The organism is Pseudomonas sp. B14(2022), from assembly GCF_012030485.1.
Lineage (GTDB): Bacteria > Pseudomonadota > Gammaproteobacteria > Pseudomonadales > Pseudomonadaceae > Aquipseudomonas.
This window is the reverse complement of the sequence record NZ_JAAUVM010000003.1, coordinates 1-430,686: the sequence shown is the minus strand read 5'-3', so window position 1 is coordinate 430,686 and position 430,686 is coordinate 1. Positions and strand designations below refer to the sequence as shown.

Sequence of the window (430,686 nt, the reverse complement as noted above, 5' to 3'; positions counted from 1 at the left end):
AACCAATACTAATTGCCCGTGAGGCTTGACCATATAACACCCAAGCAATTTGACTACTCGAAAGAGCATCAGATTGCGGTGTGTGAAGACGCAATGAACCGAAAGTTCGATGCTCACAAAACACCGACAGCTGTCACATACCCAATTTGCTGAAGCGAGGCCAACTGGTCACGGCTCAGTACCCGAATTTCTTGACGACCATAGAGCATTGGAACCACCTGATCCCATCCCGAACTCAGTAGTGAAACGATGCATCGCCGATGGTAGTGTGGGGTTTCCCCATGTAAGAGTAGGTCATCGTCAAGATTAAATTCCGAAACCCCATTTGCGAAAGCAGATGGGGTTTTGTTTTGGGCGGTCGAAAAGTGCCCTAAAATTTCTGGGTGATTTCATGAATGTTCTCAGCGAAAAATTTGCTGCAGCCGCCTCATTTTTTCCTACTCGTAAGACGTCGGTTTCTCCAGGGCCTGCATCGCATCAATAAATGCGCTGACACGCTTCTGAATCCTGAAGAGTTCTGGCGCGGGCGCATTCGTCCATCACGTGAAGCAGTATCCCGCTCGAAGCTCGAGCGGTGCCTTGGGTGGGCTCTTTGATAATCAGAAAGGGGTGGTTGTAGCGGCCTTGCAAGGCCTCTGAGTGGGCTCGCTGGACTTTATAGTGGGTGGGGAGGCGGATGGTGCTAACTCGCTCTCTGGGCGCCGTTGCGGCCTCAGGGCGCTTTTCTACAGACGAAAAAAAAGACCTTGAAATTCAAGGTCTTTCTTTAAGATGGTGCCCCGAGGGAGACTCGAATAATAGCATAACTGTATAATTAACATAGTTTTTTGCATGTGTACACTTCCACGTTGTACCGTGAAGTGTACATCCTACCTGCCTCCAGTAAGGACTGGTGTGGATGGAAGCTTGATTGGATTTCTCCATCCAATTTCCGACGAGCTGTGAATGATATCTACAAAAAACTGGTTACGGATAGACTCCCTGGTCTACCAAAAAATGCCGAACCGACACATGGCGAACTTTCGCGATTAGTCGGGCGTCATGAGTACAGCAAGCGTTATCTTGATGAACTCCTCGTTTCGATCGATCGTGTCCAGGGCGCCCCGAACATTGTCGGCGACGTCCGCCGATCCGCGCATCTCTACCCAGTTCGAAAGCTCCATGATGGCGGCCTCCAGGGCGAGCTGGTTTTCGTTGATCTTAAATAGCAGGGAAGGGAGTAAGTCTGAGTTTGGCATTGTGCAATCCTCCGTGAAATTTTCAGCGTAGCAGGGGGATTACTGACCTCGGTAGGGAGTTGCGCATGGTCGGAAGGACGCCGGGAGGATGGTGCATCCACAGTTGATTGCTGCCAGTCACTAAGGGCCGCAGTCGACCCGAAGCGGCCGGTCAGCAGTACCAATATCTTGGTTTGTTCCTGATTAATTTGTTCAATTTTTAAGCTCGGTTCTACGCCCGTACATTGAGCTTGTGGTGCGTATGGCAAAATAGTAGCGTATCAAGATTACATCGCTCTAGACTGTGCTTCTCTAGCACTCGTATGATTTTTTGACGTCAATTTAAGGAAGTGTTTTGCAGGCGAAGAAAGGAAGGTCAATGATTACGAAACCGCTGTCTGCTGAGACTGTTTCCCTAATACACCACGTTGAACTGAACGAGTCAGGGTGGTGGAAAAAAGCCTTGGGCCAGGTCGTACAAAGTGCTTTGTGGCAACTTAGCAAACCGGTGAGCTTAGGCGAACTCCAGCTGAAGCTGAGAGATGATCTTTGCACCAATGTTGTTGAGGAATTGCTTCTGGCGCAGCTGGATACTCTGTCTTCACAGGGTGCGGTCTCGGTTATAGCCAAGAAATACAAACTCACTGAAGCCAAGCGAGCAGAGCTTGCAGCGGCCAGAGAGATTGCAATAAAGGAGGCAAAAACCTGCCAAGAAGTATTTGTGGTCAACTGTACGAAGTTCTGCCCTAGGCTCGACGCGGAACACGTTTACGGTGAGTTCACAAAGTGCCTTCAGCGCACGGTCCAGGTCTCTGGTGCCAACTTGTTCCATCTCCTTGTAGATGGCCAGCTCGAACGAGACGTCGACTGGCTTGATCCGTTTCTCGCAAAGTACTCCCAAACCTGTCAGGAAGGACTACGGCATACGCTGTCCATTTTTTTTGCTCCAGCAAATGAAGCGTGTCGAAGCCATGTACTGCGCCTTATGAGGGCTCACTTCTTTGCTGAGGCTTCTCAGCTCAATGCCACCACATTGAAAGCTATTGAAGGTCAACGAAAGAAGCGCACAGTTAAAGTGGTGCTTGATACCAATTTTCTTTTCTCCATCCTGAAGCTACACGATAACCCTGGGGACGATTCGGCGCTTTCTCTGGTTGAGATCACGGAACGTACGGGTAAGAATTTTGAAATAGTGCTTTACGTCCTACCCAGTACGCTGGACGAGGCACAACGGGTTTTGACCAGTCAAATTCGAATGGTTGAACGAATACGTACATCCAGAGCTATGTCACGGTCCGCCTTGACCCAACCTCTTCCCAGCATTGCAAAGAAATTCTTTGATGCCGCTTCGAAGACGCCGGGCCTGAGTGCGGAAGTATTCTTTCGACCCTACGTAGAGGACATGCGGTCTGTTCTTGAAGGGAAGGGCATCAAAATATTGGACGCAAGCCCTGCCAGGTACAATGTCAGGCAGGATGTTATTGATGACGTTCTCACTGAGATGGGTCGTGAGGAGGTGGAGCTGCCTGAGGCCAAGCGCAAGGGTTACGAGACTCTACTTCATGACTCTGTTCTGTGGCACGCGGTCAAGGATCGGCGTTCGGAGAACGATCATTCGCCTTTCGACGTCGAATACTGGGCGGTTACTATAGATTGGCGTTTGATTAATTTTGATCGACAAAAACGCTCGGCTAAAGGTAGTGGCCTGCCTTTGGTACTTCATCCCAGTAGCCTGATCCAACTTATACAATTTTGGATCCCCAGAAGCGCTGAGCTGGATGTCGTCTTGGTCGACAGCTTGAGACTGTCTCTCTACTTTCAATCATTCGACGCTGAGGACGAAAAGGTCACCGTCAAGATTCTGGAATCCATATCCCGATTTGAGGATGTGGGAGACTTTACCGAAACGACAATAAACGTCCTGCTGACGAACCAGGCGTTACGCACTCGCCTCCGAAGCGCAAGTGCTTCGAATGAGGAAGTATTTGAACTCGTCAAGGAGGAGCTAATCGCTCTGCATAACACGGCGGTGCATGATCTCGGTGTGGTATCAGAAGATTTGAAAGCTGCCGGAAACAAGCTAGAGGAGGAAAAACAAAACCGCTTGGCTGTGGCGCGTGATCTGGAAGCCGTATCCGGTAACCTAAATGGCGTCAGCTCAGAGCTTGAGTCCGAGAGAAGGATTCGGTTGGCCACCGAGACCCAGCTGAATGAAACGGCGACCGCCGAGGGCCAAATCAGAAAAAGCTATGATCGCCTCGTCTATATTTTGAAGGTGATTGTCTGCCCTAGCGTGTTGTTTTTGATTGTTTCTATCACCGCCTATGCCCTCATTGTAAAGTACTGGAGCAACTCCATCTCTCTACCTTCGATCACTGCAATAGGGCTCGGCGTGATTCCTGTAATCGCTGCCATGCTGTGGTCGCCGCATCTGACTCACGCCAATCAAAATTTAGTTACATGGAGACCGGCTTCTCTTATCAGTAGTTTGGGCCGCAGGACGGCCACCCTTTTCACGGTGGCCATAGGTGCGATTTTCTCCGGTGCTGTGTGGGACTACTGTAAATACTTGTTCGACATCCATTAATGGAAGCGGCCCGAACCAATGAATGACATCAAATGTTCGATTTACATGCCTAGCGTGAAGTTTCTGCCCTCCACGCCGGCTGGGCGTGAGGCCATTTAGACAATCGCGCCTTTAGGAAGGTGACGGTTGATGGCTGCTTTTGGCCGATTTTTGCCTTCCGCTACCGGCTGAAATCGACCCAAAGCTGACTAGGAAGGTTGTCAGTCCCGTTCTACCTCAGGGATTCAACCGGCGGCTGTTCAGTGCCCGCCGGTACCGGCGCCGTCGGGGTGGTTTATGGAGGAGCGTGCGCCCGACTTGCCCCAGCGCATGCTCAACGAATTGTCGCGATCAGCGATACCAGAGACCAAGGATTGATCGCGCTGCAGGCTTGTCAGGCCTATGTGAGAGAGTTGTCCGAGTGATTGCTTAATATGACAACCCATTCGAAGGCTTGTTAGCATCAGTAGGCATGGGAAACGCTGTTGCAAAACTCAATTGATCATTTTTCACCAAACCTTCTCGCAAAAAGCCTGATCGTATTTCCGCACCGTTTGATTCGTAACGGACTTCTACAAGTGCCGGCCCATTAGATCGAACTTCGTATATGTGTTGATAGTTGCTTTGTGATGAGGGGGATTTTGGTCCGCCAAGTATTGAGTTGTTAAGAAATAACTCGGGTTTTTTAAAGTGCTTGAAAGCTTCATACATTCTAGGGCGCTCGCCCTCTGCTACGATTGACTCGAAATTTTCGACGGTCCTATCTAACTCGGATAAAAATTCTAACTGGGCTATTACTAGATTGTATCCGTTGGGGAGATCATCAAGATATCGCAGTTGATAAGATTTTTGACACAACTTTAGAAAATCTACGTTGCATGCGTTATAGAGATCCTTGGAGTAATTTTTGAGAGACTCCCAGTGAGCTTTTTTTAGATGTCCATGGCTCTCATTTCCATTTACAGCCATGACTCCTTTTAAGTATTTTTCAAGTGCTGTAGATGCTAACACTGCGCCCTGAGGAAGTAAGGCGGCGTTTATCAATACGCGAGCGGCGAGATAATCTGAAAAGCCGGAGGAGTAAAAGTCTATAACTTTTTTTGCTTCATTACCCTTAAGAAGTTTTTTCAATTTTCGACCGCGTGCATCTTGCATGTATTTTTTCCAATAGTTAATTTTTGATTTCTTGGTAGTTACAGCGCGCCAGCTAACTTTCGTCTGGCCATTCTATCGGAGGGTGTGCAGTTTTTGCGAGAAAAAATCCCATCGACTTCATCGGCTCTTGGCGACCGAGATAGAAGTCTTTTCGCGACGGCGAAGCTTACACCTCGCGTAATGACGTCATCCACAACAACGATAGTGGATCGAAGGGGAGTTGAAGCCAAGCCTATCTAATTGGAGTTTCCCCCAATACAATCTTGGTAAGAGCGATTTCATGGCTGGGACGCGATCTCAGCGGCGGCCTGGACGATGACCTCCGCATACTCAACGAATTATCGGAGTCACCGGAGACGGCGACCAAGGATTGATTGCATTGCGAGCCTATCAGGCCTGCGTAATTCGGTCGACAGCATTTCGGAGGAAGGGTGACGTTGGGCCTGAATCCGGCCAATAGCTGCCGATCATGAGGGTATAATTCTAAATGAGGTGATGCCTGTAAGGTGTTTCTGAGTGTCACGCCTCTCGAAACAGCTTAGGTGTTTCCCTGCCTAGCCTTCAGTATTGTAATTATATCGGTCGGCAGAAAAGCAGCCTGCATGCTATGGTAGTTATCAAGTAGGCAACACCGCTGACGCACGTCATCAATTGTAAAATCACGATCACCTATCTCCGAAAACTTCCGCGCCATAGTACATAATTGCACTTGAGCCTGAACCCGTTATCATAATGTCCGTACCCATGTGACTGACTTGGCGCCCCCTTATGAAAGTTTCGCACCCAAGAGACGCCCAAAGCAGATAAGTAAAATGAATTTGTTTTTCACCATTATTCAAAATTTTATTATAAATACAACTGCGTTCATTTTACTGACTCGCCATGATTTTTGGTGCTTTCTTTATTTTCCTTTGAGTCTACTATTTTAATGCGCCCGAAGAAGTCAGACACAGTTGGTGCAGCTAGCGAGGAAAGTATCCCGACAACAAAGCTAACTACAATGGCTACACTAAAATTTCTAAGTTTCTGCCACCAGCGAGATTTATATTCAGGAGCCCAAGTGTAATTCTTGCAGCTCGGGCACTTTATTTTCGCTCCAGCACTAAGCTCGGTAATATTTAGGGTTTGATTGCAGTCAGAGTTTGGGCAGTCGATAGTTCTAATAACTTGTTGAGAAACGGAAACCCGATTGCCTTCTACATTGTCGGGGACTATAGGAGCGCCGCTCATATTGTGTCTTCCTTAACGTAGGGATGACGGAGTGTTCCGCCAGCGATAAGCCATTTTTTCAAATGATGTAAAAAGGGAAGGTGATCCTGTTCGCTCTCGAAGGTTCTCAATGAAACGATCAAAAGTAGAGTGCGTAGAAATTACTGTCGCTAAAAAGTAACGCCTTAAATAATACTCATCTGCCAAGCTGAATTCTATGGCTTGAGCAATCTCCTCAAAAAAATTAAGAAGCGTTATTGCTTTGAAGTATTCTTCTTGATCCTCTTTTATGAGCTTTTCTAGCCCCGCATAGTTTAGCTCTTTCCAATTTCTATCAGAAAGCAGAACTACCCTATTGCTCTTTAGCAATTCGGGGCCATTCCAAGACTTTATAAATGACGAGGCATAAATTTTTTTCTCGCGCAGCTGCTCTTTCTTTTTTAGTGTCGATAGGTGTAAAACTCCTAATCCTATAATTAATAGGGCAAAAACTTCAATTCCATTTAGTAGCCAATCGATATTTATATACATTCCACGCCCCACTTTTTCGCCACATAAGTTGATTGTAATATTTAACGCTTGGTGCCATTTCGTAGTAGCATTTTTTAAAATCATCGCGGTGCGTTGATAGCTCAATGCTACTTCAGCTTAGCGTGCCACGCTACGGTGACTCGCGGGAGTGTCCGCTTTTGGCCGATTGTGTTGAAAAAGTCGGTCCTTCCAGACTGCCCGCGTACTGACTGTTGAAAATGCCTTCTTTGCGCGCAGCTACGCGAAATCTGAGCCCGGAATCCTCTGATCAAAGTAAAGATTTCAATCTCAAGCGCGTACTTTTCTACCGTGGAAACCATGGCCGACTTTTTCAACAGAATCGGCCGTTTTCTGACCTTCGCTTAGGGGGTGAACTGCCAGGATTTTCCTAGACGATGAGTGAGTAATTGCATGGTCAGCAAATAGTAATAGCGCGTCGATTCAGTGCGCTGGTTTAGATGGTGATTCAAAAACCATGCAAGGTGTTTTCTCTGCCAAGTCCATGGATTGTCGCATTGCCAGCGCTCAGCGATCGCTGTTTGGATAGTCTTCGCCTGACGCAGGTGGCGTTGGCGTGTGGTGTGTGACCCGGTCAAGACGCCCGCCAGGAACAGCTCCATATCGAATGCCGTGTTCATGCTCGACCACCAATGTAAGCCGATACCACGCCGATACGGCCGTGCCCCAGCTCATAGCTGATTTGTACTCGGGCCTCCTGATCGAGGTGTCGGTTGAACTGATAGCAATGGCCACCGTTGATAGGCGCGGGATGATGGGTGATTTGCTCATAACGTTCGCATGCATAGGCTGCCCGCAATTCATGGAAGCCTTTGAGGTTGTTCTTATAGAGGATGTCCCGTGCGGGGCCGACGATTCCCTGCAAGAAATCGAGGTAGCGTTCGTTCGGTGCAAGCAGGTTGCGGCTATCGTCGGGCGAGACCTTTTCGGCAAACCTCAGTGCGTCACGAATATGATCATCCTCCCTGATCCAGCGAGGTGCTGACGCGCCTGAACGGCCACCTTTGGTACCGTCCTGGATGTTGATCTTGCCGTATTGTTCGGCCTCATGTTTCAAGCGCGGAAGGTCGGCCAAAATCGCCTCGCGTAAGCGCATGCCTGTGGCTCGGGCCAGCTGCACGATGGCAGCCGCGCGCGGCAGTTGGTATTCGCAGAGCGCCTCGACGATCCGCTTCACCTGTTCACGATCCTGGCCTTGCGGGGTTGCTGTGCGGACGGTTGTGCGCTGCAGTCCTAAAGCCTTGCTCGGACTCGACACCTTCACATACTGATCACCTCTCAGCGCGGCCATGGTCCGATTCACACTGGATAATCGGTTTTGCGCAGTCGCGATAGCGAGCTCACCTTGTTCAACTTGCTGGCGCAGATACCCGGCGTAGTCCAGCAAGGTCTGCCGATCAATTTGTCGCGCATCGTTAAACCCTGGTCCATCCTCCGACCGACACCAGCGTACAAACGCCTGCCAGCGATCACTGTGCGCCTTGACCGTGCCGTAATGCCCACCGCCGAACATGTCTTTCAACGCCTGCGGCCCGGCGTAGCTCAATTGCCGGCCATAGCCAAAATTGCGCCCATCCCGTTTGCCGACCAGCGCCATGATCAAACTCCTCTCGAAGTCAAAACGTTGAAGCTTTTCCCCACGTCATCCCGCCAAGAATGTTGAGTGTTATCAGGGATCAAGGCCCCTGCGACCTGTGAGGGTTGTCCACTAACGCGGGACTGTCGGCTCTTTACGACCGGGAGCTTGGGCATCTCATGATCTGGCCTCCTGAACACCGTTACCGGTGGGCGGGTGGAGGCTGCACTGGCTGACGAGACCAGTGCCGCGAGATCCTGAGTCAGGTGAAGGCAGTGAAGCGATGACCGGGGCATGCCTGACTGTCAGTCAGGTGCAGTCCATTCCGTAGGCTGCGGCACCATCATCTGCATCGCCGTTGCTGGTGACTTCGGTGTTTGTCACGCCGATTGTCACGAGGGGAAATGCCGCAAAGCCTTGTACGAGATGGGCTGCAGCAGCGGTAGGAGCGCCCGTCTCTTTCCGGAAGAAAGAGACGGGCGCAGGTTGGCGCAATGAAATGGCCAAGCGGATAGGTTGCTGCAGGGCAGCTACGAAGGGGTGTGAGTTGCCGCAGTGGGCACTCTGGTAGAAGTAGGCATCCATCACATCGCTGTGACTGTGCGAGCCGCCGGACGCTCATCGCACTTTGGGAGAACCACCACGGTGTGGCGTAGCCTTAAAGGTTCTGGCTACCTGAGTTGCTGTCAACGACAGCGCTTTGCCCGATCTTTTTTACGCCTGTGGATAATTCGGGTCAAGGCTCGAATTATCCGGAGTTCTGCGGCGGTGGGTGAAATTATCCACCGGTGGAAATCAGTGGTTTTCCACAGACAGCTGTATGGGCTTTAGATTTTTTAAGTGAGGTCCATCCAAGCAGGGCGGCTTTGCAGCCCTGTTTGGATGGACCCGCGTGGAAGGCTGGGCTGTGGAGATCTCACCGACTTACCAGTGTTGGAATGCGCCACGGTAGTTTTGCAAGGCGATGATGTTGTCGTCGACCGGGTCGAATTGGTGAGGCGTCACGTGATCACTGAGTCGCCGTTGAGTCTGTCTCGATAGGCAACTTTTGGAGGTGATCATCTTTGTGTGCATGGGATGCTGTTAGAGGCGGTGCAGAAGGGCGTGCGAGGAACTGATTAACGCGAGTATCAAATTGATCGCGAAGGTTGGCTGTAATGCCTTCTTTGAGGGCGTCGAGATAGTCTGCATACCACTGCATCATGATCCGACGTTGCGGCAGGTATAGGGCTTGATTGTACTCGCCAGAGATGCCGCCCTCGACGTGAGCCAGCTGGCTTTCGACATGGTCCTTCAGCCAGCCATGTTCGCGCAGCAGCGTGCTTGCGGTATGACGAGTGCCATGGCTGACGAGTCGTCCTTTATAGCCGATCTTGGCGAACACCAGGTTGATCGTGTTTTCACTGATGACTGGCTGCTTTTCACCATTGCCTGGGAATAGATACCGACTGCGGCCAGTGCTTTGGTTCAGTTTGGTAAGCATGGCGATCAACTGATGAGGTAGAGGGCTGACGTAGTCTCTGCGCATCTTCATGCGGGCGGCCGGGATGGTCCATATCCCTTCCTCAAAATCGATTTCCTCCCATTTTGCGTAGCGAACCATGCCGGGGCGGCTCGCTGTCAGAATTGTCATCCATGATGCAATCCTCGCTGGTAGCCGGCTGGTGGTCTTGCTTAAGGCCCGGAGAAACTCAGGTAGTTCGTGTTCGTGCAGATGTGGGTAGTGTTGAGTGGGCGGTGGGGCTATCGCAATGGCATGGAGTTCGGAGGCTGGATTGTGTTCGCACAGGCCGCGTGCAATGGCTTGACTGAAAATCTGTTTCAGCCAGGTCCGGGTCTTGTCCGCAACATTGAAGGCGCCTCGTTTTTCGATGCAGGCCTGCAGTTTTGCGCAGTCGCTTCGCGTGATGAGCTCCAGTTGCTTCTCGCCGAGAGCGGGCAGTAGATCCTTATCGAGATAGTCGCGGATCTTCTTCAGCGTCGCGCTGCTGCGGCCGGAGTCCGATTTGAATTGGTACCAGTACTCCGCGGCTCGCCTGAAGGTGTTGAGCCCGGCCTCCTGCTGTCGCAGTTTGTCATCGCGGCGTTTGGCGCCGGGGTTGGTGCCTTGCTTGAGTAGGTTGCGGCATTCTGCAGCTCGTTCACGGGCTTCCTGCAAGGAGATATGCGGATACACACCCAGTGACATGCGCGCCGCCCGCCCCTGATAGGTGTACCGGAAGTGCCAATACTTGCTGCCGTTGGGTTTCACCAGCAAGGCAAGACCCGAACTATCACTCAACGTGAACGGTCTGTCGGCAGGCTTGGACGCTTTGATTTGCAAGGCGGTCAATGGCATCGCTGTACACCTCCGGTTCTCGAACTGGAATATGTACAGAAAATGTACCAAAAAGAGGCTGGCTTGCAAGAGATGGGGGTGGAACCCCAGAGACCAAAAAGCCCGCAGTTAGCGGGCTCTAGGGGTGTTACGTAGACGCTGGTAGTCGTCTATGTACTGCAAATGGTGCCCCGAGGGAGACTCGAACTCCCACTCCTTTCGAAAACGGATTTTGAATCCGCCGCGTCTACCAATTCCGCCATCAGGGCTCAATGGCGGCGAAGTATAGAGATGAGATTACCGTTGGTCAATCACGTTTCATGGTCTATTTTCACTATTTCCGCTAGACTTCCCGGCCCTGCTAGACGAACCCCATCATGCGCGTTGCTGACTTTACTTTTGAACTCCCTGATTCGCTGATTGCTCGCCACCCTTTGGCCGAGCGTCGCGCCAGTCGACTGCTGACCCTGGACGGGGCCAGCGGTACCCTCGCACACCGTCAATTCACTGATTTGCTTGAGCATTTGAGTCCGGGCGATCTGATGGTGTTCAACAATACCCGGGTAATCCCGGCGCGCCTGTTTGGCCAGAAAGCATCCGGCGGCAAGTTGGAAATTCTGGTGGAGCGAGTGTTGGACAGCCATCGTGTGCTGGCCCACGTACGCTCCAGCAAGTCGCCGAAACCGGGTTCGAGCATCCTTATCGAGGGTGGCGGTGAAGCCGAGATGGTGGCGCGTCATGATGCGCTGTTCGAACTCCGGTTCGCCGAAGAGGTTTTGCCGTTGCTGGAGCGCGTCGGCCATATGCCGTTGCCTCCTTATATCGACCGCCCGGACGAAGACTCGGACCGTGAACGCTATCAAACGGTCTACTCCCAGCGCCTCGGTGCGGTTGCCGCGCCGACTGCCGGGCTGCATTTTGACCAGTTGCTGCTGGATGCGATCACTGCCAAAGGCGTCGAGACAGCCTATGTGACCCTGCACGTGGGGGCCGGCACGTTTCAGCCGGTGCGTGTGGATAACATCGAAGACCACCATATGCACAGCGAATGGCTGGAAGTCAGCCAGAACGTCGTGGACGCGGTTAACGCCTGCAAGGCGCGCGGCGGGCGGGTGGTTGCGGTGGGCACCACCAGCGTGCGCTCCCTTGAGAGCGCGGCGCGTGATGGCGTGCTCAAACCGTTCAGTGGCGACACCGATATCTTTATTTATCCAGGCCGGCCGTTCCATGTGATCGATTGCCTGGTCACCAACTTCCATTTGCCCGAATCCACGCTCTTGATGCTGGTGTCGGCCTTCGCGGGTTATCCCGAAACAATGGCGGCGTATAAAGCAGCCATCGACAATGGATACCGTTTTTTCAGCTACGGTGATGCGATGTTTATCACCCGTAATCCGGCGCCGCGCGGCCCAGAGGAACAACTATGAGTCGTATGTCGTTTGAATTGCTCGCCACCGACGGCAAAGCCCGTCGCGGCCGCCTGACGTTTCCGCGCGGTACGGTAGAGACCCCGGCATTCATGCCGGTGGGCACCTACGGCACCGTCAAAGGCATGCTGCCGCGTGACATCGTCGCCACCGGTGCCGAGATCATCCTCGGCAACACCTTTCACCTGTGGCTGCGCCCGGGCACAGAGGTGATCAAGAAGCATGGCGACCTGCATGACTTCATGAAGTGGCAAGGCCCGATCCTTACGGACTCGGGTGGTTTCCAGGTGTTCAGCCTGGGTGCCATGCGCAAGATCAAGGAGGAGGGCGTGACCTTCGCCTCACCCGTGGACGGTTCCAAAGTGTTCATGGGCCCGGAAGAGTCGATGCAGGTGCAACGCGACCTGGGTTCTGACATCGTGATGATTTTCGACGAGTGCACACCGTACCCTGCTGATGAGGACGTTGCGCGGATTTCCATGGAGCTATCGCTGCGTTGGGCCCAGCGCTCGAAGAACGCACATGGTGATAACACCGCTGCGCTGTTCGGTATCGTGCAGGGCGGCATGCATGAAAACCTGCGCAAACGCTCGCTGGAAGGCCTCGACAAAATCGGCTTTGACGGCCTGGCCATCGGCGGTTTGTCGGTGGGCGAACCCAAGCACGAGATGATCAAGGTACTGGACTACCTGCCAGGCCTGATGCCCGCTGACAAACCTCGTTACCTTATGGGCGTTGGCAAACCCGAAGATCTCGTAGAGGGTGTGCGCCGCGGTGTGGACATGTTCGATTGCGTGATGCCAACCCGTAATGCCCGCAATGGGCATCTGTTCATCGATACAGGCGTGCTCAAGATCCGTAACGCGTTCCATCGCCATGATGATTCGCCGCTGGATCCCACCTGTGATTGCTACACCTGCCAGAACTTCTCCCGTGCTTATCTGCACCATCTGGACAAATGCGGGGAAATGCTGGGTAGCATGTTGAATACCATCCACAATTTGCGTCACTACCAAGTCCTGATGGCTGGTTTGCGCGAGGCTATTCAACAGGGTACATTGGCCGCCTTCGTCGATGCCTTCTATGCCAAGCGCGGGCTCCCTGTGCCGCCCTTGGACTAAGTTTTCCGACCCTAAGATTCACTATTTGCAACTGGAGTGCTAAATGAGCTTTTTTATCTCTAACGCCATGGCTGACGCCGCTGCGCCTGCTGCTGCCGGCCCTATGGGCGGTGGTTTCGAGTGGATTTTCCTGGTCGGCTTCCTTGTCATCTTCTACCTGATGATCTGGCGTCCACAGGCCAAGCGTGCCAAAGAGCAGAAGAACCTGCTGGGCAGCCTGCAGAAAGGCGACGAAGTTGTGACCACCGGCGGTATCGCGGGCAAGATCACCAAGGTTTCCGATGCTTTCGTGGTTCTGGAAGTCTCCGACACCGTGGAAATGAAGTTCCAGAAGGGCGCCATCGCCGCCACGCTGCCAAAAGGCACGCTCAAAGCGATCTAAGTTCCAACCTTTACCAATCGACGGGGCGCGCAAGGCGCCCCGCGTTATAAGCGGGCGGCGTGATGCTGAACAAATACCCTCTGTGGAAATACCTACTGATCCTGGCGGTGCTGGCGATCGGTTTTATTTATTCCGCTCCCAATCTTTACCCTGATGACCCGGCGATCCAGATCACTGGCGCCAGCACTTCCCTGCAGGTCAACCAGGCTGATCTGGAACGCGCGAGCAAGGCACTGACCGACGCGGGTATCCAGGTTAAAGCGGCAACATTGGCAGCTGGTGCGAAGGGCGGGTTGTTGCGCCTGACCAAGCAAGAAGACCAATTGCCGGCAAAAGATGTCGTACGCAAGGCCATGGGTGACGACTATGTCGTTGCGCTGAACCTGGCACAGACCACCCCACAGTGGTTGCGCAACATTGGCGCGCATCCGATGAAGCTGGGCCTGGACTTGTCCGGTGGTGTGCACTTCCTGCTGGAAGTCGACATGGACAAAGCTCTCGATGCTCGCCTGAAAGTCTACGAAGGCGACGTGAAGAGCTTGCTGCGTAAAGAGAAGCTGCGCTATCGCAGTCTGCCGCAGCTCAACGGTGCCATCCAGCTTGGCTTCTCTGACGAAGCCACCCGCGAACAGGCCCGTGCGCTGATCCGCAAGAACTTCAACGATTTCGACATCGTACCGGCCGACCTGAATGGTCAGGCTGTACTGCGTCTGGCGATGAGCCCGGCCAAAATCGCAGAAATCCGCGAATATTCCATCAAGCAGAACTTGACCACGGTACGTAACCGCGTCAACGAGTTGGGTGTGGCCGAGCCGATCGTTCAGCGTCAGGGCGCCAACCGCATCGTGGTTGAGCTGCCGGGCGTGCAGGACACCGCTGAAGCCAAGCGTATCCTGGGTAAAACCGCCAACCTGGAATTCCGTCTCGCGGCTGAGCCGGGTGCTTCCCGTGCGACTTCCGAAGAGTTCGAGTTCCGTGAAGGCAACCGTCCTCCAGCGCTGATCGAGCGTGGCTTGATCATAACCGGTGACCAGGTAACTGACGCCAAGGCTGGTTTCGACTCGCAGCACGGTAGCCCTGAAGTGAACATCCGCCTGGATGGCCATGGTGGCGAACTGATGAGCCGCGCCACGCGCAGCAACGTTGGTCGCAGCATGGCGGTGATCTTCATCGAGCAGCGCCCGGTGACCACCTACACCAAGCAAATGGTCAACGGCGTTGAGAAAGACGTACCGGTGCAGACCTTCAAGGAAGAGAAGAAGATCATCAGCCTGGCGACCATCCAGTCGCCGCTGGGTGCTCAATTCCGCATCACCGGCCTGAACGGCCAGGGCGAATCCTCGGAGCTGGCTCTGTTGCTGCGTGCCGGTGGCCTGGCCGCGCCGATGTACTTCGCTGAAGAGCGTACCATCGGCCCGAGCCTGGGTGCCGACAACATCACCAAGGGTATCGACGCGGCCTTGTGGGGCATGCTGTTCGTGTCGCTGTTCATCATCGCCATCTACCGCTTCTTCGGCATCATTGCCACCGTGGCCCTGGCGGGCAACATGGTGATGCTGCTGGCCCTGATGTCGCTGCTGGGCGCTACGCTGACCCTGCCAGGTATCGCCGGTATCGTACTCACCATGGGTATGGCGGTAGACGCCAACGTGCTGATCTTCTCGCGGATTCGTGAAGAGATCGCCGCCGGCATGACCGTGCAGCGTGCAATCAACGAAGGCTTCGGCCGGGCATTTACCGCGATTCTCGACTCCAACCTGACCACATTGCTGGTCGGCGGGATTCTCTTTGCCATGGGCACCGGCCCTGTCAAAGGTTTTGCGGTAACCATGTCCCTCGGTATCTTTACCTCGATGTTCACGGCCATCATGGTGACCCGCGCAATGGTCAACCTGATCTTTGGCGGGCGTGACTTCAAGAAGTTGTGGATTTAAGGGGCTGCCATGTTACGTACAATCAACTTCATGGGCGTTCGCAACATTGCGTTCGGCGTCACCGTGCTCCTTACCGTTCTGGCGTTGTTCAGCTGGTTCCATAAGGGCCTGAACTACGGTCTGGACTTCACCGGCGGTACGCTCATTGAGCTGACCTACGAGAAGCCGGCCGACGTCACCCTGGTGCGCACAGAGCTGGTCAAGGCTGGCTATCACGAAGCCATCGTGCAGAGCTTCGGTGCGACCACCGACCTGCTGGTGCGCATGCCTGGCGAAGACCCGCAACTGGGTCACCAGGTAGCTGAAGCCTTGCAGAAGGTCGGTGGCGACAACCCGGCGTCAGTTAAGCGCGTCGAGTTCGTGGGCCCGCAAGTGGGTGAAGAGCTGCGCGACCAGGGCGGCCTCGGCATGCTGATGGCGCTGGTCGGCATCATGATCTACCTGGCTTTCCGCTTTCAGTGGAAGTTCGGTGTCGGCGCCATTGTGTCGCTGATCCACGACGTGATCGTGACCGTGGGTATCCTGGCGTTCTTCCAGATCACCTTCGACCTGACCGTACTGGCGGCCGTGCTGGCGATCATTGGTTACTCCCTCAACGACACCATTGTGGTATTCGACCGGGTTCGTGAGAACTTCCGCGTGCTGCGCAAGGCGTCGCTGATCGAGAACATCAACATCTCCACCACCCAGACCCTGCTGCGGACCATGGCGACGTCGATCTCCACCTTGCTGGCGATCGCGGCGCTGATGATCTTCGGTGGTGACAACCTGTGGGGCTTCTCCCTGGCACTGTTCATCGGCGTCCTGGCGGGTACCTACTCGTCGATCTACATCGCCAACGTGGTGCTGATCTGGCTGAACCTCAACAGCGAAGACTTGATCCCTCCTGCTGCTACCGGCAAGGAGGTCGACGACCGCCCTTGATGGACGCTTGTTGATCTGCTGTTACAAAGAAGGCACGAGTATTGAACTCGTGCCTTTTTTTTTGCTCCAAGGCTGGGTATAGCGCGGATCTTTCGGTCCGTTTGTGATGGTCAGGAGGTTCAACGTGAACAAGTCGTTACTGGTTGGTGCGGTATTGGGTGCTGTCGGTGTGACTGCCGGGGGTGCTGTTGCCACCTACAGCCTGGTAAAGAGCGGCCCTGAGTATGCGCAAGTGCTGGCGGTGCAGCCGGTGAAAACCCAGATTAAAACGCCTCGCGAGGTCTGCAAGGACGTCGCTGTAACCCGGCAGAAGCCGGTGCAGGATCAGCATCAGATCGTTGGTACCGTGGTTGGTGCACTTGCTGGTGGCCTGTTGGGTAACCAGGTCGGTGGCGGTAACGGCAAGAAGCTGGCCACCGTAGCCGGTGCGGTCGGTGGTGGTTACGCCGGTAACAAGGTTCAGGAAGGTATGCAGAACCGTGATACCTACACCACCACCCAGACTCGCTGTAACACCGTCAATGACATCAGCGACAAGGTAGTCGGCTACGACGTGCGTTACACCTTGGATGGCAAGGAAGGTTCGGTGCGCATGGATCGTGATCCGGGCGGCCAGATTCCAGTCGACAAGGAAGGGCGTCTCGTTCTGGGCCAGAACCAGCCGTAATTCCAAGGCCTGGTTCAATTCAAAGTGTGGGAGGGGGCTTACTGGTATTTAAGCCCGCATGAAATCCCAGGCATAAAAAAGCACCCCTAAGGGTGCTTTTTTTTGCTCGCTCGCTTAACGCTTCAGCGAAGCCGGCAGGTGCGGCTGGATCGCCGTCAGTACTGCCTTGAAGCATTTGGTGTTGCCGGCAACTACGTGGCCTTTTTCCAGGAAATCATGACCGCCGGTGAAGTCGCTCACCAGGCCGCCTGCTTCCTGGATCAACAGGGCGCCCGCAGCCATGTCCCACTCGGACAGGCCCGACTCCCAGAACGCATCAAAACGACCGGCAGCTACGTAAGCCAGGTCCAGGCTTGCTGCGCCAGCGCGACGAATGCCTGCGGTCTGGCCAACCAGGGCGCGGAACATGCCCAGGTAGTTTTCCAGGTTGTCCATCTGGTCGTCACGGAACGGGAAGCCGGTACCCAGCAGGGCGCCGTCCAGGCTGGTGCGACCGCTGACGCGCAGGCGACGACCGTTCAGCTGGGCGCCACGGCCACGGCTAGCGGTGAATTCTTCCTGGCGAACCGGGTCCAGTACAACGGCGTGTTCCAGGCGGCCACGGTATTTGCAGGCAATGCTGACAGCAAAGTGTGGGATGCCACGCAGGAAGTTGGTGGTGCCGTCCAGTGGGTCGATGATCCACAGGTAGTCTTCGCCTTCGCCGCTGCCTTTGTGCAGGCCGGTTTCTTCTCCGAGGATGCCGTGGGTAGGGTAGGCCTTGCGCAGCGCGTCGATGATTTTCTGTTCGGCGGCGCGATCCACCTCGGATACATAATCCTTGGCGTCTTTTTCGTCGACCTTGATGGTATCCAGGCGCTCGATGGAGCGGAAGATCAATTCACTGGCGCTGCGGGCGGCGCGCAGCGCGATATTCAGCATGGGCTGCATGGATGTGTCACCTAAGGTTGTTAAAGAAAGCCGAGCATTCTAGCAGAAACTTTCTTCAGGTGAAGGACGACGTTAGCTTTCATGGCATAACCTTAGGCTGTTCTGTAAGATTTGCTCCCTTTTCCCATGTCCGAGAGCGCCTCCCTTGCTGCAAAACATTCGTGTCGTCTTGGTCAATACCAGTCATCCCGGCAATATCGGCGGGGTGGCGCGAGCCATGAAAAACATGGGGCTGACGCGCCTGGTGCTGGTCGAGCCGCGCGTGTTCCCGCACCACGAGGCCGATGCCCGTGCGTCCGGTGCCAATGACATCCTCGAAAAAGCCCAGGTCGTCGCCACTCTGGAGGACGCCTTGGTCGGCTGCAACCTGGTGCTTGGTACCAGTGCCCGTGACCGCCGCATCCCCTGGCCGCTGCTGGATCCGCGTGAGTGCGGTACCAAAGTAGTGGAGGAGGCGGCAGGAGGCGCTGAAATCGCCTTGGTGTTTGGCCGTGAAGATTCCGGCCTGACCAACGAAGAGCTGCAGCGATGTCATTACCACGTGCACATTCCATCAGACCCTGAGTTCAGCTCGCTGAACCTCGGGGCAGCGGTGCAGGTGTTGAGTTACGAAGTACGCATGGCCTGGCTGGCCGCTGAAGGTCAGCCGAGCAAGGTAGAGAAGGATGAAGTGGCGTCGACCAAAAGTGGTGAGTTGGCCACCATGGACGAGCTGGAGCGGTTCTATGAGCACCTGGAGCAAACCCTGGTGGCCATCGAATTCCTCGATCCGGAAAAACCGCGGCACTTGATGGCGCGCCTGCGCCGCCTGTACGGGCGCAGCTCGGTCAGCCGGGCGGAAATGAATATATTGCGTGGCATCCTCACGGAAACCCAGAAAGCGGCCCGTGGCGAGCTTCTTAAGCGGAAGGATTAAAAATGTTCGAGCGTTTGCGAGAAGATATCCAGAGTGTTTTCCATCGTGACCCGGCGGCGCGCAACGCCTTTGAAGTGCTGACCTGCTACCCGGGCATGCATGCGATCTGGATCCATCGCCTGTCTGGTGCCTTGTGGAATATGGGCTGGAAATGGCTGGCGCGGCTGGTGTCGAACTTCGGTCGCTGGTTGACCGGGATCGAGATTCATCCGGGTGCCAAGGTGGGGCGTCGCTTCTTTATCGATCACGGCATGGGCATCGTCATTGGCGAGACTGCCGAAATTGGTGATGACGTGACCCTGTACCAGGGTGTGACCCTGGGTGGTACCAGCTGGAACAAGGGTAAGCGCCACCCGACGCTGGAGAATGGCGTGGTGGTGGGCGCGGGTGCCAAGGTGCTTGGTCCGTTCACGGTAGGCGCTGGCGCCAAAGTCGGCTCCAACGCCGTGGTGACCAAGGCCGTGCCGGCCGGCGCCACCGTGGTGGGTATTCCGGGGCGGATCATCGTCAAGCCGGAAGTGGGCGATGAGCAGGAAGCCAAGCGCAAGGCCATGGCCGAGAAAATCGGCTTCGATGCCTACGGTGTCAGCGAAGACATGCCCGACCCTGTGGCGCGCGCCATCGGCCAGTTGCTTGACCACCTGCAGGCGGTGGATGGCAAGTTGGACGGTATGTGCGGCGCGCTGAAGGAGCTGGGCAGCAGCTACTGTGCGAAAGATTTGCCGGAGCTGCGCGAAGAGGACTTTGCCGAGATCAAGAGTGAGCCCGCCACCAAAGCTGGCTGAGATCTTACATTCGCTGCAAAGCCCATGTGGAAGAGGAGTTGCCCCCCGATGGCCATCTGTCAGTCACCCAATATATTGACTGATCCACCGTTATCGGGGGCAAGCCCCCTCCCACATTTTGATCTCCATTGGTCTCGGAATTTCTGCTCGGCCTTGTTCCCGCTGTTCGTCCCCACCCCATCCTGCTATGATTCGCGCGCCCTTTTTGCGGGTAATCCTGACTAAAGTACTAGGTCTTATAGTTGACTTAAATACTCGGGAATCGCATACTTGCTCCCATTCTGAAACACCTTGGTACTTGTCCATGAGACTGACTACAAAAGGCCGATACGCGGTGACCGCCATGCTTGACCTGGCCTTGCACGCGCAAACTGGGCCGGTGTCCCTGGCCGATATCTCCGAGCGCCAAGGCATTTCCCTGTCCTACCTTGAGCAGTTGTTCGCCAAATTGCGCCGCAGCAATCTGGTCTCCAGCGTACGTGGGCCGGGCGGCGGCTATCAGCTGTCCCGCGACATGCAGGGCATCCAGGTAGCCCAGGTGATCGACGCGGTCAACGAGTCCGTCGATGCGACCAAATGCCAGGGCCTGGGTGATTGCCACGCTGGCGACACCTGCCTGACGCACCACTTGTGGTGTGACTTGAGCCTGCAGATCCATGAGTTTTTGAGTGGTATCAGCTTGGCTGATCTTGTGACTCGCCGTGAGGTGCAAGAAGTAGCCCAGCGTCAGGACCAGCGCCGTTGCAATACCAAGGCGCCGCGTCTGGACAAGATCGAAGCGTCCGCCGTCGAGTGACAGCCGAAGAGCTAACGGCACGCCAGCCAGCCTGATTTAGGAGAAAGTCCATGAAATTGCCGATTTACCTTGATTACTCAGCGACCACCCCGGTTGATCCGCGTGTCGCGCAAAAGATGAGCGAATGCCTGTTGGTCGACGGAAACTTCGGCAACCCGGCCTCCCGTTCCCATGTGTTCGGCTGGAAAGCCGAGGAAGCGGTCGAGAACGCTCGTCGCCAGGTCGCTGACTTGGTTGGCGCTGACCCGCGTGAAATCGTCTGGACTTCCGGTGCTACCGAATCCGACAACCTGGCTATCAAGGGCGCGGCGCATTTCTACGCGACCAAAGGCAAGCACCTGATCACCACCAAGATTGAGCACAAGGCTGTCCTCGACACCATGCGCCAACTGGAGCGTGAAGGTTTCGAGGTCACTTACCTCGAGCCAACCACCGACGGTATCGTCACCCCGGCCATGATCGAAGCCGCGCTGCGTGAAGACACCATCCTGGTTTCCGTGATCCACGTGAACAACGAAATCGGCACCATCAACGACATCGCGGCCATCGGCGAGCTGACTCGCTCCAAGGGTATCCTGCTGCACGTCGACGCTGCTCAGTCCACCGGCAAGGTTGATATCGACCTGTCGAAACTGAAAGTCGACCTGATGTCGTTCTCGGCCCACAAGACCTACGGCCCTAAAGGCATCGGCGCCCTGTACGTGAGCCGCAAGCCACGTGTGCGCATCGAAGCGACCATGCACGGCGGCGGTCACGAGCGCGGCATGCGTTCGGGCACCCTGGCGACTCACCAGATCGTCGGCATGGGCGAAGCCTTCCGCGTAGCCAAGGAAGACATGGCTGCCGAAAACGTACGTATCAAGGCCCTGAGCGATCGCTTCTACAAGCAGGTCGAGAACCTTGAAGAGCTGTACATCAACGGCAGCATGACCGCCCGTGTACCGCACAACCTGAATTTGAGCTTCAACTACGTCGAAGGCGAGTCGCTGATCATGGCGCTCAAGGACCTGGCGGTTTCGTCCGGTTCGGCCTGCACCTCGGCATCCCTTGAGCCTTCGTATGTACTGCGCGCCCTGGGCCGCAACGACGAACTGGCGCACAGCTCGATCCGCTTTACGTTCGGCCGCTTCACCACCGAAGAGCAAGTCGACTACGCCGCGCAGAAAGTCTGCGAAGCCGTCAACAAGCTGCGCGTCCTGTCGCCGCTGTGGGACATGTACAAAGACGGTGTCGATATTTCCAAGATCGAGTGGGCGGCACACTAACTATAGAAGCCGCCACCCAAGCTCTGTAGGAACGTGGCGGAAAACGCAGGCGTTTCTACAGGGTTCCAGAGCGGCCCTGATGAGTGAGGATTCAGTACCATGGCTTACAGCGAAAAGGTCATCGACCACTACGAAAACCCGCGCAACGTCGGCAAGATGGACGCGGAAGACCCTGATGTCGGCACCGGCATGGTTGGCGCTCCGGCGTGCGGCGATGTGATGCGCCTGCAGATCAAGGTCAACGACGCTGGCGTTATCGAAGACGCCAAGTTCAAGACTTACGGCTGCGGTTCGGCCATCGCCTCCAGCTCCCTGGCGACCGAATGGATGAAAGGCAAGACCCTGGATGAGGCTGTGACTATCAGCAACACCCAACTGGCCGAAGAACTGGCCCTGCCGCCAGTGAAAATCCACTGCTCCGTGCTTGCTGAAGACGCCATCAAGGCGGCCGTTCGCGACTACAAGCAGAAGAAAGGCTTGATCTAAGCATTTGGCGACGAGTAAGGAGTCAACGATGGCTATCAGCATGACAGAAGCGGCTGCGCGGCACGTGCGACGCTCCCTGGATGGGCGCGGTAAAGGTGAGGGGATTCGTCTGGGTGTTCGCACCACGGGCTGTTCCGGCCTTGCCTATGTGCTGGAGTTCGTCGACGAGGTGGTTGAGGAAGACCAGGTGTTCGAAAGTCACGGCGAGAAAGTGATCATCGACCCTAAAAGCCTGACCTACCTGGACGGCACCGAGCTTGATTTCGTCAAGGAAGGGTTGAACGAAGGCTTCAAGTTCAACAACCCCAACGTACGCGGCGAATGTGGCTGCGGCGAAAGCTTCAACATCTGAGGCTATTTGTGGGCACTCCTTGTCATTTCGCTTTATTCGAGCTGCAGCCGAGCTTTCGGCTGGACCTCGAGCAGCTTGCCACGCGCTATCGAGAATTGGCGCGTGGGGTGCATCCGGACCGCTTCGCTGACGCTTCCGAGCGTGAGCAACGCCTGGCGCTGGAGCAATCGGCCAGCCTCAACGAAGCCTATCAGACGCTCAAGAGTCCTCCTAAACGCGCGCGTTACTTGCTCGCGATGAATGGTGGCGAGTTGCCGCTGGAAGTGACCGTGCACGACCCGGACTTCCTGATGCAGCAGATGCAGTGGCGTGAAGAGCTAGAAGACTTGCAGGACGAAGCCGATGTGGCGGGTGTTGCGGTCTTCAAGCGTCGTCTGAAAGTTGCCCAGGATGAGCTCAACGAAAGCTTCGCAGCCTGTTGGGATGATGCAGCGCAACGTGAACAGGCCGAACGCCTGATGCGGCGCATGCAGTTCCTCGACAAGCTCACCTACGAAGTGCGCCAGCTAGAAGAGCGCCTCGACGATTAACCCAGTGCTGTCCGTGATGCACGCCTGATAGACAGATAAGACCTGATTACCATGGCCCTACTGCAAATCGCCGAACCCGGTCTAAGCCCTCAACCGCACCAGCGTCGCCTGGCGGTGGGGATTGACTTGGGCACCACCAATTCCCTGGTTGCTGCCTTGCGCAGCGGCCTGTCCGAGCCGCTGCCCGACGCTGATGGCCAGGTGATCCTGCCGTCCGCCGTGCGCTATCACGCTGATCGCACCGAAGTGGGCGAATCGGCCAAGCTGGCGGCGTCTACCGACCCTTTGAACACCGTGCTGTCAGTCAAGCGCTTGATGGGTCGTGGTCTGTCCGACGTCAAGCAATTGGGCGACCAACTGCCGTACCGCTTTGTCGGTGGCGAATCCCATATGCCGTTCATCGACACCGTCCAGGGTCTGAAAAGCCCGGTGGAAGTGTCGGCGGATATCCTCAAGGTGTTGCGCCAGCGCGCGGAAACCACGTTAGGCGGCGAGCTGGTCGGTGCGGTGATTACGGTTCCGGCCTATTTCGACGATGCGCAGCGCCAAGCCACCAAGGACGCGGCGAAGCTCGCTGGCCTGAATGTATTGCGCCTGCTCAACGAGCCGACTGCTGCGGCCGTGGCCTATGGCCTGGACCAGCACGCAGAAGGCCTGGTCGCCATTTACGACCTGGGTGGTGGCACTTTTGATATTTCGATCCTGCGCCTGACCGGCGGTGTGTTCGAAGTACTGGCTACCGGTGGCGATACAGCGCTGGGCGGCGATGACTTCGACCATGCCATCGCGGGTTGGATCATCAGCAGCGCTGGCTTGTCCGCTGACCTGGATCCGGGCGAGCAGCGTAATTTACTGCAAGCGGCCTGTGCCGCCAAAGAGGCCCTGACTGACGCAGCTTCTGTTGAAGTTTCCTATGGCAGTTGGTGCGCCCAGCTGACTCGTGAAGCCTTCGATTCGTTGATCGAGCCGATGGTCGCCCGCAGTCTGAAAGCCTGCCGTCGCGCCGTGCGTGATTCCGGTGTCGAGCTGGAAGATGTCGTTGCTGTGGTCATGGTCGGCGGTTCCACCCGTGTGCCAAGGGTTCGCGAAGCCGTTGCCGAAGCCTTTGGCCGCCAGCCGCTGACAGAGATCGACCCGGACCAGGTGGTTGCCATTGGTGCCGCCATCCAGGCCGATACCCTGGCCGGCAATAAGCGCGATGGCGGCGAACTGCTGCTGCTTGACGTGATCCCGCTGTCCCTGGGGCTGGAAACCATGGGCGGGCTGATGGAGAAGGTGATTCCACGGAACACCACCATCCCCGTCGCCCGTGCCCAGGACTTCACCACCTACAAAGATGGCCAGACGGCCATGATGATTCATGTGCTGCAAGGCGAGCGCGAACTGATCAGCGACTGCCGCTCCCTGGCACGCTTTGAATTGCGCGGCATCCCGGCCATGGTTGCGGGTGCGGCGAAGATTCGCGTGACCTTCCAGGTCGATGCCGACGGCCTGCTCAGCGTAGCCGCGCGTGAGTTGGGTTCGGGCGTTGAAGCGAGCATCCAGGTCAAGCCGTCCTACGGCCTGACTGACGGCGAAATCGCCAAGATGCTCAAGGACTCGTTCCAATACGCCGGTGACGACAAGGTCGCGCGCGTACTGCGTGAGCAACAAGTGGATGCCCAACGCCTGCTCGAAGCAGTGCAGGGCGCCCTTGACGCCGACGGTGAGCGCCTGCTGGATGCTGAAGAGCGCATGGTCATCGACCTGCAGATGCAGGAACTGGCCGAACTGATGAAAGGCAACGATGGTTACGCCATCGAGCAACAGACCAAGCGCTTGTCGCAGGTCACTGACGCCTTTGCCGCCCGCCGCATGGATCAGACGGTGAAAGCCGCACTGGCCGGGCGCAACCTGAATGAAATCGAGGAATAATTAATGCCGCAGGTCATTTTTCTGCCACACGCCGAGCATTGCCCGGACGGTATGGTTGTTGAGGCTGAGACCGGCAAGTCCATCCTCGAAGTAGCCCATGACAACCACATCGAGATCGAAAGTGCCTGTGGTGGTGTGTGCGCCTGCACCACCTGCCACTGCATCATTCGCGAAGGCTTCAATAGCCTGGAAGAGGCCGATGAGCTGGAAGAGGACTTTCTTGATCGCGCCTGGGGCCTGGAAGCCACTTCTCGCCTAAGCTGTCAGGCTAAGGTTGGGACTGAAGACATCACCGTCGAAATTCCGAAATATTCGCTCAATCATGCTGCCGAAGCGCCGCACTGATTCAAGGAAGTGTCATGAGTCTTAAATGGGTTGATGTACAAGAGATCGCTATCCTGTTGGCCGACGGCAACCCGGATATGGATCCCTATTCCCTGAATTTTGTTGCTTTGCGTGACATGGTCATGGCCTTGCCAGGCTTTGATGATGAGCGCGATCGCGGTGGCGAAAAGGTTCTGGAAGCTATCCAGACGGCCTGGAAAGAAGAACAGGACTGACGCCTCCCTTACGCAGTTAGGCAATACCTAAGAACCCGCGTATAATTCGCGGGTTTAATTTTTCGTAAATTACCGTTTCTGGAGTTACACCATGGCTGTTCAACGTACTTTCTCCATCATCAAGCCTGACGCTGTTGCAAAAAACGTCATCGGCGAGATCACCACTCGTTTCGAAAAAGCCGGCCTGAAGGTTGTAGCTTCGAAACTCAAGCAACTGTCCAAGGCTGAAGCTGAAGGCTTCTACGCTGAGCACAGCGCTCGTGGCTTCTTCGGCGACCTGGTTGCCTTCATGATCTCCGGTCCTGTTGTTGTTCAGGTTCTGGAAGGCGAAAACGCCATCGCTCTGAACCGTGAGCTGATGGGCGCTACCAACCCTAAAGAAGCAGCTGCCGGCACCATCCGTGCTGATTTCGCTGACTCCATCGACGCCAACGCTGTACACGGTTCGGACTCCGAAGCCGCTGCTGCTCGCGAAATCTCGTACTTCTTCGCAGCTACTGAAGTAACCACTCGCTAAGCATCGGCTTAAAGAGTGAGGGTGAATCCATGACGACATCGACTGTAAAAACCAACCTGCTGGGTCTGACTCAACAGGAAATGGAAAAATTCTTCGACTCAATCGGGGAGAAGCGTTTCCGTGCCGGTCAGGTAATGAAATGGATTCACCACTTTGGCGTCGATGATTTCGACGCCATGACGAACGTCAGCAAGGCCCTGCGCGACAAGCTCAAGACCATTGCTGAAGTGCGTGGCCCCGAAGTGGTCAGCGAGGACATCTCCAGCGACGGCACCCGTAAATGGGTGGTGCGCGTGGCGTCCGGCAGCTGCGTCGAGACCGTGTATATTCCCCAGGGCAAGCGCGGCACCTTGTGCGTTTCGTCCCAGGCAGGTTGTGCCCTGGACTGCAGTTTCTGCTCCACCGGCAAGCAAGGCTTCAATAGCAACCTCACCGCCGCCGAAGTGATCGGCCAGGTGTGGATTGCCAACAAATCCTTTGGCAGCGTCCCGGCGACCGTCGACCGTGCCATCACCAACGTGGTGATGATGGGCATGGGTGAGCCGCTGCTGAACTTCGACAACGTCATTTCGGCCATGCACCTGATGATGGACGACCTGGGCTACGGCATCTCCAAGCGCCGCGTGACCCTGTCGACCTCCGGCGTGGTACCGATGATCGATGAGCTGGCCAAGCACATCGACGTCTCCCTGGCGTTGTCGCTGCACGCACCCAATGACGCATTGCGTAACCAATTGGTGCCGATCAACAAGAAGTATCCGCTTAAGATGCTGCTCGAATCTTGCCAGCGCTATATGGCGACCTTGGGCGAGAAGCGCGTTCTGACCATTGAGTACACCATGCTCAAGGACATCAACGACAAGGTCGAGCACGCGGTCGAGATGATCGAACTGCTCAAGAACACCCCGTGCAAGATCAACCTGATTCCGTTCAACCCGTTTCCACATTCTGGTTACGAGCGGCCGAGCAACAACGCCATACGCCGTTTCCAGGATCAACTGCACCAGGCTGGCTACAACGTGACCGTTCGCACCACCCGTGGTGAAGACATCGACGCCGCCTGTGGCCAATTGGTAGGACAGGTGCTGGACCGCACCCGTCGCAGCGAACGTTATATTGCGGTGCGCGAACTGAGCGCTGCCGACGATATGCCGCAAAGCGCTGTGAATCGAACCTGAGAGAGGATCTCTATGCCCTTGCGCCTTGCGCTGCTTCTGCTTGTTACCGGTCTCGTGGCCGGTTGTGTTTCATCGGGCCATGACAGCCCGTTGCAAACCGGCAAGGGCCGTGACGAGGCGCGAGTTGCCTATGTGCAACTGGGGTTGGGTTACCTGCGACAAGGCATGAGCGAACAGGCCAAGGTGCCGTTGAAAAAGGCCCTTGAGCTGGACAGCGACGATGCCGATGCCAATGCCGCACTGGCCCTGGTGTTCCAGGCCCAGGCCGAGCCTCAACTGGCTGACCGGTATTTCAACAAAGCCCTGGCCGCAAGGCCTGCCGACCCGCGGCTGCTGAACAATTACGGCAGCTTCCTGTTCGAGCAAAAGCGGTATGACCAGGCAGCCCTTTATTTCCAGCAAGCCAGTACTGATACCCTCTATCCTGAGCGCTCGCGGGTGTTCGAGAACCTTGGGGTGACCTCAATGCGCCTCGGCCAGCGCGACAGCGCACGCCAGCAGTTGAAAAAAGCCCTGCACTTGAACGGCCATCAGCCACGAGCGCTGCTCGAAATGGCTGAGTTGTCTTACGAAGACAGGCATTATGTGCCGGCACGTGACTATTACGAGCGTTTTAGCCTGCTCAGCGGGCAAAATGCACGTAGTCTATTGCTCGGCGTGCGCCTGGCGACGGTTCATGAAGAACATGACACGGCCGCACGTTTTGGCCAGCAACTCGAACGACTCTATCCCGGTACGCCGGAATATCAGCAATACCTGTCGGAGCAATGATGAAAGCGGCGCACCCGGAAGTTGTAGCAGCTAATCGCGTAAACCCAGGCGACACTTTGCGTCAGGCCCGCGAAAGCAATGGTTGGTCGCTGGCGGAAGTGGCCCTCAAGCTCAATTTGACCACCACCTCCCTGGGGAACCTTGAGGCCGGCGCATTCGACAAGCTGCCTGGGCATACCTTCGCCCGCGGCTATATCCGCGCCTATGCCAAGCTGTTGGGCATTGACCAGACCGTATTGGTCCAGCAATTCGATCAATTCACCGGTACCGACTCCCAGGGCAGCAATGTGCATGGCTTGGGTCGCATCGAAGAGCCGGTGCGGGTTTCCCACACGATTTTGCGAATTGTCAGCCTGTTGTTGCTGATCGCCGTGATCGGCGGCGGTTTTGTCTGGTGGCAAGACCAGGCGTCCCAGCGCAGCAAAGACATGACCAGCAACGCCATGGAGCACGTCGAAGTCGAGAGCGCCGACGGCACCACCCAGATTCATCCGCTGGATGAGCCGGAAGACCAGGCCGTTGCCCAAGGCCAGGCTGCCCCTGAAACCCCGGCCACCGTCGAGCAGTCCGAACCGGAAACTGCCCAGGCCCCGACAGTTGCCGTACCGAACCCAGTCACACCGGCCGAGCCAGCTCACACGCCAGCAGCCCCGGTTGCCCAGGCCCATACACCGGCCGCTCCAGCCCAGGCGCCAGCGACTACGGCGCCAGCCGCTCCGGCAGCCCCGGCGATTTCACCACCCACCACCCCAGCGTTGATCGCCGGTGACGGGCGTGTACAAATTACCTTCGTTGCTGACTGCTGGACGCAAGTCACCGACGGCAATGGCAAAGTGCTGGCCAGTGGTCTCAAGCGTAAGGGAGATACGCTCGACCTTGGCGGCAAGCCTCCTTTGACGCTGCGTCTGGGCTTTGCCCGTGGCGCGCAAGTGGCCTACAACGGCCAGCCTGTAGACGTAGCGCCGTTCACCACTGGCGAGACCGCTCGCCTGAAGTTGGGACAATAGTCATGCACGGCGAATCTCCAATCAAACGTCGCGTATCGCGCAAGATCTGGGTTGGCTCGGTGCCAGTGGGTGGCGATGCCCCCATCGCGGTACAGAGCATGACCAACAGCGACACCAATGATGTTGCCGCCACCGTTGCCCAGATCAACCGTCTGGAAGCGGCCGGGGTAGACATCGTGCGGGTATCCGTCCCGGACATGGATGCTGCCGAGGCGTTCGGTCGCATCAAGCAGCTGGTCAAGGTGCCGCTGGTTGCCGACATTCACTTTGACTACAAGATCGCCCTGCGCGTGGCCGAGTTGGGCGTCGATTGCCTGCGCATCAACCCGGGCAACATCGGTCGTGAAGACCGTGTGCGCGCCGTGGTGGACGCTGCCCGTGATCGCGGGATCCCGATCCGCATCGGCGTCAACGCCGGCTCCCTGGAAAAAGACCTGCAAAAGAAGTACGGCGAGCCCACCCCCGCAGCGCTGGTCGAGTCTGCACTGCGCCACGTTGAACACCTGGAACGCCTGAACTTCCAGGACTTCAAGGTCAGCGTAAAGGCCTCCGACGTGTTCATGGCGGTCGAAGCCTACCGCCTGCTGGCCAAGGAAATCGTGCAACCGTTGCACCTGGGCATCACCGAAGCCGGCGGTTTGCGCTCAGGCACAGTGAAATCTGCGGTGGGTCTCGGTATGCTGCTCGCCGAAGGGATTGGCGATACTATCCGCATCTCGTTGGCGGCAGACCCGGTAGAGGAAGTGAAAGTCGGCTACGACATTCTCAAATCCCTGCGTTTGCGTTCCCGCGGCATCAACTTCATTGCCTGCCCGAGCTGCTCGCGGCAGAACTTCGACGTGGTGAAAACCATGAACGACCTGGAGTTGCGCCTCGAAGACCTGCTGGTCCCGCTGGATGTTGCAGTGATCGGTTGTGTGGTCAACGGCCCGGGTGAAGCCAAGGAAGCCCATGTGGGCTTGACTGGCGGCACACCGAACCTGATTTACATCGACGGCAAGCCGTCGCAGAAGTTAACGAATGACAATCTGGTGGATCAGCTGGAAAAGTTGATCCGCGAGAAAGCGGCCGAAAAGGTCGCCGCTGACGCAGCGCTGATCGCACGCGGCTAAGAACGAATTTAAGGATTTGATGTGAGCAAGTCTCTGCAAGCCATTCGTGGCATGAACGACATCCTGCCGGAGCAAACGCCGCTGTGGCGCTACTTCGAGAGCACTGTCGCGCGCCTGCTGGATAACTACGGTTACAAGCAGATCCGCATGCCGATCGTTGAGTTCACCGAGCTGTTCAAGCGCTCCATCGGTGAAGTGACCGACATCGTCGAAAAAGAGATGTACACCTTTGAAGACCGTAACGGCGACTCCCTGACTTTGCGTCCGGAAGGTACCGCCGCGTGCGTGCGCGCCGTGCTCGAACATGGCCTCACCGGTGGCGGCCAGCCGCAGAAGCTGTGGTACATCGGTCCGATGTTCCGCCACGAGCGCCCACAGAAAGGCCGTTATCGCCAGTTCCACCAGATCGGCCTGGAAGTCTTCAATCTCGACGGCCCGGACATCGATGCCGAGCTGATCGTGCTGACCTGGCGCCTGTGGGGCATGCTGGGTATCCGCGATGCGGTCAAGCTTGAGCTCAACAGCCTGGGCACCAGCGAATCCCGGGGCCGCTACCGCGAAGCCCTGGTGGAATTCCTGTCCGCCCACCTGGACAAGTTGGACGAAGACAGCCAGCGCCGTCTGAAAACCAACCCGTTGCGTGTGTTGGACACCAAGAACGCCGACACGCAAGCCGTACTGGTCGACGCGCCGAAAATGGCCGACTACCTGGACGACGAGTCCCGCACGCACTTCGAGGGCCTCAAGGCTCGTCTGGATGCGGCCGGTATTCCCTACTTGATCAACCCGAAGCTGGTGCGTGGCCTCGATTACTACAGCAAGACCGTGTTCGAGTGGGTCACCGACAAGCTCGGCGCCCAGGGCACCGTGTGTGCGGGCGGCCGTTATGACGGCCTGGTCGAGCAGATGGGCGGCAAGCCGACCACCGGCGTAGGTTTTGCCATGGGCATCGAGCGGCTGATCCTGCTGCTGGAAACCCTGGAACAGGTTCCGGAAGAAATATCCCGACAGGTGGACGTGTACCTGTGCGCCTTTGGCGAGGCCGCCGAACTGGCCGCCCTGGCCTTGAGCGAAAAAGTACGTGACCAGTTGCCGAACCTGCGCCTGCAGATCAATGCCGGCGCCGGCAGCTTCAAGAGCCAGTTCAAGAAGGCCGACAAGAGCGGTGCACTGTACGCACTGATCCTTGGCGATGACGAGCTGGCCCAGCAAGTGATAGGTTTCAAACCCCTGCGTGGCCAGGGCGAGCAACAGAACATTGCCTTTGATGCGCTCGCCGCGCACTTGGCCACCTGCGTCGTGCAGGGTTGAAGCTGTCGAACAGCCGAATTTAGCGATTAAGGAGTATTGGGGTGTCGAGTACTGATGATGAGCAGTTGGCCGAGTTCAAGGACTGGTGGCAGCGTAACGGCAAGCCCCTGGTTACTGGCGGTCTGCTGGCTTTAGTGGTGGTGTTCGGCTGGCAAGCCTGGACAAAGTATCAGGCCAACCAATCCCAGGGCGCCTCGATCCTCTATCAGCAATTGCTGGAAACCACCCTGACGCCGGACGGCAAGCCCGACCCAGCGCAAGTGGCGGACCTGGCCGGCAAGCTGAAGAGCGAATTCGGCGGTAGCACCTACGCCCAATACGGCAGCCTGTTCGTCGCGAAAGTCGCGGTCGACACCGGCAAGCTGGATGACGCCGCCGCAGAACTCAAGGCCATCGCCGACAAGCCGACCAACCCGACCCTGGGTGAAATCGCACGTCAGCGCCTGGCCCAGGTATTGGCGGCACAGAACAAGGCTGACGAAGCACTCAAACTGCTCGACGGCGATGCGGACAAGGCATTTGTAGCCACTCGCGAAGAGCTCAAGGGCGACCTGTTGGTCCAATTGGGTCGTACCGACGAAGCCAATGCTGCGTACAAGAAAGCCAAGGCGGCGCTGTCTGATGAAGCGGCGGTCGGTGGCTTACAAATCAAGCTGGACGACTTGGCCAAAGGGGATGCGTGACGTGATCCGTTGGAAACATGCAGCATTGCTGGCTCTGGCCGTTCTGGCCGCGGGTTGCAGCAGCAACAGTAAAAAAGAACTGCCTCCGGCCGAGCTGACCAGCTTCAAGGAAGAAGTCGTCCTGCAAAAGCAATGGAGCCGCTCCATCGGTGACGGCCAGGGCGAGACCTACAACATGCTGGTGCCGGCAATCGACGGTGACAACATTGTGGCCGCTGACGTGACCGGCGTGGTGATCTCCATGGATCGCATGAACGGCGACGTGAAGTGGAAGAAAGACCTCGAATTGCCCGTGTCCGGCGCCGTAGGCGTGGGTTACGGCATGGTCATGCTCGGCACGCTCAAGGGCGAAGTCGTGGCGCTGGACTCCAGCACCGGTGAAGAGAAATGGCGCGCTCGCGTGACCAGTGAAGTCCTCGCACCGCCTGCCACCAACGGCGATATCGTCGTGGTGCAAACCCAGGACGACCGTGTGATCGGCCTGGACGCCAGCACCGGCGAGCAGCGTTGGCTGTACGACAGCACCCCGGCGGTGTTGACCCTTCGCGGTACCAGTGGTCCGGTTGTGACCAACAATCTGGCCGTTGCAGGCCTGTCGACCGGTAAAGTAGTCGCCCTGGACACCAGGAACGGAGTGCCGGCCTGGGAAACCCGTGTGGCCATCCCCCAAGGTCGTTCCGAGCTGGATCGCGTAGTGGACATCGACGGTGGCTTGCTGCTGTCGGGTGAAACCCTCTACGTTGCCACTTACCAGGGCCGCGTTGCCGCGCTGGACCTGCAGAGCGGCCGTGTTAACTGGCAGCGTGATGCTTCCAGCTACGCCGGTGTCGCCCAGGGGTTTGGCAGCGTCTACGTAAGCCTGTCGTCCGGCACCGTTGAAAGTGTCGACGAGCGTTCCACCACTGCACTGTGGAGCAATGACTCCCTGGCCCGTCGTCAACTGTCGGCCCCGGAAGTGTTCTCCAGCTACGTAGCGGTCGGCGACTTCGAAGGCTACCTGCACCTGCTGAGCCAGGTGGATGGTCGTTTTGTAGGTCGTGAGCGTATCGACAGCGATGGCCTTCGTGCCCGTCCGCTGGTCGTGGGCAACATGCTTTATGTGTTTGGTAACAGCGGCAAGCTGGAAGCCCTGACCATCAAGTAAAGGTTTGACTATGCTTGGGGTAAAACCCAGGCGGCCCCGCTTCGGCGGGGCATGCGGCATTTGAATATGCTGCCCCGAGCACCAGCCGCTGCCTTGCAGCGGCTTTTGTATTTTCTGAAATAACGAAGTGGAGAGCCGCATGGTTCCCGTAATCGCCCTGGTGGGCCGACCTAACGTCGGCAAGTCCACCTTGTTCAACCGCCTGACCAGGACTCGTGACGCCATCGTCGGCGACTTGTCCGGTCTGACCCGTGATCGCCAATACGGTGAGGCAAAGTGGCAAGGGCGCTCCTACATTATTGTCGACACCGGTGGTATCTCCGGTGATGAGCATGGCATGGACGAAAAGATGGCCGAGCAGTCGCTGCTGGCTATTGAAGAAGCCGATGTCGTGTTGTTCCTGGTGGACGCCCGCGCGGGCTACACCGCTGCCGACCAGATGATTGGCGAGCACCTGCGCAAGCGCAATAAGCGTTCCTATCTGGTCGCCAACAAGATCGATAACATCGATCCTGAGGCGGCCCGTGCCGAATTCAGTCCGATGGGCCTTGGCGACGCGATCCCGGTCGCCGGTGCCCACGGTCGCGGCATCACCCAGATGCTGGAAATCGCCCTGCGCGACTTCCCCAAGGATGACGCCGAGGAAGAAGAAGGCGAAGAAGAGATCGTTGCCGAAGGCGAGGAAGCCAAGCGCATTCCTGGCCCAAGCGAAAAAGACGGTATCAAGATTGCGATCATCGGTCGCCCGAACGTGGGCAAGTCGACCCTGGTCAACCGCATGCTCGGTGAAGACCGGGTAATCGTCTACGACCAGCCCGGCACCACCCGCGACAGTATCTACATCCCGTTCGAGCGTAACGACGAGAAGTACACGCTGATCGACACCGCCGGTGTGCGCAAGCGCGGCAAGATCCACGAGGAAGTTGAAAAGTTCTCCGTGGTGAAAACCCTGCAGGCAATCAAAGACGCCAACGTGGTGATCTTCGTGATGGACGCCCGCGAAGGCGTGGTGGACCACGACCTCAACCTGCTGGGCTTTGCCCTCGAAGCCGGTCGGGCCTTGGTCATCGCGATCAACAAGTGGGACGGCATGACGCCGAGCGAGCGCGATTTCGTCAAGATCGAGCTGCAGCGCCGCCTGTTCTTCGTCGAGTTCGCCGATATTCACTTCATCTCGGCCCTGCACGGCACGGGTGTGGGTAACCTCTACGCTTCCGTACAGAACTCGTTCAAGTCCGCGGTCACCCGCTGGCCGACCAACCGTCTGACCCAGATCCTCGAAGATGCAGTCGGCGAGCACGCACCGCCGATGGTCAATAACCGCCGGATCAAACTGCGTTACGCCCACTTGGGTGGTGCCAACCCGCCGATTATCGTGATCCACGGTAACCAGATCGAGAAGGTGCCCAAGTCCTACGTGCGTTACCTGGAAAACACCTACCGCCGTGTCTTGAAACTGGTCGGTACGCCGATCCGTATCGAGTTCAAGGGTGGCGAGAACCCATACGAAGGCAACAAGAACACACTGACTGACCGTCAGGTGAACAAGAAGCGTCGTTTGATGACTCACCACAAGAAGGCCGACAAGAAGCGCCGCGACAAGAAATAGCCGCCGCTTCACGTTGTAAGCTACAGGCTGCAAGAGAGGGCTCCTTTGGAGCCCTTTTTTGTGCCTGGCGGTTTGTCGCTTGACCTGCTTGCAGCTTGCAGCTTAAAACTTGCAGCTCACCCGAAGGGGGCTCCCATGATCACCAGCAAGCTGCCAAATGTCGGCACGACCATTTTCACCACCATGTCGCAACTCGCTGCCGAAACCGGCGCGCTCAACCTGTCCCAGGGGTTTCCCGACTTCAATGGGCCTCAGGGCTTGCTTGATGGGGTGGGCAAACATATCGCCCTCGGTCATAACCAATATGCGCCGATGACCGGCCTGCCCGTGCTGCGTCAGCAAGTGGCGGCTAAGATCGCTCGCAGTTATGGCGCCACGGTGAATGCCGACAGCGAAGTGACCATCACTCCTGGTGCCACGGAGGCGATCTTCTGCGCTATCCAGGCAGTGATTCGCAATGGTGATGAAGTCATTGTGTTTGACCCCTGCTACGACAGCTATGAGCCCTCGGTCGAGTTGGCCGGTGGCCGCTGCGTGCATGTGCAATTGAGCCTGCAAGGCTTTGCATTGGACTTCGAGAAGATCAAGGCCGCGCTGTCGCCACGCACGCGCATGATCATCCTTAACACCCCGCACAACCCCACCGGCGCGCTGATCAGCCGTGCCGAGCTGGACCAGTTGGCCGAACTGATCCGCGACCGCGATATCTACCTGGTCAGCGACGAGGTCTACGAACACCTGGTATTCGACGGCGTGCCCCACGTCAGCGTGCTGGCCCATGAAGAGCTCTACCCGCGTGCGTTCGTGGTCAGCTCCTTTGGCAAGACCTACCACGTCACCGGCTGGAAAACCGGCTACGTGGTCGCGCCACCGGCCCTGACGGCTGAATTGCGCAAGGTGCATCAATACGTCAACTTCTGTGGCGTAACCCCGTTGCAGTTCGCCTTGGCCGATTTCATGGCCGAACACCCGGAGCACGTCGACGAACTGCCGGCGTTCTACCAGGCCAAGCGCGATCTGTTCTGCGACCTGCTGGCGCCGTCGCGCTTCAGCTTTACCCGGGTGGCCGGAACCTACTTCCAGTTGGTGGATTACTCACAAATACGCCCGGACCTGGATGACGTCGCCATGTCCCTGTGGATGACCCGCGAACACGGGGTGGCGACCATCCCTGTCTCGGTGTTCTACCAGAGCCCACCGCAAGGCCAGCGCCTGGTGCGCCTGTGTTTTGCCAAGCGCGAGGAGACGCTGCGACAAGCGGCTGAAAAACTATGCGTGATCTGACTGCATTGCCTGACTTGAATATCGCCCTGGTCCAGACCACCCTGGCCTGGCACGACCGCCAAGCCAACCTCGAGCATTTCGAGGGGCTGCTGGAGCAGGTCCGCGGCGCCGACCTGATCGTGCTCCCGGAGATGTTCACCACCGGTTTCTCCATGGACTCGCAAACCCTCGCCGAGCCGGAAAACGGCCCGACCTATCATTGGCTCCAGGCCCAGGCTGCGAAGTACAACGCGGTGATCACCGGCAGCGTGATCATCCAGGCCGCCGACGGCAGCCACCGCAACCGCCTGTTGTGGGCGCGGCCGGATGGCGAGGTGCTGCACTACGACAAGCGTCATCTGTTTCGTATGGCCGGTGAACACAATCACTACACCCCCGGCGAGCGCCAGGTGCAGTTCGAGTTGAAAGGCTGGCGTGTTCGGCCGCTGATTTGCTACGACCTGCGCTTTCCGGTGTGGAGTCGGGATGCCCAGGACACTGACTTGCTGCTGTACACCGCCAATTGGCCGGGGGCGCGGCGCCAGCATTGGAACCGGTTATTGCCGGCGCGGGCTATCGAGAACCTGTGCTACGTGGCTGCAGTGAATCGAGTAGGCACCGACGGCAAGGGCTTTGCCTACACCGGCGATAGCCAGGTGCTGGATTTCCAGGGCGAGAGCCTGCTGAGTGCGGGGGAGGCGGACGGGGTCTTCCAAGTGTGCCTGGACGCGGCTGAACTGGCGGCGTATCGCACGCGGTTTCCGGCGAACCTGGATGCCGATAGCTTTCAGTTTGTCTGACAGACCGCTATCGGGGGGCTTGCCCCGAAGAGTCCCTGACAGGCAACCCAAATCTGAAACTCAATAAAAAGGCCCCTGGGTTCTCACCCAGGGGCCTTCTGTATTGCGGCGATAAAGATTACGCCGCTTTCGCTTCCTGCTGGCTCAGCGACCGGTTCAGCGCACTGAACAGCGCCTTGAAGCTCGCCGTGGTGATGTTTTCATCAATGCCCACGCCATGCACCGGACGTTCACCGTTCACACGCAGTTCGATATAGGCCGCTGCCTTGGCGTTGGTGCCCGCGCCGATCGCATGTTCGTTGTAGTCCATGATCTCCACGCCAATCGGCAAACCAGCCACCAGGGCTTCCAGTGCGCCGTTGCCCTTGCCCTTCCAGTGCAGGTTGGTTTCGCCCTGGCCCTTGCCCGAGACTTCCACTTCGACAAAGCTGTTGCCGTTCTCTTCCTGCAGGCGATGGCTGACCAGCGCGTACGGGGTGTTGGCTTGCAGGTATTCACGCTGCAGCAAGGCGTAGATCTGCGGTGCGGTCATCTCCAGGCCCACGCGGTCGGTTTCGGCCTGGACCACCTGGCTGAATTCGATCTGCATGCGGCGTGGCAAGCTGATGTCGTATTCCTGTTCCAGCAGGTAGGCGATACCGCCTTTGCCCGACTGGCTGTTCACGCGGATCACCGCCTCGTAGCTGCGACCGATATCGGCTGGGTCGATCGGCAGGTACGGCACTTCCCACAGCGCATCATCTTTCTGCTGGGTAAAGCCCTTACGGATCGCGTCCTGGTGAGAACCGGAGAATGCGGTGTGCACCAGATCGCCGACGTACGGATGACGTGGGTGTACCTGGATCTGGTTGCACTCCTCGACGACTTTGCGCACGCCGTCGATGTCGGAGAAGTCCAACTGCGGATCGAGGCCCTGGGTGTACATGTTCAACGCCACGGTGACGAGGTCGACGTTACCGGTACGCTCGCCGTTACCGAACAGGCAGCCTTCGACACGGTCCGCGCCGGCCATCAGGCCCAGCTCGGTGGCGGCTACGCCGGTGCCGCGGTCGTTGTGGGTGTGCAGGCTGATGATCACGCTGTCGCGACGGTTGATATGGCGACCGAACCACTCGATCTGGTCGGCATAGATGTTCGGCGTGGCGCATTCGACGGTGGCCGGCAGGTTGAGGATCATCTTGTGCTCAGGCGTCGGGTTCCAGACCTCGATCACCGCGTCACAGACTTCCTTGGCGAACTCCAGTTCAGTGGCACTGAAGGTCTCCGGCGAGTATTCAAAGGTCCACTGGGTTTCCGGCTGCTGGGCGGCGTATTTGACGAACAGCTTGGCCGCGTTGACCGCGATGGCCTTGATACCGTCCTTGTCCTGGTTGAACACGATGCGGCGGAACGACGGCGACGTGGCGTTGTACAGGTGGACGATGGCCTTTTTGGCGCCGCGCAGGGATTCGAAGGTGCGTGCGATCAAGTCTTCACGGCCCTGGGTCAGCACCTGGATGGTGGTGTCCTCGGGGATGTGGTTGTCTTCGATCAGGGTACGTACGAAGTCGAAGTCGGTTTGCGACGCGGCAGGGAACGAAGCCTCGATTTCCTTCACGCCGACGGCGACCAGAGTCTTCCAGAAGCGCAGCTTTTTCACCGCGTCCATCGGCTCGATCAGGGACTGGTTGCCATCACGCAGGTCGGAGCTGCACCAGATCGGCGCGGTGGTGATGGTTTTGGAAGGCCAGGTGCGATCCGGAATATCGATGGTCGGAAACGCGCGGTACTTCGAAGACGGGTCTTTGAGCATGCTCATCGGGAAATCCTTTGTTGTAGGGGCCGAGAAAAGGCGGCCTGCCGTAGAACTGTTATTGGGGATAAAGCTTAAAGACGAGGCAGATCGATTCAGCCTGGCAGTCGTGCGCTGACGAGGCACAGGCTGCGGTGCTGGCGGAGCTGAATGAGGGTGTGAGAGGTTTTCATAAGCTCAACCCTAACCGTCGGCGTGAAAGATGGCAAGCAGTCGCTAAAAATTGAGAGAAGTTCTTTTATCTGCGTATGAAACGGGATTTTATGGTTGGGAATGACGCCGAGGCTAGATTAAATTGCGCGACCGTTATCGGGCGCGCAATCGCTTCATTCACGGTTGGAACGCCCCGATGAAAATCGCCGGGTCGACTCGCGCATCGTTCAGGCTGACATTCCAATGCATATGGGGCCCGGTCGCGCGGCCGGTCGAACCGACTTTGCCCACTACTGCGCCGCGCACCAGTTGCTGGCCGACCTTCACGTCGATCTTCGACATGTGGCAGAACATGCTGATAAAGCCCTGGCCGTGGTCGACGAACACGGTGTTGCCGTTGAAGAAATAGTTGCCTACCAGAATTACCTTACCGTTTGCCGGCGTCTTGATCGGCGTACCGGCCGGCACCGCGAAGTCCAGGCCCGAATGGGGATTGCGCTCTTCACCGTTGAAGAAGCGGCGCACGCCAAACTTGCTCGACAGCGGCCCGTTTACCGGTTTGTCCAGCACCAGGTTGCTCGGCAGGTTCGGGCTGAAACTGCGATAGGCCTTGAGCTGTACGGCCAACTCGCCCTCGATGCGCTTGAGTTGCGCCGGGTCGGGATTGACCTGGCTTTTGTTCTTCAAGGTGATGCGTTGTTCGGGGTACTTCTTGTAGCCAACGATAAACGGCAGGTTGCGCCCGCCGCTGCTGATGCGCTCGTTGCCCGGTTTGACCGTCAGCGGGATGCCGACAATCGCCAGCCAGTTGTCCTGCTCCTTCACCACCAACACCGGTTTGCCTTGGTACGTGGCTTTCGGCGCGGCAGCCGAAGGGCCCAGCTCAACCACCGCAACGCCGCCCGGCACCGGCTTGTTCAGGGTACGGCTGATATAGCTGTCGGCATGGGCGTTAACGGTGAGGCATAGCAGCAACAACACACTAAAGAGACGAGGCATCAATCAATCCAATAACGAAAGGGTGACGGGTGTCAGGTGGTTATCTTCCACCCGCACTTGCAATTGACCTTCACCGAGGCGCGCGGTGAGGCGTTGGCCGGTTTGGGTTTGCGCGGCGTTGCGGATGGCCTGGCCGCGCTCGTCGAGCAAGATGCTGTAGCCACGACCCAGCGTCGCCAGCGGGCTGACCACGTGCAGCGTCTGCACCTGGCTTTGCAGTTGCAGGCGACGCGCCTTGAGGCCTTCGCGCATGGCACGCGGCAGGCGTTCGGCGAGGCTGTCCAGGCGCTGGCGCAGCAGGGCCAACTGGCGGCCCGGATGCTGGCCGGCGAGGCGGGTTTCCAGGCGGATCAGGCGTTCGCGACGGGTATTGAGGCTGCGCTCGAAGGCGCGGCGCAGGCGCATATCCAGGTCATCCAGGCGCTGGGCTTGCTGGCGCAGACGTTCGCCGGGGTGACGCAGGCGCCGGGCCATGCCTTCCAGGCGCAGGCGGTCGTGGGTCAGGCGATTGCGCATCAGCATCACCAGGCGGCGATGCAGGTTTTCCACCTGGCGCACCAGATGGCTGGCGTCCGGTGCCAGCAACTCGGCAGCGGCGGACGGGGTAGGCGCGCGCACGTCCGCCACAAAGTCGCTGATGGACACATCGGTCTCATGGCCGACGGCGCTGACGATCGGTGTCACGCAAGCGTCCACCGCACGGGCCACGGCCTCTTCGTTGAAGCACCACAGGTCTTCCAGCGAACCGCCGCCACGGGCCAGGATCAGCGCGTCAAAGCCTCGGGCGTCCGCCAGCTTCAACGCCCGCACAATCTGCGGGATCGCTTCGCGGCCTTGCACGGCCGTCGGGATCAAGGTCAGTTCGACGTTCGGCGCGCGACGGCGGAACACACTGATGATGTCGCGTATCACCGCACCGGTAGGCGAGCTGATAATGCCAATGCGCCTAGGGTGTGCCGGCAGCGGCACCTTGCGTTCGGCACTGAACAGGCCTTCGGCGCTGAGTTTTTCCTTCAGGGCATCGAAGGCCAGGCGCAGCGCACCATCGCCGGCGGGCTCGACGGTATCGAGGATCAACTGGTAGTCGCCACGGCCCTCGAACAGCGAGACCTTGCCGCGTACCTTGACCGCCAGGCCATCCTTCAACGCCTGGCGGACCCGCGCGGCGTTATTGCGAAACAGCGCGCAACGCACCTGGGCGCCGCTGTCCTTGAGGGTGAAGTACACATGGCCGGAGGCCGGGCGGGCGAGGTTGGAGATCTCGCCTTCGACCCAGATATTGGTGAACACGTCTTCCAGCAACACCCGCGCGCGGCCGTTGAGTTGGCTGACAGTCAGGACTTCGCGGTCCAGGCCCAAGCGGGCAAAAGGATCTTTAATCATGGGCGGCAGTTTATAGGCATTCGTGCAACGTTTGACAGAATTGCTCCACCAACGCGCTCGGTGACTGCTGGCTGGCCAGGGCCACGGTGCTCAGGCAGTCCGGGTCGGCCAGGGGCAAGAAGTGCACGTTGGCCGGTGAGATGTCTTTCATGGATTTTGGTAACAGGGCAATACCGAAACCGGCTTGGATCAGTTGCAACTGGGTGGTCTTGCGTGACATCACCCGCGCAGCCTTGGGGAAAAATCCCGCACGCATGCACAACTCGGCTGACAGATAACTCAAGCCGCCACGCTGGGGATGGGGGATAGAGATAAACGCTTCATCCTTCAATTGCTCCAGTTCGATGGGGGCCTGGCTGCGCGACAGCTTATGGTTCGCAGGCACGGCCAGCAGCAATTGCTCGCTGTATAAAGGCATGACCCGCACACCTTCGCGCTGGCGCAACACGGGCAAACGCAGCACCCCGACGTCCAAGCGACCGTCGGCGATGTCTTCCAGTTGCGCGTCGGACGACAGTTTGACGATATCCATCGACACGCCGGGGCAGCGGTCCAGCCAGGTGCTGATGCCTTGCAGCAACACGCCGCTCATCGGCACAGTGCTCGAATGGCTGAGGCGCAGGGTGCCGAGTTGGCCATTGCCGACCTGCGTCGCCATTTCACTGGCCTTGTGCAGCTCACCCAGCAGGTTGCGCGCCCGTGGATAAAAGGCTTCGCCGGCAGCGGTCAGCCGGGGCTGGCGCGCGGTGCGTTCAAACAGCGGGGTTTGCAGTTGGGTTTCCAGTTCCTTGATCTGCCGGCTCAGGGCCGATTGCGCGACAAACAAACGTTCGGCGGCAGCACTGAAGCTGCCGCTGTCGGCTATTTCGACGAAGTAACGCAGTTGGCGGGTGGAAATCACGCGTCATGCCTTTTCGAGATGGGTGGAGGACTTTGAAGATATTAGTCGCAACCCTCGCCGCTGGCTAAAGTGATGGCTATCTCCTACAAGGAATACCCCATGAGCCCGGTTGAGCTGATGAATCAGTGGTCGTTTAGTGGTTTCGATTGGCTGGTGATCGGCCTGGGCATCGTCGTGGCCTATATCGTGTTTGGCATCGCGGGATTCGGCACGGCGCTGGTGGCGGGGCCGGTCCTGCTTGTGTTTATGCCACTGTCGAAGATCATCCCGTTGCTGGTGCTGCTGGATTTTGTCGCGGCCTTCGGCGGCCTGCTGCAAACGCGATGGGACGTGAACAAGCCGGAGCTGCTGCGATTGCTGCCGTGCATGGCGATTGGCTGCACCCTGGGTGTGGTGTTTCTGCTCAATTTGCATTCGGATCTATTGCTGCTGTTGATGGGGCTGTTTATCAGCGCCTATGCGATTTACAGCCTGGCGGTGAAAACCCGGCCCACGCAATTGGCGGCGGGGTGGTCGATCCCGATGGGCACCGTGGGCGGGCTGTTTGGGGCGTTGTTCGGCAGTGGTGGCTTTTTATATGCAATCTATCTGAACAGCCGTTTGCCCAAGGACGCGGCACGCGCCACCCAAAGCGCGTTGATCAGTTGCAGCACGGTGGTGCGCCTGAGCCTGTTCCTGATCGCCGGGGTGTATGCTGATTGGCCGCTGCTGATGTTGGCACTGTGCCTGCTGCCCGCGATGGCCCTGGGGCTGTGGTGTGGGCGCAGGCTGACGATGCGCATGTCCCGTGAGGCCTTCGTCCGGTTGGTGACCTGGCTGGTATTGGCCAGTGGCGTTGCATTGATTGGGCGGTACTTGAGCACTTGACCTGATTTCTTCAGGGATTAAGCTGCCGTCCTCCCGGGCGTCATCGCGGGCGAGCCCGGCTCCCACAGTTGAGTGCATTCCAATGTGGGAGCCGGGCTTGCCCGCGATGACGCCAGAAGCCACACCGCAGGACTCCCATGAATTCCCAAAGCATCCTTGTCCCGAAAATCTCCACCTTGCCCGTCCACGAGCCCCGCGCCCGGGCCATCGTGCGCTGGCTGGTGCGCAAGAACATCATCAAGGAAGAACTGACCACCTGTGGCCGTACCGGCAACCGCATGGCCTACGCCCTGGCCGACGGCGCCCGCGCCGTGGTGCTGCACCCCGAAGCGCTGCCGTTCAACGAGCCGGTCAACGGCTTGGAGATCATCTACAAGCGCTGCATCTACACCCCGGCCAAGGGTTTTCTCGAAGAAGCCGGGTGCCCGGAATGCCTCAAGGAAGTCGGCGAGGCGCTGTTCGAAAGCCTGGAAGACTGGATGCCCGGCCACACCGACAACTTCACCTGCCCGCTGTGTGGGCATGAAGATGACATCAACGGTTTCCTGTTTCTGCAGGCGTGCGGGTTTTCCAACCTGGGGTTCATCTTCAACAACTGGGCGGAGGCGGGGTTCAAGCAGAGCTTTATCGACGAATTCGCCGATTGGCTGGACCAGAAGATCAGTTGGGTCAAAGTCGAGCTGTAGCCCTTCTATCACTATTCCCAAATATGTCAGAGTTTTACATTGAGACCTGGGGGGTGTCTGAGTATAATGGCGCGCTTCCATTTTCCCGCTCGGGAGCCCCCGCGATGCTGCGTATCAGCCAAGAAGCTCTGACATTCGACGACATTCTCCTAGTGCCCGGTTATTCCGAGGTGCTTCCTAACGAAGTCAGTCTCAAGACCCGCCTAACCCGTGGCATCGAGCTGAATATTCCCCTGGTTTCCGCTGCCATGGACACCGTCACTGAAGCCCGTTTGGCAATCGCCATGGCTCAGGAAGGCGGCATCGGCATCATCCACAAGAACATGACCATCGAGCAGCAAGCTGCCGAAGTGCGCAAGGTCAAGCGTTACGAAGCCGGTGTGGTGAAAGATCCGATCACCATCGAAGCCGACGCTACCGTGCGTGATCTGTTCGACCTGACCCGCCTGCACAACATCTCCGGCGTTCCGGTACTGCACGATGGCGACCTGGTCGGCATTGTCACTTCCCGTGACGTGCGTTTCGAGAACCGTCTTGAAGTCACTGTCCGCGAAGTGATGACGCCTAAAGAGCGCCTCGTGACTGTCATGGAAGGCGCCGACAAGAACGATGTGCGCGAACTGCTGCACAAGCACCGCATCGAGCGCGTGCTGATCGTCGACGACAAATTCGCCCTCAAGGGCATGATGACCGTCAACGACATTGAAAAAGCCAAAGCTTACCCGCTGGCCAGCAAGGACGATCAAGGTCGTCTGCGCGTCGGCGCTGCGGTCGGTACCGGTAAAGACACCGGTGACCGTGTAGCGGCCCTGGTTGCGGCCGGTGTTGACGTGGTGGTGGTCGACACCGCCCACGGTCACTCCAAAGGCGTGATCGACCGCGTTCGCTGGGTCAAGCAGAACTTCCCTGACGTGCAGGTGATCGGCGGCAACATTGCTACCGGCGCTGCCGCCAAGGCCCTGGCCGAAGCTGGCGCTGATGCGGTCAAGGTCGGTATCGGCCCCGGCTCGATCTGCACCACGCGTATCGTCGCTGGTGTGGGCGTGCCGCAAATCAGCGCCATCGCCAACGTCGCCGCCGCCCTTGAAGGCACCGGCGTGCCGTTGATCGCCGACGGCGGCATCCGTTTCTCCGGTGACCTGTCCAAGGCCATCGTTGCCGGTGCTTCCTGCGTGATGATGGGCTCGATGTTCGCCGGTACTGAAGAAGCGCCGGGCGAGATCGAACTGTTCCAGGGCCGTTCCTACAAGGCTTACCGCGGCATGGGTTCGCTGGGCGCCATGTCCCAGGCACAAGGCTCCTCCGACCGTTACTTCCAGGACTCCTCGGCAGGCGCCGAGAAGCTCGTACCGGAAGGCATCGAAGGCCGTGTGCCGTACAAGGGCACCCTGAGCGCCATCATCCATCAACTGATGGGCGGCCTGCGTTCCTCGATGGGCTACACCGGCAGCGCCGACATCGAAGAAATGCGCACCAAGCCAGAGTTCGTACGGATCACCGGCGCCGGCATGGCTGAATCCCATGTCCACGACGTGCAGATCACCAAGGAAGCGCCAAACTACCGCGTAGGTTGAGGCTTCCAGCAAAACGTTAAGTAACCGGGGCTGTTCTTTCAGCCCCGAGTTGTTTCTGATTCATTAGACGAGACTGACTTCATGGCCCTCGACATTCACGCCCACCGCATCCTGATCCTCGACTTCGGTTCCCAGTACACCCAGCTGATCGCCCGCCGCGTGCGTGAAATCGGCGTGTACTGCGAACTGCACCCGTTCGACATGGATGACGAAGCGATCCGCGAATTCGCACCGAAAGGCGTCATCCTCGCCGGTGGCCCCGAGTCCGTGCACGAAGCCAACAGCCCGCGTTGCCCGCAAGCCGTGTTTGACCTGGGCGTGCCGGTCTTCGGTATCTGCTACGGCATGCAGACCATGGCCGAGCAACTGGGCGGCAAGGTTGAAGGTTCCGAGCTGCGTGAATTCGGTTATGCCCGTGTCGACGTGGTCGGCAAAAGCCGCCTGCTGGACGGCATCGAAGACCACATCGACGCCGACGGCCTGTTCGGTCTCGATGTATGGATGAGCCACGGTGACAAGGTCACCAAGATGCCGGAAGACTTCCACATCCTGGCCAGCACCCCAAGCTGCCCGATCGCCGGCATGTTCAACGATGAGCGCGGCTACTACGGCGTGCAGTTCCACCCGGAAGTGACCCACACCAAGCAAGGCGGGCGCATTCTGTCGCGCTTCATCCTCGACATCTGCGAGTGTGAAGCCCTGTGGACCCCATCGAAAATCGCTGAAGACGCCATCGCCAACGTGCGCGCCCAGGTCGGCACCGACAACGTGCTGCTCGGCCTGTCCGGCGGCGTTGACTCCTCCGTGGTCGCGGCACTGCTGCACAAGGCCATCGGCGACCAACTGACCTGCGTTTTCGTCGACAACGGCCTGCTGCGCCTGCACGAAGGCGAGCAAGTGATGGCCATGTTCGCCGAGAACATGGGCGTCAAGGTGATCCGCGCCAACGCCGAAGAGCAGTTCCTGAACAACCTGGCCGGCGAGTCCGACCCGGAGAAGAAGCGCAAGATCATCGGTCGCACTTTCATCGACGTATTCGATGCCCAGTCCAACAAACTGGACAACATCAAGTACCTCGCCCAAGGCACCATCTACCCCGACGTGATCGAGTCGGCCGGCGCCAAGAGCGGCAAGGCCCACGTGATCAAGTCCCACCACAACGTGGGTGGTCTGCCTGAGGAAATGAACCTCAAGCTGGTAGAACCACTGCGCGAACTGTTCAAGGACGAAGTCCGCCGCCTGGGCCTGGAACTCGGCCTGCCGTACGACATGGTCTACCGCCACCCATTCCCAGGCCCGGGCCTGGGCGTGCGCATCCTCGGTGAAGTGAAGAAGGAATACGCCGACCTGCTGCGTCGTGCCGACCACATCTTCATCGAAGAACTGCGCAAGGCCGACTGGTACCACAAGGTCAGCCAGGCCTTCGTGGTGTTCCAGCCGGTGAAATCGGTTGGCGTGGTCGGCGATGGCCGTCGTTACGCCTGGGTCGTGGCCCTGCGTGCCGTGGAAACCATCGACTTCATGACCGCCCGTTGGGCGCACCTGCCGTACGAACTGCTGGAAACCGTCAGCGGCCGTATCATCAATGAAATCGAAGGTATTTCGCGCGTTACTTATGACGTGTCGAGCAAGCCGCCGGCGACGATTGAGTGGGAGTGAAATCAGGTCTTTCGAGGACTATCGTCAGCTATCGAAAATACGCCGTAACGTGTTGATTTAAAAGAGAATACGTCACGACCGCTATTGGTGGCTATCGCTGGCCAGCAGAACAGGTTGGCGGTGGAACTGGCGGTAAGAACTGAGGGCCGGATTAAGACCGTCCCGTTCACTATCCAGACCTAAACCGTCTTTGACGGTAAAGGTCTGCTCGGGAAAGCTTGTTTCATGCGGCTTTCCCGGCATCAGCAGGTCTCCTGGCCCCTGACGGTAAAAGCCGTCAAGAAACAGGAGAAAAACCTCGATGCTTACCGACACCGCACTGCGGAACCTCAAGCCTAAGTCCAAGATTTATAAGGCTTCTGATCGCGACGGGATGTACGTAACGGTATCGCCCAGCGGTACCGTCACCTTCCGCTACGACTACCGTCTCAACGGACGTCGCGAAACTCTGACGATCGGCAGGTACGGACCTGCCGGTATTTCTCTGGCGTTAGCTCGCGAAAAGCTGATTGACGCCAAAAAGACCGTCGCACAAGGCAAGTCACCCGCTTTGGAAAAACAGCGCGAGAAGCGCCGGCTAACCGCCGCGAAAACTTTCGGCGAGCTGACTGGAAAGTGGCTTGTGGGTGCTCGAATGGCCGACAGCACAAGGGCCATGCGCAAGAGCATCGTCGATCGTGACATCCTTCCCGCTTTCGAGAACCGGCAACTCAACGAGATCACCGCCGATGATCTGCGTGCTCTCTGCAACAAGGTGAAGGCTCGCGGGGCGCCCGCCACCGCGGTGCATGTTCGCGACATCGTGAAGCAGATCTATGCCTTTGCGATCCTGCACGGCGAAAAGGTAGACAACCCAGCTGAAGACGTGGGCGCTGCGTCCATTGCGACCTTCGTACCCAAGGATCGCTCGCTGTCACCGCTGGAAATCCGGCTGATGTCGCGGCAGATGGAGTCGGTGGCTACCTATCCGACGATCCGGCTGGCGCTGCGCATGATCTTGCTGACCCTGGTTCGCAAGAGCGAACTGATCCAGGCCACCTGGGATGAGGTCGACTTCGAGAGTGCGACATGGACTATTCCGAAGCACCGGATGAAGGGACGCAACCCCCATGTGGTTTATCTATCACGCCAGGCTCTCGACATCTTCATAGCGCTGCACACCTGCGCAGCCGGTTCCAAGTTCGTGCTGCCCTCGCGCTATGACGCCGACCGCTGTATGTCGAACGCGACCTTGAACCGCGTTACGCAGATCGTGGCTGAACGTGCCAAGGCCGCTGGGCTACCGTTGGAGCCATTTACCGTCCATGACCTGCGTCGTACCGGCTCGACGCTACTGAACGAAATCGGCTTCAACCGCGATTGGATCGAGAAGTGTCTGGCCCACGAGGATGGGCGCTCTTCGCGCTCAATCTACAACAAAGCCGAGTACGCCGAGCAGCGGCGGCACATGCTGCAGGAGTGGGCGAACATGGTCGATGCCTGGATCGATGGGCAGACCTACGTGCCGAGGCTGATCCCGGAAAACGTTGTAGTGCCTACGTTGAGCGCGATGGCCTGAAATGGAGGCATGGTTGTCACTTGACAACCATGTCAGCCATCCACATACTGGAGACCATTGATGGCCCGTTCCTCTCATCCGAAAAAAGAGGTCGAGGAAGCCCTTCAGCACGCCGAAGCGCAAGGATGGCGTGTTGAAGTCGGCGGGAGTCACGCCTGGGGGCGAATTTATTGCCCGTACAACGACGAGGAGTGTCGTTGCGGTGAATTCTGTATTACCTCGGTATGGAGTACTCCCAAGAACTCTGGGAACCACGCACGCGCCTTACGGCGAGTGGTGGACAACTGCACAACGCACCGCAAGCGGCATGAAGCTGACGACGATGCTGAGGAGTAGCACGATGGAATACACCTTCACCCTGAAATACCAGCTCGCTGAAGATGACCGTGACCCGAATGGATTGGTCGAGCGCTTAGGCGAGGCTGGCTGCGATGATGCCCTGGTCGGCATAGGGCAGCCGGGGCGGCTTGCGCTGGAATTCACCCGCGAGGCGGATAGTGCTGATGCTGCTGTACGCAGCGCGTTGGCCGATGTACGGAGCGCCGCACCGTCGGCCAGACTGATCGAGGTTGCTCCGGATCTTGTCGGCTTGACCGATGTGGCGGAGATGGTTGGCGTGTCACGACAGAACATGCGCAAACTGATGCTGGCCCATCCGAGCAGCTTTCCAGCTCCAGTGCATGAGGGGAGTGCGTCGATCTGGCACCTGGCGGATGTGCTGACCTGGCTGCAGGCCAAGGGCAGCTATTCTCTGGCGAGGACCGTCCTGGATGTAGCGCAGGTGGCTCTGCAGGTCAACGTGGCCAAGGAGGGCCAGCGGTTGCCGCGGTCTGCGTTCAAGGAGCTGCAAGCCTTGGTCGGATGAGGGGCATTGTCGGCATCATCCTTCGCTCGAACCCGCCCGAACAGGGCGGGTTTTTCGTAGGTGGACATCCGGTTTGGAGCTGCTGCCGCGAGGGGCTTGTTTTCGTTCTTCGATCCAGGCCTCCACTTCGGCTAGGTCCCACACGACGCAACGAGGCGTCAGATTGAAACGGCGCGGGAATTCGCCGCGGCGCTCCATTTCATAAATTGTCGTTTCAGCGAGGGGAACGATCTGCCGCAGCTCCTGACGGCGGATGGTTCGGCGAAAGGGCAAAACGCTGGATTTCGGAAACTGCGGGAGTTCACCGTAGGCAGCCGAGCCGGGTATCGGAGCGGCTACGACGCTGGTGGATTCTTGGGCTCCGCCCATTTTGGGTAACGATGTATTGTCCATATCGCACTCCATAAGCGTTGTTGCGGCAGACGATGAAGCAATGGTGACTTTCATTGGCTATCGGCAAAACTCGCTGGAGCGCAGTCAGGCATATCCGAGAATAGATAGCTACCAAAAGAGCGGAGGAGACGTCGATGCTGAGAGGTATTCCGACTTTCGAAAGGTTCTGGGCGACATGCTTCAGCTTGCCTATAAGCATGGCCGCGACTTAGGTGGTTTGGACCACCGAACGGCACGCCAAAGATGGGCTTGGCCGGCCGGCTTTTGAAGGACATGAGGTGACGCGATGAAGCTAAACAAAGCTTGGTGGGAGCATCTGGCGCCGAAGTCTATGATTGGACGGCGGCGCGAGGTTGAGCAGCTGCTTGAAGACTTCGTGCGGTCCTCGGACTACGCGCGGGAATGGGCGCGGGCGGCTGCGAACCCCAACGGCGTGTTTAGACTCAAGCCAGGCCAAGTGATACCCGTGGTGCGTATGATTTTCATGGGCGACCGCCCAGGGTTCATCTCTCCGTTCCGGAAGCTCATGGATGGGCACAGAACGGTGGACCGTAAGCCAGAGTATGGTCTCGGCGCCCTGGGCGAAGGCGAGTTAGCTATCCAGCCTACGATTTCGGTGGAAGTCGTTACTGATCCCACGTACTTGGCTGCGGCCATGCGCGGAGTTACGCAGATTGACGAAAGCACCATCAGGAGCCCCAGCCTTATATTCTCGGTGCCTGCGCACTTCCTGCTATCGCCCAAGCACTACCCCGAACGCGCATATGTCCTCTACCAGCACATCTTCGGTGCTGGTGCGTCGTACCCCGACGACGGGTCCTTTTATGTGGGTGTATCCACCCGTAGCTGGCAAAAGCGCTGGTCCGAGCACCGTCGCGCGATTGAGACGGGCAGTCCATTGCTTTTCCATCGCCGATTTCGAGAAGAGCAAGAAGGTGGGCGTCTCACGTACGTGCACCACAAGGTGATGGCTATCACCGACGATCTGGAGCAACTCTACGAGGCGGAAGAGTTCCTGGTGGAAGGGCATTGGGATGACGAACGCCGGCTCAACATGGTGCCGGGCGGAAAGAGCGGCCTGCGCTACCTGCGCGAAAACGGATTTCTTTCGAAAGGCGTCGTTCCTCTGCCCGATGACCGCTACAAGATTCTGCACAAGTGGCTGAATGATCACCCCCGCTTGGGTTTACCGGCACCATGGGTCGCCGAAAAGTGGAAGGACAACGACTGGGCGATAGCGCAAATTTGCGGGCGGGACGGGCGCTTATCCGTAGTCCAAGTCAAGGCAATACGCGAGCTCGCCAAAAACCATACCCCCGAGGAAATCTCCATTCGCATCGGGGCGAAAGACGTGGGCCAAGTGAAACGAGTCTTGGATGGAAAAACTTACACACGAATAGCCTGATCTCCCAAGCGCTGTACCAAGCTAATGCGGTTCGCGCTGGGGGCTTTCTCCTTGCTTAAAAAGTTCAGCAGCTAGAGCCCCGGAAGCCCTACCCGACGGACGTCAGAGACGAAGAATGGAGCTTCGCTCGCCCTTATCTGACGCTGATGGAAGAAGTTGCGCCGCAGCGCCGCCATGATCTGCTGCCAAGGTGCTGGGTGATCTAGCGTAGCTTTGGTTGGCTGGCGCGCTTTCGACGACTGTCTCGGAACTATGAACGGCTGCCCGAAGTGCTCAGCGGACTGCACTTCCTCGTCTTTGTCGTGCTTATGCTGCCCAATGCCGCACGACTGCTGGCTTCTGCCAGTGGTTCATAACAGGCTCTAGCTCCTGTTGAGCCGGCGTCACTTTGTGTAGTTGAGTGCTCATCCTTCCAGAAATCTTATAAAGTGTTACAAACACGCTTGCTTCGGTCACGCCGAGCAAGTCTTCCAGGATGGTCACAAGGACGGCCTATGGCCGCAAAGGATGAGCAAATGATTGGTCGTGGATCTGAATGGCGTCGCTGGGAACCGCACATCCATGCGCCAGGAACCGTTCTAAATAATCAGTTTGGCAGCGACTCCCCTTGGGATGCCTATCTCAAAAAGATTGAGACAGTTACGCCGAAAATTGAGGCGTTGGCGGTGACTGACTATTACCTTACTGAAACGTACGAAGAGGTGGTAAGGCAAAAGGCGGCTGGCCGTTTGCAAGATGTACAACTCATTTTTCCCAACGTCGAATTGCGTTTAGATGTCGCAGCAAAGTCTGGCTTTGTCAACGTGCATCTCCTAGTCAGCCCTGAAGATCCGAACCACGTCGCAGAACTGCACCGCATCCTTCAGCGCCTTCAGTTCCAGGCGCATGGCGATACCTTCAACTGCACCCGCCTGGATCTGATTTCCCTCGGCAGAAAAGCCGACACTAGCATCCTCGATGACCGCGCTGCGCTTTCGCACGGTGCCACGCAGTTCAAGGTGAATTTTGACCAGCTCCGCCGAGTTATGCGAGAGAGCGATTGGGCGAAGACCAACATCCTCATCGCGGTTGCAGGCGCGACGGGCGACGGAACTTCGGGGTTACGCCAAGCCGCGGACGCAACCATGCGTCAGGAGATCGAAAAGTTCGCCCACATCATATTCTCAAGTAGTACAGCACAGCGCGAATTCTGGTCTGGTCGCAAGGGTGTAACGCTAGACCAACTCAAGGAGCGTTATGGCGGCTGCAAGCCCTGTCTCCACGGCAGCGATGCCCACGACCAGAAAACCGTAGGCGAGCCGGTTGAAGAGCGTTACTCGTGGATCAAGGGCGGGCTAGAGTTCGACGCCCTGCGCCAGGCTTGTATCGACCCCGAAGGTCGCGCTTATGTCGGAAGCGAATCGCCGTCCACGGCCATGCCTTCCCAAGTAATCTCGAACATAACTATCGGAGATGCCAGTTGGGCATCAACTCCGAACATGCCACTTAATCCTGGGCTCGTCGCGATCATCGGCGCGCGCGGCTCAGGCAAGACCGCGCTTGCTGACATGATTGCCGCCGGCTGTGACGCAATCACTCCAGCCGCTTGGAATGCGAGCGCAAACATCAGTCCATCATTTCTCGTCCGTGCCCGCCAGTTGCTTGGCCAGGCGACTGCTACGCTGACATGGGGTGGAGGTGCTTCAGTCACACGCTTCCTCGACGGGCGCGATGCAAACGGTCATCTAGCCTTTCCCCGAGCGCGCTACTTGTCTCAGCAATTTGTAGAGGAGCTTTGCTCCTCTGCTGGCGTCTCCGATGGACTCATCGCGGAGATAGAGCGTGTGATCTTTGATGCCCATCCACAAGATGATCTTGACGGCGCTATCGACTTTGCCGAATTGAGGGATTTCCGCACCGCCCGTTTCCAGCAAGCCCGAGAACGGGAGGCTGAGGCAATCGCCGATTTATCCGAGCGTATTGCCACGGAGATTGAAAAGGAAGCTGCTGCCACAGGCCTAGCGCTGCAAGTCACGCAAAAGACCGGCCAGATCAAAAGCTACAACGAAGATCTCGCCAAGCTTGTCGTGAAGGGAACTGAGGCTCAGGCCAATCGCCACACCCAGCTCGGACAGGCCGTGCAGACGCTGCGCGGAACGATCCAAGCCTACGGCAATCAGCGCCGGACATTCGTTGCGCTGCAGGATGAGGTGGTAAGCACTCGCAATACCAAGGCCCCCGAGCTGCTGCGCCAAGCCAAGGAACGACACGTTCACAGTGGCCTCAATCAGCAGCAATGGGATGAGTTCCTGCTGATCTATAAAGGCGATGTCGATACGAGTTTGACCGGCTATGTCACATGGTGCGATCAGCAAATCGCAGCACTCACAGGTCCGGCCATTTCGGCCAGCGACCCGAACACGCCGCTCTTCCCTGACAATGCTGACCTCTCTAAATTAACCCTCAATACCCTCTTGGCTGAAATGGCCCGGCTGGAGGTGCTGGTAAGCGCCGACAATGTCATTCGCGGCCAGTACTCCACCCTGTCAAAGCGCATCGCCCAAGAGAACGCCGCGCTCACTAGCCTTCAAACACGCCTAACCGACGCTCAAGGCGCTAGCGCGCGTCGTAAGGAACTCCAGAGCGAGCGGGAAGCGGCTTATGGCCGAGTATTTCAGGCGATCATCAACGAGCAGAATTCGCTCGCCGATCTTTATGAACCCCTGATGGCGCGCTTAAATGCGTCCACCGGCACCCTTCGCAAGCTCGGGTTCTCGGTTCGCCGCGTCGTTGACGTTGCCGCCTGGGGGGCTGTTGCTGAAGAAGACCTTCTCGACCGACGGAAGGCAGGGCCATTCCAAGGCCGCGGCGCGTTAATTGCTCTGGCGGACACAACCCTACGATCAGCATGGGAAACAGGTTCGGCTGCCGACGTGCAGGCAGCGATGACGAATTTCATTTCGCAATACATGCGCGACCTTCTGAGCCAGGCTCCCTTTGGCCAGAATCAACAAGCAGAGTTTCGTGGCTGGTTGAAGCAGTTCGCTCACTGGCTTTTCGCCACCGATCACATTTCGGTGCGATACGAAATAGTCTATGACGGAATGGATATCCGAAAGCTGTCGCCTGGAACACGGGGCATCGTACTTCTTCTTCTCTACTTGGCACTGGACGATGCTGACGATCGGCCACTTATCATCGATCAGCCAGAGGAGAACTTGGACCCCAAATCTGTGTTCGAGGAGTTGGTCGCCCTGTTTATCGCGGCTAAGGCCAAACGCCAGGTAATCATGGTCACGCACAATGCCAATCTCGTCATCAACACCGATGCGGACCAGATCATTGTCGCCGACGCTGGCCCTCATCCTGCTGGTGGGTTGCCCCCACTCAAATACACATCTGGCGGCCTTGAGAACACTGCTATTCGCAAGGCGGTTTGCGACATTCTGGAGGGTGGCGAAGATGCCTTCCGCGAACGCGCACGTCGATTGAGGGTTAGGCTGGATCGCTAACTGCGGCAGCATTGAACGCTCGACGCGTAGATTGATTGCCCGATGTTTGGGAACGAACATCGGTTTTTCTCACCTGGATTCCTTGCGCCGGTATGGACGCAAATTGCACTTGAGTGCGATCCCATTGACCAACGGAAGGATGCAATAGCCCCGATGACGGCCTCCGCTCCTATAGACACTACTGGCCTGCTCACCATATTGGGAGTCATCGCCGCTGTGTGGGCGCTCATCTCTCCCACTAATCGGCTCCGGCTTCGCTTCTGCACGACATGGGTGGATTGGGTCGTGGGTGGATCGGTGTTTTTTCTTGTCCACTACCTGATGTACGCCCCGGTCTTGGAGCAACTTGGGCTGTACTACAGCTTGGGACCTTGGAAATGGGGGGTTGACAGTTCCAGTGCGGTGTATCTGCTGTTGCTCTCGGTGGCACTGTACTTCTTTTGGCGAACACGCTTTCCGAAGCTGGCCCGAGGGCGAGTGCACGTCTTTCGTGAATTAATCGAAAACTTGCACCTCACCAAGCGCTATGACGAGCTGGTACTGCTGGTCGAACCCCAACTGCCCACTCTTATTTCCCTAACCCGGCAACAGTCTTGGCTGGTGCGCTGGATAGAAAACCGGGGAAATCCCACGGAGGAACTGGCGGCGCTCTTGCGCGGGGAGCCCCCCAAACCTGTTTCAGCGTGGAGCAAGCAGTGGCGCCGATTTCTGCACACATTGAAATCCAGATATGCGGAGCGAGACCAGGCCAGCTTACAAGCCCGGGAGATCCTATTGAATCTAGTCACCTCGCCTGAGTTGACCATTCACTTGGCGCAAGCGCACCCACATTTCTGCCTCAAGCTTCTGGAAGCGGACGAAGCGATACGTTCTGACTTTATTGCGCAGTACATCGACGCGCTGCTGGACGCCACGGGAAGCCGCCTCTACGTTGAGCTGAAGAATAATCAGAACCTCAATGGCGGAAGCCGTCTTTACCTGCCGGAAAGCAATCGGTTGCTTCGCTTCTTCTTTGCAGATGCAGCGACGGCGGTGAAGAACGGCCTGGAAGCTGCCATAGGCGAGGCATTATGCCGCCGATTGGACGAAGACAAGCATTTGGCCAGAAAACTCAACGAACCGCTGGGCTCCTACCAAGAGGTGGGGCGGTTTCGCTGTCCGATCAATTCAGGCATCACACTCTTTGAAATCATGGTGCACGAAGGCATCCACCAGGGGTTGCAAGACCATATGTGGCTGCACTACTTCGGGCACTTCGCCGAGAAGATCCTCAAACAGATGCCTGGCGTCCCCGACGAAGAGGCCTATCAGGAGTGGCCAACGCCATTTCACTACCTTCTCGGCCGCCTGATTGGCGTCGCTACGGATTGGGCCGAGCAGTGCGCGCGCATAGATGATTCCGAAATACCGCATGCAACCCGTTGTGCCGTGAATTTCGATCGCCACTACATCTCCAAGCAAGCCACCAAGGTAATCGGAGCGATGCTGCAAGGCATCATTCCGAGTGAGAAGCTGTCGGTGTCATTTAAGACACATCTGCTGGAAATCGCCATTCGCTGCTATGTAAAGCTACAGAGCGATCCGAGGATGGCCGATGTAGCAGCGTCATTCCTGAAGGCCGTGATCGTCGGGTCGGATTTGCCTACAAAGGACGCTTACCGGCAGGAGCTTAGTAATGTATTCGGGAATCTGGATCACGTTCTGCGGGACAACGCGTCCACCTTCAAAACTGCGCTGGACGCCTCGCTGCCTTGACGCTTCGCCGCACGGGTGCGGTCATCGCGGCTGATTCAATTATTCGGCATGCCGGACGTTGGCAGTGGCTACGACTTGATTAAGGCCATAGCCCCTTCGTTCATCGCTCTCGTCAATGAGCCGCATCATGGCTTCGCGCAGTTCGCTCGATACGGGTGTGCCGGCGTCCGTGTCGCGAAAGTAGCGCATCACGGTGCCCGCGACGATGTCGGCCAACTGCACGCCGATGGCCTCATGCGACTGCGCAAACTCGATGCTGGCTTCTTCCTCAAACCGGTAGTCAGACTGCGGGGTGTAGGGCAGATGCACGGAGTGGCTCAGGTTTTCGGCCGTCATTTTTCCCTGGCGCAGAATGTTCTCCACCTCCAATTGCTGGTCGTGTACCAAGCCGATGCCGGCCAAGCGCCTGCTGTAATAGCGATTCAGCCTGGCGTAGATGCTCGTGAATGACGTCAGGTTCGGCAACATCCAGACCTGTTTCGCATGTTTGTTAAGGTCGGGGGGCGGAAGAAACCGCGACCAAGCTTCGCCACCGTTATCACTTTGCTCGCCGTATTCGGTTTCAGCCTCCTGCACCATGTGGGCAATGCCTTCCGCGATTTGAACAGCCGATCCGGTATAGCTCAGATCCGTAGCCATGTCGCGCAGCACGGCGAATGAGGCGCGAAGCGTCTTGTCACCAGGCGCCAGGCACGAGGCGACGAACGTATCGAGGACGCGTTCTGACGCGTGAAAGTACAGGAAGTCTGCCACCGTGTTCTTGACGAAGTGGAGCTTCACCGATTCGGTATAGCCAAGGCATGCTGGCAAGAGTTGGAACGAGGTGATGCTGGTGCAGATAAAGAAGCGCTTGTCGACCACCTCAATGAAAAGCGGAGCGCGTTGATCGAGCAATCCATGGATGACTTCGGCCGAGAATCTTGGCTTGGCTGTCAGCGACTTGGACTTGAGTTCGCCAGCAGGAATGCGGTGACGGCTTCGCAGCTCATTGATGCGATCTTCCCAGTCATGACCGTCCTCAAGGCCAATGCCGGCTAGGGCAAAGTAGGGTTGGCCCTTGAAGTCGTAAGCATTGCCGCTGTTGATCATGTCCCCGCTGTGGCCGCTTTCATCAATATAGACGGTGGTCATGTTTCGATGCTGTCCCTGGAGTGATTCGTCTTCGGATGTATAGCGCATTCTGAACGCGCGCTCGACCTAGTGTTAAGGGGCGGGCGCGTCTGCGCCTTTCCTGGGACTGGCGGCCTTTGGTGTCTTCCTGCCATCTCTGCTGAACATCAATGTCCCGTTGAAGTTGGAAGAACGACTGTTTGATCACAGTGTGCCAAAAGCCTGCTGATCCGTTGATTCATGGGCGTCCCCGGCCCAGAAGCATGGCCGGTCGCGCTGTCGTGCTGCGCATCGAACCCCCTTCGGGGTTTCGCCCCCTCCGGGCTTCCATCGTTCCCTCGCTCCGCTCGGCTGACGCCTACGGCCCGGCTTCCAGATCCGGGCCTGCGCGCTTGCGCTTGCATGCGGTTCAGCACATCTCGGCGGCCATTGCCATGTCCAGCCGTCTCCCCTGACTTCATCACCTTGCACGCGACTGTAGCCCGCGTCCGTGTGCCATCAAGGCGCGCAGGGCCGTGTCCTCGGCTGCGCCTGCGGGCCGCACCAACCCTGCGCTTGCCTCCTTGACGGCCCCCGTCCGCGCGCTCCTGACCGTCGCGGGCGATGAACTCAGGAAAGACGGTGGCAACAGGGCCAACCGGGTTCCTCGTGCCAACCGCACCGAACAGCCGAAAAGCTGGGCTCCGAATCTAGGAATCCGGTGTGCGGCTTGAACAGCAAACCCTTTTCGTCAGGAGAAAAACCATGCAACTCGCATCCCGTTTCGCTTCCCGTTCCCCCTCGCTGCGCAGCGACTACCCGCTGACCGATGACCAGATTCACCGCGTAGCGCCGTCCATCTTCGCGGACGCGCCGCATGAAAGCCGTTCGCAGCGGTACGCCTATATCCCCACCGCCGCCGTGCTGACCGAGCTTCGCAAGGAAGGTTTCCAACCCTTCATGGTTTGCCAGACCCGCGTGCGCGATGAAGGCAAGCGCGAGCACACCAAACACATGCTGCGCCTGCGCCACGCCAGCCAGATCAACGGCGCGGAAGCCAATGAAATCGTGCTGCTGAACTCCCATGACGGGACAAGCAGTTATCAGATGCTGGCGGGAATGTTCCGGTTCGTTTGCAGCAATGGCCTTGTGTGCGGCGACACCGTGGCCGATGTGCGCGTGCCCCACAAAGGCGACGTTTCCGGGCATGTCATCGAAGGCGCTTACGAAGTCTTGCGCGGCTTCGACCGGGTGAAGGATTCCCGCGACGCGATGCGCGCCATCACGCTGGACGAAGGCGAAGCCGAAGTGTTCGCCCGTTCCGCGCTGGCCTTGAAGTACGACCCCACCGACAACAAGCCCGCGCCCATCACGGAATCGCAAATCCTGATGCCGCGCCGGTTCGATGACCGCCGCCCGGACTTGTGGAGCGTGTTCAACCGCACCCAAGAAAACCTGACCAAAGGCGGATTGCATGGCCGCAGCGCCAACGGACGCCGTCAGCAGACCCGCCCGGTGCAGGGCATTGATTCCGATGTGCGCCTCAATCGCGCCCTCTGGATGCTGGCCGATGGCCTGCGCCAGTTGAAAGCCTGAACTCCAATGCGGCAGGGGCAGGCCCCCTGCCGCCTCCTATTCTTGCTGCTGGGTGCGAGAACAGACTGTAAAGTAATCGTGTCGAGCCAAACCCCTCAAATGATGCGCCAAGGTACTGGACGGCAAGTCAGCCACCTTCAACAGCCTATTGAACGGACTTCAAAGCATGATAGAACGAATTCACTCTTATAAAACTGACGATGGCCAAAAGTTGGAATTGACATTTGACGAGGTGGAGGACAATTTAAACGGAATTATTGTCAGAACAAATGGGATGCCGTTTTTGCGTGATCGCCGCGACAACAAGCTGTATAAAACTCCATTTACTGATGTCGCGCTAGAAATGCTTGCTGAAATTGCCAGAAAGAACGGGCAATCATCTATTGATGGAGTCGCGCCTCCAGCTCATATAAAAGACAAGCGATTTGACGGCCTTTGCCCTTTTGTTCAATTTGAATACTCCAACATTGAATATCTTTCCATACCTGGGCTTGGCAGCGAATTCAGTAGCAACGGGTTTCTTGTCCCTGTATATTTCAACAATGAAGTCTTAAATAAATACACTCAAAACCCCAAATATAGAATTGATATATTTTCAGGGACATATGGCAGCATCGCCCAAGGTGATGAGTGGCAGATATCATTTGGTGTCAACGCCAATAAGCAAGTGATTATGTGGCTTGGAGACATTAACGAACTCCCAGTCAAGGAGCAGCAATATTTGCTTTCGGAAAATATTCCCTCTGCATTTGACATTCACTCTGATTTTTTCGATGCGCAAATTGAAAATCAGTGGTCAGAGGGGGCCATTGAGAACAAATGCCTGAATCTAAGAGGGCAAATTTCCGATAAGGTGAAAAGCCTTTATGGACATAGCCTCTATAAACTTCCCGATGAGATCGGGTTAACTATTGCAGGCTTGCAGAAGCCGATTTTTTGGGAGGATCGACATGTTGCGCCAGTTGTCGAGTCTCTCAATCGAATTTTCATTGAATCACTTAACGAAAATTTCCTAAAAAATTTTCTTAACTCCCGCGACATCAAAATTGCATCCGGAGCGCGCGGGCTGAAGTTGCTGGAAAGCGCTATTGAAAACTTATCTGACCAGTCTGGAGCGCGAGCAATAATGTCGCCATTCTTTGTGCTTTATGACTACAGGATAAATGTTTGCCACTTACAGTCTCAAGAAACAGTAATGACAAAAACCAAGACGATAAACGAAAGGCTTTCCATTGAAGCGTCGAATGCGTCTCACGAAGTAATTTACGACAGTCTTTTTGAGAAAATCTATGATTCGCTCACGAAGATAAAAGCGCTTATTGAGATGGACTCAAAATAAGGGTTCGCTTTTCTTGCAGCATGTTGGCGAAGTGCGCATGCAGTCACGGCCACTCGGTGCCAATCCCTCAAGCCTTAGTGCCTGTCGGCCTGCGCGCTCCGCTTGCTGGCATTCAGACGCGCTAGGGCGCGTCGCGCTCTTTCAGTACGGCCCCGAACTCCTGGCGCACCCGCGCCAGCAGCTCGTCGGCCTTGTGCGTGTCGTCGCCGGCATACGCTAGCGTCAGCAACGTCAACGGATGCACCTCCATGACCTCGCACAGCTCGGTCAGCTTGTTCAGCGTCGGACTTTTCAGATCGCGCTCCAGCGTACTCATATAGGTGCGGCTGGACACGTCGGAGAACGCCTCCTGGCTCAAGCCTCGCGCCTTCCTGACTGTTCGTATTGCCGCTGCTAATGAATGTTTCGCTGCCACTAACTTGGTTTCCCCACAAAAACCAAGATGACAGCCTTTTGCGACCTATAGGGCTACAATCTATAGTGTTCATTCATGGCTGAAAGGCCCGCTTTCGTGCTTTTACGGAAATCCGTTTGTACGGAATCCGACAGAACCGGGGAATCGCATCCGTGTCTTTCCGGCTTTCGACAATTACGCTTCGGCGCTTCCGTTCTTCTACGGATGCGATGGCTTGCGCATCCGTGCTTCCACATGAATGCACGGATGCGGTTCGGCGGTTCTGCGCTTCGGCACCAAAGCACATCCGCGCATCCTCGGTTTCGTGGGGAAGCTGTCCATGACCCTACCGCGTGTCACCGCTGATGAACGCGCCCGGCTGCTCGCCAACGGGGCGGCGCGCGCTGCAGGCCAAGCCATCGATCCGATGCCCGCGGTGCGGCTGTACACGCCGGACGCGCACGCGACCTGGCTGCTCGTGTCGCTCGAGCCTTCGGATGGCGACACGGCCTATGGGCTGATCGACCTCGGTACCGGGATGCCTGCGCTGGGGACGGTCAAGCTCTCCGAATTGGCCAGCATCGTCGACCCGCGCAAGCTGCCGGTGCGACGTGATCGCTATTTCCAGGCGGTGCGACCGCTGTCGGAGTACGTAAGGCTGGCGCACGAGAACGGCGCGATCCTGGACTGATGAAAGCCAGCTCAGTCCTGCCTGCCGGGGCGCATTGTGACTATTTCAGTCTTGGTCAAGACCTGCGCGGTCTGAATCGGCGTCTTTGCACCGAAGCGGTGCGACCCTGCTGCAAACAGTCATGATCTTTGACATGGCCTGCGGCACGGTATCCGTTGCTGCGCACCATTTCCGGGTGGCGCAGCCGTCGCATTTAGACGATTCCCGCAATGCGCAGGAGCCAAAGGGTCTCGACACCCACAGTTCAGCTTAGCCTCTTCTCACGACGATATGATGGCATTTCGATAGCTCCCGCATAACGGAAATTCTGGCGACGCACCTCAAGTACAGGGAGGTTTCGCCATGACTGATCGCAGCGTCGAACACTGGTATCCGACAGCGGCTTATCTGTACGTTCTACACCTTGACGGCCCTGCGCTGGCTTGGGAGTACCTGCGCCGAAATCCCGACTACCGCCGCGATTGGCAGCGCCATCGCCGACGACCGAACGCGTCCCAATCCTGGGGCTTGCGCCTGCTGGAAGACCCGGCCCTGGATGCGCGCGATGCACACCCGGCTTGGTTCCCTGACCACGATGCCGTGGTGCAGCTCTATCCGGATGCCGACCCGCCGCCCGAAGCCCATGCCTTCGAGTTCTGGCGTGTTCCTGGCCGTAAGCAGCTGATCCACGACGGCAGGCGTCTGGTGCTGGTCTCGCACTGGCCAGGCTGCTGCCTGCGGCTTGCCCTTGCGCCCAGTCTGGAAGACGGCATGGCCTATCTCTACGCCACCCGCGCCTGCGCGACGCCCTGCGGGCGCTATCGCAACGTCGCGGCAGAGCTGGACGCCCTGGCCGCCGCTACAGTTGCCGCGCCTGCGGCGGCGGCCCGATCCCGGCCTACGTCCGCTGCGGTGCTGGAACTGCACACCTTGCAGGCGCTCGACGCGACCATGGCGGGTGCGTCTTTGCGCGAAGTCGCCGAAGGGCTATTCGGCGTGGATGCCGTCGCGGCCGACTGGCACAAGGACAGCGCGTTGCGCGCCCGCGTGCGGCGGCTGGTGCGACGCGGCGAGGCGCTGATGCGCGGCGGCTATCGCTGCCTGGCACAGCTTCCTCTGCTGCCGTTGCAGTAGGGGGGACGTTTTGCGTCCTCCGCAGATCGTCCCTTAGCAAGCAGCCTTGCTTTCTTGAAAGTGCCTCTATCCGGCCGCGTGGTGTGGCCGGGCTTGATAGAGGTTCATCCCATGCGACCAGCTCCCTTGCGGCCTGCCGCCACTGTCTCGACTGCTGCCGCGCAGCCGCAGCGGTATCTCACCAACGACGAAGCCGCCGAGTACCTGCGCTTGTCGCCGCGCACGCTGGAGAAGCAGCGCGTGATCGGCGGTGGCCCACGTTTTCGCAAGTTTGGCCGGCGCGTCATGTACGCCGTGGCCGACCTCGATACTTGGGCGGCCGACCGCAGTTTCGAGACAACTTCCGATCCCGAGTACGCCGAGCACCACTCGGCGGACAGCCGTGCGCGCTGATCGGTGGCGCGTGGGTGGCCGTCGCCATGTCCAACCCACCAGGGCAAGCCTTGCAACGCGAACAGCTCGACCTGTTCCGCGCGCTGCCGGGCGACATGGCACCCCGCGACAGCCAGGACTTGATGGCCTTTCCGTTCTTCTCGCTCGCCAAGTCGCGGCGCACCGCGCCGATCGACTTCCGCGCCGGCGGCATCACCATCCGCGTGGAAGGTACGCAGCAACACGGCATCGCAACGATATGGGATGCCGACGTGCTGATATGGGCCGCTTCGCAGATCGTGGAGGCGCGCGACGCGGGCATTCGCCCGTCCCGCTGGATACGCGCCACGCCCTACGAGATCCTGCGATTCATTGGGCGCGGCACGTCCCTCAACGACTACCTGCGGCTGAAAGCGGCGCTCGACCGGCTGCAATCGACCACAGTGGCCACGTCCATCCGCGAAACCACGGGAAGGCGATTGCATCGCTTCTCGTGGATCAACGAGTGGAAGGAACTGGCCGATGCCAGCGGCGTGCCGTTGGGCATCGAAATGATCCTGCCAGACTGGTTCTACGCTGGCGTGCTCGATGCCGCCCTGGTGTTGACCATCGACCCGGCGTATTTCCGCTTGAAGGGCGGCATCGAACGCTGGCTGTACCGCCTGGTGCGCAAGCACGGCGGCAAGCAGCCGGACGGTTGGCAATTCGACTTCCGGCATCTGCACCGGAAGTCGGGCAGCGCGGCGCGCTTCTCCGACTTCGCCTACGACCTGCGCGCCCTGGTGGTGCGGCAATCGCTGCCTGGCTACGTCCTGGGCATCGAGCGGATGCCGGACGACGGAATGGAGCTACTGACGTTCCGGCCCGTGCTGAAAACGGCACGGGGATAACTCGGGGAAAAGGTGTGGACGGCCTCGTGCTATCAGGAGTATCGGGTATCGTGCTATCGGGAGTACGCCTATCGTGCTATCAGGAGTACGAAAACGCCGGAAAGCCAACAACGGCGCGGGGTTGCGGCCCCTCTAACTTACCTAACAAGAAATACATAACTTTTAGTAGAAGCGCGCCGGTTCGGTGGACAACCACCCAACGGCACCAAACGCAGGAGCGGAAGACCGGCTTTCCAACACGGAGGGTCGCGCCATGATCCTCGCTCTGCTCAACCAGAAAGGCGGTGTTGGCAAGACGACACTCGCAACCCACATCGCGGGCGAACTGGCGCTGCGCGGCCAGCATGTCGTCCTGCTCGATGCCGACCCACAGGGTTCCTCGCTGGACTGGACGCAGCGCAGAAGCCAGCAAGGTTTGCCAAGGCTGTTCAGCGCCGTGGGCCTAGCACGCGAGACGCTGCATCAGGAAGCGCCAGAACTCGCCAGGCGGGCCGATCACGTCATCATCGACGGCCCGCCGCGCATCGCCGCTTTGGCGCGCTCCGCGCTGCTGGCAGCCGATCGCGTGATGATCCCGGTGCAGCCCAGCCCCTATGACCTTTGGGCCAGCTCGGAAATGGTTTCGCTGATCCGCGAGGCGCAGGTGTTCAGGCCTGCGCTGCGCGCGGCCTTCGTCATCAACCGGCGAGTCAGCACCACCATCATCGGCCGCGAGGCGCGACAATCGCTCGCCGAACAGCCGCTGCCTGCGCTGCGCTCGGAAGTGCATCAGCGCATCGTGTTCGCCGACAGCGTGGCCGCTGGCCGGCTCGCCCGCGAGACAGCACCGGCCAGCGCCGCCGCCCGAGAAATCACGGCCCTGGTGGACGAACTGCTGCGGTGGCCGACATGACAGCGAAGCAGCCATCCGACAACAAACGCTTGGGCAAGCGCGTCGGCATCGGCGCGCGTCCGCCTGCGGATCCACACGCCGAGGCGTGGATTCGCCAGGGCGATGCCGATGCGCTGGGCAAAGGCGATCTCTACACCGCGCGCCTGACACTCGACATCACGCCCGCATTGCGGGCGCGCATCAAAGTATCGGCCTTCACGCGCGGCATGACCGTGGCCGACCTGCTGCGCGGCCTGCTGGAGCGGGAGTTTCCAGAACACCGCCGGGAGAACACGCCATGAATACATTCGCTTTGCCTGCCGCGAATGCGGCAACGGCTGCGCAACTGCCTGCGCTTTCAGCGCTCGCCAACCAGGCTGGCAACGTGCCGCTGACCCGCGTTTCGCTGGCCTACCTCGAACACCGCTTCAAACTCTATCTGCGCTTCGGCGAACCGATGCGCACGCTCCAGCTTGACCGCTGGCGGCGCTGCGCGTTTTTTCTGCCGAGCGCGATGTTCTGCCGCATCCGCTGGCAGGCCAACGACTACGGCACCGTGCGCTGGCAGCTCATGGTGATGCAGGCTTGCACGCCACTTGACGCGGCGCAGCGCGTCCCCGGTGTGCGGCCTGGCGCGCGCCTGCTGCTGCACGCCGAGGGCGACGCCAACGTGCGCGCCGTGCTGGAGCGCATCGACGGCATCGAGGCGCTGGGCATCGCCGCCATCGATGTGTCGTCCGCGTACTGGCGCACGTTGGGCAACCGTCTTGCGGCTCGCCTTGCGTTGCCCGAGTACACCGCCGAGCGACACGCCGCCTGGCTGGCCGGGAAGGTGCTGCCATGAACGCCCCAACCAGCACGGCCGGCACAGCAGGCACCGCACCGCGTCCCCGCACGCGCCTGGGCACTCGCATCGTCGTGGGGACACTGGCCGCCATCGGCTTTGCTGCGCTGGCCTGGGCGGCTTTTGTTTCACCGCTACCGCGTCTGACCTACAACCCGTCCGACAGCGTGGCGGTCGGCTGGTATCGCATCGACCCGTTCGACGGTCGCGCCGCCTCGCTGTCACGCCCTTTGTCCGTGGACAGCATCGTGCTGGTGCCACTGCCGGCTACGGCCGCCGCGCTGGCTGCGCAGCGCGGCTACCTGCCAACGCGTATTCCGCTGCTCAAACGTGTGGGTGCAGTCGCGCCGCAACACGTTTGCATCGTCGCCGGTCAGGTACGCATCGACGGCGTGCCAATGGCCGCCGTGCTGCTTGCCGACCGGATCGGCCGGCCGCTGCCGTCCTTGCCGCTTTGCCGCCGCCTCGAACCGGGCGAACTGTTCCTGTTGAGCGTGACCAATCGGGCATCGTTCGACAGCCGCTACTTCGGCCCGGTCAGCGCATCTACCGTGATCGGCGTTGCGCGCCCGATCTGGCTGGAGACGCGCCCATGATGGCCACCGATTCGCTGCGCTCCGGTGTGCCAATGGGCGTGTCGTTCCAATGGCTGCTGCTGTGTCGCCGCGCCTGCCGTGCAAGTACATTTGCATCGCACGTTGCGTTGCCTTCGGCAAAGCCTTCCAACGTGCAGGCGTCTTGCCTTGAACGCGCCCGGCATGCGGCCGTTGGCGCGGTCGCCGGCGCGCTGGCTGCTCGCGCAGCAATCCCGCCGGAACGCCGGTGCCTGGAGCGACAGTGGAAGGCAAAGGCGGAAGGCAAGACAAAAGGGTTCGGCACTCTGCCGCCCGCAAAGCCAGTCTGCACATGGGGGTGGCGCGGCACGGAGCGGCTTCGCCGTCGTGCCGCGTGGGGCGCGAGGCCCGCGCCAATGCAGGCATGCCCGCGTGCTTCGCACGACAGGACACGCCAGAGCTTGCGGGGAACGCAGCCATGACCGATCGCCGCGACGACGATTTCCGGGTGCGCCCCAGCGCCCCGAAGAACCGGGGCAAAGGCCAGGGCCAGAGCTTCGTTTCCAAGGTGCTCAAGCAGGCTGGCAAGGCCAGCGGCGGCAAGTCCTCGATACGCCATTCCGTAGCCGGTGGCAGCGGCGCACGCGCTGGCCAGCGTCCCGGCTCGCGCCTGGGGCGCGGCCATACGGCGGCGCGCTTCGCCGGGGCGAAGCTGACGCCCATGTCTCGGCGCGTGACGATCAAGACCCTGCTGGTCAATCAACGCAATGCCAGCCCGCAATCGCTCGCCAAGCATCTGCGCTACATTGAGCGCGACGGCGCCGGCCGCGATGGCGAACCTGGGCGGGCCTACGGGCCCCAGACCGACGAATCCGACCTTGACGCTTTCAAGGAGAGGGCCGCCGACGACCGGCATCATTTCCGCTTCATCGTCTCACCGGAAGACGGCGCCGAGCTGGACGACCTGCGCACCTATACCCGGCATCTGGTGAACCGGATGGAAGCCGACTTGGGGACGCGGCTGGATTGGGTGGCGGTCGATCACTGGAACACCTACAACCCGCATACGCACCTCATCGTGCGCGGGCGCGACGACACCGGCAAAGATCTCATCATCGCGGGCGACTACATCGCCCACGGCTTTCGCCATCGCGCCGCCGAACTGGCGACGGAATGGCTGGGGCCACGCACCGAACTGGAGATCCAGCAGACCTTGCAGCGCGAGGTGGAGCAAGAGCGGTGGACGAGCCTCGACCGCACCCTGCAACGAGAGGCCGGCGAGGATGGCCGGGTGCAGATCGAACGCTTCAACGAACCCCGGCTGCAACGCCAGCGCCTGCTGCTGATCGGTCGCCTGCAACGCTTGCAGCGCCTGGGCCTGGCTGACGAGATGCAGCCGGGCACCTGGGCCGTCCACGCAGATGCCGAGAAGACCTTGCGCGCCCTGGGCCAGCGTGGCGACATCATCCGCACCATGCAGCGGGCCATGAGCGGCCGACCGCGTGAGCTGGCGGTGTTCGAACCGGGCCAAGATGCAGATGGAAGCGGCCGCAGCATCGTCGGTCGCGTGGCTGCCAAGGGGCTGGCCAACGAATTGCACGACCGGGGTTATCTGGTCATCGACGGCGTGGACGGCAAGGCCCACTACGTTGCGCTCAACGCCCGCGACGAGTTGGCGAACTATCCCACCGGAGCCGTAGTGGAGGTACGCGGTTCCGCCGAGGTACGGGCGGCCGACAAGAACATCGCCGCGCTGGCCAGCAATGGCCTGTACCGCACCGATCATCACCTGGCGATCGAGCAAGGCCGAGCAAAGCCCGGACGTGACCCGCAGGAAGTGGTCGCCGCCCATGTTCGTCGGCTGGAAGCCCTACGGCGGGCTGGCATCGTCGAGCGCGTGGCCGAAGGGCTATGGAAGGTGCCGGACGACCTGCCCGAGCGTGGCCGCCAATACGACGTGCAACGACTGGGTGGTGTCGCCGTGGAGCTGAAATCGCCCCTGCCGATCGAGCGGCAGGCGCGGGTGATCGGCGCGACCTGGCTGGATCAGCAGTTAATCAGCGGCGGCAAGGGACTGGGCGACCTGGGCTTTGGCGGGGAGGCCAAGGACGCTTTGCTGCAGCGCGCCGACTTCTTGGCCGAACAGGGGTTAGCCGAGCGACGCGGGCAGCGCGTGATCCTCGCCCGCAACCTGCTGGCGACGCTGCGCGGGCGCGATCTGGCGAAGGCCGCACAGGACATTGCCGCCGAAACCGGCCTGGAGCATCGGCCTGCCACGGACGGGCAACGCGTGGCCGGCATCTACCGGCGCTCCGTCATGCTGGCGAGCGGGCGCTACGCGATGCTTGATGACGGCATGGGATTCAGCCTGGTGCCGTGGCACCCGGTGATCGAGCAGCGGCTGGGGCAGCAGCTTGCCGCCACGGTGCGCGGCGGCGGTGTGTCTTGGGAGATTGGGCGGCAACGTGGCCCGTCTATCTGATAACAATGGAGGAAAAATATTTCCTACGAGTCAACCGTTGTTCCCTTTTTCGCTTCGTCGAGCAGCCATTGAGCAAACGCTTGTATTGGCTCTCTGCTCAATCCGATGGGCTCGGGGAGGATGAGGCAGAAGGTTTTGGAAATGGTTTTCCCCTCTGGCCACGGGGCCACCAGATTTCCTAGCGCAAGTTCGGTTTCTACGTAGAGGCGCGGTACTAGCGCAACACCGAGGCCGGCCAATGCGGCTTCTATCAACATTCCATGGAGGTCATAGCGTGCACCAATTGCAGGATTGGTCAGCGGGGTTCCCGTCTCCTGGGAGTACTGAAGCCAAGCTTCCGGGTTCTGTCGTCGGTGCAGGCGCGGTAATTCGTCCAGTGCGGTTTTTCGTTTGCGTCCTGTCAGAAGTTCAGGATGGCAAACCGGAACCAGCACTTCATGCAAAAGCTGGTGAGTCCGCATTCCCGTCCACGCTGGGTGCTCGAAATGGATGGCGGCATCAAATCCGCTCCCGGCTAGGACGAAGGGGTCCATGCGCTCGGCAAGATGCACAGTGATGTTCGGATGCTTCTGCTGGAATCTTGACAAGCGAGGAATGAGCCATCGCATCGCGAACGTCGGGATAGTGGCAATGTCCAGGCTCGCGCCATCGCTCGGCTGCCCCATCAAGTACTGGCTGTCCCGATCCAGGCGGTCAAGCGATTCGCGGACTTGGGCCGCGTAACGCTCTCCGTTGGGCAGGAGGCGCACACGATTGCCGACCCGCTCGAACAGCGTGACCCCGAGGAAGGCTTCCAGCCTGCCAATCTGGCGACTGATGGCTCCTTCAGTCAGAGACAGTTCCTCTGCCGCGCGCGCGAAGCTGCCGTGGCGCGCAGCCACTTCGAATGCCATCAGTGCCGTGCTGCTGGGGATCTTCCTTCGCATGAGCGTTCCTGATACTGGAGCTAGTGATCGGTATAGCTTGATTTTTTATCACTGAAGCATACCGAAAAATCGATTTATGCGTCGATATCCGGGACATATCGTGATGGAACATCAACAAAGAGGGCCGGATGCACAAGAAGTCCGGTAGCGAGTGATCCATGATCTATACCGTCGAATGCAGCTTTGCCAACCCAGCCAGCGAAGCAGAGTGGAATGATTTCTACAGCCTGGAAAAGCTGCCCGCGCTCATTTCAGTGAGCGGATTCCATACTTCGCAACGCTTCAAGGCGTTGAGCCCTGGCTGCCCCGTCTACCTGGCCATGCACTCGATCGACGGTCTGGCCGTGCTTGAGGGCGATGAGTACCGCCAGAAGGGTGGCGGCAATTTCGCTCGTTGGCAGCAGCACATCACCGATTGGCACCGCAATCTTTATGGCGGCCTGGAACGCGCGTCTGCCATCGGTGAAGGAGACCATCTGATCGTGAGCGCAGTCGGTCCCGAGCCGCTCATCGAGATGGGGCTCAAGCCTGATCTGATGCGGGCCGTCGCATTGGAGAAATTTCCTGAAAACAGGTGGTTGGCGAAGCTGGATAGCTCCATCAGTCTCAGTGTGGAAACCCTTCCGAAGGACGTACACCTCTATGCCCCGATGACCGCGCAATTGACGAGTGGCAATGACGCAGTGCCCCAGACGCAGGGACAGAACCGACATGCCTAACCTGACGATCTTCATCCAGGCGGAAATGATGCCGCCCGAAGCGAATCTGGCGGAACTCACCGAACGATGCACTCGGCTTTGCACTGACGTCCTCCAGGCTGCGCTGGACAACGTGCATGTCATCTATGTCGCTGCTCGCCAGGGGCGCGGGCATCCTGCTTACGCGGAAATCAAGTACCGCCTCGAACCGCTCAGAACGCCATCGGTCATGGACGCCTTCATGGCGCGACTGGATGAGGCCATAAAGCGCCATACGGGGCTAACGGCGCGCATCCGTTGCTTCGGCTATCCGGCCCCCGCCATCTATGCGCGGAACTGATTACGCGCAAGGAGCACCGCAATGAACAGAGTGAAATTTCCAGGCCAGCAGATCGGCGAGTTTTCGATCACGGCCATCAGTGACGGATACCTTTCCGCAAGTCTAGATCTTCTCTCCAATATCAATCCTATGGAGGCGTCCAAGTTGCAGCAGGACGCAGGCGTGAGCGACCCATCCTCGATCCACATCAACTGTTACCTGGTGCGTGGAAGGGGTCGCACGATCCTCATCGACGCGGGAGCTGGTGGGTTCAAGCAATGGGGTGGAAAGTTGATAGCGAATCTCGCACTTGCTGGTGTGCAGCCCTCTGACATTGACACCATTCTTCTGACCCATGCACATCCCGACCATGTTGGGGGGCTGCTTGACTCGTCAGGGGAAGCAGCCTTTCCCGATGCAGAGTTGGTGGTCCACCAGCATGAGGTCTCTTTCTGGGAGGACGATAGCAATCTCAGCCGAGCGAGTGAGCGCGCTCGCGGAAACTTTCTGTTTGCCAGGAAGGTGTTCGATCAGTATCGGGAGAAGACGCGCACGTTTGTTGATAGCGAAGTTCTCCCTGGTATCAGTGCGATGCCCCTTCTGGGACATACCGCAGGTCATTCCGGTTATCGCATCGAATCCCATGATCGTAGTCTGCTGGTTTGGGGGGATATCGTTCATTTCCCCCAGATCCAGATTGCTCGTCCCGGCGTGTCCATTGCATTCGACCAAGATCCGATTCTCTCCGCCGAAACACGATCCAAACTGTTGGATGTTGTTAGCTCGGACAAACTTCTGATCGCTGGGATGCACCTGGGCGAACTCGGATTTGCGCACATTAAGCGCAAAGGTATGGGCTACGAGATTTTCTACGAAGCTTAGCGGCCGATAGTGATGCCTGGGATTAGCCAGCAGTGTGTAATGAGATCAATGATCCCACGGTGCTTGCTGCCAGCGATCAAACAGAAAGTCGCTGAACGCCGTCAGCCGGCGCGGCACGGGCTCACGCCGTGCCCGCACAATGCTGATCTTCGAGGGCGTGGCTTCCCAGTCCGGCAGCACGCGCACCAGCCGCCCGTCGCGCAGTTCCTCGTGAATGTCCCAGGTTTCACGCAGCGAGATGCCCAGCCCGGCCAGACACCATGCGTGTAGCACGTCACCGCTATCGCTGCACAACGTGCCGCTGATCGCGACGGGTTTCTCCCGGCGGTTTTTGCGCAGCGGCCAGGTGCTTTGCAGCAGGCCCGGATAGGCGAACACCAGGCAGTTGTGCCGTTCCAGTTCTTCCGGCTGCTCGGGATGCCCCTGCGCCTTCAGGTAGGCGGGAGATGCCGCCAGGATGCGCCGGTTGTCGGCCACGCGCCGCGCCACCAGTCGCGAGTCAGCCAACTCACCCATGCGGATCGCCAAGTCCAAGTCGCCGCTATACAGATCCTGCACTTGGTCGGACAGACGCAGGTCGAAACCGACCTTGGGATGTTGGCGGCAGAAATCGTGGATCGCCGGAGCCACGAATTTGCGGCCGAACGGTGTGGGGGCCGTGAGACGAATGGTGCCGCTCAGTTCCTGGCTGCCACCGGTCGCCAGCTCCTGCACTTCTTCCAGCACTGCCAGGGCGACCCGCGCCCGTTCGGCAATGGCGCGGCCTTCGCCGGTGATGCGCAGGTTGCGGGTGTTGCGCTCGAACAGCGTGGTGCCCAAGGCCTGCTCCAGCCGGGCAATCTGCTTGCTGACCGTCTTGGGTGCGAGATGCAGGTCGCGTGCGGCGGCGGAAAAGCTCTGGCGCTCCACCACATGCACGAACACCGCCAAGTCATCGAGGTTGCGCAGGGACATTTGGGTCATTCCGGGGAAAGTGTTTGTCTATTTTGGTCATTTAAAGGATATACCGGATTCACCAGAATGAGGTTCCTTACTTCGCATGCCGCAACGCGCACGCCTCCGCCGGAGGCGCTCGGCGGTGTGCTCGACTCGCTTGCAGGAGCCTCCGATGACCCAACGCATTCTTTTCGTCTTGACCAGCCACGACCGCAAGGGACCGGCGGGCGCCGCCGACGCCGCGCCCAGCGGTTTCTATCTGTCCGAGGTCACGCATCCGCATCGGGTGCTGGCCGACGCCGGCCATGCGGTCGATTTCGTCAGCCCCAAGGGCGGCAAGACGCACGTCGATGGACTCGACCTGGACGATCCGATCAATGCCGCGTTCTGGAACGACGCGGCGCTGTGCGGTGCCACCGAGAACACCTTGGCACCCGCGCAGGTCGATCCCGATGCCTACGCCGCGATCTTCTACGCCGGCGGCCACGCGACGATGTGGGACTTCCCCGATAACGCCGAACTGTCGGCCATCGCGGCGCGCATCTACGAGCGTGGCGGCGTGGTCGCGGCCGTCTGCCACGGCCCGGCCGGGCTGGTGAATGTCAAGTTGTCCGACGGTCGCTATCTGGTCGCAGGCAAGGAGGTATCGGCCTTCACCAATGACGAGGAATGCGCGGTTAGTCTGTACGACACGGTCCCGTTCCTGCTGGCCGACGCCCTGCAGGAACGTGGTGCCCGGCATGTGCCCGCGCCGAACTTCCAGGCGCAGGTGGTCGTGAGCGAGCGGCTGGTGACGGGCCAGAACCCGGCTTCGGCCAAAGGTGTAGGCGAAGCGATGCTGCCGCTGCTGGTGGCAGCGTCCGTGGATCGGGCCTAAGCCATGAGAGAGCGCATGCCTTTCGTCATCTACGTCTTCGCGCTTTGCGCGTTTGCCCTGGGCTTTACCGAGTTCGTCACCATCGGGCTGGTGTCCACCATTTCCGCTCACCTGCATGCCAGCGTCGCGCAGGTCGGCACGGCGGTCACAGCTTATGCGCTGGGCGCTGTTATCGGTGCGCCGGGCCTGACGGCGCTCGCCACGCGCTGGCCGCGCAAGCGGCTGCTGCTGGTGGCGATGGGCCTGTTCACGCTGGGCAATGCGGTGGTCAGCCTGTCCGATGCACTGACGCCTATGTTGGTGGCCCGTTTCGCGTCGGGCCTGGGACATGGCGTATTTCTTGCCGTGGCCTCCAGCGTGGCAACCCAACTGGCGGGCCGGCATCGGGCCGGTGCGGCGGTTGCCGTGGTATTTGGTGGCTTGACTCTGGCCCTGGCGCTGGGCGTTCCGCTCGGCACCTACCTGGGCAGCGTGTTGAGCTGGCAGGTCATCTTCATGGCGGTAGCCGCGAGCGGCGCGATTGGCTTCCTCGGCTTACTGGCCTTGATGCCGACGGATCGGGACGACGCCTCAGTGCAGGCCAACGCGATGGATGGCCTGAAAGCGATGTTCAATCCGCGCCTGCTGGCTGGAGCCGGCATCACCGTGCTGGCGTATGCCGGGTCGTTCGCGCTCTACACCTACATTTCGCCGATCCTGCTGCAAGTGACGAACGTCAGCGAAAGCACGGCCAGCCTGTTGATGCTGGGCTATGGCGTGATGGCCGCCATTGGCAACATCTGGGGCGGACGCCTGACCGACCGCAAGGGTGCGGACTTCGCCGTGATGATCGTACTGGTCGGCCTGGCCGTGGTGCTGCTGGCGATTTGGGCATCGGCGCCGTCGTTGCCGTTGATGGTGCTGCTGACGGGCCTGCTGGGTGCGTTGACCTATGCGGCGGTGCCAGCCTTGCAAGCACGGGTGATCGGACTGTCGCATATCCACGCGCCGCAAGCGCCAGCAGTGGCCGCAGGTCTGAACATCGCCGGCTTCAATGGTGGTATCGCGCTGGGTTCGCTGCTGGGGGGTGCCAGTCTGGAGATGATGGGCCTGACCAGTACCGCCTGGGTCGGTGCGGTGGCCGTGGGGCTGGGAATTGCCTGGATGCTCTGGCAGATGCGACGCCCCGCGTTCCTGGGCGCAAGACTTCATGGATAGGTGAATGATGGAGCTTCGGCATCTTCGCTGCTTCCTGGCCGTAGCCGAAGAGCTCCATTTCGCCCGTGCGGCGGAGAAGCTGCACATTGAGCAATCGCCGCTGTCGCGAGCGATCAAGGAACTGGAAGAAGAACTTGGTGTGGTGCTGTTCGCACGCACCACGCGCAGCACGCGCCTGACCCGTGCGGGCAAGCTGTTCTTTGAGCATGTGCCGCGAGTCTTCTCGGCCTTGCAGCAAGCGCGCGACAGCGTGAAGGCCGCAGCCAACGGCTTCCACAGTCAATTGCGCATTGCCCTGTCCGACGGCATGACGCCCTCGCGTCTGCCGGCTTTGCTGGCGCTCTGCCGGCAGGAAGAACCCGAGGTCGAAATCCGCTTCTTCGAGGTGCCGCTGGCGCAACAGATCAAGGGGTTGCATTACGACCTGTATGACGTGGGCTTTGCCCGCGCCGATGAAGTCGGCGATGGCATCGTCACCTTGCCCGTCTGGAACGATCCGATGATGGTGGCCGTTCCGGCACGGCATCCCCTGCTGGCCTACAAGCGCATTCCTTTGGAAGAACTGTTGCGCTATCCGCTGGTGCTATGCGATCCGCAGGCCTGCGAAGGCCATGCACGGCAAGTTGACCGTGTGCTGCGCCGCGTGGACATGGAGCCGCTGGTGGCTGAACGAGTGGCGTCTTGCGACCTGATGATGGCGTTGGTTTCCGCAGGCATCGCGCTCGGGTTGACGGGCTGCGCGCATATCCTGACCAGCCAGGAACCTGGCGTAGTGGCGCGGCCACTGACAGGCCGCTCGCCGCTGCTGACGACCTACTTGCTGCGTCCGGAAGGCGAGCCTTCGGAAATGCTCGCCCGCTTCATCGACCGCGTGCGAGCCATCGAATCACCTGAAGGCAGTAGACCCATGCCGGGGCTCGATGCCGACACCGTGGAGGAACGAGAGCCATGAACAAGACCATCACTTTCCTGCTGGTCGCGGTACTGACCGCCTGCGGCCAACCGGAGACACCCAAGCAAGTCGACGTGCCGACCGTGGAGGAATTAGCCGCCGATCCGGCCCTACTGAAGGTGCTGCGCCAGCAGTGCAAGACTGATCGCGCCAGGCTTGGCGGCGTGCTCTGCAATCGAGTCGCCGAGGCTACGCGCAAGCGGTTCTACGGCGATGGCAAGACCCCATACACACCGCCGAAGGAACCGCCTAAGTTCTGATCGCGGTCGATTCAACAACATATTCCGTTTTCTCGCCATACACGCCGCAATGCGCCTGCGCTTGCGGCGTTTTTCTTTGGCTCGACGCTGCGCTAATTCTTCCTTTTTTCTAGACCTTTCTCCCGATAACGGTCTTTGACCGGCACCGACCCGGCACTGATCCTCGCGCTATGCGACACGTCCTTGTGCCGCGTGTGAACGAGGAATCAGCGCAGAGGAAATCGGAGGCCAGTCAATGCAAGCTCAGGGCGTGCTGTTCGGGCAGATCGCGGTTGTTTTCAGCATCGTGATCGCCGGTGTGTGGAGTGCAACCCAATGGACAGCCGCCGCTCTGGCCTACCAACCACGCCTTGGCTCGCCCTGGTTCGACTTCTTCGGTACGCCGGTCTATCACCCCTGGCGGCTGTTCGAGTGGTGGTTCTTCTTCGATGCCTACGCGCCGCATGTCTTCGACATAGGCGGCGCGATCGCAGGCGGCAGCGGTCTGGTCGCCGTGGTGGTCGCCATCGCCATGTCGGTATGGCGCTCGCGGCAATCGCGCCTGGTCACGACCTACGGCTCGGCACGCTGGGCCAACACCGCAGACATTCGCAAGGCCGGGCTGAGGCAGTCTGCCGGCGTCTTTCTCGGCCTGCATGACGGACAGTACCTGCGCCATGAAGGCCCGGAACACGTCCTGACGTTCGCGCCCACGCGCTCGGGTAAAGGCGTGGGCCTGGTGGTGCCGACTTTGCTGTCCTGGCCTGCATCGGCAGTGATCCACGACATCAAGGGCGAGAACTGGCAGATCACTGCTGGCTGGCGCTCGCGTTTCTCGCATTGCCTGCTGTTCAACCCCACCGATCCGCAGTCGGCCGCGTACAACCCGCTGCTGGAAGTGCGGCTCGGCGCGCATGAAGTGCGCGACGTACAGAACATCGCCGACATTCTCGTTGACCCCGAAGGCGCGCTGGAGAAGCGCAATCACTGGGAGAAGACCAGCCATGCGCTGCTGGTCGGCGCCATCCTGCATGTGCTCTACGCCGGCGAGGACAAGACGCTGCGCGGCGTCGCCAACTTCCTGTCCGATCCGGCGTGCCCGTTCGAGCTGACGCTGCATCGGATGATGACGACGAAGCACCTGGGCGATGCACCGCACCCGGTTGTCGCATCCGCCGCGCGTGAAGTGCTCAACAAGTCGGACAACGAGCGGTCGGGCGTGCTCTCCACCGCGATGAGCTTCTTGGGCTTGTACCGCGACCCCACGGTGGCCGAGGTCACATCACGCTGCGACTGGCGCATCGCCGACCTGATTGCGTCCGAGCATCCCGTTTCGCTGTACCTGATGGTGCCACCTTCGGACATCAGCCGCACCAAGCCGTTGATCCGGCTCATCTTGAACCAGATCGGGCGACGCCTCACCGAATCGCTCGATGGTAGCGACGGCATCGAGCGCCGCCACAAGCTGTTGCTGATGCTCGATGAGTTTCCGGCGCTGGGCCGGCTCGACTTCTTCGAGACGGCGCTCGCCTTCATGGCCGGCTACGGCATCCGCAGTTTCCTCATCGCGCAGTCGCTCAACCAGATCGACAAAGCCTACGGCCAGAACCATTCGATTCTGGACAACTGCCATGTGCGGGTGACCTTCGCCACCAACGACGAACGCACCGCCAAACGCATTTCAGAGACCTTGGGTACGGCGACCGAACTGCGCGCGCAGCGCAACTACGCCGGCCACCGGCTTGCGCCGTGGCTCGGGCATCTCATGGTGTCGCGGCAGGAGACGGCCCGGCCGCTGCTGACGCCGGGCGAGGTGATGCAACTCCCGCCCGATGAATCCGTGGTGATGGTGTCCAGCGTCGCGCCGATCAAGGCGAAGAAGCTGCGCTACTACGCCGACGCCAATTTCAAGCAGCGCGTGCTGCCACCCCCCGCGCTAGCGGCCGGGCAGTACGCCGACGTGCCACCGGCCCGCGCCGACGATTGGAGTGGCCTGGCGATCCCCGTCGTGCCCGCCGCATCAGCCACGGCATCCGCCTATGAGCTGGGCGGCACCGATGACGGCGGCCCGCGCCGCCAACCCGAACTCCCCGAATCCGTCGCTTACGACCCCGAGCTGGATGCGCCCGATGACCTGGCACTGCTCGATGACGACGACCTGCCGCTGCCGCTCCCAGGCCAGCTTGACCCGGCCATGCAGCGCACGGCGCGGCTGGCCTCCCTCGACCCCAACGACGGAATCGACCTATGAGCCAATACCGCCTCAATCTTTTTATCCAACACGAGCACGCCAAGCGGCTGGAAGAGCTCGCCGCCAAGAAAGGCGTCTCGAAATCCAGCATCGTCGCGGCGGCGCTCGCGTCTTGGCTGTCGCCTGACGCGGGCGACCAGCGCGAAGCCGCCATTGCCAAGCGCCTGGATCGCCTGTCGCGGCAGGCCGAACGCCTGGAGCGCGACCAGAACATCCAGATCGAAACGCTGGCGCTATTCATCCGCTACTTCCTGACCGTCAGCACGCCGGTGCCCGAAGCGCATCAGGACGCGGCCCGTGCCCAGGGCAAGGCGCGTTTCGAGCAGTTCATCGAACAGCTCGGCAGGCACCTGCTGCGCGGCCGCAGTCTGGTGCGCGACGTGGTGGAAGAACTGCACCCGGACACCGTGCGCATGGATGACGCGGCGGCGCTGGCCGAAGCCCATGAACGTGCTGCGGAGCGTGCCTCATGAGCGCTGTTCCACAGATCCCACCCGAACCACGCTCGTCGGCCACTACTTCACAGGATCGCCGCATCCAGATGCTGCGCACGGCAATGGGGCCGCTGATCGCCGCCGCGCTGGAAGACCCGGACGTGGTGGAAATCATGCTCAACCCTGATCGCACCCTGTGGGTCGATCGGCTGTCGTCGGGTCGCGCGCCGCTGGGCGTCGAACTGTCCGAAGCCGATGGCGAACGCATCATTCGCCTGGTCGCCGCCCACGTCGGTGCAGAGGTGCATCGCGGTCAGCCGCTCTTGACCGCCGAATTGCCCGAGACGGGCGAGCGTTTCGAGGGCATCTTGCCGCCGGCCGCGCCGGGGCCAGCGTTCGCACTGCGCAAGCGCGCCGTGAGCATCATCGGCCTGGATCGTTATGTGGCCGACGGCATCCTGACTGCCGGCCAGGCCGACTTCCTGCGCCGCGCCGTGCGCGAGCGCCAGAACATCCTGATCGCCGGCGGCACCAGTACCGGCAAGACCACGCTCGCCAATGCCTTGCTCGCGGAAATCGCTGCCACAGGCGACCGCGTGCTGGTGCTCGAAGACACCATCGAGCTGCAATGCGCCGCTCGCGACCATGTGCCGCTGCGCACGCGCGCAGGCGTCGTGTCGATGCAGGAGCTGGTGCGCGCCACGATGCGCCTGCGCCCTGATCGCGTGATCGTCGGCGAGGTGCGCGGGGGCGAGGCGCTGGATCTCATCAAGGTGTGGGGCACCGGCCACCCCGGCGGCATCGCCACCATCCACGCCGGTTCCGCCTTGGGCGCACTGCTGCGCCTGGAGCAATTGATCCTTGAAGTGGCGGTGAATCCGCCGCGCGCGTTGATCGCCGAGGCCATTAACGTCGTCATCCACATTGCCGGGCGTGGCCGCAAGCGCCACGTCGAAAGCATCGCCCGCGTCGTCGGCTTCGACGGCGTGGGCTATCGCATGGCGGATGCGCTGGGAACACCGTTTCCCGAGCTGCCGCCAGTTTCTTCCCCGTCCCCTAAACCCTCTGGAGAACTGCTATGACGCAGATGCACATTCTTGCTTTCCGCATTTCCGTAAATCCGGCTTCGGCCTTTGCGTGCCTGCGGCGCCTGGCCGCGCCGGCGCAGCATGGCCTGCTGCTGGCCGCCATCATGCTGATGACGGCCGGCACGGCGAAAGCCTCCGGTTCCTCGATGCCCTGGGAAGGCCCGCTGACCTCGATCCTCGAATCCATCCAGGGGCCGGTGGCGCGCATCGTCGCGGTCATCATCATCATTTCCACCGGCCTGGCGCTGGCCTTCGGCGATACCAGCGGCGGCTTCCGCAAGCTGATCCAGATCGTGTTCGGCCTGTCCATCGCGTTCGCGGCGTCCTCGTTCTTCCTGTCGTTCTTTTCATTCTCCGGCGGGGCGGTCGTATGAGCGCCCCGGATGCCTTTGCGGCAGGCTTCGAGGTGCCGCTGCATCGCTCACTGACCGAGCCGATCCTGCTCGGCGGTGCCCCGCGCACCGTGGCGATCGCCAACGGCACGCTGGCCGCTGCCGTCGGGCTGGGCCTGCAACTGTGGATTCCCGGTGCGGTGCTCTGGATCGTCGGCCATTCGCTGGCGGTCTGGGGCGCGCGCGTCGATCCGCAGTTCATGCAGGTCTTCGCCCGGCACATCAAGCACAAACCGCTGCTGGACGTGTAGGGGGGACGCCGCCATGCTGAACCTTGCCGAATACCGCCAGCGCCCGGCCTTGCTCGCCGACTGGCTTCCGTGGGCCGGGCTGATCGCGCCGGGCGTCGTCTTGAACAAGGACGGCAGTTTCCAGCGCACCGCGCGCTTTCGCGGGCCTGATCTGGACAGTGCCACGCAAGGCGAACTGATCGCCACTTCGGCGCGGCTCAACAACGCTCTGCGCCGGCTGGGTTCGGGCTGGGCCTTGTTCATTGAGGCCGAGCGCCGGCCGGCGGCGGACTACCCACACTCCGACTTTCCCGAACCGCTGTCCTGGCTCGTGGACGAGGAACGCCGCGCGGCCTTCGAGGAATCGGGGCATCACTTCGAGAGCGGCTATCACCTGACATTGGCTTACCTGCCGCCCGAGGAATCGCGCGCCCGCGCGGCCAAGCTGCTCTACGAGAACGCGCCCGGCGATGGCGTGGACTGGCGCGGCCGGCTCGATGCCTTCGTGGCGGAAACCGATCGTGTCTTCGACTTGCTCGATGGCGTGATGCCGGAAATCGCCTGGCTCGATGACGCCCAGACGCTGACCTACCTGCACGCCACGGTGTCCACGCGGCGCTATCCGGTGGCCGTGCCGGAGGTGCCGTTTCACATCGACGCGCTGCTGGCCGACTCCGCGCTGGTCGGCGGCCTGGCGCCCACGCTGGGCGACCAGCACCTGCGCGTGGTGTCGGTGCGGGGCTTTCCGACCTCGACCTGGCCGGGCCTGCTGGACGACCTCAACCGCCTGGGCTTCGCCTACCGCTGGAGCACGCGCTTTCTCTGCCTGGACAAAGCCGAGGCGGAAAAGGAACTCGGCCGCCTGCGCCGCCAATGGTTCGCCAAGCGCAAGAACGTCATCGCGCTGCTGCGCGAAACCATCTTCCAGCAGGAAAGCCCGCTGGTTGATACCGACGCCAGCAACAAGGCGGCCGACGCGGATGCCGCGATGCAGGAGCTGGGTGGCGATCAGGTTGCCTTCGGTCACTTCACTGCAACGGTGACGGTGCTCGATGCCGATCCGGCCGCAGCCGACGAAAAGCTGCGCATGGTGGAGCGCGTCATCCAGGGCCGGGGTTTCGTGACTATCCCCGAAACGCTGAATGCCGTGGATGCGTGGCTGTCGTCCATTCCCGGCAACGCTTACGCCAACGTGCGCCAGCCCATCGTCTCGACGCTGAACCTGGCGCACATGATGCCGGTGTCCGCCGTGTGGGCCGGGCCGGAAAAGAATGCCCACCTCGATGGCCCGCCGCTGATCGTCACGCGCACCGACGGCGCGACGCCGTTCCGGCTGGTGACGCACATCGGCGACGTGGGCCACACGCTGGTCGCCGGCCCGACCGGCATGGGCAAGTCCGTGCTGTTGGCGATGCTGGCCTTGCAGTTCCGCCGCTACTTCGGTTCGCGCATCTTCGCCTTTGACATGGGGCGATCCATGCGGGCGACGGTGCTGGGCCTGGGCGGCGAACACTACGACCTGGGCGCGGACGGCGGCATTGCCTTCCAGCCACTCGCGCGCATCGACGGCGAAGGCTACCGCACCTGGGCGGCCGAATGGATCGAAGGCCGCTTGCTGCACGAAGGCGTGACCGTCGGCCCCGACGAGAAGGCCGCTATCTGGTCGGCGCTGGGAAGCCTTGCCGGTGCGCCGATGGAACAGCGCACGATGACTGGGTTTTCGGTGTTGCTGCAATCGAATGCGCTGCGCCAAGCCCTGTCGCCCTATGTGCTCGGCGGCGCGCACGGCAAGCTGCTGGACGCCGACCGCGACCGGCTCGGCAGCGGCGACGTGCAGGGCTTCGAGATGGAAGAACTGATGCACAGCTCCGCCGCCGTGCAAGCGGTGCTGCGCTACCTGTTCGCCCGCTTCGATGAACGTTTCGACGGTGCGCCCACGCTGCTGATTCTCGATGAGGCGTGGCTGTTCCTCGACGAGCCGTCTTTTGCCGCGCGCATTCGCCAATGGTTGAAGACGCTGCGCAAGAAAAACGTGTCGGTGATCTTCGCCACGCAGTCGCTCGCCGACATCAAGGATTCGAGCATTGCGCCCGCGATTATCGAGAGCTGCCCGAGTCGGATTTTCTTGCCCAACCCGCAGGCGACCGAACCGCAGATTCGCACGATCTACGAGGGGTTCGGCCTCAACAGCCGGCAGATCGAAATCGTCGCCACCGCCCAGCCCAAGCGCGACTACTACTACCAATCGCGCCTTGGCAATCGCCTGTTCGACCTCGACCTAAGGCCGGCGGCGCTTGCCTTCGCGGGCGTGTCCACACCGCAAGACCAACGCGACATTGACCGCGTACTGACGCAGGCCGGCGCTCCCGGCTTCGCCGGGGCGTGGCTGCGCCATCGCGGCCTCGACTGGGCCGCCGACCTGCTGCCGTCCTCGCCGGCGGCGGCTTCGTTCCTCGCTTCTCAACCGCTGGAGGTTTCGCCATGAAGACCCGTGCTCTTTCTGTATCCCTGGCCGCCGTGCTGTCGGTGACGCTGCTGACCGCGCAGCCCGCATCGGCGCTCACGTTCATCGACCCCGCCAACCTTGTGCAGAACACGCTCACCGCCATCCGCACGCTGGAGCAGATCAACAACCAGATCAATCAGCTTCAGAACGAAGCGCAGATGTTGATGAACCAGGCGCGCAATCTCGCGAGCCTGGACTTCAACATCGTCAACCGCCTGCGCTCGACGCTAGCCACCACCGAGCGCCTGATCGCCGAGGCCCAAGGGCTGGCCTATGACGTGCAGAGCATGGATGCCACGTTTGCCCGTCTCTACCCCGAGCAGTACGCCGCGACCATCAGCGGCCACCGCATGGCGCAGGACGCTCGCGAACGCTGGAAGAACACGCTCGATGGCTTGCATACCGCGATGCGGATGCAGGCGCAGGTGTCGCATAACCTGGCCCAAGACGAAAGCGCGCTGGCCGACCTCGTGGGCCAGAGCCAATCGGCCACCGGCGCTTTGCAGGCGCAGCAGGCGACCAACCAGCTTCTTGCCTTGCAGGCCAAGCAGTCGATCCAGTCCCAGCAGCTCCGGATCACGCAAGACCGGGCGGCCTCGCTGGAACTGGCGCGGCAGGCGGCGGCGACCGAGCGCGCCCGCGAAGTGCGGCGGCGCTTCCTCGGCAGCGGCACGCCGTACACGCCGCAGTCCGTCAATTTCTACAACAACTGACGGAGGCGGCCATGCGATGCGCTTCCGTCTTGTCGGTTTCGCTGCTGGCCCTGCTGCTGACCGCGTGCGGCCAGCAGCCAGCCGAGAACTTGGCCGACGCATTGGTTGCCGATCCCGTGCGGCTCAAGGCGTTGCGTGCGCAGTGCGCGGCCGACCGGCGGGCCGTGGGCGAAGACGACTGCCGCGCCGCCGCCGACGCCTTCCGGCGGCGCTTCTTCTCCGGCCATGCCGGGCCGGACGAATACCGGACGCTGGCCGAGCTGCCACCGATTCCGGCGAGCTTCGACACGCCCACCGACGACGCGCCGGAAGGCGATGCGTCGCTCGCCGCCCCGGAGGACACGCCATGAACGACGTGACCATCATCGACCGCTTCCTCGACACGTTCTCGCGCTACATCGACTCGGGTTTCGGGCTGTTGCAAGGCGAAGTGGCGTTCCTGACGGCCACGCTGATCGTCATCGACATGACCATCGCCGGCCTGTATTGGGCCATGAGCCATGCGACCGGCCAGGGCGAGGACGTGATTGCCAAGCTGCTGCGCAAGGTGCTGTACGTCGGTGCTTTCGCCTACATCATCGGCAACTTCAACTGGCTGGCCAGCATCGTGTTCCGGTCATTCGCCGGTCTGGGCATCACCGCCACCGGCTCGACCATGACGATGGAGAACTTCTTGCAGCCGGGCCGGCTGGCGAAGACGGGCATCGACGCGGCTGCGCCGATCCTCGACCAGATCGGCGACATGGCCGGCTTCCCCGAAGTGTTCGTGAATCTCGATCCCATCGTGGTGCTGTTCATCGCCTGGCTGGTCGTGGTGCTCTGCTTCTTCGTACTGGCGATCCAGCTTTTCATCACCCTGATCGAGTTCAAGCTGACCACGCTCGCCGGCTTCGTCTTGATTCCGTTCGCACTCTGGAACAAGACCTCTTTCCTCGCGGAAAAGGTGCTCGGCAACGTGGTGTCGTCGGGCATCAAGGTCTTGGTACTGGCCGTCATCGTCGGCATTGGCTCGGGCCTGTTCGCGGAGTTCCAGGTTCATCCCGACGAGCCTTCCATCGACCATGCGCTGGTCGTGATGCTGGCCTCGCTCGCGCTGCTGGCGCTGGGCATCTTCGGCCCCGGCATCGCAACCGGTCTGGTGTCCGGTGCGCCGCAGCTTGGTGCGGGCGCGATGGCCGGCGCTGCGGTCGGCGCGGTCGGCACGGGCGTTGCCATTGGTGCCGCAGCGACTGGCGTGGGCGGTGCGGTCATGGCGGGCGCGCGCATGGCCCCGGCCGCCGCCAAGCTGGCCGGTAGCGGCGCACGCGCCGCCACATCGGCGGCCAGCAGCGCCAAGTCGGCATTCCAAGCCGGTTCCGCCGCCTCGGGCAGCGGGGCCAGGGGCGCGGCTGCGGGCCTGGGCAACGTCGCCAAGACCGGCGCGCAGGCGGCAGGCCGCCGAGCTGCGTCCGGCGCTTCCGCTGCCGGGCAGAAGGTGGCCGATTCCTTCCGGGCCGGATGGAACGGCACGGATGTCGGCACAACCGGTTCCGGCCAGGCCGCCGCAGGCGAAGGCGCAGACAGCGCCGCCAGCGCACCGAAGCAGGAGCAACCCGCCTGGGCCAAGCGGATGCACCGCCGACAGCAGATCACGCATGCCGCGACCACCGCCGCCCACACGCTGCGCGGTGGCGACGGCGGTGGCTCGGGGCAAGGCCCGAGCCTGCGCGATTCCGATACCTGACCCTCAAGGAGAACACCCATGCGATTCAAACGACCGCAGGTGCGCTATGCCGATACGCCGCAGCCTGCCACCCCTTATCAATCCGCTGCCCAGGTGTGGGACGACCGCATCGGTTCGGCCCGCGTCCAAGCCAAGAACTGGCGATTCATGGCCTTCGGCTGCCTGGTGCTGGCGCTGCTGACGGCCGGCGGCCTGGTGTGGCGTTCGGCGCAGTCCATCGTCACGCCTTACGTCATCGAGGTCGATCAATCGGGGCAGGTGCGCGCCGTGGGCGAAGCGGCCACACCGTACCGGCCCGCCGATGCGCAGATCGCGCACCACCTGGCGCGCTTCGTGACGCTGGTGCGCTCCCTGTCCATCGACCCCATCGTAGTGCGGCAGAACTGGCTGGATGCCTATGACTACACCACCGACAAGGGCGCGGCCGTGCTCAACGACTACGCCAGCAAGAACGACCCATTCGCCCGCATCGGCAAGGAGTCGGTGACGGTGCAGATCACCAGCGTGACCCGCGCCAGCGACACGTCTTTCAACGTGCGCTGGACGGAACAGCGATTCGTCAACGGTGCCCCCGCTGGCACCGACCGCTGGAACGCCGTGCTTTCTACCGTCCTGCAAACCCCTCGCACCGAACAGCGCCTGCGCAAGAACCCGCTGGGGATCTACGTCAATGGCCTGTCGTGGAGCCGCGAACTGGATTCTTCCGAAGGAGCCAAGCCATGAATGCACTTTTCCGTAAATCCGTTTTGCCGTTGATCCTGCTTGCATCGACTGTCCTGTTCTCGGGCTGCGCATCGCAGGGCAAGCCACCGCCGTCCATCTCGCTCGATGAGCCGGTGCAGGCGCAGCCATTGCCCGAGCCGCCCGCGCCGGTGGAAGTCGTTACCGTGCGCGAGCCGCTGGCGCTGCCGGCGCAGTTGAAGCCGCTGCCCGAAGCAGACCCGGCGCCGGCTACGCCGGAGCCTGCCGACGAGAAGGTGCGCGTCTCGCGTGCGAACGCCGAGGCGCGCATCGCGCCGACCCGCGAGGGTTACGTCAATGCGATTCAGGTGTGGCCCTTCACCGATGGCGCGCTCTACCAGGTCTATGCCGCGCCGGGGCGCGTGACGGTGGTTTCGCTCCAGCCCGGCGAGGAACTTGTCACTGTCGCCGCCGGCGATACCGTCCGGTGGATCGTCGGCGACACGTCCAGCGGCAGCGGCGCCGACCTGCGCGTCAATGTGCTGGTGAAGCCCATCCGTTCGGGCCTCAAGACGAACTTGGTCATCACCACCAGCCGCCGAACTTACCTGCTGGAGCTGACCTCGACGGAAAAAGCATGGATGGCTTCGGTGTCCTGGGACTACCCGAAAGACCGGATGCTGGCCTTGCAGCGCCAGGCGCAGGCGGCCAGCGCCGCCGCGCCAGTCGATACCGGCTTGTCGCTGGAGAAGATCCGCTTCCGCTATGCGGTCAGCGGCAGCAATCCGCCGTGGAAGCCGCAGCGCGCCTTCGATGACGGCGAGAAGGTTTATATCCAGTTTCCGCCGGGCATAGCGCAAGGCGAACTGCCGCCGCTGTTCGTCATCGGCGCGCAGGGCGACGGGCAACTGGTGAACTACCGTTTCCGCTCGCCGTACTACATCGTCGATCGGCTGTTCGGCGCGGCCGAACTGCGCCTGGGCGGTGATGGCGGCGACGTGGTGCGGATCGAGCGCACGGATGGCGTCGTATCAAGGACTGGGAGGAACTGACTATGAGCCAGGACGACACTCCCGACCTCGCCACGCCGCAGGCGGGCAAGGTAGCACCCGAAGCGGTGGCGTTGCGCGCGCAGCCGCGCCCGGTCACGCGCCTGAACCGGCGCACGCTGGCCGTCCTCGCAGGCACCCTGTCGGTCGCCGTGCTCGGCGCGCTGATGTGGTCGCTGCAACCGCAGCGGCGCGGGGCCAACGAGCAGACCGAGCTTTACAACGTCGATCGCGTGTCGAAGTCCGAAGGGCTGGACGCGCTGCCAGCCGACTACTCGAAGTTGCCGCCGCCATTGCCAGCATCCGTGCCGGAGCTGGGGCCGCCGTTGCCTGGCGATCTTGGCCCGGCCATCGTGAAGTCGCAGCAGCCGGTGACGGCCGCCTACGCGGCTCCCGGCCACGACCCGAACGACGCGCTGCGCAAGGAAGCCGAATCGGCGGCGGCATCGTCGGTGTTCTTCCGCTCGGGTTCGCAGAAGGCCGCGTCGGTAGCGCAGACGCAGGTGGCCGCTGCGCCGGGCTTCGCCGCCAATGCGGCGTTCGACCCACTGGCGGCTGGCCCGGCCTCGACGGCGGACCAGCCTGCCGACCCGACCGCCGTACAGAACCGGCAAGACCAGAAAGAGGCTTTCCAGAAAGCCGGAACCACGGAAACCCGTAATTCCGGCAATCTGACCCTGCCGGCTTCGCCGTATCAGGTCATGGCCGGAACGGTGGTCGCCGGGGCGCTGGTGACAGGCATCAAGTCGGACTTGCCGGGCGACGTGATCGCCACGGTGACGGAGCCGGTCTATGACACGGCCACCGGCAAGTTCCTGCTGATCCCGCAGGGTTCCCGCATCCTGGGCAAATACAACAGCCAGGTCAGCTACGGGCAGAGCCGCGTGCAAGTGGTGTGGAACCGGATCATCCTGCCGGACACGTCTTCGCTCACGCTCGACAACCTTGTCGGAGCCGACCCGGCTGGCTACGCCGGGCTGGAAGACGACGTGGACTACCACTGGGGCCGCATCTTCGCCGGCGCGGCGTTGACCACGCTGCTGGGCGTCGGTGCCGAGTTGGCTGCGCCCGAGAACCGCCAGGATGGCGACCGCATCATCATTGCCGGGCGCGACAGCGCGCAGGACAGCGTCAATCAGGTCGGCCAGGAGATGACCCGGCGCAACCTCAACATCCAGCCCACCTTGACCCAGCGCCCCGGCTTGCCGGTACGCATCATCGTCAACCGCGATCTGGTGTTGCGGCCGTACCAGCCGCTTTTCTTCAACCGGGGGACTTCACGATGAGCACGACCAAGAAGCTGCGGCTCGGCCCGCTGCCGAAGATCGAGAGCATCAAGCTGACTTTCGTTTGCCCGACCAGCCTGAAAGCCGACCTTGACCGCTACGCCGTGCTGCACTCGCAGGCGTATGGCGAGGCGGTCGACGCCGCCGTGCTGATTCCGCACATGCTGGAGGCGTTCATGGCGGGAGACCGTGGGTTTAAGAGGGGAGGGAGCAGCAAGGTCTCGCCAGGGCCAAGCTGAAGGGCAAGGGCTCTGGCGATCAACTAGGCTGTAAGCGTTTTTTCGGCTTTTCGTCTGAGGAGTAAAGTCCATGACACTCTCTAGAGCGTAGCCATTGTCGCTTCACTATCTCCATGGAGGCCGATGTTTTGTATCGTTTGAACAGCAGCGTTCCAGAAGTCACAATGACGCTGTATGGACGGGTCGAATACGCAGCGGCTTCGAGCATAGCGTCAGGAATTCTGCGTGCATCTGGTGAGGGAAGAAACATATGGCTGGAGCCGAAGCGCAGGCAGGATTTTATTATCAGAATTTGGTTGGCGCATTGCGCCTTCTGGATCTTCTCGATGTGGGCTCCGATACAGTTCAAGTAACGCTTGAAAACCCAGATCGTGCCAAGCACATCGACGACATTATTGTCGATTCCAATTCGGGAACCACTTTCATTCAGGTCAAGTGGGCAGAAGACGCTGATGCGTCGTTCACCTTGGCCAGCCTTCTCGCGGAAGAGGATGGAGTATCGCTTTGGGCGAAGTTGGCGCGCGGATATCGCCAAATCCGAATCGAGAGCGGTATCAAGATAGTAGAACTCCTTTCTACGCGACGGGCAGGTGTCAACAAGCAAACCGCGTCAGGTTTCCCACATAGTCTTCAGCAGTTTATTAACGAGTACCACGATCCTTTTGTACGTTTAGACAATCAAGATTTGTGCGCAGTTGCGTCGTATCCCGATTACAAAAATACCTTGGCGAGGTTACATAAGGAGGCGGGATTTGATGGGGAGGATGAATTTGCCGAGTTTCTCAAAGCGTTGCGATTTACGCTGGCTCATGACGATCGTGACGTGCTCGCCACACGGGTGAAAGCTCGACTTAAACAGCTGGGAATTGAGCAGCAGCAGTTCGGCACGCTGCTTAATGAATGTGTGAAGTGGTCTATCTCCGGTGAGCCGGTTATCGCGAAAGACATCCTAAAAAAACTGGGACTCGAAGATCGCTTTGCGGAGAGACTAAGTCACCGCTTTCCGGTCGATGAGAAACTGTGGGTCGAAACACCGGGGCTCTTCGCTGCGCTAGACAATGCGCTTCAGAATTTGCCCGGTGGCTTTGTAGCAGTTATCGGTGAACCTGGGGCCGGCAAGTCAACAGCATTAACGCAATATTTGCATGCAAGCAGGAACATCACATTTGGCTACTATTGTTTTATTCCCGATGAAAAAACATTGGGCAATGAAAGGCTTCAAGAGGAAGCATTTGTCAGATCAATATGTTCTCGCTTGAGAGATGCGTTCCCTGATTTCAATTTCCCTACTACCTACGCGCGTCCATCGGTCGACTTGCTGAACTCTTGGCTTCATGCATTATCGGACAGCAAGGAGCGCCTTGTTTTCCTTGTGGATGGCATCGATCATGTAGATCGGCAATCGCGTCTATCTTTACTCTCCCAACCACTCACTAGAGTGTTGGACGGTCAGGTGCCAGACAATGTCCTGATTGTGCTTACAACACGCTATGAAGATGCGATTCCACCGACGATTGCTTCGCACCTGCAGCATGACCCTGCTCGTATTATCAAGGTCAAGCGATTCGACGAGGTTCAGGTGGAAAAATTCATGCGTCTGCGGGGCGTCAGCTTGACGGATTCCCTTTCTCAGAAAGTGTTTCGAGTTTCGGCGGGGGTGCCGATCTACCTCGAGTATCTTTCGGGGATGCTTCTCCCCATGAGCAATCGGGAGAGGGAAAACTATCTGGCTAATGCGCCAACATTGCGTGACGGGAAGATCGACGTGTTCCACCAGCGTATGTGGGACGAATGGGCGTCAAACATAAACGCAACGTATGTGCTCGCCATCCTCGCTGTTCGAGAGGAGTACACCTCACTTGAGGTGCTGCAGACATTACTTCATTCAGTGGGGCGACCTCAGTCCCTTGGCGAAATTGCAGGAGTTCTGAAGTCGCTGCGATACGTTTTGAGGGTATCTGAGGCGAAAGGATATGCGATTCATCACGCAAGCCTGGCCGAATTCGTTAGTGAACGAACCAGCCTGCATCGACGAGAAATATCCCAGGCGATTCTAGCCTGGTACGAAAGTAATCCGGAAACGGACGAGGCTTGGCGAAACCGTTTGCGCCTGCTCTTCGAACTTGGTCATTTCGATAACGCATTGGGTGCATGCGGTGATGAATGGGTAACCCGTGCATGGGCGTGCTACCGCCCCCTAGCTGAAATACAAGAAAACTTGAAGACTGTATGGCAGGCGAGCGTCGAGGCAAATGATCTGCTTTCATTTTCCCGAATTGGCTTTCTGATTCAGCAAGCGGGGCTCATTGAACAGAACGTGGATTTCGAGGCTGTTGACGTCCCGATTGTTTTGCTAGACCTCGGGCTCTCCGATGTTGCTCTCAACATGGTGTGGGACGGTGAGCGACTGTTAGTTTCGAGAGAGAAGTTCGCTGCCTTCGCCGAACACCATGTTGCACGGCTCGGTCGTTCCCTACCGGTTGCCATGATGCGGGAGGCACTTGCTCATCGGTCTAGCGGGAACTACGACGCCTTGGTTTCTATTTTTCGGGTACGTAGTGAGGTGGTGGATCCGGAAGTATTGTTAGATGAGATTAAGGAACTGAGGTGGCAGTCTAAATCTGAACGTGGGCTCTCGATTCACAACTCAAACGACATTGAGAATGATCGGTTGAACAGTTCGCTTCTGCTTGAGATATTCAAGCACTTGGCCTGCAGGGGAGCGCTCGATCAAATCTATCGAATGATCGAAGCCTCAGCACTACCGGTAACTCTGCACGCTGCTGCGAACGCAGCACTCTCGATTGCACTCGCACGTGCCGATGCCGCTGCGGAAGCGACCCAGGTCCTTTCCACGTATGGGTTGTCTGATCTTCCACAAGAATACCTGGGCTGGGTTCAGGTCGAGTTGATGTCTCTGCGAGTGCCGTTTAGCCCGGTCGGGACAGTCGAACTGCCCAAAATTCCATCACTCTTGCAAAAGAATCATCGTTTCAACAGCGAACTGGAAGGTGCCTTCGTTCATTTTCGGGTGTTCATGCTCAATCGGCCAGACGCTCTAAAGGTTTTGCGCTCGGCTGCCATTGCATTGCAGGGCACCGTGGCCGACTTGGTTTCTGCGTTAATCTCTCTTGCCGACTTCTGGGTGAGCCAAAGCAGGCTTGACGGGAAGTCAGAAGACTTTCTGCGTTTGCAGGAGATTTGTAGTCGGCTAGCAGCACCGCTCAAGTACGAGAACGGCGACGGCGGCCTCGACCATGATCGATACGTTTACTTAACGTCGGTGCACCTGCTGTTTCAGCATGTCTGGGATTGCGCAAAGGAGCTACTGTCACCCGACGCGCACATAGCGCTCGCGCGCTTTTGGCTACGTAGCGATCGAAGCCGCAAGTTCCCCGCTGCGACCCGCGGACTCGCGATATCGTTGTCGATGATTCATTCCAGCGACGCGGTCGCCATACGCCGTGAGTTGCTCATGCATGTCGAGGCTTCGGCCCGATTGGAGGAGGAAACTGCGACGCTTTCTACAGAGCTCTTGGGCATTGCACGTGCCTGGGGCGTGTGCGGGTTCAGCGCTGAAGGAATCAGGCTCTGGAACGAAGTAGCGTTAGTGGCATGCGGCGTCTACTCGCGCAAGGACTACCAGTTCAGCGAAATATTGTTCCCTCTTAAGCTTGCGCATCGAACGGATCCAGCTGGGAGTCTCCAGCGCATTAGAGAGCAACTCGAACTCAGTCATCAGTTGGAGGGTACCGGTGCTGACAAGCAAGTGGCGATTGCCCTTGAGGGGCTTCTGGAATTAGTCGCTCGTTGGTATCCGACTAAGGTCTTCCATGGATTGGTCGCTGAGGACCCTTATATCGCTCGAGAGCGGGCTTTGCGAAGCGTGCTTGGAGCCTTAGTTGAAGACCGAAATATCGAAAGGCGACTTCTGTTGGCCGTTCTGAAGACATTGAGTCGGTGGGAGGACTACCGGCATTTCAATGACGAAACCGAGCCCGCTATGAGGGAATTCTTCGTCGCCCTGCTGAAGCAAGGAAATGTAGAGGTTGCTTTAGAAACGTACCGTTTTGCGCGGCATGTTTTCCTTGTCGAAAAGGACATGCCTCATCTTGTGGGTCAATGGGCGAGCCTGTGGGTGACTCCTTCGACACCGGAAGTTATAACTACCGACAAAAATGGATTTTCCAAGCCGGTCGTCACAACTGAGGTCATGGCAAAAGAACATGAAGGTGTCTTGGCTTCTAAGTTCTCTGATCAGGCCTCGCCAGATCTGCGCGAACTAAACTCAATGCTGGATACGCTGGCAGCTAGCGAGAGGCGCGACCGAAATTCAAGAGAGTTGCGTCATGGTCGGAGTGACTTGCTGAGAGCGCTTCTGGTGACCGTCTCGATGGAGGCCGTTCCTGCGCAAAATCAAGCGTTGGTCGATGATCTTTTAGATACGCTCGACCAACGTGTGCTGGAGATCTTGGACGGTAATGATGAGGGTCAGAGGGAGCGGATCGATAATCAGCTCCAAACCACTGTCGCCGAATTCGCAATAGCTGTTGGCCGAAGTAATTCTGATCGAAATGTCGAAGAGGCATTCGATGTTGATGTGTGGTTCGAGCAACTTCAGCGATTTGGCGGAGTTGGTTTTGAAGTCGAGAGAGAGCTGAAGCAGTTGCTGCCGGGATGGATTCGCAATGCAGCCTACAAGGATCTGAACTCATGGCTGGAATTTGGCCGATCGCGGCTTTCGTCGGAGGTTTTAGCTAGGCTATTTGTCGAATTGGCCAAGCGGAAGAAGGTTTCTCGGCCTACGGAAGCCTTTACACTGGTTGAGGAGGCTCGCGTCTGCATCGCGGATTTTTTCTTCGAGTACACCGAACTCAGCCAGGAGATCGCTCATCTGGCCATTGCTCTAGAGCCTCTCGCTGGTCGCAAGATGGTTCTAAATGGGTTCATTCACCATCTCAGCCGCTATCCGACGACGTTGATCTTTAGGCTTCCGCGCTTGATTACATTGATGGGTGAAGAAGGGCTCGATGGGGTCGAGCTATACAGAGCCTGGGCGATGCACAACCGGCGGTTGACTGCTGGCCTCGTATCCAAAGAGACCGATATCCGTTGGCTAGATGCCCCCGAGGACGATCTAGATGGCGAAGTACTCCGGTATCTCCTCTCATTGTTTCAGTATCCGGAAGTAGATATCAGGCTGCTGAGTGTGGAGGCGGTCGTTTGGCTCCTAGTAGCACGACCGAACCTCATCCCGAGGATCCGAGAGCAGTGGCTTGAGTTCTCAGATGCCGGCACGCGTGAACACCTGGTGTCGGTCTTCCACTCATTCAATACCATTCGTCCAGATCTGAGTGATGAATGGGCAAGCTGGTTGGTACAGGCCACCGAGTCGGAGGCGCATCTCAACATCAGGCTCGCTGTAGCTTCTGCCGTATGCGATTGCGGAACTGTGGGTTCAATCTGCGAGCAGGCGAAATGTGCTTTAACAGTGCCCCGTGTGCTGCGGCCTCTCACACCGGCGCTATTGGGAGTTCAGCAGGATGGCATAAGTCTTCCCCCTTATCCGGGATGGTTGGTAGAGCTCTTTAGTGAAGGAGCGAGGGACGAGCAGATCTACGAGGACGAGATTGCGCGCCTATTGCACGAGCGCTATCCCGATGTACCAATGGGATTGGAGAACGACCTTGTCATCCACCGCCGACACAACATTAATACTAATTTCGACAGCCTGGAGATATCTCCGGCATTCACCGAAGCGTGTCGGGAGGCAGTCAACCGGGGCATCTTAAATCTCATCGACGCCCATGAGTTCAATTACGCATACGCTATGCAGAATGCGGATGTGCTCAGGTTGCGCGATCCAACTGATAGCTTGGTTCGTACCGTGTCCAGACCGAAGCGGACTGAGTGGCTCTCATTCGCTGAGTCGGAGGAAGATTTTTTAAACTTTCGCGATTCGGATCAGGCCGTTGCCAGTGCACTGGAGTCAGTGGATGGTTTTACCAGGCTGTTCGAATACACCGAGCAGCGCGGTGCCGGTCGTAATAATGATCGGTTTGCAAGGTGCTGTATTGCTCGAATCGAGCTCTTTGGCGTGAGTCAAAATGGCGAGATGGTGGTTGAGACGGACCTGCTTTCGCTAAGTGATAGGTTGGGCAACAGCTTTCGGAACTGCTACCGGACTGAAATTGTGCGAAAGGCGATTCCGCAGAAGGGGGCGCTTGTCTCTCTCGTTGCCGTATCACGCAGGCAATTCCGAGGCCGTAGGACAGGTGAAATTGCCGCACTGTCGTCCCTGTGGGATGACGCGATCCCAGTAGCCTGCTTTCAGGATCAATATGGTTCGGGCGATTTGAACGACGCTGCTTTGGGCCGGGTGATCGAGTGGCAAAGCGCCTTCGACCAAGAGCGACGGCTTCATGAGCCTAGGTCGTCAGGGAGTCTGCTTGAGGTAAATACCACTTTGCTACAGGATTTTTCAGCGTGCAACTCTTTAAAGATTTTCGCGAAGGTCGAACTGCGACGAACGACAGATAGGTTCAAGCCGGAGTTTTCGATGAGATGGAGGAAGTTTACGAAGATCGTTCAGGTCTTTTGAAAAAGCTCTGCGCTACGGTGAGTCAGAGTCTGGATGGTCATAGGAAGCACTGGACTGGATGGCGCCCGGAAAGTAGACCTTGGTTGTTTCTTGACGAGCAAGAACGAGCTAAGATGTGATCTAGTTGATAAGGTGCTCAAAATCACCGCCGCCCCGCAAATCGCTCCATCTCCATACGTCCACAAAAGCTCTGTATGGTTGACGGTAAAAGCGACGGTAAGGCGCCTTGTCGATCACAGCCAATTCCTTTAGCCATGCGGGTTCAGGCGACTTATTGATGATTGAGTGGGAGTAGGATTGGTCCGCAACTATCTGTTTTAAAAAATTCAGAGTGTTTGCGACTTTTCCACGTCATCAATGGTATTGGTGATATTCAGTTAGTCAGGTGACATCGCCAGACGCTTATTGGTTTTACCATCAGCCTCAAACAACAAAGCCCGCATTAGCGGGCTTTGTTGTTTCAGACGAACACGTTGATCAGAAGTCGTAACGCACATTCGCGGTGAAGGTGTCGGCGTCGAAACCACTGCTGGTCAGGTAGTTGTACATCCCTCCCACGCTCCACGCGCCCACGCGGTAGTTCGCGCCCAGTCCCAGCTCGTAGCTGTCGCGCGCCGGTGTCGCGCCGGTGGTGGTGAACGGGGTACCGCCGAGCACGAAGGTGGAGGTGGTACCGGCCTTGTCGCCGATGAAATCGTGCCAGGCCATCAGCTTGGCTTCCGGTTCCAGGCTGCCCGCACCTACGTCAAAAGCGGCCGCCAGGCGAGCGCCCAGGCCCATTTCGCCGATTTCATAACGCTGGCTGCCGACGTTGAGGGCGGCTGAGCTGCCTTTTTCACGGTACGAATCAATCGATACGTTGGCATAGCGCGCACCGACCTGTGGTTCCAGCAACCACTGCTTGTCGAGCTGGAACGTGTAGCCTGCCAGTGCGTTGACGCCGAAGATCTCACTGTCGTAGTCGGCCTTGGCGCGGGTGCCGGCGATATAGCGTTTGGACTGGTTGTCGTTCCAGCCATACATCAGCGAGGTGTCGACAAAGAAGTTGTCACGGGTCCAGTTGCCGTACAGGGTCAGTGCATGGCCGCTGACGTCGGTTTTGTTGCCCAGGTCGGATTTGACGTCGCTGGTCAGGTAGCTGTAAGCCAGGCCCACGGTGGTATCGGTGTTGAGTTTGCCGTCGGCACCCACGGCGATGCCATTGGTGTTGGCGTCGTAGCCGTCGATACCGTGGCGGCTGTCTTGGTTGGCATCGCTGGACAGCGCTTGCAGCCATACGCCTTGTTCTGCCAGGACGTCACCGGAGGACAGACCGCTACGCGCTTTGCTGGCACGGCGGTTGATGGCACTTGCGACCAGGTTTTGGCTGTTGGTGGCGGCGTTGATCGCCCCACGGCTGACGTCCGGGGTCAGGGTTTCGGCAAGCTTGGCCAGCTCTTCACTGGTGGCGGCGTTGGCGAAACGCTGGAATACCGGGTCGCTTTCGTCCATCTGGCCCAGGACCGTGTTCTTGAGCGGCGTGATGGCGTTCACCGCGTTGCGCGAACCGCGGGCACCCAGCAGGTCTTGCGTGATCACCTCATCACTGCGGGTGGCAACCAGGGCTTTCACGTCCTGGCCTTCGATGCCGAAGTTCCTTACCTCAAGCAGCGCCGAGGAGGAAACCACGGACAGGTTCTGCGGGTCTTCCCACGTGCCAGAGTTAATGAGGGTGTAGCGGGTGCCCTGGGTCGACGTGCGGAAGTCGTCGGAGCGAGCCTGCAGTTCGATCTGGCTGCCTGGAGAGAAGAAGGTATTGCCGGTGACTTTCAGGATCGGCGTGTTGGGCTGCGTGTTGTTATCCAGCAGCAGGCGCAGGCGCGCAGTGTCGCTGTCCATGTCGAGGTCGCCCAAGATCGTGGTCTGCGGGCGAAGCAGAGTCAGGCGGCCACCGTCGATATCGACGTAACCGGCGCGGATGGTCGAGCCATCGAACATCGCATCCCCTTGCACCAGCACACCACTCAGGCCCAGCAGGTCACCCTTGACCTGACCACCCTGCCAGTAGAAATACGAAGGGGAGGCATTGTCGTCCGCCAGAATGGCTGCGGTGCCGCCTTCGATCAGGCCACCTGTTTGCCTGATGGAGAGGGTGTCGAAACCGCCGGAGGTGTCGAGGCTGCGAAAGCGGATACCGACCCCGTCAGCGGAGATAGTCCCGCTGTTGTTGATATCACTCTTGAAGGGAGCGCCTGTCATCTGACCCGTAAAGCGTGCCTTCTCGATGTCGATACCCACAGAGTCGATGCCACGTGCGGTGATAGTGCCCGAGTTATTGATGCGCGCCTGGGTCGAGGTGATCAGCATGCCTTCGGAATTTGCGCCAGTCACGGTGATGTTGCCGTTGTTGTTCACTTCACCTGCGATATTTGCCAGATACAGGTCCAGCCCGAGGGCGGCGTTGCCGCTCACCGTAATGTCGCCATTATTTACCAAGTCGCCACCGACGTTGGAACTGAGGGTCATGGCGATACCGGACGGGAAGTCGGTGGGGGTCGCAGCTGTCAGGTTGATGTTGCCCTGGTTGATCAGGTTGCCCGCCAGGGTCACATTCATCAGATCTATACCTGCGTTTTGCGACGTCCCGGTGAAGGTGGCGTTATTGAAAACATCACCGGAGCTGCTGTATGCCCCTGTGCTCAGGTCGTGATTCAGATCGGGGGCGGGTGCGGCATGGACCGTGGCAGTGGTAGCCGCGACGGACAGCGCCAACAACGAGCGGCGCAGGTGGGAAATGTTCAAGGCAGTATCCTTACAGGGCAGAAACTGACAGGGAGCAACCCACGCGTCAGCGTCTGTTTTAGGCATCCCTGCCAGCTTGTCAGTGAAGTGCTGATTCAAGCGCGTGCAAATCTACACGATGCTTGTAGGGCAATTCATCATAAAAAGAACCAATGACGAAAAAAAAGCTAAAAAATGCGACGTTACAGACGTTTTTTGAGGGTTTTTTCGATTATTCAGCAATAAGCGGAACTTTAGGGGTGCCGTTGCGGTCACGCCCGGATCAGTCACTAGGGGGGATAGTATGTGGATGTTTTTAAACGGACCTGCCCGCCCTGAATTTCAGGGTTCTAATGTGCCAGCGGTGTTTTAACCCATCGGCTCCATATCGCTTCCCACCCCCTATCATGGCTCACTCCTGGTACATGGACACATCGAGAGAGAGGCGAGCCAAGTGCCTGTTGGTACCTATCAGCTAATCCACCTGGAATAATCAGGTCTGCTTCTCCGATGAGATGACGCTGGGGTAATAAGGCGAGTCGATTACGATAGTCCAGCGGATCCAGTGAACCGTCGAGTGGCGACAGTCCTTTCATCTTCGCCCACAGACGTGGACTGAGATTGCCAGCAAGGGTTTGCACCTGGGTAACATCATTGCGCTGCGCCGCTAACAATAATGCGAGAGCGGCTCCTCCCGAATACCCCACCAGTTCGAACTCACTATTGCCATATCGCTGTTTTAATTGGTCCAGCGCCTGGCCGAGGCGGGTGACCACTTCCTGAGAGAATCGTCGATTGGTCCAGAGTGCTGATTGACAGGCTGCGGTCATGATGAACTGGCAGGGGCGTGCCAGGTACGCATTCGGTGTCGGATCATCGACCGCCAGCCGTGGCACTAACAGATTGTGCGGGCTCGGATCCAGGCTGGGTTGAGTGGCCGTCGCCCAGGAATGGCCATCGCCTTCCAGGTAGATACGCAGTCGAGTCATCTTGTCTGCAGTGCGCGGCGCAAGTATGACGAGGGGGAAGGCGTGTCCCGGCAGGACCACCAATTGTCGGCCGTGCTCTTCAGCCAGTTGTTGCAGTGCCTCGCGTGGCGATTGGCAGGCGATGAGAAGCGCACTGATCATCACCATGCAGGCTTTATAGAAGCCGGCCAATATCCGACGACAGGGAAAGTGTCTACTCATCATGTGTCATAACACAGCTTGGCAATGGAGGCGTCGGTAGGTTGTTTATCAGTATGCTGACTGGCAAATTGTTTTTGGGTAGAAAGTTTCGAAGCAAGAGCTGTCGTTTTCAATGAACGGCAAAGGCTGGCATAGGTATTAGAGAAACTGTGATCGAATCAAATCCGTATCGAACGGTGTTATCCCTTGATCAGGCGCAAACACCGCCTGTGCCTGCTGCGGTGAGGTCACTCGTTCTCCCCGTGCTCGAACATGTAAATCGAACAGAGTCTCCAGATCCGGCCTTGGTGTATGTACCAAAGCTCGCAGCATCAACGATACGCCACTGAGGTTGTTCTGGACGTTGTTCCACCGAGGAACTGAAGTGAGCCCCAGATCGGCCCAAATCATGCGTCGTTCCTGCAAGTCCATCACGAAAGGCAGGCAGATCCCTGTGTTGGATGCGATATCGATACGGTCGAATACGGAGCGCGGCTCGAATACTTCACCCGACGCCACGTCGACGCGGGCCATCCAGCCGGCGAAGCATTCTGGAAGATCACAGTACGGTTGCTGGGTGAATGAGTTGATAGAGGTGACGATATAGCGCACACCCTTCTCGACAAGGACATCGAGGTCTAGGTCGATGAACTCCGAAGCCCCTTCGGGCGCGTCTACGATGTCGCCACTGTGGTAGCCGCCGAAACCCTTCAAGTTGTAGTACGCGACCGTTTGTTTGAAAACGAAGTTGGCGTCGAAAAATGCTGCGGACAAGTCGATGTCCGTGCGTTCACGGCCGTTCTTCCACCACAGGAACAGGCGAATGAAACGTGTGTCAGGCATCGGCAAGCGACTGCCCCGCACCAGCGTACGTAGCGACTTCGATGAGGCACGCTGTGCCAGCGGCACTCTGTATTCGCGTAATGCTGGATCGATGAAACAGCGGCCTAGTGGTGGTAGCGACGCAAAACGCGTTACGAGTGCGCCCTCGCAGATTCTGGCTGCACGAGTCAGTACGTCGTGAGCGAGAGGTTCGCGTCGATCCTTGATGCCATAGATTTTGGCGAATGCACCTTTCGGTGTGAAGGCTCGCAGGGGGAGGGGGCGCGGCGCACGTACCTGGGCCAGCAGCTGCAGCAGGACGGGTGACGACACCTGTGTCGCTACCGCCTCGAACGCGTCAAGAACCGATTCTGGTTCAGTGGCGCGCCGCAGCGTCGCGTCCAGCCGTCGTGCGAATTCACCAGGATGGCCCTGCAGTATGGGCGTAAGCGTGGCGATGTGACGCTGGGCAAGTAATGTTTCGACACGTGATCCAAATGAGTCAGGCGCTTCGTTGCGACGTGCTGCCGTGATGGCGGCCAGCGCTCGTGGGTACTTATCGGCGTAGTCGCCCGGATGAAGTACTTCAGCCAGGCGTTTCCATCGCTCAGCATGCCGCATCACGTCTTCTGCAGCGTTGGGTATGTGGTCGAGCAGGCGCAACAGCAGGCGGCGCATTGAGCGCTTCATCGCGGTGAAACGTGTCGACGCTGTCGTCAGTGACACGTCTCCCCCCGTCAGCGCGACCGCGAGTCGCAGCACGTCAGTCGCCGTTTCGACGTTTCGCTCCAGGAATGCGTCCACCCGAGCATCGCCGGCTACATGCAGGATAAGTGCGCCGCCAACCTGTGCACGGATCTCCCGGAACGGGACGGTCTCAGGCAGCAGACGGAACACATCGCTTTTGTAGTTTCGGATAAACCAGACGACGTCGGCAGTTTCCTCCTCAGAGAGCGAGGTGCGCGATGAAACCAGCGGTTCGAGCAGTGACTCGAACTCAGAGATGCTTCCCGGTTCGATAACGCGGGATATGAAGTTGCCTTCAAGCATCGCAGGTCGAGGGTGATCAGTCGGTGGTAAACGCCGAAGCGTGAGGTAGTGCCTGACGGCGTTAAGGTACAACTCCGCTTCTGATGCCGTCAGAACCTGTTCTGGAAAGTCAGGATAAAACGGCCTGTGGTGTACATGAGCGCCAGTTTCCCGCCGAAGGACTCCGACAATTTCGCGCAGCCAGTACTTGAGCTCTGTCGCTGACAACAGGCCGATTTGTTCAATCAAAGGCTCTGACAGTACGCATCGGAACGCCGTGACTTCACGAACAGCCGACGCGACCTGAGCGCGCGTGGCACCGCCAGTGCCCATCGGGACGTGAACTTTGCTACGGCGACGCAGGAACAGCGCCTGATTCATGCTTGATTTTCTCCCTGGGCCGCTGTCTTGGACGAGCTGCTGCATTGTTCTACAACTGATGTAAAAACGCCTGCAAGAAGCAGGCGCGGTGTGGAGAGCGAAACCCCTAGGTCATCAGAGGTTAGAAGGAAGGTGTTCCATAGCCACGGGGGGCATTCTACGTAAGGTTGAATCTGTTTGTCAGGTCGCTGCGTAGCTCAACGGTAACAAGCTGCTTCGCCAGACTTATCAAGCTGGAAGCCGGCTTTGCAGACTCATGCCCATATTGGTAAGGGCGCTGGACAGCTTTTCCAGCGTGGGGAACCCTATGTCATGCACGCCTGCCCAGGCCGGTCGGTCGATGTAAAAGCTGCCATCGGCCAGCCGATGGATGGGTGTCGCAACGATGCCCCTGTCTCTGCTGTGATGCCGCAAGGTGTAGTTGCCCTGGTTCTCGTCGATCAAGTACATGCCTTTGCGAAACAGCAGTCGCTGCTGTTGCTCCAGCGTCCTGAGCACCGGCGGCGCTTCCACTTGTACTCGCAGGTCGGCATGCAAGGTGTCGAAGCTATCCCCGACGCTTTCAGGGGAGGGGGCATTGTCGCGATCAATGTCGATGCCGGGGTCAAGGCGCACGTCGTTACCTTGCCCGGGAAGCACCTCTTCGATACGCAGCCCGATGCCACCTTCCAGTTCACTGACACCCGCGAAGCCATTGAAGGTGTTGATGTTTCTCGCGTTGGTCAGGACCAGCCATTTACCGCCGCCGTTCAAGGTTCTATCGGCTTGGATAAGGGTGTGCGCGAGGTAATTGCTCGTCACTTGCTCGGTAAGATCGGCGATGGGGTTGGGGTATTTGTAATGGGCTGCGCAGTCGATAGCCTGCACGCGTATGCCGTTGGCCCTGGCGGTCTTGACCAGTTCCAGTTCGTTGAATTGCCCGGATGGATCGGTGCCCAGCTTGCCAAGGTAGCTTTCCAGGTCGTCGGACATTTCGCCGGTCTGGAAATAGTGGTTCAGATCATCCTGTGCGAAGTCGTTGAGCAGGCGACGCATATACAGGGTTTTCACGCCCTTGCGCGCAAAGAGCGGCATGTTGTGGATCACCAGGCGGGTGCTGGTGATGCGGTCCAGGGTTTCGCCGATGACGTAGCCCGGTAGGTCTTCGGGCAGGCGTTCGAGGACGTCTTCGAAGGCCGTTGTCGGTTCAAACGCGGGAATGTCCGGACGAGGAGGCAGGCGGGTCCAGGACAGTTCCTTGTAGAAGTCTTGCGCCGATTGCAGCAGTTTGCGGTGCGTTTCGCCGAAGTAGTAGGTGAAGCGGTCAATGCGGCCGAAGCGGCTGTGAACATGGGTTTCAGTGAGGCCCATTGCCCAGCGTTTCACTTCCGGGCGGGTTGATGGCGGGGTATCGAAGGGGGTGGTCACCCTGCGCAGTGCGTGAGATGGCGTGGCCATCGCTTGCGGCGGTGGTGGGACTTGCGAGGGTGCCGGCCTGCGGGCGCTTTTGCTGGAGTTTCCCCCGCCGCCTTTCAAGCCGTTGCTGTCGGTCACACGCTCCCATTCGTTGAACTCGTTCAGGCGCACCGGCAGCGCGCCGGAAAAGCCATGAGGGTTGTTCGGGTCGACAATCGTCCAATAACCACGGCCGTTGGGGTTGGCTTCGTAGCGCACGTAATAGGCTTGATCATTCATCAGGATGGCTTGCTGTGGCATGCCGTCGGAAGTCCGCAGGCTATAGACCTGCTGGAACTTTCCGGGGGCGGTATCCAGGTGTTCTCCTTCCAGTATCAGGTTGGTCTGGTAGGCGGCGGGTACCGCCGGCGCAGGCATCGGCGCTGCGCTGGTGGGCTCTGTGGCCGGCATTGACCCAATGGGTTCCACCGCGACGGTGTCGGCCGCTTCGGCGATATCGGGCACGACCCCGTCGGCTTTCAACAGTGCGAGGTTAAACAGTGTGTCGATGGCACTCAGAATCGCATCCAGCTCCCCGGCACGGCGTTCGGCCAGGGTTTTGCCGTTGATGGCCTGGTCGATATTCAGGCCCAGATTGGCCACGCTGGCGCCTACCACCACCAAGGCCACCGGCCAGCCCGCCACCGCCATCGGGCCGAAGGTTTTGCCAAAGGCGTTCAGGTAGCCGATCCAGAGTTTCTTGCGCAGGTCGCCATTGCTGCGCAGGGAGAAGTCTGCATCGTTGTGCATGCGTGCATGGCTTGATTGTGCCAGCCACCTAAAGGCGTCGTGTTCGATGGTTTGGTCGGTTTGATTGATCAGGTGGTGATCCCAGGTGCCCCAGTCGATAAACAGCTGGTCGAGCTGGTGGCCCAGGCCCTTGTCCACCCAGTCCGGCGGCAGGGTACCCGCCAGGGCCTGGGCGGTGCGATAGATCAGCACGGGGGTGAGCAGCATCTGCTTCCAGGTTACGGCGTCGGTATCGTCCTGCTGGATCTGCGCGGACAGCGGGAAGTGAGCCATGAAGCGGGCGCGGTTATCCGGGTGGCTGGTCTGGTTCAGCAGCCAGAAATGCAGGTCGGCCGGGGTCTCGAAGCAGTGGAAGGCCTGAGATTCGCCCGGTACATAAAGGATTTGCCGTCCATCGCCGTCGACGATGCGCAGGATATCCGTGGCGATATGTCCGCCGATATCCAGCGCCGCCACGCGCAGCCCGCTGGCTGAAGTGACCTCGGCTTGCAGGTTGGACAGGGTTGGGGGCCAGGACAGATTGCTGGCTAGGGCCTGAAGCACTGTGTGCAACTGCGACTCGGTGAGATGCCCGGCCTGTCGCGCTTGCAGGGCCTGGGCCAGGCAGTTGACCTTGGCCAGGGTGCGGAAGTCGTCGAAGTGAACGCTCCAGAATGTCTCCATGTGTGTGGTGTAGCGGTCGCTGAAATTGATCGCCCAGAAGTCCTTGAGCACCGCGCTGGCGGACAACTGCACTTGGTTATGCTGATCGAACAACCGCGCCTCGGCACCCTCGCGATAAAAACCACCATCACCGTCGAGCAGGTCGGCATTGTCCTGGTCGTGCACCTCGAAGCGGTGAATGACCAACTGCGTCAGCGTCATCGACTCCTGGGGTTTTTCATTGTGGCTCCAGCCCGTAAAGGTTGCCGGGTCACCGACACCACCGTTGAAGCGGTGCCAGTACACCTGATCGGGATCCAGGCCCTCCAGGCCGTGCCTGGCGAGAATTTCACGGGCGGCCTCAATGGCCATCGTCTGCATATTCGGGCAGGCATCCAGCACCACCGGGGCCAGGGCGCGAAGTTTTTGCTGGGCTGCGGGGGATGTGTCGGTCAGCGGCATGCTGCTCTCCTTAAGGGGGAAGAGCCGAGCATGCCAAGCCGTTTAGAGGGGCGGTGGGTAGATAGTTAGCGCCTGGCGATATCGGAGAAGTAAAACTTATCCAACGTATGCCGTGACTCGGTGTACTCGAACTGCCGCCCATCCTGCAGAAACGTCTGGTTGCTCACCACGATCACATGGCTTTGGCCATCAAGGTCGAGGTGGGTCTGGTCATCCTTGCTGCGGGGCAGGGCTTCGATGGTGCGCTGGGCGTAGCTGATTTGCAGTTGCAGGGTCTGTTCGATGAAGGCGTATATCGACTGTTCGGCAATCGCCTGGTCCAGGCCGGGGATCAGGTCGGCGACGAAGTGGTTGATGTCGAGGATCACCCGTTTGCCGCCGATGCGCCGTACCCGTTTGATGCGTGTGATGAGGCTGCCGGGTTCGGCCTCGATGTGTTGCAACAGCGGGCCTTCCAGTGGGAGTTGAGTGAATTCGACCACTTCGGTGCGTACGTCATCGCCCAGGTCGGCGTGGGTTTCGTGGAAGCTGACGATGCCGCCGAGTTGGAACTCAATCGGGTTGGGCGAGAGCACGAAGGTGCCCTTGCCGTGGATCTTTTGCGCAAACCCACGTTCCTGCAACTGCTCGATGGCCCGACGCACGGTGCCTCGGCTGGCCTGGTAGCTGTCCATCAATTCGGTTTCGGAGGGCAGGCGCGTGCCGCGTTGCAGGCGTTCGGTGGTGATGCTGGCAAGCAGATCGGTATAGATCTGGTTGTATTTGCTCATGGATAGGGCTCTATGCCGCGTTGGCGTTCAAGGCAGGAACCTTAGAGGCAGAGAGGGGCTTTGTCCATTAGACCCTTGGATTTGTGCGGCTTGCAGCGACGGGATGTCCTGCACGGAATAAACAAATCCAAACTCGTACAGACGAGTTGTTGCTTTAACTCGTCTGTACGAGTACTTTTGGCTTCGGCGTGCTGCCAATGACTGCCCCCAATAAAAAAAATCAAAGTGGAAACCAAGCATGAGCCACGACTATTCGAACATTGCCCGCGAGATCCTCGAGCACCTCGGGGGCAGCGACAACCTTGAGCAAGCTGCCCATTGCGTGACCCGCCTGCGCCTGGCGCTCAAGGATCCGAGCCTGGTCAACAACAGCGCGTTGAACCAGGTCGATCTGGTCAAGGGCTCATTCTTCACCGGCGGTTTGTTCCAGGTGGTGATCGGCCCCGGCGAAGTGGAAAAGGTCTACGCCGCCCTGCGCGAACAGACCGGCCTCGCCGCCGCCACCATCGCCGATGTGAAGAAGAAGGGCGCCGACAAGACCAATGCCATGCAGCGCCTGGTGCGGGTGTTCTCCGATGTGTTCATGCCGATCCTGCCCGCGCTGATCATTGCTGGCCTGCTGATGGGCATCAACAACCTGATGGGCGCCAAGGGCATGTTCATCGAGGGCCAGACGCTGCTGGAGGCGTATCCGAACCTGGATGGCCTGTGGAGCCTGATCAACCTGATGGCCAATACCTCATTCGTGTTCCTGCCGGCGTTGGTGGGCTGGTCGGCGGCCAAGCGTTTTGGCGGCAGTGAAATCCTCGGCATTGTGCTCGGCCTGATGCTGGTGCATCCCGATCTGCTCAACGCCTGGAACTACGGCAAGGCGGTCGCCGGGCTCGACGGCCAGAGCCTGCCGTACTTCGATATTTTCGGCTGGTTCAAGATCGAGAAAGTCGGCTACCAGGGGCAGATCCTGCCGATCCTGATGGCGGCGTATGTGATGAGCGTCATCGAGAAATGGCTGCGCGCTCGCGTGCCCAACGCCATTCAACTGCTGGTCGTGCCGATCACTACCATCGTCGTCACCGGCGTGCTGGCGTTGGCGATCATCGGCCCGGTGACCCGTCACCTCGGCATCCTGATCACCGAAGGCGTGGTCACCCTGTTTGACCTGGCGCCGATGGTTGGCGGAGCGATTTTCGGCCTGCTGTACGCACCGCTGGTGATCACCGGCATGCACCACATGTTCCTCGCCGTCGACCTGCAACTGATCTCCACCCAAGGCGGCACGTTTATCTGGCCGATGATCGTCATGTCCAACCTGGCCCAGGGCAGCGCCGCGCTCGCGGTGTTCTACACCACCCGCAATGCGCGGGATAAAAGCATGGCCTCGACCTCAGCGATTTCCGCTTACTTCGGCATCACTGAACCGGCGATGTTCGGGGTGAACCTGCGCTTCAAGTTTCCGTTTTATGCGGCCCTGGTGGGCTCGGCGCTGGGCAGCATTTTCCTGTCGCTGAACAAGGTGCAGGCCTCGGCCATTGGGGTGGGGGGCTTGCCTGGGTTTATCTCGATCGTGCCGCAATCCATCTCGATGTTTGTGATCGGGATGGTCATCGCGATTGTCGTGCCGTTCGTACTGACCTGTGCGTTGAGCATGAAGATTGTTCGGCCCGGTTATCGCGTTGCCTGATCTACCGCTATCGGGGGCAAGTTGAACCGTTGCACCATTAATTGAAGGAACCCACCATGCAAGACTGGCAACACTCGGTGATCTACCAGATCTACCCCAAAAGCTTCTACAGCCACGCGGGTAACGCCACCGGTGACCTGCTGGGTATCGTGGACAAACTCGACTACCTCAAGTGGCTGGGCGTGGATTGCCTGTGGATCACGCCGTTCCTGCGCTCGCCGCAACGGGACAACGGCTACGACATCAGCGACTACTACGCCATCGACCCCAGCTACGGAACCATGGCCGACTGCGACCTGCTGATCAGCGAAGCGGCCAAGCGCGGCATCAAGCTGATGCTCGACATTGTGGTCAACCACACGTCCATCGAGCATGAGTGGTTCCAGCAGGCGCGCAGCAGCCTCGACAACCCCTACCGCGACTTCTACATCTGGCGCGACCAGCCCAACAACTGGGAATCCAAGTTCGGCGGTTCGGCCTGGGAATACGAGGCGCAAACCGGCCAGTACTTCCTGCACTTGTTCGACCACACCCAGGCTGACCTCAATTGGGACAACCCCCAGGTGCGTGCCGAAGTATTCAAGTTGATGCGCTTCTGGCGTGACAAGGGCGTGGGCGGTTTCCGTCTGGATGTGATCAACCTGATCTCCAAGCCCGCCGATTTCCCCGAAGACAACAGTGACGGCCGCCGCTTCTACACCGACGGCCCGAACGTGCATGAATACCTGCAGGAGATGCACCGCGAAGTCTTTGAAGGCCATGACCTGATCAACGTCGGCGAGATGTCGTCCACCAGCCTGGAGCATTGCATTCGCTACTCGCGGCCGGAGTCGAAAGAGCTGTCGATGACCTTCAACTTTCATCACCTGAAAGTTGATTACCCGAACCTGCAAAAGTGGGTGAAGGCCGACTTCGACTTCCTGCAACTCAAGCAGATTTTTTCCGACTGGCAACTGGGTATGCAAGCCGGTGGCGGCTGGAATGCGCTGTTCTGGTGTAACCACGATCAGCCCCGGGTGGTCTCGCGGTTTGGTGACGACGGTGAGTACCGGGTGGTCTCGGCCAAGATGCTCGCCACCGCATTGCACTTCCTCCAGGGCACGCCGTTTGTGTATCAGGGCGAAGAGCTGGGCATGACCAATCCGGGCTTCGCCAGCATCGATCAGTACCGCGATGTGGAGACCCTGAACATCTTCCGCCTCAAGCGCGATGCCGGTGAATCCGAAGCGGCGAGCATGGCGGCGATCATGCAGAAGTCGCGCGACAACGGCCGCACGCCGATGCAGTGGAACGCGCAACCCAATGCGGGCTTCAGCACCGGTGAGCCCTGGATCGGCATCCCGGCGAATGCCGCGCAGATCAACGTTGAACACCAACTCGATGATCCCGACTCCGTGCTGCATCACTACCGTGCGCTGATCGCCTTGCGTCGTCATGAACCGCTGATTCAAGCGGGTGTTTACCGCCAACTGCTGCAAGACCATCTGCAGGTCTGGGCGTACCTGCGTGAAGGCCACGGCGAGCGCTTGCTGGTGCTGAATAATTTCTACCGCCAGCCCTGTGAGATCCAACTGCCTGACGACGTGATCGGCGCGGCGACCGAGCAACGCCTGCTGATCAGCAATTACCCCGACTGCCCGCAACGCACGGCCACGGTCGTCTTGCGTCCCTACGAATCGTTCGTGCTGTATCTGAAGGACTAAACCCCGGGCGCAGGGTGCTTCAAAAAAAACATAATAAAAATATCGGAGTGCTTCATGAAAACAACAATAAAGCTGGGCCTCGTTGCCTCCTGCCTGAGCCTGCCATTCGGTGCGCAGGCCCTGGAATTTGCAGGTTACTTACGCAGCGGTGCGGGGACTTCAACGGGCAGTGGCAAGCAGCAATGTTTCCAACTGCCGGGGGCGCAAACCAAATACCGACTGGGCAACGAATGCGAGCAGTACGCCGAACTGGAACTGCGTCAGGACCTGCTGACCCTCGACGATGGCTCAGTGCTCAGCGTCGACGCCATGGCATCCCTCTACAACAAATACGACCGCGCCCTTAAATTCCAGGGCGAAGACAACGGCTCGGCGCGCATGCCGCAGATGTATGCGCAGTGGTCGAACCTGCCGGCCCTCAATGGCGGTTCCCTGTGGGCCGGTCGGCGTTACTACAAACGCAATGACATCCATATTTCCGACTTCTACTACTGGAACCAGAGCGCCACCGGTGGCGGTATTGAGGACGTGCTGATCGGCGACCTGAAATACAGCTACGCCCTCTCGCGCAAGGACAACCTGTACCAGAAGGAATACGCCACCCGTCACGACTTCAACGTGGCGGGCTTCAAGACCAACCCCGGCGGCGAACTGGAGCTGGGCTTGAGCTACATCGAAAAGGCCGGCGGGCGCGATACCAACAGCGGTTGGGCGCTCACCGCGCAGCATGTGCAAAAACCCTTTCTGGGCGGCAAGAACAAATTCGCCCTGCAGTACGGCGAAGGTCCCGGCACCGGCCTGGGCTACACCGGCAATACCTTCCTGGACAACAGCAGCAAAAGTTATCGCGCCGTGGAGTTCTTCGACTGGCAAGTGACCCCGCGCTTTGGTGGGCAGATCGAAGCGGTGTACCAGAAGGATATTCGCCCCGGCAGCCAGGACCAGACCTGGATGTCCATCGGTGTTCGCCCTGCGTATGCGATCAGCGAACAATTCAAACTGGTCACCGAACTCGGGCACGATCAGGTCGATGCCACAGGCGGCACGCGCAAACTGAGCAAATTTACCTTCGCCCCGACCTGGTCGCCCAAGGGGCCGGATTTCTGGGCGCGGCCGGAAGTGCGGTTGTACTACACCTATGCGACCTGGAACGAAGCGGCCAAGCGTGCAGCGAATGAACTGGCGGCGGGCTCGGCGTTGTCCGACACCGGCGCCTATGGCACCGCGCGGCATGGGTCGAACGTTGGCGTGCAGGTTGAATACTGGTGGAAATAAGTCATCCGTGGGATAGGCATCCACCCAAGGATTTTTACAGAACAAAACAGCAGGTGACGTCATGACCGCAACTCAACCCCTGGAATTGCTCGCGCCTTTATCCGGCGTGCTGCTGGCACTGGACCAGGTGCCTGACCCGGTGTTCGCCAGCCGCATGATTGGCGACGGCCTGTGCATCGATCCCACTTCGCAGACCCTGTGTGCGCCGCTGGCCGGAGTGATCAGTAATATCCAGGACAGTGGGCATGCGGTCAGCGTCACCGACGACAACGGCGTGCAGGTGCTGATGCATATCGGCCTGGACACCGTGAGCCTGGCGGGCAAGGGCTTCACCCGCCTGGTCGAGGAAGGCCAGCGGGTGGAAGCCGGGCAAGCACTGATCGAATTCGATGCCGACTACGTGGCGCTCAACGCGCGCAGTTTGCTGACCTTGATGCTGGTGGTCAGCGGCGAGCCGTTCACGCCGTTGGCAAGCGGCCTGGTGGAACGGGGCCAACCGGTGTTGCAGGTAGTGCCCGGCAACCGGGTAGAGGAGGCCGATGAGGAGGAGGGCGATGCACGCTTCTCCAAGCCGTTGACCTTGCCCAACGCCAATGGCTTGCACGCGCGCCCGGCAGCGGTATTTGCCCAGGCGGCGAAAGGTTTTAACGCGAGCATTTACCTGCACAAGCAAACCCAGAGTGCCAACGCCAAGTCGCTGGTGGCGATCATGGCGCTGCAAACCGTACAGGGCGATACCTTGCAAGTCAGCGCAGCCGGGGAGGATGCCGAGGCAGCAATCAATGCGCTGGTTGCGCTGTTGGCTGAAGGCTGCGGCGAGGCCATTGCGGCGCCGGCTGCACAGCTCGAAGCGCGCGTGCCGGTATCGTCGACGACGCTGCTGCGAGGCGTTTGCGCATCGCCGGGGTCGGCGTTTGGCCAAGTGGTTCAGGTCGCTGAGCCCGAGTTGAAGGTGACTGAACAGGGGGCGGGAGAAACCCTCGAACGCGCTGCGTTGGCGCGTGGCCTGTTGGCTGCAAACGAAGCGCTGCAAGCCTTGCAAACCCAGGCGGCAGGCAGTGCCCAGGCGGAGATTTTCCGTGCCCATCAGGAATTGCTCGAAGACCCGACGCTGCTGGAACAAGCCCACGGCTTGCTGGCCGAAGGCAAGAGCGCCGCGTTTGCCTGGAACAGCGCCACGGTCGCCACCGCCCAACTGTTCCAGGGCCTGGGCAATGCCCTGTTGGCCGAACGTGCGGCGGACCTGGCGGATGTCGGTCAGCGCGTGCTGAAACTGATCCTCGGTATTCAAGACCGCGCCTGGGACCTGCCCGACCGCGCGATCCTGGTCGCCGAGCAACTGACGCCTTCGCAAACCGCCAGCCTCGACACCCAAAAGGTGCTGGGGTTTGTCACCGTCGGCGGTGGGGCAACCAGCCATGTCGCGATCCTGGCGCGTGCCCTGGGCGTGCCTGCCATGTGTGGGGTCGGGCCTGAAGTGCTGGCGCTGGCCAACGGCAAACAGGTCCTGCTCGACGCCGACAAGGGCGAGTTGCACCTGGACCCCAACCTGGCCGAGATCGAACAATTGGAGGCTGCGCGCCAACAGCAAATACTACGACGCCAGCGTGACGTGGCGCAGGCCTCCGTGCCTGCGATCACCCGCGACGGCCATCACGTCGAGGTGACCGCCAACGTCGCGTCGTTGCAGGAGGTGGAGCAATCCCTGGCCCTGGGAGGCGAAGGCGTCGGCCTGCTGCGATCGGAGTTCCTGTACCTGGATCGCAATCGCGCCCCAAGCGTGGATGAGCAGGCCGCAACCTACAGCGCCATCGCCCGTGCCCTGGGCACCGAGCGCAATCTGGTGGTGCGCACCCTGGATGTCGGCGGCGATAAACCGCTGGCGTATGTGCCGATGGACAGTGAAACCAACCCGTTCCTGGGCCTGCGCGGCATACGCCTGTGCCTGGAGCGCCCGGAGCTGTTGCGTGAACAGTTGCGCGCGATCCTTGCGAGTGCCGGGCTGGCGCGCCTGCATATCATGTTGCCGATGGTCAGCCTGCTGTCGGAGCTGCATCTGGCGCGCAAGGTTCTGGAAGAAGAAGCCCAGGCCCTCGGGATCAGCGAGTTGCCCAAACTGGGCATCATGATCGAGGTGCCGTCGGCAGCCTTGATGGCGGATGTGTTTGCGCCCCATGTGGATTTCTTCTCCATAGGCACCAACGACCTGACCCAGTACACCCTGGCCATGGACCGCGATCACCCGCGCCTGGCCAGCCAGGCCGACAGCTTTCACCCGGCGGTGCTGCGCCTGATCGCCACCACCGTCACGGCCGCCCACGCCCATGGCAAGTGGGTGGGCGTATGCGGTGCACTGGCCTCCGAAGCGCTGGCGGTGCCGGTGTTGATCGGGCTGGGCGTGGATGAGCTGTCTGTCAGTGTGCCGCTGATTCCCACCATCAAGGCCACCGTGCGCGAGCTGGACCTGGTCGACTGCCAGACCATCGCCCGTCAGGTACTGGGCCTGGAAGAAGCCGCCCAGGTGCGCGAGGCCTTGCGCCTGTACCACGCGGCCACCGTTGAAACCTCACCTGTCGTGGAGCACTGAGCATGTTCGAGAAATTGCAGCGGGCGTTCTGGAAAGCCCTGACCCCGGATTTGATTGCCGAGACGGTGGTGACTCCGACGCAGGGGCTGTTGTCGGCCGAGGTGCTGAGTGCGTTGGGAGGTGCGGATAACCTCAAGTCGCAACAGCGTGTGGCGCTGACGCGGGTGAGGGTGCAATTGCAGGATGCGGGCCGGCTGGATGAGGCGGCGTTGAAAGCGGCGGGTGTGCCGGGTGTGATGGTGTTGGCGGGAGGAGTGGTCCACCTGATCACCGGCCTCTAACCCAAGTAGAGATCAAAATGTGGGAGGGGCGGTGTTGGGAGGATCAGTTTTACAGCTGCGGGGTGTCTTCCGGCGGCTTGGTCTTGTCCACACCCGGCACATGCAGATTACCTTCCACCACCTGGTTACCTTCCAGCTGCGGCTGGGTCACCCAGGTCAGGATGTCGTAATAACGCCGGATGTTCGCCACAAAGTGCACCGGCTCGCCGCCTCGGGCGTAGCCGTAGCGGGTCTTGCTGTACCACTGCTTCTGCGACAGGCGCGGCAGCATCTTCTTCACGTCCAGCCACTTGTTCGGGTTCAGGCCTTCCTTCTTCGCCAGAATGCGCGCGTCGTCCAGATGGCCGGTGCCGACGTTATAAGCGGCGAGGGCGAACCAGGTGCGGTCGGGCTCGGCGATCTTGTCGTCCAGCTCGTCCTTGATCTTGGCCAGGTACTTGGCGCCGCCCATGATGCTTTGCCTGGCATCCAGGCGATTGGACACGCCCATGGCCTGGGCGGTGTTCTGGGTCAGCATCATCAGGCCGCGCACGCCGGTCTTTGACGTGACCGTCGGTTGCCACAGCGATTCCTGATAGCCGATCGCCGCGAGCAGGCGCCAGTCGACTTTTTCTTCCTTGGCGTAGGCGCGAAAGTGCTTCTCGTATTTGGGCAGTCGCTGCTGCAAATGCTGGGCGAAGGTGTAGGCGCCGACATAGCCGAGGACATCGACATGCCCGTAATAGCGGTCTTTAAGGCGTTGCAGGGTGCCGTTCTTTTCCACCTTGTCCAGGTAGCTGTTGATCTCGTTGAGCAGGCTGTTGTCGTCGCCGGCCGCCACGGCCCAGCTCTGGTTGCTGGCATTGCCGAGGTCGAACGCCACCCGTACGTTGGGGAAGTACACCTGGTTCATCGCCACTTCGTTGGAGTCCACCAGGGTCAGGTCGATTTGGCCCTCGTCCACCATGCGCAGCAGGTCGACCACCTCAACGGCGTCGGATTCTTCGTATTCGATGGCCGGGTTCTGCTTTTTAAGCGCCGCCAGTTGTTCGGCGTGGGTGCTGCCCTTGAGCACCATGATCTTCTTGCCCACCAGGTCTGCCGCGTTCGTCGGCCGTGACTGGCCGTTGCGGTAGATGATCTGCGGGGTGACTTCAAGATAAGGGTGGGAGAATCGCACCTGTTGCTGGCGCTGCTCGCTGCTGACCAGGCCGGCGGCGGCGAGCACCGGGCCGTTGGGTTTGCCCAACTGGCCGAACAGGTCGTCGAGGTTGTCGGCGGTCTCGATCTCCAGCTTCACGCCCAGGTCATCGGCAAAACGCTTGACCAGTTCGTATTCGAAACCGGTTTCACCGTTGCGGTCCTGGAAATAAGTCGCCGGGCTGTTTCGGGTAATCACCCGCAATACGCCATCCTCCTTGATTCGCTCGAGCGTGCTGGGTTTATCAACACAGGCGCTGAGCATCAGGAAGAGTCCGGTGACGATGAGCCATCTGGCGCATCGCGGGCGCAAAGCAGTTGGGGAGAACATCTGCGCAGTATACGCAAACGGCCCACGGCGCCATATCTCGACAGCGGCGGACTTGTCTGCTAGCGCCGGAAAAACTGTGCTGCAGCCCGCAGAAACGTGGCCTGGCGGCCGATTGTGACGGTTAAAATAACTGCGCGGAATGCCTTGGATAGCGCCCCGATACCGTGCAAACCGTGCCAACTGACGTTCGGCAGCGGCCAGCGGTGCCGTTTCGGGTGCCGTTGGCGCAGGTTTACGCTAGAATGCACGGCCTCAAAGCACACCCCTTCCCGAGGCTGTCCCGAAGATGTTGATCCTGCGCGGCGCTCCTGCCCTTTCTGCCTTTCGCCACAGCAAACTCCTTGAGCAACTGAGCCAGAAGGTTCCAGCGGTTACAGGCCTGTATGCTGAATTTGCTCACTTCGCCGACGTTACCGGCGTCTTGACCGCCGACGAACAGCAAGTGCTCGCACGCCTTCTGAAGTACGGCCCAAGCGTTCCCGTTCAAGAGCCGACTGGCCGCTTGTTCCTGGTTCTGCCACGGTTCGGCACCATCTCGCCCTGGTCGAGCAAGGCCAGCGATATCGCCCGCAACTGCGGCCTGGAAAAAATCCAGCGTCTGGAGCGCGGTATCGCCTTCTACGTTGCCGGCCAGTTCAGCGATGCCGAGGCCGAGCTGATCGCCAGCAGCCTGCACGACCGCATGACCCAGATCATCGTCAGCCAGCTGGAACAGGCTGCCGGTCTGTTCAGCCACGCCGAGCCCAAGCCGCTGACCGCGATTGACGTGCTCGGCGGTGGCCGCGCCGCCCTCGAGAAGGCCAACACCGAACTGGGCCTGGCCCTGGCCGAAGACGAAATCGACTACCTGGTCAACGCCTTCACCGGTCTCAAGCGCAACCCCCACGACATCGAACTGATGATGTTCGCCCAGGCCAACTCCGAGCACTGCCGTCACAAGATCTTCAACGCCAGTTGGGACATCGACGGCGAGAGCCAGGAAAAAAGCCTGTTCGGCATGATCAAGAACACCTACGTGATGCACAGCGAAGGCGTTCTGTCGGCTTATAAGGACAACGCCTCGGTGATCGTCGGCTCGGTTGCCGGCCGTTTCTTCCCGGACCCTGAAACCCGCCAATACGGCGCGGTGCAGGAACCGGTGCACATCCTGATGAAGGTCGAGACCCACAACCACCCGACCGCGATTGCCCCGTTCCCGGGCGCCGCCACCGGTTCCGGCGGCGAGATCCGCGACGAAGGTGCCACCGGCCGTGGCGCCAAGCCAAAGGCTGGCCTGACCGGTTTCACCGTGTCCAACCTGCAGATCCCGGGCTTCGAACAGCCATGGGAAGTGCCGTACGGCAAGCCTGAGCGCATCGTGACTGCGCTGGACATCATGATCGAAGGCCCGCTGGGCGGCGCCGCGTTCAACAACGAGTTCGGCCGTCCGGCGCTGACCGGTTATTTCCGTACTTTCGAACAGTCCATCACCACCCCGCGTGGCGATGAAGTGCGCGGCTACCACAAGCCAATCATGTTGGCTGGCGGCATGGGCAACATCCGTGAAGAACACGTCAAGAAAGGCGAGATTCTGGTCGGCTCCAAGCTGATCGTCCTCGGCGGCCCGGCGATGTTGATCGGCCTGGGCGGCGGCGCGGCTTCCTCCATGGCCACCGGCACCAGCTCGGCAGACCTCGACTTCGCCTCCGTACAGCGCGAAAACCCTGAGATGGAACGCCGCTGCCAGGAAGTCATCGACCGTTGCTGGCAGTTGGGTGACAAGAACCCGATCAGCTTCATCCACGACGTCGGCGCCGGCGGTTTGTCCAACGCCTTCCCGGAGCTGGTCAACGATGGCGACCGCGGTGGCCGCTTCGAACTGCGCAACATTCCAAACGACGAGCCGGGCATGGCCCCGCACGAAATCTGGAGCAACGAATCCCAGGAACGTTACGTACTGGCGGTCGGCCCTGAAGACTTCGCGCGCTTCCAGGCCATCTGCGAACGCGAGCGTTGCCCGTTTGCCGTGGTCGGCGAAGCCACTGCCGAGCCGCAACTGACGGTCACCGACAGCCACTTCGGCAACAGCCCGGTGGACATGCCCCTCGAAGTGCTGCTGGGCAAGGCCCCGCGCATGCACCGTTCGGCGGTACGTGAAGCCGAATTGGGCGATGATTTCGACCCAAGCGCCCTGGAACTGGCCGACAGCATCGAGCGTGTGCTGCACCACCCGGCCGTGGCGAGCAAAAGCTTCCTGATCACCATCGGCGACCGCACCATCACCGGCCTGGTGGCCCGTGACCAAATGGTCGGCCCATGGCAGGTACCGGTGGCTGACGTTGCCGTCACCGCCACCAGCTTCGACGTCTACACCGGTGAAGCCATGGCCATGGGCGAGCGTACGCCGCTGGCCCTGCTGGACGCCCCTGCGTCGGGCCGCATGGCCATTGGTGAAACCCTCACCAACATCGCCGCGTCGCGTATCGGTAAATTGTCCGACATCAAGCTGTCGGCCAACTGGATGTCCGCCGCCGGTCACCCAGGTGAAGATGCGCGTCTGTACGACACGGTAAAAGCGGTCGGCATGGAGCTGTGCCCGGAGCTGGGCATCACCATTCCGGTGGGCAAGGACTCCATGTCCATGGCCACCCGTTGGAACGATGAAGGCGTGGACAAGAGCGTCACCTCGCCGCTGTCGCTGATCGTCACCGGCTTTGCGCCGGTCACCGACATCCGCCAGACCCTGACCCCGCAACTGCGCATGGACAAGGGCACCACCGACCTGATCCTGATCGACCTGGGCCGTGGCCAGAACCGCATGGGCGCCTCGATCCTCGCGCAAACCCACGGCAAGCTCGGCAAGCACGCGCCGGACGTGGATGACGCCGAAGACCTGAAAGCCTTCTTCGCCGTGATCCAGGGCCTCAACGCCGACGGCCACCTGCTGGCTTACCACGACCGTTCCGACGGTGGTCTGCTGACCAGCGTGGTCGAGATGGCGTTTGCCGGTCACTGCGGCCTGAACATCGTGCTCGACAGCGTTGCCGAGGACGCCTCGGAAATCAACGGCATCCTCTTCAACGAAGAGTTGGGCGCCGTGATCCAGGTTCGCCAGGACGCTACCCCTGACGTACTCGCACAGTTCAGCGCCGCTGGCCTGGACGACTGCGTCGCGGTGATCGGCCAGCCGATCAACAACGGTGAAATCAACATCTCCTTCAACGGCGACACCGTGTTTGCCGGCCAGCGCCGCTTGCTGCAACGCCAGTGGTCCGAGACCAGCTACCAGATCCAACGCCTGCGTGACAACGCCGACTGCGCCGAGCAGGAATTCGACGTGATCCTTGAAGAAGACAACCCGGGCCTGAGCACCAAGCTCAGCTTCGACGTCAACCAGGACATCGCCGCGCCGTACATCAAGAAAGGAATCCGCCCGCAAGTTGCCGTACTGCGTGAGCAGGGCGTCAACGGCCAGGTGGAAATGGCGGCCGCGTTCGACCGCGCCGGCTTCAATGCGATCGACGTGCACATGAGCGACATCCTCGCCGGTCGCGTTGACCTCGACGCGTTCAAAGGCCTGGTGGCCTGCGGTGGTTTCTCCTACGGCGACGTGCTCGGTGCCGGCGAAGGCTGGGCCAAATCGGCCCTGTTCAACAGCCGTGCCCGCGATGCGTTCCAGGGCTTCTTCGAACGCAACGACAGTTTCACCCTGGGTGTATGCAACGGTTGCCAGATGATGTCCAACCTCCACGAACTGATCCCGGGCAGCGAGTTCTGGCCGCACTTCGTGCGTAACCGCTCCGAGCAGTTCGAAGCCCGTGTCGCCATGGTGCAGGTGCAGGAATCCAACTCGATCTTCCTGCAAGGCATGGCCGGTTCGCGCATGCCGATCGCCATCGCCCACGGTGAAGGCCATGCCGAGTTCGAAAGCGAAGAAGCATTGCTCGAAGCCGACCTGTCCGGTTGCGTGGCCATGCGTTTCGTCGACAACCACGGCAAGGTCACCGAAAGCTACCCGGCCAACCCGAACGGCTCGCCGCGCGGGATCACCGGCCTTACCAGCCGCGACGGTCGCGTCACCATCATGATGCCGCACCCGGAGCGTGTATTCCGCGCCGTGCAGAACTCGTGGCGCCCGGAAGAGTGGAACGAAGACGGTGCGTGGATGCGCATGTTCCGCAACGCCCGCGTATGGGTGAACTAAGGCCGTGTACAAGCTTGCCTTCTTTGTGCCCGACAGCCATGTGGAGGCGGTGAAAACCGCCGTCTTCGCGGTTGGCGGCGGACGCATCGGCGACTACGACAGCTGCGCCTGGCAAGTGCTGGGCCAGGGCCAGTTTCGCGCTTTGGACGGCAGCCAGCCGTTTATCGGGCAGGTTGGCCAGGTTGAAGTGGTGGAAGAATGGAAGGTTGAGCTGGTAGTGGCCGATGAGTTGATCAGCGCGGTGGTCGCCGCGTTGAAGCTCAGCCACCCCTATGAGACACCGGCTTATGAAGTGTGGCAGTTGGCGGACTTCTGATCCGCCGACGGTAAAGACGAGAAACCCGCTGGGCCAGTTTGGCCAGCGGGTTTTTTGTTGACGGTCACGAACCCCGGGTCAAAGCCTCAGAGGCTCAGGGGGCCGGAACCAACCCTACTTCCGCCTTCAACGCATCGATCAAGATGTTTTCGTAGCTGAAACGCTTGCCCTGTATCGGCTCCCAGCGTTCGACATAAAACAGGCCGTTGTTGTCGACCTTGATCGGCGTCGACACGATCTCCCCGCTGCGCGAGCGATGCAGCAAGTTGCTCTGCGACGGCGACGAGCGTTCGATCAGGAACAGGCCGGGCCGGTTCAGTCGTGCCCTGTCCACCGCAACGAACGGGGCGGGGGCGTTGATACCGGCAACACCGGCGTCCAGGATGAAGTCGCTGCGCAAGGCTTTCCTGTACGGACTCATCCCTTCGGCAAACGACTCCCAGGCACCCGGACGAATATTCCGGGCCAGCGCGGGGGCGGTGTCCCGGACATGCAGGCTGACCGCACCTTGCAGTTCCGCCAGGCCTCGCACGCCCAGGTGCGTATTGGTGTGGGTGCTGCCAATGAAGGCAACCCACTTGTGAGACCCCTGTGCCGCCTGGTCGGCCGTGATTACCTGGTTGGCGAAGTAACTGAACAGCTGGTTGCGCGAGACGTCCTCATCCCCCAGGCCCTTGACGTGATAACTGGCGGTGCAGTCCAGGGCCCGGATGCGCAGGCCCTGTTTGGCCGCCGCCTGGATCACCTCAGTGTAGGTATCGTTACCTTTGTAGCCCGGCATATGGCCCCGATCCAACTGGGTGAGGTAGCGCTTGAGGTTGTCCGGCAGCCGCTGTGTGCGCAGAAAAATATCCAGCTCTTCCTGGTGGATATCGGTCAGCAGGTGCTCCATGTACAGGGTCTTGAATTCCAGGTCCTTGAGTTTTTTCATGTAGTCGCGCAACCAGCGTTTGCTGGACTGCGCGCTGTGTCCTTCACCGATTACCAGCCCCGAGAACTCGCTTTGACGGACGTTCTCCAGCAGCGCCTCCGGGCTTTTCGGTGAGGCGAGGACGGAGGGATCGGGCCTGGCGGGTGGTACGTGGCTGGCCAGGTAGGTATCTGCATCGGTGACCAGACGTGCCCTGGCGTTTTGAAACGCCAGGAAGGCCTCGGTATGGTCAGGGTTCTGTGGGAAGTAGCGAGTGTCCAGCCCGTGCCGGGTATCGGTCTGACGGACGATGCTTTCCCTGAGAGGGCGGGCAATGTCGTATTCGTCGTAATGTGCCACCGCCGCCGTGACTGCGCTGGACGATGCTATCGGCTCGGGCGCTTTGTACGAGGTTCGCAGGGCCAACTGGTAATCGCCCCTGGCCAGCGCGTCACCCGCCAGGGCGCCGGGGGCGTCGACCCACACGCCCGCCGGTTGGTCCGCGCCCACATCCACCACGCGCAGCGCAACCGCATCCTGCAGGTCCGCCAGGCCAGGGGTTTTCTCGAAGGTACGCAGGCGGGAGTGATCCACCAGGGCAATCCAACGTTCATCCTGTTCGCTGAGGGCATCGGCCTCAATGACTTTATGGGAGTAGAAGTTCCTGACGCTGTTACCCCGTGGCGTGGTTGGTGGGGTATCGCCCATTTGCAGCACATCGTCCAGCAGGTAGGACGTGGAAGCGTCCAGGGCTTTGACCTGCATGCCCTTTTCCTGGGCTTTGCGCACCAATGCTACGTAGGAGTACTCGGCATCCTCGGCGAAACCGAGGGCTTTATCGACGGCCCTGAGGTGCCGTTCGATATGCTGCCAGGATTTGCCGCTGTTGAGTTTTTCCAGTTTTAGGCGGAATACATCGGTGGGCAGGTACTCGATGTACACATGTTTGAAGCCCCGCTCAATCAAGGCGTCTATCTGGGTGATCAACAGTTGTTTGCTGGCGATGGAGCCCGGTAGTGCGCCAATGACCAGGTTCTTGTTGCCGCTGAAGGCGTCGCTGGCAATCAGCTGTGCAAACGATGTGCTGGCCTCCAGGGCCGGGGGCGCGGTACGGGGCGGCAACGGGTCGAGGTGCTTGAAAAAGTCCTCGGCGTCAGTCGCCAAGCGTTTGGCCTGTTGCAGGTAAGCCGTGCGCAGGGATCGCAGGTCGCTGATGCCACTTCCCCGACCGACGTTTGTGGTGCCGAACTCCCATTCGGAACGTGACAGGATTTCGGCTCGCACCTGCGGGTTAAGGGCCAACTCCAGCTTGCCGGCGTATTTCCCCGGTACCTCGTAAGGCTTGAGCGGCTCCGGTGTGTCCGGCAATTTTTCATACTTGGGCGCGCCGCCCGTGACCCCGGTGCGGCGCCACACCCCTTGTGCATCAGGCGCAGCCACGCGAGTCGTGGAGATCAATTTGCCGGTAGGCGGATCGAGTCGGTACAGCAAATAACGTCCGATCGGGTCCGGGGTGTTCTTCGCCCAAAGCAACTCGCCATCGAACAGCACCGCCTGCATGTCTGCCGGTGCAAGAGCCTGGGCTTGCAGGGGTTGCACCAGCTTCACGGCCTCGCTGGCAGCGGCGGCGCTCTTGGCTGCCTCGCGCGGCGCCGGTCTTGCCAGTTGCCTAAGGGAAACCAATGCCGGGCGCAGATCGGTAAAAGCCGCGCCGGCGCTGTTGAGCACGTAACCGATCAAGTGTTCCACGGCAGCTCCGGTGTCGCCTTGCTCATACGCGTTCAGGGCGAGCATGCCGTCCTTGAACGCCAGCAGCATGCCCAGGCTCAGGCTGACGGTGGGAAACGGCGCGGTAGCAATGGCAGTGACCCATTCCACGCAGGTCCAGAGGATGCCCGTGATCATCTGGGTGCGATTGGCCGTGGTGCCTTCAACGTCATCGATCTTGCGCTGCAGCTTCATGTCGTACAGTGCTCGACGCAGATCCGTCAGCGGTGGTTGTGCACGGATTGTGTCGTAGCGTGCCGGGCTGGTGTCGGTTTTGTTCAGGTCCTCGGGCAGCTGTGCCTTGGCATTTTCGAGAAAGGTACGCACTTTGGCCTGGGAGTGGGCGCCAACCCGCAGGGTGAAATAGCCGACCATGCCGGGCACCTTTTTCAGCAGGTAGTTGAACTGCCTGGCCTCGCGAAAGCTGATGCCGTCCGGGGCATTGGGGGTGTAGAGCAGCGTCGGGAAAGTGGCGTGGCTGAAGAGGAAATTGCCCATCACCCATTCGCCATCGATGAGCAGGCGATGAATGGCGTAGGTGTTGCGTGTGTCGGTGGCGGTGTCACCCATGCTGGCTATGGCGAGCTCCAACCAGGTCCAGTCGACACCAGCGATGTAGCCTTCAAGCCGGCACTCCAGGGCGGCGCTCTGCATCTGGCGCTGGGTGATGCTCAGCGTCGCATTGCGCCGCAGGTCATAGTCCGCGTTGCCAACGTTGAGCAGGCGGCGCCTGACCTCGTTGATGTAACGCTGGCCGACCCAGGTGCCGGTGATCGAGCGGGCGACTTTTTCTGCCGTCAGCGCACTCAGGTCCACCCCTTTGGGGCCTTTGAACCGGGCGGCGCGCGAGAACTTCTCGTCGATAAACCCCACACCGTCGGCGTAGCCGTCGCGGTACAGCTGGGTGTAGGTCATGGGCGCGGGGGTTAATGAGCCGAGCAGCGCCGGTGGTGAAAAGGCCCAGACGGTGTCGGGGTCGACATCGTTCTGAGGGCGTGCCAACAGCAGGTTAAGGCGTTTTTTGGCCTGTTCATGCAGGTAGTCAGCGAAGCTGGGAAACTGCGCGTCAGACAGCGGAAAGTCCTGGTAGGTGAGCAGCGCACCTTCGCTGTCCTCGGCCAGTTTCAACAACTTGCGGCGGGTGTCGGGGTGGGCCGCGCGGTACCAGGTCGGGGTGCTGAACGCGTAGTCGTCGAGGCGGGTCGCCAGCACATGGGCGGACATGGCCTTGAGGCAGTCGGCGTGGCTGCCGACATTGCCAAAGCTGATCGCTGTGTACTCGCGGTCCTGAACCTTGAAGCTCAAGCCGCTCAGGACGCGCTTCATGGCCCTGCGAAAACGCAGGGCGACCCGTTTGATCAGGTAATCGGTGAGGGTGCCCGGCGGTTTTTTTTCGCCGTTGTCCAGGCTCCAGCCGAGGATGTGATTCTGGCACGCGACCTCGCTGTCGAAAGCCTGGAACTGCTGCTCCCGTGGCGCTTCGGGCGTGCACAGCAACAGGCGGATGATCGCGCCGCTGGCGTCGCGTTGGCGCAGTACCCATATGTCCTGCAACTGGGCTTCGTGCAATGACAGGGTGGCGGCGCTCAGGCGAGTGTTGGTGCCCAGGCGTACGTCCTGGACCAACTGAAAGTCCTCTTCACTGAGATGACCCTGGAGCATCGCGGTGTAGGCCAGTGCGTTGATCCGCTGGTCGAGCATTGCTTCGATCGCACGGCTGACCACAGGTTTGGCATGTATCTGTTGCTGCAACTCACCGAACTCGATACGCGGCTGCAAGGTGGTCAGTACCTGCGCCAGCCAGGCGGGAGTCAGGTCCTGGTAGGCCTCGGGCAGCGGTGCCTCCTGGTAGGTCAGCGTGGTTTTGGTCAGGAAGTCCGAACCCGGCGCGTCATCACCGGCGTGCAGCCCGCGCAGGGCCAGCTCAACCAGGTTGCGGTCGTGTTCGTATTCGCCGATGGGGTCCACGTAGCGGCGCGTGTTGATCACCAGGTGTTCCGGCGCCAGGTCGTGGATGTCCAATTCATCGCTGAGGTGTTGCAGCAGTCGATAATGGGCCAGGGCTTCAGGGCTGGTGACCGGGCCGAGCACGTCGAGAAGCTGCTGGCGGGCCTCGTTATAGCTCGCCAGGTGAGCGGCGAGTGCGGCGCGGCGAGCTTCGGTGGCGCTGCGATACCAGTCCGGAGCGCTGTGGCGCAGGTGCCGCTCCAATAGACGTCGGCTGCGCCATTGCAGGCGTGCGCTGAAATCCGGCGACCCCCGCGCTATGGCACGGTCCAGGGCGTCGATCAACTGAGCCGCCGCGTGGGCGGGGTTGTCCACCAGGCTCAAGGCGCGCTCGATGTCCTGGGTGCGCTTGTCGACCAAGGCGTTGTAGGTGTGCTCAAACAGCGGCTTGTCCTGGATGGGCGTCAGTTCCAGCGGCCAGATGGCGGCGGGCGTCACATCGCGATAACGCACGGGCAACAGCGCCATGAAGTCGCGTCGCCGCTCGGCATCCTCCATGCCTTGCAGCACGTGCGTATTGAGTTGCGCCAGCGAGCCGAAGGACTTGATCCCGTGTGAGGGCGTGAACAGCATCACTTCACCTACCGTCGGCGCAGCGCTTAGATCAGCGACCACAGGGCTGGAATTTTCGGTCAGGACAAAGGCACCGGCCAGTTCAACCGTCTGCTCCTGATAACGAAAGGTCAGTGCATACAGGCCTGGACGCAACGTAGCGCCCAGCGGTACGCGCTCAAGCATGGCCTGTTGTTGCGGATGCAGCAGGCGGTCCTGGGCACTGACCGCCGTTTCGTTGGCCAGGGCCGTGTAGCCGGCTTCAAAGGTCATGAAGGATTTGCGGGGCTTGCCATCGATTTGCTCGTTGCGATCAAGTGCCAGCAGATACGTATTCAAGGTGGTCTTGAGTGCTTCGACTCGGGCGAGCAAATCGCTCTGGGTGATGTCCTGATAGAGGGCGCGGCTCTTGGCCAGGAACTGCTGGCGGTAACGCGTCAGGATGCCGTTGGTTTTTTCCAGGTAGGCCAGTTCGGTAGACGGTGTGTGTTCGGGCACTAGCGGCTTTTCGATCTGGAGCAGGTGGTGCCCGATCTGATTGAGGTGGCCTTTGATACCTTCAAAGGTCTGGGGGGTTGTGCTCACAGGTACGCTCTCCATGCGGGGGTAAGAACCCTCAGCATGCGCAGGCGCGCAGTCCGCCGGGCGGTAGATAGATCGCGCGGTCAGGTGCTGGCGCTTCACTGTGATTTGCATGGGAATCTACACAACTTTGGATCAACGCTGAACGCCCCGCAGATAGGGCTGTTGTGGCGAGCGGGCTTGTCCCGCGTTGGGCTGCGTAGCAGCCCCATCAAAAAGAATGCGGTGTATCAGACACTCTGTAGCGGCTGGTTTTGGGGCTGCTCCGCAGCCCAACGCGGGACAAGCCCGCTCGCCACAGGGAGATTTTTCAGGGTCTGAAAAGTTGTGTAGATACCCTTGCTGTGATTTGCTCAGCGTTCTGGGCCAGAGAGGTAGCCTGAACGCTGAGTGGCTCGGAGATTTCCCACAATCTGTTCAGGTTGTCCCTCGGAACTCACCTCACTAACCTTCGCCAGTCGCTGCTCATTCAGCGATCGGGACTGCAAGCCCGCCGAAACCTCACCAGTTAGTCACAAGCGCCTTTATAATTGCGGCGCTTTTTCATGGTCGTCATTTATGGCGGCTGTGTGCGGGAGACCTTCGGGTCTACCGAGATTTACTGGTGATTCTCGGTCTTGCAGGCCTGCACACAGCTGCCACCCATCAACTGCAAGTGACGCTGGTAGCTCTTACTTCACACCAGAGGTTTACCATGATCAAAGACAGTCCAAACCCCCCATCCGCCTCTCAACCCACCGACCAACTCTTCACCGTACTGCCCCATCTGAACAGCGAAACCTTGCTTGCCAACGCATCCCAGGATCTGGCATCCGTGCAGGCGCTGGCGGCCCATCTGGCGTTTGACATCGACGGCTCGCAGCGTGATGCGGTGCTGGGCATTCACCGGATGGTGGAGGGGATCCAGTTGATGGTGGATCGAGTACTGGATTTATCCGAGGTGCCTGCGCAGTAGTAATTCGGCGCCGATGAGGCCCATTCGCGAGCAAGCCCGCTCCCACATTTGACCGTATTGCCAAGTCGGGCACCGATCAAAATGTGGGAGTGGGCTTGCCCGCGATTGGTCAGTACGGTCACCGCAGCTCTATACCCTGGCGCCTACGTCACGGCCACTGACCAAGCGCTCCAGTGCGTCCCCCAACCCCGACGCCTTGTCACCCATCACCAGGTGCCAGACCCCGCTGTCCAGTTGGCGCACACCCTGGCAACCCAACGCCGTCAGTTGAGCTTCGGACACCACCGAATCATCGCCCAACTCCACCCGCAGCCGGGTCATCGCCACCGCTTCCAGCTGGCGCACATTGCCTCGACCGCCCAGTGCGGCCAGCCATTGTTCGGCCTCCTGCGCATTCACCGCAGCCGACTTATCCACAGGCGCAGCCGTTACGGGGGCAGAGGCTACAAACGATGGCATCGCCAACCGAATTTCATCGGCAATGCTGTCCGCCAGCGGCCCGACCACCACCTGCAAACTCCCCCCATTGCCAGGCCGCACCACGGCCATCGCACCCAGGGCTTTCAATTCGGCATCCACGGCTTTGTTGCGGTCGACCATGTCCAACCGCAGGCGCGTGGTGCAGGCGCCCACACTGAGCAAGTTGGCCGCACCGCCCAAGGCCCGGATGTAAGCCGTGGCGCGCTGGTTATCACTCATCGCTTCGGCCTTCGCCACCTGGATATCCTCACGGCCCGGGGTTTTCAGGTTGAAACGGCGGATGCAGTAACTGAAGACGCTGTAGTAGATCGCGGCATACGCCAGGCCCACCGGGATCACCAACCAGCCGTTGGTGGACTTGCCCCAGCCCAGCACCATGTCGATAAACCCACCGGAGAAGGTAAAGCCCAGGTGGATATTCAACATATTGGTCACCGCCATCGACAGGCCGGTGAGCAGCGCGTGGATCAGGTACAGGAACGGTGCGAGGAACATGAACGCGAATTCAATCGGCTCGGTCACCCCGGTCAGGAACGACGTCAGCGCCATCGACAGGAAGATCCCGCCCATCACCTTGCGCCGCTCCGGCAGGGTGTTGCGGTACATCGCCAGGCACGCGGCGGGCAGGCCGAACAGCATCACCGGGAACATGCCGGTCATGAACTGGCCGCCTTTCGGGTCGCCGGCAAAGTAGCGGGTCAGGTCGCCGGTGACGACGGCGCCGGTGACCGGGTCGGTGAAGGTACCGAATACGAACCACGCCATATTGTTGAGGATATGGTGCAAACCGGTGACGATCAGCAGGCGGTTGAATACGCCAAACACGAACGCGCCGAAGCTGCCACTTTCCATCAGCAACACGCCGAAGCTATTGATGCCGTGCTGGATCGGCGGCCAGATCAGGCCAAAGATCACCCCCAGCGCAACGGCCGAGAACCCGGTGACAATCGGCACAAACCGCCGCCCGCCGAAGAACGCCAGGTATTCCGGCAGCTTGATGTCCTTGAAGCGGTTATACAGCGCACCGGCCATCAGGCCGCTGGCGATACCGGCGAGCATGCCCATGTTGATGCTGCTGTCCATCACCTTGAGTGTGGAGACCATCACCAGGTAGCCAATCGCACCGGCCAGCCCGGCCGTACCGTTGTTGTCGCGGGCAAAGCCCACGGCGATGCCGATGGCGAAGATCAGTGCCAGGTTGGCGAAGATGGCCTGGCCGGCATCGTGCATCACCGCGATGTTCAACAGGTCGGTGTCACCCAATCGCAGCAGCAGGCCGGCAATCGGCAAGATGGCGATGGGCAGCATCAGCGCGCGGCCCAGGCGTTGCAGCCCTTCGATAAATAATTGGTGCATGGCGGGTCTCCTTTTTCTTGTTGTTGTCAGCTCAGCGGCCAGTGGTGTTGACAGGCTTGGCGAACTGCCTTGGCGCTGCTCAGGTCAAGCAGGCCCTGGCTGAGTTGCCGGCATTGCGCCGCGTCCAGGTGACGGACGCGGTCCTTGATTTCTGCGATCTGCGGCGGGCTCACCGACAGTTCGCTGACACCCAGGCCGACCAGCACCGGCGTGGCCAGCGGATCGGACGCCAGGGCGCCGCACACGCCGACCCAGCGCCCGTGTTTCGCCGCGCCGGTACAGGTCTGGGCGATCAGCCGCAACAGCGCCGGGTGCAGCGCATCGACACGTGCGGCGAGGCCGGCGTGGTCGCGGTCCATGGCCAGGGTGTACTGGGACAGATCGTTGGTGCCGATGGACAGGAAGTCCGCGTGCTCGGCCAACTGCTCGGCCATCAGCGCCGCGGCGGGCACTTCGATCATCACCCCCAGCTCGGGGCGTTGGGTCAGTTCCAGCTCTGCACACAACTCATCCAGGCGCTGGCGAATCTGCAGCAGTTCGTCGACTTCGCTGACCATCGGCAGCAGGATGCGACAGCGCGCCAACGGCGAAACTCGCAGCAGCGCGCGCAGTTGCTGGTCGAGCAGTTCGGGACGCACCTGGGCCATGCGGATGCCGCGCAGGCCCAGCACCGGGTTGGCTTCGGCGGGCAGCGGCAGGTAGTCGAGCTGCTTGTCGCCACCGACGTCGATGGTGCGGATGATCACCGACTTGTCGCCCATGGCGTCCAGCACGGCTTGATAAGCGTCGCATTGTTCCTGCTCATCCGGCGCGGTGCGGCGGTCGACGAAGAGGAATTCGGTGCGCAGCAGGCCGACGCCATCGGCGCCGTTCTCAAACGCTATGTGCGCCTCGGCACTCGACGCGACATTGGCGGCCACTTCGATGCCCACGCCATCGCGGGTCAGGGCCGGCGATTGGGCCTGGGCCTGTTGATGCTGGCGGCGCAGTTTTTGTGCGTCACGCATCTGGTGAACTTCGGCATGGCGCGCCTCGCTGGGGGCCAGCTCCAAGCGGCCGTTGACGGCGTCGAGCACCACGCGCTGGCCTTGCGGTACAGCGAGCACTTCAGCACCCAGGGCGACCACGCAAGGCAAGCCCTTGCCCCGGGCCAGGATCGCCACATGGGAGGTGGCGCCGCCTTCGGCCATGCAGATCCCGGCAGTCTGTTGCGCGCTCAGTTGCAGCAAATCCGAAGGGGTCAGTTCATGGGCACTGACAATCGCCCCCGCAGGCAACTCGAAATGCCAGGCTTCGCCCAACAGTGCGCGCAGCACCCGTTGTTGCAGATCGCGCAGGTCGTTGGCGCGTTCGGCGAACAGCGGCTTGCCCAGGGCCAGCAATACCGCGCACTGCGCCTGGATCGCATCGCGCCAGGCGTGGGTGGCGGCGCTGCCGTGTTCGATGGCGTCGGTGGCGGCCTCCAGCAGGGCCGGGTCTTCGAGCAGGGCGAGGTGGGCGGCGAAGATCTCTTCTTCTTCGGCGGCCTTGCGTTGGCGAGCCTGGTCCAGGGTGCTGCGGATCTCACCGCGCACCTGCTCCAGGGCCGCGTCCAGGCGTTGCAGTTGTTCGTCGGTGCCGTGATTGCCGGGGTCTGACGGCAACTCGATACCCGCCAGCCGGAACAACGGCCCGCAGACCAGGCCCGGCGCCGCACACACGCCCTGCAACACATCTGCCTCAGTAGTTGCCCGGCGTGGCATGGCGACGACCGGTGCGTGGTGTTCTTGCTTAACCGCGACGGACAAGGCCGCGACCAGCGCCTGCAGCGCGGCCTCGGCGTCCTTACCGCGACAGGTCACGCGCACCTCGTCGCCTTCGCCAATGCCCAGCCCCATCAGGCCGATCAGGCTGTCGCAAGCGGCCGACTTGGCGCCGAAGTGCACCTTTGCCTGGCTGCTGAAACCCTGGGCGGTCTTGCGGATTAACGCCGCCGGTCGTGCGTGCAGGCCGCCACGGTGAGTCACGCGCACGCTGGCGCTGGCTTCGGCGACGACGTTATCCACAGCCGTTTGCAGCGGCGCGGTTGCGCGTGGCACGACCTGCAACAGCGGTTCGCCCAGCTTGACGGTTTTCGCGGCAAGCGGGCGCAGTTCAAAGTGTTCGCCATTGGTGAGGATGATCAGGCTGATCAGGCTTTTGCACTGGCGGGCGATACGGTCCAGGTCAAAGCGTACCAGCGCCTGCCCATTGCGGACCCGGGCGCCTTCCTTGACCAGCAGGGCAAACCCTTCGCCATTCAATTCGACCGTGTCGATGCCGATGTGCAGCAACACTTCGGCGCCATTGTCGGAACGAATCGTCAAGGCGTGGCCGGTGCGGGCGACATGGATGATTACGCCATCACACGGCGCATGCAGGCAATCGTTGAGCGGGTCGATAGCGATGCCGTCGCCCATGGCGCCGCTGGCGAACACGTCATCAGGCACGGTGCCCAGGGCCAGTAACGGCCCGCTTAGGGGCGCGTTGAGGGTTAATTCATTATTGTTGTTGGACATGGGCACGGTACTCATCAGGAAAGCGCGACTCAGTGAGTGCGGGTAACTTTGCTCAGGTGGCGCGGCTGGTCCGGGTCCATGCCCCGAGCGACCGCCAGGCCGGCCGCCATGACGTAGAAACTCTGGATCGCCAGGATCGGATCCAGGCTCGGGTGTTCGGCGCGGCTCAGGGTCAAGTCGCGTTCGGCGATATCGTCCGGCGCGGCGAGCAGCACGCGGGCGCCGCGCTGGCGCATATCGGCGGCCAGGCTCAACAAGCCGGCTTGCTCGGCACCCCGTGGTGCGAAGACCAGCAGCGGGTAGTCCGCGCCGATCAAGGCCATCGGCCCGTGGCGCACCTCGGCGCTGCTGAAGGCTTCGGCCTGGATCGCCGAGGTTTCCTTGAGCTTGAGCGCCGCTTCCTGGGCGATGGCAAAACCGGCGCCACGGCCGATCACCATCAGTTGCTGGCAGCCACGCAGCGCCTCGATGGCGTGCGTCCAGTCCTGCCCGGCGGCCTCACGCAGGCCAGCGGGCAGGGCCTGGCAGGCTTGCAGCAAGTCGGGCTCCTGGTTCCAGTGGCCGATCAGCAGCGCGCTGGCGCTGAGGGTGGCGATAAAGCTCTTGGTCGCGGCCACGCTGAGTTCCGGCCCGGCGCACAGGGGTACATGGAATTCACAGGCGGCTTCCAGCGGTGAGTCTTCGACGTTGACCAGCGAGATGCTCAAGGCGCCACGCTTGCGCAGCAGGCGCAGGCTGTTGACCAGGTCCGGGCTTTGCCCCGACTGGGAGAAACCGAACGCTACCTGGCCGCTGACTTTCATTGGTGCTTGCAACAAGGTCACCACCGACATCGGTAACGACGCCACCGGGATGCCGACATGCTGCATGGCCAGGTAGGCGAAGTAGCTGGCGGCGTGGTCCGAGCTGCCCCGCGCAATGGTCATCGCCACTTGTGGCGGCTGGCGGCGCAGGCGGCCGGCGACTTCTTCCAGCAACGGTTCCAGGCGTTGCAGTTGCGCCGCGACGGCGTCACAGGAGGCCAAGGCCTCTTCAAGCATCTTTGAAGACAATGGTTTCTCCTTCGACCATGACGTCGGTGAGGTGCAGGGAGCGGTCCAGGCGCACGCAGTCGGCGAAGCTGCCGGGTTGCAGGCGACCGCGTTGTTCCAGGCCCAGGTAGTCCGCCGGAAATTGCGACAGGCGTTGTGAGGCTTCGCTGATGGGCAGGCCGATTTTCACCAGGTTGCGCAGCGCCTGATCCATGGTCAGGGTGCTGCCGGCCAGGGTGCCGTCGGCCAGGCGCACGCCGCCCAGGCATTTGGTCACGGTGTGGCTGCCCAGCTTGTACTCGCCGTCGGGCATGCCGGCGGCGGCGGTGGAGTCGGTGACGCAGTACAGGCACGGGATCGCGCGCAGGGCCACGCGCATGGCGCCGGGGTGCACGTGGAGCAAATCCGGGATCAACTCGGCGTACTGGGCGTGGGCCAGCGCGGCGCCGACGATGCCCGGTTCGCGGTGATGCAACGGGCTCATGGCGTTGTACAAATGGGTGAAGCTGGTGGCGCCGGCAGCGAGGGCGGCGACGCCTTCTTCATAGCTGCCCAGGGTGTGGCCGATCTGCATACGCACGCCGCGCTCGCTGAGGGCGCGGATCAGGGCGTCGTGGCCGGCGATTTCCGGGGCGATGGTAATTACCCGGATCGGCGCCAGGCGCAGGTAGGCTTCAACTTCGGCCATCAATGCGGTATGAGCGAAGTTGGGTTGCGCGCCGAGTTTTCCCGGATTGATGTAGGGGCCTTCCAGGTGCACGCCGAGTACCCGGGCGCTGCCTGCAGGACGCTGTTCGCAGAAGCGGCCGAGTTGGCCCAGCACGCTGGAGATTTCCTCCACCGGGGCAGTCATGGTGGTGGCCAGCAGCGACGTGGTGCCGAAGCGCACGTGGGTGCGGGTGATGGTCTCGAAGGCGTCGGCGCCTTCCATGATGTCTTTACCGCCGCCACCGTGGACGTGCAGGTCGATAAAACCCGGCAGCAGGTACGGCAAGTCGTTTTCAGCCGGATCGCAAGGCTCGCCTTCAATGGCGATGACCTTGCCGTGCTGGTGCACCAGGCGGCCGCGCATCCAGCCGTGGGGCGTGAGGATATTGTCTTCGGACATGGGCAGTTCTCTAAGGCCGCAACTCGGCGGCAAAGTCATAACGGCGAAGCTCTGCGACAAAGTCGTAGTAGTCGTTGCGGCAGTAGGTGTCGGTGATTTCTATCGGTGTGTTGTCGGCGGTGTAGCCGACCCGGGTCATCAGCAGCATGGCGGTGCCGGGGGCGATGCCCACCAGCTTGGCGAATTCATCCGAGGCGTTGATCGCCTGGATGTGTTGCAGGGCGCGAACGATGGGTTTGCCGATGCCTTCCAGGTATTCGTACAGCGAATTGCCGATGGCTTGCGGCTGCGGCAGTACCGAGGCGGGCATGGCGGTCATCTCGATCGCCATCACGGTGTCATCGGCCTTACGCAGGCGTTTGAGGCGCGCGACCTTGTCGTTCGGCGACAGGCACAGTCGGATCAGTTCTTCATGGGTCGGCGGGGTGATGTCACGTTCCAGCCATTGGGAACTGGGCACAAAGCCCTTGAGGCGCAACATCTCGCTGAACCCCGACAGGCGCGACAGCGGTTGCTCCAGGCGTGGCGTGATAAAGGTGCCGGAGCCCTGGCTGCGGCGGATCAGGCCTTGGGCAAACAACACTTCCAACGCTTTACGGGCGGTGACCCGCGAAATGCTCAGCTGCTCGCTGAGGGCACGTTCCGAGGGCAGGGCCTGTTCGGATTTCCACTGGCCGGCATGGATCGCCGCTTCCAGGTTGCGGGCCAATTGCAGGTACAGCGGTGTGGATTGCTTGTCGTCGGGACGCAGCGTCAGGATGGGGTTCATCTATGGGGTTTCCGATGCGGTTATTGGAGTGTTGTCGCCCGGTATTGGCCGGAAGCTAATACCACTTAAATACCATGTCAATGCTTCCAAAACGGTGCATGTAGCGGTTTAAGGGCACCTTAACGGTGCCTGGTATCAAGTGGTATTAGAGAGGTCTTTATAGCGCGCAGAGGTGCGCAGCCCGCGCAGTGAATTGGTATTCACTGGCAGGGGCTGCCGAGGGCAGGAATCTTTTTTGATTTATTTTACGAGCGGTCCAACGTCAGGGCCGAATCTCGATCAGCGTGCCGTCCTTGACCAGGTTCCAGACTTCGCGCATGTCGACGTTGCGCATGCCGATGCAGCCGTCCGTCCAGTCCAGGGTGTGAAACCACTGCTCCGGGTACTCTTCGGTGTCGGGCGTGCCGTGGATCATGATCATGCTGCCGGGCTTCACCCCTTCGCGTCGGGCGCGGGCGGCATCGCTGATATTGGGGTAGGAGATGTGCATGGACAGATAGTAGCGGTCGCTGGTCTTGCGCCAGTCGATCCAGTACAGGCCTTCCGGTGTGCGGCGGTCACCTTCGATCAGCTTGTGGCCCTTGGGGTTTTTGCCCAGGGAAATACGGTAGGTCTTGAAGGGCTTGCCGTCGTTGATCAACTGCAATTGGTGGGCGGACTTGAGCACCAGGACTTTTTCGACCGTCTTGCCACCCAGGGTTTCCACGGTAGAGGCTGACGACAGCGTGGCGAACGACAGGCAGATCAGAGCAAGCAACCAACGCATTAAAACGGTATCCCTGTGGCGACGAGCGGCCGAATGGTTATTGGGCGGGCTTGGAAAGAGGTGGCACGGCTTCGCTGCGCACCGGGAACGACTGCTGGCGGCGGTCGGCGAAAAAGTATTCTAGGGTACGCCCGACCGTGCGGAAGGCCAGCTCGGACCAAGGGATGTCAGCCTCGTCGAACAGCTGCACTTCGAGGCTTTCGGGGCCTGCGGCGAAGTCCAGGTCGACCAGTTCGGCACGGTAGAAAATATGCACCTGGCTGATGTGCGGCACATCAATCAGGGTATAGATGCTCAGGTTGCGTACGTGGGCGCAGGCTTCTTCCAGGGTCTCGCGCATGGCGGCCTGTTCCACGGTCTCGCCGTTTTCCATAAAACCTGCGGGCAGGGTCCAGTAACCCAGGCGCGGCTCGATGGCGCGGCGGCACAGCAGCACCTTATCGCCCCACACCGGCACGGTACCGGCGACGATATTGGGGTTTTGATAGTGAATGGTCGAGCAGTGATCACACACAAAACGCAGACGGGCGTCGCCGTCGGGAATGCGTTGGGTAACCGGTTTACCGCACTGGCTGCAGAAATTCATGCTGGGGTTCCTGGAAAGTGCGTCTATCTTGGCTTGGCCGGCAGGGCCCTGCAAGTTGTCGTTTAGCGACATGCCCCAGGTTTTGGGGTTGGGCACCCGGCGGCTTTGGTGCATGATGCAAGGTAGCCAACAGACCGAGATGACTCATGCTGGACGAGCTACTTCGCCGGGTAAGCAACCACACCCCCCACACGCTGGAAACCGACGGGCGTTTCCCCGAGGCCGCGGTACTGGTGCCGATTACCCGCAGTGACGAACCCGAGCTGATCCTGACCCTGCGCGCCAGCGGCCTGTCGACCCATGGTGGCGAAGTGGCCTTTCCCGGCGGGCGCCGCGACCCCGAAGACCCGGACCTGATCTTCACCGCCCTGCGTGAAGCTGAAGAAGAAATCGGCCTGCCCCCCGGCCTGGTGGAAGTCATCGGCCCGCTCAGCCCGTTGATCTCCCTGCACGGCATCCGGGTCACGCCCTATGTGGGGGTGATCCCCGATTACGTCGAATACCTGGCCAACGATGCCGAGATTGCCGCCGTCTTCAGCGTGCCCTTGGATTTTTTCCGACAGGACCCGCGCGAACATACCCACCGAATCGATTACCAGGGCCGCAGTTGGTACGTGCCCAGTTATCGCTTCGGCGAATACAAGATCTGGGGCCTGACGGCAATCATGATCGTCGAGTTGATCAACCTGCTTTATGACGACGCCAAGATCAGCCTGCACCAGCCGCCCAAGAGCTTCATCAATACCTAAGCCGTCGTTTGAACGGCCAGCCGTGAGGGAACACCATGAAATACCGCCTGGGCGATGCCCGCGTCGAGACCCATCCACACAGCTGGGTGGCGCCGAATGCCACGCTGGTGGGCAAGGTCAAGCTGGAGGAGGGCGCCAACGTCTGGTTCAACGCGGTGCTGCGCGGCGACAACGAACTGATCCTGATCGGCAAGAACAGCAACGTGCAGGACGGCAGCGTGATGCATACCGACATGGGCTACCCGCTGACCCTGGGCACCGGCGTGACCATCGGCCATAACGCCATGCTGCACGGCTGCACGGTCGACGATTACAGCCTGATCGGTATCAACGCGGTGATCCTCAATGGCGCCAAGATCGGCAAGCACTGCATCATCGGCGCCAACTCGTTGATCGGCGAAGGCAAGGAAATCCCTGACGGTTCCCTGGTGATGGGCTCGCCGGGCAAAGTGGTACGTGAATTGACTGATGCGCAAAAACGCATGCTCGAAGCCAGCGCCGCGCACTATGTGCATAACGCCCAGCGGTATGCGCGGGACCTGGTTGAGCAGGAAGAATGAGTGCAGTTGAACGCCCCGTCGCCTCGCCGTGCGTGAGCATTTGCGCGCTGGATGACGACGATATTTGCACCGGCTGCCAGCGCACCGTGGATGAAATCACGCGCTGGAGCCGCATGGACAACGCCGAACGCCGGGTGGTGCTGGGCTTGTGTCATGAGCGGGCGGTGGCGGGAGGGTTGGTGTTTATGGCTTCTGGTAAATCCGGCGCCTGATAGATCGCCATCGGGAGCAAGCCCCCTCCCACACTTAACCGCGTTTGATCTGTAAGAATGCGGTCAAAATGTGGGAGGGGGCTTGCCCCCGATGAGGCCCACCCAGACGACATATTTCCAAATGTGAAGTACCCTGTGCCCCTTGTTCACAGGTCCCTCGCCCCATGCTCTTCCTGATCGCCTACATCAGCAGTGTCGTGCTGATCAACTTCGCCTTCTCCACCGCCCCGCACCTGGATGTCATCTGGTCGGCCTGGGGTGGCCTGGTGTTTATCCTGCGTGACATGGTGCAAACCCGCTTCGGCCACGGTGCGATCATCGCCATGCTGGCGGCGCTGGCGTTGTCGTATATCACCTCCGACCCGTCCATCGCCCTGGCCAGCGCAACGGCATTCGCGGTGTCGGAATGCATCGACTGGCTGGTGTTCAGCATCACCAAGCGCCCGCTCCACGACCGCCTGTGGATAAGTTCGGCACTGAGCATTCCCCTCGACACCTTTATCTTTTTCGGCCTGATCGGCGCACTCACTCCTGCCGTGGTGGGCACGGCCCTGGCGTCGAAGTTCGCCGGGGTCACGGTGGTGTGGCTGATCATGGCCTGGCGTATCCGCAAGCGGGCCGTCGCCAACTGAGGCCAATTTTTACAGTTCATGTAAAATGCCGGCCTTTCTCCCCATGATCCGCTCCCCTGAGGACCTGAGATGACCCGAATCGGAACTCCATTGTCGCCAACCGCGACCCGCGTTTTGCTGTGTGGCTGCGGTGAGCTGGGCAAGGAAGTGGTGATCGAACTGCAACGCCTGGGCGTTGAAGTGATTGCCGTGGATCGCTATGCCAATGCACCGGCCATGCAGGTTGCCCATCGCAGCCATGTGATCAATATGCTCGACGGCGCCGCCCTGCGTGCGGTGATCGAAGCGGAAAAGCCGCATTTCATCGTGCCGGAAATCGAAGCCATCGCCACCGCGACCCTGGTGGAGCTGGAGGCCGAAGGCTTCACCGTGATCCCGACCGCCCGCGCCGCGTCGCTGACCATGAATCGCGAAGGTATCCGTCGCCTGGCCGCCGAAGAGCTGGACCTGCCGACCTCGCCGTACCACTTCGCCGACACCTTCGAGGACTACAGCAAGGCTGTCCAGGACCTGGGCTTCCCTTGCGTGGTCAAGCCGGTGATGAGTTCGTCGGGCAAGGGCCAGAGCCTGCTGCGCAGCGCCGACGATGTGCAGAAAGCCTGGGACTACGCCCAGGAAGGCGGGCGTGCCGGTAAAGGCCGGGTGATCATCGAAGGCTTTATCGATTTCGACTATGAAATCACCCTGCTGACCGTGCGTCACATCGGCGGCACCACCTTCTGCGCGCCGGTGGGTCATCGTCAGGAGAAGGGCGACTATCAGGAATCCTGGCAGCCGCAAGCCATGAGCCCGATTGCCCTGGCCGAGTCCGAGCGTGTGGCCAAGGCAGTGACCGAGGCGTTGGGCGGTCGTGGCCTGTTTGGCGTGGAGCTGTTCATCAAAGGCGATCAGGTGTGGTTCAGCGAAGTGTCGCCGCGCCCCCATGACACCGGCCTGGTGACCCTGATTTCCCAGGACCTGTCGCAGTTTGCCCTGCATGCGCGCGCCATCCTGGGCCTGCCAATCCCGTTGATCCGTCAGTTCGGGCCTTCGGCTTCGGCGGTGATTCTGGTGGAAGGGCAGTCGACCCAGACCGCATTCGCCAACCTCGGCGCCGCCTTGAGCGAGCCGGACACGGCGTTGCGTCTGTTTGGTAAGCCAGAAGTGAATGGCCAGCGCCGCATGGGCGTGGCGTTGGCGCGGGATGAGTCGATTGAAGCGGCTCGAGCCAAGGCGACCCGTGCTTCCCAAGCGGTTGTTGTAGAGCTCTAAAAGCATCGGGGACAAGCCCCCTCCCACACTGACCGCGTTTAATCTGTAGGAATGCGGTCAAAATGTGAGAGGGGCTTGCCCCCAATAGCTGTTTATCAGGCAACCCTGTTCAAATCGTTATCCCGCGTCTCTTTCAGGCACAGCACCGCAATCAAGCTGAGCAACGCTGCCGCCGACACATACCCGCCGACATAACTCAGCCCACCCATCGCCACCAGCTTGGTCGCGAAGAACGGTGCGGCCGAAGCGCCGACAATCCCACCCAAGTTATACGCCGCCGAAGCCCCGGTATAACGCACGCGAGTCGGGAATAATTCTGGCAACAGCGCACCCATCGGCGCGAAGGTCACGCCCATCAGGAACAGCTCCAGGGCCAAAAACAGTGCTACGGCCCAGGTCGAACCGTGGGTCAACAGCGGTTCCATGGTAAAGCCCGACAGAATCGCCAGGACTGCGCCGACGATCAGCACCGGCTTGCGCCCATAGCGATCACTGGCCAGCGCCGCCAGCGGTGTGGCCAGGCCCATGAACAGCACTGCAAAGCACAGCAACCCAAGGAACGTCTCGCGGCTGTAGCCCAGCGTCGAAACGCCGTAGCTCAGGGAAAAGGCCGTGGTGATGTAGAACAGCGCATAGCACACCACCATCGACGCGGCGCCCAGTAGGACCGGCAACCAATGCTGGCTGAACAGCTCCACCAGCGGCACTTTCACCGGGGCTTCCTTCGCCACGGCATTGGCGAACACCGGGGTTTCATGCAGCTTCAGGCGCGCATACAGGCCGACCATCACCAAGGCTGCGCTGAGGATGAACGGGATACGCCAGCCCCAACTGCGGAACTGCTCGTCATTCAGGCTCATCGCCAGGATCAGGAACAAACCGTTGGCTGCCAGGAACCCGATCGAGGGGCCCAGTTGCGGGAACATGCCGAACCAGGCGCGCTTGCCCTTGGGCGCGTTCTCGGTGGCCAGCAGTGCCGCGCCACCCCACTCGCCGCCAAGGCCCAGGCCCTGGCCGAAACGCAGCACGCACAACAGGATCGGCGCCCAGGCACCAATGCTGTCATAGCCGGGCAGCAAGCCTATCAGCGTGGTGCACACGCCCATCAGCAGCAGCGAGGCCACCAGGGTCGACTTGCGGCCGATGCGATCGCCAAAGTGGCCGAACAGCGCTGAGCCCAGTGGGCGGGCGATAAAGGCGATGCCGAAGGTCAGGAACGACGCCAGCATCTGCGCGGTACCGGAGGTCTGCGGAAAGAACACCGGCCCGATCACCAGCGCGGCAGCCGTGGCGTAGATATAGAAGTCGTAGAACTCGATGGCGGTGCCGACGATGCTCGCGGTGGCGACACGTGCGGTCGAGTTGGTCGGGGCGGCGGTCGCGGCCTCGTTATAGGTGGTGCTCATGGAGGTATCCCTGACGGTCGTTGCGCGTTTGGACGCGGATTATTATTGGGTCGAACACCCTTGGATCAGGGTAGTGCTCGGGGCGGCTCGGGATGGGAGCGGACACCGGTCGGACATGGTAAAGCGGTGCCTGGACGCGCTGAGTGCGGGTAGCACGCGGTCGGGCGGGGGCTTGGGTAAGCCGCAGGGATTATAGGAAGGGGTTTGGAGTTACAACAAGTGACTGGAGCGCCGCAAATCAAAATGTGGGAGGAGGCTTGCCCCCTCCTACACTGGATTGTGGCTTATCAGGAAGTTATGCGGCTACTGGCACGTGGCTGGTATGCCAGATCAGCACCTTGCTGACGCGGTTGTCCTCGGTCTCAAGGATTTCCAGGCGGTAGCGGCCGATCTTCAGGCACACCGCACAATCCGGAATGGTCTCCAGTGCTTCGGTTACCAGGCCGTTGAGGGTCTTGGGGCCGTCGCTGGGCAGGTGCCAGCCCAGGCTCTTGTTCAATTCGCGGATCGAAGCGGCGCCGTCGATGATATAGCGGCCATCCGGCTGCGCTTCGATATGCGGGTTGTCCGCACTTTGCTCGTTTTCGAATTCGCCGACGATTTCTTCGAGAATATCTTCCAGGGTGACGATACCCAGTACTTCGCCGTATTCATCCACCACCATGCCCAGGCGTCGCTGCTGTTTGTGGAAGTTCAGCAGTTGCAGTTGCAGGGGCGTGCTTTCGGGGACGAAGTAGGGTTCGTAGGAAGCGTCCAGCAGGGCTTCCTTGGTCAGGCTGGCGTCCGGCAGCAGGTGCTGGATCAGCCGGGTGTTCAGTACGGCTTCAACCTGGTTGATGTCACTGTGGAACACCGGCAGGCGAGTGCGTGAGGAGGTGCGCAATTGCTCGATGATTTCTTCGATCGAGTCATCCAGGTTGATACCGTCCACTTCGCTGCGGGGTACCAGGATGTCATTGACGGTGATGTTGTCCAGGGCGTGGATACCCGGCATGCCAGGGGTGCGGCCGTCATCGGCCTCGGGCTGCGGTTCATCGTCGTGGCCGGGCTGTGGCTCATCGCTGTTTTTCACCACGCCGGGCTTTCGGGCAAACGGGCGCAGCAGCAACAGGCTGATGCCATTGAGCAGCCAGGCGGCGGGATAGAGGATTTTCAATGGCACGCCCAGCAGCGTGTTGCCGAAGCCCAGCACCGCCTGCGGATGACGGGTTGCCAGGGCGCGTGGCAGGTAGTCGGCCAGGATCAGCAGAACGGCGCAGGAGATCAGCCAGCCGAGCCACGGGCCGTTCTGTGCCCAGGCATAAATCGCCAGCAGGGTGCAGAGGATTACCACGGCCGCACGGCACAGGCTGTTGCAGAGGATCAGGCTGTGGCGCGGGAAACTCAGGCGGGCGGCAGCCTTGTCGCCCTGGCGTGTACCGGGGCGCAGGGCCAGCAGGTGTTGTTGTGCGGCTTCGATGGCGGTAAACAGCGCCGCCCATAACACCAGCAAGGCGATTACCGCGAGCATCGGCCCAAGGGGCAAGTTATCCATTTTTGCTGCCCGTCAGATATGCAGGATGTATTCGCGAACCAGCTTGCTGCCGAAATAGGCCAGCATCAGCAGGCAGAAACCGGCCAGGGTCCAGCGAATCGCTTTGTGCCCGCGCCAGCCAAGGCGGTTGCGGCCCCACAGCAATACGCTGAACACCACCCAGGCCAGGCACGCCAGCAGGGTCTTGTGCACCAGGTGCTGGGCAAACAGGTTTTCGACGAACAGCCAACCGGAAATCAGCGACAGCGACAGCAGCGTCCAGCCGGCCCACAGGAAACCGAACAACAGGCTTTCCATGGTTTGCAGGGGCGGGAAGTTCTTGATCAGCCCGGAAGGGTGCTTGTGCTTGAGCTGGTGGTCCTGCAGCAGCAGGAGCAAGGCCTGGAACACCGCGATGGTGAACATGCCGTAGGCCAGGATCGACAGCAGGATATGGGCGAGGATGCCTGGCTCCTCATCGATCACCTGCACCGTGCCGGTGGGGGCGAACTGCGCGAGCAGCACCGTCAGCACGCCCAATGGGAAGAGCAGGACCAGCAGGTTCTCGACAGGAATGCGATAACAGGCCATCAGCGTCAGCGCAATGACCGCCGCCGCGATCAGGCTGGCGGCGCTGAAGAAGTCCAGGCCAAGGCCAACCGGCGTCATCAGGTGGGTGAACAGGCTCGCAGCATGGGCCAGCAGGGCGAGGACGCCCAGGCCGACCAGCAGGCGTTTGTCCGCCTTGGCGCCTTTGGCCAGACGAGTGCCCTGATAAAGGGTCGCAGCGGCATACACGATGGCGGCGGCGAGGCTGGGTAGCAAACTGGGTGACAAGGGGAGCATAAATCCTGAGAGGCAAGCCCGAAAGGCGCTGAGTTTGGCATACACCTGCGTTCCACGAAAGACTCCAGGGCCAGACAGCGGGTGTGCATGGGCGCAGTCTTCGCTATAATCCGCGACCTGCCCACGCCGCAGGCTCGCCGAGCGCTGTTTTTAATAGCGATTTACCACAGCCTGGGCGGCCATTACCTCGGTCTACCAATGCATTTCGATGAATAGGGCCTGAAAGGATCGCGCATGTTTGAAAACCTGACTGACCGTCTCTCGCAGACGCTGCGCCACGTAACCGGCAAGGCCAAGCTGACCGAGGACAATATTAAAGACACCCTGCGTGAAGTGCGCATGGCGTTGCTGGAAGCCGATGTCGCCTTGCCTGTGGTCAAGGACTTCGTCAACTCGGTCAAGGAACGTGCGGTCGGCACTGAAGTGTCCCGCAGCCTGACTCCGGGCCAGGCCTTTGTGAAGATCGTCCAGGCCGAACTCGAAAGCCTGATGGGTGCGGCCAACGAAGACCTGAACCTCAGCGCCGTGCCACCGGCCGTCGTATTGATGGCCGGCCTGCAAGGTGCGGGTAAGACCACCACCGCCGGCAAGCTGGCGCGCTTCCTTAAAGAGCGCAAGAAGAAGTCCGTGATGGTGGTGTCGGCCGACGTGTACCGTCCGGCGGCCATCAAGCAGTTGGAAATGCTCGCGGGCGAAGTGGGTGTGACCTTCTTCCCGTCCGACCTGAGCCAGAAGCCGGTCGACATCGCCAACGCCGCTATTAAAGAAGCAAAACTGAAATTCATCGACGTGGTCATCGTCGATACCGCCGGTCGCCTGCACATCGATGAAGAGATGATGGGCGAGATCAAGGCGCTGCATGCCGCGATCAATCCGGTCGAGACGCTGTTCGTGGTCGACGCCATGACTGGCCAGGATGCGGCCAACACCGCCAAGGCCTTCGGCGACGCGCTGCCGCTGACCGGCGTGATCCTCACCAAGGTCGACGGCGACGCCCGTGGCGGTGCCGCGCTGTCGGTGCGTGCCATCACCGGCAAGCCGATCAAGTTCATCGGTATGGGCGAGAAGAGCGACGCGCTCGAACCGTTCCACCCTGAGCGTATCGCCTCGCGTATCCTCGGTATGGGTGACGTGCTCAGCCTGATCGAACAGGCCGAAGCCACCCTCGACAAGGACAAGGCCGATAAACTGGCCAAGAAGCTGAAGAAGGGCAAGGGCTTCGACCTCGAAGACTTCCGCGACCAGCTGCAACAAATGAAGAACATGGGCGGCCTCGGCGGCCTGATGGACAAGCTGCCGAACATCGGCGGTGTGAACCTGGCGCAAATGGGCAATGCCCAAGGCGCGGCGGAGAAGCAGTTCAAGCAGATGGAAGCCATCATCAACTCCATGACCCCGGCCGAGCGCCGCGACCCTGAGCTGATCAGTGGTTCGCGCAAGCGTCGGATCGCCATGGGTTCCGGCACCCAGGTGCAGGATATCGGTCGCTTGATCAAGCAGCACAAGCAGATGCAGAAAATGATGAAGAAATTCTCCGCCAAGGGCGGAATGGCCAAGATGATGCGCGGCATGGGCGGTATGTTGCCCGGCGGCGGCATGCCGAAAATGTAAAGAATTCGAGCGGGAGTTCACTCCTGCTCCGACCCACAGGGATGTGGGATCTCCAGCAAACCCGCCGTTGGCGGGGGCTGACCTGCCGTTTTAACCGACGGCTCTCTAGCAGATCTGAATGGCACGCTGATAGGCGCCAGAAAAAGACATTTGCAAAAGTCCGGATATTCCTTAGAATATGCGGCCTTTCGGGCACCTATGCCCGCTGTGCATTTAGATTTGCAGCACCGACTACAGGAACGATGTTCACATGCTAACAATCCGTCTTGCCCTTGGCGGCTCCAAAAAGCGCCCGTTTTACCACTTGACCGTAACTGACAGCCGCAACCCACGTGACGGCTCTCACAAGGAACAAGTAGGTTTCTTCAACCCGATCGCTCGTGGTCAAGAAGTCCGCCTGTCCGTGAACCAAGAGCGCGTAGCCTACTGGCTGAGCGTTGGTGCACAACCGTCTGAGCGTGTTGCCAAGTTGTTGAAGGACTCGGCTAAGGCCGCAGCCTGAGCAATATGAACGCGACGCCAACTGTTGCTGATGATTTGATCGTTATTGGCAAGATTTATTCTGTTCATGGCGTTCGCGGCGAAGTGAAGGTGTATTCCTTTACTGATCCGACTGAAAACCTGTTGCAGTACAAAACCTGGACGCTTAAGCGCGAAGGTAGTGTGAAACAGGTCGAGCTGGTCAGTGGACGCGGGAGCGATAAGTTCCTGGTCGCAAAGCTCAAGGGTCTTGATGATCGTGAAGAAGCTCGTCTTCTGGCCGGTTATGAGATCTGCGTGCCGCGCAACCTGTTCCCTGAATTGACCGATGGCGAGTACTACTGGTACCAGCTGGAAGGTCTGAAGGTTATTGATCAACTCGGGCAATTGTTCGGGAAAATCGATCATCTTCTGGAAACCGGCGCCAATGATGTAATGGTGGTCAAGCCTTGCGCTGGCAGCCTGGATGATCGCGAACGCCTGTTGCCCTATACCGAGCAATGCGTGTTGGCTGTCGACCTGGCAGCGGGCGAGATGAAGGTGGAATGGGACGCGGACTTCTAAGCGTGGCTAATTTGCGCATTGAAGTGATCAGTTTGTTTCCCGAGATGTTTTCCGCCATCAGCGAGTACGGCATCACCAGTCGGGCGGTGAAACAGGGGCTGTTGCAGCTTACCTGTTGGAACCCGCGAGACTACACGACGGATCGACATCACACTGTGGACGATCGCCCATTTGGCGGTGGCCCGGGCATGGTGATGAAGATCAAGCCCCTGGAAGACGCGTTGGCTCAGGCCAAGGTCGCTGCCGGGGAGAAGGCGAAGGTTATTTACCTGTCCCCTCAAGGCCGCCAGCTGAAACAGGCTGGGGTCCGCGAACTGGCGAATGAGGAAGCACTGATCCTGATTGCCGGTCGCTATGAAGGCATTGACGAGCGTTTTATTGATGCTCATGTCGATGAAGAGTGGTCGATTGGGGACTATGTCCTGTCTGGCGGCGAGCTGCCGGCGATGGTCCTGATAGATGCGGTTACACGACTGCTGCCTGGAGCTTTAGGGCATGCGGACTCCGCGGAGGAAGATTCCTTCACGGACGGTTTGCTGGATTGCCCGCACTACACCCGACCGGAGGTGTATGCGGATCAGCGTGTTCCCGACGTATTGCTAAGTGGCAATCACGCACACATCCGGCGTTGGCGTTTACAGCAGTCCCTTGGCCGGACCTATGAACGACGCGCCGATCTTCTGGAAAGCCGCTCGCTTTCTGGAGAAGAGAAGAAGCTGCTCGAGGAATACATCCTCGCGCGGGACGATAGTTAACAACGTATCGATGGTAGGTCCATTGACTTACCTTAGGAGCACAGCATGACTAACAAAATCATCCTTGCACTCGAAGCAGAGCAGATGACCAAAGAGATCCCTACCTTTGCCCCAGGCGACACCATTGTCGTCCAGGTGAAAGTGAAGGAAGGCGACCGTTCGCGTCTGCAAGCGTTCGAAGGCGTGGTAATCGCCAAGCGTAACCGTGGTGTGAACAGTGCTTTCACTGTTCGTAAAATCTCCAACGGTGTTGGCGTAGAGCGTACTTTCCAGACCTACAGCCCGCAAATCGACAGCATGGCCGTTAAGCGTCGCGGTGACGTACGTAAGGCCAAGCTGTACTACCTGCGTGACCTGTCCGGTAAAGCAGCTCGCATCAAGGAAAAACTGGCTTAAGTCCAGCTTCCCGATGCAGAAAAAAGCAGCCTACGGGCTGCTTTTTTGTGCCCGCGATTTGAGCTGCCTTTGGCGGAAAATGCGGCCTGCTGCGACGGTTCATACCTTCAAGCGTGTGTACAGGGCTGGCCTGCGATAGGATCTACCCGATACCCGCACTTTCCTTAGCTGAGCCCTCATGCCTGCCATTGACCACCCCCTGATCGACCGCTTCCTCGACGCCCTCTGGCTGGAAAAAGGCCTGTCAGACAACACCCGCCAGGCCTACCGCAGCGACCTGGCGCTGTTCAACGGCTGGTTGCAGGAGAAACACCTGGAACTGATCAATGCCGGCCGCGAGCTGATCCTCGATCACCTGGCCTGGCGTTTGGAGCAGAACTACAAACCCCGTTCCACTGCGCGGTTTCTCTCTGGCGTGCGTGGTTTTTATCGCTATTTGCTGAGGGAGAAACTGATCGCCCTCGATCCAACCCTGCAAATCGATATGCCGCAACTGGGTAGGCCTTTACCCAAATCCCTGTCGGAAGCCGACGTCGATGCCTTGCTTGCTGCGCCCGACCTCAGCGAAGCCATCGGCCAGCGTGACCGCGCGATGCTGGAAGTGTTGTATGCCTGCGGCCTGCGGGTCACGGAGCTGATCAGCCTGACACTCGAGCAAGTCAATCTGCGCCAGGGGGTGCTGCGGGTAATGGGCAAGGGCAGCAAGGAGCGGCTGGTGCCGATGGGGGAGGAAGCAATTGTGTGGGTCGAGCGCTATATGCGCGATGCCCGTAGCGAGCTGCTTGGCGGGCGGCCAAGCGATGTGCTGTTTCCCAGCCAGCGTGGCGAGCAGATGACCCGCCAGACGTTCTGGCATCGCATCAAGCACCAGGCCAAGGTGGCGGGGATCGGCAAGAGCCTGTCGCCCCACACCTTGCGCCATGCATTCGCCACCCATTTGCTCAACCACGGCGCGGATTTGCGCGTGGTGCAAATGCTGCTCGGGCACAGCGACTTATCCACCACCCAGATCTATACCCACGTGGCGCGTGCGCGCTTGCAGGAAATGCATGCCAAGCACCACCCACGAGGCTGAAAACCGCCAATTTATCCCGCCACGGGCTGCCCTGCGGCCCAACTGTGGTAGGCTTTGCCGGTTAGCAAAGGGACGGCCCGCACCCGTGTTTGCGTATCGGCGTGCCTGCGTCCGTCCCTGCATCTGCCTTCAGGAGTTTCCATGCGCTTGACCCAGATTATTGCCGCCGCAGCCATTGCGTTGGTTTCCACCTTTGCCGTCGCCGATGACGCTGCCGAGCAGACCATCCGCAAGAGCCTGGCCAACCTGCAGCTCGACACCCCGATCGAAAGCATCAGCGCCAGCCCGATGGCCGGCCTGTATGAAGTCAAGCTCAAGGGCAGCCGTGTGCTGTACGCCAGTGCAGACGGTCAGTACATCGTTCAGGGCTACCTGTTCCAGCTCAAGGACGGCAAGCCGGTCAACCTGACCGAGAAAGCCGAGCGCCTGGGTGTATCCAAGCTGATCAACGGCATCCCGGTGGCGGAAACCGTGGTTTACCCAGCTATCGGCGAAACGAAGACCCATATCACCGTGTTCACCGACACCACCTGCCCGTACTGCCATAAGCTGCATGCCGAAGTGCCTGCGCTGAACAAGCTGGGTGTTGAAGTACGCTACGTAGCGTTCCCGCGCCAGGGTCTGGGTTCGCCGGGCGACGAGCAGCTGCAGGCCGTATGGTGCTCGGCCGACAAGAAAGCTGCCATGGACAAGATGGTCGATGGCAAGGAAATCAAGGCCGCCAAGTGCGCCAACCCGGTGTCGAAGCAGTTTGCCCTGGGCCAGTCCATCGGCGTCAACGGTACACCGGCCATCGTTTTGGCTGACGGCCAGGTGATTCCGGGCTACCAGCCGGCACCACAAGTTGCCAAACTGGCGCTGAGTGCCAAATAAACCAGCATCGTCGAACCTTTGACGATCATGGCCCGCGGATAAGTCGACGGGCTATTAATTGAAAGCCGCAGTTGTGCGGCTGTTTTCCACGGCCGACCTAGCGTCGGCCGTTTCATGGGGAGTTCTTCAGTGAAACCGGTCAAAGTAGGCATCTGTGGGTTAGGGACCGTCGGTGGCGGCACCTTCAACGTACTTCAGCGTAATGCTGAAGAAATTTCCCGCCGTGCAGGGCGTGGGATTGAAGTGGCGCAAATTGCCACGCGTTCGCCAAAGCCTCAGTTCCAAACGACCGGTATTGCAATTACCAACGATGTATTCGCCGTGGCCACCAACCCTGAAATCGATATCGTCATCGAGCTGGTGGGCGGTTACACCGTGGCCCGCGAGCTGGTGCTCAAGGCTATTGAAAACGGCAAGCACGTGGTCACCGCCAACAAGGCGCTGATTGCCGTGCACGGCAACGAGATCTTCGCCAAGGCCCGCGAGAAGGGCGTGATCGTCGCGTTCGAAGCTGCGGTTGCCGGTGGTATCCCGGTGATCAAGGCGATCCGTGAAGGCCTGTCCGCCAACCGCATCAATTGGGTAGCCGGTATCATCAACGGCACCGGTAACTTCATCCTCACCGAAATGCGCGAGAAGGGCCGTACCTTCGAAGACGTGCTGGCCGAAGCCCAGGCGCTGGGTTACGCCGAAGCCGACCCGACATTCGACGTGGAAGGCATCGACGCGGCGCACAAGCTGACCATCCTGGCGTCCATCGCCTTTGGTATCCCGTTGCAGTTCGACAAGGCCTACACCGAAGGCATCACCAAGCTGACCACTGCCGACGTGAACTACGCCGAAGCCCTGGGCTACCGCATCAAGCACCTCGGTGTCGCGCGTAGCACTCCGGCGGGTATCGAGTTGCGTGTGCATCCGACGCTGATCCCGGCCGACCGCCTGATCGCCAACGTCAATGGCGTGATGAACGCCGTGATGGTCAACGGTGATGCCGCCGGTTCCACCCTGTTCTACGGCGCCGGTGCCGGCATGGAGCCGACCGCTTCGTCGGTGATCGCCGATCTGGTGGACGTGGTTCGCGCCATGACCAGCGACCCGGAAAACCGCGTGCCGCACCTGGCCTTCCAGCCGGATTCGCTGTCGGCCCACCCGATCCTGCCGATCGAGGCCTGCGAAAGCGCCTACTACCTGCGCATCCAGGCCAAGGATCACCCAGGCGTATTGGCCCAGGTGGCCAGCATCCTGTCGGAGCGCGGTATCAACATCGAGTCGATCATGCAGAAGGAAGTCGAGGAGCAGAACGGCCAGGTGCCGATGATCCTGCTGACCCACCGCGTGCTCGAGCAGCACATCAACGATGCCATCACTGCTCTGGAGGCCTTGCAAGGCGTCGTGGGCCCGGTGGTGCGGATTCGCGTCGAACACCTGAACTAACCGATCTGTTCCAGAGGCCCCGCGTGTGCGGCGGCCTCTGTTCGAGAATGTTTTAGAGGAGCCAGTCATGCGTTACATCAGCACCCGCGGCCAGGCACCGGCCCTGAATTTCGAAGACGTCTTGCTGGCAGGCCTTGCCACCGACGGCGGCCTGTACGTGCCGGAAAACCTGCCACGCTTTACCCAGGAAGAAATCGCTTCGTGGGCCGGCCTGCCGTACCACGAGCTGGCGTTCCGGGTGATGCGCCCGTTCGTCACCGGCAGCATCCCCGATGCGGACTTCAAAAAGATTCTGGAAGAGACGTACGGCGTGTTTTCCCACAGCGCCATCGCCCCTTTGCGCCAACTCAACGGCAACGAATGGGTGCTCGAGCTGTTCCATGGCCCGACCCTGGCGTTCAAGGACTTCGCCCTGCAGCTGCTGGGTCGTCTGCTGGACTACGTGCTGGAGAAGCGCGGCGAGCGCGTGGTGATCATCGGCGCGACCTCGGGTGATACCGGTTCGGCCGCCATCGAAGGCTGCAAGCACTGCGAAAACGTCGACATCTTCATCCTGCACCCGCACAAGCGTGTGTCGGAAGTGCAGCGTCGCCAGATGACCACCATCTTCGGTGAGAACATCCACAACATCGCCATCGAAGGTAACTTCGATGACTGCCAGGAAATGGTCAAGAACAGCTTCGCTGACCAGGGCTTCCTCAAAGGCACGCGACTGGTGGCGGTGAACTCGATCAACTGGGCGCGGATCATGGCCCAGATCGTCTACTACTTCCACGCCTCGCTGCAGTTGGGCGGCCCGGCGCGCTCGGTGTCGTTCTCGGTGCCGACCGGCAATTTCGGCGACATCTTCGCCGGCTACCTGGCCCGTAACATGGGCCTGCCGATCAACCAGTTGATCGTTGCTACCAACCGCAACGACATCCTGCACCGCTTCATGAGCGGCAACCAGTACGTCAAGGAAACCCTGCACGCCACCCTGTCGCCGTCCATGGACATCATGGTGTCGTCGAACTTCGAGCGTCTGCTGTTCGACATGCACGGTCGCAACGGCGCAGCCATTGCCGGCTTGATGGACACCTTCAAGAGCGGCGGCGGTTTCAGCGTTGATGAAGAGCGCTGGACCGAAACCCGCAAGCTGTTCGACTCCCTGGCCGTGGATGACGCGCAGACCTGTGAAACCATCGCCGAGGTCTACGCCCAGACCGGCGAGCTGCTTGACCCGCACACCGCCATTGGGGTGAAGGCCGCCCGCGAATGCCGTCGAAGCCTGGATATCCCGATGGTGATCCTCGGCACCGCCCATCCAGTGAAATTCCCGGAAGCGGTGGAGAAGGCGGGTGTCGGCAAGGCGCTGGAACTGCCGGTTCACCTGACAGACCTGTTCGAGCGTGAAGAGCGTTGCACGGTGCTGCCGAATGACTTGAAGGCGATGCAGGCGTTTGTCAGCCAGCATGGCAACCGTGGTAAGCCTTTGTAAGGCAAATCACGAAGACAAAAACGCCGCTTTCCCTTCCTTGGGTCAGCGGCGTTTTTTGTTTCTGGCAGGCCCGGTCTCGCGTTACGAGAATAGTTTCTGCGCGACCACTATGACCGTGCCCACGGCGGCATAGAAGCCTGTCGCGATACCCACCGGGTACCAGAAAGTCTCACAGGTTATCTTCAGGGATTCTTTGTTGAGTTTGTTTTGCTCTGCGTTCATACGTGCTATTTCAGCAAAAATACGTGATACCTCGGCGTGCATTCTGTCTGTCGACGTTTGTTGCTCATTTTGTTCTGCCATCGCTATTTATCCTTCGCAATAAGGGCCTGATGACATGCGCTTTCATCTGCATCGCAGCGTAACCAGCGCTCACCGAGTATAGGATTCACTCCCGGCCTCAGCGCCTGGCAAACCCCAAAAACAGCAGCCCATTGCGTAAGCATTTATGTGCTGCCGTTTTTTGCCTGTCATGTTGCAAGCGCATGCTGGAAACGTCATCCCCCGACAACCCCGCATAAACGAAAAAGCGAACTTTCCTACGTCACAACCAGTCACTTAGGATAGATGCAGCTCCCGTTTACAAGAATGTTTGCGAACTATTGAGTGGTGATCGAGATGGAAAGTATCAGCCTATTGCTCGAAGAAGCACTGAGCCCTTATCAGGTGACGTTGACCACCGCAGGTGTGCAGGAAGAGTGCCTGGTAACCGTGAAGAACCCCGCCGGCGCGATCATGGTCGAGCGTGAAGTCGACCGGGCGCAATTGCTCGATAAGCGCCTATTGGTGGATGTGGTGGATTGCCTGCTGCGTGACCTCAAGATCGCTGAAGGACGCCTGGAGCCCTCGGTCATCGCGGCCTTGCGCAGCGCTGCCCAGACCCGTGGCGCTGCCGTTGCATGAAGAATTGTTTACCCATGGAAACTTCCCACGTCATGGCCGGTCAGATTTCGTAACAGCAAGAGCAAACATTGTGCTCCGGTGTTTGTGCCTTGTTGTACTGGTCTTTGTAGGCCACGTTTAACCCCGAAGTGTCTCCCCACTCTTCGGGGTTTCTTTTTGCCTGGGATTTGTCAGGGTTCTGGTGAATCCCGGAAAAAACTCGGGTTGTCTCGCAGGTAATGTTCACGCATGGCAGGGTCTAGCCAGGCGGCATAGGACTGTTGTACTTGTGCCAGCGGGAGGCTGAGCAGAACCTGGTTGATCCGTTCCATGGCCTCGCGCCCCTGAGGCGTATCCGAGCAGCCGATATACGTGCGCTGGTAAGGTGCTGTGCCCTTGATGGGGTAGAAGCTGAGGTCTTCGGTTGCGATCCCCTGTTGCATCGCGTGGTAGCGGATTTCCGGCCAATAGCCCAGCACCGCCTCCAGCCGGCCCAGGCGCTGCATCTGCAGCAAGCTGCCAAGGGCATCGTTGCCGTAGTGCAGTGCCAGTTTGTGTGTGTCGGCCTGTTTCAGCCGCTCATCGATAACGGCGCCGTAGCTGCGTTCCGCAATCGCGCCGACCCTTGCCTTAGGGGCGGCGAAGAAGGCCTGCAGGTCAAACTGGCCGTCTACGATAAACGCCGCCAAGGCGTCCTGCTGGCTCTGTCGAATCGTGATGCCATTACTGACGACCACAAACGCCTGCCTGGAAAATACGATGTACCTGGCCCGCTCGGCCGTCCACAGCAATGATGGATCGCAGGTGAGCGTGGGCTCGCGCAGCATCTGCATGCCGCGCGCGCGATTGACGTGCATTACCTGGTGGCGATACTCCGGCAAGTGTCCGATCAGTATCGGCAGCAACTGGTCGAGTGCCCCCAGGCCTTTGCTTGGCCCTTCGAAGATGGTCAGCGGCGGCAAGTCGCGCAACAACCAGATCAACGTGCCCTCGGCACTCGCCGGTACGGGCCAGCTGCCGGCCAGCATGACGGCCAGGTACAGCGCAATGAGCCAGTGTTTGCAGCCGTGGGGCATCAGATTGCGCCTTTCTCACGCAGGCGGACAATGGCGGCGGCGTCGTATCCCAGCTCGCCCAACACCACGCCGTTGTGTTCACCCAGTTGCGGCCCCACCCATTCGCAACTGCCCGGTGTATCCGACAGCTTGGGCACGATGCCCGGCATCTTGAAGTCCTTGCCGCCGGGAAGCCGGGCCTTAAGGAACATCTCGCGCGCGAGGAATTGCGGGTCGCCCAGCATGTCTTCGGCGCTGTAGATACGGCTGGCGGGCACTTCGGCCTTGTTGAGTTGCTCCACCACCTGCTCCAGCGGCAGCGAGTTCACCCAGCGATCAATCACGCCATAGAGTTCATCACGACGGCTATCGCGCCCGTCATTACTGGCCAGTTGTGGATCGTTCGCCAGGTCTTCCCGGCCGATGGCACTCATGAAACGTTTGAAGATGGCATCACCATTGGCGCCGATCTGAACGTGCTTACCGTCCGCGCTGGTGTGGATCGATGACGGCGTGATGCCGGGCATGATGTTGCCGGTGCGTTCGCGAATAAACCCGAATACGTCGAATTCGGGGATCATGCTTTCCATCATGGCGAAGATGGCTTCATACAGCGCCACATCCACCACCTGGCCCACACCTCCGTTGACCTCGCGATGACGCAGCGCCATCAAGGCGCCGATGACCGCCCACAGCGCGGCGATGGAGTCGCCAATGGAGATCCCGGTGCGTACCGGAGGGCGATCTTCGAAACCGGTGATATAGCGCAGCCCGCCCATGGACTCGCCCACTGCGCCAAACCCGGGTTGGTCTTTCATCGGCCCGGTCTGGCCGAAACCCGAGAGGCGCACCATGACCAGTTTCGGGTTCAGTGCGTGCAGGGTTTCCCAGCTCAGGCCAAGCTTTTCCAGCACGCCTGGACGGAAGTTTTCGATAAGGATGTCGGCGTCGGCCAGCAGTTGCTTGAGAATCGCCAGGCCGTCCGGATGCTTGAGGTTCAGCGTCAGCGACTTCTTGTTGCGCGCCTGCACAAACCACCACAGCGAGGTGCCTTCATACAGCTTGCGCCATTTGCGCAGCGGGTCGCCGCCGTCCGGGGATTCGACCTTGACCACCTCCGCGCCGAATTCGGCGCAGATACGTGAAGCGAACGGCCCGGCGATCAGGGTGCCGAGTTCGATGACTTTCAGGCCTGCAAGTGGTTTGGCATTAAACGACATGGGGATCCTTGTCTGCGCAGAACGATGATGTGAAGCCTTTTAACATAGGCGAGTAGCCCAGGGATAAGGATGATGCAGCGCAGGATTCGGTGAATGACCTCGCCATCGGTTAGACTGGCCGCCTTTCCCTGTCTCTAGAAGCCCGTTCATGGCCCAGCCGTCCACGACCTATAAATTCGAACTCAACCTCACCGACCTTGATCGCTCGGTGTACGAGAGCGTCAAGCAGACCATCGCCCGTCACCCGTCGGAAACCGAAGAACGCATGACCGTGCGTCTGCTGGCCTACGCCCTTTTTTACAACGAACAGTTGGCGTTCGGTCGTGGCCTGTCAGATGTAGACGAGCCAGCCTTGTGGGAAAAAAGCCTGGACGATCGGGTCCTGCACTGGATCGAAGTCGGCCAGCCGGATGCCGACCGCCTGACCTGGTGCTCGCGCCGCACCGAGCGCACCAGTCTGCTGGCCTACGGCAGCCTGCGCGTGTGGGAGGGCAAGGTCGTGCCGGTGGCCAATAACCTGAAGAATGTGCACATCGCAGCGGTGCCTCAGGAGATTCTGGAGGTTCTGGCCAAGGACATGCCCCGCGTGATCAAGTGGGACGTGATGATCAGCGAAGGCACGATCTTCGTCACTGACGACCGTGGCCAGCACGAAGTACAACTGCAATGGCTGGTCGGCGAACGCGGTTGAAAATGTGGGAGGGGCAAGCCCCCTCCCACATTTGATCTGTGTTGCCTTCAGAGTTGTCGTTTAACCTTTGTATTCAAGAGAAGCTCCCGTCACCCATGCGTATCGATCCCCGCCCACTGCCCGCCGTCCTGCCCTTCCTTGGTGAATTGCCGCCGCTGTTGACCCGTCTTTACGCCGCTCGTGGTGTGCAGTCCGAGGCTGAGCTGGACAAGAGCCTGGCGCGGTTGATTCCCTATCAGCAGCTCAAGGGCATCGACGCGGCAGTGGACTTGCTGGTGACGGCACTGGAACAGCGCCAGCGCATCCTCATCGTCGGTGACTTCGATGCCGATGGCGCTACCGCCAGCACCGTGGGCACCCTGGGCCTGCGTCTGCTCGGTGCGGCGCATGTCGATTACCTGGTGCCCAATCGCTTCGAGTACGGCTACGGCCTGACCCCGGAGATCGTCGCCGTGGCGCTGCAGCGCGAGCCGCAGTTGCTGATCACCGTGGACAACGGCATCTCCAGTGTCGAAGGCGTGGCGGCGGCGAAAGCGGCGGGGTTGCAGGTGTTGGTGACCGATCACCACTTGCCTGGCGACGAGTTGCCGGCGGCGGATGCCATCGTCAACCCGAACCAGCCGGGCTGTGAGTTCCCGAGCAAGGCCCTGGCCGGCGTTGGCGTGATCTTCTACGTGCTGATGGCCCTGCGTGCGCGTTTGCGCAGTCTGGGCTGGTACGAGAACACGCCTCAACCGAATATCGGCGAACTGCTCGACCTGGTGGCCCTCGGCAGCGTGGCCGACGTGGTGCCTCTGGACGCCAATAACCGCATCCTCGTGCATCAGGGCCTGGAGCGTATTCGCGCCGGTCGCGCACGGCCGGGAATCAAGGCGATTCTCGAAGTGGCCAAGCGCGATGCGGCGCGCATCACGTCCACCGACCTCGGCTTTATCCTCGGGCCACGCTTGAACGCCGCTGGGCGCCTGGACGATATGAGCCTGGGCATCGAATGCCTGCTCACCACGGATTTCGCCGCGGCACGGGAAATGGCCGCGCAACTGGACGGCATGAACCAGGACCGCAAATCCATCGAACAAGGCATGCAGCGCGAGGCCCTGGCCCAGCTCAAGGACTTGCCGGTGGAATCGATGCCCTACGGCTTGTGCCTGTTTGATCCGGACTGGCACCAAGGTGTGATCGGCATTCTTGCGTCGCGCATGAAGGAGCGGTACTTCCGCCCGACCATCGCCTTCGCCGATGCCGGCGATGGGCTGCTGAAGGGCTCTGGACGCTCTGTGCAGGGCTTTCACATCCGCGATGCGCTGGCGGTGGTCGCGAGCCAGCATCCCAACCTGATCACCAAATACGGCGGCCACGCCATGGCGGCGGGGCTGACCTTGCCCGAGGAAAATTTCCCACTGTTTGCCGAAGCCTTTGACGCCGAAGTGCGTCGGCAACTGCGCGAAGAAGACCTCACCGGGCGCCTGCTGTCCGATGGCACCCTCGCGGTGGAAGAGTTTCACCTGGAACTGGCGCGCGCATTGCGGCATGCCGGGCCGTGGGGGCAACACTTTCCAGAGCCGCTGTTCCATGGCGTGTTCCAGCTGGTAGAGCAGCGAGTGGTGGGGGAGCGGCACCTGAAAGTGGTGCTCAAGAGCGAGTGCGGGTCGGTGAAGCTCGATGGCATTGCCTTTGGCGTCGACCGGGAAGTCTGGCCGAACCCGTCCGTACGTTGGGTGGAGTTGGCTTACAAGCTGGACGTGAACGAGTTTCGTGGGAATGAAACCGTGCAACTGATGATTGCCCACATCGAACCGCGCTAGATCTTACCGACGCCGCAAAAAACTGTGGGAGGGTGCTTGCCCCCGATAGCATTGGGTCAGTCACAGCATTGTTGACTGACACTCAGCTATCGGGGGGCAAGCACCCTCCCACAGTTTGATTTGTATAAGGCTCGGGTTTATTCGGTTTTGGCCTGGTGCTTCACGATGATATCCACCAACCGCTTGGCCAGCGCCGGGTAGTTCTCATCGAAGTGATGCCCGCCCGGCAGCTTCACAGTCTCGCCCACGGCAGTCTTGTCGGTGCAGCCACTCTCGTCGACTTCTTCGGCACCGTAGATGCACACCACCTTGTCAGCCGGCAGCTTGGCCATTTCCGGGCCGGTCGCGGCTTCTTTGCCGGCGTTGCCCAGCCAACCTTCCACTTCGATTTCAAAGCTGCCGGTGCGGGCGAATGCCAGCAGGATGATGACGTCCACACGCTGCTGTTCGTTTTCCGGCAGGCGGTTGTAGATCGCCGGCAGTACGTCGGCACCGAACGAGTAGCCGGTCAGTACAAAGCGCTTGGTGCCCCATTTCTGCCGGTAGTGCTGCATCAGCTCGGTGAGGTCCTTGGCGCTTTGTTCCGGGGTCTTGTGCTGCCAGTAGTAGCGCAGGGTGTCGATGCCGACCACCGGGTAGCCGATCTTGGCCATCTCGCCGGCCACATCGCGGTCGAGGTCACGCCAGCCGCCATCACCGGAAAGGAACAGGGTCACGGTGTCCTTGGCCTGGCCAGCCGGCACTTCCACGACGGGAATCGCCAGGCCGCCGTTGTCCGAACCCACCAGTTGCTTGCGCAGTTCGTTGTTCAGCACTTGCGGATAGTGAATGTCGTAGTCGCTGATACTGGTGGTGGCACGCGGGGTGTCACGTACGAAACTGGCGCTTTCATCGTCAGGGTTATCGTTCCAGGCCACCAGCCAATTACCGTGTGCGGCGGTTTTCGGCAGTGGGTCCTTGCAACCTTCCTGTACCAACGCGAAGCCGACGGAGATGGCGTTGGCCTTGTCGTCGTTCTGTGTGGCCAGCCAGCGCCAGGCGAGGGCGGCGCCAGGGCCGATGCCGCTGACCAGGGTCGCGGGCCCTTTGAGCTGGCCCAGGGCGCTTTGCAGCGCTTGTTCCTGCAGCTTGCAGTCATCCTTTGGCAGGATCACCTGGACGATCTGCGCCTTGCCGCCTTGGCTCAGGGTAATCAGTTGGCTATCCGTCAGGGTTTCGCCAGCCATCACCGCCACCGCGACGCGGGCTTTCGGGGTGCCGGCCGGGGTCACGCGGGTCATCACCGAGCCGTCGGCCTGGGGCAGTTGCTCCAGGGTCGGCTGCGGGGCAGGGCGGTTCCAGAACCAAAAGCCGCCACCCAGGACCAGGGCCAGCAGCACTACAAAGGCCAATACATACCGCCAGGAGCGTCGAATCATCAGCGTTTCACCAATCCAGTCAAGCCGCCCGCGATCAGGGCGGCGGTATCGGCCAGTGCCACCAGTGGGTCAAGTCCCGCGGGCACGGCCATGTAACGGGGTTCCCAGTCAGGCTGGAACTTGTCTTTAAAGCGGCGCAAGCCTTGGAAGTTATACAGTTGCTCGCCGCGACGGAACACCATCGAGCCCAGACGCTGGGTCAGGGGCGCGCCGCGTCGCGGTTGCAGGCCCGACAACGGCACCATGCCGAGGCTGAAGCGAGCATAGCCGTGACTCTTATAGTGTTGAATCAGGCCGACCATCATGAATTCCATGGTCAACTTGGGCGCATCCGGGTGGGCGCGCATCAGGTCGAGACTGGCCAGGTCGTGGTTGTAGGTCTCGAGCAGGTTGGCGAAGGCCACCGGGCGACCTTCGAAGCGAATGATCGCGATGCGAAAGTGCTTGAGGTAGTCGTCGCTGAAGCGTCCGAGGGAAAAGCCCTTTTCCCGCACATTCTTACCGGTAAGCCAGGCATCCGAGATGACTTTTAATTCATCCATCGGCGCCGTGCCGGGTTCAAAAATCTCCAGGGACAGGCCGTCCCGGGTGCCACGGTTCCAGGTGTAGCGCAGGTCCTTCATCTCTTTGCCCTTGGCTTCCAGGTCAAAGCGTTTCAGGTCGACGCGGGCCTCTTCCCCCAGCTTGATCGCGGTGAGACCGATGTCCATGTAATAGGGCAAGTTCTCGGCGCGTACCTGATAGAACACCGGGCGCGCATGATGGATGTCGCACAGATCACGGAACTGCCAGATCATTTCGGCACGGGGTTGAGTCGGGCCGATCGGGTCATACAAGGCCACCAGGCTGCGCCCGCGACGGGCGTACATCAGGAAGGCTTCATCGTTGGGGTGGAACAGCAGCGCCTTGTCGCCGGTCAGCGCCAGGCCGCCGTCGGGTTGCGACGATGCCATCAGGATCTTGGTGGCGCGTTCCAGCTCATCGGGTGTCGGCAGGTGGATCACCGGGCGTGCGGTGCGCAGCAGCCAGGTCAGCGAAACGATGACCAGCAGCACGGCGGCGCCCAGCAGCGAGCGCAGGCCGCGCGGGGCGTTGGCATCGAGGGTGAACTGCCACCACAGTTGATGGCTGTACGGTACATCTTGATACGCGAACAGCAGCAGCCAGATAGAAGCACCCAGCACACAGACACTGGCCACCAGGTACAGCGGTGAAAAAGGCAGCTCGGTCAGGCGGCTGGCGCGATAGAACGAGCGGCGGAAGATCGCCAGCAGTATCGCCGTCATGGTCATCAGGCTGGCTTCTTCCCAGTCGAACCCCTTGAGCAGCGAGAGCAGGGCGCCCACCAGCAGCAGCACCATGGTCAGCATCCACGCAGCCGACAAGCGTCGACGCAGACCCTGGGCCAGCAACAGGCACAGCACGCCGATCAGGCTGGCACCGAAGTGCGAGGCGTCAATCAGGCGGTGGGGAATCAGGAAGCCGATGTTTTCCAGGCGTGAGTCGATCTCCGGCGTGGCGCCGGAAAACAGCAGGACCACGCCGGACAAAAAAACCAGTACGGCCAGCACCGGGGCCGCCAGGCCAGAAGCCACCCGCAGACTCTGTTGGGTCTGGAACAGGCGCTGCGCTTCGTTGACCAGCAGGAACACGCAGGCGATCAGCAGCGGTAATACAACGTAGATCATGCGATACAGCAGCAGGGCGGCCGCCAGTGGCGCTGCACCAAGTTTGTCGGCGAAGGCCGCGAGCAGGATTGCCTCGAATACCCCGACACCACCTGGTACATGGCTGAGCACACCCGCGGCCAGCGCCAGCAGATACACCAGCAGGAACGGGCCGAAAGGCGGTGCTTCCGGCAGCAGCATATAAAGGACGGTAGCGGCAGCGGCAACGTCCAGTGCGGTGATGATCAGTTGCAGGAACGTCAGGCGCCGGCCAGGCAGGCGCAAGGTCCGACGCCCGGCTTTTACCAGCAGGTTGTCAGGGTAGGGCTGTTCCGGCAGGCGGCGGCGATAGATGCCTATGCACAATACGACCGACAGCAACAGCACCGCGCCGGCAACGCCGCCGAGCACAGTTTGTGGCAAATGCAGGTAGGTCGACGCTGCCGGCAAGTTGCTCAACGTGGCCAATGCAGCCAGCGGGGGCAGGGCGCAGCCCAGTGCCAGGCTGGCGAACACGGTCATGTGGGCGACTTCCGAAGCCCCGATGCCATGGCGTGCATATAAACGGTAGCGCACCGAGCCGCCCGAGAGCATCGAAAGGCCAATGGCATTGCCGATCGCAAAAGCAGTAAAGCCGCCGAGGGCCAAGGTCTTGGCAGGCAGGTTCACCCCGGCATAGCGTGCGCCGGAAAACTCATAGCCCAACAGAATGACGAACCCCGCGATGGCGGCGGCGAACGCACCGAGCAAAGCGGGTTTGGGCACTTCCAGGATCGAGTCGTGGAGGGCGTAGAGGTCCAGCTCCAATAGCAGGTGTCGGCAGGCGATCAGCGCGATTGCGAACAGCAACAAGGTCACGGCCAGCCCTATGGGTTGCCGGTATTTGCTCAACAGATCCAGCCAGCGCAAGCGGGTCGGAGCGATAGGTTGTTCTGCTGTGACGGTGTCTTGTGGTTCAGACGAGTTGGCGCGCATCAATCACCTCGTGGATTGTGCGCGACAGGATGGAGGTATCCAGCCAAGTTACCAATCCCTATGGACAAAATAATTACAAATATTAACGCGGATCACCGGGTGCGGCGACTGCGGCCATTGGTCGTAGAGGCGTAAGCATAGCGTGCGATGAGATGGACTCTACAAACCGGGTACGGTTTCATGAAAGATGCCATGCCATTGTTTCAGATGAACTTTTTCATCGGATACAAAAAAGGCCACTCTTTCGAGTAGCCTTTTTTGATGTTTGGTTGCGGGAGCCGGATTTGAACCGACGACCTTCGGGTTATGAGCCCGACGAGCTACCAGACTGCTCCATCCCGCGTCTGTGGGCGGCATTCTACAGCCCAACGGCGAGGTGTCAACCGTTAATGAGCCGATGGGTCAAATAAGTGTGATATGAGCGGTGAAGGGCGGCTGTGGAAGGTAAGTGCGCGATGGGTAAAGATTTTTTTGTCTTACAATTTTCGTACAGACACAAAATAGACGCGCACAAAAAAGGCCACTCTTTCGAGTAGCCTTTTTTGATGTTTGGTTGCGGGAGCCGGATTTGAACCGACGACCTTCGGGTTATGAGCCCGACGAGCTACCAGACTGCTCCATCCCGCGTCTGTGTGTCGGCATTCTACAGAGGATCGCGTGTGTGTCAACCTGTGAATCGAAGAAAAGGGCTTGTGGTTCAATCGGTTAGCTCTCCAAACAGAGCCATTTCAATCGTGCGGGCCAGTCGGGCTAAGGGTTTCAGCTCTATTGGGGGGCTAATTTCGATTGAGAAAATAAATTCATCTGGGAAATTTCCTACCGCTTAGGCGGAAGATTCAAACTACTGGTGCTATATACAGGGGTGAATGCGATACTGCTCACCCGTTGGATTACACCCCCTTCTATCTATGACGCAGCGCAAAATCATCCACGTCGACTGTGATTGCTTCTACGCCGCCATTGAGATGCGCGATGACCCGAGCCTGGCGCAAAAGCCCCTGGCGGTAGGTGGATCGGCAGATCGAAGGGGGGTGATCGCTACATGTAACTACGAAGCGCGGGCGTATGGGGTGCGTTCAGCCATGTCGTCGCGCCATGCCCTGAAGCTCTGCCCGGACCTGACCATTGTCAAGCCGCGCATGGATGCATATAAGGAAGCGTCGAAGGAAATCCAGACGATCTTCCGCGACTACACCGATCTGATCGAGCCCCTCTCGCTGGACGAGGCCTACCTGGATGTCTCCGACAGCCCGCACTTTGGCGGCAGCGCCACGCGCATCGCCCAGGATATTCGGCGCCGGGTCTCCAACCAGTTGCACATCACCGTGTCCGCCGGCGTGGCACCGAACAAGTTTTTGGCCAAGATCGCCAGCGATTGGAAAAAGCCCAATGGCCTGTTTGTCATTACCCCGGATCAGGTCGAGGACTTTGTCTCCCAACTGCGGGTAAGCAAGTTGCACGGCGTGGGCAAGGTGACGGCGGACAAACTGGCGCGCCTGGGCATCGAAGACTGCCTGCAATTGCGCGAGTGGAACAAGCTGGCGCTGGTGCGTGAGTTCGGCAGTTTTGGCGAGCGGCTGTGGAGCCTGGCCCGTGGGATAGATGACCGTGTGGTACAGAATGACAGCCGGCGGCAGTCCATCAGTGTGGAAAATACCTACGATGTGGACCTGCCGGATCTCTCAAGCTGCCTGGCGAAACTTCCAGAGTTGATGGAAACCCTGGCCGGGCGCATGGCGCGTATCGACAGCAGTTATAAGGCGGGAAAGCCGTTCGTTAAGGTGAAGTTTCATGACTTTACCCAGACGACGTTGGAGCAGGCGGGAGCGGCGCGGGATCTGGAGAGTTATCAACAGTTGATGACCCAGGCGTTCAATCGTGGCGGTAAACCGGTGCGGTTGCTGGGGATTGGCGTGCGGTTGCTGGACCTGAGTGGCGGGAACGAACAGTTAGAGTTTTCTTGGTAGAAACCGGGAAAAAATGTGGGAGAGGCAAGTCGCACCGCCCCTCTCACATTTGGATCTATAGGGTTTTCGAAGTCTCAGCGTGCTCCGGGATCTGCGACTAACCGCCCCGCATCCTTAGTCAACGCTTGCAGGAATTCCTGCTGCAACTCGGGATCATTGCGGGTCAATTCGATCAGGCTTTGTTCCAGCTCACTGGCTTCTTCTTCCAGGCCCAGCTCCGACAGACGCTTGACCCGGTGCACCCACTGGCTGACTTCATCGTCTTCGAGATCGTCGTAGATCAGTCCGTGGGCTTCCAGCAATTTGCCGCGCAGGGTGCTGCTGATTGCCAGGGTCGAGTCCGAGTGCACGTCGTCCTGGCCATCTTCCACGCTGATCTTCAAGGTCGTGACGCGGTTCAGGTCCTGCTCGGCAAACGGGCTGTCCAACAGGTTCAGGCGCAGGACGCCGTTGCGGTCGGTGGTCAGCTCATGGGTCTGTTTGCCGGCGGTGACCTGGACCGGGCGTTCGCTCCAGGGCAGGCTCGAATACTCCACGCGCTTGTCACGCTGGACCTCATCGATACCGGCCAGGTTCTGTTGCGCGCGGCCATGGGACTGCACGTTCATGAACGGGTTGAGGCCGTCCACGCCGTAGGTCAGCCAGTCGTGGGTCATGCTGGTCGGCAGGTTGCCGAGGGCGAAGATGTTCGCCACGTTGGCGCCCGCGCCCGCGACCAAAGCCACTGCACCCAAGGGCATCTCATAGAGTTTGCGCCAGGGCTGGTAGGGCGTGTAGCGGTCGTAACGACGGGTGACTTCGAATTCGGTGACCTCAAAGGTCTTTTGCTCGTGAATACGAACCCGGCGTTGCGGAAGTTCCAACACTTTGGGTTCGCCTACATCGATCTGCAGGCTGTGGTCGAGCAACTTACGCTCGACCCGCTCCTCGTGCTCACTGCGTTGCGACATCTGATTGGCGCAGCCGCTGACCAGCAGGGCGCCGCACAAGGCGGCGCCCCCCAGGGCTCTGGTGTTTCGCTTGAACATGACTTCTCTTGATCTGGTTTTCAGCGACGAATACGCGCCTGGAGGAAAGACAGCACGTCAGCCACCGGCAGCGGTTGGGCTTCGGCTTCGGTCCGGCTCTTGTATTCCAGATTGCCATCGGCCAGGCCGCGGTCACTGACCACGATCCGGTGCGGGATGCCAATCAGCTCCATGTCGGCGAACTTGATGCCCGGGCTGGTTTTCTTGTCCCGGTCATCCAGCAGCACTTCAAAACCAGCGGCCGTCAGTTCGGCATACAGCTTGTCGGTGGCTTCGCGTACTTGCTCGGTTTCGTAACGCAGCGGTACCAGGGCAACCTGGAAAGGCGCCAGGGCGTCACTCCAGATAATGCCTTTCTCGTCGTTGTTCTGCTCGATGGCAGCGGCAACCACGCGGGAAACGCCAATGCCGTAGCAGCCCATGTCGAGGGTGATCGGCTTGCCGTTCTCGCCCAGCACTTCGCACTTCATCGCCTTGCTGTACTTGTTGCCCAGCTGGAAGATGTGCCCGACTTCGATGCCGCGCTTGATTTCCAGGGTGCCCTTGCCGTCCGGGCTTGGGTCGCCGGCCACCACGTTGCGCAGGTCGGCCACGGTCGGAACCGGCAGGTCACGCTCCCAGTTCACGCCGAAGTAGTGCTTGTCGTCGATGTTCGCGCCGATACCGAAGTCGCTCATCAGCTCGACTGAGCGGTCGATGATGATCGGCAGCGGCAGGTTCAGCGGGCCGAGGGAGCCGGCACCGGCGCCAATGGCGTCGCGCAGTTCGGCATCGCTGGCCATGACCAGCGGGCTGGCCACGCCAGGTTGCTGGGCGGCCTTGATTTCGTTGAGTTCGTGGTCGCCACGGATCACCAGGGCGATCAGCTTGCCTTCTTCTTCGGCGTGGACGATCAGGGTCTTGATGGTCTTTTCAATCGGCAGATTGAATTTCTCCACCAGGGCCGCGATGGTCTTGGTCTCTGGCGTATCCACCAGGCGCAGTTCTTCAGCCGGGGCTGGACGGGACGTTTCCCGTGGCACGGCTTCGGCTTTCTCGATGTTCGCCGCGTAGTCGGAACCGTTGCTGAACGCGATATCGTCTTCGCCGGACTCGGCCAGCACGTGGAATTCGTGGGAGCCGGCACCGCCGATGGAGCCATTGTCCGCTTCAACCGCCCGGAACTTCAGGCCCAGGCGTGTGAACACGTTGCAGTAGGCCTGGTGCATGCGGTCGTAGGTGGCCTGCAGCGATGCCTGGTCGGCGTGGAACGAATAGGCATCCTTCATGATGAATTCGCGGCCGCGCATCAAACCGAAGCGTGGACGGATTTCATCGCGGAATTTGGTCTGGATCTGGTACAGGTTGAGGGGCAGCTGTTTATAGCTGCTCAACTCGTTGCGCATCAGGTCGGTGATCACTTCTTCGTGGGTCGGGCCGGCGCAGAAGTCGCGGCCATGACGGTCCTTGAAGCGCAGCAACTCAGGGCCGTACTCTTCCCAGCGCCCGGATTCCTGCCACAGCTCGGCCGGTTGGGTGCTCGGCATCAACACTTCCAGAGAGCCGGCGGCGTTCATTTCTTCACGAACGATGGCTTCGACCTTGCGCATCACCTTCAAGCCCATGGGCAGCCAGGTGTACAGGCCGGAGGCCAGTTTGCGGATCATGCCGGCGCGCAGCATCAGCTGATGGCTGATCACGACCGCGTCGGAAGGCGTTTCTTTCTGTGTGGCGAGCAAATATTGACTGGTACGCATGGTAGGCCGTTGTCGGTTGCTTGGACTTGAAATGACTTGGGATTGTACGGGCGCAAACTGCTGGAGTACAGGCATCAGAATGCAGAGGGGGATGTGGGAGGGGGCTTGCCCCCGATAGCAGGGTGTCAGGCGCTTATGTGTCACTGACCCACCGCTATCGGGGGCAAGCCCCCTCCCGCATTGTCAGTCTTCGGCGGGTGGATTCAACCGAATCCGCCGATTCTCCTGATACCAGTGCAGCGCAATCAGCAACAGTGTCGGCACACCCAGCATGCAGGTGATCAGGAAGAAATTGTGATACCCGAATTTCTCCACCATCACCCCCGAATACCCGCCGATCAGGCGAGGCAGCAACAGCATGATCGAGCTGAGCAGCGCATATTGGGTGGCGGAAAACTTGAGGTTGGTCAGGCTCGACAGGTACGCCACGAATGCCGACGTGGCCAGGCCCGAGCTGAAGTTATCCAGGGAGATGGTAAAGATCAGCATCTGCAGGTCGGGGCCCATGTCGGCAAGCATCACGAACAGCAGGTTGGTCCCCGCCGAGGTCACGCCGCCGATAAACAGGATCGGCAGGATGCCGAAGCGCACGATCAGCAGGCCGCCCATGCCGGCGCCGAGCAGGGTCATGATCAGGCCGAAGATCTTGCTGACCCCCGCGATCTGGTCCTTGGTAAAGCCCTGGTCGATGTAGAACACGTTGGCCATCACGCCCATCACTGTGTCGGACATGCGATAGGTGGCGATCAGCCCCAGCAGCAGCAATGCCTGCCAGCGGTAGCGCAGGATAAAGTCGTTGACCGGCGTGAGTACCGGCGCCAGGCCCCGCCGACCCATGGCCGAAAGGCATAACGCGGTGAGGATGATATAGAGAATGGCACGCAGGAAAGCGCGGTCGTCCATCAGCAAGTCCCACAGGCTGACACCCTGAAACAGCACGCTGGCGAAGTCGGTGTTGAACAGTTGGGTGAACATCGCCGGTACGGACACCAGCAGGACGATCAGTACGAACACCGACACCAGCTGATGCACGAAGCTGTAGCGTCCGGCCTGCAACTGGGTGCGCAGCGGCACATTCGGTTCGCGCATGAACAGGGTGGTCAGCAGCGCCGGGATCATCAGCACGCCGAACAGCACATAGGTGCCGGTCCAGGCCGAGTGCTTATAGTTGAAGCCAGTGGAGCCGAAGCCTTCGGCAAAGAACAGCGCACCGGCCGTGGCCAGCAGGGCGGCGATGCGGTAGCCGGACATATAGCTGGCGGCCAGGGCAGCCTGGCGGCTGTCGTCGGCGATTTCCAGGCGATAGGCGTCGACTGCGATGTCCTGGGTGGCGGAAGCGAAAGCAACCACGACGGCAATGGCGATCAGCCAGGACAGGTGTTTCTGCGGGTCGCAGAAGCCCATGCCGATCAATCCGAGGATCACCAGCGACTGTGCAAGCACAAGCCAGGAGCGACGACGTCCGAGTTTACCGAGCAGTGGCAGGCGCCATTGGTCGAGCAGCGGCGACCAGACCCATTTGAAGGCATACGCCAAACCGATCAGGCTCGCATAGCCGATGGTCTCGCGGGCCACACCGGCCTCACGCAGCCACACCGAAAGCGTCGAGAACACCAACATGTAAGGCAAGCCGGCGGCAAAGCCGAGCAACAACAGCACTAACGTCGAGGGGCTGGCATAGGCGGCGAGCGCGGCGCGCCAGGTTTTACGGGGCATGGGCTGGAGTCTGCCTCAGATTCACGGAAACAAAGCGCGCACTCTAACCGCTGTGCTCTACCGGGCGCCAGCCATGGCGCTGAATATCCACGCGATTGTTGCGCACCGTGACGCCCTCATCGCGCAAGCGCGCCCGCTGCTCGTCCCCTGAGACGCTGCCCACCGGCAGGCTTATCCGACCACCGGCACCCAGCACGCGGTGCCAGGGCAATGTGGTGCCCTCGGGAAGTTGGCTCAAGGTGCGCCCGACCCAGCGTGCCGCGCGTCCCAGCCCGGCCAGTTGCGCCAGCTCGCCGTAGCTCACGACGCACCCTGGCGGGACTTGCGCCAGTGTCAGGTACAGCGCAGTGCGGCGCATCTCGGCGGGGTTTTGTGGAGCATCGGCAGGCTGATTCACTGTGGGCATATCCGTTGGGATCGTCGGTCTTTTGTAAGAAACGTCTGTAAGTATGCTGTTGAGAATTGAACTCAACACAAATCCTTGAGTCAGTCCTAGCTATCTAACACGATAATCGCCCCTTTTCGCCAACCTTGAGCTCCCCATCCGCTTATGTTGTCCAGAACCCTGCTGTGCCTTGCTGTCTTCAGTGCCTCCACGCCCCTGCTGGCCGATACCGTCTGGTTAAAAAACGGTGACCGCCTGACCGGCAAGATCAAGGTCTTCGACGGTGGCAAGCTACTGATCCAGACCGACTACGCCGGCGCCATTCCGGTGGACTGGAAGCAGGTGAAAACCCTGGAGAGCGACCAGGAACTGCTGGTCAAGCAGGACGCCTACACCGGCGAGAAAGCCAAGTCCCTGCAGGCGGCGGACGATGGCAAGGTGGTGCTGGCCAATGGTGAGGCGCCCAAGACCGTCGAGCTGGCAAGTATCCAGCAGATCATCAAGCCCAAGCCGGTGATCGAAGACCTGGTGTGGAAGGGCAATGTCGACATGGCGCTGGACTACAAGCGCGCCGAAACAGACACCAACGACTACGACATCGACTTCAAGACCACCGCGCGTCATGGCCAATGGCGCCATACCGGGCAGGGTGAATACAACCGCGAGTTCCAGGACGACGTCACCACCACCGACAACTGGGCCCTGGAGTATGACCTGGACCGCTTCATCACCGAGCACTGGTTCTGGCAGGGTCGTCTGACCTACAAGCGCGACAAGGTTGAAGACCTGGCGCGCCAACGTACCGTCGGTACCGGCCCGGGCTACCAGTTCTGGGACGACGAACTGGGTGCATTCTCCCTCGGTTCGTTGGTCAACCGCACCGATTACGAATACGCCGAAGGTGGTAAGGACAACTTCTATTCCCTCGCCATGAAGTGGAACTACAACCGCTACCTGGTGGGCAAGACCGTTGAGTTCTTCACCAATGGCGAGGTGGGCAAGCCTATCGACGGCCCGGCGGAGTACTCCCTGGATGCGGAAATGGGCCTGCGCTACAAAGTCACCGAGTGGGCGTCGCTCAACCTTAAGGCCGAGCGCGACGTGATCAGCGGCGATTCGGAAAGCAGCCTGAGCAAGACCCGCTATACCGCAGGCTTCGGCGTCGCCTGGTAAATCGAGCCCCTGGCAACCGGCGCGTAGATTGATTACCTTGTGTTGAGATCCATTCCCATACGCTATGGGCGGCTGAATACCCGAGGAGTCATACGTTGAGCACGCAGGTTGCCAAGAACGCCCGAGAGCTGTTGCTCAAGGAGTACCGTGGGGCTCTCTCCACATTGTCCAAAGCCATGCCCGGCTTTCCGTTTGGATCGGTTGTCCCTTATTGCCTGGACGATCAGGGTCGCCCGTTGATCCTGATCAGCCGCATCGCCCAGCACACCCATAACCTGCAAAAAGATCCCAAGTGTTCGCTGCTGGTCGGCGAGCGCGAAGCGGATGATGTGCAGGCCGTGGGGCGCCTGACCTACCTGGCCGAAGCCGAGAAACTCGAGGAGGGGGCCGCCATCGAGGCGGCCGCCGAGCGCTATTACCGCTACTTCCCCGATTCGGCCAACTACCACAAAGCCCACGATTTCGATTTCTGGATGCTCAAGCCGGTACGCCACCGTTATATCGGCGGGTTTGGCGCGATTCACTGGATCGACCAGTTGACCCTGGCCAACCCCTTCGCGGGCAAGGCCGAGCGCAGCATGATCGAGCACATGAACAGCGACCACACCAAGGCCATTGCCCACTACGTCGAGTTGGCCGGCTTGCCGACGTTCGAGCCTGCGCAATTGGCCGGCATCGACAGCGAAGGCATGCACCTGCGTATCGGCCAAGCTCTGCATTGGCTGCCATTTGCCGAGTCTTGCAACACGCCGACACAAGTACGCGAAGCCTTGGTTTCATTGGCCCACGCCGAGGTCTGGCCGAAAAAAGCCGCTGCTGAAGCTTGAATTCACGAAACGGCGACGTCATCTAAGGTGGACTGGCAAGGCATTCTTGCGTTGAGGAACCATTTGATGCGCCCTTTTTTATTGCTCTTTCTGCTGTTCCCGGTGTTGGAGCTGTTCGTATTCGTTCAAGTCAGCGGTGCGATCGGGTTCTTCCCGGCCCTGTTGCTGATCATTCTCGGCTCGATGCTCGGCGTCCTGGTGCTGCGCGTCGCCGGCCTCGCCACGGCGCTGCGTGCCCGTGAGAGCTTGAACCGCGGCGAACTGCCGGCCCAGACCATGCTCGAAGGCCTGATGATGGCGTTGGCGGGCGGCCTGTTGATCCTGCCGGGCTTTATCAGCGATGTAGTGGGCCTGGTCATGCTGCTGCCGTTCACCCGTAAATTGCTGGCGGGCAAGATGCGCCAGCGCGCCGAAGAGGCCGCGATTCGCCAACGTGCGTTCGCCGACGACCTGCAACCCCGTGGCGGCCCGGCTCCGCGCCAACCGTTGGGGCGAGAAGGCGATGTGATCGAAGGCGAGTTCGAGCATCGCGACAGCAAATAACCGCTTCACTGGCACGGCACCTTCGGGTGCCGTGTTGCTTTTATAGGCTGGCAGACGCAAAAAAATCATCGCCGGCCCCTTGTAATAAGCTTATGCGCCCTTATGTAACGGTCACCGCAAGGTTTCTGGTGGCGACACCGGACAGACTTCCGTGTTTCGCCCAGCGAACCGCGACCGGCACTGCCGGAATACAACCCGCCGGTATCGATACCGGCCGATGAAAAACACAATTAGGAGAGATCGACAATGAGCAAGCTTCGTCCTCTGCACGACCGCGTCGTAATCCGTCGCAGCGAAGAAGAAAAGAAAACCGCTGGCGGTATCGTTCTGCCAGGTTCGGCTGCTGAAAAAGCCAACCACGGTGTGATCGTCGCTGCAGGCCCAGGCAAGACTCTGGAAAACGGTGACGTACGTGCGCTGGCCGTTAAAGTCGGTGACAAGGTTGTATTTGGCCCTTACTCCGGCAGCAACACTGTGAAAGTCGACGGCGAAGACCTGCTGGTTATGGCTGAGAACGAGATTCTCGCTGTTCTGGAAGACTGATTTCCCCGCTCATTTTCCCGTTACTACAAAGTATTTAAGGAATATCGATCATGGCTGCTAAAGAAGTTAAATTCGGCGATTCCGCCCGTAAGAAAATGCTCACCGGTGTCAACATCCTGGCTGACGCAGTAAAAGCGACCCTGGGCCCGAAAGGCCGTAACGTGATCATCGAGAAGAGCTTCGGCGCTCCGACCATCACCAAGGACGGCGTTTCCGTCGCCAAAGAAATCGAACTGGAAGACCGTTTCGAAAACATGGGCGCGCAGCTGGTCAAAGACGTTGCCTCCCGTGCCAACGATGACGCAGGCGACGGCACCACCACGGCTACCGTTCTGGCTCAGGCCATCGTCAACGAAGGCTACAAGGCCGTTGCTGCCGGCATGAACCCGATGGACCTCAAGCGCGGCATCGACAAGGCGACCATCGCCATCGTCGCTGAGCTGAAAAACCTGTCCAAGCCTTGCGCCGACACCAAGGCTATCGCCCAGGTAGGCACCATCTCCGCCAACTCCGACAGCTCCATCGGCGACATCATTGCCGAAGCCATGGAAAAAGTCGGTAAAGAAGGCGTGATCACCGTTGAAGAAGGCACTGGCCTGGAAAACGAACTGTCGGTTGTTGAAGGCATGCAGTTCGACCGTGGTTACCTGTCCCCGTACTTCGTCAACAAGCCGGAAACCATGGTTGCCGAGCTGGACAGCCCGCTGATCCTGCTGGTCGACAAGAAAATCTCCAACATCCGCGAAATGCTGCCAGTGCTGGAAGCCGTTGCCAAAGCCGGCCGCCCACTGCTGATCGTTTCCGAAGATGTTGAAGGCGAAGCCCTGGCGACTCTGGTTGTGAACAACATGCGTGGCATCGTTAAAGTCGCAGCCGTCAAGGCTCCAGGCTTCGGCGACCGTCGCAAGGCCATGCTGCAGGACATCGCCGTCCTGACCGGCGGTACCGTTATCTCCGAAGAGATCGGCCTGAGCCTGGAAAGCGCCACCCTGGAAAACCTGGGTAGCGCCAAGCGCGTGACCATCTCCAAGGAAAACACCATCATCGTTGACGGTGCTGGCGTTGACGGCGACATCCAATCGCGCATCACTCAGATCCGTGCGCAGGTTGCCGAGACTTCCTCGGACTACGACCGTGAAAAACTGCAAGAGCGTCTGGCCAAACTATCCGGCGGCGTTGCAGTGATCAAGGTTGGCGCTGGTTCCGAAGTTGAAATGAAAGAGAAGAAAGCCCGCGTTGAAGACGCCCTGCACGCAACCCGCGCAGCCGTCGAAGAAGGCGTGGTACCTGGCGGTGGCGTTGCGCTGATCCGTGCTCTGGAAGCGCTGACTAACCTGACCGGCGACAACGCTGACCAGAACGTCGGTATCGCTGTGCTGCGTCGTGCTGTTGAAGCACCGCTGCGCCAGATCGCTGCCAACTCCGGCGATGAGCCAAGTGTTGTGGTCAACGAAGTCAAGAACGGCAAAGGTAACTACGGTTACAACGCTGCGACTGGCGTCTACGGCGACATGATCGAAATGGGCATCCTGGACCCTACCAAGGTGACTCGTTCCGCGCTGCAAGCAGCATCCTCCATCGGCGGCCTGATCCTGACCACCGAAGCTGCGATCGCTGATGCACCGAAGAAAGAAGGCTCGGCTGGCGGCGGTATGCCAGACATGGGCGGCATGGGTGGCATGGGCGGCATGATGTAAGCCAGCCTTACCCTGCGACTGAAAAAACCCGCCTGCAGTGATGCAGGCGGGTTTTTTTACGCCAGGCTTTTGATCGGCGTGAAGGCCATGAGCTTGGCACGCCCGATGTACCGACGGGGTGAAGCGATAGTGAAAAACTTGTGAACTGCGCCTGTTGGTTAAAAAAGCTTATAGACTCGCTCAGGTACCCTAGTCGTGAGTCAGCGTTGGCCTTAAGCTGCGCGAGCCAACACGGCCGTTACCGCGTACGGAGACACTGCCCATGCGAATTCTATTGGTTGAAGACAACCGCGATATTCTGGCCAACCTGGCCGACTACCTGGGGCTAAAAGGCTACACCGTGGACTGTGCGCAGGACGGTTTGTCGGGCCTGCATTTGGCCGCGACCGAGCATTACGACTTGATCGTGCTCGACATCATGTTGCCTGGCATCGATGGCTACACCTTGTGCAAACGCCTGCGTGAAGACGCCCGCCGCGACACGCCGGTGATCATGCTCACCGCCCGCGACCAGTTGGATGACCGGCTGCAGGGCTTCAAGTCCGGCGCCGATGATTATTTGCTCAAACCGTTTGCCCTGTCGGAATTGGCCGCGCGCATCGAAGCCGTGCTGCGCCGTGCCCAAGGTGGCGGTCGTCGCGCCCTGCAAGTGGCCGATCTGAATTACGACCTTGATACCCTGGAAGTGACCCGCGAAGGGCGCCTGCTCAAACTCAACCCGGTCGGCCTCAAGCTGCTCGCCGTATTGATGCAGAAAAGTCCCCACGTACTGCGTCGGGAAGTGCTTGAAGAGGCCCTGTGGGGCGATGACTGCCCGGACAGCGACAGTCTGCGCAGCCACGTCCACCAGTTGCGTCAAGTGATCGATAAGCCGTTCGCCAAACCGTTGCTGCAAACGGTGCATGGGGTGGGTTACCGCTTGGCCGAGGGCCGTGATGGAGTTTAAGCAAAGCCTTGCCCAGCGGATCATCATCGCCTTTGCCTTGATGAGTGCGTTGGTGGCGGGGGCCTTCGCCATGGGCATCGTCGCCACCGTGCACCTGGTGGAAGAGAAGTTGATCTCGGCAGGCTTGGGCGGTGACTTGCAGCGCCTGCTGCTGATGGACACCGTCGAGGACTGGCGGCACCGGCCCGAGCCCGACCAGCTGTTTTACTTCAGCGGTGGCCCCGGCGATTTTGAATTGCCCAAGGACCTGCGGCATCTGGAACCAGGGTTTCATGAGGTGTTTCGCGAGGCGCTGTCGTACCACGCGATGGTAGAAGTGGTCGACGGTCGGCGCTATGTGCTGCTGCAGGATCAAAGCGATTTCGAAGAGCGCGAGCGCGTGCTGTTTGCCGTGGTGCTGGTGGGCTTCGTGCTCAGCTTGGCGCTGGCGGTGTTCCTCGGCTGGGTGCTGGCCCGTAAGGTGATGGCGCCGGTGGTGCGCCTGGCCCGCCAGGTGCGGCACCGCGACCAGTTGCTGGGCCTGGCGCCGCCCCTGGCACCGGACTACGCCGCCGACGAAGTGGGGGAGTTGGCCGTGGCCTTCGACGCCACGCTGGGGCGCCTGCGCCAGGCGTTGTCCCGCGAGCAGCTGTTTACCAGCGATGTCAGCCACGAACTGCGCACACCGTTGATGGTGCTGGCCAGTTCCTGCGAACTGCTGTTGGAAAACCCGGCCATCGATCAGCGTGGGCGTAACCAGGTCGAGCGAATCGCCCGTGCCTGCGAAGAAATGCGCGAACTGGTGCAAACCTTCCTGATGCTGGCCCGGGCTCAGCATGATGACGGGAGCATGTCGCCCAAGGTCAATCTGTCCCAGGTGGCTGATGATCTGCTCGGCATCTGGCGCGAGCCTATCGAGCACAAGGGCCTGGAGTTGATCTACCAGCCGGGCAACCCTCTGGATACGCGCTACAACGCGACCTTCCTGCATGCCGTGATGGGCAACCTGTTGCGCAATGCCCTGCATTACACCGAACGCGGCTTTATCCGGCTTACCCTGGAACCGACCGGTTTTGTGGTGGAAGACAGCGGCGTCGGCATTCCCGAAGACAAGCGCGAAGCGATGTTCGAGCCGTTCGTACGCGGCAGTGAGAAACGCGGTGAGGGCCTGGGGTTGGGGTTGTCGCTGGTCCAGCGCATCTGCGAGAACCAGGGCTGGAGCGTTACCCTCAGCACCATGGAGCCCCATGGCTGTCGCTTTCATGTCCAGTTGAGTCAGGTCAACGCCTGACCGTTCCCCCTGCCGCTATCCTGCCAGAGATCCCCGTAAATCGGCGAAGATGGCCCCATGATATTGCCTGTATCTGTAAAGTCTTGAAATATATGAGATTGGACAGGACAAGTTTTTCACAATGGGTTGACCTGTTGATCACAGGTCGCTGCTTAAGGTTGTAGGCATCAGCAACTGGAGATCCGTTGATGCCTACCCCGATCAAACTCGAATTTTCCGAAAAGTACGACGACCAGCACGCCAACGAATATTTGCTCAAGCATCAGGACAATCTGGCGCGCCGGTTGTCCCACAAACGCGACGAGCAATTGGCCCGTGGCGCGTTGGCGATGGCCGGCGAGCCTGGCCTGGTGCTGGACCTGCCGTGCGGCGCCGGGCGTTTCTGGCCGTTGCTGGCGGAAAAGCCCAACCGCGTGATCATCGGCGCCGATAATTCGGCCTCCATGTTGAAGGTCGCGACGGTCGCCCAACCCGCGGATGTGGTGAAACGGGTACGGCCCTTGCAGACATCTGCCTTCGATATCGATTTGCCGGATAACTCGGTCGACAGCATTTTCTGTATGCGCCTGCTGCACCACATTGGTGATCCGGCGCACCGGCAGGCGATTCTGCGGGAGTTTCAGCGGGTTACCCGTGACAGCGTGATCATTTCGCTGTGGGTGGATGGCAATTTCAAAGCCTGGAAGCGCAAGCGTCTCGAAGGAAATCGTCGCAAGAAAGGTGAGCAGGAAGGTTACCAAAACAGATTTGTGTTACCGGCTGCTACTGTTGAGGCAGAGTTCGAGCAAGCCGGATTCCGTGTTCAGGAATCCCTGGACTTCATACCGCTGTACGCCATGTGGCGGGTATATGTATTGCGCAAGAGGTAACAGGATGGCAGTTGAGTGCGTAGCAGGCAGTCACGTAGCTCCGGAAGAACGCTTCGATTATTTCTGGCGTCAGCAAGGCGAATGGGTCGAAGAACCCAATCTCCGGCGTGGCGGTGAAAGTGGTGTACAGCGCGTACTCAGTGCCAATGGCCGGTTGCTCTACAGCAAGCGCCAGACGGGCCATATCTACCGCAGTTGGCTGCACCCGTTTGGGCGCCCCACCGTGCTGCGCGAGCGTGATGCCCTCAGGGGCCTGCGGCGGTTGGATGTACGCGTGCCCGAAATGGTCTTTTGTGAGGCGCGTCGTGACCCCGAGCACCGCTGGAAGGCACTGCTGGTAACCGCCGCCCTCGACGGCTTTGAAGAAATTGAACACTGGTACGCTGCCGGTGGCCGCGAACAGTACGGCGAGCGAGTGCACGAGCGCTTGCTCAAGGAGTTGGCCGGCACCCTGGCCCGCATGCATAAAGGGCGCTGGCAGCACGGTTGCCTGTACATCAAGCATATTTTCGTGCGGGTGACGGGCGAGGGTGACTTGGCCCAAGTGGAAGTGGCGCTGCTGGACTTCGAAAAATGCCGCCAGCGCTTGACCGCTTATCGGGCAGCCTCCCATGACATGTTGCAGCTGCGTCGCCATTCGTCGTGGAACAGCACCGACTGGGAAAAACTCAGCTACTTTTACGAGACGGCGTTTGGCAGCGCTATCAAGGGTTTAACCAAATGAAGCTAGAAATAGCACGAGGTTTGTTCCTGGTCGGGGCCATGGGCGTTGCAGCGCTGGCCCTGGCGGCGTGGGAGCAGCCTCGCACACAAGTGCTCAGCGCGGTGCAAGACGGCACGCAATGCCTGTTGCCGCGCGTCGCCAAGGCGAGTGTGGCGGCCAAGCCTGATCATGAGCTGTTGCTGTTCATGTTTGGTATGTCTCAAGCGATGAGGCCGCAGAGTTGAAACGATTCAAACCCCCGAAAAGGGCCTTGCGATGCGAGGCCCTTTTTTTTGCCTTTCAAACCTTACCCGCAGCGCGGCTGCTACGGATTTGTGCGGCGGTGGATTAGACGGTGTCTACGCAGGTCAGATCAGATGCAGGTGGTTATCCCAGAGCCCCGCCGGTAATTCCAACGGTTTGGCGACCAGCTGTTTCTGGCGGCAATCGTAGTAGCGGCAACGGCCCTGGCCCGAGGTGACGACAAAACCATCGGCCACTGCGCCAACGCCCGCGCAATCGGGCAACGGTCCATCCAGGCGCAGCTCGGCGGTGTCCATGTCCCAGATAAAGAAGCGGTTGCCACGCGGTGCGGTCAACGCCACCAGGCGCAATTCGCTGTGTACGGCGACGCTGGCGGTGTAATGCCCCATGGCCTGCAACTGCTCATCGGCCACCGGGAAGGCCACGAACGGCTGCCCCGGACGCTTGATTGCCAGCAACTCGGAGCGCTCCTGGGAAGGCCCCATGAACTGCTGGCCAGTGAGGACGGTGCCATCGCTGGCGATGCCCATATGGCGCACGCTGTTCATCTGCTGGCCAAGGGTTTCCTTGCTGATCAAGGTGCCGTCGCGCTGCATCAGCACCAGGCTCGGTTCCATGGCGTTGAGGTTCATCTCCACGCGGCTTTCGGCTTCGGTGCGAATGCCGCCGTTGGCCACCACCAGTGTTTCGCCGTCGGGCATCCACGACACCTGGTGCGGGCCGATGCCATGGGTTGAGATCTCGCCGCTGTGTACCAGGCGCTCGCCTTCGAACTTATACACACCGAGCAGGCCACGGCCGGGGTCGGACGTGTCGTTCTCGGTGGCGTACAGCCAATCGCCGCTCTTGTGGATGACCGCATGGCCATAGAAGTGGCGGTTGGCGTTCGAGGTGATGGTTTGCAGCAGGGTGCCATCGCGCAGGTCGATCAAATAGCTCTCGGTGCCCGGGCGGCGGGCGACAAACAGTGCAATCGGCAACGTCGGGTGGTTGATGATGTCGTGGCAGCGCTGGCCGACCTGAGTGGCAAACACCTGCTTGCCGTCCAGGTGAAAGCCCACGGCGTAGTGCTTGCCGTCTGCATCATCGCGCGCCGACAGCAGCAGCGGGCGCTTGTCCTTCCCTTTGAACAGCGTCCAGCCACCCAACGTAAGTGCGCTGAGCAGCACGCTGCCGATCGCCAAAGCCTGTCGCCTGAGCATCATCAGTCACCGTCGTTGGCATTGAAGCCCAGTTGGATCCCCAGCGCTTTGGCCAGCTCGCCTTCGTGCAGGCGGTGGACCACGTTGAGGCTGTCGTAAATGTCGTTGAGCTGCTGGCGCCCGGCGTCATCGTTCAACAGTTCGTTGAGGGTGCGCTGGTTGCTGGCGAACAGTTTCAACGAGGCGGCATAGGCCGCGTCGATCTTGTCGGCCAATGGCTTTTGATCCGCCGGCAGCAAACCACGCAGGCCCTTGTTGTCGACGCCGACCCACACGGTCTGGGCGGCGGCGAGGCTGGCTTCCAGGCTTTGCAGGGATGACTGGCTGCGCCATGCATCGGCCTGGAACGGCTGCGGGATGCCCTTGGTCTGGCGGCCCATGGGCGTGCCGAGTTTTTTCTTCAGGGTGTCCAGTGCGGTCACTTGTACGCGCAGCAGATCGGCGATGGCTTCGTGGGAATCAGCGTAGCGCTGGTTCGGAAACTTGCTCATCTGCGCGAGCATGCCGTCGGTGCTGTTCCAGCTGGCCAGGATCTCTTCGGCCAGGGCTTTCTGACGCTCACCGATAGCCACCAGCAGCGGGCAGTAGCGGGCTTTCTGCGCGTCGTCGGCGATGTCGGTCTTGGCGTCGTAGAGGATGTATTCGTAGGCCGACAGGCCCTGTACCACCACGCTGGATTTTGCCAGTGCGGCGCCGTCGATCTGCGGCTGGGCGGCGACCAGTTGCTCGACCTGGCGGCCCACGAGGTTCTTCTTGTCCGGCCAGAACTGCACCTGCCACGAGCGGTTGCCCTCAGCCAGCGGGCCGATCAGCAGCGGTTGCAACTCGGCCCAGGCTTTTTGCGCGTGGAGGAAGTCGGCGCGGGCGGTGTCCAGGCTTTGCTTGCCCTGGCAGTAGGCGAGGGCGCTGACGGCCAACTGGCGGTCGGCTTCGACCCAGCGGCTGTAGGTCGGCAGGATCACCTGCTTGGCGATCGCCGCCGAGGTCACTGCTTGCGGGTCTTGTGGCGAGCAGGCACCCAGGGCGAGGGCGGCCAGGCTGGTGAACAACAACTTGGGACGGAACATGTCGAGCTCCCTTCTGTAATTGGGGCGAAGCTTATAAAGAATTCAGGAACGCCAGCAACGCAGCACGCTGCTCGGCATTGAAGGACAACACATGCTGCTGCGCCGCTTGTGCTTCGCCGCCGTGCCACAGCACGGCTTCGAGCAGGTTGCGGGCGCGGCCGTCATGCAGGAACTGGGTATGGCCACTGACGGTCTGCGTCAGCCCGATGCCCCACAACGGCGGCGTGCGCCAGTCGCGGCCACCGGCCTTGAATTCTGTGCGGTTGTCGGCCAGGCCTGGGCCCATGTCGTGCAACAGCAAATCGCTGTAGGGACGAATCACTTGGTTGGCCAACTCGGGTTCGGCGGCATTCGCAGCGGTGGTGAACGTCGGCTTATGGCAACCCTGGCAACCGGCCTGGTAGAACAGGTTTTTCCCGGCCAGCACCTGCGGTGTGTTGACGTCGCGGCGCACGGGCACGGCCAGGTTGCGGGTGTAGAACAGCACCAGGCGCAGGATGTTATCGCTGACTTCCGGCCCGCCATCGGGGCCATTGCCGTTGGGCGCCTGTTTGCAGGCGACTTGGGCCTCGGTGCAGTCATCGAAGGGTCTCAGGGAGGTAGTGAGGCCCATATCACCAGAAAACGCGTGAACATTTTGTTGGTTGAGGTTGGGTTGCCCGGCTTTCCAGCCAAAACGCCCGAGTACGGTTTTTTGCTCGGCGTCATCCCAGACCCAATTCGCCCGGCCGACGAGGGCTTCTTTGTCGGCGGTCTTCGGCTCGGTATTGCGCAGGATGTCCGCGTCGCTGATGGCTTCGAGCAGGCCCAGGCCGATCATCGGCGGGGCGATGCGCGCGGAGAAGCGCGTGTCCGGGTGCATCGGGCCATAGCCGAGCTGGGTAATCTGCAGGTCGGGCTTGCGCAACTCGACGACGCTGCCGTCCTTGAACGTGACGTTGACCGGCGTGTAGTCGACCCGCACCTTGCCTTCCGGCAGTACGCCTGGCACTGCCATGTCCTGCAGTTGCCCACCGTAGACGGGCTCGGGTACCACCCCGGCTTGCTCGATGAGCTTGGCGTAGGGCGGCTGTTCCTGGATAGACACGGGGATCGACAGGCGCACCAGCATCGACACCGCATTGGCCGCGTCGGGCAGTGGCGGGTGGCCACGGCCGTCCTTGATATGGCAGTTCTGGCAGGCGTTGGTGTTGAACAGCGGGCCCAGACCATCACGGGCGGTGGTGGTGGACGGCGCGATCACCCAAGGGCTGCGAAAAAAGCTGTTGCCCACGCTGAAATCCAGGCGGCGCGTGGGCGACAGGTTGGCCGAGGGCAGGGAAAACGCATTCTGGTCGCGCTTGTTCACCGTCGTCGCGCCGCCGGCTCGCGATTCACCCGGCTCGGCCTTGGTGAAACGAGGGGCGTCATCGCAGGCGGTCAGGCTCAAGGCCATCAATGCTGCGCACAGGCGAAAAAGCGAACGAAACATCGAGTTTCCCGGACGAAGGCTGAAAATAAGGTCGCAAAGTCTAACAGGGCCGGGCGGATTGAATAAGAGCAATTATCGTTTGGTGGCATCCCGATTCATTCCCGCTAGAATGACCGCACATTTTTTTCTGGAGGTGGCCAATGCAGGCTCTCGACGCTTTGCTCAACCGTGTTTCCGTGCCGCGTTTGCTGGAACCGGCACCGACCCAGGAGCAGCGCGATGTGCTGTTCGCCGCGGCCATGCGTGCGCCTGATCACGGCCAACTGCGCCCTTGGCGTTTCCTCACCGTGGAAGGTGCCGCCCGTGAGCAGATGGGCACGCTGCTGGCCGAAGCCGCCCGCCTGCAAGACCCCGATGCCCCGCAAGCTGCCATCGACAAGGCCCAGAACGGCCCGTTGCGTGCGCCGCTGGTGGTGGTGGTTATTGCCCGTCTGCAGGAGCACTTCAAGGTGCCCAAATCCGAACAACGGCTGGCAGCCGCCTGCGCGGCCCACGGCATTCTGCTGGCGGCCTATGCCCAGGGGATTGGTGCGGTGTGGCGCACGGGTGAGTTGTCCTACTCGGCCCACGTCGCCAAAGGCCTGGGGCTGACCGCGGATGAGGAAGTGATTGGCTTCCTTTATTTGGGGACACCGCAGAACCCGCCGCGTACGGCGCCGAAGGAAGATGTGGCGGCGTTTGTGCAGGCCTGGCCCGGTCTTTGACAATGTGGGAGGGGGCTTGCCCCCGATTGCAGTGTGTCAGTCACCTCATCTGTAGCTGACACATCGCTATCGGGGGCAAGCCCTCTCCCACATGGGTCCTGTGGTGTTTGTTAAACCTTGAACTGATCCATGAGTTTCATCTGCTGGCTGGCCAAGGCATTGAGCTGGCTGCTGATGGCCGCCGACTCGGTGGCCTGGCCGGTGAGGGTTTCGGTCACGGTGCGGATCGCCGAGACGTTGCGGTTGACCTCTTCGGCCACGGCACTTTGCTGCTCGGCGGCGCTGGCGATTTGCAGGTTCATGTCGCTGATCACCGTCACTGCATCACTGATCTTGCCCAAGGCCTGTACGGCTTGATGGATCTGCCCGGCATTGCTCTGGGCCTGGCTTTGGCTGGAGTGCATGGTCGCCACCACCCCTCGGGTACCGCTCTGGATGCGTTCGATCACCAGGCGGATTTCCTCCACCGAGTCCTGGGTGCGCTTGGCCAGGTTGCGCACTTCGTCGGCCACCACCGCAAATCCCCGGCCGCTTTCCCCGGCGCGTGCGGCTTCAATTGCTGCGTTGAGCGCCAGCAGGTTGGTCTGCTCGGCAATGCTGCGGATCACTTCCAGGACTGAACCGATTTGTTCGCTGTTGACCGCCAGGGCTTCGACTTCGCCCACGGCCTTGCTGACTTCTTCGGCGAGGGTGGTGATGTCGCGGGTGCTCTGTTCGATGATCGACATGCCTTCACGCGCCGACTGGTCGGCGCCGCGTGCCGCGCTGGCGGCATTGGAGGCACTGTTGGCGACCTCGTGGGCGGTGGCGCTCATTTCGTTGGACGCCGTGGCCACCTGGTCGATTTCGCGGAACTGCACCTGCATGCCTTCGCTGGTCTGGCGCGCGATGGCCGAGGACTGGTCAGCCGTGCCACGCGCTTCGGTGATGCTTTGCTTGATCTGGGCGATGGTCGGTTGCAGCTTATCGAGGAAACGGTTGAACCAGTTCACCAATTCGCCCAGCTCATCCTTCTTGGCGTAGGTCAGGCGCTGGGTGAGGTCGCCGTCGCCGCTGGCGATGTCCTTGAGCATGGCGGCGACGCTGTTGATCGGACGAGTCACACCGGTGGCGGTGAGCCAGATCAGCAGCAAACCGAGCAGGCCGGCAGCGGCACCGACCAGCAGGGCCTTGAGGGTGCCGCTGGCTTGGGCTGCGTCGAGCACGCCTTGAAGTTTCATGCTGTCGGCAAGCATCACGTGTTTGGGCAGTTTGATCATTACACCCCAGGCTTTGGCATCGGCGATGGGCTTGACCGGGTAAACCGCGTAGATGGTGTCGCCTTGTTCGCGGTTGACATAGCTGCCACTGGCGAGCAGTTGCACGATCTCCTTGCCTTCTGCACCGAGGGTGTCGACCAGGTTTTTCCCAACCTTGGCGGGCTCGCCACTGTAGGCAGCAATCAGGCCGTTGCTGGAAATGATCTCCAGGTGTGCAGCACCGTTGAACAACTCTTTTTGCGCGGCGTCCGTGCTGGCTTGCAGGGTGTTGAGGGCGATATCGACACCGACCACGCCGATGACTTTACCGTCCACGATCATCGGCAAGGAGATGGTGGTCATCAGTACCGGTGTGCCGGTCACTGTGTCTTCATATGGGTCCAGCAGGCAGGTGCTTCGGGTGTCCCGGGGGCAGGTGTACCAAATGTTGTAGGGCGTTCCGCTGAGGTTGAGCGTGGTCTTGGTCAGGTCTTCCTCGACCATGATGGTGTTCAAGGCTTCACCTCCGACGCGGTTCCAGTAGCTGGAGAAACGGCCTTTTTCGTTGGACGCGCGGGACTTGTCATTGGCGAATTCGCTGTCCTTGCCGTCCAGGCCATTGGGCTCGAACGCCAGCCAGATGCCCAGCACTTTGCTGTTGCGTTCGAAGGTGGTTTTCAGGCTCTGGTTGAGTTCTTCACGCAAGGCGCCGGGGTCCAGCGAGCGCTTGGTGGCCAGGTTGCGCAGGTCTTTGACCTGATCGGCGATGGCCGTGATCACGGTAAGATTTTCGCCAAAGGTTTTCTGCAGCAGCACGGCTTGCTCCGCTGCCTTGGCTTGCAGCAGGTTCTGCACGCTGCTGGTGAGCATTCGCGAGCTTGAATCGCTGATCAGATGGTCGTTCTGGTTGGTTTCGTAAAGGTTGATGCTGATGATCAACGCTATTACGCCCAGCAGACATAGCCCGGACAGCAGCACGATTTTCAAACGTATGGAGAGGGTGTCGAACATAGGTTCACTCGCGAATGGGCGTGTGGAAATGCATGCAATCCAGGGCCAAGTCCATTCAGCGCTATGTCTGAAACATCGGCGTAACAAATCAATTCATGAGAGATAGGCGATGGGCGGTAGGAAACCACCTACAGCCAGCGTCACACGGGCTGTGCGAGTCGTTCGGGGCGTGACCAGATCCACAGGTTGCCCAGGCTCATCCCGGCAATCGCCAGGTAGATCGGCCAGCCGTGGTCGAGCATTAGCAGCATCAGGATGGCGCACAGCAGCATGCTCACGGTGGCGCTGACCTTGGCCCGACGCGCGATGATCCTGCCGTTGCGCCAGTTGAACAGGATCGGTCCGAACAGGCGGTGGTTTTCCAACCAGGCACTGAGGCGCGGCGAACTTTTGGTCGCGGCCCAGGCGGCCAGGAGGATGAATTCGGTGGTGGGCAAACCCGGCACCACAATCGCCACCAGCCCGATGCCCAGGCTGACGTAGGCCAGCAGGCCGAAGAGGATCTGTGCGATTTTCGAGGTGGATTGGGGTTTGCCGGTCATGGTGAAGCTTTTCTTGGAGGAAGGTTTACAAAAAGTCCGAACTTAAATGCGATCAAAATGTGGGAGGGGGCTTGCCCCCGATGGCAGTGCATCAGTCAACAAATAGGTCACTGACCCACCGCCATCGGGGGCAAGCCCCCTCCCACAGTTGATTGCATTTCAATGTGGGCGATCAGGCCAGTTCAGGGGCGCTAGCGTACGCCTGTTCCAGCAGCACGGTGAAGCGCACAAACGCATCCACCGCGCCTTTTTCCGCTGCGGCTTCTTCTTCGGCGCTCAACTCCAGGGCGTCGAGGGTGCGGGTGAAGCTTTTCCAGCCTTCGGCGCGACCACCGGCGGGCTCACCCAGGTGGCGGGCACCGAAGGTTTCGCTCAGGCCCAGGCCTACCGCGCGCTTGATCAGGAACGCAGCGCCCAGTTTGGAACCTTCGGATACGAACAACCAGCCCAGGGCTTCGGCCTTGCTCGGGTTCTTCAGTGCGCCCGCGACCGGGGCAGGCACTTCGGTATCCAGGTCTGCCAGGTCCAGCCTGGCGGCTTCGGCGCGGCACCGTTCGGCCAGGTCAGGCACGATCTTGATCAGTTCGGCATCGTTGTACAGGGGCACCAGTTCCGACTGGAACAGGTACTGCGCCACCACGAAACGCGCGAAGTTGGCCTGGGTTTCGAACGGGGCGTGGGCCTTGACCAGTGCATCCAGCTTGGTGTGCGGCTCGTGGGTGATTTGGTTCAGGCGCTGGGAGCGCAGGCTTGGGCGTTCTGCGGTAGGAGAAGCGGTCATGAAAAAGTCCTTGAGAAGGGGAGCGCCTTGTTGCCCTTAAAGAGAGCTGTTATCAACTAGACGAACAAGAAGACGCGGCACAGTAAAAAATCCTCACCTCGCCGCTGAAATTTCGCGAGGTGAGGGAAGCTTTGTCAGATGTCCCAGATCACGTTGATCGCAAAGTTGCGGCCCGGCTGGGTCAGGCGGTCGAGGTTGGCCGGTCCGGTCACAGCAGCTTCGCCGACACTGTCGTAGCTGCGCACGTCATCCCAGTTCCAGTACTTCTTGTCGGTGAGGTTGTAGAGGCCGCCGTTGATGGTCACGTCGTTGGTGACTTTGTAGAAGGCGGTCAGGTCGATAACACCGAACCCTGGGGTCTTGAAGGGGCCGCTGGTGTCGCCGTCCGGCGCGTGGAAGGTAGTGCTGTCGACGCGATCCTGCTTTTTCACCAGGGTCCAGCTCAACAGGCCACCGTAGTTGTCCTGGTCGTAGCCCAGGCCGAAGACGCCCTTGAGCGGGTTGACGCTGTTCAGCGGCTCGCCGTTATCGTCGTTGCGGCCGTAGGCATAGGACACCGAACCCAGGGTGTAGAGGCCTTGCGGGGCGCCGAATGGATCCAGGTTCAGGCGCCCTTTGGCCTCTGCTCCCTTGATGGTGGCGCGCTTGATATTGACGGCCTGGAACTGTTCGACGGTGCCGCCGACGACGGCGTTGTCTTCGTCGATAAAGTCGCGGTACTTGTTGTAAAACACGGCGATCTCGAAGGAGCCTTCGTCGAACTTGCCGCGAATCCCGGTTTCGATGCCTTTGCTGGTTTCTGGCTTGAGGTCGGGGTTCGGCTCGACGGTGTAGCCCAGGTTCAGGTTTTCAAAGCGGCCGTACAGCGCCTTGGCCGATGGCGTACGGAAACCTTCGGCATATTGGCCGAACCAGGTGTATTGATCCGTCAGGGCGTAAGTCAGGCCGAACTTGGGGGTCACACGGTGCCAGGTTTTTTCCTTGTCGCTCACCGGGTCCGCACCTGTCGGGTTGACGGTGTTGAGGAATTCCTGGGTCAGCTTGGGTTTGAGCTGGGTGTAGTCGTAGCGCACGGCGGGCAGGAAGGTCCATTTGTCCCAGGTGATCTGGTCCTGTGCGAACAGCGAATACGTGTTGATGGTCGGGTCGGGGAAGTCGCTGGACTTCTTCACGCTGTCAGTGGCAATCGGGCTGGGCGCGCCGATGGCGGTGCAACCGCTGCCGACGGCCACACAGGTCGCGCCGCCCTCGCGCGAGCCTGTGACTTTCTGCTGCTTGAGGGTGGTGCCATAGGTCACTTGGTGATCGGTTTCACCGAGGCTGAACGCTTTGTCCAACTGGGCATCGAAAATCCACTGTTTTTCCTGGTACAGCGTGTCGCGGGTGCGCAGGACACGACGACCTGACTGATAGATCTCGGCAGTGGTCTGGTCGGTCTTGGCGATCTGGTAATTGAGGCTGGTCTTGATCCGGTCGGCAATCGGCGACTCAAGGGCGAAGCTGTTTTCCAGGCCGAAACGTTCACGGGTAATGGTGTCGTTACCACGACGATCTCGGTAGAGGTTGAAGCCTCGGCCGCCGATGAACGGGCCGCCCACCGCGTTCTTCAGGTTGACGTCGCGATCATCCTTGTACTTTTCATAGGTCAGGCCCAGGCGGTTGTCATCGCCATAGTTCCAGCCGAGCTTGGCCAGCACGTTGGTGGTGCGCGCATCCTCGGGGTTGGCGCCGGTACGGGCCAGGCCGGTGGCGTTGTTGCCGTCGTAGGACTCGGTCTCATGGCCATTGCGCTGGCTCAGGTGCAGCAAACCATCGAAGTCCTGCACGCGGCCGGCGACGGTGCCGGAGGTGAGCCAGCTTTCATCGGCGGAGCTGTAGCCGGTCTTCAGGCGTGCGCCGACGTCCTGGCCGGGCTTGATGATGTCGTCCGGGTCGAGGGTGAAGTAACTCACGGCGCCGCCGATGGCGCTGCTGCCGTACAGCGCCGAGGCCGGGCCGCGCAGGATCTCGACGCGCTTGACGATCTCCGGGTCGACGTAGTTGCGGCGGGTCTTGGCGTAGGGGCCGTTGAAGAAGTTGTCGGGCACTTCCACACCGTCCACCTGGGTGAGGATACGGTCGCCGTCGATACCGCGGATGTTGAACCCGGCATTGCCGGCACGGGTGCCAGCGCCGCCCACCGAGACGCCGGGCTCGTAGCGCACCAGTTCGCGGATGTTGTTGACGTTCTGGCGGTCCAGCTCTTGGCGATCCTGCACGCTGACGGTGCTGGGTACGCTGTTCACATCCTGTTCGTTACGGGTGGCGCTGATGGTCACCTGTTGCAGGTTGAGGGTGCTGCCCGCTGTGCGCTTTTCCAGGACGATGTTGTTATTGCCCAGCTTGCGGTAGCTCAGGTTGGTCCCCACCAACAGCCGGTCCAGGGCTTTCTCAGGCGACAGTGCGCCGCGCACGCCAGGGGACGACACGCCCTGGGCCAGCTCGGCGGGCAGGCCGACTTGCCAGCCGGTTACGCTGGTAAAGGCGTTCAGCGCCGAGACCAGCGGCTGTTGCTCGATGCTGAAACTGTAGTTGCCGTGGCTGCGGGCGGCAGGTTCGGCGGCCGTCGCGGTCATCACTGGTGAACCGGCCAGCAGGATGGCGGCGGTCAGCAACGACAGCACGGGCGAGGAGGACCGGCGGTTGAAACGAGAGGACATCGAGAGCGCTCCGGAAGGTACAAATCTTATAGTTGCGAACCGAACCAAATAGGAATCAGTTGCATTGGCTAAGACGAGACGTACCGTCGAGGGCTATCGAGTAAAAATAATTCTCATTTAGTTGAGGATGACCAGCGCGGGGTATTCCGACAACTTCGCTGAGGTGATGTGGGCCAGGGAGCGCACCACATCCAGGGGTTGGTCGAGGCGGTAATTGCCGGTGACGGCAACGCTGGCGAGCTTGTCGTTGGTGTTGACGATCCAGCCGGGGTAGTAACGACGCAGCTCGGCGAGCACTTCGCTCATCGGGCAGTTTTCGAAAATCAGCCGGCCTTGGACCCAGGCCAGGTCTTTATTGGCATCCAGCCTGGCCGGTTGGCCAAAGCCCTTGGGCCCGATGCGGATGCTTTCGCCCGCGCTCAGGCGTACGCGGGCATCGTCGACGGTGTTGCTCAGGTCGACATCGCCGCGCTGCACCTGCACCTGGGCTTCGCCGTTGAGGTAGCGCACGGCGAAGGCGGTATCCCGCACGCTGGCGCGCACGGGGCCGGCGTCGATTTCCAGGGGCAGGCCATGGCCGGGCATGATTTCGAAAAAGGCTTCGCCCTGGTACAGGCGGGCGATGCGCTGGTGGTCCTTGATGCTGCTGGAAAACGCCGAATTGGTGTTCAGCAACACTTTCGATCCATCGTCCAATTGCAGGCGCTGGCGTTCGCCCACCACCGTGAGATGGTCGGCTTGCAGGCGCACCGGCAGGTTGCTGAAGCTGAACAGGCCGATCAACAGCACGGCGGCGGTGGCCAGCGGCTTCCAGTGCGGCTTGATCCGGCGCCAGCCGCTGGGCTTGCGCGGCGCGGCCAGGGCGACGGCGGCGCTGTGCACCGGCGCGCCACCCCAAGCGGCCTGGGCCTTGCCGAAGGCGTGGACGTGGGCGGGGTCTTGGGCCAGCCAGGCTTCAAACTCGGCCTGCTGCCCAGGCGCTGGGCACTGCAAGGCGATCAGCCAGTCGAGGGCTTGGTCCATAGCCGTGTTTTGCAACACCTCATGAGCCAGCTCATGGGGGCGCAGTTTATTCGGGTCCGTCACGGGGTTCCTCGGGTCTTCGCCACGTTCTATTCATCTTTCCTACAGCTTTGGTCCACTCTTCTGTCGGCTGAAGCTTAAGGCTGATCCAGTCTTTCGGCCACACCTACGCAAATAGCCATGATCAATTTCAGTTCCTTTTGCACGGTGCTCAAGGACACGTCCAACTGATCGGCAATCTCCTGGTAACTGCAACCGTGCAGGCGGCTGAGGATGAAAATCTGCTGCTGGCGCGCGCTCAACTGGCCGAGGCTGATGCTCAGGTGTTCAAGCAATTGCTCGGCCTGGGTTGCGTCTTCGGGGGTGCTGATGGGGGCGGCGACGCTTTGCAGGATGTCCAGCGGTACATCTTCCTGCAGCGTGCGCGCCTGAATCCTGCGCGATCGCAGGTGATCCAGCGCCAGGTTACGCGCGGTTTGGTAGACGAAGGGTTCGAGGTGATCGATCGGCCGCTCGCTGAGGGCCCGGGTGACGCGCAAGTAGGTTTCCTGCAACAGGTCCTCGGCGGTGCTGTGGTTATTCACCATCCGCTGCAAGGTGCGTAGCAGAATCACCCGTTGGGTGAGAAAGACTTGGTTGAAGCGAGATTGGCTCACAGTGATACCAGACCGATTTGCAGTTAATGATAATGCTTATCATCAACTCAAATGGCAAGTGGCTATTTCTCTGGGTCTACATAGAACAAATGTGGGGGGAGGGCAGTGCGACGATTCGACTGGCCCCTCCCACAGGACCGCCTTATTCGGCGTTGCACAGCGCCAGGCAGTTATCCAGCATGCGGTTCGAGAAGCCCCACTCGTTGTCATACCAGGCCAGTACTTTCAGCAACTTGCCGCTGACCTTGGTGTGGTTGGCGTCGAAGATCGACGACAGCGGGTTGTGGTTGAAGTCACTGGAAACCAGCGGCAGGGTGTTGTAACCGAGGATCTTCGAGTGCTGGCTGGCTTCTTTGAGCAGCGCGTTGACTTCATCGGCAGTGGCTTCTTTCTTCAGCTGCACGGTGAGGTCCACCAGCGACACGTTGATCACCGGCACACGCACGGCCATGCCGGTCAGCTTGCCTGCCAGTTCCGGCAGTACAAGGCCGACCGCTTCGGCAGCGCCGGTCTTGCTCGGGATCATGTTCTGGGTGGCCGAACGCGCACGGTACGGGTCGGTGTGGTAGACGTCGGTCAGGTTCTGGTCGTTGGTGTAGGCATGAATCGTGGTCATCAAGCCGCTTTCGATACCCAGCTCACGGTGCAGCACCTGGGCGACCGGCGCCAGGCAGTTGGTGGTGCACGACGCGTTGGAGATGATCTGGTGGGATTGACGCAGGATGTCGTGGTTCACGCCGTAGACCACGGTCGCGTCCGCGCCTTTGGCCGGTGCGGAGATGATCACCTTGCGTGCACCAGCGCTAATATGGGCGGCAGCCTTGTCACGGTCGGTGAACAGGCCGGTGCATTCGAACACCACGTCGATCTTGTGCGCAGCCCACGGCAGGTCGGCCGGGTTGCGAATGGCGCTGACGGCAATCCGGTCACCATTGACGGTCAGGCTTTCCTGATCGTGGGCGACCTCTGCATCGAAAGTGCCATGCACGGTGTCGTATTTAAGCAGGTGGGCGTTGATCGAGCTGTCGCCCAAATCATTGATGGCGACGATCTGCAAATCCTGGCGATAGCCTTGGGTATACAGTGCGCGCAGGACATTACGGCCGATACGGCCAAAACCATTGATTGCGATACGAAGAGTCATTGGAAAGTGCCTGTCGTCGATTTGTTGTAAGAATTACAAGATTATTCGCATAAAAATAGAAAACAAGCCTTTTTAGTGGCAATATTTTGTTCAATCTACAACGAGTGACCTGAATCAACTGGTCCGATGATCCAAACGACTCTCTGCCATCCCATGAGCTGCGGGCGTTTGATCAGCATAGACACTCAGGTCGCCACATCCGTTAGCCTGGAGTTCTACACATGCATCCCCGCGTCCTTGAGGTCACCGAACGGCTTATCGCCCGCAGCCGCGCCACTCGTGAGGCTTACCTTGCGCTCATTCGCGGCGCAGCCAGCGACGGTCCGATGCGCGGCAAGCTGCAATGCGCCAACTTCGCCCATGGCGTGGCCGGTTGCGGCACCGAAGATAAAAATAGCCTGCGCATGATGAACGCCGCCAACGTGGCAATTGTTTCGTCATATAACGACATGCTCTCGGCGCATCAGCCGTACGAACATTTTCCTGAACAGATCAAGAAAGCCCTGCGCGAAGTCGGCTCGGTCGGTCAGTTCGCCGGCGGCACCCCCGCCATGTGCGACGGCGTGACCCAAGGCGAGCCCGGCATGGAGCTGAGCCTGCTCAGCCGTGAAGTCATCGCCATGTCCACGGCGGTAGCGCTGTCCCACAACATGTTCGACGCCGCGCTGATGCTGGGCATCTGCGACAAGATCGTGCCAGGCCTGATGATGGGCGCGCTGCGCTACGGCCACCTGCCGATGATCTTCGTACCCGGCGGGCCGATGCCGTCGGGCATCTCCAACAAGCAGAAGGCCGACGTGCGCCAGCGCTACGCCGAAGGCAAGGCCACTCGCGAAGAGCTGCTGGAATCGGAGATGAAGTCCTACCACAGCCCCGGCACCTGCACGTTCTACGGCACCGCCAACACTAACCAACTGCTCATGGAAGTGATGGGCCTGCACTTGCCGGGCGCTTCGTTCGTCAACCCGTACACGCCGCTGCGTGACGCCCTGACCCGCGAAGCCGCGCACCAGGTCACGCGCCTGACCAAGGCCAACGGCAACTTCACGCCGATCGGCGAGATCGTCGATGAGAAATCCATCGTCAACGCCATCGTTGCGCTCAACGCTACGGGCGGCTCCACCAACCACACCCTGCACATGCCGGCCATCGCCATGTCGGCGGGCATCATCCTCACTTGGGACGACATGGCCGACCTCTCCGAGGTGGTGCCGACCCTGTCCCACGTGTATCCAAACGGCAAGGCCGACATCAACCACTTCCAGGCGGCGGGCGGCATGTCGTTCCTGATTCGCGAGCTGCTCGAAGCCGGCCTGCTTCACGATGACGTCAATACCGTGGCCGGCAAGGGCCTGAGCCGCTACGTCCAGGAACCGTTCCTGGTCGATGGCGAGCTGGTCTGGCGCGACGGCCCGATCGAAAGCCTCGACGAAACCATCCTGCGCCCCGTGGCGCGCGCGTTCTCGCCGGAAGGTGGCCTGCGTGTGATGGAAGGCAACCTCGGCCGGGGCGTGATGAAAGTTTCCGCCGTGGCCCCGGAGCACCAGATTGTCGAAGCACCGGCGGTGGTGTTCCAGGACCAGCAGGACCTGGCCGATGCGTTCAAGGCCGGCCAGCTGGAAAAAGACTTCGTCGCGGTCATGCGCTTCCAGGGCCCGCGCTCCAACGGCATGCCGGAACTGCACAAGATGACGCCGTTCCTCGGTGTGTTGCAGGACCGTGGCTTCAAAGTCGCACTGGTGACAGACGGGCGTATGTCCGGCGCGTCGGGTAAGATCCCCGCCGCGATTCACGTCAACCCCGAAGCCCAGAGCGGCGGGCCACTGGCACGGGTCAAAGATGGCGATATCATTCGCGTCGATGGCGTCAAAGGCACCTTGGAGCTTAAGGTGGACGCCGAAGAATTTGCAGCGCGCACGCCTGCCACGGGCCTGTTGGGCAATAACGTGGGGGCCGGTCGCGAGCTGTTTGCATTTATGCGCTTGGCCGCAAGCTCCGCAGAGCAGGGCGCCAGCGCCTTTACCTCTGCCTTGGAGACGCTTAAGTGAAGCTAGCGCTGGTCGGTGACATCGGGGGTACCAACGCCCGTTTTGCGTTGTGGCGAGATCAGGCACTGCATTCGATTCGGGTGCATGCCACGGCTGATCACCAAAGCCCTGAGGACGCGATCAAGGTCTATCTCAAGGAAGAAGGCCTGCAAATCGGCGACATCGGTGCGGTGTGCCTGTCCGTCGCCGGGCCGGTGAGCGGGGATGAATTTAAATTCACCAACAATCACTGGCGCCTGAGCAAGACTGCGTTTTGCCAGGCCTTGCAAGTGGATGAGCTGCTGCTGGTGAATGACTTCTCGGCCATGGCCCTGGGCATGACTCGCCTTAAACCCGACGAATTCCGCGTGGTCTGCGAAGGCACGCCGGAACCGTTGCGTCCGGCGGTGGTAATCGGTCCGGGCACCGGCCTGGGTGTCGGTACCCTGCTGGACCTCGGCGCAGGTCGTTACGCGGCGTTGCCAGGGGAGGGCGGCCACGTCGACCTGCCCCTGAGCAGCCCACGGGAAACCCAGCTGTGGCAGCATATCTACAACGAGATCGGCCACGTCAGCGCCGAAACCGCCTTGAGCGGTGGCGGTCTGCCGCGGCTGTACCGGGCGATTTGTGCGGTCGATGGCCACACACCGGTGCTCGACACGCCCGAAGCCATCACGGCGGCGGGCCTGGCCGGCGACCCGGTGGCCATGGAAGTGTTGGATCAATTCAGCATCTGGCTGGGCCGGGTAGCGGGCAACAATGTGCTGACCACCGGTGGGCGCGGGGGGGTGTATATCGTGGGTGGGGTGATTCCGCGGTTTGCCGACTTTTTCATCAACAGCGGATTTGCCAAGAGCTTCAGTGACAAAGGCTGCATGAGCGACTACTTCAAAGGCATTCCGGTGTGGTTGGTGACCGCGCCGTATTCCGGGTTGACCGGGGCTGGCGTCGCATTGGAACAGGCGTTTGCCTGATCCGCATCACCTATAACAACAAGGAGGACCCCGTGAGCGTAATCAGTAAATCGATTCTCCTCGTCGATGACGACCAGGAAATCCGCGAATTGCTGCAAACCTACCTCAGTCGCGCCGGTTTCCAGGTGCGTGGCGTGCCGGATGGCGCGGGGTTCCGCCAGGCGATGAACGAGGCACCGTGCGACCTGGTCATCCTCGATGTGATGCTGCCGGACGAAGATGGTTTCAGTCTCTGCCGCTGGATTCGCCAGCACCCGCGCCAGGCGCAGGTGCCGATCATCATGCTCACCGCCAGTTCCGACGAAGCCGACCGCGTGATCGGCCTGGAACTGGGGGCCGACGACTATATCGGCAAGCCGTTCAGCCCCCGCGAGTTGCAGGCACGGATCAAAGCCCTGTTGCGTCGCTGCCAGTTCGGCCAGGAGCGCAGCGGAAATGGCGATGTGCTGGTGTTCGATGAATGGCGCCTGGACATGATCAGTCACCGGCTGTTCCACGTGGATGGCGAAGAGGTGATCCTCTCCGGTGCCGACTTTGCCCTGCTCAAGCTGTTTCTCGATCACCCGCAACAGATTCTCGACCGCGACACCATCGGCAACGCCACCCGTGGCCGTGACCTGATGCCGCTGGACCGGATCGTCGACATGGCTGTCAGCCGCCTGCGTCAACGCCTGCGCGATACCGAAAAACCCCCGAGGCTGATCCGCACCGTGCGCGGCAGCGGTTATCAACTGGCAGCCAGCGTGGTTGCCGGCAATGCCCACTGAACTGCTGACCGAGCGTCGCCGCCGCTTCCCGGTCCCGCGCTCATTGCTGGGGCGCATGTTGCTGCTGACCTTGCTCGCGGTGCTGTTCGCCCAGGCGCTGTCCAGCGTGATCTGGGTTTCGCAGTTGCGTGCCACCCAGCTCGAAGGCCTGGTCACCAGCGCACGTAGCCTGGCGCACTCGATGACCGCCAGTGTGAGTTATTTCCGTTCGTTGCCGGTGGCCTATCGGCCGTTGGTCCTTGACCAGTTGCGCAGCATGGGCGGCACCCGTTTTGTCGTGACCCTCAATGACCGGCCACTGGACATGCAAGTGCTGCCGCAAACCCCGCGTAAACAGGCGGTGCTGGTGGCCGTGGATGAAGTGCTGCGCCAGACCTTGGGCGCCAACGTGCCAATCTCGGTGGAGTTCGTCAGCGCTGAAGACCTGCGCATCTTCAACGCCGGCTTGAAACTGGATGAGTTGCCGCGCTCCTGGGCGCATTACGCGCTGACCCTGGAACCCGTCAACCCGCCGGTATTGGTGACCCAGATCGAACTCGCCCCCGGCGAATGGCTGTACATTGCTTCGCTGTTGCCCGAGCCCTACACCAGCCTGGAAGAACAGGGCCTGCCGTCCCAGCAGGTGTGGTTTATCGTGCTGACCAGCGGCTTTTTGCTGCTGTTCATCGGCCTGCTGGTGCACTGGCAAAGCCGGCCGCTCAAGCGCCTGGCGCGGGCGGCGCGGGACATGTCCCTGGGCGCCGATGTGGAGCCGGTGGCCGAAGGCGGCGGCAGCGAAGTGGTGGAAGTGGGCCGCGCGTTCAATGCCATGCGCGAACGCATCAGCCGTTACCTCACGGAGCGCAGCCAGTTGTTCAGCGCAATTTCCCACGACCTGCGCACACCGATTACCCGCCTGCGCCTGCGCGTGGAATTGCTCGAAGACGAGAACCTGCAAACCAAGTTCGGCCGTGACCTGGATGAGTTGGAGTTGCTGGTCAAAGGCGCGCTGCAATGTGTGAAAGACACCGATATCCACGAGAACATCCAGCCGGTCGACCTCAACCATGTGCTCGAATGCCTGGTGGAGCCTTATGTGGCGCCCAACGGTAACGGCCGGGTCACCTTGGACGGCGCAGCGGTGGCGGCTTACCCAGGTAAGCCGCTGGCGCTCAAGCGCTGCATCGGCAACCTGATCGACAATGCCTTGAAGTATGGGCAGAACGCCCATTTGCGTATCGAGGACGATGGCGCAGAGTTCATCCTGCACGTCGACGATGAAGGCCCTGGTGTGCCGGAACAGCGCCTGGAACAGGTCTTCGAACCGCACTTTCGCCTGGCCGGCCAGCAGCAGGGTTACGGTTTGGGCTTGGGTATTGCCCGTAACATCGCGCACAGCCATGGCGGTGAAGTGAGCTTGCAGAATCTGCGTGAGGGGGGCTTGCGGGTGACGTTGCAATTGCCCCGGACCCTGGACTGAAAAACACGGTTGGGCAAATGTGGGTCAGACGCTTTGGCGCAGTCTGGCCAAATCCCTCAACGGCGGTGCCCCAAACAACCGGCTGTACTCCCGGCTGAACTGCGACGGGCTTTCATACCCCACCCGATACCCTGCCGCCGACGCTTCCAGCCCTTCGGCAATCATCAGCCGACGTGCCTCCTGCAAACGCAGCTGTTTCTGGTACTGCAGCGGGCTCATGGCCGTAATCGCCTTAAAACGGTGATGCAGGGTCGAGACGCTGAGGTTCACTTCCTTGGCCAGGTCATCGATGCGCAACGGTTGTTCGTAGTTGCCATTGAGCCACTTGATCGCCTGACTGACGCGATGGCTTTGGCTATTGGCCACGGCAATTTCATACAGGCGATAACCCTGCGGCCCGCGCAGCAGGCGGTAGAGAATTTCACGATTGATCAGCGGCGCCAGCATGGCGATGTCTTTGGGCGTATCCAGCAGGCGCGCCAGGCGCAGCACGGCGTCGAGCAACTGGGGGTCGATGCGGTCCACATACATCCCGCGCGATGTCGGGCGCGTGGGCACGCCCATGGGGCCGGCCTCGGCGATCAAGGCGGTGAGCTGCGCCGGGTCGATATTGATGCGCACTGACAGGTTCGGATCTTCCGGCGTGGCATCGATGATCCGCCCGGCCACCGGCATCGCCACCGAGAACACCAGGTAATTGAGCGGGTCGTAGGCAAAGATTTCGTCGGCCAGGCGCACTTCCTTGCTGCCGTTGGCGAGGATGCACAACGCAGGCTCCACCAGCACCGGCATGAAGTCACGCGGCGTGTTGTGGCGGTTCAGGAACAGTGACGTAATCGCGGTGCCATAGGAGCCGTCTTCCCAGGTATGGCGATGCACGATGCTCGCCAGCTCGGCGCGCTGTTTTTCCGTCTCGGCGTCGAGGGGCATGGACTGATGTTCGGGCGACGGCATAAGGCGTCCTCTGCATGCTTTTTTGATGGGCTCAGCTTAGCGGCGGCTTTTCAAACAGTGTTAGGTCGATTCTGCACAATCCTTGCCTGATCCTGCGACACCGCGTGAATCAGGCAAGCGCCGGGGCTGTCAACTCCCTGAAATAAGGCGTTGGTCTGTGGAATAAACCGGCGGGCCGAACGTCCTGTCTACGCTTCTCGCAGGATTGTGCAATAAGCCTGCAGGAATTGACTAACCGCGCCCGCACCCGCGCCGTTATCTTTGATCCTGTGGCAACACGCCCTCACAGTGCTTGCCGAGCATCACTTCTCAACGGGAGAGTCGAACATGTCCACCCCCATTCCCGCGAGCCATATGGCCTTTATCCGCGCCCGCACCGGGTGCAGCACCGAACTGGGTGCACGCTTGAGCAGTTTGATCGAACCGGGCCGTCAGGCTCAGGGTTGCCTGCAGTTCTCGTTGCAGCATTCCCAGGTCGATCCCGATGTCTGGTTGATCTCGGGTTTCTGGAGCAGCGAGCAGGCGATGAGCGCCTACTTCAACTCGCCGGCCCTGATGATCTTTACCGAGCTGTTGAACGACATGGTCGTGCGCAGCATGGACTTCCAGACCTTCACCGATGCCTCTGCCGCCAATGCTTACGGCGAGTACCTGCAACTGGCCGGTTAATGGTTAGAATGGCCCACTTTTCCATTGGCCAGGACCTGCAACATGGCACGTAAACAATTTGCCCACCACGAAGCCGTTTCCGCCGTAGTACCGGGTGAAGGGGGCTACAGCGCCGCCGTCGCCGTCAAGGCACTGGATGGCATGGGCGCACCGCAGTTTCACAAGATCCTGGATGGACAGACGTTCAAGACCGCCTCCGATGCCGATGATGCAGCCACCGTGCAGCTTGAACGGTTGATCGGTGTGGATGAAGAGGGTCAACTGACCTGGGCGAGCGCCGCCAGCTGAACAACGCTGACAATCTAATGTGGGAGGGGGCTTGCTCCCGATAGCAGTGTGTCAGTCAACAAAGAGGTTGAATGTGCCATTGCCATCGGGGGCAAGCCCTCTCCCACTTTTTGACTGTATTTCAGTCAGGGTTTGCTGGCGCCTGGGCGGTACATCTTGAACAACGCCTCCGGCCCCAGCTGGAAGTAATCCGCCGGGCCGCCACCGCGCAAAATCGGCTCGGCGGCGGCGGTGTCGTACACCCCATCCTTGAGCAACCACTTGGCAATGTGCACCGCGACCACCTCGCCCAGCACCAGCCAGCTTGGTACCAGCTGTTTGTCAGCGCGCTGCAGCTGGATGATCTGCGTCACCTTGCACTCGAACGAAACCGGGCTCTCGCCCACCCGCGGCACGCCAATGATTTTCGACGCCACCGGCGTCAGGCCGGACAGCTCGAACTCATTCACATCCGGCGAGACGGCCGCGCAGCTCTGGTTCATCTGCTCGGCCAACGGGCGGGTGGCCAGGTTCCACACAAACTCGCCGGTCTGTTCGATGTTGTTCAGGCTGTCTTTACGCCCGACGCTGGAAAACCCAATGATCGGCGGAATGTAGTTGAACGCATTGAAGAAACTGTAGGGCGCCAGGTTCAGGCGCCCGTTGCTGTCGTGGGATGAAATCCAGCCAATCGGCCGTGGCCCGACAATGGCATTGAACGGGTCGTGTGGCAGGCCGTGGCCGTTGGCCGGTTCGTAGAAGTGGATAGCGTCAGACATGGCCGGGCTCCTGCTGCGGGGTTCTGGGAGGCCGCCATAGTGCAATCCACGGCGACGAATTTCCATCGATCCTATGGAATTTGGCGACCCTGGGCGACTTCCTGACCAGGCCCCATGAAAAGGGCGGGTGGAATTTCGGCACCATTGGATCATCGGCGGTATTGGCGGCGGTGCTGGTGGTGGTGATTGCCGGGGCGTCGTATGCACAGCGTCGGTATGGCCGGAGCCCGGTAGCAGAGGTGTCCTGATTCAAAATGTGGGAGGGGGCTTGCCCCCGATGGCAGTGTTTCAGCTAATACAACCCTGGCTGGTCCACCGCCATCGCAGGCAAGCCCGCTCCCACATTTGTTACTGCATTCAACCGTTAGTCCGTGGTAATCCGCGAATGCTTGCGTGTGTCCTTCATGGTCACATAGACCACCAGCGACACCGCGATACACGCGGTCACGTACCAGTAGTAACCGGTTTCCATGCCGATGCTCTTGAACCACAGCGCGATGTATTCAGCGGTACCGCCGAAGATCGACACGGTCAGCGCATACGGCAGGCCCACGCCCAGGGCGCGGATTTCGGTCGGGAACAGTTCAGCTTTGACCACTGCGTTGATCGAGGTGTAGCCGCTGACGATGATCAGCGCCGCCATGATCAGGAAGAACGCGCCCCACCAGGTCTGGATCGTGTGCAGGGTGGTGAGGATCGGCACGGTGAACAGGGTGCCGAGGATGCCGAAGGCGATCAGGATCGGCCGACGGCCGACTTTGTCCGACAGCCCACCGACAATCGGTTGCAGGCACATGAACAGGAACAGCGTTGCCGCCGAGATGGTGGTGGAGTCGGAAATGCTCATGCCGACGGTGTTCACCAGGTACTTCTGCATGTAGGTGGTGTAGGTGTAGAAGGCCAGGGTACCGCCCATGGTCAGGCCGACCACGGTCATCAGTTCCTTGGGGTGGCGCATCAAGGTGCGCATGGCGCTTTCCTTGGCTTTTTCCTTCTTGGTGAACGACTCGGTTTCTTCCATGCCGCGACGCAGGTACAGCGCGACCACTGCGCACAGGGCGCCGATGGCGAACGGGATACGCCAGCCCCAGTCGTACAGTTGCTCGGTGGTGAGCACTTGTTGCAGCACGATCAGTACCGCCAGGGCGATGAGCTGGCCGGAGATCAGGGTCACGTACTGGAAGCTGGAGAAGAAGCCGCGACGTTCCTTGGTCGCCATTTCACTCAGGTAGGTGGCCGAGGTGCCGTATTCGCCACCGACCGACAAGCCTTGCAGCAGACGCGCGAATACCAGCAGGATCGGCGCGCCGACGCCGATGGTTTCGTAACCGGGACTCAGGGCGATGATCAATGAGCCGAAGCACATCAACAGGACCGAAGCCATCAGTGCCGCTTTACGACCCGCACGGTCGGCGTACAGGCCCATCAGCCAGCCACCGATCGGGCGCATCAGGAAGCCCACGGCGAAGATCGCGGCGGTGTTGAGCAATTGGGCGGTGGTGTCGCCTTTCGGGAAGAAGGCTTTGGCGAAGTACAGCGAGAAAGCGGCGTAGACGTACCAGTCGTACCACTCGACCATGTTGCCGACCGACCCGCTGAAGATCGATTTGATCCGGCTGGAGGTGGAGCGTTCTTTAGCCGGCGCGGCCGCCGACCCCAGAGGCAAGGTGTTGGAGTTATCCATTGAAGGATCCTTCATCTAGTTGTTTTTATGGAGCGGCGCGAGCGCAGCCTGGCTGGGGCTATAGCAGGAGCTGTGCCAGATAGATGAAGGTCCGGTCTAGAAGGGTCTGGGGTTTATTTTGAGCGGAAAGTCGCTGATGTTTTTTAGGGGGATGAGCGGAAATCCGCTCATTCATCTTTCAGGAACATGTCCCTGGCCAACCCATGGCGCTGCATCTTTTCGTTGAAGGTGCGCCGTGGCAGTTGCAACTCCGACAGCACCGCCTTGATGTCGCCTTTATGCCGGGTCAATGCAGCCTTCAGGCAATGGGCCTCGAACGCCTCCTGCTGCGCGGCCAACGATTGCCCGGCTTCGATCCCTTCTGGCTCCGGCTCGCCAAGGCCCAACACCTGACGTTCGGCGACGTTGGCCAACTCGCGCACATTGCCCGGCCAGTCATGGCTGAGCAGGCGCCCCAGTTGCACGCCGCTCAGCGGTTCGACGCTGCGGCCCAGGCGCTCGGCGGCGCTTTGGGCAAAGTGGTCGAACAGCAGCGGAATGTCTTCGCGGCGCTCGCGCAGGGGCGGCAGGCGCAGTTGTGCAACGTTGAGCCGATAGGCCAGGTCTTCGCGAAAGCGCCCGGCGCGGGCTTCTTCCAGCAGGTCCGGCTTGGTGGCGGCGATAATGCGCAAGTCCACGTGGATGCTCTGGTTGGAGCCTAACCGCTCTAACTTTTGCTCCTGCAGTACGCGCAACAGCTTCACTTGCTGGGCGAGGGGCATGCTTTCGATTTCATCGAGGAACAGCGTGCCGCCATGGGCGTACTCCAGTTTGCCGATACGCTTGCCCTGGGCGCCGGTGAAGGCGCCGCTTTCGTGACCGAACAGTTCGGCCTCGAACAACTGCTCGGGGATCGCCGCGCAATTGAGCGCCACGAACGGTTTTTTCGCGCGTGGGCCGAAGTCATGCAGGCAGCGGGCGACCAGCTCCTTGCCGCTGCCGGTCTCGCCACGGATCAGGACGTTGACCGGCAAGCTCGCCAGGTCGAGCACCTGCCGGCGCAGGTTCTGCAAGCCACGGGACACACCGAGCAGGCTCGATTCCAGCTGCGCCCGATGATCAGCTTGTTGGTGCAGGCGGCGGTTTTCGAGGATCAGCCTGCGCTTGTCCAGCGCGCGGCGCAGGCTGTTGAGCAAGGCATCGGGGCTGAAGGGTTTTTCCAGGAAATCGTAGGCGCCGTCGCGCATGGCTTCGACGGCCATCGGTACATCGCCATGCCCGGTCAGCAGGATGACCGGCAGGTCGGCGTCACGGCGTTGCACTTCGGCCAGCAGCTCCAGGCCGCTGAGTCCGGGCATGCGCACGTCGCTCAGGATGACCCCGGGAAAGTCCCTGGGCAGTTGCGCCAGGCAGGCCTCGGCGCGGCTGAACAACTGCACCTCGAACCCCGACAAGCTCAGCCATTGCTCGACGGCCGTACGAATGCTGGCTTCGTCATCGACCACAATCACCGCGTTCAACATAAGTCGGGTGTCTCCAGCGCGATAGGCAAGGTCAGGGTAAATACCGCGCCGTCGCCACGGTTACTGGCGACCAGGCGACCGCCCAATTCGTGCACGATAGCGTAGGAAACTGCCAGACCCAAGCCGAGCCCGTCGCCCACCGGCTTGGTGGTGAAGAACGGGTCGAACACGCTGTTGAGGTGCTCTTCGGCAATCCCGCCGCCGCTGTCGCTGACCGTGAGTTGCCACAGTTGCTGATCGGCGTGCAGGCGGATTTCCAGGCGCTTGCGTGGTTTGTCGGCCATGGCGTCGAGGGCGTTGCGCAGCAGATTGATTAGCACCTGTTCGAGGCGGATCGCATCGCCACGTACCCAGGCGGGGCGGGCCAGGTCCAGCACGGTGCCGATGGCTTCATCACGCAAGCGTGCATCGAGCAGGTGCAGGGACTGGTCGACCACGGTGGCCAGGTCCAGGCGTTCGCGCAGGCCGCTGGGGCTTTTGCGCGCAAAGGTCTTGAGGTGGCCGGTCAGCGCGGCCATGCGTGTGAGCATATCGTCCAGCGGGGTCAGGGCCTTGTAGGCGTCGTCCACCCGACCGTGGTCCAGCAGTAACCGCAGGGTCGCCAACTGCATGCGCTGGGCGGTCAGTGGCTGGTTGATCTCATGGGCGAGGGCGGCGGACATCTGCCCCAGCGCCGCCAGCTTGGCCGATTGCACCAAGCCATCCTGGGCGGTGCGCAGGGCCTGGGTGCGCTCCTCCACAAGCTGTTCGAGTTCTTCGCGGCTGCGCTGGCGTAAACGGGCCAGGCGCCAGCGTTGGCTGAGGAACAGCGCCAGGAACACCAGTGCCAGCCAGGAACCGGCGGCGGCGAGGCCGGCGTTGCGTTGGTCTTCAAAGGCGAACTGGGGTTTGCGCAACAGGTGCAGGGTCCAGCCCTCGGCCTTCAGCGGCAGGGACTCCCAGATGTAATTGGCGTTGCCATCCGGGCCGTTGACGCGCATCAGGTGGCTGTTTTCGTCGAAACGTTGCAACGTTTGGGTGTCCAGCGGCTGCAGTTGTTTCTTGTCGTATTGGCGGGTGGCCTTGAGTTCGGCGAGGTCGCTGGCCGACAACGGGTGCAGGTTGCGATAACGCCAGCCCGGTTGGTTGGCGATAAACACGATGCCGCGTGCATCGCTGACCAGCAACAGGTCATTGCCCTGGGCCCATTCGCGCTCCAGCTCAGGGAACTCCAGCTTCACCACCATGGCACCAAGGAACTGCTCGTGTTCATCGAGCACCGCGCTGGAGAGGAAATAGCCCGGAATCCCTGTGGTCACGCCTACCGCGTAAAAGCGACCGGTGCCTTGGCTCTTGGTCTGGCTGAAATACGGCCGAAACCCGTAGTTATGCCCGACGTAACTGCTCGGCAAGTTCCAGTTACTGGCGGCCACGGCCAGGCCTGTACGGTCCATCAGTTCCAGGGTGGAGGACTGGGCTGCACCGTTGATGCGTTCGAGCTTGCGGTTGAGCAGGTCCTGGGTGCTGGCGTCCAACGGGCCTTTGAGCGCGTTGATCATCTCCGAGTCCAGCGCCAGCACGGCGGGCAGGGCGCGGTAGCGTTCGATCAGGGTGTGCAGGGAATTGGCGTACAGCGCCAGTTGCTGATTGGCGCGTGCCGCATCGTCCACCAATGCCTGGCGTTCGGCATGGCGCGTGGCCAAGGCAGCGGCCAGTAACGCACCGGCGATGATCAGCAGGGAATAGAAGGTCAGGCGCAGGGGACGAGGGATCACGATCATACGGTGATAGGCAGGCACGGTAAGGGGAGTGCACCATAGCATGAGCCATAAAAAAGGCGACTGGGCCATGGGGCCGCAGTCGCCTTTATCCTTGCGGGAAAGTGCTTACTGCACTTCTACCGCCAGGCTTTCACTGATCTTTTTCTGCCAGATGGCAGGACCGGTGATGTGGACGGATTCGCCCTTGCTGTCCACCGCAACGGTGACCGGCATGTCTTTTACGTCGAACTCGTAGATCGCTTCCATGCCCAGTTCGGCGAAGGCAACCACGCGCGACTTCTTGATGGCTTGCGCCACCAGGTAAGCGGCGCCGCCCACGGCCATCAGGTACACGGCCTTGTGGTCCTTGATCGCTTCGATCGCGGTAGGGCCGCGCTCGGATTTACCGATCATGCCCAGCAGGCCGGTTTGCTCGAGGATCTGACGGGTGAACTTGTCCATCCGCGTCGCGGTGGTCGGGCCAGCCGGGCCAACCACTTCTTCGCGCACCGGATCAACCGGGCCGACGTAGTAGATAAAGCGACCCTTGAGGTCCACCGGCAGGCTTTCGCCCTTGTTCAGCATCTCGACCATGCGCTTGTGCGCCGCGTCGCGACCGGTGAGCATCTTGCCGTTGAGCAACACGGTTTCGCCCGGCTTCCAGCTCTGCACTTCTTCCGGGGTCAGGGTGTCGAGGTTGACACGACGGGCCGATGGGCCGGCTTCCCAGACGATTTCCGGGTAGGCGTCCAGCGGAGGCGCTTCCAGCGACGCCGGGCCCGAACCGTCGAGCACGAAGTGCGCGTGACGGGTGGCGGCGCAGTTGGGGATCATGCACACCGGCAGCGAAGCGGCGTGGGTCGGGTAGTCCATGATCTTCACGTCGAGCACGGTGGTCAGTCCACCCAGGCCCTGGGCGCCGATGCCCAGTTGGTTGACCTTCTCGAACAGCTCCAGGCGCATCTCTTCGATACGGTTCTGCGGGCCGCGCTTTTTCAGCTCGTGGATGTCGATGGATTCCATCAACACTTCCTTGGCCATCACCGCGGCTTTCTCGGCGGTGCCGCCGATGCCGATGCCGAGCATGCCCGGTGGGCACCAGCCGGCGCCCATGGTCGGAACGGTCTTGAGCACCCAGTCGACAATGGAGTCGGACGGGTTGAGCATGGCCATTTTCGACTTGTTCTCGGAACCGCCGCCCTTGGCCGCCACGTCCACTTCCACGGTGTTACCCGGGACGATGGAGTAGTGGATCACGGCCGGGGTGTTGTCCTTGGTGTTCTTGCGTGCGCCGGCCGGGTCGGCCAGGATCGATGCACGCAGGACGTTTTCCGGCAGGTTGTAGGCGCGACGCACGCCTTCGTTGATCATGTCGTCCAGGCCCATGGTGGCGCCATCCCAACGTACGTCCATGCCCACGCGCACGAACACGGTGACGATACCGGTGTCCTGGCAGATCGGGCGATGGCCGGTGGCGCACATGCGCGAGTTGATCAGGATCTGCGCGATGGAGTCACGGGCTGCCGGCGATTCTTCGCGCAGGTAGGCCTCGTGCATCGCCTGGATGAAGTCAACGGGGTGGTAGTAGGAAATGAATTGCAGGGCGTCGGCAACGCTCTGAATCAGGTCGTCTTGCTTGATCACGGTCATGAGTCGCGCTCCTCTATAAGGGAACATTCAATAAAGGTGGGCTCAGTGGGGGTGCATCGGTCGGCTGAGTCCACCTTTCCAAGGCACGCCAAGTGGTGCAGGCGCGACGCTAAAAAGGCGCGGCAGTATAACCCGGCACGGTGGCCGATACACCCGACTATGGTCAAACTGTCGCAGGCATGATTCCCTGTGCGCACCCCTTGTGATTGAGTCCTTCCATGCCTGAACTGTACGTCGGCGAACGCCATTGGTCGGTAGCCACCGGCAGCAACCTGCTGGATGCCTTGAACCAGGCGGGTGTGGCCGTGCCTTACAGCTGCCGAGCCGGCAGTTGTCATGCGTGCCTGGTGCGGTGCCAGGGTGAGGTCGAGGACCAGCAGCCCGATGCCCTGAGCCCGGCACAACGCCAGGAGGGCTGGCGCCTGGCGTGCCAGTGCCAGGTGATCGGCGATCTGCAGGTCGAAGCGTTCGACCCGCTGCGTGACGGTTTGCCGGCCCAGGTGGTGGGTGCCGATTGGTTGAGTGCCTCGGTGCTGCGCTTGCGGCTGCAACCGGAGCGCGGGTTGCGGTATCGCGCCGGGCAGCACCTGGTGGTATGGGCCGGGCAGGTGGCACGGCCTTACTCCCTGGCCAGCCTGCCTCAGGAGGATGCTTTCCTGGAGTTTCATATCGATTGCCGGCAGCCCGGCGCATTCAGCGATGCCGCGCGAGCATTGTCGGCGGGTGATCGCCTGCGCCTGGGAGAATTGCGTGGCGGCGCACTGCAATACGATCCCGACTGGCAATCCCGGCCGCTGTGGCTGCTGGCTTCCGGTACCGGCCTGGGCCCTTTGTGGGGTGTGCTGCGCGAGGCGTTGCGCCAGGATCACCAGGGCGCCATCCGCCTGATTCACCTGGCCCATGATGCCGACGGTCATTACCTGGCCGGGCCCCTGGCCGAGCTGGCTGCGCGTCATCCGAACCTGACGGTGGAGCTGTGGACTGCGGCCGAGTCTGCCCAGGCATTGGCGCAACTGCGGCTTGTTTCCCGGCAAACGCTGGCCTTACTCTGCGGGCATCCTGTCAGCGTCGAGGCCTTCTCCAAGCGCCTGTTCCTGGCGGGACTGCCGCGCAATCAACTGCTGGCCGATGTGTTCCTGTCCCGTGGTTGAGTGCTGAATTCCACTGCCGTGAGATTCGCCATGACCGACGCCATCCTGCTGCAACGCGAGCGCGGGCTGCTGACCCTGCAGCTCAATCGCCCGGACAAGAAAAACGCCCTGACCCGAGCCATGTACAGCCAATTGGCCCAGGCGTTGGAGCAGGCCGACGCGGACCCGGACATCAACGCCGTGCTGATCCAGGGCAGCAGCGGGTGTTTTACCGCCGGCAACGACATCGGCGATTTTCTCGAACAACCGCCCAGCGACCTCGACAGCCCGGCGTTTCACTTCATGAAAAGCCTGCTCAACTGCCGCAAGCCGGTGATCGCAGCCGTAGCGGGTGCGGCGGTGGGTATCGGCACGACCCTTTTGCTGCATTGCGACCTGGTGTACATCAGCCGCGATGCACGGTTGCGCATGCCATTCGTCAATTTGGGGCTGTGTCCGGAGTTTGGGGCGAGCCTGATCCTGCCGCGTTTGCTGGGGCATGCGAAGGCGGCTGAACTGCTGTTGTTGGGCGAGGGTTTTACTGGCGAACAAGCGGCAGCGTGGGGGATGGCCACCGAAGCGTTAGGCAGCGGCGAGGCAGCGTTGGCCAAGGCACGGGAGATGGCCGAGCGCTTTGAAGCCCTGGCGCCGGGGGCGGTCCAGGTGAGCAAGCAGTTGATGAAGAGCGTGGACCGTGAGCAGTTACGGCAAGTGATCGAGGAGGAGGGGGCGCTGTTTGTGCAGCGCTTGAAGTCACCGGAAGCGATTGCGGCACTGTCGGGGTTTATGGATAGGCGTTAACCAGATGTGGGAGGGGCGGTGCGACGATTCGACGTGCTCCCTGCCACACGGAAAGCAAAAAGCCCCGCCATTCACATGGCAGGGCTTTTGTTTCTCAGCCTGTCACTCAGACCATTGGGTCGCCAACGTGCAGGATTTTCATGCCGTTGGTGCCGCCGATGGTGTGGTAGCTGTCGCCCTTGGTCAGGATAACCCAGTCGCCTTTCTCCACCACGCCGCGCTTGATCAGCTCGTCGATGGCTGCCTGGCTGACTTCATGGGGCGGCAACGACGCCGGGTCGAACGGTACGGTGTACACGCCACGGAACATGGCCGCACGGGCCTGGGTTTCGCGGTGCGGGGAGAACGCGTAGATCGGCACCGAAGAACGGATACGCGACATGATCAACGGCGTGTAGCCACTTTCGGTCAAGGCGATGATCGCCTTCACGCCCGGGAAGTGGTTGGCGGTGTACATGGCTGCCAGGGCGATGCTCTGGTCGCAGCTTTCGAACACTTTGCCGATGCGGTGGCTGGAGGTCTTGCTGGTCGGGTGCTTTTCGGCACCGACGCAGATACGCGCCATGGCCTGCACGGCTTCCAGTGGGTACGGGCCGGCGGCACTTTCGGCCGAGAGCATCACGGCGTCGGTGTAGTCGAGCACGGCGTTGGCCACGTCGGACACTTCGGCGCGGGTCGGCATCGGGTTCTGGATCATCGACTCCATCATCTGGGTCGCGACGATCACCGCTTTGTTATGGCGGCGGGCGTGCAGGATGATCTTCTTCTGGATACCGATCAGTTCGGCGTCACCGATTTCCACACCCAGGTCGCCACGGGCAACCATCACGGCGTCGGACGCCTTGATCAGGCCGTCGAGGGTTTCGTCATCGGCCACGGCTTCGGCGCGTTCGATCTTCGCCACCAGCCAGGCGGTACCGCCGGCTTCGTCGCGCAGTTTACGGGCGTATTCCATATCGGCGGCGTCGCGCGGGAAGGACACGGCGAGGTAGTCCACTTCCATCTCAGCGGCGAGCTTGATGTCGGCCTTGTCTTTTTCAGTCAGGGCTGGGGCGGTCAAGCCACCGCCGCGACGGTTGATGCCTTTGTGGTCGGACAGCGGACCGCCGATGATCACCGTGCAATTCAATTCAGTCGGGGTAGCGGTGTCGACGCGCATCACCACGCGACCGTCGTCCAGCAGCAGCTCGTCACCGACGCCGCAATCCTTGACCAGGTCCGGGTAGTCGATACCCACGACGTCCTGGGTGCCTTCGGTCAGCGGGTGGCTGGTGGAGAAGGTGAACTTGTCACCGATCTTCAGCTCGATACGCTTGTTGGCGAATTTGGCGATACGGATTTTCGGGCCTTGCAGGTCACCCAGCAGTGCGACGAAGCGGCCATGCTTGGCGGCCAGGTCACGCACCAGCTTGGCGCGAGCCTTGTGCTCGTCCGGGGTGCCGTGGGAGAAGTTCAGACGGGCAACGTCCAAACCAGCCAGAATCAGCTGTTCGAGGACTTCCGGCGAGTTGCTGGCCGGGCCAAGGGTGGCGACGATTTTGGTACGACGGACGGACATGCACAGACTCCTGAGTTCAAGCGCTGAGGAAGGCTACTATGCTCTTTGGTTGTAGTCATTGTTCGTTTGCACTACTTATCGACGATTCGCTTGTTTTCGCGCCGGTTGAATAGATGAACATCCTTGAAGATTTTTGACGAGGGGTCGATACACTGCACAAGACAGGAGAACCTTCATGCGAATTTTGCTCATTGCTGCCCTGGCCGTCAGTGTTGTCGGCTGCACCCGTTGGTCGATGGACCACCATTTGAACAATGCCTACCGTGCGTACAAGGTCGGTGATTGCGAGCGCGTCACTTTGGAACTATCCCAGGTCGACCGCGAGAGCCGTACACGGCGTTATGTACAACCGGAAGTTTCGATGTTGCGCGGGCAATGCCTGGAACGCCAGAAACTGTTCGTCGACGCCGTGCAAACCTATCAATTCATCATTAACCAATACCCGTCGAGCGAGTACGCCTACCGTGCCCGCGCGAGGCTGGACACCTTGCAACAACTGGGTCATTACCCCGGTGCGAGCGTGGCACAGCCGCGGCCCGCCTCTTTGTGATGGCATTCGTCATTCAACCACTAGCCCGTTGCCAGTCTTGGGCTATTCTTTCAATGTTCGTTTGTACAAGTTTCTATTCGAACGGATGCAGGGCCCGGATTCGGCAGCTGTCGAGTGACAAAATGTTGTCCGTTGTCACACCGAGATCCAGGGAGAGCGAGCAATTGCGCTCGTTCCGAATCACTGGCACGGCCAGAGTCATGGCCACTGGATGGCGATCTCACCATGTTTACCGACCGACGGATCGAGCGGCATCAACTACCGTATTTCCTGCAAGTATTTAACCGCGTCACCGACAAACCCATAGGTTTTTTGGGTAACGTCTCTGAAGACGGGCTGATGTTGATCAGCCAGTTACCGATGATGGTCAATGTGGATTTCGAGTTGTGTTTGAAGATACCCGGAGCTGGCGACACGTTCCATGCCATCGACATCACGGCGACCTGCCTGTGGAGCCATGAAGATATCAACCCGCAGCACTACGATTCCGGGTTCAGCGTGCTTGAGGCTCCCCAGGAGTATGGGCAACTGATCAACGTGCTGTTGCAGTACTTCAGTTTTGATCCCTTGCAGGCTTCGGCCTAGAAGCAGCGCGTCGTCGATGCGGCCGGGAGCTACTGTCCCTGCCGCAGTCGTGCGCTTTTTTTAGAATACTCCGGCTTTCTTCCAGCCCAGGTAGCGTGTCACCAGGGCCGCGCCCATTTCTGATGGCAACGTATCCAACAGCGACAGGCCGTGGGCGTTCATGCGGTCATGCAATTCATCCCGAGTATTGAGGTAGTCGACAGTACCGCTGTAGGCCAGGGCTTCGGGCAAGGTTTGTACGGGGGATTGGCGCAGTCGATCGAGTACTTCCTCACGCATACTCGCCACCAGCACCCGATGTTGGCGACTGATGCGCTTGACGGCGGAGAGCAGCGCCTCATCGTCTTCATCGCGCAGGTTGCTGACAATAATGACCAATGCCCGACGTTTCTGCCGGGCCAGCAGTTGGCTGGCTGCTGCCTGGTAGTCGGCGGTTCGGCGGGTGGTGTCCAGGTCATAGACCGTATTGAGTAACAGGTTCAACTGGCTGCTGCCCTTGACCGGCGCCAGGTAGCGGGGCGGGTCAGCGGCAAAGGTGCACAACCCCACCGCATCGCCCTGACGCAGGGCCACATAACTGAGGAGCAGGCAGGCATTGAGGGCGTGGTCGAAATGGGACAGCTCGTCATCCTGGCTGCGCATGCGGCGGCCGCAATCGAGCATGAACACGATCTGCTGGTCGCGCTCGTCCTGATATTCCCGGGCGATGGGGGTACGTTGCCGCGCGGTAGCTTTCCAATCGATTTGCCGCAGGCTGTCGCCTTCACGAAACTCGCGCAACTGATGAAACTCCAGTCCCAATCCTCGTCGTTGCCGTTGGCGTACCCCCAGTTGACTCAGCCAGTTATCCACACCCAGCAGTTGTGCCCCGTACAGGCGGGCGAAATCCGGATAGACGCGGGTGGCATCCTCGGCGTCGATAAAGCGCCTTGCAGACCAGAGCCCCAATGGACTGGGCAGGTGGATTTCGCAGCGACTGAACGTGAAATGCCCACGCCGCAAGGGGCGCAGGCGATAACCCAGCTCACTGCGTTCACCAGGGCGCAATTCGATGGACTGGGGCAGGTTTTCCACGCTTAGCCCATCGGGGACGTGATCGAACACCTGCACCGTCAGCGCTTGTGGGTAGTCATATTCCAAGGACAGGCGTACTTCGCCCCAGCGGCCCAGCGCCAGGCTGCCGGGCATCTGCCGGTGCACGCGTGGCGAGGGTCGGCGGCGCAGACGCAGTGCGTCCAGCATGGCCAGCAGCAACAGCGCCAGGAGCAAGCCCCACGCTATTGAGTGCAAGGTGTCGGGTACCTTGAACTGCAAGGCTGCCGCAGCGCCCAGCAGGATGCTCAAACCCAGCAGTACGCTAAGCCAGGCTAATAGCAGACGGGTCGGTTTCATGGACGGGTCATTGCCGGGGGGCCGGAATCTGGTCCAGCAACTGCTTGAGCACCTGGTCGACCTCCAGCCCGTCTATATCCAGTTCTGGCGCAAGACGTACCCGATGACGCAGTACCGCCAGGGCACAGCCCTTGATGTCGTCCGGTGTGACGAACTCGCCTGCACGTAACAAGGCCCGTGCGCGGGCGCCGCGTACCAGGGCAATGGAGGCTCGCGGGCCGGCGCCTATGGCCAGTCCCGGCCAGCTGCGGGTTGCTCGCGCCAGGCGCACGGCATAGTCGAGCACGTGTTCATCCAGGGCCAGTTCACTGGCGATCCGTTGCAGTTGCAGCACGTCTTCGGCCTTCAGCACGGTGCGCAACGGTTGCACATCCAGCATGTCGGCCCGTGATGAGCGCGTCACTTCGCGCACCATATCCAGTTCCTGCTGAGCATCGGGGTAGTCCATGCGTACCTTGAGCATGAAACGGTCCAGTTCCGCTTCCGGCAGGGGATAGGTGCCTTCCTGTTCGATGGGGTTTTGCGTGGCAAGTACCATGAACGGCTGGCCGATGGGCAGCGCCTCGCCTTCGAGGGTGACTTGCCGTTCCTGCATGGCTTCGAGCAGGGCAGCCTGGGTCTTGGCCGGGGCGCGGTTGATTTCGTCGGCCAGCAACAAGTGGGTAAATACTGGTCCCTTGCGCAGCTTGAACTGCTCGGTGTGCAGGTCGTACACCGCGTGGCCGGTGACATCGCTGGGCATCAGGTCCGGGGTGAACTGGATCCGCGCGAATTCGCCGTCAAAGCAACGGGCCAGGGCACGTACCAGCAAGGTCTTGCCCAGCCCGGGGACACCCTCGAGCAATACGTGGCCGCCGGCGATCAGCGCGGTGAGTACATCATCGATCACCTGATCCTGCCCGATCACCGCCTTGCGCAGTTCAAGGCGCAGGGCCTGGGCCTGCTGGCTGGCACGTTGCAGAGAGTCGCCGGGCAGGGTGTTAGCGCTGGGAAATTCGCTCATAGGGCATTCCTGAGGGTTTGCAGGCACGCCACCTGCCGGCTGAAATCGGCACTGGAAAGCCGTTTTGCCGGGAGTGGGCCGAGGGCCTGGCTGATGACGTGAGAGGGTTGGCGCGTCAGGTGGGCAAGTACTCGCCCCTGTTCCGTGTTGTCGAGATGTTCAAAGCCGGGATGACGCCGCCGTGCGGCGCGCAGGATGTCGCGCTGCAAGGCCTGCAATAGTGTGCCTTGGCCGCTGCGACGCAGCAGGAAGTCGGCACTGGCTTTCAGGTGCTCCTGCAATTGCCGGCGTGCCTTGGGGGCGGGCGCCTGGATTGGGCCCTGGCGCATACCTGCCTGCCAGAGTGCCAGGGCAATCAGGGCAATGAGCGCCACCAACGCCTGGGGGAAATAACGCAGCAGTAAGGTGAACAGGTCATCCACGTCGCTGTTGAACAACAAGGTCACGGCAGTGCCCTGGGCCAGGTACCACAGCAGCCAGGCATTGTCGTGTTTGCCAATAGCCGGTGTTTTCCACAGGTCGCTGTCGGTGATCACCGTGACGCGGCCTTGTCCGACATCGAGTTGCATCAAGTGGCTCGACCTGGCGCTATTGGCTGAAAATTGTGCCTGGTGCTTGGGGTCGATGAGATTGAAGTCGGTGTCGAAACTGAAATAGGCCGGGGCGGTGTCGTTGTCGACATAGAGTTTGGTCAGGTCCGGTGCTTTGTTTTTGCGGGCCGGTGCGGGGTCATCAGGTTCATCGCTGAGGGCCTGGTGGATATGCAGGCGATCGAGCAGCATGTCGCCGCTCTTGCCGGCTTCTTCGTCCCACAGGGCCTCGGCGACTACCAGTAGATGGCCGCCGGACTTGGCCCAGTCCAGGAGTTGCCCTACCTGGCGAGGCGACATGTTGCCGCGCTCGCCCAGTAACAACAGGCTGTTGCCCTTGGCAGGCAGTGTAGTCAGGCGTTCCAGGCCATTGGCGTGTTCCACGGCCAGGCCTTGCTGGCGCAGAAAGTGTTCGGCCGCCAGGTAAGGGTTGGCCATGGCTTCCGGGGAGGGGCCGCGGTCCACCACTTCTTCATAGGGGATCGCTTTGCTCCAAGCGTAAAAGCCGCCCGCTCCAAGCAGGCACGCCATCAGTAGCCCCACCCACAGTAATGGCCGGTTCATTGGGCGCCTCCCGAACTGAACAGGGCACGCCAATCGTTGCACAATTTCTGCTGGGCTGAGACCGGGGGGAGGTGGTGGCCATAGGCAAGGTTTTGCCAGTGCCGAGTCAATTCATCACTGAAGGCCAGTAACTGCGGCTGCTGCAACTGGTGAATGCGTTGCAGGACCTGACCTTCGGTGTCGGCGCTTTTAAGGGGCAGGTTGAAATCATGCAACAACCTGCTCAGCAGGCCACGATACAAAAGGCCGAGGGCTTCCCGTGGCTGGGTAGACCAGAGTTGCTCGGCAGTGCTGGCGATATCCTCGGGCAGTGTCTCGGTGCCCAGCTCCAAGCCGAACAATTGTGCGGGTGATGGCTTCGCCGCTTTGGGTGTACGTGCCCCGCGCAGGCTGACAAAGGTGCGCAACCAGTCCCGATAACGCCATGCCAGCAGAGCCACGCCACCGATCAGCAGGCTCCATAACAGTACTTCCAGGCCTTGGGCGACAGGCTTGAAAGTATTGCTGTTGAGGTTGTCCAGCAGTGCCTGCAGCCATGCCGGAAGTTTGCCGTCACTGTGTGCCTTGTTTTTAACGACGGGTTTTTCTTCGCCAAAGCGATAGCGGGTGACGGTTTCCGGATTTTTGAAGGGAGGCTTGTCCAGCAGCGACTTGATGGATTGGCTTGCGCTTTGGGGGGGCAGTGGTTTGGCTTCATCCGCCATGGCGGGCGGGTTGAATGACAGCAAGGTCAGTCCGATTAACAGCATTAACAGCGGCGCTGCACTGCTCAGGCGCTGGCGCAGGCGGCGGAATACCAGTTCCAAGTCCCACGCCTCCAGTAGGGTGCGACGATTGAGATAAAGGCTGAAACCACAGGCGACATAGATGGGCTCCCAAAACACCAGGATCAAGGCGTAGAAGGCATTGCTCAAGTGTTCCAGCCAGACCCCCTCGGAGCCCGTCGCCAGCGCCAACCGTTGCCAATCCCAATCCAGTTCAAGTTGTTGCGGAATGAATAGATAGAACAGTGCCATGCAGCCGAACCACAACCCGATTTCCAGGTGCACCCCAACGGTGGTCAACCACCGCGCGGCACCGGCATTGCGCTGCTGCAGCACGCCCAGGCGTTTCTGACGCGCCTGGCCGTCCAAACCTTCGAGCTGGCTGACCGGCATTACAAAACTACGGCTGAGGCTAAGTCGGCGCCAGGTCAGGCTGGCCAGCAGTTGGTGGTTAAGCAGTCTTGGCCATTCGCGCACAGCCTGTTTAAGGCTGGGCGTTTCGCCGAACAGGGCTTTGGAGAGGATATATAGAGGCAAGCGGTCGAAGGCCGGTTTGAACCACCAGAACAGGAACATGGCTGCGGATGGGTACTTCCATAGCAACGCGGTAAGCAGGGCAAAAACCGGCAGGGTCACCAGCGCCCAACTGCTCATCAACAGCAGGCGATGTTCCCGGGCCATTAATACCCCAAGGTCCATGGCCTCCCATGCGGTACGCGGTCGAATCGCCACGCTGGCATTACTCAGGCGCATGGCGAGTCCGTCCGGCAAAGGTCAGGTAAGCCGCCACCAGCAGCCAAAGTGCAGCGCCCACCAGGTATTTGACCCAAGGGGCGATCTGGGTGGTGGAAGACCAGTAGGCCTCGATAAATGCCGCGATCAGCAGGAACACCATGACACCGCACAGCAGTTGCACACTCTTGCGAGCTGCGAGCCGCAGGGATTCGCCACGGGTCAGTTGCCCCGGGGCGATCAACGCCCAGCCCAGTTGCAAGCCCGCGGCACCGGCGAGTGCAATGGCCGTCAACTCAAAGGCCCCATGGCCGATGACGAATGACCAGAAGGTCTGCCCATAGCCGATTTCGGTCAGGTGCCCGGAAATCGCGCCGATGATCAGCCCATTGAATATCAGGAAAAACACACTGCCCAGGCCGAACAGCAAACCGGCGGCAAATGTCTGAAAGGCGATACCGATGTTGTGCATTACGTAGTAGCCAAACATCATCCAGTCTTCGCTCGAAGCACGTTCGGCAGCACGCCCCAGCCGGCTGGCTTCGGGGTCATACATGCTCTGCATCTCGGCCACCTGCTGGGGGCTGACAATGCTGTAGATCAGGTCGGGAAACAGATAGACCAGCAGGGCAATGCCCAGCAGGCTGCCAAAGAACAGCAGGCTGGCAATCAACACGAAACGCCACTGGTCTCGTACCAGTCGCGGAAAGTCGGCCAGGATGAAACTCAGCAGATTCGCCGCCAATTGGCTGCGGTGGCGATACAGTTGTTGATGGCCGCGCAATGCCAGTTGTTGCAGGGGGTCCACCAGGTAACTGCTGTAGCCGCGTTCCTGGGCGAGGGCCAGGTGCTGGCATAGACGCCGGTATTGATGAGGGAAATCGGCCATGTCACTGGCCTTGGCCTTGCCGTGCTCCAACAACTTCAGCTGTTCGGCAAAGGATTGCCATTGGTGCTGGTAACGGCTTTCGAAGAGACTCTGCTTCATGTCGGCCCCAACAGGCCACGGGCCACACCATTGAGTTGCTCCACGGCGCGGGCCGGGGATACTTGCAGCGGCGTTGCAAGGATCGAGGCGAGCTCGTGTACCCGTTCGGCGGACAGTTCACCCTGGCGTTCCGCGAAGCCAAGAATCGCTCGCTGCTCACTCAGGTCCAGGGCAAACGGCAAGCGCAGTGCCGCAGCTTGAGGTACCTGGGGACGTGCCAGAGGCTGTTCGCGGTAGACCACCAAGGTGCCAGCGGCCAGGTCGCCAAGGCGTTTGAAGTGAGGATGTTGCAAGCAACTGATTGCGCCGAGAAAGTAGCCGAAAGGCAGCATGTCGACAAACCGCAGGAGGTTGCGGATCAGCGACGCCGACCAGCCTATGGGGGTGCCGTCGTCCTGCACGACCCGTAAGCCCATGACCTGTTTGCCCGGTGAGCAGCCCTGGTTGAGTACCTCGAACAGCACCATGTACCACCAACTGACCAGGAACAACAAAAGCGACCCCAGGCCGATACCAATATTGCCGAGCAGCGCCAACGGCACCAGCAGCACGCCCATGATCACTGCGCGTGCGCCGAGGTCGAAGGCAAATGCCAGCGCCCGTGACACCAGTCCGGCTGGGCGCAGCGGCAGGTCGATGCCCTCCGGGGTCTCGATCTGGTAGAGGGTATCCAATGGGGCTGATGGCATCGCGATCCTTGGCAGTGCAGAGCGGCTGGAGACACGGATGCTAACAGTGTCGGCGATGGAAGCAACTACCCAAGGTTTTGCTGGATGTTTGTACAGTGTAATTGGTGCTGGCCGCGAATACGACTGAACGCCTAGACTTTGTCGATCTTCAGCACAGGAATAGCCCGTGACCTCCATTTTCTGGTACGACTATGAAACCACCGGCATCAACCCGCGCAGCGATCGCCCACTCCAGGTTGCCGGCATTCGTACGGATCTCGATCTCAACGAGGTCGGCCCGCCGGTCAATCTTTACTGTCAGCCGAGCGACGACATCCTGCCCCATCCCGCCGCTTGTGCCATCACCGGCATCACCCCTGTAATACTGGCGGAAAAAGGTCTGGCCGAGGCCGATTTCATGACCCGTGTACATGCCGAACTGGCGGCCCCGGGGACGTGCGGCGCAGGTTACAACACGTTGCGGTTTGATGATGAAATGACGCGCTACAGCCTGTATCGCAATTTTTTCGACCCTTACGCGCGGGAGTGGCAGGGCGGTAACAGCCGCTGGGACCTGATCGACGTGGTTCGCACTGCCTACGCCCTGCGTCCGGAAGGCATCGAGTGGCCGCAGCAGGACGGGCGCGTGACCCTCAAGCTTGAGCGCCTGACCGCCGCCAACGGCATTGACCACGGCCAGGCCCACGATGCGTTATCCGACGTGCGTGCCACGATCGCCCTGGCGCGCCTGGTGCGCGAGAAGCAGCCCAAGCTTTACGACTGGCTGTTTCAACTGCGCAGCAAGCAACGGGTGATGGACCAGGTGCGCTTGCTGCAACCCATGGTGCATATTTCCGGACGTTTTTCTGCCGAGCGTCATTACCTGGGTGTCGTGCTGCCCCTGGCCTGGCACCCGCGCAACCGTAATGCGCTGATTGTCTGCGACCTTGGGCTCGAACCCCAGGGGCTGCTGGACATGGATGCCGCTGCCTTGCGCCAACGCCTGTACACCCGTCGTGAGGACCTTGCCGAAGGAGAGCTGCCGGTGCCGCTCAAGTTGGTGCATATCAACCGTTGCCCCGTGGTCGCGCCCTTGAATGTACTGCGGGCCGAGGACCGTGAACGCCTGCAATTGGATATGGATATTTGCCAGGCGCGGGCCCTGCGGCTAACTGACGCACAGGAACTTTGGCGCGATAAGTTGGCGGTCATTTACGCCGAGGAAGATTTTGCCCCGAGCTCAGACCCGGAACAGCAGCTTTACGAGGGTTTTATCGGGGATCGTGATCGGCGGTTATGCGAGCAAGTCCGGGCGGCTGATCCTGCGCAGTTAGCCAGCCGGCAGTGGCCTTTTGATGATCACCGTTTGCCTGAATTATTGTTTCGTTACCGGGCGCGTAACTTCCCCGATACGCTGAACAGCGAGGAGCTACAACGCTGGAAACTTTTCTGTCAGCAGCGTTTGGCAAATCCTGAATTCGGCGCGCCGAATACCCTTGAGGCATTTAATCTAGCTCGGCAGGAGTTGGCCGTTAGTGCGACGCCGTTTCAGCAGCAGGTGCTGGAGCAGTGGCAGGGATATGCTGAGTCTTTAGCTGCTCGTGTGAATCGGTAATAGCGGTTTGTAGAAAAGACGGACAATAAAAAACGCCAGCAAGCTGGCGTTTTTAATGGGTCGCGTATCAAGCGCGGACCAGGCGAAGCTTAGCCCAGCAGGGTAGCCCAGCCTTCAACCACGTCACCGCCCCACTTGGCTTTCCACTCTTTCAGGGTTTTGTGGTTGCCGCCTTTGGTTTCAATCACTTCGCCGTTGTGCGGGTTTTTGTATTGCTTGACCTTGCGAGCACGCTTGGTACCGGTAGTTTTTACGGCGCCACGTGGTGCTTTAACTTTCGACTCTGGATCCAGCAGCGCGATGATGTCACGCAGGGATTTGGAGTATTCACCCATGAGGGTGCGCAGTTTGCCTTCGAATTCCAGCTCGGTTTTCAGTTTGTCATCTTGGGACAGGTTCTTCAAACGAGCTTGCAGCTCTTTGATAGCTTCTTCGGTGGCACGGTATTCGTTGATCAGAGACATGTGGACTACCTTATGTAGAACGCTGATTGACAGGGAGAGTGGCCCAATAATAGTCAGGCGGTTTCCTCAAGTAAACATTTAAGAGCGCATTTAGGTGAATTACTTTGAATGTTTGTAAAGGCGCTATGCAATCGAGTTAATTAGTAGGGGCTACCCCGCAAATAACCTGCTTAATTTTTCCATAATTGCCGCAGCTTGCGCTGTTCATTCATATAGCGCTGGTAAAACCATGCGCTATTAAGGGATGTGACCAGGTCGGGGGATCAGAATAAGGCTCATCGAATACTGCAGTTTTTCTGCACAATCGCTAGAATGGCGGCCTTTGCGAAGTTCTGGAGTTCCCCCCTAATGCGCACTTTTCGGCTGGTGATTGCTTGCCCGGACCGGGTCGGCATCGTTGCCAAAGTCAGTAACTTTCTGGCCTCCCACAACGGCTGGATCACCGAGGCGAGCCATCACTCGGACAATCTCAGCGGTTGGTTCTTCATGCGTCACGAAATCCGTGCCGACACGCTGCCCTTTGGTCTTGAGGCTTTCCGCGAGGCATTTGCGCCAATCGCAGAAGAGTTTTCGATGACCTGGCACATCACCGACACCGAGCAGAAAAAGCGCGTAGTGTTGATGGCCAGCCGCGAATCCCACTGCCTGGCCGACTTGCTGCACCGCTGGCACAGCGACGAGCTGGATTGTGAGATCGCGTGCGTGATCTCCAACCATGACGACCTGCGCAGTATGGTCGAGTGGCATGGCATCCCCTACTACCACGTGCCGGTCAACCCGCAGGACAAGGAGCCGGCGTTCGCCGAGGTCTCTCGCCTGGTCAAGCGGCATGAGGCCGACGTGGTCGTGCTGGCGCGCTACATGCAAATCCTGCCGCCGCAGCTGTGCCGCGAATACGCGGGCAAGGTGATTAACATCCACCACAGCTTCCTGCCGTCGTTTGTGGGGGCCAAGCCTTACCACCAGGCTTCCTTGCGTGGCGTGAAGTTGATTGGCGCAACCTGCCATTACGTCACCGAAGAGCTGGATGCCGGTCCGATCATCGAGCAGGACGTGGTGCGTGTCAGCCACAGCGACAGCATTGAGGACATGGTGCGGTTTGGCCGGGATGTCGAGAAGATGGTGCTGGCCCGTGGCCTGCGCTATCACCTGGAAGATCGCGTGCTGGTGCACGGCAACAAGACTGTCGTGTTCTGATCAACGCGTTTGGATTGAAGAATGGAGGGCCTGGGCGTTAAATCGCTGCAGGCCCTTTTTCTTTGTCGGCCATTGAGGAGTCGGCGATGCGCGATCCACTTGATAAAGCCACGTCCAAAGCGCCGGCTACGTTGGGCGAAGGCTGTCTGAGTCGTTACGACCCTGACGCGCTGGATGCCGAGGATGGCACCGACTTTCCCGGAGCTGCCCAGCTGTGGGAGCAGTTGCAATTGCCGGACGAGCCGCAAGAGTCTTCTGAAAAAGACGCTTGAGCAGCGCCGGCGAATACCCGTCCGACAGCCGTCAAACCACCCGACTCAGGGTTGCGCTGCCAGCCACGCCACTTTGGTCTGCGGCGTGCGGCCAGCGGCCAGCAGGCGTTGCAGGGTTTCAATCCAGTAACGACGGGAAAAATCGTGGCGCATATCCACGGGATGCAGCCCCAGTCGAATCACCGGGGCGTTCTGCCAGCGCTGTTCACGGTGGTCGCTGACGAGTTTGGATAAGCCCCGACGCCAGCTGCTACGGGCACTCCACACCAGGCCCGGGGCGTCGATACGGCTGAAGTCGGGGAGCCGGTACAGGTGTTGTGGATCGCTGGTGTAGTTCAGCGGCAATTGGCGCAAGGCATCACGGGTGCCTTGGCTCATCAACCAGGCGGGTGCAACGAACCCATGAAGTGGCCAGTCGTTGCGGCGAAATACCTCGATGCCGGCGCGAATACGTTCCAGGGCCTGGGCCTGTGGCAATTGGTAGAACTCACCTTCGTGAGTATAGATGCGACGCATGAACCATTCTTTGGGCGTGCGCGGTGGCGGTTGATCATCGCTATGGAAGTAGCCATGCAGGGCCAGTTCATCGCCCCGCTCCAGGCGGCGGTCCAGCAGTCGTCGAAAGTCTCCTTGGTTGGACAGTGCATCACGATGATGAAAGTCCGGCACTACCAGCCAGGTGACAGGCACCGCTCCCAGCGCGTCAACGGCTTCGACAAACGGTCGGTAGTCGGCCCAGTTGTGCGGTGCCACGTCATGCAAGACCAGCAACACCGAGCGCTCAGCCATGGGAAAGCATCGGCTTGTGGCTGCCGAGTACCGCACGATAATGGCCCAGCAGGCTGTCGACCACCGCATCCCACGCATAATGCTGCGTCACATATCGGCGTGCCTGTGCGCCCAGGTGACGGCTGTCGGCGCTGAACAACTCGCGCACCTTATCGGCCATAGCCTTGGGGTTGTTCGGGGGGCACAACAGGCCGCAGTGCTCATGGACAATTTCAGTGAAGGCGCCAGCGGCCACTGCAACTACCGGGATCCCGCAAGCCATGGCCTCCAGGATTACCAGGCCAAAGGTTTCCTGGTCCCCGCCATGCAGCAGCGCATCGGCACTGGCCATCAACCGCGCGACATGCGGGGCAGGCCTGAACCCATCGACGACCGTGACATTGTCCGGCACGCTGGCAGGCATGCTGGAGCCTACCAAGAGCAGGTGATAGCCACTCCCCAGGCGTTTCATGCAGTTGAGCAGCACTGGCAGGTTCTTTTCCTTGGAGCCGCGCCCGGCGAAGATCAGCAGGCGCGTGTCTTCACTGACCCCCAACTCCGCACGCAACCCCGGGTCGCGCCTGTCCGGGGTGAAGGTCTGCAGGTCCACCCCTAGTGGCTGAACGAAAACATTCTTCACCCCAAGCCCCGTGAGCTTGTCGGCCATTATCCGGCTGGGTGCCAGGACGCGATCGAAATTCCCATAGAGCTTGCTGACGTAGGCTTCGACATTCGGGGTAAGCCAGGGCCCCATGCGGTTGCGCACCAACAACGGCAGGTCGGAGTGATAAAAGCCGATCACCGGCACATCCAGCTGGCGCCGGGCATCCAGCGCGGCCCAGGCGGTCAGGTAGGGGTCACCCACCTCGATCAGATCAGGCTGTAAATCGTGTAGGACGTTTCGCCATGGCGCCAGGCGCAGCGGGAACCGGTAGCCTTTGCCGAAGGGCAGGGCGGGGGCCGGCACCTTGAATATTCCATCCTGTTCGCTCAGGTGTGCACCGGGGATCAGCAGGCTGTGGCGGATGCCCGGCTTGAGCGCCAGGCGCCGGTGCTTGGCGTCGAGATAAGTGCGTACGCCACCGCTGGCTGGGGCGTAGAACATGGTTATGTCAGCGATATGCACGATGAACATCCCTCCGATCCATTGCTCTCCCCTACGTGGACCTGAGGTAAGGATAGATGTTCGATCGGGATAGGTGTCGCTGCAGTCATCAGCTGGAAACGGGCCAGATGTGGGAGCAGGGCTGCTCCGACAAGGTTTTTTGCAGTGTGTGTCAGATCCGGAAGCTGCCCACCAGCTGTTTCAACCGCGCCGCCTGCTGTTCCAGGTCACCTTCGCCGTCGGCGATGTCCTGCATCGCGCGAGTCATCACGTGCAGCGGCTGCAGCAGCACGCGTATCAGCATGCCGAGCAGGGCGATGATGATCACCACGGCAATCACGGTGGCGATTACGGCGGAGGTGCGAAATTTGCTGAGCATTGCGTAGGCATCGTCCTTATCCACCAGGGTCTGCAGGCTCAGGTCGCCGCCGACCACACCGATGCTCTGGCTATCTTGGCGCTGGGGGGGCGATGGAGATTCGGGGTTTCTGCTCCAGCAGGCTGGCAACCGCACCGGGTTCAGGGTTAATGGCGATGTTCTGTGCGGCGTTTTCTACCAGCGCGATACGTCAGGTCAGCCAGGTCTGGATACTGTTCGCGGTGACGTCGCCCATCTCGTGCAGGTAGCTATTGGGGTCGTCGCGTATCGCATTACGTTGCAAATAGTCGTTATAAAGGGTGAGCAGCGTAAATGCGGCGATGATGATAAGGGCGGCTGCAAGCAGGATTTTATGGCTGAAACGCAGATTTTTATTCATAGCTTGAAGGGGCCGCTAAGGTCTTAATATCCGAGACGCGTCCTTGTGGAACACGCGGAAGGGTAGCGTCAAAAAAAGTTTGATATTTCCGTTGGTCCCTGTAGGAACTATCTGAGCGTTTTTTAGACTTTGTAGGTCTCACATCTGTCTTATAGACCTGGCGATACTAAAGATTAACCATGGGTGACGAAATGCCTGACTCCACGCAACTCCTTATCGGTGCCGGTCTTGACGGCCAGCCCATTGCCCAGGCCATGCGCCTGGCCAACCGTCACGGGTTGATCGCCGGCGCCACGGGCACGGGCAAAACGGTCACATTGCAACGCCTGGCCGAAGCCTTCAGTGATGCGGGCGTGGCGGTATTTGCGGCTGATATCAAAGGTGACCTCTGTGGTCTGGGTGCCGCCGCCAGCCCCCAGGGCAAGGTGGCCGAGCGTATCGCCGGCATGCCTTTCCTTAATTACACGGCCAAGGCGTACCCCGTGACGCTGTGGGACATCCACGGGCAGTCCGGTCATCCGCTGCGCACCACCATCAGCGAAATGGGTCCGTTGTTGCTCGGCAGTTTGCTGGAGCTCACCGATAGCCAGCAGTCGGCCCTTTACGCGGCGTTCAAGGTGGCGGATCGCGAGGGCCTGTTGCTGCTGGACCTCAAGGACCTCAAGGCCCTGCTCAACCACCTGCGCTATCACCCGGAGTTGCTCGGCGAAGACGCGGCGCTGATGACTACTGGCTCCAGCCAGGCGCTGTTGCGGCGTCTGGCAGTATTGGAGCAACAGGGCGCCAAGGCCTTGTTTGGCGAGCCGGCCCTGCAGCTTGAAGACATCTTGCAGCCCACCAGCGACGGAAGCGGGCGTATCCATCTGCTGGACGCCAGCCGCCTGGTGCATGAAGCGCCGAAGGTGTACGCGACCTTCCTGTTGTGGCTGCTGGCGGAATTGTTCGAGCAACTGCCGGAGCGCGGCGATGCCGACAAACCGTTGCTGGCGCTGTTTTTCGACGAGGCGCATTTGTTGTTCGCGGATACGCCCAAGGCTTTGCAAGAGCGATTGGAGCAAGTGGTGCGGCTGATTCGTTCCAAGGGTGTGGGGGTGTATTTCGTTACCCAATCGCCGGGCGACCTGCCAGACACCGTGCTGGCGCAACTGGGTTTGCGGGTCCAGCATGGCCTGCGGGCGTTCACTACGAAAGAACAGAAATCCTTGCGGGCGGTAGCAGACGGGTTCCGGCCGAACCCGGCGTTTGATGCTTTATCGGTGTTGACCGAGTTGGGCACCGGAGAGGCATTGGTGGGCACCTTGCAGGAAAAAGGTACGCCGGAAGTCGTCCAACGCGTACTGGTCGCGCCGCCGCAATCGCGAATCGGGCCGCTGAGCGCCGCTGAGCGCGCCACATTGGTGGGCAGTTCGCCGTTGCAGGGGCGCTATGACAAGCCGATTGATCGCGAGTCGGCCTATGAAGTATTGATGGCGCGCAAGGCGCTTGGACCGACCGAAGAGGCCAGGCAGTCCGACGAGGAGCCTAGCTTCACTGACAAGGCCGGGGCGTTTCTGGGAACCACCGCAGGCAAGGCGCTGAAATCCGCGATGCAGCAGGCGGCCAATCAGATGGGGCGCCAACTGGTGCGTGGCTTGCTGGGGTCTTTGCTGGGAGGTAGTAAGCGCAAGTAGCGGTTCAGGGTTTGGGCTTGCCATGGGCGGCCAGCCGCTCAAGTGCCGCGCGCAAGCCCGGATCGCTGATCCCGTCGGCCGTGGCCTGAATCGTCTCGGCCGCCGTCTCCGACAAGTCCATCGTGTGGCCCGCCGCGCCTTGCTGCACGGTCGGCGGCTGCACCTTGAACTGGATGCGCGTCAAGCTGGCGAACTCATCGAATGCCATCAATTGACGCTGCAGGCGTTTTTGCTGATAGCGCAAGCGGGTCGCCCAGTGGCCATCTGTGACAATCAGCAGCAGGTTGCCTTCACGCCAGGACGCCACATGGCAGTGTTCGCGGGCGGCCGGTTGCAGTTGGCTTTCGAGCAGGCGTTGCAAGTGGCCCAAGCGTTGCGCATGGCCAAAGATGGCTTTCAACGGCTTGGCTTCGCGAAGCAACACGCTGGGCGCGCGGGCTGTAAGAGGGCGAAATGCCATGATTGGACACCTTAAGTAACAGAGCGGCCATCTTAGCAGAAAGCGTCTACGCGGCCCCGGGCAATGCATTGCCGGGGCTTTATCCACAAAATCAATGAGCTCCACGGGTTGAAGTTCGCGCAAAAGCCCTTATTTTAAACAAGCCCTCTCACAGCCCCTTGCCCGCCTCGGGGAACAACGCCACTTTCCTCACCCACGATTCCGGGTAGAATGCGCGTTCGCATGCGGCCGTGAGGGCTGCTCGGGCCACTCACGGTGCGCCCTCCATCCCTATGTGTGGAAGAACCTGCCGATATGTTTGCGCCTTTGTTAAAGAAACTTTTTGGAAGCAAGAATGAGCGCGAAGTCAAACGCATGCTCAAGACGGTGCAGCTGGTCAATGCCTTCGAAGAGCAGATGGTTGCCCTTTCGGACGAGCAATTGCGCGCCAAGACCGAAGAGTTCAAGGCCCGCATAGCCAAAGGTGAAACCCTCGACAAGCTGCTTCCCGAAGCCTTTGCGGTTGCTCGTGAAGCCGGTAAGCGTGTCATGGGCATGCGCCACTTCGACGTCCAGTTGATCGGCGGCATGACCTTGCATGAAGGCATGATTGCCGAAATGCGTACCGGTGAAGGCAAGACCCTGGTAGCCACCCTGGGTGTTTACCTCAACGCACTGTCCGGCAAGGGCGTGCACGTTGTGACGGTGAACGACTACCTGGCTCGCCGGGACGCCAACTGGATGCGCCCGCTGTATGAATTCCTCGGCCTGACCGTCGGCGTGGTAACGCCGTTCCAGCCGCCGGAAGAGAAGCGCGCCGCCTACGCCGCCGACATCACCTACGGTACCAACAACGAATTCGGTTTCGACTACCTGCGCGACAACATGGCGTTCAGCATGGAAGAAAAATTCCAGCGCGAACTCAACTTTGCCGTGATCGACGAAGTCGACTCCATCCTCATCGACGAAGCCCGTACCCCGCTGATTATCTCCGGCCAGGCCGAAGACAGCTCGCGCCTGTACACCGAGATCAACAAGTTGATCCCGCGTCTTGAGCAGCACATCGAGGAAGTGGAAGGCGTGGTGACCAAAGAAGGTCACTTCACCATCGACGAGAAGACCCGCCAGGTCGAACTCAACGAAGCCGGTCACCAGTTCGTCGAAGACATGCTGACCCAGATCGGCCTGCTGGCTGAAGGCGAAAGCCTCTACTCGGCCCACAACCTGGGCCTGTTGACCCACGTGTATGCCGGCCTGCGCGCCCACAAGCTGTTCCATCGCAACGTCGAATACATCGTGCAGGATGGCCAGGTCGTACTGGTCGACGAACACACCGGGCGTACCATGCCGGGCCGTCGTCTGTCCGAGGGCCTGCACCAGGCCATCGAAGCCAAGGAAGTGCTCAACATCCAGGCCGAGAGCCAGACGTTGGCGTCCACCACCTTCCAGAACTACTTCCGCCTGTACAACAAGCTGTCCGGCATGACCGGTACCGCCGACACCGAAGCGTTCGAATTCCACCAGATCTACGGTCTGTCGGTGGTGGTTATCCCGCCGAACAAGCCGCTGGCCCGTAAAGACTTCAACGACCTGGTGTTCCTGACCGCCGAAGAGAAATACGCGGCGATCATCAACGACATCAAGGACGGCATGGCCCAAGGTCGCCCTATCCTGGTGGGTACCGCCACCATCGAGACTTCCGAGCACGTGTCCAACCTGCTCAACAAGGAAGGTATCGAGCACAAGGTCCTCAACGCCAAGTTCCACGAAAAAGAAGCCGAGATCATCGCCCAGGCCGGTCGCCCAGGCGCGCTGACCATCGCCACCAACATGGCCGGTCGTGGTACCGACATCCTGTTGGGCGGTAACTGGGAAGTGGAAGTGGCCTCGCTGGACAACCCGACCCCCGAGCAGATCGCCCAGATCAAGGCAGACTGGCAGAAACGCCACCAGGCCGTGCTGGAATCCGGTGGCTTGCAGGTGATCGCGTCCGAGCGTCACGAATCCCGTCGTATCGACAACCAACTGCGTGGTCGTGCTGGCCGCCAGGGTGACGCCGGTTCCAGCCGCTTCTACCTGTCCCTGGAAGACAGCCTGATGCGTATCTTCGCCTCGGATCGGGTGAAAAACTTCATGAAGGCCCTGGGCATGCAGTCCGGTGAAGCGATCGAGCACCGCATGGTGACCAACGCCATCGAGAAGGCCCAGCGCAAGGTCGAAGGCCGTAACTTTGACATTCGTAAGCAACTGCTCGAGTTCGATGACGTCAACAACGAACAGCGTAAAGTGATCTATCACATGCGTAACACGTTGCTGGCCGCCGACAACATTGGCGAGACCATCGCCGATTTCCGTCAGGACGTGCTCAACGCCACCGTCAGCGCACATATCCCGCCACAATCGCTGCCTGAACAGTGGGACGTCGCCGGTCTGGAAGCGGCGTTGAAGAGCGACTTCGGTGTCGACTTGCCGGTCCAGCAGTGGCTCGACGAAGACGACCACTTGTACGAAGAGACCCTGCGCGAGAAGCTCATGACCGAGCTGCTGGCCGCGTACAACGAGAAAGAAGAGCAGGCGAGTGCCGAAGCACTGCGCACCTTCGAGAAGCAAATCGTACTGCGTGTGCTGGACGACCTGTGGAAAGACCACCTGTCGACCATGGACCACCTGCGTCACGGTATCCACCTGCGTGGCTATGCCCAGAAGAACCCGAAGCAGGAGTACAAGCGCGAGTCGTTCACGCTGTTCTCCGAGTTGCTGGATTCGATCAAGCGCGATTCGATTCGCGTGCTGTCCCACGTTCAGGTGCGTCGCGAAGACCCGATCGAGGAAGAAGCTCGCCTGCGCCAGGAAGCCGAGGCACTGGCTGCGCGCTTGCAGTTCCAGCACGACGAGGCACCTGGCCTGGAAGCGCCTGAAGTATTGGGTGAAGAGGTCGATGTGGTCCTGGCCCAGACCCCGGTTCGCAACGAGCAGAAGCTGGGCCGCAACGAACTGTGCTATTGCGGTTCGGGCAAGAAATTCAAACACTGCCACGGCCAGATCGAATAAGATTTTCGCCTGACGCTGCTACACCCCGCGCCGCGACCGGCCCCCGCCGTCGCGGCGTTTTGCCATTAATTTCACCGTCGATCACGACGGCACAGACATCACCTATATTTAAGGAGCGCATTCATGGCTGTTGGTCTTGGTCCTTTGCCCACATTGCACCCGGTTGCCGGGTTTGAGCTCGGTATCGCTTCGGCCGGCATCAAGCGCCCAGGGCGCAAGGATGTGGTGGTGATGCGCTGTGCCGAAGGCTCGACCGTTGCGGGCGTGTTCACCCTCAACGCCTTCTGTGCCGCGCCGGTGATCCTGGCCAAGCAGCGTGTTGCCGGCTCGATCCGTTACCTGCTGACCAACACCGGCAATGCCAACGCCGGTACCGGCGAGCCAGGGCTGGTCGCCGCTGCGCGTACCTGCGCCAAGCTGGCCCAACTGGCCGGTGTGGACGCCAGCCAGGTGCTGCCTTACTCCACGGGCGTCATCGGTGAGCCGCTGCCGGTCGAGAAAATCGAAGGCGCCCTGCAAGCCGCGCTGGATGACTTGTCTGTGGATAACTGGGCAGCTGCCGCCACCGGCATCATGACCACCGATACCCTGCCAAAAGGCGCGAGCCGCCAGTTCGTTCACGACGGTGTGACGGTTACCGTGACCGGTATCAGCAAGGGCGCGGGCATGATTCGCCCGAACATGGCCACCATGCTTGGCTACATCGCCACTGACGCCAAGGTTTCCCGCGATGTGCTGCACAGTCTGATCCTGGACGGTGCCAACAAGTCGTTCAACCGCATCACCATTGATGGCGATACGTCCACCAATGACTGCTGCATGCTGATCGCCACCGGCCAGGCCAACCTGCCGGAAATCACCGAGGCCAGCGGCCCGCTGTTCGCGGCGCTGAAGCAGGCGGTGTTCGAGGTGTGCATGGACGTGGCCCAGGCCATCGTGCGTGACGGTGAAGGCGCGACCAAGTTCGTGACCGTTGAAGTCAACGGCGGCGGCAACCACCAGGAATGCCTGGATGTCGGCTACACCGTGGCCCACTCGCCGCTGATCAAGACCGCGCTGTTCGCCTCCGATCCGAACTGGGGTCGCATTCTGGCTGCCGTCGGCCGTGCCGGCGTGCCGGACCTGGACGTGAGCAAGATCGACGTGTTCTTGGGCGACGTGTGCATTGCCAGCCGTGGCGCCCGCGCCGAAACCTACACCGAAGCCCAGGGCTCGGCGGTGATGCAGCAGGAAGAGATCACCATCCGTATCGAGCTCGGTCGCGGTGAGTGCAGCGAAACCATCTGGACCACCGACCTGTCCCACGAGTACGTGAAGATCAATGCGGAATACCGCACCTGATAGAAGAGGATAAGCGCGGTGAAACGAGTGCATGTAGCAGCAGCGGTGATCCGCGGTGTCGACGGCAGGATCCTGCTGGCGCGCCGTGCCGATACCCAGCATCAGGGCGGCCTGTGGGAGTTTCCCGGTGGCAAGGTGGAGGCCGATGAGTCGGTCGCCACGGCCCTGTCCCGTGAGTTGCAGGAAGAACTGGGCATCCAGGTCACCACGGCGAGACCGCTGATCAAGGTGCAGCATGACTACCCGGACAAACAGGTGTTGCTGGATGTCTGGGAAGTCTCGGCCTTTACCGGCGAGCCCCACGGTGCCGAGGGACAACCGCTGGAGTGGGTGGCCCCGCGCGATCTGCCCAACTATGAGTTCCCAGCGGCCAATGCGCCGATTGTGGCTGCTGCACGCTTGCCCGCCGACTACCTGATCACGCCGGGCGAGCTGGAAACGCCGACGCTCTTGCGCGGGATTCAGAAGGCTGTCGCTGGCGGTATCAAGCTGATCCAGCTGCGGGCGCCCAACGGTTACGACCCCAAATACCGCGACCTCGCGGTAGATGCGGTGGGCCTGTGCGCCGGTAAGGCGCAGTTGATGCTCAAGGGGCCGTTTGAATGGCTCGGGGACTTCCCGGCGGCCGGCTGGCATATGACCTCGGCCCAACTGCGCAAATATGCGAGCAAGGGCCGGCCGTTGCCGAAGGATCGCTGGTTGGGGGCTTCATGCCATAACGCGGAAGAATTGGCGTTGGCGGAATTGATGGACGTGGACTTTGTCACGCTGTCGCCGGTGCAGCCGACCCAGACCCATCCAGATGCCCAGCCGTTGGGCTGGGAGCAGGCGGCGGAGTTGATCCGTGGGTTCAGCAAGCCGGTGTTTCTGTTGGGTGGGGTAGGGCCTGCGCAGCGGGAGCAGGCGTGGGAAGCCGGGGCTCAAGGTGTCGCAGGGATTCGGGCGTTCTGGCCTGAGGTTTGATGACGCTCTGAAGGACCCTATCGGGGGCAAGCCTCCTCCCACATTCGACCGAGTTCCAACTTTGGAATGTGATCAAAATGTGGGAGGGGGCTTGCCCCCGATGAGGCCCTGTCAGTCACCGAATCATCATCAGTGTGGCTTTGCCGCCGCCTGCCACAAAACCTCGGCAACTCCCTGGCGTCTGGCAATCACCCTTGCCGCCACAAACAACAAATCCGACAGCCGATTGATATACGCCAACCCCACCCCTTCCAACGGCTCGACAGCATTCAAATGCTGACAGCGCCGTTCGGCACTGCGCGCCAGGCTGCGGCATACATGGGCCTGGGCAATCAGCGCTGAACCACCAGGCAAGATAAAGTTTTCAAGCGGTCCGACTTCCTCGTTCCAGCGATCAATCGCCGCTTCCAGCCGATCAACTTCCGCCGCGTTCAGTGCCTTGTACTCTGGCATCGCCAACTCGCCGCCCAGATCGAACAATCGATGCTGGCAAGGCGTAAGCACCTCGATCACGTCCTGTAAGCCTGGATGCTGCCCGCCGAGCGCTTCGAGATACGCCAGCAGTAACCCCAACTGGCTATTCAGCGTATCGACCTCGCCGATGGCTTCCACCCGGGGATGGTCCTTGGGCACGCGGCGACCGTCACCAAGGCCAGTTTCGCCTTTATCGCCGGTGCGGGTATAAATCTTCGACAGGCGAAAGCCCATGGTCAGTGCTCCAGTTGGGTGAGTTCGTAAGGTGGCAGTTGGCCCGCCAAGGGCAGGCGCAAGGTGAAGCAGGTGCCTTGGCCGAGGGTGGAATGCACTTCCATCTGGCCTTTGTGGTTGTTGGTGATGATGAAATACGACACCGACAGCCCAAGCCCGGTGCCCTGGCCGATTTCCTTGGTGGTAAAGAACGGTTCGAAGGTGCGTTTGCGCACGCTCTCGCTCATGCCGATGCCGTTGTCTTCCACTTGGATTTCCGCCCACGGCGGGTTAAGGCGCGTGCGCAGGATGATGCGCCCCGGTTCGCTGTCGTCTTCGCGCAGATGAATGGCCTGGGCGGCGTTTTTCAGCAGGTTGAGCAGCACCTGTTCCAGTTCGTTGGCCGTGCCGGGCACGGGGCCCAGCTGCGGGTCGAACTGACGTATGATCGCCTGGCCCTTGAAGTCGAAGCCAATAGCCAGGTCAAAGTCGTTACCGGCGATTTCTACCGCCTGGTCGATCAGCGCCGGCAAGTCACAAGGCGCCATCTGCCGGTTGCTGCGGCGGCTGAAGCTGAGCATGTGGGTGACGATTTTCGCCGCCCGCGCCCCTGCCTGTTGGATACCGTCGAGCAGTTGCGGCACTTCGCGGCTTTGCAGGTAGCGGTTGACCGTGCCCAGCTCAATGCCCACCTGCTCGGCATGCTCCAGGTTCTTGGGCAGGTCCGGGGACAGGCGACGGCGAATGTTCTGCACGTTATGCAGGATTGCCCCCAGCGGGTTGTTGATCTCGTGGGCCATGCCGGCAGCAAGCCCGCCGACGGACAGCATTTTTTCCGACTGCACCATCATTTCTTCCAGTGACAGGCGCTGGGTGATGTCGTCGATACGGATCACCACGCCGCGCCCGGCACCGCCCATCAGCGGATAGAAGGTCAGGGCGTAATGCTTGGGTTCGTCGTCTTTGATCCAGGTAACGCGTTCGATGCGTTCCACCGTGTGTTGCTCCACCGTGGCCTTGATCTGCGGCAGGTATGGCTTGAGCGGCTGGAAGGCGAGGTAGATCGGTTGATTCAGCGCTTCATCCAGGCGCGTGCCGGACAAGGCCGTGGCCTCCTGATTCCATTGGGTGACGTAGAGCTGTTCGTCCAGGGCGATCAGTGCCGAAGGCATTGAGTCGATGATGCTGTTCAGGTAGTTCTGGAAACCGGTGAGCTTTTTCTCGATCTTGCTGCGCACCTGGACTTCCAGCTCCAGCTTGCGGTTGGTGTGACGTGTCTCTTCGGCCAGACCTTGTGCCTGGTCGTAGGCCGCCTGGGAGTCGTCCCGCGCGCGCTTGAGCTGCTGCTCCCGGGCTTCGATGCGCGACAGCATGGTGTTGAAGGCTTCGGCCAGGCTGCCGATTTCGTCGCGGTTGCCCCGGCCGGCACGCAAGGCGTAGTTCTCTTCGCGGGTGACCTGGCGTGACAGCTCTTCGAGTTCATGGATCGGCCGGGTGATCAGGCGTTTGATCTGCCGGGCGATGATCAACCATAGCAGCACACTGAAAATCAGGATGCCCAGGCTCGCCGTCAATGTGCCGGTATAGAAGGCCACCGGCAGCTCACTGCTGGCCACCAGCAGCAGGTGACCGGACGGTTGGCCGGGGCGGGGCAGGGTGATGACCTGGTTACTGCGAAATTCGGTCACTCGCCAGGCTTCGATATGCCGGTAGTTGTCCGGCAGGTGCAGGCGATCGCCGTGTTGCATCTGCGCCAGGCGATTGCCTTCGCCATCGTACAGGGCGGCGGCGCGCAGGGGCGAATAGCTGGTAAGTTCATTGAGAAGCGCATCAGCCTTGGCCGGGGATTCAAGGGCTTCGGCGGCGAGGGCCGGGTTGGACACCAGCCGGCCGATGGCCTGCAAGGCCTGGGGTGCCATGCTTTCCTGGGAGATCCAGTAGGCGGCACTGATAAAGGTCAGGTTGGCCACCAGCAGGACAGTGGTGAGCAGCACCAGCAGGGCGGCCAGCAATTTCTGCCCGACCGGTAGGTTTTCTAGACGCTGGCGCAGCGGCATCAGGGTTTTTCCAGGTGATAGACAGGCGGGCAGGGTAGCGCGTGGCTCAGTCGCTGGGCAATCCGCGTGCAAGTAACTGCTTGACCAGGCGCACTTGCAGTTGTTGCAAATGCGGCAGGCTCAATTGGTGACGGGCGGCCGCCTGGCAAGCATAGCCCAACAAGTAGCTGATTTCGGTGCGGCGGGCATTGGCCACGTCCTGGTACATGGACGAGTAATTGGCAGCCGTGGCCTGGATCACCCGTTCCACTTCGTGCTGCAGATCCAGCGCGGCAGCGGGCTGGCCGCAGCATTCCAGCAGTTCGCCAAGTTCGGCGCACAGGGTAGCGATTTCACATTGATGGTTCTGCAGTTCGCCGTTGCGGCACTGGTAAAGCACAGTCAGCGGGTTGATCGCGCAATTGAGCGCCAGTTTGCGCCACAGGCGCGTCAGGATGTCGGTACTCCATTGGTGGGGGATGCCGGCAGCGTGCAGGTCATCCAGCCACAGCGGTGGGGTAGGGTGGCTCACGTCCCCCAGCCAAGTGTAGCCGTGGCCGGCGAACACCACGCGCCAGTCACCGTCGCGAAACGCGCCTTCGGTGCTGGAGGCAAAAATGCAGCGAGCCTGGGGCAGTTGCGCGGCCACCGCGTCCTGGCTGCCGAGGCCGTTTTGCAGCAGGATCAGCTCGGCGTCCGGTGCCAGGCGATGTTGCAGTTGTGCGACCGCGCCCTCGGCGTCGTAGGCCTTGCAGGCTACCAGCAGGCGATGAATCGGCTCGGGGCTGTCGGGTTTTTCGGCGAACACCGGGTAGGTATGGGCTACGCCGTGTTCCACCAGGGTCAAGCCTGATGAAGCCCGGTAGCTGGCCAGTCGCGCGGCATCGCGCAGGATCAACCTGACGGGCAAGCCGGCGCGAGCCAGGCGGGTGGCCCACAACGTGCCCAGGCTGCCGGCGCCGAGAATATGCCAGGTGGTCGACATCAGTTTTTGCTCCGTAGGGTCGCTCACAGTGAACGGGACGAAAGAACCGCTATAATGCCCCGGCATTTTAGCTCGGGCGCGCTCCATCTCTACTGAGCCCGCCCCTTATATTGGAGAAATCACATGCCTTCGTTCGACGTGGTATCTGAACTGGACAAACACGAAGTCACCAACGCCGTCGAGAATGCCGTCAAGGAGTTGGACCGCCGCTATGACTTGAAAGGCAAGGGCAGCTTCGAATTCAAGGAAAAGGAGCTGACCGTCAACTTGACCGCTGAAGCCGATTTCCAGCTGGAAGCGATGATCGAGATCCTCAAGCTGTCGCTGGTCAAGCGCAAGATCGACGCACAGTGCCTTGAAATCAAGGACGCCTACGCCTCCGGCAAGCTGATGAAGCAGGAAGCCGTACTCAAGGAAGGCATCGACAAGGAGCTGGCGAAGAAGATCGTCGCCCATATCAAGGATGCCAAGCTGAAAGTCCAAGCTGCCATCCAGGGTGAGCAGGTTCGCGTCACCGGCAAGAAGCGTGATGACCTGCAGGACGCCATTGCGGCCCTGCGCGCCAAGACCTTCGACATGCCGCTGCAGTTCAATAACTTCCGCGACTGATGGCACATTGGGGAACCTGCGGGCGTTTTCGACGTCCCACGCCCCAGAACCCGCGCCTGCAAATGAGCCCCATGGGGCTCATTTGCGTTTCCAGGCAGTCAATAAAGCCGCACATCCGCCACACAGGAGAAGCTACATGGATTTAAACGCTGAAATGGATCACTTGATCAAGACTTCGCAGTCGTGGATCCCGATGATCATGGAATACGGCAGCCGGGTATTGCTGGCGGTGATCACCCTGGCCATTGGCTGGTGGCTGATCAACGTATTGACCCACCGTGTGGGCCGCCTGCTGGCCATGCGTAACGCGGACCTTGCACTGCAGCACTTCATCACCAGCCTGGCGAACATCGCGCTGAAAGTCATGCTGATTGTGAGTGTGGCCTCGATGATCGGCGTGGCGACCACCTCGTTCGTGGCTGCCATCGGTGCCGCTACCCTAGCCATCGGCCTGGCGTTGCAAGGCAGCCTGGCCAACTTCGCCGGTGGCGTGCTGATTCTGTTGTTCCGCCCGTTCCGCATCGGTGACTGGATCGAAGCCCAGGGCACCTCGGGGACTGTCGACAGCATCCAGATCTTCCACACCGTGCTGCGTACCGGCGACAACAAGACCGTGATCGTGCCCAACGGCATCCTGTCCAACGGCATCATCACCAACACCAACCGTCAGCCGACCCGCAAGGTAGTGTTTGATGTGGGTGTGGACTACGAGGCCGATCTGCAAAAAGCCCGTGAAGTGCTGCTGGAACTGGCAAAAGACCCGCGCGTACTGACTGATCCTGCTGCAGTGGCCGTGGTGTCGACCTTGGGCGATAGCTCAATCACCGTCTCCCTGCGCTGCTGGACCAACACCCCGGATTATTGGGATGTAGTGTTCATGCTGAATGAACTGTCGCGCGACCGTTTAAAGGCGGCGGGGATTGATATTCCATTTCCGCAGCGAGTTATTCGCGTGATGCAGGAAGCAACCCCGAAGTAAACGAAAGAAGCGTGTTTAACTTGGCCGACAGGTCAGGTTAAACGTGTCACCTGAATCTCGTTAGTTAGCTTGCTAGTTATTATTTGTCGAAATAAAACTGCAATGAAAAAGCCGCTCCCTTGTAAGCAGGGGAGCGGCTTTTTGTTTAAGGCCGAGGCCTTAAGTCATCGTTGTAGTTGAACCAGCAATTACAAGATGTTCAGCGGGTATTGCGCGATCAGACGCAGTTCGTCGATGGACGAAGAACCGTAGTACACGCCGTCAGACGAGCGATAGGTCGCTTGGCGAATACGCAGGCTCAGATCTTTGGCTGGGCCGCTCTGGATCACGTATTTACCTTCGATGTCGCGTTCCCACTCTTTACCGTTCGACGTCGTGGCGGTGTTGGCGCCGCTACCGGTCACGTAACGAGTCATGAAGCTCAGGCCAGGAATGCCGAAGGTTGCCATGTTGATGTCGTAACGAGCCTGGTAGGACTTTTCGCCTTCGGCGTTGAAGTCGGAACGGGCAACGGAGTTGGCCAGGAACACTGTGCCGCCGCCGTCTACACCGTAACCGTAGTCGCCGTCGCCGGTAACCTTCTGAGCTGCCAAGGTAAAGGTGTGAGCGCCGATGGTGTAGGCACCTTGCAAGCTGAATGCGCGGTTGTCGAGCTTGGTACGCTGATCAAATGGCAGCGCGCTGTCTTTGGAAGCGCGTTGCAGGCCTTCGCCTTCGCTCTTGGTGTCGTAGATGTTGAAGTCCAAGGCGAACGACTGGTCGTCGCTAAGCGCATGGGTCCAGTTCAGGTTGCTGTAGTACTTGCGGAAGTAATCTTCGGTTTTCGCGTAGTACAGGCTGCCGGTGAACTCTGGGGTAAACGAGTAGACGCCGCCGACAAAGTCGGTCTTCGTCAGGCCCAGGCTGTCATGGTAGGTCTGGTTCTGCGCAACGCTGGAAGTGAAGTGACCGCCTTCCAGTTTCAGGCCCTTGATCTCGTTGCTGGTGATCGAGATGCCTTGTGGCAGCTCTGGCAGCAGACGGCTGTCATCGGACGCGAACACTGGAGCTGTGGTGTACTGGTCACCGATTTTCAGGACGGTATCGGAGATACGGAACTTAACGGCGCCACCGCCTTTGGAGTAATCGTCTTGTGAACGACCATCGGAGCCGGTTGGGAACAGACCGGTACCCGCACGACCCTTGCCGCTATCGAGCTTCACGCCCAACAGGCCGATTACGTCAACACCGACACCGATGGTGCCTTGGGTGAAGCCCGATTGGTACAGGGCGTTGAAGCCCAGGCCGGACTCTTCAGTGCGGCTTTGTGAGGTCGGGCCCGACGGGTTGTTACGGAAGTCGCGGCTGAAGTACAGCGCGCGAGTGTTGATGCTGAACGTACTGTCTTCAACAAAGCCCTTGGAATCGTCCTGGGCGGACGCCATTGCGAACTGCGAGGTGCCTGCTGAAACAGCCAGGGCGATCATGCTCCACTTCATCACGCGCATCGTGATTTGCTCCTTTGGTTTTAGGAAGAGTACTGCCGTCCCACCTGTATTTTTATCTGGGCGGCTCTTTCTTTTTTGTGTCGGCGCAAAGTTATATCACGCAGACTCTATTGACGATACTTACCCATCTTTCCTTTCAGCTTCTTTACGAGGCTGTCGTAAATTGCTAGCTCCGTGTCGCAAATTCACAGTCCGAGTGTAACGGGACTGACAACTTCAATGCTGTTTTCAAACGTCTTTCGAAGTTTGAGGTTTTCCTTGAGGCGCATTGAAACGCTGCTGTTCTTCTATCGCGAAACACCTGCTTCCCAGCGGGTGTCGTTGCCGACGATATGGGTGTGAATGCAACAAGCGCGCCCAAATCGGTAATCGAATGTCATTTTTTCGTGAAAAACGTGAAAATCGTGTAAAGACCTCATAAACACGGGCTTTTTACGCCATTTTGTTTGCGCTTGACGCGTCTGCGTTGTCCCTGGCTCGTGAGGCAAAAATGCCTTCCCAGAGAAAAACGTTACCGGTTCACCCTGAGAGTGGGTAATCGGCGGATCCATTTGAAGCACAAGTGGGTCATTTTGGTGCGCCCCTGGGAGGCCCGGGTTAGCGTAGCTCAAATATTGGCCTGCCTCTAAAGGGTGCAGTTTTTTATCGCGGTGCATTCGGTTTTCAGCATTCGCCGTGAAGCCTGGGGCGTTCGAAGGTATGCTGGCGTCCTGAACTTGACCTGCCCAACGGAGTGCCCGTGGTGTTCGCCTTAGATCAACGCTTGCAACAAGACACACTGCTCATCGGGGACTTCCCGCTGTGCCGCCTGCTGCTGTCCAATGATTCGAACTACCCCTGGTTCATTCTGGTGCCACGCATCAACGGTATCAGCGAAGTGTTTCAGCTGGATGTCGCAGATCAACAAATCCTCTGGAAGGAAACAACGGCCCTGGCGCAGTGGCTGAACGAAGGTTTGGCCGCCGACAAGATGAATATTGGTGCGCTGGGTAATGTCGTCAGCCAATTGCACGTGCATGTGATCGTACGCAAGCGTGATGACGCCGCCTGGCCTGCACCCGTGTGGGGCAAGCATCCGGCAAAGCCGTACACTGAAGAACAAGTGGCGGCCATTCGTGTGCGCCTGCGCGAGTTGCTGCCGGCCGACTTCATCTTTACCCAGGGCTGAATCATGGATCTGCAAGACCGCGTTACCGATCTGGAAAGCCGCCTGGCCTTTCAGGACGACACCATCGAAACTCTCAATGACATCCTGGTCGCCCAGCAGCGCGCGGTTGAACGCCTGCAACTGCAGATGACCGCGCTGCTCAAGCGTCAGGAAGAAATGAGTGGCCAGTTCGAGACGTCCGAAGAAGAGGCGCCGCCACCGCACTATTAATCCGAGTGCAATAAAAAACCGCGACCCAGCCAAGCTGGATCGCGGTTTTTTTTGCTGCGACGGCTGGAATCAGCGGCGCGGCAGGGCAGCGATCACGTCTTCGGCTTGCAGGCCTTTGTCGCGGTTCATGACGGAGAATTCCACGCGCTGGCCTTCCACCAGGACGCGATGGCCTTCGCCACGGATGGCCCGGAAGTGGACGAAGATATCGTCGCCCGAATCGCGGGAAATAAAGCCGAAGCCTTTGGAGGTGTTGAACCACTTGACGGTACCGGTATCCCGATTGGTCATGTCGTAGTTTTGCGACGCGGCCGCCGGGGACGAACGGTAGAAGCTGATGGCCAGATGAAGAACGATGGCGACCACAGCAATCACCAGGCTGAGCAGGATGGCCGGGTGGCCGCCGACTTCAGGCATAGGTGCCAGGAGGGTGAGGGTTTGTACGACAACGGTCAGTACCAGCAGCGCGCTGACCAGGTTTTGCAGTTGATGACGCGTGCCTTTGTTCCAGTAAGGGATTACCGGAGCGAGCGTCAGGTTAAGAAGGCCGAACAAGGCCAGGTACAGAGCGTCGTGTTGTTGCAGGTAGGGCAGGCTTTCAGGCTGCAGGCTCGGGATAAAGGACAGCAGCAACGCTGCAACGCCCGTTAGCAGGTGGACGATTTTCAACATTTTGATTAACTCACGTTAAGACGGATCACAAGGAAGAGCTGACTGGCACGGTTCGCTTCTGAACAATGGGAGGCGCTGGGCACGTGCGCGGGTATCAGCCTATGCCGCTTGCCGTGGAAATTAACGGCGGCGACACGCTGCCTATTTAACAGCAAAGGCCGTGCCTACTCAAATCAAGCATTTTCCGGGGCTGAAAGGGGCACGGCATTTCTGCGGGAAACGCTTGTCCTAGACATGTGCAGGTGTTTCAGGCGGCTTCAAAGGAAATTTCCTATGCGCCCCAAAGGCTTGTCCTGCAAGTGCTGATCGGTCGTGCAGGGACGATTTGCCGCATCTCGCCCGAGGGTGTCGGGCTGCGTATCTCCGGCGCTCTTGCTAGAGTGGTCCTGCACCTGATCAATGAATGCTTGTCAATTGAAGGGGATAAACATGGCAATCGATATCGGTATCAGTGAAGAAGATCGTAAATCCATCGTCGATGGGCTTTCACGACTGCTTTCCGATACCTATGTACTGTACCTGAAGACCCATAACTTCCATTGGAACGTCACGGGCCCTATGTTCCGCACGCTGCACCTGATGTTCGAAGAGCAGTACAACGAGCTGGCGCTGGCGGTGGACTCCATAGCCGAGCGTATCCGTGCCCTGGGTTTCCCGGCGCCGGGCGCCTATTCGATCTATGCCCGACTTTCCTCCATCAAGGAAGAAGAGGGCGTACCCAGCGCAGAAGAGATGATCAAGCAACTGGTGGCGGGCCAGGAGGCGGTCACACGTACCGCACGCGGTATTTTCCCGTTGCTCGACAAGGTCAGCGATGAGCCGACCGCGGACCTGCTGACCCAGCGCATGCAGGTTCACGAGAAAACCGCGTGGATGCTTCGCTCCCTGCTCGAAAACCAGTAACCGTCACCCGCAGTGGCGCCGTTATGGCGCCACTTGCTTGTTTCCACGCATTTCCTGGCGTTGTCCTACGCCTATCAACGCCCCGTCTTCTGGCTGCCTGCCTCGTCCTGCTGTCTTATAGGGCTACTGTCCAATGGGAGAACCCATGGGCTGTTGTTTGGCAATGGAGTGTCAGGTGTATGTCACGTGGAGTGGATGTTGGAGTGATGGAAACCGGTGGTTTCCACAAGATAAACGTCGACCCCTTCGCCAAGGGTTTCGATATGGGGCTGGCCAAGCCATTGTCCCGATCGGTAAGGCTCAATGGGTTTTCCACTTGTCTTCGGCTTGAGCAGATCTATTGGAATATCCTCACGGAAATAGCCAGGATCAATGCCTGCTCTGTCAGTGCATTGCTGTCCTATGTCGATCGGGAAGTGCACTTGCGGTATGGAGGAGTGAAGAACTTCAGTGGGTTGGTCAGGGTGGTGTGTGTGGTTCATCTGTTAAAAGGCCGTGCTACCTCACCGAACCCTGAGTAATCGGCAGGCCTCCGGGCTGGTCCGCCGTTGAGGTGGACCATGCTCCGGGCAGAAAGCCGGCTGCGCTGCCTTGATTTACCAGATATAATCCCGCGCTTTGCTGCTGCCGGGGCTTTCTCCCTCTGCTCTCTATCAGGAGCGGGCGCGGCACAGTAACGATCGATCGCCGAGACATCGCCATGCCCATGTACGACTATCAATGTGCTTCCTGTGGACATCAGTTGGAAGCCATCCAGAAGATCAGCGCAGCGCCGCTGGTCGATTGCCCTGCCTGCCAGGCACCGGAGCTCAAGAAGATGTTGTCCATGCCGGGCTTCCGCCTGAGCGGCAGCGGCTGGTACGAGACCGACTTCAAGACCGGCTCGAAGAAGAACCTGGCGGGCGGCGACAAAGCAGACTGAGTTGAACTCTACGCGCAGGCTCCTGCATTATCCGTCCCCTGCTTTAATGTACGGTGACGAGGCGGGCCTCCACCGAATTTCGAATTACGAGAAGTGAAACCACTACCATGATGCGCAGCCACTATTGCGGCCAACTGAACGAGACCCTGGATGGTCAGGAAATCACTCTTTGCGGATGGGTTCACCGTCGCCGCGACCACGGCGGGGTGATTTTCCTCGATATCCGCGATCGTGATGGTCTGGCCCAGGTGGTGTTCGATCCGGACCGCGCCGAGAGCTTCGCCGCCGCCGACCGCGTGCGCAGCGAGTACGTCGTGAAGATCACCGGCAAGGTTCGCCTGCGTCCGGCCGGTGCCGTGAACGCGAACATGGCGTCGGGTGCGATCGAAGTGCTGGGCTACGAGCTGGAAGTACTGAACGAATCGGAAACCCCGCCGTTCCCGCTCAACGAATACTCCGACGTCGGCGAAGAAACCCGCCTGCGCTACCGCTTCCTTGACCTGCGTCGTCCGGAAATGGCCGAGAAGCTGCGCCTGCGTTCGCGCATGACCACCAGCATCCGCCGCTTCCTCGACGAGAACGGCTTCCTCGACGTCGAAACGCCTATCCTGACCCGGGCCACCCCGGAAGGCGCGCGTGACTACCTGGTGCCTAGCCGTACCCACGCCGGCAGTTTCTTCGCCTTGCCGCAATCGCCGCAGCTGTTCAAGCAACTGCTGATGGTGGCCGGCTTTGACCGTTACTACCAGATCGCCAAGTGCTTCCGCGACGAAGACCTGCGCGCCGACCGTCAGCCGGAATTCACCCAGATCGACATCGAGACCAGCTTCCTCGATGAAAAAGAGATCATGGGTATCACTGAGCAGATGATCCGCAACCTGTTCAAGGAAGTGCTGGACCTGGAGTTCGGCGAATTCCCGCACATGACCTTCGAAGAAGCCATGCGCCGCTACGGTTCCGACAAGCCAGACCTGCGTAACCCGCTGGAACTGGTGGACGTGGCCGACCAACTCAAGGATGTCGACTTCAAGGTGTTCAGCGGGCCGGCCAACGACCCTAAATGCCGCATCGCCGCCCTGCGCGTGCCTGGCGGCGCGAGCATGCCGCGCAAGCAGATCGACGACTACACCAAGTTCGTCGGCATCTACGGTGCCAAGGGCCTGGCGTACATCAAGGTCAATGAGCGCGCCAATGGCGTTGACGGCCTGCAATCGCCGATCGTGAAAAACATCCCGGAAGCCAACCTGAACGTGATCCTGGATCGCGTCGGTGCGGTCGATGGCGACATCGTGTTCTTCGGCGCCGACAAGGCCAAGATCGTCAGCGAAGCCCTGGGCGCGCTGCGGATCAAGCTGGGCCACGACCTGGACCTGCTGACCTGCAAGTGGGCGCCGATGTGGGTCGTCGACTTCCCGATGTTCGAAGAAAATGACGACGGCAGCTTCAGCGCCTTGCACCACCCGTTCACCGCGCCGAAGTGCTCGCCTGAAGAGTTGGAAGCCAACCCGGCAGGCGCGCTGTCCCGCGCGTATGACATGGTGTTGAACGGTACTGAGCTGGGTGGCGGTTCGATCCGTATCCACCGCAAGGAGATGCAGCAAGCGGTGTTCCGCCTGTTGGGCATCAACGAAGCGGAACAGGAAGAGAAATTTGGCTTCCTGCTCGACGCCCTGAAATACGGCGCGCCGCCCCACGGTGGCCTGGCTTTCGGTCTGGACCGTCTGGTAATGCTGATGACCGGCGCCCAGTCGATCCGTGAAGTGATTGCCTTCCCGAAAACCCAGAGTGCTGCGGACGTCATGACCCAGGCTCCAGGTGTGGTGGATGCCAAGGCGCTGCGCGAGCTGCATATCCGCCTGCGCGAGACGCCGAAGGCTGAGTAAGGCTGCTGCGTGAAAGCGCACTGAGGTTTACGCAGTCAAAAAAGGCGCATCTTCGGATGCGCCTTTGCGTTACAAGGGGTGTATCCCACCCAGGGTGGGGTTGATAAGGTTTCTAGAGAATTTCGGAGTTGTGTTATGGCTGGCCATTCCAAGTGGGCGAACATCAAGCACCGCAAAGAGCGTCAGGATGCCAAGAAAGGCAAGATATTCACCAAGTGGATTCGCGAGCTGACGGTCGCTGCCCGCCAGGGCGGTGGTGACCCGGGCTCCAACCCGCGTCTGCGCCTGGCGCTGGACAAGGCTCTGGGCGCCAACATGAGTCGTGACATCATCGACCGTGCCGTGGCCCGTGGCGCGGGTGCTGCCGACACCGACGATATGGTCGAGCTGACCTACGAAGGCTACGGCCCAGGTGGCGTGGCAGTAATGGTCGAATGCATGACCGATAACCGCAACCGTACCGCCGCCGCCGTGCGTCATGCGTTCAGCAAGTGTGGCGGTAACCTGGGGACTGACGGTTCGGTGGCCTACCTGTTCGAGCGCAAGGGGCAGATCTCCTTCGCGCCGGGTGTGGATGAAGATGCGCTGATGGAAGCGGCGATGGAGGCGGATGCCGACGACGTGGTGACCAATGAAGATGGCTCCATCGACGTGTTTACCTCGTTCGCCGGCTTCTACGCCGTGCGTAACGCCCTGGAAGCGGCCGGTTTCAAAGGCTCCGACGCCGAGATCGTGATGTTGCCGACCACCAGTGCCGAGCTGGACCTGGACGGTGCGCAGAAAGTGCTGAAGATGCTCGACATGCTCGAAGATCTGGATGATGTGCAAAACGTGTACTCGAATGCCGACATCCCGGAGTCAGTGGCCGAACAGCTAGGCTGAAGAATGACGTAGATCCAAATGTGGGAGGGGGCTTGCTCCCGATGGCGGTGTATCAGTCAGCTTATGTCTAACTGGACGATTGCCATCGGGAGCAAGCCCCCTCCCACATTGGAACTACGGTGTATCAAAAATTGTGTTTACCCAACCCGCAGGCGTTATGACTTTAATCCTAGGTATCGACCCCGGTTCGCGCATCACCGGTTTTGGCGTGGTGCAACACACCCCGCGTGGTTGCGTGTATGTGGCCTCGGGCTGTATCCGTACCGGCGCGGGCGAGTTGGCTGAGCGCCTGCAGATCGTCTATCGTGGCGTGCGTGAAGTGATCCAGACCTACGGACCGGTGACCATGGGCATCGAAAAGGTGTTCATGGCAAAAAACGCTGATTCGGCGTTGAAGCTTGGCCAGGCCCGTGGCGCCGCCATCGTCGCCGGCGCCGAGGAGGGCATGGAGATCGCCGAGTACACCGCGACCCAGGTCAAGCAGGCCGTGGTCGGCACCGGAGCGGCAAATAAAGAGCAGGTGCAGATGATGGTCATGCACATGCTCAAGCTCACCTCAAAACCGCAGATCGATGCCTCCGACGCCCTGGCCATTGCCATTTGCCATGCGCATACCCGTTCCAGCCTTCTGCCTCACGGCTTGGGTACGGCACGCAGTCGTGGCGGGCGCCTGCGTCTCTGATAGCATCAGCGCAATCGTTATTTCCGGTCAGACCTCGCTCTGACCCCCAAGCTTTAAGGATCTGAACCGTGATTGGACGCTTGCGCGGCACCCTGGCTGAGAAACAGCCGCCGCACCTGATTCTGGATGTAAACGGGCTGGGGTATGAGCTGGAAGTGCCCATGACCACCCTGTACCGCCTACCGTCGGTCGGTGAACCGATAACGCTGCATACCCATCTGGTGGTGCGCGAAGACGCGCAACTACTCTATGGTTTCATTGGCAAGCGCGACCGCGACTTCTTCCGCGAACTGATTCGCCTCAATGGCGTGGGGCCTAAATTGGCCCTCGCGTTGATGTCGAGCCTGGAAGTGGATGAGCTGGTACGTGCCGTTTCGGCCCAGGATACCTCGGCACTGACCAAGGTGCCGGGCGTCGGCAAAAAGACCGCCGAGCGCCTGCTGGTGGAGCTCAAGGACCGCTTTAAGGCCTGGGAGGTGGTGCCGAGCATGTTTGCCCTGGTGCCGAACCAGCCGGACATGCCGGCGGGCCATGTCGCGAGTGCTGAAAGCGACGCCGTCAGTGCGCTGATCTCCCTGGGCTACAAACCCCAGGAGGCCAGCAAGGCCGTCTCGGCCATCAAGGACAAGAACCTGAGCAGCGAAGACATGATCCGCCGCGCCCTGAAGGGAATGATTTAAGTGATTGAAGCTGATCGTCTGATCGCGGCCACTGGCCCGCGCGACCGTGAAGAAGTCCAGGACCGCGCCATCCGCCCCCTGAGCCTGGCCGAATACATCGGCCAGCCCACTGTGCGCGAGCAGATGGAGTTGTTTATCCAGGCCGCGCGCGGGCGCAGTGAGTCCCTGGACCACACCTTGATCTTCGGCCCGCCGGGGCTGGGTAAAACCACCCTGGCCAACATCATTGCCCAGGAAATGGGCGTGTCGATCAAGTCCACCTCCGGCCCGGTGCTGGAGCGGCCAGGTGATTTGGCGGCGTTGCTCACCAACCTCGAACCGCACGATGTGCTGTTTATCGATGAAATCCACCGGCTCTCGCCAATTGTCGAGGAAGTGCTGTACCCGGCGATGGAAGACTTCCAGCTCGACATCATGATTGGCGAAGGCCCGGCGGCCCGCTCGATCAAGCTCGACTTGCCACCCTTCACCCTGGTGGGCGCGACCACGCGTGCGGGTATGTTGACCAACCCGCTGCGAGACCGTTTCGGTATCGTTCAGCGTCTTGAGTTCTATAGCACGGCAGACCTGGCGACCATCGTCAGCCGTTCGGCGAGTATTCTCGGCTTGCCCCTGGACCCGGAAGGCGCGTTTGAGATCGCTCGTCGGGCCCGGGGCACGCCACGGATTGCCAACCGCCTGCTGCGTCGCGTGCGTGACTTTGCCGAAGTTCGGGCCAAGGGGCATATCACCAAAGCCGTGGCGGACCTGGCCTTGAACCTGTTGGATGTGGACGAGCACGGCTTCGATCATCAGGACCGGCGCCTGCTCTTGACCATGATCGAGAAGTTCGACGGTGGCCCGGTGGGTGTCGACAGCCTGGCGGCGGCCATCAGTGAAGAGCGTCATACCATCGAAGATGTGCTGGAGCCATACCTGATCCAGCAAGGCTATATCATGCGCACGCCAAGGGGCCGGGTGGTGACGCGCCATGCCTATCTGCACTTCGGGTTAAACATTCCGTCACGATTGGGTGAGATGCCCGTGGTAGACGAATTCCTTGATGCAGTGGACGATTAAAAGCTTCACGCCAGTCGATTTATTCGATGTTTGTGCTGTCCTAGTGGCGGGCGTCGTCATTCAGTCACTGGATATGTTTTTCGAGAATGAAAAAACAGTTGCCCGACCGGATTGGCAACCTGAGGAGTAAGCACTAGAGTATGCGCGCGCAAAACGGGGATCAGTCGTTCGCACATCGCTGTCGCGTTTATTACGAGGACACCGATGCTGGCGGCATCGTGTATTACGTCAATTACCTCAAGTTCATGGAGCGGGCTCGTACCGAGCGGCTACGGGAGCTGGGCTTTGCCCAATCCCAGCTGGCAGGGGAGGACCTGTTATTCGTCGTGCATTCCAGCGAGGCGCGTTACCACGCACCGGCGCGACTGGACGACGAGCTGCTGGTCAGCGCTGAAGTAATCGAATTGAACCGTGCCAGCCTGCGTTTCAAGCAGCAGGTCAGGCGGGCAACGGATGCAACGCTGCTCTGTGAGGGGCAGTTTCTGGTGGCGTGTGTGCGCACCAACAGTTTGAAACCTCGGGCCATTCCCGAAACTCTACGTGCGGCCTTTGCCGCCGTGAGCGGCGCGGGTAAACAATCAAAGCAGGAGATTTAGCGTGGAACCTACCGTCGTCGACCATTCCTCCATGTGGAGCCTGGTCAGCAATGCCAGTGTTGTGGTTCAACTGGTGATGCTGACCCTGGTAGCCGCATCGGTTACCTCTTGGGTCATGATTTTTCAGCGCAGCAACCTGCTGCGTGCCGGTCGACGTGCCCTGGAGAGCTTTGAAGAGCGCTTCTGGTCGGGTATCGACCTGTCCAAGCTGTACCGCCAGGCCGGCAGCAACCCGGACCCGGACTCGGGCGTCGAGCAGATCTTCCGCGCCGGCTTCAAGGAGTTCTCGCGCCTGCGCCAACAGCCGGGTGTTGATCCGGAAGCGGTCATGGAAGGCGTGGCCCGTGCCATGCGCGTCGCCATTTCCCGTGAAGAAGAGAAACTGGAGCAGAGCCTGCCGTTCCTCGCTACCGTCGGTTCCGTCAGCCCGTACATCGGCCTGTTCGGTACCGTGTGGGGGATCATGAACTCGTTCCGCGGCCTGGCCCAGGCCCAGCAAGCGACCCTGGCCACCGTGGCCCCGGGTATTGCCGAAGCCCTGATCGCCACCGCGATCGGCCTGTTCGCCGCTATCCCCGCAGTAATTGCCTACAACCGCTTTGCTGCCACCAGCGAAACGTTGATCAGCCGTTACTACACCTTCGCCGATGAATTCCAGGCGATCCTGCACCGTAAAGTGCACACCAGCGAAGAATAAGCAGGTAATTCCCAATGGCTTTAATCGCTCGAGCTCGCAAAAAGCGCAAGCCGGTCGCCGAGATGAACGTAGTGCCCTACATCGACGTGATGCTGGTGCTGCTGGTGATCTTCATGGTGACCGCGCCGATGCTCAACCAGGGCGTGAAGGTTGATCTGCCCAAGGTTTCCAGTGAAGCCTTGCCGCAAGACAACAACACCCAGGTCCTGACCATTTCGATCAAGTCTGACAAGACCTATTACTGGAACCTTGGCAGCGAAGTCGACACCCAGAAGCAGCAGGACAAGGCTCTGACCCTGCCGGCGATGACCGATGCGGTGACCAAGATCATTCGCTCCGGTAACGAAGGCGGCAAGCACACCCAGGTGTTCATCCGCGGCGACAAGTCGGTCGACTACGGTTCCGTCATGGGCGCCATGGGCGGGCTGCAGAAGGCCGGCGTCGGTAACGTTGGCTTGATTACCGAGGCGCCCTGATGCACCAACAGCGAGAGCCGTCCGCCTCGGAAAGCTTCTTCTGGCCTAGCGTCTGGGCGATTGCCCTGCACGTCCTGGTCTTTGGCATGCTGTTCGTCAGCTTTGCCATGACCCCGGACCTGCCGCCAGCCAAGCCGATCGTGCAGGCGACCCTGTATCAGCTGAAATCGAAAAGCCAGGCCACCACCCAGACCAATCAGAAGATTGCGGGTGAGGCCCAGAAGTCGGCCGCGCGCCAGACTGAAGTCGAACAGATGGAACAGAAGAAGGTCGAGCAGGAAGCGGTGAAGGCTGCTGCGGAACAAAAGAAAGAAGAGGCTGCTCAAAAGGCCGAGGAATCGAAAAAGGCTGACGAAGCCAAGAAGGCCGACGAGGCGAAAAAGGCTGATGAAGCCAAGAAAGCCGAGAAAGCTGCCGAAGCTAAAAAAGCTGAAGAGAAACAATTGGCTGATATAGCCAAGAAGAAGTCTGAAGAAGAAGCCAAAAAGGCTGCCGAAGAAGAGGCCAAGAAAAAGGCCGCTGAAGACGCCAAGAAGAAAATAGTCGAAGACGCGAAAAAGAAAGCCGCCGAAGACGCCAAGAAAAAAGCTGAAGCAGACGAGGCGAAGAAGAAAATCGCCGACGACGCGAAGAAGAAAGCTGCCGCCGATGCCACCAAGAAAAAGGCCCAGGAAGCAGCGCGTAAATCCGCCGAAGAGAAAAAGGCCCAGGCCTTGGCAGACTTGCTCTCCGACACGCCGCAGCGTCAGCAAGCCTTGGCCGATGAGCGTGGCGATGAAGTCGCGGGCAGTTTCGACGACCTGATTCGGGCGCGGGCAGCAGAAGGCTGGACACGTCCACCTTCGGCACGCAAAGGCATGACAGTAGTGCTGCAGATCGGCATGTTGCCGGACGGTACGGTGACTTCGGTCAGCGTGGCCAAGTCCAGTGGTGACGGTTCGTTCGACAGTTCGGCGGTTGCCGCGGTCAAGAATATTGGCCGGTTGACCGAGATGCAGGGAATGAAACCAAGCGACTTCGCTCCCTATCGTTCATTCAAGATGACATTCACACCTGAGGATCTAGCCTTGTGAGAAACCTTCTTCGAGGAATGCTTGTCGTTATTTGCTGTATGGCAGGGATAGCGGCGGCGGATGAAAAGAACATCCTGGTCACCAGCGGCAGCGATCGGGCCACCCCGATCGCGGTAGTACCGTTTGGCTGGCAGGGCGGTAGCGTGCTGCCGGACGACATGGCTCAGATCGTCAGTGACGACCTGCGCAATTCCGGTTACTACGCACCGATTCCGAAAGGCAACATGATCAGCCAGCCGACCCAGGCCAGCGAAGTCATCTTCCGTGATTGGAAAGCGGTGGGCGCGCAGTACCTGATGGTCGGCAGCATCACGCCGGCCGGCGGTCGCCTGCAGATCCAGTACACCTTGTTCAACGTGGCCACCGAGCAGCAGGTCTTGACCGGCAGCGTATCGGGTACCGCCGAACAACTGCGCGACATGGCCCACTACATCTCGGACCAGTCGTTTGAAAAACTCACCGGCATCAAGGGTGCGTTCTCGACGCGTCTGCTTTATGTAACGGCCGAGCGTTTCTCCGTAGACAACACTCGCTACACCCTGCAGCGTTCGGACTACGACGGTGCGCGCGCTGTTACCTTGCTGCAATCGCGTGAACCAATCCTGTCGCCGCGCTTCGCGCCGGACGGCAAGCGTATTGCCTACGTGTCTTTCGAACAGAAGCGTCCGCGTATCTTCGTCCAGCACATCGATACTGGCCGTCGTGAGCAGATCACCAACTTCGAAGGCCTCAACGGTGCACCGGCCTGGTCGCCGGATGGTTCGCGCCTGGCATTCGTGCTGTCCAAAGACGGTAACCCGGACATCTACGTGATGAACATGGCTTCGCGCCAGATCAGCCGCGTGACCAGCGGTCCAGGCATCAACACCGAACCGTTCTGGGGTAAGGATGGTTCGACCATCTACTTCACCTCCGACCGCGGCGGCAAGCCACAAATCTACAAAACGAGCGTTGGCGGTGGGGGCGCGGAACGCGTGACCTTTATCGGTAACTACAACGCCAATCCTAAGCTTTCAGCTGATGAAAAGACGTTGGTGATGATTCACCGTCAGGATGGTTTCACTAATTTCCGGGTTGCGGCCCAGGATTTGCAGCGTGGAACGGTAAAAATCCTCACAGATACCAACCTTGATGAGTCAGCCACTGTTGCGCCCAACGGCACCATGGTAATCTACGCCACCCGCCAGCAGGGCCGGGGAGTCTTGATGCTCGTGTCCATTAATGGACGCGTAAGGCTCCCGCTTCCTACCGCACAAGGCGAAGTCAGAGAACCGTCCTGGTCCCCTTACCTGAACTGACGCGGCGCTACAAAAAGAAGTACTTAACACACTGGGGTTCATTAGGAGTTTCACGATGGAAATGCTGAAGTTTGGTAAGTTTGCTGCTCTGGCTCTGGCTCTGTCCGTAGCCGTTGGTTGCTCGTCTAAAGGCGGCGACAATGCCGGTGAAGGCGCAGCTGTTGATCCAAACGCTGGTTACGGCGCTAACACTGGTGCAGTTGACGGCTCCCTGAGCGAAGAAGCTGCTCTGCGCGCTATCACCACTTTCTACTTCGAATACGACAGTTCGGACCTGAAACCAGAAGCCATGCGCGCTCTGGACGTTCACGCGAAGGACCTGAAAGCTAACGGCGCTCGCGTTGTTCTGGAAGGTAACACTGACGAACGTGGTACTCGTGAGTACAACATGGCACTGGGCGAGCGTCGTGCGAAAGCCGTTCAGCGCTACCTGGTACTGCAAGGTGTTGCTCCAGGCCAACTGGAACTGGTTTCCTACGGTAAAGAGCGTCCAGTTGCTACTGGCCACGACGAGCAGTCCTGGGCTCAAAACCGTCGCGTCGAACTGCGTAAGTAATTCGTCATGCGAACGTGCCGTCGTGCTCTAACTGTATTGGCTCTCAGCCTCGCTCCGCTTGCGGTGTGGGCTGCGGTTCCTGTGGAAGATAGCAACTCTGGCTATAACAATAGCGGGAGCAGCTATCCGCCAGCGGGTTATGGCACGAACGGCGCCTATGCTGGGGGGGCGGCTACGTCCGCTCCCTCGGCACAGGGCGAACTGTTCAACCAGCTGCAACGCATGCAGGATCAATTGGCGCAGCAACAAGGCACCATTGAAGTTCTGCAAAATGAGGTGCGTCAGCTGAAGCAAGAAGGCCTGGAGCGTTACCAGGATCTTGATCGACGTATAGGAGCCGGTGTTACACCTGCCGCTACTCCTGATAATTCTTCTGCCGGTGGCGCGCCCAGCGCGGCTATCGGTGGTGCTGCAGCAGGGGCCGCAGCTGCGAGCCAAGCCCCTGCCGTCGGCAGTGAACCGGGTGATCCGGCGAAGGAAAAGCTGTATTACGATGCAGCCTTCGACCTGATCAAGGCCAAGGATTTCGATAAGGCCAGCAAAGCCTTTACCGCTTTCCTGGGCCGCTACCCAAACAGCCAGTACGCGGGCAACGCCCAGTACTGGTTGGGCGAGGTGAACCTGGCAAAGGGTGATCTGCAGGGGGCGGGCCAGGCATTTGCCAAGGTCAGCCAGCTGTACCCCAAGCACGCCAAGGTGCCGGACTCGCTGTATAAGCTCGCTGACGTGGAGCGCCGCCTGGGTCATACCGATAAGGTCAAAGGCATTCTGCAGCAGGTCGTAGCCCAATATCCGGGTACCTCCGCTGCACAGTTGGCTCAACGGGATCTACAACGCTTGTAAGCGATGCAGCCGTTTAGAAGAAACCCGCGCCTGGCGCGGGTTTTTTCGTTAGAATCCACGCCCTTTTATGACACACGCTTCCTGGTACCTGCGCGTTGGCGGGGTTCCTTGAAGTGCCTGACGGAGGCGGACAGCCTGTTTAGCTGTTACGCCCGTGGCGACTATGCAAGACACATTACGTATTACCGAAGTTTTTTACTCGTTACAGGGTGAAACGCGAACCGCTGGGCTGCCTACTGTCTTCGTGCGCCTCACCGGTTGCCCTTTGCGTTGCCAATACTGTGACAGCGCCTACGCCTTCAGTGGCGGTACCCTGCGCACCCTCGACGACATCCTGGAGCAGGTTGCCGGCTTCAAGCCTCGCTATGTCTGCGTGACCGGTGGCGAGCCCCTGGCCCAGCCCAATGCCATCCCATTGCTTAAGCAATTGTGTGATGCCGGTTATGAAGTGTCCCTGGAAACCAGCGGTGCCTTGGACATCTCCGCAGTCGACTCACGCGTCAGTCGCGTGGTCGACCTCAAGACCCCAGGTTCCAAGGAAGCTCATCGCAACCGCTACGAGAACATCGAGCTGCTGACGCCCAACGATCAGGTCAAGTTCGTCATCTGTTCCCGTGAGGACTACGACTGGGCCAACTCCAAGTTGATCCAATACGGTCTCGACCGTCGAGCCGGCGAAGTGCTGTTTTCCCCAAGCCACCACGACCTGAACGCGCGCGACCTGGCGGACTGGGTGGTGGCGGACAACCTGCCGGTACGCTTGCAATTGCAGTTGCACAAGTACCTGTGGAACGACGAGCCGGGTCGCTGAGAGGTCGCACAAACGACCGCAATTGCGGCCCCAACGCGTTATTTCAGATTTTTTAAAATAAGGTGTTGAATAATCCTTAGAAATCAGTATTATACGCGCCACCACACAGCGGGTCGTTAGCTCAGTTGGTAGAGCAGTTGGCTTTTAACCAATTGGTCGTAGGTTCGAATCCCACACGACCCACCATTTTTGGCGGTTTAGAAAATCCGGAAGGCCCACGCAAGTGAGGATTTCCGGGTTTTTTTTTGCCTGTGATTTGGGCCTGACAGGTGCGCAATGCACCCGGCAATGCCAGCATTTGGCCAAGGCACCTGTTGACTCTTTTGTTACGAGCACGCCCTATTCTGAACGCTCAACTTTCAGGATGCGGTGATGATGAGTAAGGCGCGGAGCGTAAACCCTCCAGCGAGGGAAGAGTCAATGTGCTATTACCGTTTTTATCGCTTGCCCTGTGTCGGGCTGGTTGGGTTTAATCAAGGCTGTTCAACTCAAGACAGGGATCGTCATGACTACGCTTTCGCCTATCAGCTCCGTCAATACACTGGGTATTCGGCCCACCGAACCTTCGGTCAGCCTTGCGCAGAGCACCTCTACCGCCGTTGCACGACCCTCTTCGGTCGTCAGTCTGGGCAATGTGATGTCTGATACGCTTGCCGATACCTACTCGCGTCGCGGCCAATTGCGCGGCCAGGAGGTCGTGCGAGCGTGGGAGAGCGACAGCCAGGACGCCCTCAGCAAGGCGATCAATACCAATTTCAATTCATTGTCGACAGCCAATCGCTTCAATGGCCTGGGCGCCGGCCTTGTGGAGCTGTTCGCCAAGAACGGTACGAACATTTCTCAGTCTGTGCTCTACGCGAGCGCCGACCGCGCGCAAAATGCTGGTGAGATCAAAGTCGACCAGACGCTGCTGCGCAACAGCGCCGACAACCTGGTCAGCCTCAGTATCAAGACCGCCAGCGGCAAGACCGTCACCTTCAGCCTGGCCAGCCAGAGCGACGGCCTGGGCGTGCAGGCAACCGTGGAAGGGGGCAGCCTGACCGACGACGAACTCAAGGCCGTCGGCAAACTGGGCAGCGCCTTCCAATCAGCGATCGATGGCCTTACCGCAACGCCGCCTAAACTTGATCTGGGTAACCTGACCAAGTTTGACCCCAAGGTACTGGCCTCGGTTGACCTCAACGCTAAAGTGAAAACGCTGGACGGTCAGAACCAGACTCTGGCCTTCCACGCCGACGCTCAGCGCCGCACCACGCGCATGAGTGGTCCGGACGGCGAAGTGAACCTGGCGGTAGACCTGAAAAACGCTGCGATCCTGGGTAACGCCCAGCAGCAGGCCAAGGCGCTGAAAAGCTACCTGGCCCAGTTTGACCGGGCGCAGGAGCGTGGCAATGCCAAGGCGGACCTGATGACGATGTTCAAGGACGCGTTCAGTGCCATGAACAGCAACTACCCGCAAGGTGTCAGCCTTCCTGAGGCGCTGACCCGCAACCCGACGGACCAAGGCTTGCTGACCGGCCTGGCGGACTTCAAGGCCTCCATCAAGCAAACCAGCGAATCCTCCAACCCGATGCGCCCCTCTGAAATCGACAGTTTTGCCTACAACGTGTCGCAGAAGACCCGTGTCAGCGGCAGCAGCGCATTGGACCGCAGCGTGACTCAGGACCAGCAGTCGAGGCTTTCGGCCAGTTATCACAAGGGCCTTGATGGCAGTAAAACCCCGGGACTGACTCGCGATGAAAACTCGCAAAACTACCTCTATGTGCAGGTTGAGGACAACGCGAGCAGTTCGGCCAACCTCGCCTATAAGGATGGCCTGCTGACCAACGCCTATGTTTCGCAAGAGGCCAGCCAGTCCACCCGCACGCAGAAATACGTGCTGGGCAAGTTAGTCGACGAGACCTTTGTGCCCAAGCAAGCCTCGGTCCAGCGCGACTATTTGGTGCTGCTGGAGTACGCGGCGACGCAAAGCAAGAAGTCCAAGGACGCGCTGCAAGAGTCGACCTTGAAGGACGCCCTGGCGAACATGCATGAATCGGTGATGTTGCAGGAAGATCCCTCTGCACTGACACGCTGACGGCCGTCGTAAAAACGGGAAACCCCAATGGCGGGGTTTCCCGTTTTTTTTGCCCGCCAGACGCACTCGCGAAAGTCAGATTAGGCTTTTGAATCCATTCGATATTCTGTAGCCTTGCGCAGCTTCACCTTTACCCGTGCTTGATGAACACAATCACTTCGTCCGGCGGCGCCCGAAGGGCTCCAGAGCCGGTGGTACACTCGACTTTCGCGCAACTGCGCCTGCAGGTCTTGCGAACATGACGCACATTTCCGAACGCCTACTGGTTCAAGCCCACCTCGACGCCAAGCAGCCCAAGGCCCTCAGCGCCGAGGAAGAGGCGAGCCTGCGTGCCGCCATCGCCGCCGAGCTCAAGGCTCAGGACGCGGTGCTGGTTGCCCATTTCTACTGCGATCCGGTGATCCAGGCCCTGGCCGAAGAAACCGGTGGCTGTGTCTCCGACTCCCTGGAAATGGCCCGCTTCGGCGCAGCCCATCCGGCCAAGACCGTATTGGTCGCCGGTGTACGTTTCATGGGCGAGACCGCCAAAATCCTCACCCCCGAAAAACGCATCCTCATGCCGACCCTGGAAGCCACCTGCTCCCTGGACCTGGGTTGTCCGGTGGATGAGTTTTCAGCGTTCTGCGACCAGCATCCCGAGCGCACCGTGGTGGTGTATGCCAACACCTCGGCGGCGGTCAAGGCCCGGGCCGATTGGGTGGTGACCTCCAGCTGCGCGCTGGAAATCGTCGAAAGCCTGATGGACAACGGCGAGACCATCATCTGGGGCCCGGACAAGCACCTGGGTACCTACATCCAGCGCCAGACTGGTGCCGACATGTTGCTGTGGGACGGTGCGTGCATCGTCCACGAGGAGTTCAAGTCCAAGCAGTTGGAGGACATGAAGGCGCTGTACCCGGACGCAGCGATCCTGGTGCACCCGGAATCGCCGACCTCGGTGATCGAGCTGGCCGACGCGGTGGGCTCCACCAGCCAGTTGATTGCGGCGGCACAGCGTCTGCCGAACAAGACCTTCATCGTGGCAACCGATCGCGGCATCTTCTACAAGATGCAGCAGCTGTGCCCGGACAAGGTCTTCGTCGAAGCGCCCACAGCCGGCAACGGCGCCGCGTGCCGCAGTTGCGCACACTGCCCGTGGATGGCGATGAATACGCTGGAGCGCACGCTGCAGTGCCTGCGTGAAGGCAGTAACGAGATATTCGTCGAGCCTTCGGTGATTCCTCACGCCGTGCGACCGCTCAAGCGCATGCTGGATTTCACCCAGGCTGCGCGCCTGAGGCTGGCCGGTAACGCTTGAACGGAGGCGAACTCGGTTAAAAATGTGGGAGGGGATAAGCCCCCTCCCACATTTTGATCTCGTTCAGGCAGTGGGTTATTTCTTTTGCTTCGGAATCCGCACCAACTGCGTGTCCGAATAGATGTCATGCCAGCTGCGTTTCTGCTTGTCGAACAACGACCAGACAAACCCCAGCCCCACGCACAACCACGATGCAATCGACACCACAAAGCGCAACAGCGCCTGCCACAGGCTGATTCGCGAGCCGTCGGCGTTTTGCACGCGTACGCCCCAGACCTGCATGCCCAGGGTTTGCCCGGAATGGGTCCAGAACTTGGCAAAGAAACCAAACAGCACAAAGAACAGAATCGTCGACAGCAGCGGGTCACCGTCCAGCGCGCCGGATTCGGTGAGGGTGCGCATCTTGGCTTCGCCTACGAACGCGATCCACACCAGCTTGTAGATAAACGCGGTGACGATCAGCAGGGCAGTGCACAACAGGAAGTCATAGAACATCGCTGCCAGGCGACGGCCCAGGCCAACGGCGGGGAACTCGCCTTGGGGACTCAGCAAGGGTTTGGGCATGGCAGGGCTCTCTGAGGAAAAAATCCATTTTACGGAATAGCGCCCATAAAAAAGCCCCTGATGTCATCTCAGGGGCTTTTTGTTGCAGAAAGGATCAGGCTTCTGCTTGTACTTCGTCAGCCTGCATGCCTTTCTGGCCTTGCACCGCAACGAAGGTGACCTTCTGGCCTTCCTTCAGGCTTTTGAAGCCGTTGCCTTGAATAGCGCGGAAATGCACGAACAGATCCGGACCGCTTTCTGGAGTGATAAAACCAAACCCTTTCTCGTCGTTAAACCACTTGACGGTACCGCTCTGACGATCAGCCATTTTCTTATTTCCTTGACGCTAAAAATTAATGACAGCCCCTTTCGCATGAAAGAGTACTGGGCTGGGTTGCAGGAAAGTAAGAGACGTCGAACGGGTTGTAGCACAACTACTTCAGCTACTGCCCAGGTCCAGGTTCCAAGCGACCCATGCAAACACAGTGGGCAAACTCTACGCCAACTAATGGAGAAAAAACAAGCCCTGCCAAAAGCCCAGCGTTTACTCGGCCACAGGGCACTTCGCTGAATAATGGGAGGCTTGCTTATTCGATAGAATGGGTCACTTGTTATAGGTTAATTCCTATAATAATGCCTATCGTTGCTGCACTATTTTATGGCGGTTGCGTTACAGATTAGTGCACGTTAATGCAACCGCGTTACTTATAGGAACAGTCAATCAGCCACGATAGTAACGTTGCGGCACAAATGGCATTTTGCTTACACGAAGTGGCACTTTTTTCCCACGCACCAACGCAGAGACCTCGGTGTCCAGTGCGATGAATGCACTGTCCAGATAACCCATGGCCAGTGGGCCACCCAGGCTCGGGCCAAAGCCACCGCTGCACACGCTGCCGATCACGGTGCCGTGTTCATCGACTATCTCTGCGCCTTCACGTACAGGCGTGCGCTCCTGGGGCAGCAGACCCACGCGCTTGCGGCTCACACCGGTTTGCTGCTGGGTGAAGATGCGGTCGGCACCCGGGAAGCCACCGGCGCGCGCACCGTCGGTGCGACGGGCCTTGGAGATCGCCCACAACAGGCTGGCTTCGATCGGGGTGGTCTCGGTGTTCATGTCGTGGCCGTACAGGCAAAGGCCGGCTTCCAGGCGCAGCGAGTCACGGGCGCCCAGGCCGATGGCCTGCACTTCGTCCTCGGCCAGCAGGCTGCGCGCCAGGCTTTCGGCGTTGGCGGCGGGCACGGAGATTTCAAAGCCGTCTTCACCGGTGTAGCCGGAGCGGCTGACGTAGCAGTCCACGCCCAGCAGGCGCAGTGAGGCGAACTGCATGAAAGTCATCCGGGTGACTTCCGGTGCCAGGCGCGCCAGCACCTTAACCGCGGCCGGGCCTTGCAGGGCGAGCAGGGCGCGCTCTTCGAACAGCGGCTCGATGCTGCACTGGTCGCCGAGATGCTGGCGCAGGTGCGCCAGGTCCTGGTCCTTGCAGGCGGCGTTGACCACCAGGAACAGTTCGTCGTTACCCAGGTTCGCCACCATCAGGTCGTCGAGGATGCCGCCCTGGTCATTGGTGAACATGGCGTAGCGCTGCATGCCGACCGGCAGGTCGATGATGTCGACCGGTACCAGGGTTTCCAGAGCCTTGGCGGCGTTGGCGCCGGTGAGGCGGATCTGGCCCATGTGGGACACGTCGAACAACCCGGCCTGTTCACGGGTGTGCAGGTGTTCCTTCATCACGCCCAGTGGGTATTGCACCGGCATGTCGTAGCCGGCGAAGGGCACCATGCGTGCACCCAACTCGAGGTGCAGGGCGTGCAATGGGGTTTTCAACAGGGTTTCGGTGGACATATTCAGCTCCTGAAAAACGTGCTGGCGCGCCTTTAGGCGTCAGCACTCGATAATGTTGACCGCCAAACCGCCACGGGCGGTTTCCTTGTATTTGCTTTTCATGTCGGCGCCGGTCTGGCGCATGGTGCGGATAACCTTGTCCAGCGAGACGAAGTGTTGCCCATCGCCACGCAAGGCCATGCGCACCGCATTGATGGCCTTCACCGAGCCCATGGCATTGCGCTCGATGCAGGGCACCTGCACCAGCCCGCCAATCGGGTCACAGGTCAGGCCGAGGTTGTGTTCCATGCCGATCTCGGCGGCGTTTTCCACCTGGGAAACCGTACCGCCCAATACTTCGCACAACGCGCCAGCGGCCATGGAACAGGCCACGCCGACTTCACCCTGGCAACCAACTTCGGCCCCGGAGATCGAGGCGTTTTCTTTGTAGAGAATGCCGATGGCGGCGGCGGTGAGCAGAAAACGCACCACGCCGTCTTCGTTCGCGCCGGGGATAAAGCGCATGTAGTAATGCAGCACCGCCGGCACAATCCCGGCCGCGCCGTTGGTGGGCGCCGTGACCACGCGCCCGCCGTTGGCGTTTTCTTCGTTCACGGCCAGGGCGTACAGGTTGACCCAATCGAGTACCGACAGCGGGTCGCGCAGGGCCGACTCCGGGTTCTTGCACAACTGGCGATGCAAGGCGGCAGCGCGACGCTTGACCTTCAAGCCGCCGGGCAAGATGCCTTCGTTGCGACAGCCGGCTGCCACGCAGTCCTGCATCACTTGCCAGATCTTCAGCAGGCCGGCGCGGGTTTCCGCTTCCGGGCGCCAGGCACTTTCATTGGTCAGCATCACTTGGCTGATGGACAGCCCATAGGTAGTGCAATGGCCAAGCAAGTCCTTGGCATGCTTGAACGGGAACGTCAGTGGAGTGGCATCTTCGACGATCCGGTCGGCGCCGGCAGCGTCTTCATCCACCACAAAACCGCCGCCCACCGAGTAGTACTCGCGGCTGCGGATCTGGATACCCGCCGCATCAAAGGCACGAAAAATCATGCCGTTGGGATGATAGGCGAGGGGTTTGCGAATCATCGCCAGGTGTTCTTTCTCGTTGAACGCAATGCTGTGTTCGCCGAGCAGGTTCAAGCGACCGTCGCCGCGCATCTGCGCCAGGCGTGCGGCAACAGTTTCGGTGTTCACGGTGTCCGGGTGTTCGCCTTCCAGGCCCAGCAGCACGGCCTTGTCGCTGCCGTGGCCTTTACCGGTGGCGCCGAGGGAGCCATAGAGTTCCACCTTGATGCCGGTGGTGGCGCTCAGCAGGTTGTCACGCTTGAGGCCCTCGACGAACCGAGCGGCCGCACGCATGGGGCCGACGGTGTGGGAACTGGAGGGGCCGATGCCAATCTTGAACAGGTCGAACACGCTTAAAGACATGAGTTGTTCTCCGGTTTCTTGTTATGTATTGGGTGTACTCGGTCAATGTGGGAGGGGGCTTGCTCCCGATGGCAGTGTGTCAGTCAACAGAGATGTTGAATGTAAAACCGCCATCGGGAGCAAGCCCCTCCCACATTTGATTGAGTTCAGCCTCAGGTTACGCGTAGCTCTCGATTGAAGGGCATGCGCATACGAGATTGCGGTCACCAAACACATTGTCGACCCGGCCAACCGGCGGCCAGTACTTGCCTTCGATCAACGAGGCTACCGGGTACACCGCTTGTTCACGGCTGTAGGGGTGGCTCCATTCGCCCACCAGTTCCGCTGCGGTGTGCGGGGCGTTTTTCAGTGGGTTGTCGTCCTTGTCCAGGGTGCCGTTTTCCACCGCGCGGATTTCTTCGCGGATGGCGATCATCGCGTCGCAGAAGCGGTCCAGTTCTTCCTTGGATTCACTTTCGGTCGGCTCGATCATCAGCGTGCCGGCCACCGGGAACGACATGGTCGGTGCATGGAAACCAAAGTCGATCAGGCGCTTGGCCACGTCGTCCACGCTGATGCCGCTGCTGTCCTTTAGCGGGCGCAGGTCGAGGATGCATTCGTGCGCCACCAGGCCGTTGCTGCCGGTGTAGAGCACGGGGTAGTGCTCTTCGAGGCGACGGGAAATGTAGTTGGCATTCAGGATCGCCAATTGCGAAGCGCGCTTGAGGCCTGCGCCGCCCATCATGCTGATGTACATCCAGGTGATCGGCAGGATGCTCGCGCTGCCGAACGGTGCGGCACAGACCGCGCCTTCCTTGCGTTCCATGGCCGCATGGCCTGGCAGGAATGGCGTGAGGTGGGACTTGACGCCAATCGGGCCAACGCCCGGGCCGCCACCGCCGTGGGGGATGCAGAAGGTCTTGTGCAAATTCAGGTGGGACACGTCGCCGCCGAACTTGCCTGGGGCGCAGAGGCCGACCATTGCGTTCATGTTGGCGCCGTCGATGTACACCTGGCCGCCGTTGTCGTGAATGATGCCGCAGATTTCGCGGATACCTTCCTCGAACACGCCGTGGGTGGACGGGTAGGTAATCATCAGCGCGGCGAGGTGTTCGCGGTGCTCGATGGCCTTGGCGCGCAGGTCTTCGATGTCCACGTTGCCACGGGCATCGCAGGCCGTAACTACCACACGCATACCGGCCATGTTGGCAGTCGCCGGGTTGGTGCCGTGGGCCGACGACGGGATCAGGCAGATGTCGCGGCGTTCTTCACCACGGCTCTGGTGATAGGCACGGATCGCCAACAGGCCGGCGTACTCACCCTGGGAACCGGCGTTCGGCTGCAGCGAGATCGCGTCGTAACCGGTGGCCGCGCAGAGCATGGCTTCCAGGTCGGAGGTCAGTTGCAGGTAGCCGGTACTTTGCTCGGCCGGGGCGAACGGGTGCAGGGCGCCGAATTCGGCCCAGGTCACTGGGATCATTTCGCTGGCGGCGTTGAGCTTCATGGTGCACGAGCCCAGCGGGATCATGGTGCGGTCCAGGGCCAGGTCTTTGTCCGCCAGCTTGCGCAGGTAGCGCATCAGCTCGGTTTCGGAGTGATAACGGTTGAACACCGGGTGGCTGAGGATCGGCGACTCGCGCAGCAATGCGGCGGGCAGGCGGCTGTCCACCTCGGCGTTGAAGTCCGGCAGGGCTTTGCCAGCGGCGAAGATCGCCCACAGGGTTTCGATATCGGCTTGGGTGGTGGTTTCGTCCACCGACAGGCCAACCCGCTCGGCGTCCACCACACGCAGGTTGATGCGCTGGGCGCGGGCCTTGTCGTGCAGTGCGGCAGTGTCGGCACCGGTGTGCAGGGTCAGGGTGTCGAAGAAGTGTTCCTGCTCGACCTTCAGGCCCAGCGCGGTCAAGCCCTTGGCGAGGATCGCGGTCAGGTGGTGAATACGGTTGGCGATCTGGGTCAGGCCCTTGGGCCCGTGGTACACGGCATACATGCTGGCGATGTTGGCGAGCAGTACTTGGGCGGTGCAGATGTTGCTGGTGGCTTTCTCGCGGCGGATATGCTGCTCGCGGGTCTGCATGGCCAGGCGCAGGGCCGGCTTGCCGAAGCGGTCTACCGACACACCGACCAGACGCCCCGGCATGTCGCGCTTGAACGCATCCTTGGTGGAGAAGTACGCCGCGTGCGGGCCACCGAAGCCCAGCGGCACGCCGAAGCGTTGCGCGCTGCCGATGGCCACGTCGGCGCCGAACTCACCCGGAGGGGTCAGCAGGGTCAGGGCCAGCAGGTCCGCAGCCACGGCTACCAGGGCATTGGCGGCGTGGAAACGCTCGGTCAGTGCGCGGTAGTCGAACACGTCACCGTTGCTGGCCGGGTACTGCAGCAGCGCGCCGAAGAACGGGCTGACGTCGGTCAGTTCGCGCTCATCGCCCACGACCACGTCAATGCCCAGCGGCTCGGCACGGGTGCGCAGTACGTCGAGGGTTTGCGGGTGACTGTGGATAGAGGCGAAGAAGGCGTTGCTGCCCTTGTTCTTGCTCAGGCGCTTGCAGAAGGTCATGGCTTCGGCGGCGGCGGTGGCTTCATCGAGCAGCGAGGCGTTGGCGATCGGCAGGCCGGTGAGGTCGCTGATCAGGGTCTGGAAGTTCAGCAGCGCTTCCAGGCGACCCTGGGAAATTTCTGGCTGGTACGGGGTGTAGGCGGTGTACCAGGCCGGGTTTTCCAGGAGGTTGCGCAGGATCGGCGACGGCGTATGGCAGTTGTAGTAGCCCTGGCCGATGTAGGTCTTGAACAGTTGGTTCTGGCTGGCGATGGCCTTGATCTTGGCCAGGGCCTCGGCTTCGCTCAGGCCATCTTCCAGGCCGAGCACACTGGTGCCCTTGATGCTTTCCGGGATCACGCTGGCGCTCAGGGCCTCCAGGGAATCGAAGCCCAGGCTGGCGAGCATCTGCTGCTCATCTTCCTGGCGCGGGCCGATGTGGCGGGCGATGAATTCGTTGGCGGTGCTCAGGTTGATCGTCATGGCGCGCTCCTCAGGCTTCAGCGTTGGCTTTGATCAGGCGGTCGTACGCGTCCTGATCCAACAGTTTAGCTACCGCATCGGCATCGGCCGGTTTAAAGCGGAAGAACCAGCCTTCGCCCATCGGGTCTTCGTTGACCAGTTCCGGGCTGCCATCGAGCTTGTCGTTCACTTCCAGCACTTCACCGTCCAACGGCATGTACACGCCGCTGGCGGCCTTGACCGATTCTACGGTGGATGCTTCAGCGCCCTTGTCGTAGGCCTGCAACTCCGGCAGTTGCACGAAAACCACATCACCCAGCGCGTTCTGTGCGAAAGCGGTGATACCCACGGTGACGCTGCCGTCAGCTTCGGCGCGCAGCCATTCGTGATCTTCAGTGAAACGCAACTCGCTCATGGAAACTCCTCAGGGCCAGAATCGTCTGGTGGGCGGGATTGGAAATAATGGAGAGTTGCTTAGCAATATCGCGGCCAATGTCATTAACTCTTTATTAATCAATGGCTTGGTAAAAGCGGTTATAACGATAGCGCATTTGTGTGTAGCGATTTCGCTACACTCCGGCCGTCGAAAAAAAGCCTATGCGGATCAAAGCCTTGCATGGCGCGTAAAAAACAAGGTTGTAGCGATATCGTTCCACTGTAGCGCTTTCAGTACGGATGGACGTCGCTTTTGCGATTTATCTACCGTCTGGGAGGCCGGCCCGCGTTTTACCGTGCGCGCACTTCGTCATCAGGATGCGCCGCATGAGTACTTCAAACCTTATTCCCCCGGAGATTTCCCAGGCCCGGACATCTCGCGACTATTTATCCAACGTCTTCGCCCGGCGCCTGGGCCTGGCCCAAGTGGCCCGGGAAATGATCCAGGAATGGATCGGACAGTGGTTTGCCGGTTCCGGCCTGCAGGCCGCTAACAGCTGGATCGGTGTGATCCAGCCAACCTTGGCCGGCCGCCGCCACATGCCGCTTATTACCTTGAGCGACGCACTGATCAAGCGCTGCATGAAGGGTGACGCGCTGAACTACACGCCAGGCCATCATGTGCTGTTGGTGCAGTCTGCATCGCAGGTGTTTCAACCGGCGAGCGGCGCCCTCACCGTGGACGATATCGAGTGGATGCTCAACACCCTGGCGCCCGATGTGCTGGCGGGTTTTGCCGAGCGCTTGGTGCAATACTGGAACGCGAGCGTGTCGGACGGTTCGGCCGACAGCCGTTGGCACGCGGTCAGCAGCCAGTTACGTGCATGCCTGCTCACGGCGCGGCAGAACCCGCCATTGACGCCGGAGCAGGCGCGGCTGCTGCTGGGGCTGGGCGATGAGCAGGTACAGCAGCTTTGGGGGTATCGGGCGGATCGAGAGGCCTTGGGTGATGCCGATGCGCTGCATATCTATCAAGTCTATGCGGCCCAGGCCGGGGACCCGGGCGAATGGCTGCCGCTGTTGGTCTTGCAGCGTCGGGTCGCGGGGCAACAGGTCACCCTCGTCTATATCCCGGTGATGAACCTGGTGCAGCTCGAATCCCTGGACGCCTTGGGTGACCTGCTGCCGCGCTATATGAGCCACTACCGGCCAGGGGCGCCGCTGCAATGGGTACTGCGCGAGCCCGAGGGCGATGTGTTCGATGCGTTGGCCCAGGCCTTGCTCGAACGACAACTTCGCGATGTACGGCGGGTTGACTGGTCGGCACTGCCCGATATCGGCAGCTATGAACAGCTGTTTATCACGCTCACCTCGCCACTGGCCTGGTTCGACCCGGATTACCTCGAGCAGCCTCACGAAGAACAATTGCCGGTCTGGTTGCAGCGGGCCAGCAGCGCGGATCGCCTGGCTTACGGCCAGTGGCTGGAGCGCCTGGCGCGCCTGCAACGCAGCACCGGCGGTGCAATGTTCCTCGATGGCCTTGAGCCAATCGATGTGTACGCGCGCAAGGCGTTGCAACGGCAAATGCGCCTGGAGCATCCAACGCAAGCCCCCATCAACCCGGACGACTACCTCCTGACCTTCGAGCGCACCCAGGGTGGCACGGTTGGCTGGACGCAACGAACCACCCGGACGTTGACCCACTGGTCGCTGGAAAACCCCTTCGCCACCGCCTATGCCAGTGTGCACATCAGCCACCAGGCCACGCCAGGTAACGTGCCGCGCTGGGTCACGCCGGCCTATCTCAAGGGACTGATCGAGCGGGTGGACGTGGGCAAGTATTATCCGTCGTTGCTGGAGCACGCACTGATCGCCGACCCGATGCAGTCTGCACGGCGGCGCCGGTTGTTTGTCGATCAGATGGCGCTGCAACTGCCGATGCGCGCCCTTGAAAACAGCCTTCGCCAGCGCAACGGTTTCACCCGGGCAGGCGCTCGGGTGGTGCAAGCGATGCTGCGGGAAGATCCGCGTCAGCGCGTGGTCGACGATGAGGTGATTGTCGCCCGGCCCCTGGCGTTCCTGGCCCATGCAGGCGGGCTGGCCCATCAAGCGCACAACCTGTTTGTCATCGGTCCCCGCGACAACAGCACGTTGCCGCATATTCTCTATCGGCCGGATCAAACCGACGCGGTGCTGCAACAGTTCCCCAGCCGCCAGGCGTTGCTCGACGAGATCGCAACGGTGGGCGGCGATCTTCAACGCGTGGTGCTGCAGCGTTTACCGGAGAACAGCCGCGCTCTGTTTGCCAACGGCGGTTTTCTTCGTCCTCATGTCCAGCGTGTGCTGCAGGGCGATGAGTTCGACGTGCTGCCCGCATCGAGCCCGGCGTTGTTGAGTGACGAACCGGTGCATGGCGAGTTCCTTGAGAGCGTCTTCGATGAAAACGCCAGAGACCTGTGGCAGCGCGCCGTCAAACAGTCGGTTTCCAACGAGGCGCTGCGTTGGACCCTGTTCAAGAATGATCTGTGGCAAGTGTTCAATGCGCTTTTGCCGATGGTCAGGGGGCCGGTGGCGGTGGCGGGCTGGTTGTCCCAAACCTTCAGGACGTTCCGCACGGTGCTGGCGCTGCCGGTCGAGACCAGCCGCGAAGATTCCGCCAATGCCTTCGCCGAGTTGATCGGCAGCGTGGCCGGCCTGCTGATGAGCCCTGTGGTCACGCTGGATCAACGATTACGCCTGAATCCTGGCAGTGCCCAGGCCCGTGACGCGATCCCGGTCAGCCACACGCGCCACTCGGCGTCGACGTTTGCCTGGCAGCGTTCATTCGCCGACGTCACGGCAATGGATTTTTCCTGGGCCAACTCAAGGTCCAGGCTTACGACCCAGCAGCGTGCCCAGCTCGAGACGTTCCAATGGTCACCCAGGCAGGGCGAGCGCTGGCCCGACTCGCCGACGCTGGCCTCGGCGGCGAGCCCGGTGCGCGGTAGTCTGCTGGTACAGGGCGACAGTGGCGCGGCCCGTCAGGAGCCTTACACGTTGATAGACAGCAAAGTGTATGGCCTGAGCGCGGTCAAGGATGGCTGGCGGGTCGTCGATCTGCGGCAACCCCAGCGTCTCGGTCCGTGGCTGGGCAAGGATGCCCATGGGGTCTGGAAAGTCGACCTGGGCCTGCGCCTGGTTGGCGGGCAGCCAAAGAGCACGGTGGCCCAGCGGCGTGCCCACATCGAGCAGCAAAAGCTTGAGCTTGAGCGCGAGTACAGCGCGGCAAGCAACGAATTGCAGAGCCTCGAGCGTGTCGTGACCGCGGCCGAAGACCTGTGTGAGAAGGCGCACCTGACCTCCGAGGCAGCCTTCACCGAGCAGCACCGGCGCGATGCCAGGGCGCGCTACCTGCGCGAATTGGAAAAAAAGACCGATGCGCAACAGAAAAAACTCAATGTGCTTATGCGCAGAAACGCCAACAAACCCCTGGACGGTTTTGAACGGGAACAGTGCCTGCAGTTGGAAGATATCGTGCTGAACCTGCGCCGGCAGATGTTCGTGCTGACCTTCAGTCGCCGCGAGGAGCAGTTTTCCGAAGCGCATCTCGCGCAACTGTCGGGGCAGGACGCGACCGCGGCCCAGGCGGTTATCGGAATCTTGACCGAAGAGAGCCGCAGGATCGGCGAGTTTCACGACAAGATGGTCAACCTGAGCTTCTGGGAGCGGGTCAATTACGAGCGGTTGCTCAGCATTCCTGCCTACAAGTCATATACCGGTGAGTTGCAACCGTCCTCGTACGGGCAGCCATTGGGCTGGCGGACCGTGCAGTTGCAGGTGCTCAAGGAGCAGCTGTGGCGCCGGCGGCCCCTGCCTGAAGAGCAGGACGACTTCAGTCGGATCGACGCGGCCATGGATGAGGCGATCCAGTCGGCCCAGTCCCAGAAAACCATCGATGAGCCAGGCGTGCTGAGTGTGCAGCAGCGTATCGAGGGCACCCGGGCGGTGCTGCACGAATACGCCAAAACCCTGGCGCTCCTGGATGAATACCGTTCCGCCGCGCCGGAATTGATCCATGGGGATGTCGAGGTGCCGGTGGAAGCCACGATCCTCAGCCTGGAACAGGAGTCGAGAATCGCCCTGGCGAAGCTGCTGCGTGAGCACGAGCGCAACCCTCAGCCCTGCCGGGTACGCCCCCTTGAAGCCGATCAACGGCTGATCCGCGATTCGAAGAAGCGCTATCAATTGGGGCGGGTTCGCGCCCGCACGCCGGAATCGACCGAAGACATCGTTGATGTCATCAACCCGATTGACCAGGCCGTGGTGGTGAGCCTGCATCAGCAGCCGGGCTCGGATGCGTTCGAAGCGATCACACCGGCTGGCGCCGTGGTGCCGCGGCCGACGCGCTCCCTGGAAAACCTCAAGGCCGACGCGCGCCGCTTGTTGGCCAGAGCACCGCTGGTGCTGCAGCAGACCCGCGACGAAGCGCGCAGTGCCAAGCTGCCGGCCAGCGTCGAAGCCCGGTTGACGCGGCAGTCCGAGGGCATCAAGGCGGTTGCCGAAAAGATTCGCAAGGCGCTGCCGTCAACGCCGGATACCGCGGCCCAGGCGCTGCTCGCTGAATTGGAACAGGCCGCCAGCCACTCTCTGGAGCAGGGTCGAGCGTTGCGCATCGAGATGATCAAGCGCTTGCCGCCCGATGAGGATGGGATTGCCTGGCTCCTGGCCCGGGACCAGGTGCAGATACTGCGCATCGAGGGGCGTATTGCGCTCAAGCGGGTGGATGATTTCCTGCAGGAGTATGTGGTCAAGGACAGGCAGGGCAAGGTCCTGGCTTATGCGCACTTTCATTATTCATCGCCCACGGACCCTGATTTACCCTACAACGCCGGCCATCTGAAAAGGCCGGAGCAGCGCTTCATGAGTTTTCGCAGCCTGCTCGACAAAACCGACAACGAGGCCATCGCGATCTACTATTCGCGCATCAGCCCGCCCATGGCCGCGCAGCTGTTTTTCAGCGCTGCCGGCGTTATCAAGCATCGTGGCCGGCGTGCGTTCTGGTGATGCAGGCGCTCAGGGTTTTCCGGGAATGCCGTACTTGCGCAAGCGGTGAGCGATGGCGGTGTGTGAGGTTTGCAGGCGGCTGGCCAACTGCCGGGTCGAGGGGTAACTGACGTAGAGCTTCTCCAGCAGGCTGCGCTCGAAGTCCTCGACGGCCTGTTCCAGGCTATCGACTTCGCCGTCGTTCTGGCGGGCCACGGAGGTGCCGGCGATGTCCAGGTCACCGATGTCCACCAGGCTGCTTTCGCAGATGGCGGCGGCGCGGAAGATCACGTTCTGCAGCTGGCGCACATTGCCCGGCCAACGGTTGCCCAACAGCGCCGGATAGGTGCCGGGCGCCAGGCGGCACACCGGGCGCTGGATCTGCGCACAGGCCTGCTGCATGAAGTAGCGGGCCAGCAGCAGGATGTCCTGGCCGCGTTCACGCAGGGGCGGTACTTCGACGTTGAGCACGTTGAGGCGATAGAACAGGTCTTCGCGGAAGGTGCCTTCGCTGACCATTTTTTCCAGGTCGCGGTGGGTGGCGCTGAGGATGCGCACATTGACCTTCACTTCGCGGTCGCCGCCCACCCGGCGGAAGCTGCCGTCGTTGAGAAAACGCAGCAGCTTGGCTTGCAAATAGGGCGACATTTCGCCGATTTCATCGAGAAATACCGTGCCCTGGTTGGCCAGCTCCATCAGCCCTGGCTTGCCGCCGCGTTGGGCGCCGGTAAAGGCGCCGGGGGCGTAACCGAACAATTCACTCTCGGCGAGATTCTCCGGCAGCGCCGCGCAGTTCAACGCCAAAAACGGCGCACTGTGGCGTGCGCTGATGGCGTGGCAGGCCCGCGCCACCAACTCCTTGCCGGTGCCGGTTTCGCCCTGGATCAACAGCGGAGCATCGAGTGCGGCCACCCGTTGTGCGCGTGCCTTGAGCGTGCGGATCACCGGGGACTCGCCCAGCAGCGCATCAAAGCCTTCGGCATGATCATGGTGCAGCGCCGACAGTTGTTCGCCGATGCGGTTGGGTTGGTACAGGGTGAGCAGGGCGCCGGCATCGGTGATCGGCGTGGCGTCCAGCAAGAGGGTCTGGCCGTTGACGCTGATCTCGCGCAGGGGCAGGCGAAAGCCCTGTTCCAGCAAGGTGTCCAGTAATGCCGGGTCATTGAACAGCTCGGCGATGCTTTCCCCCGCCGGCTCGCGCCCGTACAGCGCAATCATTGCCGGGTTGGCCAGCAGGATCTTGCCCGCACTGTCCAGGGCCAGCACCGGGTCGGTCATGGCCGCCAGCAGGGCGTCGAGTTGCAGGTGGCGGCGTTGGCCGGGAAGGATATCCACTACCGTTACGGCTTGTACGCCGTGCACGCTGAACAGCGCGTCGCGCAGCTCTTCGAGCACCTCGGCACTCAGCGTCGGGGCGTCGATGTAGACGTTGGGCGGCACCATTTCCACCGCATCCAGGTTGAGATTGCGCCCACCAAGCAAGGCCAGGACTTCCTGGGTAATGCCGACGCGGTCGATGAAGCTGACGTGGATACGCATGGGGCGCTAACAATTCTGGGGAGCGAGAGGCGGCAAGTATGCCTGACAGGCGATAGAGATCAAAAAATGTGAGAGGGGGCTTGCCCCCTCCCACAGTTGCAGCAGAGTTTTGTCAGTTATTCCAGGTGTTCGGGTTTGACCGGATCGCCCGATTTCACATCCAGCTGATGCCGCACATCCTCGAACATCTGGTCGTACTGCTTGTGCATCGAACCATTGAGCACGGCCGTCTTCGGCATCCCATACTTCTGCGCGATGTTCATCGCATGCCGGGCGAAGTCGAATGCCTGGTCCTTGGGCAAGAAGAACTCCTCCTTGAGGTCCTTGCCCTGCACCGAGCCGTGCAGCTTGAACAGCATGCCCTTGCCTTCCTTTGGATCCTGGCTGACTTCGTAATCGATGCACAGGTTGTAGCTGTAGTCGTCCTTGTTAAGGGCGTGACGTTCGACGTGCAGGTGACCGGGTTCAAAGGTGGCCATAGGCGTATCTCCTCTACTTCACAGATAGGTGATGCCAGGTGTTGCCGTGCTGATGCGCGTGCCGGCGCTGCCCTGGACGATGGCTTCGATGTCGGAGAGTGAACCGATCACCGCGGTTTTGCCAGTCTGGCGGGCGAACTCGCAGGCGGCTTGCACCTTGGGCCCCATGGAGCCGGCGGCGAAGCCGAGTTTTTCCATGTCATCGGGGTGGGCCTGGCCGATGGCTTTTTGCGTCGGCTTGCCGAAGTCGATAAACGCGGCATTGACGTCGGTGGCTATCACCAGCAAATCGGCGTCCAGTTGCGAGGCCAGCAACGAGGAGCACAGGTCTTTGTCGATCACGGCTTCGATGCCCTTGAGCTTGCCGTCTTCACCGTACATGGTCGGGATACCGCCACCACCGGCGCAGATCACGATGGCGTTTTTTTCCAGCAACCACTTGATCGGGCGAATTTCAAAGATGCGTTTGGGCCGCGGGCTGGCCACGACGCGGCGATATTTGTCGCCATCCGGGGCGATGGCCCAGCCTTTCTCGGCGGCGAGTTTTTCCGCTTCGGCCTTCGAGTACACCGGGCCGATGGGCTTGGTCGGGTTCTGGAAGGCAGGGTCCTTGGCGTCCACTTCCACCTGGGTGAGCAGGGTAGCGAATGGCACTTCGAAGTCCAGCAGGTTGCCCAGTTCCTGTTCGATGATGTAGCCGATCATGCCTTCGGTCTCGGCACCCAGTACGTCCAGCGGGTAAGGCGAAACGCTGGTGTAGGCGGCCGCCTGCAACGACAGCAGGCCGACCTGCGGGCCATTGCCGTGGGCGATGACCAGCTCGTTGCCGGCATGGATCTTGGCGATCTGTTCGGTGGCGATACGGATATTGGCGCGTTGGTTGTCTGCGGTCATGGGTTCACCACGGCGCAGGAGGGCGTTGCCGCCCAAAGCTACGACGATGCGCATAATGCAATCCTTCTATGGGTGTGAACACAGAGGCCAATGTGGGAGGGGCTTGATCCCGATAGCGGTATGTCAGGCAACTTATCTGTAGCTGATCCGCCGCCATCGGGGGCAAGTCGAATCGTCGCACCGCCCCTCCCACACTTAACCCGTGTAGCCTTTAGATATCCGCGAGTGCCGACACCAGGATCGCCTTGATGGTGTGCATGCGGTTTTCCGCCTGCTCAAAAGCGATGTTGGCCGGCGACTCGAAGACTTCCTCGGTCACTTCCACCCCATTGGCCAGGTTCGGATAACGTGCGGCGATGTCCTTGCCGACCTTGGTTTCGCTGTTGTGGAACGCCGGCAGGCAGTGCATGAATTTCACCCGAGGGTTGCCCGAGGCCTTCATCATCTTGGCGTTGACCTGGTACGGCAGCAGTTGCTCGATGCGTTCGTCCCACGCTTCCACCGGCTCACCCATGGACACCCAGATATCGGTGTGGATGAAGTCCACGCCTTTGACGGCTTCTTTCGGGTCTTCGGTGATGGTGATGCGCGCGCCGCTTTCCTCGGCGAATGCCTGGCACTGTTTGATGAAGTCTTCGTGGGGCCACAGGGCTTTCGGCGCGCCGATACGCACGTCCATGCCGAGCTTGGCGCCGATCATCAGCAGCGAGTTACCCATGTTATAGCGCGCGTCACCCAGGTAGGCGTAGCTGATGTCATGCAGCGGCTTGTCGCTGTGCTCGCGCATGGTCAGGGTGTCGGCGATCATTTGGGTCGGGTGGAATTCGGCGGTGAGGCCGTTGAACACCGGCACGCCGGCGAACTTGGCCAGCTCTTCGACGATTTCCTGCTCGAAGCCACGGTACTCAATGGCGTCGAACATGCGGCCAAGGACGCGGGCGGTGTCTTTCATGCTTTCTTTGTGGCCGATCTGCGACGACACCGGGTCGATGTAGGTGACGTGGGCGCCCTGGTCGTGGGCTGCCACTTCGAAGGCGCAACGGGTGCGGGTCGAGGTTTTTTCGAAGATCAGCGCGATGTTCTTGCCTTGCAGGTGCGGACGCTCGGTGCCGGTGTATTTGGCGCGCTTGAGGTCGCGGGACAGGTCCAGCAGGTAATTCAGTTCGCGGGTGGTGTGGTGCATCAGCGACAGTAGGCTGCGGTTGCGCATATTGAAAGCCATGATGGAATCTCCTTAATAGTCGATAGGGTCGCGGATGATCGGGCAGGTCATGCAGTGGCCGCCGCCACGGCCACGGCCGAGTTCACCGGCGCTGATGGTGATGACTTCCACGCCAGCCTTGCGCAACAGGGTGTTGGTGTAGGTGTTGCGGTCGTAGCCGATCACCACGCCAGGCTCCAAGGCCACCACGTTGTTGCCGTCGTCCCACTGCTCGCGTTCGGCGGCGAAGCTGTTGCCGCCGGTCTCGACCACGCGCAGGGCCTTGAGGTTGAGCGCAGCGGCCACGGTCTCGAGGAAGTTGGTTTTCTCCCGCTGAATGTCGATGCCGTGGGGCTTGCTGTCATCAGGGCGTAGGGTGAAGGGCACGATCTGGTTGACCACTTCGGGGAAGATGGTCACCAGGTCGCGGTCGCAGAAGCTGAACACGGTGTCCAGGTGCATCGCCGCGCGGGATTTCGGCAGGCCGGCAACGATCACCCGTTCCACGGCTTTGTTCTTGAACAGGTTGCGCGCCAGTTGGCCGATGGCCTGGTGGGACGAGCGCTCGCCCATGCCGATCAACACCACGCCATTGCCGATCGGCATGACGTCACCGCCTTCCAGCGTGGCAGCACCGTGTTCCTGGTCGGGGTCGCCGTACCAGATCTGGAAGTCCGCGTTGGTGAACTCGGGGTGGAATTTGTAGATGGCGCTGGCCAGCAGGGTTTCCTGGCGTCGCGCCGGCCAGTACATCGGGTTGAGCGTCACACCGCCGTAGATCCAGCAGGTGGTGTCGCGGGTGAACTGGGTGTTGGGCAGCGGCGGCAGAATGAAACTGGCGTGGCCGAGGAAGTCGCGGAACATCTCGATGGTCTTGCCACCGAAGCTGCTCGGCAGGTCATCGGCCGACACGCCACCGATCAGGAACTCGGCAATCTTGCGCGGCTCAAGGCTGCGCAGCCAGGAGCTGACTTCCTCGACCAGGCCCAGGCCCACGGTGTTGGAGGTGATCTTGCGTTCCAGGATCCAGTCCAGGGCCTCGGGGTTCGCAACGATGTCGGTCAGCAGGTTGTGCATTTCCAGCACATCAATATCCCGCTCGCGCATCTTGGTCACGAAGTCGAAATGGTCGCGCTTGGCCTGGGCCACCCACAACACATCGTCGAACAGCAATTCATCGCAGTTGTTAGGGGTCAGCCGTTGGTGGGCCAAACCTGGGGAGCACACCATGACTTTGCGCAGTTTGCCGGCTTCGGAATGTACGCCGTACTTCACTTTTTCCGTGGTCATTACAGATCCTCCAAGGAACAACAATTACAGAGTCAGGAAGCCGTCGTAGAGACCATAGGCAGCCACCAGGGCGCCAATGACTACCGCAGCGAAAATCAGCTTCTCGACGTTGGTGAAAATCGGTTTGCCCAGTTCATGCTTGGCCTTGGCGAACAGGATCGCGCCGGGGGCATAGAGCAGGGCGGACAACAGCAGGTACTTGGTGCCGCCGGCATAGAGCAGCCAGACCGCGTAGATCAGCGAAACCGCGCCGATGAACAGGTCTTTCCTGCGCTCTTTGAGGGCGTTTTCGTAGGTTTCGCCGCGCACCGCCAGCAGCAGGGCGTAGGCCGCCGACCACAGGTAAGGCACCAGGATCATCGAGGTGGCGAGGTAGATCAGCGACAGGTAGGTACTGGCGGAAAACAGCGTGATCACCAGGAATATCTGGACCATGGCGTTGGTCAGCCACAGGGCGTTGGCCGGCACGTGGTTGGCGTTTTCCTTGCGCAGGAACTCCGGCATGGTGTGGTCCTTGGCGGCGGCGAACATGATCTCCGCACACAGCAGCACCCACGACAGCAGCGCCCCCAGCAACGAGATGATCAAGCCGACGCTGATCAGCACCGCACCCCAGTGGCCCACCACATGTTCCAGCACGGCGGCCATCGACGGGTTCTGCAGCTTGGCCAATTCCGGTTGGGTCATGATGCCCAGGGACAGCACGTTCACCAGCATCAGGAACAACAGTACGGTGATAAAGCCGATCACCGTGGCCTTGCCGACGTCGCTGCGTTTTTCAGCACGGGCCGAGAAGATGCTCGCGCCTTCGATACCAATGAACACCCACACGGTGACCAGCATCATGTTGCGCACTTGGTTCATCACGCTGCCCAGGTCGGGGTTTTTCACGCCCCAGATGTCAGCGGTGAAGATGTCCAGCTTGAACGCGAACACGGCGATCAATACGAACAGCACCAGCGGCACCACCTTGGCGACCGTGGTCACCAGGTTGATGAACGCCGCTTCCTTGATCCCGCGCAGCACCAGAAAATGCACGGCCCACAGCAAGACCGACGCGCCAATCACCGCCGCAGGCGTATTGCCTTCGCCGAAGATCGGGAAGAAGTAACCGAGGGTGCTGAACAGGAGGACGAAGTAACCGACGTTGCCCAGCCAGGCGCTGATCCAGTAACCCCAGGCAGACGAAAAGCCCATGTAGTCACCGAAGCCGGCCTTGGCGTAGGCGTAAACACCGCCGTCCAGATCAGGTTTGCGGTTGGCCAGGGTCTGGAAGACAAACGCCAGGGTCAGCATGCCCACGGCGGTAATTACCCAGCCGATCAATACCGCGCCAACATCGGCACTGGCCGCCATGTTTTGCGGCAGAGAGAAGATCCCGCCGCCAATCATTGAGCCGACGACAAGTGCAACCAGTGCACCCAATCGAAGTTTTCCGGGAGATTCAGACATTGCATAACTCCAATGCAGGAGAAGAGAGACCACAGAATAATTCCGTGTGCTAATCAAACAGCTGACTCAGATCACTTCATTGGCACATTCCATTGTGAATTAATGAGTTAGGAGGAAAGTCGCGAGCAATACCTCTCCCCCGCAAAGTCGCGTTCCAGAGCGATTTATGCGGTTTTATTAATTATTTAGTCTGCCGTGTGGACGTTTGAAACTAGACCCTTTTACTGAATACGCAAGTTTTTCCAAAAGGCGACAATAAATGACCTGGAAACGACAAAGTAGTGGCCATGTTTAAATTCTAAATACGTCTGAACTGGATAAACTGTCATGCCGTTGAGTTATGAGCGTGGCGGTTTTATCGCTGTCTTTAATAAACGCTACACTCGCTGACTTAATTAGTTGAGTTCAGGGTTGTCAGCTCAATTTTTATTCAGGAGTCTGCATGTCTCAACCGGCCCAGAAACTTCGGCTTGGCGCCCTGATTGCCCTGGTGGTGGGGTCGATGATCGGCGGCGGGATCTTCTCGTTGCCGCAGAACATGGCCGCGCGCGCCGAGGTGGGCGCGGTGTTGATCGGCTGGGCGATCACGGCCGTGGGCATGCTGACCCTGGCCTTCGTCTTCCAGACCCTGGCCAATCGCAAGCCGGAACTGGATTCCGGGGTGTACGCCTACGCCAAGGCGGGTTTCGGCGACTACATGGGCTTTTCCTCGGCCTGGGGTTACTGGATCAGCGCGTGGATGGGCAACGTCGGTTATTTCGTGTTGCTGTTCAGCACCCTGGGCTATTTTTTCCCGGTGTTCGGCCAAGGCAACACGCCGGTGGCCATCGGCTGCGCATCGTTGCTGCTATGGGCCGTGCACTTCCTGGTGCTGCGCGGGATCAAGGAAGCCGCGTTCATCAACCAGATCACCACCGTGGCCAAGCTGGTACCGCTGCTGATGTTCGTGGTCATCGCCGCCGTGGCGTTCAAGGCCGATATTTTCACGGCTGACATCTGGGGCCTGGGCAAGCCGCAATTCGGCAGTGTGGTGGACCAGGTGCGCAATATGATGCTGGTCACGGTATTTGTGTTTATCGGCATTGAAGGCGCCAGCGTTTATTCGGCGCGGGCCGAGAAGCGCGCGGACGTGGGGCGGGCCACGGTGATCGGCTTTCTTGGCGTGCTGTTGCTGCTGGTGCTGGTGAATGTGCTGTCCCTGGGCATCATGAGCCAGGCGGAGCTGGCCGGCCTGCAAAACCCGTCCCTGGCCGGTGTGCTCGAGCATATCGTCGGGCCCTGGGGCGCGGTGCTGATCAGCATCGGCCTGGCGGTTTCATTGCTGGGCGCCTTGTTGTCCTGGGCGCTGCTCTGTGCCGAAATCCTCTACGCCACCGCCCATGACAAGACCATGCCGGCCTTCCTGAAGAAGGAAAACGCCAACCAGGTGCCGGTCAACGCCTTGTGGCTGACCAATGTGATGATCCAGGTCTTCCTGGTGATCACGCTGTTTTCCCACAGCACCTACACCACCCTGATTTACCTGGCGTCGTCGATGATTCTGGTGCCGTACCTGTGGTCGGCGGCGTATGCCGTGCTGTTGAGCGGGCGGGGTGAAACCTATGAAGGTGCCCACCGCCATCGCATCAAGGACTTGCTGGTGGGGTTGATCGCCCTGGGCTACGCCGTATGGTTGCTCTACGCCGGGGGGCTGAAATACCTGCTGTTGTCGGCGCTGTTGTATGCGCCAGGCGTGATCCTGTTCGCCCTGGCCAAGCGCGAACAGGGCCAGCCGTTGTTTACCCACGTAGAGAAAGGCATTTTCAGCTGCGTGATCGCCGGTGCAGGGCTGGCGGCGTATGGGTTGTACAGCGGGGTGTTGTCGTTGTGATGGGGGGCAGTACTGGCCTCATCGGGAGCAAGCCCCCTCTCATATTTTGAATATGTTCACCCATCAAAGTGTGGGAGGGGGCTTGCTCCCGATAGCGGCCGTCAAGTCACCATTGAGGCCTGTGCGAGCCCAATTCTCCAGCCGGCAAATCCCATTGCAATGGCGTTCCACCGATGGTCAGCGGGGGCAGCAGCCGGTGGGCCTGGCCCCAGGCGGTCTGTTCGACGACCAGGCCTTGATCCCCTGGTTCTTCCTCTCGCAAAGCCGGCTGCTCGGGCACTTGCCCCGCATCCACCAGTAGCTTCGCCGTACGCGCCAACGACAACCGCGCCGAACCACCGCGCCCGGACTGCAGCCGTTCGCTCAGTGTCTGAATCGCACTGGCCGCCATCAGGTACCCGGTCGCGTGATCCAGCGCCTGCAACGGCAGTGGCACTGGTTTATCCGCGTGTTTCCAGCGCATGCCGGCCTCGGCGATCCCGCTGCTCATCTGCACCAGGCTGTCGAAGCCCCGGCGATTACGCCACGGGCCGCTCCAGCCGTAGGCGTTGAGGCTGACGTCGATCAGGCCGGGGGCGATGTGTTGCAGTTCAGCGGCGGTGTAGCCCAGGTGCTCCAGGGCGTCAGCGCGGTAACCGTGGAACAGGATGTCGGCGTCCTTGAGCAACCTCTCGAAAATCAGCCGGCCTTCGGGCGTTTTCAGGTCCAGGCGCGCGCAACGTTTGCCCAGGGTCATTTCCGGGATTACGCCGGGTTCGTTCCAAGTGGGTGAGTCGATGCGCAGGACATCCGCGCCGAGACCGGCCAGAAAACGACTGGCCACTGGGCCGGCCAATACGCGGGTCAGGTCCAGCACCTTGAGGCCGGCCAGCGGGCGTGCCACCGAGCCGCGCCAGGGTTTATCGGTGGTAGTTTCGAAAGTCTGGCGTTGGACCAGCGCCTCGGCGTTCACCGCCAACCCTTGCGAATGTTGCTGCCAGGCCTGCCATGTACGCATCTGCGCCGCGCAGCCACCGTGGTCGACAATCGCCTGTTCCAGTTCTGCGGCGTTCCACGCCGCGACCTTGCTGGCCATCTCGGCGCGGTCGGCGACCTTGCCCAGCACCCGTTCGGCGGCGGCACGGTGATGGGGCGCGTTGGTGTGCAGGCGAATCCAGCCGTCGGCGCTGGCGTAGTCGCCGGCCACCGGGTCCCACAGGGGCGGCACTTGCCAGCCCAGCGGGCGGATCGAGGAAGAAAACCAGAAGGAGGCGAGGCGTCGGTCCACACTCACGCTGGGTAAGCGCCCGGTCTGTTGCTGGATCAGTTGGGCGATGGCCTGCCCGGCGCCGCCGATGCTGGCACTGGCCAGTTCGGTGACGGCGTAGGTTGAGGGCAGGGCGCCGGCCTCGGTGAAGGTCAGCGGGGTGTGGGGTAGATCGAGTGCGGCTTGGATGGGAGTCAGCAGGTCTATCATCAAAGGCCCTCCTTAAGAGAAGGACCACTATAGAAGATCATCACACCGGCGTGACAACCCCTGGTACCAACGGCAGGTCGATGCTGGCGATAAAACCACCGTCGGGGTGATTGGCCAGGATCAGGCTGCCACCGTGGCGTTCGGCCGCGCGTCGGGCAATTGCCAGGCCCAGGCCGTGGCCTTGGGCCGTCTGGCCGGGAGCGCGGTAGAACGGTTCACCGAGTTGGCTCAAATGTTCGGCCTCCACACCGGGGCCATGGTCGCGCACGCTGATCACGATACGTTCGCCCCGGCGCTGGGCGTGCAAATCGATCGGTTGCCCCGGCGGGTTGAAGCGCTGGGCGTTGCGCAGCAGGTTATCCACAGCCCGTTCGATCATGGTCGGCCAGCCCTTCAGTTGCAGGTCCGGGTCGGTGCTCAGTTGCACCACTTGGTCCGGCGCGCTGAGTTGGGCGTCCTTTTGCAGGGTTTTGAGCAGTGGGATGAGGTCGACGTCTTCGGCGCTGGCATTGTCGGCATCGACGCGGGCCAGTACCAGGATCTCGCTAATCAGGGCTTCCAGGCGGTCGCATTCGCGGGTCAGGCGTGGCCAGAGTTTTTCCCGTTCTTCGGAGCTGGCGCGTTCGGCCAGGGCCAGGGCGATGCGCAGGCGGGCGAGGGGCGAGCGCAGTTCGTGGGACACATCGCGCAGCAATTGGCGCTGGCTGCCGATCAGGCTTTGCAGGCGTGCGCCCATGCGGTTGAAGTCGGTGGCGAGTACGCCGAATTCATCGCGACGGTTGGCCAACTGCGCCAGGCTGTTTTGCTGGTAGGTGGCCTGGCCGAGGTCATGCACCGCACCGCGCAGGCGGCTCAAGGGGCGCGTGATGGACAAGGTGACAAACAGACTGAACAGGGTCAGCACCACCAGCGCAATCACCAGCGCGCTCAAGGGCCACGCCAGGCTGCTGCGATGCCATTCGTCGAGCTCCGGGTGTGGGATGCGGTAGATCAACAGGTACGTGTCGCCGGTCTTCTCGCTGGTGTACTCGGCGGTCAGGCGCCGCCAGGGCAGATGGCCCTTTTTGCTGTCGTTCTGACGGGCTTCGAAGGCGGCGGCGCGGCGCGGGAAGGTGCCGCGTACCACCGGCTCGCCGCTTTCGTTGAGCACTTGCACGTCGATGTGGTACTGGCGTTTGCGCTGTTGCAGCAGGTCTTGGGCAGCATCCTCGCCCTGGGCTTCGTAGAGTTGGGTCCACTCTTGCGCCAGGTTATTGAGGCCGGGGTGACGGCTGAGAATCCAGGCATCCTGGTTAAGCATGTGCCCAAGCAGGATCGACAGCCCGGCAACCAGGGCGATGGCCAGCCAGAAACTGGCCAGGATGCGCCAGAACAATGAACGCACAGGAAACCCTCAAACAGGAAAAGCCCAGTGGCGGGGGCCACTGGGCTGGGAGCGTTAACGCTGGAGCATTATTGCGCTTTTTGCGGCTGTTGCGCTTTCCAGGCTTGGAATTCCTTCCATTCGGCACGGCGCTGTTCTTGCTTCTTGACGATCTCGTCGAACTTCTTCTGTTGGTCAGGCTTGAGCACGGCACGGATGTCGGCCTGGGTTTTCTGCTTGCCGGCGGCGATTTCATCCTGCATGGCTTTCTGGTCGGCGGCCGGGAGCTTGTCCAGGTACTTTTTGACCAGGTCCTTGCGAGCGTGCCATTGGTCGCCCATCAGCTTGCCGATCTGCTCGCGCTGTTCGCGGCTCAGGTCCAGTTGGCTGAAGGGGCCGCCTTTGCCACGCGGACCGTGTTCACCGCCGTGGCCCGGGCCACCCATCATGTGACCTTCAGGGCCGCCCATCGGGCCTGGGCCTTCGGGCATAGCGGCCATGGCAACGGTCGGCAGGGCGGCGGCGAACATCAAAGCGATAAGGGTCTTGCGCATGGTGATTCTCCTGTCTCTATTCCGGCGAGTCCGGATGTGAGTAGATTACGGAGATCAAGGTCAGCGGCGGTCAGGTGTGGGTAAAGCTTGGGTAAAGAGGGTTTTGTTGCGAACTGACAAAACCCTGTAGGCGCGGTGGGGGTTAAAGGCTGTAGTAGTAGCCCCGGCTACGCAACGCCACGATCCGTGGCCGGCCATCCGGGTGCGGGCCGATCTTCTTGCGCAGGTTGCTGACGTGCATGTCCAGGCTGCGATCGTAAAGGGTCAGCTTGCGGCCCAGGGCGATCTGCGCCAGTTCCTGCTTGTCCAGTGGCTCGCCGGGCTGGCGCAATAAAGCTTCCAGCAGGCGGCTTTCGGAGACGGTGAGGGTGAATTCCTGCTCATCGATGCTGACCACGCCGCGCACCGGGCTGAAGCACAGGTCGCCCAGTTCCAGTTGGCTGGACACAGCGGCCGGGTGGCTGCGGCGCAATACCGCGCGCAGGCGGGCGGTAAGTTCGCGTGGGTCGCAGGGCTTGGCCAGGTAGTCGTCGGCGCCCAGTTCCAGGCCGAGGATGCGGTCCAGGGGTTCGCCCCGCGCCGAGAGCATCAGCACCGGCAACTCCGGGTGGTCGTTGCGCAATTGCTTGAGCAGCTCCAGGCCGCTGCCGTCGGGCAGCATCACGTCGAGCACCACCGCCGCCGGGGCGCTGTCGGCCAAGGCCTTGCGCGCGCTCAAGCCATCGTGGCAGGCGCGCACCTGGAAACCTTCCTGGCTCAGCCAACTGGTCAGCAGCTCGCAGAGCTCCTGGTCATCATCTATCAGTAACAGCTCGCTCATGACTCACTCAATTTAGCCATTGTCGACGACGACGGTGTCCACCGCTGGCGAAGATCCCGCACAGCAGGGCGATCAGTGCGACGGCCCCACCGGTGACGAACCATTGTTGCTGCTCGGTCAGCCATCGGGTCAAGGCGCCGCCCTGTGCATCTTTGAGTTGCTGGGCCAGGCGTTGGTTCTCCTGGCGAAGGCGACTCAATTGAGCGCTTTCGCGGGCAGCATCCGCGCTCTGCAGTTGCTTGCTCAGTTCTTCACGCTGCCGTTCGCTTTCTTTCAAGCGTTGCTGCAACTCGGTGATCTGGGCGCCGGCACTCAAGGACAGGGGCGTGGAACTGCCGGTGTTCGAGGTTTCTTCAGCGTGGGCCGTAGCCCCGATCATTAACACTGCCAACAGACACAACTGACGTAAGCGCATCGGAACTCCTGATTCCACACGAATATTCAGAACGTTGTCGGCAGGTTGCCGAAAATAATGAGCAATTAGGCGTGCGCCGCACTCAATAGGTTCGGCGCAACCAGGATCAGGGCAGGACTTGCTTGAAGGGTTTGACCGCCACGTCGGCGTAGACACCGGCTGCGACATAGGGATCAGCCTTGGCCCAGGCCTGGGCGTCGGCCAGTGACGCGAACTCGGCGACGATCAGGCTGCCGGTAAAACCGGCGTCGCCCGGGTCGTTGCTGTCCACGGCCGGATGCGGGCCGGCCAGCACAATGCGGCCTTCGGCTTGCAGCACCTTGAGGCGCTCCACGTGAGCCGGGCGTACGGACAGGCGTTTTTCCAACGAGTTGGCAACGTCGGTGGCAATGATGGCGTAGAGCATGTCAGTCCTCGGTTTTCGGCGTAGTAGGCTCGGTGTCATGCAGGTGGCGCGACAGGTAGATGCCCTGGGCGACCAGGAACAGCACGGTCATGCCCAGGCTGCCGAACACTTTGAAGTCGACCCAGTAGTCCTGGAAAGTAAACGCCACGAACAGGTTGGCGGCGCCGCAGAAGATGAAAAACGCAATCCAGGCCACGTTCAAGCGTGTCCACACCGGTTCCGGCAGGGTCAGCGCGTGGCCCATGATCCGCTTGATCAGCAGGCGATCACCGATGAAGTGGCTGCCGATGAACGCCAGGGCAAACAGCCAGTTCACCACCGGCGCTTTCCATTTAAGGAAGGTTTCGCTGTGGAAGGCCAGGGTCAGGCTGCCGAAGACCAGGCAGGCGACCAGGGTCAGCCACTGGCTTTTTTCCAGTTTGCGCTGGGAAATGAAGATGGCGCCGTAGACCACGACGGAGCTGATGATGAGCACGGCGGTGGCACTGTAGATGCCGCCGAAGGTCAGCTCATGGCCGGCCAGATCGATGACCCTGGGGTCGAGTTTGTAAACGATGAAAAACAGCAACAGCGGGATGAAGTCGATGAATTGTTTCACAGTAAGAGCCAGAAGCTGGATGTGGCGGCATAATAACAAACATCCTTGGTTGCGATAGCGCCAGCTGACTTGAGGTAACACACCCCCGTGAATGTTGATTTGCACTGCCACAGCACGGCCTCCGACGGCGCCCTGGCGCCCGCGGTACTGGTTGCGCGTGCGTTTGAAAAAGGCGTGCGAGTCCTCTCGTTGACCGACCACGACACCCTTGAAGGCCTCGACGAAGCCCGTACAACGGCCCATGCCCTGGGCATGCAGCTGGTCAACGGGGTGGAATTGTCCTGCACCTGGGGCGGCGCCACCATTCATGTGCTCGGCTACGGTTTTGATCAAAAGGCGCCGCCGTTGGTGGAGGCTATCGCGCAATTGCACGATGGCCGCTGGCTGCGGTCCGAAGAAATAAGCCGAAAACTCAGCCTCAAAGGCATGCCCAACGCCCTCGACGGCGCCCGCGCCATCCAGCAGGAACTGGGCGACAGCGGCAACGCGCCGGCCCGTCCGCACTTTGCCGACTGGATGGTGCGTGAAGGTTTTGTCAAAGACCGCGCCGAAGCTTTTCGCAAATGGCTGGGCGCCGGCAAGTTGGGCGATGTGAAGCAACATTGGCCGACCCTTGAAGACACCGTCGAGACCCTGCGGGCCTCCGGGGCCTGGGTCAGCCTGGCGCATCCCTGGCATTACGATTTCACCCGCAGCAAGCGTCGCAAGCTGATTGGCGACTATATTGGAGCGGGCGGGCATGCGATTGAAGTGGTCAACGGCTTTCAACCCGCCGAACAGGTGGGGAGCCTGTCGATCCTTGCCCGCGAATTTGGTCTGCTGGTCAGCGCCGGCAGTGATTTTCATGGCCCTGGCGGCTGGTCCGAGATCGGCGAGTACCGCGCGGTCCCGGAAGATTTGCCGCTGTTGTGGGGGAGATTCAAGCATGACCCCATTATTGCCACCGTCTGAACAGGTAGAACCCGTGAGTCAATTCTTCCAGATTCATCCGGAAAACCCCCAGGCGCGCCTGATCAAGCAGGCCGTAGAGATCATTCGCGCCGGCGGCGTGGTGATCTACCCAACCGATTCGTCCTACGCCATCGGTTGCCAGATCGGCGACAAGGGCGCAGTCGAACGTGTAAGACGCCTGCGTCAGCTGGATGACAAGCACAACTTTGCGCTGATCTGCAGCGACTTGTCCCAGTTGGGTCTGTTCGCCAAGGTCGACACCGGCACCTTCCGCCTGCTCAAGGCCCATACGCCCGGGCCCTACACCTTTATCCTCAACGCCACCCGCGAAGTGCCGCGCCTGCTGCTGCACCCGAAAAAACGCACCATCGGCCTGCGGGTGCCGGAGCATCCTATCGCCCTGGCGTTGTTGGCCGAGCTGGGTGAGCCGTTGATGAGTGTGTCGTTGATCATGCCCGGCGACACCGAGCCGCTGGAAGACCCATACGAAATGCGCCAATTGCTGGAAAAACAGGTCGACCTGATCATCGACGGCGGTTTCGGCGGCAACAAGGCCTCCACCGTGATCAACCTGGCCGACGGCGAACCTGAAGTGATCCGTGTCGGTTGCGGCGATCCTGCGCCCTTTATGGCTGAGGCCTGAATGTCAGCCGTGGAAACCGTCGACAGCCAGGCGGGCGCCCAGCAGGAACTGCCGTTTGCCATGGTCTATGGCCAGGCGGTGCTGGAAATGCCGCTGGACCTGTACATTCCGCCGGACGCCCTGGAAGTCTTCCTTGAGGCTTTCGAGGGCCCGTTGGACTTGCTGCTGTACCTGATCCGCAAACAGAACATCAACATCCTCGACATCCCGGTGGCGGAAATCACCCGCCAGTACATGGGCTATGTCGAGTTGATGCAGTCGGTACGCCTGGAACTGGCTGCCGAGTACCTGGTGATGGCCGCCATGCTCGCCGAGATCAAGTCGCGCATGCTGTTGCCGCGCGCGGAAACGGTCGAGGCCGAAGAGGACGACCCTCGCGCCGAACTGATCCGCCGCCTGCAAGAGTACGAACGCTTCAAGGCCGCCGCCGAAGGCATTGACGGCCTGAGCCGCGTGGGCCGCGACGTGGTGGTACCCAAGCTCGACGCTCCCGAGGCCCGGGCGCGCAAGCTGCTGCCGGACGTGAGCCTGGAAGAGTTGCTGATGTCCATGGCCGAGGTGCTACGCCGGGGCGATATGTTCGAACACCACCAGGTCAGCCGCGAGGCCCTGTCCACCCGCGAGCGCATGAGCGATGTGCTCGAACGCCTCAAAGGCGGCGGGTTTGTGCCGTTCGTCGAGCTGTTCACGGCAGAAGAAGGGCGCCTGGGAGTGGTGGTGACCTTTATGGCGGTCCTCGAACTGGTCAAGGAATCCTTGGTCGAGCTGGTCCAGAATGAGCCTTTTGCGGCTATCCACGTGCGGGCGCGAGCCGAATAAAGAGCTGAATCGATGAATCTGACTGAACCCCGCGAACTGGCCCCGTTGCTGGAGGCCTTTCTCCTGGCCTCGGGTAAACCGCAATCCCTGGAGCGCCTGTTCGAACTGTTTGAGGAAGCCGAGCGCCCTGAACCGCCGGTGTTCAAGAAGGCGCTGGAAATTCTGCGCAAGTCCTGTGACGGCCGCGCCTTTGAACTGCGCGAGGTGGCGTCGGGTTATCGCCTGCAGATCCGTGAGAAGTTTTCCCCGTGGGTCGGCCGCCTCTGGGAAGAGCGCCCGCAGCGCTATTCACGGGCGATGCTGGAGACCATGGCGCTGATCGCCTATCGCCAGCCCATCACCCGTGGCGAAATCGAGGACGTGCGGGGCGTGGCGGTCAACAGCCATATCGTCAAGACGCTGCTGGAGCGCGAGTGGATCCGCATCGTCGGCTACCGCGACGTGCCCGGCAAACCGGCGATGTTCGCCACCACCAAGGTGTTCCTTGACCATTTCAACCTGAAGAACCTCGACGACCTGCCGCCGCTGGCCGAATTGCGCGAGATGGAAGCCGAGCCGGTGCTCGATTTCGACGACGCCCCGGTCCCGGCGAGCTTGCAGGAACTGGCCGACGCCACGGCCGAGCTGGAAGAGCCGAAGGACGAAACCAGTTTCCACACGTTATTGCTGGAACTGGACGACATGGAGCAGGGCATCAAGACCGACTTTGACGACTTGCTGCGTGATGGTGCGGCCGAGCCGGAAGCCCAGGTGAGTGTTGAACCTGAGCCTGACGTCGAAGCCGAAGACGATGTCCTCGGCGTGGCCGAAGCTCGCGAAAAACTCCTGGCCGCCGTTGCCGCCCTCGAACAACCGCCCTTGAGTGACGAGGAAGACGAAGCCAGGGCACTGGCCGAGGCCATCGAGGCCGAACGCCGCCAGTTCGAAGACTGACGCTATCCCACATGGGGTCATGTGTTGCCCTGGGCACCACCGGTCGGCGGAAAAACCACTGACCCGGCGCTTATCGACTAGTCTCTGATGCGCAACGCGCGCCATGCGCGTATGATTCGCGACCCTTTGCCGACCTATTCGGCCAAAGCCCCGCTTTCAACACTCTTCAGGCCACGCCTGAATCGACCCACCGGGAGGTGCTTAAGATGAACGATAAAGACCAGAACGACAGCCAGGAAATCGGCCCTGCAGGCGAAAAGCTGCAAAAGGTGCTGGCGCGTATCGGCGTGGGCTCGCGCCGCGACGTCGAAGCCTGGATCACCCAGAAGCGCATCAAGGTCAACGGCGTCGAGGCCACCCTTGGCCAGCGCGTCGACCTGCACGATGCAATCACCATTGATGGCAAGGTCATCAAGCGTGAAGAGGCCGCCGAATCGGTGCGCCGCGTGATCATGTACAACAAGCCCGATGGCGAGATCTGCACCCGTGACGACCCGGAAGGCCGTCCGACCGTGTTCGACAAGATGCCCAAGCCCAAAGAAGGCCGCTGGATCAACATCGGTCGTCTCGACATCAACACCACTGGCTTGTTGATGTTCACCACCGACGGTGAACTGGCCAACCGCTTGATGCACCCGTCCTACGAGATGGACCGCGAATACGCCGTGCGTGTACGTGGTGAAGTCGATGACGAGATGATCGAACGCCTCAAGGCCGGCGTAGTGCTGGAAGACGGCCCGGCCAAGTTCACCGATATCAAGCAGGCGCCGGGCGGTGAAGGTTTCAACCACTGGTACCACTGCGTGGTGATGGAAGGCCGTAACCGTGAAGTGCGTCGCCTGTGGGAATCCCAGGGCCTGGTGGTCAGCCGCCTGAAGCGCGTGCGTTTTGGCCCGGTGTTCCTCAACTCCGACCTGCCAATGGGCCGCTGGCGCGAAATGAGTCAGTACGAAGTCGACATCCTCAGCGCCGAAGTCGGCCTGACGCCGGTCGCCATGCCGCAGATGAACGCCAAGAGCAAAGACAAGCTCGATCGTATGCAGCGTAAATCGTCGCGCCCTGTGGCCCGCACCGAACGCGTTGCCCGCACCCTGCGCCCGGCGCTGGATGCACCGGCTACCGGCGGGCGTATCTCGCGTCAGCCGCACATCGAAGGCGAGCGTCGCCCAACCGCGCCATCGCGTCAGGAAGGCGAGCGTGCTCCCCGCACCCCGCGCCCGGCCGGTCGTGGCGAGGCGCCAAGCGGTGGTCGCAGCAACCGTGGTGACGCCGGTCGCGGTGCTCCGGCATCCGATCACCCAGCCGACAGCGCCAACACCAAGCGCCCAGCCAAGCCCGCGCCGAAAAAGCGTCCAGGCTTGAAGTTGGTCGCGGACGAGCCATCGGGCAAGCGCCGTGGCGCACCGGCCGGTTCGGGTCAGCGTCCTGGTTTTGGTCGTAAGAAGCCACAGTGATGTTTTAAACACTGCATAAAAAAACGCCAACTGTCGAAGTTGGCGTTTTTTTTTGAGCTGGATTTACGTCTGAGTGCCCAGGTGGATCTTCATTCGCCGAGGGATTGTTGTGCACCCCGGGCTAAACAGTTACCACCGGCTTTGGTGGAGAGGGCACTAGATTGGGCCTCGTACTCACTTTTGCTACGAGGCTATTTCCATGGATATTCGCATCAATCATCGCCACATGACCCGCGGCCAGAAAGACGTTCTTATCCAGGCCATCCTATTGCTGAAAAACGACGTCGAGAGTGTCCTGCGTCCCGGACGCCAAAAACGCTATGACGATTACGTACAGGTTCACCGCAGCGCCATGGGTGGTCCGGGTGCTTTCATGCCGATGCCGCACCGCTCGCCGTTGTTTTTCCCCTGGCACCGTGTATTCCTGCGCCAGTTCGAGCAGGATTTGCAACGCGCCGTCAGCGATTCCTCCCTCACCCTGCCGTTTTGGGATTGGTCGTTGGAGGGCCCAAGTAATCCGTTCACTCCTGGCTTTTTGGGCGGCAATGGCGACAGTGCTCAAGACCAGCGTATTACGTCGGGTCCATTTGCCTTACAGGGTGGCCGCTTTGAAGTTCGTCTATGGGACCTGGAATTGGGCGATTCGGGCTTGCGCCGGGAACTGGGCACAGAGCCCGGCGCGCACTTGCCGGACTCCGAGCAAGTGCTAAGTGCGCTGTCCAAGACACCTTATGGGCCAGGGCCGGACAGTTGGGTCAATTATTGCGAAGGCATGCTGCATGATCCTGTGCACCGTTGGGTGGGCGGTAACATGTCGCTGCCCACCTCGCCCAACGATCCGGTGTTTTTCCTGCACCACTGTTACCTTGATCTGTTGTGGGAGCGCTGGAAGCGCCAGCATCCGAGCTCTGCGGCGTACTATCCGGTAAGCGGCGTACCAGGGTTGGATCGTGAGGCCACGCTGGTTTTCCACGCGCCGGGCGATTCCGCGCCTTGGCCGGGGACTTGGACCGTTGACCAGGTGATCAGCTCTGAAGCGCTGGACTACACCTACGGTCTATTTACCTCGATAACTACCTGCGCGCCGGTGCCACCCGTTTGTGATGTGCTCACGTAACATTCTTCAACCTGCTCGGCATCGAAAGTGCTGGCTCGCGATAGAGGTGTTCTCGGCTTAAGAGGCACCGTTATCGCGAGCAAACCGCACATTCGGACCCCATTGCTTTCAAGGTCGATGTTCAGAACGCAAAGGTGCCGTCAAAGACGGGTTTGTCATCCAGCGCCAACACCCCGCTGGCAAAGATCAGGTCCAGGTGATGACTGCCTTTCTGCCCGCCACCCAAGCCCAGATGCAAGCCGCAATGGCGCTCCTCGAACCCGGCATTGCGCGCATACAGGTCCTTCACCCCTTCATTGGTGCCAATCCCCAGCTCCTCCACGCGGCGGTTGGACGGGTTGGCATTCAGGTATTTGTTGAAGTCGTCGGCCAGTCCCGGCACGTCACTGGCCACGCTGCAGATGGTTGAGTTCTCGATCCACAGTTCCAGCGGTGACTGCAGCACGCCGTACTTGCGTGCGAAGGGGATGGTGCTGAGAAAGGTGCCGACAAACCGCACCTGGCCATTGATGGCCTCGCTGTGGGTGGCGATTTCGCCGGGGGCCAGGTCGTGGTTGCCGATGCCGTTGATATTGGTCCACTTCTTGATGCTGCTCATGGGCGCCTGCAGGCGTGAGCCGTGTTTGTCGGTAAAGCTCAGTACAGCGGCTTGGGACATGCGCCGGATCAGCGTGGCGTTGAGGTCGGCGATGCGCTGCGGCTCGACGCTGAAGGTGTCGTAGAAATAGTCGCCGTAATCCTTGAACAGCAGGGATTTCTTCCAGTGTTCGGCCATCACGCCTTGCAGGGCACGGATAAAGTCCGGACCCTCGGCGCGCGGGTTGGGCAGGGTGGAGGAGTCGTAGAGGAACAGGTACAGGTCGCAGGCTTCGATGGCCTGCGCCAGGCGGTCGCTGTCGGCCAGGTCCAGGCGCTGCACCTGGAAGTTGAAACGGGCGGCGCTGCTCTGGGTGATCGCCTGGGCGATGGCGTCGTAGCGCTCGGTGTGGCCCAGCAGCACGGTGGGGCAGCTCAGGCCGCTGAGGGCCGGATGGTGTGCAAGGTAGTAGAGAAAGTGTTCAACGGCGCGGGCCTTGTCCATGACGTGTGTCCTTGTGTGCCTTGGGTAAGGAGGCAGGTGCCGTGCACAGCACCTGCCGAATACGTGCCGGGTGTCAGAAAGGCCACATCGCCGTGCCAAAGGGCACAACGGCATCGGCTTGCATCATTTCAACGGCGGCCTCGTGGGTCGGCGCTTCAAACCAATCGTCGAGTTGCAGTTCGGTTTCCAGGTCGTTTTCCAGTACTTGCATGGTGTATCTCCTAGAGGACGTTGTTTGAGAACGGCTTGCCAGCGGGCTTCGCTGGGCAAGTGAAAGAACCTAGGTGAGAGTGTTTGGGAATGCAAAAATTTTATTGACACGGTCTCATTTGGATTTTTTCTTCTGTTTTTTCGCCAGCTTTTTTTCTTCAGGAAATACAGCGAGCTGGCGTCGCTAATGTTGATGAATTTTCCTACCGCCATTTTTTCAAAAACTTACAGCTGTAACGCCGATTTTCCATGCTGTAACGATTAATTTACGACTAGCTCGCGGCCTGATTGGCCTATTTACCACTGTAAGGAATACCTGACAGATCGTCGCACGCGCTCCGCGGGTACGGCTTCAAGCTGTCGAGCGGTGTACAATGCGCCGCGTTTTACTGTGACCCCCTTGCGTAACCACGCAAAAGGCCAAGACCTCAGGGTTTACCCACCCTGATCACTCCGCCTGGCCACGAGCCCGGCGGGTTCGATTTCGTCACAGATAAAAACAAACAGGTGACGCATGACCGTTAGAAAGACGCTGTACTCCTGGTGCCTGCGCTGGGGTTTGAGCGGCGCTGCTTGAGTCGGTAATTCAAGGCAGCAACCTGCATTCAACATCATCAAACCTTGCGTGAGACCCTTTTCATGAGTGAACCCCATTCCTCTTCAGGCGAGCTGAAACGCGGCCTGAAAAATCGGCATATCCAGTTGATCGCCCTTGGTGGCGCCATCGGCACCGGCCTGTTCCTGGGCTCTGCCGGCGTGCTCAAATCCGCCGGCCCGTCGATGATCCTGGGTTATGCCATCTGCGGCTTCATTGCCTTCATGATCATGCGCCAGCTCGGCGAAATGATCGTCGAAGAGCCGGTCGCCGGTTCCTTCAGCCACTTTGCCCACAAGTACTGGGGCGGTTTCGCCGGCTTCCTGTCGGGCTGGAACTGCTGGATCCTGTACATCCTGGTGGGCATGTCCGAGCTGACGGCCGTTGGCAAATACGTGCACTACTGGTGGCCGGAGATCCCGACCTGGGTCTCGGCGGCGGCGTTCTTCGTGTTGATCAACCTGATCAACCTGGCCAACGTCAAAGTCTTTGGTGAAGCCGAGTTCTGGTTCGCCATCATCAAGGTAGTGGCCATCGTCGGCATGATCGCCCTGGGCAGTTACCTGCTGGTCAGCGGCAGCGGCGGCCCACAAGCCTCGGTGAGCAACCTGTGGGAACACGGCGGGTTCTTTCCCCATGGCGTGGGCGGCTTGGTGATGGCCATGGCGATCATCATGTTCTCCTTTGGCGGCCTGGAAATGCTCGGCTTTACCGCCGCCGAAGCCGACCAGCCACGCACCGTGATCCCCAAGGCGATCAATCAGGTGATCTACCGCATCCTGATCTTCTACATCGGCGCCCTGGTCGTGCTGTTGTCGCTGACGCCATGGGACAGCCTGCTGGCCACCCTCAACGCCTCCGGCGATGCCTACAGCGGCAGCCCGTTCGTGCAGGTGTTTTCGATGCTGGGCAGCAACACCGCTGCGCATATCCTCAACTTCGTGGTGTTGACGGCGGCGTTGTCGGTGTACAACAGCGGCACCTACTGCAACAGCCGCATGCTGCTGGGTATGGCCGAGCAGGGTGATGCGCCCAAGGCGCTGGCCAAGATCGACAAGCGCGGCGTGCCAGTGCGTTCGATCCTCGCTTCGGCGGCGGTTACGCTGGTGGCGGTGTTGATGAACTACTTCATCCCGCAACACGCCCTGGAACTGCTGATGTCCCTGGTAGTGGCCACGCTGGTGATCAACTGGGCGATGATCAGCTTCTCCCACTTCAAGTTCCGCCAGCACATGAACCGCACCGGCCAGGTGCCTTTGTTCAAGGCGTTGTGGTACCCGTACGGCAACTATGTGTGCCTGGCGTTCGTGGTTTTTATCCTGGTGATCATGCTGATGATTCCGGGGATCCAGGTGTCGGTGTACGCGATCCCGGTGTGGGTGGCGTTTATGGCGGTGTGTTACGGGATCAAGAACAAGCGCAGTGCTGACGCCGCGTTGAGCGCAGCGAGTGCGGGTTCAAAGGCACCGTGATTGCCAAGGCCCAGGCGTCGATGTTGTTGTCCCGGTCGGGCTTATCCGTTGCCTGAGGTTTTTGATTGATGCTGGTAATTTCCAATAACGTGCACCTGCCCGACGCCGAAATCGAGTTGACCGCCATCCGCGCCCAGGGCGCCGGCGGGCAGAACGTCAACAAGGTGTCGAGCGCGGTGCACCTGCGGTTTGATATTCCGGCGTCGTCGCTGCCGGCGTTCTACAAGGAGCGACTGCTGGCACTGCGTGACAGTCGTATCACCAGCGAAGGCGTGCTGGTGCTCAAGGCCCAGCAGTACCGGACCCAGGAACAGAACCGTGCTGATGCGCTGGAGCGGCTGGTGGAGCTGATCCTCAGTGCCACCAAGGTCGAGAAGAAACGCCGCCCGACCAAACCCACCCTGGGCTCGAAAAAACGTCGCCTGGAATCTAAGACCAAGCGCGGCAGCATCAAGGCCGGGCGCGGCAAAGTCGACTTTTAGGCGTCGCGCGCTGCACGGGCCAGGGGTGCTTGCCGGTACAGGTACACACTCAGCAGCAAACCGCCAAGGGCGGCGAGGGCGGCGAACAGGAAGATCGAGGCAAAGCCGAAGCCTGCCGCCACGGCCCCCGCCAGCGGCCCGGTAATGCCCAGTGACAAGTCGATAAACAACGAGTAAGCCCCCACCGCCGAACCTCGGCTGGACGCCGGCACCAGATTGACCGCCTCCACCCCCAGCGCCGGAAACACCAGGGAAAAGCCGAAGCCGCTCAACGCCGCGCCGGCCAGGGCCAGGTTGGCGTCTGGCGCCAACCACAGCAACAGCAGGCCGAGGATCTCCACCGACAGGCACGCGATCGCCACGCGAAAGCCGCCGATGCGGTTGATCAAGTTGCCGAACAGCAGGCGCGCACCGATAAAGCTGGCACCGAACAGGCTCAATGCCCACACCGCGTTATCCCAATGCTGAGTGGTGTAATACAGGGTGATAAAGGTGGCGATGGTGCCAAAGCCGATGGAGCCCAGGGCCAGCGCGCAGCCGTGGGGCAACACCCGGCCCAGCACATTCATGAACGGCAGGCGCACGCCGGCGACGATGGGGGCGGCCACTTTGTTCCAGGCCAGCAACACGCCTACTACTGCCAGCAGGATAATGCTGACACCCATGCTCCACAGTCCGAAATTCTTCACCAGCAGCACGCCCAGCGGCGCACCGACCGCCAGCGCGCCGTAACTGGCGATGCCGTTCCACGAAATGACCTTGGCGGTATTGGCCGCGCCCACCCGGCCAATGCCCCAGCCGATGGCACCTGAGCCCACCAGGCTTTCTGCGCTGCCCAGTACCAATCGACCGATGAGCAGGCTGACCAGGCTGACGGCCGGCAAGCTTGAAAACCACGCCGCAAGCAACATGAACACGCCGCTCACGCCGCAGCCCACCAGGCCGATCAGCACCGCACGCTTGCTGCCCAGGTTATCGATGATTTTGCCGGCATACGGACGGCTCAACAGCGTGGCCAGGTACTGCACGCTGATCACCAGCCCGGCGATCACCGCGCCGTAGCCCAGTTCGCTGTGGACATAGCCCGGCAATACGGCCAGGGGAATGCCGATATTCAGGTAGCCGATAAAGGTGAACAACACGATGGAAACAACTTGCAACGTTACCGCCAGGGGGCGCTGGGTATCGGGCATGGGAGAGGTCCACTGTCGCAGCAGGTAAAGATAGGCTGCTAATGATACCGGGGCTTAGACGTGCGCAGGGCGGTAAAACGCAAAAACGTCAGATCAAAAAGACGTCAGGCTTGAAGGGGCGGCGAGTAATTGGGTGGTGACCAGGGCGGCCAGGGCGTTTTCCTGGGTGCCGAAGCGCTTGAGCAGCAAGGCTTGTTTGTCCGCGCTGAGGCGGTTCCACACTTCGACCATCTGCAGGGCGGTGTCGAGTACGGCGGTGTCCGGGTGGGTGTCTGTCATGGCGGGGACCTCGGGGTGATTCAGGCAGTGTGGAAAGCGTTCAAAGGTACGCTTTCCACACGGTCTGGTACGGCGTCAGTCCTGGCTCTTGCTGTCGACTGGTTTTGCTTCTTTGGCCTCAGGCTGCTTCGCGCTGGCCTGCTGCGGTGTTGGCTGCTCAGTTTCGTGCAGGCTTGGGAAGGGGAGATTAGGTATCTCGTGCATCGTCGTCGCTCCTCGCAAAGTCTGTTTTTTCAATCGCAGGTGATTCCGCGCTCTCAAAAAGCCTTGGCAGGATACAGCACTGTAAATGACAAAAAGACTTTTATATCGCCGGGTGAACGAACCTTTTATCGTTTTTATGCAAGTGACAAGAGGTCACACCGTTCAGAACGGCACCTTGCCCAGGATCATGTCGCGGTACATCACAAAATCCCCCAGCAGGCTGTAGAACGGGTGCTGAAACGTCGCCGGACGGTTCTTTTCGAAGAAGAAGTGCCCGATCCAGGCGAAGCTGTAACCGGCAATCGGCACGGCCAACAACAGGCCCAGTGAACCTCTGCCGATGGCGTAGGCCAGGATGCCGATCACCAGGGTAGTGCCGATAAAGTGCAGGCGCCGGCAGGTGCTGTTGCCGTGCTCAGTCAGGTAATAAGGGTAAAACTCGGCAAAGCTATTGAATCGCTTGAGGTTTTCCACTGTGGCCGGCCCTTTGATTGTTGTGCTGCCCAACAGATGTTCGGCGGGGAGCTTATTTGAGTCTAGAGTGATCAGTGGTAACAGCCAGTGACAATAGATGCCACTTTAGTATCCTTGGCTTTCCTGGCTGACGTTTTGAGCCTGCTTTATTCAAGAAGACGCCATGAGCGAACGAACAACTTCTGCAAGCTGGGCGATGGGGATAGTCAAGGCATTGGAAATGGACGGCCTGGATTGCCGCGCCTTGTTCAAGCAGCTGGGCCTGGACTACGCCGCGCTGAGTGACCCCGATGCGCGGTTCCCGCAAGACTCCATGACCCGCCTGTGGCAGCGCGCGGTAGAGCTGTCGGGCAACCCGGCGATTGGCCTGAACATGGGCAAGGTGGTGCGCCCGGCGTCGTTTCATGTGGCCGGTTACGCCTTGATGTCCAGCAACACCCTGGCCGAAGGCTTTATGCGGCTGGTGCGTTACCAGCGGATCATCGCCGAAAGCGCCGACTTGAGTTTCCGACTATTGCCTGAAGGCTATGCGCTGATTCTGACGGTGCATGGCGATCATCTTCCGCCGACCCGACAAAGCGCCGAAGCCTCCCTGGCCTGTGCATTGGCGCTGTGCGGCTGGCTCACCGGCCGGACCCTGCAACCACGCAAAGTATTGCTGCAGGGCGATCAACCCGAGGACCTGGCCCCTTATAGACAAGCGTTCCATGCCCCGCTGGAGTTCGATGCGCCGTATGACGCGCTGATCTTTGAGCGCGCCGACATGGACGCGCCGCTGCCCACGGCCAACGAGGCCATGGCGCTGTTGCACGATCGATTTGCCGGTGAGTACCTGGCGCGATTCTCGGAAAGTCGTGTGACCCACAAGGCCCGGCAGGTGCTGTGCCGGCTGTTGCCTCAGGGCGAACCCAAGCGCGAAGTGGTGGCCCAGACCCTGCACCTGTCCCAGCGCACCTTGCAGCGGCGCCTGCAGGAAGAGGGCACGAGTTTCCAGACCCTGCTCGACGACACCCGCCGCGAACTGGCCGAGCAGTACCTGGCGCAGCCGAGCATGACCTTGTTGGAGATTGCCTACCTGCTGGGCTTTGCCGACCCGAGCAACTTCTTTCGCGCGTTTCGCCGCTGGTTCGATGCCACACCCGGCGAATACCGGGCGCGACTGCAGGATGCGTCGACGGTCAGTGACGCCAGAACGCAGGAATGCACAGAACAAAGACTGTGATGATTTCCAGCCGGCCCAGCAGCATGCCCAGGGACAGGATCCACTTGGCCGCATCCGGCAGGCTGGCGAAGTTGCCGGCCGGGCCAATGGTTTCCCCCAGGCCCGGGCCGACACCGGACACGGTGCTGGCGGCGCCGGTGAGTGCGGTCATCCAGTCCAGGCCCAGCAGCGACAGCGCCAGGGCGATGGCGCAGATGGTGATGGCGAAGAAAAACGAAAAGGTCAGGATCGAACGCACAATCTCTTCGTCGAGGCGGTGCCCGTTGTACTTCTGCTTGATCACCGCGCGCGGGTGAATCAGCTGGTTCAAGTTGGCCTTGAGCAGGATATAGGCGACCTGGAAGCGGAAGATCTTGATCCCACCCGCCGTGGAGCCGGAACAGCCACCGATGAAGCCCAGGTAGAAGAACAGCATCAGTGAGAAATTGCCCCACAGGCTGTAGTCCCCCAGTGCAAAACCAGTGGTGGTTACTATCGACGTGACGTTTAACGCCACATGGCGCAAGGCATCCAGCCAGTGCAGATTGGTGGTCCACCAGTACCAGGTGCCGAGCACCAGCCACGTCACGATCAACAAACCGAGTAAGCCCTGTACTTGCTGATCCTTGATCAATGCCTTGCGATTGCCCCGCAAGGTGGCCACGTAAAGGGTAAACGGCAGGCTGCCGAGGATCATCACCACCACCGCTACCCAGTGCACCGCCGGTTGTTTCCAGTGCGCCAGGGATTCGTCGGAGGTGGAGAAGCCGCCGGTGGAAATCGCCGACATTGCGTGGTTGATCGCATCGAACAGGCCCATGCCGGCCCACCAGAATGCCAGGCTGCCGAGGATGGTGATGCCGACGTAGGCCGCCACGATCAGTCGCGCCACCATGTGCGAGCGGGGCATGACCTTCTCCGAGCGGTCCGAGGATTCGGTCTGGAACAGGCGCATGCCACCGATGCGCAGCAGCGGCAGGATCGCCACCGCCATGCCGATAAAGCCGATGCCGCCGAGCCAGTGCAGCAGCGAGCGCCACATCAGAATGCCGGGTGACAGGGTGTCCAGGCCGCTCAGCACCGTGGAGCCGGTGGCGGTGATGCCGGACATGCTTTCGAAAAACGAGTCGGTGTAGCTGATGTGCTGGGTCAGCAAGAACGGCAGCGCGGCGAACACGCACACCACCACCCAACTGCTGACCGTGAGCAGGTACATGTCTCGCGGACGCAGGTGCACGTGTTCGGGCCGACCGGGAATCACCAGGGCGAGCCCGGCGACAAAGGTGATCAGGCTGGCCCAGAGGAACGACGGCAGGTCGCTGGTGCGTTCGAAAAACACCAGGGTGGCCATGGGCACGACCATGGCGATCGCGAGAGTGATCAGGAAGATGCCGATGATGAAACCGATGATGCGGAGGGTCGGCAACGCCATGAAGTGAGCTCGAAAGAGGGCAGAGACGCCATTCTACCTGGGGTGCAGGGCATGTAAACCGGGCCTTGAAAGCGACGCCAATCAAATGTGGGAGGGGGCTTGCTCCCGATGGCGGGGGGGCAGCAGATACTTTCTTCTCTGACAGACCGCTATCGGGAGCAAGCCCCCTCCCACATGGGTTCCGGGGGGTAAAAAAAAGGCGACCCGAAGGTCGCCTCATTCAACACGGCACTGATCAGAACTCGTGATCAGCGTTATCCGGGTTCAGGTCGCTGATGCCCAGCTTGCCAGCAGCGGCCTCGATCGAACCGGTCTGCTTGACCAGGGCGGCGATGGCGTCACGTACGATCTGGTTGCCCGCGTCGTTACCGGCCGCGATCAACTGGTCGTAGTGCTCACCCTTGTTGGCGTGATCAACCATGACCTGGATCTTCGCTTCGGTCGCCGCCAGGTCTGCTTTCAGCGCGGTATCGGCAGCAGGGTCGGCCTTGGCCACCAGGGACGACAGGCTGGCGCCGGTCATTTTGGTGCCGTCGACGCGGGTGTACTCGCCCAGGTAGACGTTGCGGATGCCCTTGGCGTCGTAGAAGTGCGAGTAGTGGGTATTGTCACTGAAGCAGTCCTGTTCGTCTTCCGGCGAGTTGGCTTCCAGGGAAACCTTCATGCGCTCACCGGCCAGCTCGCCCAGGGACAGGCTGCCCATGCCGAACAACATTTTGCGCAGGCCTTCGGTGGCAGGTTCTGCCTCCAGGGTGGCGCGGTAGTTGTCTTCGACGTTGGGTTTCCAGTTGCCGACCATTTCCTGCAGGTCGCTGACCAGCAGTTGGGTCACGGCGGTCAGGTAGGCGCGGCGGCGCTCGTTGTGGCCGCCGGTTGCGCCGTCGCCGGTCAGGTAGTCCGACGCAGGGCGGTTGCCGGCGCCTGGGCCGGTGCCGTTCAGGTCCTGGCCCCAGAGCAGGAATTCGATGGCGTGGTAGCCGGTGGCGACGTTGGCTTCGGAACCGCCCAGCTCATTGAGGCTGGCGAGTTTTTCCGGGGTGATGTCCTTCACGTCGACCTTGTCTTCGCCGACCTGAACTTCGGTGTTGGCGATGATGTTGGCGTTAGCGCCAGGGTTACCCAGGGCGTGCTCGTAGGATTTGTCGACGTAGTCGATCAGGCCTTCGTCCAGCGGCCAGGCGTTAACCTGACCTTCCCAGTCATCGATGATGGTGTTGCCGAAGCGGAACACTTCGCTCTGCAGGTATGGAACGCGAGCGGCAACCCAGGCGGCGCGGGCGGCTTTCAGGGTTTCGTCGTTGGGCTTGGCGAGGAAGGCATCGATCGCGGTTTGCAGGGTTTTTGCGGTGGACTCAGCATCGCTGTACACCGCGAAGACCATGTCGGCGTAATGCGCAACCACGGCCTTGGCGGCCGCTTCGTCGACCTGGCCGGCAGGGGTGGCAGCCGCTGGAGCGGTAGTGCTGGCAGCCGGGGTCGGCGCCTGGTTGGCTGCGGGCTTGTCTTTACCTTCGCCGCAACCGGCGAGAGAAATGGCAATGGCCAGCAGACTGGCGGTGGCCAGGGGCATACGAATCATGGCGAACATCCTGCTTCGGTTGTTGATGGGCGCGCGGGGGTCGCGCAAAACTGCGACATAATGCGAAAGATTTGCATTTTGTGTAAAGGGTTATACGCAGGAAATATTCAGTATCGTTTTACCAGATCAGAGAATGGCCGCGCTATTGCGCTCGGCCTGCTTCAAAAAAGCCGCCAACTCCCGGGCCGGCAGGGGTTTGCTGTAGTAGTAGCCCTGACCTTCATGGCAGCCTTCGGAGATGATGTAAGCCTCCTGCTCCGCGGTCTCCACGCCTTCGGCGATGACCTGCATGCCCAGGCTTTTGCCCAGTTGGATAATCGCGCGAACGATGGTGGCGTCGTCATCGTCGTCCAGCAGGTCCTGGACGAAGCTTTTGTCGATCTTGATCTTGTCCAGCGGCAGGCTTTTCAAATAGCTCAAGGAGGAATAGCCGGTGCCGAAGTCATCAATGGCGATCAATGCCCCGGAGCGGCGCAGGCTCAACAGGTGCTGGGCGGCGGTGCTGATGTCTTCCATCAGGCCGGTCTCGGTGACTTCCAGTTCCAGGCTGCGCGGCGGCAGGCGGTAGATCTGCATCAGGTTGTTGACCACCCGTGGCAACTCGGTGTGGTGCAGTTGCACGGTGGACAGATTGACTGCCATGCGTAGTTCGGTGAAACCCAGGTCATGCCATTCGCGCAATTGTCGACAGGCCTGGTCCAGCACCCATTCGCCAATCGGAATAATGGTGCCGTTCTGTTCAGCCAGCGGGATGAACAGGTCCGGAGGCACCAGGCCGTGTTCCGGGTGCTGCCAGCGGATCAGGGCTTCCACGCCTACCACACGCTGGTCGCGATAGCTGATCTGCGGCTGGTAGACCAGGTGAAACTGGTCGCGACCCAGGGCATCGCGCAGGTCTTTTTCCAGTTCGCGGCGGCGGCGCATTTCGCTGTCGACGCTGGCGATATAGAACTGATAGCGGTTGCGTGAGCGGCTCTTGGCCAGGGTCATGGTCTGTTCGGCTTTTTGCAGCAGCTTCTCGGTGCTGTCGCCATCTTCGGGAAACAAGGTGATGCCGATGGTGGCGCGCAGGCGAATTTCCTCGTGGTCGAGGGCGAACTCCGCCTCCAGGTCGTCGAGGATGCTTTGCGCCAGTTCGGCTGCTTCGTAGGGCTGGTCGATATCGGCCTGTACCAGCGCGAACTGGTCGCCCCCCAGGCGGGCGAGGGCGCCGAGGCGACCGCTGTGGGCGCGCAAGCGATCGGCCAGGGCCAGCAGCAATTTGTCGCCGGCCTGGTAGGTGAACTGCTCGTTGACGCTCTTGAAGTCATCCAGCCCCACGCATAACACGGCGACGCGGCGCTGGCGGCGGCCGGCGTCGATGAGGATCTTGTCCAGTTGCTCCTGCAGTTTCTGGCGGTTCGGCAGGCCGGTGAGAAAATCGTACTGGGCCATGCGCAGCAGGCTGGATTCCGCCTCATGGCGCAGGTGGGTGTTACGCTCGATGGATTCGAGCAACTGGTTGGCGGTGTTGATCCACAACCCCAACTCGTTGCGCTCGTGCCCCTTGAGTTGCGGGATCTTGTGCTGGCTGGGACGGTCCGGGTTGATCGATGTAAGGTGCTCGATAATCCGCGACAGCGGTTTGGTCAGCAGCCAGTGGTAAACCAGGTACAACACCAGGCCCATGGCCAAGGCGCGTAACACGCCGGAAATGAAGATGATCACCGAACTGACGAGAAAGCCCTGGCCGTAAGTGGCGGTGTCGAGGGTAATGCTCAGGTCGCCGTAATACTCGCTGTAGGGGCCTTTGCCGACCAATGAAGTGGTGAAGGTGCGTTCCTGGCCAAGAATCAGGTCGGTGAGCCAACGGCTGGGGGAGTGCTGCAAGGCGCGGCTTTTTTCCGCCAGCATGGTTTCGTTGGGATGGCCGATGGAGGCCATGCGCACCGCCTCGTCCTGGAACAGCCCTTCGATCACCTGCATGCCCATCTCGCGGTCCAGGCTATAGACGGCCTGGGTCGAGGGGTCGCGAAACATGTCGAGGATGCGCTGGGCATCACCGGCCACGGCCTGGCGCGTCTTGTAGGCATCGAAAACGATCTGCGCCACGCTCAGCGTCACGCCCACGATCAACGCCGACAGCAGCACAACCCGTAGCAACTTCACCGACAAGCTGTTCTTGAGTTCCAGCTTCAAAGGGGCATTCCTTGTCTCATGCGGGTGGCCTTCAATATGCCATGAGTATTGGCAATCCCGTGATTGCAGTCAAAGGGACATTGCGGCTTACGGTACTTTGTGGCGCTGGGTGAGCCTGAGGCGGGTAGTGTTGGCGGGCGCGGGGTGAAATGGAGAGGTGGTTCAATCAGGCGAGCGATGGACGGGGAGAGGCTGCGCTTTTCGCTTCCCTGGAAGCCCTGAGAAGCGAACGCTGCGGCTTTTACCCGGCTGGTACCTGGTTTGGATTATCTTTCTGCGCGTCTGTCATGGATTTAGCCAGCGACGAGCCTGTGTTGATTGCCATTCCTAAGGTTTTAATCCCGAGGTCTATCGCCATCGGGGCGACGGTTGAGATTATTGGGGCCGCCACTGCTGCTGCGCCTGCGCCTGCGATTGCCATAATTACACTCTCCTACATCAATTAAGAGGGACATTCCTCCTGCCGCCTGGGTGGTCATTTCTTGTCGTTGAGTTCCGTGGGTCTTTGCCTGCCCTTGTGGTTGCATCGCGCCCATAAAAAAGCCCGGCACATTCGCCGGGCTCTTTTTACTGTAAGGGTTGCTTAGGCAGTGAAGGTCTTGCCTTCGAACTGCTCAGCCACGAACTTCCAGTTGACCAGGTTCCAGAACGCTTCCACATACTTTGGACGCACGTTGCGGTAGTCGATGTAGTAGGCGTGTTCCCACACGTCGCAGGTCAGCAGCGGGGTGTCGCCGCTGGTCAGCGGGTTGCCGGCGCCGATGGTGCTGGCCAGGGCCAGGGAACCGTCAGCCTTTTTCACCAGCCAGCCCCAGCCGGAACCGAAGGTGCCGACGGACGTCTTGGTGAATTCTTCCTTGAACTTGTCGAACGAACCGAACGCAGCGTTGATGGCTTCAGCCAGCGCGCCGGTAGGTTGGCCGCCGGCGTTTGGTGCCAGGCAGTTCCAGTAGAAGGTGTGGTTCCAGACCTGAGCGGCGTTGTTGAAGATGCCGCCCGAAGAAGACTTGACGATCTCTTCCAGGGTCTTGCCTTCGAACTCGGTGCCTGGCACCAGGTTGTTCAGGTTCACGACATAGGTGTTGTGGTGCTTGTCGTGGTGGTATTCCAAGGTTTCCTTGGAGATGTGCGGCTGCAGGGCATCGTGTGCGTAGGGCAGCGGCGGCAATTCGAAAGCCATGATGATTCTCCTAATCAGGTCAGTTGCGGTGAGCGCAAGGCCGATCACGGGCGGCCAAACAAGCGCCGGGGAGTTTGTACTCTTTGCGGCGCAGGGTCCGGATCATAGCACCGGGGGTGCGGCAAAACCACGCAACAACTGTGTGGGATAGAGGTTCCAGAGCCTTTTGGAATAAGTTCACTGTGCGCTTATTAATTGGTAGGCCACGCTGAACATCATCCCCGCCACCAGCAAGTCCAGCAGGCGCCATGTCGCCGGGCGTGCCAGCCACGGCGCCAGCCAGGCCGCGCCGAGCGCCAGGGTGGCGAACCACAGCAACGATGCACTCGCGGCCCCGGCCACGTAGGCGCCGGGTTCGGTCTGTTGCGCGCCCAGTGAGCCGATCAGCAGCACCGTGTCCAGGTACACATGAGGATTGAGCAACGTGACCGCCAAGGCACTGAGCAACACGGCACGCAATGAACGGACCTTGAGGTTGCCCCCTTGCGCCAGGCCCTGTGTCGAAAATGCCCGGCGCAGCGCCAGGGTGCCGTACCACAGCAGGAATGCAGCGCCGCCCCAGCGGGCAATCGCCAATAAGAGCGGGCTTTGTGCCAGCACCGTCGCCAGGCCGAATACCCCGGCGGCCACGAGCAAGGCGTCGCACACCACGCACAATGCTGCCACCGGCAGGTGATGTTCACGGCGCAGGCTTTGCGCCAATACAAATGCGTTTTGCGTGCCGATGGCCATGATCAGCCCCAGGGCCACCAATAATCCGTTCAGATAGCTTTGCCACATACCATTACTCCGAAGTCGCTGCCAGTTGGCGCAATACGTCCATGGCTCGCTCGGCATCCGCGCGGCCGACGAACAGGTGGTCGTGGTAGTAACCGGCGATTACGTTGCAACTGATCCCGGCCTTGCCGAGCGCACTGGCAAAGGCGGCCGTCAGGCCCACGGCTTGCAGCGCTGAATGCACATTCAGGGTGATCCACGCGGCGATGTAGTCGAACGCCAGGCCGGCCTGTTCCGCCTGCCGTCGTTCCAGGATCAGGGTCAACCCTTCCTGCTCGCGAAAGCTGCCGATGGCCTCGCAACCGGCCGGGATGCGATGGTCAGGCAGGGTGCAGAACACGTAGTCACCGTCATTGAGCTGCGGGCTCATGCTGCGCAGTAGGGTTGCCAGGGCGGTTTCGCCAGCCATGATGAAGGGTCCTTATAAAGAGAGAAGCGATGCTGGCTATTCTCATGGCGCAGGCTGTATAAGAAAAACCAATATTACTGATCGCTCATTAGAGAAACTGATGTTCGACTATAAATTGCTTTCCGCCCTGGCGGCGGTGGTGGAACAGGCCGGCTTCGAGCGCGGTGCCCAGGTATTGGGGCTGTCGCAATCGGCGATTTCCCAGCGCATCAAGTTATTGGAAGCACGCATCGGCCAGCCGGTGCTGGTGCGGGTTACGCCGCCGGCGCCCACCGATATTGGTCGGCGTTTGCTTAACCATGTGCAGCAGGTGCGGCTGCTGGAGCGCGACCTGCAAAGCCAGGTGCCGGCGCTGGACGAAGAAGGCATGCCTGAGCGCCTGCGCATCGCCCTGAATGCCGACAGCCTGGCCACCTGGTGGGCCGAGGCGGTCAGTGACTTTTGTGCCGAGCAGCATTTGCTGCTGGATCTGGTCGTAGAAGACCAGACGGTGGGGCTCAAGCGCATGCGTGCCGGCGAGGTGGCGGCCTGCATTTGCGCCAGTGAACGCCCGGTGGCCGGTGCCCGCAGCCTGTTGCTCGGCGCCATGCGATATCGGGCGCTGGCCAGTCCGGCGTTTGTTGCACGGCATTTCCCGGAGGGCGTCCGCGCCGACCAACTGGCCCGCACACCGGCGCTGGTGTTTGGCCCGGATGATTTCCTGCAGCACCGCTACCTGGCGTCTCTGGGCGTGGACGGTGGTTTCGAACACCATTTATGCCCATCGTCCGAAGGCTTTATACGCCTGGCGGAAGCGGGGCTCGGCTGGGGGCTGGTGCCTGAGTTACAGGTGCGCGGCCAGCTGGAAAAGGGCGTACTGATCGAGTTATTGCCAGATAAGCCCATTGATGTGCCGTTGTACTGGCATCATTGGCGCAGCGGCGGGCAGCTGTTGGGCCTGTTGACCGACCATCTGGCCCAAGCCTGTGGGCAATGGTTGGTGCCGTTGGACTGATGACGGTCGTCAAGGCAACAGCGATGAAAAATGAAAGGACACGGGGTAATACATGAAGATTCTGGTCACCGGCGCAAGCGGCTTCATCGGCGGGCGCTTTGCGCGTTTCGCCCTGGAGCAGGGCCTGGACGTGCGGGTCAACGGGCGGCGCGCCGAGGGTGTGGAGCACCTGGTTCGGCGTGGTGCCGAGTTTATCCAGGGTGACTTGAGTGACGCCGACCTGGTGCGCGATCTGTGCCGCGATGTCGAAGCCGTGGTGCATTGTGCAGGCGCCGTGGGCTTGTGGGGGAGGTATCAGGACTTCCATCAAGGCAATGTGCTGGTGACTGAAAACGTCGTGGAAGCCTGCCTCAAGCAGCGCGTGGGCCGTCTGGTGCACCTGTCGTCGCCGTCGATCTACTTCGACGGGCGCGATCATCTCGGGTTGACCGAAGAGCAAGTCCCCAAGCGCTTCAAGCACCCTTATGCCGCCACGAAGTACCTGGCCGAGCAGAAAGTGTTCGGCGCCCAGGAGTTCGGTCTCGAGGTGCTGGCCCTGCGTCCGCGTTTCGTTACCGGTGCCGGTGACATGAGTATTTTCCCGCGCCTGTTGAAAATGCAGCGCAAGAACCGCCTGGCCATCGTCGGCGACGGTCTCAACAAAGTCGACTTCACCAGTGTGCACAACCTCAACGAAGCGCTGCTCAGCAGTTTGCTGGCCACCGGTTCGGCGCTGGGCAAGGCCTACAACATCAGCAATGGCACGCCGGTGCCGGTGTGGGATGTGGTGAATTACGTGATGCGCCAAATGGAGTTGCCCCAGGTGACCCGTTATCGCTCCTACGGCTTGTCCTACAGCGTCGCGGCGCTTAACGAAGCCTTTTGCGCGATGTGGCCCGGTCGTCCGGAGCCGGCGTTATCGCGCCTGGGCATGCAGGTAATGAACAAAGATTTCACCCTCGACATCAGCCGGGCCAGGCATTATCTGGATTACGAGCCCAAGGTCAGCCTGTGGACCGCTCTCGACGAGTTCTGCGGTTGGTGGAAGGCCCAGGATCCCGGGTTCAAATAAGGTCACAACAGGCAACACATCGGGAACCGAATTCCAGGTTCCGGGTCGATCAACGCGATGGGGTTGGGGTTTATACTCCCGTCGCTCGGCTTTCCAGCCAGCTAACTCACCGATTCAGGGTTGATTCATGCGCAACGATGCTAAAGACGATTTCGACAACATTCCCAGCCTGCGGGCCGATCTTGGGGATGACGATGATTTCGAACCTTCCCCGGCCACCTCGGTGCGTTCGCGTAACACGCCCGTGGTCAAGGTCAAGGGGGCCAGCACCGGCCCGCTATGGGCACTGATCGGTGCGCTGCTGATCGCCTTCGCCGGCCTGGCCTGGTGGAGTTTCCAGCAGATCTCCCTGATGGGACAGCAGTTGGTTGCCACCCAGGAGAGCTTTGCGCGCATCAGCGAAGAAGCGGCAGGGCGTCTGCAGGACATTTCCGGCAAGGTCGTAGCCAGTGAAGCCAACGTGAACAACGGCAGCGAAGCATTGAAACTGCAGATCAAACAGCTGGAAAACCAGTTGCTGGAGCAGGGCAAGCAGCAGCTCGGCGTTGCCGGCCAGGCCACCGAGCTGGACACGCGCCTGGCGCAAATGACTGCCAGCACCACTGAGTTGTCGAGCGCCAATGCCAAGCTGCAAGGCCAGGTGCAGGCCTTGACCGATGCTGTGGCCACCCTGAAGGCAGCGCAGGGCGATGCCGGCAAGCGCGATACCGAGATAAAGGAATTGGTCGCTGATGTGGCTGCCTTGAAAAAACAAGGTAACCCAAGCGCAGCCATCGCCCGTCTTGAGCAGGACCTGGTGGTACTCAAAAGTGCGCAGGACAGCCAACCGGCTAACAGCGATGCGCCGACCAATAAAGAGTTCGACGTGTTCCGCATCCAGACCACGCGCAATATCACCACCTTGCAGAGCCAGGTGCAGAACCTGAATCAGCGCCTCAACGCGTCAGCGGCTGTCACGCCGCTCGGCCAGTAATATTCGGGCCTGTGGCAAGCCCGCTCGCCACAGGCCGCTTAAGCGGCTTGAATGTCACCGTCTGGTGACATTTCCCATCCCCTTCGTTACTTGCCCCCACCTCGCCCTTGTTTAGACTCCGGTCATCCCACAAAAAATAATAAGGGCCACCCATGACCACGCAACCACTGCCTGCCAGCAGTTGGCTGAATGCACCTGCCCATCACGCTTGGCTCGCCGCCGAAGGCCAGCGCCTGCTGGCATTCGCCAAGGCCTCCCGTCTGCCTGAGGGTTTTGGCAACCTCGACGACAAAGGCCAGTTGCCGGCCGATGCCCATGCCGAAACCATGAATACCGCGCGCATGACCCACAGCTTCGCCATGGCCCATGCCATGGGCTTGTCGGGTTATGCCGAGCTGGTGGCGCACGGTATTGCGGCCCTGGGCGGACCTTTGCGTGATAGCGAACACGGTGGCTGGTTCGCCACGCCCCAGGCCCTGGACGGCAATACCGGCAAAGCTGCCTACCTGCATGCCTTTGTCGCCCTGGCCGCCAGCTCGGCCACGGTGGCGGGCGCGCCCGGTGCGCAAAACCTGCTGAGCGACGCCATCTCTATCATCGACCAGTTCTTCTGGAGTGAGGAGGAGGGCGTGATGCTCGAGTCCTTCGCCCGGGACTGGAGCGGCGTCGAAGCCTATCGCGGCGCCAACAGCAACATGCACGCCACCGAAGCCTTCCTGGCCCTGGCCGATGTCACCGCTGACACGCGTTGGCTGGACCGCGCCCTGCGTATCGTCGAGCGAGTGATTCATACCCACGCCGCCGCCAATCAGTTCATGGTGATCGAGCATTTCGACGCTCAGTGGAAACCCCTGCTCGATTACAACGAAGACAACCCCGCCGATGGCTTCCGCCCCTACGGCATCACCCCCGGCCACGGTTTTGAGTGGGCGCGGCTGCTGCTGCACCTGGAAGCCGCGCGCTTGCAGGCCGGGCTGGCCACGCCGGACTGGCTGCTGAGCGCCGCCAAGGGCCTGTTCGCCAGCGCCTGCGAATATGCCTGGGCCGTGGATGGCGCCCCCGGCATCGTCTACACCCTGGACTGGAACCACCGCCCGGTCGTGCGCGAGCGTCTGCACTGGACTCACGCTGAAGCCAGCGCCGCTGCCCAGGCCTTGCTCAAACGCACGGGGGAGCTGCATTACGAAACCTGGTACCGGTGCTTCTGGGAGTTTTGCGACACCCATTTCATCGACCGTATCCACGGCAGCTGGCACCACGAACTCAACCCCCACAACCAGCCCAGCAGCACTATCTGGGGTGGCAAACCGGACCTGTACCATGCCTGGCAAGCGGTCGTGCTGCCTGCACTGCCCCTGGCACCGAGCATGGCCAGCGCTTTAGGCGCTGGGTGTTATGTCACCAGTTGGTGACATTTGTGCATCCCTTTGTTACCTGCGCTCGAAAAAACCATGTTTAAACTCCGTGCAGCGCAAGCTCTAGACTTGCATGCATAACAACAAGAAAAGGTATTCAGATGAACGCGATTAATCGCCTCGCCGTAGCTATTTCCGTTGCCTCGTTGTTTCCCCTCAGTGCCTTTGCCGCCGACTCCAAAGGGACGGTTGAAGTTGTGCATTGGTGGACCTCGGGTGGCGAAAAAGCGGCTGTAGATGTCCTGAAGGCCCAAGTAGAGAAAGACGGCTTCACCTGGAAAGACGGTGCCGTCGCAGGTGGCGGTGGCGCCACTGCCATGACCGTGCTGAAAAGCCGCGCGGTCGCCGGCAACCCACCAGGCGTTGCCCAGATCAAAGGCCCCGACATCCAGGAATGGGCGTCCACCGGCCTGCTCGACACCGACGTCCTGAAGTCCGTCGCCAAAGACGAAAAATGGGATTCCCTGCTCGACAAGAAAGTCTCCGACACCGTGAAGTACGACGGTGACTACGTTGCCGTACCGGTCAACATCCACCGCGTGAACTGGCTGTGGATCAACCCGGAAGTTTTCAAGAAAGCCGGTATCACCAAGAACCCGACCACCCTCGAAGAATTCTACGCAGCCGGCGACAAGCTCAAGGCCGCGGGCTTCATTCCGCTCGCCCACGGTGGCCAGCCTTGGCAGGACAGCACCGTGTTCGAAGCGGTGGTCCTGTCGGTAATGGGCGCCGATGGCTACAAGAAAGCCCTGGTCGACCTGGATAACGCTGCGCTGACCGGCCCGGAAATGGTCAAGTCCCTGACCGAGCTGAAGAAAGTCGCGACCTATATGGACGTCGACGGCAAAGGCCAGGACTGGAACCTCGAAGCGGGCAAGGTCATCAACGGCAAGGCCGGCATGCAGATCATGGGTGACTGGGCCAAGTCCGAATGGACCGCCGCCAAGAAAGTCGCCGGCAAAGACTACGAGTGCGTGGCGTTCCCAGGCACCGACAAAGCCTTCACCTACAACATCGACTCCCTGGCGGTGTTCAAGCAGAAAGACAAAGGCACTGCCGCTGGCCAGCAGGACATCGCCAAAGTCGTGCTGGGTGAAAACTTCCAGAAGGTGTTCAGCATCAACAAGGGGTCGATCCCGGTTCGTACCGACATGCTCAATGAAATGGACAAGCTCGGCTTCGACTCCTGCGCCCAGACCGCTGCCAAGGACTTCCTGGCAGACGCCAAGTCCGGCGGCCTGCAGCCAAGCATGGCGCACAACATGGCCACCACCCTGGCTGTGCAGGGTGCGTTCTTTGATGTCGTGACCAATTTCATCAACGACCCGAAAGCCGACCCGGCCGACACCGCCAAGAAACTCGGCGCTGCGATCAAGTCAGCCAAGTAACAGCTGACCTTGTGAGGGGGACCCCTAACCCCTCACAAGGCTTGTTCCTGTAGTCCTTTTTCCCTGTATTGGATTTCCCCATGAGTTCTGTTGCTGTGTTCAGCAAAGCCTCGCCGTTCGATGCACTGCAGCGCTGGCTACCCAAACTGGTGCTGGCGCCCAGCATGTTCATCGTGTTGGTGGGCTTCTACGGCTACATCCTGTGGACGTTTGTGCTCTCGTTCACCACGTCTACGTTCCTGCCGAGCTACAAATGGGCGGGTCTTGCGCAGTACCAGCGGCTGTTCGACAACGACCGCTGGTGGGTGGCGAGCAAGAACCTGGCGCTTTTCGGCGGGATGTTTATCGGCATCACCTTGGTGATCGGCGTGACGCTGGCGATTTTCCTCGACCAGAAAATCCGCCGCGAAGGTTTTATCCGCACCATTTACCTGTACCCGATGGCGCTCTCGATGATCGTCACCGGTACCGCCTGGAAATGGCTGCTCAACCCGGGCATGGGCCTGGACAAACTTCTGCGTGACTGGGGCTGGGAAGGCTTCCGTCTCGACTGGCTGATCGACCCGGACCGTGTGGTCTACTGCCTGGTGATCGCTGCCGTGTGGCAAGCCTCCGGTTTCATCATGGCGATGTTCCTCGCCGGTCTGCGTGGCGTTGATCAATCGATCATCCGTGCCGCCCAGATCGACGGCGCGAGCCTGCCGCGCATCTACTGGAGCGTGGTGCTGCCCAGCCTGCGTCCGGTGTTCTTCAGTGCGGTGATGATCCTGGCGCACATTGCCATCAAGAGCTTCGACCTGGTGGCGGCCATGACGGCCGGTGGCCCGGGCTACTCGTCCGACCTGCCCGCCATGTTCATGTACTCGTTCACCTTCAGCCGTGGCCAGATGGGCATGGGCTCGGCCAGTGCAATCCTGATGCTCGGTGCGATCCTCGCGATCATCGTGCCGTACCTCTACTCCGAGCTGAGGACCAAGCGTAATGACTAGTCTCGCTGCCAAACCTGCCATCAGCCTGAGCCGCATCGCGATCTACGCGGTGTTGATCCTTGCTGTGTTGCTGTACCTGGTACCGCTGGTGGTGATGTTGCTCACCAGCTTCAAGACCCCGGAAGACATCAGCACCGGCAACCTGCTGAGCTGGCCGACCGTGGTCAGCGGCATCGGTTGGGTCAAGGCCTGGGCCACTGTGGATGGCTACTTCTGGAACTCGATCAAGATCACCGTGCCGGCCGTGCTGATTTCCACCGCCATCGGCGCGTTGAACGGTTATGTGCTGTCGTTCTGGCGCTTCCGTGGTTCGCAGCTGTTCTTCGGTTTGCTGTTGTTCGGCTGCTTCCTGCCGTTCCAGACCGTGCTGCTGCCCGCGTCGTTCACCCTTGGCAAGATGGGCCTGGCCAGCACCACCACTGGCCTGGTGTTTGTGCACGTGGTGTACGGCCTGGCGTTCACCACGCTGTTCTTCCGCAATTACTACGTGAGCATTCCGGATGCGCTGATCAAGGCGGCACGCCTGGACGGTGCCGGTTTCTTCACCATTTTCCGTCAGATCATTCTGCCGATGTCCACGCCGATCATCATGGTCTGCCTGATCTGGCAGTTCACCCAGATCTGGAACGACTTCCTGTTCGGTGTGGTGTTCTCCAGTGGCGACTCCCAGCCCATCACGGTGGCGCTGAACAACCTGGTCAACACCAGCACCGGGGCCAAGGAATATAACGTGGATATGGCGGCGGCGATGATCGCCGGGCTGCCGACCCTGCTGGTCTATGTGATCGCAGGCAAGTATTTCGTGCGCGGCCTGACGGCCGGCGCGGTCAAGGGGTAATCATGGCTACGCTTGAACTTCGCAATGTAAACAAGACCTATGGCGCCGGCCTGCCCGACACCTTGAAGAACATCGAACTGTCGATCAAGGAAGGGGAGTTCCTGATCCTGGTCGGCCCTTCGGGCTGCGGTAAGTCCACGTTGATGAACTGCATCGCCGGCCTCGAGACCATCACCGGCGGCGCGATCATGATCGGCGACCAGGACGTCAGCGGCATGAGCCCCAAGGACCGTGACATCGCCATGGTGTTCCAGTCCTACGCGCTGTACCCGACCATGAGCGTGCGCCAGAACATCGAGTTCGGCCTCAAGATCCGCAAGATGCCCCAGGCTGATATCGACGCCGAAGTGGCGCGCGTGGCCAAGTTGCTGCAGATCGAACACCTGCTTAACCGCAAGCCCGGCCAGCTTTCCGGCGGCCAGCAACAGCGCGTGGCCATGGGCCGGGCCCTGGCGCGTCGGCCGAAGATCTACCTGTTCGACGAACCGCTGTCGAACCTCGACGCCAAGCTGCGCGTCGAGATGCGTACCGAAATGAAGCTGATGCACCAACGTCTGAAAACTACCACCGTCTACGTGACCCACGACCAGATCGAAGCGATGACCCTGGGCGATAAAGTGGCGGTGATGAAGGACGGCATCATCCAACAATTCGGCACGCCGAAAGAAATTTACAACGACCCTGCTAACCTATTTGTGGCAAGCTTTATCGGTTCACCACCGATGAACTTCGTTCCTATGCGCCTAAAACGCAAGGACGGGAAGTTGGTGGCGCTGCTCGACAGCGGCCAGGCGCGTTGCGAATTGCCGCTGGGTATGAACGACGCCGGTCTGGAAGACCGTGATGTGATTCTGGGCCTGCGCCCGGAGCAGATCGTGTTGGCGGCGGGTGAGGGTAATGGTTCATCGAGCATTCGTGCCGAGGTCCAGGTCACCGAGCCGACCGGTCCGGACACACTGGTGTTTGTGCAGCTCAATGACACCAAGGTCTGCTGCCGTTTGGCGCCTGATGTGGCGCCGCAGGTGGGCGAGACCCTGACACTGCAATTCGATCCATCCAAGGTATTGCTGTTCGACGCCAACACGGGCGAGCGCCTCGGCACTGCTTCTTCATTGCCCGCACAGGGGCATGCGGACAACGTGGCCCAATTCAAAGGTCGCTGAAGTAGATAAGTTGTTGTTTTAGATGAAAAAAGTAACCCGCGTTAGATAAAAACAGTTTAATAACAATAAAGACGAGGATGTAGGGATGAAAAAGCAACACAACAACACCCGGCTGATCTGCCAACTGTCAGCGGCAGCAGCCCTTGTACTGTCCGCCAATGCGATGGCGGCCGATGCATTCAGCGCCGATTCCAAATGGATGACCGGCGATTGGGGCGGTGAACGTACCAAGCTGATCGAGCAAGGTATCGACATCAAGGCTGACTACGTAGGGGAAATGGGTGCCAACCTGCGCGGCGGCTATAACGATGACAGAACCGGCCGTTACTCCGACCAGTTCGGGTTGGGCGTAGCGCTGGACCTGCAAAAGCTGTGGGGCTGGGATAACACCCAGGCCAAGATCCAACTGACTAACCGTAATGGCCAGAACATCTCCAACGACCGCATTGGCGACCCGCGTGCCGGCACGCTGAGCTCGTCCATGGAAGTCTACGGTCGTGGCCACATGGTGCGTCTGACCCAGTTCTGGATCCAGCACCAGATGTTCGACAACAAGCTGGACGTGAAGCTCGGCTACTTCGGTGAAGGCGAAGACTTCAACACCTTCCCGTGCGACTTCCAGAACCTGTCGTTCTGTGGCTCCCAGGTCGGTAACTATGTAAACACCTGGTACAACTGGCCGGTCAGCCAGGCCGCTATCCGCGTGAAGTACAACATCACGCCTGAGCTGTATGCGCAAATCGGTGCGTACAACCAGAACCCTTCGCAGCTGGAGCACGGCAACGGCTTCAAGCTCAGCGGCAGCGGCACCAAGGGCACCGTGATTCCGGTTGAGTTGGTCTGGTCGCCGAAGGTTAATAACCTGCCGGGCGAATACCGTGTGGGTTACTACAAGAGCGCCGCCGATGCTGCTGACGTTCGTGAAGACGTCAATGGCAACGATGCTGCCACCACTGGTGCGGCCTACCGTACCCGCAGCAGCAAAAAAGGCTACTGGTTCGTTGCCCAACAGCAACTCACCACCCATAACGGCGACGCTTCCCGTGGCTTGAACATCGCCGCCAACGCGACCTTCCACGACAAGGAAACCAACCTGGTCGACAACTACCAGTCGTTGATGCTGGTGTACAAAGGCCCATTCGACGCGCGTCCAAAAGATGACGTCGGCATTGGCGCTGCGCGTCTGCACGTCAACGATGACGTGAAGAAAAACGCCGAACTGCTCAACGCTTCCAACGGTGTAGCCGACTACGACAACCCGCTGTTCTCGCCGATCCGCGAAACCGAGTACAACTTCGAAATCAACTACGGCTTCCACGTCACCAACTGGCTGACCGTGCGTCCCAACCTGCAATACGTTGTCCAACCGGGCGGCGTGGATAAAGTCGACAACGCGCTGGTGGCGGGCCTGAAAATTCAGTCTACGTTCTAACGCTGTTGCGATAAGCTCCTTCTCTCTGTGCGCATTTGCGGGTAGCCATGGCTATCCGCTTTTTTTTGGGCCGCATTGTGAAGACATTCAGGACCGTGGCACATGCATGAGCAACCGCTGCAACGCTTTTTCAAATCCCTGCGCGAGCGTCCAGTGTTCGCCTGGGAGCGCTTTCAGATGCGCGACGTGCTGGTGATCGACCACCCGCTGTGCCAAGCGGTGTTCAGTCGCCAGGGTGCGCAACTCTTGCACTTTCAGCCCCGTGGCCAGAAACCCTGGCTGTGGTGCGCGGCCAAGTGGCCGCAAGTCGGCGCCATCCGTGGCGGCGTGCCGGTGTGCTGGCCGTGGTATGGCCGCCATCCGAGCGAAAACGCGTGGCCGTCCCATGGGTGGGCGCGATTAATCGACTGGAAACTGCTCGACAGCAGCACCGACGACGACGGCGTGCGCCTGCATTGGCAATTGCAGCTGTGCGACTGGCAGGTCGACCTGCACGCGCACCTGGGCGACACCCTGGAACTGCGCCTGAGCACCGAGCATCAGGACGAGTTGCCGTGCCAGTTGAGCCATGCTTTGCACGCTTACTGGCGTATTGGTCACGTTGATGAGATAGCGCTGTCTGGGCTCGACGGTGCGCACGGTTACGACCAGCTCAATCGCCAGGCGTGCCAGCAGGAAGGCGAGTTGCGCGTGGACGGCGGGTGCCAGCGGGTGTTCCAACACGACGGCGAACTGCACCTCAAGGATCACGCCTGGCAGCGTGAATTGTGCATCGATACCGGCGACAGCGCCGACACCGTGGTATGGCATCCCGGCAGCCGGCCGCTGCTGGGGGTGAGCTTCAACGAGGCGTCGGGGTTTGTGTGCGTGGAGTCGGCGATGGCCGGGGCGAGCCTGGCGCCGGGGGAGCGGGCGCATCTCAGTTTGCAGGCCAGGGCGGGGGCTTAGCGGTGTGGTTGATGGCCTCATCGGGGGCTTGCCGCCGATGAGGCCAGTGAAGCCAACGCACAGGCTGGCTTAGTTAAACTCATCCCCCACCGGATACCGGCTGTCATTCAAACTCTCTTTGATCTTGCGCAGATGCGGCTGGAAATCCACGCCACGGCGCAAGGTCATGCCGGTCGCCAACACATCCAGCACCGTCAATTGGATGATCCGCGAGGTCATCGGCATATAGATGTCGGTGTCTTCGGGCAACGGAATATTCAGGCTGACGGTACTGGCCTTGGCCAGCGGTGAGTTCTCGGCGGTTACGCCCAGCACCGACGCACCGTTTTCCCGGGCGATACGCGCCACTTCCACCAGTTCGCGGGTGCGCCCGGTGTAGGAAATGATCACGAACAGCTCGCCCGTGTGGGCCACCGAGGCGATCATGCGTTGCATCAGCACGTCGGCGTGGGCGGTGACCGCCAGGTTGAAGCGGAAAAACTTGTGCAGCGCGTCCATGGCCACCGGCGCCGAAGCGCCCAGGCCAAAGAAGTGGATCTGCCGCGCCTGGATCAACAGGTCCACGGCCTTGCTGATCAGGGCCGGGTCCAGGGCCTGGCAGGCGGCGTCCAGCGAGGCGATGGCGCTGCCAAAGATCTTCTGGGTGTAGGCCTCGGGGTTATCGTCGGCCTCCACGGCGCGGCTGACGTACGCTGCGCCACTGGCCAGGCTTTGCGCCAACTGCAATTTAAGTTCAGGGTAACCGCTGACGCCGAACGAGCGGCAGAAACGGTTGACCGTCGGTTCACTGACCGAAGCGGCCTGGGCGAGGGCTGCGATGGAGAAGCGGGTCGCCTGCTGCGGGTTGAGCAGGATGACCTCGGCCACTTTTTTCTCAGCCTTGTTCAATTCTTCGAGGCGGTTCCGGATCTGTTCCAGAAGATTTCGCACGCGGTCCATTCAGTCTTTCCTTCGGGCGACGATGCAAATAAAGGGCGGCAACCAATCGACGAGTGGCCCTTTGCGGTGGCCTATCCTACTGAGGGTAGCTGAACACCACCACTCGGAATGCGTATTTCGGGAAAATGTTGTGGTTATTACTACATTTTTCCTTGAGTGATGCCTTGAAAAAAGGTATTTGTAGCTTAACTTGATAAAAGAACAAACATCATGCCTTCGATAACCGTAGAACCCTGCACCTTTGCCCTGTTTGGCGCCTTGGGTGATCTGGCGCTGCGCAAGTTATTTCCTGCCCTCTATCAACTCGATGGCGCCGGGCTCCTGCACGACGACACCCGCATCCTGGCCCTGGCCCGGGAAGCCGGTTCCGAACAGCAACACCTGGCCCATATCGAAAAAGAATTGCGTAAATATGTCGGCAAGGAACTGGACGAGAGCATCGCCCAGCGTTTCCTGGCGCGCCTGACCTATGTCCATGTCGACTTCATGAAAGCCGATGACTACGTGGCTCTGGCGGAAAAGGCCGGCACCGAACAACGCCTGATCGCCTACTTCGCCACGCCTGCGTCGGTGTATGGTGCGATCTGCGAGAACCTGTCCAAGGTCGGCCTGGCGGAGAACACCCGCGTCGTGCTGGAGAAACCCATCGGTTCGGACCTGGAATCCTCGCGCAAGGTCAACGACGCCGTGGCGCAGTTCTTCCCGGAAAACCGCACCTACCGCATCGACCACTACCTGGGCAAAGAGACCGTCCAGAACCTGATTGCCCTGCGTTTCGCCAACAGCCTGTTCGAAACCCAGTGGAACCAGAACTACATCTCCCACGTGGAAATCACCGTGGCCGAGCAGGTCGGTATCGAAGGCCGTTGGGGCTATTTCGACAAGGCCGGCCAGCTGCGCGACATGATCCAGAACCACTTGCTGCAGTTGCTTTGCCTGATCGCCATGGACCCGCCGGCCGACCTGTCCGCCGACAGTATCCGTGACGAGAAGGTCAAGGTGCTCAAGGCCCTGGCGCCGATCAGCCCGGATGGCCTTACCACTCAGGTGGTGCGTGGCCAGTACATCGCCGGCTACAGCGCCGGCAAGCCGGTGCCCGGTTATCTGGAAGAAGAGAACTCCAACACCCAGAGCGACACTGAAACCTTCGTCGCCCTGCGGGCCGATATTCGTAACTGGCGTTGGGCCGGGGTGCCGTTCTACCTGCGCACCGGCAAGCGCATGCCGCAGAAACTGTCGCAGATCGTCATCCACTTCAAGGAGCCGTCCCACTACATCTTCGCTCCCGAGCAGCGCCTGCAGATCAGCAACAAGTTGATCATCCGCCTGCAGCCGGACGAAGGTATTTCCTTGCGCGTGATGACCAAGGAGCAGGGCCTGGACAAGGGCATGCAACTGCGCAGCGGGCCTCTGCAACTGAATTTTTCCGACACCTATCGCAGCGCACGGATTCCCGATGCCTACGAGCGGTTGTTGCTGGAAGTGATGCGCGGCAATCAGAACCTGTTTGTTCGCAAAGATGAAATCGAAGCCGCGTGGAAGTGGTGTGACCAGTTGATCGCCGGGTGGAAAAAATCCGGTGATGCGCCCAAGCCGTATGCGGCGGGGTCCTGGGGGCCGATGAGCTCGATTGCACTGATCACGCGGGATGGGAGGTCTTGGTATGGCGATATCTGAATTGAAACTGCCTCGGGGCGTGACTGCCCACGAGTACCGCACGCCCGTGCTGCTGGCGGACGGCCTGGCCAACGACGTGGCCGAACAACTGCGCGAGGCCATCAGTGCCCGTGGCGAGGCAATCCTGGTGGTGTCCGGTGGCCGCAGCCCCGTGGCGTTTTTCCAGAACCTGGCCAAGCAAGGCGTGGACTGGTCCAAGGTCACCATCACCCTGGCCGATGAGCGTTGGGTGCCGGTCGAACACGCCGACAGCAATGCCGGCCTGTTGAAGCAGCACCTGTTGCAAGGACCGGCGGCCAAGGCCAAGTTCCTCAGCCTGTACAGCGCCGCCGCCAACCTTGAAGACGCTGCCGAGCAGGCCGATCGCCTGCTGGCCGAGTTGCCGGCTATTGATGTGCTGGTGCTGGGCATGGGCGATGACGGCCACACCGCATCGCTGTTTCCCAACAGCCCGAACCTCGCTGAGGCATTGCAGGTCGACGGTACGCGCCGTTGCTGGCCGATGCTGGCGCCGACCGTGCCGCACCAGCGCCTGACCATGAGTCGCGCGTTGCTGGCTACGGCCAACTACACCGTACTGTCGATTTCCGGCAGTTCGAAATTGACTACCTTGAGCGCCGCCCTGGCCAGTGACGACGTTGCTGCCATGCCGATTCGCGCGTTTTTGCAACCTACATTAGAGATTTACTGGTGCCCATGAGCCAAGGATCAGCCGCTATGAAAAGCCCTCAACCGACCGTGTCCATGGCGGATAAAGTTGCCCTGATCGACAGCCTCTGCGCCAAGGCGCGGATCCTGCCGGTGATCACCATCGCCCGCGAACAGGACATCCTGCCGCTGGCCGATGCCCTGGCAGCCGGTGGTTTGACCGCATTGGAAGTGACCCTGCGTTCCGAGTTCGGCCTCAAGGCCATTCAGGTGCTGCGTGAGCAGCGGCCTGAACTGTGCACCGGCGCCGGCACCGTACTCGACCGCCACATGCTTGAAGCGGCGGAAGTCGCCGGTTCGCAATTTATCGTTACTCCCGGCATTACCCGCGACCTGCTGGAAGCCTCGGTACACAGCCCGATCCCGCTGCTGCCAGGCATCAGCAACGCCTCCGGCATCATGGAAGGCTACGGCCTGGGCTACCGCCGCTTCAAACTGTTCCCGGCCGAAGTCAGCGGCGGCGTTGCCGCGATCAAGGCCCTGGGCGGCCCGTTCGGCGAAGTGAAATTCTGCCCGACCGGCGGCGTCGGCCCGGCCAATATCAAAAGCTACATGGCGTTGAAAAACGTGATGTGCGTGGGTGGTAGCTGGATGCTGGACCCGGAGTGGGTCAAGAACGGCGACTGGGCCCGCATCCAGGAAGTCACCGCGCAGGCGCTGGCGCTGCTGGATTGATCTGATTCATCGAATCGTTGTTGCTGTGCTTAACGGCATTTTTGCGGTGCACTTGGTCGGTGTACCGCTTTTTTTTGCCTGCAAAAAACTGAGCCCCCCATTTAATCGCTGCTTAGCTCGGTAATGGCGTTGACCAGGACATTGATGTCCGCTGCTGACGTCACCAACCCCGGTGTCACGCGGATACAGGTACCAAACGCAGCACCCGTGCGCGTGGTGGTGAACAGGTCGTAGTCCTCGAGCATGCGATCCACCATCACCAACTGATCCCGCCCGCTGAACTTGAACGCTGTAATCCCGCAATATAGCCGTGGATCATCCGGCGTCAGCACCTCGATCCCCGGCAACGGCCGTACTTGGCTCACCCATAAATCCCTCAGGTAATTGATCCGCGCGCCCTTGGCCGCCGCGCCACCCAGCGCGCGATGTTCTTGCAGTACCAGCGGCAAGGTCATCAGTGCCGGAAAGTTCGGCGTGCTGTACGACGTGCGCGCACGCACGTCATTGACGGGATAGTGGAACTCGCCCATGTCCGGATCAATGTCAGCCAGGCGTTCGGGGGCAATATAGAGGAACCCCAGGGTCAGCGGCGCGCCGATCCATTTGTGCAGGTTGAATCCGGCGAACGCAATGCCCAGTTCGGCGAGGTTGAACTCGATCTGGCCCAGGGCATGGGCACCGTCAAGGATCACGTCGATGGCATGCTCACGCGCAGCCTTGGCGATGGCTTCAACAGGCATCACCAGGCCGGTGCGGTGGGTCACATGGGTAAGTGCCATCAGCCTGAGGCGCGGGTACCGGTCGAACGCATTGCGATAGGTCTGCACCAGGCTGTCGAAACTGGCCGGATGAGTGTGGGACAACTCGATCACTTCCACACCGCGAGCACCCGCCAACCAGCGCATCGCACCTTTGACGGTGTCGTATTCCAGGTCACTGATCAGCACCTGATCGCCGGCTTGCAGGCGGTTGTAGTTGCGGATCAGTGATTGCAGGGCTTCGGTGGCGTTGCGGGTAAAGGCGACTGCCTCGGGGTCGACGTCGATCAGGCCCGCCAGTTGGCGACGGATCTCGACGTTTTCACCTTGCTCGAAGCGCTGGCGCACATACAGCGAGTTGCTGCGGTTGATAAACGCCACGTGTTCCATGTACTGCGCCTGCACGTCGCGGCTCATGCGCCCGAAGTAGCCGTTCTCCAGGTTGATCGGGCCGGGCTCCAGCGCATAGCGCTGGGCGATGGCCTGCCAGTGAAGTTCGTTGTCAGCATTCCTTGGCATGGCGAGTCTCTTAATGGCGGGGGGCGGGTTTACCGTGTTTAACGCGCAGCGGTTCCAACAGTTCAGACAAACCGTTGTGGTCGATTTCCTGCATCAGTGCCAGCAACCCGCCCAACTCGCCGTGGGGAAAGCCTTCGCGGGCGAACCAGTTCAAGTAGGGACCCGGCAGGTCGGCGATGATCCGGCCCTTGTACTTGCCGAAGGGCATTTCGCGGGTGATCAGCAGTTCGAGTTTTTCGGGATTCATGGGCTTCGTGTGAGTGAGGCGAGATCTTCGAAAATACAGGCATTCTGCATGAAGGCCAAATGACAGATCATGCAAATAACGTACATACAGATGGTTCAAATATTTTTAAGTTATTGAAAATAAACATAAAAGTAATTTTTAAAAACCTGGCATGGGCGCTGCAATCATTAAGGCAACCCTTCTTCACCTGCCTAAGGAATTGAAAAATGACTGACATCAACAAAGAATCGATCTCCGTACTGAACGACCTGATCGAAACCAGCATCGACGGCCAGAAAGGCTTCAAGGAATGCGCTGAAGACATCAAGCATCCGGAACTCAAGGCTCTGTTTGCCAAGCGTTCCGCTGACTGCGCCACTGCCGCCGCCGAACTGAAAACCGCCGTACGTGCCCTGGGCGGTGATCCGGAAGATTCCGGCAGCGTTGCCGGCGCCCTGCACCGTGGCTGGGTCGACGTTAAGTCGATGGTTACCGGTAAAGACGAAGAGGCTGTGCTGAACGAAGCCGAGCGCGGCGAAGACCACGCACTGAAGGCTTACAAAGAAGCCATCGAGAAGATCAACAAGCACAACCTGCTGGGCATTCGTGACCTGGTTGAGCGTCAGTATCACGGCGTACAACGCAATCACGATCAGGTAAAAGCCCTGCGTAACCAGGCTCGCGCTCAGTCGTAAGCCCTGCTGTGTAACAAATGTGGGAGGGGGCTTGCTCCCGATAGCGGTGGATCAGTCGATATTTCAATGACTGACCCACCGCAATCGGGAGCAAGCCCCCTCCCACATTTGTATGGTGTTGGCCTTAAAACCGTACTCAGCCAATGCTGATCGGCGGCAGCTCGGTCAAGGTCACGACCTGCTGCTTGCGTGGTGCAAGAATTTCCGCCTCGCCATCCACTACCAGCTCATCGCGCTGGTTGAACACACGGGTGGCAATGCGTACGCGAAACTTCGGCAGCTTCTCGAGGATTTCCAGGCGCACGGTCAGGGTATCGCCGATTTTTACCGGCTTCTGGAAGCTCATCTGCTGGCCGATATAGATAGTGCCCGGCCCGGGCAGCTCACAGGCAACGGCCGCGCTGATCAGGGCGCCGCTGAACATACCGTGGGCGATACGCTCCTTGAACATGGTCGCCTTGGCGTATTCGGCATCCAGGTGCACCGGGTTGTGGTCGCCGGACATGGCGGCAAACAGCTGGATATCACGTTCTTCGACGGTCTTGCTGTAGCTGGCGGTCTGGCCGACTTCAAGGGCTTCGTACGGGGTGTTGGTTACCTGGGTCATCTAAAGGTGCATCCTGTGGCTAATCGGTAATTTAACTATCTGATTTTAAACAAAATTTATTCGCAGCGGGCCGGCCTGTGCAAGGTCATGACCTGGTCGAGCCACGCCAGTACGTCTGCCGTGACTTCATCGCGGTTGGTTTCGTTGAACACTTCATGACGCGCCTGCGGGTAGATATTCAGTTGCAGGTTCTGGCAGCCGGCTTCGCGCAGGGCATCGGCCAGGCTTTTGAGACGCTTGCCCTCACTCACCGGATCACATTCGCCGCCCATCACCAGGATGGGCAGGCCCGGATCGATCTGCACGAGATTGGACGCTTTGCTGATTTGCTGCAAGCCACCGAGCAGGTCGATCCACAACTGGTTGGTGCAGCGGAAACCGCAGAGTGGGTCATTGATGTACTTGTCGACTTCAACCGGGTCGCGACTGAGCCAATCGAACGCCGTGCGATTGGGTTTGAACGCCTTGTTGAATGAGCCGAATGACAGGAACTCGATCAGCGCACTGCGCCCACGCACACCCTGGCGCAGACGTTCGGCGCGTGCGATCAGCCGTGCGGCGCGGTAGAGCGCCACGGGCTGGAAATTCGAACCACTGAGAATCGCCCCGTTGAGGCTGGCGCTGTGGTGCAGCAGGTAGGCCTGGGCGATGTAGCTGCCCATGCTGTGGCCCAGCAAAATGATCGGCAGCCCCGGTTGTTGCTGGCCGATGTGCTGGTTGAGGCTGGCCAGGTCGCCCACCACTTTGTTCCAGCCATCTTTCTCGGCGTAGAGCCCCAAGGTGCCCTCGTCGGCGGTGCGGCCATGGCCGCGCTGGTCCGGCGCATACAGGCCGAAGCCTGCGCCACACAAGGCATCGGCCAGGCGCGCGTACCGACCACTGTGTTCGGCCATGCCGTGGGACAGCATGAGCAGCGCCTTGGGCGCAGCATCGGGCAGCCATTGATTGACGTACAGGCGGCTGTGGTCATTCGCGGTCAGCCAGAAGGTGCTGTGATTCATGGCGGTTCCTTTTCTCAAGGTCTGCACAGGGACGTTGCAGTGTATAGCTCATCCCGCGGGAAGCGTCTGATCAGCGCAGGCCCCTGTAGGAAGATTCACGCAATAAATGACGCTCCTTCCTGTATTTGCCTGTTTGGCCATAGCTGCTAACGTCCCCAAAGCTCCGCTTTTTATAAGCAGTACAAAAGCGGCCGGACACATTCAGGTAAGAGGACAAGAATAATGCAACCTGATTTCTGGAATGACAAACGCGCGGCGGGCGTTCCTAACGACATCGACCTCTCGGCCTACAAGTCGGTGATCGAAGTCTTCGAGCGCTCGTGCAAGGCCTTTGCCGACCGTCCGGCATTCAGCAACATGGGTATCACCCTGACCTACGCCGAGCTTGAGCGCCAGAGTGCGGCGTTCGCCGGCTACCTGCAGCAGCATACCGACCTCAAGCCCGGCGAGCGCATCGCCGTGCAGATGCCCAACGTGCTGCATTACCCGATTGCCGTGTTCGGCGCACTGCGTGCCGGGTTGATCGTGGTCAACACCAACCCGCTGTACACCCCGCGCGAGATGCGCCACCAGTTCAAGGACGCCGGCGTGCGTGCCCTGGTCTACCTCAACCTGTTTGGTTCGCGGGTGCAGGAGGTATGCACCGACACCGAGATCGACTACCTGATCGAAGCCAAGATGGGCGATTTCCTGCCCGCCGCCAAGGGCTGGCTGGTCAACACCGTGGTCGACAAGGTCAAGAAGATGGTCCCGGCCTACCAGTTGCCGCGTGCGGTGTCGTTCAAGCGCGCCTTGCGGATGGGCGCGGGCCTCGGCGTGACGCGCCACCCGGTGAACCTGGACGATATCGCCGTGCTGCAATACACAGGCGGCACCACCGGCCTGGCCAAGGGCGCGATGCTCACCCATGGCAACCTGGTGGCGAACATGCAACAGGTGCGCGCCTGCATGTCCCAGACCGGCGATGACGGCCACCCACTGATCAAGGAAGGGCAGGAAGTGATGATCGCGCCGCTGCCGCTGTACCACATCTATGCCTTCACCGCGAACTGCATGTGCATGATGGTCTCGGGTAATCACAACGTGCTGATCACCAACCCGCGGGACATCGGTGGGTTTATCAAAGAGCTGAAAAAGTGGCGCTTTACCGGGTTGCTGGGGCTCAACACGTTGTTTGTGGCGCTGATGGACCACCCGGACTTCAAGAACCTGGATTTCTCCCACCTCAAGCTCACCAACTCCGGTGGCACGGCACTGATCAAGGCCACGGCCGAACGCTGGGAGCAAATCACCGGCTGCTCGATCGGCGAGGGCTACGGCCTCACGGAAACCTCGCCGGTCGCCAGCACCAATCCCTACGGCAACAAATCACGGCTGGGTACCGTGGGTATCCCGGTGCCCGCCACGGCGATGAAGGTGATTGATGACGAAGGCACCGAGCTGCCCCTGGGCGAGCGCGGCGAGTTGTGCATCAAGGGCCCGCAGGTGATGAAGGGCTACTGGCAGCAACCGGCCGCCACCGCTGAGGCTCTGGACGCCGAAGGTTGGCTGAAGACCGGTGACATCGCGGTGATCGACGACGATGGGTTTGTGCGCATTGTCGACCGCAAGAAGGATTTGATCATCGTCTCGGGTTTCAATGTGTACCCCAACGAGATCGAAGACGTGGTAATGGCCCACCCGGCGGTGGCCAACTGCGCGGTGATCGGCGTGCCGGACGAGCGCACGGGGGAGGCGGTGAAGCTGTTTGTGGTGGCGCGTGCGGAAGGGGTGAGCCTTGAGGAGTTGAAGGCGTACTGCAAGACCAACTTCACGGGGTACAAGGTGCCCAAGCACATTGTGTTGCGCGACTCGTTGCCGATGACGCCGGTAGGGAAGATCCTGCGCAGGGAGCTACGCGACATCGCCTGATGTGAAATGCGGTAAAAAATGTGGGAGGGGCGGTGCGACGATTCGGCTTGCCCTCGATAGCGGAGAATCAGTCACCCGATATATAGACTGAACCACCGTTATTGGGGCTAGCTGAATTGTCGCACCGCCCCTCCCACATTTGTCGTGTGTCATCCTGAAGGCCTTATTCCAGAGCCTTTCATGTAGGTTTTTTACTTCCGTTTAAAGTGTGACCAAATATTGTAGGACAGTCATGATTATGACTGTAGGGCCCTCCTTTGGCTCTAGGCGGCCCTTGGCAAAGCTGCTACTCTCGGCGCGCTTTGTGACGTCTAGGCCTGCTTGAAAGCGCCAGATTCACCAAAAAAAACATACACCAATAATAATCGCATCAAATGCGATGATGAATTCGCGTCGCTGAGGAGTGGGCTTCCATGCACGAAGACTTTTGGAAGGATAAGTACCCCGCCGGGATTGCTGCAGAAATCAATCCAGACGAGTATCCGAATATTCAGGCGGTATTGAAGCAGTCCTGCCAGCGCTTCGCCAACAAACCGGCTTTCAGCAACCTGGGCAAGACACTCACCTATGGTGAATTGTACGAACTGTCCGGCGCCTTCGCCGCGTACCTGCAACAGCATACCGACTTGAAGCCCGGCGATCGAATTGCCGTGCAGTTGCCCAACGTCCTGCAATACCCGGTCGCCGTGTTCGGTGCCATCCGTGCCGGCCTGATCGTGGTCAACACCAACCCGCTGTACACCGCGCGGGAAATGGAACACCAATTCAATGATTCCGGCGCCAAGGCGCTGGTTTGCCTGGCCAACATGGCCCACCTGGCGGAAAAGGTCGTACCCAAGACCGCCGTCAAGCATGTGATCGTCACCGAAGTCGCCGACCTGTTGCCGCCGCTCAAGCGCCTGCTGATCAACAGCGTCATCAAGTACGTGAAGAAAATGGTTCCGGCCTATCACTTGCCCAAGGCGATCAAGTTCAACGACGTACTCGCCAAGGGCCAGGGGCAAGCGGTCAACGAAGTCTGCCCGGCCAGCAGCGATGTGGCTGTATTGCAATACACCGGTGGCACCACCGGTGTGGCCAAGGGCGCGATGCTCACCCACCGCAACCTGGTCGCCAACATGTTGCAATGCAAGGCGCTGATGGGCTCCAACCTCCATGAAGGTTGCGAGATCCTGATCACGCCGCTGCCGCTGTACCACATCTATGCGTTCACCTTTCATTGCATGGCGATGATGCTGATCGGCAACCACAACATCCTTATCAGCAACCCGCGCGACCTGCCGGCGATGGTCAAGGAACTGTCGAAGTGGAAGTTCAGCGGCTTTGTCGGCCTGAATACCCTGTTCGTGGCGCTGTGCAACAACGAAGCCTTCCGCAAGCTGGACTTCTCCGCGCTGAAGGTCACCCTGTCGGGCGGCATGGCCCTGCAACTGGCGGCGGCCGAGCGTTGGAAAGCCGTGACCGGTTGCGGCATCTGCGAAGGCTACGGCATGACCGAAACCAGTCCGGTGGCCACGGTGAACCCGATCCAGCATATCCAGATCGGTACCATCGGCATTCCGGTGCCGTCCACCCTGTGCAAGGTCATCACCGACGACGGTGTCGAACTGGCCCTGGGTGAAGTCGGAGAACTGTGCGTCAAGGGCCCGCAGGTGATGAAGGGCTACTGGCAGCGCGAAGACGCCACTGCCGAGATGCTCGACAGCGACGGCTGGCTGAAGACCGGCGACATCGCGATCATCCAGCCGGATGGCTATATGCGTATCGTCGATCGCAAGAAGGACATGATCCTGGTCTCCGGCTTCAACGTGTACCCCAACGAGCTGGAAGACGTGCTGGCGGGCCTGCCGGGCGTGCTGCAGTGCGCGGCCATCGGTGTGCCGGATGAAAAATCCGGGGAACACATCAAGCTCTTTATCGTGGTCAAGCCGGGTGCCACCCTCACCAAGGAACAGGTGATGGAGCATATGCGCGCCAATGTCACCGGCTACAAGGTGCCAAAGGCCGTGGAATTCCGCGATGCGTTGCCGACCACCAACGTGGGCAAGATCCTGCGCCGCGAATTGCGTGATGAAGAGTTGAAGAAACTCGGTCTTAAAAAGTAACGCAGTCCAAAGGTGGGAGGGGCGGTGCGACGATTCGACTTGCCCCCTCCCGCCTTTAAATCCGGTGCTTACACGGCGAACTGCGCGAATCTGATTCCCGCACCCGCCGGCCGCACATCCTTCAAGAACGAATCCTTGTCCGCACTCAGCTCCAGGGTAATTTCCGGCTTGCGCTTGCCCGCATTGCGCACCACCAGCCCTTCGAGCTTTTCACGCAGGAACGCTGTCGGCACCTTCAGGTGCAGCAGTTGGTCGGTCTCGGCGTTGTGCATCAACAGGTGAATCCACTCGTACTGGCCGACGGCAATACGACCCACCGGCAGATCGAACCACCAGATGTTGCGTTTGCGGTCCAGGTCGGTGAAGTGGCAGTTGTTGACGCCGAGTACGGCACCACCCAGTTCCTGGTTTCTGCGGGCGATGGCCTGTGCTTTATTGAGTTTCATAACCTTCCTACGGGATCTGTTATTCAGCGTTAGAGCCTGAATCTGCCGGGCATTCTCGTGGGTTGGCTGCAAAACATAAAGCCAAACCTGCGGCTGGTGATGAAATGCGCACTGAAAAATAATTGAAACTCTGCCGAACGGCCTCGGGTCAACCTCTACGTAATGACCAAAATCCTTGATTGTTCCCAGGAGAGATACCATGAGTAGCACATCGGATAAGGCAAAAGGCTTGGCGAATGAAGCCGTCGGCAATATCAAGCAGGGCGTCGGCAAAGCCACTGACAACGACAAGCTGCGCGCTGAAGGCGTCATTCAAGAAAAGAAAGGCGAAGTTCAAAAAGCGGTTGGCGACACCAAGGACGCGGTCAAGAAAGCGACCAAATAGTCCTGACCCGGCTGACGGCAATTGCCCAGTCTTGCGGCCATCCACGGATGGCCGTTTTTATGTCATGTGTTGCAACTAAAGTTTCGAAATTGTTTCAAAGTCGCCAAATGGGCTACTTTGATGTAGAAAACGGCCCCTGAGTCGCCCACGAACTTACCCTCTTTGCGGCGAAAGGAGACGCTATGATCTTTCCGGTTCTCGATGGTCTCAAGCTGCACAAGGTGCTGGTGCGTACCGTCAAGGAATTCGTCGATGACGAGATGTCCACCTATGCCTCGGCACTGGCCTACCAGATGCTGTTCTCGTTGTTTCCCTTCTTGCTGTTCCTTATCGCCCTGATCGGTTTCCTGCACCTGCCGGACTTTTTCACCTGGCTGCGCCTGCAGTCGGAGCTGGTGTTGCCGCCCCAGGCCCTGGAGCAGGTCAACCCGGTGATCGACCAGTTGCAGCAATCCAAGGGCGGCTTGCTCTCGGTGGGTATCGTGATTGCCCTGTGGACCGCCTCCGCTGGCGTGCGCCTGATGATGAGCGCCATGAACGCTGCGTACGACGTGGTGGAAGGCCGGCCGATCTGGAAGCGTTTTCCGTTGTCGATTTTCTACACCGTGGGCATCGCCGGCATGCTGCTGGCCGCCGCCGCGCTGATGGTGCTCGGCCCACAGGTGATGGAATGGCTGGCTGGCCAGATTGGCATGCAGGAGTTCGTGGTCACCCTGTGGACCATCGTGCGATGGCCGCTGATTGTGATCCTGCTGATGTTCGCCGTGGCCCTCATGTATTACGTGATGCCGGACGTCGAGCAGAAGTTTCGCTTTATCACCCCGGGTTCGGTGCTCGCGGTGGTGGTGTGGATCGTCGCCTCTCTTGGTTTTGGCTACTACGTCAAAACCTTTGCCGACTACAACGCCATGTATGGCAGCATCGGTGCGATCATCGTGCTGCTTCTGTACTTCTATATTTCCGCCGCCGTGCTGCTGCTGGGGGCGGAGATGAACGCCGTGATCGAGCATATGTCGGCCGAAGGCAAGGAACCCGGCGCGAAGGATTTCGACGAGCCCCCGCAGGAAAAACAACACGTCTCCGGCCTCGGCCGCGACCACTCCAAACCCACTACCGACGAAGTCTGATCGATGATCCGTGAAATCCTGAAAATGGGCGATGAGCGCCTGCTGCGTATCGCCCCGCCGGTACCGCCGGAAATGTTCGACAGCCCCGAGCTGTGGCAATTGATCGACGACATGTTCCAGACCATGGAGCACGTGGGCGGCGTCGGCCTGGCCGCCCCGCAGATTGGCGTCGACCTGCAACTGGTGATCTTTGGGTTCGAAGCCAGCGAGCGCTACCCGGATGCGCCGCCGGTGCCGCAGACCATCCTGATCAACCCATTGATCACGCCGCTCAGTCCGGTGTTGGAAGAAGGCTATGAAGGCTGCCTGTCGGTGCCCGGACTGCGTGGCGCGGTGGACCGTTACCAGCAGATTCGCTACGAGGGTTTTGATCCGAAGGGTGAGCCGATCGTACGTTTCGCCGATGGCTTCCACGCGCGGGTGGTGCAGCATGAATGCGACCACCTGATCGGCCGGCTGTACCCTTCGCGGATTACCGACTTCAGCAAGTTCGGGTTCATTGACGTGATGTTTCCCGACATGGACCCTGCGGCTGACGAGTAATCGCAGACACGCTGAGATCAAAATGTGGGAGGGGGCAAGTCGCACCGCCCCTCCCACATTTGATTTGCATTTGAGGCCAGGTTATTTGGCCGGTTTGACGAACCGCAACGTCATCCGGTCCGACTCGCCAATCGCCACATACTTGGCCTTATCCTGCTCCCCCAACTTCAACGTCGGCGTCAACGTCCACACACCAGCGGGATAATCCTTGGTGTCCTTCGGGTTGGCGTTGACCTCACTCTGGCCAACCAGCTTGAACCCCGCATCGGTGGCCAGTTTCACCACCTGGGCGGTGGTCAGGTAACCGCTGTCCTTGACGATCTAAGCCCATCGCGATCATCGGTTTGTTGCGCTTGTAGCGCACCAGCCGCTCGCTAAGCGATTGCGGCAATAGCGTGTCCTGGGTGAAACCCATGCGCTGATACAAACCCTCCAGGTCCGGATGGCACAACAACCACAGGGTGCCTTGCACCTCGGCCGCCGCCGCAGCTATCAATCGCCCCGCCAACCCTTGGCCGCGATACGCCGGGTCGACAAACACGCCGGTCAACCACTGTCCGCTGACCACGGGCGTCAGGCACAGACCTGCGACAATCCCGCTGTCGCGCGCTACCCACAAACGCCCGCCCTTGAGCGCCTTCATCGGTGAGTGATGGCTGCGATAAAACTTGTTCAGCAGCGGCCACAGCGGCTCAGCCAGGGGTTCGATGTGCAGTTCGGGCATGGTGTTTGGCCGACATAATCAAGGGCCGGGGATTATAAGCGCCTTCTGTGCGGCAATAGGTGGTATACCCAGTGTTACATCCCCTGTAAGTGGAGCATGCATCATGGCCAAAGGTATGGATTCAAAGAAAGCCGCGAAGAAGAAACCGGCAAAAACCGCCGATGAAAAACGCGCGGACAAGAAAGCCAAGAAAACCGAGACAGGCCTGTTCGGTCACTGAGTTACACGCTTAGAACCAAACGATCTGCAAGATTTTCCCGCGTCACGGCACAGGGCAGGAAATACCTGCTCTGAGTTGCCGATGCCCAACAATTCACGGCGTCGGCGGTTCCTGCACTCCGTTGCATTTCAGCTTATGGGTTTTCGGCGGCCAACGCGGCGATGACCGCTGGCCGCTCGCCTACCCGCTGCATAAACGCCACCAGCGCCGGCCACTGTTGCAGATCAATGTGGTGAAACGCCGCCCAGCGCAGCACCACAAACAAGTACGCATCCGCCACCGAATACTGCCCGCCCAACAGATAATCCTGGCTCTGCAGGGTCTGCACCAGAACTGCCAAACGCTTGTACAACGTAGCCAGGAACATCGCCCGCACGTCACCCTGGATCGCACCGTTGAAGAACACCGCCAGGCCTCCATGAATTTCCGTGGCAATAAAATTCAGCCATTCCTGCAAGCGCACGCGCGCCCAGCTGTCATTGGCCGGGGCCAGGCCCGCTGCGGGTTTCAGGTCGGCCAGGTATTGCAGGATCGCGCTGGCTTCGGTCAGCACCTGGCCGTTATCCAGTTGCAGCGCAGCGACGTAGCCCTTGGGGTTGATCTGAAGGTAGTCCTGGCCATCGGCAGTGGTTTTGGCCTGGTTGTCGACCCGTACCAACTCGAACGGCAACGCCAATTCGCGCAGCACGATATGCGGCGCGAGGGAACAGGCGTTCGGCGAAAAATACAGCTTCATCGTGGGCAACTCCGTAGGATTTGCGTCAGTCTCACGGGCATGGCACCGTGCGTAAAATTAAACCTTCAGACCCCTGCCATAAGGACAGCGACTGCCATGATGAACCTGATGCACTGGCGCCTGCTGGTGGCTGTGGCCGATCAGGGCAGCATTACCGCTGCCGCCGAATGCGTGGGCATGACCCAATCCGCCGCCAGCCAGGCCATGGCCAGCATGGAGGCAACCCTGGGCGCGCAACTGTTCACCCGCGAACCACGCAAGACGTTGCCCACTGCCCTGGGGTTGAGTGTGATCGAGCAGGCACGGGTGATGCTGGGTGCGTTGCAGACCATTCGCAGCACTGTGGATGAAGCGCGCCCGATGCTGCGTGGAAGTCTTCGTATCGCCAGTTTCCCCAAGGTGCTGGCAACGTTTCTGACACCGCTGTTGCAACGTTTCCGTCAGTTGTACCCCGGCATCGAGGTCACCACCCTGGATGTCACCGACAACGAAGTACTCACCCTGCTCGATGCCGACCTGATCGACCTGGGCGTGGTGCTCAACCCCCGGCCCGAGCGCAACGCCACGGTGTTGGGGCGGGACTTGTGGCTGGCGGTGCTGCCCGCGAACCATACGTTGGCGCAACGCTCGGTTGATGCCACGGTGTCGCTTGAGGAATTGCTCGCACAACCCTTCGTCCTCGCCACCGGTGGTTGCACTGCCAATGCCCGTAGCCTGGGAGCCGCGGCGGGGCTGAGCCTGAGCGATATCCGCGTGGAAGTGCGCGAATGGAACAGCGCGTTTAGCCTGGTGCGTGAGGGCGTCGGCGTCACGCTGGTACCGGAAATGGCCCTGCCGGTTCAACGTAATGGTCTGCGCGTAATGCCGTTGACGGTGCCGCTGCACCGCGAGTTTGCCTTGGTCGGTTCACCCACCCGTCCCCCTTCGGCCGCCAGCAGTGCCTTGTTGAAAATGCTGGCTGATTAGTGGCATTGCCTCACGGCAAGCTGTGTCTATGCTCACGCTGGCGTGGGTTTGCGGTAGTGGCCGATGAAGTGTGCAGCCTCGCTGCACGTACCAGCCAGGCGACGGTGGAAAATGTGGAGGTGTGCGCAAGTAAAACCACGGCATGTGGTGGATGCGATCGGGCATTTCAATTCGACATTGCAACTGCGGTAAACAGATTTCCACTTTGATAACCCGATCAATGTGGGAGCGAGCCAGCTCTTATCAAACTTGAAATAACTGACTGATTTTAAAGGGTTAAAATTTCACCCTAAAGTCTTGAGTCTTGCATAAGCAATTTCAGTCGACGGCATTCTTGTGGCGAGCGGGCTTGTCGAATCGTCGCACCGCCCGCGTTGGGCTGCGCAGCAGCCCCAAAACCAGGCGCAGAAGAGTGCCTGATACACTGCATTCGTCTTCATCAGGGGCTGCTTCGCACCCCAACGCGGGACAAGCCCGCTCGCCACAGAGGTTCCAGTTTGCTGCGCGACAGCGCTACGTTGAAGAGGTAGTGGGGCCTTCCACATTTGATCAGCGGTGCCTGTTAGATCGCCGCCAGGGTTTCTTTCACTGTCTGCGCCTGCGGCTCAGTGGTCTTCGCCGCCACCTGCTGCTCTTGCTGTTGCTTCAAGCGCTCAGCCACTTGCTTGGAAATGGCGTCCTGCTTTTCCTGCGACATGTTCTGCACATCCGCCTCGGTCAACCCCTGCTCCTTGAGCAATTGCTCACGGATTCGCTCGGCCGGGGTTTTGCTCATGTAATCGGTGAAGTCTGCACGGGCGGAGCTGGTGGCGGGTACATCCGTCGTCGCCGTGGTAGCCGCAGTGCTGGCCTGCAACTGCACGCGGGTCTTGGCGAAAGCTTCGTCGATGCGATCGCTCGCCTTGTCCAGATCCTTCTGCGCGGCCGGCAGGGTCACGCTTTGCTGCGCCGCTTGCAGGGCACCGCTGTACAGCGTGCTGGCGGCGGCGTTGGCAGGGTCCATGTCGGGCCGCGTGATCTTTTGAATGGTCGACACGGCTTGGGTGTTGTTGTTAACCAGCATGATCGGTCACCTGGGAAAATGTTCGGTGCCATAGCGGGAGCAAATAACATGCCGGGTCCGATAACCCCGGTTTTACTGGATTTGGCCTGGCCGCCGCGGCAAACATTGTCCCGCAGGCGGCCAACCGTTGCCGTCAATGGGCGATATTTTCCAAGGCCAGGTTGCGCGTACGCGGGCCGAACCAACTGATGGTGATCATCACGATCAGCATGCTGCTGGCAATAAACGCCAGCACACCGGGTGTGCCCAGGTGTTCGAGGATAAAACCGATCAACAGGCTGCTGAACACCGTCGACAAGCGGCTGAATGAATAGCAGAACCCCACCGCCCGCGCGCGGATATTGGTCGGGAACAGCTCGCTCTGGTAGGAGTGGTAACTGAAGCTCAGCCAGGCGTTGCAGAAGGTGATCATCACCCCGCAGATCACCAGCCCCACCGCCGTGGTCTGCAGGGCGAACAGGCTGCCGAAGATCACCGCGCCCATGGCCGAGCCGACAATCTGCCATTTGTTTTCAAAGCGGTTGGCCACCTTCACGAACAGCAACGGCCCCAGCGGGTAGGCGAGGGTGATGATAAAGGCGTACAGCAAGCTGTGGGTCACGCTGACGCCTTGCCCCGAGAGCAACGCCGGCAGCCAGTTGCCGAAACCAAAAAAGCCGATGGCCTGGAACACATGGAACACAATCAGCATCAACGCGCGGCGGCGGTATGGCGGTTGCCAGATGTCGGCAAAACGGCCGCTGCCTTGCACACTGACCGCTTCGGGTTCGGGTTCATCCAGCGGTTTGCCGTGGTCTTTCCGGCAGCGCGCCTCAAGGCTGTCCATGATCGTACCGGCTTCTTCGAAGCGGCCTTTCTGCGCCAGCCAGCGCGGTGACTCCGGCAGGCGCTTGCGCAGTTGCCAGATAAACAGCGCAAACACCGCACTGCTAAGCACCACCCAGCGCCAACCCGAGACCCCGAACGGGGCCTGGGGCACCAGCCACCACGACATCAACGCCACGGCCGGCACCGACAGGAACTGGATGAAAAACGCAAAGGCAAACGCTGAACTGCGCATGCGCTTGGGCACCAGTTCAGACAGATAGGCGTCGATGGTCACCAGCTCGATACCCAGGCCGATGCCCACCAGGAAACGCATGCAGATAATGCCCAGCGCGGACGTCTGAATGCCCATCAACACCGTGGCGACGGTGTACCAGATCAGCGCGAAGGTAAAAATCGCCCGGCGTCCGAAGCGGTCGGCGATGGGGCTGAGCAGGCTGGCGCCGAGGAACAGGCCGAGGAAGGTCGCCGAGGCGAATGCCGCCTGGTCCGAGAAGCCAAACACGCCCTCGCTGCCGGTGTGGAAAATCCCGTCACTGATCAGGCCGGGGCTGATGTAGGCGGTCTGGAACAAGTCATACAGCTCGAAAAAACCGCCGATCGACAGCAGCGCCACCAGGCGCCAGACCGTGGCGACGGCGGGCAGGCGGTCGATACGCGCGCTGATATGGGCGGCGCGGATCGGGTCGATGCCGTCTGTAGCGGGGAGTGCAGGCATGGCGGGAAAAACTCAGTCAGTGATGGGGATATCGAAGGTCTGAAATGCATCGTCCAGCGGATGGTAACCCAACACCCGCGTGGTTTCGCTCAGGTCCAGGCGCTTGAAGCGGTTATTGGAAATGCCGTGGGCGATCAGGTGTTTCACGCCTTCGGCCTCCACTGAACGCTGCAGCAGGTGCACCGCATCCCGCGGGCTGAGCCAGGCACTGAGGTCACGGGCGTTGTTCAGGTCGTGGGTTTCCACGAATTCGAAGGCGCCGATGCGCAGGGCAATCGTCGACAGCGGGGTTTTTGCCGCGTAGTAGCCACACAGCGCTTCGCCGTAGCATTTGCTCACGCCATACAGGTTGGCGGGCATCACCGGCATGCCTGGGGTGATCTGCCGGTCTACCGGATAGCCTTCGATGGTTTGTGCACTGCTGGCGAATACCAGGCGTTGCACACCCGCAGCCACGGCGGCTTCGAACAGGTAGGTGGTGGCGAGGATATTGTTCGGCAGCAGTTCGTCGAACGAGGCGCTGGCGTGGGGGATGCCCGACAGGTGCACGATCACGTCGATACCTTCGAGCAGGCTGGCCAGGGCGGCTTTGTCGCTGAGGTCGGCATGTACGAAGCGGTGTTCGCCCAAATCGAAATCCGGCGCGATGCGGTCTGTGAGGGTGAAACGGTAGCGGTCTTTCGAGGCGTCGAAAAACGTCTTGCCGATTCTGCCGCAGGCGCCGGTGAGCAGTACGGTGAGTCCTTTCACGTGCATGTCCTTAGTTGTGACCGTCGAGGGCGAAGAGCTGGAAGCCCTGGTGCTGGCCGAGGCGCTGGTAGTAGGCGGCAATGGCGGGGTAGGCCGGGCGCTCCATCGGCGTCATCTGCCAGCGGTGCACCGAGAGGCCGATGAGGATGTCGGCGAGGGTGAATTCATCGCCGGCAACAAAGGCGCCGGTCCTCGCCAACTGTTGCTCGAGGATGCCCATCTTGTCGTTCCAGAGTTGCACGGCGGCAGCAATCTGTGCCGCGTCCAGGCCGTCCGGGTTATTGCGTACCAGGGCGGTGAAGGCATCGCCCCAGGCACGATTGAGTTCGACGGCCTGCCAGTCGATCCACTGCTCGACCCGGGCCCGTGGTGCGGGCTCGACGGGCAGCAGGTCGTGGCGTTGGTAAAGCCCCACGAGGTAGCGGCAGATGGTATTGGATTCCCACAGCACGCCGTGGTCGTCGATCAGCACCGGTATCTGCGCGTTGGGGTTCAGGGCGAGGAATTCGGCGGACTGGGTGGGCTGGAAGCCGATGCCCCAGTCTTCGCGCACATAGTCGATGCCCAGTTCCTGACAGGTCCAGAGCACTTTGCGTACGTTGATGGAGGACGTGCGACCCAGGATTTTCAGTGAGTGTGCCATGGTGCTTTCCTTGCGGTGGAGAACAGCCAATCTAGCAGGAGGGAGAAGCTACGGCGATGCCACCGAGCGGGCGGGCTCGAAATGTGGGCCTACGTGCTTTCCCGCACCTGCAACTCAAACCCCATATCCACCACCGGCTTGGCGATCTTGTTGCCCGCCATGATCGTCAACAAATGCTCCGCCGCCCGCCGCCCAATCGCTTCCCGGGGCGTGCTGATGCTGCTCAGGCGCGGCACCATGAACGACGACGCCGGCAAGTCGTTGAAGCCCAGCACCGCCACGCGCTCTGGCACTTTGATGCCGTGGCGCATGGCTTCGAGCAGCGCGCCCTGGGCCAGGTCGTCGTTGCCGAAGAAGATCGCATCCACATCCGGATGGGCCGCCAGCAGTTGCAGGAACAGTTCGCCGCCCAGGCCCACCGAGGAGGGGCGTGGTGTCAGCAGTTCCAGCGCCGGGTCGTACAGGCCGGCCTGTTGCAGTGCCCGGCGGAAGCCTTCGCCACGCAGCAGGGTGCGTTGGTCCAGTTGCGCGCCGATATACGCCAGGCGCTTGCGCCCCCGTGAGATCAAATGCGCGGCGGCCGTTTCACCCGCCGCCAACTGCGAGAAGCCCACGCAATTCACGCCGGCGTTGGGGTCGAGGTCCATCATGTACACACACGGCACATTGCTGGCCTCGACCATCCGTCGGGCGCTTTCGGTGCGATCGAAGCCGGTCAGCAGCAACCCGCGGGGCTGGTAGGCCATGTAGTTGCGCAGCAGGTTTTCTTCTTCGTCGCGCGAATAGTGGGAGTTGCCGATCAGCACTTCAAAGCCCTTAGGCCGCAGTACCTGGTGAATGGCTTCAAGGGTTTCGATAAACAGCAGGTTGGACAACGACGGCACCAATACCACCACCGAATGGCTCTGGGCCGACGCCAGGGCGCGGGCGGCGGGGTTGACCACGTAGTTGAGTTCGGCAGCGGCGTGCTGGACTTTTTCCACCAGTTCGATGGCGACGGTGCTGATGCCGCGCAGCGCGCGGGAGGCGGTAATCGGGCTGACGCCGGCCAGGCGCGCGACTTCATTGAGGGTAGGGCGACCGGTGGTGCGGGTATTTTTATCGTTCTTAGAGGTCATCAGGCGGCTTGCCAAACAAAAATCGAGGCACTAAGGTAGCGCTGTCTCCAAAAGGCTGCAAATTATTGAACTTTGGGTTGCCTGATCCGGTTCAAATGATTGGAGCGGATGCACGCGTCACTCCATAAAAATGACAAGACGGCGCGGGAAAAGCCTGTTTTTGCACTCGCCTTACAGCGTGCAAAGGTAGCGCTATCTGCGTCTTGAGGTGTTCCATGAGTCAACCTGTTACCGCCCTGGTCATCATGGGTGTTGCCGGCTGTGGCAAGACCAGTGTCAGCGAGGCCCTGTGCCAGTTGAACGGCGCCACCGCCATTGAAGGCGACAGCTTTCACCCTGCCGCGAACATCGAAAAGATGAGCGCCGGCCACCCCCTCAACGACGACGACCGCGCCGGCTGGCTCGACATCCTGTGCGATGAACTGCGCCGTTCGCTCAAAGCCGGTGAACACCCGGTACTCACCTGCTCCGCGCTGAAAAAGAAATACCGCGACCACCTGCGCGAAGCCGCGCCGGGCCTGGGCTTTGTATTCCTGGAGCTGACCCGCGAAGTCGCCGCCGACCGCGTGTCCCATCGCCCCGGCCATTTCATGCCGGCAAGCCTCATCGACAGCCAGTTCGCCACTCTTGAATCGCCCAAAGGCGAGCCGCTGACCCTGGCCCTCAACGCCAGCGAAGACAGCGTCGAGGCGCTGGCCGAGCAGACCAACGCCTGGTGGCTGAAGCACGGTTTTGAACCATCCAACTGATTTTTTGCCGGAAGAGATAGCGCTATCCCCGGCAGGAAATTCAACACCCGCTTTAATAACAACAACAAACAGGAGAGACCCCCCATGTTTGGCATGTCCCACGAGTCGTACCTGCTGTTAGATGCAGTCGTTACCATCATCGGGCTGATCGTCTTGATCACTCGGTTCAAGGTTCACCCGTTCATTGCGCTGATCATCGCGGCAGGCTTCCTCGGCCTGACCTCGGGCATGCCGGTGGACAAGATCATCAAGGCGTTCCAGGACGGTTTTGGCGGGGTGCTCGGCTTTGTCGGCATCATCCTCGCGCTGGGCACCATGCTCGGCAAGATGATGGCCGAATCCGGCGGCGCCGATCAGATCGCCCAGACCCTGATCCGCGCCTTCGGCAAGGACAAGGTCCAGTGGGCCATGATGTTCGCCGCGTTCCTGGTGGGCATTCCGCTGTTCTTCGAGATCGGCTTTGTGCTGCTGATCCCGCTGGTGTTTATCGTTGCGCGCCGCACCGGCGTGTCGCTGATCAAGATCGGCATCCCGCTGCTCGCCGGCCTGTCGGCAGTCCACGGCCTGGTGCCGCCGCACCCGGGCCCGCTGCTGGCCATCGGCGTGTTTGGCGCCGACATCGGCAAGACCATCCTGTACGGCCTGATCGTCGCGCTGCCGACAGCCATCATCGCTGGCCCGATCTTTGGTACGTTTATCGCCAAGTACATCCCGGGCAACCCGTCCCAGGAACTGGTCGACCAACTGGCCCGCGAGCCTGAGAACAAAAACCTGCCGAGCTTCAGTATCACCCTGGTCACCGTGCTGTTGCCGGTGTTCCTGATGCTGCTCAAAACCTTCGCCGACATCGCCTTTGCCGAAGGCAATGTGGTGCGCAACTGGATGGACATGATCGGTCACCCGATCACCGCCTTGCTGCTGGCGTTGCTGCTGTCGCTGTACACCTTTGGCAGCCGCCAGGGCATCCACTCCAAGCAGATCCTCAAGCTGCTCGATGCCAGCCTTGCGCCGACCGCCGCGATCATCCTGATCATCGGTGCCGGTGGTGGCTTCAAGCAGATGCTGGTGACCAGCGGCGTGGGTGACGTGATCGGCCATATGGCGGTGAACGCGCAGATCAACCCGATCCTGCTGGCGTGGCTGGTGGCGGCGGTGATTCGTGTGGCGACCGGTTCGGCCACCGTGGCGACCATTACCGGCGCGGGCATCGTGGTGCCGGTGGTGGGGATGATTCCCGGGGTTAACCGTGAGCTGCTGGTGTTGGCGACGGGGGCGGGTTCGTTGATCCTGTCTCACGTCAACGATGCGGGGTTCTGGCTGGTGAAGCAGTACTTCAACATGACCGTGGCCGAGACCTTCAAGACCTGGACGGCGATGGAGACCATCCTCTCCATTGTGGCACTGATCTTTATCATGCTGCTGTCGTTGGTGGTCTAACCGACACACCACAAGGCAAGGGTGAAAACCCAATGCAAATGTGGGAGGGGGCAAGCCCCCTCCCACATTTTGACCACATTTGTTCAGGTGGATCGGGTCAGGCTTTAGCGACCAGCCCATCCGCCCGGAACATCCCGCGAATCCCCCGCACCGCCTGGCGAATCCGGTCCTGGTTCTCGATCAGCGCAAAGCGCACATGATCATCCCCATACTCGCCAAACCCAATCCCCGGCGATACACAGACCTTCGCTTCCAGCAGCAGCTTCTTGGCAAACTCCAGCGAACCCATGGCGGCATACGCTTCCGGGATCTTCGCCCAGACGTACATCGACGCCTTGGGATTCTCCACCATCCAGCCCAGCTCATGCAGGCCCTTGACCAGCACATTGCGGCGCTGGCGGTACTGCTCGGCGATGTCCTTCACGCACTGCTGGTCGCCTTCCAACGCAGCAATCGCGGCGACTTGCAGCGGGGTGAAGGTGCCGTAGTCGTGGTAGCTCTTGATCCGTGCCAGGGCGTTGACCAGTTCCGGGTTGCCTACCATGAAACCGATGCGCCAGCCGGCCATGTTGTAGCTCTTGGACAGGGTGAAAAACTCCACCGCAATGTCCTTGGCGCCCGGCACTTGCATGATCGATGGGGCTTTCCAGCCGTCGTAGACGATGTCGGCGTAGGCCAGGTCATGCACCACCAGCACGTCGTACTGCTTGGCCAGGGCGATCACCCGTTCGAAAAAATCCAGCTCCACACACTGCGCGGTCGGGTTGGACGGGAAGCCGAGGATCATCATCTTCGGCTTGGGGATCGAGCCGCGGATCGCCCGTTCCAGCTCGGCGAAGAAGTCCACGCCAGGAATCAGCGGTACCGAACGCACCTGGGCGCCGGCAATCACGGCACCGTAGATATGAATCGGGTAGCTCGGGTTGGGCACCAGTACCGTGTCGCCCTGGTCCAGGGTCGCCAGCATCAAATGCGCCAGGCCTTCCTTGGAACCGATGGTCACGATGGCTTCGGTTTCGGGGTCGATGTCCACTTCGTAGCGGTCTTTGTACCAGCGCGAAATCGCCCGGCGCAGACGCGGAATGCCTTTGGAGGTGGAGTAGCCGTGGGTGTCTTCACGCTGGGCGACGGTAACCATTTTCTCCACGATATGGGGAGGCGTGGCGCCGTCGGGGTTACCCATGCTCAAGTCGATGATGTCTTCGCCGCGCCGACGCGCAGCCATCTTCAGCTCGGCAGTGATATTGAAAACGTAAGGGGGGAGTCGATCTATGCGCGCAAAGCGGCGCGGCGAACCTTGGTCGGCCATTGTTGCCTCGAGAGTACGTAAGCGCCCGGAACCGTCCGAGCGACGTCGGCCACTGCGGTGGCCTGCGGGGCAGACAATACGGTCGATGATGGCCAGTTGTCCAGATGCGTAGGAAAATTTTCTACATGGAGTACTGCAAGGATATGCCCCTATACTCGATACGGGTTTGTTCCCTCATAAGAAGGAGACTGTTCAGATGGATCAGCAGACAAAACAACCGTTAGAGCCACGCATGGAAGAGGGCAAGTCCCTGGTGATCGCCGGGGTACAAGGGCGTTATTCGAAGGCGACCGTGGGGGATATCCCCAAGTTGTGGAGTGTGTTCGACGAAAGCGTAAAACACATCAAGAAACGCGTCGGCGGTGTGACCTACGGCGTTTGCCATAACCCCAGCCACGGTGAATTCGATTACATGGCCGGGGTGGAAGTACCGTCCAAAGGCGATGTGCCGAGCAACTTCGAGTTCGTCGAACTGCCTGCGCACCGCTACGCCGTGTTCCCGCACTATGGCCCGGTGCAGGCATTGGAGCAGACCTACGAGCGCATCATGTTCGAGTGGTTGCCGCACTCGGGCTACAAGGTGGCGGGGGCGGATTTCGAGCGCTATAGCGCGGATTTTGATGGGCGCAAGGGCACGGGCACGGTGGAGATCTGGTTGCCTGTGGAAGCCAAGTAACCGGCTGGTTGAACACGTCCCTCTGTGGCGAGCGGGCTCGCCCCGCGTTGGGCTGCGCAGCGGCCCCAAAACCTACCGCTGCGGTTCACCCGGAAGAATGCGGCAGCACTGAATAGGGCTGCTGCGCAGCCCATCGGGAGCACGCCCCTCGGCAGAGCCATGGTTAAGACGCATGGCGCTAACTTGGCTGTCGGGTTGCTGAGCGATAACTGAAATATTCATGTCACATATTCATTACTTTTTATCGGGTAAGTCATCTATACGTGACATTTAAAGCAGGCCAACACCGTTTCGACCCAACACCCACCTCAACCTCCGCTCATACCCAATCCGTCCCTTATACGCCTCCCCGCTGTCCACCCATCCAGCCCCCAGATACAACCCCATCGCCGCCACATTGTGCGTGTCCACCGACAACTCCAGCGCCTTGATCTGCGGCCACGCCTGCAATGCCGCAGCCGGCAGCGCCTGCAAGCACGCCTTGCCGAATCCACGCCCTTGCTGCTGCCGATCCACCTGCAACGCATGCAGCGTCGCGCTGTGTTCATCGGCCCAATGGGGCAGGCAGGGCGGGCGTTTAAGCAGGAGGAAGGCCACCGGAATGTCGTCGGCCAGCAGGGCAAAGCCCTTGACGCCGGGGCTGGGCTTGGCCAGCAGCGAGTTGAGGGCGCAATACATGTCGCCGGAAAACGGCAACTGCTCAGGGTGAACTTCGATGGCGCTGACGTGCTGTTGTTGCACAGCATTCAGCGTCTCGTAAGCGACAAGGCGGGTTTGCATCGGCGTGTCCGAACAGCTGCAAAGAAGGGCGCAGTCTAGCGGTTTTGTGCTGGACGATATTATTTTTCAACGGGCTGTCGATTTGCCCGCAGGCCGTTCGACTAAGGGTGTCTTCCGTGATTTTCCAACCCGAAGGAGTATCGCCATGAGTACCGCAATCAACACCCTGATCGAAGAATGGAAGCACGCCGTGCTTTCGCGGAATATCGATAAGATTGTCAGCTATTACGCCGACGATATCGTCTCGTTCGACGCCGTGACCGCCCTGCAATTCAAAGGCAAGGCCGCCTACCGTGCGCACTGGGAAGCCTGCATGGAACACTGCCCTGGCCCAGGTATTTTCGAGTTCCACGAACTGCGTATCGTCGAGTCCCGGGACAGCGCATTCGCCCACTGGCTGGCCCACTGCGGCGGCGCCGGGCCGGACGGTGAAGTGAAGGCCTGCTGGATGCGGGTGACGGCCGGTTATCAATGCTTCAACGGCGACTGGAAGGTGGTGCATGAGCATTGGTCGGCGCCGTTTGACATGGCAAGTGGCACGGCACTGTTCGACCTGAAACCTTGAGTGCTGCGAACTATAGTCAATAGTTGCGAAAACGGAGACGCACATGAAATACCTCTGCCTGATCTACAGCAACGAACAGGTGATGCACACCTCGCCGGACAGCCCCGCAGACCCGGAGTGTTTCGCCTACGCGCAGGCCATCCAGGACAGCGGCCGGATGCTCGCCGCTGAGCCGTTGGAGTCGGTAAGCAGCGCCACCACCGTGCGCATGCGCAACGGCAAGCTGTCGATCACCGACGGGCCGTTTGCCGAAACCAAGGAACAGCTCGCCGGGTTCTATCTGATCGAGGCGCGGGACTTGAATGAAGCGATCCAAGTGGCCGGTGGCATTCCGGCCGCCCGGGTCGGCAGTGTGGAAGTGCGCCCCGTGCGCGAATTGAATCTCTGAACTCAACAACCATAAGCATAAGATTCAGGAGGTTTACCCATGCCTACGCAACCTGCCGAATTTGAACTGTCCATCAGCCGTGTGATCGATGCACCGCGCAGCCGTGTATTCCGCGCCTGGACCGAACCCGCCTTGCTGCAGCAATGGTGGGGGCCCCATGGCATGACCACCCCCGAGTGCGAAATGAATCTGTGGGTCGGTGGCCTGTTTCGCACCCTGATGCGTGCGCCGGATGGCAGTGAGTACCCGACCCAGGGCGTGTTCCTGGAGATCGTCGCCCCTCGGCGCCTGGTGTTTACCGACGCCTATACGCCGGGCTGGATCCCTTCGGGCAAACCGTTCATGACCGCTGAAGTGACCCTGCAGGAAGTCGAGGGCAACAAGACTATCTACACCGCCCGCGCCATGCACTGGAGCGCTGAAGACAAACAGGCCCACGAGGCCATGGGCTTTCACGACGGATGGGGCCAGAGCCTGGACCGCCTGGTGACGCTGGTGACCCAGGGCATGCCTGATTGACGTCTGCAATCGAGGCCATTTACCGCAGCGAATCCCGGCGCGTCCTGGCTACGCTGATCCGCCTGCTCGGTGATTTCGACCTCGCCGAAGAGGCCTTGCACGAGGCCTTCTTCGTTGCGGTCGAACGCTGGCAGCAGGACGGTGTGCCGGACAACCCACGGGCCTGGCTGGTGTCGACCGGGCGCTTCAAGGCCATCGACCGCCTGCGCCGCCAAGCCCGTTTCGCGCCCTTGTTGCAGGCGCAGGCCGACGCACTGGAAGCCGCCGACTGGAGCGTTGAGGACGTGGAAGACGACCGCCTGCGCCTGATCTTCACCTGCTGCCACCCAGCGTTGGCGGCCGACGCCCAGGCGGCGCTGACCTTGCGTGAGATCTGCGACCTCACCACCGAAGAAATCGCCCGCGCCTTTCTGGCCACCCCGGCCACCATCGCCCAGCGCATCGTGCGCGCCAAGGGCAAGATTCGCGAGGCCAAAATCCCCTATCAAGTGCCGTCACTGGCCGAGCTGCCCGAGCGCCTCGACAGCGTGCTGCGCGTGATTTACCTGGTCTTCAACGAAGGCTATTCGGCGTCCATGGGCGCGGACCTCACGCGTGAGGAACTGACCCGCGAAGCCATTCGCCTCGGCCGCCTGCTCCTGGAATTGCTGCCGGAGCCGGAAGTGATGGGCCTGCTGGCGCTGATGCTGTTGCACGAATCCCGCCGCGCGGCGCGCACCTCGGCCAGCGGCGAACTGGTGTTGTTGGATGAGCAGGACCGTTCGCGGTGGGATGTGTGCTTGATGGCTGAAGGTTGTGCGCTGGTGGAGCAGGCACTGACCCAACGTGGTTTTGGCCCGTATTGCCTGCAGGCGGCGATTGCAGCGGTGCATGCCGAGGCACCCAACGCCGGGGAAACGGATTGGCCGCAGATTATCGGGCTCTACGATGTATTGCTCAGGGCCATGCCGTCGCCGGTGATCGAGTTGAACCGCGCCGTGGCGGTGGCCATGCGCGAAGGGCCGCTGGCGGGGTTGCAGTTGGTGGAAGGCATTCTGGCGCGTGGGGAATTGCTGGATTACCAACTGGCGCATTCGGCGCGGGGCGAGTTTTGCCGGCAGTTGGGGCGGGTGGAAGAGGCCCGGACAGCCTACGAAAAAGCCCTGTCACTGACCCGGCAAATCCCGGAAAAGCATTTCCTTGAACACCGCCTGGCCGAACTCAATCTCCCCAAGCAATGAAGATCAAAAATGTGGGAGGGGGCTTGCCCCCGATAGCAGGGTGTCAGTCGCTGTATTGGGTTACTGACCCACCGTCATCGGGGGCAAGCCCCCTCTCACATTAATCTCAATTGTCTGAAAAAAATCACTCCAACATCTTCCCCAGCAACCAGCTCCCCGCCGGCCCCGGCGGATGGTGGCGTGACCACAGTGCATCCACGGCCACCGAACGCGGCCAACCGCGTGCCTTGAGTTCGACCAGTTGCCCGCCACCAAAGCGTTCCACCAGCCAGCGCGGAATCGGTGCCCAGCCGAAACCCAACTGGGCCATCTCCAACAGCATCAGGTAACTGGGGGCCGACCAGACGCGGCCGTTGGCACGGATTTCATTCGGGTTGATGATGCTTGCCAGGCGCAATTCGCGGTGCTGTTGCAGGGCGTGCGCGGTGAGGGTATCAACGCCCGCCAGCGGATGTTTCGGTGACACGAACAGGGCGATTTCCGTGCGCTCGTCCACGGGCGCGCGGGTCAGGTCTGGCGGGTACGCTTCCTGGTGTTCAATAAACGCGATCTGCGCCCGACCACTTTGGACCAGGGCGATCAGGTCTTCGCATTCGGCGATCAGGCATTCCAGCTCAAGGTCCGGGTAGCGTTGTTCAAACGCGCTGAGGGCGACCTCGAAACGGTCGGACTGGTAGGTATCCGACATGGCGATACTCAGCTTCGGCTCCAACCCCTGGGCCAACTGGCTCGCCGCCAATTCCAGCCGACTACTGGCCTCCAGCACCTGCTCGGCCCGTTGCAGCAACACATGGCCCGCTGGCGTCAGTGTCGGCTTACGGCTGCTGCGATCAAACAGCACCACATCCAGGTCAATCTCCAGGCTTGCCACGGCTGCGCTGACGGTGGACTGGCTCTTGCCGAGCTTGCGCGCCGCCGCCGAAAACGAGCCTTGGGTGGCCGCCTGCACAAATGCCTGCAGCACTTCGTTAGAGGCCATGACTATCGCCTTGATCGATGGTTATTGGTTATGAAGTATCGAGTCAAGGGCTAATGATGGCAACCATCGTCACTCACGGAGCCGGGTCATGAACCCCACTAAGTCGATTACTGAACGCGTTTGCCAGGCCATTGGTTTCGAAGCCCTGGCGTTGTTGATCTGCACCCCCTTACTGGCGTGGATCATGGACAAGCCCGCCCTGGAGATGGGCATGGTCACCCTGGCGATCAGCCTGTTGGCGCTGACCTGGAACGTGATTTTCAATGGCCTGTTCGACCGACTCAAGGCGCGCCTGCAACTGGCCAACAACGGCTGGACCCGAGTGCTGCATGCCTTGATGTTTGAAGGTGGATTGATTCTGGTGTGCGTGCCGCTGATTGCTGCCTGGCTGAACATCAGCCTGGTGCAGGCGTTTATCCTCGACATAGGCGTACTGCTGTTTTTCCTGCCGTACACCTATGTGTATCACTGGGGGTATGACGTGCTGCGCGACAAGCTCCTACAGAAACATGCCGCCCGACGCCTCGATTCGCTGGCCCGTGATCCAGGCGCTACCGTCGGCGAGCAGGCTGGCGATGGCTCCGCCAATATCATCCGGTAACCCCGCGCGGCCCAAAGCGGTATTGCTGGCGACCATGGCGTTGAGCTCGGCGTTATCGCGCACCGCACCGCCTCCGAAGTCGGTTTCAATCGCGCCGGGGGCCAGGATGTTAACGCTGATGCCACGGCCGCCCAGTTCTTTGGCCTGGTAGCGGGTCAACACGTCCATCGCGCCTTTCATCGCGGCGTAGGCGGCGTAGCCAGGCAGGCTGAAGCGCGTCAGGCCACTGGAGACATTGAGGATGCGGCCGCCGTCGCGGATCAACGGCAACAGCTGTTGGGTCAGGAAAAACGGGCCCTTGAATTGGATCGCCACCAACTGATCGAACTGCGCTTCGGTGGTCTCGGCAAAGCTGGCGTGAATGCCGATACCGGCGTTGTTGATCAGAAAATCGAAGTGGTCCTGTGCGAAAACTTCCTTGAGTACCCCAGCAACGTCGTCGACAAAATCACCGAACGTCGCGCTTTGTCCCACATCCAGTTTCAGCATGGCAGCACGGCCGCCCAGCTGTTCGATCTGTGCGACCAATGCCTGCGCTTCATCGGCCTTGCTGTGATAAGTGCCGATGATGTCGACGCCTTGTGCCGCCAGGTGCAGCGCGGCGTTTTTGCCCAGGCCGCGGCTGGCGCCGGTGATCAATGCGATCTTACGGGTCATGGTGTTTTCCTCGGTGAGTGACTGTGGGAAGAAGTGTATTTGTCCGCTCATAACGTGATAAATAGCGCTAAACCGGAATCACTGGCCGAATAAGGCGAACAATCCCATGAACAAACTGGAGCTGCTGCGCACCTTTGTGCGCGTCACTGAGCTGTCGAGTTTCACCGGCGCCGGCGAGAGCCTGGGCCTGCCGCGCTCCACCGTGTCGGAGCATGTGCAGGCACTGGAAGAACTGCTCGGCGCACGCCTGTTGCAGCGCACCACGCGCAAGGTGCAGGCCACCCAGGACGGCCGCGTGCTGTATGAGCGCAGCAAGGATTTGCTCGCGCACATGGAAGAACTCGAAGGGCTGTTTCGCCAGGACGAAGCGCAACTGGCCGGACGGATTCGGGTGGACATGCCTAACGTGATGGCGCGGGACTTGATCCTGCCGCGTTTGCCGCAATTCATGGACGCGCACCCGCTGATCGAGCTGGAGATCAGCACCACCGACCGCCAGGTCGACCTGCTCGCCGAGGGCTTCGATTGTGTGCTGCGCGTGGGGGCGCAGCCGGACCAGAGCGTGGTGGCGCGGCTGCTGTGCAGCATGCCGATGATCAATTGCGCGAGCGCCACCTACCTGCAACGCTACGGCGTGCCGCAGACCCTGGCCGACCTGGCCGATCACCACCTGGTGCATTACGTGCGGCCGTTGGGTTCACGCTCGGCGGGGTTTGAGTACGTGCAGGGCAACAAGGTGCTGCGCATCCCCATGGCCGGGCGGGTCACGGTCAACAGCACCGATGCTTACAAGTCTGCCTGCCTGGGCGGTTTCGGGATTATTCAGGCACCGGCCCTGGGCATGGGCGAAGAATTGGCGAGCGGGGAGCTGGTGGCGTTCCTGCCGGACTATCCGGCCCCGTCGCTGGATGTGTCCCTGCTCTACGCCGGACAACGGCATTTGCCGCTGCGGGTGCGGGTGTTCATGGACTGGTTGGCGGCCATCCTGCATTCGCAGCTTTAACGCCGCGCCGACAGCTGTTGCGGCGCCAGGAACGCGTCGTGGAAGTAATCGCGAAACGCCTGCATTGCCGGGGTGAAGGCGCGCTCGCGGTGCCAGGCCAGGCCGACGCTCATGGGCGTGACGGGGTCGGTGACGGTCAGGGTTTCGATGCGCTTGCCTTCCAGCGACCAGGGCCGGTGCACCAGGTCCGACAGGATCGCCACGCCGCTGCCATTGGCGACCATGCTGCGCACCGCCTCCACCGAACTGGTGCGCAGCCGCACCTTGGGCGCTTGCCCGGCCTGTTCCCAATAACGCATGGCGCTGTGTTCGGCCTCATCGACGGTGAGCAGGATGTACGGCTCCTGCGCCACATCCGCCAGGCTCACGGCGCCGCGTTCGCACAATGGGTGATGGCTGGGCAGCCATAAACGACGTTCCGAGTTGAACAGGATCTCCGAGACGATCGCCGGGTGGGTGAGGTTTGCGGTGAGGACCACGGCCATGTCGAACTGGCCGTCGAGCAGGCCCTGTTCGATGGCCTGGCGCTCCTGCTCGAACACCTCCAGCGTCACATCCGGGTGCCAGTGCTCCATGCGCTGCAAGTGGTGGGGCAGGAAGTAACCCAGCACCGTGTAGCTGGCCGCCAGGCGCAGCACGCCGCTGGCGCGGTAGTCGGGCAACGGGCTGTTCAGCGCGTCGTCGACACTGCGCACAATCACGTAGGCGCGGTTGAGAAAGTGCCGCCCGGCATCGGTCAGGTTCATGCCCTGGGCCGAGCGCACAAATAGCTGCACGCCAAGCAGGGCTTCCAGCTCCTTGATCGCCGTGGTCACCGCAGACTGGGAGATGTTCAGGTGAATCGCCGCCTGGGAAATCTGGCCGATTTCGGCGGTGGCGACGAAGTAGCGGATTTGGCGCAAGGTCAGGGACATGGCTTTATCTGATTTTCAGAAGATAGGCCATCTGATAATAGATCTTCCCAAGGGGTCAAGCCGCAGCCTACTTTCGAGCATTACCTTTTGGCGGAGCGTCCCCGATGCAGGCAGTGGATTTCAATTCAGACATGGGCGAAGGCTTCGGTCCCTGGACCATCGGCGACGGCGTCGACGCGGAGCTGATGGCCTATATCAGCTCGGCCAATATCGCCACCGGCTTCCATGCCGGCGACCCCGGCACCATGCGCCGCACCGTCGCGCGCGCCAAGCAACTGGGCGTGGCCATCGGCGCACACCCGGGCTTTCGCGACCTGGTGGGCTTCGGTCGTCGGCATATCAATGCGCCGGCCCAGGAGCTGGTCGACGACATGCTCTACCAACTGGGCGCCCTGCGCGAAATCGCCCGCGCCCAAGGCATGACGCTGCAACATATCAAGCCTCACGGCGCGCTCTACATGCACCTGGCCCGCGACGAAGAAGCCGCGCGCCTGCTGGTACAAAACCTGCAAATCATCGAGCCGACGCTGTTGCTGTACTGCATGCCCAACTCGGTGATCTGGCGCGTGGCCAAGGAACTCGGGCAACCGGTGGTGCGCGAATTCTATGCCGATCGTGAGTACGATCTGACCGGCTCCATTGTGTTTACCCGCAACGTACGTGCGCTGGATCCGGCCACGGTCGCGGCCCGTGTCCTGAGGGCGTGTCAGACGGGGCTGGTGCGTACCGTAGAAGGCGAAGACCTGTTTATCGAATTCGATTCCATCTGCCTGCACAGCGACACCCCCGGCGCACTGGAGTTGGTGGAAGCCACCCGTGAGGCGTTGGACCAGGCCGGCATCACCGTCAAAACACCCTAATAAGATCGTACATTTACTTTTTTGCCTGCCTTTCTATAACGATTCCAAGAGGAACAGACATGGCTGAAACGTCCCCCATCCGCTACAGCTTCGGCGGTGATGAGCACCTGTTTGCCGAAGTCAGCGAGAGCATGTCCCTGCAGGCTTTTTTCAAGGGCATGGCCGTGACCCGTGCCGTGGAGCGCCTGGCGCTGGAAGGCGTGCTGGATGTGTGCCTGGCCAATGCCTCGTTCCAGATTCGCTTCGACCCCGACCGCATCGCCCCCCATGTGCTGCTCGACGCTGTGCAAAGCGCCGAAGCCCAGGCCGTGGCCGAACGCACCCTGCACACACGCATCATCGAAATCCCGGTGCTCTATAACGACCCCTGGACCCATGAAACCCTGATGCGGTTTCGCGACCGCCATCAAGACCCCAGCGCCACCGACCTGGAATACGCCGCACGCATCAATGGCCTGGCCGATGTCGAAGCGTTTATCGCCGCCCACAGCGGCGCGCCGTGGTTTGTCTCGATGGTCGGCTTTGTCGCGGGCTTGCCGTTCATGTTCCAGATGGTCGAGCGCGAGCGGCAGTTGCAGGTGCCCAAGTACCTGCGCCCGCGCACCGACACGCCGAAGCTGACCCTCGGCCATGGCGGTTGCTTCGGCTGCATCTACTCGGTGCGCGGCGCCGGCGGCTACCAGATGTTTGGCGTGACCCCCGCGCCGATCTACGACCCGGCCCAGCAGTTGGCCTACCTCAAGGCGCATATGGTGTTCTTCCGGCCGGGTGACATCGTGCAATTCAAACCTATCGACCGGGACGCCTACGACCTGGCCGTTGCCGAGGTGGAGGCAGGCCGTTTCGACCTGCGCATTCGCCCGGTGGAATTTTCCCTCGATGCGTTTCTCGCCGACCCCATCGGCTACCCGAAAACCCTGCAGGAGGCGCTGGCATGATCAAGGTTCTCAAACCCGGCCTCGCCACCTCTGTGCAGGACCTTGGCCGCGAAGGTTATTACCACCTGGGCATTCCGCCATCGGGTGCATTGGACCAATACGCCTTGAGTGCAGCCAACCATCTGGTGGGTAACCCGGTGGGGGCGGCCGGCCTGGAATGCACCTTGATCGGGCCCGAACTGGCGTTTCAACGAGATACCCTGGTCGCGCTCAGCGGTGCATTGATGTCGCCGCGCCTGGACGGTGAAGTGGTGCATCAGGACACCGCCTTTGAGGTGCGTGCCGGGCAGGTGCTGCGTTTCGAATTTCCCAAGGCAGGTGCCCGCACTTACCTCGCCGTCGCCGGTGGCATTGACGTGCCGTTGGTGCTCGGCAGCCGTTCCACTTACACCCTCGGTGCACTCGGAGGTTTCCACGGCCGACGCTTGCAGGAGGGCGATGAATTGCCCATCGGCGACGCCAGCGGTCTCGGACGTGCGGGCAACAGTTTGCCGATGGCGTTGCGCCGCTCGGTGGGCGGTGATGTCACGTTGCGCGTGGTGCCGGGGCTGTATTACGAGCGCTTGACCGCGGGAGCCAAGAGCAGTTTTTTTGCGGAGCCGTGGACGGTCGGTTCCGAGGCGGACCGCATCGGCTATCGCTTCAAGGGCGGCAGTGCGCTGAGCTTTCAGCCGCGTGAGCAGCCGTTTGGCGCGGGGTCGGATCCGTCGAATATCGTCGACAGTTGCTACCCGATTGGCTCGATCCAGGTACCGGCCGGGCTGGAGCCGATTGTGCTGCACCGCGATGCGGTATCCGGCGGTGGTTACGCGATGATCGGCACGGTGATCAGTGCCGACCTGGACTTGATCGGGCAGATGCAGCCGAACCAGCGGGCGGGGTTTGTGGCGGTGACTCTGGAGGAGGCGCTGGAGGCGCGGCGGGTGTACAAGAAACGGCTCAAGGCCATGGCGGGACTCTTCAACAACTGACACGACACACATCCAAATGTGGGAGGGGGCAAGCTCCCTCCCACATTTTCAATCTGGGTTGTGTCAGAACAGTTTGGTGAACAGCCAGTACAGGCTACCGGATAGCAGAATCGCCGCCGGCAAGGTGAGCACCCACGCCATCAGCAAATTGCGGATCGTCCGCATCTGCAACCCACCCCCATTAGCCACCATGGTCCCCGCCACACCCGACGACAACACATGGGTGGTCGACACCGGCAGCCCGAACATATCCGCTGCACCAATGGTCAGCATCGCCACGGTCTCGGCCGAGGCGCCCTGGGCGTAAGTCAGATGGGTCTTGCCGATCTTCTCGCCCACGGTGACCACGATGCGCTTCCAACCGACCATGGTGCCAAGCCCCAGGGCGATGGCCACGACAATCTTCACCCACAGCGGAATAAAGCGCGTGGCATCGTCGATCTGTTGCTTGAACAGTTGCAGCTTGTCTTGGGTGTCAGCGTCGAAATTGCCGACCTTGCCTTTGTCCATCAGGCGAATGGTTTCGCTGCTCAGGTACATATCGTTCCGCACGTTGCCCACCGCTTCGGCGGGAACTTTGGCCAGGGAACCGTAGCCTTTGACCTGGTCACCGATCTGGCCGGCGAGGGCGGCGAGGGCCGGAATCAACTCGGGCGTGGCTTCCTTGGTGCGCATGTAGGCCGAAAGAACCGGCCGAGGGTCTCCCGCCAACGCCAGCGGCGCCGTTTTCATCAGCGCCACCTGGGTCACTTCGGCGACTGCGGCAAATTGCAACGACTGCTCGGCCGGCATGGCACGGTTCAGCGCATAGGCCATCGGCAGGGTGCCGACCAGGATCAGCATGATCAGGCCCATGCCTTTTTGCCCATCGTTGGAGCCATGGGCGAAGGACACGCCGGTGCAGGTGACGATCAGCATGCCGCGGATCCACCACGGCGGCGGAGTGTCGCCTTTAGGGGCTTTATACAGCGCGCGGTTTTTCACAAAGGCGCGCAGGGCCAGCAACAGCAAGGCGGCGAAGGCGAGGCCGATCAGCGGCGAGAGCAGCAGTGCATAACCGATCTTGATCGCCTGGCTCCAGTCCACACCGCTGGTGCCGTCACGGCCGTGCATCAAGGCATTGGCCACGCCGACGCCGATGATCGAGCCTATCAGGGTGTGGGACGAAGAGGCCGGCAAACCCAGCCACCAGGTGCCGAGGTTCCACAGGATCGCGGCGATCAGCAAGGCGAAGATCATGGCGAAACCGGCCGATGAACCCACCTGCAAAATCAGCTCCACCGGCAGCAAGGCAATGATGCCGAACGCCACCGCGCCGCTGGATAGCAGCACACCGAGGAAGTTGAAAAAGCCCGACCACACCACCGCAAACTGCGGTGGCAGCGAGTTGGTGTAGATCACCGTCGCGACGGCGTTGGCGGTGTCGTGGAAGCCGTTGACGAACTCGAAACCCAGGGCGATCAACAGCGCCACACCCAGCAGCAGGAACGGTGTCCATGTGGTGAGCTGGGCGCCCATTTCGTGCATGTCTTGCATGAGGCTGTAGGCGGTAAACAACAGGCCCATGGCGAGCACGGCGAAGAAAACGATCACTGTCACCAGGCTGGGTTTCTTGTCCAGGCGCGGTTTTGAATCGACGGAGGATGAGTGCGTGGAAGCAGTCAGGGAAGGGGTGGCCATGCCGGGGCATCCGTGTGGAGAGGATGCCGTTCATGTTCGTTGCAGAATGTTACAGCGATGCTGCCGCAAGTCATTGTTTAGGTCATTGGGTGTGCCACTGGTCTATAAATCGCTGGGGAGCCAACGGTATCTACACAACTTTTCAGACCCAGGCACATCTCTCTGTGGCGAGCGGGCTTGTCCCGCGTTGGGCTGCGTAGCAGCCCCAGTCAAGAAGAACGCGGTGTATCAGACACTCTGTAGAGGCTGGTTTTGGGGCTGCTTCGCAGCCCAACGCGGGACAAGCCCGCTCGCCACAACAGCGCTGTCTGCCGGGCTATCGGGGGAAGCCCCTTCCCATTTCAATTTGAAAACTTACGAAACGCCCAGCGCCCGGCAATCAATGTGAAGGTCGCCACCAGCGCCACCAAAATCCAGAACCCCTCCGGGTCCTGGGAAAGCGGCACACCGCCCACGTTCATGCCGAAAAAACCGGCGATGATGTTGATCGGCAACGCCAGCACCGTCACCACGGTCAGGGTGAACAGCGTGCGGCTGCTCTGCTCGTTGAGGTTGGCGGCGATCTCTTCCTGCAGCAGCTTGATCCGTTCGCCCAGCGCCGTCAGGTCGTTGATGATCAGCGCAAACTCCTCGGTGGATTTGCGCAACTCCTTTACGTCTTCCTTTTGCAGCCATTGCGGCGGGCGGTTGAGCAGGCGCAGCAGTGAACCCGGCTCCAGCGCGAGCAGGCGTTGCAGGCGCACCAGCACCCGGCGCGCCGCCCCCAGTTCAGCGCGGTTGGTGGACAGGCGCGAGGACAGCAACTGGTCCTCGATATGGTCGACGCTGATGCTGGTCTTGCGCACGATCTGCGTCAGCACTTCACCCTGGTCGCGCAGCAGGTGCACCAGCAGTTCCAGCGGTGAGCGAAAGTGTTCGCCGGCCTTCACCGACGAGCGCAACTTGTCCACCGAGTGCAAGGGTTGCAGGCGTGCGCTGATCAACAGCCGACTGCGGGCGCAGACCCACAGCGTGGAAATATCCGACGAGACCATGCTGCTGAAGTTGAACACCACGTCGTTGACCACCGCCAGCAAGGCTGAGTCGACGTGTTCGATACGCGTGGAGCGCGAGCCTTCGTGCAGGGCTTCGAAGAATTCTTCGGGCAAATCCAGGTTTGCCTGCATCCAACGCTCACAGGCCGCGTGGGCCAGGTTCAGGTGCAGCCATAGGAACTCTTCCGGATCGGCGGGTTGCTGCAAGGCCTGGAGCGCGGTGGCCGAATCAATCTGTTCACCCTTTTCACCGGGGCGAAAACGAAAACCGTAGAGCAAGCCAAACAGATCGGAATCCTGGTGGCTGTGGTCAATGCTGTGGTTCATGGAGGCTCGCAGAGAAAAGGCCTGTAGGACGTTTCACAGGTCGCGTGGCGAATCATTACAGGGATATTTGACAGTTTTATGACGGCTTTGAATTTATTTCTGTTGAATGACATTTTATTGACCGCTCATCAGGAATCGCTCAAGAAGGCTCTAGCACGGCCGATTCAGGCCATAAGCGCCGCTGTGGACGGGTGGTGCCTCTGACGACAGGGAAGTCATGGCGTGCTAGCACCCTTTCCCCTGTTTCGAGGTTTTCCCCGATGAATGTTTTGCGAACCTCCCTGCGGGCACAGATCCTGTCGCTGCTCGGTGGCAGCCTGCTGGCGATGCTGTTGATCGCCCTGGCGTGTTTCAACTTTCTCTCCAACGGTGTGCAGAGTTACCGCAGTTTGCTCGAAGGGCCGTTGCTCACCTCCCAACTGATCGATGAAGCCAACCTGCAATTCAAGGTGCAGGTCCAGGAATGGAAAAACGTGCTGTTGCGCGGCAAACAGCCTCAGGACATGGAGAAGTACTGGGGCCAGTTCCAGGACCGCCAACGTGATGTCCAAGGCATCCTCACGCGCCTGGTCAGCCAGACCCGCAGCGACGCAACCTTGAGCCAACGCATCGAAACCTTGCGTCAGGAACACCAGCAACTGGGTGTCGCTTACCAGCGCGGGCGTGATGCCTACTTGGCGGCGGGTGCAGATCCTACTGCGGGCGACACGGCCGTGAAGGGCGTGGACCGCGCCGCCAGCGAGCAGATGAGCGCTCTCGTCAGCGACCTGCGCGAACAAGGCGCGCAAAAGTCACTGGCCATCAGCGCCTATGCTGAGCGCACGGTCATGGTGGGCCTGGCAATCATGCTGCTGTCGGGCGCCTTGATCGGCCTGTTCAGCCTGTGGCTGATCAACCGCAACCTGATTCTGCCGATCCGTGGCCTGATCGACTATGTCACCCAACTGAGCCATGGTCGTTTTGCCGAGCGCGTCACCAGCAAGCGCCAGGATGAACTGGGCCAATTGGCGGCTGCCGCCAATACCCTGCGCGACTTCCTCGCCGAGACCTTCAGTCGCTTGCAACGCAGCGCCACCGATCTGGTCAGCGCCAGCGGCGAGTTGAACTCGATTGCCGGGCTGATGGCCACTGGCACCCACGAGCAATTCAATCGCACCGACCAGGTAGCCACGGCCATGACCGAAATGTCGGCCACCGCCCAGGAGGTCGCCCGTCACGCCGCCAGTGCCTCGCGCGCCGCCGATGACGCTGACCAGTCGGCCCGCGAGGGCGCTGAAGTGATGAAGGTCACCATCGCCACCATCGGCCAGATGCGCACGGAAATCCTCAACACCGGCACGATCATCCGGCGCCTGGAAACCGACAGCGTGCGTATCGGCAAAGTGTTGGAAGTGATTCGCGGGATCGCCGAGCAAACCAACCTGCTGGCGCTGAACGCCGCGATCGAGGCGGCCCGTGCAGGCGAGGCGGGCCGCGGTTTTGCGGTGGTCGCCGATGAAGTCCGCAGCCTGGCGCAACGCACGGCGGCGTCGATCATCGAGATCAACCAGATTATCCATGCCGTGCAGACCGGTGCGATCGATGCCTCCGAGGCAATCGTCAGCGGCCAGTCGTGCAGCGATGACAGTGTGGAAAAAGTCAGCCAGGCCGGCGCCATGCTCGATCACATCACCCAGGCGGTGGAAGCGATCCGCGACATGAACCGCCAGATCGCCACGGCGGCCGAGGAACAGACGTCGGTGGCTGAGGATATTTCGCGCAATATCACCCAGATCACTACCGTGGCCACGGCCAACCTCGACAATGTGCAGCGCACCGAAGCGGCGAGCCACAACCTGCGTAGCTTGTCCGGCGAGTTGAATGAGGTGACCGCGCGCCTGAGCGCCTGATCAGCCGGTGGGCAGGCTGAACGTGAACACCGTGCCGTGCTCGGCGCTGGTGGACACGTTGAGTTCACCGCCATGGGCCTCGGCAATCTGCTTGACGATATACAGCCCCAGGCCCAGGCCGGTCTGGGGCGTGTTCGTCGCCGGGCGTGAGTAAGGCTCGAACAGACGGGGCAGGGCTTGGGCGTTGATCTGCCCGGGGTTTTTCACCGACAGATGGAAACGGCCTTGCTCGACCTGCGCATGCACCTCCACGGGGCCGTCATGGTTGCCATGGTGGATGGCATTGGCGACCAGATTGGAGAGCAACTGCGCCAGGCGGTCACGGTCACCACTCACCCCTTGCAGGTCGCCGATATCTGCGCGGATGACCCGCTGCGGATGCACGCTCTGCACCTCCGACACCACATGCTGCAATGCCGCCTGCAAACCCTGGCAATCGCCGATGTTCAGCGGGATGCCGGTGCCCATGCGGCCCCTGGCGAAATCCAGCACGTCTTCCACCAACTGCGCAGCGCGCCGGCCGCTGGTGAGGATATGCCGCACGAGGGTGTCGGTGGCCGGGTCCGCGTGCTTGCGCAGCAGCCGTTCGGCAGCGACGTTAATTGCAAACAGCGGGTTGCGCAGGTCATGGCCGAGCACGGCGATAAATTGCTCGCGCAGTTCGGCGGTGCCGCGTTCTTCCTGCAATTGTGCCTGGGTTTGTTGCGCGGCTTCTTCGGCTTCAATCTGCAACGACAGCACGCGGGCGAACGACTCCATGGTCGACTGGATCGTGCTGCTGCGCAGCACGGCGGGGTTGGGGTCCAAGGCGCAGATCGTGCCGAAAAAGCGCCCGTCGGTGCGGAACACCGGCACCGAAATATAGCTTTCGAAGTGATACAGGCGCGGCGTGTGGTGGTCGTGGTAGAGCGGGTCTTCGCTGGCCTTGTCGATCACCACGGACACATGTGAGCTGCGAATTTCGTGGCAGATCGTGGTGGTCAGGTCCAACTCGCCACCGATGCCGAGGCCGAAGTCCAGTTGGTCGAGCACGGCACAGGCGGTCCAGGTGTCGTCGGTCACCCGCGCCACCGCGGCGAAGCGCAGGCCGGTCATGTCGCTGATGACTTGGAGCATCGCGTGTACGGCACTGATTCGGCCAATAGTGGCGATGTCGGCGGCTTTTTGCCCCATGCAGCAGTCTCGCAAAGTGGTGAGCCAGAGGCTCAGGTCGAAGCCTGGGATTTTAGCGACCTTGTGTGGTGAAGGTGTAATTTCATTCACCGAATGGTGTTTTTTCCTACGCACGGTTAGCGAGCGCGCATAAAAAAACCGCGCCACCCGGAGGTGGCGCGGTTTCAGGTGACGGGGGTCACTCAGGTGTCGAGTTTGTCTTCCAGTACGGCGCCGGTCTTGGCGTCGAGCTTGACTTCAAACTTCTTGCCGGCGGTGTCGGTCAGCTCAACTTCGTAGACCAGTACGCCGCTGTTGTTGTGGTCCAGTTCGGTGTCGTTGATCGTGGCACCGGCATGTTTGGCCACGGCGGCAGCGTTGAGCTTGTCGAAAGGCATCACCGCGCCGGACTTGAGCAGGCCTTCAATGTGGTCCGGGCGAACATCAGCCTGGGCCAGGCCGGCGGTCAGGGTCAGGGCGGTGGCAGCGAACAGGGTGGTCAGGGTTTTCATAGTGTGTGTCCTTCTTCGGTGAGCTGTTTAAGTGGCGCCAGATTAACCGGCGCAACTTAACTCATCCTTAATGGCGCACTGACACCAATGCGCGACGCTCTCAGTACTTGTAGTCGTTCAGCAGGTCTTGCACGCTGGACGACGGCCAGCGTTTGTAGAACTTCAGCAGTTCGGCGGCGCGGTTGGTGAAGATGCCGTCGACGCCGGCTTTCATCACTTTGTCGAAGTCGACCGGTTCATCCACGGTGTAGACGTGCACCAGCAGGCCCTTGTCGTGGGTCAGCTTGTTCATTTCAGGCTTCACCAGGTCGGTATAGCTCTGGTCGCCGTGGTCGGTCAGCTCAGCCGATGGGCCGGTACCGATGGCGCCGAGGCTCTTGGCTTCGTCGACCCACTTTTCGAACTCTGCGGCGTCTTTTGGCTCTTGCTTGGCGTAGTAGGCGGCCTTGGTGGTTTCGCCGGATTCGGCGAAGGTCTGCGTGGATTTCGGCTCGATGCTGCCCGGGCCAACCCACAACAGCAGGATTTTCGGGGTGTTCGGCATTTCTTTCTGCAGCTCTTTCAAGCTGTCTTTTTCAAACGTCTGCAGCACCACACGGCCCTTGCCCTGGCCGACGCCGGTGTTGCTCTTGCCCAGCTTTGAGCCGGCGGAGCTCAACCAGCCTTTATCCAGCAGCTTGTTTTTCAGGTCGACTTCGATGCCTGGGAATTGCTTGGGCTCCTTGGTTTCGATGTACAGGCCGGGTTTGTGCTGCGGGTTGCCTTCGGCGATCTTGATGATGTCGTCCAGGCTCTGGATCTTCAGGCCGACGAAGCCAGGACGCGCGCGGTCCGGGTAGGCGGCGTTGAACCAGCTGCCGGCGTCGAGGGTTTGCAGTTCTTTCCAGGTGAACTCGTTGGCCGGGGCGTCTTTGCGCTCGGGGAACTTGGTGGCCACGTCGGTGGTGCGCTGCAGGTTGTTGTCGTGCAGGGCGAACAGCACGCCGTCCTTGCTGCGTTGCAGGTCCATTTCCAGGTAGTCGGCACCCAGGTCGCGCGCGACTTTGTAGGCGGCGGCGGTGGATTCCGGCGCGTCGTAGGACGCGCCACGGTGAGCGATCACGGCGGGGTATGGAATGCCTTCGTTTGTCGCCAATTCAGCCGGGCTGATCGGTTCGGCAGCCTGTGCCTGGCCGAAGCCAAGCGCCAGTGCGAGCAGCAGGGCGCTCTTGGAAAACGTGACAGGCATATGCGAAGTCCTTTCGTGGAGGTAGCTTTGAGAAGGCCTCCTTTTTAACAATTGATTGCGAAAGGCGCCATCACCAAACCGACATTAACGTGCGCATGTGCCAATTTCCTCGGTTTTTTTGCGCGGCATTGAAGTATTCTTGCTCGCAGCCGTCCCGCTAGAGGACGGTACTTTCCGCCACGCGTGTAAACCATCTTTCCAGTCCCTGTGGGACTTTTCAGTGAGGTTTACCATGCGCATCACCTCCGAGCTTATCTGCCAGGCCGCCGACCAACTCCACGGTTTTGTTGGCCTCAACCGCAAGACCGGCCAGTACATCGTGCGTTTCAGCGAAGATTCCTTCGGCATGGACGTGGCCGACGACGGCATCATCCCCACCGCTGAATTTGTCTGGCTGCCGGCCCCCGAGCAGACCATGACCCTGTCGCGCGAGCGTATCCAGTTGCTGCTCGACCAAAATATCGACGACCGCATCAACATCAGCGAACCGCTGCGCGTGTATATGAAACGGGTGGAGATTCCACAGATCAGTGCGCTGCGCAGTCTGGTGAGCTAGACGGCATAGGCGGTAAGCGAGCTTTCTGTGGCAAGCCCGCTCGCCACAGAGAGCCAGGCGATACGACGGTTACTGGCCTTGGAATGTGTAGGCCCGTTCCACTTTGCACACCCGTGTCTGAAACGCCGAGTACCAGGTGGCGCGTCCTTGTTCACGCACCGCCCGATGCTCGGCCTGCTGCTTCCAGGCCAGGATCGCGGCTTCGCTGCTCCAATACGACACGGTAATCCCCAGGCCATCCTCCCGCGCCGACTCCACCCCGAGAAACCCCGGTTGATCGCGAGCCAGCTCCAGCATGCGGGCGGCGGCCTGGCCGTAGCCTTGATCGCCGTCGGTGCGCAATGAGCTGAAGATCACTGCGTAGTAGGGTGGGGCGGGTGTCGTGGCGATCATGCGCACTGCTCCTGGCACGCCTTGAGCAGGGCAATCGCCAAGGGCGGCGTGATGCCCTTGAGGGCCGCGCGTTCAGGCTGGAACAGCGTGGCGACGAAGAACGGATGGTCGAGCAACTCCACCGCGCGCAGATCGCCGGCCGCATCATGCCCGCTGGGAATCATCTCGCGCTCGAGCAGTGCATCGGCGAATTCGGGGTTTATGCCGTAGCGGCAGCGATAGCCTTCCTCGATATCAAGGCGGCCGTAGGCCTCGGCGATGCGCGTGTAGGGCGTCAAACGCAGGCTGTCGCTGGCGTCTACCAGGGCGCAGCTCAGGGGCGTGATCACTGCGCGTTCAGCGCCTGGCGCCAGTTCGCCATGTTCGGCATCGGCCCAGCCCAGCACGTTGCGGGCGTATTCCAGCACCGCGTGTTGAAAACCGCCGCAAGTGCCGAGGAAAGGTCGCCGCTGTTCGCGGGCAAAACGTATCGCCCGCAATGCACCGTCGGTGTCGCGGTAGGGGCTGGCAGGCACGCACCAGAAACCGTCGAAGCTGTGCAGTTCTGTGGTGGGCGTGAGGGTGTCGGTGTCGAGCCATTGCAGATGAACCTGCACACCGAGGGTTTCACCGGCCCGTTGCAGCGCGATGGGAATGGCCTGGTGTGCGACGACATCGGGGTTGTAATCGCCGATCAGGGCGAGGTGCAAGGTGGTGGCTTTCATCGGGTGCGTCCCATGGCTTGTGGTGTCCTGCCGTGCACTATAGATTGGCGCGCACGCAATCAATATTGGCGTTTGCCCACATGCTCAATGCAGCCACGCACTATCAAATCGATTACTCCGACCTGTCGCTGATCCTCGCCCTGGTGCGTGGCGGCACCCTGGCGCGGGCGGCGGCATTGTTGCGGGTAGATGTGTCCACGGTGTTCCGCGCGGTGCGACGGCTGGAGGCCGCGTTGGGCCAGACGTTGTTTGAAAAAAGCCGCGCCGGCTACCTGCCCACCAGCCTCGCCAGCAACCTCGCGCAGCAGGCCGAACGTGCTGAACAAGCGCTGGAAGCGGCGCGCATCGGCGTGGAGCAGGGCGGCGAGGTGATCAGCGGCACGGTGCGCCTGACCTGTACCGACTCGGTGCTGCAAGGGCTGTTGCTGCCGGCGCTGGCGCAGTTCATGCCGGACTACCCGGCGCTGACCCTGGAACTGAGCACCTCCAATGATTTCGCCAACCTCAGCCGCCGCGATGCCGACATCGCCCTGCGCCTGACCACGGCACCGCCGGAGCACCTGGTCGGCCGTTGCCTGGGGGGCGTTGCGTATCAGGTGTGTGCCAGCCCCTCGTATGCCCATCAACACGCCGCACGCTCGCTGGCGGACCTGGCCTGGATCGCGCCGGACGACTTCCTGCCCGACCACCCCACGGTGGCCTGGCGCCGCGAACACCTGCCCGGTGTACGCCTCAGTTATCGCTGCAACAGCATGTTGTCGGTCACCGAACTGGTGCGGGCTGGGTTGGGCGTGGCGGCGCTGCCGGATTTTCTGCTGGATGATGGCCTGCAACCCCTGGGTCCCGCATTGGCGGGGCACGACACGGCGTTATGGCTGCTGACGCGTCCCGATTGCCGGGCATTGCGCTCGGTGGTGACGCTGTTTGATGAGTTGGGACGGCATGTGCGGATGAAACCCTGACATCGCCCCTCCGACAATGGATACGCACAGTTACTGGGGTTTTCTTACGTAGTGCTCATGCATTTCGCACGTCAGGGTTTCGATGTGTTCGGTCAGTTGCTTGGTCATTTCCGTCAGCCGGGTGTTTTGCTCCAGCAATTCCAGCAGCTGTTTGGTGGTTTGCGCGGCCTGGGCCTGGCGTTCGGTATTGGCGATGGCCAGTGCTTCGCGGTGTTGCGCATCGGCGTCGGACTGGGCTTTGTCGCGGGCGGCCTGGCGCGTCTGCGCCAGCAGGATCAGCGGCGCGGCATAGGCTGATTGCAGGCTGAAGGCCAGGTTGAGCAGGATGAACGGGTACACGTCGAAGTGGGTGATGCCCGTTACGTTGAGCACCACCCACAAGATCACGATCGCGGTTTGCGCACCGAGGAAGGTCGGTGTACCAAAGAAGCGCGCAAAGGCCTCGGCCTTGAGGGCAAAGGTATCGTTGCCGAAGGTCGGCGCCAGGTGGGCGTGGCGCCGGTGAAAACGCAGGTGATCGACGGGGGCGGTTTCGGGCTTGTCGGGGGTCATGGTGGGCTCGGGTCATCAACGTTAAGGCAGTGAATCACTATAGTCCTGGCGACCTGTCTTACACATGAATAACCCGAGGGTCTACTGAGTGTTAGTGGGCGCCACGCTCATTGGCAAACGCACTCACCGCGTGCACCGCCTCGCTGGTGCCTTCGCGAATCTGCAGGATCACTGTACCGGCCTGGTTGGCCAGCTCCACGCCCTGGGCAGCGCGGTCGCGGGTCGCGTCCATGCTGTCGATGGCGTGGCGGGTCTCAGCCTGGATCACCGCGATCATGCTGGAAATCTCCGTGGTGGAACCGCTGGTGCGCGCCGCCAACTGCCGCACTTCATCGGCCACCACGGCAAAACCACGGCCTTGTTCGCCCGCGCGCGCCGCTTCGATAGCGGCATTGAGTGCCAGCAGGTTGGTCTGATCGGCAATGCCGCGAATGGTGTTGACGATGGTGCTGATCTGTTGCGAACGCTCGCCCAGCTTGGCGATCAGTTGCGAGGAGTTGTCGATGTCCGAGGAGATTTCACGCATGCCGCTGGCTGTTTTCTGGATCACGTCGGCGCCTTTTTCCGCCATGTCCTGGGTATGCAGGGACAGGTGATAGGCCTGGGCGGCGCTTTGTGCGTCTGCAGCATGTTGTTGCACGCGCGCGGTGATGTCCGAGGCGAACTTCACCACTTTGCACAGGCGCCCGCTGGCGTCGTACACCGGGTTGTAGCTGGCTTCGAGCCACACGGGCTGGCCGTTTTTACCCACGCGTTCGAACTGGCCGCTGAACAATTCGCCCTGGTTCAGGCGCCGCCAGAAGTCACCGTAGGCTGAGCTCGCTGCGGTCTCTGCTGTGCAGAACAGGCGGTGATGCTGGCCCTGGATCTGCGCCAGGCTGTAGCCCATGCGCTGCAGGAAGTTGGCGTTGGCGGTGATGATCGTGCCGTCGAGGTTGAACTCGATGACGGCCATTGCCCGGCCGATGGCTTCCAACTTGGCGTTGGCCTCGCTTTCAGCCTGCAGGCGCGGGGTGACGTCCAGGGCGTACTTCACCACTTTGACCACACGGCCCGTGTCGTCACGCACCGGGGTGTAGCTGGCTTCCAGCCACACCGACTGGCCGTTGCTGGCCACCCGTTCAAAGGTGCCGGACTGGAACTGGCCGCTTTGCAGGTTGGACCACAGTTGGCTGTACTCGGCGCTACGGGCGAAGGCGGGCGTGCAGAACATCCGGTGGGATTGGCCTTCGATCTGCTCGGCGCGGTAGCCCAGGGTGTTGAGGAAGTTGTCATTGGCCCGCAGTACGAGGCCTTGCGGATCAAATTCGATCACTGCCATGGAGCGTTCGATCGCGTCCAGCAGGCTGGCTTGGTGAGCCACGGTGTGTTGCAGGTGATTGATGGTTTTTTTATGGGCGTTGAATAGCATGTTCGGGGGCTCGGGCAAGCATGCGTCGGGGGAGTATCCATGTGTATGCGCCTGCCCCCGTAAGGCATTCGCCGTACGGTTGACGTGCTCATTGTCAGCCTCCTTGTGCTGACAGCGGGGTGGAACAACGGGTTAAGAGTGATCAGCCTGACAAGAAGTTCGCCCAAGGGGCAGGACCATTTTTGGGTAGGCGACGAATGGAGGCATTATGCTATCGCCTATGGTGTTGGACGGAAGATTCAGACGAGGAGTTGTAGGACTACGTCAGGCGGAACAGGCGATCCGGTCTTCACTCACACTCACCCGATTACGCCCGGTGTCCTTGGCTGCATAGAGTGCCCGGTCCGCCGCGTTCAGCCACATGGCTGCGTCGGTGAAGCGCGGCTGGAAGTCCGCCAGACCGATGCTCAGGCTGACGCGCAATTCCGGTATGTGCGGGGTGCGGTAATTGCCGAATGTTTTGCGCATCTGCTCCATGATCTGCGCCGCTTGCTCCAGAGGCATTTGCGGAAGAATCACACAGAACTCATCGCCACCGTAACGCCCGGCCAGGTCGTTTTCCCGCAGGTTGCGCCGCATTTCCAGGCTCAGTTGCCGCAACACCGTGTCGCCGACGATATGGCCGTGGGTATCGTTGATCTGCTTGAAGTGATCAATATCGATCAATGCGATGGTGGCGTGGCTTTGCTGCTGCTGGCACTTGTGGAACTTGAGGTGCAGCAGGTCTTTCCACGAGCCGTGGTTGAGCAGGCCGGTGAGGCTGTCGGTGCGGCTCAGGGCACTGAGGGCGCGTTTATGTTCCGACAGCTTGATCGCCAGTTGATAACAGACCATGCCGATGGCCATGGGGTAGAGGGTCAGCATGGGCAGGCAGGAGTAGACCTGCAGCAGGCTGACGTCGGGGTTGAACTTGATGCCGAACAGCGCCCACGCCACGCCGATCCCCAGCCCCTGGGCGAGCAGGCCACGCAGGAACAGGCGCCGGCCGCCGGCGGCGACGTTGTTCATGGTCATCATCGACAGGATGGTCACGGCTGTCAGCGGCGTGAATTGCGTGGCAGCCGCCCAAAACCCACCGAATACCGAGTCATACAGGAAGTTGCGCTGTTCAGCCTGATAAGGGAACGGCGAGCGGGTGGATAGCTGGTACGCCAGATGCGCCCAGGCAAACCCATTGAACAGCAGTAACGCCCAGACCCAGCCCGGCATGGCCAGGGGGTACAAGGCGCCGGTGACGCTGATGCTGCCGACACCCAGGCCGATGATCCTTGGCTGGTAGATACGCCTGGCAAATGAGAGCCCTTTGCCTCGTCTGTTTTCCATAAATTCCTGGTTCAACTGTTTTTCACATAGACGGCGGCTCGCGGCCACTGGATCACCCATTGATCGGATAAGTCCTGTGAATATTGTCAGTTATTGGCGTAGGAATAATCAGTGGCCTTCCAGGCCATTTGCGCAAAACAGAGGGCGAATGCGTCAAAAGCGACCAGGAATGTCGCTCTTGCAATGGTTTTTACTGGGTGCGGGAGGCGCTGACTTCGTAGCCGGCAAGGAACAGGTCGATGGCTGACTCAATGACGCTGGCCTGGTGGGCGGCATCCAGGGTCGGCTGGCCCAACGTGATCTGCGGCCAAAACGCGAAGGCCTTGAGCAGGCTCTGGATCTGATGGGCGGCAAACGCCGGGTCGGTGCAGGAGAGGCGGCCATCTTCCTGGGCGGCGCGTACCCACTGGGTAAAGCCTTCTTCGCGCTGGCTCAGGCGGGTGACCATGTCTTGCGCACGTTCCGGTGAATGGATGGTGGCCGCGATGGCGACCCGGGCGAGGTCGAGGAAGTTGGTGTCCGACATCATCTTCATCTTTGCCTCCAGCAACCCGCGTAACTGTTCACGCAACGGGCGGTCGCTGGCGTAGCTGACGTCGAGTTGGGCGACGCTGCTGGCCCAGAGCTGGTGAAGGATTTCGGCGAACAGTTCTTCCTTGCTGGGGAAATGGTTATACACCGTGCGCTTGGAAACCCCAGCGGTAGCGGCGATCTTGTCCATGCTGGTGACCTCGAAGCCGTTATCGCGAAACTCAGCGATGGCCGCTGCCACGATGGCTTGGCGTTTGCGGTCGGTAAGGCGTTGAGGGGCAGTCATGGGTGGCGTTCAGCTCTTGAGGGTAAATTACACTGGGTAGTTTACTTGCTGCGGATTTTGTTGCAATCTTGAAACTACACTGTGCAGTGTAACTTATGAGCGGACCGTAGGAGTCACTCGGTAATGGCCACGATCTCAACCCGTATCAAGTCTTCGCCTGCGGCGCCCAAACCTGCTGAGTCGAAACTGGGGAGCTTCAGCAACGACGCCCCCGTGCAGCACGGTGGCTTTGGCAAGACCTTGCGTATCTTCTGGAACATGCTGTTCAACAAACCACGCAGTACTCGGCCGGTGGGGCAGATCCCGGTGCAACCGCTGACCCGCGAGCAGTTGCTGGGGGCGCCTGATCACAGCGTGTTCCGCCTGGGGCATTCCACCGTGTTGTTGAAAATGCGCGGCAAGTTCTGGCTGACCGACCCGGTGTTCGCCGAGCGTGCCTCGCCCTTCAGTTGGGCTGGCCCCAAGCGTTTTCATCAGCCGCCTATCAGTCTTGAAGAGTTGCCGCCCCTGGAGGCGGTGGTTCTTTCCCACAACCACTACGACCATCTTGACCATAAGGCTGTCGTCCAACTGGCCGACAAGACCCGTTACTTTCTCGCGCCGCTGGGCGTGGGCGACATTCTGGTCAAGTGGGGTGTCGACGCCAGCAAGGTGCGGCAGCTGGATTGGTGGCAAGGCACCGAGGTGGATGGCATTCGCTTTGTCGCCACGCCGGCGCAGCACTTTTCCGGGCGTGGCCTGTTTGATGCCAACCAGACCCTCTGGTGTTCCTGGGTGATGATCGACGGCACGCGCCGCATCTTTTTCAGCGGCGACACCGGCTACTTCGACGGCTTTAAACGCATCGGCGAACAGTACGGCCCGTTCGATCTGACGTTGATGGAAACCGGTGCTTACAACGTCGACTGGCCCCATGTACACATGCAGCCGGAGCAAACCCTGCAAGCGCATATCGACCTCAAGGGCCGCTGGCTGCTGCCGATACACAACGGCACTTTCGACCTGGCGTTCCATGCCTGGCACGAACCATTCGACCGCATCATGGCGCTGGCGTGGGAGCGCAATGTGTCGATTGCCACACCGCCGATGGGCCAGGCGTTCAGCTTGAACCAGCCGGAGCGTGGATATGCATGGTGGCTGGAAGTGGAAACCCAAGGTGCGCAAGAGCACCTTGTGAGCTGAGGGCGCGGAGGCGACGAAAAAGGAGTTTTCAAGTTGTTTCGGGTCTGCGACATGCTTCGACGAAGGATGCGATGATCCCCGGAAAATGATTTCAGGGGAGGCGTTCCGATGGACAGCAAATGCAGAAAGTTTTCGCGAGCGGATGCCGTTTGCCAGGTGGGCCAGCCGTTGTCTGCGCCCCTGGATATGACCTATTCGGCGTCTTCATGCCGTCGCCCTTCCACCGATCAAGCGCCCCCCCGCCGTATCGCGTTTGATGTCGATCCCCATCCTCAAACCCACCCCAATGGTGGCGTCCTGATCCCCGGGTATAACGTACCGGCACTTCCCATCAGACCCATGCGTGATCCCTCGTTGATGCTGATTGCCTTGAGCGGTATCGACCCAGAGGGCCAGGTGATGGTGGAGGTACCTCTGGTGCAGAACAACAGCCCCTTTGCCGTCATGCAAGTATTGGCCGGCAGGCGCGTGGGGTATGCCGACCGATATGGCCGTGGCGATGGTCACGAACCGATTCAACACCGTGCGCCCTTCATGCGGGCGCTGGACGTTTTGCGTCGAGCCGGGGCGCAACTGATACCCGTACCGGCGCAACGTGTCGACGGCACCCTCACGTTCAACCTGCATACTCATAATGAAATCGATGAACTTGTAAATGAGTACCGGCTGGATGCCCTGGTGTCGGACAGTCAAAGTGCTGCGTTCCATGGTGCGTGCTGGAGTGGTTACCCCAGGTTTGGCGAGACCCTCGAGGGTGGTGCGACGTTGTGGTTCTACGGTGCGCGATGGTCGAAGGATTCGCTGGCGGCGCTGGTGCAGGGTTATCGCAATGCCTGTTGCGTGGAGAATGCATAGCATGGGCTACCTGTGGCGTTGAACAATCCTACGAGGTGAACGGCCTACGTCATGCTGGCTGGGATGAGGGAAGTTTTTAGACTGGCGCACGGATCAACGGTGGTCCTTCGTCATTTCTTACTCTTCTCCCGAGGTGGTTCATGTTTGGAATTGGATATGGTGTGAATGCGTTTGTCAGCCATGCGGCGTCTTGGATGGGGTTGCCGTTGACCTCCGACACCTCCAAACCGGTTCCGCCGAGAATGGAATGGGCCAGTGTTCGTGAGCTCGGTGAACAAATGGCCCGGTCGGGCGGGCTCACATCGGAAGTTCTGGTCACCTTCTTGCAAGAGCGCATTCGCAAACACGACCCTGCGTTAAACGCCATCATCGAACTCAACCCTCAAGCGCTGGAGATTGCTCGCGAGCTGGATCGCGAACGCGCCAGCGGCAAGGTCCGAGGGCCGCTGCACGGCATTCCCGTGCTCCTCAAGGACAATATCGAGACGGGCGACACCCAGCAGACCAGCGCAGGTGCCTTCGGGTTTGTGGGTGCCGCTGCGATCAAGGACGCGTTTATCGTCGAACGCCTGCGCCAGCAGGGCGCAGTGATCCTGGGTAAAACCAACCTGACCGAACTGGCCGGTTTTCGCGGCGGTCCCGATGGGTTCAGCCATCGGGGCGGGCAAACGCTCAACCCTCATCAAGCGGATGCATCGGTCGGGGGGTCAAGCTCGGGCTCAGCCGTTGCGGTTGCCGCTGGTTTGGCGCCGTTGGCCGTTGGCACCGAAACCAATGGTTCGATCGTGGTCCCGGCGGCATTTAACGGGGTGGTCGGTTTCAAGCCCGGCGTGGGCTTGTTGAGCCGTAGCGGCATCATTCCTGCCAGCCATCGACAGGACACGCCGGGGCCAATGACGCGTTCGGTGTTTGATGCTGCGTTGTTGCTCAACGCCATGTCGGGCAGCGACCCTCAGGATTCAGCCAATGTGGACGCCCCCCGAGGCATTGACTACACCGCGTTGCTCAAGCCTGGCGCCTTGAAGGATAAACGTATTGGTTATCCCGCAACCTTTTCCGCGAATGGCGAAAACCTGCCGGTGGACAATAGCCCTCAGTTTCAAAAAACGCTTGATGTGCTTCGCGCACAAGGTGCAGTGCTTGTACCGGTGAACATGCGGCTGGCGGATGCATCACGCTATGGCGAACTATTGTTTGCCGATGTGAAGAGTGAGTTGAATGATTACCTGGGTAAGCGCGGTGGGCTGCCGGTCAAGTCAGTTTCCGAGTTGATCGCGTTCAATGAAAAGCGCGATGGCAGCGACACCGACCACCAACCGCTGCTCAAGGAAATCGACGCATCCACCCTGACATCCGACGAGCGCAAGCCGCTATGGGATGCGCTTATCCAGGATTTTCGCAGCACAGTGGATGAGCTGATTAACGGGGATAAACTTGATGCCGTGGTGTCGGACTTTGAAACGAACAGCTATTTTGCAGTCGCAGTGGCCGGTTATCCAGGAATCTCGGTACCTTCCGGCAAAGACGAGCACGGCGTGCCGGCCAGTGCTTACTTCTTTGGTGCCCGCTGGACCGAACCCACGCTGCTTGCCGTAGCCCATGGCTACGAGGAGGCCGCGTGGGTCGGCTCCAGGGCCAGGCTTTGAGCAACAGGTGGCTCTTGGCGTCGGCGTTTACAAACCCAAGGGCTGACGCGTTCAAAAGATACATTCAATGCGATGGAAGGAAGCCATGGCCTATCGAATTCATATCCTCGGTGCTGCGGGGGCCGGCACTACCAGCCTGGGTAGGGCCTTGGCAGAGAGTCTGAACGTCGCTTGCTTCGACACCGACGACTTCTACTGGCAGCAAACCGACGCCCCCTTCACCGTTGCCCGGCCCAAAAATGAACGCATCCGCCTGCTGCAGGAACAGACCGCCGGCCTGGAAGGCTGGGTGCTGTCCGGCTCACTGTGCGGCTGGGGCGATGCCATGATCCCGCAGTTCACCCACGTGGTGTTCCTGCGCCTCGAGCCGCAAGAACGCCTGCACCGCCTGCGCATGAGGGAGGTGCAACGCTACGGTGATGAAATCCTGGAAGGTGGCAGTCGCCACGAGAACAGCGTCGCTTTCCTGGCGTGGGCCGCTCGCTACGACAACGGCAACCACAGCCTACGTAGCCTGCGTCGGCATGAAACCTGGTTGGCGGCACTGACCTGTCCGGTGATCCGGTTGGACTCTACGCACCATTCGGTTGGGGCGTTGGTGAATCAATTGATGCCGCTGTTGAGCCCATCAGCCGCGAAATAATGTTGTGTGCAGCGGGTTCGACTGGGGCGGTGTCAAACCGCCGCACACTCATGCCCCACCCTGGCGCAAACCCCGGAAAAAATACCAGCCCTTGCGCCTCCAACCGAAACGCCAAGGCCAGGCGGGTTTCATCAGCCACGTCGCCCTGGCTTTCAAACTGTTGGATGGCATCCACCGCCACACCCGCCTGGCGGGCCAGCTCTTCTCGGCTCCAGCCCAGCATCGCGCGGGCCTGTACACTGTGTTTGGCGGTGAATTGGTGCAGGACGATCTGCTGTTCTACGAAAGAGCTCATTGCCAGAGAGGACATGGGGTTTCTCCAGGATTCGACGGGGGAGGGCAAACTATACTGTGTTTTTGTACAGTTGTTTTGACCGCTCATCAACTGGATTCTTATCGACCCACTATTCCAACCCTGGTGCCTCACGAATGATCAGGTGATCCAGGTTCTCGATATTCGCGCTGAACACCCCGAACGTCTGCTCGGGGTTCTTCTTGCTGGGCACCTGTTTCAGCTCCGGCGTGACCCCATAGAAGAAACAATACAACGCCCGTTCACTGTCCGCCGCCGCCCGGATCTGCTCCAGGAACGCCTTACGCTTGCGGTAGTTCTCGATGAGCTTTTTGCTCAGGTAGACGTTGACCGAGTAGGGTTTTTTGTCGAGCCACACCTTCTTTTCGAAATCGATGCGAAAGCTGCTGGTGTAGTCCTTGATCGCTTTGATCTTGCCCCAGTAGATCAGGCCCTTGTTGTCTTGCAGGTATTCGATCTTCTTGAAAAACGCCGAGTAAGTCGCGGTGTGCTCGCCGATTTTCAGCGGCATGCGTTTGAGTTTTTCCTTGTCGTCGATGTTCGACACAAAACATTCCACCGGGTGGGCGAACACGCTGGTTTTGTCCGGGGTAGTGTCGCTGGAACTGACAGATTCGCCGCTGCCGGTTGAGGGTGTTTTCGCTGAATCTTGTAGGACCCGCCCCTCGGTGCCGCCCACCGCGGTTTTACGCTCGTACGTACGACGGGTCAGGACAAATTCCGATGGGAAATTATCCTCACGCTCATCGTCGTTTTCGCCTGCTGCACCCTTGTGGAGGCTGGCATAACGGCACCCGTCGATATGCCACGTGCTCGGCGTGTTTTTGAAGTGCGGGGTGCGTTGGTAGTTGACGTTCTTGGCGTTGAACGTGCTCAGCACATTGCCTGCTTCGAAGGCGGCGCGACAGGCATCGTTGGGGCACAGGAAACTGTCCTGGTCGGAATCGTAGGCAGCGGTTTCGTCGAAATTCAGGTCTCGTACGTCATAAATCGACAGCTTGTCATCGAGACTCAGGCTGTAGGCCGTGTCGAATTTCATGGGGCTCGGGTCCGTGAGAGGTTTCGCTATTAATAGCGGGAACCCGCGCAAATATCAGCAAGAACCTGCAACCCGCCGTCCGCTCAGGAAGCACAAGGTTCCGCCTATCGCCGTAAGCATGCCCAAGGCATAGAACATGCTGGTCGGCGCCGCGTGGTCGAAGGGCGCCTGATCGTCGGCATCGTCCCCGTCTACCAGCGCCGCGAAGAATTCGACTACTTCCCGCTGTACGAAGAAAAGGCCCACGCCTACTGCGCCGTAGGACACCCGCTCTTCACCGCGAACGACATTACACCCGAGGTGCTGCGCCAATATGAAGTGGTCAACCATCGGTATGCGATCCATCGCGACAAGACTAATTTCGTCAACTACGACAGCCAATCCGCCTCAGCCTCGCAGGTTGAAGCGGTCGCCATCCTGGTGCTGACCGGCCGGTTTATCGGCTTCCTGCCCGAGCACTACGCCGCATCGCTGGTAAGGGAAGGGCGCCTGCGCGCACTGTGCCCGGAGCACGTCCACCTGAGCACTGCTTTTAACCTGATCCTGCGCCACAACGCGCCGAGAAGCCCTTTGGTAAAAGCCTTCGCCACGGCGCTGGGCGTAGACCTAAAGACGCCGCTCTAAGCCCCGCCAAAGATCAAATGTGGGAGGTGTCGAGCCTCAGCGAGGCAGCGATGGGATCGACTCGGTTCTCCAGCCGATCCCAATTACCCGCATCACCGCTGCAACCGAGCCCGCTTTTTCTTCTTCGCATGAAAATGCCGAAAATGCGCATCCTGTGCCGCCGCCAGCAACTCCCGATCCCCACGCGTATCGCCCCAGGCCCGGAGCCGATACTCCCCCAGGTCCCCATACACCGCCTCAAGCCGCAGCACCTTATTCTCACACCGGCAGTTATTCCCGGTGAGCTTGCCGGTCAACACCCCGTCGACCACCTCAAGCTCCGTGCCGATCAACTTGATCCCCAGTCGATCGGCAAACGGCTGCAACACCAACGCCGGCGACGCCGAACACAGCGTCACCACTGCCCCTGAACCCAACTCCTGCTCCACCGACAACACCCCGGCCGGGCGCATCAATCGCGCCCAATTGCGCTGGCAATACTCCTCGGCCTTCTGCTGCACCCACGTCTTCTCCACCCCGGTCATAAAGGTGCGGATCAACTGCGCCTTCAACTCATCCCGGCTGATCTGCCGCACCAAAAAGCGCAGCCCAGGCACGGCCAGCTTGACCATCCGGCCATAAAACTCGCCGGTGCCAAAGGCAAACTTGAGGAAGGGCACGAAACTGTCGTGGTGGGTGAGGGTGCCGTCGAAGTCAAAGACGGAAAGTACTTTGGCGTCAACGGGGCCGGCTTCGAGCATGTCTGGGTTCACGGGTTGGCCTCGGTCCTATCTAGTATTTTTTTGAGCGTGCATCAGGTGTGACAGCAGGAGTCTACTCCCGTGCCAATCTTCCGACCTTGGCGTAAAGCCCCTCGGTGAAAGCCTCCCGGTCACTCGATCGGTGACAACGCTGATGGCAATTGGGGCACAAGGCTACAGCATTGGTGATGCGATCCGAACCCTTCTGGGCCAGGTGCTTGACGTGATGTACTTCAAGAAATGGCAAACCGTCGACCTCAAACGGCGCGTTAGCGCCGCAGCCTTCGCAGATGCCCTCGGCCTCTTTCAGTACCCAGGCGCGTACCCTTGGGTCGCGAACAAAAGCAGTGCTGACGGTCGAGACCTTCTGCGGCTGGGCAATGCCGTCCGGTAGCTGAGTGAAAGGTTGCTGCTGCAGTTTGGACGCACGGCGGATAAGCGTTTGCTCGTCTGCTGTTTGGGCGGCGTCTTCGGATTCGAATACACCCTGCGCGGCAAGCGCTTGGCGGATGCGTTGTTCCACGCCTGTGCCCACGTTCTTCGCAGGCTTATAGCCTTCGATGCGGTCCCAGCCCATACGCACAAGCACGGTGGAGATATTTTGCATGCGGAACTCGATGGAGCCCTTTGCACGGCCTGCCACCGGTCCTTCGCGCAGGAGGCGGTTTTCGAGGGCTTTATTGAAAGGTTGGCCGTTCTTTTCCCAGGCCAACATCTTTAGGTACGCCTCGACCGCAGCTGCCAGCTCCGCGTCGCTCCAGTCCGTTTTGTCTTTCGTAATGTCCATACAGCCGCCGAGGGTAGAAAACCCTCGGACGATACTGAGTAGCCATTATTGCGTCTACGAAATTTCCTACGCACTGGTAGGATTTAGAGGTCAGCTACTTTGGTAAATTCGTTGCTTTGTATGGAGAATCTTTAGTGAGCTCGCATAAAAAAGCCCTGAACAAGTCAGGGCTTCTTGGTGTTGCTGTGCTAAGGAATCAATCCCAGCTCAACGCCCCACCCGTCTGGTACTCGATGACACGAGTCTCAAAGAAATTCTTCTCTTTCTTCAAGTCCATAATCTCGCTCATCCAAGGGAACGGGTTAGTCGTCCCCGGATACTCTTCCTTCAAACCAATCTGCGACAGACGACGGTTAGCGATGAACTTGAGGTAATCCTCCATCATCGCCGCGTTCATGCCCAGCACCCCACGCGGCATGGTATCCCGCGCATATTCAATCTCCAGCTGAGTCCCCTGCAGGATCATCTGGGTCGCTTCTTCCTTCATCTCGGCATCCCACAGGTGTGGGTTTTCGATTTTGATCTGGTTGATCACGTCGATGCCGAAGTTCAGGTGCATCGACTCATCGCGCAGGATGTACTGGAACTGTTCCGCCACGCCGGTCATTTTGTTGCGGCGGCCCATGGACAGGATCTGGGTGAAGCCGCAGTAGAAGAAGATGCCTTCCAGCACGCAGTAGTAAGCGACCAGGTTGCGCAGCAGTTCCTTGTCGGTGTCGACGGTGCCGGTTTCGAACTTCGGATCGGAGATCGAGCGGGTGTATTTCAGGCCCCAGGCTGCCTTTTTGGCGACCGATGGAATCTCGTGGTACATGTTGAAGATCTCGCCTTCATCCATGGCCAACGATTCGATGCAGTACTGGTAGGCGTGGGTGTGGATCGCTTCTTCGAAGGCCTGGCGCAGGATGTACTGGCGGCACTCCGGGTTGGTGATCAGGCGGTACACGGCCAGGACCAGGTTATTGGCGACCAGGGAGTCGGCGGTGGAGAAGAAGCCGAGGTTGCGCATGACGATGCGGCGTTCGTCGTCGGTCAGGCCTTCGGGGTTTTTCCACAGGGCGATGTCGGCGGTCATGTTGACCTCTTGCGGCATCCAGTGGTTGGCGCAGCCGTCGAGGTACTTCTGCCAGGCCCAGTCGTACTTGAAGGGCACGAGTTGGTTGAGGTCGGCGCGGCAGTTGATCATGCGCTTTTCGTCAACGGCGACGCGGGCGGAGGCGCCTTCGAGTTCGGCGAGGCCTTCGGCGACGTCGAGTTTGTCCAGGGCAGCCTTGGCGCGCACGATGGCGGCAGAGTCACTGGCGGTGACGGCGCGGGCTTCGATGGCGGCAGCGGCGCCGGCACCGTCGAGGCGGTCCATGTTGGCTTCGGTGGCGTGGCCGGCGTTGGCGCCTTTGGTGGCTACTTCGCCGTCTTCTTCTTTGTCGAATTCGTCCCAGCTCAGCATGACGTGTCGTCTCCTGCGTGAGGGCTCAAAGGTGCCCGTGTGAAACCGGATGGTTGGGTGTTCACACGGCCCCAGGGCCCGGTGGATCTTAAGGAATCGTTTGTTGCAACAGCTCGCGCAGGCAAATAAACGGAATTGGGTAACGGGTGCTCTGCGTGAGGCTTGAGGGGCGGAGCGACAGGTGCATGCTCCCGCGCGGGCTCAAGGTCTGGCTCTTCGTCCCAGTGTAAAGGGATATTGCAGGCCCGATTTACCCGCGCATTATAGGGAAAAATTCGGCTTTGTGTTGCGGCGGATGGTCTCGGATCAGAGACAAAAAGGCGGCTATTTGAGCCAGAGTGAGGGTTTGCGGGGGGTTGATGGGGTAGGAAATTTTTGACGGGCGGTGGGCTATTTATCGTGGGGGGGAGAGGAGGGCTTTTTGAGGGCAGGAAGGGAGGGCCTGGGCTGAGTGACGACCGCTATCTGGAGCAAGCCCCTTCCACCTTTACCGCGTGTCGTGCCTGGGGCCGGTTCTTTGCCGCAAGAACGATTTCTTGCGGCGAATAAGATCCGGGTCTGTTCCAACTAACGAAGTTGTTATCCGTTAGAGCAACCATTACCCATGACATGGTAATTAAGGATATGACGCTGACCTTGGGAATCTTCATATTCCATCTTCACCGGTACAACTTCGCAAACTTCCGGAATCGTGCTCATGGACAATACTTTGGCCACATCCAGCTTGGTGCTGTAGGTGTAATCCTCAACAATCGGGGCGTTCTGGCCGGCCAGCTCGGTCGGGGCCTCGTCGGCCAGGGCGGCGGTGGCGCACAAGCTGCTGAGGGCCATAACTACGAGAGCTTTCATTTCTTTACTTACCTTCTTCAGGGCGAAAGGGGCCACGGGGCCCTTGTGAGGCCACGTGTGTAACTTAGGGTTGGTTAGTTCGGATTAACGTGCCTTCGTGGGGGCTGTTACGTTGTTAATCACTGTTGTGTTAATCACAATGCCTTGGTTGGCGGAAGTGATTCTAGGCCTGCGGGTTATATTCATATACCCGTGCTTTTGATAAAGACTATTGGCGGTTTTTGTAACAATCCCGTGGTAAAGGTTTTTTCACCTACCCGCAAAGCCCCGCAGGCTGCGGGCCAGAGCGGCAAACGGGGATAGCAGGGCATTTTGTAGGGTCTTGTTACTACCATCGTCGAATGGTTCTATAGGCTCACCCCGGATACAACTGGGTCATACAACAACAACTATGTCACCGAGGTAAGAAAGATGAGTGCGGCTTCCCTGTACCCCGTTCGCCCCGAAGTAGCAGCCAACACGCTGACCGACGAGGCAACCTACAAGGCCATGTACCAGCAGTCGGTGGTCAACCCCGACGGTTTCTGGCGCGAGCAAGCCAAGCGCCTTGACTGGGTCAAGCCTTTCACCGCGGTGAAGCAGACCTCTTTCGACGATCACCATGTCGACATCAAGTGGTTCGCCGATGGCACCCTGAACGTTTCCTACAACTGCCTGGACCGTCACCTCGCCGAGCGCGGCGACCAGGCGGCGATCATCTGGGAGGGCGATGACCCGGCCGAGAGCCGCACCATCACCTACCGCGAGCTGCACGAAGAAGTCTGCAAGTTCGCCAACGCCCTGCGCGGCCAGGATGTGCACCGCGGCGACGTGGTGACTATCTATATGCCGATGATCCCCGAAGCCGTGGTCGCCATGCTGGCGTGTACCCGCATCGGCGCGATCCATTCCGTGGTGTTTGGCGGTTTCTCGCCGGAGGCCCTGGCCGGTCGCATCATCGACTGTAAGTCGAAGGTGGTGATCACTGCCGATGAAGGCATTCGCGCTGGTAAGAAAATTCCGCTGAAGGCCAACGTCGACGACGCGCTGACCAACCCGGAAACCAGCAGCATCCAGAAGGTCATTGTGTGCAAGCGCACCAATGGTTCGATCAAGTGGAACCAGCATCGCGACATCTGGTACGAAGACCTGATGAAAGTGGCGGGCACCGTGTGTGCGCCAAAAGAGATGGGCGCCGAAGAAGCACTGTTCATCCTCTACACCTCCGGTTCCACCGGCAAGCCTAAAGGCGTGCAGCACACCACCGGCGGCTACCTGTTGTACGCAGCCCTGACCCACGAGCGCGTATTCGACTACCGCCCGGGCGAAGTCTACTGGTGCACCGCCGACGTCGGCTGGGTCACCGGCCACACGTATATTGTCTACGGCCCGCTGGCCAATGGCGCGACCACCTTGCTGTTCGAAGGCGTGCCGAACTACCCGGACATCACCCGGGTGGGCAAGATCGTCGACAAGCACAAGGTCAATATCCTCTACACCGCCCCGACCGCGATCCGCGCGATGATGGCTTCCGGCACCGCCGCCTGCGAAGGCGTGGATGGCAGCAGCCTGCGCCTGTTGGGGTCGGTGGGTGAGCCGATCAACCCGGAAGCGTGGGACTGGTACTACAAGAACGTCGGCCAATCCCGTTGCCCGATCGTCGACACCTGGTGGCAGACCGAAACCGGCGCCACCCTGATGAGCCCGCTGCCGGGTGCCCATGCACTCAAGCCGGGTTCTGCCGCACGGCCGTTCTTCGGTGTGGTGCCGGCGCTGGTGGACAACCTGGGCAACATCATCGAAGGCGCCGCCGAAGGCAACCTGGTGATTCTCGACTCGTGGCCAGGCCAGGCCCGTACCCTGTACGGCGACCATGACCGTTTTGTCGACACGTACTTCAAGACCTTCCGTGGCATGTACTTCACCGGTGACGGCGCCCGTCGCGATGAAGATGGTTACTGGTGGATCACCGGCCGTGTGGATGACGTGTTGAACGTATCCGGCCACCGCATGGGCACCGCCGAGATCGAAAGCGCCATGGTTGCCCACCCTAAAGTCGCCGAAGCGGCGGTGGTGGGTGTGCCCCACGACATCAAGGGCCAGGGCATCTATGTGTACGTGACCCTGAAGAATGGCGAAGAACCCACCGAAGCCCTGCGCCTGGAGCTGAAGAACTGGGTGCGCAAGGAAATCGGGCCGATTGCCTCGCCGGACGTGATCCAGTGGGCACCGGGCTTGCCGAAGACGCGCTCGGGGAAAATCATGCGGCGTATCCTGCGCAAGATTGCCACGGCCGAGTACGACGGCTTGGGCGATATTTCCACCCTGGCGGACCCAGGCGTAGTGGCGCATTTAATTGAGACCCACAAGACCATGAACGTCGCGTAAGGCGGGGTAGGTGGGAAAGAGCCCCATTCGGTGTATGCCGAGTGGGGCTTTTTTGTGGTTTCTCAAAACCACTGGAGATCCCCTCCCACATTTGGATTTCATTCCAAGGTGGGTATGGGGGAGGGTCTGACAGATCCGCATGACCACCAGTCAAATAAATATCGGTTTTTTGCGTAGGAGGTTTCTGAATGTTACCGAGTGGCACAAATGTGTAACCCACCGCCCAAACATGAGGCAAAGGGCTACGCTTATGCCCCCAAAAACCGCGCTTTAGACACCCCCGGCAATAAGATTAAACGCCACACTTGCCGTGCTAGAAGGGTTTGCGAATAATAGGCCCGCAATTTGCAGCATCAACAGGTTTAATATCTTTTGTCTCTGCATAAAATTCAGAGGCTGTCAATGTGCTGGAACCGCTTTCTCAGTGCTTCTGTAAATTGTTGTCGCATTGAGGAAATATCGGCTTCCGGCCTGTCGTTAGAATGCCGATCACTCGCTCGTCGTCGCATGCAGTCACTCGCGTAGGACGCAGCACCGCTATTCGGTTTCACTCAGTCGCATCGTGGGCCATGGCTCATACTGCTGTTTTGCCCTATACCGATGGAGTCCCAAGATGAAGAAACTCGTGCTGTTGGGCGCCCTGGCGCTGTCCGTGTTGTCCATGCAGGCTTTCGCTGAAGGCAAGCCTCTGAAAATTGGTATCGAAGCGGCTTACCCTCCGTTTGCCTCGAAGGCGCCGGATGGCAGCATCGTCGGTTTTGACTACGACATCGGCAACGCCTTGTGCGAAGAGATGAAGGTCAAGTGCACTTGGGTCGAGCAAGAGTTCGACGGCCTGATCCCGGCTTTGAAAGTGCGCAAGATCGACGCGATCCTGTCGTCCATGTCCATCACTGAAGACCGCAAGAAGTCCGTGGACTTCACCAACCGCTACTACCTGACCCCAGCGCGCCTGGTGTTGAAGGAAGGCTCTGCGGTCAGCGACAGCCTGGATGAGCTCAAAGGCAAGAAGATCGGCGTACAGCGCGGTTCGATCCACGACCGTTTCGCCAAGGAAGTCCTGGCACCTAAAGGCGCCACCGTTGTTCCTTACAGTTCGCAGAACGAAATCTACCTCGACGTGGAAGCCGGTCGCCTCGACGGTACCGTGGCCGACGCCACCCTGTTGCAGGAAGGTTTCCTCGATACGCCTGCCGGTAAAGGCTATGCGTTCACCGGCCCGGCGTTCACCGACGTCAAGTACTTCGGCGACGGCGTAGGCATCGCCGTGCGCAAAGGCGACAAGGAAAACCTGGACCGTATCAACGCTGCCATCGCCGCGATCCGTGCCAATGGCAAGTACAAAGAAATCGAGAAAAAGTACTTCAACTTCGATATTTACGGCCCTGAAGCCAAGTAAGTACTCGCAGCTGTCTGTCCTGAAATGGCGCAAGCAACAGAATTCCTGCGGTTTGCGCCATTTTTTCATCCCCCTTTTCGAGGACCTGAATCATGTTGAAAGGCTACGGGGCCGTCATCCTCGATGGCGCATGGTTGACGCTTCAGCTCGCCTTGTCGTCCATGGCCTTGGCCATTGTTCTGGGTCTGATCGGGGTCGCGTTACGCCTGTCGCCGGTGCGCTGGTTGGCCTGGCTGGGTGACTTGTACTCCACGGTGATCCGCGGGATCCCCGACCTGGTGCTGATCCTGCTGATTTTCTACGGTGGTCAGGACCTGCTTAACCGCGTCGCGCCGATGCTCGGCTATGACGACTATATCGACTTGAACCCCTTGGCCGCCGGCATCGGCACCCTGGGTTTCATCTTTGGCGCCTACCTGTCGGAAACCTTCCGTGGCGCCTTCATGGCCATCCCCAAGGGCCAGGCCGAAGCCGGCCTTGCGTATGGCATGAGCAGCTTCCAGGTGTTTTTCCGGGTGATGGTGCCGCAGATGATCCGGCTGGCGATCCCCGGGTTTACCAACAACTGGCTGGTACTCACCAAGGCCACCGCGCTGATCTCGGTGGTGGGCCTGCAAGACATGATGTTCAAGGCCAAGCAGGCGGCTGATGCCACCCGCGAGCCTTTTACCTTCTTCCTCGCAGTGGCGGCGATGTACCTGGTGATCACCAGCGTGTCGTTGCTGGCCTTGCGTCATCTTGAGAAGCGCTACTCGGTAGGCGTAAGGGCGGCTGATCTATGATCTTCGACTACAACGTCATCTGGGAGGCCATGCCGCTGTACCTTGGCGGCCTGCTGACCACCCTGAAATTGCTCGCCATCTCGCTGTTCTTCGGCCTGCTCGCCGCCTTGCCCCTGGGCTTGATGCGTGTGTCCAAGCAACCGGTCGTCAACGGCGTGGCCTGGCTCTACACCTACGTGATCCGCGGCACGCCGATGCTGGTGCAGCTGTTCCTGATCTACTACGGCCTGGCGCAGTTCGAAGCGGTGCGCGAGAGCTTCCTGTGGCCGCTGCTGTCCAGCGCGACCTTCTGCGCGTGCCTGGCCTTTGCGATCAACACCAGCGCCTACACCGCCGAGATCATTGCCGGTAGCCTCAAGGCCACCCCCAATGGCGAGATCGAAGCGGCCAAGGCCATGGGCATGTCGCGCTACAAGCTGTACCGCCGCATTCTGCTGCCGTCGGCCCTGCGCCGCGCGCTGCCGCAGTACAGCAACGAAGTGATCATGATGCTGCAGACCACCAGTCTTGCTTCCATCGTCACCCTGATCGACATCACCGGTGCCGCGCGCACGGTGAACGCGCAGTTCTACCTGCCGTTCGAAGCCTACATCACCGCCGGCGTGTTCTACCTGTGCCTGACCTTTATCCTGGTACGCCTGTTCAAGTTGGCCGAGCGCCGCTGGCTGAGCTACCTGGCTCCACGGAAGCACTGATATGGAACGTATCGATCACCTGTTGCCCTGGGGCCACCTGGGCTGCGAGCGCCAACTGAGCGTGTTCCGTTTTGGCAGCGGCGAGCGCAAGGCCTATATCCAGGCCAGCCTGCACGCCGATGAATTGCCCGGCATGCGCGCCGCGTGGGAGCTGAAAAAACGCCTCACCGAACTTGAAGCGCAAGGTGCCCTCAACGGCGTGATCGAACTGGTGCCGGTGGCCAACCCGATGGGTCTGGGCCAGCTGCTGCAAGGCAGCCACCAGGGCCGTTTCGAGGTGGGCAGCGGCAAGAATTTCAACCGCGATTTCGTTGAGTTGAGCGAGCCGGTGGCCGAGCTGCTCACAGGCAAGCTGGGGGATGACCCTCACGCCAACGTGCGTATGATTCGCCAGGCGATGGCCGATGTGCTCAACGCATTGCCTGAGCCGAGCAGCCAGTTGCAAGGCATGCAGCGCATCCTGCTGAGCCATGCGTGCAGCGCCGACATCGTCCTCGACCTGCACTGCGACGCCGAAGCCGCGCTGCACATGTACGCGCTGCCCCAGCACTGGCCGCAGTGGCGTTCGTTGTCGGCGCACTTGAATGTGACCGTCGGTTTGCTCGCGGAAGATTCCGGTGGCAGCTCGTTCGATGAGGCCTGCTCGTTGCCGTGGCTGCGTCTGTCCCGCGCCTTCCCCGACGCGCAGGTCCCGCTGGCCTGCCTGGCGACGACGCTGGAGTTGGGCGGTCAAGCGGACACCGGCCGTGACGAAGCGATCTTCCACGCCGAAGGCATCCTCGCGTTTCTCGCCGAACAAGGCCTGATCAAGGGTGAATGGCCGGCGCCGCAACACGAGCCGTGCGAAGGCGTGCCCTTCGAAGGCACCGAATTGCTGTTCGCGCCCCATGCCGGGGTGATCAGTTACCTGCGTAAAGCCGGAGACTGGATCGAGAAGGGCGAGCCGATTTTTGAAGTGATTGATCCCCTGGAAGACCGCGTGAGCATTATCTGCGCGGGCACCTCGGGGGTGTTGTTTGCCGTTGAACGGCTACGTTATGCCCAAGCGGGTTTCTGGCTGGCCAAGGTGGCGGGGCGCGAAGCGCTGCGTCACGGGCGCTTGCTCAACGACTGACCACCTGTTTTTGTGAGAACCGACCGCATGTACAAACTTGAAGTCCAAGACCTGCATAAACGCTATGGCAGTCATGAAGTGCTCAAAGGCGTGTCCCTGGCCGCCGCGGCCGGTGATGTGATCAGCATCATCGGTTCCAGTGGTTCGGGCAAAAGTACCTTTTTGCGCTGCATCAACCTGCTGGAGCAACCCCACGCAGGCAAGATCCTGCTCAATAACGAAGAGCTGAAACTGGTGGCCAACAAGGACGGCGCCATGAAGGCCGCCGACCCTAAGCAGCTGCAGCGCATGCGCTCGCGCCTGTCGATGGTGTTCCAGCATTTCAACCTGTGGTCGCACATGACCGCCCTTGAAAATGTAATGGAAGCGCCGGTGCACGTGCTGGGCATGTCGAAAAAAGACGCCCGTGAAAAGGCCGAGCACTACTTGGCCAAGGTTGGCGTGGGCCATCGCAAGGATGCGTTCCCGGGTCATATGTCCGGTGGCGAGCAGCAGCGTGTGGCGATTGCCCGTGCCCTGGCGATGGAACCGGAGGTGATGCTGTTCGACGAACCCACCTCGGCCCTCGACCCCGAGTTGGTGGGCGAAGTGCTCAAGGTGATGCAGGACCTGGCCCAGGAAGGCCGCACCATGGTGGTGGTGACCCACGAAATGGGTTTTGCCCGTGAAGTGTCGAACCAGCTGGTGTTCTTGCACAAAGGCATCGTGGAAGAGCGTGGCAACCCGCGGGAAGTGCTGGTCAACCCGCAGTCCGAGCGGTTGCAGCAGTTCCTGTCCGGCAGCTTGAAATAGTCCCTTGCTGCTGAAGTTGCTTTTATGTGGGAGGGGGGCAAGCTCCCTCCCACATTAGATCTCCACATTGGATCTTTATCGTTTTTAAGCTTTGTGTTGGTTTACGGGCTAGCATTGGCCTTTGTCTTCATTACCGTTCTTCGCTTCGGATAGCACTCCATGACCGCCCACAAAATTGGTTTCCTGATTTGGCCCAGCACAAAAGCACTCACGCTTGCGCTGGCTGAGGAGGCCTTGCGCGTTGCTCAGCGGGTGCATCCGGACGTGGTCTACGAGCTGTCGTTTTTGCTCGCCGAGCCGGCCACCGAAGGCGCCTGGCAACTGCCGGGCGAACCGTGGGCCGGCAAGCTGGAAGGCTTCCAGAAACTGTTCCTGCTGGCGGACGAGCCGCCTGCCGTGATCGCCTCGCAACTGAGCACCGCCCTCAAGCAACTGGTGCGGGCCGGTTGTGTGATCGGTGGTTTGTCGGCCGGTGTGTACCCGTTGGCCCAACTCGGCCTGCTCGACGGCTACCGCGCCGCCGTGCACTGGCGTTGGCAGGATGATTTTGCCGAGCGTTTCCCCAAGGTCATCGCCACCAGCCATCTGTTCGACTGGGACCGTGATCGCCTGACCGCCTGCGGCGGCATGTCGGTACTCGACCTGCTGCTGGCGGTACTGGCCCGTGACCACGGTGCCGAGCTGGCCGGTGCGGTCTCCGAAGAACTGGTGGTCGAGCGCATCCGCGAAGGCGGCGAGCGCCAGCGCATTCCGCTGCAAAACCGCCTGGGCTCCAGCCATCCGAAGCTGACCCAGGCAGTGTTGCTGATGGAAGCCAATATCGAAGAGCCCCTGACCACCGATGAAATCGCCCAGCACGTGTGCGTGTCGCGACGACAATTGGAACGGATCTTCAAGCAGTACCTCAATCGCGTCCCCAGCCAGTACTACCTGGAACTGCGCCTGAACAAGGCCCGCCAGATGCTCATGCAAACCAGCAAGTCGATCATCCAGATCGGCTTGTCCTGCGGCTTCTCCTCGGGGCCGCATTTCTCCAGCGCCTACCGCAACTTCTTTGGCGCCACCCCTCGCGAAGACCGCAACCAGCGGCGCAGCAGCAGCCCGTTCGAACTCTCGTCGGTGCCCTCCGAGCGCGGTTGAAGTGTGCACGCTCGACGTGATGTGTCGCGCCCATTGAGCCACTGCTCTGCAGACTGCCGAAAACCCCAGTATCCGTTTAAACTGCGCCATTGCGACGCTATTTGTCGCATTGGCGTAAACCCGCGTAAAACGGGGGTTGGCGCTATAAGAAGTTGTCGCTTGGCGGCAAGGCCGCGCTGAAAACTGTCCTTACAATCCCTGCATCGCCCGCCAGTTCCAGGCAGGCGTTCCTCTTCAGGAGACTCCGATGTCCGTTGAGCAAGCCCCGGTGCAACGTGCCGATTTCGACCAGGTCATGGTGCCCAACTACGCACCTGCCGCATTCATCCCCGTGCGTGGCGCTGGCTCCCGCGTGTGGGACCAGGCGGGTCGCGAGCTGATCGACTTTGCCGGCGGCATCGCGGTCAACGTATTGGGCCACGCCCACCCGGTGCTGGTCGGTGCGCTGACCGAACAGGCCAACAAGCTGTGGCACGTCTCCAACGTCTTCACCAACGAGCCGGCCCTGCGCCTGGCCCATAAGCTGATCGACGCCACGTTTGCCGAGCGCGTGTTCTTCTGCAACTCCGGCGCCGAAGCCAACGAGGCCGCGTTCAAGCTGGCCCGCCGTGTGGCGTTCGACCGTTTCGGTACCGAGAAGTACGAGATCATTGCCGCGCTGAACAGCTTCCACGGCCGTACCCTGTTCACCGTTAACGTCGGTGGCCAGTCGAAGTACTCCGATGGTTTCGGGCCGAAAATCACCGGTATCACCCATGTCCCTTATAACGACCTCGACGCGTTGAAAGCCGCCGTGTCGGACAAGACCTGCGCCGTGGTGCTGGAACCGATCCAGGGCGAAGGCGGCGTACTGCCGGCCGAACTGGCTTACCTGCAAGGTGCCCGTGAACTGTGCGACGCCAACAACGCGCTGCTGGTGTTCGACGAAGTGCAGACCGGCATGGGCCGCAGCGGCCATCTGTTCGCCTACCAGCACTACGGCGTGGTGCCCGACATCCTCACCAGCGCCAAGAGCCTGGGCGGCGGTTTCCCGATCGCGGCGATGCTCACCCGCGAAGACCTGGCCAAGCACCTGGTGGTCGGCACTCACGGCACCACCTACGGCGGCAACCCGCTGGCCTGTGCGGTGGCCGAAGCGGTCATCGACGTGATCAACACCCCAGAGGTGCTGGCCGGCGTCAACGCCAAGCACGACCTGTTCAAGGCGCGCCTGGAGCAGATCGGCAAGCAGTACGGCATCTTCACCGAAGTGCGCGGCATGGGCCTGTTGATCGGTTGCGTACTGAGCGATGCGTTCAAAGGCAAGGCCAAGGACGTGTTCAACGCGGCCGAGAAAGAAAACCTGATGATCCTGCAAGCCGGCCCGGACGTGGTGCGTTTTGCGCCGAGCCTGGTGGTGGAAGACGCGGACATCAACGAAGGCCTGGATCGCTTCGAGCGTGCGGTAAAAACGCTGACCCAAGCCTGATACATAGCTATCTGCCGGACCGGATCAAATGTGGGAGGGGGCTTGCCCCCGATAGCAATCTGTCAGTTGATACATCCGGTGACTGATACACCGCTATCGGGGGCAAGCCCCCTCCCACATTGGAATATGGTTATTCCAGATATGCCCGGTAATTTTCCCCTGTGAGTTCTAGAGTTAAGGAGTGACACCATGCTGGTGATGCGCCCCGCGCAAATGGCTGATCTGGGCGAGGTACAGCGTCTGGCTGCGGACAGCCCGATTGGTGTCACCTCCTTGCCGGATGATGTGGAACGCCTGAGCGACAAGATCGCCGCCAGCGAAGCGTCCTTCGCGGCCGAGGTGAGTTTCAACGGTGAAGAAAGCTATTTCTTCGTGCTCGAAGACACCGAGACCGGCAAGCTCGTGGGCTGCTCGGCCATTGTCGCCTCGGCCGGTTATTCGGAGCCTTTCTACAGTTTTCGTAACGAGACCTTCGTGCACGCCTCCCGCGAGCTGAAGATCCACAACAAGATTCACGTGCTTTCCCAGTGCCACGATCTCACCGGCAACAGCCTGCTCACCAGCTTTTATGTGGTGCCGGAGTTGGTCGGTTCGCCGTGGTCGGAACTCAATTCCCGTGGCCGCCTGTTGTTCGTCGCCAGCCACCCCGAGCGCTTTGCCGACTCGGTGGTGACCGAGATTGTCGGCTACAGCGACGAGAACGGTGATTCACCGTTCTGGGACGCCATAGGCCGCAACTTCTTCGACCTCAACTACGCCGCCGCCGAGCGCCTGTGCGGGCTGAAAAGCCGTACGTTCCTCGCCGAGCTGATGCCTCATTACCCGATCTACGTGCCGTTGTTGCCGGACGAAGCCCAGGAAGCCATGGGCCAGGTGCACCCCCGTGCACAGATCACCTTCGACATCCTGATGCGCGAAGGCTTCGAGACTGACCACTACATCGACATCTTCGACGGCGGTCCGACGCTGCACGCACGGGTCTCGGGCATTCGCTCGATCGCCCAGAGCCGCGTGGTACCGGTGAAGATCGGCGAGATGGTCAAGGGTGTCGGCCGCCAGTACCTGGTGAGCAACGCGCAGTTGCAGGATTACCGCGCGGTCATGCTGGAGCTGGACTACGCGCCCGGCAAGCCGGTGACCCTGGACCTGGCAGCGGCCGAGGCGCTGGGCGTTGGCGAAGGCGCGAGTGTGCGACTGGTAGCGGTATAAACAGAGTTTCGCGGGTGGCTGGCAGCAGCGGCCCGTCTGAGGAGATAGCATGATCGTTCGTCCCGTACGCAGCAGCGATTTACCGGCCCTGATTGATCTGGCGCGCAGCACCGGCACCGGCCTCACCACCTTACCGGCCAACGAAGAGCGCTTGACCCACCGGGTTGGCTGGGCCGAAAAAACCTTTCGCGGCGACGCCGGGCGCGGAGATGCCGACTACCTGTTCGTGCTGGAAAACGACGAAGGCCGCGTGGTGGGGATTTCCGCCATCGCCGGTGCTGTCGGCCTGCGCGAGCCCTGGTACAACTTCCGGGTCGGCCTGACGGTCAGCGCCTCCCAGGAGCTGAATATCTACCGTGAGATTCCGACGCTGTTCTTGGCCAACGACCTCACCGGCAATTCCGAGCTGTGCTCGTTGTTCCTGCATGCCGATTACCGCAACGGCCTCAACGGCCGCATGCTGGCCAAGGCGCGCCTGCTGTTTATCGCCGAGTTCCCGCAGCTGTTTGGCAACAAGATCATCGCCGAGATGCGTGGCGTGTCCAACGATGCCGGGCGTTCGCCGTTCTGGGAAAGCCTGGGTCGGCACTTCTTCAAGATGGAGTTCAGCCAGGCCGACTACCTGACCGGCGTGGGCAACAAGGCGTTTATCGCTGAGCTGATGCCCAAGTTTCCGTTGTACAGCTGCTTCCTCTCCGAAGACGCGCGCAACGTGATCGGCAAGGTCCACCCGGACACCGAGCCGGCGCTGAGCATGCTCAAGAGCGAAGGCTTCAGCTACCAGGGCTATGTCGATATTTTCGACGCCGGCCCGGCGGTGGAGTGCGAGACCGCCAAGATCCGTGCGGTGCGCGACAGCCAGTCGCTGGTGTTGGCCATCGGCACACCGGGGGACGACGCCACGCCGTTCCTGATCCATAACCGCAAACGCGAAGATTGCCGCATCACCGCCGCCCCGGCGCGCCTGGCGGCAGGCACGCTGGTGGTCGACCCGCAAACCGCCAAGCGTCTGCAACTGGTGGCGGGTGATCAAGTGCGTGCCGTACCGTTGTCCGCTGCTCGGGAGTCGAAATAATGAATTCGCTGTATATCGCAGGTAGCTGGCTGGCTGGCCAGGGTGAACTGTTTGAATCGCGTAACCCGGTGACCCAGCAGGTGCTGTGGGCCGGTAATGGCGCCACGGTCGAGCAGGTCGAGTCGGCCGTGCAGGCCGCGCGCCAGGCGTTCCCGGCCTGGGCCCGGCGCCCACTGGAAGAACGCATCAGCGTGCTGGAAGCCTTCGCTGCGACCCTGAAAAGCCGCGCCGATGAAATCGCCCGCTGCATCGGCGAAGAGACCGGCAAGCCGCTGTGGGAGTCGGCCACCGAAGTCACCAGCATGGCCAACAAGATTGCGATCTCGGTGCAAAGCTACCGCGAGCGTACCGGCGAGAAGAGCGGCCCCCTGGGCGACGCCACCGCCGTATTGCGCCACAAACCCCACGGCGTGGTGGCGGTGTTTGGTCCTTACAACTTCCCGGGTCACCTGCCCAACGGGCATATCGTCCCGGCGTTGCTGGCGGGTAACACCGTGCTGTTCAAACCCAGCGAGCTGACCCCGAAAGTCGCCGAGCTGACCGTGCAATGCTGGATCGACGCCGGTTTGCCGGCAGGCGTGTTGAACCTGCTGCAAGGTGCGCGGGAAACCGGCATTGCGTTGGCGGCTAACCCAGGTATCGACGGCTTGTTCTTCACCGGTTCGAGCCGTACCGGCAACCATCTGCACCAGCAGTTCTCCGGGCGCCCGGACAAGATCCTGGCCCTGGAAATGGGCGGCAACAACCCACTGGTGGTGGACGAAGTGGCCGACGTGGACGCGGCGGTCTACACCATCATCCAATCGGCGTTTATCTCTGCGGGCCAGCGTTGCACCTGTGCCCGTCGCTTGCTGGTGCCGGAAGGCGCCTGGGGCGATGCGTTGCTGGCGCGGCTGGTGGCGGTGAGCGCGACGATTGAAGTCGGCGCGTTTGACCAGCAACCGCCGCCGTTCATGGGCTCGGTGATTTCCCTGGCAGCGGCGAAAGCCTTGATGGACGCTCAGGAGCTGATGTTGGCCAATGGCGCCGTGGCGCTGTTGGAGATGACCCAGCCACAGGACCAGGCCGCCTTGCTGACCCCCGGCATCATCGACGTGACCGGTGTGACCGAGCGCGAAGACGAAGAGCTGTTCGGCCCGCTGTTGCAGGTGATCCGCTACGCTGATTTCGCGGCGGCGATTGCCGAAGCCAACAACACCCAGTACGGCCTGGCCGCTGGCCTGTTGTCCGATTCCGAAGCGCGTTACCAGCAGTTCTGGCTGGAAAGCCGTGCCGGCATCGTCAACTGGAACAAACAGCTGACCGGCGCCGCCAGCACCGCGCCGTTTGGTGGGGTCGGGGCCTCGGGTAACCATCGCGCCAGTGCGTATTATGCGGCGGATTATTGTGCGTACCCGGTGGCGTCGTTGGAGACCCCGAGCCTGGTGGTGCCTGCCACGCTAACCCCCGGCATTACGCTGATCTAAATGTGGGAGGGGGCTTGCTCCCGATGGCGGTGTGTCAGTCACCTGATTGATCAACTGACAGACTGCTATCGGGAGCAAGCCCCCCCACACTGGATTTGTGGTGTGTTGAAGACTTTTGATGCCTATAAAAACAGATGTTCGTGGAGCCTCGCCGATGAAATCCTATGAAGTCAATTTTGACGGTCTAGTGGGGCCGACCCATAACTACGGCGGTTTGTCCTTCGGCAACGTCGCGTCCCAGAGCAACAGCCAGCAGCATTCCAACCCCAAGGAAGCGGCGTTGCAGGGCCTGCAGAAAATGAAAGCCCTGATGGACATGGGCTTTGTGCAAGGCGTGCTCGCGCCCCAGGAGCGTCCGGACGTAGCGGCGTTGCGCAACCTCGGTTTCAGCGGCACCGACGCCCAGGTCATCCAGCAGGCGGCCAAGCAGGCCATGCCGTTGTTGGTAGCCAGCTGCTCGGCATCGAGCATGTGGGTGGCCAACGCCGCCACCGTCAGCCCCAGCGCCGACACGGCAGATGGCCGCGTGCATTTCACCGCCGCCAACCTCAACTGCAAATACCACCGCAGCATCGAACACCCGACCACCAGCCGCGTGCTGGGGGCGATGTTTGCCGACCAGAAACACTTTGCCCATCACGCCGCGTTGCCGGCGGTGGCGCAGTTCGGCGACGAAGGCGCGGCCAACCACACGCGTTTCTGCCGGGAGTATGGCGAAGCGGGCGTGGAGTTTTTCGTGTTCGGGCGCAGCGCGTTCGACCCTCGTTACCCGGCCCCGCAGAAGTACCCGGCGCGCCAGACCCTCGAAGCCTCCCAGGCGGTCGCCCGCCTGCACGGCCTGAAGGATGAAGGCGTGGTCTACGCCCAGCAGAACCCGGCGGTGATCGATGCCGGCGTGTTCCACAACGACGTGATCGCGGTGGGCAACGGCGAGGTGCTGTTCTATCACGAGGACGCATTCCTCCATACCGAACAGATGCTGGCCGAGTTGCAGGGCAAGTTGGGCAAGCTGGGCGGCAACTTCCAGTCGGTGTGTGTGCCGCGTGCCCAGGTCAGCGTCGAGGACGCGGTACGTTCCTACCTGTTCAACAGCCAGTTGCTGACCCGTGCCGACGGCTCGATGCTGCTGATCGTGCCGGAAGAATGCCGCGCCAACGAGCGCGTGTGGCAGTACCTGCAAGGCCTGACGGCCTCCGCTGGGCTGATCCGCGAAGTAAAAGTCTTCGACCTCAAGCAAAGCATGCAGAACGGCGGCGGCCCGGCCTGCCTGCGCTTGCGCGTGGCCCTGAACGAAACCGAGCTGGCAGCGGTGAACCCAGGGGTTATCATGACCGCGCCGTTGTACGACACACTGACCCAATGGGTCGACAAGCACTACCGCGACAGCCTGCGCGAAACCGACCTGGCTGACCCGCAATTGCTGCTTGAGTGCCGGACGGCACTGGATGAACTGACGCGAATCCTTAAACTGGGCTCGGTTTATCCTTTCCAGATCAATTAACGCCACCTCTTTTACACCCTATGGCTGAGAATTATTTATGACCACCGACACCCTGCAACTGATCCTTGAAGACACCGACGGCACCCAGCTGGAAACCTCCTGCACCCGCGTCGCGGTGGTCTGGCAGGGTAAGGAAATCTGGATCCAGCACGACGGCCGTGGCCAGCTGCTGATCGGTGTGGACGTGGAAGAAGGCGACTCCGAATACGCCAACCTGTTGATGCGCCCACTGGCCACCAACCTGATGAGCCTGCAACTGGAAATGGAACCGGCCGACGTTGAAGGTGATGACGACGATCACGTCCACGGCCCAGGCTGCAACCACTAAGGAAGCTGCTTATGCTCGCCCTTGGCAAACTGCTTGAACTGACCCTCGCCGGTCGCGAACCGGCGCAAAAAATTCAACTGACTGTCGACGGCGTGCAGATGCGCTGGCTCAGCGAGGGCGCACTCGAAGTGCGCCCGCCGCAAGCAACGGACAATGGCAGCGACCTGCTGCTGTCGTCCGGCATCCATGGCAACGAAACCGCGCCGATCGAATTGCTCGACCGCCTGGTGCATGGCATCGCCCGTGGGGAGATCAAACCCCGTACCCGTATTCTGTTCCTGTTCGGCAACCCCGAGGCCATGCGCCGCGGTGAGCGTTACCTTGAATTGGACGTCAACCGGCTGTTCAACGGCCGGCATGAAAAAAACATCGGCCCCGAAGCCATGCGCGCCGCCGAGCTTGAACAGCTGGCCCGCAGCTTCTTCAGCCAGCCGGGCCGTTCGCGCCTGCATTACGACCTGCACACCGCCATTCGCGGCTCGAAGATCGAGCAGTTTGCGCTGTACCCCTGGAAGGAGGGCCGCCAGCATTCACGCCATGAACTGGCGCGCCTGAACGCTGCCGGCATGCAAGCGGTGCTGCTGCAGAACAAGAGCTCGATCACCTTCACCGCGTTTACCTATGAGCAGCTGGAGGCCGAGGCCTTCACCCTCGAGCTGGGCAAGGCGCGGCCGTTTGGGCAGAACCAGGGCGTGAACGTTTCCCGCCTGGAGCTGCGCCTCAAGCAGATCATCGAAGGCACCGAGCCTGAGACTGACAGCCTGGACGGGTTGAAACTATTCGCCGTGTCGCGGGAAGTCATCAAGCACAGCGATGCTTTCCTGCTGCACTTGCCGGCGGACGTGGAAAACTTTTCGGAATTGGAAAAGGGTTATCTGCTGGCCGAAGACGTGGCCAAGACCCGTTGGGTGATCGAGGAGGAGGGGGCGCGCATCATCTTCCCCAACCCGAAGGTGAAGAATGGCTTGCGGGCAGGGATATTGATTGTGCCGACCACAGAGGCCGGGCTGGCGTAGATCTGAGCCTTAACCTGATCCAAATGTGGGAGGGGGCTTGCCCCCGATAGCAGTGTGTCAGTCAGCTCATCTGGAGCTGAGACACCGCCATCGGGGGCAGGCCCCCTCCCACATTTTGTTTTGCGGTGTTGCTTAGACGGCTACAGCCCGTGGCTCGCTGCGACGGATCGCCCGCACCTTGTGCAGGGTGTCGGCGCACGTACGCGCAGCTTCCTGGCCCTTGTGCACGAAGTGCTCATGGAAGAATGCGGTGTGTTCGCTGCCGGCATGGAAGTGATGCGGGGTCAGGGACACCGAGAACACCGGCACTTCAGTTTCCAGCTGCACCTGCATCAGGCCGCTGACCACCGACTGGGCCACGAACTCGTGACGGTAGATTCCGCCGTCCACCACCAGCGCGGCGGCAACGATACCGGCGTAACGACCGGTCTTGGCCAGCAGCTTGGCGTGCAGGGGCATTTCAAAGGCGCCGCCGACTTCGAAGAAATCGATGTCCGACTCCTGGTAACCCTGGGCGATCATTTCGGCGAGGAAGCCTTTGCGGGATTGGTCGACAATATCCTTGTGCCAGCAGGCCTGGATAAACGCGACGCGCTCGCCGTGATGGTTTTTGCTTTTGCTGTCGATTGCGGTGGGTTGCATGTTCTGACTCCTGTTTAAGAAAAAAACAGGGCGTTATGAATCGAATGGGATTTTAAGGGTACGAACCGCCGAGTCATGCAGGCATGAGGTCAGCGTGCGGCCCTTAGGTGCCAATCCCGTTCTCTCTTCATCCGGACTATGACCGTCGGCCCCGGGATCACACCGGGTCTGCTGACCTTGTCGCCGTCCTGCGTGAGCAGTTCGAGGCGCCAAGCGCTCGCGGGCTATGCACATTGCGTGCAATTACCGCCGGTGGGGAATTGCACCCCGCCCTGAGAACGTTGCCACCAGAACCCTGGTGGCGGAGAGTTTTTAACATGGTTTTTCATAAACTGCACGAGCGCCGTATCGATAGGCTATATCGGTTTGTTTGGTTGGTATTCGATTGAGAACGCGCGGGGCTTGATATTCCGCGGCTTTGCCCGCAGTAATCATCCTCATAAGAATCTTAATGAACCCCTTCGAGGCTTGTTTCATGTCTGTGATCGACCTGCGCAGCGACACCGTGACCCAACCCACCGCCGGCATGCTCGACGCCATGGCCACCGCCGTCAGCGGCGATGACGTCTACGGTGAAGACCCCAGCGTCAACCGTCTGGAGGCTGAGCTGGCCAAGCGCCTGGGCTTTGCGGCCGCGCTGTTCGTGCCCACCGGCACCATGAGCAACCTGCTGGCGCTGATGGCCCACTGTGAGCGTGGCGAGGAATACATCGTCGGCCAGCAGGCCCACACCTACAAATACGAAGGCGGCGGGGCGGCCGTGCTGGGTTCGATCCAGCCGCAACCGTTGGACGTGCAGGCGGATGGCTCCCTCGACCTGAATCAGGTGCTCGACGCCATCAAGCCCGACGATTTCCACTTCGCCCGCACCCGCCTGCTGGCCCTGGAAAACACCATGCAGGGCAAGGTGCTGCCGCTGGACTACCTGGCGAAGGCGCGGGCGTTTACCCGCGAGCATGGCCTGGCCCTGCATCTGGATGGCGCGCGACTCTACAACGCGGCGGTCAAGCTTGGCGTGGATGCGCGGGAGATCGCCCAGCATTTCGACTCGGTGTCGGTGTGCCTGTCCAAGGGCCTCGGTGCGCCGATCGGCTCGGTGCTGTGCGGCTCCACGGCGTTGATCGCCAAGGCCCGCCGTTTACGCAAGATGGTCGGCGGTGGCATGCGCCAGGCCGGTTCCCTGGCGGCGGCGGGGCTGTACGCCTTGGATCACCAGGTGCAGCGCCTGGCTGATGACCATGCCAATGCGCAATGGTTGGGCGATGAGTTGCGCAACGCCGGTTACGCGGTGGAGCCGGTGCAGACCAACATGGTCTATGTGCAGATCGGCGATCAGGCCCAGGTCTTGAAGACGTTTGCCGCCGAGCGCGGGATCAAGTTGAGCGTCGCACCGCGCCTGCGCATGGTGACTCACCTGGATGTCAGCCGGGCGCAGATTGAGCAAGTGCTCGAGGCATTCGTCGATTTTTCGCGCAAATGAGCGTGCAGACCGTCTAATTGAACCTCTCTATCGCATAAACACGCTGTACCACCGGCAAAGGGCCGATATAATGCGGCCTTTTGCCGTCGCTCCGTCTGATGATGTTGCGCACTGGCCTTTGGCCGCAGCCTCCGTGGAAGAACCTAATGAAAAGCGCAGAAATCCGTGAAGCCTTCCTTCGCTTCTTCGAAGAGCAAGGTCACACCCGTGTCGCCTCCAGCTCCTTGATCCCAGGCAATGACCCCACCCTGCTGTTCACTAACGCGGGGATGAACCAGTTCAAGGACTGCTTCCTGGGCCAGGAAAAGCGCGCCTACACCCGCGCCACCAGCAGCCAGAAGTGCGTACGTGCCGGCGGCAAGAACAGCGACCTGGAAAACGTCGGCTACACCGCCCGCCACCACACGTTCTTCGAAATGCTGGGTAACTTCAGCTTTGGTGACTATTTCAAAAAAGACGCGATTACCTTCGCCTGGACCTTCCTGACCGGCGTGCTGAAGCTGCCCAAGGAAAAACTCTGGGTGACCGTCTACGCGACGGACGACGAAGCCTATGACATCTGGACCAAGGAAATCGGGGTGCCCGCCGAGCGCATGATTCGCATCGGCGACAACAAGGGCGCGCCTTACGCGTCCGATAACTTCTGGACCATGGGCGATACCGGCCCGTGCGGCCCATGCACCGAGATTTTCTACGATCACGGCGCCGACATCTGGGGCGGCCCACCGGGCTCGCCGGAAGAAGACGGCGACCGTTACATCGAGATCTGGAACAACGTGTTCATGCAGTTCAACCGCACCGCCGATGGTGTGCTGCATCCGCTGCCAGCGCCGTCGGTGGACACCGGCATGGGCCTGGAGCGGATCAGTGCGGTAATGCAGCACGTTCACTCCAACTACGAGATCGACCTGTTCACCAACCTGCTGAGCGCGTCGGCCGCGGCCATTGGCTGTGCCAATGAAAGCCAGTCGTCCCTCAAGGTGGTGTCGGACCACATCCGTTCCTGTGGTTTCCTGATCGCCGACGGTGTACTGCCGTCCAACGAAGGCCGTGGCTACGTGCTGCGTCGCATCATTCGTCGCGCCTGCCGTCACGGTAATAAGCTGGGCGCCACCGGCAGCTTCTTCTACAAGATCGTGGCCGCGCTGGTTGCCGAGATGGGCGATGCCTTCCCGGAGCTCAAGCAGCAGCAGGACAACATCGAGCGTGTGCTCAAGGCTGAAGAAGAGCAGTTCTCCAAGACCCTGGAGCACGGCCTGAAGATTCTGGAACAGGATTTGGCTGAGCTCAAAGGCACCGTGGTGCCGGGCGATGTCGTGTTCAAGCTGTACGACACCTATGGCTTCCCGATGGACCTGACCGCCGACATCGCCCGTGAGCGCGAGCTGACCGTCGACGAAGTCGGGTTTGAGCGTGAGATGGAAGCCCAGCGCGTGCGCGCCCGTTCCGCCAGTTCCTTTGGCCTGGACTACAACACCCTGGTCAAGGTTGACGTGCCCACCGAGTTCACCGGGTACAAGGCGACCGTGGGCTCGGCCAAGATCGTTGCCATTTATAAAGATGGCAAGTCGGTCGACGTGTTGAGCGAAGGCGAAGAAGCGGTTGTGGTCCTGGACCAGACGCCGTTCTACGCCGAGTCCGGTGGCCAGGTCGGTGACTGTGGTTTCCTGAGCTCGACCTCCGGTCGTTTCGAGGTGCGTGACACCACCAAGACCGGCGGTGCGTTCCTGCATCACGGTGTGCTGGTGCTGGGCAACCTGACGGTCGGTGCGCCGGTGGACACCCAGGTCGACGCTGACGTACGCCATGCTACCGCGCTGAACCACTCGGCCACGCACTTGCTGCACGCCGCGCTGCGCCAGGTGCTCGGCGAGCACGTCCAGCAGAAGGGGTCGTTGGTCGACAGCCAGCGCCTGCGTTTTGACTTCAGTCACTTCGAAGCGATCAAGCCGGAGCAGATCAAGGCCCTGGAAGACATCGTCAACGCGCAAGTGCGCAAGAACACCCCGGTAGAAACCGAAGAAACCGACATCGAGACTGCCAAGGCCAAGGGCGCCATGGCGCTGTTCGGCGAGAAGTACGGCGACAACGTGCGCGTACTGAGCATGGGGGGCAACTTCTCGGTGGAACTGTGTGGTGGTATCCACGCCAACCGTACCGGCGACATCGGCCTGCTGAAAATCATCAGCGAAGGTGGCGTGGCGTCGGGCGTACGTCGTATTGAAGCGGTGACCGGTGCTGCGGCCCTGGCCTACCTGAATGCGGCTGAAGAACAACTCAAGGAAGCGGCCAGCCTGGTCAAGGGCAGCCGCGACAACCTGATCGACAAGTTGTCCGCCGTTCTGGAGCGCAATCGCGCGCTGGAGAAACAGCTGGAGCAATTGCAAGCCAAGGCGGCCAGCGCTGCGGGCGACGATCTGTCGGCTTCGGCCGTTGACGTCAAGGACGTGAAAGTCCTGGCTGCACGCCTGGACGGCCAGGACGGCAAGGCGCTGTTGGCCCTGGTCGATCAGTTGAAGAACAAGCTCGGCCGCGCAGTGATCCTGCTCGGCAGTGTCCATGAGGATAAGGTCGTGCTGGTTGCCGGTGTAACCAAAGACCTGACTGGCCAACTCAAGGCCGGTGATTTGATGAAGCAAGCCGCTGCGGCAGTGGGCGGGAAGGGCGGCGGTCGTCCGGACATGGCGCAAGGCGGTGGTGTAGACGCCAGCGCCCTGGATGCGGCCCTGGCCCTGACCGTGCCATTTGTCGAGGCAGGTATTTAAGGCACTGTTAACCCGTCCGTGGTCTAGTCACGGGCTGTTCTGTGCTGGTTGATTGGATATTAGGCGCCCCTTTACGGGCTGAGGCGGCTTGGAAATGGCTTTGATCGTACAGAAATTTGGAGGCACCTCGGTTGGTTCTGTCGAAAGAATCGAGCAGGTGGCCGACAAGGTTAAGAAATTCCGCGATGCCGGTGATGACCTGGTCGTGGTGCTGTCGGCCATGAGCGGCGAGACCAATCGCCTGATCGAACTGGCCAAGGCAATCAGTGGCGACCAACAGCCGCTGCCGCGTGAGCTGGATGTGATCGTGTCTACCGGTGAGCAGGTGACCATCGCCTTGCTGGCCATGGCGCTGAACAAGCGTGGTGTGCCGGCGGTGTCCTACACTGGCAGCCAGGTGCGCATTCTCACCGACAGCGCACACACCAAGGCGCGGATCCTGCAGATTGACGATCAGAAAATTCGCAGTGATCTGAAAGCCGGTCGCGTGGTAGTTGTAGCGGGCTTCCAGGGTGTTGACGAGCACGGCAACATCACCACCCTCGGGCGTGGCGGTTCGGATACCACCGGCGTGGCCCTGGCGGCGGCCCTCAAGGCTGATGAATGCCAGATCTACACTGATGTGGACGGCGTCTACACCACCGACCCGCGTGTGGTGTCCGTGGCCCAGCGTCTGGACAAGATCACCTTTGAAGAGATGCTGGAAATGGCCAGCCTCGGTTCCAAGGTGTTGCAGATCCGCGCGGTGGAGTTCGCCGGCAAGTACAACGTTCCGCTGCGCGTATTGCACAGCTTCAAAGAGGGTCCGGGCACCCTCATTACTATTGATGAAGAGGAATCCATGGAACAGCCGATCATTTCCGGCATCGCTTTCAATCGCGATGAAGCCAAGCTGACGATCCGTGGCGTGCCAGACACCCCCGGCGTGGCCTTCAAGATTCTGGGCCCTATCAGCGATGCGAATGTAGAAGTCGACATGATCGTGCAGAACGTTTCGCACGATAACACCACCGATTTCACCTTCACCGTGCACCGCAACGAGTACGATGCGGCATTGAAAATCCTGGAGAACACCGCGAGCGAAATTGGCGCCCGTGAAGTGGTCGGCGATACCAAGATTGCCAAGGTTTCGATTGTAGGTGTGGGCATGCGTTCCCATGCCGGTGTTGCCAGCCGTATGTTCGGGGCTTTGGCCAAGGAAAGCATCAATATCCAGATGATCTCCACCTCGGAAATCAAAGTCTCGGTGGTGATCGAAGAGAAGTACCTGGAGCTGGCTGTACGCGCGCTGCATACCGCTTTTGAGCTGGATGCCCCGGCCCGACAGGGCGAGTGAGGCAATGCCAGGAAGGCGCGGTTTACCGCGCCTTTCATTTTTTGTAGGGCGCATGGTCTTTTGCGTGCGTTCGACAATACTTAGGCCGTTAGGGCTATGGCTATCGAGTCGTAGGTCGAACGCCTTTTTTTTGCAGACTGTTGTTCCTGAAATGAAATGCGTGAGGAGAAAGGTATGCTGATTCTGACTCGTCGGTGCGCAGAAAGCCTGATTATCGGTGATGGCGAAATCACCGTGACCGTGCTCGGCGTCAAAGGCAATCAAGTACGTATTGGGGTGAATGCTCCGAAAGAGGTAGCGGTCCACCGCGAGGAAATCTACCTGCGTATCAAGAAAGAGAAGGACGAAGAACCAAGCCTTTAATTTTTATCGTTTTTTATGTTTGCAAACGGGGATGAACGTGGTTAATATACGCCCCGTGTTGCGGAGAGCTGGCCGAGTGGCCGAAGGCGCTCCCCTGCTAAGGGAGTACACCTCAAAAGGGTGTCGGGGGTTCGAATCCCCCGTTCTCCGCCATTATTTGCTTAGTACGTTGCAATCTGGTTTTTTCGCTAAGTTGTTGAAATTAAACGAAAAAATAGCTTTACATAGAGATTGAACGGCCTATAATGCGCGGCAACAAATGCACTCGTAGCTCAGCTGGATAGAGTACTCGGCTACGAACCGAGCGGTCACAGGTTCGAATCCTGTCGAGTGCACCATTTAAGAGTTAGTTGCAGCAATGCAGGTAGCTCGGCTTCAACCAGTTGTGATCTGGTCTAAAAACACAATATGCACTCGTAGCTCAGCTGGATAGAGTACTCGGCTACGAACCGAGCGGTCACAGGTTCGAATCCTGTCGAGTGCACCATACAAACAAAAAGCCCGCCTAGTGCGGGCTTTTTGCCGTCTGGGACTTGTGTGGATTTTTATCTTTTTCTCCTCCTTCATGTGTTTTCCATTCAGGTGATGGCGTCGCAGTTGAATAGGTGCGGCCAATACTCAACTTTGGCTCGCAAGCGCTTGTTCTTTCCAGTTTTTTGACGTTAAAAACGGACGCACGGTGTATCATTGCGCCCGTCAGCCCCGCCGGGGCTTGTGGAATACCTCCATGGACTTACCCAGTAGTTACTCAGTACCCCGTTTTACCAATCATGAATTGACTGATTGATCCTTCCGGCGTGCCCCGCTGCTGGGAGTGGAGTTCGCCTATGACCGAAGTAGAAGTAAAGAAAACTCAAGAAAGCCTGCAGGATCGCCTGGCTCAAGTCATCGAGCTGCTGCAGCGCCAGCGTGTGGTCGAAGATTTCACGCACCGCCAGGATGGTCCGAATAACGACCTCGTCGAGAACCTGGTCCACCGGCAAAACCTCGTCGAGTTGCAACGCAAACTCGATGACCTGCACTCCGCCGACGTTGCCTACATTCTCGAAGCCTTGCCGCTGGATGATCGACTGACCTTGTGGCAGTTGGTCAAGGCTGACCGTGACGGCGACATCCTGCTCGAAGTATCCGACTCAGTCCGTGAAACCCTGATCGCCGACATGGACGATCACGAGCTCCTGGCGGCCGCCAGGGAGATGGATGCTGACGAACTGGCCGACCTGGCCCCAGAGTTGCCGCGTGATGTTGTCCATGAATTGATGGAGGCCCTCGACGGCCAGCAGCGTGAGCGCGTGCGCTCCGCGTTGTCCTATGACGAGGATCAGGTCGGTGCGCTGATGGACTTCGAGATGGTCACCATCCGCGAAGACGTCAGCCTGGAAGTGGTCTTGCGTTACCTGCGCCGGCTGAAAGAGCTGCCGAGTCATACCGACAAACTGTTCGTGGTCGACTATGAAGGCATTCTCAAGGGCGTGCTGCCGATCAAGCGCCTGTTGGTAAACGATCCGGAGAAAAAAGTTGCTGACCTGATGGCCAGCGATACCGTGAGCTTTCACCCGGATGAAGATGCCTACGACGCAGCGCAGGCCTTTGAGCGTTACGACTTGATCTCTGCCCCGGTGGTCGACAAGAACGGCAAGCTGATCGGCCGTCTGACCATCGACGAAATCGTCGACTTGATTCGTGAAGAGAGTGAAACCGAAGTCCTCAACATGGCAGGTTTGCGTGAAGAGGAAGATATTTTTGCGTCAGTCTGGCGTTCCCTGCATAACCGTTGGGCCTGGCTGGCCGTTAACCTGATTACCGCGTTTATCGCCTCCCGCGTGATCGGGCTGTTCGAGGGTTCCATCGAAAAGCTGGTGGCCTTGGCGGCGTTGATGCCGATTGTGGCTGGCATTGGTGGTAACTCGGGTAATCAGACCATCACCATGATCGTGCGCGCCATGGCGCTGGACCAGGTCAGTACCGCTAACTCTTCGCGCTTGCTGCGCAAAGAGTTGGCAGTGGGCCTGATCAATGGCCTGGTGTGGGGTGGGGTGATTGGCGTGGTGGCCTACTTGCTGTACGGCAGTTGGTCCCTGGGTGTGGTCATGACCGCCGCCATGACTCTCAACCTGTTACTGGCTGCCTTGATGGGCGTGTTGATCCCCATGACCCTGGCACGCCTCGGGCGCGATCCAGCCATGGGCGCCAGCGTGATGATTACGGCCATGACCGACAGTGGCGGCTTCTTCATCTTCCTCGGTTTGGCGACGATCTTCTTACTCTGATCTATCTTGCGCGGGCTCCCTCTGCGTAGCAGCTGGCGAGCCCTGGCGAGGCTTCGGTGTGTCAGGCAGGCTGCAAACGCAGCCACACCAGGGCTCGCCAGCTGCTACGTGATAAACATCTCGGGCCCTCTATAAATCCCAGGCAAAAAAAAGCCAGCACATGGCTGGCTTCGGCTTTCAGTTGCAGATCAATTGGCTTCTGCGGCCGCCTCGACGTCGTGCGCGATAAGCGAGACAAGGGCATTTTGCTGGCGGTGGGAGAGCTGACGAAAACGCTGCAGCAGTTCGCGTTCGTGCAACGACAGCTCGGGGCTGTCCAGACGCATGCTCAGCTCGTCACCCAACGCACCTTCCTGAATAAGGCTCTGCTCCAGGCGCGCGATGATTTCGGAGTTCATGCTGCGGTGATGATTGCGAGCCACCTCGGCAATGCGTTCCCGCATTCCGTCTGGCAGACGTACGACGAACTTGTCAGCCGTACGGCTGGAATAAATTGCCTGTTTCAATGGGCGCATATATTTAACCGGTTAGTTCAGGGGAGCGGTTATTGGAATTGGCCGCAAGATGAGTGTTAAGACAAGACTCACGACCAAAGTTCAACCCGAATTGCAAAGAGGCCGCATCATGCCTCAGATTTGCCAGTTCCTTGGCGTCAATTCTGTGACAAATATTGAACTGCCTGAAGGCTTTATGCCAGCACTCATTTGCATTTTTGCGGACTGGTTGGAAAACTTTTCCACGAGTGATTCCACGAGGGAACTTCCCTTAAGTCCAGGCCACCACAGGGTTTGAGGCCGCACATCCTATAGCAAAGTGGCCTTTTGCCCTTCATTTTAAGACTAGTGGCAATTTGCCGATTTACTAGGACGAAGCGACATAAGGTAGGGGGAGAGCAGAGAAGGGAGGGGTCAGCGTACAACCGGGTCAAATTTGATTCGGCGACCCATGACAAGCGTCAGCAGAAGCAGGCTTGCGAAAACACCGGCAGTAACGAATGCGCTGGTTTGCCCCTCCTGAGAGCTTGCACTCAGGCCCAGAATGCCAGTGGCGATGGTCAGGCACAGAAATAGCCAGGCAAATTTGCTCATGATCAGTGTCCTTAGAAAACCCAGTGTTCAGGTGCAGGCTCGGCCTGGGTGCCTTGAGTCAGGCGTATTGGTGCTTGTGCGTTCGGTGTCATCACGGCCAGTTGCGGGCGTTGTTGCAAGTGGTGGGGGACTGCCTGCTGGCTGATCTGAGCGGGGTCGTTGCTGCCAGTCGATTGAAAGTGGAACATCACCAGTGCAGCCAGGGCGACGGTGTTGAGAGCTAACAGAAGGGCACTGTTCATGGTCATGTTCTCCGTTTAATGCCTTGGCTGGATGGGGCTTGCAGGAGAACTGTTGCAGGTGTCGTGCCAATGTATTAATCCAATTAAATCAATGGTTTGAGTTTGATTTGATGGGGCGGGTGATTGCAATTTGCAATGCTGGCATTTTGGAGGGTTGCATTTTGCACGATCAGGCCAAGTGCCCGTATTTGCGGGGCGAAACCGCGATCGCTCCGGTAAGGCTCGGCCTACACTCAAAAAGCCCACGGACGACATGACAAAAACCACTTCGGCCGTTAACATGCACGCCGTCTGTCGCAGTCCACTTGGCCTGATGGCTGTCATTTGTCTCAGTAGCTCAATTGGATAGAGCATCCCCCTCCTAAGGGGAAGGTTGGCAGTTCTTATCAGGACAAAAATCTGCTGCACATTGAAGGGAGAGCATCAACCCCTGCTGCTGGGGGAGTTCAGCCTAGTTCCGTTAGTATCTATCTGAGCTTGCTGCGCATTGGTGAGCATTGCCGCTCATCTTGTTTTTGAAGCAAATGTGAAGGAAAATTCTGCTGTCGTGTCCTCTTAGTTCAACGGATAGAACGAGCCCCTCCTAAGGGCTAGGTGCAGGTTCGATTCCTGCAGGGGACATATCCTCGCTTCAGTAGCTAGCTGTTTTTTATGGTTTTTCTCAGATGAGAGCCATCCCCCGACCGCTTGGTCTAGCCAGCCCGTGATTTATCTGTTTGTGTCATGACATGATTCGCCGTCTCGCCAAATTGCCTAAAGCCCTCCCTTAACTCGCCTCTCGTCAAATCCCTAGTTCCTGAAAATGAGCATTTGCTCGACTCCATGGGCGCAGGTGAAATTGAAATTTTCGCGTTAGAGGTTTCCGCAAGATTCGTTAAGTTAGCAAGCCAACCATTGTTGGGCGCGTATGACTGGTAGAGGCTAGTTGTAAATGATCGAAATGCGACACTCCTTCACGCCTATCGATTAACCTGCTGCTCTTGGCTCAAAATCCGCTTCCAGTGACGGTTGACGACGCTAGGGGAGAAACCCAATTCCTGAGCGATCTGCGCTTGTGTCATACCTTCCGCCTTGAGCTTCCTGACGGCCTCAAGGTTTTCAATTTTCTGAGGTTTTCCACGCGTACGCTGAATCAGCGCTCCATCCGCGAATTGCTCTGCTAGCAGTCCTATGCCCCCTTCAGCTTCAAATGCTCGAAGCTGCTCTAGTGCCTCTTCTATGAGACGAGGGTAGGGCGTGCCAAGGCGTGCAGACATGCACAAAGCCATCAGTGCAAGCGGGTCAATCTCGAGCGCTTCAGCCAAACTTTCGAATTTTTCGAGCGTAATACTCGTTTGTCCACGCTCTAGAGCGCTAATTTTCGATCTCGCGCTGGCGTCAGAAAGCTTTTCATACCGAAAGCGGCGATTCAGCCTAAGAGCCCTTAGGGCGCCGGCTAGGGCAATTTTGAGGTGCATGGATTGGCCAAAAGTCAGGATATAGCCATACCACGGGGTTTCCGATAAACATCAATATGAGGTATTATTGTATATGTCATGGCAGCTCCACTCCCGCTTTCTGAGATCAGAGCCTCCATTTGGGGTGAGTAGGCGGCGCTAGGGGTCTGACAATTTATGAAAAATACAGCGAGAGGGGAGGTGGACGTGGATAGTCCCATTCAAGACAGTCTGCTGGGCGATCCTGGCGCTAGCCTGATGGGCACTGAGCTGAATCTCGATGACGCTTTGGAGGCAGCCAGAAAGCGCTACAAATGGATGCCCCTATGCGCCGTCGAGGAGTGGATCATCCTAGACGCCATCATCACCGACGAAGAGCGAGCTAAAGTAGCCGCCGCAGGCTGCCAACCAATGTTTATGTTTGCCCACAAAGTTGTGGACGATGAGCAGCGGCGTTTCGAACCAGGTCATTGGGTGCGCTCAAGCATGGGTACCGCTTTCAAAGAAGGCTACCTATTCGAAACACGCAACTCCGTCTACGTTTTGCTCGGGCCAGGCCATCGTAAGTCTGCTTCTATCGAAGCGATATTTTCCCTTTTCTGATTACCCACCAGTTCTGCTGGGCAACTGACGTGCTCCAGTAGCTTGAGGCGACACATGTTCAGAACCTTAGACAACGACCTGATAGGCGTCCCAGGAATGTTCGGGAAGGGCTTGTCCCATTGGCGCGGAGTCTCAAGGCTGCTCCGAACGCCTTGGTATCACTTAACCCTTAGCGTCGAAAACGAGGGTCGGCCCAGCGAGTGCGCGGTGATGATTGACGACACCCACCAGCTTCAAAAAATGTTGGTAAGCCAAGGTGCGGATTTAGCTATCACCGAGATTATGGCTGTGACGCCATCTTGGATGAATAAGTCCGGAGGCTGGCAGATGGAGCGGTTAACCAGAGTAACCGTAGGTGAGGACAGGTCTGGTTCTGAGGTTTGCTTGTTGGAAGTGGCTAAGGGGGCGGTGTATCACACCTCACACCAGCGAGACTTCAAGATTGAAGCGCTGGCTAACCTGAGGCCCGTCTTTCTCTCAAGCATGATTCGATCAGCCTGAAATTTGCCAGTAATCCCCCACGATACCAACGCGCCTGGTTGCGTGTGCAATTCCTGATATCTCCATACAGAACGCAGCCGGAGGGCAGTGATGCTCGACACGATAGATGTGAATTTTCACGGCAAACGCCATACAGATTTTGATCTCAAGCGAATTATAAAAGCTCAGGAGCAAGGCTTCGATGTGCCAGTGACCGCCTATCTCTGCGGTGTTTTTATCAGGGCTCGTGCAGGCATCGGTGTTGTTTTTGGCCACAAGCGCAAAGACCAGTACGGGCGGTATGGAGATGGTCACCTGATCAGGACTTCTGACGTGTTGAAAGTCGAACGCGAGGGGAGGTTTTGGGTGATGACGACGGAGAACTCGCGGTACGTACTAGCGACGTTTCAAAGGGGTAATGGGCGTGCCAGTCTTCGTGACTTCCTGCGTCTCTCACAAGGGCAGCATCACATAACCCCGCGAGTGCTGCAGTGATTTTAGAGTGGAGGGAAAGCGCTAATTGCGGAGTTTAGAGCGTAGATGGCTTCGCCGGACGTTTACCGACGTGTTTCCGAGGCATGCGTTGGGATGAGCTACTGAGCCTGCAGCATCGGGACACTTGCTATTGGGGACACTGCCAGAATTGATGTTTTCTGGTTGGTATTTTGAGAGGCAGACTTCGTTTGCTGACTCAAGCTCACCCCATCGGGTTCTTGAGGGGTTACCGTGGCCCCTTTGCCCGCCAGAATCATCGCAAGAATTAGAACGGTAAAGCCCACTAAAATTGGAAATGAGCCCAGCCAAAGTTGGAAACGTCGGCGGCGCTGGTATGCGTCCATCTTTACTAGACCCTTTCAGCGATGGTGAGTATGTCTCGCTTCCTTGTAATTCCGTAGCCCAATGTAAATTCTACAGTCAATGATATTTAGCCCTTAAAAAGGGAGTGAGGCAGCAGTTCACATTGCTTCTGCTTTGGGCTTGACCCCTCCGGGGTACGGCTGGCGTGAACCAAACCCTGACTGCGCCAGGTTTTGGCCCTCCGGGCTTACATCCTCAAGCCTTTGGCCCGTCTGGCCGGAGCGCTCTGCTCGCACCTTTGGCCACAACGTGCGGCGTTATCTCGATGATTGTAGAAGCAAGCCTCACCTGCGTATTACTGCGCTAGAGGCTTTGTATTTTGACGCCGCATCAATCGGGGGCAGAGTACCGTGTTTTATATTAAGCCCGAGGAGACTTCACGCAGAACGCTTCTGGATGAGATCCAGCAGCAACTTGCCATCGGGCATGGGGGACATGGTGCGCAAGAATACGACGTTTTTCTGCACCGTTTTCTTGATCTCAGCGGCTGAAATTGGCTTGTCCAGGATGGTGAAATCCATCAGTCGTTGAAAGTGGCACTCTTCGAGATAGCCGTGATGCTCACGCTTTTCAGTTTCACCAGTGCCTTGGCCGAATGCGACGATTCCTTTGCCATTCTCGTACAAGAAGACCACATCACCTTTCTGTATACGGTCAATGTTGTGCTTCCAGGGGCTATAAAAGGCTGCTGCGCTACCCTCGTTGAGCATGCGGTCATGGTCTTCCAATGAGTGACGCTTGTTCGTATTTAGAAGGTGGAAGCTCGATGGTTCGAGTGACTCGATGTCTACCGCCGCTTGCTCTTCGTCATCAAGCTTAAGAGCAACCTTAGCGGCTTCAACCCCCTTCTCAAGCAGTTTAAGCATTGTCTCCTGGCGACTCAGATCAAGCTGATCAGCTAAACCTTCGATGAAGGAGTAAAGCTCCTTGGGCATGCGGATAGATGCGGACGCTAGGTCGTTCTTCGTCTTCGCGGCGTTTTCGATGAGCGAAATAATGTCGTTCATGGGATGGATCTCCTGTTAGATGTATTAAAGCATCCCATGGTATAAAAATAAAATCAATTGGTGCTTTTTTAAAAAAGCAAAAAAGAAGCTAAAAAAAGTAAGCCAGGCGCTCCGATTTCATGCCCGCTTGAACACGCTGACCAGAGATCCTTCCATCGGACAGGTGATCCTGGATGGGGCATACGGAAGCCAATCGCTCCTTATAGGTGTATATTCATACAGTAATCATGTTATGCCCAGCGGAGGGCGCTGGCATAACGCTGGAAAGGTGCTTAGATCAATGCTTAATGTCATGTCGCCACCAGCAAGGAAGAGGATTTAACTTGGCCACTCTTACCGATAAAGAAATAGAAGCCCTGAAAATCGAGAACTTCATTTTTCACGTGGTGCATCATCGAGCTGATGATCCGATACTTTTTGACGATACTCCCTTGAGCACCTTCGAGCCGTTCTTCATTGACCGCATCAAAGAAACCCTCAAGGGCAATAAATTTTCTTTCGCTGAAATATCTCAAGTAAAGGCCAAATTGAATAGCTGGGAGAAGGGTGAGTCGAATTTTGTCGATATCTCCAAGAGCTTGGCGCGACAATTTCACCGCCTTGGCGATAAACGGATGAAGTCAGGCGTGTTGATTGTAATTGGCTTGGTTACAGGCGCTAAAAAGTTTTATTCTTTAATCAAGTATGACTCTGAAAAAGTTGTCACATTTGAAACCAAGGGCGCCCAGGCAATTCTTCAGGCAGTTACTAACAACTTTACTGAATCACCAAAAGCGTTGCAGAAATCAGCGCTTATTGATTTGGATTCCAAAGACTCAGAAGTAGTGATCATTGATAAAATGAGCCGCTCAGGAATCAGTGACTTCTTCAAGGAATTCCTGGGTGTAGAGCGTCTCCGGAATTCAAAGGAAATGACGGTAGATTTGGTTAAGGCAATCAAAAAAACTGTAAGGACACACTTGGGTGATCTACCGCCTGCTATCACATCAAAAGTCGCTGAGAAAGTCGTTGAGATTGCGAAAAAGCGTAAAGACTTTGAAGTCGACGAATTCTTCACAGATTTTTTTGGCATCAATGGCCAAGATGAAATTCGGGCGACCTTCGACAAAGAATTAGAAAGCCTAAATTTGACTGGTGAGGTGTTCTCCTATGATGAGGAAGAGTTACCTACCAATGAGGCAAAGAAATACGTAACAAGCGAAGGCATCACCATCAATATGCCTGCACGGGCAAAGGGAAGCTTAACTATCGAAAACGGAAAGGATGAAACTGTCATTACTATTCGTACAAGTCGCTTGCGTGAATCATGAAACAGCTAGCGCTGGAACTTCGCAGCTTCTTTGAGCGACTTGCGGCGTCGGGCGGTTCTGCGCAGATTGAGACTGCGCATATTGTTCGAATTGATGAAATAAGCGTTATATCTTCTGAGTTTGTTCGAGAGTTGAAAGATCTTGCCCAGCGTGTTTGTTCTGATGGCATCGGAACGATAGAGCTTTTTGGAGAGGTTTCCGACAGCATCGAGATCAAGGATTTAGATTTGGAGGATGTAGAAAATGACAGACTAACACTAATCTTGGAGAAGCCAGCGGATGATGGTTGGTGTTATTTCCTCACTTTAAGAGGTTTCGAAAACTGGCTGAGAACAAATCAATTCTCAGCACAGACCTCACAGAAAAAAATGTGTGTATGGGTTGCAGGTGAAACCTTTGAGTTTTCCACTCATCAGTTTCTAGTTAAAGAAATGGGTGGAGATAAAAGTTTACCTGCCGCCACTCAACATCCTGAAAAGCCTTGGAAAATGGTACGGGATCTTACCCACTCCCTTACCCCACCGTCGCTTGAGCCATGGCTGCTAACCGCTGAGCCAATTACTGAAAGCGAACCTTTTACAGCCTGGAAACGCGTGGCGGTGGAAAAGCTTTCCTTTTGCTTGCCAGCCGAGATTCGCAAGGAAGATGATGAGACTCATGTAATATTTCGAGGCGGGCGCTCACTCCCCATAGCTATAGACCAGCCTATTAACTGGGCTGATATCAATTTTGAAACAATTCACGACACCTGCCAGTGGATTTACTCCACCCCTAGGGAGTCTGAAACGAAATTCCAACTTTTCAATAACCACATTGCTATCAACTGGAACAGTGGGACGACGTGGCCCTCTGGCTCAACGCCACTCTTGAAAAATAGCCTCTCGGGGGCCAAGGAAGCGTTCGCCTTTCATCTCCAGGATCAGAGCAAGGAGGCTGTCAAAAGCCTGGGGGATCTGCGCAAGGGTTTGCAGGACGAGGTTAATAAGACACAAACCGCGACAAGGGATTTAATATCAGCTCTCTGGCGTGATTTCGCGGTGGCGGGTGTTGTCTTAGCTCTGAAGACTCCGATAGCGACTACAGGCGTAGCGGATACAGCTACCACGATTCTGTATCTAGGCGTTTCTGTACTTCTCATATTGAGCATGGTTATCAACACTCTATCAACCTTGCGTTTTAACAGTCTTGCTGACAGCAGTAGAGAAGGATGGCGGAAGAAGATCTACAACTTTATGTCTGCCGACGACTGGAAGCGCTTGGTTGAAAAACCTATATCGTCCGGACGCACTGTTTACTGGCTTGCTTGGGCTGTGTGCTTCTGTCTATACGCAGCCATTGTCCACTACTTCCTATCGCTTGCGGCGCCTAGCTTTGTAGCGAATCACATCGATTATTATTTTTTCTACGCGTGGAACTACATCACCGCCTTTTTTTAATAAAACTATAAATACAACTACGATTAACTCTTTGTGGCAGCAGTGTTGCTGCACAGATATTTAGAAGCTATGCCAGGAACCGTCAGGGGCTTGCTTACGCATCAGAAGATAGTCTGGCTGAGGCAGAGGCTATAGCCATCACTGTCCGCATTCCGTTGCTCGCCCGTAATGTACCCAAATCCTGGCGGTCAAGCAGGGCCAAGGTGAAGAGGTCACGACCATCCTGAAGGACGATGCGCTTAGGCTCGTGCGCGATCTCTACTTGGCGATTGGCAACATCGGTAATGGTCATAGGGTAGGTCGTGGCATTAGCTATCGACTGGCCTGCAACAAGCAAGCCGGCACCTGCGACGAGACTTCTGAAGAGTTGCATGAAGACATCCGTAGCCATTGAGTAGGGTGCGCTATTTGTAGGGTTTTCACTCTGAAAGGATTCAAAAAACGCGCGGCAATGCTATGGGAATAAATCTCATTCGTCAGTTAAAAGTAATTTCATGCTTTCTTCCCCTGCATTCACGATAGGCAGCGGGAGGGACTATTGCGATCCACTTAGTCGCTGTAGACGGACTGGCATGTTAGTAGGTACCTTCGAGTGCTTGCTCTACCCTCGTCCGATGGGTGAATGCTGACATCATTCGTCAGCGTTGACTTTCACCGACCTAGTAGCCCGTAAAGGGTTAGTGAGGACAGCTGAATCCACACTCGCTATAGTGCCATCTTTCGTAAAGTCATTAAGGAGCAGGGAATGTCGGCAACAGGGAGCACTACTGGTACGTTGTATTTGGACACTGACATCCTAGATAACAATTTATATCCAGCGATGCGAGCGGAGACATTACTCAATGCAAGTGATGAGCTTGTAGTTCCTGTTAGGAATCAGAATCGTCCTCATTTTCGAAGGATCGGAGCAGTATCTTTTGGCTCTCGCGTTGGCGCAAGTGAAGTCCATCCTGCGCATAACCGATCGGTGGATGAAATACTAAATGAGCTAAGGACGGCTAATAATATTGATCTTTGTGTCTATGTGTTCGATGAAAATAAAGCTCGGCACACGCAGGTCATTTTCTCCACCTTGCCAAATAGTAATTATCGCTGGGGAAAAGAAGGCGACGCCAGAGTCGCTTTCAGTGACGGGCGCTATATCCAGCCGGATATCGCTGGTAGAGATGCAAACAAGTTTTTCCCCAGATCTAGCTGCCCAAATATCATTATTGAGGTGATCCGCACCCACGAGCCAGATTTAGATACCTTCAAGAAGCTTTACGAACTTTCCAAGGCTAGCACGATCGTGGTTTTTTGCTTCATTACTGATGATGACTGGAAGACAAAGTTGAATCATGTAATTCCCAATCCAAATCGGTTTGTTTTTCGTATCTCGCGATATATGATTAATGGATCGGTCTATTCTGGTGATTCCGAGGTTTATGTTCGGCGGACGGCTGAAACTCTGGATGCATGGTATTTACGTCTCGTTAATTCATATTTTTTATCTGCCAAAGATACAGTGAGGAAATAGATATAGATTCATCTGTATTGGGTGCGTTGGTAGTCCTCTTTGCATATCATTCGACGCTATTGATGCGGGTTTGGTGAGCTTTGGGGGCTACTTTATTTTTGGTATGGTTCTACTAAGTAGGTTATTTTGTCGACAAGGTTATTCATTTGTTTTTGTATGTCAGCTACTCCGCGCCAATATCCCCGCCCTTCAGCCAGAAATATTGCAGTTTTGAAGTCGTTATTTAGTAATGCTAATTCTAGGGGTTTTTGAGTAAGGTTGCTGTGTTCGCGAAACAGCGCTTGCTCCGCAGCTGTTGTTGCGTCCATTTCAGTCTCATAACTGCCACGTCCAATGATTCCGTCGATGGCGTAGCACCATTCAAACGCGTTAGTTAACTCATTGATATCTGATGAGTTTCTGTCATTTTCCCATACTGCAGGTGAGTCAAAGCTAGGTAAGCGCATTTCTGCCGTAGAGTATTTTCTTAGCTTGATGTTGGGGAGAATAGGGTGGTTTTTTTTCATGGGTGCTAAAGTCTCTTAGTTATAAATGCTGCTTTTGATCTAAAAAGTTGGGAGGGCATTTCTATACTCTGAAGGTTGAGCGTTCTTATGCACAATATCTAATTGTTAAGATGTTCAGAGAGATCTCGTATTGGATATCGATGATTGTGGTTTGGGTAATGAGCTCTGAGTGGATTGTTGAATGACGGAATGAACTCATAGCGCGCCACTCGGGAACGGCTGTCATGACCCAGGCTCCTGAAGGTCTTTGCCCTAGAGCTTCCATCCTCATGTCTTCGGCCGGGCGGCCTACGCGCTCCGTTTGCCTAACGCGCTGGACTACGTGAGATGACATGTCTCTGGTTCCTAAAGGTTCGCGCTTTGCAGGAGCTTTTATTGGTGGTCTCAAAGTCACGAGGAGCGTGACGATTGGGATTGAGAGCTTTCAGCAACCAGCGCGATGTGAGGCGCCAATGAAGGTTTTTTAGAAATTGCTCTAGCTGGGGTGGACAAAAGAAATGTCGCTAGGCAAAGTAAGCGCTGCTTGATCGGCGCCCGCCGCAGACGCAACGACTAAAAAAGGCAGACAGCTACACCCCTCCAGTGCAGACAACCTCTTGAGTTGATGCGGGAAATCGTTGCCATCGATGTAGATGTCCCACATGTCAATAATCTTGAGGCGTTTATCATGAGCAATTTCCTTTCCACTTCCGTATTCCTTGCCCACAAACAGGCCCAATCCCAGGGCTTGAACGATCTCTCACGCTCGGAGTTTCTTGAGATCGCAGCATCGTCACTGGCGTATGAGCATTACCGCCTGATGAAACCGATGCTTCCAGACCTGGAGGCGGCTATTAAAAGGCCTGACGCCGCAGTCATTCTTGATGAATTTGCTGCGACGCGTCGAGCAGTTGGCTTGCTTGATGCCAATAGCGCTTCAAAAAGAAACGCTCGGCGGTACGTAGAGATTCTTTCTAGCCAATTGGCAGAAGCATTACCGGCAAAGGTCTATACAAATGAAGGGGATTTCCTCTCCGATCACCTTGATCCTCACGCGGCGAAGCACTTTTTGCGCGAGCTGGATGAAAACCCGATCATGCAAAAAGTTCATGCAAAGGTTCGGGCTCGCTGCGAAATAGTCGAAGAAGAAGATACCGATTATTCCTCGGATTTTTGGCGTGAGCGTAAGACCTGGCATGCTTGGTCAGCTGTGGCTATATACGCGCGTCGCGATGATGGTAAAGCTGACATCGGAGGCGAGTACCTGCTTGCTAACTGTGATGTGGCCTATTCGAAACTAGAGCGTGCTGTCGTTTCTACTCAGCCTACTTTCCATCCGGCCCGAGCTTCTGCTCATCGTTATCACGGGAGCATGGGTGGGGAAAATATCGAATAGGATGCTACTAAGCACGATCATCAGCCGACATTCGGCTGATGATCGTGTTTCATGAATTGTCACTTGGCCCCGCCTCTGAGTTGGCATAGAACTGCCTGAGCTATTTGTCCTCTATCCAGATGTGAAGAGGGCTAGGACTTGATATCCAATCCTGCCCACCAACATCGTCGTACCTGAATGTACGTTAGCGATACCCCTAATACTCGGCTGCGCTTCATGGTCGCTATCCACCCTAGCCGCGTACGTATCGATACGGAAGCTGTCTTTACCGCCATGTCAAAAAATACCATTCATTGACTTAACCTAGAGTCTGGTGCACGGCGGAAGTCAGATGTATACGTTATTTTCTAGTCACTTGGTCTTTTGAACTCGGCGACCATGACTGCGATCATCGATCTTAATTCTCAGCAAAGGCGTCGTTTGAGAATGCATTCAGGTTGGTAGGCCAAGCTTGCAAAACTCGCGGCTCGAGTAGTTGCAGTGTAGTTATGCGACCAAAGATTGCGAAGCAGGCGTGATGGCTTTTCGCGACTACTGGTTAAACTGCTGGTAGCATATGTCCAATTGCTGGATTGATACTGTATTTATATACAGTAATGGAATAACGGTTATCTACCCAATACCGACGCTGGGCCAAGTGTCCTGCGTTGATTTGCTGACGCGTATCAGAAAAGCGATACGTGTGCTCTGTCTGCTAGGCGAGTCGCTGGTCAGGGAAGCATGCCCAACATTGGAATGTGTATGGATACGACTCAACACACGAATTCGACGCTAACTGGTCACGCTCCATTGCCGTTCGATGCGACGCTCCTGTTCAAGGCGCTTCAGTACCAGTTGCTTGTTGCAGTCGAGCATTGTTATGACCTTGCACCTGACGAGTGCCTGTGGCTGGAAGTCCTAGGAGATGTCACGGTTCCTGGAAAAAGCCAGACAGAGGTCAAGCATTACACTGACAACCTCACGGATAGCCATGCCAATTTCTGGAACACCCTGAAAAACTGGCTACATGAAAACTTTGATCGCACGTCCTTTAAGAGCCTGGTGCTGCTGACGACGCAGGAGTTCGGAGCGCAAACTCAGCTCAAGGGATGGAACAAGGCAACTCCCGGGGAGCGGCTTTCGATCATGGAGAATATCGTTGCATCCTCTCAAGCCCATGCCGGAAATAAGGCCAAGGAGTCCGAGGCTGGGGAGGCTACTTCCAAGCCCTCGAAGTCCCAGACGCTTCAACAATACGTTATGGCCACTGAGCGCCGTGAAGCATTGATGGACGTGCTGGAGCGGATGTACATCACAACCGGCGCGGAGCCACTGGAGCAACGCCTTCAGACTTATGAGATCCGTCATCTCAAGCCAATTCGACCGTCCAAATATCAGCAGTTTATCTATGAGCTGTTGGGCTTCATGTGTAGCCCAGAGCTAGTGATTAATGGTTGGAAGATCACCTATCGAGCTTTTACCGACAAATTGTCAGAGCTCACACACCGGTACATGAAGCATCCGAAAACTTTTCCCCTAGTGGATGTGGCCGCGCTCAAAAAAAGCATCGATGTCGAAGAAATTCGGCCCATGCTGTTTGCGCAGAAAATCTCAGAAATTGGTGCAGAACAATACCTGAAGCGAGCGGCCCTGCATCGATTGGTTGCTCAGACGACGATCTCCGATCTGTACACGGATGGTGTGCTCTTCAAGCCAATGGTGGATCTCTACCTCAGTAATCACCTTACACAGCACCAATACGGGCGTGATGCGGCGATGCTCGGCTGCGCGGGGATGACTTGTTCGACCGAATTGAGCACCCAATCCATGATGTTTTTCCTTGAGCGCAACGGCTTGCCCCCTGAACCATTCTGCGGCTTGGAGCACACGATGCCCGAGTTTCGCAATGGCATTTATCACATGCTCGCCGGAGAGAAACCCGAGGATGAGGATGACGAATTTCACTGGAGGCTGTGGTGATGACCACTCAAGTCTCTGATCACCTGTACACGTTGCATAGAACTCCTTTTGCGCTGGCACCTGTTATCCAGACCTTCTACCAGCACTGGGATCCGGTCGAAAAGGATGTACTGCTCAGCTATCTGATTCTTCCCATTGTTACTTACAAACCCATGCATGCCTTCCTGCACAGGGCGCGAAAAGACAGTTCGCTGCGTACGATGGCCTCAGCCTCCGAAAGGCTCATTGGGCTCGCCCTTCGTATTGAGGAGTTCAAGCCGATTACCAATGCTTCCTTGCTCATCCTGGCAGCTGAAAAAAGTTTGGAAATCACGCCCGAGCTATCCGTTCTAGCGCTACAAAAGCCGCAGTCAGTCAACTCGGATAAGTCATTGCTGAGGTACAGCCAGAAACTGGCCATGGTGCTGTCTGGCGAAAACGTTGTTTCCATTTACAGGATGTTGGGGCTGAAGTCGCTATGAAGTGTTACGTACAATACATCGGTGTCGTGGACAGTGATCATACCGTCCACCATGTCCCCTTTGAGCCCGGTCTCAATATCGTGACCGGTAAGTCCTCCAAAGGTAAAAGTGCGATCCTCGACATTTTCGATTATTGCCTAGGAAGTTCCGAGGACACCATCCCTGAGGGCATCATCACGGATCGTGCGAAGACGTTTTTTACTGTACTGCGTTTCCCGACCATGGCCCTTGTCCTGGGGCGCGCGGCGGCCAGTAACCGGTGTTTTTTACGTGAGATTTCCGGGACGGCCGTGGACAACGTGCTTCAGCTTATAGAAGACGTGGATGCGTTCTTCACTTCCAGTTTCTACCAACCAAAGGCTGATTTTCTTAAGAGCCTAGGTCGCTATTTCGGCGTCACGCTAGAGAACATCGACACAGATCCGCTGCAACAGGAGATGACTGGAAAGTGGAGTGCTACGCCTTCAGTGCGCAGCTTCCCGTCGTTTATGTTGCAGCATCAGAACTTGGTGGCCAACCGGCATGCGGTCTTCTACCGGTTCGAGGAGAAGCGTAAGCGTGATCAAGCAATTGATCACTTCAAGATCTTCATGGACATCGTTGGAGAGGATTACTTCGATCTTGCGAAGCTGCGTACTGAGGCATTGTATGAGCTCAAGCGCGCAAAGGCTCAGATACCTAAGCACGACAAGATCAAGGAAGACTACATTTCTGATTTCGGTACACTGCTGAAGGAGTACGAAGCATTCGCCGGCGTGCCGTTGACGGAGCTCACTCCTGAAGAAATATTGGCAAAGCCCAAGCCAGCGTTGGAGCGGCTCACAGGTCTATCTGTAAGAGTTGATGGCCAGTCCAATGCTTTTGAAACCAGGCGGACTGAATTGCGCGAGCAAAAAGCCGTACTGATGGCCAGCATTCAGAAGGCGCTAAATACTCGCTATCTGCTGAAAGTATCCACTCAGCAGGCGTCGGGTTTCGCGGAATCAGTTACCGCATTACCCATTCCAACAAAGACCAACCTTGAGCACGCGGCGTGCCCCGTCTGCGCATCGCAATCAGATGTGGCTGAGGACGAAGCCAACAAATTGTCGGCTGCGATCCACTGGCTTAATGGTGAACTCAAGGTCTCGACCTATGCAAGGGAAGGGTTCGGTGAGGAGTCTCGGGCGATTGAAGATGAGCTCAAAAAGCTTCGCAAAGAGCTCGCGCTCATAGAGAAGGCGCTGAAGCCTCTAGACGATGAAGCTGATCGATTGGAGAAGTCAAAGTCCGTCGATGGCGCCGCCCAGAAGGCTAAAATCAAGCTCGAGCTTGCCATTGAAAAGCGCATTGCGAATCCCCCATCCGAGGCTACGGGTATGGCGGAATTCTGGCAAAAAGAAGTTGATAGGTTTGATGAACTCATGTCCCAGTATGACGTTGAGTCAAAGCTGTGGGCGCTTCAAAACGATATCAACAAAAAAATGAAAACCTTCGGACAGGATTTCGATTTCGAAGATACCTATAAAACGGGTTCCTTGAAGTTTGACGTGGAAACCTTCGATCTATGGCATGAGCGCCCCCTCGTTGGTGGCCACTTCAAGAAGGTTTTTCTACGCTCAATGGGTAGCGGAGCCAACTGGTTGTACTCGCATTTGACACTGTTCATGGCATTGCATTATCAGTTCGCGGCGTATCCCAAATGTAAGGTGCCACCGATCTTGTTTCTTGATCAACCCACGCAGGTTTATTTCCCCTCTACAGATGATGCTGAGGCATTCGAGGCAGGTGATCTGCGTGGAGATAGAAAGACCACCAAGACAGTCGATGAAGATGTAGACGCCGTTTCGAAGATGTTCACCAATCTGGCCAGATTCTGCGATGTCACGTTCAAAGAAACCGGCGTCATGCCGCAGATTATTGTGTGCGACCATGCTGACAAATTGCCGCTACAGGGCAACTATGTTTTCGAGAGTTTTGTTCGCGCTCGGTGGAGAACCAGAGGACTTATCTCGTAGTAACCTGAAAATACCGTCAGGGGAGCTCGCACTCCCTTGGCCGATGTCGCACTTGAGTTTAGTGACTGTTGGAGCTCTGCTTATGTAAGGTGATGCGACCCCGTATTGGGCTTGTCTGGCGCGAATCGTCCTACACACTGAATGACAGTCTTGAAGCTTGATCGGGGACGACTACCAACTGAGTATCGATTGAATATAGGGTCATGACTGAGCTATTAGATAAAGCGGCGCGGATCGCTATCGAGCGTATTCAGCACCTCACTGAAGTTTACGAAGGCCAGCCCGAGGTTAGTCTTCATCAGCACGTGCGCGCCAAGCGACGCGCGCGAGCGATAACGGCCAAAGCATTCAAACTCATCTACCTAGATACAAACGTATGGAAATGCGTTGCGGATTTTCAGTGGGGCAAAACTAGCCTTACTGATGAAATGATGCACTTAGGCGCGACCGTAGAGCGTGCTATGGCATCTGGTAGGTTTGCCTTTCCGATTGGAGCTCCTACGCTTCTCGAGCTAGACGCCATGACTGACGGCACAACCCGAGACTCCCTGAATCAAGTGGTCGACCAGATGAGTCGTGGATTCTGCATCCTCCCGTATACCGAGCGTTTGGACACGGAGCTACGTCAAATTAGATCCAACCAGTTTCCTGAGCAGGAGGGATTGGAAAACTTCTTGTGCAGCCCAATCGAGTTATTCGGCATTCCTGAAGTATCGAGTGTGGGGTTTTGGCCGGACGTCGATAAGCTTGCCTTCGATAAGGCGATGTTCGACGCGTTGGCCGAAATGCCTTTCTCTGTGCTGTTGGATATTGGGCGAGACGAGTTGGGGAACAAGTGGGACAACTCCTTGAGCATTTTAGAGCTCAACATCGGCAAAGCCGAGCATCAAGCGGTAGTTGAGAATCTCAATACAGGGATCGCTATTGAGCTAAGAAGTCTCATGAGCCGCTGGTTCGCGGGGCAGGGGATTCAAATGTCGCTGGAGGACGTGAATAGGTACGTGCTCAGAGCGATGCAGCATTGGTACGCCAACCAGGACACTAAGGCATTGGCCACCTTGCGTACCTTAGGTTCGACTTACGGACTTATGAGATTTGACCAGCAGCGCAAGTACCACAACGGTGATCCAAACGACTTTATGGTTGCAGCATCCGCGCTGCCAGCCGCGTCAGCGCTGTTTACTGATCGTAAGTTGGCTAACTTGTTGGCAGATAAGCGCATCAAGGTCGCAAGTTATTCGAACTGTGAGGTGGTGAGCGGCTTTGGGGAAATGGCGCGCTACCTAGAACGGCACATCTAGCAGTCAGTTCTCATCAAATTTCTGCCAATTCCCTCCCCAGGCTCATCTCGTTTTAGCCCTAGCAGCACTAAGGCGAGGTGATCGTGTCCCACAATGAAACGTCCAGGCAGGCTTCTGGTGTGCCAAATGTAAACATTGCCACTGACCGTTCAGTTGGACTGAGTGGAAAGCAATCAAACCCAAGAAGCACGGTTAGGGATTTCGGCGACGCTTTACGTGAAAATTACAAATATTTGTAATAAATACAATGGGTTGCGTAAAGTTTTCGGCTTCGTTAGGATGGGCTTAAGGCCTCTCCGCCAAAGCTCTGGTCGGCTTGAAAAAGAGAACATCAGATCCCGCCTCAAAAACCATGCTATCGGCATCCCGGACTTCCGGTTTTCGCTAGCGACAAAACGCCCAGCGCTGCGAACACTTCTGGATTCTTGGAAATGACTGATATCGTCAAAAGCGCTGCGTTTGCAGTCAAAAAAACACTCGCGTCGAAAGGCATTCAGATACGCCACGGCATCGCCCTGGAGGTCATTGCTGCACTTCTTGGATACAGGACGTATGCGGCGCTCGTTACTGAAGAAAGTGACGAAAGCCTGCAATTTCACTTGGGGGATGCTGAGCTCATCGTTCTGGATCAGCATGGTGCGGGTGCTCGGCTTCAAGAGCTCGGATTGTCAGAATTCTTCGTCCTTGATGACTTTATCCAGTCATTGGTCGATTGCCGAGGCGCCGTATTCCAGAGCCTTCACGAGTTCTATGATGACTATGCCCATGAGGCCATTCGGGAGGTTATTCTTTCCAGTGAGAGCGTCATAGCAGTGATGGAAAATACAACAGCCAACTCACCTTATTGGGTGGAACTCGATGATCGATGGCGGGTGAGTGGAGAGGTTTGGAGTTCTATAGATAGCTGGAGATTTGAGGCCTTCGGTATTATGGATGGGGAGCATCTGGGGACTTTTCCTGATCCAGAGGACGCACAACAATTTGAAGATACCGGCGAAATCCATTGTGATGGTTGGCTTGAATTCGTTAAAGCTGGGCGCTCTGGTCTGAAGCTTTCAGGCAGTGGTGGCAAAGCTGATTAAATTGGTTCACAGACCTCGAGCCGCTTTTTATATGTTGTCACGCCAAGCTCTCTCAGTGGAACACCACCTTGTAGACTGCGTGGTATTGCTGGCGGCAATTTAGGCCTGTGCTTTCCATGATGCTCGCATATCTGGAGCTGGCTAATAGTATGGTGAGTATCAGTAGCGCATGATCGAGCCCGCTTTTGTCTGCTATTTTCTGGCAAGTTGCCCGTTAGCTGAGAGAGCGTCCGGCAAGACGATTACAGAGATCTTGGGTTCATGCTGAGTAGAATGGTTTATCTAGGGTGTTCCCCAATGCGCCCGAGTTGGTATTTCAATCTGCTCGGGCTCGCGTGAAGAAGGGCGTTCAGTGCGTAAAAAGCCCTGTCCCGAAAGCGCGCCTCAAATTTACGCATCAATTCATGGCTAAAGAGCGCCGGCTCAACCTGTTTATCTTCAACGGCATCTTTGTTGATGTGGATCAATCTGGCCCTAAGCAGGCTATTCCAGATAGGATGGGTTAATGCGGTGTCCGCCATCCGTTTGCACCTGGAGCTCCCCGGCGTCCGGTAGTGATTACGTGTGATGTGCTCAAGAACCATTCTCTGCTGCATGGTCAGCTTTCTAAGAGATAGCGCAACGTCTGTCACCTGAGCTGCGAGTCGACACTCAGTGTCCGGGTTGATATCCAGCACTGATAGAAGATCAGGCTTAAGGTCTTCAAGCCATTGCTCTGTGAGCTGAACCGATGCCAAATCGAGCTCGTGACGGTAAGGGCCTCTGCGGCTCATGCGCTCCTTCAGTGGATGATAATGCCCGAAGGTGTAGGGTGAACCGTCGTTGAAGCCCTTCTCATGCTCAGGGCAAACCAAGGCAACGTTGTAAGTGTGGTTCCAGTTCTTGACCTCTTTCAGCTCGCCATGACGGTTGAAAATTCTGGTTAACTTGGCCTCGACTCGCCCATCAACAATTAGCGGCCTCCCACAGGTAAGCTTTTCGCAGAGCCCTTTAGATCGATAAAGGGCTTTTTTGATCTCTCCAGCGTTTGTGACGGATTGCGGGTCAAGCTGCCAAGCTCGCCCCAGAGCAGCAGTTCGAATTCCATACGGATCATCGGAAGGAAGGTCGGGGCAGTGAACGTTGAAAGCTAAGGACTCTGGCACCTGCAGGGTAAGAGCTTCGATTGCTTTAGCTTTCATCGACAGAACATTTTTTCGTCGATAATCACTATTCATAGTCGCTAGCATCATCGGGTACGACATCAAAAGGATGTTGTCGTTGATGTAGAGGTTATCAATGAGCTCTTGTTGCTTCTCATTGGGCATCTCATTGCCAACGATCAGCAGGTAGCTCAGCTCAATGCGTGTCCAAGGGTGTGGATCACCAGACGAAAGGAAAAGCTGGAGCGGATAGTTCACGAACAGTCTAGAGAGATTTGTTAATAGACTGTTTCGATGGCAGGTAGCATTGAGATGCTTTTGCCAGTCTTTTACTTGGTCAATTGCGTCGATTGTATCTTTGTGAAAATACTCGCCCCCAAGCACATCTCGTGTGAAGACGCGCTTGGCCGACTGCTCAATCTCAACGAGGGTAATCTTGATCGTTCGCCCCTGCGTAGTGAGGTAGCAGAAATCCGTTATTCTGGAAAATGGGAGGCGTAACTGATTGAGTAGTGAGTCAAGGTAGAGGCCTCCAGCGTAGAGCTCCGGTGTATGCAGTAAGAAGGGGTTATCGATAATTGCTTTCTGCAAATGCTTTTCATGATGATCGTCACCGCGCTCCTCAAGGTTTATAACGTAGGAGCTTTTAGGAGCCTCTTTAGGGCGCTGAGCTTGACTCCCCCTAACTTTGTAGGCGTTCTTCGAGCTTGGCGCCTCTTTTTGCTCAATCCTTTTCTTTCCAGGCTTGGATGGCATAGGCGTGTTGATTAGATTGATAAACGACGAAACGATGTTCTGAATTTCAGGTCGTGTATGCAGCATGTAAGAGCCTCTACAGCGTAAACATCTTGCCAACCTTTTTTGCGTGACTATTCAGGGGGGGGCAGATGTTGTGTAAATTCTTGAGCGATTCGGATAAGTGCTTCGCTGGAACATGGTAATACTGTGGACTAAAGTGATTGCGTCGGCTTAAAGCAAGCGGATAACACTGCACTTAAGGCTGAAATCGGGTAGGTAGCCAGGCCTGCGCCCAAACCCAGCTCTCGAGAAATTGGTTCACGTGAACGAATTTTTCAGGCTTTCCCTGACGAATTCTATTTTAGTAGCGATCAGAACCTCCGGGTCATCGATCGCGGCCCAAATCACACCGCAAACCACTGCCTCCTCAGGCGACCACTCTAGTCCTTTCTCGTACAGCTCTAAAAATCTCGTGTTCCATAGCAGGCTGCCGCTCATACCCTTGGCATTGGGTAATGCGGTGGCGTGATCGCCAGGCTCTCTTTTCGCGTAACCTGGGTAGTGAATTGCGACATGCCTAACAGGATCAAAACACTCATGATCGGGGTTCTCCCCCTGAAGGGCCTGCATAAGAAATGGAAAGGCTAACGTGTTCAGCTCTCCAAACAACGTATGTCTGCGTTTGTTAAGGCTGATGGGGTCGTGTCGTTCTAGCCTGTACCCAGGTGAGCCGATCCAGAACAAAAGTTCACTTCCGACCGCAGAATATCGCTCAGCGACTCGTTCTATTGGTAGAGCGGTTATGTCTGAGTCCTCGGGAATCGGAGGTACGCGGACGGCAGCAGCATCCACTGGCCATCTTTCTAATTCTGGCTGTTCGGTAACTGCAATGTACTCGCCACCGGAAGTGGGTAAATGCGCGAGCACGCCACCTTCCGGTAGATCCGTAAACACATGGCTAGCGGTCACTAGGTAAGTTTCTCCAGAGACAGCTATGTATCCGCCACTTCCCCATGCCACTCCCCAGTCGGGTTCATCCGACATACTGATTGGCGTGCAGAACTGAGCCACATGCTTGGCCATTTTGTTCTTAACATCGGCGTTTATGGTTTCCCATTCTTCTTGAGTCACTAAAATTTCCTCATGCCGAGAAACCTAGGACTGATGGCAATCCTAGGATGAGCTGGTAGCCACGAATCAGCGCTTGTTTGGAGGTGTCTGCCGATTGACAGCCGGCTCTTCGGATCTGCGTTGATACTCTGTGGTGGGAGGCGGAGGAGGGGTCTTGTTTTCGTTATTCTGTATTTTTTTATCAGTCATGCAGTGAGCTCTCTGATGGTTGTGAGTACCGCGAGTAGCATGAAAAAACTGGCCCCCCAAACAAGCTCTTTGTAAGCCAGCTCTAAAGGCTTAGATTTTTCATCAATGGCGGTCTTGAGTTTTTCGAGTGTGTCGATGTAGCAGTTGTAAATGTGTAGCTTTTGATGATCAGCTTCAACAATTAGCAGGTATTCCGCCGTGCCACGGCTCGAGGGAAGGCTAGGGCATTCACTGATTCGCAAGGCGCTAAATGCATGTCCCCATGAGCAGGCCACACAAATGGCGGCAGCGGCGAAAGACAGAAAAATCACGAGGCTTAGGGGCGATGTTAACTGGAAAAGAATGCCGCTTTTCAATCCCGCCAGCGCGCTCACCGCAGCAATTACTATCGAAACGGCAGTCAAGAATTTTGCGCATTTGTTTTCAAAATGATCGAAGCGACCTTGCTCCTCCTTGAAGCGGTCTTTCAGATAACTGATGGTCTCATCCATGCAATGCGCATCCATTGAAGATTGTGAAAACTGTGCAGAAAATGAAGACGGGCGATCTGCAGGGATTGCTATGATCAAGCCATATCCAAGGGGTGGTCAATGAGCTTAGAAACCTACCGAAAACAGGTCATCGCTTGTCAACAAAATCTAGGAAAGCTTCAGGCTGAGAAGGGACGCTTCTCGCTCAAGGCAGTAGCTGCTTTGAAGAAAAAGCAGGAAGCCATAGCTGCTGCCACCCGCTCTAAAAGTCTATCAGTAATAAATGCGAAGGGGCGCGAGGCACTGCGTCATGAGTCTGATCATAATAAATCTTTGATTGAGACGGCCAAGATCGATCGCAAGATCGCAGATGAGCAGAAGAAGCTCGCGGATGCTCAAAAGAAGGTTGACCTACAGGCTGCACGGGATCAGAAAACGCAGGACGTCGATGCGAGAAAGAGGGAGGTCGACTTAAAAAAGCAGAAGGTCGAGCAGCAACGTAAGCAACAGGCACATGAGCGGCAAATGCGGGAGCTCGGAGCTGGACTTTTGCGACATGAAGGCATGCACACTGAGACTGCTCTGCAAATTGAAATGCTAAAGGCATTGCCCGAACGCATCACCGTTTTGTTCATGGCATCAGACCCTGGAAGCAATAAGCTTTCGCTCGATGAGGAGGCGAGGGCGATTGGGGAAAAACTGCGGGCATCCGAGTATCGGGATGCTGTAAATTTTCAGACGCGCTGGGCAGTCAGGCCGATGGATATTCTTCAAGCCATTAATGAGCTACAGCCTACTGTCGTTCATTTCAGTGGACATGGAACCTCAAGTGACGACTTGGTGCTTCAAGATGACCAAGGTAGACCGAAGTACATATCCAAGGAGGGGATCGTCAGCGCGATCGCATTCGGCTCTGAAAGTGTGAAGCTTGTATTTTTCAATACGTGTTTTTCGTTCAACCAAGCGAATAGTTGCGTTGCGAACGTAAACGCTGCAATAGGAATGAAACGAGAAATTGGTGACGACGGCGCCCGCATATTTTCGTCGCAATTTTACTCCGGCATTGGTTTTGGCTACTCGATTCCGAAAGCGTTCGCGCAAGCGAAATCTGCGTTGATGATGGAGGATCTCAGTCAGGCAGATATTCCTGAGCTCTATCTAAACCAGGCGCTTTCTGAGGGGGAACTGACGCTAGTGCGACCGCGAAAGATCTAAAAGGATCAATTGATTTTTGCTCACTCTGAGTAAGAGGTACGGTCTATTAGCTCGCTTGGTATGTAATGAAACCAGAGGTGCAAAGGCCCTCTGCCGGGGTGATTACTTCACAGATTCAGAAAGTCTGCGGCACCTCGATCTCTTCTTGCTTGGTTTTTTAGTGTAATGTTCTGCCAAGGCCTTCTACGGGTGCGATGAAGCCATGGTTGTCACCAATTCCTACTACACGAAGTCCGCCAAGGAGTTGGCCAGCACAGCGGGTGTGCGGTTGATCGATAGGGACGGACTTCAGAGCTACTTGGACGACTACAATCAGAAACTCATCGAAGTCTTCCAGGCAGAGGATGAAACTACCTAGGTCGCTACGTTGGTGCGCCGTGGCGAGGCGCACTTTCGCGACCAGCCACATTACGGATTGAGATAGGCACCGAGAAACGCATGGCCAACTTCAAATCAGCTGAGATGAAATTCCTTGATTCAATATTCGATATGGGAAAAGGGTATGTACTCGATTTTTCCGATCGAACAATGGGTATATTTTTTCTTGAAGAGCTGAACATCGATATTGATCATGTGATGTTCTCCAAGGATGGCACCTCAAAAGCCAAGCGTCTTCGGTGCCTACTGCAGAACGCAGACGCAGCGACAGTGTGCCGTGTGCTTGAGACGCTTTGGAAGTATCGAAAAACTATTCGGAGCGAAACCGGGACTGAGGAAACCATCGTAAATGCTGAAGGTAGGTTTCTGTCCTTGCTCAATTCTGTTCGATCCCCTGCGCAGCAGTCTGCTGTTGTGGACAACCCTTTTGCCGCCGCCTCCGTCACTGATCATTCAGAAGTATATGAGGCGCTTCGAAAAAAGCTTTTCGAAATACGTGAACTTCCACCTCATCAGCGTGGCTATGCCTTCGAAACGTTTCTGAAGGAGCTATTCGATTCATCAAGGCTTCAGGCACGCTCACCTTTTCGGTTGGTGGGTGAACAAATTGATGGCAGCTTTCAGCTTGGTCACGAAACCTACCTGGTTGAAGCCAAATGGGTGCGGGATCCGATAGGAGTGGCTGAACTCAATTCCTTCCATGGCAAAGTTGAACAGAAGGCGGCTTGGGCCCGTGGGCTTTTCATAAGCTACGGTGGTTTCACTGAGGTGGGACTGCATGCGTTTGGTCGTGGCAGAAAAGTTATCTGCATGTCCGGGGAAGACATCTATAAGGCCTTGGGGCGTCAAATTCCGATTGCTGATGTGATTGATCGAAAAGTCCGTGCGGCAGCGGAAACGGGTGCTCTATTTGTTCAGGTGGATGAGTTATTCACTAAATAGCCAATCGCGTTTGCTTCTCAAAGGTGTCCACGAAATAAGCGAGCGGTAAAAAGCTTGCGACTTCCATACGCATTACGGTATTCGGTAAGTTGGAATTCCTAATCCGCGAAGCAGAATTCAACTTGCTGGGACTTCATCGGTGGACGAGGATTTGAAGACTTCACAGATTGGCGTGGGGGTAGAAGCTCGTCATCTGATGAAAGCGCCAAATTTTTTAGAACTCCATCATGGGCCAGATCCGCTAGTTCTGCTTGGGTGCGACGCGGCAATGCGTCGACGGACTGCCCTGATTCGGCGCTGAGGGTAATGGCTACCAAGGTCAAAGGATTCACACTCAGTGGGCCACTCAGGGCCATGATCATCTCCAAGGTAGGGCTTGATTGACCTCGTTCCAGCTTCGAGACATATGTTCGACTACTGACTTCGGCAAGGTTTCGTTGAGTCAGTCCTTTGCCGGCGCGCATCGCTTTAAGCACAGCAGCAAAAGCAGTTTTGAGCGACATAAACACGTTCCTGATATGAGCCAATCCCTTGAAGCGTAAATACGCTGAAGGAGCCATTCTAGATATGTGGAAGCCTGTCACGATATCACTGTGCCCCATGATCGTGACCACCGAGAAGAACTTTTTGGCTCTATGAGTCACAACTAGGTGTGCAAAGGTGTGTGGCCATCCGCATAGCACGGAGTGTCCATGAATCAGATTCTTGCTTACAGAGAATCGCTGGCCATAGCAAAGCGTGTAGAGCGGATGTGTACCATGGTGCCCACCTAGATTAGTGTGCACCATGTTCGCCTTTTTATGCACGCGCATCTCACAAAAACGTTGTAGGTACTCCGCCACCCAACAAGGCCCAAGTGATTGGGGCGCTCAGGCTGACATTTTCACTCAGTTTCCACCTGCTGCTCTGAGTGCTGCAGCCTTTGCTTTTGCATGGGCTAAAGCAGCCGCTGCATTCTCATTATCCTTCTTAGAGGATATTGAGGTTTTCCAGGCTTCTCGTACCGATTTCGACTGAGCGATCACAGCGTTTACAATGTCTAGTGTACTGCTGGTACCAGAAGCCAGGCTGGTGGTGTTTGCGCCACAGGCTGAATGGAAGTCTACGGAACCTTTCTCAGGGAATTTAATTGTCTGAATATAACGAGGGTCGGCAACTGTCGCACTGAACTGCTCACCAGCCAAAGGGCCGTCGTTAAACAAAACGGTTACATTTCTGCAAGCAGAGTGGAAGATCGTCTCTTGTGCTTTTTCGTTTGCCCTTTTAGCAAAGACTAAGTTGTCGATGGCATCATCTTTGACTGGGCCAAAATTTGCTTGGAAATGGATGGTTTTAGACTGATCGGGTGATGTTATCTTGGCGTATGCCGTGTCCGCTTTCCGTTTGATCTCACCATCTCTGAGCACCTGATAGCTATCAATCGAAATCGGAAGCTCAGAATCTGCATTCAGTGCCAAGGCGCCTATCAGACTTACCGCCAAAGTGCCTGCGGCTTCAATGTATTTCACTCGCTTGTCTTCCACCTCGGTGCCGACGCTAGAAAGCAAATCCGTATTGTCAATTTTGGTCACTTTAAGGTGGGTATCTATTCCAAATGCGTCATCCTGGCGCAGCATGAAACGTGTCCTAGAATCGCTTTCCAGCTGCGCTTCAGTTGGCACCGAAATCATCTCTGGAGTGGTCTTCTTCTCTTTGTCTTTGAAATCGATAACCAATTGGCTCTTGGCTAGGGTGAATTTAGGTAGACCATCCCAGTCACCTTCGTAATCGGTACCGTCAATCAATTTTGCACCGTGCATTGGAGGCGTCTGATAGAAGGCTTTGGGTTGGGCGGAGCAGCCGGCAAGGATGGCCAAGCTTAGAACGGTAGCAGTGTGGGTGGCTCGCATGGTTTTTCTTCCTTGTGAACAGTTGGGCTTAAGGGCCACACGGCTGCCAGGATGGCAAGGGGCCATTAAAACCTAGATCCACAATCGTTAGCTGTCCATTCCCAACAGAAATCATGCGTCCAGGAGGGCGGTTGACCTGACGGTGACGCGTCCCTACAAATTTGGAGAGCGTTGCAGTGTCTGCTGAGCGCGAGGATGGACGCTCCTAATGCCAAGACGCCAGCCTCGCCAATGACTGATTCACGAAAGGTGGCCTCTGTAAAGCGGCGCGCCTAGATGTGCCGTGAAAAACCAGTCGGAAGAGGATCGGCTCACCCTATTTGGATTGGGATAGTCGCACCGCTTTTTTGGCCTCTTGCAGTCTTTGCTCAGCATGCATAGCCGGATCATCATCTGGCGGAGGGTAGCCTGCTGCTGCGAGAGTTTCGGCGCGCTCCTCAATGAGTAGACGTTCGGGATCTCGAGTGACTTGATAAGCTCTGCCCGGCACGCGCCAATTGGCATCCATTCGTGGCTCCTCAGGGGCTGACCGGCTTACTCTCCAACCGACTTCGTCGGGTTCTTTCGAAAGCAGGCACTCACCGCAGTTGGGCACGTGGTTTGCGATCTCATACTCACGCCAGTTCACCATGGATACGCCATCAATTCCGAGCGGTTTGCGCTCAATCAGCCAAGCAACAGCGTTAATGAACTGGCCATGAGAGTACGCAACGATGTCTTGGCCGGGATGCTCTGCAAGACACTCCAAGAAATACTGAGCTCTAGCTATGAAATCTAGAAATGACTCAGCGCCTTCACCATCCGTGAAACCAGGATCTGCTTTGGCCCAATACGCCTCCACCCATTCGCGCCGATCAGCGACGGTTGTGCTAGTGCACCGCGCGGGTTCAAGGTAAGTGAATTCCTGGATGGGCCATATTTCGAATGGTACTGAAGGGAAAGCAGCCACTGTCTGAATTGCAGTTGCTTGGGCTCGGGAGAACGGCGAGGCAACGATCAGATCTGGGGCCTGGACGAATGACCCTGCCACTAGGCGCGCTTGTTCGACACCTTTTGGCGTAAGAGGAATGCTCGCGTGATCCAGACTGGCTATGCCGGCGTTAGCCGCGCTTTCACCGTGCCTGATTAGCCTGACATGCTTCATCGAATACTCTCACAGGCTGGTACGCAGCGCGTTCCATCCATTGCTGATATTGGCGGCTTATGAGGTAGGGCCAACGGATCGTTGTCCCAACGATATCTGAACGCTTTGGTCAGTGGTCTGCATGGGCAGTGCGGAGCCTCTGAGCATACCGACAGCACTGTAGTGAGAAAACTATTCCTTGTGCCAGTAACGCTGCACAGTGGAGGCGGGTAAACCGAGCTTGATCACGGTCTCACGCTGAGTCATGCCCGCGACCTTGCACTCTCGCACAGCAGCCAGTTTTTCCTGAGAAACCTGAGCTCCGGAAGGTCTACGCACCAGCTTGCCATTTTCTATTTGGCTTGCGAAGTCGGCCAGAAAACGTGGCGAAGAAAACTCGCGTACTTCCGTTTTTACTTCGGCCAGTAACTCATTAGGCGATATTTTTTCGCGAAGACTTGTTGCGAGTACCAGCAACGAGATTGTTCTGAGGTCAAGGATCTCTGCTACGGATTCGAGCGTTTCAAGCGATACGCTGACTTTACCGTTTTCAAGGTTGTTCACGTGAGTGGGGTCGATGCCAGTCGAAAAATCCTCTGCTTTCAGATCACGTGCACGTCTGAGAACGCGTAGGACAGCGGCAAGTGAGTCCCTAGCAAGCATTGGAATCTCCAAATGCGAGGATAAGGCCACATTGCTAAAACCCATTCCATCTAATATATTCAGCGTTGGGTGTGGCTGGTTGATATCACTGCGTATCGCCTACCAGCAGGGAAACGCCAGAGCTCCTCCCAGCAGGGGCTCCCGCGCGCACCTCCCTGATACCGGAACATGGCTACATTTGGGGAAGCTGTAGATTTCAACTGCTCCAGAACTCTATTACGTGAATAAAAGGTAAATGTTGTAATGAAGTTTGATTGCCTAAAAGTTTCCGGAACGCTCGGCTATGTTCGATCTGTGATACCCATGAACGGTGGGTATAAAGCCAAGATCAGTATTGATGGATCTATCATTCCTAATTTGACAATGACCAGTAAAATTTACGAAGAATTAGAGGTTGGCCAAAGTGTGACATTGTATGGGATGTTCAAGAACAGTAGTAAAAAAGAAAAAAATATTGGTGTGATTTATGGTGTTCAAAAAGAAGGTGGTGAGAAAATGTTCGCTACTTCCTTTAGGCTCATGGTACCAATGATTTTAGCGGGCGCCGCTGCTCTCGCATTCTGCATGGTATTTCTCATAGGCTGGTTTCCTTCTCTATTCGCATTGATCTTCTTATTCGGACAAGATCAAAGCTATATGTATAACGCTACAGTGCTGACAATAGTTGAAGCTGGGTTGGTTGCGTTGTTTTTCCTTTGGCGTGCCTGGGTAATTTTCAGTGCCACCTCGAGGCCGGAATCGTGGGAAATTATTGCCCCTTCCACGCTGTCGAGTCGCTTCAGCAAGTTTCATAAGGAGTAATGTTCGCGGCTGGCGAGAAAAGCGAAATTATTGGCCCACAAATTCGCTAGAAACTGAACTCAGGCAAATCCCGGCGCGCTAAGCATTATGCAAGCGGAGCGCGCAGGCGTGCAGGATGAGCGCCCGAAGGGCCGAGACGCGGTTTGCCGTGGCTCGGTTCACGCCAGCCATCCGCCGAAGGCGGCACGCCAAAGCCACCATCCAGCATTGTAAAAAGGAGGCTGAAATGACCCGCGATTTACTCCGCGAGCGTGAGAGAACTAGGCGAAGGGTTCTGTGGGCGCTTGCCAGCCTCCATCCTGGTGATTCAAGTGCATCCGACCTCCTTGCCATCCTCAATGATTTCGATGACCAAGAGCGAAACGACAACTCCTGTAGCGATAAGCCACTCGAACTCATTGAGGTTCGTAACTCTGTCTCGGTGATGCGCCATAACTCGGGAATCGACATCATTTTGGAGCAGACTATTCCGCAACCCTGGAGAGAGCGTTTCTACCAGGCAAGCATCGGGTCGACGAGGTTGATTGATGGGCCTTACGCCGTAGACTGGGATAAATTTCTGACTGAATGGGAGCGTGAGATGCAGCATCTGAAAAATCACCGAGTTGCACAGGCTGCTACCAGCTAGAGCGGCTGGTTCGAGCGACGGCGGCGCAAGCATACAAGCAGTCGGTGTGGCCGCTGAAAGTCGCTACCTCAAACAGGAGCAGCAAGGTGGAACGGCCTTCGTTTTTTATTGATTTTGAAGCCTCTGGAATAGCTCCTGATAGCTATCCTATCGAGGTCGCCGTCGTGTCGAGTGAGACCTCCTTCAGCTCGCTTATCAAGCCAGTCCGGTACTGGACGCACTGGTCGTTTGATGCGCAAGACATGCATGGGCTCACTCAGGATCATTTACTTCAGGAGGGTGATACCCCAGACGCTGTAGCGAGAAATATGAATCACCTGTTTTCAGGCCAGGTGCTTTGCAGCGACTCACCTCAAGACAGTTTTTGGCTCGATGTGCTTTTCGAGGCCGCAGATCTGATGCCCACCTTCGAGTTGAAGCCTTTGGAGGTTTTTGTGGGCCGCCAGGCTGCCAGTAACATTTACCGTTTACTACCAACAACCAAGCACCACCGTGCCCTCCATGATGCAACTGCTTTGATGAACGCATGCCGTGCTTTTTTCGAAGCTTGAACTATCAAAAGGGATGGACACACTCAGCTCTACGAAAGCATTGAACCCATTGAACTTTGAATGAAGTTCAGCTTGTGTGACCGCTCGACACCCCAAGGCGACTGATTACTTGGATTGATAGAATGGCAAGCGGAGCGCGTAGACGTGTGGGATGGACGCCCGAAGGGCCGAGATGCCGGCGTTTGCGCCAAGGCTCGGTTTACGACAGCCTATCCCCGAAGGGGCACGGCCTAACGCCTGTCGCGGGAACAGAGGCCAAGACCATACTGCGAGGATTTTTCGATGGGAATCACAGACGATGACGACACTGTCTACTGCGACGTCCAGATGTCTTTAGCGCAGGGCCGCGAGCTGCTCCAACTGGTTAGCGCATTGAGGGAGTCAAAAGCCCATTCGACTCTCGACAGGGTTTTCGAGCGCATGCAAGAAGAGCTCAGCGCATCGATTGATATCGTCGAAAATCCACCGACCTGGGGCCCTTGGGGCCGACGCACCACTTAGCACCGGCACCACGCTCCATCCAAACTAGCGGCTAGCCTATCTAAAGGTCTGCGTACGCAGCCAAGCTTCCACTTTTTGCCATCGGCCAACCTCGGAAAGCTTTGACCTTCCTGTATCTAGAATCTCAAGCAGTCGCTGTCTCTCCGCACGAGAGGGAAACCAATCATCAAGCTCGACGCTGCAGTGGTTGGACTCGCTCAATGCCCATCTCACGATCATGTCCGCAGCGGCTCTGTAGTGATCTGCCATGAACAGGCGATGGCCATCCACAGACCAACCGCGCTTCGCTAGCTCATCGGTCACGTCAATGATGCCCAAGTCGCCAAAGTAGCCTGTGGTTTCAGGATAATGGATCCCTGCCAACGATACCTTAGCCACGCCGGATTCCCGATCAAAATATGAAAGGAAATGCCACCCGCCCGTGGTGCTTCCAGGATGAGGGAAATTGATGGCGGCTTTGCCTGTTATGTAGTTTTCGCGGGATGCGCGTTTGAGGTCAAAGTCGAACAGAGGCTGCTTCATGTAAGTTGCCGTAACCGAATCAGCCTTTGATGTATACCATGCGCTTATCGATCGTCTTCATCCAGCTCTGCGATCAGCTAGGCGCTTGGCCTTCGAGGGGGAGTGTTCCATTTGGCGACGGAATTTTAAACGATCATTTTTCTCTTGCTCGCTCGTATTGTGAGGCTACCCGCGCGGCTGCATAAGCGGCGGAAAACTCAGTTTGTTCAAACGCATCCTGTATGAGGCTCGCGTTGAGAGCAGAGAACACTCGATGGCCCTCATCAGGCTCAACAGCTTCTAATTGGGCACAATGGGTGAATCGCCCCGGGTTTCGTAGACACCTCCATGCCTTAAAATGAGGCCAATCAGGAGGTGCCATGAGCAACCCGCGTTATCCCGAAGAATTCAAAATCCAAGCAGTCAATCAAGTGACCGAAAAGAA

General features: G+C 59.6%; 390 protein-coding genes, 8 tRNA genes, 1 rRNA gene, 11 pseudogenes and 1 riboswitch. Of the genes and pseudogenes, 246 read left to right on the top strand and 164 right to left on the bottom strand.

The window, feature by feature from the left end; genetic code table 11:
* The first annotated feature begins 190 nt into the window (after positions 1-190).
* A 5S ribosomal RNA gene (gene rrf / locus HCF10_RS07785) occupies positions 191-306 on the top strand.
* Positions 307-1,028: 722 nt separating this feature from the next.
* On the opposite strand, the gene HCF10_RS07780 is transcribed toward rrf, so the two are convergent.
* The gene (locus HCF10_RS07780) at positions 1,029-1,238 is read right to left on the bottom strand and encodes a hypothetical protein (RefSeq protein WP_027605401.1); all 210 of its coding nucleotides are present in this window, start codon (positions 1,236-1,238) and stop codon (positions 1,029-1,031) included.
* 358 nt (positions 1,239-1,596) lie between these two features.
* Here HCF10_RS07780 and HCF10_RS07775 point away from each other — a divergent pair, with 358 nt between their 5' ends.
* A complete protein-coding gene (locus HCF10_RS07775) occupies positions 1,597-3,804 on the top strand; it encodes a hypothetical protein (protein WP_039592139.1) in 2,208 nt (735 codons plus the stop codon).
* Positions 3,805-3,998: 194 nt separating this feature from the next.
* Positions 3,999-4,208 (top strand): annotated as a pseudogene (locus HCF10_RS31290) (lysis protein); the annotation flags it as partial.
* 4 nt (positions 4,209-4,212) lie between these two features.
* On the opposite strand, the gene HCF10_RS07770 reads toward HCF10_RS31290, so the two are convergent.
* The 8 genes from HCF10_RS07770 to HCF10_RS07735 form a co-directional block, all read right to left on the bottom strand.
* Positions 4,213-4,938 (bottom strand): hypothetical protein, encoded by a 726-nt coding sequence (locus tag HCF10_RS07770; protein ID WP_167655185.1) that lies wholly within the window; start codon positions 4,936-4,938, stop codon positions 4,213-4,215.
* A gap of 864 nt (positions 4,939-5,802) precedes the next feature.
* Positions 5,803-6,168 carry a hypothetical protein gene (locus HCF10_RS07765; protein WP_152668443.1) on the bottom strand — a complete coding sequence of 122 codons (366 nt, stop codon included), beginning with the start codon at positions 6,166-6,168 and terminating at the stop codon, positions 5,803-5,805.
* A gap of 12 nt (positions 6,169-6,180) precedes the next feature.
* Positions 6,181-6,783: a DUF4760 domain-containing protein gene (locus HCF10_RS07760; RefSeq protein ID WP_152668444.1), complete on the bottom strand. Its 603-nt coding sequence runs from the start codon at positions 6,781-6,783 to the stop codon at positions 6,181-6,183.
* 257 nt (positions 6,784-7,040) lie between these two features.
* Positions 7,041-7,316: a hypothetical protein gene (locus HCF10_RS07755; protein WP_039592138.1), complete on the bottom strand. Its 276-nt coding sequence runs from the start codon at positions 7,314-7,316 to the stop codon at positions 7,041-7,043.
* Entirely contained in the window at positions 7,313-8,293 is a 981-nt protein-coding gene (locus tag HCF10_RS07750; protein ID WP_039592137.1) for an integrase domain-containing protein, read from the bottom strand. Before HCF10_RS07750 ends, HCF10_RS07755 begins: the two co-directional genes overlap by 4 nt.
* 288 nt (positions 8,294-8,581) lie before the next feature.
* Positions 8,582-8,857 carry a hypothetical protein gene (locus tag HCF10_RS07745; protein ID WP_039592136.1) on the bottom strand — a complete coding sequence of 92 codons (276 nt, stop codon included), beginning with the start codon at positions 8,855-8,857 and terminating at the stop codon, positions 8,582-8,584.
* A 424-nt stretch (positions 8,858-9,281) separates the two neighbouring features.
* Complete coding sequence (locus HCF10_RS07740; RefSeq protein ID WP_027605406.1) at positions 9,282-10,610, bottom strand: tyrosine-type recombinase/integrase; 1,329 nt, start codon at positions 10,608-10,610, stop codon at positions 9,282-9,284.
* A gap of 163 nt (positions 10,611-10,773) precedes the next feature.
* Positions 10,774-10,858: transfer RNA gene (locus tag HCF10_RS07735), tRNA-Leu, on the bottom strand.
* A 108-nt stretch (positions 10,859-10,966) separates the two neighbouring features.
* Between HCF10_RS07735 and queA the strand changes: the two genes are divergently transcribed.
* The 6 genes from queA (at position 10,967) to HCF10_RS07705 (ending at position 17,044) form a co-directional block, all read left to right on the top strand.
* Positions 10,967-12,016, top strand: a complete 1,050-nt coding sequence (gene queA / locus HCF10_RS07730; RefSeq protein WP_167655184.1) for a tRNA preQ1(34) S-adenosylmethionine ribosyltransferase-isomerase QueA — start codon at positions 10,967-10,969, stop codon at positions 12,014-12,016.
* Positions 12,017-12,021: 5 nt separating this feature from the next.
* The gene (tgt, locus tag HCF10_RS07725) at positions 12,022-13,137 is read left to right on the top strand and encodes a tRNA guanosine(34) transglycosylase Tgt (RefSeq protein ID WP_167655194.1); all 1,116 of its coding nucleotides are present in this window, start codon (positions 12,022-12,024) and stop codon (positions 13,135-13,137) included.
* Positions 13,138-13,180: 43 nt separating this feature from the next.
* On the top strand, positions 13,181-13,519 hold the full coding sequence (gene yajC, locus HCF10_RS07720; RefSeq protein WP_003175975.1) for a preprotein translocase subunit YajC: 339 nt from the start codon (positions 13,181-13,183) through the stop codon (positions 13,517-13,519).
* Between the two features lie 62 nt (positions 13,520-13,581).
* Positions 13,582-15,453 carry a protein translocase subunit SecD gene (secD, locus tag HCF10_RS07715; protein ID WP_131697998.1) on the top strand — a complete coding sequence of 624 codons (1,872 nt, stop codon included), beginning with the start codon at positions 13,582-13,584 and terminating at the stop codon, positions 15,451-15,453.
* 9 nt (positions 15,454-15,462) lie between these two features.
* Complete coding sequence (gene secF / locus HCF10_RS07710) at positions 15,463-16,377, top strand: protein translocase subunit SecF (protein ID WP_131697997.1); 915 nt, start codon at positions 15,463-15,465, stop codon at positions 16,375-16,377.
* A 124-nt stretch (positions 16,378-16,501) separates the two neighbouring features.
* Positions 16,502-17,044, top strand: a complete 543-nt coding sequence (locus HCF10_RS07705) for a glycine zipper 2TM domain-containing protein (protein WP_131697996.1) — start codon at positions 16,502-16,504, stop codon at positions 17,042-17,044.
* Between the two features lie 114 nt (positions 17,045-17,158).
* On the opposite strand, the gene suhB is transcribed toward HCF10_RS07705, so the two are convergent.
* A complete protein-coding gene (gene suhB / locus HCF10_RS07700; protein ID WP_003175971.1) occupies positions 17,159-17,974 on the bottom strand; it encodes a type III secretion system regulator SuhB in 816 nt (271 codons plus the stop codon).
* 145 nt (positions 17,975-18,119) lie between these two features.
* Between suhB and trmJ the strand changes: the two genes are divergently transcribed.
* The 21 genes from trmJ (at position 18,120) to HCF10_RS07595 (ending at position 36,973) form a co-directional block, all read left to right on the top strand.
* Complete coding sequence (gene trmJ, locus HCF10_RS07695) at positions 18,120-18,890, top strand: tRNA (cytosine(32)/uridine(32)-2'-O)-methyltransferase TrmJ (protein ID WP_003210307.1); 771 nt, start codon at positions 18,120-18,122, stop codon at positions 18,888-18,890.
* 2 nt (positions 18,891-18,892) lie between these two features.
* The gene (gene cysE / locus HCF10_RS07690) at positions 18,893-19,675 is read left to right on the top strand and encodes a serine O-acetyltransferase (RefSeq protein WP_131697995.1); all 783 of its coding nucleotides are present in this window, start codon (positions 18,893-18,895) and stop codon (positions 19,673-19,675) included.
* Positions 19,676-19,979: 304 nt separating this feature from the next.
* Entirely contained in the window at positions 19,980-20,471 is a 492-nt protein-coding gene (gene iscR, locus HCF10_RS07685) for a Fe-S cluster assembly transcriptional regulator IscR (protein WP_003194020.1), read from the top strand.
* A 50-nt stretch (positions 20,472-20,521) separates the two neighbouring features.
* Positions 20,522-21,736 (top strand): IscS subfamily cysteine desulfurase, encoded by a 1,215-nt coding sequence (locus HCF10_RS07680; RefSeq protein ID WP_017530022.1) that lies wholly within the window; start codon positions 20,522-20,524, stop codon positions 21,734-21,736.
* Positions 21,737-21,835: 99 nt separating this feature from the next.
* On the top strand, positions 21,836-22,222 hold the full coding sequence (gene iscU / locus HCF10_RS07675; protein ID WP_028617851.1) for a Fe-S cluster assembly scaffold IscU: 387 nt from the start codon (positions 21,836-21,838) through the stop codon (positions 22,220-22,222).
* 28 nt (positions 22,223-22,250) lie between these two features.
* Positions 22,251-22,574 carry an iron-sulfur cluster assembly protein IscA gene (gene iscA / locus HCF10_RS07670; RefSeq protein WP_048722793.1) on the top strand — a complete coding sequence of 108 codons (324 nt, stop codon included), beginning with the start codon at positions 22,251-22,253 and terminating at the stop codon, positions 22,572-22,574.
* A gap of 8 nt (positions 22,575-22,582) precedes the next feature.
* Positions 22,583-23,104: a co-chaperone HscB gene (hscB, locus tag HCF10_RS07665; protein ID WP_027605413.1), complete on the top strand. Its 522-nt coding sequence runs from the start codon at positions 22,583-22,585 to the stop codon at positions 23,102-23,104.
* Positions 23,105-23,155: 51 nt separating this feature from the next.
* On the top strand, positions 23,156-25,018 hold the full coding sequence (hscA, locus tag HCF10_RS07660; RefSeq protein ID WP_131697994.1) for a Fe-S protein assembly chaperone HscA: 1,863 nt from the start codon (positions 23,156-23,158) through the stop codon (positions 25,016-25,018).
* 3 nt (positions 25,019-25,021) lie between these two features.
* A complete protein-coding gene (fdx, locus tag HCF10_RS07655) occupies positions 25,022-25,363 on the top strand; it encodes an ISC system 2Fe-2S type ferredoxin (protein ID WP_003175958.1) in 342 nt (113 codons plus the stop codon).
* A 14-nt stretch (positions 25,364-25,377) separates the two neighbouring features.
* A complete protein-coding gene (gene iscX, locus HCF10_RS07650; protein WP_017846180.1) occupies positions 25,378-25,578 on the top strand; it encodes a Fe-S cluster assembly protein IscX in 201 nt (66 codons plus the stop codon).
* Between the two features lie 91 nt (positions 25,579-25,669).
* Positions 25,670-26,095 (top strand): nucleoside-diphosphate kinase, encoded by a 426-nt coding sequence (gene ndk / locus HCF10_RS07645; RefSeq protein ID WP_017846179.1) that lies wholly within the window; start codon positions 25,670-25,672, stop codon positions 26,093-26,095.
* Between the two features lie 29 nt (positions 26,096-26,124).
* A complete protein-coding gene (gene rlmN, locus HCF10_RS07640) occupies positions 26,125-27,273 on the top strand; it encodes a 23S rRNA (adenine(2503)-C(2))-methyltransferase RlmN (RefSeq protein ID WP_131697993.1) in 1,149 nt (382 codons plus the stop codon).
* Positions 27,274-27,285: 12 nt separating this feature from the next.
* Positions 27,286-28,044, top strand: coding sequence for a type IV pilus biogenesis/stability protein PilW (gene pilW / locus HCF10_RS07635; protein ID WP_167655183.1), 759 nt, complete (start codon positions 27,286-27,288; stop codon positions 28,042-28,044).
* Entirely contained in the window at positions 28,044-29,051 is a 1,008-nt protein-coding gene (locus tag HCF10_RS07630) for a RodZ domain-containing protein (RefSeq protein WP_167655182.1), read from the top strand. The genes pilW and HCF10_RS07630 overlap by 1 nt, the downstream gene beginning before the upstream one ends.
* Positions 29,052-29,053: 2 nt before the next feature.
* Complete coding sequence (gene ispG / locus HCF10_RS07625) at positions 29,054-30,163, top strand: flavodoxin-dependent (E)-4-hydroxy-3-methylbut-2-enyl-diphosphate synthase (RefSeq protein WP_034115889.1); 1,110 nt, start codon at positions 29,054-29,056, stop codon at positions 30,161-30,163.
* A gap of 21 nt (positions 30,164-30,184) precedes the next feature.
* Complete coding sequence (gene hisS / locus HCF10_RS07620) at positions 30,185-31,474, top strand: histidine--tRNA ligase (protein WP_167655181.1); 1,290 nt, start codon at positions 30,185-30,187, stop codon at positions 31,472-31,474.
* A 41-nt stretch (positions 31,475-31,515) separates the two neighbouring features.
* Positions 31,516-32,157: a YfgM family protein gene (locus HCF10_RS07615; protein ID WP_131697990.1), complete on the top strand. Its 642-nt coding sequence runs from the start codon at positions 31,516-31,518 to the stop codon at positions 32,155-32,157.
* Positions 32,150-33,301, top strand: coding sequence for an outer membrane protein assembly factor BamB (bamB, locus tag HCF10_RS07610; protein ID WP_131697989.1), 1,152 nt, complete (start codon positions 32,150-32,152; stop codon positions 33,299-33,301). The genes HCF10_RS07615 and bamB overlap by 8 nt, the downstream gene beginning before the upstream one ends.
* 139 nt (positions 33,302-33,440) lie before the next feature.
* Entirely contained in the window at positions 33,441-34,910 is a 1,470-nt protein-coding gene (der, locus tag HCF10_RS07605; RefSeq protein ID WP_053135513.1) for a ribosome biogenesis GTPase Der, read from the top strand.
* 135 nt (positions 34,911-35,045) lie between these two features.
* Entirely contained in the window at positions 35,046-36,194 is a 1,149-nt protein-coding gene (locus tag HCF10_RS07600) for a pyridoxal phosphate-dependent aminotransferase (protein ID WP_167655180.1), read from the top strand.
* Positions 36,182-36,973: an amidohydrolase gene (locus HCF10_RS07595; RefSeq protein WP_167655179.1), complete on the top strand. Its 792-nt coding sequence runs from the start codon at positions 36,182-36,184 to the stop codon at positions 36,971-36,973. The genes HCF10_RS07600 and HCF10_RS07595 overlap by 13 nt, the downstream gene beginning before the upstream one ends.
* 118 nt (positions 36,974-37,091) lie before the next feature.
* Here the strand turns inward: HCF10_RS07595 and leuA are convergent, their stop codons facing one another.
* The 4 genes from leuA to HCF10_RS07575 form a co-directional block, all read right to left on the bottom strand.
* Complete coding sequence (gene leuA / locus HCF10_RS07590; protein WP_145338389.1) at positions 37,092-38,771, bottom strand: 2-isopropylmalate synthase; 1,680 nt, start codon at positions 38,769-38,771, stop codon at positions 37,092-37,094.
* Positions 38,772-39,095: 324 nt separating this feature from the next.
* A complete protein-coding gene (locus tag HCF10_RS07585) occupies positions 39,096-39,917 on the bottom strand; it encodes a M23 family metallopeptidase (protein ID WP_145338390.1) in 822 nt (273 codons plus the stop codon).
* A 3-nt stretch (positions 39,918-39,920) separates the two neighbouring features.
* Positions 39,921-41,300 (bottom strand): exodeoxyribonuclease VII large subunit, encoded by a 1,380-nt coding sequence (gene xseA, locus HCF10_RS07580; RefSeq protein ID WP_167655178.1) that lies wholly within the window; start codon positions 41,298-41,300, stop codon positions 39,921-39,923.
* Positions 41,301-41,310: 10 nt separating this feature from the next.
* Complete coding sequence (locus tag HCF10_RS07575) at positions 41,311-42,201, bottom strand: LysR family transcriptional regulator (RefSeq protein WP_167655177.1); 891 nt, start codon at positions 42,199-42,201, stop codon at positions 41,311-41,313.
* Between the two features lie 99 nt (positions 42,202-42,300).
* On the opposite strand from HCF10_RS07575, the gene HCF10_RS07570 reads away from it, so the two are divergent.
* From HCF10_RS07570 to guaA, 4 genes are all read left to right on the top strand, one after another.
* On the top strand, positions 42,301-43,068 hold the full coding sequence (locus HCF10_RS07570) for a sulfite exporter TauE/SafE family protein (RefSeq protein WP_167655176.1): 768 nt from the start codon (positions 42,301-42,303) through the stop codon (positions 43,066-43,068).
* A 137-nt stretch (positions 43,069-43,205) separates the two neighbouring features.
* A complete protein-coding gene (locus tag HCF10_RS07565) occupies positions 43,206-43,754 on the top strand; it encodes a sugar ABC transporter ATPase (RefSeq protein WP_065924854.1) in 549 nt (182 codons plus the stop codon).
* A gap of 104 nt (positions 43,755-43,858) precedes the next feature.
* Entirely contained in the window at positions 43,859-45,328 is a 1,470-nt protein-coding gene (gene guaB, locus HCF10_RS07560) for an IMP dehydrogenase (RefSeq protein ID WP_131697981.1), read from the top strand.
* Between the two features lie 81 nt (positions 45,329-45,409).
* Complete coding sequence (gene guaA, locus HCF10_RS07555) at positions 45,410-46,987, top strand: glutamine-hydrolyzing GMP synthase (RefSeq protein ID WP_053257860.1); 1,578 nt, start codon at positions 45,410-45,412, stop codon at positions 46,985-46,987.
* Between the two features lie 81 nt (positions 46,988-47,068).
* Here the strand turns inward: guaA and HCF10_RS07550 are convergent, their stop codons facing one another.
* Positions 47,069-47,302: a hypothetical protein gene (locus HCF10_RS07550; protein WP_167655175.1), complete on the bottom strand. Its 234-nt coding sequence runs from the start codon at positions 47,300-47,302 to the stop codon at positions 47,069-47,071.
* On the opposite strand from HCF10_RS07550, the gene HCF10_RS07545 reads away from it, so the two are divergent.
* From HCF10_RS07545 to HCF10_RS07535, 3 genes are read left to right on the top strand one after another with little or no spacing between them, the layout of a single operon-like run.
* Positions 47,289-48,545: a tyrosine-type recombinase/integrase gene (locus HCF10_RS07545; RefSeq protein WP_167655174.1), complete on the top strand. Its 1,257-nt coding sequence runs from the start codon at positions 47,289-47,291 to the stop codon at positions 48,543-48,545. The two genes, HCF10_RS07550 and HCF10_RS07545, sit on opposite strands and share 14 nt — an antisense overlap.
* 60 nt (positions 48,546-48,605) lie before the next feature.
* Complete coding sequence (locus HCF10_RS31285) at positions 48,606-48,881, top strand: hypothetical protein (RefSeq protein WP_167655173.1); 276 nt, start codon at positions 48,606-48,608, stop codon at positions 48,879-48,881.
* Positions 48,882-48,885: 4 nt separating this feature from the next.
* Complete coding sequence (locus tag HCF10_RS07535) at positions 48,886-49,410, top strand: helix-turn-helix transcriptional regulator (protein WP_167655172.1); 525 nt, start codon at positions 48,886-48,888, stop codon at positions 49,408-49,410.
* Positions 49,411-49,425: 15 nt separating this feature from the next.
* On the opposite strand, the gene HCF10_RS07530 is transcribed toward HCF10_RS07535, so the two are convergent.
* Positions 49,426-49,803, bottom strand: coding sequence for a helix-turn-helix transcriptional regulator (locus HCF10_RS07530; RefSeq protein WP_237683065.1), 378 nt, complete (start codon positions 49,801-49,803; stop codon positions 49,426-49,428).
* 286 nt (positions 49,804-50,089) lie between these two features.
* Here HCF10_RS07530 and HCF10_RS07525 point away from each other — a divergent pair, with 286 nt between their 5' ends.
* The 4 genes and pseudogenes from HCF10_RS07525 (at position 50,090) to HCF10_RS07510 (ending at position 56,454) form a co-directional block, all read left to right on the top strand.
* Positions 50,090-51,208 carry a hypothetical protein gene (locus tag HCF10_RS07525; RefSeq protein ID WP_167655171.1) on the top strand — a complete coding sequence of 373 codons (1,119 nt, stop codon included), beginning with the start codon at positions 50,090-50,092 and terminating at the stop codon, positions 51,206-51,208.
* Between the two features lie 179 nt (positions 51,209-51,387).
* Positions 51,388-51,564 (top strand): annotated as a pseudogene (locus HCF10_RS07520) (transposase); the annotation flags it as partial.
* Positions 51,565-51,723: 159 nt separating this feature from the next.
* A complete protein-coding gene (locus tag HCF10_RS07515; protein WP_167655192.1) occupies positions 51,724-54,699 on the top strand; it encodes a TrlF family AAA-like ATPase in 2,976 nt (991 codons plus the stop codon).
* A gap of 153 nt (positions 54,700-54,852) precedes the next feature.
* Entirely contained in the window at positions 54,853-56,454 is a 1,602-nt protein-coding gene (locus HCF10_RS07510) for an acyl-CoA carboxylase subunit epsilon (protein ID WP_167655170.1), read from the top strand.
* A gap of 39 nt (positions 56,455-56,493) precedes the next feature.
* Here the strand turns inward: HCF10_RS07510 and HCF10_RS07505 are convergent, their stop codons facing one another.
* On the bottom strand, positions 56,494-57,585 hold the full coding sequence (locus tag HCF10_RS07505; protein ID WP_167655169.1) for a DUF3800 domain-containing protein: 1,092 nt from the start codon (positions 57,583-57,585) through the stop codon (positions 56,494-56,496).
* Between the two features lie 723 nt (positions 57,586-58,308).
* On the opposite strand from HCF10_RS07505, the gene HCF10_RS07500 reads away from it, so the two are divergent.
* Positions 58,309-59,139 carry a DUF932 domain-containing protein gene (locus HCF10_RS07500; protein WP_167655168.1) on the top strand — a complete coding sequence of 277 codons (831 nt, stop codon included), beginning with the start codon at positions 58,309-58,311 and terminating at the stop codon, positions 59,137-59,139.
* Positions 59,140-59,305: 166 nt separating this feature from the next.
* Positions 59,306-60,478 (top strand): hypothetical protein, encoded by a 1,173-nt coding sequence (locus HCF10_RS07495; RefSeq protein ID WP_167655167.1) that lies wholly within the window; start codon positions 59,306-59,308, stop codon positions 60,476-60,478.
* Between the two features lie 121 nt (positions 60,479-60,599).
* Here the strand turns inward: HCF10_RS07495 and HCF10_RS07490 are convergent, their stop codons facing one another.
* The gene (locus HCF10_RS07490) at positions 60,600-60,893 is read right to left on the bottom strand and encodes a helix-turn-helix domain-containing protein (protein WP_167655166.1); all 294 of its coding nucleotides are present in this window, start codon (positions 60,891-60,893) and stop codon (positions 60,600-60,602) included.
* 319 nt (positions 60,894-61,212) lie between these two features.
* Here HCF10_RS07490 and HCF10_RS07485 point away from each other — a divergent pair, with 319 nt between their 5' ends.
* The 9 genes from HCF10_RS07485 (at position 61,213) to HCF10_RS07440 (ending at position 68,689) form a co-directional block, all read left to right on the top strand.
* Positions 61,213-61,563, top strand: a complete 351-nt coding sequence (locus tag HCF10_RS07485; RefSeq protein ID WP_167655165.1) for a DUF2958 domain-containing protein — start codon at positions 61,213-61,215, stop codon at positions 61,561-61,563.
* Between the two features lie 342 nt (positions 61,564-61,905).
* A complete protein-coding gene (locus HCF10_RS07480) occupies positions 61,906-62,676 on the top strand; it encodes a DUF2285 domain-containing protein (RefSeq protein ID WP_167655164.1) in 771 nt (256 codons plus the stop codon).
* Between the two features lie 126 nt (positions 62,677-62,802).
* Positions 62,803-63,069, top strand: a complete 267-nt coding sequence (locus tag HCF10_RS07475; RefSeq protein WP_443200903.1) for a helix-turn-helix transcriptional regulator — start codon at positions 62,803-62,805, stop codon at positions 63,067-63,069.
* A gap of 26 nt (positions 63,070-63,095) precedes the next feature.
* The gene (locus HCF10_RS07470; protein ID WP_167655163.1) at positions 63,096-63,938 is read left to right on the top strand and encodes a replication initiator protein A; all 843 of its coding nucleotides are present in this window, start codon (positions 63,096-63,098) and stop codon (positions 63,936-63,938) included.
* Between the two features lie 253 nt (positions 63,939-64,191).
* Positions 64,192-64,830, top strand: a complete 639-nt coding sequence (parA, locus tag HCF10_RS07460) for a ParA family partition ATPase (protein WP_167655161.1) — start codon at positions 64,192-64,194, stop codon at positions 64,828-64,830.
* The gene (locus HCF10_RS07455) at positions 64,827-65,111 is read left to right on the top strand and encodes a chromosome partitioning protein ParB (protein ID WP_167655160.1); all 285 of its coding nucleotides are present in this window, start codon (positions 64,827-64,829) and stop codon (positions 65,109-65,111) included. The genes parA and HCF10_RS07455 overlap by 4 nt, the downstream gene beginning before the upstream one ends.
* Complete coding sequence (locus tag HCF10_RS07450) at positions 65,108-65,653, top strand: DUF2840 domain-containing protein (protein ID WP_167655159.1); 546 nt, start codon at positions 65,108-65,110, stop codon at positions 65,651-65,653. Before HCF10_RS07455 ends, HCF10_RS07450 begins: the two co-directional genes overlap by 4 nt.
* Entirely contained in the window at positions 65,650-66,249 is a 600-nt protein-coding gene (locus HCF10_RS07445; protein WP_167655158.1) for a S26 family signal peptidase, read from the top strand. The genes HCF10_RS07450 and HCF10_RS07445 overlap by 4 nt, the downstream gene beginning before the upstream one ends.
* Before the next feature lie 436 nt (positions 66,250-66,685).
* Positions 66,686-68,689: a relaxase/mobilization nuclease and DUF3363 domain-containing protein gene (locus tag HCF10_RS07440; protein WP_167655157.1), complete on the top strand. Its 2,004-nt coding sequence runs from the start codon at positions 66,686-66,688 to the stop codon at positions 68,687-68,689.
* 23 nt (positions 68,690-68,712) lie between these two features.
* On the opposite strand, the gene HCF10_RS07435 is transcribed toward HCF10_RS07440, so the two are convergent.
* A complete protein-coding gene (locus HCF10_RS07435) occupies positions 68,713-69,615 on the bottom strand; it encodes a LysR substrate-binding domain-containing protein (protein WP_167655156.1) in 903 nt (300 codons plus the stop codon).
* Positions 69,616-69,773: 158 nt separating this feature from the next.
* On the opposite strand from HCF10_RS07435, the gene HCF10_RS07430 reads away from it, so the two are divergent.
* From HCF10_RS07430 to HCF10_RS07420, 3 genes are read left to right on the top strand one after another with little or no spacing between them, the layout of a single operon-like run.
* The gene (locus HCF10_RS07430; protein WP_167655155.1) at positions 69,774-70,334 is read left to right on the top strand and encodes a sugar ABC transporter; all 561 of its coding nucleotides are present in this window, start codon (positions 69,774-69,776) and stop codon (positions 70,332-70,334) included.
* Positions 70,327-70,653: a hypothetical protein gene (locus tag HCF10_RS07425; protein WP_167655154.1), complete on the top strand. Its 327-nt coding sequence runs from the start codon at positions 70,327-70,329 to the stop codon at positions 70,651-70,653. The genes HCF10_RS07430 and HCF10_RS07425 overlap by 8 nt, the downstream gene beginning before the upstream one ends.
* A 21-nt stretch (positions 70,654-70,674) precedes the next feature.
* A complete protein-coding gene (locus HCF10_RS07420) occupies positions 70,675-71,514 on the top strand; it encodes an MBL fold metallo-hydrolase (protein WP_167655153.1) in 840 nt (279 codons plus the stop codon).
* A 45-nt stretch (positions 71,515-71,559) separates the two neighbouring features.
* Here HCF10_RS07420 and HCF10_RS07415 read toward each other — a convergent pair whose 3' ends face one another.
* Positions 71,560-72,468 carry a LysR family transcriptional regulator gene (locus tag HCF10_RS07415; RefSeq protein WP_205885543.1) on the bottom strand — a complete coding sequence of 303 codons (909 nt, stop codon included), beginning with the start codon at positions 72,466-72,468 and terminating at the stop codon, positions 71,560-71,562.
* Positions 72,469-72,622: 154 nt separating this feature from the next.
* Here HCF10_RS07415 and HCF10_RS07410 point away from each other — a divergent pair, with 154 nt between their 5' ends.
* The 18 genes from HCF10_RS07410 (at position 72,623) to HCF10_RS07325 (ending at position 94,908) form a co-directional block, all read left to right on the top strand.
* Complete coding sequence (locus HCF10_RS07410; protein WP_167655151.1) at positions 72,623-73,327, top strand: type 1 glutamine amidotransferase domain-containing protein; 705 nt, start codon at positions 72,623-72,625, stop codon at positions 73,325-73,327.
* Positions 73,328-73,342: 15 nt separating this feature from the next.
* Positions 73,343-74,524, top strand: coding sequence for an MFS transporter (locus HCF10_RS07405; RefSeq protein WP_205885542.1), 1,182 nt, complete (start codon positions 73,343-73,345; stop codon positions 74,522-74,524).
* Between the two features lie 7 nt (positions 74,525-74,531).
* On the top strand, positions 74,532-75,476 hold the full coding sequence (locus HCF10_RS07400) for a LysR family transcriptional regulator (protein WP_167655191.1): 945 nt from the start codon (positions 74,532-74,534) through the stop codon (positions 75,474-75,476).
* Entirely contained in the window at positions 75,473-75,736 is a 264-nt protein-coding gene (locus HCF10_RS07395; RefSeq protein WP_167655149.1) for an EexN family lipoprotein, read from the top strand. The genes HCF10_RS07400 and HCF10_RS07395 overlap by 4 nt, the downstream gene beginning before the upstream one ends.
* A gap of 235 nt (positions 75,737-75,971) precedes the next feature.
* A complete protein-coding gene (locus HCF10_RS07390; protein WP_167655148.1) occupies positions 75,972-77,966 on the top strand; it encodes a conjugal transfer protein TraG in 1,995 nt (664 codons plus the stop codon).
* Positions 77,963-78,439 (top strand): CopG family transcriptional regulator, encoded by a 477-nt coding sequence (locus tag HCF10_RS07385; RefSeq protein WP_167655147.1) that lies wholly within the window; start codon positions 77,963-77,965, stop codon positions 78,437-78,439. Before HCF10_RS07390 ends, HCF10_RS07385 begins: the two co-directional genes overlap by 4 nt.
* Positions 78,436-79,482, top strand: a complete 1,047-nt coding sequence (gene trbB / locus HCF10_RS07380; RefSeq protein ID WP_167655146.1) for a P-type conjugative transfer ATPase TrbB — start codon at positions 78,436-78,438, stop codon at positions 79,480-79,482. Before HCF10_RS07385 ends, trbB begins: the two co-directional genes overlap by 4 nt.
* On the top strand, positions 79,479-79,862 hold the full coding sequence (locus HCF10_RS07375; protein ID WP_167655145.1) for a TrbC/VirB2 family protein: 384 nt from the start codon (positions 79,479-79,481) through the stop codon (positions 79,860-79,862). Before trbB ends, HCF10_RS07375 begins: the two co-directional genes overlap by 4 nt.
* On the top strand, positions 79,859-80,131 hold the full coding sequence (locus tag HCF10_RS07370) for a VirB3 family type IV secretion system protein (protein WP_057418255.1): 273 nt from the start codon (positions 79,859-79,861) through the stop codon (positions 80,129-80,131). The genes HCF10_RS07375 and HCF10_RS07370 overlap by 4 nt, the downstream gene beginning before the upstream one ends.
* A 13-nt stretch (positions 80,132-80,144) precedes the next feature.
* The gene (gene trbE, locus HCF10_RS07365) at positions 80,145-82,595 is read left to right on the top strand and encodes a conjugal transfer protein TrbE (RefSeq protein WP_167655144.1); all 2,451 of its coding nucleotides are present in this window, start codon (positions 80,145-80,147) and stop codon (positions 82,593-82,595) included.
* Positions 82,592-83,329, top strand: a complete 738-nt coding sequence (gene trbJ / locus HCF10_RS07360; RefSeq protein WP_167655143.1) for a P-type conjugative transfer protein TrbJ — start codon at positions 82,592-82,594, stop codon at positions 83,327-83,329. The genes trbE and trbJ overlap by 4 nt, the downstream gene beginning before the upstream one ends.
* A gap of 11 nt (positions 83,330-83,340) precedes the next feature.
* Positions 83,341-83,679, top strand: coding sequence for a hypothetical protein (locus tag HCF10_RS07355; protein ID WP_167655142.1), 339 nt, complete (start codon positions 83,341-83,343; stop codon positions 83,677-83,679).
* Positions 83,676-85,052: a P-type conjugative transfer protein TrbL gene (trbL, locus tag HCF10_RS07350; RefSeq protein WP_167655141.1), complete on the top strand. Its 1,377-nt coding sequence runs from the start codon at positions 83,676-83,678 to the stop codon at positions 85,050-85,052. The genes HCF10_RS07355 and trbL overlap by 4 nt, the downstream gene beginning before the upstream one ends.
* Positions 85,053-85,070: 18 nt before the next feature.
* Positions 85,071-85,775 (top strand): conjugal transfer protein TrbF, encoded by a 705-nt coding sequence (gene trbF, locus HCF10_RS07345; RefSeq protein WP_167655140.1) that lies wholly within the window; start codon positions 85,071-85,073, stop codon positions 85,773-85,775.
* Positions 85,772-86,785 (top strand): P-type conjugative transfer protein TrbG, encoded by a 1,014-nt coding sequence (trbG, locus tag HCF10_RS07340; RefSeq protein WP_167655139.1) that lies wholly within the window; start codon positions 85,772-85,774, stop codon positions 86,783-86,785. Before trbF ends, trbG begins: the two co-directional genes overlap by 4 nt.
* 2 nt (positions 86,786-86,787) lie before the next feature.
* Positions 86,788-88,068 (top strand): TrbI/VirB10 family protein, encoded by a 1,281-nt coding sequence (locus tag HCF10_RS07335; protein ID WP_167655138.1) that lies wholly within the window; start codon positions 86,788-86,790, stop codon positions 88,066-88,068.
* Positions 88,065-88,307 (top strand): DUF2274 domain-containing protein, encoded by a 243-nt coding sequence (locus HCF10_RS07330; RefSeq protein WP_167655137.1) that lies wholly within the window; start codon positions 88,065-88,067, stop codon positions 88,305-88,307. Before HCF10_RS07335 ends, HCF10_RS07330 begins: the two co-directional genes overlap by 4 nt.
* Positions 88,308-88,557: 250 nt before the next feature.
* Positions 88,558-94,908 carry an ATP-binding protein gene (locus HCF10_RS07325; RefSeq protein ID WP_167655136.1) on the top strand — a complete coding sequence of 2,117 codons (6,351 nt, stop codon included), beginning with the start codon at positions 88,558-88,560 and terminating at the stop codon, positions 94,906-94,908.
* Positions 94,909-95,385: 477 nt separating this feature from the next.
* On the opposite strand, the gene HCF10_RS07320 is transcribed toward HCF10_RS07325, so the two are convergent.
* From HCF10_RS07320 to treR, 5 genes are all read right to left on the bottom strand, one after another.
* Entirely contained in the window at positions 95,386-97,689 is a 2,304-nt protein-coding gene (locus tag HCF10_RS07320) for an autotransporter family protein (protein ID WP_167655135.1), read from the bottom strand.
* A 329-nt stretch (positions 97,690-98,018) separates the two neighbouring features.
* On the bottom strand, positions 98,019-98,798 hold the full coding sequence (locus HCF10_RS07315) for an alpha/beta hydrolase (RefSeq protein WP_237683072.1): 780 nt from the start codon (positions 98,796-98,798) through the stop codon (positions 98,019-98,021).
* 198 nt (positions 98,799-98,996) lie between these two features.
* Positions 98,997-101,069, bottom strand: coding sequence for a TerD family protein (locus tag HCF10_RS07310; RefSeq protein ID WP_145338393.1), 2,073 nt, complete (start codon positions 101,067-101,069; stop codon positions 98,997-98,999).
* 228 nt (positions 101,070-101,297) lie between these two features.
* Positions 101,298-104,357, bottom strand: coding sequence for a membrane-targeted effector domain-containing toxin (locus tag HCF10_RS07305; protein ID WP_167655134.1), 3,060 nt, complete (start codon positions 104,355-104,357; stop codon positions 101,298-101,300).
* 65 nt (positions 104,358-104,422) lie between these two features.
* Positions 104,423-105,127 carry a trehalose operon repressor gene (gene treR, locus HCF10_RS07300; protein ID WP_131697972.1) on the bottom strand — a complete coding sequence of 235 codons (705 nt, stop codon included), beginning with the start codon at positions 105,125-105,127 and terminating at the stop codon, positions 104,423-104,425.
* A gap of 238 nt (positions 105,128-105,365) precedes the next feature.
* On the opposite strand from treR, the gene treP reads away from it, so the two are divergent.
* The 5 genes from treP (at position 105,366) to HCF10_RS07275 (ending at position 112,654) form a co-directional block, all read left to right on the top strand.
* Positions 105,366-106,808 carry a PTS system trehalose-specific EIIBC component gene (gene treP / locus HCF10_RS07295; RefSeq protein WP_131697971.1) on the top strand — a complete coding sequence of 481 codons (1,443 nt, stop codon included), beginning with the start codon at positions 105,366-105,368 and terminating at the stop codon, positions 106,806-106,808.
* Positions 106,809-106,864: 56 nt separating this feature from the next.
* On the top strand, positions 106,865-108,511 hold the full coding sequence (gene treC / locus HCF10_RS07290; protein WP_167655133.1) for an alpha,alpha-phosphotrehalase: 1,647 nt from the start codon (positions 106,865-106,867) through the stop codon (positions 108,509-108,511).
* A gap of 54 nt (positions 108,512-108,565) precedes the next feature.
* Positions 108,566-109,786, top strand: a complete 1,221-nt coding sequence (locus HCF10_RS07285; RefSeq protein WP_145338396.1) for a maltoporin — start codon at positions 108,566-108,568, stop codon at positions 109,784-109,786.
* A 61-nt stretch (positions 109,787-109,847) separates the two neighbouring features.
* Positions 109,848-112,373 (top strand): phosphoenolpyruvate--protein phosphotransferase, encoded by a 2,526-nt coding sequence (ptsP, locus tag HCF10_RS07280; protein ID WP_167655132.1) that lies wholly within the window; start codon positions 109,848-109,850, stop codon positions 112,371-112,373.
* Between the two features lie 2 nt (positions 112,374-112,375).
* Entirely contained in the window at positions 112,376-112,654 is a 279-nt protein-coding gene (locus HCF10_RS07275; RefSeq protein ID WP_131697967.1) for a PTS transporter subunit EIIB, read from the top strand.
* Between the two features lie 49 nt (positions 112,655-112,703).
* On the opposite strand, the gene mltF is transcribed toward HCF10_RS07275, so the two are convergent.
* Positions 112,704-114,164: a membrane-bound lytic murein transglycosylase MltF gene (gene mltF, locus HCF10_RS07270; protein WP_167655131.1), complete on the bottom strand. Its 1,461-nt coding sequence runs from the start codon at positions 114,162-114,164 to the stop codon at positions 112,704-112,706.
* Positions 114,165-114,450: 286 nt separating this feature from the next.
* Between mltF and purL the strand changes: the two genes are divergently transcribed.
* Complete coding sequence (gene purL / locus HCF10_RS07265; protein ID WP_167655130.1) at positions 114,451-118,347, top strand: phosphoribosylformylglycinamidine synthase; 3,897 nt, start codon at positions 114,451-114,453, stop codon at positions 118,345-118,347.
* Positions 118,348-118,351: 4 nt separating this feature from the next.
* Entirely contained in the window at positions 118,352-118,663 is a 312-nt protein-coding gene (locus HCF10_RS07260) for an NGG1p interacting factor NIF3 (protein ID WP_167655129.1), read from the top strand.
* A 94-nt stretch (positions 118,664-118,757) separates the two neighbouring features.
* Here HCF10_RS07260 and HCF10_RS07255 read toward each other — a convergent pair whose 3' ends face one another.
* The gene (locus HCF10_RS07255) at positions 118,758-124,484 is read right to left on the bottom strand and encodes a membrane-targeted effector domain-containing toxin (RefSeq protein WP_167655128.1); all 5,727 of its coding nucleotides are present in this window, start codon (positions 124,482-124,484) and stop codon (positions 118,758-118,760) included.
* A 691-nt stretch (positions 124,485-125,175) separates the two neighbouring features.
* On the opposite strand from HCF10_RS07255, the gene HCF10_RS07250 reads away from it, so the two are divergent.
* A complete protein-coding gene (locus HCF10_RS07250) occupies positions 125,176-125,436 on the top strand; it encodes a DUF6124 family protein (protein ID WP_131697960.1) in 261 nt (86 codons plus the stop codon).
* 129 nt (positions 125,437-125,565) lie between these two features.
* Here the strand turns inward: HCF10_RS07250 and nagE are convergent, their stop codons facing one another.
* The 7 genes from nagE to HCF10_RS07215 form a co-directional block, all read right to left on the bottom strand.
* The gene (nagE, locus tag HCF10_RS07245) at positions 125,566-127,272 is read right to left on the bottom strand and encodes an N-acetylglucosamine-specific PTS transporter subunit IIBC (protein WP_145338402.1); all 1,707 of its coding nucleotides are present in this window, start codon (positions 127,270-127,272) and stop codon (positions 125,566-125,568) included.
* A gap of 26 nt (positions 127,273-127,298) precedes the next feature.
* Positions 127,299-129,809, bottom strand: coding sequence for a phosphoenolpyruvate--protein phosphotransferase (gene ptsP / locus HCF10_RS07240; RefSeq protein ID WP_167655127.1), 2,511 nt, complete (start codon positions 129,807-129,809; stop codon positions 127,299-127,301).
* A 29-nt stretch (positions 129,810-129,838) separates the two neighbouring features.
* Positions 129,839-130,849 carry an SIS domain-containing protein gene (locus HCF10_RS07235; RefSeq protein WP_443200902.1) on the bottom strand — a complete coding sequence of 337 codons (1,011 nt, stop codon included), beginning with the start codon at positions 130,847-130,849 and terminating at the stop codon, positions 129,839-129,841.
* Positions 130,842-131,948 carry an N-acetylglucosamine-6-phosphate deacetylase gene (nagA, locus tag HCF10_RS07230; protein ID WP_131697957.1) on the bottom strand — a complete coding sequence of 369 codons (1,107 nt, stop codon included), beginning with the start codon at positions 131,946-131,948 and terminating at the stop codon, positions 130,842-130,844. The genes HCF10_RS07235 and nagA overlap by 8 nt, the downstream gene beginning before the upstream one ends.
* Positions 131,949-131,958: 10 nt before the next feature.
* Positions 131,959-132,717, bottom strand: a complete 759-nt coding sequence (locus HCF10_RS07225; protein WP_131697956.1) for a GntR family transcriptional regulator — start codon at positions 132,715-132,717, stop codon at positions 131,959-131,961.
* Between the two features lie 262 nt (positions 132,718-132,979).
* Complete coding sequence (locus HCF10_RS07220; RefSeq protein ID WP_131697955.1) at positions 132,980-133,483, bottom strand: L,D-transpeptidase family protein; 504 nt, start codon at positions 133,481-133,483, stop codon at positions 132,980-132,982.
* A 37-nt stretch (positions 133,484-133,520) separates the two neighbouring features.
* Positions 133,521-134,069, bottom strand: a complete 549-nt coding sequence (locus HCF10_RS07215) for an NUDIX hydrolase (RefSeq protein ID WP_131697954.1) — start codon at positions 134,067-134,069, stop codon at positions 133,521-133,523.
* 146 nt (positions 134,070-134,215) lie between these two features.
* On the opposite strand from HCF10_RS07215, the gene HCF10_RS07210 reads away from it, so the two are divergent.
* The 5 genes from HCF10_RS07210 to purT all read left to right on the top strand — a co-directional run bounded on the left by HCF10_RS07210 (position 134,216) and on the right by purT (position 137,473).
* On the top strand, positions 134,216-134,818 hold the full coding sequence (locus HCF10_RS07210) for a CoA pyrophosphatase (RefSeq protein WP_071489281.1): 603 nt from the start codon (positions 134,216-134,218) through the stop codon (positions 134,816-134,818).
* 35 nt (positions 134,819-134,853) lie between these two features.
* A complete protein-coding gene (locus tag HCF10_RS07205; protein WP_065939223.1) occupies positions 134,854-135,378 on the top strand; it encodes a gamma carbonic anhydrase family protein in 525 nt (174 codons plus the stop codon).
* Complete coding sequence (locus tag HCF10_RS07200; protein WP_027605451.1) at positions 135,375-135,590, top strand: DUF1289 domain-containing protein; 216 nt, start codon at positions 135,375-135,377, stop codon at positions 135,588-135,590. Before HCF10_RS07205 ends, HCF10_RS07200 begins: the two co-directional genes overlap by 4 nt.
* Positions 135,591-135,754: 164 nt before the next feature.
* Positions 135,755-136,222: a VUT family protein gene (locus HCF10_RS07195; RefSeq protein ID WP_027605452.1), complete on the top strand. Its 468-nt coding sequence runs from the start codon at positions 135,755-135,757 to the stop codon at positions 136,220-136,222.
* Positions 136,223-136,291: 69 nt separating this feature from the next.
* Positions 136,292-137,473: a formate-dependent phosphoribosylglycinamide formyltransferase gene (gene purT / locus HCF10_RS07190; RefSeq protein WP_145338405.1), complete on the top strand. Its 1,182-nt coding sequence runs from the start codon at positions 136,292-136,294 to the stop codon at positions 137,471-137,473.
* A gap of 95 nt (positions 137,474-137,568) precedes the next feature.
* On the opposite strand, the gene HCF10_RS07185 is transcribed toward purT, so the two are convergent.
* From HCF10_RS07185 to HCF10_RS07175, 3 genes are all read right to left on the bottom strand, one after another.
* Entirely contained in the window at positions 137,569-138,879 is a 1,311-nt protein-coding gene (locus HCF10_RS07185) for an MFS transporter (RefSeq protein ID WP_053135602.1), read from the bottom strand.
* 295 nt (positions 138,880-139,174) lie between these two features.
* Positions 139,175-140,413, bottom strand: coding sequence for a transporter associated domain-containing protein (locus HCF10_RS07180; protein WP_167655125.1), 1,239 nt, complete (start codon positions 140,411-140,413; stop codon positions 139,175-139,177).
* Between the two features lie 12 nt (positions 140,414-140,425).
* Positions 140,426-141,238: a cytochrome C assembly family protein gene (locus tag HCF10_RS07175; protein WP_122720320.1), complete on the bottom strand. Its 813-nt coding sequence runs from the start codon at positions 141,236-141,238 to the stop codon at positions 140,426-140,428.
* Between the two features lie 234 nt (positions 141,239-141,472).
* Between HCF10_RS07175 and ffh the strand changes: the two genes are divergently transcribed.
* From ffh to thrC, 9 genes are all read left to right on the top strand, one after another.
* Complete coding sequence (gene ffh, locus HCF10_RS07170) at positions 141,473-142,849, top strand: signal recognition particle protein (protein WP_010207982.1); 1,377 nt, start codon at positions 141,473-141,475, stop codon at positions 142,847-142,849.
* Positions 142,850-143,099: 250 nt separating this feature from the next.
* Positions 143,100-143,351 (top strand): 30S ribosomal protein S16, encoded by a 252-nt coding sequence (rpsP, locus tag HCF10_RS07165; protein WP_003238923.1) that lies wholly within the window; start codon positions 143,100-143,102, stop codon positions 143,349-143,351.
* 5 nt (positions 143,352-143,356) lie between these two features.
* A complete protein-coding gene (gene rimM, locus HCF10_RS07160) occupies positions 143,357-143,893 on the top strand; it encodes a ribosome maturation factor RimM (RefSeq protein ID WP_027605457.1) in 537 nt (178 codons plus the stop codon).
* The gene (gene trmD / locus HCF10_RS07155; protein ID WP_184743990.1) at positions 143,875-144,648 is read left to right on the top strand and encodes a tRNA (guanosine(37)-N1)-methyltransferase TrmD; all 774 of its coding nucleotides are present in this window, start codon (positions 143,875-143,877) and stop codon (positions 144,646-144,648) included. The genes rimM and trmD overlap by 19 nt, the downstream gene beginning before the upstream one ends.
* Before the next feature lie 45 nt (positions 144,649-144,693).
* Entirely contained in the window at positions 144,694-145,044 is a 351-nt protein-coding gene (rplS, locus tag HCF10_RS07150) for a 50S ribosomal protein L19 (protein WP_003175895.1), read from the top strand.
* 178 nt (positions 145,045-145,222) lie between these two features.
* The gene (gene xerD / locus HCF10_RS07145; RefSeq protein ID WP_131697949.1) at positions 145,223-146,119 is read left to right on the top strand and encodes a site-specific tyrosine recombinase XerD; all 897 of its coding nucleotides are present in this window, start codon (positions 145,223-145,225) and stop codon (positions 146,117-146,119) included.
* Between the two features lie 141 nt (positions 146,120-146,260).
* On the top strand, positions 146,261-146,992 hold the full coding sequence (locus tag HCF10_RS07140) for a thioredoxin fold domain-containing protein (protein WP_003175893.1): 732 nt from the start codon (positions 146,261-146,263) through the stop codon (positions 146,990-146,992).
* 129 nt (positions 146,993-147,121) lie between these two features.
* The gene (locus HCF10_RS07135) at positions 147,122-148,426 is read left to right on the top strand and encodes a homoserine dehydrogenase (protein ID WP_027605461.1); all 1,305 of its coding nucleotides are present in this window, start codon (positions 147,122-147,124) and stop codon (positions 148,424-148,426) included.
* Positions 148,427-148,493: 67 nt separating this feature from the next.
* Positions 148,494-149,903, top strand: coding sequence for a threonine synthase (gene thrC / locus HCF10_RS07130; RefSeq protein ID WP_027605462.1), 1,410 nt, complete (start codon positions 148,494-148,496; stop codon positions 149,901-149,903).
* Between the two features lie 81 nt (positions 149,904-149,984).
* On the opposite strand, the gene HCF10_RS07125 is transcribed toward thrC, so the two are convergent.
* Positions 149,985-150,206: a hypothetical protein gene (locus HCF10_RS07125; protein WP_016971927.1), complete on the bottom strand. Its 222-nt coding sequence runs from the start codon at positions 150,204-150,206 to the stop codon at positions 149,985-149,987.
* Positions 150,207-150,521: 315 nt separating this feature from the next.
* Between HCF10_RS07125 and HCF10_RS07120 the strand changes: the two genes are divergently transcribed.
* A complete protein-coding gene (locus HCF10_RS07120; RefSeq protein ID WP_131697948.1) occupies positions 150,522-150,806 on the top strand; it encodes a DUF3509 domain-containing protein in 285 nt (94 codons plus the stop codon).
* A gap of 170 nt (positions 150,807-150,976) precedes the next feature.
* Here HCF10_RS07120 and HCF10_RS07115 read toward each other — a convergent pair whose 3' ends face one another.
* Both HCF10_RS07115 and HCF10_RS07110 read right to left on the bottom strand, forming a co-directional pair.
* Positions 150,977-151,861 (bottom strand): TIGR02285 family protein, encoded by an 885-nt coding sequence (locus HCF10_RS07115; RefSeq protein ID WP_167655124.1) that lies wholly within the window; start codon positions 151,859-151,861, stop codon positions 150,977-150,979.
* Positions 151,861-153,060: a CaiB/BaiF CoA transferase family protein gene (locus HCF10_RS07110; protein WP_131697946.1), complete on the bottom strand. Its 1,200-nt coding sequence runs from the start codon at positions 153,058-153,060 to the stop codon at positions 151,861-151,863. Before HCF10_RS07110 ends, HCF10_RS07115 begins: the two co-directional genes overlap by 1 nt.
* 148 nt (positions 153,061-153,208) lie before the next feature.
* On the opposite strand from HCF10_RS07110, the gene HCF10_RS07105 reads away from it, so the two are divergent.
* Positions 153,209-153,751: a YaeQ family protein gene (locus tag HCF10_RS07105; protein WP_032890801.1), complete on the top strand. Its 543-nt coding sequence runs from the start codon at positions 153,209-153,211 to the stop codon at positions 153,749-153,751.
* 95 nt (positions 153,752-153,846) lie between these two features.
* Positions 153,847-155,556 (top strand): single-stranded-DNA-specific exonuclease RecJ, encoded by a 1,710-nt coding sequence (gene recJ / locus HCF10_RS07100; RefSeq protein ID WP_131697945.1) that lies wholly within the window; start codon positions 153,847-153,849, stop codon positions 155,554-155,556.
* A 137-nt stretch (positions 155,557-155,693) separates the two neighbouring features.
* On the opposite strand, the gene HCF10_RS07095 is transcribed toward recJ, so the two are convergent.
* From HCF10_RS07095 to HCF10_RS07080, 4 genes are all read right to left on the bottom strand, one after another.
* Positions 155,694-156,974 (bottom strand): virulence factor family protein, encoded by a 1,281-nt coding sequence (locus tag HCF10_RS07095; RefSeq protein ID WP_167655123.1) that lies wholly within the window; start codon positions 156,972-156,974, stop codon positions 155,694-155,696.
* Entirely contained in the window at positions 156,974-159,616 is a 2,643-nt protein-coding gene (mprF, locus tag HCF10_RS07090; protein ID WP_131697943.1) for a bifunctional lysylphosphatidylglycerol flippase/synthetase MprF, read from the bottom strand. Before mprF ends, HCF10_RS07095 begins: the two co-directional genes overlap by 1 nt.
* 266 nt (positions 159,617-159,882) lie before the next feature.
* Positions 159,883-159,959, bottom strand: a tRNA-Met gene (locus HCF10_RS07085).
* A gap of 207 nt (positions 159,960-160,166) precedes the next feature.
* Positions 160,167-160,243, bottom strand: a tRNA-Met gene (locus tag HCF10_RS07080).
* Positions 160,244-160,524: 281 nt separating this feature from the next.
* On the opposite strand from HCF10_RS07080, the gene dinB reads away from it, so the two are divergent.
* Complete coding sequence (dinB, locus tag HCF10_RS07075; protein ID WP_115487213.1) at positions 160,525-161,583, top strand: DNA polymerase IV; 1,059 nt, start codon at positions 160,525-160,527, stop codon at positions 161,581-161,583.
* A gap of 74 nt (positions 161,584-161,657) precedes the next feature.
* Here the strand turns inward: dinB and HCF10_RS07070 are convergent, their stop codons facing one another.
* The 4 genes from HCF10_RS07070 to HCF10_RS07055 all read right to left on the bottom strand — a co-directional run bounded on the left by HCF10_RS07070 (position 161,658) and on the right by HCF10_RS07055 (position 166,469).
* Positions 161,658-162,611, bottom strand: a complete 954-nt coding sequence (locus tag HCF10_RS07070) for a hypothetical protein (RefSeq protein ID WP_065925011.1) — start codon at positions 162,609-162,611, stop codon at positions 161,658-161,660.
* Between the two features lie 20 nt (positions 162,612-162,631).
* Complete coding sequence (locus HCF10_RS07065; RefSeq protein WP_065925012.1) at positions 162,632-164,347, bottom strand: proline--tRNA ligase; 1,716 nt, start codon at positions 164,345-164,347, stop codon at positions 162,632-162,634.
* 183 nt (positions 164,348-164,530) lie between these two features.
* Positions 164,531-166,063, bottom strand: a complete 1,533-nt coding sequence (locus tag HCF10_RS07060) for an AmpG family muropeptide MFS transporter (protein WP_131697941.1) — start codon at positions 166,061-166,063, stop codon at positions 164,531-164,533.
* Between the two features lie 43 nt (positions 166,064-166,106).
* The gene (locus HCF10_RS07055) at positions 166,107-166,469 is read right to left on the bottom strand and encodes an MGMT family protein (RefSeq protein ID WP_131697940.1); all 363 of its coding nucleotides are present in this window, start codon (positions 166,467-166,469) and stop codon (positions 166,107-166,109) included.
* Positions 166,470-166,613: 144 nt separating this feature from the next.
* Between HCF10_RS07055 and HCF10_RS07050 the strand changes: the two genes are divergently transcribed.
* The 10 genes from HCF10_RS07050 (at position 166,614) to HCF10_RS07005 (ending at position 175,264) form a co-directional block, all read left to right on the top strand.
* On the top strand, positions 166,614-167,621 hold the full coding sequence (locus HCF10_RS07050; RefSeq protein ID WP_167655122.1) for a DUF481 domain-containing protein: 1,008 nt from the start codon (positions 166,614-166,616) through the stop codon (positions 167,619-167,621).
* Positions 167,622-167,716: 95 nt separating this feature from the next.
* The gene (locus HCF10_RS07045) at positions 167,717-168,448 is read left to right on the top strand and encodes a HugZ family pyridoxamine 5'-phosphate oxidase (RefSeq protein WP_131697938.1); all 732 of its coding nucleotides are present in this window, start codon (positions 167,717-167,719) and stop codon (positions 168,446-168,448) included.
* Between the two features lie 66 nt (positions 168,449-168,514).
* Positions 168,515-168,991, top strand: a complete 477-nt coding sequence (locus HCF10_RS07040) for an FxsA family protein (protein WP_024077215.1) — start codon at positions 168,515-168,517, stop codon at positions 168,989-168,991.
* Between the two features lie 246 nt (positions 168,992-169,237).
* Positions 169,238-169,534: a co-chaperone GroES gene (locus HCF10_RS07035; protein WP_003175874.1), complete on the top strand. Its 297-nt coding sequence runs from the start codon at positions 169,238-169,240 to the stop codon at positions 169,532-169,534.
* A 50-nt stretch (positions 169,535-169,584) separates the two neighbouring features.
* Positions 169,585-171,231 (top strand): chaperonin GroEL, encoded by a 1,647-nt coding sequence (groL, locus tag HCF10_RS07030; protein WP_131697937.1) that lies wholly within the window; start codon positions 169,585-169,587, stop codon positions 171,229-171,231.
* A gap of 262 nt (positions 171,232-171,493) precedes the next feature.
* The gene (gene colR, locus HCF10_RS07025) at positions 171,494-172,177 is read left to right on the top strand and encodes a two-component system response regulator ColR (protein ID WP_027605482.1); all 684 of its coding nucleotides are present in this window, start codon (positions 171,494-171,496) and stop codon (positions 172,175-172,177) included.
* Complete coding sequence (locus HCF10_RS07020) at positions 172,167-173,447, top strand: sensor histidine kinase (RefSeq protein WP_131697936.1); 1,281 nt, start codon at positions 172,167-172,169, stop codon at positions 173,445-173,447. The genes colR and HCF10_RS07020 overlap by 11 nt, the downstream gene beginning before the upstream one ends.
* 188 nt (positions 173,448-173,635) lie before the next feature.
* A complete protein-coding gene (locus HCF10_RS07015) occupies positions 173,636-174,316 on the top strand; it encodes a class I SAM-dependent methyltransferase (protein ID WP_167655121.1) in 681 nt (226 codons plus the stop codon).
* Positions 174,317-174,320: 4 nt separating this feature from the next.
* Entirely contained in the window at positions 174,321-175,040 is a 720-nt protein-coding gene (locus tag HCF10_RS07010; protein WP_131697934.1) for a lipopolysaccharide kinase InaA family protein, read from the top strand.
* Positions 175,037-175,264 carry a hypothetical protein gene (locus HCF10_RS07005; RefSeq protein ID WP_131697933.1) on the top strand — a complete coding sequence of 76 codons (228 nt, stop codon included), beginning with the start codon at positions 175,037-175,039 and terminating at the stop codon, positions 175,262-175,264. The genes HCF10_RS07010 and HCF10_RS07005 overlap by 4 nt, the downstream gene beginning before the upstream one ends.
* A 123-nt stretch (positions 175,265-175,387) precedes the next feature.
* Here HCF10_RS07005 and HCF10_RS07000 read toward each other — a convergent pair whose 3' ends face one another.
* The 3 genes from HCF10_RS07000 to HCF10_RS06990 are packed head-to-tail and all read right to left on the bottom strand — an operon-like array spanning position 175,388 to position 179,023.
* Complete coding sequence (locus tag HCF10_RS07000) at positions 175,388-176,485, bottom strand: DUF1513 domain-containing protein (protein ID WP_167655189.1); 1,098 nt, start codon at positions 176,483-176,485, stop codon at positions 175,388-175,390.
* 2 nt (positions 176,486-176,487) lie between these two features.
* Positions 176,488-177,552: an imelysin family protein gene (locus tag HCF10_RS06995; RefSeq protein WP_145338417.1), complete on the bottom strand. Its 1,065-nt coding sequence runs from the start codon at positions 177,550-177,552 to the stop codon at positions 176,488-176,490.
* A gap of 31 nt (positions 177,553-177,583) precedes the next feature.
* The gene (locus tag HCF10_RS06990) at positions 177,584-179,023 is read right to left on the bottom strand and encodes a di-heme oxidoreductase family protein (protein ID WP_167655120.1); all 1,440 of its coding nucleotides are present in this window, start codon (positions 179,021-179,023) and stop codon (positions 177,584-177,586) included.
* A 140-nt stretch (positions 179,024-179,163) separates the two neighbouring features.
* Here HCF10_RS06990 and HCF10_RS06985 point away from each other — a divergent pair, with 140 nt between their 5' ends.
* On the top strand, positions 179,164-179,727 hold the full coding sequence (locus HCF10_RS06985) for an NAD(P)H nitroreductase (protein WP_145338419.1): 564 nt from the start codon (positions 179,164-179,166) through the stop codon (positions 179,725-179,727).
* 110 nt (positions 179,728-179,837) lie between these two features.
* On the opposite strand, the gene HCF10_RS31950 is transcribed toward HCF10_RS06985, so the two are convergent.
* The 8 genes and pseudogenes from HCF10_RS31950 to gap all read right to left on the bottom strand — a co-directional run bounded on the left by HCF10_RS31950 (position 179,838) and on the right by gap (position 188,821).
* Entirely contained in the window at positions 179,838-180,593 is a 756-nt protein-coding gene (locus tag HCF10_RS31950; protein WP_371929146.1) for a methyl-accepting chemotaxis protein, read from the bottom strand.
* Between the two features lie 102 nt (positions 180,594-180,695).
* Positions 180,696-181,835: pseudogene (locus HCF10_RS31945) on the bottom strand (PDC sensor domain-containing protein); the annotation flags it as partial.
* Between the two features lie 281 nt (positions 181,836-182,116).
* Positions 182,117-182,518 (bottom strand): YbaN family protein, encoded by a 402-nt coding sequence (locus tag HCF10_RS06975; RefSeq protein WP_145337846.1) that lies wholly within the window; start codon positions 182,516-182,518, stop codon positions 182,117-182,119.
* 172 nt (positions 182,519-182,690) lie between these two features.
* A complete protein-coding gene (locus HCF10_RS06970) occupies positions 182,691-183,299 on the bottom strand; it encodes a biliverdin-producing heme oxygenase (RefSeq protein WP_131697927.1) in 609 nt (202 codons plus the stop codon).
* Between the two features lie 134 nt (positions 183,300-183,433).
* Positions 183,434-185,998, bottom strand: a complete 2,565-nt coding sequence (locus HCF10_RS06965) for a TonB-dependent receptor (protein WP_167655118.1) — start codon at positions 185,996-185,998, stop codon at positions 183,434-183,436.
* Between the two features lie 117 nt (positions 185,999-186,115).
* The gene (locus HCF10_RS06960; protein WP_167655117.1) at positions 186,116-187,084 is read right to left on the bottom strand and encodes a FecR domain-containing protein; all 969 of its coding nucleotides are present in this window, start codon (positions 187,082-187,084) and stop codon (positions 186,116-186,118) included.
* Between the two features lie 74 nt (positions 187,085-187,158).
* Entirely contained in the window at positions 187,159-187,677 is a 519-nt protein-coding gene (locus HCF10_RS06955; protein ID WP_167655116.1) for a sigma-70 family RNA polymerase sigma factor, read from the bottom strand.
* 142 nt (positions 187,678-187,819) lie between these two features.
* Entirely contained in the window at positions 187,820-188,821 is a 1,002-nt protein-coding gene (gene gap / locus HCF10_RS06950; protein WP_145337849.1) for a type I glyceraldehyde-3-phosphate dehydrogenase, read from the bottom strand.
* A 221-nt stretch (positions 188,822-189,042) separates the two neighbouring features.
* Here gap and edd point away from each other — a divergent pair, with 221 nt between their 5' ends.
* Genes edd through HCF10_RS06930 form a run of 4 tightly spaced genes read left to right on the top strand, consistent with a single transcriptional unit; the run spans position 189,043 to position 194,048 of the window.
* Positions 189,043-190,869, top strand: a complete 1,827-nt coding sequence (edd, locus tag HCF10_RS06945; RefSeq protein WP_167655115.1) for a phosphogluconate dehydratase — start codon at positions 189,043-189,045, stop codon at positions 190,867-190,869.
* Positions 190,866-191,822: a glucokinase gene (locus HCF10_RS06940; RefSeq protein WP_131697921.1), complete on the top strand. Its 957-nt coding sequence runs from the start codon at positions 190,866-190,868 to the stop codon at positions 191,820-191,822. Before edd ends, HCF10_RS06940 begins: the two co-directional genes overlap by 4 nt.
* 32 nt (positions 191,823-191,854) lie before the next feature.
* A complete protein-coding gene (locus HCF10_RS06935; RefSeq protein WP_024077192.1) occupies positions 191,855-192,589 on the top strand; it encodes a response regulator in 735 nt (244 codons plus the stop codon).
* Positions 192,579-194,048, top strand: a complete 1,470-nt coding sequence (locus tag HCF10_RS06930) for an ATP-binding protein (RefSeq protein WP_131697920.1) — start codon at positions 192,579-192,581, stop codon at positions 194,046-194,048. The genes HCF10_RS06935 and HCF10_RS06930 overlap by 11 nt, the downstream gene beginning before the upstream one ends.
* A gap of 24 nt (positions 194,049-194,072) precedes the next feature.
* On the opposite strand, the gene HCF10_RS06925 is transcribed toward HCF10_RS06930, so the two are convergent.
* On the bottom strand, positions 194,073-195,002 hold the full coding sequence (locus tag HCF10_RS06925; RefSeq protein WP_027605501.1) for an AraC family transcriptional regulator: 930 nt from the start codon (positions 195,000-195,002) through the stop codon (positions 194,073-194,075).
* A 327-nt stretch (positions 195,003-195,329) separates the two neighbouring features.
* On the opposite strand from HCF10_RS06925, the gene HCF10_RS06920 reads away from it, so the two are divergent.
* Positions 195,330-195,671: an antibiotic biosynthesis monooxygenase family protein gene (locus HCF10_RS06920; RefSeq protein WP_065925866.1), complete on the top strand. Its 342-nt coding sequence runs from the start codon at positions 195,330-195,332 to the stop codon at positions 195,669-195,671.
* Between the two features lie 42 nt (positions 195,672-195,713).
* Positions 195,714-195,959 (top strand): hypothetical protein, encoded by a 246-nt coding sequence (locus tag HCF10_RS06915; RefSeq protein WP_027605503.1) that lies wholly within the window; start codon positions 195,714-195,716, stop codon positions 195,957-195,959.
* Between the two features lie 125 nt (positions 195,960-196,084).
* Here the strand turns inward: HCF10_RS06915 and HCF10_RS06910 are convergent, their stop codons facing one another.
* On the bottom strand, positions 196,085-196,717 hold the full coding sequence (locus HCF10_RS06910) for a flavin reductase family protein (RefSeq protein WP_131697918.1): 633 nt from the start codon (positions 196,715-196,717) through the stop codon (positions 196,085-196,087).
* Positions 196,718-196,800: 83 nt separating this feature from the next.
* On the opposite strand from HCF10_RS06910, the pseudogene HCF10_RS31280 reads away from it, so the two are divergent.
* Positions 196,801-196,965 (top strand): annotated as a pseudogene (locus HCF10_RS31280) (hypothetical protein); the annotation flags it as partial.
* A gap of 116 nt (positions 196,966-197,081) precedes the next feature.
* On the opposite strand, the gene HCF10_RS06905 reads toward HCF10_RS31280, so the two are convergent.
* The 4 genes from HCF10_RS06905 to HCF10_RS06890 form a co-directional block, all read right to left on the bottom strand.
* Positions 197,082-198,401: an MFS transporter gene (locus tag HCF10_RS06905; RefSeq protein ID WP_131697917.1), complete on the bottom strand. Its 1,320-nt coding sequence runs from the start codon at positions 198,399-198,401 to the stop codon at positions 197,082-197,084.
* A 167-nt stretch (positions 198,402-198,568) separates the two neighbouring features.
* Positions 198,569-199,903: a sigma-54-dependent transcriptional regulator gene (locus HCF10_RS06900; protein ID WP_167655114.1), complete on the bottom strand. Its 1,335-nt coding sequence runs from the start codon at positions 199,901-199,903 to the stop codon at positions 198,569-198,571.
* Complete coding sequence (locus HCF10_RS06895) at positions 199,897-201,663, bottom strand: sensor histidine kinase (protein ID WP_131697915.1); 1,767 nt, start codon at positions 201,661-201,663, stop codon at positions 199,897-199,899. Before HCF10_RS06895 ends, HCF10_RS06900 begins: the two co-directional genes overlap by 7 nt.
* Positions 201,664-201,768: 105 nt before the next feature.
* Positions 201,769-203,292: a fumarate hydratase gene (locus tag HCF10_RS06890; protein ID WP_027605509.1), complete on the bottom strand. Its 1,524-nt coding sequence runs from the start codon at positions 203,290-203,292 to the stop codon at positions 201,769-201,771.
* 218 nt (positions 203,293-203,510) lie between these two features.
* Here HCF10_RS06890 and HCF10_RS06885 point away from each other — a divergent pair, with 218 nt between their 5' ends.
* A complete protein-coding gene (locus HCF10_RS06885; RefSeq protein WP_131697914.1) occupies positions 203,511-204,443 on the top strand; it encodes an iron-sulfur-binding ferredoxin reductase in 933 nt (310 codons plus the stop codon).
* A gap of 30 nt (positions 204,444-204,473) precedes the next feature.
* Positions 204,474-205,223, top strand: a complete 750-nt coding sequence (locus tag HCF10_RS06880; protein WP_167655113.1) for an enoyl-CoA hydratase-related protein — start codon at positions 204,474-204,476, stop codon at positions 205,221-205,223.
* 106 nt (positions 205,224-205,329) lie between these two features.
* Here HCF10_RS06880 and pyk read toward each other — a convergent pair whose 3' ends face one another.
* Positions 205,330-206,781, bottom strand: coding sequence for a pyruvate kinase (gene pyk, locus HCF10_RS06875; protein WP_027605512.1), 1,452 nt, complete (start codon positions 206,779-206,781; stop codon positions 205,330-205,332).
* 175 nt (positions 206,782-206,956) lie between these two features.
* Here pyk and HCF10_RS06870 point away from each other — a divergent pair, with 175 nt between their 5' ends.
* Positions 206,957-207,331: a hypothetical protein gene (locus HCF10_RS06870; protein ID WP_025854787.1), complete on the top strand. Its 375-nt coding sequence runs from the start codon at positions 206,957-206,959 to the stop codon at positions 207,329-207,331.
* 225 nt (positions 207,332-207,556) lie between these two features.
* Complete coding sequence (locus tag HCF10_RS06865) at positions 207,557-207,916, top strand: PilZ domain-containing protein (protein WP_131697912.1); 360 nt, start codon at positions 207,557-207,559, stop codon at positions 207,914-207,916.
* A 60-nt stretch (positions 207,917-207,976) separates the two neighbouring features.
* Here HCF10_RS06865 and HCF10_RS06860 read toward each other — a convergent pair whose 3' ends face one another.
* From HCF10_RS06860 to HCF10_RS06835, 6 genes are read right to left on the bottom strand one after another with little or no spacing between them, the layout of a single operon-like run.
* Positions 207,977-209,308 (bottom strand): DUF58 domain-containing protein, encoded by a 1,332-nt coding sequence (locus HCF10_RS06860; RefSeq protein WP_167655112.1) that lies wholly within the window; start codon positions 209,306-209,308, stop codon positions 207,977-207,979.
* A gap of 7 nt (positions 209,309-209,315) precedes the next feature.
* Entirely contained in the window at positions 209,316-210,311 is a 996-nt protein-coding gene (locus HCF10_RS06855) for an AAA family ATPase (protein WP_167655111.1), read from the bottom strand.
* Complete coding sequence (locus HCF10_RS06850) at positions 210,308-211,465, bottom strand: DUF4350 domain-containing protein (protein WP_131697909.1); 1,158 nt, start codon at positions 211,463-211,465, stop codon at positions 210,308-210,310. The genes HCF10_RS06855 and HCF10_RS06850 overlap by 4 nt, the downstream gene beginning before the upstream one ends.
* Positions 211,462-212,982 carry a DUF4129 domain-containing protein gene (locus HCF10_RS06845; protein WP_167655110.1) on the bottom strand — a complete coding sequence of 507 codons (1,521 nt, stop codon included), beginning with the start codon at positions 212,980-212,982 and terminating at the stop codon, positions 211,462-211,464. Before HCF10_RS06845 ends, HCF10_RS06850 begins: the two co-directional genes overlap by 4 nt.
* A complete protein-coding gene (locus tag HCF10_RS06840) occupies positions 212,969-213,949 on the bottom strand; it encodes a stage II sporulation protein M (protein ID WP_131697907.1) in 981 nt (326 codons plus the stop codon). Before HCF10_RS06840 ends, HCF10_RS06845 begins: the two co-directional genes overlap by 14 nt.
* Entirely contained in the window at positions 213,946-214,638 is a 693-nt protein-coding gene (locus HCF10_RS06835; protein WP_131697906.1) for an RDD family protein, read from the bottom strand. The genes HCF10_RS06840 and HCF10_RS06835 overlap by 4 nt, the downstream gene beginning before the upstream one ends.
* A gap of 166 nt (positions 214,639-214,804) precedes the next feature.
* Here HCF10_RS06835 and sbcB point away from each other — a divergent pair, with 166 nt between their 5' ends.
* Positions 214,805-216,232: an exodeoxyribonuclease I gene (gene sbcB, locus HCF10_RS06830; RefSeq protein ID WP_131697905.1), complete on the top strand. Its 1,428-nt coding sequence runs from the start codon at positions 214,805-214,807 to the stop codon at positions 216,230-216,232.
* A gap of 89 nt (positions 216,233-216,321) precedes the next feature.
* Here sbcB and mvaT read toward each other — a convergent pair whose 3' ends face one another.
* Positions 216,322-216,696 carry a histone-like nucleoid-structuring protein MvaT gene (mvaT, locus tag HCF10_RS06825; RefSeq protein ID WP_003175830.1) on the bottom strand — a complete coding sequence of 125 codons (375 nt, stop codon included), beginning with the start codon at positions 216,694-216,696 and terminating at the stop codon, positions 216,322-216,324.
* 348 nt (positions 216,697-217,044) lie between these two features.
* On the opposite strand from mvaT, the gene purU reads away from it, so the two are divergent.
* Both purU and HCF10_RS06815 read left to right on the top strand, forming a co-directional pair.
* Entirely contained in the window at positions 217,045-217,893 is an 849-nt protein-coding gene (gene purU / locus HCF10_RS06820; RefSeq protein WP_131697904.1) for a formyltetrahydrofolate deformylase, read from the top strand.
* Positions 217,894-217,979: 86 nt separating this feature from the next.
* On the top strand, positions 217,980-218,165 hold the full coding sequence (locus HCF10_RS06815) for a hypothetical protein (protein ID WP_131697903.1): 186 nt from the start codon (positions 217,980-217,982) through the stop codon (positions 218,163-218,165).
* Between the two features lie 45 nt (positions 218,166-218,210).
* Here HCF10_RS06815 and HCF10_RS06810 read toward each other — a convergent pair whose 3' ends face one another.
* The 3 genes and pseudogenes from HCF10_RS06810 to HCF10_RS06800 form a co-directional block, all read right to left on the bottom strand.
* A complete protein-coding gene (locus HCF10_RS06810; protein WP_131697902.1) occupies positions 218,211-218,954 on the bottom strand; it encodes a DUF2334 domain-containing protein in 744 nt (247 codons plus the stop codon).
* Positions 218,947-220,068 (bottom strand): glycosyltransferase family 4 protein, encoded by a 1,122-nt coding sequence (locus tag HCF10_RS06805; protein WP_131697901.1) that lies wholly within the window; start codon positions 220,066-220,068, stop codon positions 218,947-218,949. Before HCF10_RS06805 ends, HCF10_RS06810 begins: the two co-directional genes overlap by 8 nt.
* A gap of 184 nt (positions 220,069-220,252) precedes the next feature.
* Positions 220,253-220,796: pseudogene (locus HCF10_RS06800) on the bottom strand (hypothetical protein); the annotation flags it as partial.
* A 191-nt stretch (positions 220,797-220,987) separates the two neighbouring features.
* Between HCF10_RS06800 and HCF10_RS06795 the strand changes: the two are divergent.
* A complete protein-coding gene (locus tag HCF10_RS06795; RefSeq protein WP_167655109.1) occupies positions 220,988-222,466 on the top strand; it encodes a helicase HerA-like domain-containing protein in 1,479 nt (492 codons plus the stop codon).
* 4 nt (positions 222,467-222,470) lie between these two features.
* Here the strand turns inward: HCF10_RS06795 and HCF10_RS06790 are convergent, their stop codons facing one another.
* On the bottom strand, positions 222,471-222,926 hold the full coding sequence (locus tag HCF10_RS06790) for a DUF721 domain-containing protein (RefSeq protein WP_027605525.1): 456 nt from the start codon (positions 222,924-222,926) through the stop codon (positions 222,471-222,473).
* 294 nt (positions 222,927-223,220) lie between these two features.
* On the opposite strand from HCF10_RS06790, the gene secA reads away from it, so the two are divergent.
* The 3 genes from secA to HCF10_RS06775 all read left to right on the top strand — a co-directional run bounded on the left by secA (position 223,221) and on the right by HCF10_RS06775 (position 228,260).
* Positions 223,221-225,956: a preprotein translocase subunit SecA gene (gene secA, locus HCF10_RS06785; protein ID WP_131697900.1), complete on the top strand. Its 2,736-nt coding sequence runs from the start codon at positions 223,221-223,223 to the stop codon at positions 225,954-225,956.
* 123 nt (positions 225,957-226,079) lie between these two features.
* Positions 226,080-227,297, top strand: coding sequence for a bifunctional glutamate N-acetyltransferase/amino-acid acetyltransferase ArgJ (gene argJ / locus HCF10_RS06780; RefSeq protein WP_027605527.1), 1,218 nt, complete (start codon positions 226,080-226,082; stop codon positions 227,295-227,297).
* Positions 227,298-227,315: 18 nt separating this feature from the next.
* Positions 227,316-228,260 (top strand): Nudix family hydrolase, encoded by a 945-nt coding sequence (locus tag HCF10_RS06775; protein WP_131697899.1) that lies wholly within the window; start codon positions 227,316-227,318, stop codon positions 228,258-228,260.
* Positions 228,261-228,389: 129 nt separating this feature from the next.
* Here HCF10_RS06775 and HCF10_RS06770 read toward each other — a convergent pair whose 3' ends face one another.
* The 3 genes from HCF10_RS06770 to HCF10_RS06760 are packed head-to-tail and all read right to left on the bottom strand — an operon-like array spanning position 228,390 to position 231,968.
* Positions 228,390-228,968, bottom strand: coding sequence for a cob(I)yrinic acid a,c-diamide adenosyltransferase (locus HCF10_RS06770; RefSeq protein WP_098478848.1), 579 nt, complete (start codon positions 228,966-228,968; stop codon positions 228,390-228,392).
* A gap of 2 nt (positions 228,969-228,970) precedes the next feature.
* Positions 228,971-231,004 carry a sensor histidine kinase gene (locus tag HCF10_RS06765; protein WP_131697898.1) on the bottom strand — a complete coding sequence of 678 codons (2,034 nt, stop codon included), beginning with the start codon at positions 231,002-231,004 and terminating at the stop codon, positions 228,971-228,973.
* A 46-nt stretch (positions 231,005-231,050) separates the two neighbouring features.
* The gene (locus HCF10_RS06760; protein WP_131697897.1) at positions 231,051-231,968 is read right to left on the bottom strand and encodes a putative 2-dehydropantoate 2-reductase; all 918 of its coding nucleotides are present in this window, start codon (positions 231,966-231,968) and stop codon (positions 231,051-231,053) included.
* A gap of 123 nt (positions 231,969-232,091) precedes the next feature.
* On the opposite strand from HCF10_RS06760, the gene HCF10_RS06755 reads away from it, so the two are divergent.
* Entirely contained in the window at positions 232,092-232,577 is a 486-nt protein-coding gene (locus HCF10_RS06755) for a YajQ family cyclic di-GMP-binding protein (RefSeq protein WP_053135814.1), read from the top strand.
* 136 nt (positions 232,578-232,713) lie between these two features.
* On the top strand, positions 232,714-233,556 hold the full coding sequence (locus tag HCF10_RS06750; protein ID WP_131697896.1) for a mechanosensitive ion channel family protein: 843 nt from the start codon (positions 232,714-232,716) through the stop codon (positions 233,554-233,556).
* Between the two features lie 188 nt (positions 233,557-233,744).
* Here the strand turns inward: HCF10_RS06750 and HCF10_RS06745 are convergent, their stop codons facing one another.
* Positions 233,745-235,043, bottom strand: a complete 1,299-nt coding sequence (locus HCF10_RS06745) for an OprD family porin (protein WP_131697895.1) — start codon at positions 235,041-235,043, stop codon at positions 233,745-233,747.
* A gap of 742 nt (positions 235,044-235,785) precedes the next feature.
* On the opposite strand from HCF10_RS06745, the gene HCF10_RS06740 reads away from it, so the two are divergent.
* Complete coding sequence (locus HCF10_RS06740; RefSeq protein WP_131697894.1) at positions 235,786-236,211, top strand: HIT domain-containing protein; 426 nt, start codon at positions 235,786-235,788, stop codon at positions 236,209-236,211.
* 3 nt (positions 236,212-236,214) lie between these two features.
* Entirely contained in the window at positions 236,215-236,421 is a 207-nt protein-coding gene (locus HCF10_RS06735) for a SlyX family protein (protein ID WP_167655108.1), read from the top strand.
* A 69-nt stretch (positions 236,422-236,490) separates the two neighbouring features.
* Here the strand turns inward: HCF10_RS06735 and HCF10_RS31660 are convergent, their stop codons facing one another.
* Entirely contained in the window at positions 236,491-237,093 is a 603-nt protein-coding gene (locus HCF10_RS31660) for a cold-shock protein (RefSeq protein WP_005790922.1), read from the bottom strand.
* A 429-nt stretch (positions 237,094-237,522) separates the two neighbouring features.
* Between HCF10_RS31660 and HCF10_RS06725 the strand changes: the two genes are divergently transcribed.
* The 19 genes from HCF10_RS06725 (at position 237,523) to nadA (ending at position 253,828) form a co-directional block, all read left to right on the top strand.
* Positions 237,523-237,996, top strand: coding sequence for a Dps family protein (locus HCF10_RS06725; RefSeq protein WP_003193874.1), 474 nt, complete (start codon positions 237,523-237,525; stop codon positions 237,994-237,996).
* 179 nt (positions 237,997-238,175) lie between these two features.
* Complete coding sequence (locus tag HCF10_RS06720) at positions 238,176-238,517, top strand: ribbon-helix-helix domain-containing protein (protein ID WP_131697892.1); 342 nt, start codon at positions 238,176-238,178, stop codon at positions 238,515-238,517.
* Positions 238,518-238,696: 179 nt separating this feature from the next.
* Positions 238,697-238,918: an FmdB family zinc ribbon protein gene (locus HCF10_RS06715; RefSeq protein ID WP_010208103.1), complete on the top strand. Its 222-nt coding sequence runs from the start codon at positions 238,697-238,699 to the stop codon at positions 238,916-238,918.
* 107 nt (positions 238,919-239,025) lie between these two features.
* A complete protein-coding gene (gene aspS, locus HCF10_RS06710; RefSeq protein WP_131697891.1) occupies positions 239,026-240,801 on the top strand; it encodes an aspartate--tRNA ligase in 1,776 nt (591 codons plus the stop codon).
* Positions 240,802-240,936: 135 nt separating this feature from the next.
* Positions 240,937-241,683 carry a YebC/PmpR family DNA-binding transcriptional regulator gene (locus tag HCF10_RS06705; protein ID WP_027605539.1) on the top strand — a complete coding sequence of 249 codons (747 nt, stop codon included), beginning with the start codon at positions 240,937-240,939 and terminating at the stop codon, positions 241,681-241,683.
* A 157-nt stretch (positions 241,684-241,840) separates the two neighbouring features.
* Positions 241,841-242,365, top strand: a complete 525-nt coding sequence (gene ruvC, locus HCF10_RS06700; protein WP_024077147.1) for a crossover junction endodeoxyribonuclease RuvC — start codon at positions 241,841-241,843, stop codon at positions 242,363-242,365.
* A gap of 68 nt (positions 242,366-242,433) precedes the next feature.
* A complete protein-coding gene (gene ruvA / locus HCF10_RS06695; RefSeq protein ID WP_167655107.1) occupies positions 242,434-243,045 on the top strand; it encodes a Holliday junction branch migration protein RuvA in 612 nt (203 codons plus the stop codon).
* Complete coding sequence (gene ruvB, locus HCF10_RS06690; RefSeq protein WP_003193867.1) at positions 243,046-244,104, top strand: Holliday junction branch migration DNA helicase RuvB; 1,059 nt, start codon at positions 243,046-243,048, stop codon at positions 244,102-244,104.
* A gap of 140 nt (positions 244,105-244,244) precedes the next feature.
* Positions 244,245-244,700: a tol-pal system-associated acyl-CoA thioesterase gene (gene ybgC, locus HCF10_RS06685; protein ID WP_032890914.1), complete on the top strand. Its 456-nt coding sequence runs from the start codon at positions 244,245-244,247 to the stop codon at positions 244,698-244,700.
* Position 244,701: 1 nt separating this feature from the next.
* Positions 244,702-245,397 (top strand): protein TolQ, encoded by a 696-nt coding sequence (gene tolQ, locus HCF10_RS06680; protein ID WP_053135845.1) that lies wholly within the window; start codon positions 244,702-244,704, stop codon positions 245,395-245,397.
* A gap of 23 nt (positions 245,398-245,420) precedes the next feature.
* On the top strand, positions 245,421-245,873 hold the full coding sequence (gene tolR / locus HCF10_RS06675) for a protein TolR (protein ID WP_162276129.1): 453 nt from the start codon (positions 245,421-245,423) through the stop codon (positions 245,871-245,873).
* Positions 245,873-246,946 carry a cell envelope integrity protein TolA gene (gene tolA, locus HCF10_RS06670; RefSeq protein ID WP_053135848.1) on the top strand — a complete coding sequence of 358 codons (1,074 nt, stop codon included), beginning with the start codon at positions 245,873-245,875 and terminating at the stop codon, positions 246,944-246,946. Before tolR ends, tolA begins: the two co-directional genes overlap by 1 nt.
* A gap of 17 nt (positions 246,947-246,963) precedes the next feature.
* A complete protein-coding gene (gene tolB, locus HCF10_RS06665; RefSeq protein ID WP_043293513.1) occupies positions 246,964-248,244 on the top strand; it encodes a Tol-Pal system beta propeller repeat protein TolB in 1,281 nt (426 codons plus the stop codon).
* 55 nt (positions 248,245-248,299) lie between these two features.
* Positions 248,300-248,800 (top strand): peptidoglycan-associated lipoprotein Pal, encoded by a 501-nt coding sequence (gene pal, locus HCF10_RS06660; protein WP_003209827.1) that lies wholly within the window; start codon positions 248,300-248,302, stop codon positions 248,798-248,800.
* Between the two features lie 6 nt (positions 248,801-248,806).
* The gene (gene ybgF / locus HCF10_RS06655; RefSeq protein WP_167655106.1) at positions 248,807-249,643 is read left to right on the top strand and encodes a tol-pal system protein YbgF; all 837 of its coding nucleotides are present in this window, start codon (positions 248,807-248,809) and stop codon (positions 249,641-249,643) included.
* A gap of 163 nt (positions 249,644-249,806) precedes the next feature.
* The gene (gene queE, locus HCF10_RS06650; RefSeq protein ID WP_131697889.1) at positions 249,807-250,454 is read left to right on the top strand and encodes a 7-carboxy-7-deazaguanine synthase QueE; all 648 of its coding nucleotides are present in this window, start codon (positions 249,807-249,809) and stop codon (positions 250,452-250,454) included.
* Positions 250,455-250,564: 110 nt separating this feature from the next.
* Positions 250,565-250,640, top strand: a tRNA-Lys gene (locus HCF10_RS06645).
* Positions 250,641-251,091: 451 nt separating this feature from the next.
* Entirely contained in the window at positions 251,092-252,531 is a 1,440-nt protein-coding gene (locus HCF10_RS06640) for a lactate dehydrogenase (RefSeq protein ID WP_167655188.1), read from the top strand.
* Positions 252,532-252,769: 238 nt separating this feature from the next.
* A complete protein-coding gene (gene nadA / locus HCF10_RS06635) occupies positions 252,770-253,828 on the top strand; it encodes a quinolinate synthase NadA (protein ID WP_065925901.1) in 1,059 nt (352 codons plus the stop codon).
* 75 nt (positions 253,829-253,903) lie between these two features.
* Here nadA and HCF10_RS06630 read toward each other — a convergent pair whose 3' ends face one another.
* The 6 genes from HCF10_RS06630 to gcvH all read right to left on the bottom strand — a co-directional run bounded on the left by HCF10_RS06630 (position 253,904) and on the right by gcvH (position 261,025).
* Positions 253,904-254,392, bottom strand: a complete 489-nt coding sequence (locus tag HCF10_RS06630; RefSeq protein WP_131697888.1) for an RDD family protein — start codon at positions 254,390-254,392, stop codon at positions 253,904-253,906.
* Between the two features lie 94 nt (positions 254,393-254,486).
* A complete protein-coding gene (locus HCF10_RS06625) occupies positions 254,487-254,699 on the bottom strand; it encodes a cold-shock protein (RefSeq protein ID WP_002552288.1) in 213 nt (70 codons plus the stop codon).
* A 393-nt stretch (positions 254,700-255,092) separates the two neighbouring features.
* Positions 255,093-256,217 (bottom strand): glycine cleavage system aminomethyltransferase GcvT, encoded by a 1,125-nt coding sequence (gcvT, locus tag HCF10_RS06620; protein WP_131697887.1) that lies wholly within the window; start codon positions 256,215-256,217, stop codon positions 255,093-255,095.
* 39 nt (positions 256,218-256,256) lie between these two features.
* Positions 256,257-257,633 carry an L-serine ammonia-lyase gene (locus tag HCF10_RS06615; protein WP_065947880.1) on the bottom strand — a complete coding sequence of 459 codons (1,377 nt, stop codon included), beginning with the start codon at positions 257,631-257,633 and terminating at the stop codon, positions 256,257-256,259.
* Between the two features lie 157 nt (positions 257,634-257,790).
* Positions 257,791-260,631 (bottom strand): aminomethyl-transferring glycine dehydrogenase, encoded by a 2,841-nt coding sequence (gene gcvP / locus HCF10_RS06610; protein WP_167655105.1) that lies wholly within the window; start codon positions 260,629-260,631, stop codon positions 257,791-257,793.
* A 10-nt stretch (positions 260,632-260,641) separates the two neighbouring features.
* Positions 260,642-261,025, bottom strand: a complete 384-nt coding sequence (gene gcvH / locus HCF10_RS06605) for a glycine cleavage system protein GcvH (protein WP_005790845.1) — start codon at positions 261,023-261,025, stop codon at positions 260,642-260,644.
* Between the two features lie 347 nt (positions 261,026-261,372).
* Here gcvH and HCF10_RS06600 point away from each other — a divergent pair, with 347 nt between their 5' ends.
* On the top strand, positions 261,373-266,028 hold the full coding sequence (locus tag HCF10_RS06600) for a hypothetical protein (protein ID WP_167655104.1): 4,656 nt from the start codon (positions 261,373-261,375) through the stop codon (positions 266,026-266,028).
* Positions 266,029-266,037: 9 nt separating this feature from the next.
* On the opposite strand, the gene HCF10_RS06595 is transcribed toward HCF10_RS06600, so the two are convergent.
* From HCF10_RS06595 to arcD (HCF10_RS06570), 6 genes are all read right to left on the bottom strand, one after another.
* Positions 266,038-267,546 carry a sigma-54-dependent transcriptional regulator gene (locus HCF10_RS06595; RefSeq protein ID WP_131697884.1) on the bottom strand — a complete coding sequence of 503 codons (1,509 nt, stop codon included), beginning with the start codon at positions 267,544-267,546 and terminating at the stop codon, positions 266,038-266,040.
* A 116-nt stretch (positions 267,547-267,662) separates the two neighbouring features.
* Positions 267,663-268,025, bottom strand: a complete 363-nt coding sequence (locus HCF10_RS06590) for a DUF5064 family protein (RefSeq protein WP_131697883.1) — start codon at positions 268,023-268,025, stop codon at positions 267,663-267,665.
* Between the two features lie 18 nt (positions 268,026-268,043).
* The gene (gene arcC, locus HCF10_RS06585; protein WP_131697882.1) at positions 268,044-268,973 is read right to left on the bottom strand and encodes a carbamate kinase; all 930 of its coding nucleotides are present in this window, start codon (positions 268,971-268,973) and stop codon (positions 268,044-268,046) included.
* Positions 268,974-269,130: 157 nt separating this feature from the next.
* The gene (locus HCF10_RS06580) at positions 269,131-270,141 is read right to left on the bottom strand and encodes an ornithine carbamoyltransferase (protein WP_015885593.1); all 1,011 of its coding nucleotides are present in this window, start codon (positions 270,139-270,141) and stop codon (positions 269,131-269,133) included.
* Between the two features lie 12 nt (positions 270,142-270,153).
* Positions 270,154-271,410: an arginine deiminase gene (arcA, locus tag HCF10_RS06575; RefSeq protein ID WP_167655103.1), complete on the bottom strand. Its 1,257-nt coding sequence runs from the start codon at positions 271,408-271,410 to the stop codon at positions 270,154-270,156.
* Positions 271,411-271,434: 24 nt separating this feature from the next.
* Positions 271,435-272,862 (bottom strand): arginine-ornithine antiporter, encoded by a 1,428-nt coding sequence (arcD, locus tag HCF10_RS06570; protein WP_131697880.1) that lies wholly within the window; start codon positions 272,860-272,862, stop codon positions 271,435-271,437.
* Positions 272,863-273,304: 442 nt separating this feature from the next.
* On the opposite strand from arcD (HCF10_RS06570), the gene arcD (HCF10_RS06565) reads away from it, so the two are divergent.
* Entirely contained in the window at positions 273,305-274,732 is a 1,428-nt protein-coding gene (gene arcD / locus HCF10_RS06565) for an arginine-ornithine antiporter (protein ID WP_167655102.1), read from the top strand.
* Positions 274,733-274,838: 106 nt separating this feature from the next.
* On the opposite strand, the gene HCF10_RS06560 is transcribed toward arcD (HCF10_RS06565), so the two are convergent.
* From HCF10_RS06560 to HCF10_RS06530, 7 genes are all read right to left on the bottom strand, one after another.
* Positions 274,839-276,188, bottom strand: coding sequence for a CoA transferase (locus HCF10_RS06560; protein WP_167655101.1), 1,350 nt, complete (start codon positions 276,186-276,188; stop codon positions 274,839-274,841).
* Between the two features lie 40 nt (positions 276,189-276,228).
* Positions 276,229-277,572, bottom strand: coding sequence for an ATP-binding protein (locus tag HCF10_RS06555; protein ID WP_167655100.1), 1,344 nt, complete (start codon positions 277,570-277,572; stop codon positions 276,229-276,231).
* 68 nt (positions 277,573-277,640) lie between these two features.
* Positions 277,641-278,105 (bottom strand): LTXXQ domain protein, encoded by a 465-nt coding sequence (locus HCF10_RS06550; protein ID WP_053135934.1) that lies wholly within the window; start codon positions 278,103-278,105, stop codon positions 277,641-277,643.
* A gap of 142 nt (positions 278,106-278,247) precedes the next feature.
* Complete coding sequence (locus HCF10_RS06545; RefSeq protein WP_049711772.1) at positions 278,248-278,925, bottom strand: response regulator transcription factor; 678 nt, start codon at positions 278,923-278,925, stop codon at positions 278,248-278,250.
* A gap of 7 nt (positions 278,926-278,932) precedes the next feature.
* A complete protein-coding gene (locus HCF10_RS06540) occupies positions 278,933-279,340 on the bottom strand; it encodes a translation initiation factor 2 (RefSeq protein WP_131697874.1) in 408 nt (135 codons plus the stop codon).
* Positions 279,341-279,446: 106 nt separating this feature from the next.
* Entirely contained in the window at positions 279,447-279,746 is a 300-nt protein-coding gene (locus HCF10_RS06535; protein ID WP_090400541.1) for a YciI family protein, read from the bottom strand.
* 1 nt (position 279,747) lies between these two features.
* A complete protein-coding gene (locus tag HCF10_RS06530) occupies positions 279,748-280,344 on the bottom strand; it encodes a septation protein A (RefSeq protein WP_090400540.1) in 597 nt (198 codons plus the stop codon).
* 87 nt (positions 280,345-280,431) lie between these two features.
* Between HCF10_RS06530 and HCF10_RS06525 the strand changes: the two genes are divergently transcribed.
* From HCF10_RS06525 to HCF10_RS06500, 6 genes are all read left to right on the top strand, one after another.
* Entirely contained in the window at positions 280,432-281,295 is an 864-nt protein-coding gene (locus HCF10_RS06525; RefSeq protein ID WP_027605570.1) for a PHP domain-containing protein, read from the top strand.
* A 13-nt stretch (positions 281,296-281,308) separates the two neighbouring features.
* Entirely contained in the window at positions 281,309-281,938 is a 630-nt protein-coding gene (locus HCF10_RS06520) for an L-threonylcarbamoyladenylate synthase (protein ID WP_027605571.1), read from the top strand.
* Between the two features lie 120 nt (positions 281,939-282,058).
* Positions 282,059-282,757, top strand: coding sequence for a segregation and condensation protein A (locus HCF10_RS06515; RefSeq protein WP_169898658.1), 699 nt, complete (start codon positions 282,059-282,061; stop codon positions 282,755-282,757).
* A gap of 12 nt (positions 282,758-282,769) precedes the next feature.
* Entirely contained in the window at positions 282,770-283,690 is a 921-nt protein-coding gene (scpB, locus tag HCF10_RS06510) for an SMC-Scp complex subunit ScpB (RefSeq protein ID WP_131697873.1), read from the top strand.
* Between the two features lie 206 nt (positions 283,691-283,896).
* Positions 283,897-285,144, top strand: a complete 1,248-nt coding sequence (rluB, locus tag HCF10_RS06505) for a 23S rRNA pseudouridine(2605) synthase RluB (RefSeq protein WP_092488924.1) — start codon at positions 283,897-283,899, stop codon at positions 285,142-285,144.
* A gap of 199 nt (positions 285,145-285,343) precedes the next feature.
* Positions 285,344-286,261, top strand: a complete 918-nt coding sequence (locus HCF10_RS06500; protein ID WP_131697872.1) for a tyrosinase family protein — start codon at positions 285,344-285,346, stop codon at positions 286,259-286,261.
* A gap of 121 nt (positions 286,262-286,382) precedes the next feature.
* Here the strand turns inward: HCF10_RS06500 and HCF10_RS06495 are convergent, their stop codons facing one another.
* Both HCF10_RS06495 and HCF10_RS06490 read right to left on the bottom strand, forming a co-directional pair.
* Positions 286,383-287,342, bottom strand: a complete 960-nt coding sequence (locus tag HCF10_RS06495; protein WP_131697871.1) for a leucyl aminopeptidase — start codon at positions 287,340-287,342, stop codon at positions 286,383-286,385.
* 73 nt (positions 287,343-287,415) lie between these two features.
* Positions 287,416-287,553: a hypothetical protein gene (locus HCF10_RS06490; protein WP_034100099.1), complete on the bottom strand. Its 138-nt coding sequence runs from the start codon at positions 287,551-287,553 to the stop codon at positions 287,416-287,418.
* 638 nt (positions 287,554-288,191) lie between these two features.
* Here HCF10_RS06490 and HCF10_RS06485 point away from each other — a divergent pair.
* Together HCF10_RS06485 and arfB are read left to right on the top strand one after the other, a co-directional pair.
* Positions 288,192-289,619 (top strand): amino acid permease, encoded by a 1,428-nt coding sequence (locus HCF10_RS06485; protein ID WP_145337874.1) that lies wholly within the window; start codon positions 288,192-288,194, stop codon positions 289,617-289,619.
* A gap of 68 nt (positions 289,620-289,687) precedes the next feature.
* On the top strand, positions 289,688-290,101 hold the full coding sequence (gene arfB / locus HCF10_RS06480; protein WP_017139168.1) for an alternative ribosome rescue aminoacyl-tRNA hydrolase ArfB: 414 nt from the start codon (positions 289,688-289,690) through the stop codon (positions 290,099-290,101).
* On the opposite strand, the gene HCF10_RS06475 is transcribed toward arfB, so the two are convergent.
* The 3 genes from HCF10_RS06475 to HCF10_RS06465 all read right to left on the bottom strand — a co-directional run bounded on the left by HCF10_RS06475 (position 290,098) and on the right by HCF10_RS06465 (position 292,251).
* Positions 290,098-291,294, bottom strand: a complete 1,197-nt coding sequence (locus HCF10_RS06475; RefSeq protein WP_131697869.1) for an MFS transporter — start codon at positions 291,292-291,294, stop codon at positions 290,098-290,100. The two genes, arfB and HCF10_RS06475, sit on opposite strands and share 4 nt — an antisense overlap.
* A 93-nt stretch (positions 291,295-291,387) precedes the next feature.
* Complete coding sequence (locus tag HCF10_RS06470) at positions 291,388-291,573, bottom strand: hypothetical protein (RefSeq protein ID WP_167655099.1); 186 nt, start codon at positions 291,571-291,573, stop codon at positions 291,388-291,390.
* Between the two features lie 366 nt (positions 291,574-291,939).
* Entirely contained in the window at positions 291,940-292,251 is a 312-nt protein-coding gene (locus tag HCF10_RS06465; RefSeq protein WP_027605580.1) for a DUF962 domain-containing protein, read from the bottom strand.
* Between the two features lie 163 nt (positions 292,252-292,414).
* Here HCF10_RS06465 and HCF10_RS06460 point away from each other — a divergent pair, with 163 nt between their 5' ends.
* A complete protein-coding gene (locus HCF10_RS06460) occupies positions 292,415-293,473 on the top strand; it encodes an AraC family transcriptional regulator (protein ID WP_131697867.1) in 1,059 nt (352 codons plus the stop codon).
* Here HCF10_RS06460 and HCF10_RS06455 read toward each other — a convergent pair.
* From HCF10_RS06455 to HCF10_RS06430, 6 genes are all read right to left on the bottom strand, one after another.
* Positions 293,430-294,884 carry a TrkH family potassium uptake protein gene (locus HCF10_RS06455; RefSeq protein WP_131697866.1) on the bottom strand — a complete coding sequence of 485 codons (1,455 nt, stop codon included), beginning with the start codon at positions 294,882-294,884 and terminating at the stop codon, positions 293,430-293,432. The genes HCF10_RS06460 and HCF10_RS06455 overlap by 44 nt on opposite strands.
* A 235-nt stretch (positions 294,885-295,119) precedes the next feature.
* Complete coding sequence (locus HCF10_RS06450; protein ID WP_131697865.1) at positions 295,120-296,463, bottom strand: imelysin family protein; 1,344 nt, start codon at positions 296,461-296,463, stop codon at positions 295,120-295,122.
* A 126-nt stretch (positions 296,464-296,589) separates the two neighbouring features.
* Positions 296,590-298,641 carry a putative bifunctional diguanylate cyclase/phosphodiesterase gene (locus HCF10_RS06445; RefSeq protein WP_167655098.1) on the bottom strand — a complete coding sequence of 684 codons (2,052 nt, stop codon included), beginning with the start codon at positions 298,639-298,641 and terminating at the stop codon, positions 296,590-296,592.
* A gap of 583 nt (positions 298,642-299,224) precedes the next feature.
* The gene (locus HCF10_RS06440; RefSeq protein ID WP_003212997.1) at positions 299,225-299,821 is read right to left on the bottom strand and encodes a superoxide dismutase; all 597 of its coding nucleotides are present in this window, start codon (positions 299,819-299,821) and stop codon (positions 299,225-299,227) included.
* 177 nt (positions 299,822-299,998) lie between these two features.
* Positions 299,999-300,601: a LysE/ArgO family amino acid transporter gene (locus HCF10_RS06435; protein ID WP_131697863.1), complete on the bottom strand. Its 603-nt coding sequence runs from the start codon at positions 300,599-300,601 to the stop codon at positions 299,999-300,001.
* Positions 300,602-300,605: 4 nt separating this feature from the next.
* On the bottom strand, positions 300,606-301,007 hold the full coding sequence (locus HCF10_RS06430) for an ACT domain-containing protein (RefSeq protein WP_027605586.1): 402 nt from the start codon (positions 301,005-301,007) through the stop codon (positions 300,606-300,608).
* Positions 301,008-301,107: 100 nt separating this feature from the next.
* Here HCF10_RS06430 and HCF10_RS06425 point away from each other — a divergent pair, with 100 nt between their 5' ends.
* The 10 genes from HCF10_RS06425 to HCF10_RS06380 all read left to right on the top strand — a co-directional run bounded on the left by HCF10_RS06425 (position 301,108) and on the right by HCF10_RS06380 (position 312,198).
* Positions 301,108-302,001, top strand: a complete 894-nt coding sequence (locus tag HCF10_RS06425; protein WP_167655097.1) for a LysR family transcriptional regulator ArgP — start codon at positions 301,108-301,110, stop codon at positions 301,999-302,001.
* Between the two features lie 52 nt (positions 302,002-302,053).
* The gene (locus HCF10_RS06420) at positions 302,054-303,052 is read left to right on the top strand and encodes an NAD-dependent epimerase/dehydratase family protein (RefSeq protein ID WP_145337879.1); all 999 of its coding nucleotides are present in this window, start codon (positions 302,054-302,056) and stop codon (positions 303,050-303,052) included.
* 127 nt (positions 303,053-303,179) lie between these two features.
* Positions 303,180-304,025 (top strand): ATPase, encoded by an 846-nt coding sequence (locus HCF10_RS06415; RefSeq protein WP_131697860.1) that lies wholly within the window; start codon positions 303,180-303,182, stop codon positions 304,023-304,025.
* A 152-nt stretch (positions 304,026-304,177) separates the two neighbouring features.
* Complete coding sequence (locus tag HCF10_RS06410; RefSeq protein ID WP_167655096.1) at positions 304,178-305,437, top strand: D-mannose isomerase; 1,260 nt, start codon at positions 304,178-304,180, stop codon at positions 305,435-305,437.
* A 104-nt stretch (positions 305,438-305,541) separates the two neighbouring features.
* A complete protein-coding gene (locus HCF10_RS06405; RefSeq protein WP_131697858.1) occupies positions 305,542-306,828 on the top strand; it encodes an ABC transporter substrate-binding protein in 1,287 nt (428 codons plus the stop codon).
* 80 nt (positions 306,829-306,908) lie between these two features.
* A complete protein-coding gene (locus HCF10_RS06400; RefSeq protein ID WP_048726858.1) occupies positions 306,909-307,817 on the top strand; it encodes a carbohydrate ABC transporter permease in 909 nt (302 codons plus the stop codon).
* Entirely contained in the window at positions 307,810-308,655 is an 846-nt protein-coding gene (locus HCF10_RS06395) for a carbohydrate ABC transporter permease (RefSeq protein ID WP_034115702.1), read from the top strand. Before HCF10_RS06400 ends, HCF10_RS06395 begins: the two co-directional genes overlap by 8 nt.
* A 2-nt stretch (positions 308,656-308,657) precedes the next feature.
* Positions 308,658-309,818 carry an ABC transporter ATP-binding protein gene (locus HCF10_RS06390; RefSeq protein ID WP_131697857.1) on the top strand — a complete coding sequence of 387 codons (1,161 nt, stop codon included), beginning with the start codon at positions 308,658-308,660 and terminating at the stop codon, positions 309,816-309,818.
* A gap of 85 nt (positions 309,819-309,903) precedes the next feature.
* Positions 309,904-311,250, top strand: a complete 1,347-nt coding sequence (locus HCF10_RS06385) for a carbohydrate porin (protein WP_131697856.1) — start codon at positions 309,904-309,906, stop codon at positions 311,248-311,250.
* A 102-nt stretch (positions 311,251-311,352) separates the two neighbouring features.
* Positions 311,353-312,198 carry a D-hexose-6-phosphate mutarotase gene (locus HCF10_RS06380; RefSeq protein WP_145337881.1) on the top strand — a complete coding sequence of 282 codons (846 nt, stop codon included), beginning with the start codon at positions 311,353-311,355 and terminating at the stop codon, positions 312,196-312,198.
* A gap of 69 nt (positions 312,199-312,267) precedes the next feature.
* Here the strand turns inward: HCF10_RS06380 and HCF10_RS06375 are convergent, their stop codons facing one another.
* A complete protein-coding gene (locus HCF10_RS06375; protein WP_169898656.1) occupies positions 312,268-313,128 on the bottom strand; it encodes a MurR/RpiR family transcriptional regulator in 861 nt (286 codons plus the stop codon).
* 219 nt (positions 313,129-313,347) lie between these two features.
* On the opposite strand from HCF10_RS06375, the gene zwf reads away from it, so the two are divergent.
* The 3 genes from zwf to HCF10_RS06360 are packed head-to-tail and all read left to right on the top strand — an operon-like array spanning position 313,348 to position 316,197.
* The gene (gene zwf / locus HCF10_RS06370; protein ID WP_131697854.1) at positions 313,348-314,814 is read left to right on the top strand and encodes a glucose-6-phosphate dehydrogenase; all 1,467 of its coding nucleotides are present in this window, start codon (positions 313,348-313,350) and stop codon (positions 314,812-314,814) included.
* Complete coding sequence (pgl, locus tag HCF10_RS06365) at positions 314,801-315,514, top strand: 6-phosphogluconolactonase (protein ID WP_167655095.1); 714 nt, start codon at positions 314,801-314,803, stop codon at positions 315,512-315,514. Before zwf ends, pgl begins: the two co-directional genes overlap by 14 nt.
* A 17-nt stretch (positions 315,515-315,531) precedes the next feature.
* On the top strand, positions 315,532-316,197 hold the full coding sequence (locus HCF10_RS06360) for a bifunctional 4-hydroxy-2-oxoglutarate aldolase/2-dehydro-3-deoxy-phosphogluconate aldolase (RefSeq protein ID WP_026067364.1): 666 nt from the start codon (positions 315,532-315,534) through the stop codon (positions 316,195-316,197).
* 101 nt (positions 316,198-316,298) lie between these two features.
* Here HCF10_RS06360 and HCF10_RS06355 read toward each other — a convergent pair whose 3' ends face one another.
* Both HCF10_RS06355 and HCF10_RS06350 read right to left on the bottom strand, forming a co-directional pair.
* Positions 316,299-317,474, bottom strand: coding sequence for an aminotransferase class V-fold PLP-dependent enzyme (locus tag HCF10_RS06355; RefSeq protein ID WP_167655094.1), 1,176 nt, complete (start codon positions 317,472-317,474; stop codon positions 316,299-316,301).
* Between the two features lie 10 nt (positions 317,475-317,484).
* On the bottom strand, positions 317,485-317,721 hold the full coding sequence (locus HCF10_RS06350) for a DUF3820 family protein (protein ID WP_017139191.1): 237 nt from the start codon (positions 317,719-317,721) through the stop codon (positions 317,485-317,487).
* 206 nt (positions 317,722-317,927) lie between these two features.
* Between HCF10_RS06350 and HCF10_RS06345 the strand changes: the two genes are divergently transcribed.
* The gene (locus HCF10_RS06345) at positions 317,928-318,395 is read left to right on the top strand and encodes a ferritin-like domain-containing protein (protein WP_032891010.1); all 468 of its coding nucleotides are present in this window, start codon (positions 317,928-317,930) and stop codon (positions 318,393-318,395) included.
* Positions 318,396-318,531: 136 nt separating this feature from the next.
* Here HCF10_RS06345 and HCF10_RS06340 read toward each other — a convergent pair whose 3' ends face one another.
* Both HCF10_RS06340 and HCF10_RS06335 read right to left on the bottom strand, forming a co-directional pair.
* Complete coding sequence (locus tag HCF10_RS06340) at positions 318,532-319,002, bottom strand: MaoC family dehydratase (protein ID WP_003175719.1); 471 nt, start codon at positions 319,000-319,002, stop codon at positions 318,532-318,534.
* Positions 319,003-319,058: 56 nt separating this feature from the next.
* Positions 319,059-320,003: an alpha/beta hydrolase gene (locus HCF10_RS06335; RefSeq protein WP_167655093.1), complete on the bottom strand. Its 945-nt coding sequence runs from the start codon at positions 320,001-320,003 to the stop codon at positions 319,059-319,061.
* A 222-nt stretch (positions 320,004-320,225) separates the two neighbouring features.
* Between HCF10_RS06335 and fadD2 the strand changes: the two genes are divergently transcribed.
* Positions 320,226-321,914, top strand: a complete 1,689-nt coding sequence (gene fadD2 / locus HCF10_RS06330; protein WP_145337886.1) for a long-chain-fatty-acid--CoA ligase FadD2 — start codon at positions 320,226-320,228, stop codon at positions 321,912-321,914.
* Between the two features lie 413 nt (positions 321,915-322,327).
* Positions 322,328-324,019, top strand: a complete 1,692-nt coding sequence (gene fadD1, locus HCF10_RS06325) for a long-chain-fatty-acid--CoA ligase FadD1 (RefSeq protein WP_167655092.1) — start codon at positions 322,328-322,330, stop codon at positions 324,017-324,019.
* Between the two features lie 68 nt (positions 324,020-324,087).
* Here the strand turns inward: fadD1 and HCF10_RS06320 are convergent, their stop codons facing one another.
* Entirely contained in the window at positions 324,088-324,465 is a 378-nt protein-coding gene (locus HCF10_RS06320; RefSeq protein WP_167655091.1) for a hypothetical protein, read from the bottom strand.
* A gap of 199 nt (positions 324,466-324,664) precedes the next feature.
* Between HCF10_RS06320 and HCF10_RS06315 the strand changes: the two genes are divergently transcribed.
* The 3 genes from HCF10_RS06315 (at position 324,665) to def (ending at position 326,520) form a co-directional block, all read left to right on the top strand.
* Positions 324,665-324,850, top strand: coding sequence for a CsbD family protein (locus HCF10_RS06315; RefSeq protein ID WP_131697847.1), 186 nt, complete (start codon positions 324,665-324,667; stop codon positions 324,848-324,850).
* A 182-nt stretch (positions 324,851-325,032) separates the two neighbouring features.
* Positions 325,033-325,977 (top strand): YihY/virulence factor BrkB family protein, encoded by a 945-nt coding sequence (locus HCF10_RS06310; RefSeq protein ID WP_131697846.1) that lies wholly within the window; start codon positions 325,033-325,035, stop codon positions 325,975-325,977.
* A gap of 3 nt (positions 325,978-325,980) precedes the next feature.
* Positions 325,981-326,520, top strand: a complete 540-nt coding sequence (gene def, locus HCF10_RS06305; RefSeq protein WP_131697845.1) for a peptide deformylase — start codon at positions 325,981-325,983, stop codon at positions 326,518-326,520.
* An 81-nt stretch (positions 326,521-326,601) separates the two neighbouring features.
* Here the strand turns inward: def and HCF10_RS06300 are convergent.
* From HCF10_RS06300 to gstA, 3 genes and pseudogenes are all read right to left on the bottom strand, one after another.
* Positions 326,602-326,838, bottom strand: a pseudogene (locus HCF10_RS06300) (methyltransferase); the annotation flags it as partial.
* On the bottom strand, positions 326,756-327,244 hold the full coding sequence (locus tag HCF10_RS06295; RefSeq protein ID WP_237683063.1) for a GNAT family N-acetyltransferase: 489 nt from the start codon (positions 327,242-327,244) through the stop codon (positions 326,756-326,758). The gene HCF10_RS06295 and the pseudogene HCF10_RS06300, both read right to left, overlap by 83 nt.
* Before the next feature lie 353 nt (positions 327,245-327,597).
* Positions 327,598-328,200, bottom strand: coding sequence for a glutathione transferase GstA (gstA, locus tag HCF10_RS06290; protein WP_131697844.1), 603 nt, complete (start codon positions 328,198-328,200; stop codon positions 327,598-327,600).
* 96 nt (positions 328,201-328,296) lie between these two features.
* Between gstA and HCF10_RS06285 the strand changes: the two genes are divergently transcribed.
* Both HCF10_RS06285 and HCF10_RS31940 read left to right on the top strand, forming a co-directional pair.
* Positions 328,297-329,166 (top strand): LysR family transcriptional regulator, encoded by an 870-nt coding sequence (locus HCF10_RS06285; protein ID WP_145337893.1) that lies wholly within the window; start codon positions 328,297-328,299, stop codon positions 329,164-329,166.
* Positions 329,167-329,207: 41 nt separating this feature from the next.
* Positions 329,208-329,276: pseudogene (locus HCF10_RS31940) on the top strand (hypothetical protein); the annotation flags it as partial.
* Positions 329,277-329,728: 452 nt separating this feature from the next.
* Here HCF10_RS31940 and HCF10_RS06275 read toward each other — a convergent pair.
* The 5 genes from HCF10_RS06275 to HCF10_RS06255 all read right to left on the bottom strand — a co-directional run bounded on the left by HCF10_RS06275 (position 329,729) and on the right by HCF10_RS06255 (position 334,286).
* Positions 329,729-330,229, bottom strand: a complete 501-nt coding sequence (locus HCF10_RS06275) for a hypothetical protein (RefSeq protein WP_131697842.1) — start codon at positions 330,227-330,229, stop codon at positions 329,729-329,731.
* A 133-nt stretch (positions 330,230-330,362) separates the two neighbouring features.
* Positions 330,363-331,772: an MFS transporter gene (locus tag HCF10_RS06270; protein WP_167655090.1), complete on the bottom strand. Its 1,410-nt coding sequence runs from the start codon at positions 331,770-331,772 to the stop codon at positions 330,363-330,365.
* 12 nt (positions 331,773-331,784) lie between these two features.
* Entirely contained in the window at positions 331,785-332,522 is a 738-nt protein-coding gene (locus HCF10_RS06265) for an NAD-dependent epimerase/dehydratase family protein (RefSeq protein ID WP_167655089.1), read from the bottom strand.
* A 10-nt stretch (positions 332,523-332,532) separates the two neighbouring features.
* Entirely contained in the window at positions 332,533-333,165 is a 633-nt protein-coding gene (locus HCF10_RS06260; protein ID WP_131697839.1) for a glutathione S-transferase family protein, read from the bottom strand.
* 89 nt (positions 333,166-333,254) lie between these two features.
* Positions 333,255-334,286 carry a LacI family DNA-binding transcriptional regulator gene (locus tag HCF10_RS06255; RefSeq protein ID WP_167655187.1) on the bottom strand — a complete coding sequence of 344 codons (1,032 nt, stop codon included), beginning with the start codon at positions 334,284-334,286 and terminating at the stop codon, positions 333,255-333,257.
* A gap of 212 nt (positions 334,287-334,498) precedes the next feature.
* On the opposite strand from HCF10_RS06255, the gene HCF10_RS06250 reads away from it, so the two are divergent.
* On the top strand, positions 334,499-335,032 hold the full coding sequence (locus HCF10_RS06250; RefSeq protein ID WP_167655088.1) for a gluconokinase: 534 nt from the start codon (positions 334,499-334,501) through the stop codon (positions 335,030-335,032).
* Between the two features lie 84 nt (positions 335,033-335,116).
* Positions 335,117-336,469 carry a GntP family permease gene (locus HCF10_RS06245; protein WP_131697836.1) on the top strand — a complete coding sequence of 451 codons (1,353 nt, stop codon included), beginning with the start codon at positions 335,117-335,119 and terminating at the stop codon, positions 336,467-336,469.
* Between the two features lie 97 nt (positions 336,470-336,566).
* Here HCF10_RS06245 and alaC read toward each other — a convergent pair whose 3' ends face one another.
* Entirely contained in the window at positions 336,567-337,778 is a 1,212-nt protein-coding gene (gene alaC, locus HCF10_RS06240; protein ID WP_032891031.1) for an alanine transaminase, read from the bottom strand.
* Between the two features lie 196 nt (positions 337,779-337,974).
* On the opposite strand from alaC, the gene HCF10_RS06235 reads away from it, so the two are divergent.
* Entirely contained in the window at positions 337,975-338,454 is a 480-nt protein-coding gene (locus HCF10_RS06235; protein ID WP_131697835.1) for a GyrI-like domain-containing protein, read from the top strand.
* Positions 338,455-338,724: 270 nt separating this feature from the next.
* Here HCF10_RS06235 and HCF10_RS06230 read toward each other — a convergent pair whose 3' ends face one another.
* Complete coding sequence (locus HCF10_RS06230) at positions 338,725-339,234, bottom strand: GNAT family N-acetyltransferase (RefSeq protein WP_167655087.1); 510 nt, start codon at positions 339,232-339,234, stop codon at positions 338,725-338,727.
* Between the two features lie 145 nt (positions 339,235-339,379).
* Here HCF10_RS06230 and HCF10_RS06225 point away from each other — a divergent pair, with 145 nt between their 5' ends.
* From HCF10_RS06225 to HCF10_RS06210, 4 genes are read left to right on the top strand one after another with little or no spacing between them, the layout of a single operon-like run.
* Positions 339,380-339,799 carry a YybH family protein gene (locus HCF10_RS06225; RefSeq protein WP_167655086.1) on the top strand — a complete coding sequence of 140 codons (420 nt, stop codon included), beginning with the start codon at positions 339,380-339,382 and terminating at the stop codon, positions 339,797-339,799.
* Between the two features lie 43 nt (positions 339,800-339,842).
* The gene (locus HCF10_RS06220; RefSeq protein WP_145337907.1) at positions 339,843-340,187 is read left to right on the top strand and encodes a YciI family protein; all 345 of its coding nucleotides are present in this window, start codon (positions 339,843-339,845) and stop codon (positions 340,185-340,187) included.
* 39 nt (positions 340,188-340,226) lie between these two features.
* Positions 340,227-340,706, top strand: a complete 480-nt coding sequence (locus HCF10_RS06215; protein WP_167655085.1) for an SRPBCC family protein — start codon at positions 340,227-340,229, stop codon at positions 340,704-340,706.
* Positions 340,703-341,926, top strand: coding sequence for an RNA polymerase sigma factor (locus HCF10_RS06210; protein ID WP_167655084.1), 1,224 nt, complete (start codon positions 340,703-340,705; stop codon positions 341,924-341,926). The genes HCF10_RS06215 and HCF10_RS06210 overlap by 4 nt, the downstream gene beginning before the upstream one ends.
* 124 nt (positions 341,927-342,050) lie before the next feature.
* Here the strand turns inward: HCF10_RS06210 and HCF10_RS06205 are convergent, their stop codons facing one another.
* Positions 342,051-342,905: a LysR family transcriptional regulator gene (locus tag HCF10_RS06205; protein WP_131697829.1), complete on the bottom strand. Its 855-nt coding sequence runs from the start codon at positions 342,903-342,905 to the stop codon at positions 342,051-342,053.
* A gap of 88 nt (positions 342,906-342,993) precedes the next feature.
* Between HCF10_RS06205 and HCF10_RS06200 the strand changes: the two genes are divergently transcribed.
* A complete protein-coding gene (locus tag HCF10_RS06200) occupies positions 342,994-343,506 on the top strand; it encodes a multidrug/biocide efflux PACE transporter (RefSeq protein ID WP_167655083.1) in 513 nt (170 codons plus the stop codon).
* On the opposite strand, the gene HCF10_RS06195 is transcribed toward HCF10_RS06200, so the two are convergent.
* The gene (locus HCF10_RS06195) at positions 343,405-344,163 is read right to left on the bottom strand and encodes an SDR family NAD(P)-dependent oxidoreductase (protein WP_131697827.1); all 759 of its coding nucleotides are present in this window, start codon (positions 344,161-344,163) and stop codon (positions 343,405-343,407) included. The two genes, HCF10_RS06200 and HCF10_RS06195, sit on opposite strands and share 102 nt — an antisense overlap.
* Before the next feature lie 106 nt (positions 344,164-344,269).
* Between HCF10_RS06195 and HCF10_RS06190 the strand changes: the two genes are divergently transcribed.
* A complete protein-coding gene (locus tag HCF10_RS06190) occupies positions 344,270-345,166 on the top strand; it encodes a LysR family transcriptional regulator (protein ID WP_131697826.1) in 897 nt (298 codons plus the stop codon).
* Here the strand turns inward: HCF10_RS06190 and HCF10_RS06185 are convergent.
* Positions 345,163-346,080, bottom strand: a complete 918-nt coding sequence (locus HCF10_RS06185; RefSeq protein WP_092488890.1) for a LysR family transcriptional regulator — start codon at positions 346,078-346,080, stop codon at positions 345,163-345,165. The genes HCF10_RS06190 and HCF10_RS06185 overlap by 4 nt on opposite strands.
* Positions 346,081-346,184: 104 nt before the next feature.
* Between HCF10_RS06185 and HCF10_RS06180 the strand changes: the two genes are divergently transcribed.
* From HCF10_RS06180 to HCF10_RS06170, 3 genes are read left to right on the top strand one after another with little or no spacing between them, the layout of a single operon-like run.
* Complete coding sequence (locus HCF10_RS06180) at positions 346,185-346,940, top strand: 5-oxoprolinase subunit PxpA (protein WP_167655082.1); 756 nt, start codon at positions 346,185-346,187, stop codon at positions 346,938-346,940.
* 59 nt (positions 346,941-346,999) lie between these two features.
* Positions 347,000-347,878 carry a 5-oxoprolinase subunit B family protein gene (locus HCF10_RS06175; protein WP_131697825.1) on the top strand — a complete coding sequence of 293 codons (879 nt, stop codon included), beginning with the start codon at positions 347,000-347,002 and terminating at the stop codon, positions 347,876-347,878.
* Positions 347,875-348,849, top strand: a complete 975-nt coding sequence (locus HCF10_RS06170; protein WP_131697824.1) for a biotin-dependent carboxyltransferase family protein — start codon at positions 347,875-347,877, stop codon at positions 348,847-348,849. Before HCF10_RS06175 ends, HCF10_RS06170 begins: the two co-directional genes overlap by 4 nt.
* A 63-nt stretch (positions 348,850-348,912) precedes the next feature.
* Here the strand turns inward: HCF10_RS06170 and HCF10_RS06165 are convergent, their stop codons facing one another.
* Together HCF10_RS06165 and HCF10_RS06160 are read right to left on the bottom strand one after the other, a co-directional pair.
* On the bottom strand, positions 348,913-350,529 hold the full coding sequence (locus HCF10_RS06165) for an inorganic phosphate transporter (protein WP_167655081.1): 1,617 nt from the start codon (positions 350,527-350,529) through the stop codon (positions 348,913-348,915).
* 341 nt (positions 350,530-350,870) lie between these two features.
* Complete coding sequence (locus HCF10_RS06160; RefSeq protein ID WP_131697822.1) at positions 350,871-351,890, bottom strand: transporter; 1,020 nt, start codon at positions 351,888-351,890, stop codon at positions 350,871-350,873.
* A gap of 260 nt (positions 351,891-352,150) precedes the next feature.
* On the opposite strand from HCF10_RS06160, the pseudogene HCF10_RS31935 reads away from it, so the two are divergent.
* Positions 352,151-352,894: pseudogene (locus HCF10_RS31935) on the top strand (methyl-accepting chemotaxis protein); the annotation flags it as partial.
* A gap of 117 nt (positions 352,895-353,011) precedes the next feature.
* On the top strand, positions 353,012-353,779 hold the full coding sequence (locus HCF10_RS31930; protein WP_443200901.1) for a methyl-accepting chemotaxis protein: 768 nt from the start codon (positions 353,012-353,014) through the stop codon (positions 353,777-353,779).
* Here HCF10_RS31930 and HCF10_RS06150 read toward each other — a convergent pair whose 3' ends face one another.
* The 3 genes from HCF10_RS06150 to HCF10_RS06140 form a co-directional block, all read right to left on the bottom strand.
* On the bottom strand, positions 353,780-354,952 hold the full coding sequence (locus HCF10_RS06150) for a GAF domain-containing sensor histidine kinase (RefSeq protein ID WP_131697820.1): 1,173 nt from the start codon (positions 354,950-354,952) through the stop codon (positions 353,780-353,782).
* 182 nt (positions 354,953-355,134) lie between these two features.
* Positions 355,135-355,443 (bottom strand): PepSY domain-containing protein, encoded by a 309-nt coding sequence (locus HCF10_RS06145; RefSeq protein WP_145337923.1) that lies wholly within the window; start codon positions 355,441-355,443, stop codon positions 355,135-355,137.
* A gap of 100 nt (positions 355,444-355,543) precedes the next feature.
* On the bottom strand, positions 355,544-356,671 hold the full coding sequence (locus HCF10_RS06140) for a glycerophosphodiester phosphodiesterase family protein (RefSeq protein WP_145337925.1): 1,128 nt from the start codon (positions 356,669-356,671) through the stop codon (positions 355,544-355,546).
* A gap of 232 nt (positions 356,672-356,903) precedes the next feature.
* Here HCF10_RS06140 and HCF10_RS06135 point away from each other — a divergent pair, with 232 nt between their 5' ends.
* Complete coding sequence (locus HCF10_RS06135; protein WP_027605634.1) at positions 356,904-357,227, top strand: DUF2025 family protein; 324 nt, start codon at positions 356,904-356,906, stop codon at positions 357,225-357,227.
* Between the two features lie 69 nt (positions 357,228-357,296).
* Here the strand turns inward: HCF10_RS06135 and HCF10_RS06130 are convergent, their stop codons facing one another.
* Together HCF10_RS06130 and HCF10_RS06125 are read right to left on the bottom strand one after the other, a co-directional pair.
* Positions 357,297-357,620: an antibiotic biosynthesis monooxygenase family protein gene (locus HCF10_RS06130; protein WP_167655079.1), complete on the bottom strand. Its 324-nt coding sequence runs from the start codon at positions 357,618-357,620 to the stop codon at positions 357,297-357,299.
* A complete protein-coding gene (locus HCF10_RS06125) occupies positions 357,617-358,324 on the bottom strand; it encodes a CTP synthase C-terminal region-related (seleno)protein (RefSeq protein ID WP_131697817.1) in 708 nt (235 codons plus the stop codon). The genes HCF10_RS06130 and HCF10_RS06125 overlap by 4 nt, the downstream gene beginning before the upstream one ends.
* An 80-nt stretch (positions 358,325-358,404) precedes the next feature.
* On the opposite strand from HCF10_RS06125, the gene HCF10_RS06120 reads away from it, so the two are divergent.
* Positions 358,405-359,286, top strand: coding sequence for a LysR family transcriptional regulator (locus HCF10_RS06120; protein ID WP_167655078.1), 882 nt, complete (start codon positions 358,405-358,407; stop codon positions 359,284-359,286).
* Between the two features lie 30 nt (positions 359,287-359,316).
* Here HCF10_RS06120 and HCF10_RS06115 read toward each other — a convergent pair whose 3' ends face one another.
* The 4 genes from HCF10_RS06115 to HCF10_RS06100 form a co-directional block, all read right to left on the bottom strand.
* Positions 359,317-359,838, bottom strand: coding sequence for a DUF1003 domain-containing protein (locus HCF10_RS06115; protein ID WP_145337928.1), 522 nt, complete (start codon positions 359,836-359,838; stop codon positions 359,317-359,319).
* Between the two features lie 91 nt (positions 359,839-359,929).
* On the bottom strand, positions 359,930-361,249 hold the full coding sequence (locus HCF10_RS06110) for a methyl-accepting chemotaxis protein (protein ID WP_167655077.1): 1,320 nt from the start codon (positions 361,247-361,249) through the stop codon (positions 359,930-359,932).
* Positions 361,250-361,513: 264 nt separating this feature from the next.
* The gene (locus tag HCF10_RS06105; protein ID WP_167655076.1) at positions 361,514-362,572 is read right to left on the bottom strand and encodes a diguanylate cyclase; all 1,059 of its coding nucleotides are present in this window, start codon (positions 362,570-362,572) and stop codon (positions 361,514-361,516) included.
* 190 nt (positions 362,573-362,762) lie between these two features.
* Positions 362,763-363,389, bottom strand: coding sequence for a TetR/AcrR family transcriptional regulator (locus HCF10_RS06100; protein WP_131697813.1), 627 nt, complete (start codon positions 363,387-363,389; stop codon positions 362,763-362,765).
* A 123-nt stretch (positions 363,390-363,512) separates the two neighbouring features.
* Here HCF10_RS06100 and HCF10_RS06095 point away from each other — a divergent pair, with 123 nt between their 5' ends.
* The 4 genes from HCF10_RS06095 to HCF10_RS06080 all read left to right on the top strand — a co-directional run bounded on the left by HCF10_RS06095 (position 363,513) and on the right by HCF10_RS06080 (position 367,715).
* On the top strand, positions 363,513-364,571 hold the full coding sequence (locus HCF10_RS06095) for an MBL fold metallo-hydrolase (protein ID WP_131697812.1): 1,059 nt from the start codon (positions 363,513-363,515) through the stop codon (positions 364,569-364,571).
* A gap of 339 nt (positions 364,572-364,910) precedes the next feature.
* Positions 364,911-365,426, top strand: a complete 516-nt coding sequence (locus HCF10_RS06090) for a hypothetical protein (protein WP_167655075.1) — start codon at positions 364,911-364,913, stop codon at positions 365,424-365,426.
* A 140-nt stretch (positions 365,427-365,566) separates the two neighbouring features.
* Entirely contained in the window at positions 365,567-367,072 is a 1,506-nt protein-coding gene (locus HCF10_RS06085) for an amidase family protein (protein WP_167655074.1), read from the top strand.
* 85 nt (positions 367,073-367,157) lie between these two features.
* Complete coding sequence (locus tag HCF10_RS06080) at positions 367,158-367,715, top strand: AAA family ATPase (RefSeq protein WP_167655073.1); 558 nt, start codon at positions 367,158-367,160, stop codon at positions 367,713-367,715.
* Here HCF10_RS06080 and HCF10_RS06075 read toward each other — a convergent pair.
* Both HCF10_RS06075 and HCF10_RS06070 read right to left on the bottom strand, forming a co-directional pair.
* Positions 367,645-368,025 (bottom strand): helix-turn-helix domain-containing protein, encoded by a 381-nt coding sequence (locus HCF10_RS06075; RefSeq protein ID WP_131697808.1) that lies wholly within the window; start codon positions 368,023-368,025, stop codon positions 367,645-367,647. The genes HCF10_RS06080 and HCF10_RS06075 overlap by 71 nt on opposite strands.
* 94 nt (positions 368,026-368,119) lie before the next feature.
* Complete coding sequence (locus tag HCF10_RS06070; RefSeq protein WP_167655072.1) at positions 368,120-369,067, bottom strand: hypothetical protein; 948 nt, start codon at positions 369,065-369,067, stop codon at positions 368,120-368,122.
* Between the two features lie 147 nt (positions 369,068-369,214).
* Here HCF10_RS06070 and HCF10_RS06065 point away from each other — a divergent pair.
* Positions 369,215-369,691, top strand: a pseudogene (locus HCF10_RS06065) (substrate-binding domain-containing protein); the annotation flags it as partial.
* 92 nt (positions 369,692-369,783) lie between these two features.
* Here the strand turns inward: HCF10_RS06065 and HCF10_RS06060 are convergent.
* The 4 genes from HCF10_RS06060 to HCF10_RS06045 form a co-directional block, all read right to left on the bottom strand.
* Complete coding sequence (locus HCF10_RS06060; protein ID WP_043293519.1) at positions 369,784-370,431, bottom strand: HAD-IB family hydrolase; 648 nt, start codon at positions 370,429-370,431, stop codon at positions 369,784-369,786.
* 73 nt (positions 370,432-370,504) lie between these two features.
* Positions 370,505-371,218, bottom strand: a complete 714-nt coding sequence (locus HCF10_RS06055; protein ID WP_167655071.1) for an HNH endonuclease — start codon at positions 371,216-371,218, stop codon at positions 370,505-370,507.
* Positions 371,219-371,414: 196 nt separating this feature from the next.
* The gene (locus tag HCF10_RS06050; RefSeq protein WP_024077017.1) at positions 371,415-372,665 is read right to left on the bottom strand and encodes a ribonucleotide-diphosphate reductase subunit beta; all 1,251 of its coding nucleotides are present in this window, start codon (positions 372,663-372,665) and stop codon (positions 371,415-371,417) included.
* Positions 372,666-373,244: 579 nt separating this feature from the next.
* Positions 373,245-373,514, bottom strand: a complete 270-nt coding sequence (locus HCF10_RS06045) for a DUF2790 domain-containing protein (RefSeq protein ID WP_027607759.1) — start codon at positions 373,512-373,514, stop codon at positions 373,245-373,247.
* A 411-nt stretch (positions 373,515-373,925) separates the two neighbouring features.
* Here HCF10_RS06045 and acs point away from each other — a divergent pair, with 411 nt between their 5' ends.
* The 14 genes from acs (at position 373,926) to astE (ending at position 389,866) form a co-directional block, all read left to right on the top strand.
* Positions 373,926-375,881, top strand: coding sequence for an acetate--CoA ligase (gene acs / locus HCF10_RS06040; RefSeq protein ID WP_131697800.1), 1,956 nt, complete (start codon positions 373,926-373,928; stop codon positions 375,879-375,881).
* Positions 375,882-376,494: 613 nt separating this feature from the next.
* A complete protein-coding gene (locus tag HCF10_RS06035) occupies positions 376,495-377,280 on the top strand; it encodes an ABC transporter substrate-binding protein (protein ID WP_131697799.1) in 786 nt (261 codons plus the stop codon).
* A gap of 92 nt (positions 377,281-377,372) precedes the next feature.
* A complete protein-coding gene (locus tag HCF10_RS06030; RefSeq protein ID WP_010208305.1) occupies positions 377,373-378,062 on the top strand; it encodes an ABC transporter permease in 690 nt (229 codons plus the stop codon).
* Complete coding sequence (locus HCF10_RS06025) at positions 378,059-378,757, top strand: ABC transporter permease (protein ID WP_053140043.1); 699 nt, start codon at positions 378,059-378,061, stop codon at positions 378,755-378,757. Before HCF10_RS06030 ends, HCF10_RS06025 begins: the two co-directional genes overlap by 4 nt.
* A 1-nt stretch (position 378,758) precedes the next feature.
* A complete protein-coding gene (locus HCF10_RS06020; RefSeq protein ID WP_167655070.1) occupies positions 378,759-379,871 on the top strand; it encodes a succinylglutamate desuccinylase/aspartoacylase family protein in 1,113 nt (370 codons plus the stop codon).
* 27 nt (positions 379,872-379,898) lie between these two features.
* Positions 379,899-380,663 carry an ABC transporter ATP-binding protein gene (locus tag HCF10_RS06015; RefSeq protein ID WP_003214336.1) on the top strand — a complete coding sequence of 255 codons (765 nt, stop codon included), beginning with the start codon at positions 379,899-379,901 and terminating at the stop codon, positions 380,661-380,663.
* 159 nt (positions 380,664-380,822) lie between these two features.
* Complete coding sequence (gene argR, locus HCF10_RS06010; protein ID WP_131697797.1) at positions 380,823-381,803, top strand: transcriptional regulator ArgR; 981 nt, start codon at positions 380,823-380,825, stop codon at positions 381,801-381,803.
* 247 nt (positions 381,804-382,050) lie between these two features.
* Entirely contained in the window at positions 382,051-383,271 is a 1,221-nt protein-coding gene (locus tag HCF10_RS06005) for an aspartate aminotransferase family protein (RefSeq protein ID WP_167655069.1), read from the top strand.
* A 189-nt stretch (positions 383,272-383,460) separates the two neighbouring features.
* On the top strand, positions 383,461-384,480 hold the full coding sequence (gene aruF, locus HCF10_RS06000; RefSeq protein ID WP_131697795.1) for an arginine/ornithine succinyltransferase subunit alpha: 1,020 nt from the start codon (positions 383,461-383,463) through the stop codon (positions 384,478-384,480).
* A gap of 49 nt (positions 384,481-384,529) precedes the next feature.
* On the top strand, positions 384,530-385,555 hold the full coding sequence (astA, locus tag HCF10_RS05995) for an arginine N-succinyltransferase (RefSeq protein ID WP_131697794.1): 1,026 nt from the start codon (positions 384,530-384,532) through the stop codon (positions 385,553-385,555).
* Positions 385,552-387,021 (top strand): succinylglutamate-semialdehyde dehydrogenase, encoded by a 1,470-nt coding sequence (gene astD, locus HCF10_RS05990; protein ID WP_167655186.1) that lies wholly within the window; start codon positions 385,552-385,554, stop codon positions 387,019-387,021. The genes astA and astD overlap by 4 nt, the downstream gene beginning before the upstream one ends.
* A 154-nt stretch (positions 387,022-387,175) precedes the next feature.
* Positions 387,176-388,522, top strand: coding sequence for an N-succinylarginine dihydrolase (gene astB / locus HCF10_RS05985; protein ID WP_167655068.1), 1,347 nt, complete (start codon positions 387,176-387,178; stop codon positions 388,520-388,522).
* A 37-nt stretch (positions 388,523-388,559) separates the two neighbouring features.
* Positions 388,560-388,850, top strand: coding sequence for a hypothetical protein (locus HCF10_RS05980; protein ID WP_053140059.1), 291 nt, complete (start codon positions 388,560-388,562; stop codon positions 388,848-388,850).
* A gap of 11 nt (positions 388,851-388,861) precedes the next feature.
* The gene (astE, locus tag HCF10_RS05975; RefSeq protein ID WP_131697791.1) at positions 388,862-389,866 is read left to right on the top strand and encodes a succinylglutamate desuccinylase; all 1,005 of its coding nucleotides are present in this window, start codon (positions 388,862-388,864) and stop codon (positions 389,864-389,866) included.
* A 132-nt stretch (positions 389,867-389,998) separates the two neighbouring features.
* Here the strand turns inward: astE and HCF10_RS05970 are convergent, their stop codons facing one another.
* Positions 389,999-390,508 (bottom strand): 6,7-dimethyl-8-ribityllumazine synthase, encoded by a 510-nt coding sequence (locus HCF10_RS05970; RefSeq protein WP_065926190.1) that lies wholly within the window; start codon positions 390,506-390,508, stop codon positions 389,999-390,001.
* 114 nt (positions 390,509-390,622) lie between these two features.
* A riboswitch (FMN riboswitch) is annotated at positions 390,623-390,792 on the bottom strand.
* Between the two features lie 191 nt (positions 390,793-390,983).
* Between HCF10_RS05970 and ltaE the strand changes: the two genes are divergently transcribed.
* From ltaE to mgtE, 8 genes are all read left to right on the top strand, one after another.
* Positions 390,984-391,988 carry a low-specificity L-threonine aldolase gene (gene ltaE / locus HCF10_RS05965; RefSeq protein WP_167655067.1) on the top strand — a complete coding sequence of 335 codons (1,005 nt, stop codon included), beginning with the start codon at positions 390,984-390,986 and terminating at the stop codon, positions 391,986-391,988.
* 146 nt (positions 391,989-392,134) lie between these two features.
* The gene (gene alaS, locus HCF10_RS05960; RefSeq protein WP_167655066.1) at positions 392,135-394,753 is read left to right on the top strand and encodes an alanine--tRNA ligase; all 2,619 of its coding nucleotides are present in this window, start codon (positions 392,135-392,137) and stop codon (positions 394,751-394,753) included.
* A gap of 94 nt (positions 394,754-394,847) precedes the next feature.
* Complete coding sequence (locus tag HCF10_RS05955) at positions 394,848-396,089, top strand: aspartate kinase (RefSeq protein WP_131697788.1); 1,242 nt, start codon at positions 394,848-394,850, stop codon at positions 396,087-396,089.
* A 174-nt stretch (positions 396,090-396,263) separates the two neighbouring features.
* Positions 396,264-396,452: a carbon storage regulator CsrA gene (gene csrA, locus HCF10_RS05950; protein WP_003175645.1), complete on the top strand. Its 189-nt coding sequence runs from the start codon at positions 396,264-396,266 to the stop codon at positions 396,450-396,452.
* 62 nt (positions 396,453-396,514) lie between these two features.
* Positions 396,515-396,605, top strand: a tRNA-Ser gene (locus HCF10_RS05945).
* Between the two features lie 108 nt (positions 396,606-396,713).
* Positions 396,714-396,790, top strand: a tRNA-Arg gene (locus tag HCF10_RS05940).
* A 72-nt stretch (positions 396,791-396,862) separates the two neighbouring features.
* Positions 396,863-396,939: transfer RNA gene (locus HCF10_RS05935), tRNA-Arg, on the top strand.
* 340 nt (positions 396,940-397,279) lie between these two features.
* Positions 397,280-398,722 (top strand): magnesium transporter, encoded by a 1,443-nt coding sequence (gene mgtE, locus HCF10_RS05930; protein ID WP_065926188.1) that lies wholly within the window; start codon positions 397,280-397,282, stop codon positions 398,720-398,722.
* A 188-nt stretch (positions 398,723-398,910) separates the two neighbouring features.
* On the opposite strand, the gene HCF10_RS05925 is transcribed toward mgtE, so the two are convergent.
* From HCF10_RS05925 to HCF10_RS05915, 3 genes are all read right to left on the bottom strand, one after another.
* Positions 398,911-399,237 carry an Arc family DNA-binding protein gene (locus tag HCF10_RS05925; RefSeq protein ID WP_003175643.1) on the bottom strand — a complete coding sequence of 109 codons (327 nt, stop codon included), beginning with the start codon at positions 399,235-399,237 and terminating at the stop codon, positions 398,911-398,913.
* 393 nt (positions 399,238-399,630) lie between these two features.
* Positions 399,631-399,810, bottom strand: a complete 180-nt coding sequence (locus tag HCF10_RS05920) for a PA3371 family protein (protein ID WP_131697786.1) — start codon at positions 399,808-399,810, stop codon at positions 399,631-399,633.
* A gap of 11 nt (positions 399,811-399,821) precedes the next feature.
* Positions 399,822-400,052, bottom strand: coding sequence for a hypothetical protein (locus tag HCF10_RS05915; RefSeq protein WP_145338712.1), 231 nt, complete (start codon positions 400,050-400,052; stop codon positions 399,822-399,824).
* A gap of 549 nt (positions 400,053-400,601) precedes the next feature.
* Between HCF10_RS05915 and HCF10_RS05910 the strand changes: the two genes are divergently transcribed.
* Positions 400,602-400,673: transfer RNA gene (locus tag HCF10_RS05910), tRNA-Arg, on the top strand.
* A gap of 338 nt (positions 400,674-401,011) precedes the next feature.
* Here HCF10_RS05910 and HCF10_RS05905 read toward each other — a convergent pair.
* Entirely contained in the window at positions 401,012-401,509 is a 498-nt protein-coding gene (locus HCF10_RS05905) for a helix-turn-helix domain-containing protein (RefSeq protein ID WP_167655065.1), read from the bottom strand.
* A gap of 186 nt (positions 401,510-401,695) precedes the next feature.
* Here HCF10_RS05905 and HCF10_RS05900 point away from each other — a divergent pair, with 186 nt between their 5' ends.
* The 3 genes from HCF10_RS05900 to HCF10_RS05890 all read left to right on the top strand — a co-directional run bounded on the left by HCF10_RS05900 (position 401,696) and on the right by HCF10_RS05890 (position 403,066).
* A complete protein-coding gene (locus HCF10_RS05900) occupies positions 401,696-402,091 on the top strand; it encodes a DUF6957 family protein (protein ID WP_337782111.1) in 396 nt (131 codons plus the stop codon).
* A 210-nt stretch (positions 402,092-402,301) separates the two neighbouring features.
* Complete coding sequence (locus HCF10_RS05895) at positions 402,302-402,592, top strand: hypothetical protein (RefSeq protein WP_223816899.1); 291 nt, start codon at positions 402,302-402,304, stop codon at positions 402,590-402,592.
* A 90-nt stretch (positions 402,593-402,682) separates the two neighbouring features.
* The gene (locus tag HCF10_RS05890; RefSeq protein ID WP_167655062.1) at positions 402,683-403,066 is read left to right on the top strand and encodes a hypothetical protein; all 384 of its coding nucleotides are present in this window, start codon (positions 402,683-402,685) and stop codon (positions 403,064-403,066) included.
* A gap of 740 nt (positions 403,067-403,806) precedes the next feature.
* Here HCF10_RS05890 and HCF10_RS05885 read toward each other — a convergent pair.
* Positions 403,807-404,436 carry a hypothetical protein gene (locus HCF10_RS05885; RefSeq protein ID WP_167655061.1) on the bottom strand — a complete coding sequence of 210 codons (630 nt, stop codon included), beginning with the start codon at positions 404,434-404,436 and terminating at the stop codon, positions 403,807-403,809.
* Between the two features lie 323 nt (positions 404,437-404,759).
* On the opposite strand from HCF10_RS05885, the gene HCF10_RS05880 reads away from it, so the two are divergent.
* Together HCF10_RS05880 and HCF10_RS05875 are read left to right on the top strand one after the other, a co-directional pair.
* Positions 404,760-405,746, top strand: coding sequence for a nucleoid-associated protein (locus tag HCF10_RS05880; protein ID WP_032894897.1), 987 nt, complete (start codon positions 404,760-404,762; stop codon positions 405,744-405,746).
* Positions 405,743-407,182, top strand: coding sequence for a hypothetical protein (locus HCF10_RS05875; RefSeq protein ID WP_167655060.1), 1,440 nt, complete (start codon positions 405,743-405,745; stop codon positions 407,180-407,182). The genes HCF10_RS05880 and HCF10_RS05875 overlap by 4 nt, the downstream gene beginning before the upstream one ends.
* 94 nt (positions 407,183-407,276) lie before the next feature.
* Here HCF10_RS05875 and HCF10_RS05870 read toward each other — a convergent pair whose 3' ends face one another.
* Positions 407,277-407,555: a hypothetical protein gene (locus HCF10_RS05870; RefSeq protein ID WP_205885535.1), complete on the bottom strand. Its 279-nt coding sequence runs from the start codon at positions 407,553-407,555 to the stop codon at positions 407,277-407,279.
* A gap of 372 nt (positions 407,556-407,927) precedes the next feature.
* Here HCF10_RS05870 and HCF10_RS05865 point away from each other — a divergent pair, with 372 nt between their 5' ends.
* Positions 407,928-408,698, top strand: a complete 771-nt coding sequence (locus tag HCF10_RS05865; protein ID WP_167655059.1) for a hypothetical protein — start codon at positions 407,928-407,930, stop codon at positions 408,696-408,698.
* A 92-nt stretch (positions 408,699-408,790) separates the two neighbouring features.
* Here the strand turns inward: HCF10_RS05865 and HCF10_RS05860 are convergent, their stop codons facing one another.
* Entirely contained in the window at positions 408,791-409,204 is a 414-nt protein-coding gene (locus tag HCF10_RS05860) for a hypothetical protein (protein ID WP_167655058.1), read from the bottom strand.
* A 667-nt stretch (positions 409,205-409,871) separates the two neighbouring features.
* Between HCF10_RS05860 and HCF10_RS05855 the strand changes: the two genes are divergently transcribed.
* From HCF10_RS05855 to HCF10_RS05830, 6 genes are all read left to right on the top strand, one after another.
* Positions 409,872-410,579, top strand: a complete 708-nt coding sequence (locus HCF10_RS05855) for a hypothetical protein (protein ID WP_167655057.1) — start codon at positions 409,872-409,874, stop codon at positions 410,577-410,579.
* A 741-nt stretch (positions 410,580-411,320) separates the two neighbouring features.
* Positions 411,321-412,538 carry a hypothetical protein gene (locus HCF10_RS05850; RefSeq protein WP_237683062.1) on the top strand — a complete coding sequence of 406 codons (1,218 nt, stop codon included), beginning with the start codon at positions 411,321-411,323 and terminating at the stop codon, positions 412,536-412,538.
* A complete protein-coding gene (locus HCF10_RS05845; RefSeq protein ID WP_167655055.1) occupies positions 412,538-412,999 on the top strand; it encodes a three component ABC system middle component in 462 nt (153 codons plus the stop codon). Before HCF10_RS05850 ends, HCF10_RS05845 begins: the two co-directional genes overlap by 1 nt.
* Entirely contained in the window at positions 412,996-414,996 is a 2,001-nt protein-coding gene (locus HCF10_RS05840) for a DUF3732 domain-containing protein (protein WP_167655054.1), read from the top strand. Before HCF10_RS05845 ends, HCF10_RS05840 begins: the two co-directional genes overlap by 4 nt.
* Before the next feature lie 203 nt (positions 414,997-415,199).
* A complete protein-coding gene (locus HCF10_RS05835) occupies positions 415,200-416,297 on the top strand; it encodes a hypothetical protein (RefSeq protein ID WP_167655053.1) in 1,098 nt (365 codons plus the stop codon).
* A gap of 431 nt (positions 416,298-416,728) precedes the next feature.
* Positions 416,729-417,379 (top strand): hypothetical protein, encoded by a 651-nt coding sequence (locus HCF10_RS05830; RefSeq protein ID WP_167655052.1) that lies wholly within the window; start codon positions 416,729-416,731, stop codon positions 417,377-417,379.
* A 278-nt stretch (positions 417,380-417,657) separates the two neighbouring features.
* Here HCF10_RS05830 and HCF10_RS05825 read toward each other — a convergent pair whose 3' ends face one another.
* The 3 genes from HCF10_RS05825 to HCF10_RS05815 form a co-directional block, all read right to left on the bottom strand.
* Positions 417,658-419,343, bottom strand: coding sequence for a Shedu anti-phage system protein SduA domain-containing protein (locus tag HCF10_RS05825; RefSeq protein ID WP_167655051.1), 1,686 nt, complete (start codon positions 419,341-419,343; stop codon positions 417,658-417,660).
* 234 nt (positions 419,344-419,577) lie between these two features.
* Positions 419,578-420,390, bottom strand: coding sequence for a trypsin-like peptidase domain-containing protein (locus tag HCF10_RS05820; protein WP_167655050.1), 813 nt, complete (start codon positions 420,388-420,390; stop codon positions 419,578-419,580).
* Positions 420,391-420,575: 185 nt separating this feature from the next.
* A complete protein-coding gene (locus HCF10_RS05815) occupies positions 420,576-421,070 on the bottom strand; it encodes a hypothetical protein (protein WP_167655049.1) in 495 nt (164 codons plus the stop codon).
* A 99-nt stretch (positions 421,071-421,169) separates the two neighbouring features.
* On the opposite strand from HCF10_RS05815, the gene HCF10_RS05810 reads away from it, so the two are divergent.
* The 3 genes and pseudogenes from HCF10_RS05810 to HCF10_RS05800 all read left to right on the top strand — a co-directional run bounded on the left by HCF10_RS05810 (position 421,170) and on the right by HCF10_RS05800 (position 423,584).
* A complete protein-coding gene (locus tag HCF10_RS05810) occupies positions 421,170-422,264 on the top strand; it encodes a CHAT domain-containing protein (RefSeq protein ID WP_167655048.1) in 1,095 nt (364 codons plus the stop codon).
* A gap of 169 nt (positions 422,265-422,433) precedes the next feature.
* A pseudogene (locus HCF10_RS05805) lies at positions 422,434-422,622 on the top strand (restriction endonuclease); the annotation flags it as partial.
* Between the two features lie 80 nt (positions 422,623-422,702).
* Positions 422,703-423,584 carry a restriction endonuclease gene (locus tag HCF10_RS05800; protein ID WP_167655047.1) on the top strand — a complete coding sequence of 294 codons (882 nt, stop codon included), beginning with the start codon at positions 422,703-422,705 and terminating at the stop codon, positions 423,582-423,584.
* 98 nt (positions 423,585-423,682) lie between these two features.
* On the opposite strand, the gene HCF10_RS05795 is transcribed toward HCF10_RS05800, so the two are convergent.
* The 4 genes and pseudogenes from HCF10_RS05795 to HCF10_RS05780 all read right to left on the bottom strand — a co-directional run bounded on the left by HCF10_RS05795 (position 423,683) and on the right by HCF10_RS05780 (position 427,259).
* A complete protein-coding gene (locus HCF10_RS05795; protein ID WP_167655046.1) occupies positions 423,683-424,087 on the bottom strand; it encodes a helix-turn-helix domain-containing protein in 405 nt (134 codons plus the stop codon).
* Positions 424,088-424,471: 384 nt separating this feature from the next.
* Complete coding sequence (locus tag HCF10_RS05790) at positions 424,472-425,473, bottom strand: hypothetical protein (RefSeq protein ID WP_167655045.1); 1,002 nt, start codon at positions 425,471-425,473, stop codon at positions 424,472-424,474.
* Positions 425,474-426,008: 535 nt separating this feature from the next.
* Positions 426,009-426,617 (bottom strand): annotated as a pseudogene (locus HCF10_RS05785) (histidine phosphatase family protein); the annotation flags it as partial.
* A gap of 171 nt (positions 426,618-426,788) precedes the next feature.
* Positions 426,789-427,259, bottom strand: a complete 471-nt coding sequence (locus HCF10_RS05780) for a helix-turn-helix domain-containing protein (protein WP_167655044.1) — start codon at positions 427,257-427,259, stop codon at positions 426,789-426,791.
* Between the two features lie 243 nt (positions 427,260-427,502).
* Here HCF10_RS05780 and HCF10_RS05775 point away from each other — a divergent pair, with 243 nt between their 5' ends.
* The 4 genes from HCF10_RS05775 (at position 427,503) to HCF10_RS31270 (ending at position 429,740) form a co-directional block, all read left to right on the top strand.
* Positions 427,503-428,060, top strand: a complete 558-nt coding sequence (locus HCF10_RS05775; protein WP_167655043.1) for a hypothetical protein — start codon at positions 427,503-427,505, stop codon at positions 428,058-428,060.
* 226 nt (positions 428,061-428,286) lie between these two features.
* On the top strand, positions 428,287-428,688 hold the full coding sequence (locus tag HCF10_RS05770; protein WP_167655042.1) for a hypothetical protein: 402 nt from the start codon (positions 428,287-428,289) through the stop codon (positions 428,686-428,688).
* Between the two features lie 86 nt (positions 428,689-428,774).
* Positions 428,775-429,239: a hypothetical protein gene (locus tag HCF10_RS05765; RefSeq protein WP_167655041.1), complete on the top strand. Its 465-nt coding sequence runs from the start codon at positions 428,775-428,777 to the stop codon at positions 429,237-429,239.
* 282 nt (positions 429,240-429,521) lie between these two features.
* Positions 429,522-429,740: a hypothetical protein gene (locus HCF10_RS31270; RefSeq protein ID WP_237683061.1), complete on the top strand. Its 219-nt coding sequence runs from the start codon at positions 429,522-429,524 to the stop codon at positions 429,738-429,740.
* Between the two features lie 36 nt (positions 429,741-429,776).
* Here HCF10_RS31270 and HCF10_RS05760 read toward each other — a convergent pair whose 3' ends face one another.
* A complete protein-coding gene (locus HCF10_RS05760) occupies positions 429,777-430,262 on the bottom strand; it encodes a hypothetical protein (protein WP_167655040.1) in 486 nt (161 codons plus the stop codon).
* Positions 430,263-430,686 lie beyond the last annotated feature (424 nt).

Coding starts and splice junctions, on each gene's coding strand:
- HCF10_RS06400 (WP_048726858.1), top strand. CDS start 306,909: ATGAGTTCTGTTGCTGTGTTCAGCAAAGCCTCGCCGTTCGATGCACTG.
- queE (WP_131697889.1), top strand. CDS start 249,807: ATGCAAGACACATTACGTATTACCGAAGTTTTTTACTCGTTACAGGGT.
- HCF10_RS06735 (WP_167655108.1), top strand. CDS start 236,215: ATGGATCTGCAAGACCGCGTTACCGATCTGGAAAGCCGCCTGGCCTTT.
- HCF10_RS07745 (WP_039592136.1), bottom strand. CDS start 8,857: ATGGATGCCTACTTCTACCAGAGTGCCCACTGCGGCAACTCACACCCC.
- iscX (WP_017846180.1), top strand. CDS start 25,378: ATGAGTCTTAAATGGGTTGATGTACAAGAGATCGCTATCCTGTTGGCC.
- HCF10_RS06600 (WP_167655104.1), top strand. CDS start 261,373: ATGAGTACTTCAAACCTTATTCCCCCGGAGATTTCCCAGGCCCGGACA.
- HCF10_RS07530 (WP_237683065.1), bottom strand. CDS start 49,803: ATGGACAATACATCGTTACCCAAAATGGGCGGAGCCCAAGAATCCACC.
- ffh (WP_010207982.1), top strand. CDS start 141,473: ATGTTTGAAAACCTGACTGACCGTCTCTCGCAGACGCTGCGCCACGTA.
- HCF10_RS06900 (WP_167655114.1), bottom strand. CDS start 199,903: ATGTTGAACGCGGTGATTGTGGTCGATGACGAAGCCAGCATTCGTACG.
- mgtE (WP_065926188.1), top strand. CDS start 397,280: ATGACCGAAGTAGAAGTAAAGAAAACTCAAGAAAGCCTGCAGGATCGC.
- HCF10_RS06120 (WP_167655078.1), top strand. CDS start 358,405: ATGCTCAATGCAGCCACGCACTATCAAATCGATTACTCCGACCTGTCG.
- tolB (WP_043293513.1), top strand. CDS start 246,964: ATGCTTGTCGTTATTTGCTGTATGGCAGGGATAGCGGCGGCGGATGAA.
- HCF10_RS07175 (WP_122720320.1), bottom strand. CDS start 141,238: ATGCTCCCCTTGTCACCCAGTTTGCTACCCAGCCTCGCCGCCGCCATC.
- HCF10_RS05895 (WP_223816899.1), top strand. CDS start 402,302: ATGATTGACGACACCCACCAGCTTCAAAAAATGTTGGTAAGCCAAGGT.
- HCF10_RS06850 (WP_131697909.1), bottom strand. CDS start 211,465: ATGAACCGGCCATTACTGTGGGTGGGGCTACTGATGGCGTGCCTGCTT.
- HCF10_RS06230 (WP_167655087.1), bottom strand. CDS start 339,234: ATGCAAACCCGCCTTGTCGCTTACGAGACGCTGAATGCTGTGCAACAA.
- aruF (WP_131697795.1), top strand. CDS start 383,461: ATGCTGGTGATGCGCCCCGCGCAAATGGCTGATCTGGGCGAGGTACAG.
- HCF10_RS06205 (WP_131697829.1), bottom strand. CDS start 342,905: ATGGCCTCTAACGAAGTGCTGCAGGCATTTGTGCAGGCGGCCACCCAA.
- HCF10_RS06170 (WP_131697824.1), top strand. CDS start 347,875: ATGATCAAGGTTCTCAAACCCGGCCTCGCCACCTCTGTGCAGGACCTT.
- treC (WP_167655133.1), top strand. CDS start 106,865: ATGCAAGACTGGCAACACTCGGTGATCTACCAGATCTACCCCAAAAGC.
- HCF10_RS06795 (WP_167655109.1), top strand. CDS start 220,988: ATGCCTGACTCCACGCAACTCCTTATCGGTGCCGGTCTTGACGGCCAG.
- arcD (WP_131697880.1), bottom strand. CDS start 272,862: ATGTCTGAATCTCCCGGAAAACTTCGATTGGGTGCACTGGTTGCACTT.
- HCF10_RS07600 (WP_167655180.1), top strand. CDS start 35,046: ATGATCACCAGCAAGCTGCCAAATGTCGGCACGACCATTTTCACCACC.
- HCF10_RS06835 (WP_131697906.1), bottom strand. CDS start 214,638: ATGCCATCAGCCCCATTGGATACCCTCTACCAGATCGAGACCCCGGAG.
- zwf (WP_131697854.1), top strand. CDS start 313,348: ATGCCTTCGATAACCGTAGAACCCTGCACCTTTGCCCTGTTTGGCGCC.
- thrC (WP_027605462.1), top strand. CDS start 148,494: ATGCGTTACATCAGCACCCGCGGCCAGGCACCGGCCCTGAATTTCGAA.
- ruvC (WP_024077147.1), top strand. CDS start 241,841: ATGACTTTAATCCTAGGTATCGACCCCGGTTCGCGCATCACCGGTTTT.
- HCF10_RS06455 (WP_131697866.1), bottom strand. CDS start 294,884: ATGGCGTTGCCGACCCTCCGCATCATCGGTTTCATCATCGGCATCTTC.
- HCF10_RS05920 (WP_131697786.1), bottom strand. CDS start 399,810: ATGAGCAAATTTGCCTGGCTATTTCTGTGCCTGACCATCGCCACTGGC.
- HCF10_RS07775 (WP_039592139.1), top strand. CDS start 1,597: ATGATTACGAAACCGCTGTCTGCTGAGACTGTTTCCCTAATACACCAC.
- HCF10_RS31950 (WP_371929146.1), bottom strand. CDS start 180,593: ATGCAGGTGCAGTTCCGCGAAATCGACCAGGTGGCCACGGCGTCCAAC.
- bamB (WP_131697989.1), top strand. CDS start 32,150: ATGCGTGACGTGATCCGTTGGAAACATGCAGCATTGCTGGCTCTGGCC.
- HCF10_RS06060 (WP_043293519.1), bottom strand. CDS start 370,431: ATGCTCGAAGCCGGCCCCGTTGACGCCAAAGTACTTTCCGTCTTTGAC.
- gstA (WP_131697844.1), bottom strand. CDS start 328,200: ATGAAGCTGTATTTTTCGCCGAACGCCTGTTCCCTCGCGCCGCATATC.
- HCF10_RS05790 (WP_167655045.1), bottom strand. CDS start 425,473: ATGCGAGCCACCCACACTGCTACCGTTCTAAGCTTGGCCATCCTTGCC.
- HCF10_RS06235 (WP_131697835.1), top strand. CDS start 337,975: ATGGATCAGCAGACAAAACAACCGTTAGAGCCACGCATGGAAGAGGGC.
- HCF10_RS06805 (WP_131697901.1), bottom strand. CDS start 220,068: ATGTTCATCGTGCATATCGCTGACATAACCATGTTCTACGCCCCAGCC.
- HCF10_RS07035 (WP_003175874.1), top strand. CDS start 169,238: ATGAGCAAGCTTCGTCCTCTGCACGACCGCGTCGTAATCCGTCGCAGC.
- hscA (WP_131697994.1), top strand. CDS start 23,156: ATGGCCCTACTGCAAATCGCCGAACCCGGTCTAAGCCCTCAACCGCAC.
- HCF10_RS06725 (WP_003193874.1), top strand. CDS start 237,523: ATGGCAATCGATATCGGTATCAGTGAAGAAGATCGTAAATCCATCGTC.
- HCF10_RS05815 (WP_167655049.1), bottom strand. CDS start 421,070: ATGGATGAGACCATCAGTTATCTGAAAGACCGCTTCAAGGAGGAGCAA.
- HCF10_RS05780 (WP_167655044.1), bottom strand. CDS start 427,259: ATGCTTGCTAGGGACTCACTTGCCGCTGTCCTACGCGTTCTCAGACGT.
- HCF10_RS06765 (WP_131697898.1), bottom strand. CDS start 231,004: ATGCCGCTGCGCCAGCGTCTAGAAAACCTACCGGTCGGGCAGAAATTG.
- HCF10_RS05800 (WP_167655047.1), top strand. CDS start 422,703: ATGGCCAACTTCAAATCAGCTGAGATGAAATTCCTTGATTCAATATTC.
- HCF10_RS31930 (WP_443200901.1), top strand. CDS start 353,012: ATGGCCACTGGCACCCACGAGCAATTCAATCGCACCGACCAGGTAGCC.
- HCF10_RS07410 (WP_167655151.1), top strand. CDS start 72,623: ATGACCCAACGCATTCTTTTCGTCTTGACCAGCCACGACCGCAAGGGA.
- HCF10_RS06180 (WP_167655082.1), top strand. CDS start 346,185: ATGCAGGCAGTGGATTTCAATTCAGACATGGGCGAAGGCTTCGGTCCC.
- HCF10_RS06410 (WP_167655096.1), top strand. CDS start 304,178: ATGACCACGCAACCACTGCCTGCCAGCAGTTGGCTGAATGCACCTGCC.
- HCF10_RS07395 (WP_167655149.1), top strand. CDS start 75,473: ATGAACAAGACCATCACTTTCCTGCTGGTCGCGGTACTGACCGCCTGC.
- HCF10_RS07235 (WP_443200902.1), bottom strand. CDS start 130,849: ATGCTTGAAGAGGCCTTGGCCTCCTGTGACGCCGTCGCGGCGCAACTG.
- HCF10_RS07565 (WP_065924854.1), top strand. CDS start 43,206: ATGAATTCCCAAAGCATCCTTGTCCCGAAAATCTCCACCTTGCCCGTC.
- HCF10_RS05980 (WP_053140059.1), top strand. CDS start 388,560: ATGACCACCGACACCCTGCAACTGATCCTTGAAGACACCGACGGCACC.
- HCF10_RS07450 (WP_167655159.1), top strand. CDS start 65,108: ATGAATACATTCGCTTTGCCTGCCGCGAATGCGGCAACGGCTGCGCAA.
- HCF10_RS05860 (WP_167655058.1), bottom strand. CDS start 409,204: ATGAAAAAAAACCACCCTATTCTCCCCAACATCAAGCTAAGAAAATAC.
- treP (WP_131697971.1), top strand. CDS start 105,366: ATGAGCCACGACTATTCGAACATTGCCCGCGAGATCCTCGAGCACCTC.
- HCF10_RS07470 (WP_167655163.1), top strand. CDS start 63,096: ATGTCCAACCCACCAGGGCAAGCCTTGCAACGCGAACAGCTCGACCTG.
- purT (WP_145338405.1), top strand. CDS start 136,292: ATGACCCGAATCGGAACTCCATTGTCGCCAACCGCGACCCGCGTTTTG.
- nadA (WP_065925901.1), top strand. CDS start 252,770: ATGACGCACATTTCCGAACGCCTACTGGTTCAAGCCCACCTCGACGCC.
- purL (WP_167655130.1), top strand. CDS start 114,451: ATGTTGATCCTGCGCGGCGCTCCTGCCCTTTCTGCCTTTCGCCACAGC.
- rplS (WP_003175895.1), top strand. CDS start 144,694: ATGACTAACAAAATCATCCTTGCACTCGAAGCAGAGCAGATGACCAAA.
- HCF10_RS06030 (WP_010208305.1), top strand. CDS start 377,373: ATGTTGAAAGGCTACGGGGCCGTCATCCTCGATGGCGCATGGTTGACG.
- HCF10_RS07440 (WP_167655157.1), top strand. CDS start 66,686: ATGACCGATCGCCGCGACGACGATTTCCGGGTGCGCCCCAGCGCCCCG.
- HCF10_RS06770 (WP_098478848.1), bottom strand. CDS start 228,968: ATGGGCTTTCGCCTGTCGAAGATTTATACCCGCACCGGCGATAAAGGC.
- HCF10_RS05825 (WP_167655051.1), bottom strand. CDS start 419,343: ATGCTGCATACACGACCTGAAATTCAGAACATCGTTTCGTCGTTTATC.
- HCF10_RS06840 (WP_131697907.1), bottom strand. CDS start 213,949: ATGAAGCAGAGTCTCTTCGAAAGCCGTTACCAGCACCAATGGCAATCC.
- HCF10_RS06430 (WP_027605586.1), bottom strand. CDS start 301,007: ATGGCTGGCGAAACCGCCCTGGCAACCCTACTGCGCAGCATGAGCCCG.
- HCF10_RS06165 (WP_167655081.1), bottom strand. CDS start 350,529: ATGGCCACCCCTTCCCTGACTGCTTCCACGCACTCATCCTCCGTCGAT.
- recJ (WP_131697945.1), top strand. CDS start 153,847: ATGCGTATCGATCCCCGCCCACTGCCCGCCGTCCTGCCCTTCCTTGGT.
- alaS (WP_167655066.1), top strand. CDS start 392,135: ATGAAAAGCGCAGAAATCCGTGAAGCCTTCCTTCGCTTCTTCGAAGAG.
- HCF10_RS06790 (WP_027605525.1), bottom strand. CDS start 222,926: ATGGCATTTCGCCCTCTTACAGCCCGCGCGCCCAGCGTGTTGCTTCGC.
- HCF10_RS06150 (WP_131697820.1), bottom strand. CDS start 354,952: ATGGGGCAAAAAGCCGCCGACATCGCCACTATTGGCCGAATCAGTGCC.
- HCF10_RS06925 (WP_027605501.1), bottom strand. CDS start 195,002: ATGCCGTCGCCCGAACATCAGTCCATGCCCCTCGACGCCGAGACGGAA.
- HCF10_RS06110 (WP_167655077.1), bottom strand. CDS start 361,249: ATGCTATTCAACGCCCATAAAAAAACCATCAATCACCTGCAACACACC.
- HCF10_RS05775 (WP_167655043.1), top strand. CDS start 427,503: ATGAAGTTTGATTGCCTAAAAGTTTCCGGAACGCTCGGCTATGTTCGA.
- HCF10_RS07585 (WP_145338390.1), bottom strand. CDS start 39,917: ATGCCTCGTCTCTTTAGTGTGTTGTTGCTGCTATGCCTCACCGTTAAC.
- HCF10_RS06810 (WP_131697902.1), bottom strand. CDS start 218,954: ATGGCTGAGCGCTCGGTGTTGCTGGTCTTGCATGACGTGGCACCGCAC.
- HCF10_RS06125 (WP_131697817.1), bottom strand. CDS start 358,324: ATGAAAGCCACCACCTTGCACCTCGCCCTGATCGGCGATTACAACCCC.
- HCF10_RS07070 (WP_065925011.1), bottom strand. CDS start 162,611: ATGTTCAAGCGAAACACCAGAGCCCTGGGGGGCGCCGCCTTGTGCGGC.
- HCF10_RS07415 (WP_205885543.1), bottom strand. CDS start 72,468: ATGTCCCTGCGCAACCTCGATGACTTGGCGGTGTTCGTGCATGTGGTG.
- ltaE (WP_167655067.1), top strand. CDS start 390,984: ATGTCTGTGATCGACCTGCGCAGCGACACCGTGACCCAACCCACCGCC.
- HCF10_RS07215 (WP_131697954.1), bottom strand. CDS start 134,069: ATGAATTTCTGCAGCCAGTGCGGTAAACCGGTTACCCAACGCATTCCC.
- HCF10_RS06545 (WP_049711772.1), bottom strand. CDS start 278,925: ATGAGCGAGCTGTTACTGATAGATGATGACCAGGAGCTCTGCGAGCTG.
- HCF10_RS06355 (WP_167655094.1), bottom strand. CDS start 317,474: ATGCCAAGGAATGCTGACAACGAACTTCACTGGCAGGCCATCGCCCAG.
- pal (WP_003209827.1), top strand. CDS start 248,300: ATGGAAATGCTGAAGTTTGGTAAGTTTGCTGCTCTGGCTCTGGCTCTG.
- tgt (WP_167655194.1), top strand. CDS start 12,022: ATGTCGTTTGAATTGCTCGCCACCGACGGCAAAGCCCGTCGCGGCCGC.
- HCF10_RS07750 (WP_039592137.1), bottom strand. CDS start 8,293: ATGGCGCTGGTCGGCAAACGGGATGGGCGCAATTTTGGCTATGGCCGG.
- HCF10_RS06870 (WP_025854787.1), top strand. CDS start 206,957: ATGCGAATTTTGCTCATTGCTGCCCTGGCCGTCAGTGTTGTCGGCTGC.
- HCF10_RS06140 (WP_145337925.1), bottom strand. CDS start 356,671: ATGCCTGTCACGTTTTCCAAGAGCGCCCTGCTGCTCGCACTGGCGCTT.
- treR (WP_131697972.1), bottom strand. CDS start 105,127: ATGAGCAAATACAACCAGATCTATACCGATCTGCTTGCCAGCATCACC.
- HCF10_RS07435 (WP_167655156.1), bottom strand. CDS start 69,615: ATGCGAAGGAAGATCCCCAGCAGCACGGCACTGATGGCATTCGAAGTG.
- secD (WP_131697998.1), top strand. CDS start 13,582: ATGCTGAACAAATACCCTCTGTGGAAATACCTACTGATCCTGGCGGTG.
- purU (WP_131697904.1), top strand. CDS start 217,045: ATGCGCACTTTTCGGCTGGTGATTGCTTGCCCGGACCGGGTCGGCATC.
- HCF10_RS07275 (WP_131697967.1), top strand. CDS start 112,376: ATGTTCGAGAAATTGCAGCGGGCGTTCTGGAAAGCCCTGACCCCGGAT.
- HCF10_RS06350 (WP_017139191.1), bottom strand. CDS start 317,721: ATGAATCCCGAAAAACTCGAACTGCTGATCACCCGCGAAATGCCCTTC.
- pilW (WP_167655183.1), top strand. CDS start 27,286: ATGCCCTTGCGCCTTGCGCTGCTTCTGCTTGTTACCGGTCTCGTGGCC.
- HCF10_RS06910 (WP_131697918.1), bottom strand. CDS start 196,717: ATGTCTGACGCTATCCACTTCTACGAACCGGCCAACGGCCACGGCCTG.
- HCF10_RS06075 (WP_131697808.1), bottom strand. CDS start 368,025: ATGTCCTCTCTGGCAATGAGCTCTTTCGTAGAACAGCAGATCGTCCTG.
- HCF10_RS07195 (WP_027605452.1), top strand. CDS start 135,755: ATGCTCTTCCTGATCGCCTACATCAGCAGTGTCGTGCTGATCAACTTC.
- HCF10_RS06890 (WP_027605509.1), bottom strand. CDS start 203,292: ATGACCGTGATCAAGCAAGACGACCTGATTCAGAGCGTTGCCGACGCC.
- HCF10_RS06930 (WP_131697920.1), top strand. CDS start 192,579: ATGCCCACTGAACTGCTGACCGAGCGTCGCCGCCGCTTCCCGGTCCCG.
- HCF10_RS06970 (WP_131697927.1), bottom strand. CDS start 183,299: ATGACCGCTTCTCCTACCGCAGAACGCCCAAGCCTGCGCTCCCAGCGC.
- HCF10_RS07445 (WP_167655158.1), top strand. CDS start 65,650: ATGAACGCCCCAACCAGCACGGCCGGCACAGCAGGCACCGCACCGCGT.
- cysE (WP_131697995.1), top strand. CDS start 18,893: ATGTTCGAGCGTTTGCGAGAAGATATCCAGAGTGTTTTCCATCGTGAC.
- HCF10_RS06295 (WP_237683063.1), bottom strand. CDS start 327,244: ATGCCCGAACTGCACATCGAACCCCTGGCTGAGCCGCTGTGGCCGCTG.
- HCF10_RS06285 (WP_145337893.1), top strand. CDS start 328,297: ATGATGAACCTGATGCACTGGCGCCTGCTGGTGGCTGTGGCCGATCAG.
- arcA (WP_167655103.1), bottom strand. CDS start 271,410: ATGACCACGGAAAAAGTGAAGTACGGCGTACATTCCGAAGCCGGCAAA.
- HCF10_RS06965 (WP_167655118.1), bottom strand. CDS start 185,998: ATGTCCTCTCGTTTCAACCGCCGGTCCTCCTCGCCCGTGCTGTCGTTG.
- iscA (WP_048722793.1), top strand. CDS start 22,251: ATGGCTATCAGCATGACAGAAGCGGCTGCGCGGCACGTGCGACGCTCC.
- rlmN (WP_131697993.1), top strand. CDS start 26,125: ATGACGACATCGACTGTAAAAACCAACCTGCTGGGTCTGACTCAACAG.
- leuA (WP_145338389.1), bottom strand. CDS start 38,771: ATGAGCATGCTCAAAGACCCGTCTTCGAAGTACCGCGCGTTTCCGACC.
- rpsP (WP_003238923.1), top strand. CDS start 143,100: ATGCTAACAATCCGTCTTGCCCTTGGCGGCTCCAAAAAGCGCCCGTTT.
- xerD (WP_131697949.1), top strand. CDS start 145,223: ATGCCTGCCATTGACCACCCCCTGATCGACCGCTTCCTCGACGCCCTC.
- HCF10_RS06420 (WP_145337879.1), top strand. CDS start 302,054: ATGAAGATTCTGGTCACCGGCGCAAGCGGCTTCATCGGCGGGCGCTTT.
- HCF10_RS05770 (WP_167655042.1), top strand. CDS start 428,287: ATGACCCGCGATTTACTCCGCGAGCGTGAGAGAACTAGGCGAAGGGTT.
- HCF10_RS06550 (WP_053135934.1), bottom strand. CDS start 278,105: ATGCGCAAGACCCTTATCGCTTTGATGTTCGCCGCCGCCCTGCCGACC.
- HCF10_RS06025 (WP_053140043.1), top strand. CDS start 378,059: ATGATCTTCGACTACAACGTCATCTGGGAGGCCATGCCGCTGTACCTT.
- HCF10_RS06750 (WP_131697896.1), top strand. CDS start 232,714: ATGGATTTAAACGCTGAAATGGATCACTTGATCAAGACTTCGCAGTCG.
- iscR (WP_003194020.1), top strand. CDS start 19,980: ATGAGACTGACTACAAAAGGCCGATACGCGGTGACCGCCATGCTTGAC.
- def (WP_131697845.1), top strand. CDS start 325,981: ATGATCCGTGAAATCCTGAAAATGGGCGATGAGCGCCTGCTGCGTATC.
- HCF10_RS07455 (WP_167655160.1), top strand. CDS start 64,827: ATGACAGCGAAGCAGCCATCCGACAACAAACGCTTGGGCAAGCGCGTC.
- HCF10_RS05890 (WP_167655062.1), top strand. CDS start 402,683: ATGCTCGACACGATAGATGTGAATTTTCACGGCAAACGCCATACAGAT.
- HCF10_RS06715 (WP_010208103.1), top strand. CDS start 238,697: ATGCCCATGTACGACTATCAATGTGCTTCCTGTGGACATCAGTTGGAA.
- arcC (WP_131697882.1), bottom strand. CDS start 268,973: ATGCGCATCGTCGTAGCTTTGGGCGGCAACGCCCTCCTGCGCCGTGGT.
- xseA (WP_167655178.1), bottom strand. CDS start 41,300: ATGATTAAAGATCCTTTTGCCCGCTTGGGCCTGGACCGCGAAGTCCTG.
- astE (WP_131697791.1), top strand. CDS start 388,862: ATGCTCGCCCTTGGCAAACTGCTTGAACTGACCCTCGCCGGTCGCGAA.
- HCF10_RS07185 (WP_053135602.1), bottom strand. CDS start 138,879: ATGAGCACCACCTATAACGAGGCCGCGACCGCCGCCCCGACCAACTCG.
- HCF10_RS07505 (WP_167655169.1), bottom strand. CDS start 57,585: ATGACCACCGTCTATATTGATGAAAGCGGCCACAGCGGGGACATGATC.
- queA (WP_167655184.1), top strand. CDS start 10,967: ATGCGCGTTGCTGACTTTACTTTTGAACTCCCTGATTCGCTGATTGCT.
- HCF10_RS06245 (WP_131697836.1), top strand. CDS start 335,117: ATGTTTGGCATGTCCCACGAGTCGTACCTGCTGTTAGATGCAGTCGTT.
- HCF10_RS06745 (WP_131697895.1), bottom strand. CDS start 235,043: ATGCGCGTGATGAAGTGGAGCATGATCGCCCTGGCTGTTTCAGCAGGC.
- HCF10_RS05795 (WP_167655046.1), bottom strand. CDS start 424,087: ATGTCGCTCAAAACTGCTTTTGCTGCTGTGCTTAAAGCGATGCGCGCC.
- HCF10_RS06475 (WP_131697869.1), bottom strand. CDS start 291,294: ATGCCCGATACCCAGCGCCCCCTGGCGGTAACGTTGCAAGTTGTTTCC.
- trbE (WP_167655144.1), top strand. CDS start 80,145: ATGCTGAACCTTGCCGAATACCGCCAGCGCCCGGCCTTGCTCGCCGAC.
- HCF10_RS05865 (WP_167655059.1), top strand. CDS start 407,928: ATGTCGGCAACAGGGAGCACTACTGGTACGTTGTATTTGGACACTGAC.
- HCF10_RS07250 (WP_131697960.1), top strand. CDS start 125,176: ATGATCAAAGACAGTCCAAACCCCCCATCCGCCTCTCAACCCACCGAC.
- HCF10_RS06485 (WP_145337874.1), top strand. CDS start 288,192: ATGAGTGAACCCCATTCCTCTTCAGGCGAGCTGAAACGCGGCCTGAAA.
- rluB (WP_092488924.1), top strand. CDS start 283,897: ATGAACGATAAAGACCAGAACGACAGCCAGGAAATCGGCCCTGCAGGC.
- HCF10_RS07430 (WP_167655155.1), top strand. CDS start 69,774: ATGATCTATACCGTCGAATGCAGCTTTGCCAACCCAGCCAGCGAAGCA.
- astB (WP_167655068.1), top strand. CDS start 387,176: ATGAAATCCTATGAAGTCAATTTTGACGGTCTAGTGGGGCCGACCCAT.
- HCF10_RS07210 (WP_071489281.1), top strand. CDS start 134,216: ATGCTGGACGAGCTACTTCGCCGGGTAAGCAACCACACCCCCCACACG.
- HCF10_RS07375 (WP_167655145.1), top strand. CDS start 79,479: ATGACGCAGATGCACATTCTTGCTTTCCGCATTTCCGTAAATCCGGCT.
- HCF10_RS06995 (WP_145338417.1), bottom strand. CDS start 177,552: ATGTTCCGTCCCAAGTTGTTGTTCACCAGCCTGGCCGCCCTCGCCCTG.
- HCF10_RS06615 (WP_065947880.1), bottom strand. CDS start 257,633: ATGTCTTTAAGCGTGTTCGACCTGTTCAAGATTGGCATCGGCCCCTCC.
- HCF10_RS07055 (WP_131697940.1), bottom strand. CDS start 166,469: ATGCCCACAGTGAATCAGCCTGCCGATGCTCCACAAAACCCCGCCGAG.
- HCF10_RS05840 (WP_167655054.1), top strand. CDS start 412,996: ATGAAGTGTTACGTACAATACATCGGTGTCGTGGACAGTGATCATACC.
- trbL (WP_167655141.1), top strand. CDS start 83,676: ATGAACGACGTGACCATCATCGACCGCTTCCTCGACACGTTCTCGCGC.
- HCF10_RS07095 (WP_167655123.1), bottom strand. CDS start 156,974: ATGATTCGACGCTCCTGGCGGTATGTATTGGCCTTTGTAGTGCTGCTG.
- scpB (WP_131697873.1), top strand. CDS start 282,770: ATGAATCTGACTGAACCCCGCGAACTGGCCCCGTTGCTGGAGGCCTTT.
- HCF10_RS06990 (WP_167655120.1), bottom strand. CDS start 179,023: ATGTTTCGTTCGCTTTTTCGCCTGTGCGCAGCATTGATGGCCTTGAGC.
- HCF10_RS06085 (WP_167655074.1), top strand. CDS start 365,567: ATGTTTGGAATTGGATATGGTGTGAATGCGTTTGTCAGCCATGCGGCG.
- HCF10_RS05845 (WP_167655055.1), top strand. CDS start 412,538: ATGACCACTCAAGTCTCTGATCACCTGTACACGTTGCATAGAACTCCT.
- HCF10_RS05875 (WP_167655060.1), top strand. CDS start 405,743: ATGAAACAGCTAGCGCTGGAACTTCGCAGCTTCTTTGAGCGACTTGCG.
- trbG (WP_167655139.1), top strand. CDS start 85,772: ATGAATGCACTTTTCCGTAAATCCGTTTTGCCGTTGATCCTGCTTGCA.
- HCF10_RS06425 (WP_167655097.1), top strand. CDS start 301,108: ATGTTCGACTATAAATTGCTTTCCGCCCTGGCGGCGGTGGTGGAACAG.
- HCF10_RS07535 (WP_167655172.1), top strand. CDS start 48,886: ATGGAATACACCTTCACCCTGAAATACCAGCTCGCTGAAGATGACCGT.
- HCF10_RS07180 (WP_167655125.1), bottom strand. CDS start 140,413: ATGGATAACTTGCCCCTTGGGCCGATGCTCGCGGTAATCGCCTTGCTG.
- HCF10_RS06470 (WP_167655099.1), bottom strand. CDS start 291,573: ATGACAGACACCCACCCGGACACCGCCGTACTCGACACCGCCCTGCAG.
- HCF10_RS05855 (WP_167655057.1), top strand. CDS start 409,872: ATGAGCAATTTCCTTTCCACTTCCGTATTCCTTGCCCACAAACAGGCC.
- gcvP (WP_167655105.1), bottom strand. CDS start 260,631: ATGACGATCAACCTGAGCACCGCCAACGAATTCATCGCCCGCCACATC.
- trmD (WP_184743990.1), top strand. CDS start 143,875: ATGGGACGCGGACTTCTAAGCGTGGCTAATTTGCGCATTGAAGTGATC.
- mprF (WP_131697943.1), bottom strand. CDS start 159,616: ATGCGCGCCAACTCGTCTGAACCACAAGACACCGTCACAGCAGAACAA.
- HCF10_RS07545 (WP_167655174.1), top strand. CDS start 47,289: ATGCTTACCGACACCGCACTGCGGAACCTCAAGCCTAAGTCCAAGATT.
- ispG (WP_034115889.1), top strand. CDS start 29,054: ATGCACGGCGAATCTCCAATCAAACGTCGCGTATCGCGCAAGATCTGG.
- HCF10_RS07225 (WP_131697956.1), bottom strand. CDS start 132,717: ATGAACCCCATCCTGACGCTGCGTCCCGACGACAAGCAATCCACACCG.
- HCF10_RS07310 (WP_145338393.1), bottom strand. CDS start 101,069: ATGAATCAGGCGCTGTTCCTGCGTCGCCGTAGCAAAGTTCACGTCCCG.
- HCF10_RS07630 (WP_167655182.1), top strand. CDS start 28,044: ATGAAAGCGGCGCACCCGGAAGTTGTAGCAGCTAATCGCGTAAACCCA.
- HCF10_RS06360 (WP_026067364.1), top strand. CDS start 315,532: ATGAAAAGCCCTCAACCGACCGTGTCCATGGCGGATAAAGTTGCCCTG.
- guaA (WP_053257860.1), top strand. CDS start 45,410: ATGGCCCTCGACATTCACGCCCACCGCATCCTGATCCTCGACTTCGGT.
- suhB (WP_003175971.1), bottom strand. CDS start 17,974: ATGCAGCCCATGCTGAATATCGCGCTGCGCGCCGCCCGCAGCGCCAGT.
- HCF10_RS06385 (WP_131697856.1), top strand. CDS start 309,904: ATGAAAAAGCAACACAACAACACCCGGCTGATCTGCCAACTGTCAGCG.
- gap (WP_145337849.1), bottom strand. CDS start 188,821: ATGACTCTTCGTATCGCAATCAATGGTTTTGGCCGTATCGGCCGTAAT.
- HCF10_RS07515 (WP_167655192.1), top strand. CDS start 51,724: ATGATTGGTCGTGGATCTGAATGGCGTCGCTGGGAACCGCACATCCAT.
- HCF10_RS31285 (WP_167655173.1), top strand. CDS start 48,606: ATGGCCCGTTCCTCTCATCCGAAAAAAGAGGTCGAGGAAGCCCTTCAG.
- HCF10_RS06190 (WP_131697826.1), top strand. CDS start 344,270: ATGAACAAACTGGAGCTGCTGCGCACCTTTGTGCGCGTCACTGAGCTG.
- HCF10_RS07770 (WP_167655185.1), bottom strand. CDS start 4,938: ATGCAAGATGCACGCGGTCGAAAATTGAAAAAACTTCTTAAGGGTAAT.
- HCF10_RS07060 (WP_131697941.1), bottom strand. CDS start 166,063: ATGCCCCGTAAAACCTGGCGCGCCGCGCTCGCCGCCTATGCCAGCCCC.
- HCF10_RS06590 (WP_131697883.1), bottom strand. CDS start 268,025: ATGGCCACCTTTGAACCCGGTCACCTGCACGTCGAACGTCACGCCCTT.
- HCF10_RS07125 (WP_016971927.1), bottom strand. CDS start 150,206: ATGGCAGAACAAAATGAGCAACAAACGTCGACAGACAGAATGCACGCC.
- ptsP (WP_167655127.1), bottom strand. CDS start 129,809: ATGTCCAACAACAATAATGAATTAACCCTCAACGCGCCCCTAAGCGGG.
- trbF (WP_167655140.1), top strand. CDS start 85,071: ATGCGATTCAAACGACCGCAGGTGCGCTATGCCGATACGCCGCAGCCT.
- HCF10_RS07305 (WP_167655134.1), bottom strand. CDS start 104,357: ATGCCGCTGACCGACACATCCCCCGCAGCCCAGCAAAAACTTCGCGCC.
- HCF10_RS07405 (WP_205885542.1), top strand. CDS start 73,343: ATGCCTTTCGTCATCTACGTCTTCGCGCTTTGCGCGTTTGCCCTGGGC.
- HCF10_RS06435 (WP_131697863.1), bottom strand. CDS start 300,601: ATGTGGCAAAGCTATCTGAACGGATTATTGGTGGCCCTGGGGCTGATC.
- HCF10_RS06260 (WP_131697839.1), bottom strand. CDS start 333,165: ATGGCACACTCACTGAAAATCCTGGGTCGCACGTCCTCCATCAACGTA.
- trbJ (WP_167655143.1), top strand. CDS start 82,592: ATGAAGACCCGTGCTCTTTCTGTATCCCTGGCCGCCGTGCTGTCGGTG.
- HCF10_RS06595 (WP_131697884.1), bottom strand. CDS start 267,546: ATGCGTATCCACGTCAGCTTCATCGACCGCGTCGGCATTACCCAGGAA.
- HCF10_RS07570 (WP_167655176.1), top strand. CDS start 42,301: ATGAGCCCGGTTGAGCTGATGAATCAGTGGTCGTTTAGTGGTTTCGAT.
- aspS (WP_131697891.1), top strand. CDS start 239,026: ATGATGCGCAGCCACTATTGCGGCCAACTGAACGAGACCCTGGATGGT.
- secF (WP_131697997.1), top strand. CDS start 15,463: ATGTTACGTACAATCAACTTCATGGGCGTTCGCAACATTGCGTTCGGC.
- pgl (WP_167655095.1), top strand. CDS start 314,801: ATGGCGATATCTGAATTGAAACTGCCTCGGGGCGTGACTGCCCACGAG.
- HCF10_RS06415 (WP_131697860.1), top strand. CDS start 303,180: ATGCGCAACGATGCTAAAGACGATTTCGACAACATTCCCAGCCTGCGG.
- HCF10_RS06460 (WP_131697867.1), top strand. CDS start 292,415: ATGAGCGAACGAACAACTTCTGCAAGCTGGGCGATGGGGATAGTCAAG.
- acs (WP_131697800.1), top strand. CDS start 373,926: ATGAGTGCGGCTTCCCTGTACCCCGTTCGCCCCGAAGTAGCAGCCAAC.
- nagE (WP_145338402.1), bottom strand. CDS start 127,272: ATGCACCAATTATTTATCGAAGGGCTGCAACGCCTGGGCCGCGCGCTG.
- HCF10_RS06495 (WP_131697871.1), bottom strand. CDS start 287,342: ATGGACAAGGCCCGCGCCGTTGAACACTTTCTCTACTACCTTGCACAC.
- HCF10_RS07040 (WP_024077215.1), top strand. CDS start 168,515: ATGCGCCCTTTTTTATTGCTCTTTCTGCTGTTCCCGGTGTTGGAGCTG.
- iscU (WP_028617851.1), top strand. CDS start 21,836: ATGGCTTACAGCGAAAAGGTCATCGACCACTACGAAAACCCGCGCAAC.
- ybgC (WP_032890914.1), top strand. CDS start 244,245: ATGCGCGCGCAAAACGGGGATCAGTCGTTCGCACATCGCTGTCGCGTT.
- HCF10_RS05915 (WP_145338712.1), bottom strand. CDS start 400,052: ATGAACAGTGCCCTTCTGTTAGCTCTCAACACCGTCGCCCTGGCTGCA.
- HCF10_RS06315 (WP_131697847.1), top strand. CDS start 324,665: ATGAGTAGCACATCGGATAAGGCAAAAGGCTTGGCGAATGAAGCCGTC.
- HCF10_RS06855 (WP_167655111.1), bottom strand. CDS start 210,311: ATGAGCGAATTTCCCAGCGCTAACACCCTGCCCGGCGACTCTCTGCAA.
- arfB (WP_017139168.1), top strand. CDS start 289,688: ATGCTGGTAATTTCCAATAACGTGCACCTGCCCGACGCCGAAATCGAG.
- HCF10_RS07765 (WP_152668443.1), bottom strand. CDS start 6,168: ATGAGCGGCGCTCCTATAGTCCCCGACAATGTAGAAGGCAATCGGGTT.
- HCF10_RS05905 (WP_167655065.1), bottom strand. CDS start 401,509: ATGCACCTCAAAATTGCCCTAGCCGGCGCCCTAAGGGCTCTTAGGCTG.
- HCF10_RS06975 (WP_145337846.1), bottom strand. CDS start 182,518: ATGACCGGCAAACCCCAATCCACCTCGAAAATCGCACAGATCCTCTTC.
- tolA (WP_053135848.1), top strand. CDS start 245,873: ATGCACCAACAGCGAGAGCCGTCCGCCTCGGAAAGCTTCTTCTGGCCT.
- argR (WP_131697797.1), top strand. CDS start 380,823: ATGACCGCCCACAAAATTGGTTTCCTGATTTGGCCCAGCACAAAAGCA.
- HCF10_RS06815 (WP_131697903.1), top strand. CDS start 217,980: ATGCGCGATCCACTTGATAAAGCCACGTCCAAAGCGCCGGCTACGTTG.
- ndk (WP_017846179.1), top strand. CDS start 25,670: ATGGCTGTTCAACGTACTTTCTCCATCATCAAGCCTGACGCTGTTGCA.
- HCF10_RS06905 (WP_131697917.1), bottom strand. CDS start 198,401: ATGGATAACTCCAACACCTTGCCTCTGGGGTCGGCGGCCGCGCCGGCT.
- HCF10_RS07220 (WP_131697955.1), bottom strand. CDS start 133,483: ATGCGTTGGTTGCTTGCTCTGATCTGCCTGTCGTTCGCCACGCTGTCG.
- astA (WP_131697794.1), top strand. CDS start 384,530: ATGATCGTTCGTCCCGTACGCAGCAGCGATTTACCGGCCCTGATTGAT.
- HCF10_RS06920 (WP_065925866.1), top strand. CDS start 195,330: ATGTCCACCCCCATTCCCGCGAGCCATATGGCCTTTATCCGCGCCCGC.
- HCF10_RS06440 (WP_003212997.1), bottom strand. CDS start 299,821: ATGGCTTTCGAATTGCCGCCGCTGCCCTACGCACACGATGCCCTGCAG.
- HCF10_RS07425 (WP_167655154.1), top strand. CDS start 70,327: ATGCCTAACCTGACGATCTTCATCCAGGCGGAAATGATGCCGCCCGAA.
- HCF10_RS06195 (WP_131697827.1), bottom strand. CDS start 344,163: ATGACCCGTAAGATCGCATTGATCACCGGCGCCAGCCGCGGCCTGGGC.
- HCF10_RS06160 (WP_131697822.1), bottom strand. CDS start 351,890: ATGAACCACAGCATTGACCACAGCCACCAGGATTCCGATCTGTTTGGC.
- HCF10_RS05970 (WP_065926190.1), bottom strand. CDS start 390,508: ATGCAACCCACCGCAATCGACAGCAAAAGCAAAAACCATCACGGCGAG.
- HCF10_RS06560 (WP_167655101.1), bottom strand. CDS start 276,188: ATGATAGACCTGCTGACTCCCATCCAAGCCGCACTCGATCTACCCCAC.
- HCF10_RS07480 (WP_167655164.1), top strand. CDS start 61,906: ATGACTGATCGCAGCGTCGAACACTGGTATCCGACAGCGGCTTATCTG.
- parA (WP_167655161.1), top strand. CDS start 64,192: ATGATCCTCGCTCTGCTCAACCAGAAAGGCGGTGTTGGCAAGACGACA.
- HCF10_RS07330 (WP_167655137.1), top strand. CDS start 88,065: ATGAGCACGACCAAGAAGCTGCGGCTCGGCCCGCTGCCGAAGATCGAG.
- rimM (WP_027605457.1), top strand. CDS start 143,357: ATGAACGCGACGCCAACTGTTGCTGATGATTTGATCGTTATTGGCAAG.
- HCF10_RS06880 (WP_167655113.1), top strand. CDS start 204,474: ATGACCGACGCCATCCTGCTGCAACGCGAGCGCGGGCTGCTGACCCTG.
- HCF10_RS06500 (WP_131697872.1), top strand. CDS start 285,344: ATGGATATTCGCATCAATCATCGCCACATGACCCGCGGCCAGAAAGAC.
- HCF10_RS06630 (WP_131697888.1), bottom strand. CDS start 254,392: ATGCCCAAACCCTTGCTGAGTCCCCAAGGCGAGTTCCCCGCCGTTGGC.
- groL (WP_131697937.1), top strand. CDS start 169,585: ATGGCTGCTAAAGAAGTTAAATTCGGCGATTCCGCCCGTAAGAAAATG.
- HCF10_RS06755 (WP_053135814.1), top strand. CDS start 232,092: ATGCCTTCGTTCGACGTGGTATCTGAACTGGACAAACACGAAGTCACC.
- HCF10_RS05925 (WP_003175643.1), bottom strand. CDS start 399,237: ATGCGCCCATTGAAACAGGCAATTTATTCCAGCCGTACGGCTGACAAG.
- HCF10_RS06640 (WP_167655188.1), top strand. CDS start 251,092: ATGTCTGATACGCTTGCCGATACCTACTCGCGTCGCGGCCAATTGCGC.
- HCF10_RS05885 (WP_167655061.1), bottom strand. CDS start 404,436: ATGAACGACATTATTTCGCTCATCGAAAACGCCGCGAAGACGAAGAAC.
- HCF10_RS07680 (WP_017530022.1), top strand. CDS start 20,522: ATGAAATTGCCGATTTACCTTGATTACTCAGCGACCACCCCGGTTGAT.
- fadD2 (WP_145337886.1), top strand. CDS start 320,226: ATGCAACCTGATTTCTGGAATGACAAACGCGCGGCGGGCGTTCCTAAC.
- HCF10_RS07285 (WP_145338396.1), top strand. CDS start 108,566: ATGAAAACAACAATAAAGCTGGGCCTCGTTGCCTCCTGCCTGAGCCTG.
- HCF10_RS06035 (WP_131697799.1), top strand. CDS start 376,495: ATGAAGAAACTCGTGCTGTTGGGCGCCCTGGCGCTGTCCGTGTTGTCC.
- HCF10_RS07015 (WP_167655121.1), top strand. CDS start 173,636: ATGCCTACCCCGATCAAACTCGAATTTTCCGAAAAGTACGACGACCAG.
- HCF10_RS07115 (WP_167655124.1), bottom strand. CDS start 151,861: ATGCCCCACGGCTGCAAACACTGGCTCATTGCGCTGTACCTGGCCGTC.
- HCF10_RS07525 (WP_167655171.1), top strand. CDS start 50,090: ATGAAGCTAAACAAAGCTTGGTGGGAGCATCTGGCGCCGAAGTCTATG.
- ybgF (WP_167655106.1), top strand. CDS start 248,807: ATGCGAACGTGCCGTCGTGCTCTAACTGTATTGGCTCTCAGCCTCGCT.
- guaB (WP_131697981.1), top strand. CDS start 43,859: ATGCTGCGTATCAGCCAAGAAGCTCTGACATTCGACGACATTCTCCTA.
- pyk (WP_027605512.1), bottom strand. CDS start 206,781: ATGTCCGTCCGTCGTACCAAAATCGTCGCCACCCTTGGCCCGGCCAGC.
- HCF10_RS07595 (WP_167655179.1), top strand. CDS start 36,182: ATGCGTGATCTGACTGCATTGCCTGACTTGAATATCGCCCTGGTCCAG.
- HCF10_RS06080 (WP_167655073.1), top strand. CDS start 367,158: ATGGCCTATCGAATTCATATCCTCGGTGCTGCGGGGGCCGGCACTACC.
- HCF10_RS07495 (WP_167655167.1), top strand. CDS start 59,306: ATGATAGAACGAATTCACTCTTATAAAACTGACGATGGCCAAAAGTTG.
- HCF10_RS06020 (WP_167655070.1), top strand. CDS start 378,759: ATGGAACGTATCGATCACCTGTTGCCCTGGGGCCACCTGGGCTGCGAG.
- HCF10_RS06535 (WP_090400541.1), bottom strand. CDS start 279,746: ATGCTCTACGCCATCATTGCCACCGACGTTGCCAACTCGTTGGAAAAA.
- HCF10_RS06865 (WP_131697912.1), top strand. CDS start 207,557: ATGTTTACCGACCGACGGATCGAGCGGCATCAACTACCGTATTTCCTG.
- dinB (WP_115487213.1), top strand. CDS start 160,525: ATGACGCAGCGCAAAATCATCCACGTCGACTGTGATTGCTTCTACGCC.
- HCF10_RS06175 (WP_131697825.1), top strand. CDS start 347,000: ATGGCTGAAACGTCCCCCATCCGCTACAGCTTCGGCGGTGATGAGCAC.
- mltF (WP_167655131.1), bottom strand. CDS start 114,164: ATGTTCTCCCCAACTGCTTTGCGCCCGCGATGCGCCAGATGGCTCATC.
- HCF10_RS06045 (WP_027607759.1), bottom strand. CDS start 373,514: ATGAAAGCTCTCGTAGTTATGGCCCTCAGCAGCTTGTGCGCCACCGCC.
- HCF10_RS06345 (WP_032891010.1), top strand. CDS start 317,928: ATGACTGACATCAACAAAGAATCGATCTCCGTACTGAACGACCTGATC.
- HCF10_RS05810 (WP_167655048.1), top strand. CDS start 421,170: ATGAGCTTAGAAACCTACCGAAAACAGGTCATCGCTTGTCAACAAAAT.
- yajC (WP_003175975.1), top strand. CDS start 13,181: ATGAGCTTTTTTATCTCTAACGCCATGGCTGACGCCGCTGCGCCTGCT.
- HCF10_RS07005 (WP_131697933.1), top strand. CDS start 175,037: ATGAAGCTAGAAATAGCACGAGGTTTGTTCCTGGTCGGGGCCATGGGC.
- HCF10_RS06130 (WP_167655079.1), bottom strand. CDS start 357,620: ATGATCGCCACGACACCCGCCCCACCCTACTACGCAGTGATCTTCAGC.
- HCF10_RS06390 (WP_131697857.1), top strand. CDS start 308,658: ATGGCTACGCTTGAACTTCGCAATGTAAACAAGACCTATGGCGCCGGC.
- HCF10_RS06200 (WP_167655083.1), top strand. CDS start 342,994: ATGAACCCCACTAAGTCGATTACTGAACGCGTTTGCCAGGCCATTGGT.
- HCF10_RS07120 (WP_131697948.1), top strand. CDS start 150,522: ATGGAAAGTATCAGCCTATTGCTCGAAGAAGCACTGAGCCCTTATCAG.
- HCF10_RS06320 (WP_167655091.1), bottom strand. CDS start 324,465: ATGAAACTCAATAAAGCACAGGCCATCGCCCGCAGAAACCAGGAACTG.
- HCF10_RS05955 (WP_131697788.1), top strand. CDS start 394,848: ATGGCTTTGATCGTACAGAAATTTGGAGGCACCTCGGTTGGTTCTGTC.
- HCF10_RS06845 (WP_167655110.1), bottom strand. CDS start 212,982: ATGCGCCTGAGTAATGCCAGCGTGGCGATTCGACCGCGTACCGCATGG.
- HCF10_RS06225 (WP_167655086.1), top strand. CDS start 339,380: ATGAGTACCGCAATCAACACCCTGATCGAAGAATGGAAGCACGCCGTG.
- HCF10_RS05760 (WP_167655040.1), bottom strand. CDS start 430,262: ATGAAGCAGCCTCTGTTCGACTTTGACCTCAAACGCGCATCCCGCGAA.
- HCF10_RS06270 (WP_167655090.1), bottom strand. CDS start 331,772: ATGCCTGCACTCCCCGCTACAGACGGCATCGACCCGATCCGCGCCGCC.
- HCF10_RS06895 (WP_131697915.1), bottom strand. CDS start 201,663: ATGATCGTGATCCCTCGTCCCCTGCGCCTGACCTTCTATTCCCTGCTG.
- HCF10_RS06450 (WP_131697865.1), bottom strand. CDS start 296,463: ATGATTCGTATGCCCCTGGCCACCGCCAGTCTGCTGGCCATTGCCATT.
- HCF10_RS06070 (WP_167655072.1), bottom strand. CDS start 369,067: ATGAAATTCGACACGGCCTACAGCCTGAGTCTCGATGACAAGCTGTCG.
- HCF10_RS07105 (WP_032890801.1), top strand. CDS start 153,209: ATGGCCCAGCCGTCCACGACCTATAAATTCGAACTCAACCTCACCGAC.
- HCF10_RS06055 (WP_167655071.1), bottom strand. CDS start 371,218: ATGGACATTACGAAAGACAAAACGGACTGGAGCGACGCGGAGCTGGCA.
- HCF10_RS07420 (WP_167655153.1), top strand. CDS start 70,675: ATGAACAGAGTGAAATTTCCAGGCCAGCAGATCGGCGAGTTTTCGATC.
- ptsP (WP_167655132.1), top strand. CDS start 109,848: ATGACCGCAACTCAACCCCTGGAATTGCTCGCGCCTTTATCCGGCGTG.
- gcvH (WP_005790845.1), bottom strand. CDS start 261,025: ATGAGCGAGTTGCGTTTCACTGAAGATCACGAATGGCTGCGCGCCGAA.
- HCF10_RS07050 (WP_167655122.1), top strand. CDS start 166,614: ATGTTGTCCAGAACCCTGCTGTGCCTTGCTGTCTTCAGTGCCTCCACG.
- trbB (WP_167655146.1), top strand. CDS start 78,436: ATGAGCGCTGTTCCACAGATCCCACCCGAACCACGCTCGTCGGCCACT.
- HCF10_RS07510 (WP_167655170.1), top strand. CDS start 54,853: ATGACGGCCTCCGCTCCTATAGACACTACTGGCCTGCTCACCATATTG.
- HCF10_RS07485 (WP_167655165.1), top strand. CDS start 61,213: ATGACCCTACCGCGTGTCACCGCTGATGAACGCGCCCGGCTGCTCGCC.
- HCF10_RS06705 (WP_027605539.1), top strand. CDS start 240,937: ATGGCTGGCCATTCCAAGTGGGCGAACATCAAGCACCGCAAAGAGCGT.
- fdx (WP_003175958.1), top strand. CDS start 25,022: ATGCCGCAGGTCATTTTTCTGCCACACGCCGAGCATTGCCCGGACGGT.
- HCF10_RS06185 (WP_092488890.1), bottom strand. CDS start 346,080: ATGTCCCTGACCTTGCGCCAAATCCGCTACTTCGTCGCCACCGCCGAA.
- HCF10_RS07000 (WP_167655189.1), bottom strand. CDS start 176,485: ATGCTCAGGCGACAGGCTTTGGCGATCGGCAGCGTGCTGCTCAGCGCA.
- colR (WP_027605482.1), top strand. CDS start 171,494: ATGCGAATTCTATTGGTTGAAGACAACCGCGATATTCTGGCCAACCTG.
- HCF10_RS06405 (WP_131697858.1), top strand. CDS start 305,542: ATGAACGCGATTAATCGCCTCGCCGTAGCTATTTCCGTTGCCTCGTTG.
- HCF10_RS06105 (WP_167655076.1), bottom strand. CDS start 362,572: ATGGAAAACAGACGAGGCAAAGGGCTCTCATTTGCCAGGCGTATCTAC.
- HCF10_RS06720 (WP_131697892.1), top strand. CDS start 238,176: ATGTCACGTGGAGTGGATGTTGGAGTGATGGAAACCGGTGGTTTCCAC.
- gcvT (WP_131697887.1), bottom strand. CDS start 256,217: ATGTCCACCGAAACCCTGTTGAAAACCCCATTGCACGCCCTGCACCTC.
- HCF10_RS06115 (WP_145337928.1), bottom strand. CDS start 359,838: ATGACCCCCGACAAGCCCGAAACCGCCCCCGTCGATCACCTGCGTTTT.
- HCF10_RS05835 (WP_167655053.1), top strand. CDS start 415,200: ATGACTGAGCTATTAGATAAAGCGGCGCGGATCGCTATCGAGCGTATT.
- HCF10_RS07780 (WP_027605401.1), bottom strand. CDS start 1,238: ATGCCAAACTCAGACTTACTCCCTTCCCTGCTATTTAAGATCAACGAA.
- HCF10_RS07755 (WP_039592138.1), bottom strand. CDS start 7,316: ATGAACACGGCATTCGATATGGAGCTGTTCCTGGCGGGCGTCTTGACC.
- der (WP_053135513.1), top strand. CDS start 33,441: ATGGTTCCCGTAATCGCCCTGGTGGGCCGACCTAACGTCGGCAAGTCC.
- HCF10_RS07020 (WP_131697936.1), top strand. CDS start 172,167: ATGGAGTTTAAGCAAAGCCTTGCCCAGCGGATCATCATCGCCTTTGCC.
- HCF10_RS06580 (WP_015885593.1), bottom strand. CDS start 270,141: ATGGCTTTCAATATGCGCAACCGCAGCCTACTGTCGCTGATGCACCAC.
- HCF10_RS06250 (WP_167655088.1), top strand. CDS start 334,499: ATGAGTCAACCTGTTACCGCCCTGGTCATCATGGGTGTTGCCGGCTGT.
- HCF10_RS07315 (WP_237683072.1), bottom strand. CDS start 98,798: ATGATCAGTGCGCTTCTCATCGCCTGCCAATCGCCACGCGAGGCACTG.
- HCF10_RS06380 (WP_145337881.1), top strand. CDS start 311,353: ATGCATGAGCAACCGCTGCAACGCTTTTTCAAATCCCTGCGCGAGCGT.
- edd (WP_167655115.1), top strand. CDS start 189,043: ATGCATCCCCGCGTCCTTGAGGTCACCGAACGGCTTATCGCCCGCAGC.
- argJ (WP_027605527.1), top strand. CDS start 226,080: ATGGCTGTTGGTCTTGGTCCTTTGCCCACATTGCACCCGGTTGCCGGG.
- HCF10_RS07065 (WP_065925012.1), bottom strand. CDS start 164,347: ATGCGTACCAGTCAATATTTGCTCGCCACACAGAAAGAAACGCCTTCC.
- HCF10_RS06005 (WP_167655069.1), top strand. CDS start 382,051: ATGTCCGTTGAGCAAGCCCCGGTGCAACGTGCCGATTTCGACCAGGTC.
- HCF10_RS05830 (WP_167655052.1), top strand. CDS start 416,729: ATGACTGATATCGTCAAAAGCGCTGCGTTTGCAGTCAAAAAAACACTC.
- arcD (WP_167655102.1), top strand. CDS start 273,305: ATGTCTCAACCGGCCCAGAAACTTCGGCTTGGCGCCCTGATTGCCCTG.
- fadD1 (WP_167655092.1), top strand. CDS start 322,328: ATGCACGAAGACTTTTGGAAGGATAAGTACCCCGCCGGGATTGCTGCA.
- HCF10_RS06050 (WP_024077017.1), bottom strand. CDS start 372,665: ATGCTGAGCTGGGACGAATTCGACAAAGAAGAAGACGGCGAAGTAGCC.
- HCF10_RS06985 (WP_145338419.1), top strand. CDS start 179,164: ATGCAGGCTCTCGACGCTTTGCTCAACCGTGTTTCCGTGCCGCGTTTG.
- HCF10_RS07010 (WP_131697934.1), top strand. CDS start 174,321: ATGGCAGTTGAGTGCGTAGCAGGCAGTCACGTAGCTCCGGAAGAACGC.
- HCF10_RS07385 (WP_167655147.1), top strand. CDS start 77,963: ATGAGCCAATACCGCCTCAATCTTTTTATCCAACACGAGCACGCCAAG.
- HCF10_RS06145 (WP_145337923.1), bottom strand. CDS start 355,443: ATGAAAACCCTGACCACCCTGTTCGCTGCCACCGCCCTGACCCTGACC.
- HCF10_RS06490 (WP_034100099.1), bottom strand. CDS start 287,553: ATGCAAGTACTGGAAAACGACCTGGAAACCGAACTGCAACTCGACGAT.
- HCF10_RS06310 (WP_131697846.1), top strand. CDS start 325,033: ATGATCTTTCCGGTTCTCGATGGTCTCAAGCTGCACAAGGTGCTGGTG.
- HCF10_RS05870 (WP_205885535.1), bottom strand. CDS start 407,555: ATGCAACTCTTCAGAAGTCTCGTCGCAGGTGCCGGCTTGCTTGTTGCA.
- nagA (WP_131697957.1), bottom strand. CDS start 131,948: ATGTCCGAAGACAATATCCTCACGCCCCACGGCTGGATGCGCGGCCGC.
- HCF10_RS05850 (WP_237683062.1), top strand. CDS start 411,321: ATGGATACGACTCAACACACGAATTCGACGCTAACTGGTCACGCTCCA.
- HCF10_RS06090 (WP_167655075.1), top strand. CDS start 364,911: ATGCGTGATCCCTCGTTGATGCTGATTGCCTTGAGCGGTATCGACCCA.
- HCF10_RS07140 (WP_003175893.1), top strand. CDS start 146,261: ATGCGCTTGACCCAGATTATTGCCGCCGCAGCCATTGCGTTGGTTTCC.
- mvaT (WP_003175830.1), bottom strand. CDS start 216,696: ATGTCTCTGATCAACGAATACCGTGCCACCGAAGAAGCTATCAAAGAG.
- HCF10_RS06335 (WP_167655093.1), bottom strand. CDS start 320,003: ATGAATCACAGCACCTTCTGGCTGACCGCGAATGACCACAGCCGCCTG.
- HCF10_RS07370 (WP_057418255.1), top strand. CDS start 79,859: ATGAGCGCCCCGGATGCCTTTGCGGCAGGCTTCGAGGTGCCGCTGCAT.
- HCF10_RS07200 (WP_027605451.1), top strand. CDS start 135,375: ATGAGTGCAGTTGAACGCCCCGTCGCCTCGCCGTGCGTGAGCATTTGC.
- HCF10_RS06625 (WP_002552288.1), bottom strand. CDS start 254,699: ATGGCTGATCGTCAGAGCGGTACCGTCAAGTGGTTTAACGACGAGAAA.
- HCF10_RS31660 (WP_005790922.1), bottom strand. CDS start 237,093: ATGTTGAAAATCGTCCACCTGCTAACGGGCGTTGCAGCGTTGCTGCTG.
- HCF10_RS06760 (WP_131697897.1), bottom strand. CDS start 231,968: ATGTCGACCACCTGGCATATTCTCGGCGCCGGCAGCCTGGGCACGTTG.
- HCF10_RS07400 (WP_167655191.1), top strand. CDS start 74,532: ATGGAGCTTCGGCATCTTCGCTGCTTCCTGGCCGTAGCCGAAGAGCTC.
- HCF10_RS07355 (WP_167655142.1), top strand. CDS start 83,341: ATGCGATGCGCTTCCGTCTTGTCGGTTTCGCTGCTGGCCCTGCTGCTG.
- HCF10_RS07500 (WP_167655168.1), top strand. CDS start 58,309: ATGCAACTCGCATCCCGTTTCGCTTCCCGTTCCCCCTCGCTGCGCAGC.
- csrA (WP_003175645.1), top strand. CDS start 396,264: ATGCTGATTCTGACTCGTCGGTGCGCAGAAAGCCTGATTATCGGTGAT.
- HCF10_RS06100 (WP_131697813.1), bottom strand. CDS start 363,389: ATGACTGCCCCTCAACGCCTTACCGACCGCAAACGCCAAGCCATCGTG.
- HCF10_RS06135 (WP_027605634.1), top strand. CDS start 356,904: ATGCGCATCACCTCCGAGCTTATCTGCCAGGCCGCCGACCAACTCCAC.
- alaC (WP_032891031.1), bottom strand. CDS start 337,778: ATGGCCGACCAAGGTTCGCCGCGCCGCTTTGCGCGCATAGATCGACTC.
- HCF10_RS06915 (WP_027605503.1), top strand. CDS start 195,714: ATGGCACGTAAACAATTTGCCCACCACGAAGCCGTTTCCGCCGTAGTA.
- HCF10_RS07740 (WP_027605406.1), bottom strand. CDS start 10,610: ATGCCATTGACCGCCTTGCAAATCAAAGCGTCCAAGCCTGCCGACAGA.
- HCF10_RS06540 (WP_131697874.1), bottom strand. CDS start 279,340: ATGCGCTTACGTCAGTTGTGTCTGTTGGCAGTGTTAATGATCGGGGCT.
- HCF10_RS06275 (WP_131697842.1), bottom strand. CDS start 330,229: ATGCTGGTTAACAACAACACCCAAGCCGTGTCGACCATTCAAAAGATC.
- HCF10_RS06095 (WP_131697812.1), top strand. CDS start 363,513: ATGGCCACGATCTCAACCCGTATCAAGTCTTCGCCTGCGGCGCCCAAA.
- HCF10_RS06860 (WP_167655112.1), bottom strand. CDS start 209,308: ATGAAACCGACCCGTCTGCTATTAGCCTGGCTTAGCGTACTGCTGGGT.
- HCF10_RS06340 (WP_003175719.1), bottom strand. CDS start 319,002: ATGACCCAGGTAACCAACACCCCGTACGAAGCCCTTGAAGTCGGCCAG.
- HCF10_RS07390 (WP_167655148.1), top strand. CDS start 75,972: ATGCAAGCTCAGGGCGTGCTGTTCGGGCAGATCGCGGTTGTTTTCAGC.
- HCF10_RS06395 (WP_034115702.1), top strand. CDS start 307,810: ATGACTAGTCTCGCTGCCAAACCTGCCATCAGCCTGAGCCGCATCGCG.
- HCF10_RS07110 (WP_131697946.1), bottom strand. CDS start 153,060: ATGTCGTTTAATGCCAAACCACTTGCAGGCCTGAAAGTCATCGAACTC.
- HCF10_RS06015 (WP_003214336.1), top strand. CDS start 379,899: ATGTACAAACTTGAAGTCCAAGACCTGCATAAACGCTATGGCAGTCAT.
- HCF10_RS06215 (WP_167655085.1), top strand. CDS start 340,227: ATGCCTACGCAACCTGCCGAATTTGAACTGTCCATCAGCCGTGTGATC.
- HCF10_RS07325 (WP_167655136.1), top strand. CDS start 88,558: ATGGCTGGAGCCGAAGCGCAGGCAGGATTTTATTATCAGAATTTGGTT.
- secA (WP_131697900.1), top strand. CDS start 223,221: ATGTTTGCGCCTTTGTTAAAGAAACTTTTTGGAAGCAAGAATGAGCGC.
- HCF10_RS06220 (WP_145337907.1), top strand. CDS start 339,843: ATGAAATACCTCTGCCTGATCTACAGCAACGAACAGGTGATGCACACC.
- HCF10_RS07205 (WP_065939223.1), top strand. CDS start 134,854: ATGAAATACCGCCTGGGCGATGCCCGCGTCGAGACCCATCCACACAGC.
- HCF10_RS07335 (WP_167655138.1), top strand. CDS start 86,788: ATGAGCCAGGACGACACTCCCGACCTCGCCACGCCGCAGGCGGGCAAG.
- HCF10_RS31270 (WP_237683061.1), top strand. CDS start 429,522: ATGGGAATCACAGACGATGACGACACTGTCTACTGCGACGTCCAGATG.
- HCF10_RS06885 (WP_131697914.1), top strand. CDS start 203,511: ATGCCTGAACTGTACGTCGGCGAACGCCATTGGTCGGTAGCCACCGGC.